Source organism: Stenotrophomonas rhizophila, from assembly GCF_020857975.1.
Taxonomy (GTDB): domain Bacteria; phylum Pseudomonadota; class Gammaproteobacteria; order Xanthomonadales; family Xanthomonadaceae; genus Stenotrophomonas; species Stenotrophomonas rhizophila_C.
The window spans coordinates 1-423,232 of sequence record NZ_JACWUO010000002.1 but is presented as its reverse complement, the minus strand read 5'-3'; the positions used below and the strand labels follow the sequence as shown (position 1 = coordinate 423,232).

Genomic DNA, 423,232 nt, shown 5'->3' with positions numbered 1-423,232 from the left:
GTCGCCACCGCACGTGGCACCGTTACCGGCAGTCGACCAAGGTTCGACCCTACCAGGGCCTGCACGGGTCAGCGTTGCCGCGGGGCGCCCCGGTAGGGTCGGTTCCCAAACGGCTGCCGATGGCCTGGCAACGGTCATTGCACGCATGACCATCATCGAGGTCGCGCCTGGGCCACACCGAGGAACCCGCTCCGTTCAACGGTCATGTCGCCACCGCACGTGGCACCGTTACCGGCAGTCGACCAAGGTTCGACCCTACCAGGGCCTGCACGGGTCAGCGTTGTCGAGGGGCGCCCTGGTAGGGTCGGTTCCCAAACGACTGCCGACAGCCCTGCAGCGTTCATTGCACGCATGACAATCATCGAGGCCGCGCCTGGGCCACACCGAGGAACCCGCTCCGCTCAACAGTCATGTCGCCACCGCACGTGGCACCGTTACCGGCAGTCGACCAAGGTTCGACCGTATCAAGGGCGGACCCCGCATTGCAGGCGTCAGCGTCGCCGATGGTGGATGCGCGCCCTGGTAGGGTCGGTTCCCAAACGACTGCCGACAGCCCTGCAGCGTTCATTGCACGCATGACCATCATCGAGGCCGCGCCTGGGCCACACCGAGGAACCCGCTCCGCTCAACAGTCATGTCGCCACCGCACGTGACACCGTTACCGGCAGTCGACCAAGGTTCGACCCTACCAGGGCCTGCACGGGTCAGCGTTGTCGAGGGGCGCCCCGGTAGGGTCGGTTCCCAAACGACTGCCGATGGCCCTGCAGCGTTCATCGCACGCATGACAATCATCGAGACCGACTACGGGGCCCGTTCCGTTCAACGGCCCTATCACCACCACCGCCGCCAACCGCAGCCTATGCCGCCTGCGCCAGCCGCAGGAATTCCTCGGCGGCCACCGGCCGGCCCAGGTGGTAGCCCTGCAGCAGGTCGCACCCCAGGTCGCTCAGGTACTGGCGCTGGCCGTCGGTTTCCACGCCTTCGGCGACGATCTGCAGTTGCAGCGAGCGGCCTAACGCGATGATCGAGGACACGATCGCCGCGTCCTCGGCGTTGTCTTCCAGGTCGTGCACGAAGGCGCGGTCGATCTTCAGCTCGGTGGCCGGCATCCGCTTGAGGTAGAGCAGGCTGGAATAGCCGGTGCCGAAATCATCGATGGAAATGTGCACGCCCATGTCGGTCAGCCCCTGCAGGATCAGCAGGCTGGCCTCGACGTCGCGCATCGCGGTGGTCTCGGTCACTTCCAGGGTCAGGAAGCGCGGCGCCAGCGCGTGCCGCTCCAGGGTGCGCCTGACCGTGTCCAGCAGCGTGCTGGAGGCGAACTGCAGCGGCGACAGGTTGACCGCCATCGACCATTCGGCATGCCCGGCATCGTGCCATTGGCGCAGCTGCGCGCAGGCGCGGTCCAGCACCCAGTCGCCCAGCGGCAGGATCAGGCCGCTGCGTTCGGCCAGCGGGATGAAGGTGTCCGGGGTCAGCAGGCCCAGCTCGGGGTGCTGCCAGCGCACCAGCGCCTCGGCGCCGATCAACGGCTGGCCGGTGGCCGGGAACTTGGGCTGGTAGTGCAGCACCAGCTCGTTGCGGGTCAGCGCCCGGCGCAGTTCCTGCAGCAGCTTGAGCTGGCGGTTGGCGCTGACGTGCATCGATTCGGTGAAGAAGGTATAGCCGTTCCGGCCGGCTTCCTTGGTGTGGTACATCGCCGCGTCGGCGTGCGCCATCAGGTCGCGTTCGCTGGTGGCATCGGCCGGGTACAGCGCGATGCCCAGGCTGGCGCTGATCTGCAGCTCCAGCGCGTCGATCAGGAACGGCTCGGCCAGGCTGGCGATGATGCGCTCGGCCACCACGGCGGCATCGTCGAGGTCGTCCACCTGGAACACGATCACGAACTCGTCGCCGCCCAGCCGCGCGAAGGTGTCGTGGCTGCGCAGCAGCGTGCCGACCCGTTCGCTCACCTGGATCAGCAGCTTGTCGCCCAGCTGGTGGCCGTAGGCGTCGTTGATGGCCTTGAATCCATCCAGGTCGCAGAACATCACCGCGAAACTGGACTGGCCGCGCCTGGACTTCTCGATCGCCTGCTCGATCCGGTCCTGCAGCAGCATGCGGTTGGGCAGCTGGGTGAGCGGGTCGTGCAGGGCGGCCTGCAGCAGTTTCTCGTTGGCGTAGGCCAGCGAGTCGGCCAGCAGGCCGGTGCGGGTGCGCATCTGGCGGTCGAACACCGAGGCGATCAGGGCGATGCCCAGGGTGGCCAGGGTGGTGACGATGACCAGCACCGCCAGCCACTTGCTGTCGATGCCCTGGCCGAGCGCGGCCCCGCAGATGCTGCCTTCCGGGAAGCGCGCGGCGGCCATGCCGGTGTAGTGCATGCCCACGATCGCCAGCCCCATCAGCACCGAGGCCAGCCCGCGCAGCAGGTACGGGCGGCGCTGCTCCAGGCGCAGGCGGAAGGCGATCCACAGCGCCGCGCCGGCGGCGACGACGGCGATCAGCAGCGACAGCGTGAACCACAGCGGGTCGTAGTCGATGCCCGGCTGCATGCGCAGGGCCGCCATGCCCAGGTAGTGCATGGCCGCGATGCCCAGCCCCATCAGCACCGCGCCGGCGACCAGCCGCGACCACGGCAGCTGCGCGCGCGAGACCAGCCACAGCGCATACGCCGAAGCGCCCACCGACACCGCCAGCGAATACAGGGTGATGGCCAAGTCGTAGCCGATCGGGATCGGCAGGTGGAAGGCCAGCATGCCGATGAAGTGCATCGACCAGATGCCCAGGCCCATCGCACCGGCGCCGCCGGCGAGCCACCAGCGGGCTACCCGGCCCCGGGTGCTGGCCAGGCGCCCGGCCATGTCCAGCGCGGTATACGAGGCCAGGACGGCGACCAGCAGCGAGAACGCGACAAGACTCTGGCTGTAGGTGCCGGTCATGGGAGTAGCCTGGGGGAAGTGGGGGAGGGGCGCAGCGGCCCGCCCCGGTATCGGCGGCGGGGCGCCGATCTTGAGCATGGATTCGCACCGCGTCTCGGTTGTTGCGACGCCGCTCGGCTATCCTGCCGGACACACGATGAAGTGGAACTGACATGGCCAAGAGGCTCACCGCCTACGTCTGCAGCGAATGCGGCGCCGAGTACAGCAAGTGGCAGGGCCAGTGCACCGAATGCGGTGTGTGGAACGTGCTCAGCGAGATCACCCTGGAAAGCGCGACCCCCGGCAAGGCCTCGCCGGCGTCGCGCCGCTCCGGCTGGGCCGGCAAGGTCGATGCGCCCAAGATCATGGCGCTCAAGGATGTGCAGCAGACCGACCACCTGCGGGTCAGCACCGGTATCGGCGAGTTCGACCGGGTGCTCGGCGGCGGCATGGTCGAGGGCGCGGTGGTGCTGGTGGGCGGCGACCCGGGCATCGGCAAGTCCACTCTATTGCTGCAGGCGGTGGCCAGGATGGCCGCGACCCTGCCGGTGCTGTACATCACCGGTGAGGAGTCGCTGTCGCAGGTGGCCGGGCGTGCGGTGCGGCTGGACCTGCCGCTGGACAACGTCAATGCGCTGGCCGAAACCCAGGTCGAGGCGATCCTGCAGCATGCCAGCGTGGCCCGGCCGAAGCTGATCGTGGCCGACTCGATCCAGACCCTGTGGACCGAATCGCTGACCGCCGCACCCGGCTCGGTCAGCCAGGTGCGCGAGAGCGCGGCGCGGCTGGTGCGCTTTGCCAAGGAAACCGGCACCGCCGTGTTCCTGGTCGGGCATGTGACCAAGGAAGGCGGCATCGCCGGCCCGCGCGTGCTGGAGCATATGGTCGATGCGGTGCTGTATTTCGAGGGCGAGAGCGGCAGCCGCTTCCGCCTGCTGCGCGCGTTCAAGAACCGCTTCGGCGCGGTCAACGAGCTGGGCGTGTTCGCGATGGGCGAAAAGGGCCTCAAGGAGGTCTCCAACCCGTCGGCGATCTTCCTGTCCGGGGGCAGCACCCAGCAACCGGGCAGCTGCGTGATGGTTACCCGCGAAGGTACCCGGCCGCTGCTGGTGGAAGTGCAGGCGCTGGTGGATACCTCACCGCTGTCCAACCCGCGCCGAGTGGCGGTGGGCCTGGAGCAGAACCGGCTGGCGATGCTGCTGGCGGTGCTGCACCGGCACGGCGGGGTGCTGACCGGCGACCAGGACGTGTTCGTCAACGTGGTCGGTGGCATTCGCGTGCAGGAAACCGCAGTGGACCTGCCGGTGCTGCTGGCGGTGCTGTCCTCGCTGCAGGACCGGCCGCTGGCCGAGAAGACCATCGCCTTCGGCGAGGTCGGCCTGTCCGGCGAGATCCGCCCGGTGCCCAATGGCGAAGACCGCCTGCGCGAAGCGGCCACCCATGGCTTCAAGCGGGCGATCGTGCCCAGGGCCAATGCGCCCAAGGGCGGCAGCGTGAAGGGCATGGAGGTAATTGCGGTGGAGCGGCTGTCCGAGGCGATCGAAGCGGCGTGAGCAGCATGCCGGCCAACGGTCGGCATCTACCTGACTATTGCAGGGTGCCGACCGTGGGTCGGCACGCTTTTTATCGAGGGCGCCCGAACACCAGTTCAATCGCGAACTGGCTGCCGAAGAACGCTAGCAGCAGCAGCGCCATCGCGGTCAGCGTCCAGTGCACCGCCTTGGCCCCGCGCCAGCCGTAGCGGCGGCGGCCGATCAGCAGGGTGCCGAATACGATCCAGGACAGGACGCTCAGCACGGTCTTGTGCACCAGCTTCTGCGCCAGCAGGTCATCGACGAACAGCACGCCGGTGACCAGGGTCAGGGTGAGCAGCGCAAAGCCGACCGCGATCACCCGGAACAGCAGGGCTTCCAGATCCGCCAGCGGCGGCAGGGCGCGCAGCCAGGGGCGGAAGTCGCGCCGGCGCAGGGCGCGCTCCTGCAGCCACAGCATGATCGCCAGCAGCGCGGCCACGCTGAGCGTGGCGTAGGCCAGCAGCGCCATCCAGGCGTGGGTGGCCAGCTGCCAGCCCAGCGGCTTGCTCGGCGCGTGCCCGTAGCCGTGGTAGATGCACAGCACCGCGGCGGCCATCGGGAACACCAGCACGCCCAGCGCGGCCATGCGCCCGCGCGCGGCCACCAGCGAGGTCAGCCAGGCCATGCCCAGCCCGACCAGCGACAGCGCCGCGAAGAAGTGCATGTCCGGCCCGCCGCTGGTGCGCATGGCGACCAGCACGTGGTAGCCGCCATGCAGCAGCATCGCCGGCAGCGCCGGCCACAGCCATGCCGGGGAGCGGATCGCGTCATCGCGGCTGACCGCGCGCACCAGCAGGCCGGTGGCGGTCAGGTACAGCAGGGTCGCGATGAGAACGATTGTCATCGTGGAAGTTTCGCATACCCCCGGGGTACTGGCGATGGCTGCGGCCACCGGCCGCCGGCGCGGTCCGGGGCGCTTGGTGGACCGGCTATACTGTGCGTCTCTCTGTCTTTCGTTCTGAACAGGTTGCCTCCATGTTCGAGTCCCTGACCCAGCGCCTCTCCGGCACCATCGAGCGGCTGCGCGGCCGCGGTCGCCTCACCGAGGAAAACATCCGCGAGGCCACCCGCGAAGTCCGCATCGCGCTGCTCGAAGCCGACGTCGCCCTGCCGGTCGTGCAGGCGTTGGTGGAGCGCATCAAGGTGCGCGCGGTCGGCCAGGAAGTACTCAAGTCGCTGACCCCGGGCCAGGCGCTGATCAAGGTCGTGCGCGACGAACTGACCGCCGTGATGGGCTCGGCCGCCTCGGACCTGAACCTCAATGTGCCGGCCCCGGCGATCATCCTGATGGCCGGCCTGCAGGGTGCGGGCAAGACCACCACGGTCGGCAAGCTGGCCAAGCACCTGAAGGAAAAGCGCAAGAAGAAGGTGATGGTGGTCTCGGCCGACGTCTACCGTCCGGCCGCGATCGAGCAGCTGCAGACCCTGGCCGACCAGGTCGGGGTGCTGTTCTTCCCGTCCAGCGCCGACCAGAAGCCCGAAGCGATCGTGCGCGCGGCGATCGACGATGCGCGCAAGTCGTTCGTCGACGTGCTGATTGTCGATACCGCCGGCCGCCTGGCCATCGATGACGCGATGATGGCCGAGATCAAGGCCCTGCACGCGGCGGTCAACCCGGCCGAAACCCTGTTCGTGGTCGATGCCATGACCGGCCAGGACGCGGCCAACACCGCCAAGGCCTTCGGCGATGCGCTGCCGCTGACCGGCGTGGTGCTGACCAAGACCGACGGCGACGCCCGCGGCGGTGCCGCGCTGAGCGTGCGCTACATCACCGGCAAGCCGATCAAGTTCGTCGGTGTGAGCGAAAAGCCGGATGGCCTGGACGTATTCCACCCCGACCGTATCGCCAGCCGCATCCTGGACATGGGCGATGTGCTGTCGCTGGTGGAGCAGGTCGAGCAGCAGGTCGACAAGGACAAGGCGCAGAAGCTGGCCGAGAAGGTCGCCAAGGGCAAGAAGTTCGATCTGAACGACATGCGCGACCAGCTCGAGCAGATGCAGAACATGGGCGGCATCGGCGGCCTGATGGACAAGCTGCCGGGCCTGGGCAACATCCCCGAACATCTCAAGCAGCAGGTCAGCCAAGGCAAGGAAGTGCCGCGCATGATCGCCATCATCAACTCGATGACCAAGAAGGAACGCCGCAACCCGGGCCTGCTCAACGGCTCGCGCCGCGCCCGCATCGCGCGCGGTTCCGGGCTGACCCCGGCCGACGTCAACAAGCTGATGAAGCAGTACCAGCAGATGGAAAAGATGATGAGCAAGATGGCCGGCGGCGGCATGAAGGGCATGATGCGCAGCATGAAGGGCATGATGGGGGCCATGGGCGGTCGCGGCGGCATGCCGTTCCGCTGAGGCCTCGGCCACAGGCAGCTGCAAGCGTCACCCGGGGGCGGTGCCTGCCTCTTGTTGCACCCTCCGTCCAGTGCTTCACTGGCGGTCTTGATACTTCAAAGGAATGCCTGTGAAAAAGTCTATCGTGATGATGGCGCTGGCCCTCGCACTGGCCGGCTGCAAGGACGACACCTCGATGTCGCAGAAGGCCGGCAGCGCGATCAGCGGCACCGCCGCCGATTTCGTCGCCGGGCTGGGCGAGGGCGTGGACAAGCGCATGAGCGTGACCCTGCAGATCGACCCGGCGCTGGCGGCACGCGGCCTGACCGTGACCCAAGGCAAGAGCCGTGGCATGGGCTCCAAGGATGCGGCGGTGTATGTGGTGGCCGACAAGCCGTTCAAGGGCAAGCTGGTGGCCCGCGCCCTGGATGGGCAGGGCACCGAGATCGGCCGTGCGGTGGTCGAGGAAGACTTTGCCGCCGACGACGCGCGCTATGTGACCTTCACCTTCAACGAGGAAATGGACAGCCAGCTGGTCCGCACCTACGCGGTGTCGGCACGCTGAGTCCGGCCGGCGCGGCTGCCGGGGCAGGGCGGTGCGGCGTATGCTGGCACCGTCTCCTTCCACGGGTGCGCCGCGCGTGAGCCGTTCTTCGATCCTCGAACGCGCCGACGGTTTCTGTCGGCGCTTTGCCTTGCAGGCCCCGGTCCTGCTGGCGCCGATGGCCGGCGCCTGCCCGCTGCCGTTGTCGGTGGCGCTGGCCAATGCCGGCAGCATGGGCGCGATGGGCGCGGTGCTGTCCCAGCCGCAGGACATCGTGGCGTGGATGGACGGCTTCCGCGCGCAGTCGCCCGGGCCGGCCCAGGTCAATGTGTGGATTCCCGATCCGCCGCCGCGCCGCGATGCGGCCGGTGAGGCCGCATCGCGCGCGTTCCTCGCCCAGTGGGGCCCGGCGGTGCCGGCCAGTGCCGGCGATGCCGGCCCGGCCGATTTCGATGCGCAGTTCGATGCGCTGATCGCCGCGCGCCCGGCGGTGGCCTCGACCATCATGGGGGTTTTTACCGCCGCCCAGGTGCAGCGCCTGCAGCTGGCCGGCATCGCCTGGTTCGCCTGTGCCACCACCTTGTCCGAAGCCCTGGCCGCGCAGGCCGCCGGTGCCGATGCGGTGGTGGCGCAGGGCTTCGAGGCCGGCGGGCACCGCGGGGCGTTCGACCCGGACGCGGCCGAGCGCCAATTGGTGGGGCTGTTCGCGCTGCTGCCGCGGCTGGCCGACCAACTGCACATTCCGCTGATCGCCGCCGGCGGCATCGCCGATGGCCGCGGCATCGCGGCGGCGCTGCTGCTGGGGGCCAGCGCGGTGCAGGTGGGCACCGCGTTCCTGCGCACGCCCGAATGCGCGATCGACCCGGCCTGGTCGCAGGCGCTGGCCGCGGCCGAACCCGAAGACACCTGGCCGACCCGCGCCTTCAGTGGCCGGCTCGGCCGCGGCCTGGCCACCGCCTATGTGCGTGCCGCCGCGCAGGCCGATGCGCCGCCGCCGCGCCCGTACCCGGTACAGCGCGGGCTGACCGCGCCGATGCGGGCGCAGGCCAATGGCCAGCACCGGATCGAGGCGATGCAGGCCTGGGCCGGGCAGTCGGCGTGGATGGCGCCGGCCCGCCCGGCCGCCGAAGTGCTGGCGCAGATGTGGTCCGACGCCCGGGCGCTGCTGGGATGAGCCTGTACTGCAACGGCCACCCGGCCGGTACCGACGACCTGGCCGCGGCGCTGGCCAATTACGGTCATTTCACCTCGCTGCAGGTACGCGGCGCTGCCGTGCAGGGCCTGGACCTGCACCTGCAGCGCCTGCAGCAAGGCACGGCCGAGTTGTTCGGTGCCGCACTGGACCCGGCCCGGGTGCAGGCCTGGATGGCCCAGGCCCTGCAGGCCGAAGGCGTGGCCGACGCCGCGCTGCGGGTGACGGTGTTCTCGCGCCGGTTCGATTTCCGCCAGCCGCTGCGGCCGGTCGAGGTGGATGTACTGGTGGCGGTGGCCGCGCCGGTGCACATGCCGGCCGACGCGCGGCGCCTGCGCACGGTGGTGTACCAGCGGGAACTGCCGCACCTCAAGCACGTCGGCACCTTTGCCCTGTTCGCCCAGCGCAGGCGTGCGCTCCAGGACGGGTTCGACGATGCGCTGTTCATTACCGATGACGGCCAGGTCAGCGAAGGCAGTACCTGGAACATCGCCTTCCAACAGGGCCGGCAGATCGTATGGCCGCAGGCCCCGGCACTGCGCGGCACCCAGGAGCGCCTGTTGCAGGCCGGCTTTGCACAGCAAGGGCAGCAGGTGCGTGCGGTGGCCCTGTCCGAACTGGGCGACTTCGATGGTGCCGTCGCCTGCAACTCGGCCGGGGTCTGGCCGATCGCGGCAGTGGATTCGGTGCTGTTTCCCGAGTCGGAGGCACTCTGCCAGCGGGCCAGGGGCATCCTGGAGACGGCGCCGTGGCAGCCGATCGGCAAGGCCGGCGGCGCAGGGTAGGGGCCCTGTTCAGCTTCAGCGGCCGGCAGAGGCTTGGAATGGCCGCGGGGCGCCGCTATAATCGCCGGCTTACCGCGCCATCCTGGCGACTGGGCAATAGAGGATTTACACCATGGTCAAGATTCGACTGACCCGCGGCGGCGCCAAGAAGCGTCCGTTCTACCACATCATCGTGACCGACTCGCGCAGCGCCCGTGATGGCCGCAACATCGAGCGCGTGGGTTACTACAACCCGGTTGCCCAGGGTGCCGAATCGCGCATCGTGCTGGATCTGCCGCTGGTGGACAAGTGGGTTGCCAACGGCGCCCAGATGACCGACAAGGTTCGCAACCTGTACAAGGAAGCGACCAAGGCCCAGGCCTCGGCGGCCTGATCCTGACGGGCCGCGCCTGCCGCGGCCCATTCGGCCTATACAGATGAAAGATACCGAGCGCCGGATCCTGCTGGGCAGGATTGTCGGCGCTTTTGGTGTGCGAGGCGAGATCAAGCTCGAGTCCTGGACCGAGCCGCGTACCGCCATTTTCCAATACCAGCCCTGGATCCTGCGTACTCCCGCCGGCCAGGAGAGCACCCTCACCGGCGCGCGCGGCCGTCAGGCCGGCAAGCACCTGGTGGCGGTGTTTCCCGATATCACCGACCGCGATGTGGTCGAGTCGATGTACGGCACCGAAGTCTATGTGGCACGCAGCGCGCTGCCGCCGCCGAAGGCCGACGAGTATTACTGGGTCGACCTGGAAGGCCTGCAGGTACGTACCGTCGATGGCGTCGAACTGGGGCGGGCTTCGCACCTGTTCTCGACCGGCTCCAACGACGTGCTGGTGGTGCACGGCGACCGTGAGCGGATGATTCCGTTCGTGCAACCCGATTTCGTGGTGTCGGTGGATTTCGAGGCCAACCTGATCGTGGTCGACTGGGATCCGGAGTTTTAGGCCGGGTGCGTATCGACGTCATCACCTTGTTTCCGGAATTCATGGCGCAGTCGGCCGCGCTGGGCGTGGTCGGCCGTGCCGCCGAACGCGGCCTGCTCGACCTGCATGGCTGGAATCCGCGTGACTACGCCGAGGGCAACTACCGCCGGGTGGACGACCGTCCGTTCGGCGGCGGCCCCGGCATGGTCATGCTGATCGAGCCGCTGCGCGCCTGCCTGGCCGCGGCCAGGGCGGCCGACCCGGCGCCGGCGCCGGTGATCTACCTCAGCCCGCAGGGCCGGCCGCTGACCCAGGCCAAGGTGCGGGAACTGGCGGCATTGCCGCGCATGATCCTGCTCTGCGGCCGTTATGAAGGCATCGACGAGCGGTTCCTGGAGGCCGAGGTGACCGAGGAAATCTCGATCGGCGATTACGTCCTGTCCGGCGGTGAGCTGGGCGCGGCGGTGATCGTCGATGCGGTCACCCGGGTGCAGGAAGGCGCGCTGGGCGATGCCGAATCGGCCGCCCAGGACAGCTTCGAGGGCCCGCAGGGGCTGCTGGACTGCCCGCATTTCAGCCATCCGGCCCAGCATGAATGGGGCGCGGTCCCGGACGTGCTGCGCTCGGGCAACCATGCCGCGATCGCACGCTGGCGCCGCCAGCAGTCGCTGCTGCGGACCTGGCTGCGGCGCCCGGACCTGCTCGACGAGGCCGGCTTGTCCAAGGCCGACCGGATCCTGCTCGAGCAGGCCCGGCAGGCACCTCCCGAGGAGCCCACCCCCTAGCGCGGGGCCGGGATCTTCGGTTATCATTGGCGATTCCCATCAGGCCTGTGGCTTGCTGGTGGAAACCCTACAAAAAAACGTGCAGCACAGTCCGGTGACTGCATGAGCCCACGTTGTCGAACGACACGACCACCCGAACACTATCGGTGCACCCATGAGCAAGCTGAACAAAACCATTCTTTCGGACTTCGAATCCGCCCAGATTACCCGTGAGCTGCCGAAGTTCAGCCAGGGTGACACCATCGTCGTCAACGTGAAGGTGAAGGAAGGCAACCGTGAGCGCGTGCAGGCTTACGAAGGCGTCGTGATCGGCACCAAGAACGCCGGCCTGAACTCGGCCTTCACCGTGCGCAAGATCTCGCACGGCTACGGCGTCGAGCGCGTCTTCCAGACCCACAGCGCCATCATCGACTCGGTCGAAGTGAAGCGCCGCGGCAAGGTTCGCGCCGGCAAGCTGTACTACCTGCGTGGCCTGGAAGGCAAGGCTGCCCGCATCAAGGAAGATCTGGCTGCCGCTGCGCAGGCCAAGGCTGCCCGCCTGGCCGCCAAGGCCCAGTAATTCCCGCCGACGACTTCGGTTGTCGCGGTACCAGAACGGCCACCTTCGGGTGGCCGTTCTGCGTTTACGCACCCGGTGGGTACCTACGGGCGTGGGTCGGGGTCGGCGACCGGGGAGGGCGGCACGGCCGGTACTTCGGCCGGCGCGGCCAGTTCTTCGCGGTGGCTGGGCAGCATGCGCGCCTTGCGCCAGCCGCCCCAGCGGTAATACGCCAGCGACAGCAGCATCGCGCAGAACGAACTGACCGGGAAACTCCACCACACCGCATCGGCGCCCAGGCGGTCCTGCAGCAGTTCGGCGAACGGCACCCGGATGCCCCACAGCGACACCGCCAGGATCAGCAGCGGGGCGATCACCGCACCGGTGGAGCGCACCACTCCGGAGATCACGAAGTTGACGCCGAAGAACAGGAACGACCACACCGCGATGTGGTTCAGGTGGCGCGCCACTTCCAGCGATTGGCTGGCCTGGGGCAGGAACAGCGCCAGCGAATAGCGGTCGAGCAGGATCAGGGGCAGGATCAGCACGCCGGTCAACAGGAAGTTGTACAACACCCCGCTGCGTGCGGTACCGCGCACGCGGTCCCAGTTGCCGGCGCCGACGTTCTGCGCGGCCATCGACGAGCACGCCGCGCCGATCGCCATCGCCGGCATCTGCACATAGGTCCACAGCTGCAGCGAGGCGCCATAGGCCGCAGCGGTGTCGGTGCCGTAGCTGTTGACCATGCTCATCATCAGGATCATCGACAGCGAAATCAGCACCATCTGCAGGCCCATCGGCACGCCCTTGACCACCAGCGCGCGCAGGATCTGCAGGTCGATCTTGAACAGCGCCATGTCCTTGCGCCCCAGCCACAGCACATGCCGCTTGTTGCGCATGTACCAGAGCAGGCCGGCCAGCGACAGCGTCTGCGCGATCAGCGTGGCCCAGGCCGCGCCGGCGATGCCCAGCTGCGGAAACGGGCCCAGGCCGAAGATCAGCAGCGGGTTGAACACGATGTCCAGCAGCACCGACAGCAACAGGAAGCGGAACGGGGTGCGCGAGTCGCCGACCCCGCGCAGCGCCGAGCTCAGGAAGGCGAACGCGTACAGGGTGGGCATGGCCAGGAAGATGATGCGCAGGTACGCCTCGGCCAACGGCAGCGATGGCGCCGGGGTGCCCATGGCGGCCAGCAGCGGGTGCGACAGCCACCAGCCGGCGATGGCGATCACCACCGACAGGCCGATGAAGAAGGTGGCGCTGGTACCCATCACCCGGCGTGCCTGCGGCAGGTCGCGCGCGCCCATCGCCTGGCCGATCAGGATGCTGGCGGCCATGCCGATGCCGAACACCGAGCCGATCAGGAAGAACATGATGTTGTTGGCGTTCGCGGTGGCGGTCAGCGCCGCCTCGCCGAGGAAGCGCCCGACCCAGATCGCGTTGACCGACCCGTTCAGCGACTGGGCGATGTTGCCGGCCAGGATCGGCAGCGCGAACAGGAACAGGTTGCGCCCGATCGGGCCGGTGGTCAGGTCAAGCGGCGCTTTGGCCATTGCGGTGGAGATCGGATCCGGGGAGGGGCACACTAGCATCACGCCCGTCAGTGGGACATCGCGATGCGCACCGTAGCGCCGGCCGCTGGCCGGCTCCCGGTAAACCCGGTTTTCCCGATCCCGCCCACGCTGGCGGTGCTCTTGATTGCCGCCACGCTGGCCGCATGTTCGAGTTATGGCCGCCTGGGTGATGCCCAGGTGCGGCCGATGGACCGACCCGAATGCCAGGTCGGCAGCCAGCGCCGCGATCTGGACGCCGGGGTGCCGGTGCTGATTGGTGGCACCGGTTGCCGTGGCAACCCGGACGCGGTGCAACCCCTGAACAAACAACCGGCCAATGCCGTGGAGCTGGGCAAGCAGCATGACTGAAGCAACACCCGTGGCCGCGATGCGGCTGGACGTGTGGCTGTGGGCCGCACGCTTTTTCAAGACCCGCAGCCTGGCCAAGCAGGCGGTGGAAACCGGCAAGGTCGATGTGGGCGGGCACCGCCCCAAATCCTCGCGTGCGGTCCGCGTGGGCGAGTTGCTGCAGATCAGCCGCGGCGATGAAACCTGGGAAGTGCAGGTGAGCGCGCTGAGCGAATTGCGCGGGCCGGCGCCGGTGGCGCAGCAGCTGTACCAGGAAAGCGAGGCCTCGCGTGCGCGGCGTGCCGAACTGCGGGCGCAGCGGGCGGCGGCCAGGAACGGTTACCAGGCGCCGGAGCACAAGCCGGACAAACGCGCGCGGCGGCTGATCCGGGCGCTGGGGGATCTGGATGCGTTGTAGGCGGGGTGTGGCTGGATAGCCTGTTTGCCGTTGCCGTTGCCGTTGCCGTTGCCGTTGCCGTTGCCGTCGCCGTCGCCGTCGCCGTTGCCGTTGCTGTTGCTGTTGCCGTTGCCTTGGCATTGGCCGTTGCTGTGTCCGTGATCTTGATCTACCTCCCCCTTGGAGCGAGCCGAGAAGCGCAGGGCACCGGCGGGCGAAGCCCGCCGGATCGCGGATGGGGCGTGCTTTCTTTGGGTTACGTTTCTTTGCACGAGCAAAGAAAGGTGACTCGCGCCCCGGAGGGGCACGAAAGCCGTTGGCTTTATCCGCGAAGCGGAAACAACCGCGCGGCCCCATGCAGGTCGTAGCGGTCCAGTTCCATCACCCGTGCCCAGGCGGCCACGAAGTCCTGTACGAATTTCCTTCCGCCATCGGCGCTGGCATACACCTCGGCCAGGGCGCGCAGCACCGAGTTGGAGCCGAACACCAGGTCGGCGCGGCTGCCGGTCCACGCCTTGGCGCCGCTGCTTTCATAGCCGTCGCCGGTGGCCTTCCACTGCGTGCGCATGTCCAGCAGGTTGACGAAGAAGTCGTTGCTCAACGTACCCACCCGGTCGGTCAGCACGCCCTGCGCGTTGCCGTCGGTATTGGCGCCCAGCACGCGCAGGCCGCCGACCAGCACGGTCATCTCCGGCGCGGTCAGGGTCAGCAGCTGCGCCTTGTCCACCAGCAGCACTTCGGCCGGCACGCTGTAGCGGCCCTTGAGGTAGTTGCGGAAGCCATCGGCATAGGGCTCCAGCACCGCGAAGGATTCCACGTCGGTCTGCGCCTGGCTGGCATCGGTGCGGCCGGGATGGAACGGCACTTCGACGCTGTGGCCGCCGGCCCTGGCGGCCTGCTCCACGCCGACATTGCCGGCCAGTACGATCAGGTCGGCCAGCGATACCTGGCGGCCGCCGACGCCGTTGAACGCGGCCTGGATCTTCTCCAGCGCGGCCAGCACCCTGGCCAGCTGCTGCGGCTGGTTGACCGCCCAGTCCTTCTGCGGCGCCAGGCGGATACGCGCCCCGTTGGCACCGCCGCGCTTGTCCGAGCCGCGGAAGGTCGAGGCCGACGCCCACGCGGTGGACACCAGCTCGGCCACGCTCAGGCCGCTGGCGGCGATCTGCTGCTTGAGCGCGGCGATATCCTGCGCATCGATCGGTGCCTGCGCGGCGGCCGGCAGCGGATCCTGCCAGATGAATTCCTCGGCCGGAATCTCCGGGCCCAGGTAGCGGGCGCGCGGGCCCATGTCGCGGTGGGTCAGCTTGAACCAGGCGCGGGCGAAGGCGTCGGCGAAGGCCTGCGGGTCGGCCAGGAAGCGGCGCGAGATCTTCTCGTAGGCCGGGTCCACGCGCAGCGACAGGTCGGTGGTGAGCATGGTCGGGCGGTGCTTTCTGGACGGATCATGCGCATCGGGGATGATCGCTTCGCTGTCCTTGGCCACCCACTGGTGCGCACCGGCCGGGCTCTTGGTCAGTTCCCATTCGTGGCCGAACAGGATCTCGAAGAAATCATGGCTCCATTGCGCCGGGGTGCGCGTCCAGGTCACTTCCAGGCCGCTGGTGATGGTGTCGCCGCCCTTGCCGCTGCCGAATGCGTTGGACCAGCCCAGGCCCTGGCTTTCCAGCCCGGTCGCTTCCGGTTCGGGGCCGACGTTGTCGGCCGGGCCGGCGCCGTGGGTCTTGCCGAAGCTGTGGCCGCCGGCGATCAGCGCGACGGTTTCCTCATCGTCCATGGCCATGCGGCCGAACGTGTCGCGGATGTCGAAGGCGGCCTTGAGCGGATCGGGGTTGCCGTCCGGGCCTTCGGGGTTGACGTAGATCAGGCCCATCTGCACTGCGGCCAGCGGGTTTTCCAGGCTGCGCGAGTGGGTATCGCCGTCGGCGTCGTCATCGGAGACCAGCACGCCGCCGGCCTTTTCGACGCCAGGGTCGCCGTGTGCGTAGCGCACATCGCCGCCCAGCCAGGTGGTCTCGCGGCCCCAGTACACGTCCTGGTCCGGTTCCCAGGTATCGGGGCGGCCGCCGGCGAAGCCCAGGGTCTTGAAGCCCATCGATTCCAGCGCGACGTTGCCGGTGAGGATCAGCAGGTCGGCCCAGGAAATGGCCTGGCCGTATTTCTGCTTGATCGGCCACAGCAGGCGCCGCGCCTTGTCCAGGCTGACGTTGTCCGGCCAGCTGTTGAGCGGGGCGAAACGCTGTTGGCCACGACCGCCGCCGCCGCGGCCATCGCCGATGCGGTAGGTGCCGGCGCTGTGCCAGGCCATGCGCACGAACAGGCCGCCGTAGTGGCCGAAATCGGCCGGCCACCAGTCCTGCGAATCGGTCATCAGCGCCTTCAGATCGGCCTTCAGCGCGGCGTAGTCCAGGCCCTTGAAGGCGGCGGCGTAATCGAAGCGGTCATCCAGCGGATTGGAGCGGCTGGAATGCTGGTTGAGCAGGTCCACGCGCAGCTGGTTGGGCCACCAGTCGCGGTTGGTGGTGGCCTGGCCGACCAGGGCGTGGTTGAACGGGCACTTGGCTTCGCTTTTCATGGGTATCTACCTGTGTACTGGCGAACGTGGAAACCACCTGCAGCCGGGGCCGATGGCATCGCGTGGGCATGTGGCTTCCCCGGAGGAGGGCACCGCTGCATGGCCCCGGGCAGGGGCCCGGGGCGTGCCGTGAAGGCATGCGGACACGTTAAGCAAGACGGTTCAGTTGGTAAATTCGAATGAATCAACCAAAGCAATAGCTATTGCCTATTTGGTGGCGCTGGCAGCGGCCCGGCTGGGTTCAACGCTTGCCGCCGAACAGGCCGCCGCCGAGCTTGAGCAGATCGCCGATGCCCAGCTGGCCGTCGCCGTCCTGGTCCAGCACCGAGGCCAGCAGGCTGCCGTTCTGGCCCTGTGCGGCCTGCGCCTCCTGGCCCAGGGCCTGGCTGAGCTGGGCCGGGTTGCCGCCGTTGGCGAAGCGTTGGGCCAGGTAGGACATCACGATCGGGGCGAGGATGGCCAACAGCTGGCCGGTCTTGCCGCTGTCCAGCCCGGTGGCCTGGCTCAGGCCCTGGGCGGCGCGGTCGCTGTTGCCGCCGAACACATGGCCGAGGATGCCGGCACCGTTGGTGGCGTTGCCGCCGCCACCGAGCACGCTGCCCAGCAGCCCGCCCAGATCGAAGCCGCCGCCGCCGGCGCTGCCGGCATGGTCGCGCTGCAGCGCACCCAGCAGGGCCTCGGCGCCCTGCGGTTGCTGCGCGTTGCGGCCCATCGCGCCCATCAACAGCGGCAGGGCCGCCCCGATCGCGCTGCTGGCCTGGTTCTGGTCGATGCCCAACTGCTGGGCAACCTGCTGCAGGCCCTGGCCCTGCTGCAGCTGCTGGAAGAGGGAGGCTGCAAGCGATTCGGTGTTCACGGTGGACTCCGGTCAGAGGGTGGGTAACCGACCGAGCATAACGCCGCGTGCACTACGGGAATGCGAAGGCTTCACGCGCCGGGGTGGCGGTGTGCTGTCGCCCCAGATGTATGGGCATCCAGGCGGCCTGGCCGCGGCAGGTAGTGCCGGCCGCTGGCCGGCAGCGTGTTGATCGGGCCGTGCGGGGAGCCGGCCAGCGGCCGGCACTACCTGGCTCGCCCGGCCAACGGTCGGGCGTTACCGCGCCGTAGGTCAACGGTCGGGCGTTACCGCGCGGTGGGTCAACGGTCGGACGCTATCTTGCGGTAGGTCACGACCGTTGGTCGTGACCGTGCCCTCAGATCAGCGCCTTCAATCGGTACAGGGCTTCCAGCGCCTGCTTGGGGGTCAGCTCGTCGGGGTCGATCGCCGCCAGCGCGTCCTGCGCGGCGGTGTTGGGCGCGGTGAACAACCCGAACTGCTGCGGCGCATCCAGGGCCTGTGGCGCCACCGCGGCGGCCTGGCTTTCGCCACCGCGCTGCTCCAGCTCGGCCAGCCGGCGGCGTGCCTGGGCCACCGTGGACTTGGGCAGGCCGGCCAGTGCGGCCACCTGCAGGCCGAAGCTGCGGTTGGCCGGGCCATCCTTGACTGCGTGCATGAACACCAGCGCATCGCCATGTTCCACCGCGTCCAGGTGCACGTTGGCGATGCCGCTGGCACCGCCCTCATGTTGCTCGTCGGCCAGCGCGGTCAGCTCGAAGTAGTGGGTGGCAAACAGCGTGTAGCAGCGGTTCTGGTAGGCCAGGTGGCGCGCTACCGCATCGGCCAGGGCCAGGCCGTCGTAAGTCGAGGTGCCGCGGCCGATCTCGTCCATCAGCACCAGCGAGTGCGCGCTGGCGTGATGCAGGATGTAGCTGGTCTCGGCCATTTCGACCATGAAGGTGGACTGCCCGCGGGCCAGGTCGTCGCCGGCGCCGATGCGGGTCAGGATGCGGTCGATCGGGCCGATCACCGCGCGGCTGGCCGGCACGAAGCTGCCGATATGCGCCAGCAGCACGATCAGCGCGTTCTGGCGCATGTAGGTGGACTTGCCGCCCATGTTCGGGCCGGTGATCACCAGCATGCGGCGGTCCGGATGCAGGTCCAGGTCGTTGGGCTCGAAGGGCTGTTCGCGCACCGCCTCCACCACCGGGTGGCGGCCGCGCTCGATGCGCAGGCAGGGTGCGGTTTCCAGCTCCGGGCGGGCCCAGTCCAGCGCCTGCGCGCGTTCGGCGAAACCGGCCAGCACGTCCAGCTCGCTCAAGGCGGCCGCGCACTGCTTGAGCGGTTCCAGCCGGTCGGCCAGGGTGTCCAGCAGCTGTTCGTACAACAGCTTCTCGCGCGACAGCGAGCGCTCGCGCGCCGACAGCACCTTGTCCTCGAATGCCTTCAGTTCTTCGGTGATGTAACGCTCGGCATTGGTCAGGGTCTGGCGCCGGGTGTAATGCACCGGGGCCTTGTCGGCCTGGCCCTTGCTGATTTCGATGTAATAGCCGTGCACGCGGTTGTAGCCGACCTTCAGCGTGGCGATGCCGCTGCTGGCGCGCTCGCGCTGCTCCAGGTCGACCAGGAACTGGTCGGCATGGGTTGACAGCCGGCGCAGTTCGTCCAGCTCGGCGTCATAGCCTTCGGCGATCACGCCGCCGTCGCTGAGTTTCATCGGCGGCGCAGTGGCGATCGCCGAGGCCAGCAGGTGCGCGCATTCGTCATGAGAACCCAGTGCGTCGTGCAGGGCCACCAGCCGCGGCGAATCCAGCGGCGCCAGCACGGCGCGCACGTCCGGCAGCAGGCCCAGGCCATCGCGCAGCGTGGAGAAATCGCGCGGCCGCGCCGAGCGCAGCGCCACCCGGGTGAGGATCCGTTCCAGGTCGCCCAGCGCCCGGAACGCCTCGCGCACGTCGCCGTCGGCGCCGCGGTCGATCAGCGTGGCCACCGCGTCGTGGCGCTGCACCAGCACCTCGCGCAGCCGCAGCGGGCGGTGCAGCCAGCGCCGCAGCAGGCGCCCGCCCATCGGCGTGACCGTGGTGTCGAGCACGCCCAGCAAGGTATTGCGGGTATCGCCATCAACCCGCGTATCCAGTTCCAGGTGCCGGCGCGTGGCCGCGTTCATTGCGATCGCCTCGCTTGCCGTTTCGGTGGCGATCGCGGTCAGGTGCGGCAGCCGCTGCTTCTGGGTTTCCTCGACATAGCCCAGCAGCGCGCCGGCCGCGGCGGTGGCGCGCGGCTTGTCGTCGATACCGAAGCCGCTCAGGTCGTGCAGCTTGAAGAAGGCCAGCAGCTGGCGGCGGCCGCTGTCGGCGTCGAACAGCCACGGCGCGCGGCGGCGGATACCGCTGCGCTGCCTGAGGAAGTCCGGCCAGTTGTCTTCGTCGGGGACCAGCAGTTCGGCCGGTTCCAGCCGGGCCAGCTCGGCTTCCAGCGCATCTTCGGAATCGACCTCGTTGACCAGGAAGCGGCCGCCGGCCAGGTCGGCCCAGGCCAGCCCGTAGCCGTTCTTGCCGCGCGACAGCGCCATCAGCAGGGTGTCGCGGCGCTCGTCCAGCAGCGCCTCGTCGGTGACCGTGCCGGGGGTGACGATGCGCACCACCTTGCGCTCGACCAGGCCCTTGGCCAGCGCCGGGTCGCCGATCTGCTCGCAGATGGCCACCGATTCGCCCAGGGCCACCAGCCGCGCCAGGTAGCCTTCGTAGGCATGCACCGGCACCCCGGCCATCGGGATCGGCGCGCCGCCGGAGCTGCCGCGCTGGGTCAGGGTGATGTCCAGCAACCGCGCCGCCTTGCGCGCGTCGTCGTAGAACAGCTCGTAGAAATCGCCCATCCGGAAGAACAGCAGCAGGTCCGGGTAGCCGGACTTGGCGGCGAAGAACTGCTTCATCAGGGGGGTGTGTTCGGGCTGCTTCTCGGTCACGCGGGGTCCATCAAGGTCGGGGGCAGGCCGGAAGGCCGCCTGGTGGACCATTGTAGGGGAGGGCGGCGGTGACGGTACCCCGCGGCAATTCATGGCGCTGCAGGTGCCGGTGGTGGCCGTGGCGTCGGGCTTTGGCCCGTTGTTGCTGGCCGGACTGGTATACGCAATGGTGCTGGCGGTGCCTGCGATGGCTATCGCGGCGGCGGCGGGAGCGCTGCGTCGCCGCCTGCATGGGATGGCTTGAGGTGCTTGGCCGATGTGAAGCGCATGACGGAGAAACGGGGCAGCCACTGCTGCCCCGCCGAGCAAGGCGTTTCTCCTCACCACCAGGTGCGAAGAAATCCACCGTCACCGCGCTTCAAACTTTCGGCTTGTTTAACGGATGCCCATGCACTTGACTTCGGTTCGGATGTCATCGCTCTCATAAGTGCAGATCATCGAGGTATCGCCCTCCCGGAAATCCAGTCTGATTCCGTAGTCAAACGCGTAGCGGCTAAAATCCATGTAAGCGTTACTCGCCCAGCCGCCAGGGAACTCGTAAACGGTTGGCTGGCCTTCCTTGACGAAGTCCTCCTTTTTCTCCGGAACAGAATTGCCATGCACATCGCGGCCCGTGCCGGGGATGGGCTTCCAGGTTTTCTCGTTTAGATCGTAGGTTGCCTTCGAACGAGATCCATCCGAGAAGTTCAGCACCGCGACCGGCTGACCCGCTTCCGCGTTCAAGAATTTGAGGACCACGGAATTTGCAAATGTGTTGTAAGCAAGGTAACCCCGTGCCGCCCAAGATGCATCCAAACGCTCCATCACGGTGTTCATCTTTGCAGGGTTTTGCAATGCCTCGTAGATGGTGGTTGGCACTGGGGCGTCAGACCGAAGGGATGCCGAGCGCCCAGCAGTAGAGCTGGCTACTCGAGCGCTTGTGTCCCAGGAGGAGGAACTGACGTAATAGTTCATCTCCAACGTCCCGCCGTTTTCATGCCAAAAGCGAACAAGCGCGACGAAATAGTCCTCGAGCGGCTGGTCGATAGGCGCCTCATGCAGGCTCCTATCCCAAGTGATGATGAATTTCCTAATGTCGCCCGTCGAGACACTGAAAACGACTACGCCGCCGACGTCTATCTCAGACAGAGCCGCCTGTTCCATCTGTTGGAGTGAGCAGCCTTCGCATGCAACGTTCGCAAGTTCCGAATTTTGGGCGTTAACGCTTGAGGCACAGATCGCCAAGGCTGCCGCCGCGAAATATCTAAGCACATTCATGTAGTTCAGCTCCTAAAGCGAAGGGTTTGGTAGGAAGTGAACGACAGTCCTTGCTATGGCAGCAATGGGGAGCGCGATGCTTAGGGCCCGTGTCAAACGGTTGCCCGCATTGGCTTGGAATGGAATCCAGATGACTAAAGCGATAGTGATCAGTGAGAAGACCGCCACTGCTTTGCCGCTTGCCATCATCGCCAGACACAAGGCGATAAACGCAAACAACTCAAGAACAAGTTCAATGTAAGTGCGTCTATTCATCTTTTTCGTCTTGCTTGGGCTGGGAGTCGTCCATGACCGCGATGGAAGCTTGCGGCTCACAAATGCTATCACGAATCATTCGCAATTACGGCAGGCCCCAACTGGCCTCCACCAAACCCGGGGTGATTCAAGCTGCCTATTGGAGTCAGCGGGTCTTATTGTTCCTGTGGATCGTCGATCCTGAGTGGCAACATCTGTACGGCAGGGTTACTTCGGTATCGCTGGAGCGGGATCAGGTGTCTGTGCCTGCCTGCCCAGTCACATCCTTGCGCGGAGCGAGCCGATCCGGGACCGAGGCGAGCAGGCGCCACCAATCCTTGCGCCCTCCCCGACCCGCCTGTACCGGAACGTCGGCCATCGCGCCGGCGATGACGGGCTGTCCGGCCCTGCCGTGGCGGGGCGGGGCAGGCCGGGCCGGGCGGCACCGATCGATACAAACGCTATCCAATGAATGTCGGGGACCGCACTTTTTAAGGCTTTCCAATTCTGCAGACTGCGCAGGTGATGAGGGAAAACCATGCGTAGCAAGTTATTCGTCCCCGGCGCCCGGCCGGACCTGTTCGACAAGGCCCTGGCCAGCCAGGCCGATGCGCTGTCCTTCGACCTGGAAGATTCGGTGCCCGAGACCGGCAAGGCCCAGGCCCGCGCCCAGGTCGCCGGGTTCGTGCAGCGGCCGCAGACCCAGGCCGGCGGCAAGCTGCTGATCGTGCGCACCAATGCCACCGACAGCGCGCATTTCGCCGCCGACCTGGGCGCCGTGGCCTTGCCCGGGGTGGGCCTGCTCAATCTTCCCAAGATCGACTCGGTGGCCCAGCTGCTGGCCGCCATCGCCGCTCTGGAGCGGGCCGAGCGCGACAACGGCGTGGGCCGCCCGATCGGCCTGCTGGTCACTATCGAAACCCCGCGCGGGCTGCGCTGTGCCGCCGAGCTGGCCGCCGCGCACCCGCGCGTGGCCGGGCTGCAACTGGGCCTGGGCGACCTGTTCGCGCCCAACGGCATCCACCGCGGGCTGGGCAACGTGCATGCCACCTTGTTCGCGCTGCGCCTGGCGGCGGCCGAGGCCGATGTGTTTGCCTACGACGGCGCGTTCCCAAACGTGGCCGACAGCGACGGCTTCCTGGCCGAGGCGCAGATGGCCCAGCAGTTGGGCTTCATCGGCAAGAGCTGCATCCACCCGCGCCAGGTTGGCCTGGCCAATGCCACCTTCGGCATCGCCCCGGCACTGCTGGACGAAGCGCGGCGGATCGTCGCCGCCGCCGGGAACGCGGCCGGGCAGGGCCATGGTGCGTTCCTGTTCGAGGGCCGGATGATCGACCTGCCGTACCTGCGCCGCGCCGAGGCCCTGCTCGCCGCCTCATCCACCCCGACCGCCTGATTGCGCGTTCGGGATGCATCGACCACTGTCTCTTACCTGCGCGCTGGCCGGCATCGGCTCTGCTGCGCTCTTTCCGGGTGAACCCATGCTCAAGCCTGCACCGTTCGCGTTCCTCTCCACCGTGTTGCGGCGCTGCACGCGCAGCGTGCGGCTGCTGGCTGCCGCAGTGCTGCTTACCGGCAGCGGTGCGGTGGCGGCCGAGAGCCTGACCACGGTGACCGCCGGTAGTCTGCCGGCGCTGCCGGCGCAGGTTGCCGGCGGTGGCCTGTTCCATGTGGACGGGCGTGTCGTGGCGCTCGGCCAGGACGGCGCCTGGGTGCTGGGTGCGGACTACAAGGCATGGGAGGCGCTGCCAGCGGTGGCAGCGCAGGTGCACGCGCTCAAGGGCAGCGCCAGCGCCGCCGGTCGCACTTACCTGCTCCAGGGCGCCGATGCGTTCAGCACCACCTTGCAGCCGCTGACGCTGCGCAACGGTGCGCTGGCCTTCGGTCAGGCGCTGGCCCTGCCGCAGCCGCTGGCGCATGCCCAGGCCGCCGGCCTCGGCGACGCCCTGTACCTGGTGGGCAACGACGCGGCCGGCAGCACCCGGCTGTACCGCCGTACGGCGGCCGCCGACAGCGCCGCCTGGCAGCCGCTGGAAAACCTGCCGCAGCCGGGCGTGCCCAGCACGCTGCAGGCGCAGAAGGGGGCGCTGTATGTCGGTATGGGCGTGGCCGGGCAGAGCGACCAGCTGTGGCGCCGCAACGTCGATGCCAGCTGGCAGCAGATGGCATCGCCGCAGGGCACGATCGTGGCCGGGTCGGTGCGCGCGCTGGGCCAGGCCCACCTGCTGATGCTGGTCAAGGCGGCCGATGGCCGCATCCAGGCGCGTACCTTCCATACCATCACCGATGCCTGGACCACGCTGGACGTGGCGCCGGTGGTGGCGCCGCAGGCCGTCACGGCCTGGGGCAATGGGCTGGCCTGGGCCACGGCCGGCAGCAAGGGGAGCCAGCTCCAGTATGCGGAGATGCAGGGTGGCAAGCACCTGCTGCGCTGGCTGGACTGGACGGTGATCGGCATCTACCTGCTGGCCATGCTCGGCATGGGCTTTTACTTCTACCTGCGCGACCAGAACGTCAGCACCGCCGATTTCTTCGTCGGCGGGCGTTCGATTCCGTTCTGGGCGGCAGGCATCAGCCTGTATGCCACCAACACCAGTTCGATCAGCTTCATCGCCATCCCGGCCAAGGCCTTCGACACCAACTGGCAGTACCTGACCAACAACCTGATCGCGGTGATGGGCCTGATGTTCGTGGCGGTCTGGATCGTGCCGCTGCTGCGCCGGCTGGACCTGATGAGCGTGTTCTCCTACCTGGAAACCCGCTTCCATCCGGCCATCCGCATGCTGTCCAGCGCGCTGTGCATCCTGATGCAGCTGGGCAGCCGCATGAGCGTGATCCTGTTCCTGCCGGCGCTGGCGATCTCCACCATCACCGGGGTCGATGTGATCTGGTCGATCATGCTGATGGGCGTGTTCACCATCATCTACTCCACCCTGGGCGGTTCTAAGGCGGTGATCTGGACCGATGTGGTGCAGGTGGTGGTGATGTTCGGCGGTGCGTTGTTCGCGATCGGCTTCATCTTCATGCAGACCGGCGGCGACCTGCCGCAGCTGCTCAATGCCGCCGCCGCCGAAGACAAGACCCGGCTGTTCGACTTCAGTTTCGACCTGACCAAGGCTACCGTGTGGGGCTTCATTTTCCTGGTGGTGTTCGACGTGGTGCTGACCTTCCCCAAGGACCAGGTGCTGATGCAGCGGGCGCTGTCCACGCGCTCGGACAAGGAGGCCGGGCGCTCGATCTGGACCTTCGCGGCGATCATGATCCCCGGCGGCTTCGTGTTCTACGGGATCGGCACCGCGCTGTGGATGTACTACCGCAACAACCCGGAGCGGTTGAATCCGCTGCTGCCGATCGATGCCACCTTCCCGCTGTTCATCGCCGCCGAACTGCCGGCCGGGGTGACCGGGCTGATCATCGCCGGCATCTTCGCCGCGGCGATGTCGACCCTGTCGAGCATCATCAACTCGATTTCCACGCTGGTTTCGGTGGATTTCTACCAGAAGCTGGTCAAGGACCCGAATGAAAAGACCGCCGTGCGCATCGCCGAATGGGCCGGGGTGGGGGTGGGGCTGGTCGGCATCGGTATCGCGCTGGTGATGAGCCGCTACGACATCCACTCGCTGTTCGATGTCTCCATCGAACTGGCCGGCCTGCTCGGCGGCGGTTTTGCCGGGGCCTATACGCTGGGCATGTTCACCCGGCGGGCCAACGCACCGGGCGTGGCGATCGGGGTGGCCGGTTCGGTGGTAATCACCCTGGTCTGCTGGAGCATGGACCTGGTGCACCCGTACTTCTACCTGGCCATCTCGATCCTGCTGTGCATCGTGATCGGCTATGTCGCCAGCCTGTTCTTCCCGGCGCCCAGGCAGTCGCTGAAGGGCCTGACCATCTACAGCGATACCGCGGCCGAAGCGGCAGCGCCATAAGCGACACACGGCGGGCTTGCGCGCGCGGGCCATTGGTCCAATCGCATTAGGCCCGCCGCTGGTGTAGCGTGCTGGCGCACTGAGAGGTGAACCGTGGAAACCCAGTTCCTGAGTACGTTCGTCACCGTGGTGGAGCGCGGCTCGATGGCCGCCGCTGCCCGCTCGCTGCATATCACCCCGGCCGCGGTCGCCCAGCAGATCCGCACGCTGGAACGCGAGCTGGGCGCGCCGTTGATCGCCCGGGCCGGGCGCACGGTGAGCGTCACCGAGGATGGCGCACGCATCCTGCAGCGGGCCCGCGACCTGCTGCGCCAGGTGGCCGATCTGCGCAGCGTGGCCAACGAGAACGGCATCGCCGGCGAACTGCGGCTGGGCGCCTGCCCCACGGCACTGGCCGGGTTGTTGCCGGACATCCTGTCGCGGATGGTGGCCACCTTTCCGCAGATCAATGTCTTCATCAAACCGGGCTATTCGGCCGATCTGTACCGTGCGGTGGAAGCCGGCGACCTGGACGCGGCGATGGTGCTGCAGGCGCCGTTCGCCCTGCCCAAGACCTGCCAGTGGCAGCAGCTGCGCGAAGAGCCGCTGGTAGTGCTGGCCCCGGCCCACCTGGGCAGCCGCGACCCGCACGAACTGCTGCGCGAGCAGCCGTTGATCCGCTACGACCGCCATGAGTGGGGCGGGCGGTTGGCCGACGACTACCTGCGCCAGGCCGGGATCGTGCCGCGCGAACGTTTCGAGCTCAATGCACTCAATGCGATCGCGGTGATGGTCGACCGTGGCCTGGGCGTGTCGCTGGTTCCCGACTGGGCCAAGCCGTGGCCGGAAGGCTTGAACGTCGTGCGCATTCCCTTGCCGCAGTGCAGCGAACCGCGCCGGATCGGCCTGGTCTGGTCGCGTTCGTCGGTCCGCATCCGGTTGGTGAACGTGCTGCTGGAAGAGGCGCGGGTGGCGTTGACCGAGCCGCAACGCTGATACCACGGGTTTTCGCGCCTTGTGCAGGGCCGGGCGAAACAAAAGCTAGGCTTTGAACATAGCCAATCGCAGTTCCATCGCCGCAGGGCCGCACCTAGGCTCTCGCCTCGTTGCCGGACAGAACGTGGATACCCGCAGGGACTCCGCGTCGGCCGGCTGAAGGGCGAAAGCCCACGCGCGTCATCGGTGGCGACGGCTCCCCGGCCGGCTGTCCCGCATTTCCTTATCGGGGGGGAGAAAGCAATGATCAAGCCACTTTCCGCGGCCATCAGCACTGCACTGTTGGCCTGTGTCGTCGGCCCTGCCATGGCGCAGAGCGCCACGCCCACGGATCTGGACCAGGTGATCGTGACCGGCAGCCGTACCCCGATCTCGATCGAGAAGGTACCCGGCGCGGTGACCGTGGTGAACCAGGAGCAGGTGCAGCGCACCCTGAACCTGACCGAAGACGCCACCGCGGTGCTGGCGCGCATGGTGCCGGGCTACTCCGAATCCTCCCAGGCGATGAGCAACAGCGGCGAAACGCTGCGTGGCCGTGTCGCGCTGCGCCTGTTCGACGGTGTGCCGCAGGGCTCGCCGCTGCGCGAAGGCAGCCGCAACGGTACCTTCACCGACATGGGCGTGATCGGCCGCATCGAAGTGATCAACGGCCCATCGGCCGCCGAGGGCATCGGCGGCGCCGGCGGCGTCATCAACTACCTGTCCAAGAACCCGGAAGTGGACGGCCACCAGACCACCATCAGCACCCGCTACGGCACCCAGTTCAAGGACAACAGCGGGCAGTCCAAGGTCGGCGTCACCCACACCTACAAGGGCGATGCGGCCGACTTCCTGGTCAGCGGCGCCTACATCGACCGCGGCATCGCCTATGACGGCGACGGCCGCCGGGTCGGGCTGAACACCTCCGGCTCGCTGTCCGATTCGTACAGCAAGAACCTGTTCCTGAAGGGCGGCTACACCTTCGGCGAAGGCCAGATGCAGCGCATCCAGGCCAGCTACAGCAACTTCCACATCGGCGGCAAGCACAACTACATTCCGGTCGAAGGCTGTCGCTACAACCCGGTCGACTGCCCGGTGCCCAGCACCAATACCGCCGAGAAGGGCTCCATCGCCGGCGCGCTGGCCGAGTTCAACGATTTCGAACAGTTCGCCGCCAAGTACACCAACGCCGATTTCTTCGGCGGCGATCTGAGCGTGGATGCCTACTGGGCGCAGCAGGCCATGCGCTATGTGCCCGAAAACGGCGCCGACCGCCAGCTGGTCAAGCCGGCCCCGCCGGAAGCGGAGCGGATCTGGGACCAGTCGGAAATCAAGTCCGAGAAGAAGGGCCTGCGCGTGGCCTACGCCTACGGCGACCTGTTCACGGTGGAAGGCCTGCGCCTGCGCACCGGCCTGGACCTGGTCGAAGACACCGCCGAACAGCGCCTGGCGCTGACCAACCGGGTCTGGGTGCCGCCGATGAAGTACACCAGCGTGGCCCCGTATGCGCAGCTGAGCTGGGACATCGGCCCGGTGACGCTGGACGCCGGCATCCGCCGCGAAGACGGGCAGCTGGAGATCGACAGCTACACCACCACCGCCTACCGCGACTTCACCCCGGTGCAGGGCGGCAAGCTGGACTACAAGGCCAACCTGCCCAACTTCGGCGCGATCTGGCGGATCAGCGATGCCTGGTCGGTGTTTGCCTCCTATTCGGAAGGCTTCGGCATCGCCAACGTCGGCATTCCGCTGCGCAACATCCAGGCCAGCAGCCCGTGCAAGGCGGTGGCGTGCATCGCCGACCTGCAGCCACTGATCACCAAGAACAAGGAAGTGGGCTTCAACTGGCGCGGCGCGCAGGCGCAGGTCGGGATCTCCGCCTACCGCTCTACTTCCGAGTTCGGCTCCTCGCTGACCGTGGACAAGGTGACCGAGGACTTCATCCTCACCCGCGCGCCGACCCGGATCGAAGGCGTTGAAATGAACAGCGCCTGGACCTTCAACGACCAGTGGAAGGCCACGCTGCTGTACTCGCGGATCCGCGGCAAGACCCAGTACTACGACGGCTCGGGCCTGAACAAGGAGATGGGCATCCTCGACATCTCCCCGGACAAGGTCAACGTCTCGCTGACCTGGACCCCCAGCGACACGCTCGATGCCACCCTGGGCATGAGCCGCACCTTCAGCCGCGACCTGCGCGAAAACTTCGTCAATCCGGCCAACGGCGCGGTCTACCTCAACGAAGAGGACACCTACGGCTACGCGCTGTGGGACCTGAGCGTGAACTACGACACCGGCCGCTACGGCAAGCTGTCGCTGGGCATCGAGAACCTGCTGGACAAGCAGTACGTGCTGACCTGGTCGCAGCTGCCGGGCTGGCAGAACTACTTCTCCGGCCGAGGCCGCATGGTGTCGCTGACCCACACCTTCACGTTCTGATCGTCACCGTGCAACGGCGCTGCAGCCACCCTGCAGCGCCGTTGCGCTTTTCTTGCCTTACCCTGTCACGACGATACCGCCGCCGACAGCAGGAGAGCGGATGTACAGGCCATCGCATGGACGGGCCCACGCCCGTCATTGCCGCCCCCGAGCACGCCTGGCCGTGCTCGCCTTGTTGCTGCTGGCCATCGGCCATGCCATGGCGGCGCTGCCCGCCCCGGTCGCGCCGCCACGGCTACCTGCGGTGGATGCCTTGCTGGACGAGGCCACCGGCCGCCAGGGCTATACCGGTGCGGTCGCGCTGGTGATCGACCACGGCAGGGTCGTGCACGACGCCGCCTACGGCTGGCAGGATCTGGCGCACGACCGGCCGATGCAGCGCGACAGCATTTTCCGCATCTACTCGATGACCAAGACGGTCGCTTCGGTGGCCGCGCTGATGCTGGTGGAGGAGGGCAAACTGGGTCTGGACGACCCGGTGGCGCGCCATCTTCCCGAGTTTTCCCGGTTGCAGGTGTTCGCCGGCGGCAGCGCCACCGCGCCGCAGCTGCGCCCGGCCAGCAACCCCCTCACCGTGCGCCATCTGCTCACCCACACCGCCGGCTTTGCCGCGGGCGGGGAAGGTTTCGAGGCGGTGACGCAGTTGCTGGAGCAGCAGCGCCTGCCGCAGGCGCACAACCTGGCCGACTACACCGCGCGCTTGGCCAGGGTACCACTGGCGAGCGAGCCCGGCACGCGCTTCCGCTACGACAGTACCTCGATCGAAGTGCTGTCGCGGCTGGTGGAAGTGGTGGCTGGGCAACCCTTCGAGACGTTCCTGCAGCAGCGCATCTTCCAGCCGCTGGACATGCGCGACACCGGGTTTGTGGTGCCGGCCGCCGAGCGTGCGCGGGTGGTTGAACTGACCACGATGGGCGAGCACGGCGATCTGGTGCTGGCCGATGAAGCGCATGCGCGCCAGCCCGGCGTGGCATTGCGGCCTTATTCCAGCGGTGCCGGTGGTCTGTACGCCACCGCCGCGGACTACGGCCGGTTCGCGCAGATGCTGCTCGATGGCGGCCGCTACGGCCGGCTGCAGCTGCTGCGCGCGGCGACGGTGGCGTCGATGATGCAGAACCAACTGGTGCACACCGCCTTGCCCAGGCCGGTGACCGAGTTCAGCGATGCCGAAGGCTTCGGCCTGGGCGGTGCGGTGCTGCTGGATCCGGCCATGAAGGGGCGCACTGCCTCGGTGGGCGCGTTCGGCTGGTCGGGCGCGGCGTCCACCTACTACGCGATCGACCCGGCGCGCGGGCGGGTGGCGATCCTGATGCTGCAGCACCTGCCCGGTGGCAACGATGACCTGCCGCGCATCGGAACGGCCTTCTACAACCGCGTTGACCAGGCGCTGGACCCATGAACGTTGCTGCAGCGGCTACCGTGCTTGTTGCCGGCTCGGCCAATCTCGATTTCGTGGTGCGCGCCGCGCATGTCCCGGCGCCGGGTGAAACCGTGCTGGGGCACGGTTTCAACACCTTCCCCGGCGGCAAGGGCGCCAACCAGGCGGTGGCCTGCGCCCGCGCCGGCGGTGCGGCCACGCAGATGCTGCTGGCGCTGGGCGATGATGATTTCGCCAAACCGATTGAAGCCTCGTTGCGCGCGGCCGGCGTGGCCCTGTCGATCGTGCGCGAGCCGGCGCTGCCGACCGGGACCGCCTTCATCTGCCTGGCCGACACGGCCGAGAACGCAATCACCGTCGCACCCGGCGCCAATGCATGCCTGCGCGCGGCCCACCTGCCGCCGCTGGACGGCATCGGCTGGTTGCTGCTGCAGCTGGAAACCCCGCTGGACACGGTGACCGCCTACGCGCGCAGCGCGCGCGCCGCCGGGCTCAAGGTCGCGCTCAATGCCGCGCCGGCGCAGGTATTGCCGGCGGCGCTGCTGGAGCTGCTGGATGTGCTGATCGTCAATGAAGGCGAACTGGCCGTGGTGGCCGGCAACCCGCCGGACCTGGCCACCGGCCTGGCGCGGCTGGCGGTGCCGTGCGTGATCGTGACGTTGGGCGCGCGCGGCTGCCTGGCCCGCGTGGAGGGGCAGGTCGTGCTGCAGCCGGCGTTCCGGATCGCGCCGCTGGATACCACCGCCGCCGGCGACACCTTCTGCGGCGCGCTGGTGGCCGCACTGGCCGGCGGCCAATCGATGGCGCAGGCCCTGCTGGCGGCCACCGCCGCCTCGGCGCTGGCCTGCACCCGGCTCGGCGCACAGTCGAGCATTCCCACCCGCGCCGAGGTGGACGCACTGATGTCCGACCCGGCGCGCGTTCCCGGCGCCGACGCGCATGCCGCGCTGGCGGCGTGGTGCGCCCGATGAAACGCCTCCCCCCTGTTTCCTGCTGGATGCCTTGCCCATGACCACCCCGTACCAGACCCCCGACTACGACAACGACGCAGCCGATTACGGGCGCGAGGCGATCGGTACCGAGTACAAGTTCTCGCATGTGACCACCGGCCGCTACCTGCCCACCCCGGGCAAGCCGCCGGCCTGGCCGTTTGCCGACATCGGCAGCTGGATGATCGATGCCAATGCCAGCGCCGCCGACTGGCTGGACGAGCTCAAGGACTGGCGCCGCGAGCACCTGGTCCGCATCGGCTACACCGACGTCAACTATCGCCGCCCGGAACTGCAGTGGGCGCAGCGCAACTTCGTGCATGCGCAGATGATGGTCGAGGACCGCTACTTCTTCGACGTGGCCAGCGGCCAGTACACCGTCGACCGCTACCTGGATGATCTGACCGAACGCTTCGGCGGGATCGATTCGGTGCTGATCTGGTACATCTACCCCAACATCGGCATCGACGACCGCAACCAGTTCGACCTGGCCCATGACATGCCCGGCGGCCTGGATGGCCTGAAGGCGGCGGTGCAGGCGTTCCAGAAGCGTGGCGTCAAGGTGTTCCTGCCGGCCAAACCGTGGGATCACGGCACCCGCGACCCGGGCGTGACCCATTGGGACGGGCTGGCCGAGATCGTCAAGGCCGTCGGTGCCGACGGCATCAACGGCGATACCTTCAACGGCGTGCCGCGCGCCTTCTTCGACGCCTGCGACGCGCGCGGCAACCCGGTGGTGGTGCAGCCCGAGTCCACCATCAGCGCCGAAGAACAGCTGATCTGGAACGTACAGAGCTGGGGCAAGAAGGCGCCCGACGGGCCGGTGCCGCCGGTGTCCAAGTGGAAGTGGCTGGAACCGCGCCACATGGTCAACTACGAGAACCGCTGGGGCCGCAACCGCAACCACGACCTGCAGTACTGCTTCTTCAACGGTATCGGCTACAACGCCTGGGAGAACATCTGGGGCGTGTGGAACCAGTTCACCCCGCGCGACGGCGAGGCCCTGCGCCGGATCGCCACCCTGTACCGCCAGTTCCCGCAGCTGGTGGTGTCGATGGACTGGGAGCCCTACCAGGTGTGCCTGCAGGGCGGCATCTTCGCCAGCCGCTTCCCCGGCGCGGGCGTGACCCTGCACACCCTGATCAACCGCAACGAATACGCGGTGGACGGCGAGCAGATCGCGCTGGCGCATGACGAGGGCACGCGCTACTACGACGTGTGGCATGGCCGCGCGCTGGCCCCGCAGGTCATCGACGGCCGTGCCTATATTGCGCTGCCGATGGAGGCGCGCGGTTTCGGCGCGGTCCTGAGCGTGGCCGCCGGCAGCGTCGTCGAGGGCCTGGAGGCGTTCCTGGCCGCTACCGCCGCCGCTGCCCGGCAGCCGCTCAACAGTTACCCGGCCGCGTGGAAGGCCGCGCCGCAACAGCTGCTGGAGATCGCGCGCACCGCACCGCAGGCCGATGCACCGGCCGGCATGGTGGCGATTCCGGCCGGCCCGTTCCTGTTCCAAGTCGGTGGCATCGAGATCGAGGGCTTCACCTGGGCCGGGCTGGATGTGCAGTACCCGTGGGAAGACTGCGCGCGCCGCCACCACCGACACCGCATGCAGGTGCCGGCCTTCCATATCGACCGTCATCCGGTCACCAATGCCGCGTTCAAGCGCTTCCTCGATGCCAGCGGCTACCGGCCGGCCGACGACCACAACTTCCTGGCCGACTGGAAGGACGGCGCACCACGCGCGGGCTGGGACAACAAACCGGTGACCTGGGTGTCGATCGAAGACGCCCGCGCCTATGCCGCGTGGGCGAGCAAGCGGCTGCCGCATGCCTGGGAATGGCAGTACGCCGCCCAGGGCACCGACGAGCGCCGCTATCCGTGGGGCAACGATTGGGACGCCGCGCGCGTGCCACGGGTCAACCGCGGCCGCCGGCTCACCCCGCCGGCCGACGTCGATGCGCACCCACGCGGCGCCAGCCCGTTCGGGGTGGAGGACCTGGTCGGCAATGTGTGGCAGTGGACCGACGAATTCAGCGATGCGCATACCCGCGCTGCGGTGCTGCGCGGCGGCAGCCGCTACCAGCCGCAGACCTCGCACTGGTACTTCCCGCAGGCATACCGGCTGGACCAGCACGGCAAGTACCTGTTGATGGGGCCGTCCAAGGACCGCTCCGGCACGGTGGGCTTCCGCTGCGTGGTGGACGCGGCATGATGCCTGTACACGCCAGCGCACGTGGCATGACCCTGGTCGCACCGCAGCAGGTGATCCTGGACGGGCTGCTCGGCCAGGCCCTGGCGGCCAACCGGGCCGGACGCCTGAGCACCTTCATCGTCGATGAGCACAGCGCACCGATCAGCATCTTCGGCCAGGCGCACAAACAGCAGAACCACGAAGGCGACTGGTACGGCGAACATGCCGGCAAGTGGCTGTCGGCTACCGCGCGCGCGGTGGCGCAGGGCGGGCATCCGCAGCTGCAGGCGGCCCTGCGCCGGGTGGCCGACTGGCTGGTCAGCCAGCAGGACCCGGACGGCTACCTGGGCAATTACGCGGCCGAACGCCGCTTCACCGTGCCGCAGCCGCCCAAGCCGGAAAGCTGGAACGGCGAGCCGGCGCTGCGCACCTGGGATATCTGGACCCACAGCTACCTGATCCTGGGTCTGCTGGAAACCTGGCGCGCGCTGGGCGATGCGGCCTACCTGCAGGCCGCCTGCCGGATCGCCGATCTGTGCTGGCAGGCGCTGGAGTCGGGCATCGACATCACCACGCTGGGCAACCACCACGGCATGTCGGCCACGGTGCTGCTGGACCCGGCCGCCGATCTGTACCTGGTCACCGCTGAGCCGCGCTATCTGGCCCTGGCCGAGCGCATCCTGCAGCAGGCCAACGCCAATCCGCGCCTGGCCCTGCTCGACAAGGCGCTGGCGGGCGAGGATGCCGCGTTCATCGCCACCGGCAAGGCCTACCAGCTGAGCTGGAACCTGGTCGGGCTGGCCAAGCTGCACAAGGCCACCGGCAACCCCGCCTACCGGACTGCGGTGGACAAGCTGTGGCAGAACATCCGCGAGCAGCACCTCACCCTGGGCGGCGGCCCGTGGGGTGGGGTGGCGCACCGTTCGCGCGAGGTGTTCAACGCGCCACGCACGTTCTTCCCGCAGGCCTATGTGGAAACCTGCTCGGTGCTGGCCTGGATGCAGCTCAACCGTGAACTGCTGGCCATCACCGGCCATGCGCGCTATGCCGACGAACTGGAGCGCACCGCCTACAACGACCTGCTGGCGGCGATGGCGCCCAATGGCGAGGACTGGTGCTATTACACCTATCCCAACGGCCGGCGCATCCACACCACCTACTGGCGCTGCTGCAAATCCAGCGGCGCGATGGCGGTGGAGGAGCTGCCGCAGGTGGCCTACGGCGTTGCCGCCGATGGCGGGCTGCGGGTGAACCTGTACGGGCCGGGCCAGGCCAATTTGGCTCACGCGCAGGCCGGGCAGGTACATCTGCAGCAGGTAACCCGCTACCCGTTCGACGGCACGGTGGCCATCACCGTGCGGCCGGAAGCCAGCGCGGCCTTCAGCATCGGCGTACGCATTCCGGGCTGGGCCGACAACGCCACCATCACGATCAACGGGCAGCCGCAGGCGGTCGAGGCCGGCAGCGATGGCTTCGTGCAGCTGCAGCGCAGTTGGCAGGCCGGCGACTGCATCGAGCTGCGCCTGCCGATGCCGCCGCGGCTGCACCATGCCGCCAACATCAACGTGCAGGAATCGCGTGCGCCGGACGGTTCGCCGGTGGCGCAGGAGGTGCTGCGCTGGGAGTATGTCGGGCTCAGCCGCGGCCCGCTGGTGTATGCCACCGGCCTGGTCGACGGCTACAAGACCGACGAAACCCTGCGCCTGCCGACGGCACCGCCGGCGCAATGGCTGCAGGTGGGCGAAGACGCCGGCGAGGGCGCACCGATCACCCTGCTGCTGGACGACCGCGCGCCGCTGCACTGGGAGCCCTACTACCGCTGCGGCGGTCGCGGGCATGGCAGCTGGCGGCTGAGCTGGCTGTCGCTGGCACCCACCGACTGACCGGTGGCGGCGGTCGGCGGGCCGCCGGCCGCGCAGCGTGTTTTTTGTCCACCCAGAACATAGCCACGCGATCTGTTTCTTCCCGCTGCCCGGGAGGAAACTTCCATCAAGGTATCGAGTGCATTGACCATGACCGCAAGCAACCGCAGTTCTCCCTTTGCCATCGCCCAGCGGGAGGGCGCCAGCGGGCCGTTGAGCGGCATCCGCGTGCTGGACCTGAGTGCCTATATCGCCGGGCCCTATGGCTGCACGCTGCTGGCCGACCAGGGCGCGGAGGTGATCAAGGTCGAGCCGCCAACCGGCGACAACCTGCGCCGCTATCCATCCACGCTGGAGGCCGAGAGCCGCGCGTTCCTGGGCGTGAACCGTTCCAAGCGGGGCGTGGTGCTGGACCTGAAACAGCCCGACCAGCGTGCGGTGCTGATGCGCCTGGTGCGCGAGGCCGACGTGCTGGTGCACAACTTCCGGCCCAGCGTACCGGCCCGGCTGGGCATCGATTTCGAGAGCCTGCACAAGCTCAACCCGCGCCTGGTGTACTGCTCGGTCACCGGTTATGGCGAGCAGGGGCCGATGAAGGACAAGGCCGGCTATGACCAGGTGCTGCAGACCATGACCGGCATGTGCACGATGCAGGGCAAGGCCGGCGGCGCCCCGGAAATCCTGTATGGCTCGGTGGTCGATTACTACGCCGCCGCGCTGGTGGCCGCCGGGGTCTCCTCGGCGCTGTACGAGCGCGAGCGCAGTGGGGAAGGCCAGCTGGTCGGGGTGTCGCTGCTGCGCAGCGCACTGACCATGCAATCGGCGCGGATGATCTGGGCCGAAGGCGAGCCGGCGGCGGTCGGCCGCGACATGCGTTCGGGCGGCGTCACCGGCATCCATCCCACCGCCGAGGGGCATCTGTACATTTCGGCCAATACGCCGCGCTTCTGGCAGGCGCTGTGCGCCAGGATCGGCCTGCCGGCACTGGCCGACGACCCGCGCTACGACACGGTGCGCAAGCGCGCCACGCACGCCGAGGTATTGCTGCCGCTGCTGCACGCGGCGCTGGCCACGCGCAGCGCGCTGGACTGGGAAGCCCTGTTCGGCGAAGAGGTGCCGTGCGCGGCGGCGCGCCAGATCGAGGACATGTTCGACCACCCGCAGGTACTGGCCGAGGACATGATCGCTGCGTTGCCGCATCCGCTGCTGGGCAGCTACCGCGGCATCACCCGCCCGATCGTGTTCGGCCGCACGCCCGGCCCGGAACCGTTCGCCGCGCCGGTGTTCGACCAGGACACTGCGGCGGTTGCCGCGCTGCTGGAGCCTGTCGGGGGTGAATGATCCCGCCGGGTATCACCGCGAGCCGAACTGCAGCGTGTCCGCCACCTGAACGCAATACGCGCGTTGACGTGGCGTGGACAGGATTTCACCGCCCATTGCACCGCATGGGCGGACACTCCACCCCTGTCCTGCAAGTTGTAAGGAGAACACCATGAAACCGACCCAACGCATGTTGTGCATGGGCGCGCTGCTGGCTGCCTCGTTCGGCGCGGTGGCGCAGAGCTACGGACCTCGGGACGAAGGCCGCCGCTTCAACGACGGCAGCAAGGTGGTGTGCAAGAACGTGGAAGTGCAGCGCAACAGCCGCGATCCCAACCGCATCACCGGTACCGCCACCGGCGCGGTGGTCGGTGGCCTGATCGGCAACCAGGTCGGCGGTGGCAACGGCAAGAAGCTGGCCACGGTGGCCGGCGCGGTAGCCGGTGGTGCGGTAGGCCGCAATGTGCAGGGCAACCACCAGCAGAAGAGCGGTGACCGGGTAGTGGAACGCCGCTGCGAGCGCGTCTACCGCTGAGCCATCGTGCGGTGCACCGTTATCCCACAACGCCGGCCCATGGGCCGGCGTTGTGCGTATATGCGGGCCTCGCCGCGGCTGCTCAGCGCGTCGGTGGGTTCCCGGCGATGGTGCGCGCGCCGGTGATGATCATCCGCAGCATCTGCGACAGCTGTTCGATCAGTTCGGCGTCCTTTTCCTGCGGCTGGTCCACGGCGGTGGCGCCCATCGCGAACACCAGCCGGGTGATCGCCTTGGAGGCCAGCGCCGGTTCGTGCAGCACCGCGCCGCCATCGGCGGCGGCCAGCCGGATCAGGTCCAGGCGCAGTTCGTCCTCGAAGTAGTTCAGTTCGCGGTCGACGGCCTGTTTGAACGCGTCCGAGCCGGCGCTGCCTTCGCGCAGCAGCACGTGCAGCAGCTTATGGTCGGCGCGCAGCTGCTCGAAGAAGGTCTCCACCGACAGCCGGATCACGCTGCGCTCGGAGGAGGCCGCGCGCTGGCGGGCCTCGCCGATGATGGTGCGCAGCGAACGCCCGGCCAGGTCGATCAGCGCCACGGTCAGTTCGTCCATGTCGCGGAACTGGCGATAGAACGAATTCGGGGCGATCCCGGCCTCGCGCGCCACCTCGCGCAGGCTCAGCGTGGACACGCTGCGGTGCGGGCCGATCAGGGCCAGCGCGGCGGCCAGCAGGTCGTCGCGCGAGATCGAGGCTTTGCGCGCCGGATGGGCATCGTCGGCGGCGGACAGGGGCAGGTCTGGGGAGGTCATCGGGGGCAGGGCGGTCAAGTCCCTGAATCATAGCCCGTCCATTCAATATACAACTGTATACACGCATGTATGTGCGTGCGTATAGTGGTTCCATGAGCGCCAAACCCCGCCCGCCGGCCCGCCGCCGCAACCCGATCTCGCCCCGTCACTGGGTGTCCGAGGAGCTGTTCGACTTCTGGGCCGGGCGGCTGCATCCGCTGTGGACCCTGCGCCGCCCCCGCGCACGGCTGGTTTCCCGCGAGCCGGCCAGTGCCGACGCGGTCACCCTGGTACTGCGCCCGAACCGGCACTTCCGTGGCCTGCAGCCCGGCCAGCACGTCACCCTCGGGGTGGACGTGGATGGCCGCCGCCTGTCGCGCAGTTACAGCCCCACCCGGCTGGCCGACGGCACGCTGGCGATCACGGTCAAGGCCATCGAAGGCGGCAAGGTCAGCCAGCAGCTGGCGCATCGGGCCGTGGTCGGTGACAGCTTCGAACTGGGCCAGGCATTCGGCGAAATGACCCTTGCGCCCAGCGCCGGGCAGCGCCTGCTGTTGCTGGCCGCGGGCAGCGGGATCACCCCGATGCGCGCGCTGCTGCGCCAGCTCGATGCGGCCGGCATGCCGGGGCAGGTGGACCTGGTGTACTGGGCGCGGCGTCGCGAGGAACTGTGCTTTGCCGACGAACTGGCCGCGCTGTCGGCGCGCCATCCGAACCTGCGCGTGCACCTAGCTCTGACCCGCGACCCGCACGCCGTGTCGCCGCGCGTGGACGCCTACGCGTTCGATGCACTGGGCGACCTCCTTGCGGCACATGTGCTGGTGTGCGGCCCGGGCGGCTTCGTCGATGCCGCGTGCGCACGCCTGCAGGGCACTGTGGCCGCGCTGCAATCGGAAGCCTTCACCCCGCCGGTGTTGCCCGACGCGGAAACCGGCACCGTGCAGGTGCAGCTGCGCCGCAGCGGCCGCACCCTGGCCCTGCCGCGCGGCACTTCGCTGCTGCAGGCGCTGGAGGCCGAAGGCCTGCGCCCGGCCAGCGGCTGCCGCATGGGCATCTGCAATACCTGCGTGTGCGGCAAGGCCTCCGGGGTCACCCGCCACACCCTGACCGGCGAGTACGCCGATGAACCGGCCACGCAAGTGAAGCTGTGCGTCAACAGCGCCAGCACCGACCTGATCCTGGAGCTCTGACGATGTCTTCCGTGCAAAACCGCGCGCTCTCGGCCGCCGACCTGCAGTCCTTCGGCGATGAACTCGATGCGCTGCGCGCGCGCCAGCTGGCCACCTTGGGCGCGGCCGACGCGCGTTACATCCGCCGCGTAGTGGCCGGGGTGCGCTGGACCGGCGTAGCCGGGCGCGCGCTGCTGTTCCTGGGCGCGTTCGTGCACAGCGTGCTGATCCCGGCGTGGATCGCCGGCGTGGTGCTGCTGGCGCTGTCCAAGATCCTGGAGAACATGGAGCTGGCGCACAACGTCATCCATGGCCAGTACGATTTCATGGGCGACCCGCAGCTGCAGGGCAGCACCTACGAATGGGACATCGCCGGCACCGCCGACAACTGGCGCAAGACCCACAACTTCCGCCACCACACCTACACCAATGTGCGCGGGCTGGACGATGACATCGGCTACGGCCTGCTGCGGATCTTCCCCGAACAGCGCTGGCGCCCGTTCTACCTGATCCAGCCGGTGGTGGCGGTGGTGTTCGCGCTGCTGTTCGAATGGGGCATCGCCATCCAGGACCTGCGCCTGGGCCGGGTGTTTGCCGGCAAGATGACCTTCAAGCAGCTGCGCGCGCAGTTCCGCCCGGTCGGACGCAAGATGGGCGGGCAGGTGTTCAAGGACTACCTGCTGTTCCCGGCGCTGGCCGGTCCGTTCTTCCTGCCGGTGCTGCTGGGCAACATCGTGGCCAACCTGATCCGCAACGTGTGGACCTACGTGATCATCTTCTGCGGCCACTTCACCGCCGACGCGGAAACCTTCCCCAAGGACTGCGTGCGCGATGAAAGCCGCGGCCACTGGTACCTGCGCCAGCTGCGCGGTTCGTCCAACCTGACCGGCGGCAGGCTGATGAACCTGATGTCGGGCAACCTCAGCCACCAGATCGAACACCATTTCTTCCCGGACATTCCGGCCAACCGCTACGCGGCCATCGCAGTCGAGGTGAAGGAGATCTGCGCGCGTTACGGCCAGCACTACAACACCGGCTCGCTGCCCCGGCAGTTCGGCCAAGTGATGTGGCGGATCGTGCGCCATGCATTCCCCAGCAGGCCGCGGCGCGCAACCCCGGCTGGCGCACCTGCGGCCGTGCCGCAGCAGGGCTGAGCGCCGCCGCGCCGGCCTGCAATGTTATAAATGACGTAATAGTCTCCCCGGCGCTGCCGCAGTAGCCTTGCCCCATTGCACTGGAGCTGTTGCCATGGGTCACGACCACAATCATCTGCCAACCGAAATCCGCCACGAGAAACCCCTGTGGTGGGCGCTCGGGCTGACCACCACCTTCCTGCTGGTGGAAGTGTTCGGCGCGTTCTGGACCAACAGCCTGGCGCTGCTGTCCGATGCCGCGCACATGGCCACCGACACCCTGGCGCTGATGATCGCGCTGGTCGCGGTGCGGTTGAGCCGGCGCCCGCCCGATGCCAAGCGCACCTATGGCTACGCGCGGCTGGAAGCCTTGGGCGCGATGATCAACGGCGGCATGCTGTTCGTGGTGGCCGGCTACATCCTGTGGGAAGCCGTGCAGCGCTTCCGCGCGCCGCAGGAGATCGCCTCCACCGGCATGCTGGTGATCGCCGCGATCGGGCTGGGCATCAACCTGGTCTCGATGCGCCTGCTGCAGGCCGGCAGCGGCGAAAGCCTGAATGTGAAGGGCGCCTACCTGGAAGTGTGGGCCGACATGCTCGGCTCGGTGGCGGTGATCATCGGCGCGCTGCTGATCCGCTGGACCGGCTGGAAGCCGATCGACCCGATCCTGGCGGTGCTGATCGGCCTGTGGGTGTTGCCGCGCACCTGGGTGCTGATGCGCGAGGCGATCAACGTGCTGCTGGAAGGCGTGCCCAAGGGCATGGACATCACCGCGGTGCGCAGCGCACTGTGCGCGCAGCCGGGGGTGGTCGATGTGCACGACCTGCACGTGTGGGCGCTGGCCTCCAGCACCCCGGCGCTGACCGCCCATGTGGTGATGGCCGACGGCGTGGACGCCGATGCGCTGCGGCGCGCGCTGGGCACGGCCCTGCATGAGGGTTTCGACATCGACCATGTGACCCTGCAGATCGAGGCGGACCATTGCGGTGACAGCTGCAGCGTGGGCGGCCCGGGTGCCGGCCATGCGCATGCCGGGCATGACCATGACCATGCGCATGGCGCCGATGGGCATGCCCATGCGGCATCCAGCGCCGATACCAGCCGCCGCTCGCGCCCCGATGCGCAGGGCCATCACGGCCATCCGCACCCCTGACCGGCGCCGCCGGCGTGCAGGGCGGGGCAGGCTTGCCGCTACAATGCGGGCCTGCCTTGCCATCTGTCGGAGATACTGCAGTGACCCGGAAACTCGTACTGTTGCGCCACGGCCAGAGCCAGTGGAACCTGGACAACCGCTTCACCGGTTGGGTGGACGTGGAACTGACCGAACAGGGGCGCGCCGAGGCCGCCGCCGCCGGCCGCCTGATGCGCGAGGAAGGGCTGCAGTTCGATGTGGCGCACACCTCGGTGCTCAAGCGTGCCATCCACACCCTGCAGGGCGCACTGGCCGAGCTGGACCAGGACTGGCTGCCGGTGAGCAAGAGCTGGCGCTTGAACGAGCGCCACTACGGCGGCCTGCAGGGCCTGGACAAGGCCGAGACGGCTGCCAAACACGGCGAGGACCAGGTCAAGATCTGGCGCCGTTCCTACGACATCCCGCCGCCGGCGATGGAGCGCGAAGATCCGGGCCACCCGATCCACGACCGCCGCTACGCCGGGCTGGACCGCAATGCGCTGCCGGGCACCGAGTCGCTGGCGACCACGCTGGAGCGCGTGCTGCCGTACTGGTTCGATGCGATCGCCCCGCAGCTCAAGGACGGCAAGACCGTGCTGGTCACCGCCCATGGCAATTCGCTGCGCGCGCTGTACAAGTACCTCAACGGCGTCTCGCAGGAAGCCATCCTGGAGCTCAACATCCCGACGGGCATCCCGTTGCTGTTCGAGCTGAACGACGATCTCACCGTGCAGTCGTTCCGCTACCTGGGCGACCCGGAAGCGGCACGCAAGGCCGCCGAGGCCGTGGCCAACCAGGGCAAGGCAAAGTAATCACGAAAGGCCGGCGCAAGCCGGCCTTTCGTTTGTGGCTTCGCCCATTTTCTCTTGCGTGACCGGCATTGTCGGCAAAGAGGCACAAGTACTACAGTCTCCTCCGCAAAATTCCAGAATGCTCGCGAGGTTGCCAGCCGCTCTGAGACCGCATGAGTACGCATTGCCGCTTTGAGCCAAGAAGCTCGGCCACGGAGCGGTGGCAATTGCGACACACTCTTTCAGGGATTGGATGTTGAATAGGTATTGCATTGAGAGAATTGATTGCCCTAACCCAGCGACCCGCTGCTAGGCTACGAGTGGGGATTATCTGGGCAAAGGAGATGCAGATGTCTGTTACAAAAGGCAAGGCGATGGCCTGTATAGCCACAGGCTTGGCTCTCGCAGTTGCATTGACCACTGGCGCTAGCGCCCGGCCATTGCCGCTACAGGAATTAGGCTCGCGGCCCTCCGTGGCCCAAAGTACGACAATATTTTTCCAGCTTGAGCCGGAACTGCAGCGGTTTGTTGATCGGCAAGAGAGGTTGCCCGGCCAAGAGTCGCGTGTGGTGGTTAGAATCAGCCCGGAGCCGGCTACGGGAACGATCTGGGTGGATCTCGATTCTGGCTATCTGCCCAGAGGGCAAGCGGCGTTCTCTGAAGATCTTGGCGACAAGATTGGGGAGATCACGGATGAACTGTCCAGCTATCTGTCTGGAATTGTCGAGTTCAAGTATGTGCGCGCAAGAATTGGGGGGAAGACGCTCGATGAATTATTTCCTCCTGAATACCTAAAAGAACGCAAGGGAAAGCGCAGTGGTATGGCTCCCGTCCCCGGCCTGGTTGTATTGAATCCCGGGCATGGCAAGTACCTCCATCATGCGGACAGCACGTGGCGTCACCAGCGTCCTGAGCCTTACGCCGGTACGGCGGACGTGTACGAAGACTTGGTCACGCCTGGTTACTCCTCGGTGCTAGCAGCATGGCTAGGCCATAGAAGCAGTGATATCGCCACGGACATCCGGCACACTCGAGCAATTTACGAGGCAGGAATAGATCCGGAAAGCAATCTTCCTTGGTCGGAACTGGCTGCGCGCTACCATATTAAAAGACTTCATCCGGATCTTGGTCCCGCAATCTGGAATCTGTTCCCGAATGGCGTGCCGGACCGACCCGATAGAAAAAATCTTCGCGAGTATGACGAAGATCTTGTGGCCCGTCCCAAGTACGCCAACTATTTGAATGCAGAGGTTCTTATATCCCTGCATACGGATGCGGGCCCTCCCACCGCGCGGGGCGCTTCGGTAATGACCAAGTTGGGTGACGCACCGTCCGTGCAACTCGCCAATAACATCCTTTGCTACATGAGGGAGCAGATCCAAGGGCAGGAAGATTACTCAGACTTCGTCATCCGTCCGAACCTTGGAGATGGCAGCAGGAAAGCAGAAGTGCGTGAGGCAGCAATGACCACTGCCTTGATCGAGATTGGGTTTCATACAAACATGGAAGACTCGGTTGCACTTCGAGACTCGGCCTTCCGTTCTGCGGCAATGCGCGGTGTGGACAAGGGGTATCGTACGTTCAAACGTGGCGAGACCGATTGCAGACCTTTGACGATTACCGATGCCCCGCCCGTCACGGGCCCACACCTGACCGAGATTCCCTATGTATTGCAGTTCTCGGGCACGCCTGCTTACCCGATCTATCTTCGCAGCAAAATCGTATCTTGTCCTCCTGATTATCGCTGCGCGCAGAATTCCCAGCAGTTTGCGTCGCCCGGCAGCACTCCTGGAACCTTGAGCGGCATCGCCAAGTGCACCGTGGTCAGGCCGATTCCGGGGAGTGTCATTGTTCTTGATCGCTATCTTGAAGATTCCGATGGTGTCCGAAGCCCGATGGTGCGTACTTCGATTACCTGCACCTGATGAGCCAGTAAGAAAATTGGGTCATTGCGGGTTGGTGTCGTCGCATGTGACCTTTGGCCGGTCCCCCATCGCGCCCGCCGCGCTACGCTGCCCGATTGCCCGTGACCCGGGTGATGCATCCATCTGTAGCCGGAGAGTCGAATGAAGTTTTCCAAGCTGGTCCCGCTGGGCCTGACCGTCGCCATCGCCGCCTCGCTGGCGTCCTGTGGCAAGACCGATACCGCGCCTGCGGCGACCGCCGAGGCGCCCACGCCGGCCTTCGACCAGTCGCAGCTCAAGACCGCGCTGATCTCGCTCGACAGCGCCGACCTGGATCCGGCGATCGCCGCCTGTACCGACCTCAATGGCTTCGTCAACAGCAAGTGGCTCAAGGCCAACCCGGTGCCGAACGACCAGACCACCTGGGGCAGCTTCGAGATCCTGCGCGAGCGCTCGCTGGAAGTGCAGCACGCCCTGGTCCAGCAGGCCGCGGCCGGCAAGCCCAAGGCGGGCTCGGTGGAAGCAAAGATCGCCGATATCTGGAACACCGGTTCGGATGAAGCCAGGATCGAGGCCGCCGGCATCGCCCCGCTGCAGCCGCAGCTGGACAAGATCGCCGCGCTGAACGACACCGCCGCCATCACCCAGTACCTGCGCGACAGCCAGGCACAGGGCCAGGGCGTGCTGTTCTCGCTGTTCGCCAATGCGGATTACAAGGACTCGGCCAACGTCATCGCCTACGTCGGCCAGGGCGGGCTGGGCCTGCCGGAGAAGGGCTACTACTTCGACGACGCGCAGGCCAAGATCCGCGACGCCTATGTTGCCTACATCGCGCAGACGCTGACCCTGTCCGGCGTGGATGCCGCGCAGGCCAAGACCCAGGCCAAGGCCGTGCTGGATTTTGAAACCCGCCTGGCCAAGGCGTCGCTGTCGCGCATCGAACTGCGCGACCCGGCCAAGCGCTACAACCCGCTCAGCGCCGCCGACGCGGACAAGCTGACCCCGAACTTCAGCTGGACCGCGCTGTTCGACACCTTGAAGGTGCCGGCCGCGCAGAAGTTCTCGCTGGCCCAGCCGGGCTTCTTCACCGAAATGGACAAGATGCTGGTCGACGTGCCGGCCAGCACTTGGCAGGCCTACCTGCGCTTCCACACCGTCGATGACGCCGCGCCCTACCTGAGCAGCGCCTTCGAGAAGGCCAACTTCGACTTCTACGGCACTACCCTGCGCGGCCAGAAGGAAATGCAGCCGCGCTGGAAGCGCGTGCTGGAATCGGTCAACGGCGCGATCGGCGAAGGCCTGGGCCAGCTGTACGTCAACGCGGTGTTCCCGGCCGAGTCCAAGGTGCAGATGCAGCACCTGGTGGAGAACCTCTCGGTGGCGCTGAAGGCGCGCCTGGAGAAGCTGGAATGGATGAGCGAGGACACCCGCAAGAAGGCGCTGGAGAAGTGGGCCAGCTTCACCCCGAAGATCGGCTACCCGGACAAGTGGCGCGACTGGTCCGGCTATGCGACCAGCGCCGACAGCTACCTGGGCAACATGCAGGCCGCCCGCGCGTTCAACTACCGCTTCATGCTGGACAAGATCGGCAAGCCGGTGGACAAGAGCGAGTGGGGCATGACCCCGCAGACGGTCAATGCCTATTACAACGCGACCAAGAACGAGATCGTGTTCCCGGCGGCGATCCTGCAGGCGCCGTTCTTCGACGCCAAGGCCGATCCGGCGCTGAACTACGGCGGCATCGGCGCGGTGATCGGCCATGAAATGATGCACGGCTACGACGATTCGGGCAGCCAGTTCGCCGCCAACGGCAACTTCGACAACTGGTGGACCGACAGCGACCGCAAGGCCTTCACCGGCCGCACCGACCAGCTGGTGGCGCAGTTCGACGGCTATGAATCGTTGCCGGGGGTGAAGGTGAAGGGCAAGCTGACCCTGGGCGAGAACATCGGCGACCTGGGCGGCCTGACCGTGGCCTACGACGCGCTGCAGATGGCGCTGAAGGAAGACCCGAAGGCCAATGTGGCGGTGGACGGCAACAGCCAGGACCAGCGGTTCTTCATGAACTGGGCCACCGTGTGGCGCCGCAACTTCACCGAAAGCGAGCTGCGCGTGCGCCTGAACACCGACCCGCACGCCCCGGCCAACTTCCGCGCCAATGGCGCGCCGTCGAACATGCCGGCGTTCGCCAAGGCGTTCGAGTGCAAGAGCGGCGATGCGATGGTGCGCGCCGACGACAAGCGGGTCGTGATCTGGTGATCGCAGCCGCTTGAGCGGAACGAAGAACCCGGCGCATGCCGGGTTTTTTGTGGGGCGTCGACCGGGGCGGCCGGTGCGTACGGCGCACGCGCAGGTAGGGTTGGATCCCAATCAACTGCCGTGGGCGGGTCAACGCCCTTTGACGCATGGAACTGGATCGGAAAAACGTCCACTCCGTTCACCGGTCATGCGTTCGTCGCACGTTGCACGATGGTCGGCAGTCGATCGGGGTCCGAACCTACCTTGGTCAGTGCGTTTGTGGCGGTTCGATGGTGACGCGCTTGCCGGAAGGTAGGAACGCGCGCATCCGCGTACGGCCGAGCAGGCACGTCGGCCTGCTGCTGGTAGGGTTGGATCCCAATCAACTGCCGTGGGCGGGTCAACGCCCTTTGACGCATGGAACTGGATCGGAGAAACGTCCGCTCCGTTCACCGGCCATGCGTTCGTCGCACGTTGCATGATGGCCGGCAGTCGATTGGGATCCGACCCTACCTCGGTGCGCCCGTCGTTTGTGTGGCGGTGCGATGGAGCCAACCCCACCGGTGTCCCCCGGCTGCGTCCGGGGGACGATGGAATCAATGCCGCTGCAGCTGGATGCCGTGCTTGCTGGCGTACGCGCCCTGGGCCGCGTCCAGGGCCTGCATTTCACCGTCGATACGGTTGCCCACGGCCTGCAGCTTCTCGGCCAGCGGCATGATCTGCGCCTTGTCGTAGCCTTCCGGCAGCGCGGCGATTTCCAGCAGGATGCCGAACATCTCGTCCGAACTCTGCACGTAGGTGCGCAGCTTCTGGTGCACGTCCTTGGCATCTTCGGCCGGCGGCATCTGGTCGATCATGCCCAGGTACTGCTTCATCTCGGCGCGCGCGCCCTCCAGCCCGGACTTGAACGTGGCCAGGCCCTTGCCTTCGCCCAGCGCCTTCTGCAACTGCTCGCCACGCGGGCCGATGGTCCACTGCTGCACGGTGGTGGCCGTACCGTTCCACAGCGCCACGTTCTCGGTCAGGTACTCACTGGCGGACATGCCACTGCCGCCGCCGCTGCAGGCGCCGAGCAGGGCCAGGCCGGCGGCCAGCAGCAGGGTTTGGAATCGTTTCAAAGCAACTCTCCTTGTCGCGGGCATAGGAACAGGACAATCCCCCCGGCCCGCAGAAGCAGGGGGTGTCGGGGGATGGGGTCAGCGCGGGGAAAGGGTCAGCAGCATCGCCTTGGCGGCGCTGAAACGGTCTTCCGGCAGCGGTAGCGGATGGCGGATGCGCAGCTTGTCCGGCCCTTCCATGGTGTACAGCTTGGGCTGCTTCTGGATCAGCTGGATCACCGCCATCGGGTCGATGTCCGGCTTGGCATCGAACACGATGCGCCCGCCGTTTTCGCCCAGTTCCAGCTTGCGGATGCCCAGCGCATTGGCCTGCAGCTTCAGTTCGGCGATGGCGAACAGGTGCTTGGCCGGGTCGGGCAGCAGCCCGAAGCGGTCGATCATCTCCACCTGCAGTTCGCGCAGCGCCTCGTTGTCGCGCGCGCTGCTGATGCGCTTGTACAGGGTCAGGCGGGTGTGCACGTCGGGCAGGTAGGCGTCGGGAATCAACGCCGGCACGTGCAGTTCCACCTCGGCACCACGCGCCTCTTCGCCGGCATCCAGGTCGGGCAGCTTGCCCAGGCGGATGCTGCGCACCGCGCGTTCGAGCAGCTCGGTGTACAGGCTGAAGCCGACCTCGGCCATCTGGCCGCTCTGGTCCTCGCCGAGCAGTTCGCCGGCGCCGCGGATTTCCAGGTCGTGGGTGGCCAGGGTGAAGCCGGCGCCCAGTTCGTCCATCGAGGCGATCGCCTCCAGCCGCTTTTCCGCGTCGGCGGTCATCGCGCGCTTGTCCGGCACCACCAGGTAGGCGTAGGCGCGGTGGTGCGAGCGGCCGACCCGGCCGCGCAGCTGGTGCAGCTGGGCCAGGCCGAAGCGGTCGGCGCGGTTGATGATGATGGTGTTGGCGTTGGGGATGTCGATGCCCGATTCGATGATCGTGGTGGACAGCAGCACGTTGTAGCGCTGCTTCTGGAAGTCCAGCATCACCCGCTCCAGCTCGCGCTCGGGCATCTGCCCGTGGGCGATGCCGATGCGCGCTTCGGGCACCAGTTCGGCCAGGTCGCGCTGCATGCGGCCGATGCTTTCCACATCGTTGTGCAGGAAGTACAGCTGGCCGCCGCGGGCCAGTTCGCGCTGGAACGCCTCGCGCAGCAGCGCATTGTCCCAGGCGGTGATGAAGGTCTGCACCGCCAGCCGGTTGGGCGGCGGGGTGGCGATGATCGACAGGTCGCGCAGCCCGGCCATGGCCATGTTCAAGGTGCGCGGGATCGGGGTGGCGGTCAGGGTCAGCAGGTGCACGTTGGCGCGCATCGCCTTGAGCGCTTCCTTCTGGCGCACGCCGAAACGCTGCTCCTCATCGACCACCACCAGGCCCAGGTCCTTGAACTTCACGTCCGGCTGCAGCAGGCGGTGGGTGCCGATGATCACATCGATGGTACCGGCGGCCACCTTTTCCAGCTCGGCCTTGATCTCCTTGGTGCTCTTGAAGCGCGACAGCACTTCCACCCGCAGCGGCCAGTCGGCGAAACGGTCGCGGAAGTTGCGGTAATGCTGTTCGGCCAGCAGCGTGGTCGGCACCAGCACGGCTACCTGCTTGCCGGCGCTGGCCGCGGCGAAGGCGGCGCGCACGGCCACTTCGGTCTTGCCGAAGCCGACGTCGCCGCAGACCACCCGGTCCATCGGCTGGCTGCTGGCCAGGTCGCGCAGGGTGGCATCGATCGCGGCAAGCTGGTCGGGGGTTTCCTCGAACGGGAAGCCGGCCGCGAACGGCTCGTACATGGCGCGGTCCACGTGCAGCGCCAGCCCGGCGCGGGCGCGGCGGCGGGCCTGGATTTCCAGCAGTTCGGCAGCCACGTCGCGGACCTTCTCGGCCGCCTTGCGCTTGGCCTTGGTCCACTGTTCGCCGCCGAGCGAGTGCAGCGGCGCGGTTTCGGCCGAGGCACCGGAGTAGCGGCTGATCAGGTGCAGCTGGGCGACCGGTACGTACAGGCGGTCGCCCTTGGCGTATTCGATCTCCAGGAACTCGCCGGGCATGCCGCCGGCGTCGAGCACGATCAGCCCGCGGTAGCGGCCCACGCCGTGGTCTTCATGGACGATCGGCGCGCCTTCGGTCAACTCGCCCAGGTCGCGGATGATCGCTTCGGGTTCGCGCCCGACCCGGCGGCTGCGGCGGGTGGTGCCGGCGCGCTCGGGGAACAGCTGGCGCTCGGTGAGCACCGCGATCTGCGGGTCATCCAGCGCGAAACCGTCTTCCAGCGGCGCCACGGTGATCGCAAAACGGATCCTGGCGTCGGCCAGGAACGCCGGCAGGTCGGCCACCACCGGCGGTTTCAGTTCGGCGGCCAGCAGCACTTCCAGCAGTGCCTCGCGGCGGCCGGGCGAATCGGCGGCGATCAGTACCCGGCCCGGGTAATGGCCCAGGAAGGATTTCAGCGCTTCGCCGGCCGGGGCATCGCGGGCGGCCACCGGCAGCGGCGGCAACGGCTGGTCGCCCAGCGGCTGGGCCTCGTCGATGCGCGGGTGGTCGGCGTTCCAGACCTCGATGCGCGGCAGCGCGTTGAGCGTACTGCTCAACGCCTCGGGGCTGAGATACAGCTCCTGCGGAGCCAGCAGCGGGCGTTCGAGGTCGTGCCGGCGTTGTTCGTAACGGTTCTGGGTCTGCGCCCAGAACGCGGCGGCGGCCTCGCCCACGCCGGCGGCGACCAGCGGCAGCACGTTGGGCTGCAGGTAGTCGAACAGGGTGGCGGTGCGGTCGAAGAACAGCGGCAGGTAGTACTCCACGCCGGCCGGCGCCAACCCGGCCTTGAGGTCCTGGTACAGCGCGCTGCGCCGGGTATCCACGTCGAAGCGTTCGCGCAGGGTGGTCAGCACCCGCGCTACCGCCAGCTCGTCCAGCGGCACTTCGCGGCCGGGCAGCATGCGCACCGCATCGACCTTGTCCAGCGAACGCTGGCTCTCCGGGTCGAAGGCGCGGATCGAGTCGATGTCCTGGTCCAGCAGTTCCACCCGCAGCGGCGCATCGGCGCCCATCGGGAAGACATCGAGCAGGCCGCCGCGCACCGCGAAGTCGCCCGGGTCCATCACCTGCGGCACGTTGCGGTAGGCCGCCGCTTCCAGCCGGCGCTTTTCCGCGTCCAGGTCCAGGCGCTGGCCAACCTTCAGGTCGAAGCTGCCGCCGATGATGTACTTGAGCGGCGCCAGCTGCTGCAGCAGGGTCTGCACCGGCACCACCACGATGCCGCGGGCGAGCGTGGGCAGGCGGTGCAGCGCGGCCAGGCGCTGGGAAATGATGTCCGGGTGCGGGCTGAAGGCGTCGTAGGGCAGGGTTTCCCAGTCCGGGAACACCACCACCGGCAGGCTCGATGCGCTGCCCAGCAGGGTGCGCAGGTCGGCTTCGATCTGGTTGGCGCCGTGGTTGTCGCGGGCGATGACCAGCAGCGGCCCGTCATGGGCCTCGGCGGCACGCGCGGCATACCACGCCAGCGCGGTGGCCGATGCGGGAGCGCGCCACCAGGCGCGGAGCTGGCCGGAACGGGGCAGCGGCGGAACGGGAGAGGAGGGACGTGACATTGACCGCCGATTTTAGCAGACCGTGCGGTCGCGGCTGTGTCAGCCGGTACGGATGGCGGCGAACCGACATGACGGTGGAGCCGGCCGCTGGCCGGCAACCACGCAAAGGTTCACCACGCGATGGTAGTGCCGGCCGCTGGCCGGCAACCACGCACATCGGGAAGCATCGTCGGGAGCCGGCCAGCGGCCGGCACTACCTCAACTATCGAGCTCGAGTACCATGCGCACCAGCCCGGGCGTGCCCTGCGGGTGCGGTACCGGCTTGAAGCCCAGCGACGCGGCCAACTGCTTCATCGGCTCGTTCTGTTCGGCCACATCGCCATACAGGCGGTCCAGGTATTTGCCGCGCGCCCATTTGACCAGCTTGCGCATCAGCTGCCGGCCCAGGCCCTGGCCGACCAGGAAGCGGCTGACCAGGATGGCGTACTCGGCTTCGCGGGTGCCCTGGACGATCGAGGCCCGTGCCACCGCCCCGACCACGGCTTCACCGGCGGGCAGGGACTCGGCCGCGACCAGGGTGATTTCGCTCTTGGGATTGGGGTGGGTCAGGCGCTGGGTGGTTTCCGGCGACAGTTCGGTCACCGATTGCAGGAAACGGTCGCGGATTTCTTCCGGCCCGAACAGGCTGAACGCGGCGTGGAGCGGCGCGCCGTCTTCGGGACGGATGGGGCGGATCAGCAGCTCATGGCCACTGGGTGCCTTGAAGATCTCGTGCCAGGGCGGCATGCGGTTACGGGTAGCCATACCGGTGATTCCTAGGTGGTCTTCGGATTCTCGCATCCCCGGGGGGCAGTTCCGTGAACGGAACGCTCACGCCGTTCAGGGAAGCGGGCCAGGCCGGGCCGGGGGCGCCGGCCCGTGTCCGGGCGGGCTATTCGGCCTGCTTGAGCCACTGCAGGCGGGTGCTGGCACCGGCTTCGCCCAGGTACTGCTTCAGCGCCGGCATGGCCGGGGCCAGGGTCTGGTCGAACTGCCACGGCGGGTTGAGCAGCAGCATGCCGCTGCCGTTGAGGCGCAGCGGGGAATCGTCCGGGCGCACCAGCAGTTCGACGGTCAGCACCGACTTGACCGGCAGCGCGCAGGCCTTGCGCAGGAAGTGCAGCACGGTGCGGCGCTGCTTGATCGGGAACCAGATCGCGAAGCTGGCCTGCGGCCAGCGCGCCAGGATCTCGCTGACCGAGGCCAGGATGCGCACGTACTCGGCATCCTGCCCCTCGTAGGGCGGGTCGATCAGCACCAGGCCGCGGCCGATCTTGGCCCCGTTGGCCTTGGGCGGCAGCAGCGCCTTGTTCTGCGCATAGCCGTCGGCGTGCAGCACCGCCACCCGGCTGTCGTGGGCGAACAGCGCCTTCAGCGCGGCGGCCTCGCCGTCCTGCAGCTCGCACACCGCCATGCGGTCCTGCTCGCGCAGGGTCCGGGCGGTCAGCAGCGGCGAGCCGGGGTAGCTGATCATCGCCCCGACCGGGTTGTCGGCCTGCACCGCCTTGAGGTAACGCTCGATCACCGCCGGCAGCGTGGGCTGGGCCATCAGCCGCATCACCCCATCCTCGGCTTCCAGCGTCTTGCGGCTTTCCTCGCTGGCCAGCAGGTAGCGGCCGGCGCCGCCGTGGGTGTCCAGCACGAAGAACGGGCTGTCCTTGCGCTTGAACGTGTCGAGCAGGGCGAGCTGCACGATGTGCTTGAGCACGTCGGCATGGTTGCCGGCATGGAAGGCGTGGTGGTAATTCATCGGCGCAGTGTACGGGGCGGCGGGCCCAGCGGCTATGCTGCGCGCATGAACCGCCCCCTGCACAACGTCCTGGTGGTCGAGGACGAAACCGCCATCGCCGATACCGTGCTGTACGCCCTGCGCAGCGAGGGCTACGGCGCCCGGCACTGCCTGCTCGGCGGGCAGGCCCTGGAGGCGCTGCGCCAGCACCCCTTCGATGTGGTGGTGCTGGACGTGGGCCTGCCGGACATGAGCGGGTTCGAGGTCTGCCGCAGCCTGCGCACCTTCAGCGAGGTGCCGGTGATCTTCCTGACCGCGCGCAACGACGAGTTCGACCGGGTGCTGGGCCTGGAGCTGGGCGCCGACGACTACATGGCCAAGCCATTCTCGCCGCGCGAGCTGGTGGCGCGGGTACGCGCGCGCCTGCGCCGCAGCGCTACCGCCGCCGAACCGGCCGGCTGGCAGCAGCACGGCCGCTTTGCGATCGACCGCGAGGGCCGCCGGATCCGCTTCGACGACCACCCGCTGGACCTGACCCGCTACGAGTACGCGCTGATGGCCGCGCTGCTGCAGCGCCCCGGCGCCATCCTCAGCCGCGCCCAGTTGATGGACCGCGGCTGGGACAGCGCCGCCGACAGCGCCGACCGCACTGTCGATACCCATGTCAAAACCCTGCGCGCCAAGCTGCGTGCGGCCGGCGCCGAACCCGACCCGATCCGCACCCACCGCGGCCTGGGCTACGCGCTGGAGGTGTAGGGTGCGCCTGGGCCTGAAGCTGTTCCTGGGGTTCTTCCTGATCGTGGGCATCGCCGCGTTCTTCGTGATGCGCATCTTCGTCAACGAGGTCAAGCCCGGCGTGCGCCAGGCGATGGAATCGACCCTGGTCGATGCGGCCAACGTGCTGGCCGAACTGGCCGCCAGCGACGTCAAGGCCGGCACCATCGGCAACGGCCGCTTCGTGGCCGATCTGGCCCGCGCGCAGCGCCGCGATCCCAAGGCGATGGTCTGGCGATTCCCCAAGCGCACCCTGGACTACCAGGTCACCATCACCGACGCCCGCGGCATCGTGCTGTACGACTCCCGCGGGCAGGGCGTGGGCCGCGACAACTCGCGCTGGAACGATGTCTACCGCACCCTGCGCGGCGAGTACGGCGCGCGCTCCAGCCCGGAAACCCCGGGCGATGCTACCCACTCGGTGATGCACGTGGCCGCGCCGATCTACGACCCGGCCGATGGCCGTCGGCTGATCGGCGTGCTCAGCCTGGCCCAGCCCAACCGCAGCATCGATCCGTTCATCGCCGCCAGCCAGCGCGCCATCATGCAGCGCGGGGCATGGTTGATCGGGCTGTCGGCGCTGATCGGGCTGCTGATGACCGGCTGGCTGATGCACGGGGTGAACCGGCTCAACCGTTACGCCAAGGCGGTCAGCGCCGGGCAACCGGTGCCGCCGCCCAAGCCGCGCCGCGACGAGATCGGCGATCTGGGCCAGGCGCTGGAAACCATGCGCCGCAAGCTCGAAGGCAAGGCCTACGTCGAACAGTACGTGCAGTCGCTGACCCATGAAATGAAGAGCCCGCTGGCGGCAATCCGCGGCGCGGCCGAACTGCTGCAGGAGCCGCTGCCCGATGCCGACCGCGCGCACTTTGCACGCAGCATCGAAGGCCAGGCGCAGCGCCTGACCGAAACCATCGACAAACTGCTGGCGCTGGCCGAAGTGGAACAGCACGGCTGGCTGCAGAAGCGCGAGCCGATCGAGCTGGGCCCGCTGCTGCAGCACGCCGCGGCGGCGGTGGCGATGCGTGCGCAGGCCGCTGCGGTGCAGATCGATGTCGAAGCGCCCGACGCGCTGGTGATCCAGGGTGATGGCTACCTGCTGCGGCAGGCCTTGAACAACCTGCTCGAGAACGCGCTGGCGTTCTCCAGCCCGGCCGGCCGCATCCAGCTCAGTGCCGCCCGCGAAGGGCAGGGCGTGGCGCTGCGGGTGGCCGACCGCGGCAGTGGCGTGCCCGAGTACGCACTGGAGCGGGTATTCGAACGGTTCTATTCGCTGGCGCGCCCGGCCACCGGCCTGCGCAGTTCCGGGCTGGGGCTGTCGTTCGTGCAGGAAGTGGCGCGCCTGCATGGCGGCCGGGTGCAGCTGCGCAACCGCGAAGGCGGCGGCGCGATCGCCGCGTTGTGGCTGCCGTGGCGCGACCCGGCCGCGCCGGCCCGGCGCTGAGCCACGCCGGCACGGGCACTTCACACAGACTTCAAACTCAGCACAAACCCCGCACACCGGCAGCCACCAAGCTGGCCCCCTCCCAACCGAGGACGGGCCATGAAATCCCTGAAAATGCTGTTGCGGTTCGCCATCGTCGGCGGGCTGATCCTGTTGCTGCTGATCCCGCTGATGATGATCAAGGGCGTGATCAACGAGCGCGAGGCCTACCGTGACGAGGCCTATCTGCGCGTGTCGCAGAGCCGTGCCGGCGCGCAGACCCTGACCGGCCCGGTGCGGGTGGTGCCGTGGACCGATACCCGCCAGGTCGAGGTGGTCGATGCGGCCGGCAACAAGAAGCTGGAAACCCAGACCGAAAGCAGCTACTGGCTGCAGATGCCGTCCAAGCTGCTGGTGGACGGCCAGATGCAGCCCGACGAGCGCCGGGTCGGGCTGTTCCGGGTGCCGGTCTACAGCTGGAAGGCCAAGGTCACCGCCGAGTTCGCCGACGACGACTACCCGATCAAGCCCGGCCGCGTGTACGGCACGCCATACCTGGTGGTCGGCATCGCCGATGTACGCGGCCTGGTCGGTTCGCCCAGGCTGCAGGTCGACGGCCGGGCACTGACCCTGCAGCCGGGCGTCGGCGCGGTGACCGGCATCGGCAAGGGCCTGCAGGTGCCACTGCGTGGCTTCGAGCACGACAGCGGCGGCATGCTCAAGGGCAGTGCGCTGGCGCTGGAGCTGGTGCTCGATGGCACCCGTTCGCTGGCGGTGGTGCCGGTGGGCGATGACAGCCGCATCGCGATCCGTTCGCCGTGGCCGCATCCGCTGTTCGGCGGCAGCTTCCTGCCCAACCAGCGCAACGTCGGCGAACAGGGCTTCGACGCGCAGTGGGCGGTGTCCTCGCTGGCCTCCGAAGCACAGCGCCAGCTGCGCGACAGCAAGGATGTCGAGCCGGAAACGGTCAGTGTCGAGCTGGTCAACCCGGTGGACATCTATACCCAGGCCGACCGCGCCAGCAAGTACGGCATCCTGTTCATCGTGCTCACCTTCGTCGGCTTCATCCTGTTCGAGCTGATCAAGCGCCTGCGCATCCATCCGCTGCAGTACCTGATGGTGGGCCTGGCGCTGGCGATCTTCTTCCTGCTGCTGCTCAGCCTGTCCGAGCACATTCCGTTCTGGCTGGCCTACGTGCTGTCGGCGCTGGCCTGCATCGGGGTGCAGGCGGTGTACCTGTCGGGGGTATTGAAAAGCTGGGCGCGTGGCCTGGGCTTCGCCGGCATGTTGACCGTGTTGTACGGGGCGCTGTACGGCCTGCTGATTTCGGAAAACAACGCACTGCTGATGGGGTCGCTGCTGCTGTTCGGCGTGCTGGCCACGGCGATGTGGATCACCCGCCGGGTCGACTGGTATGAACTCGGCGCCAGCCTGAAGTAAGGAGGCGACATGGGCTGGCGACAGAAATTGCGGCAACGGGCGGGGCAGGGCATTCCCGCGTTGCTGGAGGTGGATGCGCTGCTGCAGGCCAGTGGCGTGCTGGCGGCCTTGCCGGGGGCGCGGATCGCCCCCGGCCTGGTCCGCTTCACGCTGGCCCGGCGCAGCTGCGAGGGCGTGCAGCGGCAGGGCCTGGACTGGCTGTCCGGCGCGCGCCAGGGCCGCGGCGCCGTGGCCGGGCGGGTACCGCGCTACCGGGCATGGAAGGCCGGCAGCGCCGCGCTGGCCGAGATCGGTATCGATGGCCTGCCCGCCGATTGGCCGGCGCACGCGCCGGTTTTCGGCTGCACCAGCGTGGACCGTCGCCATTGGCTGCTGCTGTTGCCGGCACAGGCCCAGCTGTGGCTGGGCTGGAACGGCTGAGCGCGGCGCTGCGTACATGACCGATGGGACGGGGGCGCCGCACCGGCGCTGGCTAGACTGGCAGGCTCGATGAGCAGTGCCGGAAGGCAGGGGTGCGATGTGCTGAAGTGGGGCGTGCTGGCGGTAGCGCTGGCGGTGGGTGGCAATGCAACGGCGCAGCAGCGCGAAACGGTGGACCTGGAGATGGTGGGCAAGATCCGCCAACAGGCCTTCCATCAATCGCAGGTGATGGACACCTTCAGTTACCTCACCGAACGCATCGGGCCGCGCCTGACCAACTCGCCGGCGATGGGCCGGGCCAATGCATGGACGCGCGGCCGGTTCAACGACTGGAAGCTGGACAACGTCCACGACGAAGCCTTCGACGCATTCGGCCGTGGCTGGGAATTCACCTCGGCCAGCGTGGAGATGCTGGGTGACCGCGTGCAGCCGCTGCATGCGCTGCCCAAGGCATGGACGCCGGGTACCTCCGGTCCGGTCGAGGGCGACCTGGTGCAGGTGGACATCAAGAAGCCCGAAGACATCGACAAGTACCGCGGCAAGCTGCGCGGCAAGATCCTGCTGCTGGGCCAGGCGCGTGAGTACAAGCGGGGCACCGACGCCGATTCGCACCGGCATGACGCGACGTCGCTGGAAGGCCTGCAGGAATTCACCCTGCCCAAGGACAAGGACGTGCTGGCCGACCGCGCCAAGCGGGTCAAGGAGTACCAGGAGAAGCAGGCGCTGGCGGCCAGGGTCAACGCGTTCTTCGTCGAAGAAGGTGCGCTGGCCTCGATCAGCATCAGCGGCTGGGACAACGGCATCATCCGTGTTGCCGGCGGTGGCTCGCGCAAGGCAGGCGAATCGGTCGGCATTCCCGAACTGGCGATGATCGCCGAACATTTCAATCCGCTGGCGCGTGCACTGGAGGCCAAGCAGCCCGTGCGCCTGCGCGTGGATGTGGCGGCGCGCTTCACCGACCAGGCCGACCAGCCCGGCTACAACACCCTGGCCGAGATCCGTGGCAGCAGCCGGCCCGATGAGGTGGTGATGATCGGTGCGCACCTGGATTCGTGGCACAGCGGTACCGGCGCGGCCGACAACGCCGCCGGCGTGGCGGTGATGATGGAGGCCATGCGCATCCTCAAGGCCGCTGGCGCCAAGCCGAAGCGGACCATCCGGGTGGCCTTATGGAGCGGTGAAGAACAAGGGCTGATCGGCTCGCAGGCCTATGTGGCCAAGCACTTCGGTGGCTTCCCCGAGCCTGCCGATGCGGCGCAGAAGGCGCTGCCGGCCTCGTTGCGCGAGCCGACCGGTGCCCTGCACAAGACCCGCGACTACAGCAAATTCCAGGTCTACTTCAACATGGACAACGGCTCGGGCCGCTTCCGGGGCATCTACGCGCAGGAGAACATGGCCGCGGTGCCGATCTTCCAGGCATGGCTGGCGCCCTTCCATGATGTCGGTGCCACCACCGTGGCCACCCGCAACACCGGCAGTACCGACCACATCAGCTTCGACCGCATCGGCCTGCCGGGCTTCCAGTTCATTCAGGACCGGCTGGATTACTTCAGCAACGTCCACCACAGCCACCTCGATACCTGGGATCACGCTGAACCGGAAGACCTGAAGCAGGCCGCCGCCATCGTGGCCTCCTTCGCCTACCACGCGGCCATGCGCGAGCAAGCCTTCCCGCGCAAGCCCGAGCCGCAGCCGCAGCGGTGAGGAAGCGGCACGGCGGCCGCCGCCGCCGTGCCCTCCCGGGGGTGATGGTAAAATCGGGGGATTCCCGTTCCCCGAGCCTTCCATGACCTGCCGCACCCGTTTCGCCCCCAGTCCCACCGGCTACCTGCACATCGGCGGCGCCCGCACGGCGCTGTACTGCTGGCTGGAGGCCCGCCACCGTGGCGGCGAATTCGTGCTGCGCATCGAGGACACCGACCGCGAACGCAGTACCCAGGGCGCGATCGACGCGATTCTGGAGGCGATGGACTGGCTGGGCCTGGGCTACGACGAAGGCCCCATCTACCAGACCCAGCGCGTGGCCCGGTACCTGGAAGTGGCGCAGCAACTGGTCGCCGACGGCAAGGCCTATTACGCCTATGAAACCCGCGAAGAGCTCGACGCCATGCGCGAAGCGGCGATGGCCAAGCAGGAAAAGCCGCGCTACAACGGCGCCGCGCGCGAGCTGGGGCTGCCGTACCGGGACGACCCGAACCGGGTGATCCGCTTCAAGAACCCGCTGGAAGGCACGGTGGTGTTCGACGACCTGATCAAGGGCCGCATCGAGATCGCCAACAGCGAGCTGGACGACATGGTGATCTTCCGCCCGGACGGCTTCCCCACCTACAACTTCGCGGTGGTGGTGGACGATTGGGACATGCGCATCAGCGAGGTCATCCGCGGCGACGACCACATCAACAACACCCCGCGCCAGATCAACCTGTATGAAGGCATCGGCGCGCCGGTGCCGAAGTTCGGGCACATGCCGATGATCCTGGACGAGCAGGGCGCCAAGCTGTCCAAGCGCACCGGCGCGGCCGATGTGATGCAGTACAAGGATGCCGGCTACCTGCCCGACGCGCTGCTGAGCTACCTGGCCCGGCTGGGCTGGTCGCATGGCGACCAGGAGCTGTTCACGCGGCAGGAGCTGATCGACCTGTTCGATGTGACCAACTGCAATTCCAAGGCGGCGCGGCTGGACATGGCCAAGCTGGGCTGGGTCAACCAGCACTTCCTGAAGACCGTCGAACCGGCCAGCATCGCCCCGCACCTGGTCTACCAGCTGAACAAGCTGGGCCTGGACCTGGCCGCCGGCCCGGCCCCGGCCGACGTGGTGGTGGCACTGCGCGACCGCGTGCAGACGCTGAAGGAAATGGCCGAAAAGGCCGTGGTCTGGTACCAGCCGCTGGCCGAGTACGACGAGGCGGCCGTGGCCAAGCACTTCAAGCCGGGCGCGGAACTGGCGCTGGGCAAGGCCCGCGAGCTGCTGGCCGGGATCGCCGACTGGACCGCCGAGGCCGTCTCGCTGGCCCTGCACGATACCGCCACGGCGCTGGAGATCGGCATGGGCAAGGTCGCCCAGCCGCTGCGCGTGGCCATCACCGGCACCCAGGTCAGCCCGGACATTTCGCAGACGGTGTTCCTGGCCGGGCGTGAAGAGGCCTTGAAACGCATCGACGTCGCACTCACTAAAGTACCGACGGCCTGACCACAGGAGACCGCGCATGCCTGCCAAAACCGCTTGTACCGCCCCGCACCACCACGTCCACGATGCCTCCGACTTCGTGAAGGTGGTCGAACGCGTGTGCTCGGAACGCGGGCTGCGCCTGACCCCGATCCGCGCCAACGTGCTGCGCCTGATCGCCGAGGCCGGCAAGCCGGTCAAGGCCTATGAACTGCTGGAATGGGTGCGCAGCGGCAAGGGCGTCGGCGCCGATGCGCCGCCGACGGTGTACCGCGCGCTGGATTTCCTGATGGCCAATGGCTTTGTGCACAAGCTCGAATCTGTCAACGCGTTCGTGGCCTGCCACCATCCCAGCAGCGCGCAGCACTCGGTGCCGTTCCTGATCTGCAACAGCTGCCACAGTGCGGTGGAACTGGAAGACAAGGAGATCGTCAGCCAGCTGGAAAAACGCGCCAAGGAGCTGGGTTTCCAGCCGCAGGCGCAGACCCTGGAAGTGCATGGCTTGTGCGCGCGCTGCGCGGGTTGACTGAAACGGGTCGTCCGCGCCGGTAGGGTCGGTTTCCAAACGACTGCCCGGATAGTCGTTCAGCGCTTTGGCGCATGACGTTGACCGGAGCCGCCTGGACAGAGGTCATGCCCCACCGGCGTCCCCGCTGCCATCGGCAGTCGATCGGGATGCGACCCTACCGCGACCGTGCTGCGTCGTCAGGAACCGGTTCACTGCGGCCGGATAGCTCGGCAGCGGTATCCACCTTCACCACCACCGACATGCCCGGGCGCAGGCGTCTGGCCAGCGGCTGGTCGGGGTCGATGGAAATGCGGATCGGCAGGCGCTGTACCACCTTGGTGAAATTGCCGCTGGCGTTGTCCGGGCGCAGTACGCTGAATTCCGAGCCGGTGGCCGGGGCGATCTGTTCGATGTGGCCGCGCAGTTTGCCGCCGTCGAACGCGTCCACCCGGAAGCTGGCCGGCTGGCCGATGCGCATCCTCCAGGTCTGGCCTTCCTTGAAGTTGGCCACCACCCACAGCGTGTCCGGCACCAGGAACAGCAGCTGCGAGCCGGCGGTGACGTATTGGCCAAGGCGCACCGAGGCTTCGCTGACCTGGCCGTCGCGCGGGGCGTGGATGACGGTGTTGGCCAGGTCGATCCTGGCCAGTTCCAGCTGGGCCTGGGCGGTTTCGACGCGGGCTTCCAGGCCTTTGCGGGCGACCTGGGTGGAAGTGAGGGTTTCTTCGGCGATGCGGATCTGGGCCTGCGCCTGCTGCACCGCCGATTGCGCCGACTGCGCGCCGGTGCGGAACTTGTCGCGGTCGTTGAGCGCCACCAGCTGCTGCGCGGCCAGTGCTTCATAACGTTTCAGTTCGGAGCGCGAACGTGCCAGCTCGGACTGCCCGGCGGCCAGGTTGGCCTGGGCGGCCTGGATCTGCGCGCGGTTCTGCGCCTGCGACTGATCCGAATTGGCCAGCGCGGCCTTGGCGCTGTCCAGGTCGGCTTGGGCCTGGACGACTTTCTCGCGGTAGATGCGGTCGTCGATGCGCAGCAGCGCATCGCCCTGTTTGACGTGCTGGAAGTCCCTGACCAGTACCTCGGTGACATAGCCGTTGACCTGCGGGGCGAGCACGGTGATCTGCCCACGCACATACGCATTGTCGGTGCTGACCTGGCTGCTGTTGAACGGCCACAGCGACCAGGCGCGCAGGATCAGGGCGATGCCGAGCAGGGCGATGACGATCATGATCGCCACGCTGCGCCCGCTGGGTTTGAGGTACTTCGGCGCGAACGGCGTCGCGGCCGCGCCGGCTGCCGGCGCGGCATCGGTGGGCGGTGGCGGGTTGACGTTTTCTGGCGCGCTGTCGTCGCGCGGCGGGGAGGTGGGCATGTCGGGACTCATCGGGGCGCCGCGCCGCAAGGCGCGGCTGTGCCAAGGGGAATAGAAGGCCGGTGACGCTTGCGCCATTGCTTAAGTACGGCGGTGCGTACCGAGAGCAGCAGCAGCCAGCCCAGGAAGGCCAGCGCCACCGTACCGCTGAGCGAGAACACGTCGTTGTAGGCGCGCACGTTGGCCTCGCGGCGGGTGGCCAGGGCCAGCTGCGCGGTACCCTGCGCGCTGCGCTGGACCGGATCGGTGATCAGGCCCGCGTAAAGCTGTTGCTGCTGTTTCAGGCGCTGGGCCACGACACCGTCGGCCGGATCCAGCTGGCTGACCAGCGCGCTGGAATACACCTGCTCACGATGCAGCTGGTAGGTGCCCAGCACCGCCGACCCGGCCAGCCCGCCCAGGGTCTGGGTGATCGACAGGGTGACCAGGAAGGTGATCATGTGGTCCACGCCCTGTTTGAGCGCCTGGGTGATGCCGAGCATGATCAGCGGGCCCATGAACATGCCCGCGCCGACCGAGGCCAGGAACTGGCTGGCGAAGAAGTCGTGCGGGCGGTCCAGGCTGGTGCGGCTCTGGTCGAGCAGGGCGGCGCTGCCGAGCAGCGCGATGGCCATCAGCAACTGCGGGATCAGCCGCTTCGGGCCGAAGGTCAGCGACGCGGCGGCGATGCCGGTGACCACGCCGGCCAGCACCACCGCAAACAGCGGGCGCATCTGGTCCGGGCCCATGCCCAACGTGCGCATCAGCCCGACCACGCCATAGGACTGCTCGGTGGTCAGGAAACGGATCAGGAACGCGCCGACGATGAAGTGGAGCACCGGCAGGCTGGCCAGCCAGCGGGTCTGCAGCAACGGATTGCGCCGGTAGTGCTCGACGATGAAACCGGCGGTGGCCAGGGTGATCGATGCCACCAGCGCCCAGCCCAGCCAGGGCGTGTCCAGCCACCAGCGGGTATAGCCCTGGGCCAGTACCACCACCAGCAGGCCCACCGCCGGGGCGAGCAGGGCGAAGGTGAGGAAGTCCTGCGGTTCAAATGCCTGGATCTGCACGCCCGGCGGCAGCTTGAGCACCACCACCGCGGCGAACGCGCACAGCGCCAGCCCGGCCTCGAACAGGTACAGGTTGTGCCATTGGCCGGTATCGACCAGGCCCGGCGAAACCAGCCAGGCGATCGGCACCGCCAGCTGCGAGATGCCCACCCCGATCACCAGCAGGTTGCCGGTGTAGCGGCGCGGCAGCGACTGCAGCATGTACAGCGTGCCCAGCGTGCTGCAGGCCGCGCCGGCAAAGCCGCTGGCTGCGCGCATCAGTACCGTGGTCTCAAAGCTGCCCACGAACAGGTGCAGCACCGCCAGCACCGCGTACAGGCCCAGCCCGATTTCGGCGAACAGGCGGATGCCGTACTGCTGGCGGAACTTGAAGGCCAGCAGGTTGGCGGTGACATTGACCATCGCATAGGCGGCCACCAGCCAGCTGCCCTGCGCCGGGGTGAGCCCGAGCTGGCCCTGCAGGAAGGGCAGGTTGGCGCTGACCAGGGCGTTGCCCAGCCCGCCGGTGATGCCCACCAGCAAGGCCACCAGCGCATAGGCCAGGCGCCGGTGCGGCGGGTGCCACGGCATCGACGCCGAGCCGGGCAGGGTCGGTTTTTCGTGCTCTTCCCAGTCCGGAATCGGTTTGAGGTACTGCGCCATCAGCCCTCCGCGTTGATCGGCCCCTGCAATCCACCGCGCAGCAACTGCAGGGCGCGTGCGGCCAGTTTGGCCCGCTCTTCGCGCGACTTGCCGCGCAGTGCGGCTCCCAGCATGCCCGAGATCAGTGAAATATCCGTCACCTGCAGGTCCGCACGGCACAGGCCGGCGTCGATCGCGCGCTGCATCGGGGCCTTGAGCAGGTCGCGGATGGTCTGCCGGGCGGCCTTGATCGAGGCGTCGTCGGGGTCCACCGCGCGCCAGTAGTCCGACAGCGCCGGGGACTGCACGATGCGCGCGGCCATGCCTTCAAGCACTTCGAACAGGGCATCGTCGCGTTCGCCCAGGGCCTGTACCTGGCGGGCGATGCGCGTCACCGCGCGCTGCAGCAGGGCCTCGACCAGGGCGGTGCGGTCTGGGAAGTTGCGGTACAGGGTGGCGCGCCCGACCTGGGCGCGGTCCACCACCAGGTCCAGCGGGGCGGTGACCCCGTGTTGCCCGAACACCGCATCGGCGGCGTCCAGGATCAGGGCGCGGCGGGCAGCCGCATCGGCGCGTTGGGAAGTCATGCGCCATTTTCGGACAGGAATGTCCGAAATGAAAGCGGCCTGGTGCCGCCGGGGATATCGACGCCGGATGGGATCAGCGCGTGGCCGGAACCCCATGGCTGCCGTAGCGGGCCTCGCGGATCGGCAGGTTGATCAGTGCGGCCAGCGCGGCCAGGGCCATGTCGGCGTACCACATCCACTGGTAGCTGCCCGAGTGGGCCAGGGCCAGGCCGCCCAGCCAGGCGCCGAAGAAGCCGCCCAGTTGGTGCGAGAGCAGGGTCAGGCCGAACAGGGTGCCCAGGTAGCGTGGGCCGAACAGCTTGCCGATCAGGCCGGCAGTGGGCGGCACGGTGGCCAGCCAGGTGAAGCCGAGCGCGGCGGAGAACACGTAGAAGGTGGCGGGGGTGGGCGGGGCCAGCAGGTACAGGCCGATCATCACCGCGCGGCTGGCGTACATCCAGAACAGCAGGTACTTCATGCGGAAGCGCTGGCCAAGCGCGCCGACGATCAGGCTGCCGGCGATGTTGAACAGGCCGATCAGGGCGATCGAGGTGGACGCGACGGTGGGCGACAGACCGCACAGGGCGATTTCGCCGGGCAGGTGGGTGACCAGGAAGGCGATGTGCAGGCCGCAGGTGAAAAAGCCCAGGTGCAGGCACCAGTAGCTGCGGTCGCGCGCGGCCAGGCGCAGTTGCGCGCGCAGGCCGCCATCTTCGAGGTGGGCGCCGGGGGCATGGTCGCCGGCGCGTCGCCGCAGGGGCCAGGCCAGTGGCAGGGAAAGCAGGGTGACCGCGGCCATGGTGAACATGGCACGGGCCCAGCCGGCGCTGCCGATGATCCATTGCACCAGGGGGGCGAACACGAACTGGCCGACCGAACCGCCGGCGTTGATCAGGCCGGCGGCGAAGGAGCGTTTTTCGACTGGCAGGCGGTGCGCGGTGGCGCCGATCAGGACCGAGAAGCTGCCGGCGCCGGCACCGGCGGCCATGAGCAGGCCGAGCGTGAAGCTCAGGCCAAGCGGGCTGGTGAGGTAGGGCGCCAGCAGCAGGCCGATGACGAGCAGCACACCGCCGAACAGCAGGACCGGAAGTGCGCCGCGCTGGTCGGCCACGGCGCCGAAAACCGGTTGTACGGCGCCCCAGACGAACTGGCCGATGGCCAGGGCGAAGCTGATCTCGACGATGCTGACGCCGGTGTCGCGGTGGATGGGGTCGACGTACAGCCCGGAGGTCTGGCGCACGCCCATGGTGATGGCGAGGATGGCCGAGGCGGCGATGAGCAGGCCCCAGTGCATGCCGGGGGCGCGTTGCGGCGTGCTGCTCATGCGTGGGCTCCGTGCGGGAGGGACTGGTCGAGCTGGTCCAGCAGGGCATTCAGGCGTGCGGTGGGGGCAGCGCCGAAGCTGGCTTCGACGTCGTGCTGCGCGCGCTGCCAGAGCGGGCGGGCGCGGCGCAGGCAGGCCTTGCCGGCAGGGGTGATGACGATCAGGCGCTGGCGGGCATCCTCGCCGCGGCGTTGTTCGAGCCAGCCGGCCTGGAGCAGGGGTTTGAGGTTGCGGGTGAGGGTGGTGCGGTCCATGCCGAGGGCATCGGCGAGGTCGCCGAGCAGGCGCGGTTGCGGTGCGCGGCGCAGGATGGAGTAGGCGTTGAGGCTGAGGCCGGCGGGGGCGAGGTAACTGTCGTAGATCTGCGAGAGCCGGCGCGCGGCGCGGCGCAGGCGGAAGCAGGTGCAGGGGCTGGCGGTCAGCGGGTCCATGGGCGTCAGTCGGGTGGGATGCGTGCATCATACGTGCATATGCACGTAATGAGTCAGGCCGGAGACGACCGAAGCCGGCAGGGATCGCCAACCCGTCCGCGCCAACCCTCCACACATGGCTGGAACGCATGGAAAAGCGTAGATCCGATGCATCCGGACAATGGCCGACCGTCGTCCTGCAAATCGGTGAAGAACCAAAAAAAGGGGGCCTTGCGGCCCCCTCAGGGTTGAGCGACGACGCCGGATGTAGCGGGCCGGATCAGAAGAACGCGCGGATGCCGAAGGCGACGCCGCGGCCCGGCAGCGGCGAGTAGTCGCGCAGCAGCGAGGTATGCGGGCGTACTTCCTGGTTGGTCAGGTTGTTGCCGTCCAGGAAGACCTCGTAGCTGTTGCTGTCGCTGCGGTCCCAGCGGTAGGCCAGATGGGCGTCGACCAGGGTGTAGCCCTTGCTGGGGTCTTCGTTCTGGGCCACGTCCTTCTGGCGGCTGTAGCGCACCGCACCGACCGAGGCGCGCCAGCCATCCCGGGACCAGCGCAGGTCGGCGCCGACACGGGCCGGGGCGATGCGCGGCAGGTAGCCGGTGTTGGCCAGTTCCACGCTGTAGTTGTGGTTGTGGTCGCCATGTGGCACGGCGATGTCGACGTTGCGGCTGCCGCTGCCGTCCAGTTCGGCCTTGACGTAGTCGCCGAACACGCGCAGGTCCCAGTCGCCGGCAGTGCCTTCGAACAGATGGAACAGCGCTTCGGCCTCGGCGCCCTTGAAGACCGCGTCCTGCTGCGCCCACAGGCGTACCGGCAGGTCTTCGACCACGCCGGTGTCGGCCAGGTAGATGAAGTTCTTGAACGTGGTCTGGTAGATCGAGGCGGAGAAGTCCACGCGTTCGCTGTGGGTGTGGATGCCCAGTTCGATGCGCTGGCCGCGTTCGGTCTTCAGGTTGGCATCGCCGATTTCCAGCGAGCGGGTGGCGATGTGCGCACCGGCCGCGTACAGCTCTTCATTGGTCGGCGCGCGCTCGGAACTGTCCACGCCAAAGCGCAGGTCGACCGCGTCGTTGAGCTTCCAGATGCCGGCCGCCGACAGGTTGGTGGCATCGAATTTGCGCGCGCGGTGATCGCCGCTCGGGTCGAGCTTGACCTGGTCGTGGCGGCCGCCCAGTTCCAGTTTGAACGGACCGAACTGCTTTTCCTGCAGCACGAACAGGCCGATGTTCTTGGTCCCGGTGTCCGGCACGAAGGCTTCCTCGCCCTTGGCGCCGAAATCGCTGTTGCCGAACTGCAGGCCGAAGGCGCCGTCCCAGCCGCCGATCTGCTGCTGCACCGCTTCCAGGCGGCCTTCGATGCCGCGGTTGGTGAAGCGGGTAGCCGGCACGCCCGCTTCCAGCTCGGTGTGCTCGTAATCGGTGTAGGCGGTGCGCAGGTTGATGTTCTTCAGGAACGAGACCGGGTTGTAGATACCGCCCTTGGCCTCGAAGCGGTTCTGCACCATGTCGATGCGCACGTCGTGCTCTCCGCCTTCCTCTTCTTCCTCGCCATGCTCATGGTCATGGCCATGGTCGTCCTCGGCGTGCACGTGCGCGCCGTTGGGGATGCCGTAGTTGGTGCGGTAGGTGCTGGCCGAGGCGCCGAAGTAGCCGCCTTCGCCCAGCCAGGTGGCGCCGACGCCGCCGGCGCGGGTGCGCACCGAACTGTTGTCCAGGCGGCCGCGGCGCGGTTCGTCGCTGTCTTCTGCCTCATGGTCGTGGCCGCTGTGGTCCTCCAGGCCGTCGATCACTGCATAGCCGGGGATGCGGTAGTCGTCGCCGTTGCGGACCAGGCCGTCCACGTGCAGGACTACGTTGCCGCTCACCCCGTCCAGCCGGAACATGCCGCTGCGTTCGTCGTTGACCGAATTGCCGCGCAGTTCGGCGCGGCCGCTGAGCGGGCGGTCGGGCAGTTCGCGCGCGATGCGGCCGTCGACCACGTTGACCGCGCCGCCGATCGCGCCGCTGCCGAACAGCAGGGTGGCCGGGCCCTTGAGCACTTCGATCTGGTCGGCCAGGAACGGCTCGATGCTGGTGGCATGGTCGGCGCTGACGGTGGAGGCATCCATGTTGCCCATGCCGTTGGACAGCACCGCCACGCGCGGGCCTTCCTGGCCGCGGATGATCGGGCGGCCCACGCCGGGGCCGAAGAACGTGCTCTGCACGCCGGGCAGCTTGGCCACGGTGTCGCCCAGGGTGCCGGCCTTCTGCTCGTCCAGGCGTTCGCCGGCCAGCACCTCCACCGGGCGCGCCAGCGATTCGGCGTCGCCCTGCAGCGGCGAGGCGGTGACCTGCACGGCGGACAGTTCGGTCAGGTGGTGGTCACGCTGGCCGGCATCGTCGGCGGCCAGCGCCAGCGCGGGGGACAGGGCGGCGGCCAGCGCCAGGGACAGGGCGTGCGGCTTGAGGAAGGGTGAGAAGCGCATGGGCAGAAGGTCCGTCGTCAATTGTTACAGTGTATCAATGGTGGGGCGCGGCAATCCCATCACCGGGCGATGGAACAGGATGTTGCAGGGGGCAGGAGCGGGGAACGGGAGTGCGCGTCGGGATTGATGTTATATTATTCCATAACGCTTCGCCGACCCTGCTGGAAGTCATGCCCCTGTTCGCTCGAGTTCGTCATCTGCTGGATCGCTTCGGTGCCACCGGTTCGCTGCTGTGCGCGGTGCACTGCGCGGTGCTGCCGATCCTGCTGGCCGCCGCGCCGTCGCTGGGCCTGTCGGTCTGGCTGGGCGACGGGGTGGAACTGGCCCTGGTCAGCTTCGTGACCCTGCTCGGGCTGTTCAGCCTGGTCTGGGGCTACCGCCGGCACGGTGCGCTGCGCGCGCTGGGGTTCCTGGTGCCGGGCCTGACCGCGCTGTGGGCGGGCCTGCTGTACGGGCCGCTGCACCATGCACCGGTGCCGCACGCGGTGGTGATGACCGTTGGTGGCGTGCTGGTGGGGGTGGCCCACCTGGTCAACCTGCGTTTGAACCACGGCCACGTCCATGACGCCAGCTGTGCGCACTGAGTGCGTGTGGTAGGCTTTCCGATCGTGCGCGGGGGCGCCTGAGAGGGCGGCCCCGCCGAACCCGTGTCAGTAACGGGTATCAGATTTCGCAGTATTCAGACTAAGGAGTTGACATGGGTAAGGGTGACCGCAAGACCGCCAAGGGCAAGCGTTTCAACGCAAGCTACGGCAATTCGCGCTCGCACGTGGTGAGCAAGGTGGCCGTGGGTGCAGCTGCGCCGGTCGCCAAGAAGACCGTTGCCAAGGCACCGGCCAAGAAGGCCGTTGCCAAGAAGGCTGTCGCCAAGGCCGGTTGATCCCACCTGGCGGGTCAAAGAGAACGCGGCGCTTGCGCCGCGTTTTTTTTGGCTTTCAGCGCAGAACGAACCTGGCCGGGCCGTCGGTCATCCTCTGCGGTCAGCGCAGCGCGGGCAGCAAGGTCTGCGGGTTGCCGTCGTTGGGCGCGGCCGGGATGCCGAGCAGGCGGGTCAGCAACGGGTAGACATCCACGTTGTCGAAACCGGGCAGGGTCTGGCCCTGTTGGAACGAGGGGCCGCGCGCGATGAACACCGCGCGCATCGAGGGCAGGGCATTGTCATAGCCATGCGAGCCGCGGTTGCCCGGGGCGCGCTTGGCGATGCGCTCGCCGGTCAGCGCATCCCAGCCTTCATGCATCTGGCACACGATCGGCGGGATGCGCGGGTTGGACCCGTATTGCCAGCGCGGCGGCAGCGCTTGACGCTTCCAGCAGTCGTAGTGTGCGTGTGCCCCGATGAGCGCCTTTTCGGCCTGGCGCTGCTTGCCCGGCAGCGGCGCGAAGCCGACCGACTGGCCTTCGGAGACCAGCCGCGCGATGTCCGGCGACACCATGTCTTCGGTGGCGATCACCTGGCCGGCGGGAACGCCGGCCATGCCGTGGTCGGAGACCACGATGAGATTGGTGCCGGCATCGAGCCCGCGCGCCTGCAGCCCGTCGAGCAGGCGGCCGATGGCGCGGTCGACCTCGGCGATGGCGGCCGCGTACTGCGGCGATTCCGGGCCGCTTTCATGGCCGGCATGGTCGACCTGTTCCATGTACAGCGTGACCAGCCGCGGTGCGTTGGCGTCGGTCTGCCCGATCCAGCCCAGCACCTGGTCCACGCGCTCGGGCAACGGCACGCGGGTATCGAACACGCGCCACTGGCTGGGGCGCACGCCCTGGATGGCCGCTTCGCTGCCGGGCCAGGACCAGGTGGCGGTGCGCACGCCGGCCTTTTCGGCGCCCACCCAGATGGGCTCGCCGCCCCACCAGCGCGGGTCGGTGACGGCATCGCGCATGCTCAGCTTGAAGGTGCCCAGCACGTCTTCGTGCATGCTGTTGTGGATGATGCCGTGGTGGTTGGGGCGCAGCCCGGTGACCAGGGTGTAGTGGTTGGGGAAGGTCAGCGAGGGATAGGACGGCGTCATCCATTGCGCACGCACCCCGTCGCGGATGAGGCGCGACAGGTTCGGGCTGATGCCGCGGTCGAGCATGTCCGCGCGCAGGCCGTCGATGGACACCAGCAGCAGCTTGGGCGGCTGCGCGGGCACGACGGTGGCGCTCGGGGCGATCGCCGCAGGCGGCGTCGGAGGCGCGCTGGCACAGGCGGCCAGCGAAAGAGCGGCGGCAAGCGCCAGCGAAAGGCGGACGGAAATCATCCGGCCATGATAATCGGGCGCGGTGACGTGGCGAAGACAGTGGAGCGCGAGGCGTCGTTGCCCGTAGCGCCGGGCTCTGCCCGGCTGCTGTTGCCGTTGCCGTTGTTTCCGCTTTGCAGAACAACAGCAGCCGGGCAGAGCCCGGCGCTACGGGCAGCAGCAACCATTATCGCCAGCGGTCAGGCGAACAGCGCATCGCGCTGCGCTTCCAGCTGCAACAGCGCCGCCTTGGTCGGCAGCCCGCCGCCGAAACCGGTGAGCGCGCCACTGCTGCCGATCACCCGATGGCAGGGCAGCACGATCGGCAGCGGATTGCGCCCGTTCGCCGCACCGACCGCGCGGCTGGCGGTGGGGTGGCCGATATGGCGGGCCAGCTCCACATAGCTCCAGGTCTGGCCGAACGGAATATCGGCCAGCGCCTTCCATACCCGCAGCTGGAACGCGGTGCCGTGCGGCGCCAGCGGCAGCTCGAAGTGCTGGCGCTGTCCGTGCAGGTATTGCAGCAACTGGGTGCGTGCTTCGCCCAGCGCGTGCGCGTCATGCCGCCATTGCGCACGGCCCTTGGCGTCGTAGCGGTTGTTCTCGAACAGGATGTGGTGGATGCCCTGGCCGTCGCCGGCCACGGTCAGTGCCCCGATCGGGCTGTCGAAAGTGTCGTAGAACAGGGTCATGTGGATGCTCCGGAAGAGGGCGTGGCCAGGTGCCACAGGTGCAGCACGGCATAGGCGCGCCACGGTCGCCAGGCCTGCGAACGGGCCTCGGTGGCGCGTTCGCTCAACCGGCTGTCGCCGCCCAGCACCTGCTGCAATACCAGGTCGCCGGCCGGGAAGGCATCGGGCAGCGCCAGGGCGCGCAGCGCGATGTACTGCGCCGTCCACGGGCCGATCCCGGGCAGCGCGATGCAACGTTCGACGAAACTGTCCAGCCGTTGCCCGGCACCGAAATCCAGCCGGCCCTCGGCCACGGCGGCGGCCACCGCGCGCACGGTGGCCGCCCGCGTGCGTGGCAGCCCGATGGTTTCCAGTGGTGCCTCGGCCAGCACCTGCGGCGCCGGGAACTGGCGGTCCAGGCCCTCGGGCATGCCGGCCAGCACGGCGCCGAAACGATCCACCACGCGCCGGGCCAGCGTGGCGGCCGCGGCCACGCTGACCTGCTGGCCCAGCACGGCCCGAACCGCCACTTCAAAGCCGTCCCAGCCGCCGGGTACGCGCAGCCCGGGGCGGGCGGCGATGCCGCGCGCCAGCAGCGGTTCCCTGCCCAGCGTGGCGTGCACGATGCGCAGGTCGGCATCCAGGTCGAAGATGCGGCGCACCCGGCGCACGATGCCGGGAATCGCGCGCGGATCGACCTGGCCCAGCTGCAGCAGCAGCTCCGGGCGCTTGGGGTCGGCGCTGACCCGGATCACGCTGGGGCGCTCGGCCGGGCCGATCACGCGCTGGTAGCTGTGCGCGTCGATCTGTTCGATGCCGGGGATGGCGCGGCGGCGCAGGAAGCCCAGCATCGCGGCGAAATCCAGCGGCGGCCGGTACCCCAGGCGCAGGGTCAGCGCGCCGCCATCGAGGTGGCCGCGCTGGCGCCTGATCGCCGTCGGCGGCATGCCGCAGCCCTCGGCGAAGGCGGCGTTGAAGCGGCGCAGGCTGTTGTAACCGGCGGCCATGGCCACGTCGGTGACCGGCAGGGCGGTTTCGGTCAGCAACTGCTTGGCCAGCAGCAGGCGGCGGGTGGCGTGGATCTGCGCCGGGGCGGCGCCCAGCCGGGCCACGAACAGGCGTTGCAGCTGGCGCGCACTCAGCCCCACCCGCGCGGCCAGCGCGCCGACCGCCGCATCCTGCAGGTAGCCGTCGTGGATCAACGCCAGCGCGCGCTGCAGGGTTTCATTGCTGAGCGCGTCCTGCGCCTCCGGGGCCAGTTCGGGGCGGCAGCGCAGGCAGGGGCGGAAGCCGGCCGCGGCCGCGGCGGCGGCGCTGGGGTAGTAGTCGACATTGCGCGGCTTCGGCGGCGGTGCCGGGCAGACCGGGCGGCAGTAGATGCCGGTGCTGCGCACGGCGGTGAAGAACACCCCGTCAAAGCGCGCATCGCGGGCAAGGCGGGCGCTTTCGCAGGCGGCGTAGTCCAGGGGCAGGGCGGTGTCCATGGGCGCCAGTCTATGCGCTCGGCGATGGCCGGGCTCGCCACTTTCGGACAGCAATGCCGGGTCGCCCGGCCGCAGGTTCAGGGCAGGTTGCCGCGATCGTGGCCGCCCGCACTAGACTGTGCGTCCACGTGCCGCTGCGCGCGTTCCTCCGTACGGATGCCGGGTCGTTCATGTTGCTCAAGTCGTGGTGGTTGCCGTTGTTGTGCCTGGGTCTGGCCGGTTGCAGCCAGCTGGAGAATCCGGGCAATGTCACCGCCGCCGACAAGGCGGTGCGGGCGCAGACCGCCGATGGCGATCACATGGTGTCCATCAACGCCGCCGATGCCCCGCCGGTGGCACCGCCGCCGCCCCGGCGCGGCGACCTGGGCTGGCCGCAGGCCGCGCTGGAAAACGGCAAGGCCTGGGTCAGCTGCGATACCGATTACGCCGCCGCGGCCGGCGATGGCGTGGCGCTGGAAGCGCTGGACCGCGGCAGCATCGATGCCGCGCTGGCGCCGTGCGCCGAACGTGGTCTGGTGCGGGTGCGTTATGTGGGCAAGATCAACCCGGGCTTCTCCGAACTGGTCGCGCGGCTGGCGATGGTGGCCGACGCGCAGCGCATCTCCAAACGCATCCTGGACCTGGATTCCAGCGGTGGCCAGGTCGAGGCGGCGATCGTGGCCGGCGACCGCATCGGCGAGTCCAACTGGACCATCTGGATCCGCGAAGGCTCGGTCTGCCACAGCGCCTGCGTGTTCGTGCTGGCCGCCGGCGACAACCGCCTGGTGGCCGGCAAGGTCGGCATCCACCGGATGATGCGGATCAGTTCCAAGGCGACCTCGCGCGCCGAACTCAACCGCGAACTCCATGAGGTCTACGACAACGTCAAGGACTACCTGCAGCGCAACGGCGTGGCGGTGGGCGTGGCCGACCTGATGATGACCGTGCCCAACCGCAGCCTGCGCCTGCTGAGCAGCGAAGAACTGCGCCAGTTCGGCCTGGACGGCACCAACGCGGTGCAGGACGACCTGGAGCGGATCAAGCAGATGCGCAAGTGCGGCGACGATTTCGTCCGCCGCAAGGACGCCTTCCTGGTCGCCTTCGACCAGGAGTGCAAGCGCGAAGGCAGCGAACTGGAAACGGTCAACGGCTGCGGGCAGGGGCTCAAGCAGCGTTTCGGTTTCCCCGATGCGACCTGCCCGGATGAAAGCCCGCTGTCGGAAATCGATGTGTCCACGCTGCTGCCGGCCAGCCAGGCGCCGGGCAGCGCGGCTGCCGCCGAGCGCACCGCCAGCGACGCCGGCCAGCCGCCGGTGGAAACCGCCGAACGCAACTGACGGACCGCTCACGGCGCTTCGTCGTAGACTCCCCGGCAGTGTTTCCAGCCCGGGATGTCCTGATGCGTAGCGTGCTGCTGTTGTCGTTCCTGTTGCCGGCCATCGCGCTGGCGCAGACTCCGCCGCCGGCCACCCCGGCTCCGGCACCGGCCCGTCCTGCCCCGGCGGCCGCCCCCGTGGCCGCTCCGGCGCGCCCGGCGCTGACCCCGGCGCAGCAGGCGCAGGTGCACAAGCAGGATGCCGAGCTGACCGCAGCGGCCCTGCAGGTGGCGCAACTGGTGGATGGCAACCGCGCCGCCGAGGCGTGGAAAGGTGCCTCGGCGGTGGCGCGCAGGACGGTGACCGAGCAGGCCTTCGTCGCCCAGCTCGGTGCCGACCGCAAGCGCCTGGGCGCGCTGGCCGCACGTGGCCAGCCGGTGGTGACCCGGGTCAAGTACGCGCCCGGCGCGACGGTGCCCGAGGGGTTGTACATCAATGTCAGTTTCCCCACCCGCTTTGCCAACAGCGCCCAGCCGGTGCGCGAGCTGGTGTCGTTCCGGCTCGACGAAGACCGGGTCTGGCGCCTGGCCGGTTACAGCGTGCGCGCCGCCACCCCCTGAACCGCCGATGCCGCCTGCGGCAGGAGTAACGCCATGACAATCGAGATCCAGATGCTGGTGTGGTCGATGCTGCTGGGCATCGTGCACCTGTTTGCCGCTTCCACCGCGGTCACCCGCGAACGCGGGCTGCACTGGAATGCGTCGGCCCGCGATGGCCAGAACCCGCCGGTGCGGCCGCTGACCGGGCGCCTGCAGCGGGCCCAGTCCAATTTCATGGAAACCTTTCCGTTCTTCGCCGCGGCGGTGCTGGCGGTGGTGCTGACCCAGCGCCAGGACGGGCTGACCGCGCTGGCCGCGCAACTGTACTTCTGGGCGCGGGTGGTCTACCTGCCGCTGTATGCGGCCGGCGTGCCGTACCTGCGCAGCCTGGTATGGCTGGCCTCGCTGGTCGGCATCGTGCTGTTGCTGTGGGCGCTGCTGTAACGCGGTGGTGAACCGCGGCCGACGCCGCTGATCCAGATCAAGGCCGGTGGCCAGGCCGCGGCGCTAAGCTCGGCGTAGATCAGGCAAGCGCAGGGACGGACATGGCAGACAGCAGCACGCAGGGCGGCAACGGCCTGCCGTCGGTGGATGTGGTGGTGGCCGGGGCCGGCCCGGCCGGGTTGTGCTTTGCGCGGTCGCTGGCCGGCAGTGGCCTGCGGGTGGCCCTGGTCGAGCAGCAGCCGCGCACGGCGCTGGCCGAAGCGGCCTTCGATGGCCGCGAAATCGCGCTGACCCATGCCTCGCGGCAGATCCTGCAGCGGTTGGGCATCTGGGACCGGCTGGACCCGGCGCAGATTTCCGCATTGCGCGATGCCAAGGTGATGGACGGCGGCTCGCCGTTCGCATTGACCTTCGCCGCGCACCAGCGCGATGCCCAGGACCTGGGCTGGCTGGTGCCCAACCACCTGATCCGGCGCGCCGCCTGGGACAGCGTGCAGGGCCAGCCGGGGCTGGAACTGCTGGATCGGTGCAGCGTGCAGCAGGTCAGCCCGGGGCCGCAGCGCAGCGTGGTGACCCTCAGCGACGGCCGCCAGCTCGCCGCCTCGCTGGTGGTGGCCGCCGACAGCCGGTTCTCCTCGACCCGGCGCCTGCTCGGCATCGGCGCGCGCCTGCGCGACTTCGGCAAGTCGATGCTGGTCTGCCGGATGCAGATCGAAGTGCCGCACCAGCACACCGCCTGGGAGTGGTTCGGTTATGGCCGCACGATGGCGCTGCTGCCGCTCAACGGCGACCAGGCCTCGGCGGTGATCACCCTGCCGCCGCGCCGGATCGAGGCCTTGATGGGGCAGGACCAGGACAGCTTCGGGCGCAGCATCAGCGCACTGTTCGAGCATCGGCTGGGCGCGATGCAGCCGGTGGCGCCGCCGCTGGCCTATCCGCTGGTGGGGGTGTATGCCAATGCGTTCGCCGGCGAGCGCTGTGCCCTGATCGGCGATGCCGCGGTGGGCATGCATCCGGTCACCGCGCACGGCTTCAACCTGGGCCTGCTCAGCCAGGACCGGCTGGCGCGGACCCTGCGCGCGGCGCAGCGGCGCGGCCGGGACATCGCCGCCCCGGCCGGGCTGGCGGCCTACGAGCGCGCCCATCGGCTGGCCTCGCGACCGCTGTACGAGGCCACCAATGCGATCGCCACGCTGTATACCGATGACCGCCTGCCGGCACGCCTGCTGCGCCGGGCCGGGCTGCGGCTGGCCCACGGGGTGGCCCCGTTCCGCCAGCTGATCGCCGCGCAGCTGACCGCACGGCACTGACCAGGCAGGGCGGCTCAGGGCGCCGAGCTGTCGGCCAGGATGTGGATGGTGGTGTCGCCGAACTGCACCTGCTGGCCGGCGCGGATCTTGCACGCCTTGCGCAGCTCCACCGCGCCGTCGACCAGCACCTGGCCATCGCCGATCACGGTCTTGGCTTCGCCCCCGCTGGTGACCAGGTCGGCCAGCTTGAGCAGCTGCTTGAGCTCGACGTAGTCGCGCTCCAGTTCAAATTCGAGGGTCTGCATGGAGCGGGTATCCTGGGAAGGGGCGCGGAGGTTGGACCGGGCCGGGAGAGGGCGCGTATTGTGCGCCAGCACGCGGCCCAACGGCATGCCTGCGGGAATCTGTACGCGTTGTTCAGGAACGATGCGGTATCATCGCCCCCTGAGCGAGTCACTACTCCTCCGACCGAGCAGCGCCAGGGCACGCGATAAGAAAGGGCGCCCAAAGCGCGGACCATCCCCTTTTTTATCCCACTGCCATGTAAACGGCAGTGCTTTGGAGTTTCCCATGTCCCAAGAATCCCCCGCGCCGCTGCTGTTTGCAGATCTCGGCCTGTCCGACGCTGTGATGCAGGCGGTCGCCACCGTCGGCTATGAAACCCCGTCGCCGATCCAGGCCGCCACCATTCCGGCGATGCTGGAAGGCCGCGACGTACTCGGCCAGGCGCAGACCGGCACCGGCAAGACCGCCGCCTTTGCGCTGCCGGTACTGTCCAACCTCGATTTCAACCAGGCCAAGCCGCAGGTACTGGTGCTGGCGCCGACCCGCGAACTGGCCATCCAGGTCGCCGAGGCGTTCCAGACCTATTCCTCGGGCATCCCCGGTTTCCGCGTGCTGCCGGTCTACGGCGGCCAGCCCTACGGCCAGCAGCTGTCGGCACTGCGCCGCGGCGTGCACGTGGTGGTGGGTACCCCGGGCCGGGTGATCGATCACCTCAACCGCGGCACCCTGGACCTGTCCGAGCTGAAGACCCTGGTGCTCGACGAAGCCGATGAAATGCTGCGCATGGGCTTCATCGACGATGTCGAAGCGGTGCTCAAGAAGCTGCCGGAAACCCGTCAGGTCGCCCTGTTCTCGGCCACCATGCCCTCGCAGATCCGCCGCATCGCCCAGACTTACCTGAAGAACCCGGCCGAAGTCACCATCGTGACCAAGACCACCACCTCGGCCAACATCCGCCAGCGCTACTGGTGGGTGAGCGGCATGCACAAGCTCGATGCGCTTACCCGCATCCTGGAAGTGGAACCGTTCGACGCGATGATCATCTTCTCGCGCACCAAGGCCGCTACCGAAGAACTGGCCGAGAAGCTGCAGGCCCGTGGCCTGGCCGCTGCGGCGATCAACGGCGACATGCAGCAGGCCCAGCGCGAGCGCACCATCGGCATGCTCAAGGAAGGCAAGCTGGACATCCTGGTGGCCACCGACGTGGCCGCGCGCGGCCTGGACGTGGAGCGGATCAGCCACGTGCTGAACTACGACATTCCCTACGACACCGAAAGCTACGTGCACCGCATCGGCCGTACCGGCCGTGCCGGTCGCACCGGCGATGCGATCCTGTTCGCCACCCCGCGCGAGAAGGGCATGCTGCGTGCGATCGAGCGCGCCACCCGCCAGCCGATCGAAGAAATGCAGCTGCCGAGCGTGGACGCGGTCAACGACACCCGCATCACCAAGTTCATGAGCCGCATCAGCGAGGCGCTCGATGCCGGTGGCACCGAGTTCTACCGCGACCTGCTGCAGCGCCTGGAAGGCGAGAAGAACGTGCCGGCGATCGACATCGCCGCCGCGCTGGCCAAGCTGCTGCAGGGCGATTCGCCGTTCCTGCTGACCCCGCCGGTGCGTGGTGCGCGCGAAGAGCGTGCCCCGCAGCAGCGCAACGAGCGCAGCAACGACCGCGGCGAGCGTCCGGCCCGGTTCGAGCCGCGCTTCGAGCGTGGCCCGCGCCGCGAGGACGAGCGTGGTCCGCGTCCGCCGCGTCCAGAAGGCGATTTCGGCGGCAGCGACGCCGGTTTCGAACGCGCCCCGCGCCGTGACATCGCCCCGCGCGGTGCCGCCGAGCCGGGCATGGAAACCTTCCGCATCGAAGTGGGCCATGTGCACGGCGTCAAGCCGGGCAACATCGTCGGCGCGATCGCCAACGAAGCCGGGCTGGAAAGCCGCTTCATCGGCCGCATCGACATCCACGACGACTTCTCGGTGCTGGACCTGCCGGCGGAGATGCCGCAGGACCTGCTGACCCACCTGAAGAAGGTGTGGGTCTCGGGCCAGCAGCTCCAGATGCGCAAGGTCGAGCCGGGCGAAGACCTGACCCCGTCGGCGCGCCCGCCATTCAAGCCGAAGTTCGGCCAGGGCGGCAAGCCGCGTGGCCCGGGCGGCCCCGGCGGCAACGACCGCCCGCCGCGCCGCGATGGCTTCAAGCCGCGTGGCCCGCGCAACTTCTGATCGCCCCACGGTGATCGGCACAACGCCAGCCTTCGGGCTGGCGTTGTCGTTTCAGGGGCCGGGGCCAATGCCGGGGCGGTTTCGCGCCATCTCAACATGGCTGCCCCTAGCCTGCCGGTTGGACCACGCGGCAATGGAACTGGTACAACAGGCCACCGGGGGGGATCGGCGATGCTGGCAACTGGCAGGGACGTTGGTGCAAGGGTGGTGCCGCATCCGATGCGGGGGTTGACCCTGCGCGTTGCGCTGCTGACCGGCATGGCGATCGGGCTGGTCGGCATTTCCGCGCTGATACAGGAATTGCAGGCCGCCTCGACGGCCTGGATCGTCGGCCAGAGCCATTGGTCGCGCAGCCAGCAGCAGGCCAGCTTCGCGCTCAGCCGCTACCTCAGCCACGGCCACCCGCGCGATCTGGCCGAAGCGCGCCAGGCGCTGGCGGTGCCGTTGGGCGACCTGGACGCGCGGCGCGCGCTGGAACAGCCCGACACCGACCTGGCGCGTGCACGGCGCGGTTTCCTGGCCGGCGACAATGCGCCGGGCGACGTCAACCGCTTGATCTTCTCGTTCCGCTATCTGGGGCACCTGGCCTATTTCAAGGATGCGGTTCGCCTGTGGCGGCAGACCGATGCGCCGCTGCTGCAGCTGGCCGGCCTGGCCGGCGCGGCGCAGGCCTTGCACGCACGGCCGCAGGTGGATCCGGCGACCCGGGCGATGCTGCAGGACCGGCTGCAGGGCCTGGACCGCGAGCTGCAGGGCCAGGCCAAGGCGTTCTCGATGTCGTTGCGGCGCACTGCGGGGATCGTGCGGATCACCACGCTGGTGGTGGGCGGGCTGTCGGTGCTGCTGATCACCGTGGTGGCGGTGCTGCTGGCGCGGCGGGTGCGGCACGACCTGCTGGAGAAGGAAAGCCGCTTCCGCGCCGCGTTCTACCTGGCCACGGTGGGCATGCTCAAACTGGATGCCGACGGCGGCATCGTCGAAGCCAACCAGGCCATCGCCGATATCCTCGGCTACCGCCGCGAGGCCCTGCTCGGGCTGGCCCTGCCGGACCTGCTGGTGGAGGGCGAGCTGGTGTTCGACGAGGATGGCCGGATCGACTGGCCGCGCCAGCTGCGCCCGGCCGAACTGCGCTTCCGCTGCGCCGACGGCGGGCTGCTGTGGGGGCGCTGGAGCGGCACCCTGGTGGCGATGCCCGGGCATGCGCCGATGGTGTTTGCGATCATCGAAGACGTCTCGCAGAACCACGCGCTGGCCCGCGAGGTGCAGCACCACGCCAGCCACGACCCGCTCACCGGCCTGGTCAACCGGCGCGAGATCGAGCGCCTGACCGAACAGGCGCTGCTGGACGTGCGCGCCCACGGTGGCGTGCACAGCCTGTGCTACATCAACCTGGATTACTTCAAGCTGGTCAACGACGGCCTGGGCCACGCGGCCGGCGACCAGTTGCTGCGCAGGATGGCCGACTACCTGGTCGGCGCGGTGCGCGAGGGCGACTGGGTCGGCCGGCTGGGCGGGGACGAGTTCGCCCTGTTGCTGGCCAACATCGGCCAGGACGAGGCCAAACAGGTGCTGCAGCGGATCGTGCGCAGCCTCGATCAGACCGGTTTCCTGCACACCGAAGGCCGGCCGCGGGTGAGTTGCAGCATCGGCGTGGTGGAAGTCACCGACGAGGCGGTGGACGTCAACTGGTTGATGAGCGCCGCCGACAGTGCCTGCTATGCGGCCAAGGAGGCCGGGCGCAACCGCGTGCACTGCTTCAACGAGAGCCGCCTGGCGCTGGACGAACGCCGGCTGGAGGCCGACCGCCTGGCCCAGGTGACCAGCGCGATCGCCGACAACCGCATGCTGCTGTATGCCCAGCGCATCGAACGGGTTGGCGACCCCGGCTTCCTGCACTATGAAGTCCTGGTGCGCATGCGCGGCGTCGATGGCGTGTTGCAGGGGCCGGGCGCGTTCATGCCGGCGGTGGAGCGCTATGGCATGGGCATGGCGCTGGACCGGCACGTGCTGTCGCTGCTGTTCCGGCACCTGCAGGTGTGCCCGGCGCACGTGCAGCTGCTGGGCCTGTGCAATGTCAACGTGTCGGCGCAATCGATCGCCGAGCCCAGTTTCCTGGCCTTTGTCTGCGACCTGCTCGAACGCAACCGCGGGCTGGCCCGCAAGCTGTGCTTTGAAATCACCGAAACCGCCGCGATCAGCAGCCTGGCCCAGGCCCGCAACTTCATCGAAGGGGTCAAGGCGCGCGGCTGCCGGGTGGCGCTGGACGACTTCGGTTCGGGCCTGTCCTCGTTCAGCTACCTGCGCCAGTTGCCGGCGGACATGCTCAAGATCGACGGGGTGTTCGTGCGCGACATGGACATCGACCCGGTCAGCCGCGCGGCGGTGCGGGCGATCACCGAGATCGGCCGCGAACTGCACATGACCGTGGTGGCCGAATGGGTGGAATCGCTGGAGGTGGCCGCCCAGCTGCAGCAGCTGGGCGTGGACGGGTTGCAGGGCTATGCGATCGAGCGCCCGATGGCCCTGGAGCGGATGACCCAGCCGGCATTGCGCCCGCTGCGCAGCGGCGTGTCATCCGACGGCCGCCCCGGCCTGCCATGATCGCGGCGAAGCCGTCGCCGTAGCGTTTGCTCGCCGACGGATGCGGATGCGGATGCGTACCGTCCAGCGTGAAAGTGCCGGGATCTTGCGATAATCCCGGCCAGGGGCGGCACGCGCTGTGCGTGGGGCACGACGGAACGGGCGGGGCAGGGCGTGAGGCACGGGCACGGCGGGTTCGGTGGGAAAGGCGCAGTGTGCTGGCTGCTGGCATGGCTGTTGCTGTGGCCCGGTGTCTGGCAGGCGTCGGCGGCAGCGCTGGACCCGGCCCGGGTCGGGCATGATGTGCTGCTGCTGGGCGCGGCCACCGCCGAACGCACGCCACAGCGCGCCTGCAGCGCCGAGGTGCTGGCGCACCACCAGCAGCTGCTGGCGGTGCCGGCGCCCGCCGACGGCTGGTCGGGCGAGCCGCAGGCGGTGGATGTGTTCGGCGTGCTGTCCGGGGAAGTGCGCATCAGCTATGGCGACCGCGAGATCTGCGGCAGCATGCACGACGCGCGCACCCGCGATTCGCGCTTCCGCGCCGGGATCGGCATGGTGGTGGTGCCGCCGGCCGGTGGACGCGAACCGATCATGGTGGCCTGGGCCACCCCGCTCAAGCCACGCTGGATTCCCACCGTGGAACTGGGCGGGCCCAGCCCGGTGCAGCAGAACGACACCGCCCGGCTGCTGGTGCGCGCGGCCTGCATCGCGGTGGCGATCGCGCTGGCACTGTCGGCGCTGTTCGGCTATGTCACCGCCAAGGACCGTTCCTTCCTGGTCTTCGTCGCGGTCTGCCTGGTGTTCGTGTTGTGGCAGGCGGTGCTGGGCGGCCTGAGCGGCTACCCCGAGCCGTGGCTGCCGGTGGACGACCGCGCCTCGTGGTGGCTGGTGGCGCTGACCGCGTTCACCGAAGCCCTGCTGTTGCCCATCCTGTGGCGGCTCAACGGCGGCGACCGGCTGTGGCCGGGCTCGCGTGGCGCCCAGCAGGGCGTGCTGTGGGGGCTGATCGTGGTCGGCCTGTGCGTGCCGTGGATGGGCCTGGCCGCGCTGGGCTGGTGGGCGGCGGCACTGGAGACGCTGTACCTGGCCGGCTGCGCGGTATGCCTGGGCGTGGGCCTGTGGGCGCTGCTGCGGCGCGACCGCTATGCGCTGGCCGGGCTGAGTGCGCTGGCGCCGTGGTGGGTGATGATCATCGCCGATGCGCTGCATGCGCAGTGGGTGGTGGCCTACCGGATCGAGGCGTTGCAGCTGTCGGCCACCTGGTTCCTGATGATGTCCGCCTATGCGCTGAACCTGCGCCTGGGCCGGCTGCGCCAGCAGCGCGACGAGATGCGCCAGCTGGCCGACACCGACGCGCTGACCGGCCTGCCCAACCGCCGCGCCGGGCTGCGCCTGCTGGCCGAATACCTGCAGCGGGCCCGGCAGGAGCAACAGCCGCTGGCGATCGGCTTCCTGGACATCGACCTGTTCAAGGACATCAACGATCAGTTCGGCCATGACGTCGGCGACCAGGTGCTGGTGGCGGTGGCGCGCGGCCTGCGTGGGGCGGTACGCAACCGCGACGATGTGATCCGCATGGGCGGGGAGGAATTCCTGGTGCTGCTGCCCGGCACCAACCGCCTCACCGCCCTGGCCCGGCTGGAAAGCGTGCGCCAGCAGGTGGTGGCGGTGCGGCAGGCGTTGGCCATTCCCGGCCTGAACGTATCGGCCAGCATCGGCCTGGCGGTGTTGCGCGGGCCGTCCGACGACCTGCCGGCGCTGCTGCGCCGCGCCGACCACGCCATGTACTGCGCCAAGCGCGCCGGCCGCAACCAGGTCTACGATGCTGAACAGCCGGCCGCGGCCAGCGACCCACTGATGGTCTGACCCGGCCGGCAACGCCACGCCGTTGCCCTGCGCGGCCCGTGTTTGCCGGATAATGGCCCGATGACAACCCGACTCAACAAGTTCATCGCCGAAACCGGCTTCTGTTCCCGCCGCGAAGCCGACCGCCTGATCGGCGAACGCCGCGTCACCGTCAATGGCCATCCCGCCGGTACCGGCGCGGTGGTCGGGCCGGACGACGTGGTGCTGGTCGACGGCCAGCCGCTGCGCGCCCGCGAGGCGAAGAAGGCCGGCGGCCGCAAGCATGTCTATATCGCGCTGAACAAGCCGGTGGGCATCACCTGCACCACCGAAAGCTCGGTCAAGGGCAACATCGTGGAGTTCGTCGGCCACGAACAGCGGATCTTCCCGATCGGCCGCCTGGACAAGGATTCCGAAGGCCTGATCCTGCTGACCAGCAACGGCAACATCGTCAACCAGATCCTGCGCGCCGAGAACGGCCACCAGAAGGAATACATGGTGGCGGTCAACAAGCAGGTCACCGACGAATTCCTGCGCGGCATGGCCCGCGGCGTGCGCATCCGCGATGAAACCACGCTGCCGTGCCGGACCAGCCGGCTGGCCAAGTTCGGCTTCCGGGTGATCCTGCAGCAGGGCCTGAACCGGCAGATCCGGTTGATGGCCGCCGCGTTCGGCTACCGGGTCACCCAGCTGCGCCGGGTGCGCATCGACAACATCAAGATCGGCGCGCTCAAGCCCGGCCAGTGGCGCAACCTCACCGATGCCGAGTTGAAGGGGCTGCTGCCCCAGCAACAGGAATGGTGATGGCCGGCATCACGCGCTGATCCGGCGCTGGGCGAGGCGAAAAGCGACCTCCGCAACCGGGTGATGCGCGCCGACCGGGCCGGTCGCAGGCCGTGCGACCGGCGGCCGGCACACTGCGCGCCCGTCGGTGTGGAATTCCAGCGCATGTTGCAGACTCTGGCCGTGGCCAACTACCGATCCCTGCAGGGGCTGGTGGTGCCGATGGAACGCCTGAACCTGGTCACCGGCGACAACGGCAGCGGCAAATCCAGCCTGTACCGCGCGCTGCGCCTGCTGGCCGACACCGCGCAGGGTGGCGTGGCGGCGGCGCTGGCGCGCGAAGGCGGGCTGGCCTCGGCATTGTGGGCCGGCCCGGAACAACTGGACCGGCGCATGCGCGATAGCGAGATGCCGCTGCAGGGCACCGCCCGGACCCAGCCGGTGTCGCTGCGGCTGGGGTTTGCCGCCGAGGCGTTCGGCTATGCGATCGACCTGGGCCTGCCGGTGCCGAGCCAGTCGATGTTCGACCTGGAGCCGCAGATCAAGGCCGAATGCATCTGGGCCGGCCCGTTCCTGCGCAATGCCAACCTGCTGGTCGAACGCCGTGGCGCGCGCGTGCGCCGGCGCGCCGGGCGCAGCTGGGAAGCCCTGGACGAACCGCTGTCCGGGTTCGACAGCCTGTTCTCGCAACTGGCCGACCCCCAGCGCATGCCCGAGGTGATGCAGCTGCGCGAGTACATCCGGCGCTGGCGCTTCCATGACCATTTCCGCACCGACAGCGCGGCCCCGGCGCGGCGGCCGACGCTGGCGATCCGCACCCCGGTGCTCGGCCATGACGGCCACGACCTGGCTGCGGCCTGGCAGACCATCCTGGAAATCGGCGATGCGCCGGCGCTGGCCCGCTCGGTGGACGATGCCTTTCCCGGCGCCCAGGTGGGCATCGATGCCCACGAGGGGCGGTTGTCGCTGAGTTTCCGGCAACCGGGCCTGCTGCGCCCGCTGGCGGCCTCCGAACTGTCCGACGGCACCCTGCGTTACCTGCTGCTGGCGACCGCCCTGCATACCCCGCGCCCACCGCCGCTGCTGGTGCTCAACGAACCGGAAACCAGCCTGCACCCGGACCTGCTGCCGGCCCTGGCGCGGCTGATCATCGCCGCCAGCGCACGCAGCCAGCTGTGGGTGGTGTCCCATGCCAGCCGCCTGATCGCCGCCCTGCAGGAGGCGCCGGCCTGCCATACGATCTGTCTGCACAAGGCGTTCGGCCGCACCGGCGTGCGCGGCCAGGGCCTGCTGGACGCGCCGGCCTGGCACTGGCCGACCCGGTAGGTGCCGACCGTTGGCCGGTACCAGGTCGATGCACCGCGCGTACGCCCCCGGTAGCTACCGACCGTTGGTCGGTATATGCGCAGCGCTCAATCGACGATGTTGCGCGCCTCGGCGGTGGCCAGGATTTCGGCATGCTCGACCGGCGTGCGGCGGTTCATCAGCGGATGCAGGAACACCGCGCCGATGATGATGGCCACGCCGGCGTAGAACAGCGGCGTCAGTTCGCGCTGCTCGCTGAGCAGGATCATCGCCAGCACGATCGCGTAGACCGGCTCCAGGTTGGTCACCAGCTGCACCGTATAGGCGCTGAGGTGGCGCAGTGCCACCAGCGCCAGGGCGAACGGCAGCAGCGTGCAGACCCCGGCCAGGCCCAGCAGCAACAGGCCGTCATGCAGGCTGGGCACCACCCACAGCGGGCTGGCCAGGGCCGGCAGCAGGAACGGCAGGGCCGGCGCCAGCAGGGTCAGGGTGACGGTGCCGGCGCCCAGTTCCAGTGCGGTCACCGTCAGCGGGTCGGCATGGCTGACCAGGCGTTTGTTGAGCGAACCGAACACCGCCACCAGCAGCGCCGACAGCGCCCCGATCAACACCCCCAGGCGCATGCCGTGCGGCACCCCGCCCACCACCAGCGCCACCCCGGGCAGCACCGCGATGCCGAAGGCCAGCTCGCGCAGCTGGAACGGGCGCTTGGCCACCCACGGTTCGATCACCGCGGTGAACACCGGCGCCAGCGCGATGCAGGTGGCCGCCACCGAGGCATTGGCCAGCTTGACCGCGCCGTAGAAGGTCAGCCAGTGCAGCGCCACCAGCGCACCGACCCCGCAGTAACCGGCGAACAGCGCCGGCGACAACTGGCGCAGCCCGCGCCAGACCCGTGGCAGCAGCGCCAGCATCGCCACCACCAGCAGCATGCGCCACCACACCAGCGGCAGCGCGGGCAGGGTGATCAGCTTGCCGAGGATGGCGGTGACGCCCCACAGCAGGACGCAGAAATGGATCTGCAGCAGGGCCTTGCGGGTATCGGAGATCGGCATCGGGGTATTGTGCGGCACCGGCCGGCCGGGTGAAACGGTCATGTCGCCGCGGCGCAGGCCATGGCATGCTGCGCCGATGGAACCTGCCCGCATCCACACCGTTGCCGCCGTCCCGCCGCCTTCGGCCGGCGCGCGCGCCTGGGCCGCATTGACCGGCCTGGTCGCGCTGGCCGCGCTCGGGCTGCAGTACGCGCTGCTGCTGCAGAGCGTGGGCGCCAGCCGCGGCAACGGCCTGGCCACGCTGCAGCTGCTGGGTTACTTCACCATTCTCAGCAACGTCGCAGTGGCCGCAGTCTGCCTGGCGCGCCTGCGCGGTCGCCGCCGCGGCATGGCCGCGCCCGCGCCGAGTGCGGCGGTGGCGCTGTACATCGGCATCACCGGGCTGATCTATGTGCTGATCCTGCGCACCCTGTGGCAACCGCAGGGCGCGCAATGGTGGGCCGACACCGGCCTGCACTACGCGGTGCCGGCTCTGTACCTGCTGGGCTGGCTGGCCGGGCCGCATGGCCACCTGCGCTGGCGCCAGCTGGGATGGGCATTGCTGTTCCCGATCGTCTACCTGGGCTGGGCACTGCTGGTCGGGCGCTGGAGCGGGCAGTACCCGTATCCGTTCCTGGACCTGGTCCAGCTCGGGGCGGCCACGGTGGCGCGCAATGCCGCGGTGGTGGCCTTGGCGTTCGTGGCGCTGGGCGCGCTGCTGTGGCGGATCGATGCGCGCCTGGGCAACCCATCGCCGGCACGGTAGGTGCCGACCGTTGGTCGGTACGCTTCCGGTTGGTCGGTATGCTTCCGGCTGGACGTGCGCAACGGCAGCCGGGCAGTGCCCGGCGCTAGGCTGCGCCGAGCCGCTGCAACTGCCCGCCCAGCGCCAGCGCCGCGGCCGGGTTGCGCTGCTTGGCCGCGCCGATGAACAGCACATACACCTGGCGCGGTCCGCTTGCCGGCGCTTCGGACGCCAGATGCGGCAGGTCCGGGTTGTCTTCCCCGCGCGCCCAGCGCATTGCACGCAGGCACCATTGTTCCAGCACGCGTTCCGGATACCCGGCGCGCAGGTTGGCGCGCGCCTGCATCAGGCGCGCATAGACGAAATCGGCGGTGGGATCGGCGAAGCTGGGGTAGTCGGCGGAACCGCTGAACACCAGCGCCACGTTGTGCGCGCGGGCCACCGCCAGCAGTTCCGGCGTCCATGCCGCCGGGTTGCGGACTTCCAGCGCATGCCGCAGCCGCTGGCCGTCGGCCTGGCGCGGCAGCCCCTGCAGGAACCGATCGAACTCCTGCGCCATCGCCGGATGGCGCTCGGCGAACTGCCACACCAGCGGGCCCAGCCGGTCGCCCAGCGCGACGATGCCACCGATGAAGTCCTCCACCCGCGCACCCACCGTGGACAGGTCGTGGGATTGGGTGATGGTGCGCGGCGCCTTGGCCGAAAAAACGAAGCCGGGCGGGGTCTGCGCGCGCCATTGCGCATACACCGCCGGCGTCTGCGCACGGTAGAACGTGCTGTTGATCTCGATGCAGCCCAGCCGCGCGCTGGCATACGCCAGTTCTTCGCGCTGGACCAGCCCGGGCGGGTAGAACGTGCCGCCGCGCCAGGCCGGAAACACCCAGCCGCCGATGCCGGCGCGGATCTGCCCGGGCGCGGTGCTCATGCGCCGGCCTGGCGTGCTGCGCGGGGGTGTTGCCCCCTGCGGGGCGCTACGCTGATGGCGGTGGTAGTCATGCGCAGTGTTTCCCGACGGACTGGCTTCTGGCACAGGCGAGCCTGAACGTCGCAGCGTTACCATCTTGCGAAACCCGGCGCCGGCGACCTGGCGGTGTCCACGCCCCCGTGACATGCAAAGGAGACACTGTTTGAACACATCCTGGATCGGAGGCCTCGTGCTGCTGGCATGCGCACCCCTTGCGTCGGCGTCGGCACCGGCGCCACTGCAGCGCCTGGACGCCACCGTGGAGCGCGTGCGCAGCCAGTTCGACGTGCCCGGCATCGCGGTGGCGGTGGTGAAGGATGGCCAGGTGGTGTTCGAGCGTGGCTACGGCGTGCGCGAACTGGGCAAGCCGGCGCCGGTGCAGGCCGACACCCTGTTTGCGATCGCCTCCAATACCAAGGCGTTCACCGCCACCGCGCTGAACCTGCTGGCCGAGCAGGGCAAGCTGAAGATGGACGATCGGGTGATCGAGCACCTGCCCGGCTTCCGCATGTCCGATCCGTATGTCACCGGCGAGATGCGCATCCGCGACCTGCTCTCGCACCGCAGCGGGCTCAGCCTGGGCGCGGGCGACCTGCTGTTCTGGCCGGCTACCGGCTACAGCAACGCCGAGGTGGTGCAGCGGCTGGCCGAGGTGCCGCTGAAGGCTGGTTTCCGCGACCGCTACGCCTATGACAACATTCTCTACGCCGTTGCCCAACAGGTGATCGAACGGGTTTCCGGGCAGTCCTATGCCGCCTTCCTGCAGCAGCATATCTTCACCCCGGTCGGGATGGACGGTACCCGCTACAACGCCGACCACCTGCTGCCCGGCGACCAGGCTGCGGTCGGCCACGCCAAGTACGATTTCAGCACGCTGCGCACCGTGGCGCCGTTGACCTGGTCCAACAACGCCGGTGCCGGCGGCATCTATTCCAGCGTGCACGACATGGCGCGCTGGATGAACGTGCAACTGGCGCACGGCCAACTGGACAACGGCAGCGCGCTGTTCAGCGCCAAGACCCAGCAGGCCATGTGGCAGATGATCACCCCGCAGGCAGTGCCCGAGCCGAGCGTGCCGCAGCTGGCGCCGGCGCGGCCGAACTTCGCCGGCTATGGCGAGGGCTGGAGCCTGAGCGACTACCGCGGCCAGAAACTGGTCTGGCATACCGGCGGCTGGCCGGGCATGGTCTCGCGGGTGACCCTGGTCCCGGAACACAAGCTGGGCATCGTGGTGCTGACCAACCAGGAAGTGGGCGCGGCCTTCAATGCGATCACCATGGACGTGCTCGATGCCTACCTGCAGGCGCCGCCGACCGACTGGGTCGCTGCCTATGCCGCGGCGGTGGCCAAGGCGCAGGACAAGGCCGACGAGGGCTGGGCCAAGCACCAGGCCGCGCGGGATGCGAAGTCCACCCCTTCGCTGCCTTTGGCCGCCTATGCCGGCGGCTACCGCGACCGGTGGTACGGCGATGTGTTCATCGAACGGCGCGGCGGCGCACTGCGCCTGCGCTTTGGCAAGACCGCCCAGCTGACCGGCAGGCTGGAACACTGGCAGCACGACACCTTCATCGTGCGCTGGGACGACCGTTCGCTCAATGCCGATGCCTTCGTCAATTTCAGCCTGGACCCGGACGGCAAGGTGCGCGAGGTGCGCATGCAGGCGATTTCGGCGCTGACTGATTTCAGCTTCGATTTCCAGGACCTGCTGCTGGTACCGGTGGCCGCTGCGGACAAGGGCTGAACCGCACGCGCAGCGTGTTGCGCAGGTGAAAACAAAAGGCAGGCCGCGGTGGGATAATCGCGGCCTGCTTTGCTTCAGGAAAATGGAATGTTCCGCTGGTTCGAATCGCTGATTCCGGTGTTCCCGCCCGTCGACGGGCGCATGCCGCCGCGCACGGTGGTGCCGTTCTACCTGCATTACCTGCGCCCGGTCTGGCCGGTGCTGCTGGCCACGCTGGTGGCCGGCCTGTTGCTGGCGCTGGTGGAAGTGGCGATGTTCGACTTCCTCGGCCGCATCGTGGACATGGTGGCCGAACAGCCCGGCGCCGGTTTCTTCCAGCGCCATGCCAACGAGCTGCTGTGGATGGTGGCCATCACCGTGATCGCGCGCCCGCTGCTGGTGGGCCTGCACAACCTGCTGGTCAACCAGGCGATCGTGCCGGGCCTGAGCAACCGCTCGCGCTGGTTGATGCACAACTACGTGGTGCGGCAGAGCCTGTCGTTCTTCCAGAACGATTTCGCCGGCAGCATGGCCAACCGGGTGATGCAGACCGGTACGTCGCTGCGCGAGTCGGCGGTGCAGATGGTCGATTCGCTGTGGTACATCGTGGTCTACACCGGCACCGCGCTGTACCTGTTCGCGCAGGCCGACTGGCGCCTGATGATTCCGCTGATGCTGTGGATGGCCGCCTACGTGGTGATCCTGTGCTACTTCGTGCCGCGTGCCAAGCAATGCGCCTGGGTCGCCTCGGAGGCACGCTCCAAGGCCATGGGCCGGATCGTGGATGGCTATACCAATATCCCCACGCTGAAGCTGTTCGCCCATGCCGGCCGCGAGCAGGCCTATGTGGCCGAGGCGATCGAGGAACTGGCGGTCAAGCACCGGCGCCAGACCCGGGTCACCACCGGGATGGACCTGACCATCTCCATCGTCAACGGTTTCCTGATCGCCGGCACCTGCGCGCTGGCGCTGTGGCTGTGGAACAGCGGGCATATCAGCGTGGGCGCGATCACCCTGGCCACCGGGCTGGTGATCCGCATCCACAACATGTCCGGCTGGATCATGTGGACCATCAACGGCATCTTCGAGGACATCGGCACGGTGCAGGACGGCATCACCACCATCGCCCAGCCGCTGACCGTGCAGGACCGTGCCGACGCGGTGCCGCTGCGGGTCAGCCGGGGCGGCGTGCATTTCGACCACATCCATTTCCACTACGGCAAGGCCGGCGGGGTGATCGCCGGGCTCGACCTGGTGGTGGCGCCGGGCGAGAAGATCGGCCTGGTCGGGCCTTCCGGTGCGGGCAAGTCGACCCTGGTCAACGTGCTGTTGCGGCTGTACGACCTGGAAAGCGGGCAGATCCGCATCGATGGCCAGGACATTGCCGGGGTCACCCAGGAGAGCCTGCGCGGGCAGATCGGGGTGGTCACCCAGGACACTTCGCTGCTGCATCGGTCGATCCGCGACAACCTGTTGTACGGGCGCCCGGATGCGACCGAGGAGCAGCTGCGCGCGGCGGTGGCCAAGGCGCGCGCGTCGGCCTTCATCGACACGCTGCGCGATGGCGAAGGGCGGCAGGGTTATGACGCCCACGTGGGCGAGCGCGGGGTGAAGCTGTCCGGCGGCCAGCGCCAGCGCATCGCCATTGCCCGGGTGCTGCTCAAGGACGCGCCGATCCTGGTGCTGGACGAAGCGACCTCGGCACTGGATTCGGAAGTGGAAGCGGCCATCCAGGACAACCTGGACGAGCTGATGGCCGGCAAGACGGTGATCGCGATCGCGCACCGTTTGTCGACCATCGCGCGCATGGACCGGCTGGTGGTGATGGACGAAGGCCGGATCGTGGAGACCGGCACGCATGCGCAGTTGATTGCGGCCAATGGCCTGTATGCGCGCTTGTGGGCGCGCCAGACCGGCGGGTTCGTGGCGGCTGACGCGGGGTGAAGGAGACGCGGTTGCCGGCGGGACGAGTGCGGGGCCGCCATGCCCTTGCCTGCGAATGTCCCCCGGCGTCGGCCTGCGGCCGCCCCCTCCTCCTTTACTTCGCCACAAGGGCATGGCGGCCCCGCACTCGCCCCACCGGCGTTGGCACCGTGACATCCGCTTTTTTCCATCGCTTTTCCATCGCGTGCCGCAAGCCGAGCCCCGTCGCGGCCGGTAGGTCCCTAGCAAAGTAAAGGAGGAGGAGGCGGCCGAAGGCCGACGCCGGGGGACATTTGCATAGGGGCCTGCCGGCCGCGACGGGGCCCTCAACGCTCGCGATCAACCTGATCGAAGACCGAACGAAAAAACGGCCCGGTAATCACCGGGCCGTTTCGTGTCGCGTGCCGACCAACGGTCGGCACCCACCAGCATCGGCTTACTCGATCGGCTGGTCCAGCATCAGCTGGCGCGCGAAGCGCACCGGCGGGGCGCCGTAGGACAGCATCTGGTCGTGGTAGGCCTTCAGGTTGAACTTGGCGCCCTGCTTGTCCTGCACCGCCTTGCGCGTATCGAAGTGTTCCTGCGCACCGACGAAGTAGGTCGGCAGCTGCGCCGAGGTCAGCTGCGCGCGCACCCACTTGCCCGAGGCTTCGCTTTCCTGCTGGAACGCATCGTGGGTCATCAGCTGCATGGCCTGCTCACGGGTCCAGTTGTCCACGTGCACGCCCTGGTCCAGGATCGCGTTGGAGATGGTGCGCAGGTAGAACTTCAGCTGCACCAGGTGGAACAGCGGGTCGTTGTCCAAGTAGCCCTGCTCCTGCATCATCCGCTCGGTGTAGACCGCCCAGCCCTCGGCGAACAGGCCCGAACGCAGCACCGCGCGCAGCGTGGACGGGAACTTGCCCGAATGCCAGCCTTCCAGGTAGTGGCCCGGGGTGCCTTCGTGGATGCTCAGCAGGTGGATCATGCGGCTGTTGTATTCGCGCAGGAACGAATCGACCTGCTGGTCGTTCCAGTCGTCGGGAATCGGCGAGACCGCGTAGAAGGTCTTCAGATTCTTGTCCAGCGGGCCGGGCGAATCGCAGTAGGCCACGGCCACGCCGCGCTGGAATTCGGGCATCAGGATGATGTCCACCGGCGAATCGGGCAGGGTCATCAGGTCGTGCTTGCGCACGAACTCGGTGGACTGGGCCAGCGCCGCCTTGGCGTCATCGACCACCTTGTCGCGGGCCGGCTTGTCGGCATAGGCCAGTTCCAGCGCCGCTTCGATCGCCGCCTGCTGCTGGGCATCGCTGGGGTTGGCCGGCAGCGCCGGGGCGCCGGGCTTGTCCTTCAGCACGGTCTGGGCGATGCCGTACATGTCCTGGCGCACGCGCTTGAGCTCGGCCCGTGCGCGTTCGCCGATCTGGGCGCGCGACAGCGAGGAGTTCAGCGCGAACTTCAGCTTCTGGTCGTACAGCTCGGCACCGATGCGGAAATCGCCCTTGGCATTGGGCACCAGGGTCTTGTCCAGCCAGGTCTGCTGTTCGTCGACCGCCTTCTTCAGCCCGTCGATCGCCGCCTGCAGGCGCTTGCCATCTTCGGCCGGCAGTTCACCGATGTGCGGGGTGATGAAGGTATCGACGATGCTGAGGATGCCGCGGTTCTGCTTGGCCACGGTCTCGGCGTGGATCTTCGGCACGCGCGCCGGGTCCAGGTTGGCGCGGGCCTGGGCGAAGATCTGCGGCAGCTTCTCCATGCGCGCGGTGGCCGCTTTCAGGCGCTCGGGCAGCGGGGCGAACTCGCGTGCCATCAGGCCATACAGGGCGCTGCCGGCCAGGCCGTTGTAGATCTGCGGATCCCAGCGCGATGCCTGCAGCACCTCCGCGCTCCAGATCTCCGACTGCAGCTGGTTGCGCAGGATCGCCGCGTCCACCTGGTTTTCGCGCGAGAGCTTGCTTACATCGATGCGGTCCAGGTCGGCGACCAGGCCCTTGTAGGCGGCCAGTACCTTCTGCTGGCCGGCGGCGCTGAGGTCGTCGATCTCGCTGTCGTAGCGGTGGTCGCCGATCTGGGTGGCGCTGATCGGCGACAGCTGCATCCAGGTGTCCAGGGCGCGCTTGGACAGGTCGGCGAAGGCGGCGTCCACCGCGGCATCGCCGGCAGTGGCCGCGGCCGGAGTGCCGGTGGCGGACGGGGCGTCGGCCGGCTGGCAACCGCCCAGGGCGGCGATCAGGGCGAGGGCGAGGAGATGCTGGCGCATCGGCGATCCTGTGCAGTGGTCAATCCCCGAGCATAGGCCGGCCGGGCCGCTGGCGCCCGTGCCATTGGATTACCATGGCGCTTTCCAGCCGGAGGGTGCGCCAATGCAGTACGAAGGAAGCTGCCATTGCGGGCAGATTGCGTTCGTGGTCGAGGCCACCGACCCGATCGCCGAGGTGATCGACTGCAACTGTTCGTTGTGCCGCCGCCGCGGCGGCCTGCTGTGGTTCGCCCCGCGCGCGGCATTGCAGCTGCAGACCGACCCGGCCGACGTGGCCACCTACCAGTTCAACCAGCATCACCTGGAGCACCACTATTGCCGCAGCTGCGGCATCGCCCCGTTCAGCGAGGGCGTGGACCCGCGCAGCGGGCAGGCGATGGCGGCGGTCAATGTACGTTGCCTGCCCGGGCTGGACCTGGCCGGGTTGAACATCACCCACTACGACGGAGCAAGCCGGTAATGACAAGGACGACATGGCACCTCGGTGCCGCCCTGGCAGGGACGCTGATGCTGGTACTGGCCGGTTGCGGCAAGCAGCAGGGCGCCGGCGAAGCGGCGGCCGATGCTGCCGGCGCGGTGGCCTCGCCCGAAGGGGCGGCGCTGGCCTATGAGCACGATGTGCGGATCCGGGTCGACGCAGGGAAAATCGCCGGGCGCGTCAAGCAGCTGGCCGATGCCTGCCAGTCCAGCCGCTTTGGCGACTGCGCCGTGCTGCAGGTCAGCCAGGAGGGCGGCGAGTACCCCAGCGGCTCGATCCGGGTGCGGATCGCACCCAAGGGCGTGGAGCCGCTGATCGGCCTGGCCGGGCAGGGCGGCGAACTGGCCTCGCGCAACACCCAGGCCGAAGACCTGGCCCAGCAGGTGGCCGACACCGCATTGACCAAGGCGCGCCTGGAGAAAGAGCACGCGCGGCTGCTGGCCTACCAGGACCGCGGCGGCCTGGCCGTGGCCGACCTGCTGACCATCACCCAGCGCCTGTCGGAAATCGAAGCGGGGGTCGAGCAGGCCACCCGCGAGGCTGCCCAGCAGCGCCGGCGCATCGACACCCAGCTGCTGACGCTGCAGTTCGAGACCTCCAGCGGCCAGCGCAGCCGCAGCGAAATCGGCGAGGCCCTGCGCGATTCCGGCGGCATCCTGTCCTCCAGCGTGGCCTTCCTGATCCGCGCGGCGGCGGCCCTGCTGCCGGCGGCGGTGGTGCTGGTCGCAGTGGTCTGGATCGCGCTGAAGCTGCGCCGCCGTCGGCGCGCGCGGGCCGCACAGTCCGTCGAGTGACCCCGTTGCGCGGTGCCGGGTCTGCCGGCACCGCGCAACGATCAGCCTTCGTCGTGTTCGTACTCGACGAACACATCCAGCTCCAGCGCCAGTTCCTGCACCGCATCGCGCACGCGCTGGGCGGTATGGGCGTTGCCCACTTCCACTTCCAGTTCGTGGATGCCCGGGCCGATGTCGTCGGACAGGCCGGCCGAACTGGAGTCGTCGTCGTCCATGTGCGGCATCAGGTCATCGGTTTCCTCGATGTGCTCGATGCCCTCGATGCCTTGCAGCAGGTCGGTGATGGCACGCGCATCGTCTTCGCTGCCGGTGATTCGGAGTCGCAACATGGCCATTGGCATGCGCCCTGTGGGGAAGGAAGCTTCAGCCTAGCCAGTGCCCGGACAACGGCGGGTGACGAGCGCGCGATGGATCGCGTTCACCGGCCCAGCAGTTCCTCCGGCAGTGCCGGGATCGGCGTGCGCTCGTCCAGCGCCTCGCGCTTGAGCCAGTCCATGAAGGCCAGCGCGGTCGGGCTGAGCGGGCGGTGCTCGGCGTGCACCACGTAGTAGCTGTAGCGTGCCTTCAGTGCCGGCCCGGGCAGGCGCACCAGCTCATAGCGTTGCAGGTAGGGCTGGGCGATGTGCTTGCGCGCCAGTACCGCGCCGATCCCGTACACCGCCGCGCGCATCGCATCGGTGCTGTCGCTGAAGGAATGCAGCGACGGCAGTTCCAGGCTGCGCACCCCGGCGGCGCGGAACCAGTCGCGCCAGCCCTGCGGCGACATGTCGCTGATCAGCGGCAGGGTGGCGATCTGCGCCGGCTCGCGCAGCGCGGCCACGCCGGGTAGTGCCGGGGACGCCACCGGGCACAGCTCGTCGTCCATCAGCGGATGGGCGCGCAGCCCCGGCCATTGCCCCAGGCCATAGCGGATGCCCAGCTCCGGCCCGTTCTCGTCGAAGCGCACCAGCTCGGTGCTGGTCTGCAGTTCGATGCGGACCTGCGGGTGCGCGCTGGTGAAACGCGCCAGCCGCGGCACCAGCCAGCAATACGACAGCGAACGGATGGTGGTGATCCGCAGCGGCACGATATCGGCCTGCGGGTGCAGGTTGCCGGCCACCGCGTTGAGATCGCTCAGCGCCGCGGCGGCCGCATCGGCCAACTGGCGGCCTTCGGCGGTGAGCCGCACCCCGCGCGCGTGGCGCTGGAACAGCATCGTGCCCAGCAGGTCTTCCAGCTTGCGCACATGGTGGCTGACCGCACTGGCGGTGAGGTGCAACTCCTCGGCAGCGTGGGCGAAATTCTGGTGGCGCGCGGCGACCGCGAACACCCCCAGCGCGGGCAGCAGGGCAGGGCGCAGGATCATGGTCGAGACCCAAATCATATTTGTGGCTTGCCCGGATACTACGCGCTTGCGGGGGCGCACAGGTAGGCCGATGCTGTGTCCCTGTCCCCCGGAGCTTTCCCATGTTGCCGTCCGCCCATGCCCCCCAGCCACGCATCTGCCGCTTGCCCGGGAGGCAGTCATGAGCGGGGCGCCATTGGCCGGGGCGCTGGTCGAGCGCGACTGGCGCACCCCGCTGGAGCTGACCGTGCTCGGCGCGATCTGGGGCTGCTCGTTCCTGTTCATGCGCGTGGCCGTGCCGGCGTTCGGCCCGTATGCGCTGGTGGAAATAAGGCTGCTGTTGGGCGCGCTGGTGCTGCTGCCGTTCCTGTGGCAAGCCCGCGCGCAGTTCCCGGCGCGGCGCTGGCTGTGGCTGGCGCCGATCGGCATCATCAATTCGGCCATTCCGTTCGTGCTGTTCGCCTGGGCGGCGCAGCGCGCACCGGCGGCGATCGGTGCGATCTGCAATGCGATGACGGTGCTGTTTGCCGCGCTGATGGCCTTCCTGTTCTTCGGTGAGAAGATCGGCATGCGCCGCGCCATCGCCCTGCTGGTCGGCTTTGCCGGCGTGGTGGTACTGGCCACGGCCAAGGTGTCGGGCCTGAGCATCGGCGCGGCGGTCATCGCTGGCGCCATGGCGGCCCTGCTGTACGGGCTGGGGGTGAACCTGGTCAAGCGCCATATGACCGGGCTGCCGCCGGCGGCATCGGCCGGCGCCACCCTGGGCTGCGCGGCCCTGGTCCTGATGCCGATGGCACTCACCCATTGGCCGAGCGCACCGGTCCCGACGCTGTCGTGGATCTGCGCGATCGCCCTGGGCGTGGTCTGCACCGGGCTGGCGTTCCTGATGTTCTACCGCCTGATCGCCCGCATCGGCCCGGCCCGCGCCTCCACCGTCACCTATCTGGTGCCGATGTTCGGCGCGCTGTTTGCCTGGCTGTTCCTGGGCGAACCGGTGACCGGGCCGATGATCGTGGCCGGCGTGCTGATCCTGGGCAGCGTAGCGGCGTCGCAGCGGCGGTAGGCCGCGCCGACCACTGGGTAGCGCCGAGCCATGCTCGGCTGCTGTTGCCTGCTCCAACCGCACGCGTGATCCCTCCCAGGCGGACAATCAAACCGCTGACGCGTCGGTTATCTCCTCCTCACCGCACCGGCACCGGGATATTGCACAGGTCGATATGCCCGGCTGGGCGCTTGTAGAAATCATCGACGCGGTTGCGCCGCGCTTCCACCGTATCGGCGAAGGTCTTCGAATCGGTGCGCAGTACCTGCAGCGGCGGCCGCTCGCTGGCCGGCACATCGCTGGCACGCTGGATCGAGCGGATCGGCGTGCGTTGCGCGGCATCGGCGTAGAAACCCATCGGGGCCGGTCCACGCGGCAGCGCACTCAACAGTTCCATGCCCTGCAGCACCCGGCCGACCACGGTGATGTTGCGGTCCAGCTGGCGCGGCGACTGCCCGGTGACCACATACAGCTCGGCGCCGATGCTGCTGTCTTCCTCGTTGTTGCGGCCGGCGCCGAGCATGCCGTAGCAATGCGCCAGCCAGGCCTTGCCGGCCTGCCGGTCCTGCCCGACCGGGAAGCCATCGACGAACCCGGTCTGGTCGGCCCAGCCATCGCGGTCGGGCAGCACGCTGATCTTCAGCCCCTTGCTGTCGCGCTCGAACTCGGCCCGCAGCTTGCGCTGGGCACTGCCCAGCGGTTTGGCCTTGGCTGCATCGTCGGCATCGGCATCGCCGAACTGCACCACGAAGTTGTCCTGCGCGCGGTAGATGCTCTCCCCGTCCCAGAAATGTTCGCCGGCCAAGGTCTGGATGTTGGCCACGTGCCGCGGCGCGAACGCCGGCGCCAGCTCGATGGTGACCCGCCCACCGTCCAGGTTCAGATACAACAGGTTGGCCGGGTCCGGCGTGCGCCAGTCGCTGGCCGGCGAGGCATCCAGGATCTGCTGCGGGCTGCGGTAGGGCGTGGCCGCATTGGCCAGGGAGGGCAGCAGGCAGGCCAGGGCGAGGGCGAGCAGGGCGGGACGAGATGGCGACATGGCAGACCCGTTCAGGAAGGTATCGGCCGATTGTGCCCACATCGTGCCGGCCACCGCCAGCGGGCCATGCCCAGCGGCACGGTGACTAACGGCACGTTCGCTATAGCTCACTTCACACTAGTGTTGACTCCACGCTAGTTGGAGAACGCGATGAGCGACCTCGAAGCCCATCTGAAGAAGTTCCAGAAAGAACTCAGCTCCGGCACGGTGTCGCTGGCCTTGCTGGCGGTGCTGGCCAAGGCCGGCGAGCCGCTGTACGGGTACCTGATCGCCAAGGAGCTGGAGCGGGTTGGCGAGGGCGTGCTGAGCGGCAAGCAGAGCGCGCTGTACCCGGTGCTGCGCAACCTGGAGGGGGCCGGGTTGCTGGAGAGCCATGTCGAACCGTCGATGGCCGGTCCGCCGCGACGTTACTACCGCATCAATGACACGGGCCATGAGGTGCTCAGGCAGTGGACTGCCGCCTGGCGCGCCACCCGTGATTCCGTCGATTCCGTTCTGCAAGGGGTAATTGAATGAACATCGCGTCCGCGGCCGGTCGGGCCTTGCCGACCACCATTCCCGAGTACCTGGCGCAGCTGCGCGCGGCCCTGCACGACGCCGACCCGGCGATGGTGCAGGACGCCCTGTACGACGCCGAGGAATACCTGCGTGCGGAACTGGCCGCCCAGCCCGGCCGCAGCGAGGCCGAGGTGATTGCCGGGGTGGCCGGCAGCTACGGTGCGCCCGACGAAGTGGCCGAGATCTACCGTGAAACCGAGATCACGGTGAACCGCGCGCTGCGCACGCCCGGTGCCGGTGCCGCGCCGCAGCGCCACGTTGCACCCGGTGTTGCCGCCGCCGCGCCGGCACAGGCCCAGGCCGCGCCCAGGCCGCGCCCGGCACTGGCCCGCTTCTTCGGCGTGGCGCTGGAGGCGCGCACCTATGGCGCGTTGTTCTACATGCTGCTGTCGCTGGCGACCGGCACGTTCTTCTTCACCTGGGTGGTCACCGGCCTGTCGTTGTCGCTGGGCCTGATGATCCTGATCATCGGTATCCCGGTCGCCGTGCTGTTCTTCGGCTCGGTGCGCGGCCTGGCGCTGCTGGAAGGCCGGCTGGTGGAAGCCCTGCTGGGCGAGCGCATGCCGCGCCGGCCGACCTATGCCGACCGCAGCCGCAGCTGGCTGCAGCGGATCGGGGACATGTTCACCGATGGCCGCACCTGGCTGACCCTGCTGTACTTCGTGCTGATGCTGCCGCTGGGCATCGTCTACTTCAGCATCGCCACCACGCTGCTGTCGCTGTCGCTGGGCTTGATCTGGGCGCCGGTGGCGGTCCTGTTCACCGGCGAGGTGTCGGGCATCTACCTCAACGGCGACCAGGTGCTGTCGTTGTGGGCTACGCCGCTGCTGGCGCTGGCCGGGGTGCTGCTGCTGTTCGCCACCCTGCACCTGGCCCGCGGCATCGGCCGCTTGCACGGGATGATGGCCAAGCACCTGCTGGTGCGGCGGTAGATACCGACCGTTGGTCGGTATGCGAATCGGGTAGTGCCGGCCGCTGGCCGGCTCCTCCTTCGTCCTGCATCGCGAGGAGCCGGCCGCTGGCCGGCTCCTCGTGAGCCCACGGTTTCGCCTGGAGCCGGCCAGCGGCCGGCACTACCGGGTACGGCTCATGGAGCCGGCCCACAACCGGGTGTAGCCATGAAAAAACGGCGGCGCTTTCGCGCCGCCGTTTGCGTTTCAGATGCCATCGCGCTCAACAGCAGCGCCCACCGTTCCTGCCGCCGTAACGCGCTTCCTGGCGTTCGCGGAAGAAGGTCTTGTAGTCCATCGGCACCCGGTCGGGATGGTTCTCCAGCACGTGGCGCACGTAGTTGTCGTAGTCGGGAATGCCGCAGCACAGGCGCGCGGTCTGCACCAGGCGCCGCCACAAGCGGCGGTGCGCCTGGTACTGGCCGACGGTGACCAGTTCGGTACCCATTACAGGTCCGCCATCTGGTGCGGCTGCAGCGCCACGTACGGGGTTTCCTGGTCGCTGCGCTGCGGGCTGCGGCGGGCAACGACGATCGTCTTGATCGCATAGGCCAGGATCGAGAACACCACGAACAGGAACAGCACGGTCAGCCCGGTGTTGACGTAGGCATTGACCACGATCTGCTGCATCTGCTCCAGGCTCTTGGCCGGGGCGGTGATGGTGCCGGTGGCGATCGCATCCTGGAACTTGTGCGCCTGGGCCAGGAAGCCCTGGGCCGGGTTCTTGTCGAAGATCTTGATCAGGCCCGCATACGTGGTGCAGATCAGCAGCCATACCGCCGGCACCGCGGTGACCCAGGCAAAGCGGTCGCGCTTCATCTTGAACAGCACCACCGTGCCCAGCATCAGCGCGATCCCGGCCAGCATCTGGTTGGAGATGCCAAACAGCGGCCACAGGGTCTGGATGCCGCCGAAGGGATCCTTGACGCCGGTGTACAGCAGGTAGCCCCACAGCGCCACGCAGCCGGCGGTGGCGATGATGTTGGCCGTCCACGACTCGGTCTTCTTCAGGGCCGGGATGAAGTTGCCCAGCAGGTCCTGCAGCATGAAGCGACCGGCGCGGGTACCGGCATCGACCGCGGTGAGGATGAACAGCGCTTCGAACAGGATCGCGAAGTGGTACCAGAAAGCCATCATCGCGTTGCTGCCGCTGGGGATGGCCTGGTGCAGGATCTGCGCGATGCCGACCGCCAGGGTGGGCGCGCCGCCGGCGCGGTGCAGGATGGTCGGTTCGCCGATCGCCGCTGCGGTCGCCTCCAGCTGTTCGGGGGTGATGGTGAAGCCCCAGGTGGTGGTGATGTAATGCGCCGCCGAGGCCGCATCGGCACCGATCACCGCCGCCGGGCTGTTCATTGCAAAGTAGATGCCCGGATCGATGATCGAGGCTGCCACCAGGGCCATAACCGCCACGAACGATTCCATCAGCATGCCGCCGTAGCCGATGTAGCGCATGTGGCGTTCATTGGCCAGCAGCTTGGGCGTGGTGCCCGAGGCGATCAGCGCATGGAAACCGGACACCGCGCCGCAGGCGATGGTGATGAACAGGAACGGGAACATGCCGCCCTTCCACACCGGTCCATCGCCGCTGGCAGCGAACTGGGTCAGCGCCGGCATCTTCAGCTCGGGCATCACGATCAGGATGCCGATCGCCAGCGCCACGATGGTGCCGATCTTCAGGAACGTGGACAGGTAGTCGCGCGGCGCCAGCAGCAGCCACACCGGCAGCACCGAAGCGACGAAGCCGTAGCCGATCAGCATCCAGGTGATCTGCACGCCGGTGAAGGTGAAGGCCGGGCCCCAGACCGGATCGGCGGCGACCTTGCCGCCGTACCAGATGGCCAGCAGCAGCAGGATCAGGCCCACCACCGAAATCTCGCCGATCTTGCCGGGGCGGATGTAGCGCATGTACACGCCCATCATGATTGCGATGGGCATCGTGGCGATCACCGTGAACATGCCCCACGGACTTTCAGCCAGCGCCTTGACCACCACCATCGCCAGCACGGCCAGGATGATGATCATGATCAGGAACGCGCCGAACAGCGCGATGGTGCCGGGCACCTGGCCCATCTCTTCGCGGACCAGGTCGCCCAGCGAGCGGCCGTTGCGGCGGCTGGAGATGAACAGCACCATGAAGTCCTGCACCGCACCGGCCAGCACCACGCCAACCACCAGCCACAGCAGGCCGGGCAGATAGCCCATCTGCGCGGCAAGCACCGGCCCGACCAGCGGCCCGGCCCCGGCGATGGCGGCGAAGTGGTGCCCGAACAGCACATGCTTGTTGGTGGGGACGTAATCCAGGCCGTCGTTGTTGAGCACCGCCGGGGTAGCCCGGGTGGGGTCCAGCTGCATCACCTTGTCGGCGATGAACAGGCTGTAGAAGCGGTAGGCGATGAGGTAGATGGAGACGGCGGCCACCACGATCCACAAGGCGTTGATGTGCTCGCCCCGGCGCAGTGCCACCGTTCCCAGACAGAACGCGCCGAGCAGCGCGAGCGCGGCCCAGCCCAGCTTGGAAAAACCTTTCATGAGATTGCGTCTCCCTGAATATCACCGTAAGAGTCTGCCTTGGCACCGATCGGGTCAATGCAAAGACGGGGTCTTGCCGCTAGTACTTTGGTCGTAGTGCGCAACGCGGGTGGGGCGGGAAAGCGGACACGGCGGCCGTGCGCGGCATGCGCACGTCACCGCTGGAACAATCGGTTGCGGGCATGGCGGTTGGCGGCCACGGCGGGTGCGCCCATCTTGTTCCTGGTTTCCTTTCGCTGGAGTCAACATGAGCAGCCCAATCCCGGCGCGCGTGCAGCGCACCATCCGTGGCGCGGCCACCTCCGATGGCGCCGGCGTGCGCCTGACCCGGGTGATCGGCGGGCCGTCGCTGCCCGACCTGGACCCGTTCCTGCTGCTGGACGAATTCGGCACCGACCGCGCCGAGGACTACCTCGCCGGCTTCCCCAGCCACCCGCACCGCGGCTTTGAAACAGTCACCTACATGCTCGACGGGCGCATGCGGCACCAGGACAACCACGGCAACGAAGGGCTGCTCACCCCGGGCAGCGTGCAGTGGATGACCGCCGGCCGCGGCCTGGTGCATTCGGAGATGCCCGAGCAGGAATCGGGGCGGATGCGCGGCTTCCAGCTGTGGGTGAACCTGCCGGCGCGCGACAAGATGACCGCGCCGAAGTACCAGGAATTCGCCCCGGAGCGCATTCCGCAGGCCACGCCGGCCGACGGCGTGCAGGTCAAGGTGATCGCCGGCCAGGTCGGCGATACCACCGGCCCGATCGTGCAGCCGGCCACCGATCCGCTCTACCTGGACATCACCTTGGCCGCGCACACCGGATGGGACTATCGGTTGCCGCCGGGCCATAACGCGTTCGCCTATGTGTTCGAGGGCGGGATGACGGTGGGGCAGGATGCCGATGCGCGGCCGGTGGCGCGCCAGGAACTGGCGGTGCTCGGCGGCGGCGAGCTGCTGCAGCTGCAGGCCGGGGCCGACGGTGCGCGGCTGATCCTGGTTGCTGGGCGCCCACTGCGCGAGCCGGTCATGCGGCACGGCCCGTTCGTGATGAACACCAAGCAGGAACTGATGCAGGCCTTCGTGGATTTCCAGGAAGGCCGGTTCTAGGTAATGCCGGCCGCTGGCCGGCAACCACGTGATGCCCGATGTTCCCGCGCGGTGCGCAGGCACCGCCCCGGCCCTCTCAGCGCCCTGCGGCAACCGCCGTCGGGTTCAGGTTCATCCCCTGGGTGAGGGTCTGCAGCGTGCCCAGTTCCTGCGCATCGCCGGCATACAGGGCGATCTGCGCATAGCGGTTCTTGTCGTACTTGACTACGGTGATGCGCCGGGTGTCGTAGCCCGGCGGCTTCTGGCCGCCCAGGTCGGGCTGGTACCAGTACAGGCTTTCGCCGGCGAAACCGCCTTTTTCCTGGCGCAGCGGGCGGCTCAGCGGCAGCGCCGGGTCGCGCGTGCTGAGCATCAGGCTGAGCACTTCGCGGCCATCGCTGGTGCTGGCCTTGCACAGGATGAAATCGGCTTGTGCCTGTTGCTGCCATTGCAGGCCGCTGCTGGCAGGCAGGGATGGACATTCGTTCGGCGCCTGGGCCGATGCCGCCATAGCGGACGACAACAGGATCAGGCACACGGCAGCGCGCAGGACGTTCATGCTTTCCCCCAAGGTCGGAATGGCCGCGCACGTGCCTGGCAGAAGATTCCGGTGGCCATGCGAGCCCTGGCCAACCGCGGCGCATCCCCATGCGCGTCCCGGAACACCTACCGCCAGGTGACGGCGTGGTGATTTCGACCTTAACGGAATGTGACTGGATCTACAAATAAAGGTTTCAGATGAACCAGATCGGGCGCCAAGACCGCCTCGATCGCGGGCGCGGTGCAGCCACCGCGCCCGCCAGCAGTCAACGCGGCTCGGCGCCGATCCACTTGTAGACGATGCCGCCGATCAGCCCGCCCAGCAGCGGGGCCAGCCAGAACAGCCACAACTGGCCCAGCGCGCCGCTGCCGGCGAACACCGCCACCGCCGTGGAACGGGCCGGGTTCACCGAGGTATTGGTGACCGGGATGCTGATCAGGTGGATCAGGGTCAGGGCCAGGCCGATCGCGATCGGGGCGAACCCGGCCGGGGCCTTGCCATGGGTGGCGCCCATGATCACCACCAGGAACACCGCGGTAAGCACCACCTCGCACAGGAACGCGGCGGCGATGCTGTAGCCGCCCGGGGACAGCGCGCCATAGCCGTTGCTGGCGAAGGCGCCGGCCTGGCTGCCGTCGATGGCAAAGCCCGGCGCACCGGAGGCGATCTGCAGCAGGATGAAGCCGGCCAGCACGCCGCCCAGCACCTGGGCCACGATGTAGGGCAGCAGGTCGCGGGCCGGGAAGCGGCCACCGGCCCACAGCCCGACGCTGACCGCAGGATTGAAGTGCGCGCCGGAAACGTGCCCGAACGCATAGGCACCGGTCAGCACGGTCAGGCCGAAGGCCAGCGCCACACCGAGGAAGCCGATGCCCAGCGGGTTGCCGTCACCGCCGAACTTGGCGGCCAGCACGGCACTGCCGCAGCCGCCCAACACCAGCCAGAACGTGCCGAGGAACTCGGCCGCCATACGTTTGCCCATGCTCATCAATCAGTCTCCACAGAATGCCCGGGGTGGGTGGGTGAAAAGTAGCTGAATCAGGGTTCATTCGGGTGAAGGCGGCGTCAAGGCAGCGCGCGGTGCGGCTCAGTGGTCCGGCAGCGGGATGAATTCCTGGTCGTCGCCGGGAATGGTGCCGAAGCGGCCGGCTTCCCAGTCGTGCTTGGCCTGCTCGATGCGCTCGGTGGAGCTGGACACGAAGTTCCACCACAGGTGGCGCGGGCCATCCAGCGGTTCACCGCCGAGCAGCATGGCCTTGACCGGGGTCTTGGCGCGCAGCCGGCCGCGGGCGTTGTGTTCGGGCAGGACCAGGTGCTGGGCCGGCAGGTCCACGCCGTCGAGCTGGGCCTCGCCTTCGAGAATGTAGATGGCGCGCTCGGTGTGGCCGGTGTCCAGGTTGATTTCAGCGCCCGGGTCGAGGTCGATGGCCACGTTGAGGGTGTCGGCGAACACCTTCACCGGCGATTCCTCGCCATAGGCACGGCCGGCGATCACGCGCAGCCAGGCACCGTCGCGGCGCTGCTGGGGCAGGGTGGCGGCGGCGTGGTGGAAGAAGCCCGGGTCGGTTTCCTCGAAGTTCTTCGGCAGTGCGACCCAGGTCTGCATGCCGTGGATGGGGTGGTCATGCTGGCGTTCGGGCGGCGGGGTGCGCTCGGAGTGGGCGATGCCGCGGCCGGCGGTCATCCAGTTGACGTCGCCGGGGCGGATCACCTGGTCCGAGCCGAGGGTGTCGCGGTGGCCGATGGCGCCGGACCACAGGAAGGTGACGGTGGCCAGGCCGATATGCGGGTGCGGGCGCACGTCGATGCCGGTGCCGGGGGCGAGCACGGCCGGGCCCATCTGGTCGACGAACACGAACGGGCCGACGCTGCGCGCCTGCAGGGTAGGCACGGCGCGGCGTACCTGGAGGCCGCCGATGTCGTAGACGCGGGGAGCAATGATCGTCGTCATGCGGGCTTTCTCGCTGGCGGGGACAGGCGGGCAGGATGGCATGCGGCGGTGGGGTTGGGATGACCTGTTTGGGTAACAGGTTGTTGCGCGAACCCCACACAACAACGCCACCTTGCGGTGGCGTCGTGGTCTGCATCTGCGCCGTGGTTACGCCACCGGCTCACGCAATACCGCAGCGTCCCAGCCCGGGCGCGGCGCGAACCGGTCGCCATGGCGCTGCTGCAGCACCTTCAGGCGTTCCACCAGGACGTCGGCGCCGGTGGCGCGGATGTGCTGGATCGGGCCGCCGCGGAACGGGGCAAAACCGGTGCCGAAGATCACGCCGGCGTCGAGCAGGTCGGCATCTGCCACCACGCCTTCGTGCAGGCAGGCCACCGCCTCGTTGAGCAACGGCAGGATCAGGCGGTCCTCCAGGTCGGCGGGCACGGTGTAGTTGGCCGGCACGTCCGGCTTCTGCGCGCGGCCGTTGTCCCACTTGTAGATGCCCTGGCCGTCCTTCTTGCCGCGCTTGCCCGGCTCGACGGTCTGCAGCGCAGCGGGAATCTGCAGGCCCAGGAACGGCGCCAGCTCCTTGCCCACCCCGGCGGCCACGTCCAGGCCGACCGTGTCCAGCAGTTCGATCGGGCCCACCGGCATGCCGAACTTCACCGCGGCCTTGTCGATCACCGGGCCGGGAATGCCTTCGGCATAGGCGGTGGCCGCTTCGAGCATGTACGGGAACAGCACCCGGTTGACCAGGAAGCCCGGGGTGCCGGCCACCGGCACCGGGAACTTGCCCAGCGCCTTGCAGAATGCCGCCAGCCGCTGTTCGGTGTCCGCCGCCATGCCGTCGTGGTGGATGATTTCCACCAGCGGCATCTGCGCCACCGGGTTGAAATAGTGCAGGCCGGCGAACTGCGCCGGGTGCTCGATATGGTCGCGCAGTTCGATCAGCGGGATCGAGGAGGTGTTGGTGGTCAGCAGCGCCCCGGCCTTCATCTTCGGTTCCAGCGTCTGGTACAGGCTGCGCTTGGCATCGGCGTCTTCGATGATCGCCTCGATCACCAGGTCGGCCAGGGCCACGCCGTCACCGGCTAGGTCGGCCTTCAGCCGCGCGGCCACCGCCGGGCGCTTGGCCTCGTCGCGGACCTTCTTGGCAAACAGCGCCTGCGCGCGTTCCATGGCCGGGTCGATGAAGCGCTGCTCGCGGTCCTGCAGGGTCACGTTGAAGCCCTTGAAGGCCGCCCAGGCGGCGATGTCGCCGCCCATCACGCCGGCGCCGACCACGTGCACGTGGCTGATGCGGTGGTCCTTGCCGCCCAGGCCCTTCAGGCGTTCGGTGAGGAAGAAGATGCGGATCAGGTTGCGCGCGGTCGGGGTGGCGGCCAGCTTGACCACCGCGCGGCGCTCGGCGTCCAGGCGGGTCTGGATCGGGCTGCCGCCGGTGCGCGCCCAGGTGTCGATCAGTGCGTACGGGGCCGGGTAGTGGTCCTTCTTGGCCTTGCGCGCGACCTGCTTGGCCATCTGCGGGGCCAGCAGCTTGCGCGCCAGCCAGGTATTGGTGGCCCAGGCGGTGGCGCGCTGCTTGAACGGGCGGGTGGTGCCCGACAGGCCCAGCGCGACGGCGGTATCGAGCAGTACGGCCGGGGCGACCACCTTGTCGACCAGGCCGATCCCGCGTGCGGCCGACGCCGACAGGGTGCGGCCGGTCAGCATCAGGTCCATCGCCGCCGGGGCGCCGACCAGCTGCGGCAGGCGCGAGCTGCCGCCCCAGCCGGGGAAGATGCCCAGCTGGGTTTCGGGCAGGCCGATGCGGGTGGACGCATCGTTGGAGGCCACCCGGTACCGGCAGGCCAGCGCCAGCTCGGTGCCGCCGCCCAGGCAGTGGCCATGGATCGCCGCCACGGTCGGGCAGGGCAGTTCGGCCAGCTTCTGGTAGGTGCTCTGGCCGCGGCGGATGGCGTCGTTGACGGTGCCGCGGCGGTCGAATTCCTGGAACTCCTTCAGGTCGGCACCGGCGATGAAGCCGGCCGGCTTGATCGACTGGATCACCACCGCCTTGGGCGGGTCCATGGCGATGCGCTCGATCAGGTCGCCCAGTTCCAGCAGCACGTCCTGGGACATCGCATTGACGCCGCTGTCGTGGCGGTCGAGGCTGAGCACCACGACACCATCGTCACGGATCTGCGGGTGCCAATGTGAGAAGCGGAGCCCATCGAAGCCTGAGAGCATGGGAGCGTTCCATCCGGTTGTGTATGGAGAAGGGGGCTATGATCCAGAGGTTGTTTCCTCCCCGTCAAATCCCTATAGCTGGGGAAGGCCGGGCCCGGATCATGGCCGTGGACGGGAACCTTAACGGAACGGTAGTTAAAAGCTGGTGCGGCGTCGGTCGATCGGTCGCTGAACTTTTCCCGGGATTGGCAGTCTCATTGCCCGACGTCGGTTGGGCTGACAGGAGTGCGGCCCCACATGGCCGAGGTTGAAACACCACAGGAGCTGGACCTGGAGCTGGTCCGGCGCGTGCAGCGCGGCGAACGTGCGGCCTTCGATGTGCTGGTACGCAAGTACCAGCATCGGATCGTGGCCCTGATCGGGCGCTACATCGCCGACTGGAGTGAATGTCAGGACGTTGCCCAGGACACGTTCGTCCGCGCCTACCGCGCGATCGGCAGTTTCCGTGGGGACGCCCAGTTCTATACCTGGTTGCACAGGATCGCCGTGAATACCGCCAAGAATCATCTCGCCGCCCACAACCGCCGCCCGCCCACCGATGACATCGACATCGGCGATGCCGAGCAGTTCGACAGCGGTACCCGCCTGCGCGATACCGACACCCCCGAGCGCGAACTGATGCGCCAGGAGTTGGAGCAGACGGTGATGAAGGCGGTATCGGCGTTGCCCGAAGAACTGAGGTCGGCCATCACCCTGCGCGAGGTGGAAGGCCTGAGCTATGAGGATATCGCGCAGAAGATGGGGTGTCCGATCGGCACCGTGCGCTCGCGGATCTTCCGTGCGCGTGAGGCGATCGACACTGAACTCCGGCCGCTGCTGGATGTCGGCAGCGCCACCCGCGAGAAGAGCCGCGCATGAACCCGAACCTGTCCCCTTCCCCTTCCACCGGTGCGCCGGCCGACAAGTTCGACGCCCACCACCGCCAGCAGCTGTCGGCGCTGATCGACGGCGAGCTGCCGGCCGAACAGGCGCGCTTCATGCTGCGCCGGCTGGAGCACGACCAGGCGCTGTCTGGCTGCCACGAGCGCTGGCAGCTGCTCGGCGATGTGCTGCGCGGCCAGGCCTGCGCGCCCGCCCCGGCCGGCTTCAGCGATGCGGTGGCCCAGGCAGTGGCTGGCGAGCCGCTGCCGGCCGCGCAGGCCGGCGCCGAGCGCCGCAGTGAACGCCGCAGCGGCTGGCGCCGCTGGGGCGGCGGCGCGGCATTGGCCGCCTCGGTGGCGGCAGTGGCGATGTTCATGACCCGCCAGCAGTTGCCCGAGCAGGCGCCGCTGGATACGCCGACCACGGTGATCGCCAGCCAGGCCGCGTTGCCGGTGGCGCCGCCGGCGCCGGTGCCGGCCACGGCCGCCTCGGTCGACGCTGCCGTGGCCATGGCCGCCGTGCCCGCCGCCGCGGTGGCGGCCGCCAGCCGCCGCCAGGACGTGGCCGCCGCACGCCGGGCCAGTGCCACCCGCACCCAGCAGGCCGCGCGCAGCGCCGCCGAGCGCAGTGCGCAACCGCAGCGCGCGCTGGCCAGCCAGGTCGCGCCGCTGGCCCCGGCGTTGCCGGCCGCCCATGCCCGCCAGTTCCCGTTCGGCGATGTCGGCAGCCTGCAGGCCAAGCCGTGGCCGCGCTCGACCCTGGCCCCGGCCGCGGGCGGGGCGCTCAATGCCAGCCTCTCGGCGCAGGAGCCCCAGGCCGCCTTCTACCCCTTCGAGCCGCGCCTGCAGGAGACCGACCCGGTCTTGCCGGCGCCACGCCGGCAACGCGACTGAGCCTGGCTGGCCCGCTTTTCCACTACTGCCCTGCGTCCGGCCTGCTGGCCGGAACGCCGGCCCTTTTCCCCTTTCCTACCCGGAGGCCGAGTCTGATGACCCCCCGCAAGCGTACCCAGGCCATGACCCTGCTGGCCCTGACCCTGCCGTTGATGGCCTGCGCCCAGGCGCCATCGCCGGCGGCTCCCGCCGCCACCGCCGCGCCGGCCGCCGCCCCGCGTGCCCCGGCCCCGCAGCTGGTCAGCGGCCTGCCGGACTTCACCAACCTGGTCGAACAGGTCGGCCCGGGCGTGGTCAACGTGGAAACCACCATCGTGCGCAGCAACCGCCAGGCCCGCGGCATGGGCCCGGGCGGCGATGACGTGCCCGAGTTCTTCCGCCGCTTCTTCGGCCCGGACTTCCAGATGCCGGGCCAGGGGCCGGGCGGCCAGGACGACAGCCCGCGCATCCAGGGCCGCGGCATGGGCTCGGGTTTCATCATCTCCGCCGACGGCTATGTGCTGACCAACTACCACGTGGTCGCCGATGCCAGCGAAGTGAAGGTCAAGCTCGGCGACCGCCGCGAATTCACCGCCAAGGTGATTGGCAGCGACCAGCAGTACGACGTGGCCCTGCTCAAGATCGACGGCAGGAACCTGCCGACCGTGCGCGTGGGCGACTCCAACACGCTCAAGCCGGGCCAGTGGGTGGTCGCGATCGGGTCGCCGTTCGGGCTGGACCACTCGGTCACCGCCGGCGTGGTCAGCGCCGTGGGCCGCAGCACCGGCGGCGCCGACCAGCGCTACGTGCCGTTCATCCAGACCGACGTGGCCATCAACCAGGGCAATTCGGGCGGTCCGCTGCTCAATACCCGTGGCGAAGTGGTCGGCATCAACTCGCAGATCTTCTCCGCCTCCGGCGGCTATATGGGCATCAGCTTCGCGATCCCGATCGACCTGGCCATGGGCGCGGTGGAGCAGATCAAGAAGACCGGCAAGGTCGTCAGGGGGCAGATCGGCATTGCGCTGGACCCTCGGCCCATCGACGCCACCATGGCCGAAGGGCTGGGCCTCCCAGATACGCAGGGCGCATTGATTAATGAAGTGGTGCCGGGAAGTCCGAGCGACAAGGCCGGGCTGCAGCAGCTTGACGTGGTGCGTTCGGTAAACGGCCAGGCAATCAGGGATTCGTCGCAGGTGCCGCCGATGATCGGAATGATGGCGCCGGGGAGCAAGGCGGTGGTTGGCGTTATCCGCAACGGTAAGCCGATGGAAGTGACGGTTGCCGTCGGTGCGGAGGCTGGGACCGGTCAGCGCGGTTCGGCTGAAGGTGCATCTACAGCCGATTCCAAGGCTGTTGCGGCCAATGCCATGGGGTTGACGGTGACGGACATCGATGAGGTCGCCCGCAGGAGTCTGGGACTCAAGGCAGGCGGTGTTCGCATCTCAAGCGCTACTGGTGCAGCGCAGAAGGCAGGGCTTCGCGCGGGGCTCATCATCACGCAGATTGGAAGGGTGAAGGTCGACAATGCCGCCCACTTCAATACGCTGGTTAAGGATGCCAAGAAGGGCGATGCCGTGGTGCTGCTGGTCAACTATCCCCAAGAAGGTGCAAGTCGCTTTGTTGCGGTGAGTATCAACTGATACTGGACGGGGAGCATGGCGCGGGATTACCTGTCGCGCCATGCTCCCCGGGCTTGCTGTCTTGCGGGCTCAGACTTGCAGGTTGCGATCGACGCAGTAACCGTTGCCGCCGCCGTCGATATAGCAACATTCATGGAAATCGCAGATTTTGTACATCCTGGCGGACGCGCTGGTGGGTGCAAACGTGCACAGGGCGGCAACCGCCACAAGCGCGAAGGCGGGCTTCTTCATTGTTCACCTCTTGAGATGTGGATTGGATTCAAATCACCTGCGCCGGATAAAACCGGCAACTTGTATCTACACCTCGAGGTGGATTGGTTCAAGTTATTGATTTTTATCGAATTTTCTCGATTGATTGAGGCCGCTGCCGGTAGAGAGGCTGTCGAGTCGGTAGCGATTGCACGGACTGGCCTGCGGTAAGGCCCCCTGGCTTCCTTGCCAGTCTGGGGCGGGGCGTGGTGCCCCCTGGCAGATGTGCGACAATGCGCAGTCATCCTGACGACGCGCCGCGCCGCCGCCACCTATGTCTTCTGATTCGATGCGGTTCATCCGCAACTTCTCCATCATCGCCCACGTCGACCACGGCAAGTCCACGCTGGCCGATCGCATCATCCAGCTTTGCGGCGGCCTCCAGGCCCGTGAAATGGAAGCGCAGGTGCTCGACTCCAATCCGATCGAGCGCGAGCGTGGGATCACCATCAAGGCCCAGTCGGTGTCGCTGCCGTATGTGGCCAAGGACGGCAATACCTACCACCTGAACTTCATCGACACCCCCGGGCATGTCGACTTCTCCTATGAAGTCAGCCGCTCGCTGGCGGCCTGTGAAGGCGCGCTGCTGGTGGTCGATGCGGCCCAGGGCGTGGAAGCGCAGTCGGTGGCCAACTGCTACACCGCGGTGGAGCAGGGGCTGGAAGTGGTGCCGGTGATCAACAAGATCGACCTGCCCACCGCCGACATCGAGCGCGCCAAGGCCGAAATCGAAGCGGTGATCGGCATCGACGCCACCGACGCGGTGGCGATCAGCGCCAAGACCGGCCTGAACGTGGTCGACGTGCTGGAGGCGATCGTGCATCGCATTCCGCCGCCGGCCCCGCGCGCCAACGACAAGCTGCAGGCGCTGATCATCGACTCGTGGTTCGACAACTACCTGGGCGTGGTCTCGCTGGTGCGGGTGATGCAGGGCCAGATCAAGGCCGGCGACAAGCTGCAGGTGATGTCGACCGGGCGCAACCACCAGGTCGAAAACGTCGGCGTGTTCACCCCCAAACGCAAGGCGCTGCCGGCGCTGCGTGCCGGTGAAGTGGGCTGGGTCACCGCCAGCATCAAGGACGTCCACGGTGCGCCGGTCGGCGACACCCTGACCCTGGCCGCCGACCCGGCGTCCGAGGCGCTGCCGGGCTTCCAGGAAATGCAGCCGCGCGTGTTCGCCGGCCTGTTCCCGGTCGATGCCGAGGACTACCCGGACCTGCGCGAGGCGCTGGACAAGCTGCGCCTGAACGATGCGGCGCTGCGTTTCGAACCGGAAAGCTCCGAGGCGATGGGCTTCGGCTTCCGCTGCGGCTTCCTGGGCATGCTGCACATGGAAATCGTGCAGGAACGCCTGGAGCGCGAGTACAACCTGGACCTGATCAGCACCGCGCCGACGGTGGTCTATGAAGTGCTCAAGACCGACGGCAGCATCATCAACATGGACAACCCGGCCAAGCTGCCGCCGGTGAACATGGTCGATGAGATCCGCGAGCCGATCATCCGCGCCAACGTGCTCACGCCCGAGGAGTACATCGGCAGCATCATCAAGCTGTGCGAAGAAAAGCGCGGCAGCCAGATCGGCATCAATTACCTGGGCAGCCAGGTGCAGATCAGCTACGAGCTGCCGATGGCCGAAGTGGTGCTGGACTTCTTCGACAAGCTCAAGTCGGTCAGCCGTGGCTATGCCTCGCTGGACTACCACTTCGTGCGTTTCGATGCCGGCCCGTTCGTCCGCGTGGACGTGCTGATCAATGGCGACAAGGTCGATGCGCTGTCGCTGATCGTGCACCGCAGCCATGCCGACCGCCGCGGCCGCGAGCTGTGCGAGAAGATGAAGGAACTGATCCCGCGCCAGCAGTTCGACGTGGCCATCCAGGCCGCGGTGGGCTCGCAGATCATCTCCCGCACCACGGTCAAGGCCATGCGCAAGAACGTGCTGGCCAAGTGCTATGGTGGCGACGTTTCGCGCAAGAAGAAGTTGCTCGAAAAGCAGAAGGAAGGCAAAAAGCGCATGAAGCAGGTCGGCCGCGTGGAAATCCCGCAGGAAGCCTTCCTGGCCGTGCTGCAGATGGACAAGTAAGGCCGGGCGCCCGTCCGGCTCCCGCGCGGCACCGGCCAGGTGCCGCCGGGCGCGCAGGGCGGCACCGACCTGCCGTACCGGCACCCGCAGCCACCGTTCCCAAGGACACTGCATGAAATTGTTTGAGATCCTCCTGGTCGTACTGACCCTGGCCTCGGGCCTGATCCTGCTCGCCGACAAGCTGTACTTCGCCAAGCGTCGCGCCGCGCGCGCCGGGTTGCTGGACTCCGAGCCGGTGCTGGTGGACTACTCGCGGGCGTTCTTCCCGGTGCTGGCGATCGTGCTGATCGTGCGCAGCTTCATCGCCGAGCCGTACAAGATCCCGTCCAGCTCGATGATGCCCAACCTGCTGATCGGCGATTTCATCCTGGTCAACAAGTTCGCCTACGGCCTGCGCCTGCCGCTGAACAACGCCAAGATCGTGCCGGTGGGCGAGCCCAAGCGTGGCGACGTGGTGGTGTTCCACTTCCCCGGCCATTCCGATGCCGACCCGGCCAAGGGCGAGAACTTCATCAAGCGCGTGATCGGCGTGCCCGGCGACCAGATCGTGTTCCAGGGCAACGGCCTGACCCTCAATGGCCAGCCGCTCAGCTACGACAACAAGGGCCTGTACGCCGGCCACCGCGGCCAGGGCGAGGGCAGCTCGCTGCTGGTGGAGCACCTGCCGGGCCGTACCCATACCGTGCTGGAGACCGATTACCCGCGTGGCGAAGGCCAGTGGACGGTGCCGGCCGGCAAGTACCTGGTGATGGGCGACAACCGCGACAATAGTGACGATGGCCGCTTCTGGGGCCTGCTGCCGGAAGAAAACCTGCGCGGCAAGGCATTCCTGATCTGGCTGAACTGCTCGGGCTGGTTCTGCAAGGACGGTTTCGAGCCGTCGCGGATCGGTTCGGGCATCCATTGATCCATGGCACAGGCGTATCTGGGGAGAACGCAATGAAGACGATGAACACGCAGCGCGGCATGACCTTGACCTCGTTCCTGGTGGTATTGATCGTGGTCGCCTTCGGCCTGTATATCGGCATGAAGCTGTTCCCGATGTACTCGGAGTACTACTCGGTGCGTTCGGCGCTCAAGGGCCTGGCCAAGGAGCCGGGCGTGGGCAACATGGAGCCGGCGCGGGTCCAGGAGATGTTCTTCAAGCGCCTGGACATCAGCTTCTCGGAAAACGTGAAGCCGTCCAATGTGAAGTTCGAGCGCGTCGGCGGTGGCTGGAACATGAAGGTCAACTACGAGGTCCGTCGCCAGTTGATCGGCAACCTGGACGTGGTTGGCAAATTTGATACGCATCAGGAATTGACCCTCAACGGTGTCGACTAAGACTTTCCAACGCGGTGACCTGATCGGCCACCCCTTCCAGGATCCGGGCCTGCTCCAGCAGGCCCTGACGCATCGCAGTGCCGGCAGCCCGAACAATGAGCGGCTGGAATTCCTCGGCGACAGCATCGTCAACATGATGGTGGCCCAGGCGCTGTACGCGCGCTGGCCCAAGGCCGACGAAGGCGCGCTGACCCGCGCCCGCGCCGAACTGGTGCGCGAAGGCGCGCTGGCGGTGATCGCGCGCACCCTGGAACTGGGCGACCGGCTGATCATGGGCCCGGGCGAGATGAAATCCGGTGGCCACCGCCGCGACTCGATCCTGGCCGACGCGCTGGAAGCGGTGGTGGCGGCGATCTACCTGGACATGGGCTTTGCCGCCTGCCAGGCGGTGGTGCTGCCGTGGTTCAGCGCCTCCATGGAGGCGCTGCCGGCCACCGGCAAGCCCGAAAAAGACCCCAAGACCCGATTGCAGGAATGGCTGCAGGCCCGGCAGCGGGCACTGCCCCTGTACGAGCTGGTGTCAGAGTCGGGTGACGAACATGCCAAGATCTTCCGGGTACGCTGCGGCGTAGCCGATCCTGCTGTCAGCACCGAAGGCGAAGGTGCCTCGCGACGGCTGGCCGAACAACAGGCGGCTGCGGCCGCCCTCGAGCAACTGGATTCCAAGTGAGCGAAGCAACCCCCCATCGTTGCGGCAGCGTAGCGGTCATCGGCCGCCCCAATGTCGGCAAATCCACCCTGACCAACGCCCTGGTGGGCGCCAAGGTCAGCATCGTCTCCAACCGGCCGCAGACCACCCGGCACCGGCTGCTGGGCATTGCCAGCTATCCGGAAGGGCAGCTGGTGCTGGTGGACACCCCCGGCCTGCACCGGGCGCAGAAGCGCGCCATGAACCGGGTCATGAACCGCGCCGCGCGCGGTTCGCTGGAGGGCGTGGACGCGGGCATGCTGGTGATCGAAGCCGGCCGCTGGGACGAGGAGGACACCCTGGCCTTCAACGTGCTGCGCGACTCGGGGATTCCGGTGGTGCTGGTGGTCAACAAGGTCGACCGGCTCAAGGACAAGGGCGCGCTGCTGCCGTTCCTGCAGCAGGTCACCGAAGGGCGCACGTTCGCCGCGGTGCACCCGATCTCGGCGCAGAAGCGCAACGGCCTGGAAGCGCTGGTACGCGACCTGCTCAAGCTGCTGCCCGAGGCCCCGCCGATGTTCGGCGAGGATGAGATCACCGACCGCAGCCAGCGGTTTCTGGCCGGCGAGCTGGTCCGCGAGCAGCTGATGCGCCAGTTGGGCGAGGAGCTGCCGTATGCCACCACGGTGGAGATCGAGCGTTTCGTCGAGGACGGCAACCTGCTGCGCATCGGCGCGGTGATCTGGGTCGAGCGCGAAGGCCAGAAGGCGATCGTGATCGGCAAGGGCGGCACCCGCCTGAAGGAGATCGGTGCCAAGTCGCGCCTGCAGATGGAGCGGTTGTTCGGCGCCAAGGTGTTCCTGGAAACCTGGGTGCGCGTGCGCGAGGGCTGGTCGGACGACGAAGCCGCGCTGAAGGCGTTCGGCTACGAATAAGCCGGGGCCCACGGCAACCGGCGGCTGAGCCATGCGCATCGACGACGAGCCGGCCTTCGTGCTGCACGCCCGCCCCTGGCGCGAAACCAGCCTGCTGGTGGAGGTGCTGACCGAGCAGTACGGCCGCATCGGGGTGCTGGCGCGCGGCCTGAGCAGCCCACGCAGCCAGACACTGCGGGCGGCGCTGCAGCCGCTGCAGTGGATCCGTCTGACGGCGGTGCAGCGCGGCGAGCTGGCCCAACTGCGCGGGGCCGAAGCCCTGGATGCCGCCCCGCGGCTGGGCGGGGAGGCGATGCTGGCCGGGTTCTACATCAACGAACTGATGATGCGGCTGGCGCCCCGCCAGGACCCGCTGCCGGAGCTGTACGACCACTACGGGCAGGTCCGCCAGCGCCTGCGCGACGGCGAGCCGCTGGCCTGGACCCTGCGCCGATTCGAACGCGACCTGCTGGATGTGCTGGGGGTGGGTTTCGACCTGCGCCACAGCAGCGACGGCCAGCCGCTGGACCCGGCCGCGCGCTACCAGCTGGACCCTCAGGAAGGGCCGCTGCGCCTGCTCAGCGACCGTGGCGCGCAGCAGCGCCAGGGCGCGGCCACCGGCAGCGCGCTGCTGGCCCTGGCCGCCGACGCCATGCCCGGCGCCGACGACCTGGCCAGCCTGCGCCGGGCAATGCGAGCGGTGCTGCTGCACCACCTGGGCGGGCGCGGGCTGAAATCCTGGGAAATGCTCGAGGACCTGGCCCGCCGCCGGTAGGTCCGAGCTACGCTCGGACATCGCGGTGCCGGAACGAAGGGCATCCGACCACGGGTCGGATCTACCGGGTCTCCCGCGCGGGTATGCCCGGACCTGCCACTCAATGCAGCAACGATTCCACCGCCGCCTGGAACCTGGTATGCGCACCGGTTGAATCCGGCGCTTGGTGCAGCTGCCGTACCGCCCGCGCCAACCGCGCCGCGCCGACAAAGCCGCAGCTGGCCTGCAGCCGGTGCAGTTGCCCATGCAGGGCGCGCAGGTCGTGCAGCAGCAGCGCCTGGGCAACTGCGTCGCGGACCCCGGGCAGTTCGGCCAGGAACAGTTCGCGCAGGGCGATCAGATGGTGGCGCTGCCCGTTCAGCGCGGCCAGGGCGGTGATTTCGTCCCAGTCTTCACGCTCGGCCTCGCTGGCCTCGTTGCCCGGCGCCGGGGCACTGCCCGGGCTGTTGACCAGCGCCCGCCGCACCGCCTTGAGCAGCTGCTCGCGGGACAAGGGCTTGACCAGCGTCTCGCTGAAGCCGGCATCGCGCAGGCAGGCGTGGATGCTGGTGTCGCCATCGGCGGTATGGGCCAGGGCCGGGGTGTCCGGGCGGGAACGGCGCAACTGGTGCAGCAACTCGGTGCCATTGCCATCGGGCAGGTTGACGTCGATCAGCCACAGGTCGTGCTGGCCGCTGCGGCCGCGGTCCATGGCCGTGGCCAGCGAATCGGCGGTGTCCACCTGCGCCGGCAGGGTCTCCAGCGCGGCCTTGAAGAAGCCGCGGCTGATGGTGTCGTCCTCGACGAGCAGGAATCGGGGCATGGGGTCCCGTTGGGTCATCTGCATTGTGCTTGCCTCCATCCATGTCAGCTCTGCCCATATTAAACATGACAGCGCGCGCTGCAAGCGTTTCCAGCCTGGCCGGGGCCGTCGGACGTTGGTATCTGCGACAATACGCACCCTTTTTGCCCGCAGCCTGTTGCCACGTGGCCCGAACCCGCTCCCGACTCGACCGTACGCCCTTCCAGACCACCATCGTCGACCTCAGCCATGATGGCCGTGGCGTTGCCCGCCGTGACGGCGAGGGCAGCAAGGTCACCTTCATCACCGGCGCGTTGCCGGGCGAAGTGGTGCGTGCCGAACCGACCGCGCGCAACCGCCATTTCGACGAGGCGCGCACCCTGGAGGTGCTGCAGCCCTCGCCGCAGCGGGTCGCCCCGCAGTGCCCGCATTTCGGCGTCTGCGCCGGCTGCGTGCTGCAGCATCTGGATGAATCGCAGCAGATCGTGGCCAAGCAGCGCGTGCTGATGGACAACCTGACCCGGATCGGCCATGTCAGCCCGGGCACGGTGCTGCCACCGCTGGTCGGCCAGAGCTGGGGCTATCGCCGCAAGGGCCGCTTCTCGGTGCGCCGGGTGGAAAAGAAGGACAAGACCCTGGTCGGGTTCCGCGAGCAGGATCCACGCTTTGTCGCCGACCTGGGCCAATGCCTGACGGTGATCCCGCAGATCGGCAGCAAGGTTTCGGTGCTGGCCGAATTCATCGAAACGCTTGAAGGCAAGCGCGATATCCCGCAGATCGAGTTCATTGCCGGCGACGAAACGGTGATGCTGACCATCCGCCACATGCTGCCGCTCAGCGACGCCGACCGCGCCGCCTGGATCGGCTTCGGCCAGGAACACGGCTTTGCCATTTCGCTGCAGCCCGGTGGCGTGGAGTCGGTGCACCCGCTGTGGCCGGCGCAGGCGCCGCTGTCGTTCAAGCTGGCGCCGTGGGATGTGGAACTGGCGTTCCGTCCGCTGGACTTCATCCAGGTCAACGCCCCGCTCAACGTGAAGATGATCCAGCTGGCGCTGGAACTGCTCGATGCCGGCCCGGACGAGCGGGTGCTGGATCTGTTCTGCGGGCTGGGCAATTTCACCCTGCCGCTGGCGCGTACCGTGCGCGAGGTGGTCGGGGTGGAAGGCGAGGCCGGGCTGGTGGCGCGGGCCAGGGAAAATGCCGAGCGCAATGGGCTGGGCAATGCGCAGTTCCATGCCGCCGACCTGACCCAGGACCAGCGGCAGGCGCCGTGGATGCGCCAGGGGTTTGACAAGCTGTTGCTGGACCCGCCGCGCTCGGGGGCGATCGAGGTGCTGCAGCAGCTGCCGTTGAAGCAGTTCAAGCGCATCGTCTATGTGAGCTGCCACCCCGGTTCGCTGGCGCGCGATGCCGGTTATCTGGTCAACGAGCAGGGCTTCACCCTGGTCAGTGCCGGTGCGATGGACATGTTTCCGCATACCGCGCACGTGGAAAGCATCGCGGTGTTCGAAAAGCGCGCGTAGCGCCGGGCTCTGCCCGGCTGCCTCCTGCGGTCGACGGTCAGTCGGCCGCCGCACCCACTGCCGTGCCCGCGTTTTCCCACGCCCCATTTACCACCGTGAACGCCATGTTCTGCTGGCCGCGTTCGTCGCCGGCCGTGGCGGTCACCTGGCATTCGATCACCGGCGCCTCATCGCCAATCTCGCAGTCCTCCACCGCCAACACCTCGGCCGCGCCGGCGGCATATTCCAGCTCCCGGCGGGTCCGCGCATCGTCGCTGCGCGCCAGGCGCTGCCTGAACTGTTCGCGCAACAGCACCTGCACGCGCGCCACCGGCGGCACCGGCACCGGCAGGTTGCGCTGCTCGCCGGCCAGCGTCCATTGCGCCTGCACCAGGCTGAAACGCAGCAGGCGGTGCACCGGCTCCGGGCCGGCCTGGGCGGTGACGATGCAGTCCACCGTCGGCGTGGCCGTGCCGGCCACCGGCAGGCAGCTGGACAACGCCTTCAGGCGCGGGCGGAACGCCTCGGCCACCAGGCGGCTGCTGTCGCTGGCCGGACGATCGGCGATGGCCGCATCGAACATCGTGTCCATCGCTGCCTGCGCCTGGGCCAGCGAGGGGCCCGCCGACGTTGCCGCAATGGCAGGGGCGGCGAGCAGGGCAAGAACGGGCAGGGCGGAGCGAAGCGGCGGGAGGCGACGGCGTGTCATCAAGGCCGGATCCTGGGAAGGGGCGCGCAGTGTAGGCGCAGCGCACCGTCGCGGGTAGGCAGCATCGGGCACGCCCGCCATACTGTGTTCATGGGCATTGAAATCGAACGCAAGTTCCTGGTCACCGGCGATGGTTGGCGCGCTGCGGCGCATGCGGTCATTCCGATGGCGCAGGGCTACATCAACGACGCCGCCGCGCTCGACAGCGGCGCACAGAAGGCCTCGGTGCGGGTGCGCATCCAGGGCGCGCAGGCGTTCGTCAACATCAAGTCGCGCGAGGTCGGGCATACCCGCCAGGAGTTCGACTACCCGATCCCGCCCGACGATGCACGCGCGCTGCTGGCGTTGTGCGTGGGCGGGCTGGTCGACAAACGCCGGCATCTGGTCCGGCATGCCGGGCTGGTCTGGGAGGTGGACGAATTCCTCGGCGACAACGCCGGGCTGGTGGTGGCCGAGGTCGAACTGGAGCATGCCGACCAGGTCATCGCCAAACCCGACTGGGTCGGCGAGGAGGTCACCGACCAGGTGCGCTACTACAACCTGGCCCTGGCCGCGCACCCGTATGCGCGCTGGTCGGCGGCCGAACGCGGCCCGTAGGTACCCACCGTTGGTGGGTACGGTGGATGGGTACGAATGCCTGCACGCAGATGCGCGAAGGCCCCTTGTTTTGGCCGCCCGCAGCCCATAGGCATGGCTCATGAAAATCGATATCTGGTCCGACGTTGTCTGCCCCTGGTGCTGGATCGGCAAGCACCGTTTCGAGCAAGGCCTGGCCCTGCTGGGTGACCAGGCCCCCGAGGTCGAGGTGCACTGGCATCCGTTCCTGCTCGACCCCGATGCCGGCACCACGCCGGTGCCGCTGCGCCAGGCCTACCAGGCCAAGTTCGGCAGTGCCGAGCGCACCGAGCAGATCCTCTCCCAGACCCAGACCAGCGCGCGTGCCGAAGGCCTGCCGATGGACTTCGACCAGGGCCAGGTCCGGGTCACCACGCTGCCGGCGCACCGCCTGCTGTGGCTGGCCGGGCGTGAAGGCGTGCAGGGGCCGGTCGGGGAGGCGCTGTTCCGCGCCCATTTCGTCCACGGCCGCAACCTGGCCGACCCGCAGACCCTGATCGAGGCCGCGGCCGCCGGCGGCATCGCCGCGGCACGGGTGACCACGCTGCTGGCCGGCGAGGAAGGGCTGGCCGACATCCAGGCGCAGCTGGCACAGGCCCAGCAGTTGGGCATTCAGTCGGTGCCCACCTTTGTGATCGATGATAAATACGCCATCCAGGGCGCGCAGCCGCCGGAAGCCTTCGCCCAGATCCTGCGCCAGATCGCCGCCGAACGCGCGCCGGCCGCCCCGGCGGGCCAGGGCGATGGCTGCGGCCCGGACGGCTGCGAGGTCTGACGCTGCGCGCGGGTTCTGCGACAATGCGGCGGTGCGCCATCATGGCGCCCCGTATTGGAGATTGCCCATGCTCGTGATCGGCGTTGCCGGGACCGAACTCACCGCCCAGGAGCGCGATTGGCTGCAGCATGACGCCGTGGCCGGGGTCGTGCTGTTCAAGCGCAATTTCGCTTCGCGCCAGCAGGTGGCCGAGCTGTCGGCGGCGATCCGCGCCGCCGCGCCGCGCCCGCAGCTGATCTGCGTGGACCAGGAAGGCGGCCGCGTGCAGCGTTTCCGCGAGGGCTACAGCGCCTTGCCGCCGCTGCAGGGCTTGGGCGCCCTGTATGCCAGCGACCGCGCCGCCGCGCTGGCGCTGGCCGAGCAGCACGCCTGGCTGATGGCAAGCGAAGTGCGCGCCAGCGGCGTGGACCTCAGCTTCGCCCCGGTGGTGGACCTGGGCCGTGGCAACCTGGCCATCGGCGACCGCGCCTTCAGCCCCGACCCGCAGGTGGTGGCCGACTTCACCGGCGCCTATATCCGCGGCATGCACAGCGTCGGCATGGCCGCCACGCTCAAGCACTTCCCCGGCCACGGCACGGTCCGCGAAGACACCCATGTCGACGATGCCAGCGACCCGCGCACGCTCGATGAACTGCGCGCGCTGGACCTGGTCCCGTTCGCCGCCGGCATCGCCGCCGGCGCCGATGCGGTGATGATGGCCCATGTGGTCTACCCGCAGGTCGCACCCGAGCCGGCCGGCTATTCGCCGCGCTGGATCCAGCAGATCCTGCGCGCAGAAATGGGTTTCCGTGGCGTGGTGTTCTCCGACGACATCGGGATGGCCGCCTCGTTCTCGGCCGGCGGGGTCCAGGCGCGCGTGGATGCGCACCTGGATGCCGGCTGCGACGTGGTGCTGGTCTGCCACCCCGAGCTGGTCGATGCCTCGCTGCGTGCGGTCGAAGGCCGCACCCTCAACACCGCTGCGCTGCTCGGCCTGATCGGCCGCGGCGCGCTTGGCTGGGACGGCCTGCTGGCCGACGCCCGCCATGGCGACACCCAATCCCGTTTGCTTGACACCCTTGGAAGAACCGTCTGATGCCCAACCTCACCATTTCCCAGGCCCTGGCCCAGGCCGACCTGCTGGTCGACCGCCCCACCATCGACAAGGCCATCGCCGGCATCGCCGAGGCCATCGCGCGCGATTACAAGGGCGAAGTGCCGCTGTTCCTGTCGATCATGCACGGCGCGCTGCCGTTCGCCGGCCAGCTCGCGCTGGAACTGGGCGCACGCGGCCAGGATGTGCAGTTCGATTACCTGCACGCCACCCGCTACCGCGGCGAAACCACCGGCGGCGACCTGGTCTGGAAGCACAAGCCGGCCACTTCGCTGTTCGGCCGCCGCGTGCTGCTGGTCGATGACATTCTCGATGAGGGCTACACCCTGCAGGGCGTGCGCACCTGGTGCCTGGAACAGGGCGCCACCGATGTGCGCATCGCCGCGCTGACGGTCAAGCAGCACGATCGCGCGCTGCCGGACATCAAGGCCGACTACGCCGGCATCGACCTGCCGGACCGCTACGTGTTCGGCTTCGGGATGGACGTCAACGAGACGCTGCGCTGCGTGCCGGCCATCTACGCGATGAAGGAATGATCCACGCGGGGCCGATGCCCGGCATCGGCCCTGTTCCCACGTATCGACGCGCCCCGGCGGTCTGCGTGTGCAGCACGGGGCGCGCGGCTTTTCTGGAGTCCCCATGGAACACATATCCCTGGCCGTCATCGGCGGCACCGGCGTCTACAAGCTGGCCCAGCTCGACGATGTCAGCAGCCACCAGGTCGACACCCGCTATGGCACCCCGTCCGGCCCGATCCGGGTCGGCACCCTGCTGGGCCGGCGCGTGGCCTTCCTGGCCCGCCACGGCGAGGGGCATTCGCTGCCGCCGCACAAGATCAACTACCGCGCCAACCTTGCCGCACTGCAGCAGATCGGCGCCACGCGCGTGCTGGCGCTCAACACCGTCGGCGGCATCACCGAACACTTCGGCCCGCGCGTGCTGGCCTGCCCGGACCAGCTGATCGACTACACCTGGGGGCGGATCTCCACGCTGAGCGAAGAGCCCGGCAGCGAGGTGCTGCATGTGGACTTCGGCCACCCCTATACGCCGCTGCTGCGGGCCAAGGTGCTGGCGGCGGCCCGGGTCACCGGCGTGCGCCTGCACGATGGCGGCTGCTACGGCGCCACCCAGGGCCCGCGGCTGGAGACCAATGCGGAAATCGCGCGGATGCGCCGGGACGGTTGCGACCTGGTCGGCATGACCGGCATGCCCGAGGCCAGCCTGGCGCGCGAGCTGGGCCTGGACTACGCCTGCCTGGCGATCGTGGCCAACTGGGCCGCCGGCTGTGGCGATGGCGACGAGATCACGATGGCCGAAGTGTTGGCCAATGTGGACGCCGCATCGGCCGGATTGCCGGAACTGGTCGGCGAATTGGCACGTGGGTGATTGTCATTGCGCGGCAAGCTTTGCATACTCCGGCAGTGCGCTGGTTGAGCGTACACCACCCATTCATTGAAGAAGGTCTCGCACTACCATGCCGAACGGTACCGTCAAGTGGTTCAACGACGCCAAGGGATTTGGCTTTATTTCGCCGGAGGACGGCAGCGCCGACGTCTTCGCGCACTTCTCCGCGATCAACTCCAAGGGCTTCCGCAGTCTGCAGGAAGGCCAGAAGGTCACCTATGACGTGACCCAGGGCCCGAAGGGCGCCCAAGCCTCGAACATCGTGCCGGCCGAGTGATTCATTCGGTTGCGCATTGAAAACCCCGCTTCGGCGGGGTTTTTTTTAGGCGCCGCCACCGTCATGGAATGGCGCAGCGGCCGACATCGTGCGTGATGCTGATCACGCTATAGGGACATACATGGCTTCACGACGCACCATCGCCATCGTTGGCTACGGCACCGCCGGGCAGGCGCTTTCGGTCCTGCTTTCACGCGACCATCACCAGGTGCACGTCTTCGAGCGCGCCGCCGCGCCCGGCCCGGTAGGCGCCGGTTTCCTGCTGCAGCCCAGCGGACTGGATGTGTTGTGGCAGATGGATCTGCTGCCGCAGGTGCTGCAGCATGGCGCCGCCGTACGCCGCCTGTATGGCGAAACCCCGTGCGGCCGCGCGGTGATGGACATCCGCTACGACGGGCTGGATGCGCGCCTGCACGGCGTGGGCATGCAGCGCGGCGCGTTGTTCAGCGTCCTGGCCCAGGCCTGGGAACAGCCGGGCAACCTGCAGGCCGATACCAGCATCGTCGAGGTGGATACCGCCGGCGGCCGGCTGCGCGATGCGCAGGGCCGCTGGCATGGGCCTTACGACCTGGTGATCGCCGCCGATGGCGCCGGTTCGCAGCTGCGTGCGCAGGTCCAAGGCACCGCGCTGGACCGCGAGTATCCCTGGGGCGCGCTGTGGTGCCTGCTGCCCGGTGGCGATTGGCCGCACCCGGCCGAACTGCGCCAGCGCTACGTGGCCGCGCGCAAGATGATCGGCCTGCTGCCGGTGGGTACCCGGCCGGGCGATGCGGTGCCGCGGCTGAGCTTCTTCTGGAGCCTGCCGCGCGACCAGTTCGCGCAGTGGGAGCGTGACGGCATGGCGCGCTGGCTGGAGGAGATCGCCGCGCTGTGGCCGCAGGCGCACCAGCGCCTGGACGGCGTGCAGCACAGCGCGCAGCTGGCGCGCGCCGGCTACCGCGATGCGGTGATGACGCACTGGCACCGCGAGCGGCTGGTGCTGGTCGGCGATGCCGCGCACGCGATGAGCCCGCAGCTGGGGCAGGGCGTGAACATGGCGCTGATGGACGCGCTGGCACTGCGCGATGCGCTGCGCGCCCATGCCGGCCATGGGGCGGCCTTGCAGGCCTACCAGGCACAGCGCCGCGCGCACGTGGCGATCTACCAGTTCTGGAGCCGCTGGCTGACCCCGCTGTTCCAATCCGAGCGCGATACGCTGGCGCGCGCGCGCGATGTGCTGTTCGGTCCGATGGGGCGCGTTCCCGGCGGTCGTGGGCACATGCTGCGGGTACTGACCGGCACCCAGCGCGGTTGGCTGGGCAAGCTGCCGTTGTCGCCGGGCCTGGTACAGGCCCTGGCCGATCGCACCGCTGCGCCGGGCATCAGCTGATAACCCCGCATAGCGGAACAACGCGCAGGCGTGAAGGCGCAGATAACATTCGTTGACGGTGAACTCACCGCCAACCTGCGACAACCACAGGGCAAACGCAGCGTGCGTGTGCTCCACCTCCGTCAGTGTGCCCTGTGCGATGACGGGCGCTGTCCGTTCCCGGATCGTCTGCCGCCGCAGCCTCGTTGGATGCTGTCGGTGCGATGCGTTTGCGACCCCAGGTCCCCTGTGGACCGATCGCAACCTAGGAGATAGACATGCTGTTCTCGGCCGAAACTCTGGAAAGTGAAATCAGCAAGCTGCGCGGTCTGTTGCAGATGCTGCACGAGGATCAGCCGGACGTGATGGAAGATGTGTTCGAGTTCCATGTCACCAGCCTCATCACCCACACTGCGCCCGAACACCACGCGCGCATCCGTGGCGCCGCCCGCGACATGCTGGCGGCCATCCTGCGCCAACCGGTGCGGCCCAATCCGCGCGCGCCCGATATCCGGCTGATGCCGGCGGTGTTGTCGGCTGCTTAGATTGCCTACCGACCGGCGTCGGACTACCGACCAACGGCCGGCTACCGACCAACGGTCGGTAGCTACCGAACCAACAGCCGACCAGCGGTCGGCAGCTACCGCGTCAACGACCGACCAACGGTCGGTCGCTACCGCGGGGGTAGGGCGATGGCGTCGCCTTCGACGCAGGCCACCAGGCGCTCACCGTCGTCCAGCACCGGTGCAACGCCGGCGGTGAAGCGCGAGTAGGCAGGCAACACGCTCAGGCCGCTGCGCAGCCAGAACGCCGGCCAGCGCCGCTGCATGCCGGGCAGGCGCGCCAACGGGTGCAGGTGTCCGCACAGAACATGCAACGCAGGGTGCGGGCGCGGGTCGTGGCGCAGCAGGAACGGGCCTTCCTGTACCTTCTCGCCCAGCAGTTCGATGCCCAGGTTGGCCTTGGGCAGCGCACGGTCGTGGTTGCCGGCCAACGCCCCGATCTGCAAGGTCGCATGTTGTTCGCGCCAGCCCTGCCACTGCCGGTACCACGCCGCGCGATGCGCGCTGCCGTGCAGGACGTCGCCCAATATCCACAATGTGTCCGCCGGGTACGCCTGCAGCACCTGCGACAGCCGTGCCAGGTCGTCGCCGGTGCCGCCGCTGGGCAGGCCGATGCCGGCGCGGCGGAACAGATCGGCCTTGCCCAGATGCAGGTCGGCGATCAACAGCGCGCGGCGCGCGGGCCAGTACAGCGCGCGTGCACCCAGCAGCTGCACGGTTTCCCCGGCCAGTGACAGCGACAACTCAGTGGCCATGGCGTGTCTCCAGTTGCTGGGCCGCGCGCAGTACGCGGGTCTTCCAGTCTTCGTTGCTGAGCTGTCCGCGCAGGCGCTCTGCCCACAGCGGGAACGAGAACGGCCCCAGGCTGGGCAGCACGTGCATGCTCAGCGTCCGTGCGTGGCAGCGTTGCAGCGCGGCGGCCAGGCTGGCCAGGTCGAGTTGACTGTGCAGCACTTCGCGTTCGGCCAGCGTCAGCAGGATGTGATCCGGATCGTGCTGGCGCAATACGTCGTACAGCAGCCCGCTGGAGGCCTGCAGCTGGCGCAGGCTGCGTGGCGTGCGCCCGGGCAGGGCCGGTACCAGCATGCCCGACACGCGCGCGATGTCGCGGAACTGCCGGCGCGCCAGTTCGCCCAGGTTGAGGCTGTCGCGCAGGTCCGCGAGCAGGCCGTCGGGATGCAGTAGCGTGCGCACCAGCCCGGCCTCCACCACCACCGCGCGCGCCGGTGCCAGCACGAAGCCGTAATCGTTGGCCGCGTAGCCGAAGGTATTGGCCTGCACCCGCGTCCAGCGCATCGCCATCAAGGCGGCGATGCCCTCGTTGACCTGGCGGCCGGCGAAGGGATACACGAACAGGTACTGGCCATCGCGCCGGCGCACGCTTTCCACCAGCAGCAGAGAAGGATCGGGCAGGGTCGACAAGCGCGACTGCAGGCCCAGCAGCGGGGCCAGCCACTGCAGCTCCGGGCTGTCCGGCGCACTGCCCAGCACCACTTCCATCTCGTGCCCCAGCGCCTCGGACAACGGCAGGCGGCCGCCCTGCCAGCGCGGCACCACGCCATCGCCGCCACGGGCCAGCCGCACATAGGCGGTCATGTGTTCCAGCCGCACCAGTTCCAGCAGGCGCCCGGCGAACTGGAAGCGATCCCCCGGCCGCAGCCGGCCCAGGAACTGTTCTTCCACCGCGCCCAGCCGCCCGCCACGCAGGAACTGCACCATCACGCTGCCGTCGCTGGTGATGGTGCCGATCGACAGGCGGTGGCGCAGCGCCACGCGGCGGTCGTGCACGCGGTAGATGCCATCGGCATCGCGCACCACCTTGTGGAAGTCCGGGTACTGCGCCAGCGCCTGCCCGCCCTGCACGATGAAATCCAGTACGCCCTGCCACTGCGCGGTGTCCAGGGCAGCGAAGGCGTGCGTGCGCCGCACCTGTTCCAGCAGCGCATCGGCGTCGAAGCCCCCGCCCAGCGCGCAGCTCACGCAGTGCTGGGCCAGCACGTCCAGCGACAGCCGCAGCGGGCGACGCGCTTCGATCACGCCGTCGGCCAGCGCGCGCCGCGCTGCGGCGTATTCCACCAGTTCCAGCGCGTGCGAGGGCACGCACACGATGTGGCCGGACTGACCGGGTTGGTGGCGCGCGCGGCCGGCGCGTTGCAGCAGCCGCGCAATGCCCTTCGGGCTGCCGATCTGCAGCACCTGGTCCACCGCCGGGAAGTCCACCCCCAGGTCCAGGCTGGAGGTAGCCACCACGCAGCGCAGGCGACCCTCGCGCAGGCCATCTTCAACCGCGCGGCGCAGCGCGGGATCCAGCGAACCGTGGTGCAGCGCCAGCGTGGCCGGATCTTCCGGCCACACCGCCGCCAGCGCCTGGTGCCACAGTTCGGCGTGCGCGCGGGTGTTGGTGAACAGCAGGCTGGTGCCGGCCGCCAGCAGCTTCTCCAGCACCCGCTGCAACTGCGACAGGCCAAGGTGGCCGGCCCACGGGAAGCGCTCGCCCTGTGCCGGCAGCAGCGTTTCCAGGCTGACCGGGCGCGGCCGCGCGCCGGCGACCAGCGGCGCATCGGGCCGGTCCGGCAGCAGGACGTCGCGCGCCTGCTCCAGGTTGCCCAGGGTGGCCGACAGGCCCCAGACCTGCAGGGCGGGCAGGGCATCGCGCAGGCGGCGCAGGGTGAGCTGCAGCAGTACGCCGCGCTTGTTGCCCAGCAGCTCATGCCATTCATCGACCACCACGCAGCGCAGCCGGCGCATCGTCGCCATGCCGTCGGGGTAGCTCAACAGCAGCGCCAGCGATTCGGGGGTGGTGACCAGCACATCGACGCGGCCGGCGCGCGCCAGCCGCTTGTCGCGCGCGCTGGCATCGCCGGTGCGCAGCCCCACCTGCCAGTCCAGCCCGAGCGCGGCCAGCGGCTCGCGCAGGGCGCGCGCGGTATCGGCGGCCAGTGCACGCAGCGGGGTGATCCACAGCACCTGCAGGACCGGCACCGGCGTGCGTGCACGGCCGCCCACGCTGCGTGGCAGCGGGTCGGACAGGGCCTGCAGCAGTGGGCCACCGAACATCGCCAGGGTTTTGCCGCTGCCGGTGGGGGTGTGCAGCAGCCCCGACGCGCCGGCCAGGTAATGGCGCCACATTTTTTTCTGGAACGGCAGCGGTGCCCAGCCACGGCTGGCGAACCACGCGCCCAGGCGCGCCAGCGCCTCGCGCCGGGTCACCGGGCCAGCGCCTGCAGCTGGGCCAGGGTGTCGGCCTGGCTGGCCGGTTTGTCGTGGCGCCAGCGCAGGATGCGCGGAAAGCGCACGGCGATGCCGGACTTGTGCCGGGTGCTGCGGTTGACCGCCTCAAAGCCCAGCTCGAACACCTGTTCGCCGCGCACGCTGCGCACCGGCCCGAACCGTTCCACGGTATTGGCACGGATCCAGCGGTCCAGCGCCAGGATTTCCTTGTCGTCCAGGCCCGAATAGGCCTTGGCCACCGGCACCAGCTTGTCGCCGTCCCAGACGCCGAAGGTGTAGTCGGTATACAGCGTGCTGCGCCGGCCGTGACCGGCCTGGGCGTAGATCATCACCGCATCGATGGTCAGTGGATCGATCTTCCACTTCCACCAGTCGCCACGGCGGCGCCCGCTCTGGTAGAGCGAATCGTAGCGCTTGAGCATCAGCCCCTCCACGCCGCGCTCGCGTGCCGACGCACGCAGCAGCGCCGCCGCCGGCCAGTCTGCCGCTGCGACCGTGGCCGACAGCACGATGCGCGGGTCGTCCAGCGCGGCCAGCAGCGCGGCCAGCCGCGTGCGCCGCACATGCAAGGGCTGCGCGCGCAGGTCCTGGCCATCGGCTTCCAGCAGGTCGTAGGCGAGTACCCGCACCGGCGTATCGCGCAGCGTCTTCGCCCCGGGCTTGCGGCGCTGGATGCGGGTCTGCAAGGCGGTGAACGGCAGGGGCTGGTCCTGGTCATCGCGCCAGGCCAGTAGCTCGCCATCGATCACGCAGCCATCGGGCAGCGCCATCGCTGCCGCCTCGATTTCGGGGAAGCGGCCGTCCAGGCGTTCCTCGCCGCGCGACCACAACGCCACCTCGCCCTTGCGCCGCAGCAGCTGCACGCGGATACCGTCCCACTTCCATTCCAGCGTCCAGTCGGCGATGGGGCCCAGGCTGTCGACCCCGGCCTCCAGCGGCGAGGCGAGGAAGAACGGGTAGGGTTGCTGGCGATCTTCCGGGCGCTCCTGCGGCGACAGCAATGCCGCCAGCAGGCCGGGCGTGGGGATCCACTCGCCGAGCATGCGCTGGGCGATGCGCGCGATATCGATGCCCGACAGTTCGGCCAGTGCCTGCTGCACCAACCGCTGCGACACCCCGACACGCAGCGCGCCGGTCAGCAGTTTGTTGAACACCAGCCGCTCGCCGGCAGGCAGTTGCCGCCAACCTGCCACCACCGCAGCACGCCGCACCGCTTCGTCCTGGTTGGCCACGGCCAGCAGGTGCGATTCGATCCATTCCGACAGCGGCCGGTCGGCGCTGGGCTGGAGCGGATCATCCAGCAGCAGGGTCAGGGTTTCAGCGAGATCGCCGACCTGGTCGTAGCTGTCGTCCACCAGCCATGCCGGCAACCCGGATTCCTCGCCGATCCACGCGCGCAGTTCAGCGCTGGTGGCGATCTTGCGCCTTGCGCCACCGACCTTGCCGCCACTGAGCAGGTACAGCGCCCAGGCCGCATCGTGCGGCCGCGCATCGCCGAAGTAGGCGACCAGCGCGGCGCGCTTGTCCAGCGTGGCGGTGCTGCGCTCGAGGCGCTGGTAGAGCGCGGCGAATGCCTTCATTCCCCGCTCCCGAAATCGGTCCGGAAGGCCTCTGCGGCCACCCCGCGTTCGCGCAGGAACGGGATCAGCGCATCGGTATTGCCATGGGTGGCGATCACCCGCCGCGCGCCGGTCTGTTCGATGGTCTGCAGCAGCGCCGGCCAGTCGGCATGGTCGGATACCACGAAGCCGCGGTCGTAATTGCGCCGGCGGCGATTGCCGCGCAGGCGCATCCAGCCCGAGGCAAAGCCGAGTTGATGCTTGCCGAAACGGCGCAGCCACGGCGTGCCGGCCGCCGAGGGCGGCGCCAGGATCAGCTTGCCGGCGGCATCGGGCTGGCGGCCCTGTTCGGCCACGGTCAGGGTGTCCAGCATGGCGACGCCGGCCTGCCGATACACCGCCACGCCATTGGCGATGGCGCCATGCAGCCAGGCCGGCTGGTCGTCCAGCGGCAGCAGTTCGGCCAGGATCCGCTGCGCCTTGCCCAGCGCATAGCAGAGCAGGATCGCCGCCTCGCCACGCGCAGCGCATTCGCGCCGCCAGGCCACGATCTCCGCGGCAACCTCGGCGGTGTCCTGCCATCGGTAGATCGGCAGCGCGAAGGTGGCTTCGGTGATGAACACATCGCACGGCACCACCTCGAACGGCGCGCAGGTCGGGTCGGGTTGGCGCTTGTAGTCGCCCGAGGCCACCCAGACCTGCCGGCCGTCATCGATGCGTACCTGTGCCGAACCCAGCACGTGCCCGGCAGAATGCAGCGAGACTTCCACTTCGCCCAGCCGGAACGGGCGCCGGTAGTCGTGCGCCTGCAGCGGTACATCGCCCAGCCGCCAGCGCAGGATGGGCGCGCTGGCGGTGCTGCAGTGGTAGTGACCCATGCCGCTGCGCGCGTGGTCGCCATGGCCATGGGTGATCACCGCGCGCGGCACCGGCTGCCAGGGATCGATGTGGAAATCGCCGGCGGGGCAGTACAGCCCTTCCGGGCGCAGTACCACCAGGTCGTCGTTGGCGTGCACCAGGCTCATGCCGCCACTGTGCCGGCGCGGTCGTGCAGGAAGTGAGAATCGGCCTGAACGGCGGCTTGGCCGGCGATGCGGCAGAATCGGGGGACACCCCCGGGCCGGGAGGCCGCCGCGATGAGTTCTGCATTGCCTGCGTTTGAAACCCACCAGGTGACCAACCAGCCGCCGCCGTTCGCCGGGCGCAACCTGTGGGCCGACGATGTGGCCCTGGTCGATGCGGTGCAGCGCCACGCTGGCGGCGCCTACCGCGACGTGCTGGCGCGCTATGGCGGCATCGCCGGCGACGAACTGTACCGGCTTGGCTTCGATGCCAACCGCGACAAGCCGCGGCTGCGCACCCACGACGCGCAGGGCCATCGTATCGACACGGTGGAGTTCCATCCGGCCTACCACCAGCTGATGACGCTGGCCAAGCGCCACGGCGTGGCCGGGCTGTCCTGGCACGACGGTGGCCCGGGCGCGCATGTCGCACGCGCGGCGCTGAGCTATCTGCATCACCAGGCCGAGGCCGGCACCAGTTGCCCGTTGACCATGACCCATGCCGCCGTGGCGGTGTTGCGCCAGGACCCGGCCCTGGCCGAGTGGGCCGACAAGGCCGCCGCGCCGCACTACGACTGGCGCGACGTGCCGATCGCCGACAAGGCCGGCATCACCCTGGGCATGGGCATGACCGAAAAGCAGGGCGGCTCGGATGTGCGCAGCAATACCACCCGTGCCGAACCCCAGGCCGATGGCAGCTATGCGCTGGTCGGGCACAAGTGGTTCTTCTCCGCGCCGATGTCCGATGGCTTCCTGGTGCTGGCTCAGGCGCCGGGCGGGTTGAGCTGTTTCCTGATGCCGCGCCGGCTGCCCGATGGCAACCGCAATGCGTTCCGGCTGATGCGCCTGAAGGACAAGCTGGGCGACTGGTCCAATGCCTCCAGCGAAGTGGAATTGTGCGGGGCGTGGGCGCGCCGGGTCGGCGAGGAAGGTCGTGGCGTGGCCACCATCATCGGCATGGTGATGATGACCCGGCTGGACTGCATGCTCGGCGCGGCGGCGGAAATGCGCATGGCGCTGGTCCAGGCCTTGCACCATGCCCGCCACCGCAGCAGTTTCGGCACGCGCCTGTGCGAGCAGCCACTGATGACCAATGTGCTGGCCGACCTGGCGCTCGAATCGGAGGCGGCCACCTGCTTTGCGCTGCGCGTGGCCGCGGCGGTCGACCAGGCCGCGCACGACCGGCATCAGGCCGCCTTCGCCCGCATCGCCACCGCGGTAGGCAAGTACTGGGTGTGCAAGCGCGCGGCGGTGTTCGTCAACGAGGCGCAGGAGTGCCTGGGCGGCGCCGGTTACGTGGAGGAGTCGATCCTGCCGCGGCTGTACCGGCAGGCGCCGTTGAACTCGATCTGGGAAGGCAGCGGCAACATCCAGTGCCTGGACGTGCTGCGTGCGCTGGCGCGCGAGCCGCAGGTGCTGGCCGCGCTGGAGCAGGAGTTGGCCGGCGTGACCGGCATGGAGGCGTGCTTCGACGCTGCGCTGGCGGCGTTGCGCGCGCAGCTGGCCGACGTGCCGGACCAGACCCAGGCGCGCGCCGTGACCGAGCGCCTGGCGCTGCTGTTGCAGGCCGCCGAGCTGCTGCGCGCCGGCAGCCCGCTGGCCCCGGTGTTCATACGCTCGCGGCTGGGCGCCGAGCACGGCATGGCCTTCGGTACCTTGCCGGCAGACGTGGACTTCGCTGCGGTGCTGGCCAGGGCGTTGCCGTAACCGGCAAAAAAAAGGTTCTTCGCCCGTCTCCGGGGCTACAGCCCATCAAATGCTGTGGCATTGCGGAGGACATGCCACCGGGGTAGGGCCGGCCGTTGTCCGGTTGTTGCCGCTGCTGTTTCCGCTTCGCGGATACTTCAAAAGCGTTTCGTGCCCCTTCGGGGCGCGAGTCACTTTCTGATGGCGCACATCCCTGTGCGCCACCCTACGGGCCAGCTACGCTGTTCCGCGCCGCTCCTGCGGCGCTGGTGCTCGTGCAAGAAAGTAACCAAAGAACACGCCCGCGCCTCCGTAACAACGAATTTCCGTAGTGAAGAACGCGTCGCAACGCGCCCGTTTCCGGACGCATGGGATTGCGATGCTCGGCTCGCTCCAAGGGGGAGGTAGGTCAAGATCAAAATCACGGGCAACAGCAACAGCAACAGCAACAGCAACAGCAACAGCAACAGCAACAGCAACAGCAACAGCAACAGCAACAGCTGGCCGACCACGGTGTGACTTTGCTCCAGTTCCTGGCAACCCCATCACAGGTAGGTCCGACCCATGGTCGGACACGCACCGTCTCGGCATCGCGCTGTCCGAGCGTGGCTCGGACCTACGCTTTTCCATGCGTGCCAGCCATGTATGGAGGGTTGGCGTGGGTGGGTTGGCGGGACTGTCGAAAACATGGGTCCGGCGTATACGCCGGACGGGTTGGGCAGGACGCCCAACCCCGGCCTTGCCGAGTGCGCAGGACAGCGCACCCGAGCAAGTTTTCGCCAAGCCCCCAAGGAGGGGTTTACGGCGTGTCCTGCCAACCCAGCCGCGCCAACCCAGTCAGCGCATATGTCGGTCATTGCCTTTGATCTGAGGCTTTAGTACACAACTTACTCCCCGCAAATCGGCGAAGAACCAAAAAAAACGCCCCTTCAGCGAAGGGGCGTTCGGTCACGCGTTACGTCGGTGCTCAGTGCTTGGCATCGTCGGCGTTCTGCTTGGCGTCGGCGGCAACCTCATGGGCCTTGTCGGCCACTTTCTGCGCCGCATCGGCGGTGGCACCGCTGGCGCTTGCGGCCGCGTCCTTGGCGGCAACCTTGGCTTCGCCGGCAGCGTCGGAGGTGGCAGCGGCAGCGCGGTCCAGTGCCTGCTGGGTGTCGGCAGCGGCGCGCTCGGAGGCTGCGGAGGCATCGTCGGCGGCGTTGCGGGTGGCTGCAGCGGCCTTGTCCACCGCTTCACGGGCGGCGGCGTTGGCGCTGTCGGCGGCCTGCGCGGCATCCTGGCGTGCCTGTTCGGCTTCGGGGCCCTTGCAGGCGGCCAGGCCCAGCAACAGGGAGGCGGCCAATACGGTGGTGGTCAACGGGCGAAAGGTCATGGCGCTCTCCGGTACAACGATAGGGAGGCCAGCCTATTCATGCCGATGTGAAGACCAGGTCGTGCGCGCACTGCCGCGATCCGGCGCGGCAACGTCCAGGCAAAGAAAAAGCCGCTGGCGAACCAGCGGCTTCTTCAGACTTGCGTGAAGAAAGAAGTTATTACTTCTTGGCTTCTTCAGCAGCGTCCTTGGCCTGCTCGGCGGTGGCTTCACCGGCCTTGGCAGCGTCGGCAGCAGCGCCGGCAGCAGCGTCGGTGGCAGCAGCGCCAGCCTGGGCAGCGGCGTCAGCCGAAGCGTCAGCAGCGGTGGTGGCGGTGTCGGCGGCAGCCTGGGCAGCGTCGGCGGTCTGGGCGCCAGCAGCAGCGGCCTGGTCGGCAGCGACCTGGGCGTCAGCGGCAGCTTCGTTGGCCGAAGCGGCGGCGTCAGCAGCCTGCTCCTGCTTCGAGCAGGCGGTCAGAGCCAGGCCCAGGGCCATTGCGATCAGCAGCTTGTTGATGCTCATTTGTGTGAATCCTCGTCGTTAGATTAGGCAACGCGCTATTGCGCGCCCGGCCACATGATGACAAGCCACGTTTGGCTGTCAAGCGATCGCGCATTCAGTTTTGCGAAATGCGCGTTAATTCCAGTCAAATCAATTCGATGGCAATGGCGGTGGCTTCACCGCCGCCAATGCACAGCGTGGCAATACCGCGCTTTCCCCCGCGCTTGCGCAACGCGTTCACCAGGGTGACCACCAGACGCGCGCCGGAGGCACCGATCGGATGGCCCAGTGCGCAGGCGCCGCCGTTGACGTTGACCTTGTCGTGCGGGATGCCAAGTTCGCGGATCGGGGCCATGGCCACCACCGCGAACGCCTCGTTGATTTCGAACAGATCGACCTGGTCCAGGCTCCAGCCGGTCTTTTCGATCAACTTGTGCAGCGCGCCGATCGGGGCGGTGGTGAACCACTCCGGTTCCTGTGAATGGGTGGCATGGGCCACGATCCGGGCCAGCGGCTGCAGGCCGCGGGCGGCGGCATCGTCCTCGGACAGCAGCACCACGGCGGCGGCGCCGTCGGAGATGCTCGACGAGCTGGCGGCGGTGACCGTGCCGTCCTTCTTGAACGCCGGCCGCAGGGTCGGGATCTTGGCGATGTCCGAGCGGCCCGGCTGTTCGTCCTGCGCGAATGCGACCTCGCCCTTGCGGGTGGCGACCTTGACCGCGACGATTTCATCGTCGAACGCGCCGCTGGCCTGGGCGGCCTGGGCCCGGCGCACCGATTCGATCGCGAAGGCGTCCTGTTCCTCGCGGCTGACCTGGTACTTGTCCACCGCGCATTCGGCGAATTCGCCCATGGCCTTGCCGTCGTAGGCGTTGACCAGGCCATCGTGGGCCATGTGGTCCACCGCCTGGAAGTTGCCGAAGCGGTTGCCGGTGCGCGAGTTGGGAATCATGTGCGGGGCGTTGGACATCGACTCCATGCCGCCGGCGACCACGATGCTGGCCGAACCGGCCTTGATCAGGTCGTGGCCGAGCATGATCGCCTTCATGCCCGAACCGCAGACCTTGTTGAGCGTGGTGGCGCCGGTGGACAGCGGCAGCCCGGCGGCGATCGCGGCCTGGCGGGCCGGGGCCTGGCCCAGGTTGGCCGGCAGTACGCAGCCCATGATCACTTCGGAGACATCCGCCGCGGGGACGCCGGATTGTTCCAGGGCGGCGGCGATGGCGGCCGCGCCCAGGGTGGGCGACGGTACGCCGTTGAACTGGCCCAGGAAGGAACCGATGGCGGTGCGTTTGGCGGCGGCGATGACGATGTTGGGCATGGCAATCTCGTTGATGCGTGAGCGATAACCGAAATGGGACCGCGGGCATTGGAAGCGGCCGCGTTTCCCGGCAGACTGCGTGGGGTGGCCCAGTATAGAGGGTCCGGGTTTACTACCGGTGTCGGCCGGGAAGGCAGGATGCCGGCAGTGGTTCCAATCACGTTGGGGAGCAGGGATGAAGCAGTCAGGGATCAACAGGAGCGCACTGGCCGGTGCATTGGCCATGGCCTTGAGCGCATGCGGTGGCGGCGGTGGCGGAGGCGGCAATGTGCGGGTGGATCCACCGCCTGTAGCCCCTCCGGTGACGCCGCCGGTCACCCCGCCGGTAACGCCGCCGTCGGGGCAGCCGGCATTCAACGCGCACCTGGCGGTGGTCAATGCCGGTGACCGGCAGAACATGACCGGCAGCGGTATCCGCATCGGGGTGGTCGATTCGGGCGTCAACCGCGCCAATCCCACCCTGTCCGGGCGGGTGGTCTCCAGCCGCAGCTACGTCGATCCGGCCACCAACAACCTCAATGTCGACGATGTGGTCGGGCATGGCACGGTCGTGGCCTCGCTGGCCGCCGGACGCGCGTTCGGTGCCTGGCCGGGCGGCATTGCACCGGAGGCGCAGATCGTCTCGGCGCGGATCATCAACGACAAGAGTCCGGTCGATGACGGCACGGGCAACGGCAACGAGGTGAACGGTGCGCTGGGCCTGGCCGGCATCCACCAGGATCTGATCACCGATGGTGTGAAGATCATGAACAACTCCTGGGGTGGCCTGTACTGGAACAACGCGGCGGCCACCGCGCCGATCGCCGCCGAATACCGCCCCTTCATCGTCGGCCACAACGGCCTGGTGGTATTTGCCACCGGCAACGAGAGCAAGCCCAATCCCTCGGACATGGCCGCGCTGCCCAGCCAGGTCGGCACCGGCGGTAGCCTGCCAGCCGCCGATCTGGAACGTGGCTGGCTGGCCGTGACCGCGGTGGATACCAACAACCCCGGTGCCCTGGCGTCCTACGCCAACGCCTGCGGCGTGGCGGCCCGGTACTGCCTGGCGGCGCCGGGCACGGTGGTCTACCTGGACCCGAAGAACACCGGCGGCACGCCGTCCTACCTGTGGGGCTCGGGCACCTCGTATGCCGCGCCGCTGGTGTCCGGCGCGGCGGCACTGGTGTGGCAGAAGTACCCGTACCTGAGCAACGACCTGGTGCGCCAGACCCTGCTGGGCACCGCCACCGACCTGGGCGCGCCCGGCGTGGACGGCACCTTCGGCTATGGCCTGCTCAACGTCGGCAAGGCGCTCAATGGCCCGGGCCGGTTGGACTGGGGCAATGCCACGGTGGACGTCAACCAGACCGGGCTCAACTCGCTTTGGAGCAACAACATCAGCGGCAGCGGTGGCTTGATCAAGCAGGGCATCGGTGCGCTCGGCCTGTCGGGCACCAATACCTACACCGGCGACACCCGCATCGAGCGCGGCACGGTGGCGTTGCGCGATGGCGCGTCGATCACCTCCAACGTGTTCGTCCTGGCCCATTCGGCCGGCCCGAGTGCGTCGGCGCTGCAGTTCATGGTGGGCGGCGGCCGGGTCAAGGGCAATGTCGACAACGGCGGCAGCGTGATCCTGCGCGATGCCAGTGGCACCGGCACCATCGACGGCAATTACATCCAGCGCGCCGGCGCGCAGCTGATGGTGGCGCTGGGCGGCAATCCGCTCAATGTCACCGGCACCGCCAGCCTGGCCGGCAACGTGTACGTGAGCGATATCGTCAGCGGCTACGTGCCTGCCAATGGCCGCACCCAGACCGTGCTGCAGGCCGGGCAGGGCATCACCGGTCAGTTCGATGCGGTCACCCACGGCCTGGCCCAGGCCACGCTGCTGTCCATGTCCCTGCAGCAGACGGCCAACACGGTGACGCTGACCACTGACCAGATCAACATCACCAGCGCCAGCCGCACTGCCGGCCTGGCCGGTACCGCGCTGGCCTCGGCGGCACGGGTGGAAGCGGCATTCGAGGTGCTCGATGGCGGCGGCATGGCCGGCAGCGCATTCGCCGACGGTGCCGGCGAACTGCAACGCGTGCAGGGCAACCAGGCTCTGCAGGCCAGCCTGGAGAGCCTGTCGGGCAAGGCCCATGCGCTGGCCACCGCGTCCACCTTCGACAGCATCGACCTCAACCGTCGCGCGCTGTCGGCCCGCTTTGGCCAGCTGCAGGGCGCCCCGCGCCTGCGCGGTGCCTGGCAGAGCCAGCTGGGCGAGGCCGGGCAGGGCAGCTTCTCGACCAGCGGCGCCGATACCCGCGGCTGGATGATGGGCCAGGACATGGCGCTGGGCAGTGCCGGCGTGCTCGGCTTTGCCTTCGGTGAAACCCGCACCTACAACAACCGTGAGTGGGGCGGCGACCGCGGCCGCGACCGCCAGTCCCAGGCGCAGCTGTACGCCGGCTGGAATGCCGGCGGCGCCTATGCACTGGGCCAGCTCGGGGCAGGTCAGTTCAGCCGGCAGATCGACCGCCAGCTGCTGCTGGGTGCCGGTCAGTACGGGGTCAATGCCCGTTACGGCGGCAGCTTCAGTGCGGCCAGCGTGGAAACCGGCTACCGCCTGGGCGGCAGCCGTGCCTCGTTGACCCCATACCTGGGCGCCGATTACACCCGCGTGGACAGTGACCGTTTCACCGAGCAGGGTGGGCTGGGCTTCGGCCTGCGCGCCGCAGGCAACGCCAGTACGCGCAGCCAGGCGCTGGCCGGGGTGCGCGCGCACCGACAGTGGGGCAACTGGTCGCTGCGCGGCTATGCCGAGTGGCAGCAGCTGCTGTCCAGCGATGGGCTGGTCCAGGACGCCAGCTTCGTCGCGGTGGATGCCTGGGCACCGTTGGCCGGCGTGCAGCCGGCGCGTTCGGGCGGCCTGTTCGGGTTGTCGGTGGAATCGTGGTTGAGCGCCAACACGCGGGTGACGTTCGGTTACGACCAGCGGTTCGGTCCGCGTGGCGACATGCGCCAGCTGGCCCTGCGCTACGCGGCCGCGTTCTGAGCCGCGCCAGCGTGCGCTGAAAACGCAGAAGGGCGCGATCCGATCGCGCCCTTCTGCTTTCTGCCTTCTGCCGGTGGCGGTCAGTTACCGCGCAGCGTGCCCAGCCGTGGCGTGGCCCGGCCCAGCGGCATCTTCAGCTTGCCGATCGACTGGATGCGCGTTTCGGCGATCTGGTCGGCCGCGCGCTGCGGGGCGATGTTGTCGCGCTGGGACAGCGCGAAGATCCTGCCGAGGTTGTGGTAGATGCTGCGGATCAGGCGCATGGCGCGCTCACGGTTGTAGCCGTCGATCTCCAGCGACACATTCATCACGCCGCCGGCGTTGACCGCGTAATCGGGCGCGTACAGGATGCCGCGCGCATGCAGTTCATCGCCCACTTCCAGGCTGGACAGCTGGTTGTTGGCGGTGCCGCAGATGATCTTGCACTTCAGGCGCGGCAGGGTCTGCGGGTTGATCGCCCCTTCCAGCGCGCATGGCGCGAAGATGTCGGCGTTGACGTCGTAGATGTCGTCCGGCTTGACCGCTTCGGCGCCGTATTCGGTGACCGCGCGTTCGACCAGGGCGCTGTCCAGGTCGCTGACCAGCAGCTTGGCGCCGCGGTCGCGCAGCAGCTTGACCAGTTCCATGCCGATGTGGCCCAGGCCCTGTACGGCGATGCTGGTCTTGCCCACTTCCTCGTGGCCCAGCTTGTGCTGCATGGTGGCCATCAGCGCCTGCAGCGCACCGTAGGCGGTGAACGGGGCCGGGTCGCCGGAGCCGCCATGGACCTGGTGCACGCCGGTGACGTACTCGCTTTCCAGGTAGATGTTCTCCATGTCGTTGACGTCGGTGCCGACGTCTTCGGCGGTGATGTAGCGGCCGCCCAGCGAGTCGACGTAGCGGCCGAAGGCGCGGAACAGCACCTCGGACTTGTCCTGCTTGGGGTCGCCGATGATCACCGCCTTGCCGCCACCCACGTTCAGCCCGGCCAGGGCGTTCTTGTAGGTCATGGTCCGGCTCAGCCGCAGCGCATCGGCCAGGGCCTCTTCGGTGCTGGCATACGGACGCATGCGGACCCCGCCCAGGGCCGGGCCCAGGGTGGTGTTGTGGATGGCGATGATCGCCCTCAGACCGGCGTCGCGGCTGTGGCAGAACACCACTTGTTCGTGACCGGTGGTTTCGAGGGTTTCAAATAACATGGTGACTCCGATGGTGCGAACGGTGGCGAACTGCGGCGAACGAACCAGCAAAAGGTTGGGTGTAAAACAAAAAAAGCGACGTCGTCTGGGTTCCGGGACGGTCGCGCGGCGCCATTCTAGTGCATTCGGCCGGAGGACGGTGTCAGTGCCGGTCACGGCCGCTCGCGCCCGCGGCGGGGGCGGCGTCCGGGCCGGTTTCATTAAAGTTGCTGAAGATGGCGCCGATGCCGTGGCAACGGTGCGCGGTACCGGCAAGGTCAGGATGGGCAACGTGGGCGCAGTGGCAGCAATACAGAGGCGGTACCCGGTGCCGGACGGGCGGCGATGATCGTGCTCGTGCTCGGCCTGGTGCTGGTGGCGGCGCTGCTGGCGGCGCTGTTGTGGCGTGCGCGCGATGAGGTCGCCCCCGACGCCGGGACGGCATCGCGGGCCGACCGCGCGGCCGCCCCGGCATCGGTGCCGGCCCCGGTCGGTGCGCGCCAGGCCGATCCGGCGCAACGGCTGCAGGCCGGGCTGCATGCGCTGGCCCTGACCACGACGGGCACGCCGGCCGCTGCCGCGCAGGACAGCGCGTTGGGCGAGGCCGTGGTGGCCAGCCTGGAACAGCAGGACTGGTCGGCCCGGCACCTGCCGCGGCGCCCGCAGCTGCTGCCGCAGCTGATCCAGACCGTCAACGACAGCGATGCCTCGGCGCGCGCGATGGCCGCCATCATCGGCCAGGACGCGGTGCTGACCGGCAACCTGCTGCGCATCGCCAACAGCCCCGTCTACCGCCTGCAGGCGCGGCCGGTGGACAGCCTGCAGCGGGCGGTGACCCTGGTTGGTACCGATGGCATCCGCCAGATCATCAGCGCGGTCCTGGTGCAGCCGGTGATGCAGCTGCACTGCCTGGCGTTTCCGCAGTTCGGCACGGTGATCTGGGAACACGCGCTGCTGGCCTCGCGCGCGGCGGCCGACCATGCGCGGCTGGTGACCCATGAGGACGGATTTGCCGCGCAGTGGCTGGGGCTGACCCAGGGGCTGGGCGCGACCCTGGTGATGCGCCACCTGCTCGACGCCGCCAGCCGGCCCGGGCAGGCCGCGCCATCGCCGGCACTGGCGGCGGCCTTGCTGGAAGCCTGGACGCTGCCGGTGGCCAGCCGCATCGCTGCCGCCTGGGAGTTGCCGGCGGCGGTGCACGAGGCCTTGCTGCGCGATGGCGACCAGGCCCGGGCCGGTCTGCCGGCCAGCCTGCGCTTTGCCCGCGCCGCGGCGGCAGCCAGCCTGTTGTGCCGGCACGGGCGGATCGGCCAGGCACAGGCGTTGGCGCTGCTGGAACAGCTCGACGGCACGCCGCCGCACGCGCTGCAGTGGATCTGGCGCCGCCTGCATGGGCGCGGGGTGGAAACCCTGGAAGCCGACGAGCCGGTGGCGAGCTGACCAGGTGCAGGGCGCCGGCGGCCGAGGTGTGGGTTACAGCTGGGATTCCAGCGGCAGCCAGCTGATCACCCGCGCGCTGGCGCGCTGCCACAGCGCGCTGTCCGGTTCGTGGGTCAGCCAGCCCAGCGGGCGGCTGTCGCGGTCCAGCCAGCGCAACCGGCCCTGGCCGTCCAGGGCCACCCAGTAGCTCACCTGCGGGCTGGCCAGGCGCAGGTATTCCCCACGCAGCCGTGCGGCCAGTACCGGATCGTCGAACAGCACGCCCATTTCGGTGTTCAGGTAGGCCGAGCGCGGGTCCAGGTTGAACGAGCCGACGAAGCCGCGCGCGTCGTCGAGCACGAAGGCCTTGGTATGCAGGCTGGCCCCGCTGCTGCCGAACAGGCCGCCGCTGTCGCCGTGCCCGCGCGCCTTCAGTTCGTACAGGTGCACGCCGCTGCGCAGCAGCGGTTCGCGGTAGCGCATATAGCCACTGTGTACGGCGGCCACATCGTTGGCTGCCAGCGAGTTGGTCACCACCCCGACCGTGGCGCCGCGCTGGACCATCGCGGCCATGCCCTCGCTGCCCTCCTGGCCGGGCACGAAGTACGGGGAAATCAGCAGCGCCTTGTAGCGGGTGGAGGCGAGTTCGCCGACCAGGCGGGTCACCAGCCAGTTGGCCTGGTCGTCGCGGCGGTGCTTCATGGCCGGGTCGGACACGATCTCCACGCGGTCGCTCCAGTGCAGGCCGGGCGCATCGCGGTAGAACGACCGCGCGGCCTGCGCCTGCACCCGGCGCAGGTAGGGCTGGGCGGCATCGAGCTTGGCTTCGTTCGCCGATTGGCGCACCAGCAGGCGCAGCTGGGCGGGGGTTTGGAAGGCCAGCGCCGAGATCGGCACAGCGGCCTGGCTGTTCCAGTAATCGTCGAAAATGACATTGGCCTGCTGCACCGCCTTGCCGGCGACCAGCAGGTCCAGGTCGCGGAAGTTCACGTCCGGGCGCGCGCTGAAATACTCCTCGCCGATGTTGCGGCCACCGACGATGGCCACGCGCCCATCGGCGATCCACGACTTGTTGTGCATGCGATGGTTGACGCTGAACACGCGTTGCACCATCTCCACCAGCCGCCACAGCCCGTTGCGGTTGCGGAACGGGTTGTACAGGCGGATCTCGATGTTGGGGTGCTCGTCGAGCGCCATCATCAGCGCGTCCTTGTCCTGCGCGTTCATGTCATCGAGCAGGATGCGCACGCGCACGCTGCGTTCGGCGGCCTGGTGCAGTTCGCGCGCCATCAGGTGGCCGATCAGGTCGTCGTGCCAGAGGTAGTACTGCAGGTCCAGGCTGCGCCCGGCATGGCGGGTGATCAGCGCGCGCGCGGCGTAGGCGTCCAGGCCGTCGGACAGGAAGGCCACGCCGGACTGGTCGGGATGGTCGGCCTGCAGGCGCACCAGTTCGCGGTCGATCGCCGTCTGCGCCGGCTGCGGCGGCAGCACGCTGCTGTGCGGGCCGCGTGCCTGGGGGGTGAGGTGGTCGGCCAGCAGCAGGCCGCTGAGCACCAGCAACGCCAGTACGGCCAGGAAGATTCCCAGCCAGCGCAGCATCCGGCGCCAGAGCGGCTTGCGTTCGGTCATGGGAGGATCGTAAACGGCGCGTGCGTGCACTGCGAGTGCAGGCGCGCGCGGCCGGTCAGAAGCGTTCGTCGGGGGCCAGGTAGCGCCACTGGCCGGGAACCAGTTTGCCCATGGCCACGCGGCCGATGCGCAGGCGGCGGACGCTGACCACCTCCAGGCCGACCTGGCGGCACATGTCGCGCAGCTGGCCCGGTTGCACCGGCTTGATCGCAAAGCGCAGGCGGGTTTCGTTCTGCCAGCTGACCTTGCACGGCGGCAGCGGCCAGTTGCGGAAGCTAAGGCCGTGGGCGAGGCGCTTCATGCCATAGGGGGCCAGTTCGCCGCTGACCTCGACCAGGTATTCCTGTTCCAGCGTGGCGCCGCGGTCCTTCAGGTGCGAGATCACCCGGCCGTCCTGGCTGACCACGACCAGGCCGCTGTCTTCGTCGGCCAGTGGCATCACCAGTTGCAGGGCGTGGAAATGGCGCTGCAGCAGGGTCACGCCGGTGGCATCCAGTTCGCTGCGGCTGTCCGGGGTGACCAGGGCGCACAGTTGGTCGGCGCCCATGCCGGCCGGCTTGTGCAGCAGCATGCTCACCGTTTCGGTGCGGGTGGCCTCGGCGTTGTCGCGCAGCACGATGGCCTCGTCGGTGACCAGGGTCTGCGGCTGTTCGACGACCTGGCCGTTGACGGTCACCCAGCCGCCTTCGATGTAACGCTGGGCGTCGCCACGGGAGCAGCCGATCAGGCTGGTCAGGCGTTTGTCGAGTCGGATCGGGTCGGTCATCGGGCAGGTGGCATAAAACGGGAAGCGGGCGGGGAGTGTACTGGCTGGGGCCCGGCGCTGCGCGAAGGGGGGCAGGTCCGACCCGTGGTCGGACGGCATTCAGCCGCCGCAGTCCAGATGGGTCAAATACAGGCGCAGGTCGAATTCCAGCTGGTGGTAGTCCGCTTCCATGTGCGTGCACAACTGGTAGAAGGCCTTGTTGTGGTCCGATTCCTTCAGGTGGGCCAGCTCGTGCACCACGATCATCTTCAGGAACGGCGCCGGCGCGTCGCGGAACACGCTGGCGATGCGGATTTCGCGGCTGGCCTTGAGCCGGCTGCCCTGCACTCGCGACACCGTGGTGTGGGTGCCCAGCGCATGCTTGAGCACCTGCAGCTTGCCGTCGTAGAGCACCTTGGACAGCGGCGCGGACTGGCGCAGGTAGCGTTCTTTCAGGCCCTGGGTGTAGTCGTAGAGCTGGCGGTCGTTGCGCACTGTGTGCAGCTCGGCGTAGCGCCGCTCCAGCCACGGCCCCAGCCGCCCGCCCGCGATCAGCTCGCGCACCTGCTGCTGCAGGGTTTCGGGGTAGCCGGCGAGGTATTTCAGGGCGGACATGGGCACGGTTGGGGCGGGGCGGCTGGACCAGTATGATGGCCCCCGGAATCCCGTGAAAACAGATGCAAGGCGTATGGCGAAGGCAAATCCCCTGCAGGAGCAGCTGCTCAAGGCCGGGCTGGTCAAGAAATCCCAGGTCTCCCAGGCCGCCCGTGAACAGGTGAAAGCCCGCCACGGCAAGGCCCCGGTCGCGCCCAGCGAGAGCCAGCGCGAGGCCGAGCGGCTGCGCGCGGAGAAGGCCGAGCGCGATCGCGCGCTGGAAGCCGAACGCAAGGCCAGGGCCCACGCCCAGGAACTGCAGGCCCAGGTCCGCCAGATCATCGAGGCGCACAAGGTCAAGCGGGAAGGCGAGAGCGAGTACCGCTTCAACGACGGCACGCTGATCCGCACGCTGCTGGTCAACAACGTGCTGCGCAAACAGCTGGCCTCGGGCAGCTTGGTGATCGTGCGGCTGGGTGAGGGTTTCGAACTGGTCCCGCGTGCGGCCGCCGACAAGATCCGCGAACGCGATCCCAGCGCGATCGTGCTCGACAATAGCCAGCCCGGCAGCGAGCCGAGTACCGGCAACGCCGAGGACGATGCGTATTACGCCCAGTTCCAGGTGCCGGACGACCTGGTCTGGTAAGCCGCGCCTGAAGCGTTCACCCGGCGCCGCGCGCGTTCAGCCCTACGTCGGCTGGGCAGCGGGGCCCGGTCTATGCTGGAGACCTGACACCGGCATGGGAGACACATCATGGCGACAGGTTGGGCAGGCGACGGCGCCGTCCAGGATCAGATCGACGCCACCGTCGATGACGCCATCCAGCGGGCGCGCGCACAACTGCGCGACGGCCCTGGGCTGACCCACTGCGAACACTGCGAGGCACCCATTCCCGAGGCGCGGCGCAAGGCCGTCCCCGGTGTGCGCCTGTGCGTGCGCTGCCAGGAAGAGGAAGACGCCGTCCACCATGAAAATGGTGGTTACAACCGGCGCGGCAGCAAGGACAGCCAACTTCGGTAGGTGCCGACCGTTGGTCGGCACGCAATAACGCATACCGACCCACGGTCGGTATCTACAACCGGCGCGGCACGCTCCCTCAGCCGTCGCCCTGGATGCCGCCCGGCGCCTGCGACGGGTCGCGCCAGCGCCGCACCGTGCGCTGGAAGAACATGTTGTTGGGAATCTGCAGCACGGTGCCTTCATGGCCGCCGTCGGTTTCCTGCAGGGTGGTGTAGATCAGGTTGATGTCGATCACCCGGCCCTTGAGCCCGGGTTTTTCGCCGTTCTCCAGCACCTCGATGTAGTCGTGCAGGCGGAACGGGCGGGTGGTGAGGATCAGCAGCGTGCAGAAGATGTTGGACAGCACGCTCCACGCGGCGAAGAACGCCACCGCGCCGACCGCGGCAAAGCCGGTGAAGGCGGTCCACAGTACCGAGGCCTTGACCCCGAAAATGCTGAGTACCACCAGCAGCACGGTGAAATACACCACGAAGCTGAAGACGCGCCGCGCCCCGATCGCCATTTCCGGCGGCAGGGTGTAGTGCTCGCCGAGGCGGCGGATCAGCCGGCGTGCGACCAGCCGCAGCAGCCAGGCGGCCAGCAGGGTCAGCAGGATCTGCAGGGCAGGTACCCCGTAGTGCAGCCAGTCGTGGGTCCAGGCGGGCAGATGGTCTTTCATGGGAAGCGCGGTTCCTTGCAGCGATGGTGCCGATATCGCACCCATCTTAATGCGCGGCGCCCTACCGTGTGGGCAACGCCTGGAACAGCGGCTGCGATTGCAGTGCGGCCAGCAGCCGCGAGGCGCACAGCGGTGCGTGTTGCCGGTATTGCACGCACAGGTCCGGGTGCGGCTGCAGCGCCACGCGCAGGCTCAGCGGGCTGCCGGGCAGGGTGCAGGCATTGGCCAGCGAGAGCAGCAGGGCTAGGCAATGGGTGGGCATGGCGGACTTCCTTGGCAGCTGCACGGAGGCGACAGGGATTGGATGCACGCTGCACGGAAAAGGTTTAGAGCCGGGCCGCCGTGCCGGATGCCGGGCCGGTTTAAACCTTTTCGGTCGACCCGGCATCCAAGGGATATGCTCGACGCCACCATGCCCGCCAGCCGCACCCCGACCGAGGCCGATCCGACCGACGACCATGCCCTGGTGCGTGCGGCGGTGGCCGGTGACGTGACCGCCTACGAACGGATCTACCGCCGCCATTCGCCGCGGATGTATGCGGTGCTGTGGCGGCTGTGCGGCGGCCATGCCGCACGCGCCGAGGACGCACTGCAGGACGCGTTCATGCAGGCCTGGCGCGCGTTGCCGGGGTTCCGTTTCGACAGCAGCCTGGGCACCTGGCTGCACCGGCTGGGCGTCAATGCGGCCCTGATGGAACTGCGCGCCAACGCCACCTGGCAGGCCTGCGATGCCGGCGAGGAAGGCTGGGACAGCCTGGCTTCGCTGGCGGCGGTGGACCGTTGCGCGGGCACCGTGATGGATCTGGAGCGCGCGCTGGAGACCTTGCCGCCGCGGGCGCGGGCAGTGCTGGTGCTGCACGATATCGAAGGCTGGAAACACCAGGAGATCGCCGACCAGCTGCAGATGGCGGTCGGCAGTTCCAAGGCGCAGTTGCACCGTGCGCGTGGCTTGTTGCGCGCACGTCTGGGAGAAAACGCATGAACGAATTTGACGACCACGACCACGACCACGATGCGCTGCAGGCACGCCTGCGCAGCCTGCCGGCGCAGCGGTTGCCGCCGGCGCGGGTATGGCAGGGTATCGCCGCGCAGCTGCCGGCGGCCGCGCGTGCGCCATTGACGGTAGTACCGCCGGCGCGTGCGCCACGGCGCTGGCCGTTGCGCGTGGGGTTGGGCCTGGCGGCGGGGTTGGCGTTGTTGATGGTGGTGCCGATGCCGGCGCCGCAGTCGCCGCCGCCGACCCTGGTCCAGCGCCAGGCCGATGCGCTGGCGCTGGAATACCAGCAGGCGATGGCCTCGCTGCCGGCCGCACAGGTGGCCGGCGACTGGCAGCCGGCATTGCATGAACTGGACAGCAGCGCCGACCACATCCGTGCGGCCATCGCTGAAAACCCCCGCTCGCGTTATCTGCTCGAACAACTGCAGCGCACCTACGCGCTGCGCCTGCAACTTACCCAGCAAGCGGTGATGACTGCTGCTGGCATGCCATCGTGAAGGAGATTCCCATGCACCATTCGCTGCGTCTGATTGCTGTTCTGGGCCTGCTGCTGCCGCTGGCGGCGCAGGCCGATACCCGCGTGGATGCGCGCGCGCCACTGGGCGCGGGGGGACGGGTGGAGGTGAGCAATATCGCCGGCAAGGTCAGCGTGCGCGGGTGGGACCGCAACGAGGTCCAGCTCAGCGGGTCGATGGCCGATGGCCTGCAACTGAAACAGGACAAGAGCGCCAACCGGGTGCGTTGGGAGGTGGTGTATCCACGCGGCCGCAGCAACGGTGGGGCGACATTGGAACTGCGCGTGCCGCGGGCGGTGGAGGTGCAGCTGGGCACGGTCAGCGCGGACATCGAGGTGGCCGATGTGGATGTGCGGCGGCTGCAGGCCACGGCGGTCAGTGGCGGGATCGTGGCGGCCGGGCGCAGCGCGGAGACGGCACTGAGCTCGGTCAGCGGCAGTGTCCGCTCGCAGGTGCAGACGCCGCGGCTGGACCTGCGCGCGGTCAGCGGCCGGATCCAGGCCGGCGGCGCATCGGGCGAGGTGGCGGCCGAGACGGTGTCGGGCAGCATCCGGGTGGATGCCGGGCGGGTGCAGCGGCTGTCGGCCGAGGCGGTCTCGGGCAGTGTCGAGGTGGCCGCCAGCGGGTTGGCGCCGGGCGGGAAGGTGTCGTTGCAGACGGTCAGCGGGGCGATCACGCTGGCGCTGCCGCGCACGGTGTCGGCGCAGTTGGCGGTGAAGACGTTCAGTGGCGGCATCCAGTCCGATGCAGGCCAGGTGGAGAAGCCGCGCTATGGGCCCGGCCGCAGCCTGGATACCCGGCTGGGCGGTGGCGACGGCGATATTTCGATCAACGCACACTCGGGCAGCGTGCGGGTAGAGCTGGGCGGCCGCTGAGTGCGGCCACCGCACCGGCGCAAGGCCGGTGCGGACGGCTGCGGCGTCAGCCGGCTCTCTTCAATGCCAGGGTATTGCCCAGCACTTCGATCTTGCCACCACTTTTGCGGAACGCGGCCAGGTCGGCTGCGATGCTGGCGCTGTTGACGGCCGTGTTGGAACCCTGCTTACGGTCGACGCGAACGGTGTTGCTTGCCTTGGGGGAGGTCTTTGGCGAACGGGCCATGGATGCTCCTGTCATGGATGGATCGTGGAAAAGATCGTCGACAGGTCATGCTGTTGTCGACGGTAGTCCTGCCGCACCAGGCGGCAGTCATCGCCGCCCATGTCAAACTGGCGGCAGATCGCGGGGCGCTGGGTGTAGATGGTGCAGCGCAGATGGTAGGGGTCGATCGCCGCGCACCAGCCTTCGTCGTTGCGCGCCATCACGGTGCGGCCGTTCTCGTCGGTGTCCAGCAGGTAGCCGGGCACGTTGTCGTCGGGCATCACCGTGACCGACAGCCGGCAACAGACTGCGTCACAACGGCGGCAGTCGATGGGGTCGGGTTCGGCAGCGGAAACTGGGGCTGGTACAACCAGGCGTTCGCCCAATCGAATCTCTCATTGTGGCTCGGGGGACTGCGTGCTGGGAGCGAGCCGGATCACAGCGTAAAAACGATCCCGGCGCCTGGGACGGATCCGGAAGGCGGCAGCATCGAAAAGGATGGTGGCCTGTACGAGGCCCGATGACATGCGCATTGCGCATTGAAGCGGAAAGATGATAGCGCTTTTGGCGTAACGTTTTGTTAATGTTGGGCAAAGGCCTTGTCGCGCTTGGCTTTGAGGCTCTACTTGTTCCCATTGTGATGGGGCTGGAGAGGATGAAAACCAAGGCCGAAGAGCCAAGGCACTGGACTCGGGTACTACCAGGCTGGGTGCGCCGTGTGTGGGTTGGCGGGGCACGCTGCAAGTACCGCGCTGCGGCCCGGCCCAGCCGCTGGCGTCTGTGCGTTCGAGCGCATGCAAGGCAGTGCCTTGCAAGCCATGCGGTCTCACCCATGTAAGCTCCGCCACCGCATCCATGCGATGGAGGGCCCCGCCAACCCACACACGGCGCACCTTCTACAGTTGGCTGGTGCGCACAAAAAGGTCAAAGGCAGACCGCGTCTCGCCAGGCTCTGCTCGGCTGCCACTGGCTGGCCGTCCTGGCCGCTGGCTTGAGACGGTGACACGGCCTTCCGCTTTTGCTTCGGTGGTGCTGAGCCACGCTCGGTACTCTCTCCCCCAACGAACCGCCGCTTCTTCTATGCCCACCGATTTACTGTCAACGGGGCGGGGCGTGTGGGTTTCCGGGACCGTTGGGCGCCATGGATGGCGCTCACGAGCCCCCAGGGGTGAGAGCGCATTGCTTGCGAGGCACTGCCTCGCATGCGCCCGAACGGCCAGCCGCCAGCGGCTGGACCGGACCGCGGAGCGGGGTTTACGGCGTGTCCCGGAAACCCACATGTCCCGACCCAAGCCAGAGAAACCGTCAGTCCAGTGTTTGATTCAAGCCTTCAAGAAGCGGCCGCCCACGCCAACCCGTGCACCACGCCGAACGACGGGTTGCCGCGTACCAGCGTCGAGCCCGGGAATGCCGCGGCCACCGCGTCCTGCAGATAACCGGCGCGCGACATGCCGCCGGTGAGGAACACTGCGGCCGGGTCGTGGCCGATATCGGCGCGGACCTGTTCCAGCAGGCTGCCCAGTTCGCCCAGGTAGCCGCCGGCGGCGGTTTCCAGCCGCGCGCGGTCGACCTGCACGGCCAGCCCGCGCTCGATGAAGTCCAGGTTGCTGTCGTGCCCGGCGGCGCTGCTCAGCGCGATCTTGCACTGTTCCACTTCACGGTACAGCCGCGCGGTGTTGCCGGTGTCCTGCAGCGCCTGCAGGCGCTTGCCCCACGGCGCATCGACATCGCGGTAGTTGTACTGGCGGAAATCGCGCTGGCGGGTCATGTCCTGCACCATCGCCGCTTCCACGTAGTGGTGGTTGGGCACGCGGCTCACGCCACGGCCCAGCAGCGGCATGTAGCCGCCCAGGCTCAGCGCCAGGTCGATGTCGGTACCGCCGCGCGCGATGCCCCAGGCGCGGTGGATCTTCGGGGGCTGCCGGCCGCCCACGCGCGCATGGGCGATGTCGGTGGTGCCGCCGCCGATGTCCACTACCACCGCGTCGTGTTCCTGCGCGCTTTCGGCGTGGTAGTGCATCGCCGCGGCGGCCGGTTCCTCGAGGAAATCGACATCGTCAAAGCCGGCGGCGATCGCGGCGGTGTGCAGGATGTCCAGCGCCTGGTCGTTGCCGGCTGCGCCGATCGAACTGCGGAACTGCACCGGCCGGCCCAGGGTGGCGGTGCGCACCGGCTGCTCCAGCTGGCGCGAGGCGGTCAGGCGGATGTGTTCCAGGATGTGGGTAGCGATGCCGGTGATGGTCTGGCGCGCGCGCGGGTGCAGGTTGTAGCCCAGCATCGACTTGGGGCTCTGCACCAGGTTGCCCTCGTTCTCCTCGAAATAGGCTTCCAGCGCCTCGTCGCCGTATACCGCGTTCTGCAGCAGTTTGGTCGAGCTCAACGGCGCGCGCATCTGCTCTTCCATCCACTGCCGACGCACCACCCGCAGCGCCTCGCGGCGCAGCGCGTCGGGCGCGCGCTCCTGGCCGGCGGCACGCGCGTCGCGCGCGGCGGCCTCGATCAGGCGGGCCAGGTCGTGCTCCAGCGCCGGGGTCAGCGCGAAGTCGTTCGGGTCGCGCATCACTTCGGGGAAGTACACCGTGGTGCGGAACTGCTGGGCCTGGCCGAACTGGATCGGCACCACGCGGCCGTCGACCACCGCGGCGGCGGCGGAGTTGCTGGTGCCAAAGTCGATGCCGATTTTCATGCGGGGCCGGGACGCCGGTCTGGGGGGCGCGCACTTTGCGGCAAGCCGCCGGCCGGTGCAAGGGCCATGCGGGTGGGCGGTTACAATGGGGGTTGTTCAGTATCCCAAGGCTTCACCATGTCCACCGCTCCTGCCTGTCCGCAATGCACCCTGGAAAATACCTATGCCGATGGCGCGCTGTGGATCTGCGCCGACTGCGGCCATGAGTGGACCGGCGCCGAGGCCGGTGGGCAGGGCGTGGTGGTACGCGACAGCAATGGCAATGTGCTGGCCGGCGGCGACACGGTCACGGTGATCAAGGACCTGAAGGTCAAGGGCTCCTCGATTCCGCTCAAGCAGGGCACGGTGATCCGCAACATCCGCCTGGTCGAGGACGATGCCGAGCACATCGAAGGCAACTCGGACAAGATCAAGGGCCTGGTGCTGAAGACCTGTTTCCTGAAAAAGGCCTGAGTCCTTCCCGCCCGCGGCTCAGTTGGCCGCGGCGCTGCGCTGGCGCCAGCGTTGCAGGCTGCCCAGCTTGGCCTGGTAGCGCGCCTTGAGCACGTCGGCGTTGTCGCCGGCCAGGTCGCGCGCACGGGTCATTTCCAATGACGCCCGGCGGTTTTCGCCGGCCAGGAAGTAGGCCCGTGCCAGCCCGAAGTGGAACTGGTGCGCGCTGTCATACAGCCGTACCGCGCGCTGGTAGTAATGGATGGCCCGGGCGTAGTCGTGGCGCTGTTCGGCCTGGTTGCCAAGCTGGAACTGCACGAACGGGTCGCTGCGCTGCACCTGCTCCAGGCGCCGGGCCAGCTGCGCGGCCTGGGCGGTGTCGCCCAGGCGGCGGAACAGGGCGCTGGCATTGGTCAGGCTGGCGGCGTGCCGCGGGTGCAGCTGCAACGCGGTCAGGTAGTCCTGGCGGGCCTGGGCCAGGTTGCCCAGGCGGGTCTCGAGCACGCCCAGGTTGCTCCAGCCGGCCACCAGGTCCGGTGCCAGCGCCAGCGCCTGCTGCAGGTAGGCGCGCGCCTGGCCGGTATCGCCGGCGGCCATGCTGGCCGCGCCGCGGTTGTTGTAGAAGTGCGCCAGGGCGCGCTGCGCCGGGATAGGGCGCGGGCCGTAGCGGTCGTAGAGCACGTTGCGGTCCAGGTCGACCACCGCGTCGCGGCCGTTGAGCACGATGCCGGCATTGACGTGGCCGACGCTGTAGATCACGCCCTGGTCCTGGTGCCAGCTCACCACCTGGGCCACTTCCTGCACGCGCGCGTCGATCCCCGCCGCACGCGCCAGGGTTACAAACAGCAGGGTGAAGGACAGGCAGTTGGCGCGCCCGGTCTGCCAGGTTTCGGTGAGGGTGTTGGTGGCATACGGGTCGTATTCCAGGTGCATGCCCTGTTCGTCGAAGATCAGCTGCAGCAGCCGCTGCAGGCGTTGCTCGCGCGAGGCGCCCGGGGCGATCACCCGTTGTTGCAGCAGGGCCTGCAATGCCGGCGGCACGGCCAGGATCTGTTCGGCGGTGGGCAGCGTGGCAGTGGTTTCCGGCGCGGCGGCGGTGGGCTGCGCGGTAGCGGCCGGGACAGGGGCCGAGGCGGCCAGGCCGGCCAGCAGGGCCAGGGCTTTCCAGGCGGACATGATGATCACCTCGCAGCGTGCCGGGCCGTTGGTAGGTCCAGTCTAGGCCGATGCCGGGCCACTGGCGCGCCGCTCATCGGCGTATCGGGCCATCCACCGCCGGTGTGGATCAGCCATGGGCAAAGCTGTGGACAACCGGGGGCACGCCCTGTCGCCCGGGCTTTTGCGGCCGCTGGTGAAAAAAACGTCAACAATCCGGCCGCCGCGCCGCTTGCCAGCCGACGGTGCCCGGGCCAATGATGGACCATGCATTTCGAACCGATTCCCCTGCCGGACGGCCTGGTCGCCGAACTGGAAGCCGCCTACGCGATGCCGCCGCGGGCGTACCACAACTTCGCGCACGTGCAGGCGGTACTGCAGCATTGCCAGGCGGTTGCCGAGGGCCCGGGTTGGCGGCAGCCGGCCGAGGTGCAACTGGCCGCGCTGTACCACGATGCGATCTACCAGGCCGGCCGCAGCGACAACGAGGCGCGCTCGGCCGAGCTGGCCGCGGCGGCGATCGCGCGCTGGCTGCCGGGGCAGGGCATCGACGTGGCGCGGGTGGTGCAGCTGATCGCCTTGACTGCCCGCCACGGCGCCCTGTCGGCAACCGAGGTCGACGCCGATGCGGCGTTGTTCCTGGATTGCGACATGGCCATCCTCGGCGCGCCGGCGGCGGTGTTTGATGCCTATGACCGCGGTATTGCCGAGGAATATGCCGGGCACGTACCCGGCTTCCTGTTCCGGCTCAACCGGCGCCGTTTCCTGAAACAGCTGCTGCTCAAGCCGCGGATCTTCCTGAGCGAGTTCTTCCACCAACGCCTGGACGCGGCGGCACGGGCCAACCTGCGCCGACGGACCGCCTGAGCCGTTGTCTGGCTACACTAGTGCCGTGACCGTCTTTCCCCTGCCCATGTCCGTGCCCGTCCCCGATCCCGGCCCCGCCTCCGATCCGCGCCCGCAGCCGCCGCAGGAACCCGGCCCCAGCGAGTGCTGCGGCAGCGGTTGCCCGTTGTGCGTGCTGGACCTGTACAGCGACGAGCTGCAGGCCTACCGCGCGGCACTGGCGGCGTGGAAGCTGCGCCATCCCGAGGCCGGCGGCTGAGCCCTGGGGATGCCGCGCCCGATGCCGCCGCCCGCCGCTGCGCGCTGGTCGCCCCGTTTGCAGGGCACCCTCGCCCTGGTCACCCTGCTGGCGCTGCTGCTGTTCGTGGCCACCGCTGCATGGACGCAATGGGCCCGCGCCGACCTGGACCCGGTACGGGCCACGCTGAGCCTGTACCTGCACGGCCCCTGGGGGGTGGCGTTGCGTACCGCCTATTGCGTACTGGCGCTGGCGATCGTGCTGCTGGCCGGGTCGTTGCACGCCGGCAGCGCGTCGCCGCGGCGCAGTGCGGCCGCCCCGCTGCTGTTCTGCGTGGCCGCGCTGGGCTTGGCCACGGTGGCGATCGGCGACAGCTGGCTGCCTGGGCGCGCGCCGTTGCTGGCCCCGCTGGTGCACGGGCTGGCGGCCAATACCGCGTTCCTGTGCGTGAGCGTGGCGATGCTGCTGCAGAGCTGGTACCTGCGTGCCGACCCGCAGTGGTCGCGCTGGGCCGGTCTGGCCTGGGGCTGGGCCTGGCTGTGCTTCGTGTTGCTGTGGCTGCATGTGTTGTGGCGTGGGCCGCCACGCGGGGCCGGGCAGAAGCTGGTGATCGCGATGGTGGTGGCGTGGCTGGCGGCGGTGGCGCTGCAGTGCTGGTGGCAGGCGCGGCGCGCACGGCGCTGAGGCGTTGCAGCCACGGCGTGTACATGCCGTGGGCGGGCGACCGGCGTATCGTGGCGGGACTTACAGAGGATGCGTGACGATGCGGCGAGCCAGTGTGGGTGCGGTGCTGGGGCTGGTGATGGGCGGGCTGGCGACGGTGGCCGGCGCGGCACCGGTGACGCAGGTCAGCCATGGGCGTTTCCAGGACATTCCGGTGTACCTGCCGGCCGGCCACCCGCAGCGGGTGGTGGTGTGGTTCGACGGCGGCGGCGAACGGGCGCGTACGCAGCAGCGGATCGAGGCGCTGCAGGCGCAGGGCGCGCTGGTGGCCCAGGTCGATGTGGCCCGCTTGCGCAAGGTGCTGGCGCGCGAACGCAGCGGCGACTGCGCGTTCGGTGCCGGCGATGTGGAGAATTTTTCGCGCTATTTCCAGGCGTTCCTGCATGTGCCGGGTTATCACCTGCCGCTGATCGGCGGTGATGGTCAGGGCGCCGGGTTGGCCTATGCGGTGGCCGCGCAGGCCGACACCCAGGTGTTTGCCGGCTTGCTGACCACCGGCTTCTGCCCGGACCATGCGCGCCAGCGCGAGGTCTGCGGTGCCGGCAGCAGTCACGGCCGGTTGCTGCCGGCCGAGTTGAACTTCCCGTGGCTGGACGCGGCCGGCGGCGAGCATTGCGCGGCCGGCAGTGCGGCCGCGTTCGTGCGCAAGGTGGCGATGGGGCGGCAGTTCCAGCGTACCGATGGCGGCGATGCGTTGCCCGGGCTGCTGGCCGCAGCGCAGGTGATCGGTGCGCAGCAGGGGGTGAGCCTGGCGCCGCCGCCGGATGACCTGAAAGGCCTGCCGGTGGTGGAGGTGGCGCCGGCCAAGCCGGGCGACACGTTCGCGATTTTCGTCTCCGGCGACGGTGGCTGGGCCGGCCTGGACAAGGAAGTGGCCGCGGCGCTGGGCGAGGCGGGGGTTGCGGTGGTCGGGGTGGATTCGCTGCGCTATTTCTGGACTGCGCGTACGCCGCAGGGGTTCGCGCGCGATCTGGAGCGGATCATGCGGCACTACAGCCAGCAGTGGCAGCGCAAGCGGGTGGTACTGGTGGGGTTTTCGCAGGGGGCCGATGTGCTGCCGGCGGCGATCAACCAGATGTCGCCGGCGGCGCGCGGGAGCGTGGCGATGATCGGGTTGATGTCGGTGGGCAGGAACGCCGACTACGAGTTCCATGTCAGCAACTGGCTGGGTGGTGGCGGCGATGGCACGCCGATCGCGCCGGAGATCGCCCGGCTCCCGGCGGGCAGGACGCTGTGCCTGTACGGCCAGGACGATGGCGATGCGTTGTGCCCGTCGTTGCCGGCGGGCAATGCGCAGGTGATCAGCTTGCCGGGCGACCATCATTTCAAGGGCGACTACGACCGCCTGGCGCGGACCTTGCTGGAGCAGTTGCAGCAGCGTTGAAGCCTGGGCTGTCGTTGTCGCGCCACGGCATCGCCGTTGCCGCCACTCAATCGTGGCGGCGCGGATCCAGCGAGATCAGGCGGGTGGCGTCGAGCAGGGCGGCGGGCAGGTGGACGCCGCCGGGGGCGGCCAGGTAGCGGGCGCGCCACTGCGGGGCGAACTTGGACTTGAAACGGCGCAGGCCACTGAAACCGTAGAAGCGTTCGCCGTGGCGGGCAACCAGGTTGGCAAAGCGGTTCCAGCGGCCGGCCAGGCGGTGCTGGGCCAGGCCCGACAGTGGCGCCATGCCCAGCGAGAAGCGGTGGAAGCCGTTGGCGCGCCCCCACAGGAACAGTTCGATGAACAGGAAATCCATGGTGCCCTTGGGCGCATCGTCGATGTACCGCATCAGGTCCACCGACAACTCCTGCCCGGCCGGTGCCTGCCACAGGTTGGCGAAGGCGACAATGCGGTCGTTCGCTTCCACCAGTGCCACCGGGAAGCGCGCCAGGTACTGCGGATCGAAGCTGCCCAGCGAGAACCCTTTCTCGTCGCCGGCCTTGTCGTCCAGCCATTGCTGGGAGATCAGCGACAGCGCCGGCAGCAGCGCCGGCACTTCTTCCGGTGCGGCCACGCGGAAACTCAGCCCGCCGCGCTTGCCGCGGTTCCAGGCCTGGCGCAGGTCGGCGCGTTCGCGTCCTTCCAGGCCGAAATCCTGCAGCGGCACCATCGCTTCCTCACCGAGCTTGACCAGGGTCAGGCCCAGGTCGAGGTAGGTCTGCCAGTAGGCTTCGCCGACCTGGTAGAACACCGGGCGCAGGCCGAGCCGGTCGGCTTCCTCACGGAAGCGCCAGATCAACGCGCGCGCCACCTCGGGCGGGCCGACCGGATCGCCCATCGCGATCAGCGAACCGCCGTAACGCTGCATCATCACAAAGCCGCGATTGTCCGGGTCGCGCAGCACGGCCTTGTCGGCGGTCAGCACCAGGCAGGCCTGGGTATCGTGCGCGGCAAGCAGGATCGGGGCCAGTGCGTCCAGGGTCGGGGCATCGGCCGGCGGCAGCGGGCTGCGCGTGTTGTGCAGCAGCCGGGCCAGGCCGAAGATGGTCAACGCGATGGCCACCACCAGCAGCGCACGCAGCGCACGCGGTGCATTGCCCTGCGCGGCGAACTGCCACCACAGCTCGTTCTGGTATTCGACATGGCTGTAGACGAAGAACAGCAGCCAGATCACCGCCACCAGCACCAGGCCCAGGTTGCGGATCCAGGGCCACGACCAGGCTTCATCGAGCAGCGCGCCCTGGCGATAGAACTCGCGGCGCGAGGCCCACAACGCCATCGCTACCAGCAACGCCGACAACGCGATCAATACCTGGCCGCCGCGCAGCCAGATCGGCAGTGGCGCAATCACGCAGATGCCCAGTGCCAGTATCCAGGCGGCATGGCTGCGCCGCTGCAGGCCCTGGCCGATCAGCAGCAAGGCCACGCCGGCCAGGCTGCCGAGCAGGTGCGAGGTTTCCAGGACCGGCAGCGAGGCGTTGACCAGGTGCCGGCGCGGGGTGGGCAGGGTGCCGTCGATCACCAGCGCCGCGCCCACGCTGAACACCGCCAGCGCGATGATCTGCGGCAGCCACGGGCGCAGCGCGGTCCAGCCGGCGCGGGTGGCGCCGGCGCCGATCCGCAGCGGTTTGCGCATCGCCGGGCCCAGCGCCAGCAGCGTGGCCAGCAGCAACGGCAGCACGTAGTAGGTGACCCGGTAGATCAGCGCGGCGGCCAGTACCGCCGCCGGCGCTACCTGCGGCAGCAGCTTGAGCAGGCTCCATTCGAACACGCCCAGCCCGGCCGGCACGCTGGAGACCAGGCCGGCCAGTACCGCCACCAGGTACAGCCCGACAAAGCCGGGCAGACCGGTAGGGGTATCCATCGGCAGCAGCACGTAGAACGCCGCGCTGGCCAGCACCAGTTCGACCACGCTCAGCGCGGTGACCCCGAGCATGGTGCGGCGGTCCGGCAACCACAGGCTGTGGCTGCGGATCTGGAAGCTGCGGCCATCGCGGCCGACCGCCAGCCAGGTGCCGAGGTAGGCGAGCAGGCCGACGATGCCGGACACGCGCACTACCTGCACCGACACCGGCAGGGCCAGCGCGGCGGCACCGGGTTCTAGCAGGAAGGCCAGTGCCAGCAGCAGCCAGGCGCCGAACACAAAGCCCAGGGTACTCATCAGCACCACCTGGCCGATCTCGCCCAGCGACAGCCCGGCGCCGCCATAGCCGCGCAGGCGGACCGCGCCGCCGGTGAGGGCGGCAAAGCCCAGGGTCTGGCCGATGGTGTGGGCCAAAAAGGCGGTGATGCCGATCCGTGCAGGATGCAGGCGCTTGCCGCTGCGCCGCAGCCCGACCGCGTCGAACCCGATCAGGCAGGCGTAACTGGCCAGGCCCAGCAGCACGGTCAGGGCGATCTGGCCGGCACCCAGATGGCGGAACGCTTCGCGGATGGCGCGGTACCCGTGTTCGTCGAACTCGCTGGCCAGGCCGCGCAGGGCAAGGGCCAGGATCGCCAGGCTGAAAACCACGGTGGCGGCGCGGCGCCAGCCGACGCGGGCCGGGGCGGGAGCGGGGGTTGGTTCGGTCATCGGTACAGCATGCTCCGGGGGCGGGCGATGAGGAAGTAAAGGCGGGGCGTGGCTGTCCGTGCGCGCGCATCGTGCGCCTGATACCGGCACTTGCCAAGGGTGCGCCGGCACGGCATTGGCTGCCGGCAAGGGCACGCGCAGGCTGCATCGGTGACAATGCAGGTTCACCCAGAGGAGTATCGCCATGTTGGAACGTTTCGATGTCGGCCCGCGCATGTCCGAGATGACCGTGCACAACAAGGTTGCCTATCTGTCCGGGCAGATTCCGGAAGACACCAGCCAGGACATCACCGGCCAGACCCGGCAGGTGCTGGCCGAGATCGACAAGCTGTTGGCGCTGGTGGCCAGCGACAAGCAGCACATCCTGCGTGCGGAAGTATTCCTGGCCGACATCAACGATTTCGCCGGCATGAACGCCGCGTGGGACGAGTGGGTAGTGGCGGGCATGACGCCGGCGCGCGCGACGGTGGAAGCCAGGCTGGCCGATGCGAGCTGGAAGGTGGAGATCGTGGTGACCGCGGCGTTGCCGTAACGGTCGGCGACGGCCGCCGGGCCATGCCGCGTCACGGGAACCGATGGGCGCCGTGGTGCTCGACGCATCGCCATGCGCCCATGCGTCACCGCTCTCGCGGTGCATGTAGAGCCGGGCTCTGCCCGGCTGCCCGCCGGCCATGCAGATTCAACAGCAGCCGGACAGAGCCCGGCGCTACGGGCGTGTGCCGCGATCAACGTCCGGCGTTACGGGACCGGCGCTGCGATCAACGTCCGGCGTTACCGGGCGGGCGCTGCGATCAACTCGATGCAATCCACCGGACACGGTGGAATGCACAGCTCGCAGCCGGTGCACAGATCGGCGATGACGGTGTGCATGTACTTGGCACCACCGACGATGGCGTCCACCGGGCAGGCCTGGATGCATTTGGTGCAGCCGATGCAGTCCGCTTCGACGATCAGCGCGACCTGGGCGGGCTTGTGTTCACCGCGGCTGCGGTCGAACGGGATGGCGGCCACGCCGAGCACATGCGCCAAGGCGCGTGCGCCGTCGTCGCCGCCGGGCGGGCAGCGGTCCACGCCGGCCTCGCCGCGGGCCATCGCGTCGGCATAGGGGCGGCAGCCGTCGAAGCCGCACTGGCCGCATTGGGTCTGCGGCAACAGGCGGTCGAGGCGTTCGATCAGGGCAGGGCTGGGGTTGGGCATGCGTGGCGTCGGCTGCGCGGGAACACTATTTTTTGAGGGGTTTGCCGCGATACCAGCGGTCGTGGGCGAGCGCGAGCATCGGTCGGTCTTCGCTGCTGTCGCCATAGGCGTGGATGCGCTGGTAGCGTGACAGATCGTAGCGTCGGCGGATGTGTTCGACCTTGCGCGGGCCACAGTCGCCGTCGGCGTAGCGGCCGGTCAGGCGTCCGTCGCGGCTTTCCAGCCGGTTGCAGATCAGCTCCAGCCCCAGCGATTGGCACCAGGGGCGCAGGTACAGGTCCAGCGAGCCGGACACGACCACCACGGTATGGCGTTGCTGCAGGTGCCAGCGGATCTGTTCGAGCATCTGCGGGCGCACCAGGCCGGGCAGCACATCGCGCGCGTAGCCGGCGGCCTGGGTGGCGATGTCCTCGGCGTGGCGGTCGCCCAGGGTAAGCCGGGTGACGCGGGCGCGGATGCGTTCGGGCGAGATCAGCTTGAGCCGGTAGGCCAGCAGCCACGGCCCCACCTTCCACCAGGCCCGGGCAAGTTGCTCGGGCGTGGCCACGCGGCGCAGGAAACGGCCATAGGTGTCGCAGGTGGTGACCGTGTGGTCGAAATCGAACAGTGCCAGTTCCACGCCCGCTCCTCCTTGCCGATGGGCAGGGCGGAGCGGCGCTGTGGCCGCCCCGCCGCCGCGCTCAGCGGACCGGCATGCCCGGCTCGGCACTGCTGTCGGCATCGAGCAGGGCCAGCGCGCCGCCGTCGAAACCGGCCGACAGGATCATGCCTTCGCTCAGGCCGAAGCGCATCTTGCGCGGGGCCAGGTTGGCGATGAAGACCACGTTGCGGCCGACCAGCTTTTCCGGCTCGGCATAGCTGGCGCGGATGCCGGAGAAGATCTGGCGCTTGCCCAGTTCGCCGGCGTCCAGCTCAAAGCGCAGCAGCTTGTCCGAGCCGTCCACGAATTCGCAGGCCAGCACCTTGCCGATGCGCAGGTCGAGCTTGGCGAAGTCGTCGATGCCGATATAGGCCGGGCCGTCGGTGGCCGCCGAAGCAGCGGCCGGTGCGGGCGCGGGCTTGGCGGGCTTGGCCGGGGCGGCAGGCGCGGCGGCGGCGAGGGTGTCCTTGGAGGCGTCGGTCATGGCGTCAATCATTTTCGGGTCGATACGGGTGAACAGCGGGGCGTACACGGCGATGGTGTGCGCGGTGAGCGGACGGGCGATGTCGGTCCAGTCCTGCACCGGCGCGGCCAGGAAGGCTTCGGCCTGGGCGGCGGTGGCCGGCAGTACCGGCTTGAGCGCGGTGACCAGCACCCGGAACAGGTTCAGGCCCTGGGTGCAGACGGCCTGCAGCTGCGCGTGGGCGCCGTCCTGCTTGGCGATCACCCACGGCTTCTCATCGTCGATGTAGCGGTTGGCTTCGTCGGCCAGGGCCATGGTCTGGCGCACGGCCGCGGCCGGATCGTTGCGCTCGTAGGCCTCGCGGATCGGCGCCAGGGCGGCGACGAAGCGGTCGTACTGGGCGGCATCGGGCAGCGCATCGGCCAGGCGGCCGTCGAAGCGTTTGCTGATGAAGCCGGCGCAGCGGCTGGCCAGGTTGACGAACTTGCCGACCAGGTCGGCGTTGACCCGGGCGATGAAGTCCCCCAGGTTCAGGTCAAGATCGTCCACGCCGCCGCCGGACTTGGCGGCGAAGTAGTAGCGCAGGGCTTCCGGTTCCAGGCCGACGTCCAGGTAGGTGCGGGCCATGACGAAGGTGCCGCGCGACTTGGACATCTTGGCCCCGTCCACGGTGAGGTAGCCGTTGACGTGCAGGCGGGTCGGGGCGCGGTGGCCGGTGCCGTGCAGCACCGCCGGCCAGAACAGGCCATGGAAGTTGACGATGTCCTTGCCGATGAAGTGGTGCAGTTCGGTGCTGGTGCCGGCGCGCAGGTGGGCGTCGAAGTCTTCGCCGGTCTTGCCGCACAAGGTCTTGAAGCTGGACAGGTAGCCGATCGGGGCATCCAGCCAGACGTAGAAGTACTTGCCGGGCTGGCCGGGGATTTCAAAGCCGAAGTAGGGCGCGTCGCGGGAGATGTCCCAGGCGCGCAGGCCGCCGTCGGCGTTGAGCCATTCGCCGAGCTTGGCCTTGACCCCGGGCAGGGCGACGTCGCCGGCCAGCCATTGGCGCAGGAAGGCGTCGAAGTGGCCGACTTCGAAGAAGAAGTGTTCGGAGTCGCGCAGTTCCGGGGTGGCGCCGGAGATGACCGAGCGCGGATCCTTGAGTTCGGTGGGGGCGTAGGTGGCGCCGCAGACTTCGCAGTTGTCGCCGTACTGGTCCGGGCTGCTGCACACCGGGCAGATGCCCTTGATGTAGCGGTCGGGCAGGAACATGCCCTTGGCCGGGTCGTAGAACTGGGCCACCGAGCGGCGCGAGATGTGGCCTTCGGCCTCGAGCTTGAGGTAGAAGGCTTCGGTCAGCGCCTTGTTGGCCGCCGAGTTGGTCGAGTCGTAGTGATCGAAGGCGACGCCGAAGGCGGCGAAATCGCGCTCGTGGCTGGCCTGGATGTTGGCGATGAAGGTCTCGGCGGTCACGCCGGCCTTTTCGGCGGCGAGCATGATCGGGGTGCCGTGGGTGTCGTCGGCGCAGACGAACCAGGTTTTGCCGCCGCTCATTCGACGCGCACGCACCCAGATGTCCGCCTGGATGTAGCCGACCAGATGGCCCAGGTGCAGGGGGCCGTTGGCATAGGGCAGTGCGGTGGTGACGAGAGCGGTGCGGGTCATGGTGGGCGCTGTTGCCAGGGGAACCAGGGATTATCGCACGCCAAAACGCAGTAACCCGGCCGAAGCCGGGTTACGGGGGCTGGAACCCGCGCGGGGCTTACTCGCGGACCCAGGTCTGGGCGCGGCAGATGAAGGCCACGCAGCCGGAGACGTCCAGCTTGGCGCCGCCGGTCTGCAGCTTGGCCTTGGACTTGTAGGTCTTGCCGTTGCCCGGGTCCAGGATGGTGCCGCCGGACCAGGCGTTGGCGCCGTCGGCCTTGAGGTTCCACAGGATGGTCATGCCCTTGACCGGCTTGTTCTTGTTGGCGCCCTCGCAGCCGTCGCAGACCGGGTTGGGGCCCTTGTCCGAATGCAGGATGTCGACCACCTTGCCGGTCAACGTGCCGTTGGCGGCCTGGGTGATCTCCACGATCGACTTCACCTTGCCGGTCTTGTCGTCGATGGTCTTCCAGCGGCCGACCGCACCATCGGCGGCGCTGGCCGAAAGCGCGGCCAGCATCAGCGGCAGGGCCAGCAACAGGGTCTTGAAGGTCTTGCGCATGTTCCCCTCCCAGGGATGTCCGTGAATGCCGGCGCAGGTGGCCGGTACAGGCCGACTGTATACCCATTCGGCGGGGTATGGGCAATGCCGGGCCGCAGGTCGCGGCGGGCCGGAAGGCCGGGTCAGGGGATCTCGTACAGCTCCAGCGGCAGCCCGTCCGGGTCGGCGAAGAAGGTGAAGCGGCGGCCGGTGTATTCGTCGGTGCGGATCGGCTCGCACGCAACATCGGCCGCGGCCAGGCGGGCGATCATCGGTTCCAGTGCGGCCACGCGGAAGGCCAGGTGGCGCAGGCCCTGGGCTTCGGGGCGGCTGGGCCGGGGCGGCGCGCCGGGGAAGGAAAACAGCTCCAGCTGGCTGCCGTCGGGCAGGGCCAGGTCGAGCTTCCAGGAGTCGCGGGCGGCGCGGTAATGCTCATCGAGCACGCGCAGGCCGAGGATGCGCGTGTAGAAATCCTTCGAGCGCGCATAGTCGGCACCGATCAGCGCGACGTGGTGCACGCCCAGCAGCAGGGGAGATGGCGCGTCCATCGGTCAGGGCGTGGCCGGCGCGGCGCCGGTTTCGCTGGCGATCCAGCGGCCGATCTTGGCCTCCAGGATATCCAGCGGCATCGACCCGTCGCGCAGCACTTCCTCGTGGAAGCGGCGCGGGTCGAAGCGCGCGCCCAGGGCGGCCTTGGCGCGGTCGCGCAGCTGGATCATCTTCAGTTCGCCCAGCCCGTTGGGCAGGGTCTGCCCGGGCAAGGCCATGAACCGCTCGACTTCGGCGTTGGCATCCTCGGTGGGCATGTCGGTGGTCTTGACCAGGTAGTCCACCGCCTGGCGCTTGCTCCAGCCCAGCGCGTGCACGCCGGTATCGGCGGACATGCGCGCGGCACGGGTCAGCGCCGCCTGCAGGTACCCGATGCGCTCGTAAGGGTCCTGGTAGACGCCCAGTTCCTCGCCCAGCGATTCGGCATACAGGCCCCAGCCTTCGATGAAGGCGATGTCGCCGCCCAGGCGGCGGAAGCGCGGCAGCTTGTCCAGTTCCTGCTGCAGGCCCAGCTGCACATGGTGGCCGGGGATGCCTTCATGCAGGAACTGCATCGGTGCCGACCAGCGGCGGCGGCTGGGCAGGTTGCCGGTGTTGACGTACAGGATGGCCGGGCGCATGCCATCGGGCAGCGCCGGCTGGTAGCTCACCGCTGCCGCGCTGGCGGCGCGCTCAGGCTCGACCGCACGGATTTCCAGCGCGGCCTTGGGCTGAGTGCCCAGCAGCGCCGGCAGGCGCCCACCGACCTGGCCCTGCAGCTGTCTGTAGCGCGCCAGCAGCGCATTGGCGTTGGCGTACTGGAAGTTCTTGTCGGTGCGCATGCTGCGCAGCACCTTCTGCTGCGAGCCGCGGATCCGGTTGTCCTTGAGGATGCCGGCGATCTGCGCCTGCAGGCTGGCCACGCGCTGTTCGGCCAGGGTGTGGATCTGCTGCGCGTCCAGCGTGGAGGCGGTGCTCTGCACGATGTTCTGGGTGTACCAGGCCTGGCCGTTGGGCAGCGCGCCCAGGCCGTCGCTGGCGCGCGTGGCCGGCAGGTATTCGGTGGCGATGAAGCCGCGCAGGGCGCGGTAGGCCGGCATGATCCGCAACTCGATCATGCGCTTGTACTCGGCGCTGATGCGCGCCTTGTCGGCGGCCGGCAGGTCTTCGGGCAGGTTGCGCACCGGCGCCCAGAAAATGCTTTCCTCGGCGCTGGGCTTGATCACCGCATCCAGCTGCGGCAGCACCTTTTCCATCAGGTCGCGCGGCTGCACCACGCCGGCCGCCATGCCCTGGCGCATGTTGGCGATGGCCTGGTCGAACAAGGGCGCGATGCCGAGCGAGCGCCGCGACCAGGTATCGTAATCCTGCACGGTGTTGAACGGCTGCGCGCCCGAGCCCGAGCCCAGGATCGCCATGATGCTGCCCAGGTTGTAGTACTGGCTGACCGGCAGCATCCAGCTGGGGAACTGTTCGGCGGCCAGCGACATGCGCGCATCGCGCACGAAGATCTGGTAGCTGAGCAGGTCCTGCCCGTCCAGGCCATCGGCGCCGATCTTCTCGACCTTGCCCAGCCATTCGATGGTGAAATCGTGCGATTGCTGGCGGTAGGCGGCCGAGAGGATGTTGGGCAGCTGGTCGTTGTGCCGGGTGTCGCCCTGGAAGGTGGCCTGCAGCGGATTGAGCCGCATCGAGGCATCCCAGTATTCATCGTAGATGCGGTTGAGCTGGGCAGCCTTGCTCTGCTGGCGCACCAGCGGCTGCCGGGCCGGGGCGGCCGGACGCGCGCGCGGCCTGGCCTTGGGCTTGGCCGCCTGCCGGGTCTGCGCGGCGGCGGGCCGGTTGGCCTTCTTCTTGGCCGCTTCGGCCGGTGCGGCGGCACCGAAGATCAGCAAGGAGGCAATGGCAAGCGCCAGGGCGCGGGCGGGGTGGGGCATCGGCTGTTTCCGTAAAACACACTGACCCCGGAGCTTGCCCGATTCGCCTGCGTACGGCCAGCACCGCCGCCCGGGTCAGCGTTGCCGGTACCGGTGGCAGTCAGCTGCGGCGATGGCGCGCCGCGTTCAGCTCCCGCAGTGCGGGTAGCACAGGGGGCGTGATCGCAACGCCGGTTGCGCGGCCGGCGGGTTCAGCGTTCGCCGGCGCGGGTGAACGGCATGCTGTCCGGGGCGACCGCGCCACCGGAGATGATGAAGCTCATGGCCTGGTCGACGGTCCAGTCGGTGGGGGTCAGCAGTTCCACCGGCACGATTTCCAGGTAGCCCGAGGTCGGGTTGGGCGTGGTGGGCACGTAGACGGCGGCCAATTCGCGGTTGGTGCCCTGTTCGCGGATCACCCGGGTGACCAGCCCGACCGATTTCATCTCGCGGTGCGGGAAGTCGATCAGCACCACGCGCTGGGTGCTGCCCGGCTCGGTCTGCAGCATGTCCAGCAGTTTCTTGGCGCTTTCGTAGATGGTGCTGGCCAGCGGGATGCGCTTGATCACCGCACCGAACCAGCGCAGCAGGCGCTGGCCGATCACCCGGCGGCTGAGCACGCCCACGCTGAGGATCACCAGCAGGGTCGCGGCCAGGCCGATCAGGTTCTGCATCCACTCGACCTTGACCCAGCCCAGGTAGTGCGGGAACGAGGCGGCGATCTGTTCCGACAGCGGCACCACCACCGGGCTGGAAATGCCCGACAGCAGCACGAACACGAATTTGACCACCACCCAGGTCAGCCAGATCGGCAGCAGGGTCAGCAGGCCGGTCAGGAACAGGCGCTGCAGGGAGGGACGCGGAACGAGTTGGGGGGCTTGGGGCGACATCGGCGCATTGTAGCGGGGCCGCCGCCCGGTTTAGCGCACCGCCGGCCGTCGCGGGTGCGGCGTTGGGGGGCGGTTGTGGCGCAGGCCCGGGCAGTTACGGGCAAGGACCAGCAGGCGGTGTGCCGATGTCGGGTTGGTAGGGTCGGTTCCCGAACGACTGCAGGTGGATCCCGCCGGACCATTGCACGCATGACCTGCGGCGGGGGAGCGCGCTGCCCGATGGCGGCCATGGCGCCACCGAATGTGGGGGGGCAACGGCGGTCGATCGGGAACCGACCCTGCCGGCGGCCGGTCAGGCAGCGGGCTGGCGCGCGTCGGGCTTGAGGCGCAGGTACACCTGCTTGCGCACGCGGGCGACCACCTCGCCTTGGGCATCGACGATGTCGTTGCTGAACCAGTGCAGGTACTTCTCGCCGCTGGCGGTGGCCGCGCGCAGCTGGTCCAGCAGCACGTCGTCCAGGCGGAATTCGGCCGATACGGTGCCGCGGCCGGGCTTGAGGAATTCGATCTCGCCGGCACGGTCCCACACGTAGTAGTCGCGGCCCAGGTTCTGCATCACGGTCAGCATCCAGAACGGGTCGGTCATGGCGAACAGGCTGCCGCCGAAATGGGTGCCCACGTAGTTGCGGTTCCAAGGGCGCATGCGCAGTTCCACGCGCACGCGGCGGTAGTCCGGGCTGACCTCGGTGACGTGGATGCCGGCGAACAGGAAGGGCGGCCACAGGTTGATGCCGTGGCGGAACAGGCTGGCGTTCATCGGGGCGGATCACGCTGGGAGGAGGGAATGAGTCTAACATTCGCGTGCGTATGGTTGCGGCATTCACGGTGGCGGCCAAGGCTGTCCGGCCAGCGGCGCGATCACGCTCAGGATTTGTTCGCGCAGTGGTTTGGGGAGCGTGCGAAACGCAGCAATCAGATGCCATTCGTCTTCGCCGACAGCGCATGATCCGTCTGGGGGCGGGGACGCCATCGGGCCGCGCCCGGTAGCAAGCCACTCAAACGATACCCCCGTGATGACTGCAATGGCTTGCAGGTGCTGCATCGCGGGCAATGCCGCGCTGGTGCACTCCCAGTTGGCCACCGCGCCCCGGCTGACCCGTAGCCGTTCGGCCAGGCTGCGCTGGGAGAGTGCGGCCTGGATGCGTGCGCTGCGTATCCGTGCGGGAATCCCGATTTTCCCCATGCCCATGACCTGTCTTGCCCGCCGCCGCACGGCGGACGTGTGCCTGCCGAGGCGGCGACAGAGGAGTGCAAACAAGGCTTGCCGTGGCAACCAATAATGACCTTGACACGCAGGCCGCTGCGTTCGATAAAAACATCGTCGGCCAGTGAAGGGTTGACCATACCGGTGACAGCATGTTGTCGCACTCGGAAGCTTTGGTCGGCGATGCCTGTTGCCAGAATAGTCTTGAAAGCGGTGGCGCGGGGTACTGCGCCCTGTCGAATTTTCGAGGAGTGTGACGATGATTCCGTTTGTTCTTCAACAACACGAAAGGGATCGTGCCGCCCTGCGTCAACTGCAGGCGGCCGAGCTGGAGAGGGTCAGCGGGGGCGTGTCGCAATGCCCCTCGCCGGACGATATCCCCAAAATGTCGACGACCACCGTCGGGCCGGGTGGATCCAACGACGATGGTTGCGACGAAAACTGAGTAGCCCGGGATGGAGGCCGCCAGGCCTCCATCCCCTGCGTCGAGGCAGGTGCGATGGACAGTGAGGATGCGCGGACGCTGTGCCCGCTGGTTGTGCTGGGCACGCTGGAGGACCCGCATGTTGCGCGGGTGGTTGCCAGGATCAGGGCCAAGGGGGCGTCGGTATTCGTACTGGACTACCTGGAACCGGCCTGCGTCACCTTGGTTGCCGACAGCGGCGGAGTTCCGATTCTTTATCTTGATCAGACCCGCTTGCCCGACCGGTATCTGATATGGGACCGGGCCAAGATCATTCCAGGCACGGCGTTGTACATAAGGGGGAGTGCCGCCTTCAGCGGCTACTGCGCGCATGAATGGCGCGCCCTTTACACGCTTTTGGCGGGCCTCAATCGCTGTGATGTAGTCAATCCGCTGGAGGGCAGAATGTGTAGGATCAAGCCCTTCCAGCAGCGGGTCGCAGGGGAATGCGGGTTCCTGGTGCCGCCGACGATCGTTTCGACAGACAAAGCCTGTCTGGTCGAATTCCATGGCGAGACTGACGGCGCCGTGGTGATGAAGTCACTGTCCGGTAGCAAGATCAGTACGGCCGCAGAAGGCGAAGCCAGTCCATACAATGTGATGACGATGCGCGTAGCGGTTGATGAACTGCATGCGGCACGGGAGGACGAAATTTCCTGCTGCCCTCACTTCATGCAGCGGGAAATCACCAAGGCTTACGAACTCCGCGTTGTGGTCATCGGTCAGGTGGTCATGCCCTTCAAGGTCGATTCGCAGGGCTCGGCACCTACCCGGGTTGATTGGCGAAAGCGAGCCAGGATGGGCATGTTTTCCCAGTGCGAAGTGTCCGATGACCTGCGGGCCAGGATACTGGCGTTCATGCGGGGCATGTCGCTGGTAACCGGCAGCCTGGACCTCATCGTGGATACAGAAGGCCGTTGCTGGTTCCTGGAGTGCAACCAGGATGGTGCATGGGCGTGGCTGGACGATATCTGCGCAGGCGCGATCGCCGACGCGTTCGCAGGTGAGTGGCTGTCGCGCATGGCAGCGATCGCATCCGCAGCGGAGCATGCTCGTTTCGATCGTGTCGCGGTGGCTGGCGACGCTGCGGAGAGGGAGCGGGCATCATGAAGCGCCCGACGTTGTGGCGGTGTGCGGTGGCGGCCGCGTTGCTTGCCGGGGCGGTGGCTTCCTCGGCGTACCAGGGGCCGTTGGCGGAGTCGTTCACCCCGTTGCATGTTCTCTGGCAGCGGGCAGGTGAGGGGAGGGTGCTCCCGGCGCTGGTCGAGGCCGAGCGTATGCACGCACTGGGCCGTATCGGACCGTCGGAGTTGGCCCAGCTGTTGGCCATCGCGGGTGACGAGTCTGGCGCGGAGCGGCTGATGGCCCAGGCATATCCACAGAAGGTGGTGGACATGCCGCCGCCCCCGCGGGCGGTGATGGAGCGTGCCGTGGACGCGATCGCCGCCCTGGCCCGTACTCGGCGTGTGGTCATTCTCAATGAGTCCCATGCCGATTCACGTCAACGCGCGTTTGCGTTGGCGCTGGCAGCCCGGCTGCGCGGGCTGGGGTACACCCATTTCGGGGCGGAAACCTTCACCGACGGGGTTGCAGGAAGCATGCGCGATGGCGCGCCGGATGCGGCCACCGGCGTGTACACCGCCGATCCGGTGTTTGCCGATCTTGTGCGCTATGCACAGCGCATCGGCTATGTCCTGTTTCCTTATGAGCAGCGCGAGGATCAGGCGCTGCATGCGCCCGCCGATAGTGGCCCGTCCGCCCGTGAGTGGGCACAGGCACGCAATATTGTCGACCTGCTGGTCGCCGATCCCGATGCACGTGTGTTCATCTTTTCCGGCGGTAGCCATCTGCGCGAAACGGTCGACGCCCGGGGACGCGAGTGGATGGGCGCGTGGTTGCGTCGGCTCGGTGGACTGGACCCGTTGACGGTGGACCAGAACGCGGGGCTCCCACACCCGGCACCGGCCAGAGAGACGCCCCTGTACCGATCGCTGCGGCCCCTGCTACCCAATTACGTTGCGGCCGTTCGGCTGAACGGTGGTGATTATGCCACGCGCGACGGGGTGGATATGGTGGTCTTCCATCCAGCGCTGGCGTCGGTTACCGCCCGGCCTGCCTGGCTCTACATGTGCGGATACCGGTTGCCGTACGTCATTGCGTTGCCGGCCGGTGACCAGCGTCGCCTGGTCCGTGCAGTGGCAGCTGACGAACCTGCCGGTTCGACAGCGGTCGACCAGGTGCTGGTGGCTGCTGGGACTGCCAAGGTTGAGTTGATGTTGCCAACGGGGCGCTATCTGATCCAGTCCCAGTCCGAGCAGGGGCACGACACGGTGCTGATGACGCGGCTGGATACCGTCACCCGGCCGGTGTCCGATGGACTGGCCGGTTACCAACGGGCGATGTCGTGCTGGTAGATGGCGGCCGCCGGCGATGCGACGGCGTCATCCCTAGCCCGCGTCGGCACCATCGTCGGTGACGTAGCCGTTGCGGCCGGCTGCCTTGGCGCGGTACAGCGCGGCGTCGGCACCTTCGAAGAAATGGTGCGGCTCGGTATGCGCGCCGGGCACGCGGGTGAACACCCCCACGGTCAGGGTGATCCGGGTGGTATCGCCGGGGCTGGCGGGAACCTCCATGCCGCGCGCGCAGGCGAGCAGGTCTTCGACCACCAGTGCCGCGCCATCGGCGGCGGTGTCGGGCAGGATCAGCGCGAATTCGTCGCCGCCAAAACGCGCGGCCATGTCGCGTGGGCGGCGCGCGTGCGCGCCGATGGCGCTGGCGATCTGGCGCAATACGTTGTCGCCGGCGTGGTGGCCGTAGATGTCGTTGTGGTGCTTGAAGTGGTCGACGTCGATCAACACCAGGCTCAGCGGGCGGCCACTGCGGCGGCCGGCGTCGTGTTCCTGCTGCAGCGCCTGTTCGAAGCGCAGCCGGTTGCCCAGCCCGGTCAGCGCATCGCTGTTGGCCTGCCGGCGCCATGCGCTGATCCGGCACAGCACCCAGGCCAGGATCGCCGCCAGCATCGCGGTCAGCGCCGCGGCCGGGGCGAACCACAGGTTGCCGGCGCGCAGCAGCACGAAACTCAGCAGCAGGGTCAATGGCAGTGCCAGCAGGGCGCTGGCCGCCGCCCGCGGCAGGGTCAGGCCCAGGCAGCACAGCGCTACCAGCACTCCGCTCAGCAGGTCCTGCCAATAGGTCGGCAGCAGGGTGATGACCTTGTCGCCGAGCAGCATCGAGGCCACGTTGGCCTGGTACTCGCTGCCGCTCATCCAGCGTTCGCGGCTGGTCGGGGTCAGCAGCCGTGGCGCGATGCCACTGGCGGTCATGCCCACCAGCACCAGCCGCCCACGCAGCATCGCCGCATCGACCTTGCCGTCGAGCACGTCCACATAGGACACCTGCGGGAAGCGTTCCGGCGGCCCGGCATAGCGCACCCGCACATAGTGGTCGCGCCGCCACTGGTAGGGCGAGGCCTGGTCCGGCTGCGGGTCGCGCAGGCCGGGCATCGGGCCGTGGCGGTCGGCCAGCGCCAGGCCCAGGGCCGGCCAGTGCGGTGAGCCGATCCCGGCGGTGAGGTAGAGCCCGCGCGCCACCCCATCGGCATCCACTTCGACATCGCTGTGGCCCAGGGTGGCCGCGTTGGCGGTGATCAGCGGGATCGGCAGCAGTTCCTCGGCCATGCGCGGGCCGCTGGCCGGCGCGGCCAGCACCGGCAGCACCACGTGCCCGTTGCGCCGGATCGCGGCGGCCAGCTCGGCATCCTGGGCGTTGTCCTGGCGGTCCGGCTCGGACAGCATCAGGTCCAGCACTACCCGGGTGCTGCCGGCCTGGGTGAGGCGGTCGAGCAGGCGTGCGTGGGTGGAGCGCGGCCACGGCCATTGGCCGATCTGCTGCAGGCTGTTGTCGTCGATGGCCACGATCAGCAGGCGCGGATCGGGTGGGTAGTCCCAGCGGCCGACATAGGCGTCGTAGACCGCCTCGTCCTGCTGCCAGAACCAGTGCCAGTGGCTGGCCGCCGCGGCAAGTGCGCCGAACAGCAGCGCCACCGCGATCCGCTGCAGCCAGGGCAGCGCCCGCGGTTTCACAGCAGCAACCACAGCAGCAGGGCGCCGCCGCCGGCGCCATAGCAGGTGCGGCAGGGCAGTTTGACCTGCTGTGCCGGCGAGAACGGGCCGAGGTAGCCGTCCTCGTCGATGTACTGCACGCGCACATGCAAGGTGCCGCGCCAGGGGCGCTTGAGGGTTACCTCGGGTTGGTCGAGTTCACGGTCCAGCAGCGGCTGGGCGAAATCGCCGCGGCGGTCCAGCTGCACACGGTAGCGTTGCCCGGCTTGCCCGGCCTGCCAGCGCAGGGTCAGCTGGCCCTTGGCCGCCTGCGGCGGTTGCAGGGCCGGGTCCACCGGCGCGTCGCTAATGGTCAGCGCCACCGGTTGCCCGAAGCGGCCGCGGTGGCCGTTGCCATCGCGCGAGGCCACCCGCCAGAAATAGGCGCCGGGGGGCAGGTCGCGGGCCGGGCGCAGGTGGGTGCCGCGGCTTTCCTGCTCCAGCACCGGTTGCAGGAACTGCGCATCGTGGGCGATCTGCAGCACGCTGGTCTCGGCGCTGCCGACCTGGCTCCATTCAAAGCGCGGGCGCGCGCTGTTGATGGTCTGCTGGTTGACCGGGCGCACCGTCAGCGGGGCCGGCGGCTGGTCGCGGACCAGGAAATCGCGCTCGGCATCCAGGCCTTCCACCCCTTGCGCGTTGACCGCGCGCACCAGTACCCGCAGTTCGCCCGGCGGCAGGTCGGGCACGCTCAGCGCGGTGGCGCGGGTGTCCTGGGCGAACAGCAGGATTTCCGGCTGGTCGGCGCGCACCACTTCGGCCCGGTAATGGTCGGCACCGGCCACCGGCGACCACGCCAGCTGCGCCGGCAGCGGGTCCAGGCGCAGCTGCGTGCGGTCCAGCACGGGCGCCGGCAGCAGGGTTTCCATGGCGCCGGGCGCGGTATCGGGCGAATCGCTGCGGGTGGCGTGGCCCGGGGTGACCAGGCGTTGGCCGCGGCGGTTGCCCACCTGCACCTTGCCTTCGATCACTTCGGTGGCGGCACTGCGCCCATCGCCGCCGGCGCTGACCCGGAACACGGTGCCGCGCACGCTGCTGGTGGCCGTGGGCGCATCGATGATGTAACGCGAGGCCGGGCCCTTGGCGGGGGTGACCCGGTTGCTGCTGCGGCCCTGTTCCAGGCGCAGCCGGGTATCGACCATGCCGGTGTGGCCGTAACGGCTGAGCTGGTCCAGGCGCAGCCGCGAGTTCTCGCGCAGCTGCAGCCGCGAGTCGTCGGCGAAGGCGATGGTGACGCTGGCATCGGCGCCGGTCACCAGGTGCTGGCCGATCCTGAGCAGGTCGCCCTGGGCCACATCGCGCAGGCCAGGCTGGTCGGTATCGCCGACCTGGACCGGGCCCCGCGTGGCCAGTACCCGCGCCGGTGCCGGCTGTACCTGCAGCCAGGCCACCGGGAAGCGCAGCTGGGTACCGGGCGGCAGCCGGTACGGGTCGACTACGCGGTTATGGGTCTGCAGCTGTTCCCAGGGCACCGAGGGTTTGAGGTAACGCGCGCCGAGATCCCACAGGGTATCGCCCGGGCGGACCCGGTAGTTCCAGTCCTGGGCAAGCGCGGGGAACACGGACAACAACAGCGCCACCAGCATCGGCAGGCGGGCATACGGCGCACAACGGTGCGGCAAATGGCTCGAACTCACGGTCATCAGGGCCCTGCTGGGCGGGGCCTGGCCGTGCGACCACGATGGCCCCGACCACATCCCCCCGAATGGATCGCGGCGTCCAATGCGCCACGCCGGCATTATCGCCCGGGAGCCGTGCAGGGTTTCTGAACGTGATCTCGATCACGCCCAGAAACCGCACAATCCGCTAGGAGGCCGGCGGTCGTCCGCTCGCAGGCGTGGCGGCGCCGGCCGCTCAGAACAGCAGGGCGGCCATGCGGCGGCGGTAGCGGCCGACCAGGTCCTCGTCGCCGATCACCTTGAAGGCGTCGATCAGCAGCTTGCGCGGCAGCCCCTCGTTGAAGCTGCGGTCGCGGCGCAGCATCTCCAGGAACTGCTCCAGTGCGCCCTCGTCGTGGCCGTCCAGCAGCAACTGCACCCCGCGCAGGTGGCGCGCCTGCAGGTCATCGCCATTGGCGGCGATGCGCGCGTCCAGCGCGGCGGCGGCCGGGGCATCGTGCAGCGCGCTGGCGAAATCCAGCCGGGCGCGGGCGGCGATGGCGCGGTCATCGGTGGACAGGTTGGCCGGCAGCGCGTCGATCAGGGCGCTGGCCTCGGCGCTGGCGCCGGTCTGCAGCAGGGCCAGGGCCAGTTCGAGCTTGAGCACGTCCTTGTCCGGTTCGGCCACGATCGCCGCGCGCAGTACATCCACCTGGGCCTGCGGGTCCAGCGGTTCGGGATCGGCGGCTTCGGCCGGGGCCGGCGCGTCGGCCGGGACGATGCCGTGCTGGGCCAGGAACTCGCGCAACTGGCCTTCGGGCAGCGCGCCGGGGAAGCCGTCGACCAGCTGGCCGCCCTTGACCAGGAACACGGTGGGCACCGAGCGGATCTGGAAGGCCGCGGCGATCTGCTGTTCCTGGTCGACGTCGACCTTGGCCAGTTCGAAGGCGCCGTGGTATTCGCCGGCCAGTTTCTCCAGCATCGGGCCCAAGGTCTTGCAGGGCTCGCACCAGGGGGCCCAGAAGTCGACCAGCACCGGGGTCTGCAGCGACTTCTGCAGCACCTGGGCTTCGAAGGTTTCGGTGGTGGCGTCAAAGACGTGGGGCAATTCGCTCATGGTCTGGAATCAACATTGAAGATGTACGCAGTTTATGGGTCCGCCTGCGCGGCGACGCAAGCCCGTGGCCGCGATCGGTGCAAACCGGTGACAATGCGCGCCTTCCTTACACGCAGGCGCGCCTCATGCCCTTCATGCAACGTATCGACCGCAGCATTGGCGCGGTGGCCGCGGCCCTGTTCGTGGCGGCGGTGGTGGGCTTCGGTGCGGCCCTGCCGGGTTACCACGCGCTGCGCCACCCGGTGGCCCTGCTCGGCGCCACCGGGGTGCCGCATGCGCAGGCCTTCAATTGGCTGGGCCTGGTGCTGCCGGGGGCGCTGGCCGCGGCGGTGGCGCTGCGCCTGCTGATCCTGATGGACCGCCCGGCGCCGGCCGCCGGCAACGGCGTAGGCATCGCGGGCAAGGCGGTGCGGGTGGGCCTGCAGATGCTGATGCTGGCCGGCCTGGGCTTTGCCGCCATGGGGCTGCTGCCGCTGGATGCCACCGACATCGACAGCCCGGCCAGCCAGTTCCACGCCAGTGCCTGGATGGTATGGGTGCTGGCCTTCGTGCCCGGTGCGTTGATGGCCGGCGCTGGCGCGCTGCGCCTGCCCGGGGCGCGTGCGCTGGCATGGCTGCACCTGGGCTGCGGCGCGGCGATGCTGCTGGCCGCGTTCGTGCTGCAGGCGTGGTTGCCGGCGCCGCTGGCGCAGCGGCTGGCGTTTGCCTGCTGGGTGGCGTGGTTGCTGGCCGCGGTGCCGCTGGCCCGGCGCTGCCGCTGAGCGTAGGGCGGGGCCGGCACAGCCGCCGCGTCGCTTTCGGCCTGCTGCCGGTCGTCGCCGCGCCGCCACGCGCGGCCGGCACCCCGGCCGGTTTCCGCTCTGGCTGGCAATTCCCTGATAATTCAAGGGGATGAGGCGATGAATGGATGGGGGCGCTGCCGTCGATTGGAGCCCCATGCCGCACTGCGGTACGCTGTCCCGCTTTGCCGCCGCACTAGCGTTTCCATGACCAGCGTCGAACCCAACGTTTACGATCCGCAGCAAGTTGAATCGGCCGCCCAGAAGTTCTGGGACGCCACCCGTGCCTTCGAGGTCACCGAGACTTCGGACAAGCCGAAGTTCTACTGCCTTTCGATGCTGCCGTATCCGTCCGGTGCGCTGCACATGGGCCACGTGCGCAACTACACCATCGGCGATGTGATCAGCCGCTACAAGCGCATGACCGGGCACAACGTGCTGCAGCCGATGGGCTGGGACGCGTTCGGCCTGCCGGCCGAGAATGCCGCGATCAAGAACAAGACCGCGCCGGCCAAGTGGACCTACGCCAACATCGAGCACATGCGCAGCCAGTTCAAGGCCATGGGCTATGCGATCGACTGGTCGCGCGAGTTCGCCACCTGCACGCCGGAGTACTACGTCCACGAGCAGCGCATGTTCACCCGGCTGATGCGCAAGGGCCTGGCCTACCGCCGCAACGCGGTGGTCAACTGGGACCCGGTCGACCAGACCGTACTGGCCAACGAACAGGTCATCGACGGCCGCGGCTGGCGCTCGGGCGCGCTGGTGGAAAAGCGCGAAATCCCGCAGTGGTTCCTGCGCATCACCGATTACGCCCAGGAACTGCTGGACGGCCTGGATGAACTGCCGGGCTGGCCCGATTCGGTCAAGACCATGCAGCGCAACTGGATCGGCCGCTCCGAAGGGCTGGAAATCCAGTTCGACGTGCGCGACGCCGACGGCAGCGCGCTGGACCCGCTGCGGGTGTTCACTACCCGTCCGGACACCGTGATGGGCGTGACCTTCGTATCGATCGCCGGCGAGCACCCGCTGGCCCAGCACGCGGCCAGGTCCAACCCGGCGCTGGCCGCGCTGCTGGCCGAGATGAAGCAGGGCGGCGTGTCCGAGGCCGAACTGGAAACCCAGGAAAAGCGCGGCATGGACACCGGCCTGCGCGCCATCCATCCGGTCACCGGCGCCCAGGTGCCGGTGTGGGTGGCCAACTTCGTGCTGATGGGCTACGGCACCGGCGCGGTGATGGCCGTCCCCGGCCACGACCAGCGCGACAATGAATTTGCCAACAAGTACGGCCTGCCGATCCGCCAGGTGATCGCGTTGAAGTCGCTGCGCAAGGAAGAAAGCGCGTACGACGCCACCCGCTGGCAGGACTGGTACGGCGACAAGACCCGCGAGACCGAGCTGGTCAACTCCGAAGAATTTGACGGGCTGGATTTCCAGGGCGCCTTCGAGGCATTGGCCGAGCGTTTCGAGCGCAAGGCCCAGGGCCAGCGCCGGGTGAACTACCGCCTGCGCGACTGGGGCGTGAGCCGCCAGCGCTACTGGGGCTGCCCGATCCCGGTGATCTACTGCCCCAAGTGCGGCGCCCTGCCGGTACCGGAAGAGCAGCTGCCGGTGATCCTGCCGGAGAACGTCAACTTCGTCGGCACCGGTTCGCCGATCAAGGCCGACCCGGAATGGCGCAAGACCACCTGCCCGGACTGCGGCGGCGCGGCCGAGCGCGAGACCGACACCTTCGACACCTTCATGGAGTCCAGCTGGTATTACGCCCGCTACACCTCGCCCGGCGCCCGCGATGCGGTGGACAAGCGCGGCAACTACTGGCTGCCGGTGGACCAGTACATCGGTGGCATCGAGCACGCCATCCTGCACCTGATGTACTTCCGTTTCTTCCACAAGCTGCTGCGCGATGCGCGCATGGTGGACAGCAACGAGCCGGCGCAGAACCTGCTGTGCCAAGGCATGGTGATCGCCGAGACCTATTACCGGGCCAACCCGGACGGTTCCAAGGACTGGATCAACCCGGCCGACGTGGATGTACAGCGCGATGAGCGCGGCCGCATTGTCGGCGCCACCCTGATCGCCGACGGCCTGCCGGTGGTGATCGGCGGCACCGAGAAGATGTCCAAGTCCAAGAACAACGGCGTGGATCCGCAGGCGATGGTGGGCAAGTACGGTGCCGACACCGTGCGCCTGTTCTCGATGTTCGCCGCGCCGCCGGAGCAGTCGCTGGAGTGGAATGAGGCCGGTGTCGACGGCATGGCGCGGTTCCTGCGCCGGTTGTGGACCCAGGTGGAAAAACACGCCGCCGACGGTGCCGTGGTGGCGCTGGACGTGGCCGCGCTGGACACCGCGCAGAAGGCGCTGCGCCGCAAGACCCATGAAACCATCGGCAAGGTCGGCGACGACTATGGCCGCCGCCACAGCTTCAATACCGCCATTGCCGCGGTGATGGAGCTGATGAACGCGCTGGCCAAGTTCGACGATGCCAGCCCGCAGGGCCGCGCGGTGCGCCAGGAAGCCCTGCAGGCCACCGTGCTGCTGCTCAACCCGATCACCCCGCATGCCAGCCATGCGCTGTGGCAGCTGCTGGGCAACGCCGAGACGCTGCTGGAAGACCAGCCGTTCCCGCAGGTGGACCCCACCGCGCTGGTGCGCGATGCGGTGACCCTGGCGGTACAGGTCAACGGCAAGCTGCGCGGCACCATCGAGGTGGCCGCCGATGCGCCGCGCGATCAGATCGAGGCGTTGGGCCTGGCCGAGCCGAACGCGGCCAGGTTCCTGGACGGCCTGACCGTGCGCAAGATCATCATCGTGCCCGGCAAGATCGTGAACATCGTGGCCGCCTGACGGCGTAGAGCCGGGTTCTACCCGGCTGCTTTAAAGCGGGGCAGAGCCCCGCTCTACGTGTTACGTTCACGCGGCATCGGGCATCTTCTATGCCTGTTGCCGCGCCCGCCCGGCTCCCCCAGACTGTGCCCATGACCCGATTCCTGCTTGCCCTCGTCCTGACCGCGACCCTTGCCGGGTGTGGCTTCCATCTGCGCAACAAGTTGATGCTGCCGGCCGACACCGCTGCGGTGAAGGTGGTCTCCACCGCGCCGTACAGTGAACTGGCCAAGCTGCTGCGCCGGGGCCTGCAGTCCTCCGGGGCGCAGATCGCCGAGGCCGACAGCAGCGAACCGGCCGCGCAGCTGCAGGTGCTGTCCGAACGCTGGGGCGACCTGCCGATCGCCATCGATGCGCAGGGCCGCGCGCAGGAATACAGCCTGCGCTATGCGGTGATCTTCATCTTCCGCCGCGAAGACGGCAGCGAACTGGTGCCCCAGCAGGTGATCGAGCTGTCGCGCGACTACGTGTCCCCGCCCACCGACGCCACCGGTACCACCACCGAACGCGAAATCCTCGCCGACGAACTGCGCCGGGAAATGTCCGCCTCGATCATGCGCCGCATCGACAGCGTGGTGCGTGCGGAAATGGAGCATGGGCGGATTCCGGCCAAGGCCGGCACCGCCGTGCCGGCCACCCCGGAGGTGCCGGCGGTGACGCCGGCCGAACCGCCGGCGACCAAGCCGCAGGGGCACTGACCGCTCCGTCCGCGGACCGGCGCGCCAGGATGGAACTGCGACCCGAACAACTTGCCAGCCAGCCGGCCAGCCAGGCCCTGTCCCCGGTGTACCTGATTGCCGGCCCGGAGACCCTGCGCGTACTGGAAGCGGCCGATGCGGTGCGCGCCCGGGCCCGCGCCGACGGCATCGACGAGCGCGAAGTGTTCGACGCCGACGGCCGCGATTTCGACTGGAACCAGGTCCAGGCCAGTTTCAACGCGCCCAGCCTGTTCAGCCCGCGCCGGCTGATGGAACTGCGCCTGCCCAGCGGCAAGCCGGGCAAGGACGGCGCCGAGGTGATCAGCCAGTTCTGCGCCGACCCCGCGCCGGATGTGATCCTGCTGATCACCTGCAACGAATGGAGCAAGGCCCACCAGGGCAAGTGGGCCGAGGCGGTCAACCGGGTCGGCGTGCTGTCGGTGGCCTGGGCGATCAAGCCGCACGAACTGCCGGACTGGATCGAGCGCCGCCTGCGCACGCAGGGCCTGCGCGCCGACCCGGCCGCGGTGCAGCGGCTGGCCGAGCGGGTGGAAGGCAACCTGCTGGCCGCCGCACAGGAAATCGACAAACTGGCGCTGCTGGCCAGCGGCCAGACCCTGGATGTGGACACCATGGAATCGCTGGTGGCCGACGCTGCCCGCTATGACGTGTTCCGGCTGCTGGAGGCCACCTTCTCCGGGCAGCCGGTGGCGGTGCTGCGCATGCTGGCCGGCCTGCGCGGCGAGGGCGAGGCGGTGGCGGCGTTGATGCCGATGGTGATCCGCGAGCTGCTGTCCACCGCCGCGCTGGCGCGGATCCAGGCGCGTGGCGGCAATCTCGGCGCGGAGATGAAGAGCCGCGGCATCTGGGAATCGCGCCAGGCGCCGTTCAAGCGCGCCCTGCAGCGCCATCCCGAACCCAAGCGCTGGGAGCGTTTCGTGGCCGAAGCCGGCCTGGTCGACCGCATGGCCAAGGGCCGTGCCGATGGCGACCCCTGGCTGGGCCTGGAGCGGCTGCTGGTGGCGGTGGCCGAAGCCCGTGCGGTGCGCCTGCTGGCCCGCGCCTGAGCGATATGGGCCTGCGCATCCATTACGGCGGCACCTTCGACCCGGTGCATTGCGGCCATCTGGCGATCGCGCGCGCCGCGCGCGACCACCTGCAGGTGGCCGTGCGGCTGCTGCCCGCCGCCGATCCGCCGCACCGCCCGGCACCCGGCGCCAACGCCGAACAGCGCGCGCAGATGCTGGCCCTGGCCATCGGCGAGGAGCCCGGCCTGTTGCTGGACCGCCGTGAACTGGAGCGCGCCCGGCGCCAGCCCGGGGTGCCGTCCTACAGCGTGGATACCCTGCGCGAACTGCGCGCCGAACTGGGCCCGCACCAGCCATTGGCGTGGCTGGTCGGGGCCGACAGCCTGCTCGGCCTGCCCGGCTGGCATGAATGGGAGGCCCTGTTCGGGCTGGCCCATTTCATTGTCGCCGCCCGCCCGGGCAGCTCGCTGGAACAGGACCTTCCGCCGGAACTGGCCGCCGCCCTGCAGGGCCGCTGGGCCAGCCACGAGCGCGAACTGCTGGGCACCCCGGCCGGCCGCCTGCTGCGCCTGCAGGCCCCGCTGCGCGGCGAATCGGCCAGCCAGGTCCGCCAGCAGATCGCCATCGGCGGCCCGTGGCGGGCCCTGCTGCCCGAACCGGTGGCCGACTACATCGCCGACCACGGCCTGTACGGCGCGGCCGGCCCGTGAATACGCGCAGGCCCCCGGGCCCGTATAATCAGCCCCACATTTATCGAGTTCACCCGCTTTGAGCAACCAAGCCCAGCCCCAGACCATCAAGGTCCAAATGCCGAACCCGGCGCCCTCCGTCACGCAGCTGCTGGAGTGCGTGCGCAAGGCCACCGAAGAACTGAAGGCCAAGGATCTCGTCGAGATCGACGTGATCGGCAAGTCCAGCGTCGCCGATTACATGGTGATCGCCTCGGGCACCTCCAGCCGCCATGTGAAGTCGATCGCCGATGAAGTGGTCAAGTTCGCCAAGCAGCTGGGCGTGATGCCGCTGGGCGTGGAAGGCGAGCGCGAAGCCGAATGGGTGCTGGTCGATCTGGGTGACGTGGTGGTGCATGTGATGCTGCCGCGCGTGCGCGAGTTCTACGCGCTGGAGCGCCTGTGGACCGTTGGCGACCAGCCGCCGAGCCTGCTCGACGACGCCGATGACGACGAGTACCACCACAACGCGCGCTGAGCGGCGGCGTTGCAGGTCACGATGACGGCGCCGATGGCGCCGTTGTCATTTCAACGGCATCGTGCCCGATGCCGGGAGAGTGCAGATGAAGGCCAGGTTGATCGCCACCGGTGAGCGCGCCCCGTCGTGGGTGGCGCAGGGATTTGCCGAGTACCAGAAGCGGCTGTCGCATTGGCTGCCGTTCGAGCTGGTGGAAATCGAGCCGGGCCTGCGTGGCAAGGGCCGCGATGCGCGCCGCGCCACCGAGGACGAAGGCCGCCGGGTGATTGCCGCCCTGCCGAAGAACGCCTACGTGGTGGCGCTGGATGTGCCCGGCCGCCAGCTCAGTTCGGAACAGTTGGCGCAGCGGCTGGAACACTGGCGCGGGCAGGGCAGGGACCTGGCCTTCCTGATCGGCGGCCCGGAAGGGCATTCGCCGGAGGTGTCGGCCCTGGCCGATGAAAAATGGTCGATCGGTCCGTTGACGCTGCCGCACATGCTGGTGCGGCTGGTGGTGGCCGAGCAGCTGTACCGCGCCGCGGCGATGCTGGCCAACCATCCGTATCATCGGGCCTGACCGCGCGGCCGAAGGAATCTTCGCCAAACGGGTTACATCCTGCGGAAAACGGGCTACAATGCGCACCCCGCCCGAATAGCTCAGCCGGTTAGAGCACTTGACTGTTAATCAGGGGGTCGTTGGTTCGAGTCCAACTTCGGGCGCCAAGTTTTGCAAGCCTCGCAGCGATGCGAGGCTTTTTTTTGGTTCTTCTCCCATCTGAGGGGAGAAAGCACACGGCCGATCCGCTCTTTCGGGATGCCGACCATGTCACGCCACAGCGTGTAGGCCTCGTCGTCGGCCTGGTAGACGGTGACCAACAGGCGCTCGGCCGGCAGCTTCCAGACCTGGGTCAGCAGTTCCCAGGCCCAGGCGATGGCATCCTTCTTGAAGTAGTCGCCGAACGACCAGTTGCCCAGCATCTCGAAGCCGGCTGTGGATGGCCACCCTGGCGATGCTGGCTGCGGCCGGCATGGCCGTGCTGGGCGTGGGCTATGCCGTGCACGGCGCCGACAAGACACTGGATGAGGCGGCGCGGCGGCGTGCCGAAATCGCCTGGCTGGACCGGATCGCCGGGGCCGACCTGGTGCCTTGCGGCGAAGACCGGCTCTGTGCGCGCATCGATGAGAAGGCGGCACGCCTGGGCCAGCAGAAGCAGTACCGGGTGATTGCAGTACGCAAACCCTGACCGATAGCCGGGCAGTACGCCGGTCGGCCCAGCCAAGGGGCCGCAGCTGATGTCCGATATCGGTCAATGAGTGCACGTGGTGGAAACACACGCCGACGGCATGGGGCGGCACGCAGGGGTAACACCCCCTGCCGCCGCGTCGGTGCACGACGGCCCGGCAAATCCAGCCGTGCCTGCCCAAACAAGTAAAGCACGCACTGGCCGCCGTTGCTCTGCTCGTTGATCTTCAATGCGGAAATCCACGCATCTGGGAGAAGAACCTTTTTTGCCCATCGCCCAGGGGCGGGAAGGCAGAAGGGCGGGGCAGCGCTATTTGGGAGCACCCTTGGCCCAGCTCAGTGAACCGAGGCCGTTGCCATTCTTGCAGCCGTCCAGGCGCGCAGTCCCAGTCCACCGGGTTCACGGCACGCTGACAACGCGATGGGCAGATTGAACCGTCGCACGGAGGGGGGGGCTGCGCTTGTTCCGGGTCGCCATGCAGGCGTGTGCCGATGGGGCAAAGGAGTTTTGTCCGGAGCAGCACATGCAGTGGGTAGCGCTGCGACGCCAGGCGGTGCAGGGACGTGGAGAATGCCGCGCGTAGCGCATGCCAGGCCTGTCCCGCTCAGGTCCGGTGCGATGTGAACGCTCGAAGGGACCGTCACCGCAGTTACAGGGCGAACTACCATGGATGCAGTATTCTTTTCGGCGTTTTTCAATGTGGTTGGTGGCTTCATCCTCTATGCCCGCTACCGGCTTGCAGCCACGCAGGATGGGATATGGGGCGGCATCTGGGCGGTGGGCGCGGTCGTCGCCGCGGCGCTCACCTGGCAGGTGACGGGCCGGCTTGATGGCGTTGTGCTTCCGCTGGCCTCGGGGCTGTTGCTGGCCATCTGCACACGCCTGCGTCTGCCGCTGCTCACCACGTTTGGATTTGGCTACCTGGCCTGCGTGTTCTGTCTGCCGGTGGGGGTGCTGGTGTTGCTTACGGGCCTGCTCACGCATGCCGGTCTGCCGGTGATGGTGGTGGCAGGTGGTTACCTGCTGATGGCCGTTTCGTTGCTGGTAGCCATCTTTGGCACAGTCTGCGCGGTGCTCTCGGACCTGCCCCGCTACACGATCGCCTTTCCGCGGCTGCATGCAGCTCAGCAGGCCATCGCGGCGGGTGCTCGGCAGGACGCGCCAAAGGTGTCCATCCACGTCCCCTGTTATGCGGAACCTCCTGCTTTGGTGATCGCTACGCTGGATGCGATCGCACGGCTGGACTACCCGGATCTGGAGGTGCTGGTGATCGACAACAACACCAAAGACCCCGCACTGTGGCAGCCGGTGGCCGCGCACTGCGCGAGCCTGGGCGACCGGTTCCGCTTCTTCCATGTCGACCCGCTGACCGGGGCCAAGGCAGGCGCGATCAATTTTGCGCTGCGGCATACCGACCCCGCGGCCGAGCTGATCGCGCTGGTCGATGCCGACTATCTAGTGCATGCCGGTTTCCTGAAACATTTCACCCCGTTGTTCGAGGACCCGCAAACCGGATTCGTGCAGACCAGCCATGATTATCGCCAGTGGCGCGACAACGATTTTCTGTCCGCGGTGTATCACCACTATCTGATCGGCCACAAGACCGTGCATCCGGCCTTCAACGAATACGGCGCGGGTTACCTGGTGGGGACGGTGTGTCTGGTCCGGCGCAAGCTGATCGAAGCGCTGGGGGGCTGGTCGGAGCACAGTCTTACCGAGGATCTGGAGATGTCGATGCGGATCATCGCGGCCGGTTACAAAGGCCATGTCTTCGCCGAAACCTGGGGCAGGGGACTGATCCCGGAGACGATGGAGGGCATCAAGAAGCAGCAGTTTCGCTGGTGGGCCGGAGCCAACCAGGAGTTCCGGATGCACTGGCGTCGCTACTTCGGCCTGGCCGATGGCGAACAGCTCACGCTCTGGCAACGCAGTTTCCGCTTCCATGCCACTCTCAAGGACATGTTCTTCGCTGGCGGCTTCGTACCAGATGCGGTGCTGATCGCGATCTGTGCCTGGTCGGTGACCAATGATCGGCTGCTGCCGGTACCTGGCGGCGTGCTGCTGGCGCTCGCTTCGCTGATGCTGGTGGCCAACATCAAGGTGCTGATCGGGGTGAGGGAACTGGGCAGTGACAGCGCGCGCGATTATTTGTTGACCCTGATGTTGAAGGGGGCGCTGCGCTGGACCGGGATCATGGCGTTCGTCATTCCGATATTCCGCTCGAACCTTGCCTGGATCAGGACCAACAAGTTCAAACAGTCGAGCAGTCTGGCCCGCGCCGTGCACTCATCCCGGGTTGAGACACTGATCGCGATCGGTTATTTCGCGTCGGCTGCGGTGTTGTTCTACTTCGCCGATTTCCGGCAGTTCGACATTTTGGCTTTGGTGTCGGTGTGGATGTCCATCAATGGCGCCTCCTTTCTGTGCACGTTAATCATGGCTTTGCTGGCCGAACGTTCGCTCCACGCCGGCGAGTAGTGTTCCCGGTGCCGGTATGGTCAAGGCTGGCCGGGCCGTGGATGCTGTACATCGGCACGTTGCCGGCACGCTGAAGCCGGAAGCATGGGGTCGAAATGAAAGAGCCCGGACGGCGTCCGGGCTCTTTATCACTGCTTGCGCGTAAATCAGTTGAAGGTGTACTTCGCACCGACGGTGAAGTAACGGCCGATCGCGCCGCTGAAGTGCAGCGGGTTGTAGTTCACGCCACCGTAGGTGGTCGGATCCAGCGGGGCGATGCGGTCGAACGCGTTCTGCACCGAGGCGTTCAGCTCGAAGGCTTCGGTCACGTTCCAGCGGCCGGACAGGTCGAAGGTGGTGAACGAGGCGATCTTGGTGACGTCGGTACCGTCGGCGTAGGCGAACTGGTACTCGCCATCCGGGCCGCGGAAGTCCTTGTTCTCCATCTTGGAGATGTAGTTGACGATACCGCTGACGCTCCAGTTGCCCTGCTTCCAGGTGGTGCCGAAGTTGACGCGGTCCTTCGGGGTGCCGATGCAGTTGGTGACATCGCAGTTGCCGTGGGTACCGGCGTAATCGCGGGTCACATCCGCGTCGGTGCGCTCGAACTTGAGCACATGGCTCCACTGCAGGTCCATCTGCAGCTGGCCCGGGCCGATGTCGAAGGTCTGGCGGATATCGGTATCGATACCGCGGACCCGGGTCGAGGCCGCGTTGATGTACTGCGTGTTCACCGCCAGGATGCTGCCGGTGCCGGGCACGCCGTTGAGCAGGTTGTTGTCGCGCAGCACGTTGCCTGCGGCGATCGCCTCGCCGGTGTCGCCCTGGGCGATTTCGTTGGTGCGCTTGATCTGCCAGGCGTCCACGGTCAGCGAGGTGGTGGAGGTGGGCTGCAACACCACGCCGAACGAGTAGCTCTTGGATTCCTCCGGCTTCAGATCCTTGTTGGGGCGTGTGATGATGGCCACCGGCAGCGCGCCGCAGTCGTCACCGGTAGCGCCCGGGGCCGGAGTGCCGCCGGGGCAGCGGACCGGATCGGCGGCGTTGGAGAACGCCGCCAGGCCGCCGTCGCCGTTTTCGGCCGGGTTCGGCGCACGGAAGCCTTCGGCATAGCTGGCGCGCAGCGCCACCCAGTCGGCCGGGCTCCACTTCACGCCCAGCTTCGGGGTGGCCTTGCCTTCGCCGCTCTCGTACTTGTCATATCGCAGCGCCGCGCTCAGTTCCAACTGCTCCAGTACCGGTGCGGACAGTTCGGCGTAGCCGGCGTACACGTTCTGGGTGCCGTCATAGGCCGAGTAGCCCAGGCCGATGATGTCGCCCTGGTCGGTGAAGGTCTGCGGGGTCAGGCTGTTGCTGGTCTTGCGCCACTCGGTACCCAGCGCCAGGCCCAGCGGGCCGCCCTTGAGGTCCATCAGGCTGCGCGACACGGTGAAGTCGAACATGTCCAGGCTGGACTTGGCGCGTGCGCTGATGTTCGGGGAGATGTAGTCGTACAGCGCCTGCGAGTTCAGCCCGGCGTTGTCGCCGATGCGCCATACCCCGCCCGGGCAGGCCGGGTTGCCCAGCGCGCAACGTACCGCGTCATAGTTCAGGAAGCCGCTGCGCTTGTTGACCAGGTCGGTGCCCGAATGCAGGAAGGCGGTGTCATAGCTCCAGTCGCCCCAGTTGCCCTTGACTCCGACCAGGAAGCGGTTGAACTCGTTGGTATTGTTGGTCACGCGCGGACCGACATCCCAGGCCGAGTAGCGCAGGCGCGAAGCTTGGCCCGGGATCGGATTGTCCGGGTGGTCCGGGCCGAGCACGGTGGCGCCGTCGCCGCTGTTGGCATTGACCGGGCCGCCGGGGTAGCCCCAACCGCCGGACACGCCCGAGGGGGTATTGCTGAAGGTGGTTTCCTTCTTGGAGTAGCCGATCTCGGTGTAGATTTCGCCGCCCTCGCCGAAGGCGAAGCTGGCGCGGCCGAACACGTTGACGTACTTCTCTTCCGGGGTCAGGTCGCGGTACAGCTGGTTCGGATCCCACAGGCAGCCCTGCGCCTGTGCGGTGGCCTCGGTCTGGCCGGGGATGGTGGTCAGGCCGGCGCAGCCGGGCAGCGCGACCAGGAAGGCGGGGTTGTCTTCGTCCACGTTGCGGTCGTCATACACCGCGCCGTTCGGGCCCACGCCGCCACGGGTGCGGCCGGACAGGAACGCGCCGCCCAGGAACTGCGCATTGTTGCCATAGCCCCACGGGCGCAGGTCGCCGGTGCCGATCCACTTGCGGTTCTTGCGGTCGCTGATCTTGATCGCGTCGGTCTTGCCCACGTCCAGGCTGAAGAACGCATTCCAGCCATCGGTGTTGAGATCGCCGGTGCCGGCGGTCAGCGTGGCCTTCTTGGCATTGCCGTCGCCATCGCCGGAGGTGCCGTAGGAGCCGCGCAGGATGGCGCCCTGGAAGTCGCCGCGCAGGATGATGTTGACCACGCCGGCGATCGCGTCCGAGCCGTAGATGGCCGAGGCGCCGTCCTTGAGGACGTCGATGCGCTCGACCGCATCCAGCGGAATGGTGCTCAGGTCGGTGAAGACCTTCTGGCCGTCATCGGCCAGGCCATAGGTGGCCATGCGGCGGCCGTTCAACAGCACCAGCGTGGAGCCGGCGCCCAGGCCGCGCAGCGAGATGCCGGCGCCGCCGCCGGCAAAGCCGTTGCCGAAGGTCTTGGGGATCGAGCCGGAGCCGTCGGCGGTCAGGGTCTGCAGGTATTCGGCGACCGTGCTCTTGCCGGTGCGGTCGATTTCCTGGCGGGTGATCACCTGGACCGGGGACGGGGTTTCGGTATTGGTGCGGGGGATGTTGGAGCCGGTGACCGTGATCCGGTCAAGGTTGGTCGCTTGTTCCTGGGCCAGTGCCGTCGAGGAGGCCAGCGTGCCGGCCAGCAGCAGGGTGCCGCCGGCAAGGACGGTGGAAATGGAATGGGCGAGGGTACTGCGGCTGCTGTTGAGCCGTTGGATCGGGTGTTTCACAGCTTCTCTCCTGACTGGGAAAACCAACGATGACGATGGATCGGCACTAAAAACGAGTGGCGACCGCGACAATCTAGGTTTCCGGCCGGTGACGAAACCGTGAAAAATTGCTTAATTCGTAACGTTGTGTATCAGCACCGGACGGCACGGAGAGCCAGGATCGGCTCCCCGTGCCGGATGCGTCAGGGCCCCGCTCAGTCCGGCAGCGAGAAGCTCACCGGCACCAGCCCATCGGCGGCCACGGTCTGGCCGTCGACCTGGGCCGGCACGAACCGCCAGTGGCGCAGCACCTGCTGGCGGGCGGCGTTGTCCAGCGCGCGCGAGCCGCTGCTGCGTTCGATCACCACGCTGGAAGCCTTGCCATCGGGCTCCACCCGCACCCGCAGCAATACGGTGCCCTGCTGATGGTCGCGCAGGGCGGTGATCGGGTAGGCCGGCGGCGGGGCGCTGCGGTATTGCAGCTGCGCGCCGGCACCGGCCGGCGCCGGCGCCGGGCTGGGCGGGGTGAGGGTCGGGGCCAGGGTTTCGCCCGCCGGCTGCGGCGGCACCGCGAAGGCCTGCTCGGCACTGGCCGTGGGCGGTGGCAGCGGGGCGGCCTGCGGCTTGGGCACGGTGGTCGACGGCTGCACCAGCTTGGGCGTCTCCTCCTTGATTTCCGGCGGCGCCGGCGGGTTTGCCGGGGGCGGTACCAGCATCCGCACCTGGGTGCGTTCGCGCGGCAGCGGTGCGGCCACGTAGGCGGCCGGGATCAGCAGCAGCATCAGGGCCAGGACGTGCAGGGCCAGCGCGGTGCTCATGCCGAGCACGCGCGAGGCGTCGATGTGCAGCGGGACTACGCGGGGATGGGTACGGACCATGCTCCACTCTCCTTGCCAGATGTGCGGGAACATCAAACGTGCAGGCGCGGCCGGTGGGGTTGCGGTGGGGCACAACACGGGGCCGCGCAATGACAGCAATACCCGAGCCGGGCACGGGCCGGAAGTCAGGGCGGCGGTGGGTGTTTGGCTGGCGCTCAGGAAAGAACCGCGCACAGCATGACGGCGCCCGCAGGCGCCGTCGTCGCAACACGGCCGGTGCGGACCATTGGTCCGCACCGCCCTCGAGGCATTACCGGCCCAGGTCGAACACCACGTCCAGGTTGACCGAGACCGTCGACTCGCCCGGCGACACCGGGGTGGCCGCGTCGGCGGCCATGCCGGCCGACTTGGCCATCATCATCACCGGGCGGAAGTTGCCGCCGCCGCTCTCGGAAATGCTGACGATGCGGCGCACGCGCAGGCCCAGCGACTTGGCGTAGGTCTCGGCGCGGGCCTGGGCCTTCTTCAGCGCGGCCAGGCGGGCCTCGTCATAGACCGGTTCGGGCTGGTCGATCTCGAACTGCGGGCCGTTGATCTGGTTGGCGCCCTGCGCGGCCAGCACGTCCAGCACCTTGCCCAGCTTGGCGATGTCGCGCACCTTCAGGTTGACCGTGTTGCTGGCCTGGTAGCCGGTGATCTTCGGCGCCTCGTTGTCGGCGTAGCGGTACTGCGGGCTGAGGTTGACCCCGCTGGTCTGCACGTCGCGGTCGGCGATGCCGGCGGCCTTCACTGCGGCCAGCACCTTGACCATCTGTTCGGCGTTCTGGCGCATGGCGGTGTTGCCATCGGCGGCCTGGGTGACCACGCCGGCCGACAGCGTGGCCACGTCGGGCACGCGCTTGGCTTCGGCGTTGGCCGAGATGTTGAGCAGGGTGCTGTCGGCGGCGACGGCGACGGCAGGCTGGGTCTGGGCGTGGGCGGTCATCGAGGTTCCCAGGGCAAGGGACAGGGCGAGCAGCAACGGGGACAGGGACAGGCGGCGCATGTGGATCTCCTTGTGAAGGCGTGAGGGTGGTGTCGGGGCGATGAACGTGTCGTGAGCTTTTCCGGGGTTGATGACGATTCGGAGTGGTTGCTTTCGATTCAGACAGGGCACGCAGGTTATGCTTCGACGATGCTTTATCTTGCCTCCCGCTCCCCCCGACGAACCCAACTGCTGGCGCGCCTGGACCGACCGTTCCGCGCGTTGGACCTTGAGGTGCCCGAAGTCCGTGCCGCCGACGAGCCGGCCCGCCATTATGTGCAGCGGGTGGCCGCCGACAAGGCGCGCGCCGGGCTGGCCCTGCTGGCCGACGCGGCCGATGCGGTGGTGCTCGGCGCCGACACCGAGGTGGTGCTGGAGGGCCGGGTGTTCGGCAAGCCGGTCGACGCCGCCGATGCCTGCGCGATGCTGCAGGCGTTGTCCGGGCGCACCCACCAGGTGATGACCGCCGTGGCGCTGGCCGCCCACGGGCGCCAGGACAGCGTGCTGGTGGTGTCGGAGGTGAGCTTCATCGACATCGGCCAGGACGCCATCGCCGCCTATGTGGCCGGCGGCGAACCGATGGGCAAGGCCGGCGCGTACGCGATCCAGGGCGGCGCCGAACGATTCATCCGCCATCTGGCGGGAAGCTATTCGGGTGTGATGGGTTTGCCCCTGCAACAGACCGAGCAGTTGCTGCAGGCGTTTGGCGTTTCGCCCGCTGCTTTCACCACGCCAACGGAGGGCGCCGCCCATGTCTGAAGAAATCCTGGTCAATGTCACCCCGCGCGAAACCCGCGTGGCCGTCATCGAAAACGGCATGCTGCAGGAACTGCACATCGAGCGCGGCTGGCGCCGCGGGGTGGTCGGCAACATCTACAAGGGCAAGGTGCAGCGGGTGATGCCGGGCATGCAGGCGGCCTTCGTCGAGGTCGGGCTGGAGCGCGCCGCGTTCCTGCACGCCAATGATGTGATCCGCCCGGCCCCGGTGGCCAGCGCCGATACCGAGGGCACCACCCTGCCGCCGCCGTCGTCGGTGCCGATCGTGGAGCTGCTGCGCGACGGCCAGGACATCGTGGTGCAGGTGGTCAAGGACCCGATCGGGACCAAGGGTGCGCGCCTGACCACCCAGATCAGCATTCCCTCGCGCTACATGGTGCTGCTGCCGCAGTCCAAGGTGGTCGGGGTGTCGGCGCGGATCGAGGACGAAACCGAGCGCGCCCGGCTGAAGAGCCTGGTCACCGAGCTGTCGGCCCAGCACGGTGGCTACGGCTACATCGTGCGCACCAACGCCGAGGGCCAGCCGGCCGAGGCCATCGCCGAGGACGTGGCCTACCTGTCGCGGGTCTGGAACGTGGTCGAGCGCCGCGGCCGCGACGCCGCCCCGCTGAGCGTGATCTATGAAGACCTGAGCCTGCCGCTGCGTTCGGTGCGCGACCTGATCCGCAAGGACGTGGACAAGGTCAAGGTCGACTCCAAGGAAACCTTCACCCAGCTGCAGGCCTTCGTGGCCAAGTACATGCCGGTGCTGGCCGAAAAGCTCGAGCTGTACAGCGGCGACCGCCCGATCTTCGACATGTTCGGGGTCGAGGACGAGATCGGCCGCGCGCTGGACAAGCAGGTGCCGCTCAAGTCCGGCGGCTACCTGGTGATCGACCAGACCGAGGCGATGACCACCATCGATGTGAACACCGGTTCGTTCCTGGGCCAGCGCAACCTGGAAGAAACCGTGTTCCGCACCAACCTGGAGGCGGCCCAGGCGGTGGCCCGCCAGCTGCGGCTGCGCAACCTGGGCGGGATCATCATCATCGACTTCATCGACATGGATGACGCCGAACACCGCCGCCAGGTGCTGCGCACGCTGGAAAAGGCGCTGGCGCGCGACCATGCCAAGACCACCGTCTACGATTTCTCGCCGCTGGGGCTGGTCGAGATGACCCGCAAGCGCACCGTGGAAAGCCTGGAACGGCAGCTGTCCGAACCCTGCCCGGAATGCAGCGGGCGCGGCTCGATCAAGACCGCCGAAACGGTCACCTACGAAATCTTCCGCGAGATCACCCGTGCGGTGCGCCAGTTCGATGCGGCGCGGCTGCTGGTGATCGCCTCGTCCAAGGTGGTGGCGCGGATCACCGACGAGGAATCGGCGGCGGTGGCCGAACTGGAAGAATTCCTTGGCAAGTCGATCCGCTTCCAGGCCGACGAGCAGTACCTGCAGGAGCAGTTCGATGTCGTGCTGCTCTGACCTTCGCCTGCCTGCGCCCTGGTGCGCGGGCAGGTATGCGTGCCGATGACCACGCCGCTGCGACTGCGACTGCGAAGGATTCGCCGCCATGCCGTCTACGCCATGGCGATCGTGCTGGTGGTGGTGGCGGTGCTGGTGGGCACCGTCAGCCAGCTGCTGCCCCTGGCCGAGCGCCACCCCGACAAGGTGGCGGCCTGGCTGAGCGCGCGCGCCGGCCAGCCGGTACGGTTCGACCATCTTGATACCACCTGGACCCGGCGCGGCCCGCTGCTGCAACTCAAGGGCCTGCGCATCGGCCAGGGGCAGGGCATCGTCATCGGCGAGGCCGAGGTGCTGGTGTCGATGTACGCCGGGCTGCTGCCCGGGCATTCGTTGACCGAACTGCGCCTGCGTGGGCTGGCGCTGGTGCTGGAGCGCGCCGACGACGGCCGCTGGTCGGTGCGCGGCTTGCCGCAGGGCGGCAGCGGCGATCCGCTGGAGGCGCTGCGCCGCCTGGGTGAGCTGCAGGTGATCGGCGGCCGGCTGAGCGTGGAGGCACCCTCGCTGGACCTGCACGCGCAGCTGCCGCGCATCGACCTGCGCCTGCGCGTGAACGGCCAGCGCCTGCGCGTCGGCGCACGCGCCTGGGCCGACCCGGCCGCCGCGCCGCTGACCGCGGTGCTGGATTTCGAACGCGCGCAGGGCAACGGCCAGGCCTGGCTGTCGGCCGACCCGGCCGATTTCCGCGCCTGGTCGCGCCTGCTGCAGTTCGGTGGGGTGGCATTGCAGCAGGGCGGCGGGCAGCTCAACGCCTGGGTGGACCTGCGCGACCACCGGGTGGTGATGGTCACCGCCGATGCCGACCTGGCCGGCCTGCGCCTGCGCGGCGCGCTGCTGGCCGACGGCACCCGGCCGCAGCTTGCACTGGACACCCTGCAGTTGCGTGCGCGCTGGCGCTGGGTGCGCGGCGGCTGGCGCGCCGATGCGCCGCAGTTGCGCATCGGCCTGGCCGGCGGTGCGCAGGTGCAACGCCTGGACGGGCTGCTGCTGGCCGGCGGCCAGCACTACGCGCTGGCCGGGGACAATATCGATGCCACTGCGCTGCTGCGCGCGCTGGCGCTCAGCGACCGGGTCGAACCGGGCCTGCGCCGGTGGCTGCTGCAGGCCGCCCCGCATGCGCGGATGAGCCGGGTGCGGATAGCCGGGCAACGCGACGGCGCGCTGTCCATCCAGGGCGAACTGGACGACATCGGCTTTGCCGCAGTCGGCCATGCGCCCGGCCTGGGCGGGGTGGGCGGGCGTTTCAGCGGGGATGCCGACGGCTTCCAGTTGGACCTGCAGCCCACCCGCACCCTGCAGTTCGATTGGCCCAGCGGTTTCGGCCAGCGCCACGACGTGCGCCTGGCCGGCAGCCTGGTCGGCTGGCGCGACGAGGCCGGTGGCTGGCGGGTGGGCACCCCGGCACTGCGCGTGCAGGGCACCGACTATGCCGCCGACGTGCGTGGCAGCGTGTGGTTCCAGGGCGACGGCAGCCGGCCGTGGATGCAGCTGGCCGCGCGCATCGACGATGTGCCGATGACCACGGCCAAGCGTTTCTGGGTGCATTCCAGGATGAGCAAGCGCGCCACCGACTGGCTGGACGCCGCGCTGGTGTCCGGCCAGGTGCGTGGTGGCGTCGGCCTGGTCACCGGCGACCTGGACGACTGGCCGTTCGACCGCAACAACGGCCGCTTCGAGGCCACCGGGCATATCAGCAACGGCACCATCGCCTTCCAGCGCGACTGGCCGGCGATGGGCAAGGTCGATGCCGATATCGCCTTCATCGGCCCGGGCTTCGAACTGCATGGCAGCGGCGACCTGGCCGGGGTGGCGGTGAACCACTTCGATGCGGGCATCGCCGATTTCGGCCAGACCCCGCTGTACGTCAAGGCCACCACCCGCAGCGACGCCGGCGCGCTGCTGGCCATGCTCAAGCAGAGCCCGCTGCAGGCCACCTATGGCGATACCCTGGACAACCTCACCGCCAGCGGCCCGGCTGCGGTCAACTTCGACCTGCTGCAGCCGTTGCGCCCCGACGAAGGCGGCGGCCACCTGCACGGCACGGTCGAGCTGGCCGGCGCCAAGCTGGCCGACAAGCGTTTCGACCTGACCTTCGAGGCCATGCGCGGGCAGGCCAGGTACAGCCGCGATGGTTTCGGTGCCGACAACCTGGCGGTGCACCACCTCGGCCAGGACGGGCTGCTCAGCCTGCGCGCCGGCGGCTATGTGCGCGACCCGCTGCAGGCCTTTGAATCGGAACTGAGCGCGTCGCTGGATGCCGGCACGCTGCTGGACCGCGCGGCGGCGTTGAGCTGGCTCAAGCCGTACATCGCGGGCACCTCGCGTTGGACCATCGGGGTGACCCTGCCCAAGGTCGCGCCCGGGGCCAGGACCACGCCGCCGACCCTGCTGACCCTGCGTTCGGACCTGGTCGGCACCCGGCTGGACCTGCCGGCGCCGCTGGACAAGGCCGCGCCGGTGCCGCTGGCGACCACGGTCAACGCGCAGCTGCCGATGGACAGTGGCCGGGTCGATGTGGCCTTCGGCCAACGGCTGGCGCTGGCCGCGCGCACCCACAACAACCAGACCGGGGTGCAGGTCACCCTCGGCAGCAGCCGCGTCGACCGCGACCCGCCGGCCAGCGGCCTGGCGGTGAACGGCCGCAGCGGTTCGCTGGACGCGCTGGAATGGATCGGCCTGGCCCGCTCGCCCGGTGGCGGTGGCGGCGACCCGGACCCGATGCCGCTGCGCCAGGTCGATGTGCAGGTCGGCCAGTTGTTGCTGGCCGGTGGGGTGTTCGCGCAGACCCGGCTGCAGCTGCGGCCGAACGCCAGCGGGGTGGACGTGCGCCTGGACGGCCCGTCGCTGGCCGGCAGCCTGAGCGTGCCCAATGCCGATGGCGGCACCATCGTCGGCAAGCTCAGCCGGGTGCACTGGCAATCCCTGCCCACCCCGGCCAAGGTGCCGTCCGACGGCGCGCCGATCCTGCTGCCGCCCGATGCCACCCTGCCGGCCCGGGTCCAGGCCAGTGCCAACGACACCAACCCGGCAAAGATTCCGCCGCTGTCGCTGGATATCGACGACCTGCAGTTCGGCAAGGCCGTGCTCGGCCAGGCGACGCTGCGCACGCGCCCGTTCGGCAACGGCCTGAACGTGGACCAGCTGCAGTTCCGCGCGCCCAGGCAGGCCATCGACATCCAGGGCCGCTGGCTGGGCATGGGCGAAGCGGCGCGCACCCAGGTCACCGTGCAGGTCAAGAGCGAGGACCTGGGCGGGCTGATGCAGAACCTGGACTACGGCGGCCAGCTGCGCGGCGGCCAGGGCCAGTTGAGCCTGGATGCCGGCTGGCAGGGCGGCCCCTCGGACTTCCAGCTGGGGGCGCTGCAGGGCCAGCTGCAGGTGCAGGCGCGCAACGGCCAGCTGCTGGAGCTGGAGCCCGGCGCCGGCCGCGTGCTCGGCCTGCTCAGCGTGACCCAGCTGCCGCGGCGGTTGATGTTCGACTTCCGCGACTTCTTCTCCAAGGGCTTTGCCTTCAACCAGGTCGAGGGCACGCTGGCCTTCGCCAACGGCATGGCCACCACCGACAAGGTGCTGATCGAAGGCCCGGCGGCCAACATCAGCATCCGCGGCCAGACCGACCTGCGCCGCCAGCAGTTCGACCAGACCATCGACGTCAACCCGCGCGCGGGCAACCTGCTGACCGTGGTCGGCGCGGTGGCCGGCGGGCCGGTCGGCGCGGCCGTGGGCGCCGCTGCCAATGCGGTGCTGTCCAAGCCGCTGGGCAATATCGGCGCCAAGACCTACCGGGTCACCGGCCCCTGGGCCGAGCCCAAGGTCGAGGTGATCGACCGCGACGATGCACCCAAACCGGCCGCGGCCGCGCCGCCTCCGGTACGCTGATCCCCATGTACCCGTTCCCGCGCCCGGCTTGCGATAGCGGCCGGCGCCCTCAGATAGATGCCATGACCGACAACGCACTCACCCTTGCCCATCAACGCCTGCTGCTGCCCGCCGGGCTGGATTTCGGCGGCCTGGAACGTACCTTCGGCACCCTGCTGGGGCCGGGCATCGATTTTGGCGACCTGTACTTCCAGCATGCGCGCCGCGAAAGCTGGAGCGTGGAGGACGGCATCGTCAAGGACGGCGCCCATTCGATCGAGCAGGGCGTGGGCGTGCGCGCCATCGCCGGCGAGAAGACCGGTTTTGCCTATTCCGACGACATCCACAGCGATGCGCTGCTGGCGGCGGCCCATTCGGCCCGCGCGATTTCGCGCGAGGGCGGGGCGCAGCAGGCGCGCTCGCTGGTGCGTGGCAATGGCCGCGCGCTGTACCCGGCGCTGGACCCGATCGACGGCATCGGCAACGAGGCCAAGGTCGAGGTGCTCAAGCGCCTGGACCGCTACCTGCGCGCGGCCGACCCGCGCGTGCAGCAGGTGATGGTGAGCCTGTCCGGTGGCGTGGACACAGTGCTGATCGCGCGCAGCGACGGCGTGCTGGCCGCCGACATCCGCCCGCTGGTACGGCTGAACGTGCAGGTGATCGTGGAGCAGCAGGGCCGCCGCGAATCCGGCTATGCCGGCGGTGGCGGCCGTTACAGCTACGAGGAACTGTTCGCCGACGGCCGCCCGGAGGGCTTCGCCCGCGAGGCGCTGCGCCAGGCCCTGGTCAACCTGGAGGCGATTCCGGCCCCGGCCGGGGTGATGACCGTGGTGCTCGGCCCGGGCTGGCCCGGCGTGCTGCTGCACGAGGCGGTGGGCCACGGCCTGGAAGGCGATTTCAACCGCAAGGGCACCAGCGTCTATGCCGGCCGGGTCGGCGAGCGCGTGGCCGCCCCGGGCGTGACCATCGTCGATGACGGCACCCTGGACGGTCGTCGCGGCTCGTTGAACATCGACGACGAGGGCCACCCGACCCAGTGCACCACGCTGATCGAGGACGGCATCCTGGTCGGCTACATGCAGGATTCGCTCAACGCGCGGCTGATGGGCGTGGCCCCGACCGGCAACGGCCGCCGCGAGTCGTTCGCGCACATGACCATGCCGCGCATGACCAACACCTACATGCGCGCCGGCCAGCACGACCCGGAAGAAATGATCCGCTCGGTCAAGAAGGGGCTGTACGCGGTCAATTTCGGCGGCGGCCAGGTCGACATCACCAGCGGCAAGTACGTGTTCTCGGCCACCGAGGCCTACCTGATCGAAGACGGCAGGATCACCGCGCCGGTGAAGGGCGCCACGCTGATCGGCAACGGCCCGGAAACCATGCAGAAGGTACGCATGATCGGCAACGATCTGGCCCTGGACGAGGGCGTGGGCATCTGCGGCAAGGATGGCCAGAGCGTGCCGGTCGGGGTGGGCCAGCCGTCGCTGCTGATCGACGGCATCACCGTGGGCGGCACCCAGGCCTGAGCCGGGATGCGCCCGATGCCACGGTTTGAGCACGCCGTCGCCGGCCCGGTGCCGGCTACGCCGCGCGGGCGCCGGGACTCAGTCCTCGGCGTTGCCGCCGGTATCGGTGTCGGTGTCGGCCGGCTGGTCCTGCTCGTCCTGGTCGGCGTGAACGCCTTCCAGGCCCAGCGCGGCCGGCAGCATCAGCACCCGCAGCGTCTGGTAGATCTCGCGGAACGCGCGCGGCGGCTTGTTCTTGGCACGCTCGGCCTGGGCATTGCGCACCAGCGTGCGCAGCTGCTGGCGGTCGGCCTGCGGGTATTCGTCCAGCAGCGCGCCCAACGCCTTGTCGCCGTCCTTCATCAGGCGCTCGCGCCAGTCTTCGACCCGGTGCAGCATGGCCACTTCACGGCGCGAGGAGTCGCTGTTGACATCCAGCGCGTCGCGCAGCGCATCGAGCACGGCATCGTCTTCGCGGCGCATGTGCTTGGCCAGGAACGCCAGCTGGCGCTTGTGGGCGATATGGGCGGTGATCCGCTTGGCCTCGGCGATGTGCGGCAGCAGGTCTTCGGGCACCGGCAGGCGGGCCAGCTGGGCCGGGGTCAGCGCGACCAGCTTCTCGCCCAGGGCCAGCACGTCCAGTGCAGCCCGGCGGTTCTGGCTGCGGCTGATATCAAGGAATTCACCGGTTTCTTCGTCGCGTCCGCGCATCGTCTTATTTCCACATCCGTAAACTGTGCCCCGCGTCGCGCCGGGCACTAACCCCCACAGGATAAAGCATTGAACGTGATCTCCCCTGAAGTGGCCCCGGCCGACGACAGCCTGCAGCGCCTGGAGCAGCTGGCCGATATCTCCCAGCGCCTGCTGGAGCGGGCCCGGGCCCTGGGCGCGACCCAGGCCGAGGTCAGCTGCAGCGACGAGCGCGGGCTGGATGTGAACGTGCGCCTGGGCGAGGTCGAGACGGTCGAGGCCACCCGCGACCGCGGTATCGCGGTGACCGTCTACTTCGGCCAGCGCAAGGGCAGCGCCAGCACCGCCGACCTGCGCGAGGACAGCCTGGAATCGACCGTGGCCCAGGCCTGCGCGATCGCCCGGCATACCGAGGACGACGATGCGGCCGGGCTGGCCGATGCGGCCCTGATGGCCCGTCAGTTCCCCGACCTGGACGGCTGGCACCCCTGGGAACTGAGCGCCGACCAGGCCGTGGACCTGGCCCTGGCCTGCGAGGCGGCCGGGCGCGAGGCCGACGGCCGCATCAGCAATTCCGACGGCGCCTCGGCGGCCACCGCGCAGAGCCTGTCGGTATATGCCAACTCGCATGGCTTCATCGGCCGCGAGCGCAGCAGCCACCATTCGATCGGCTGTGCGCTGATTGCCGGCCAGGGCGATGGCATGCAGCGCGATGGCTGGTACAGCAGCGCGCTGGCCCGGGAAGACCTGGAGTCGCCGGCGGCGATCGGCCGTCATGCCGCCGCGCGCACCGTGGCCCGGCTGCAGCCGCGCTCGATGGCCACCGCGCAGATGCCGGTGCTGTACGCGCCGGAGGTGGCGCGCTCGCTGATCGGGCACCTGCTCGGCGCGGTGTCCGGCGGGGCGCTGTACCGCCGCGCCAGCTTCCTGCTCGACAGCGTCGGCACCCGGCTGTTCCCGGACTGGTTCGGCATCGAGGAGCTGCCGCTGCTGCGCCGCGGCCTGCGTTCGTCGGCGTTCGACGGCGACGGGGTGGCCACGCGCAATGCGGCCCTGGTCAGCGACGGGGTACTGCAGCGGTATGTCCTGGGCAGCTACTCGGCGCGCAAGCTGGGCCTGCCGACCACCGGCAACGCCGGCGGCGTCCACAACCTGCAGGTCCGGGCCAATGCCGGCGACCTGGCCGCGATCGCGCGGCAGATGGGCGAGGGCCTGCTGGTCACCGAACTGATGGGGCAGGGCGTCAACGGGGTCACCGGCGACTACTCGCGCGGGGCCGGCGGTTTCCGCGTGGAGAACGGCGAAATCACCTACCCGGTGGACGGCATCACCATCGCCGGCAACCTCAGGGACATGTTCGCCAGCATCGAGGCGGTGGGCACCGACGTGGACCGCCGCTCGCACGTGCAGGTGGGCTCGATCCTGGTCGGCCGGATGACCGTCGCGGGCAACGATTGACGTATTCTATGGGCGCTGCCCAGGCAGGCGGGGAGCCTGCCCAGCTGTACCCACATTCGAACAAGGAGTTTCTCGTGAGCGATTTCGACAACGTCACCGCCCCGCCGCCGGCACCGGCCGGTGAGGCGCCGTCCGACCAGCGCACCATGGCGCTGGTGGCCCATATCCTGGGTATCTTCACCGGCTTCATCGGTGCGCTGATCATCTGGCTGGTCAACAAGGACGACAGCAGCAAGCCGTTCGTGGTCGACCAGTCCAAGGAAGCGCTGAACTTCCAGATCACCGTGATGATCGCCTACATCATTTCCAGCATCCTGGTCGTGGTGCTGATCGGCACGCTGATGCTGGCCGCGGTATGGGTGGCCAACCTGGTGCTGTGCATCCTGGCGGCGGTCAAGGCCAACAACGGTGAAGCCTACCGCTACCCGTTCACGCTGCGCCTGATCAAGTAATCCAGCGCGCAGGCGTGGAAAGAAAACGCCCGGGATTCCCGGGCGTTTTTTTTGGCGACACCTGTAGCGATCGACCGTTGGTCGATCACCGCGCAACGCGCGGTGTATCAGTAACTACGTTCCACCGCCAACCGCCCCAGCGCACGCAATGCATCGGCGCGCTCGCCGTAACCGGCCAGGCTGTCGTGCATGCGCTGGTTGAGCATGGCCAGGTGCGCCTTGGCGCCGTCCATGCCGAGCAGGGCGGGGAAGGTGGACTTGGCCTGCGCCTGGTCCTTGCCGGCGGTCTTGCCGAGCTGTTCGGAACTGGCCTCGACATCGAGGATGTCATCGCGCACCTGGAAGGCCAGGCCCAACGCGCTGGCGAAATCGTCCAGCTGCAGCATCTCGCTCTGCGTCGCGTCGCCGCACAGCGCGCCCATGCGCACCGCCGCGCGGATCAGCGCGCCGGTCTTCAGTGCATGCATGCGCTGCAGCGCCTCCAGCGGCTGGGCCTGGCCGGTGGCATCGATGTCCAGCGCCTGGCCGCCGCACATGCCGGCCGCGCCGGAGGCGTGGGTCAGCGACTGCAGGCAGTGCACGCGCAGCATGGCCGGCAACGCCGCGTCGGCGAGCAGGCCGAAGGCGCGGGTCTGCAGTGCATCGCCGGCCAGGATCGCGGTGGCCTGGTCGAAGGCGATATGGGTGGTCGGCCGGCCGCGGCGCAGCGCGTCGTCGTCCATCGCCGGCAGGTCGTCGTGCACCAGCGAATAGGCGTGGATCAGTTCAACGGCCATCGCCGGGGTGTCCAGCGCGTGTTCGTCGGCGGCAAACAGCTGGCCGCTGGCATACACCAGCAGTGGCCGCATGCGCTTGCCGCCGCCGAGTACCGCATAGCGCATCGCCTGGTGCAGGCGCTGCGGCGCGTGGTCGGGGGCGGGCAGGCAGGCGTCGAGCTGGCTTTCGATGCGGTCGCGCCAGCGCGCGAACGCGGACTCAACCGTCATGGCCGGGCGGGTCGAAGGGTTCGGCGGTGTCCGGCTGGGCCGGGTTGCTGAGCAGGCGCACGCGCAGTTCTGCCTGTTCCAGCGCCTGCTGGCACTGGCGGTACAGGCCCACGCCGCGCTCGTAGGCGCTCAGCGACTGTTCCAGGCTCATCTCGCCGGTTTCCATCTTCTCCACCAGTTGCTCCAGTTCTTCCAGCGACTGCTCGAAGTGGGCGACCGGGGAGGTTTCGTTGGGGGACTTCTTGGGCATGGGGCAAGTGTGATGCGCCAACCCGGTGGGGTCAATTCACGCCGCGCCCGGGGTCCAGCGCAGGCGTGCGTGGTGTTCATCCAGCCACTGCTGCAGCGGTGCGGCGATCACCTGGTCGCCGGCGGCCATCAACACCTCGCCGTCGAACAGCAGCGGCAACTGGCGGCGTTGCCAGGGCGGCAGGCCACCGCGCTGCAGCAGGTCCTTGAGCGCGTGGGAATGGGTGCGGCCGGGCAGCTGGATGCGTTCGCCGCCGCGGCGTGCGCTGATCTGCAGTGCATTGCGCAGGCGCGGCGCACCGATCAGCTCCAGCAGGCCGCCATCGGGCAGCGCCAGTGGCGCGCGTCCGTCCCAGTGCACGCTCCAGTGCGGTGGCAGGGCCAGGGTGGTCGACAACAGGTGCAGCTCGCCGCGCCAGCGGCGGATGCGGGCGCCCTGCCAGGCGAACTGCGCATCGGCATCGTGGGCGGCCGGCAACAGCTCGCGTTCGATCGCCTCGATGCCGGCGGCCGGCAGCGGCGGCAGGCCGCACTGGCGCACCCAGCGGCGCAGCAGGCGGGCGCGGCGCTCGCGCGGCTGCTTGAGCAACCGGGCGCAGTCGAGCACGCCGGCGGCCACGCTGCAGCGGCGCAGCAGGTCGCGGTCGGAAACGTCCAGCAGGCGCTGCGATTGCCCGCACAGGTCGGCGCTGCGCGCGAAGGCGGCGTCGGCCTGCGGCCAGCGTTGCTGCAGCAGCGGCAGCACGTGCAGGCGCAGGAAGTTGCGGTCGGCGTCGTCCAGCGCATTGCTGGGGTCGTCGATCCAGTGCAGCTGGTGGGCGCGGGCGTGGGCCAGCAGGTCGCTGCGCGGCAGCTGCAGCAACGGGCGCCACACCTGGCCGGTGGCGAACGGGGCCTGCGCGCGGATGGCGGCCAGCCCGTCCACGCCGGAGCCGCGCAGGGCGCGCAGCAGGAAGGTTTCGGCCTGGTCGTCGCGGTGATGGGCCAGGGCCAGCCATTCGCCCGGCTGCAGGGCGTTGGCGAAGGCGTCGCGGCGCGCGTGGCGGGCGGCCGCTTCCAGGCCCTGGCCGCTGTCGCGGGCGACGTCGACGTGGATCACCTGCAGTGCGATGCCCCATTGGGCGCACAGCGCGCGGCAATGCTCGACCCAGTCCCCGGCCACCGCCTGCAGGCCGTGGTGCACATGCAGCGCGCGCAGGCCGGCGGCACGTTGGGCCGGGGACTGCGCCAGCCAATGCAGCAGCACGGTCGAATCCAGCCCGCCACTGAAACCGACCAGGACCGGCGTGGGAGAAGCGGGGAAGGGGGGAAGCGGGCTGATCATCGGGCCGGTTGGGAAGAGGGGGGGGCAGGAAGTGCCGGCACTGGGCCGGCACCCGTTATCGCACCGACCGGCGGTCGGTGGCTAGCGGCGGCCCCGGCGGCGGTCAGCGGGCGTCGGGGCGGCGTTCGAACGCGGCCGGCTTGGGCAGTTCCACCGGCACGCCCTTGGCATCGCAGGTGCCGGCCTGGCACAGGCGCTGGCGCAGGCGCGGGGTGGCCTGCACGATCAGGTGGTAGATCGCGTTCTGTTCCATGGTGCCGCCCACCGCCTTGCTGCCCGGGCCGCGCGCCCAGATGCCGACGTCATCGCCGCCATGGGTTTCGCTCTTGCTCGGCACCAGCGCTTCCTGCATGTAGTCCTCGTCCTCGGTGTCGACGTGGCTCAGGTCCGGGCGGCCGGCGGCCGGGTCGAAGCTGCTGGGGTTGTGCGGGTAACGCTTGGGCCCGGCCGGCTGCTGGTTGCTGCTGCCGGTGTAGCCGGGGCCGTTGGCGTAGCTCAGGGTGGTGTAGGGCAGGCCCAGGCCGTCGCGGGCCAGGTCCAGCGCGCCGGTGCCGTCTTCGCCGCCCTTGTCCTTGACCTTGCCCAGGATCGGGTTGCCGCGGGCGGGGTAGCCGACGAAGTTCAGGGTATGGGAGTGGTCGGCGGTGACGATGATCAGGGTGTCCTGGTCGGAGGTGGCCTCCACCGCGGCGCGCACCGCATCGGACAGCGCCACGGTATCGCTCAGCGCGCGGTAGGCGTTGCCGCTGTGGTTGGCATGGTCGATGCGGGCGCCTTCGACCATCAGTACATAGCCTTCCTGGTGCCTGGCCAGGTTGCCGATCGCCGCACGGGTCAGCTCGGCCAGGCTGGGTTCGCCGGCCGGGTCGTCCTTGCGTTCGGCTTCATAGCGCATGTGGTCCGGCTCGAACAGGCCCAGGATCGCCGGCGCATCGGTGGCGGCCTGCAGCTGCTTGGCGTTCCACACATAGGCGCCGCGCGGATGGGCCTGCTGCCATTCGCCGACCAGGTTGCGCCCGTCCAGGCGCTGGCCGACCTTGTCGTCGTACTCCGGATCGCGCTCCTGGACGGTGGTGAACTGGGCGCGGCCGCCGCCCAGGGCGACCAGCGGGCCGCGGCCGTAGCGCGAGGTGGACAGCAGCTGCTGGGCGATGTCCTTGCAGCCGGCGGCCTTGGCGGCCTCGGGCAGGTCGGCGTCGTTTTCCCAGTTGCGCTCGGGCGAGTGCGCATAGGTGGCCGCCGGGGTGGCGTGGGTCAGGCGCGCGGTGGAGACGATGCCGGTGGCCATGCCGGCGCTGTCGGCCAGCTGCAGCCAGGTCAGCAGTTCCTTGTTGAGGCTGTCGGCGCAGTCGTTGCGGGTGCCGGCGCTGACGCCGATGGCGCCCATGTGGGTCTTCACCCCGGTGGTGATGGCGGTCATGGTGCCGGCCGAGTCGGGGGTCTGCGAATCGGTGTTGTAGGTCTTGCTGAATGCGGTGGCCGGGAAGCGTTCCCAGGACAGCAGGTTCTCTTCGCCGGGGTTGCCGTTGCGCTGGCCCTCGAAGATGCGGGCGGCGGCCACGGTGGTCAGGCTCATGCCGTCGCCGAGGAACAGGATGACGTTCTTTGCCTTGCCGGCCATGGCGCCGTTGCCGGCGGCGCGGGCGGCACCGCTGCGGTACCACCATTGTGGGGTCTCACCGGCCGGGTGGGCCACGGCGGGGACGTCGACCGCAACCGCGCCGGCGGCGCTGGGGGCGGGGGAAGTGCTGGCGCAGGCGCCCAGCAGCAGGGTGGTGGCGATGGCCGCCACCAGGGACGTGGTACGGGACATGGACAGGCATATCTCACAGGTGAAACGGGCGTTCATTATGCAGAAGGACGCAAGGCACGCCGATGACACGCTGATTTTCCGTGTGCGTCTCGTTGCGGGGGCAAGGTTGGGCTAAGGTGCCTAGCTGTCGAATTCTCTCTGGAACGCTCATGAAGCTGGTCTCTGCCTGGTTGCGGATTCCGTTCTGGCAACGGGTGCTCGGCGGCTTCGTGCTGGGTGCGCTGGCCGGCTGGCTGCTCGGGCCGGCCGCGGAAACCTGGTTCGGTCCGCTCGGGGAGCTGTATGTCACCCTGATCAAGATGATCGCGGTACCGCTGGTGTTCTTCGCGGTGATCAATGCGATCTCGTCGCTGCACGGGCAGAAGTCGGTGGCCGCGCTGGGCGGGCGTACCTTCCTGTGGTTCATCATCACCGCCGCGCTGGCGGTCTGCGTGGGCCTGGCGGTGGGCACGCTGCTGCAGCCGGGCACCGGCAACCTGAGCCTGAGCATGGACCACGGCTACACGCCGCGCGAGGTGCCCAGCGTGATCAAGGTGCTGATGGATGTGGTGCCGTCCAACGTGTTCTATGCCTTGACCGGCATCGGCACCAAGCTCAACGCGGCCGGCGAAACGGTGCTGGCGCCCGGGCGCGGTTCGATCCTGCCGGTGATCTTCTTTGCCGGGCTGCTGGGTTTTGCGATGGTCAAGCTGGGCGACAAGGTCGCCGAGGCGCGCAAGCTGACCGGGCAGCTGAGCGAGATCATGATCCAGGTCACCCGCTTCGTGCTGGAGATGACCCCGCTGGGTACCTTCGGCCTGATCGCCGGCCTGGTCGGCAGCTACGGCTTCGAGAAGCTGCTGCCGCTGGGCAGTTTCGTGCTGGCGCTGTACGTGGCCTGCGCGTTCCACATCGTGGTGGTGTACGGCGGGCTGCTGTTGTCGCATGGCCTGAATCCGCTGAAGTTCTTCCGTGGCGCGGCGCCGGGCATGCAGGTGGCGTTCGTGAGTTCGTCGAGCTTTGCGGCGATGCCGGCGGCGATGCGTTCGATCACCCACAACCTGGGGGTGAACAAGGATTACGCCTCCTTCGCGGTGCCGCTGGGCGCCAGCATCAAGATGGACGGCTGCGGTGCGATCTACCCGGCGCTGTGCGCGGTCTTCATCGCCCAGTACACCGGCACCCCGCTCACCCCGGAGCAGTACATCGTGGTGTTGATCGCCTCGGTGCTGGGCAGTTTCGGCACCGCCGGCGTGCCGGGCACGGCGGTGGTGATGGCCACGGTGGTGTTGAGCGCGGCCAACCTGCCGCTGGAAACCATCGGCTACCTGTATGCGATCGACCGCATCCTGGACATGATGCGGACCATGACCAATGTCACCGGGCAGATGCTGGTGCCGGTGCTGGTGGCCAAGGAAACCGGGTTGCTGGATCAGTCGGTATACGACAATCCCTCGACCAACCTGGGTGTGGACGAGCTGGAGAAACGCGCGTCCTGAGCACGGCTGGTGCGATCCAGACCAACGGGCCCGCCGATGCGGGCCTGTTCGTATCCGGCAACCTGAGCAGGGGCTGTAACGGGTGTATCGACCGGTGCAACACCGCTGATACACCCCCTGCCAGGCCAGCAAGCACGGGAATGCGGCGGCAGGATGCGCTGGTTCAGCCGGCCGGTTGCCAACGGCGCTGTAACATTCCCGTTGCGCCATGAGCCCGGGCAGGCCGACCAAACCCGCGCCATTGCAGGGTTTGGCAGTTGGCACGATTGCTGCGTTACCCCTCGGCACGTTTCGAGGAGGGCGCCATGGACCGCATTGCCGCACATCGCACGACCCGCGCCAGCGTTTGCCTGCTGGTCGCGCTGGCGTCGCCGATGGCCGCGCAGGCCTCCGGCGCGCGCCAGGGGGTGAAGGCGCTGCCCGGTGAGATCGTGCTGCTGCGCGATGTCCCGGCACGGCCTGCCTACCGGCCGGCACCGCCGGGCATGGCACTGATCGCCGATCCCTCGCCCAAGCGCGAAGTGGGGCAGGCGCTGGGAACCGCGACCGGTCTGGACGAACTCAGCGACGCCGACTACGCCGCGCTGGGCGCCAACCCCGGCGCCGGGGCCGGGCACGTCCCGACCAGCATCGAACGCGCTACCGGTACCAACGTCAACGCCACCCTGGGCAAGGCCAACGACAACGGCATGCTGTCCGGCGGGCAACTGAGCAATGCGATCGGCGGGCCGATGGGCGCGGTGAGCGGGGCGACCCGTGGCATCGGCGACCAGGTGCGCGGCGCGCTGGCGCAGTTCCCGCTCGGCGCAGCTGCGGGCGGGCCGGGCAAATGAAGCGCCTGCACCGACTGCTGCTGGCCACGGTCACGGCCATGGCATCGCCGCTGCCACTGCAGGCGCAGCAGGCCGTTGACTACTCCGGCATGCTGTCCTATCTCACTACCAGCCGCATCGACGGCCGCGCGCTGTCCGCTGCCGATGGCGCCATCACCGTCAACATGGCCGCCGGCGATCTGAACCAGCAGGCCAACCTGCTGGCCATCGCCAATGGCGACAACGCGCACATCGCCATCAATGCCCGCCAGCAGCACCGCGCCAACCGGGTGCTGGGCGAGGGCGCGATGGATGCCAGCGCCAGTATCGGCGGGCAGGCACTGAACGGCGCCAGCGGCGTCGTGATGATCAACCAGGCCAGCGGCACCGGCAACGCGACGCTCAACGTCGTCGCTGCCACGCTGGCGCAACAGGGCATACGCGAGTCCAGCGACGAGGCCTTGGCCGCGTCGGAGGCGATCGCGTCAGCAGGGGGGCAGGGCACCGCCAACAGCGGCACGTCCGCTGGAACCCGCAGCGTGGCGGTGGAAGCCACCGCGCTGCAGGGCTTGGCCGGCGTCCTGCAACTCAATCAGGTCGCGGGATCCGGCAACGCCACCGCCAATCAACTGAGCATTTCGGTGCAGTCCACCCCGTGAGCAGTCACATCCACCCGATTGTCTGTGATGAGAGAGAGGGCAGCATGAATACCAACATGAAACGGACCGTACTGGCACTGGCCATCGCCGCCGCATCGGCCTCGGCCGGCGCCAATGGCTGGGGCGACAACCAGAACCAAAGCGCCAACATCAACCACGTGCACAACGTGACCGAAACGCGCACCAATACCAACACCGATACCGATACCAGTACCGATTCGCGCACCTGGAACCGGACCCGCAATAGCACCACCAACACCAACAGCACCAGCAATACCACCGTCAACAGCGATGTGACCCGCAACCGCAATGTGACGGTCAACGAGAACAGCAGCATCCAGGCCAACGAGCGCAAGGAAAAGAACAACCACGGCGTCGATGTGAACCTGGAAAAGGACCTGCGCCTGAGCTCGGACATCCGCTTCTCCGGCGACCCGGAAATCACCGGTTCGATCGACCTGGATTCGGCCGCGATCGCGGTGATCGACAACCGCCAGTCGATCAGCAACAACACCGCAGCCAACAGCCTGGTCACCAACAGCGCCTCGATCGCCGATGACGTCGGCACCGATGCGTCGGGCAACCTGGGCTTCAACGTGGCTGCCGGCGACAACAACGCGCAGGACAATGCCGCCTCGCTGTCGGCGGCCGACGCGTCCTTCAGCTTCGGCATGGCCGATGCCGAGGTGTTCGTCAACCAGGCCGGTACCGGCAACACCACGCTCAATGCCGGGGTGACCAATGCCGCCGGCCTGGGCGGGGCTGCCTTCAGCGGTGCGTCGGGCAACCTCGGGGTGAACATCGCTTCGGGCAACAACAACGAGCAGAAGAATGCGCTGGCCGCCTCGGTGGCCACCAGTGCCTATGCCACTTCCAGCATCAGCTCCAACCAGGTGTCCTCGGGCAACAGCGTGGCCAACGCCGGCTACCTGCGCTCGATGACCGACACCGTCGATGTCAGCCTGCGCGGCCGCGTGGCCGGCGGCACGCTGGCGGTGGGCGCGGGCACCTACAGCGGCAGCGGCAACGCCTACCAGAAGGACAACTACTACCTCGACACCTGGAACGGTGAGCTCGACCATCCCAGTGGCAGTGCCACCGGCCACATCGATATGGACAACGAGATCCAGAACGCAACGGCCAACCCGAACCGGGAAGGCGTGGGCGGTATCGCCTTCGATACCGATGAGAGCGGCACCAGCCGGTTTATCGAACTGGGGGTGGCCGACCTGTACGCCAGCCTGAGCGGCACCGTCTCCACCACCCGCTGGGTGAACGTGGATGCGACCAACACCGCGGCACTGTCGGGCAGCGCGTTCTCCGGCGCCACCGGCAACATCGGGGTGAACGTCGCGGCCGGCACCGGCAACCTGCAGGCCAACAGCCTGGCATTGGCCGTTGCCCAGCCGTCCACCGGCGGCGGTGGCGGTGGCCCGGAACAGTAAGTCTGTCCGGTTTCGCAGGCAACACGCGTTGAGCGCAACAAGCCCGGCCATCCGCCAATGACCGGGTTCCCGGGGGTCCCTGTCCCATCCTCCCCCTTTGGGGCAGGGGCTCCCACCTATCCGGAGCCACGCCGATGTTCAAGCACGCACTGTGCGGGTCGTTGTTGCTGCTGTTGCTGCCGTGTGGCGCCGTGCGCGCCGGCGAGGTCGGTTTCAGCGGCGTGCTGCCCAATGGGGCGGTGCTGACCCGGCACGTGGAAAGCATGCAGGAGCAGCGCTTCCGCAACGTGGTGCGGCAACACACCGATTACAGCTGCGGCGCGGCCGCGCTGGCCACCCTGCTGCGCCACGCCTACCACCTGGAGGCCGACGAGGGCACGGTGATCGAAGGCATGATGGGGGTCGCCGACCCGCAACTGGTCCACCAGCGCGGTTTTTCGCTGCTGGACGTCAAGCGTTACGTGGAATCGCTGGGCATGCGTGGGCGCGGTTACCGCGTCGATGAAGAGCGCCTGCGCTCGTTGCGCGTGCCCGGACTGGTGCTGATGGATGTGCGTGGCTTCCGCCATTTCGTGGTCCTCAAGCAGGTCCGCGGCGATGTGGTGGATCTGGCCGACCCGATCCTGGGCAATCGCAGTATCCCCGTCAGCGAATTTCTCGCGGCATGGCCGTCGCGCGCCGTATTCGTCGTGATCGGCAGTGACTTCGATCGCAACACGGTGCTGCTGCAGCCCGGGCAACGGCCCAGTGCGCGTTCGCTGTATGCGCGGCAGGGGCCGATCACCGAAGCGGAGCTGGTCGATTTCGGCTTCACCCATGCCGACTTGTTCTAGGAGGCACCATGAACATCGCACGCTGGACATACGGCGTACTGCTGCTGACCCTGCTGGGGGCTGCACCGGTGCATGCCGATGAAGGACGGCCCGGCAAGGGCCTCAACGAAATCCCCGATCCCGAGCTGAGCCTGATGCGTGGGCGCTACGCGGTCAACGGCAGCAGCGTGGCCTGGTTCGGGGTGACCATGATCACCCAGTGGAACAGCGGTGGGCAGGCAGCCCGCAGCGCGCTGACCCTGGGCATGGATTTCCGTGCCGGCGGCGCGCCGAAAGTGAGCTTCACCCCATCGGTGACGGTGACCGCCGCCGATGCGCCGCTGCCGGTCTTCACCGGCCGCAGCATCGATGCCAGCGGCCTGCACAACGTGGCCGGGCTGACCCAGAGCATCCAGCTGGCCGGTGACGGCAACCTGGCCCACAACACCACCGCGCTCAACGTGCGCGATGGCGATGTGCCCGCCGCAGCGACCGCACAGGGCCAGACGCTGGCCAGCGTGCAGCAGGGCCGGGTCAACGCGGTGGCGCAGCTGGACGGCAACAACGCCAGGGTGCAGCTGCAGATCGACGGCGTCGGCGCGGTGCAGCAGTGGATCCGCAGCGGCAGCGTCGGCCAGAGCATCGTGCTGGGCAGCGACGGCCAGGCTGCCAGCAACCGCATGCAGATCGATCTTGTCAGGCAGTCCCTGGCCAGCAACGTTCCGCTGAGCCAGAACGTGGCCCAGGCGATGACGCTGGTGCGGGGCGTGGGCATGGGGCCGGGCCAGTAATCCCAGGGCCGGGCAGGGGGCACGACAACACAACGCAGGCCAAGGCAATGCACACCTCGATACGGGCAACACCGCTGGCGCTGGCGGCGCTGGCACTGATCGCCGCCGCCGGCGCGCAGGCGCAGGCGGCACCGGCCAATGAGGCCGACGTCAAGGCGCTGATCGCGCAGCTGGAAACCCTCAAGGCCAACTACGCCCAGGAAGTACGCCGGCTGCGCGAACTGGACATGCAGGTACAGGCGATGCAGGCCCGGCTGTCCGGCAGGACCGCCGCCGCGCCCGGCGGCACTACGCCACCACCGCTGCCTGCCACTGCGCCGGCAGCAGCGGCCGGCAATGACGGCTACGCCAGCAGTGCCGAAGAGGCCCAGCAGGCCAGGCAGGCTTCGCGGCGCAGCGTGGACGACGTCAAGCAGCAGCAGGCGGCCTTGTTCAGCCGTCGCTTCACCGTCGAAAACAGCCTCACCTATGCGCGCTATGACCGCAAGCAGGTCACCCTCAACGGCTTCCTGGCACTGGATGCGATCTTCCTGGGCAACATCGCCATCGAGAACGTCGAATCGGACACGCTGACCTACAACCTGGCCGCGCGCTGGGGTGTCAGCCCACGGTTGACCCTGAACCTGGATGTGCCCTACCTGGCGCGCAAGACCGTGTTCCAGAAAGGCGGTGCCGGTGGCTCGGCCGCTGCCATCGCGCAGGAAGAGACCACCGGCACCGGCATCGGCGATGTCGGCCTGAGCGCCAACTACCGCCTGTTCGCCGAACACGGACGCTGGCCGGAGACGGTGCTGACCGTGGGTGCCACCGCACCGACCGGACGGGCGCCGTATGGGCTGGACTGGACGGTGCTGGAGCGCGATGACGACGACTACATCCGGTTTGCCGTGCCCGAGCAGCAGCCCACCGGCAACGGTGTCTGGCAGGCCAATGTGGGGCTGTCGGCGGTCAAGACCGCCGACCCGGCGATCCTGTTCGCTAACATCGGCTACATCCACTCTTTCCCGCGCGGCTTCGACGACCTGGATGCCAACCCCGATACGGTCAACCCCGGCGAGGTGAAGCTGGGCGGGTCGTATTACTTCGGTGCGGGCGTGGCGTTTGCCTTCAACGAGCGCACCAGCCTGAGCATTTCCTTCAGCGACAAGCTCAGCAGCCGTGCGTCCACCCGCTACCGCAACGGGCAGTGGTTCAAGGTGATCGGCAGCGACGCCAATGCCGGCACCCTCAACCTGGGCATCACCTATGCGCTCAACCGCAACACCACCCTGGTCAGCATGCTGGGCATCGGCCTGACCCCGGATGCGCCGGACTTCACGCTGGCCTTCAAGGTGCCGTACATGCTTTGAGCAATATTGCTCAAAGCATGTAGCGCATTCCACCTAAACCCCCGCGCCTTCGGCGCGCGACCTCCCGTTCCGGGAGGTTTTTGCATTCCACCTAAACCCCGCGCCGTTGGCGCGCCCCCTTTAACAAAAAGGGGGCTCCTTGCCTGATGGATTTGAGGAGCACTGCTGATGGGTACAGATGGTGCTGCCGGTTTGAGCGGATCAGCGCAGTTCGGGGAGGGCGAGCTGGTGCTTGCGGCACAGGCGGTAGATGGTGACGCGCGATACCTGCATGTGGCGGGCGCAGGCGCTGATGTTGAAATCGGCCTGGCGCAGCGCCCGCAGCAGGGTGTCGCGTTCGGCCAGGCGGCGCGCGTCGTGCAGCGGGTATGGGATATCCGGTTGCGCCGGTTGCAGTTCCAGATCGCCGGCATCGATCAGCTCGCCTTCGGCGACGATCGCCGCGCGCTGTACCCGGTTGAGCAGTTCACGCACGTTGCCGGGCCAGGCAAAGCTCTCCAGTGCCAGGATCGCCTCGCCGGTGAAGCCGCGCGCGCGGGTGACGTGGCGGTCGCGGAAGCTGGCCAGGAAGTGGCGTGCCAGCAGGGCGATGTCGCTACCGCGGTCGCGCAGCGGCGGTAACGGCAGGCGCAGCACGTTGAGCCGATAGAACAGGTCGCGACGGAACCGGCCCTGCGCTACCGCCTGTTCCAGGTCGACATGGGTGGCCGCCAGCACGCGTACGTCTACCGCCAGCGGCCGGTTGCTGCCGACCCGCTCGACGGTGCCTTCCTGCAGTACCCGCAGCAGGTTGGTCTGCGCATCCAGCGGCAGGTCGCCGATCTCGTCCAGGAACACGGTGCCGCCGCTGGCCGTCTCGAACAGGCCCAACCGCCGGCTGGCCGCGCCGGTGAAGGCGCCGCGCTCATGGCCGAATAGTTCCGACTGCACCAGCGCGGCGGGGATGGCCCCGCAGTTGACGGCCAGGAACGGGCGCGCATGGCGCGGCGACAACGCATGCAGGGCCTGGGCGGCCAGTTCCTTGCCGGTGCCGGTTTCGCCGGTGATCAGCACCGGCAGGTCGACCGGTGCGAATTTGCGGATGGCCTGGCGGGCGACCTGCAGTACCGCGCTTTCGCCGATCAGCGACGGCGCGCCGTGCACGGGCGGGCACTGGGCATCGCCGGCCAGCTGCTGCAGGCGGCTGACCATGCGGGCCAGGTCGAGCGGGGCGGCATAGGTTTCCAGGCAGCCGGCCAACAGCGGTTGCAGGGCCGGCAACGGGGGCGATGTTGCGGCCGGCAGGATCGCCAGCAGGGCCATGTGCCGGTGCTGGTCGAGCAGGGCCTGCAGACGGGCGGGATTGTCCGGCACGGTGGTGCGCAGGTCGAGCAGCCCGACCACCTGGTCGCGGCCGCGCATGCCGATGGCCATGCACTCGTCGGTGACCACCCCGCGCACCTGCCAGCCGGCCGCGGCCAGGGCGGCACGCTCGGCCGGCAAAGGGTGCCCGAACCAGATTACACACCGGGCCGGAACATCAGGGACTGCCGCCATGCGTCACCGTGTCGACGAAGGGTTCGGGCGGTACCTGGGTCAGCGTGGGTGCCATGGACGTGCCGCCCCACGTCCGGGTCCGTCGCCCGCTGCCGTTCGGCCGCAGACGCATCGTCGGCCGCCAATGGCTGGCAACGACTACAGGTACAACGCCGATTGGGACGCGCAGCGGCCATCAGTCCGGGCGACGGTGCGCCCATACCCCTCCCAGGCAGGATGCGGCTGGCCCAACGAAAAAGGCCGCTGCAGGGCAGCGGCCTTCAGGCAGGGGGCGTGCAGCCGGCCGTTACAGGTCGACGCGGCGGGCCTGCATGAACTTGCCGCTCCAGTAACCGCTCGTCAAACTGTCCACGCGCACATCCTTGCCGGTGCTCGGGGCATGCAGGAAGCGGCCTTCGCCGACATAGATGCCGACATGGTCGACCCGGCCCTTGCGGCCGAAGAACACCAGGTCGCCGGCGGCCAGCGCATTGCGGTCGTTGATCAGCTGGGCCTCGCCGTCGTGGGCCATCTCACGCGAAACGCGCGGCAGTTCGATGCCCAGGGCAGTGCGGAACACGTAGCCGACCAGGCCGCTGCAGTCGAAGCCGCTGTCCGGCGAGGTGCCGCCCCAGCGGTACGGCGTGCCCAGCAGGGTCATCGCGCGGCGCAGCAGGGACTGCACCTTGCCGTTGTCGGCCGCGCCACCGACCACCGCGCCATTGGCGGTGCTGGCATCGTAGTTGGCGAGCAGGCGGCTGAGATCGCCGGCGAACATCGCCGAGCGGTCCATCAGCGGGATGGTGTCGTTGGCCGCCAGGTGCGGCAGCAGGGCGGCGAGGGTGGCGCTGGCAGCGGCATCGGCCTTGCTGCGGGCGGGGGCATCGGCCTTGGGCTTGGCCACCGCGGAGGATTCGGGGGTGCTGGCGCCAGCCGGAGCGGCGTCTACAGCGGTTGTCGGTGCGGTCTGGGCCCAGGCCGGAAGGCTGGACAGGCAGAGGGCAAGGGCGAGGAAAACGGGTCGGGTGCTACGCCTGGGGGCGGCGGTCTGGCCTTGATTTGGCAGGTCGGCTGTCGTCACGCGGCGGTCACTGAATAAAAACGATGGGTGATCATGCCGTGTAAGCCGGGTGATTAAGTACAAATTTCGTTAAATTTTCGTTTAGAAACATGTGATGTCCATCACAAAATTTGACCTTGCCCCTGTTCAGTTTAGTGCAGGACACGTTTCGCGCCGGTGTAATGGTCCTTCCAGTACGACCCGCCCAGCGAATCCAGGCGGACCGTGCCGCCGGTGCTGGGGGCGTGCACGAAGCGACCTTCGCCGACATAGATGCCCACGTGGGAAACACTGCCGCGGCTGCCGAAGAACACCAGGTCGCCCGGTGCCAGCCGCTGCGGGTCGATCTTCGGGCCCTGCACCGCGGCCAGGTCGCGCGAGGTGCGCGGCAGCTTCAGGTCGAGCATCTCGCGATACACATAGGTCACCAGCCCGCTGCAGTCGAAACCGGACTCGGGGGTGTTGCCGCCGTAGCGGTAGGGCGTACCGACCAGGCCGATGGCGCGCATCAGCACCGCGTTGGCCGCCTGCGGGTCGTTCGGGGCAACGCTGGGCCAGACCCGGGTGGCGGCCGGCGGTGCGGACGGGCGGCTGTTCTTGCCGCCGCCGCAGGCGGCGAGCAGCAGCGTGACGGCCAACAGGGACACGCCGAGGCAATGGCGGAGTGCGGTGGAAACTGGCGTCAGCTGCATGATGTCCGGATAATGCGCCATCTCAGGAGGCCGTCATCATGGCGGCGTATCCGGCGGGCGACAACCCGCCCCACCCGTCTGCCCCGGCAGCGACCACCCAGAGTTGCGCATGAAGATCGAAAAAGACCGCGTCGTCCGTTTCCACTACACCGTTGCCGAGCAGGGCCAGGAGCCGATCGAAAGCTCCAGGGACCGTGATCCGCTGGCGATCCTGATCGGCCACGGCAACATCATCCCGGGCCTGGAAAACGCCATGATGGACCAGGAAGCCGGCGCGAGTTTCGATGTCGATGTGAAGGCAGCCGACGCCTACGGCGAGCGCCGCGAAGGCCTGACCCAGCGCGTGCCGAAGAAGCATTTCGGCAATACCCGGCTGGTCCCGGGCCAGCAGGTGGTGCTGCAGACCAACTTCGGCCCGCGCGCGGTCACCGTGCAGAAGGTCGGCATGAGCGTGGTCGACGTCGACCTGAACCACCCGATGGCCGGCAAGGACCTGCATTTCGCGGTGGAGATCATCGACGTGCGCGAAGCGGCGGCCGAAGAACTCGAACACGGCCACGTGCACGGCGATGGCGGTCACCAGCATTGATTGATGCAGGTCCGGGCGTCGCCCGGGCCTGCCCCTGCGCTGGTAGGGCCGACCCACGGTCGGACACCAGCGGCGCAGGCAACGGCATAATGGCCGCCCCGGTCCACGGATTGCCTGTGAACGCTGCTTCCCTTTCCCTGCAGCCAGTGGCTGCAGGCGACCGCATCGCGGTCCTGGATATCCTGCGCGCAGTGGCGCTGATCGGCATCCTGCTGATGAACATGGAGGCCTTCAGCGGACCGCTGGACCTGTCCTTCACCGGCATCGACCCGCACTGGCAGGGCCTGGACTATGCCGCCGACGCGCTGGTCTACGTGCTGGTGCAGGGCAAGTTCTTCACCCTGTTCTCGCTGCTGTTCGGTGCCGGGTTTTCGATCATGGCCCAGCGCGCCGAGGCGGCGCGGCGCGATTTCACCCCGTTCTACCTGCGCCGCAGCGCAGCGCTGCTGCTGATCGGCCTGTGCCATGCGCTGCTGGTCTGGTCCGGCGACATCCTGATGATCTACGCGCTGATGTCGCTGCCGCTGCTGGCCTGCCGAGAGGCGCCTACGCGCTGGCTGCCGGCGATGGGCGTGCTGGTCTACCTGGGGGCGGCGGTGCTGATGCTGCTGCTGGGCGCGATGATGGGCCTGGCCGCGCAGGTGGAGGTGGGCAACGCGCAACTGCGCGAGACGCTGGTGCAGGCCGAGCAGGTGATCCAGCAGCAACGCCAGGCCTATGGCCACGGCAGCTACGCGCAGGCGGTGCTGCAACGCCTGCATGACCTGGGCGCCTCATCCACCGCGATCGTGGTGGTCGGCCCGGAAGTGCTGGGCATGTTCCTGATCGGCAGCTGGTTCGGGCGCAGCGGCGCGCTGGCCCACCCCGAACGGTTTGAACGCCTGTACCGCCGTCTGCGCTGGATCGCCCTGCCACTGGGGCTGGCGTTGATGCTGGGCAGTGCGGTGTGGGTGCCGTATGTAGCGCCGGGTACGTTCACCCCGGTCACCGGGGCCGCCTTTGCCCTGTCCTCGATCGCCTCGCTGCTGATGTGCCTGGGTTACCTGGCCTGGACCGTGCACGCGCGCCGGCACCTGCAGTGGCTGGCGCCGATGGGGCAGATGGCCTTGACCCATTACATCGGCCAGTCGCTGGTCTGCACCCTGGTGTTCTATGGCTATGGCCTGGGGGCGTTCGAACAGCTGCCGCGCGCGTGGCAGCTGTCGTTCGCCCTGCTGCTGTGCGCCCTGCAGCTGGCGATCAGCCATGCCTGGCTGCGCGTTTTCCGCTTTGGCCCGCTGGAATGGCTGTGGCGCGCGATGACCTACCGGCAGTGGCCGCCGTTGCGGCGGCGACCCGTACAGGGCTGAGCGGCCGGCACCGGTGCCGGGGTGGATCGCAGTGTTCGGCCCATCCTCACCTCTGCTGCGCACCTGCGCATGGCATGCTCGGGTTGGATATCGGGTCGATCGCCGACCCTGCACCTACCAAGCCGAGCGATGCTTATGACGATGCAATACGACTATGACCTGATCGTGCTGGGCGGTGGCTCCGGCGGATTGGCCGCGGCGTTCCGCGCCGCTCAGCATGGGCAGCGGGTGGCGATGCTGGAGCCGGGTGAGCTGGGCGGCACCTGCGTGAACGTGGGCTGCGTGCCGAAGAAGGCGATGTGGCTGGCCGCCGACCTGGCCGAGCGGATCGGCATGGCCGCGGCGATGGGTTTTGACGTGCCGCTACGGCCGGCGCTGGACTGGAAGGAACTGGTGGTGCACCGCCAGGCGTATATCGCCAACATCCACGCCAGCTATCTCAAGCGCCTGGACGACAGCAAGGTGGTGCGGGTACCGCGCCGTGGCCGCCTGGTCGATGCGCATACGGTGGAATGCAGCGATGGGGTGCGCATCAGCGCCGCGCACATCCTGATCGCCACCGGTGCCCACCCGCAGCGCCCGGACATTCCGGGCGCGGAACTGGGCTCGATCTCCGATGACTTCTTCAACCTGTGCGGTGCGCCCGAGCGGGTGGCGATCGTCGGTGGCGGCTATATCGCCGTCGAGCTGGCCGGGCTGCTGCAGGCACTGGGCAGCAGGGTGAGCCTGCTGGTGCGCGGTGAGCGCCTGCTGGAACGCTTCGATGCGGAGTTGACCGCGCAGCTGGCCGAAAACCTGCGCCACCAGGGCGTGCAGCTGCACTTCAACTACCGCCTGCGCGAACTGCGCCGCGAGGCGGGGTCGATAGTCGCCTACGGCCACGACGGCCCGCATGACGCCCATTTCGATCAGTTGTTCTTCGCCACCGGGCGCCGCGGCAACAGCGCCGGGCTGGGGTTGGAAGCACTGGGCATCGTGGTGGGCGACAAGGGCGAGGTGGAGGTCGACGATTGGCAGACCACGGCCGTGCCCAGCGTGCATGCGGTCGGCGACATCGCCGGCAAGGTCGGCCTGACCCCGGTGGCGATCGCCGCGGCGCGCAAGCTGATGGACCGTCTGTTCGGTGGCAACCCGCAGGCGAAGATGGACTACGACAACGTGGCCAGCGTGGTGTTCTCGCATCCGGCACTGGGCGCGGTCGGCCTGAGCGAGGAAGACGCGCGCCAACAGCACGACGACGTACGCGTATACCGCAGCAACTTCCGCCCCATGCTGCAGGCGCTGTCCGACGGTACCCAGCGCAGCCTGTTCAAGCTGGTCTGCGTGGGCGAGGAAGAGCGCGTGGTGGGCGTACACCTGCTCGGCGATGCCGCCGATGAAATCCTGCAGGGCTTCGCGCTGGCGGTGAAGATGGGCGCGACCAAGGCCCAGTTCGACGACACCGTGGCGATCCATCCGACCTCCGCCGAGGAAATCGTGCTGATGCGGTAGCAACGCGCAGTCGCGCATCGCTCCCAAGGTTTGCGATGCAAACTTTGGGCCCCGCTTCACCATCACCCGCATCCCCGCGCCTGTCGGCGCGCCCCCTTGATTCAAGGGGCTGCTCCACCCGCCTGGAGTCGGTGGGTGTCGAGCATGCGACAATTCCTGTTCCCCCGCTGCCCAGCCGCCTCCGTGCGGCTGTCCGCCGTCCTGATGTCTTCACCCGCTTCCTCGCTGCCCACCTCCTCCAGCCGCATCGCCGCCGGCGGCATCGCCCTGGCCGCGGTCGGCGCCATTGCCGCCTCGGGCAAGGCGGTGATCGTCAAGCTGGCCTACCGGCACGGCGTGGATGCCACCACGCTGCTGGCGCTGCGGATGTTGATGGCCTTCCCGCTGTTCGCATTGCTGGCGGTCTGGTCTGCGCGGCTCGCGCCGGCCTTGTCATGGGGCGACCGCGGGCGAGTGGTGTGGCTGGGCTTCACCGGCTATTACCTGTCCAGCCTGCTCGATTTCCAGGGCCTGCAATACATCAGCGTGACCCTGGAGCGGTTGATCCTCTACCTCAACCCGACCCTGGTGCTGCTGATCAGTCTGGTGCTGCTGAAAAAGCGCCCCGGGCGCTGGCAACTGGCCGCGCTGGGCCTGAGCTACCTGGGCGTGCTGCTGGCCTTCGGCCACGACCTGCAGCTGGAAGGCGGAAGCATCGTGCTGGGCAGCGCGCTGGTGCTGGGCAGTGCGCTGAGCTATGCGCTGTATCTGTTCGGCAGTGGCCAGGTGGTGGCGCGGATCGGTGCGATCCGGCTGACCGCCTATGCCAGCTGCGTGGCCTGCGTGCTGTGCGTGCTGCACTTCGCGCTGCTGCACCCGCTGGTTGCATTGGCCCAGGCGCCGCCGCCGGTGTACTGGCTGTCGCTGCTCAATGCCACGCTGTGCACGGTGCTGCCGGTTCTGGCGATCATGCTGGCGGTCAAGCGGATCGGCTCGTCGTTGGCCGCGCAGGTGGGTATGCTCGGTCCGGTATCCACCATCGTGATGAGTCTATGGCTGCTCGACGAACCCATGGGGCCCTGGCAGATACTGGGGACGGCGCTGGTGCTGGTCGGCGTGCTGCTGGTCAGCCGCGTGCGCGGGTGACCGCGGCCGCTGGCGAAGACGCCGCCGCGCAGGCGCGCGAGCGCATCCTGGCGGTGATCCGGGCGATTCCGCGCGGGCAGGTGATGGGCTATGGCCAGGTGGCGGCCAAGGCCGGCCTGCCGGGCCGGGCGCGGTTGACCGCGCGCGTGCTGGGCATGAACGAGGATCCGGACCTGCCCTGGCACCGGGTGCTGCGCTCGGATGGTCGCATCGCCATGCCGGAGGGCTCGCGCGGCTGGCGCGAGCAGAACCACCGGCTGCGCGCCGAAGGCGTGGCGATCGAGCGTGGGCGGGTCAAGCAGATGCCGCGCAGCGGCGGCGACGACCTGGATGCGGCGCTATGGGGCCCAGGCTGACCCGGCGCATCGCCCCGCGCGGGTGAATGCGACATGCGCGGCGGCCGCCAAGCCCGGGCACTGCCGCTATGATGGGCACGGTTCCAAAGGATGCCTCCATGTTTCCGCGACTGCCCACCGTCACCAAGGCACTGTTGATCGCCAACATCGTGCTGTTCCTGCTGCAGCAGCCGTTCCTGCTCGGCAACGGCACCTTTGAGCCGTTCATGCTGCAACCGTTGCGCGGCGGCTTCGATCCGTTCTCGCCCGGCGGCAACTTCCAGCCCTGGCAGCTGCTGACCTACGGCTTCCTGCATGGCGGTTTCGGCCATCTGTTCTTCAACATGCTGGCGCTGTTCATGTTTGGCGCGCCGCTGGAGCAGACCTGGGGCGAGAAGCGTTTCCTGATCTATTACCTGGTGTGCGTGGCCGGTGCGGGCGTGTGCCAGTTGCTGGTGGGCGCGATGATGACCGACCCGGCCACCGTGCTGGGCGCCTCCGGTGGCGTGTTCGGCCTGCTGTTGGCCTACGGCATGTTGTTCCCCAACCAGCGGGTGATGCTGTTGTTCCCGCCGATTCCGATGAAGGCGCGCACCTTCGTGATCGTGTTCGGTGCGATGGAGCTGGTGCTGGGCGCCACCGGTTGGCAGCCGGGCGTGGCGCATTTCGCGCACCTGGGCGGAATGCTGTTCGGCTGGCTGCTGATCCGCTACTGGCGCGGCCAACCGCCGTTCAACAAACGACCGCCCGGTGGCCCGCGGCCGAACCACCTGCGCCGGGTGAAATAGACCGGCGCAACACTCGCAGGGACGCTGCATCGTGAAAGTACTGATCCTCGGTGGCTATGGGGTATTCGGCGGGCGCCTGGCGCGGCTGCTGTCCGACCTGGCCGGCCTTGAACTGCTGATCTGCGGCCGCAACCTGGAGGCGGCCAGCGCGTTCTGCGCCAGCTACCACGGCCAGCCCGTGCTGCGCCCGCTGAAGGTGGACCGCCGGCACATCGATACGGTGTTGCTGGCCGAACAACCGGACCTGGTGGTGGATGCGTCCGGGCCCTTCCAGGACTATGGCGACCAGCCCTACGGGGTGGTCCAGGCCTGCATCGCGGCGCGGATTCCCTATCTGGATTTTGCCGACGCGGCCGATTTCGTGTTCGGGGTGGCGCAGTTCGATGCGCAGGCCAGGGCGGCGGGCATCTACGTGCTGTCCGGGGTCAGCAGCTTCCCGGTACTGACCGCGGCGGTGCTGCGGCAGATGGCCGGCAGCATGGACATCGTCAGCGTGGACGGCGGGATTGCGCCGTCGCCGTATGCCGGGATCGGGCTCAACGTGATGCGGGCGGTGGTCGGCTATGCCGGCGCGCCGGTGAAGCTGACCCGCAACGGGCAGGCGGCATACGGCTGCGGCCTGGCCGAAAGCCGGCGCTTCACCATTGCCGTGCCCGGCAAGCTGCCGTTGCGCAACCTGCATTTCTCCCTGGTCGACGTGCCCGACCTGCAGGTGATCCCGCCCGAACACCCGACCCTGATCGATATCTGGATCGGTGCCGGCCCTGTACCGGAACTGCTGCACCGCATCTTGAACCTGCTGGCCGGGGCCAGGGCACGTTTCGGCCTGCCGTCGCTGCTGCCGTTGGCGCGGTTGTTCTACATGGTGCTGAACCTGATGAAGTTCGGCGAGCACCGCGGTGGCATGTTCGTGCGCGCCAGCGGGCTGCGCGACGGGGTGGTGGTCGAACAGACATGGCACCTGCTCGCCGAGGGTGATGACGGCCCGTATATTCCGTCGATGGCGATCGAGGCGGTGATCCGCAAGCTGCTGGCCGGTGAGCGGCCTGCCGCAGGCGCGCGCCCGGCCACCCATGCGCTGGAGCTGTCGGACTACCAGCGGCTGTTCGAAGGCCGCTCGATCCACTGCGGATTCCGCCACGAGCAGCCCGGCGCAAGCCTGTACCAGCAGTTGCTGGGCAGTGCCTATGGCGCGCTGCCGGCACCGGTGCAGGCGTTGCACGCAGCTACGCATGCCCACGCCTGGAGCGGGCTGGCCGAGGTGCGCCGTGGCCGCGGATTGCTGGCGCGGCTGGTCGGGCGCGTGATCGGCTTCCCGCCGGCCGGTACCGACGTGCCGGTCAGGGTGGGCTTCACCCCCGAGCGCGGTGGCGAACGCTGGACCCGCGATTTCGCCGGCCGCCGCTTCTCCTCGTGGCAGCGGCGCGGGCAGGGCAGGAACGCGTGGCTGCTGGTGGAGCGGTTCGGCATCGTGGATGTGGCGTTGGCACTGGTGCTGGAGGACGACCGCCTGCACCTGGTGGCGCGCCGCTGGTCGTGCCTGGGCATCCCGCTGCCGAAGGCGCTGCTGCCTGGCGGGCGCACCTTTGAAACCGGACGCGATGGCCGTTTCATCTTCGACGTGGAGATCGCCGCGCCGCTGGTCGGCCTGATTGCCGCCTACCGCGGCACGCTGCAGGCCGATCCCGGGTAGGTACCCACCGTTGGTGGGTACGAATGCGTTGGGCCCGCGAGGCAAGTACCCACCAACGGTGGGTACCTACGCCGCCAATGAAAAGGGCGCCCGGAGGGCGCCCTTTTCATTGCATCAACGCGGTCGACTCAGCGCCAGACCTTGATCTGCTCGCTGTCCACCCGCTGCATCGGCTGGCCCGGCTTGCAGTTGAAGGTGGCGCCGAAGGCCGGCAGGTTGGACAGCGCGCCGTTGGTGCGCCAGCGGCCCGGGGCGAGGACGTCGGAGGTCAGCCGCTGGGCGGCTTCGTTGGGCGAGAGCTGCTGCGCCCACAGGTTGGCCCAGGCGCGGAAGAAGCCCTGCTGGGCGGCCGGCTTGGCGCTGGGTTCGGAGACCTTGTACGCCTCCCAGGCCAGTTCCAGCCCGGCCAGGTCGGCCAGGTTCTCTTCGCGGGTCAGCTCGCCGTTGACCTTGGCGCCCTTGATGCCGGGGAAATCGTAGCCGCTGTACTGCTTGGCCACGCTGGTGCCGAGCAGGGTCCAGGCGGTCTTGTCGGCCGGGGTCCACCAGCTGCGCAGTTCGCCCTTGGCATCCACCAGTGCGCCCTTGGCGTCGATGGCGCGGGTCAGTTCGTGGGCGACCAGCGCGCCGAAACTGCCGTACCTGTCGGCGGCATCGGCCTTGGCGTTGAACACCGGGCCCTGCAGCACCGCGGCGGTGACGATCAGGCGGTTCTGGGCGATGTCGTAGGCCAGCGCCGGCTGCTGCGGCAGCACGTCCCAGCGACGGTCGGCGTTGCCCTTGCCGATCCGCTTCATTTCTTCGCGGTGGCGCCAGGTCGAGGCGATCAGCATGTTGCCGCCGAAGCTGCCACGGCCCATCGGCTGCACGCTGTAGTCCAGGTCGCGCAGCGGGGTGCCGATCTCGATTTTCAGCGCGGCCAGCTTGGCCTGCGCCTCGGTCTTGGCGTCGGCGCTCAGCCAGGTGCTGCGCTTGACCGCATCGATCTGTACTTCGCGGATCTTGTCGACGATGACCGCGGCCTGGCGGCGGTCATCGGCCGACAGGTACCGGCTGGCGTATTCGCGGCCGAGCATCGGGCCGGCGGCGACGTTGATCGCATCCAGGGTCTGCTCCCAACGCGCCGGGGCGATGGTCTCGCCACGGATCACGCGGCCACGGAACTCGAATTCGGCATCGCGGTAGGCCTTGGACAGGTACGGCGCCATCGCATCGCCGACCCGCCAGCGCAGGTAGGCCTTCCACTGGTCCGGCTTGATCCGGCCGACCATGCCGTCGAGCTGCTTGAACAGGGCAGGGTCGGACAGCGAGACCAGGTCGTCGTTGACGCCCTGCGCCTTCAGGAACGCATCCAGCTGCAGGTTGCGGTAGCGGCTGTTGAGGTCCTTGGTGGAGATCGGGGCGTAGTTGTTGAACGGGTTGTTGATCCCGGCCAGCGACTGCGCGTTGCGCGCCAGTTCGGTTTCCAGCGCGATCACCGCCTGCGATTCGGCGTCCAGCTTGGCCGCCGGGGTGCCGGTCAGCGCCAGGATCTGCTTGACGTAGTTGCGATAGCGGCCCATCAGCGCGACGGTGTCGGCGTCGGTGCGGGTGTAGAAGGCCGGGTCCGGCAGGCCCATGCCGCCCTGCATGAAGTAGCCGATGTGGCGGTCCAGCGCCTTGAGGTCGACATCGGGGCCGAAATTGAAGGCCACCGGGATACCGACCTGGTGCAGCGCGGCGATCGAGGCCGGTACGTCCTTGGCCTTCTTGATGGCGTTGATGCGGTTCAGCAGCGGGGCGATCGGGTTGGACCCATCGGCTTCCACCGCGGCCTCGTCCAGCCCGCTGGCCCAGAAGTCGCCGAGCAGCTTCTGCACGTTGCCCTGCGGGGTCTTCATCGACGCATCCAGCAGCTCGCGCTGCTGCTGGCGGGTCCGTTCGGCCAGCTGCCCCAGCGCGGTGGTGGCGCCGGTCTGCGGAACCGGATTGGCCTTCAGCCAGGCCGCATTGTTGGCATCGTAGAAGTCGCTGCACTGCGCGTTGACGGCCGGCGCACGGGCGGCCTTCTTCTTGGCGGCATGCGCATCGTGGGCGATGACCAGGGAGGCCAGGCCCAGGCCCAGGGCAATGGCGAGCGGACGGAAGTTGGGCATGTAAAACAAATCCATCGAGGATTGAAGATCGCGCGAGTGTACCAAGCTGCAGGGCAAGGCGGCATGCAGGTGCCCGGGGCGATCGGTGGGTACCTGCGGGGGCGGCACCGTTACCTGCGTGGATGGGCTGTCAGGGTGGGGGAAGCACCGGAAAAAGACCCCGCCGAGGCGGGGCTGGAGAAAAGCAGCTGCCGGGCGTGGATGGGCCCGGCTCAGAACACGTAGCGTGCGCTCAACCGGACCTGTCGCGGCGAGTCGTAGTTGAGTTCCTGGTTGTAGCGCCGGTCCGGGGTTACCCGGTCCTGGGAATAGCCGCTGTAGTACGAACCGGCGACCTGGCGGTTGAGCACGTTCAGCACATCGGCCTGCAGGATGAGCCTGCTGGACGCCCAGAGCGGCGTGTAGGCCACCGAGAGGTTCAGTTGGAACTTCCACGGAGCGGTGCCGTTGCTGCCGCGCGCTGCGAAGCGATAGTCGTCCGACGGCGGCACATAGCCGTCCTTGTCCGGGTCGGTACCACTGCCGGCCAGGCCGCAGAAGTAGTAGAAGGCACCGTTGTACAGTCCCTTGTCGGCGGTCGGGTAGTCGCTTGTGCATGAGCGTGGCCGGCCGGACGCGATGATCAGCGATCCCCCCACGCGCCACTCCGGGCTGAGCCGGTAGGAGCCGAAGGCCTTGATCTGGTGGGCACGATGGTTGGGCAGCGGGCCGTTGGCGCCGTACATCAGCTGCGGCAGGTCCCAGTCCTGGGTGGCCGACACATCCGACTGCCCACCGCCGCCGCTGTCGAGGTCCGAGGCCAGCTGTCCCTCGGTGTTGCCGTAGCTGCGCGAAACGGTGTAGTCGACCCGGGCATAGAAGTCGGTGTTGAACGCCCGTTCCAGGAACAGGTCGATGGCGTAGTAGCGCCGCTTGAGCTTGGGCAGGCCGAGTTCCTTGGCCGAGTAATAGTGCTTTTCGAAGCTGCCGTCCGGTTGTTCTTCCCAGAACGTGTTGCCGCGGCCCGGATTGAAGATGAAGCAGCCGCCTCCCAGCGCCGGCGCGCAGGTGTCATCGATGGCGTTCTTGAGATCGCGGTAGGTGACCTTGGCTCCCCACGTGTAGTGCTCGCCGAGCGTTTTGTGCATGCCGACGATGAATTCGTCCTGATAGTGCGGCTTCAGGTCGACCGCCGCGACCGTGCGCGGGTCGGGCGCATCGCCGCATTCCAGGTTGGCCGAGATGACGGTGGGTTGGCCGGGGCAGGTGTAGCCGACGTTGGGATCGACCGGGATGTTGACCAGCCCTTTCGGCGTGCCGTTCTTGTCGACGCCGGTATAGGTGAAGTACTCCGAGGAGATGCGTGAACCGGACGCGGCGCGCACCGCCACGTTGTTGGGCAGTGCCAGATGGTAGCGACCGGCATTGGCGTACAGCTTCAGCGATGCGTCGCCATGTACATCCCAGACTGCGCCCAATCGCGGCGCCCACTGGTTGGACTGCTTCACATACACCTTGCCGTCGCCGGTGTAGTTGGTGAAGGATTCATTGCGCAGGCCAAGCGACAGCAGTACCTTGTCCGCGACCTGCCAGCGGTCCTCGATGAACTGTGCGCTCTGTTCGGTGCGGACCTTGGCGATCTGGGTGTTGTACTGCTTGCGCACGTAATAGCCTTCACTGCCGAGTCCGCCGGCCGAGCCCGGTGCGCCGACGCCATGCGATGCGTCGATGGCGGCGTTGGGATCATTGGTGCGGCTGTAGACCCAGGCGAAACCGCCGCCGTACTCGCTGCCGGTGAAGGACTCCGCGTTGTGGGTGTCCATGCCGACGCGCAGGTCATGTCGGCCGATGCGGTAGCCCATATCCAGGCGCCACCCGCGGGTCTTGTCGTAGGCGCCGGGAACCGCGACGCCGGCGGCGGTCCAGCAGCCGACGTAGTTTTCCCTGGGAATGTCTGGATGCTGCGATGACGCCGACGAGGAGGTGCGCGGGCAGGACGGGTCATAGCCCCAGGGGGAGCTGGAATGCTCGATCTTCTGGGTACCCAGCAGTGCCGATACGGTCAGGTTGTCGGTCAGGTAGCCGGTGTACTTGCCAATGTAGAGCCGGGATTTCTTCTGGTCGTGGGCGCCTGCATTCTGCTCGGTACCGCGGCTGAAGTTCTCGTAATCAAAGGTGTAGCCGGCGCTGTCGAAGGTGGTGACATCGGAGACGCCGGTGAACTCCAGCAGGTGGTTGTCGGTGATGTTCCAATCGAGCTTGGCGGCCCAGCGCGGGTATGCATAGGAATATTGGCGCCAGGCATTGGGCGTGGTCGGGGCGGCCTGGCTGGTTGAGCCCACCGCGCTGCCCTCGCGCCGGGTCAGTTCGACATCGGCATAGACGAACAGGCGATCCTTGATGATCGGCCCACCGACATAGGCGCCGCTGGTCTGGGTCCAGCTCTGGTTCTGTCTGCGCCGCTGGTACAGCGTGCCATCGGTGCGCTTGGTGGGATCGGGATTGTCGGCGGTATAGAAACCGGTGTCCGGAAAAAAGCTGTCGCGGGGCTTGGATCGCAGCACTTCCGGGCTCCAGAACAGATATGCGCCGGCCTTCCATTGGTTGCTGCCCCGCTTGGTGACAATGTTGATCACCCCACCGGTGGAACGTCCGAATTCAGCACCATAGCCGCCGGTGAGGGTCTGTTGCTGGGAAATCGCATCGAAGGGCAGGGTGGTGAAACCGATCGAGCTCAACGGGTTGGTGACCGGGTAGCCGTTGATGTAATACGCATTCTCCGAGGATGCCGAACCGCCGAAGCTGGGGACGGTGTTGCCGTTGGCCGAGTAGCTGTCATTGGCGACCACGCTGGGCGCCAGCAGGGCCACGCTGGCCAGGTCACGACCGAGCGCAAGCTGGCTCAGTTGCTCGGCAGTGAACACGCTGCGGGTATCGGTCTGGGAGATGTCGATCGTCGGCACGGCGGTGGCAGTTACCTCGACGCGCTCCAGCTGGATAATGCCGCCGCCAGCAAACGAGGCTTCGGTGCCACTGGAAATAACCACCTCCACGCGCTCGTGCACGCCGAGCTCGACGCCGCCCTTTTGCATGCTGACCTGGTACGGCCCATTGGGAAGATCACCGATGCGGTAGCGCCCGTCGCGGCCTACGGTTACCGTCCGGGTCAAGCCGGAGTCCAGGTTCTGGATGGTGATGATGCTGCCGGCGTCGCTGTTGCCATAAATGGCGCCGGTAATGTTAGATTGCGCCTGCGCCGCGCCTGCCAGGATGATGGCCGTGGCGGCGGCCAACACGGCATGCCGGAATATCGTGGATCGCCTCATTAGCCCTTCCCCTTTGTGGAGTGAGCGGGCATACCCAGCGGCCCGCGCTGCTGGAAATAGCAAGGCATGTCGGCGCGGACAATAGTCAATCCATTGATTGATCGGGAAGTGCGACCAACTCGACGTTTATTTTTTTTCACCAGTCGAGATGGTGTTGTTTTCGTGCCGAATTCAGCCGGGATGGCGTCAGGGAATCGTCGTTGTCCGCAACGACGAAGGCCCGGGTTTCCCCGGGCCTTCGTGTACTGCTTACGGTAACGCCTGGCTTACCAGATCACCACCTGCTGGTCGCCGGCGCGGACCATCGGCGAGCCGGCCTTGCACTGGAAGGCGGCGGCGAAGGTCGGCAGGTTCGACGGCGCGCCCATCGCGCGGAACTGCGCCGGGGCGTGCGGATCGGTGGCCAGGCGGACCTTGGCGTTCTCCGGGGTGTACTTGGTGCGCCACACCGTGGCCCAGTTGAAGTAGAACCGCTGGTCGCGGGTGAAGCCGTCGATCTTCGGGTCTTCCTTGCCGGCCGAGGCCTTCTGCAGGGCGTCGTAGGCGGTGGCCACGCCGCCCAGGTCGGCGATGTTCTCGCCCAGGGTCAGCTTGCCGTTCACCGCCTGGCCGTCGACCTTGTAGCCGTCGAACTGCTTGATCAGCTTGCCGGTCAGGCCGCTGAAGTTCTTGGTGTCCGCCTCGCTCCACCAGTTCTCGAAATTGCCGGTGGGCCCGAAGCGGCTGCCCTGGTCGTCGTAACCATGGGTCATTTCATGGCCGATCACCGCACCGATGCCGCCGTAGTTCAGCGCGTCGTCGGCCTTGGGATCGAAGAACGGCGGCTGCAGGATGGCGGCCGGGAACACGATCTCGTTCTGCAGCGGGTTGTAGTAGGCATTGACCGTCTGCGGAGTCATGCCCCACTCGGTCTTGTCCACCGGCTTGCCGATCTTGGACAGGGCCCACTTGTAGTTGAATTCCTGGGCGGCACGCACGTTGCCCAGGTAGCTGTCGCGGCCGGTGCTCAGGCCGTTCCAGTCGCGCCACTTGTCCGGGTAGCCGATCTTGGGGGTGAAGGTTTCCCACTTGGCGATCGCCTTGGCCTTGGTCTCATCGCTCATCCAGGTCAGGCCCTGGATGCGCTCCTTGAGCGCGGCGGCCAGGTTCTTGACCAGTTCTTCCATCTTGGCCTTGGCTTCCGGGGAGAAGGCGACCTTCACGTACAGCTGGCCGAACGCATCGCCGGCATCGTTTTCGATGGTGCCCAGCACGCGCTTCCAGCGCGGCTTCTGCTCTTTCTGGCCGTTGAGGGTCTTGCCGTAGAAGTTGTAGTTCTCGTCCACGAACGCGTTGGCCAGGTACGGCGAGGCGCTGTCCACGGTGTGGAAGCGCAGGTAGGCGCGCCACACGGCCGGGTCGGTGTCGCCCAGCGCCTTGCTCACTTCCTGGTGGAAGGAGGGGATGGCCAGCGAGAACTTCTCCGGCGAGGCGATGCCCTGGGCCTTGAAGAATTCGGTCCAGCTGAAATTCGGGGTGAGCTTGTCGGCGTCGGCGACGCTGACCGGGTTGTAGTACAGCGACACATCGCGCGACAGCTCGACGCTGGACTTGGAGGCCTTGGCCAGGCGGGTTTCGAACGTGACCACATCGGCAGCCTGCTTGGCCGCATCGGCGGCGGCCACGCCGGACAGTTCCAGCACCTTGGCCACGTGCGCCTGGTAGGCCTTGAGCTTGTCGGCGTTCTTGGCGTCGGTGTAGTAGGTGGTATCGGGCAGGCCCAGGCCGCCCTGGCTGGCGTAGGCGATGTTCATGCTGGAATTCTTGAAGTCCGCTTCCGGACCGAAGCCGAACAGCACGTTCTCGCCCTTGGCAGCGGTGCTGCGCAGGTAGCCGGCGATGGCGTCCTTGCTCTGCAGGCCATCGATCGCGGCCAGGTCGGCCTTGATCGGCTCGATGCCCTGGGCGTTGATCTTGGCTTCGTCCATGCCGGTGGCCCAGAAGTCGCCGACGATCTTTTCGATGCCGTTGGGGTTCTTCACGGCGGCGACCTGCTCGGCGAGCTGGTGCTGCACGGCGACCGAACGCTCGTCCAGGATGGTGAAGGCGCCCCAGCTGGTGCGGTCGGCCGGAATTTCATTGGCGGCCAGCCACTTGCTGTTGACGTAGTCGCCGAACGCGCTGCAGGCGTCTACGCTGGTGTCCAGGTCGGAGGGATGGAAGGCGTTGTAGGCCGGCAGCTTGCTTTCGTCGAGCTTGTATTCGGTGGCCGCGGCGGTGGCGGCGGGGGCCGGAGCGGCGGCGTTGTCGGCAGCCGGGGCGTCTTTCTTGCCGCAGCCGACCAGGGCGGCCGAGACGGCCAGGGTCAGCAGGACAATCTTGGGAGTGCGAGCGATCACTAGTTTGGCCTCCAGGCCGATAGGTCATGCGTGGGCGGGCCCCAGCGGGGCCGTGGGCCAGACGATACGCCGCCGGGCCGGCCCGCAAGGGTGTCGAAGGTCATGCCCGTTGGCAAGCCTGCCCCGTCCAGCGCAGGAGCCCGGCCCGGGCAAGCCGGATGCACCGGAACGGCAAAGCGGCTGCGGCCGCGACAGCGGCCCCGCTGCCGGTGTATACCTTCGGCATGGCAACCCCCTCTGCACGCGTGTGGGACGCGGTGATCATCGGTGCCGGCCATAACGGGCTGGTCTGCGCCGCCTACCTGGCCCGCGCCGGCCGGCGCGTGCGGGTGCTGGAGCGGCGCGGGGTGGTGGGCGGGGCGGCAGTCACCGAACAATTCCATCCTGGGTTCCGCAATTCGGTGGCGTCCTATACGGTCTCGCTGCTGCAGCCCCAGGTGATCGACGACCTGGAGCTGGCCGCGCATGGCCTACGCGTGGTGCCGCGGCGGATCAACAATTTCCTGCCGCTGGACGGGGATTACCTGCTGGCGGGCGCCGGGCTGACCCGATCGGAGGTGGCGCGTTTCTCCGCGCGCGACGCCGAGCGCCTGCCGTTGTTCGAACAGCGCCTGGAAGCCTTTGCCGACGTACTGCGCGATTTGGCCCTGCAGGCGCCCCCGAACGTGGGTGAGGGCCATTGGCTGACCCAGCTGCCGGCGCTGTGGCAGGCCGGCCGGCTCGGCCGGCGCCTGCATGGCCTGGCGCCGGCGCTGCGCCAGGAGCTGCTGGACCTGTTCACCATTTCCGCGTCGGAATACCTGGACCGCTGGTTCGAGAGCGAGCCGGTCAAGGCGCTGTTCGGGTTCGACGGCATCGTGGGCAACTATGCCAGTCCCGATGCCCCCGGATCGGCCTACGTGCTGCTGCACCATGCCTTCGGCCAGAGCAACGGGGTGAAGGGCGCCTGGGGCCATGCGATCGGTGGCATGGGCGCGATCACCCAGGCGATGGCGCGTTCGGCCATTGCCGCCGGGGCGCAGATCGATGTCGATGCCGGCGTGCGCCGGGTGCTGGTCGAGCACGGCCGCGCCGTCGGTGTGGAAACGCTGCAGGGCGAGGTGATCCGTGCGCGCGCGGTGGTCGCCAACGTCAACCCCAAGCTGCTCTACGAACAGCTGTTCGCACCGGGGCAGGTGCCGGCCGCCACGCGCGAGCGCATGGCCAACTGGCGCTGCGCGTCGGGCACGTTCCGGATGAACGTGGCGCTGTCGGCGCTGCCGTCCTTCACGGTGTTGCCCGGGGCGGGGGACCATCTCACCGCGGGCATCATCATCGCGCCCACGCTGGCCTACATGGCGCGTGCCTACAGCGATGCGCGCGAGCATGGCTGGTCGCGCGCGCCGATCGTGGAAATGCTCATTCCCAGCACGCTGGACGACTCGCTGGCGCCGCCCGGGCAGCACGTGGCCAGCCTGTTCTGCCAGCACGTGGCGCCGGTGCTTTCTGGCGGGCGCAGCTGGGACGACCATCGCGACGAAGTGGCCGATCTGATGATCGCCACGGTGGACAGGCACGCACCGGGGTTTGCCGGGCTGGTGCTGGGCCGGCAGGTGCTCAGCCCGCTCGACCTGGAGCGCACCTTCGGCCTGATCGGCGGCGACATCTTCCACGGCGCGCTCAGCCTCAACCAGCTGTTCAGCGCCCGCCCGATGCTGGGCCAGGCCAACTACCGCGGGGCATTGCCGGGTCTGTACCTGTGCGGCGCCGGCACCCATCCCGGCGGCGGGGTGACCGGCGCGCCGGGGCATAACGCGGCCAAGGTGATCCTGGGCGGGTAGATCCGGGCCAAGCCCGGATAACGGTGCCGGGGCGGGCATGCCCCGGTGCACGGTCAGGGTTTGTCGGTGGCCGGTTCCAGCGTGGGCATCTCGGTACCTGCGTCCGGTTCGGGCAGGTTCGGTACCGGCGCCACCTCGGGAATGCGCGAGGCCTTGTCGAGCGGTTTGACCTGCTGCACGTTGCCGACATCGACGGTGGCGATGCGTGGTTTCATCCACACCGAGTCGTGCCAGGCCTGGTATTTGGCCGGGTTCCAATAGCGTTCGTCGTAGAACTTGGAACCGTCGATCTCTTCGGGGCCGGCCGGGCCCATCACCACAATGCGCAGGCTGCCCACCGCGCCGGTGCGGCTGCCGGTGGTGCCCTTGCGTTCGCGGCGCAGCACCGCGGCGATGCGCGGCTTGGCCGCCGCGTCGCCATAGCGGGCGTAGAGCGCCTGGCCTTCGGCGATGGCCCGCTCGCGCTGGGCCGGGTCCAGTTGGCTCCAGTAGCGTTCGCGCAGCTCGACGAAGCCTTCGTAGCCGCGTTCGGCGGCCAGGTCCATCCAGGCATAGGCCAGTGCGCGGTCCTGGGCGGTGCCGGTGCCGTTCCACAGCATTTCGGCCACCATCGCCTGCGAGGGCTTGTCGGCGTACTGGGACGCGTACTGGAAGAAGCGGAACGCGCCTTCGCGGTCGCCGGCCTTGTGTTTTTCCAGGCCGAGCAGGCGGAAGCGCAGGTCCGGATGACCGTTGAGGAAGCCGGCGCTCACCATCAGCCGGTCCTGGGTCGGGTCGGTCGGGCCGGGCGCTGCGGCGAGCGCGCCGGCGCCTGTGATCAGGCCAGCGAGCAGCGCGCTGGTTGCCATCCATTGCCGGTAATTCATTTGCAGGTTCCCGTCACGGTAGTGGTATCACCGGGGCAGGATATGCCCCGGTCTGCATCGCAGCGCAAGTCCGTCGCCGGGGAACCGTGCCGGTCCCGGCGAAGCCCGGCTCAGTCGCGGCCGGCCGGCGCGCTGCCGGCGCCGATGTGGCGGTCGAAGAACTTGAGCATTTCCGTGTACAGGTTGACCCGGGCTTCCTCGCCGTAGAACCCGTGCATCTCACCGCTCTGGATGATCATGCCCTCCGGCTTGTTGCCGGCGGCGATCAGCGCCTTGTTCATCATCTCGGTCTGTTCGGGAACGGCGCGCACGTCGCGGGCACCGGCGGCCAGATAGACCGGGATCTTCACTTCGGCCGCGCGCAGGGCCGGCGAGGCGCGGTTCCAGTCGGCGCGCTCGGTGCCGTGGGTGCGGCGCAGGTAGCGCAGGCCCGAGTCGCGCTGCGGGATGTCGCCCTTCTTGAACAGCAGGTCCACGTCGTACACGCCGACATAGCCGAACGCGCACTTGAACAGGCCCGGTTCGCGGATCGGCGCCATCAGCGCCGAATAGCCGCCGAAGCTGCCGCCGTAGATGCAGATGCGGTCGCGGTTGATGTAACCGTTGTCGATCGCCCAGTGGGTCGCTTCCAGGATGTCGTTCTGGATGCCCTGGTCCCACTGGCGGTGGCCGGCATCCTGGAAGGCCTTGCCGTAGCCGGCCGAGCCGCGGAAGTTGACCTGCAAGGTGGCATAGCCGCGGTTGGCGAACAGCTGCGCTTCAGGGTTGAAGCCCCAGTTGTCACGCGGGCCGATCGGGCCGCCGTGCGGGTTGACGATCAGTGGCAGGTTCTTGCCGTTGGAACCGTTGGGAAGGGTCAGGTAGCCGAACACCTTCTTGCCGTCACGGGTGGTGATGCTGAACGGCTTGATCGACGCCATGTTCTTCTTGTCGATCTGCGGCCGGCGCGACATTAGGAAACGGGCCTTGCCGTTGTCGCGGTCGTACAGGTACAGCTCGCCGGGATTGCTGTCGCTGTAGACGCTGACGATGATCTTGCGGCCGTCCTGGGTGTAGCTGGAAAAATCGACCATCTGCCCGTCGAAGGCGGCGGCCAGGGAGGCATACAGTTCGGCGTCGGGGTGGCTTTCATCGATCAGCTTGACCGCCGGCGCCGCCGCCTCGGTGACCACGCCGATCAGGGTGCTCTCGTCGGTGGACCAGATGTAGTTGGAGACTTCGGCGACCGGGTCCTGGAACAGGGACTTGAACGCACCGGTGGTGGTATCCAGGACGCCTACCGCGGCCGGGGCCTTCTCGTCGTTCTGGGTGGCGTAGACGGTGCCGTTGTTGGTGGTGGTGATCACGTCCAGGTGCCTGCCGTCGGCCTTGGAGGCATTGAGCAGGGTCCAGCCAGCGCCATCGCGGCGGTACAGCTCGCTGCGTTCCTCGTATTCGCCGTCCTCGTTCTTGCTCGAGCTGCACACCGCAAAACGCGGCTCCTTGGCCGCATCCAGCGCGATGCTGCAGTTTTCCTTGGGCGCGCGTCCCAGCGAGGTGCGGCGGCCGCTGATGGTGTCCATGCGCACCACTTCGGTGTTGCCGCCTTCGGAGGAGCGCGCCGAGACCGCCTGCATGATCACGTTCTGGTCGTCGTTCTTGAGCGTATCGAGCAGCGAGAAGCTTTCGCGGCCCACTTCCTTGCCACGCTGGGTGGCATCGCGGGTGCCGTAGAAGATCAGCGGACGCGCCTGGCTGCCGTCGGCGTTGACCGCATACCACTCGCCGGTGGACATCGGCGAGGCATAGCCGCCGAGCTTCTTGACCGCGTTGAACATCAGCCGGTTCGGGCTGGTCCAGTAGAACGAGCCGACGCTCTTCTTGTCCGGCAGCACATTGACCTTGATCGGCTTGAGGTCGCTGGTGCGGATCACGGTCAGCACGTCCTGGTCGCCCTGGTCGACGGTGATCGCCAGGTACTCGCCGGTGGGCGAGATCTTGACCGAGCTGTAGGCCGAATGGCCGACGAAATCCTTGACCGCTTGCTGGGGGGCGGCGGCGAGGGCGGGCGGAACAGCCGCCGACAGGACCATCGCCAGGAGGGGCAACATGCGCTTCATACGCATTCTCCGAATGAGTGAGTCAGATACAGGTACTCGACAAAGCGAAGAGCCCGGCAGGGCCGGGCTCTCCGTTGCGACGCGGGTCGATCAGTTCAGCTTGTACTCGAACTGCACGAAGATCTCGCGGCCGATCGCACTGTAGTTGTAGAAGAAGTACGGATACTCGTTGTAGGTGCTGTCCTTGGGCCGCAGCGTGTCGAAGACGTTGTTCACGTACAGGCCGATGGTGGCCTTGTTGGTGATCTTCTTCTGCACGTTGGCGTTCCAGATCACATACGAACCGATGCGGTCGGTTTCGCCCCAGTTCGGCAGCGAGCCCCAGCGGAAGCCGTACACGTTGGCCGCCCAGTCGTCACGCTCCCAGCCGGCAGTCCAGTTGATGCGGCTGCGGAAGTTGAAGAACTGCATGTGGTCGCGCACGTTGCGGGTCGGGCTGCCGGGGAACTCCTTGTCTTCCAGCTTCAGCACGTGGGTCCAGTTCAGGCCCAGGTTGTAGTCGCCCCAGCGGTCGGTATCGATCTTGTACTTCCACGACACGTCCAGGCCCGAAGTGCGCTGGGTGGCCTGGTTGAACGGCACCGAGTGGTAGTCGATGATCTTCTCGTCTTCGTCAAGCGCCGGATTGATGCCTTCGCGGCCGACCAGGCTGCGGAAGTAGTCGCAAGCGGCCGAGGTGCCGTCCACCGGTGCGCCGTCGCGGGTGCGGCCCAGGCGGCAGTCGGCTTCATTGCGCGTCAGGTAACCGAAGGAGATGTCCTTGACCGCGCCTTCGAGGGTGATGTTGTAGTAATCCACGCTCAACGACATCTGGTCCATCACGTCCCAGACGAAGCCCACGGTGGTGGACTTGCCGGTCTCTTCCTTGAGGTTGCGGTTGCCCTGGCGGTCGCCCTGGATGGAATAGTTGTAGTCGGTGCCCGCGCCGCAGTCGCTGTTGTCCAGCGGGTTGAGCCCGTCACGACGGCAGCGGTATTCGTCGGTGACGCCGTTGAGGAAGAAGCCGGACGGCTCGGCGAAGATGTAGTGCATGTCCGGGGCGCGGAAGCTGGTGGCATGGGAGGCACGCAGCAGCAGGCTCTCGAACGGACGCCATTCCAGGCCGGCCATCCAGGTGGAGGCGGCATCGACCGAGCTGGCGTCGTCGTACTTGTCGTAGCGGCCGGCCAGGTTGGCCTTCAGCGTGCTGAAGATCGGCACGCTCAACTCCAGGCCTGCCGCGTAGCGGCTGCGCTTGCCGCCACCGCCGGTGGCGGTGCGACCCATCGGGCCTTCAGTGCCGGCGTAGTCCTGCTCCATGCGGAAGTCCGGCGAAATGTCGTACTTCTGTTTGGCCACTTCCAGCACGCTGGCCATCGCCAGCGGGCCGGCCGGCAGTTCGAACAGATCGCCGCTGAGGGTGAAGGTGCCCTGGCTGGACTCGGATTCGGCGCTGCTGTTGTAGGTTTCGCTGAAGGAAGCGACCTGCTCGGGGGTCAGCGGGTTGAGCAGGCGATCCACGTTCAGGCGGTAGATCGGCAACCCGTTGCGCGTACCCAGCCGCGGGCCGAAGAAGAAGTCGCGGACCCGGCTGGCCACCGGCCAGTTGAACTTCTGGTCGGCGGTATAGCGCGAGTGCGAAACGGTGGCATCCCAGTCGAAGCGGTCGGCGATGTTGCCGCGCAGGCCGAAGGCCAGGTCGAAGGACTTTTCGGTGTAGTTGTTCTGCGCGCCCTGGCTGCCCACTTCACTGGGGGTGAAGAAGCGGTTGATGTTGCCGACGGTGCCGCCGAACTGCGGATCGTAATGGCTGGTGATGCCCAGTGCGCCACCGCTCTGGAAGAAGCGGGTGGAACTGGAGATCTTCGCCTCCGATTGCGACGCGCTCAACTGGCCCCAGGCCTGGAGGCCGTCGTTGAAGTCAAACGTGCCGTACAGATAGGCCGACTGCGAACTGTCGGAGTTGCGCACGGTCTGCGTGGCCGGGTAGCCGAAGTAGCCGCAGCGGTTCGGTGCTGCCGCAGCGGGGGTGGACTTGAAGGTTTCAAAGTCCGGGAAGCGGCCGCAGATTTCCTCCATGCCCGGTGCCGGCCACTCGCGGATCGCACCGGCGCCGCGGTTGACGGTGAAGCGCACGCCTTCGATGGCGGTTGCGTCTTCCGGATTGACCGACGGATCATCGCGGTAGGAATCCATGAAGTCGCGCTGGCTGGCGTAGATCGCCTCGCGTTCCATGGCTTCGAAGGCGTAGGTGACGCTCCAGTTGCTGCCGGTCTTGCCACCCACCCACTGCAGGCGGCCCGAATCGCCGCCGCCACGGGTGGTGGTGCCACCGCGCAGGGTGATGGTGTCGCCCTCGAAGTTGGTCTTCATGATCACGTTGACCACGCCGGCCACCGCATCCGAACCGTAGATCGCCGAGGCGCCGCCGGACAGGATTTCGATGCGGTCGATCGCCGCGGCCGGGATGTTGGCCAGGTTCACCGCGTTGGACTGGCTGTTGTAGGGCAGCGGGTAGTCGGCGGCGCGGCGGCCGTTAATCAGCACCAGCTGGTAACCCGGGCCGAGGCCGCGCAGGTTCAGGAAGCTGGCGTTCTGGGTGAAGCTGCCCGAGGACAATTCGTTCTGCACCGAACCGGTGAACTGGCTCAGGGTGTTCAGCGCGTCATAGACGGTGTTGAAACCCTGCTTTTCAATGTCCTGGGAGGTCACCACGACGACTGGGGCGGGGCCTTCGACTTCGGCGCGCTTGATGCGCGAACCGGTCACGGTGACCTTGTCCAGCTGGGTGGCGCCGCGGGTGCTGGCGGCGGTGTCGGCCTGGGGCGCGCTGGCGTCCTGTGCGAAGGCGGGCGTGATGGCCGATACAACCAGTACCGAGGCCAGTGCAAAGCTCAGCGGGTTGCGGCTGGGCAGCTTGCGGTTCGTCATGAGTAAAACCCCCTAGAAGTCATTTGTTTGCACCTGGCGTCTGCTGGGGCGTACCCGCGCCCGACATCCTTGTGCCCCATCGAGGCCGTCGATCATGGCCTCTGAATCAGCTTCACCAGCCGATGACTCGAGGTTAACACGGCCTTAACATGACCTGTCAACTGTTCATCAAGGGGTCATAAAGACACGCTAGGCAAGGTTGTCGGCATTGGCGCAATGGCGTGTTCAAGTAATTGAAAAATAATAATATTTTATGGTTTCAGATGAAATTGATCGCATGGGTTCCGGCCACAAGCGTCAGCGGCGTCGTGAAGCGTGGAGCCAGGTGGCGTTCATTTTCGGAGGCGCTTGCCCTGGCGAGGGCTGCAATCCAGTCGGGACAGGACAGGACAACTTCCCGTCGGCAAACCGCAGCTGGGCTCTGCGGAGCTGTCCGGATTGGCCCGCCGGCCGCCCAGGCCGTCCTGACGATGGTTGTATAGTGATGGGTTCACCGTCGCCGTTTTCCCGGAGTCCAGAGCAGTGAGCGCCAACCAGTCTCGTCGTCCCCATGCCAGCCAGGTGCAGAAGGGATTGACCCCGCATGCACGCATCCGCAACGTGATCGCGGTGGGGTCGGGCAAGGGCGGGGTGGGCAAGTCCACCACGGCGGTGAACCTGGCCGTGGCGCTGGTCAGGCTGGGCGCGCGGGTGGGCCTGCTGGATGCGGACATCTACGGCCCCAGCGTGCCGGCGATGCTGGGCCTGAGCGGCCGTCCGGAAAGCCCGGACAACAAGTCGATCGAGCCGATGCGCGCGTTCGGCGTGGAGACCATGTCGATCGGTTACCTGATCGAGGACGAGACACCGATGATCTGGCGCGGCCCGATGGCGACCTCGGCGATGACCCAGTTCTTCAACGACACCCTGTGGGACGACCTGGACTACCTGTTGATCGACCTGCCGCCGGGTACCGGCGACATCCAGCTCACCCTCACCCAGAAGATCCCGCTGGCCGGCGCGGTGATCGTCACCACCCCGCAGGACATCGCCACGCTGGATGTGCGCAAGGCGCTGAAGATGTTCGAGAAGGTGGAAGTGCCGGTGCTGGGCATCGTCGAGAACATGGCCGTGCACACCTGCAGCAACTGCGGGCAGGTCGAGCACCTGTTCGGGCAGGGCGGCGGCGAGCGCATGGCGGCCCAGTACGGCGTGCCGCTGCTGGGTTCGCTGCCGCTGGAGATCGGCATCCGCGAACAGGGCGATGCCGGTACCCCGATCACCGCTGCCGCGCCGGAATCGCTGGCCGCGCAGGCCTACCTGCATGCCGCGCAGCGGCTGGTCGAGGAAATCGGCAAGCGCCCGCGCGCCAGCATTCCGATCCTGTCATCGCTGATCTGAGCTGGCCTGCCGCAGTGCCCTCCAGCAGGCCCGGCATTGCCGGGCCTGTTGCGTATCGGGCACCGGCCGGCCGCTGGCCAGGGCCCGGGTGGCTGCTAGAATCGTGCCCCGGGCGCCCCCGACCCCTTGCATCCCCCAGGACTGAGCATGAGCATCAAGAGTGACCGCTGGATCCGTCAGATGGCCGAACAGCAGGCCATGATCGAGCCGTTCGAAGCCGGCCAGGTCAAGCAGGCCAACGGCCAGCGCATCGTCAGCTACGGCACCTCCAGCTATGGCTACGACGTGCGTTGCTCGCGCGAGTTCAAGGTGTTCACCAACATCAATTCCACCATCGTCGATCCCAAGCATTTCGACCCGGGCAGCTTCGTGGATATCGTCGGCGATGAGTGCATCATCCCGCCCAACAGCTTCGCGCTGGCGCGTACCGTGGAGTACTTCCGCATTCCGCGCGACACCCTGGTGGTGTGCCTGGGCAAGAGCACCTACGCGCGCTGCGGGATCATCGTCAACGTGACCCCGCTGGAGCCGGAGTGGGAAGGCCACGTCACCCTGGAATTCAGCAACACCACGCCGTTGCCGGCGCGCATCTACGCCAATGAGGGCGTGGCGCAGATGCTGTTCTTCCAGGCCGACAAGGACGACATCTGCGAAACCTCCTACCGCGACCGCGGCGGCAAGTACCAGGGCCAGACCGGCGTCACCCTGCCGCGTACCTGATCCACCGTCCGGGCAGCGTCGGCCCACGCCCCGGGTAGCGCCGGCCCTGGCCGGGGTAGTGCCGGTCGCTGGCCGGCAGCAGTTAAAAAAAAGCGCGGAGCGATCCGCGCTTTTTCTACATCTGCAGCCGGCCTGGCTGCCGGCCGGCGGCCGGCACTACTTGCGGCCGAACAACAGCCCGATGCCCACTGCCACCAGGATCACCGGCCACCAGGTGAGGATCAGCTTTCCCATGTTCATGTTGGTCCAGCCCAGGTTGCTGGCCAGCAGGAACAGGCCGACGAGGATCAGGACGATGGCGGCGATAAGGTTGGAGCGCATCAGGGGCAGGGTCCGCTAGGGCTGGGGCGAATATCCTAGCCGTTCCTTCCACAGCGCGACACGTTGCGCCAGCACGTCGGGGTCGTAGCGGTGGGCCTGGCCCTGGCCCCATACCGGGCCCGGCCAGGCCGGATCGCCCACATGGCGGCCGATCACGTGGAAATGCAGCTGCCGCACGATATTGCCCAGCGCGCCGATATTGATCTTCTCCACCCCATCGGTGCCCTTGAGCGCCTTGCAGGCCCGGTTCAATTCGGTGCGCAGCTTGTCCTGCTGATCGCCATCGAGCTCGATCCATTCGGTGACCCCGGCCACGCGGGGCACCAGGATCAGCCACGGGTAACGTTCGTCGTTCATCAACCGCACTTGCGACAGCGGACCTTCGACAACCAGTACGCTGTCATTGGCCAGACGTGAATCCAGTTCGAACTCGCTCATCCAAGATGCTCCGCAAAGAAGACCAGGGTGCGTTCCAGCGCCAGGGCGGCGCTGTCTGGATCATACCCATGTCCGACGCTGCGGTTGAAGGCGTGATCGGCCGGGTAGACGAAGGTGGCCATCTGCGGCAGCTTCTCGCGGTGGGCGGCGATCGCCTCGGGCGGGATGCTCTTGTCCTTCGCGCCGAAGTGGAACAGCACCGGCGCCTTGGCCGGTTCATCGAGGAACTGCACGTTGCGTGCCCCGTAGTAGCTCACCGACGGCAGGCCCAGGCGCAGCGCCGCAAGCAGGGCGATGCTGCCGCCCCAGCAATAGCCCACGGTGCCGACCTTGCCGGCCGGGGCCAGCCGCGAGGCGGCGGCGCGGACGATCTCCAGCGCCTTCTCCACGCCCAGCGCGTTGACGTGCTCCAGCCCCTGCTTCACCCCGTCGGCATCGTAGGCCAGGGCATCGGGGTCGGCCTCGGGGCCGTCGACCAGGTCGAAGAACGACGGTGCCAGCACCGCATAGCCCTGGGCCGCAAAGCCTTCGGCCACCTCGCGGATGTGCGCGTTGGCGCCGAAAATTTCCTGGATGACCACCAGCCCGCCACGGGGCTTGCCGGCCGGTTCGGCCTGCCAGGCGCGGACCGGACCGTGATGCGTATCGAGCGTGACCCATTCACCCATGATGCGGAACTCCCATTGGTTCAGGCGTTCATTATCGGGCGCCAATGGGTTAGCAGGATGTCAGTGGCCGTGCCCGATCCGACCCCGCCGCCATGCACGGGTTCAGGGCCGGGCCGGCAACGCCGGTATACTTGCCGCCGTTTCCGGCCCCAGGTCCCCATGCCATTCCGGTGTGGGCCCAGGCCCCCAGAGTCCTGATCCATGTCCCAGTTGAACCCCAAAGTCGGCTTCGTCAGCCTTGGCTGCCCGAAGGCCCTGGTCGATTCCGAGCGCATCCTTACCCAGCTGCGCTCGGAGGGCTATGACATCGTGCCGTCCTATGATGCGGCCGACGTGGTGGTGGTCAACACCTGCGGCTTCATCGATTCGGCGGTGACCGAATCGCTGGATGCGATCGGCGAGGCGATGAACGCCAACGGCAAGGTGATCGTCACCGGTTGCCTGGGCAAGCGCCCCGAGCAGATCCGCCAGGCCTACCCGAACGTGCTGGCGGTGTCCGGCCCGCAGGACTACCAGAGCGTGATGGAGGCCGTGCATGCCGCGCTGCCGCCCAGGCACGATCCGTTCGTGGACCTGGTGCCCCGCCGAAGCCTCGGTTTCGGCGAATTTGAGGGCGATGTCGGCATCAAGCTGACCCCGCGCCATTACGCCTACCTGAAGATTTCCGAAGGCTGCAACCACAAGTGCAGCTTCTGCATCATTCCCTCGATGCGCGGCAAGCTGGTCTCGCGCCCGGTCGATGAAGTGCTGCGCGAAGCCGAGCGGCTGGTGCGCGGCGGGGTGAAGGAACTGCTGGTGGTGTCCCAGGACACCTCGGCCTATGGCGTGGACGTCAAGTACGCCGAGCGCATGTGGCGCGACAAGGCTTACCAGACCCGGCTCAAGGCGCTGTGCGAAGGCCTGTCCGAGCTGGATGCCTGGACCCGCATGCACTACGTGTACCCGTACCCGCACGTGGACGAGATCGTGCCGTTGATGGCCGAAAACCGGATCCTGCCGTACCTGGACATTCCGTTCCAGCACGCCAGCCCGCGCATCCTCAAGCTGATGAAGCGCCCCGGCGCGGTCGACAAGACCCTGGAACGCGTACAGCGCTGGCGCCAGATCTGCCCGGACATCACCGTGCGTTCGACCTTCATCGTCGGCTTCCCCGGCGAGACCGAGGCCGAGTTCGAGGAACTGCTGGGCTTCCTGGATGAGGCGCAGCTGGACCGCGTCGGTGCGTTCGCCTATTCGCCGGTCACCGGCGCGACCGCCAACGACCTGCCCGATGCGGTGCCCGAAGAAGTGAAGCAGGAGCGCCTGGCCCGCTTCATGGCGCGCCAGGCCGAGATTTCCGCCGCGCGCCTGGAAGCCAGGATCGGCACCGTGCAGCAATGCCTGGTCGATGCGATCGAAGACGGCATCGCGGTGGCCCGCTCCAAGGCCGATGCGCCGGAAATCGACGGCCTGGTGCATATCCAGAACGCCGAGGAGGCGCGCCTGCGGGTGGGCCAGTTCGTCGATGTGGAGATCACCGAAAGCGACGACCATGACCTGTACGGCGATGCCATCATCACCGCGCCGGTGCGTGCCGGGCTCGACCTCAAGGTGCTGTGACCGCAGCGGCCGCCGGTGGCGGCGCCCGTCGCCGTTTCGTCGCGCCGCTGCGCGGGGCGGTGGACCCGGGCTGCTTCGCGCAGCCCTTGTTCGCGCAGTACGCCAGCTTTGCTTCCCTGCTGACGGCGGCCCACTGGCCGACCGTGGCGGCGCTGGATGCGCAGTTGCCGCTGCCGGGCAAGCGCCTGGTCGAACAGGACGACCTCCTGCTGGCCGATGGCCTGCATTACGAACAGCGCATCGCACGTGGCCATATCGCCACCCGTGCCGACAACTGGCACGACCTGTTCAACGCGCTGGTGTGGGCGCGCCATCCAGCGATCAAACTGGCCTTGAACGCGCGGCAATGCCTGCATATCGATGCGATGGGGCCGGGCGAGCGCAATCGCGCACAGGCCGCGCTGACCCAGTTCGATGAAACCGGGGTGGTCGTGCGGGTGCGCGACCCTGCGTTGCTGCAGGCCTGGAACCGGCACGACTGGGCGGCGCTGTTCGTGGATGGCGCCGCGCATTGGCGGCAGGGCGATATCGCGGTGGTGGCGGTGATCGGCCACGCGCTGATGGAACAGGCCCTGCTGCCTGGCCGGTTGCTGGTGGGCAAGAGCGTGGCGGTGCAGGGCGAGGATGACGCGCAGGCGGTCGCCCACGTGGCGCGGATGATCCAGGGCGGAGATATCCTCAACGACCCGCTGGAGTTGCGGCCGTTGCCGTTGATGGGCATTCCCGGCTGGCATGCGCGCCAGGACGCGGCGTTTTACCGGCAGGTCGATTATTTCCGGCCGCTGCGCGAAGGCCGGGTATATCCCCCCACGCGGTGGTAGAGCCACGCCATGCGTGGATGCGTTGCGGTCCAACGCCGATAGCAGCGGCGACCGCCTGCCGCGTCATCCACGCATGGCGTGGATCTACGGATACTCCACCGACAGAACCGCAAAGCCGTGGCGCCCACTGGGCAGCTCCACCTCGAATTCGTCGTCCACGCGCTTCTTCAGCAACGCGCGCGCCAGCGGCGAGTCGATGCTGATCCAGCCGGTCGGCGCGTCGGTCTCGTCCGGGCCGACGATGCGGTAGCGGCTGACCTCGCCGCTGTCCACGTTCTCCAGTTCCACCCACGCCCCGAAGAACACCGCCTGCGCGTCGGTCGGCGGCTGGTCGACGATGCGCAGCGCGTCCAGGCGCTTGGTCAGGTAACGCACGCGGCGGTCGATCTCGCCCAGCTGCTTCTTGCGGTAGGTGTATTCGGCGTTCTCGGAGCGGTCGCCTTCGGCCGCTGCGGCGGCCAGCGCCTTGACCACCTCCGGGCGGCGCACCCGCCACAGCTCTTCCAGCTCCGCGCGCAGCCGCGCATGGCCCTGGGCGGTGATCAGGGCGGTGCTCTTCTCCGCCGGCGGGCGCCAACGCGACATCAGAACGTATTCCGCGCGGCGAGGATGACCTGGCTCAACGCTTGCCGCCGAACAGGCCGCCGAGGATGCCGCGCACGATCTGGTTGCCCAGCTTGCTGCCGACGGTACGGGTGGTCTGCTTGGCCATGGTTTCGATCATGCCCTGGCGGCGCTTGGTACCGAAGATGGCGTCCTTGATCGACTGGCCGAAGCCGCCTTCCTGTTCGTCATCCTGAGCACGGGTGCGCGCCTTGGGTGCGTCGGCCTGTTCCACCGTTTTCTGCGCGCGCTGGGCCAGCAGTTCGGTCGCCGATTCGCGGTTGATGGCGGTGTCGTAGCGGGTGCCGACCGGGCTGCCGGCACGCACCTGGGCGCGTTCGGCCTCGGTGATGGCGCCCATCCGGCAGCGCGGTGGCGCGATCTGGGTCTGCTGCACGGCCGAGGGAATGCCCTTGTCCTGTAGCGTGGACACCAGGGCCTCGCCGGTGCCCAGCTTGGCCAGGGTGGCGGCCACGTCCAACTTGGGGTTGGGCACGAAGGTTTCCGCGGCGACCCTGACCGCCTTCTGGTCGCGCGGGGTGAACGCGCGCAGGGCGTGCTGCACGCGGTTGCCCAGCTGGCCCAGGATGTTGGCCGGCACGTCGTCGGGGAACTGCGAGCAGAAGTACACGCCCACGCCCTTGGAGCGGATCAGCCGCACCACCTGCTCGATGCGCTGCACCAGCGCCGGCGGTGCATCGTCGAACAGCAGGTGGGCCTCGTCGAAGATGAAGACCAGCTTGGGCTTGTCCAGGTCGCCCACTTCGGGCAGCGTCTCGAACAGCTCCGACAGCAGCCACAGCAGGAAGGTGGAATACAGCCGCGGCTTGAGCACCAGCTGGTCGGCGGCCAGGATACCGATCACGCCGCGGCCATCGTGGTTGACCCGCATGATGTCGGCCAGTTCCAGGGCCGGCTCGCCGAAGAAGGCTTCGCCGCCGTCCTGGGCCAGGCGCAGCAGCGAACGCTGGATCGCCGCCACGGTCTGCGCGCTGACCAGGCCGTATTCGGTGGAGATGTCCTTGCGCTCGTCGGCGACCAGGCCGAGCAGGGCGCGCAGGTCGTCCAGGTCGAGCAGCAGCAGGCCGCGGTCGTCGGCCAGCTTGAACACGATGTCCAGCACGCCGGCCTGGGTATCGTTGAGTTCCAGGATGCGCGCCAGCAGGGTCGGGCCCATCTCGCTGACGGTGGTGCGCACCGGGTGGCCGAGCTTGCCGTACAGGTCCCAGAAGATCGTCGGGCTGGCCGCGGCGGCATAGTCGGCCACGCCGATGTCGCGGGCACGCTGCAGCAGCGCCTCGGTGCCGGCGCCGGGCACGGCCAGGCCGGAAACGTCGCCCTTCACGTCGGCCAGGAACACCGGCACGCCGATCCGCGAGAAACCCTCGGCCAGGGTCATCAGGGTGACGGTCTTGCCGGTGCCGGTGGCGCCGGCCACCAGGCCGTGGCGGTTGCCCAGCCGCGGCAGCAGGGTCACTGCGATATCGTCGGTAATGCCTTTGCCCAGCAGGATCGGATCCATGGTCAACTCGCTGTGTGGTGTTGCTGTGTGAATGGGCAATAGTCTAAACGTCGGCAGCTGTCGGCCGGCGGCCCGGGTTGCCCCGATGCAAGCGGCACGGCTACTCTGCCCCATCTTTCGCCCACAGTGCCAAAAATGCCCGTTCCTGTCTTGTTTGTCCGTGGTTGGCCGCTGTTGGCCCTGGCTGCGATGCTGTCGTTGGTGCCCGAGGCCCATGCCCAAAGGGTTTCGGCCCGCGACCGGGTAAAGATCGAAGCGCTGGAGCAGCGCATGGCCGCCGCCGAGAAGCGTTACAGCGCCGCGCTGGTGCTGGTCAACAACGCCGACCCCAAGGGCAAGAACGAAGGCGATGCCGCGCTGGAGGACATGGAGGATGTGATCAGCGCCTGCGTGGCCCAGAAGGGCTGCCAGGTCAGCAATCTGCTGCCCACCTACAAGCGCCTGCTGAAGAGCCGCGCCGACAGCCAGGACAGCGAGGGCGACGCGATCGCCGGCGATGGCGGCCTGCTCGAAGCCGACCCGGACCATGTGAGCCCGCTCACCGCAGATGTACCCGAAGCGGCGCGCGCGGCGGCCCTGCTCAACGACAAGCGGCATGCCTTCGACAGCATGGTCGAATACAACCCGGCGGTGCAGGCCGGCATCCGCCGCTGGCTTACCGATATGCGCCCGGCGTTGATGACCACCTACGAGAACTACCAGAACCTGCGTGCGGTGATGTGGCCGGAGTGGGAAAAGCGCGGCCTGCCCGAGGCGTTGCTGTTCGGGATCATGGCCAAGGAGTCCAACGGCCGCGTGCATGCGTCCTCGCGCGCCGGCGCGGCCGGCCTGATGCAGTTCATGCCGGCCACCGGTCGTCGCTTCGGGCTGGGCCCGGACGGCACCGGTTTTGACACCCGCTTCGACGCGCGCAGCGCCGCCGAGGCCAGTGCCACCTACATCAACGAACGCATGCGCGAGCTCAACGGCAACGTGGAACTGTCGCTGGCCGGCTACAACGGCGGCGAAGGCCGCGCCGCGCGGGTGTTCAGGCAAAGCGCTGGCCAGAGCTTCTGGGTGGACAGTGTGTACAACCAGTTCCCCGGCGAAACCAAGGACTACGTGCCGATGGTGATCGCCGCGGCCTGGATCTTCCTGCACCCGCAGCAGTACGGCGTGGAGTTCCCGAAGCTCAACGCGCAGCCAGCCACCATCCGCCTGGCCAAGTCGACCACCATCTACGAGCTGACCATCTGCCTGGGCAGCGCCGGCACCCGTGACGGCTACATGCGTGCGCTGCGCAACCTCAACCCCCGCTACGAGGCGGACGGCTGGATCCCGGCCGGCACCACGATCAATGCCACCACCCGCATCGCCGGGCTGTACAACCGCTACTGCGTCAACGGCCCGCGCGCGGACCTGGCCCGCACCCTGATCACCGCCGACCTCAATGCGGCGATCGTGCGCCCCGCCGTGGCCAGCTACACCGGCAACGTGGCGGTGGGCAGCGTGGTGCCGGTGGCGCAGGCGCAGGCCAGCGTCGTGGCGGCCACGCCGGTGGCCCCGGTGGCCGCCCCGGCGCCCAAGCCCAAGCCCAAGGCCAAGCCGGTCCGCAGCCACAAGGTGGGCAAGGGCCAGACCCTGGGCGCGATCGCTGACAAGTTCCAGTGCGATGTGCGTGAGCTGGCGCGGGCCAACGGCCTGAAGGCACCGGCCTATGCGCTCCGGCAGGGCCAGGTGCTCAAGCTGCAGGGCTGCGGAAAGTAACCGCACCCTCACGGTAACGCGGTAGGCTGCGCGCATCACGCCTGCCGCCGGCCCGCTGCAGGGCATCCATCACCGGCCGCCGCGTCTGCACGTGGCAGCCCCGGATCACGCACTCAAGGAATCAAGATGGATATCGCCGCGATCAACGAGATGTTCGCCAACATCCGTGAAAACACCGACTGGGACCTCAACGGCCCGATGCTGTGGGGCTACTTCTTCGTCAATACCACGCCCGAACCATTGCAGGCGCTGGGCCAGAAGCTGACCGCGCAGGGCTATACCCTGGTCGAGGTGTTCGAGCCGGATCTGGAAGAGGGTGAAGCGCCGTACCACGTGCTGCACGTGGAGCGCGCCGAGGTGCATACCGAGGCGTCGCTGGACGCGCGCAACCACGAACTGCAGGCGCTGGCCGAGCAGAACGGGGTGGAAGACTACGACGGCATGGACGTCGGCCCGGTCGAAGACTGAGCGGCCATCGAAAAACGCCCCGGGAAACCGGGGCGTTTTTTTTTGGGGGGGGGGGTAGTGCCGGCCGCTGGCCGGCTCTGCAGAATATCGGCAGCATCCGAGCATCCGAGCATCCGGCCGCTGGCCGGCTCTGCAGAATGTCGGCAGCATCCCGAGCAGCCGGCCAGCGGCCGGCACCACCGGGCATCGGTCAGCGCAACGTCGCGAGCGCCGTGACGATGAGCGCCTCGCCACGCGCCATGATCAGCCCGCCCGAATCACTTCAGGGTAGCCAGCGGCTGCCCCAGCTGCACGGCATGCTCGGCATCCAGGTGCGGGGCGAAGTCGGCCACGCCCGGCGGCAGCAGGATGATCACGGTGGAGCCGTAGTTGAAGCGGGCCATCTCGGCAAACCGTTCCAACGTGATCCCCTTGCCGCGGTAATCCTTGCGCGTGATCGTATCGCCGTAGGCCGGGATCTCTTCACCGCCCCACACCGTTTCCACACCGGATACCAGCAGCGCGCCGACCATCACCGACACCATCGGGCCGAAATCGGTGTCGAAGTGGCAGACCAGGCGCTCGTTGCGGGCGAACAGGCCGGGCACGGTGTTGACCGCGGCCGGGCCGACGCTGAACAGCCGGCCGGGCACGTGCACGGTTTCGCGCAGGGTGCCGGTCCACGGCATGTGCACGCGGTGGTAGTCCTTGGGCGACAGGTACACGGTGGCGAACAGGCCGTGGTGGAAGACCTCGGCGTCGCCGGCATCGCCGAGCAGTTCGGCGGCGGTGAACGACTGGCCCTTGGCCTGGAAGATGCGGCCGTCCTCGATCGCGCCGAGCTGGCTGATGCGGCCATCGGCGGGCATCACCAGGGTGCGCGGGTCGGGCGCGGGCACGCGGGCGCCGGGTTTGAGGGCGCGGGTGAAGAACTGGTTGAAGGTGGCGTAGCTGCGCGGATCGGGGTTGGCCGCCTCGGCCAGGTTGACGCCGAACTTGGCGGTGACGGTGTCGATCAGCCAGCGCGAGATCCGCGGGTTGCTGGAATACGCGAGCCGGCGCGCCATCGAGGACAGCAGGCGGTGCGGCAGGGCGTAGCTCAGCGTGGTGGTCAGGCTCATGGTGCGGATTTCTCGGTCAGCGTCTGCAGGTCGCGGGCAATGGCCTGCGCATTGAAGGGGGGGCGGATCAGGCCGGCGAGCTTGCCGTCCGGGTCGAGCACGGCCAGGCTGGCCGAATGTTCGAGGGTGTAGTCCTCGGGATTCTCATCAAAATGCTTGCCGGGCACCTTCTGGAAGACGAAACCCAGCGAGGTGGCGAAGCGCTCCAGCGAGGGAATGTCGGCGGTGGCGGCCAGGGTGTCCTTGTGGAAGGCATGCACGTACTCGCCGAGCCGGGCGGGAGTGTCGCGCTCGGGGTCCACGGAGATGAACACCAGGCGCGGGCGCAGGCTTTCGGGCTGGGCCTCCCACTGCTTCTGGGCCTGGGCCAGGTCGGCCAGGGTGGTCGGGCAGACGTCCGGGCAGAACGTGAAGCCCAGGAACACCAGGGTCCAGTGGCCCTTGAGTTCGCCCGGGATCAGGCGGGTGCCGTCGGACTGGCCGAGATTGAAGTCCGGCAGCGGCCGGGCCTGGGGGTAGAAGGTGATCGATTCGGTGGCCGGCCGGTCGCCGGCCGGCGCCGGGGCGAACACCTTCTGGGCCACGACCAGGCCCAGCCCGGCCGCCAGCGCGATGAGCAGGATGATGCCGACATTGCGATTGAACATGGAAAGCCCGTTCCCGGATGGGGCCACCATGATAGGGGTGGCGGCGGCCTGGGTGGTTGTTTTGGGGGTTTGCGGGTTTCTTCTTCCAGGCCAAAGGCAAAGCCAAAGACAGGGGCAACGGCAACAACCGCCAACCCACCCCCAGTACCCCCACCCATGGAAGACCGGGCAGCTGCTGTTGCTTTCAGGCTCTGGCTTCAGGCCCCCACCGCCTGTTTCTTCTGCAACGGATGCTGGCTGGCATGGGGTCGCCTATAATCGAGGGCCACTTTGTCTGTTGCCTTGCCATGACTGCCGAAACGGCCGCCGAACTCCATACGATCATCGACCTGATCCGCTACGGCACCAGCCGTTTCAACGCCGCCGGGCTGACCTTCGGGCACAGCTACGACAATGCCCTGGACGAAGCCACCCAGCTGGTGCTGCACAGCCTGCAACTGCCGCACGACCTCGGCCCGGCCTATGGCGCCGCCCGCGTCACCACCCCGGAAAAGACCGAGGTGCTGGCCCTGTTCGAGCGCCGCATCAACGAGCGCCTGCCCGCCGCCTACCTCACCGGCGAGGCCTGGTTCGCCGGCCTCAGCTTCAAGAGCGACCGCCGCGCGCTGGTGCCGCGCTCGCCGATCGCCGAGCTGATCGAAACCGGTTTCGAGCCCTGGCTGGCCGGCCGCGACGTGCATCGCGCGCTGGACCTGTGCACCGGCTCGGGCTGCATCGCCATCGCCATCGGCCACTACTACCCCAACTGGGAAGTGGACGGCGTGGACCTCAGCGACGACGCCCTGGCCCTGGCGCAGGAGAACAAGGAACGCCTGCAGGCGCACAACGTCACCCTGCTCAAGTCCGACCTGTTCAACGGCCTCACCGGCCGCCATTACGACCTGATCGTCACCAATCCGCCCTACGTCACCAACGATGAGACCGACGCCCTGCCGCAGGAGTACTCCTACGAGCCGGACATGGGCCTGCGTGCCGGTCCCGATGGGCTGGACCTGGTGCTGAAGATCCTGCGCGACGCCCCGCTGCACCTCAGCGAAGACGGCCTGCTGATCTGCGAAGTGGGCGAATCCGAACAGCACCTGATCAAGCTGCTGCCGGAAATCGACTTCGCCTGGATCGAGTTCAAGGTCGGCCAGATGGGCATCTTCGCGGTCGAATGCCGCGAACTGATCGCCCACAGCGCCCGCATCACCGAGCTGGCGGCGCAGCGGCCGTGAGTTCCAACAGTTTCGGCAGACTGCTGACCGTCACCACCTTCGGCGAATCGCACGGTCCGGCGATCGGCTGCGTGATCGACGGCTGCCCGCCGGGGCTGGAGATCGGCGCCGACGAGTTCGCCCACGACCTGCAGCGCCGCGCCACCGGCAAGAGCCGGCATACCTCGGCACGGCGCGAAGCGGACGAGATCGAAATCCTGTCCGGCGTCTACGAAGGGCGCACCACCGGTACCCCGATCGCGCTGCTGATCCGCAACACCGACCAGCGCAGCAAGGATTACAGCAACATCGCCCAGCAGTTCCGCCCCGGCCATGCCGACTACAGCTACTGGCAGAAATACGGCATCCGCGACCCGCGCGGTGGCGGCCGCTCCTCGGCCCGCGAAACCACCATGCGCGTGGCAGCCGGGGTGATCGCCAAGAAGTGGCTGCAGCAGCGTCATGGCGTCACCGTGCGCGGTTACCTCGCCCAGCTGGGCAGCATCACCCCGACCGGGCACGACTGGTCGGCGGTGGAGGACAACCCGTTCTTCTGGCCGGTCGCCGCACAGGTGCCCGCGCTGGAAAGTTATATGGACGCGCTGCGCAAGTCCGGCGACTCGGTCGGCGCGCGCGTCAACGTGGTCGCCGACGGCGTGCCGCCCGGCTGGGGCGAACCGATCTACGGCAAGCTCGATGGCGAACTGGCAGCCGCGCTGATGAGCATCAACGCGGTCAAGGGCGTGGAGATCGGCGACGGCTTCGCCAGCGTCGCCCAGCTTGGCACCGAGCACCGCGACCTGATCAGCCCGGCAGGCTTTGCCAGCAACCACGCCGGCGGCATCCTCGGCGGCATCTCCACCGGCCAGCAGGTCACCGCCTCGATCGTGCTCAAGCCCACCTCCAGCCTGCGCCTGCCCGGTGCCACCGTGGACGCCAGCGGCGCGGCGGTGGAAGTGGTCACCACCGGCCGCCACGACCCCTGCGTGGGCATCCGCGCCGCCCCGATCGCCGAGGCGATGATGGCCCTGGTGCTGATGGACCAGGCCCTGCGCCACCGCGCGCAGTGCGGCGATGTCGGTGAGATCACGCCGCGCATCCCGGGCAGCATCGATGGGTGATCGGCGCCCCAGGGTCTGGGTCAGCCAACCGCTGTTCGACGACGTCGTCGAACCGCTTGGGCAGCATTTCGACCTGACCACCACCGGCGAGGTCACCGCTTACACCCCGCAGCAGCTGGCCGAACAACTGGCCGACGTCGATGGCGCGTTGATCACCCTCAACGAACGCATAGGCGCGGCAGAGATCGCCGCGGCCCCGCGGCTGCGCGCGATCGCCAACGTCGGCGTGGGCTACAACAACCTGGATGTCGACGCGCTCAGCGCCGCCGGCATCCTGGCCAGCAACACCCCCGATGTGCTGACCGAAACCACCGCCGATCTCGGCTTTGCGCTGCTGATGGCTACCGCCCGGCGCATCACCGAGGCCGAACGCTGGCTGCGCGAAGGGCAGTGGGGCCAGTGGTCGTTCCAGACCATGCTCGGCGCCGATATCCACGGCAGCACGCTGGGCATCCTCGGCATGGGCCGGATCGGGCAGGGCATTGCCCGCCGCGGCGCGCTGGGCTTCGGCATGCGCGTGCTGTACCACAACCGCTCGCGCCTGCCGCAGGCCACCGAGGCCGAGGTCGGCGCGCAGTACGTGGACCTGGACACGCTGCTGGCCCAGGCCGACCACCTGCTGCTGGTGCTGCCCTACAACGCCAGCTCGCACCACATCATCGATGCCGCCGCGCTGGCCCGGATGAAGCCCACCGCCACCCTGGTCAACATCGCCCGGGGCGGCATCGTCGATGAGCTGGCGCTGGCCGATGCCCTGGCCAACGGCCGCCTGGCCGCGGCCGGCCTGGACGTGTTCGAAGGCGAACCGAACATACGCCCGGAACTGCTGGCCCTGCGCAACATCGTGCTGACCCCGCATATCGGCAGTGCCAGCCAGGCCACGCGCCGGGCGATGGTGCAGCTGGCGGTGGACAACCTGGTTGCCGCGCTGGGCAAGGGCCCCGATGCCGGCAACCCCCCGAGCGCGATCAACGCCGACGCCGTGAACGCCGCCCTGGCCGGCGCTGCGGGCGCGGTCGCCAAGAAAACCGACGACGCAAAACGATAGGGAACCGCGCCCCCGTTGCGAGGTTCCCCGAACCCAGCCCGTGGCAGCTACCAACCGTTGGTTGGCAGACAAGCATTCCGGTACCCACCGTTGGTGGGTACACACGCAATCAGATTTCGGCAGGTACCCACCGTTGGTGGGTACACATCCACAAGGCACGGCCGCTACCGACCGCTGGTCGGTACCCCCAACAAGAGGTTCCCATGAACAATCCAGATCGTTGTTTCCACGTCGCTGTCGTCGGTGCCACCGGTGCGGTAGGCGAAACCATGCTGGCCATCCTGGCCGAGCGCAACTTCCCGATCGGCACCCTGACCGTGCTGGCCTCCTCGCGCTCGGCTGGCGGTGAGATCGACTACCAGGGCAGCAAGGTCAAGGTGCAGGACCTGGCCGATTTCGACCCGGCCGGCGTGGACATCGCGCTGTTCTCCGCCGGCGGCAGCGTGTCCAAGGAATTCGCCCCGAAGTTCGCCGCCGCCGGTGCGGTGGTGATCGACAACTCCTCGGCGTTCCGTTACGACGATGACGTGCCGCTGGTGGTCTCCGAAGTGAACCCGGAGGCGATCGGCAAGCGTCCGCGCGGGATCATCGCCAACCCGAACTGCTCGACCATGCAGATGCTGGTGGCGCTGGCGCCGCTGCACCGCCAGTACGGCATCGTGCGCATCAACGTGGCTACCTACCAGTCGGTGTCCGGTGGCGGGCGTTCGGCGCTGGAGGAACTGGGCAAGCAGACCGGCCAGCTGCTCAGCTTCCAGCAGATCGACCCGCAGCGTTTCCCGGTGCAGATCGCCTTTAACCTGATCCCGCACATCGACGACTTCCTGGACAACGGCTTCACCAAGGAAGAAATGAAGCTGGTCTGGGAGACCCGCAAGATCCTCGGCGACGACAGCATCCTGGTGAACCCCACCGCCGTGCGCGTGCCGGTGTTCTACGGCCATTCCGAAGCGGTCACCATCGAAACCCGCGACAAGGTCACCCCGGATGCCGCGCGCGAACTGCTGTCGCGCTCGCCGGGCGTGGAAGTGGTGGACAGGCACGAGGCCGGCGGTTACCCGACCCCGGTCACCCATGCCTCCGGCAACGATGCGGTGTACGTGGGCCGCATCCGCGAGGATCTCTCGCACCCGCACGGCCTGAACCTGTGGATCGTCTCGGACAACATCCGCAAGGGTGCCGCGCTCAACGCCGTGCAGCTGGCCGAACTGGTCGCCGCCGAAGGCTGATCGCCGCGCGCCGATGGCATGGGGATGCCATCGGCGCCTGCATTCAATCATCGCCGATCACGGGGGGAGCCGTTATATTGGCCGCCATGAACAAACGGGCTCCGGGCGCCATGCGCCCGCTCAAGTATGTGTCGACCCTGCTGCTGGCCCTGGCCAGCAGCTCGGCCATGGCCCTGGGCCTGGGCGATATCCGGGTCCTGTCCAAACCTGGCCAGCCGTTGCTGGCCGAAATTCCGGTGATCTCGGCCGATCCGTCCGAACTGGAAAACCTGCGGGTGGCGCTGGCCTCGCCGGTCACCTTTGCCCGGGTCGGGCTGGAGCGCCCGGCCGGCCTGGTCAGCGAGCTGCAGTTCGAACTCACCCGCAATGCGCAGGGCAGGGCGGTGGTGCGGGTCAGCACCCAGGCGCCGGTCACCACGCCGTCGCTGAATTTCCTGATCGAAGCCGATTGGGGCCAGGGCCGCCTGGTCCGCGAATATTCGGCCCTGATCGATGCGCCCAACAGCGCGCTGGCCGTGGCCGAACCGGAGATCGTCGCCCCGGCCGGGGCGATGTCCAATGCCATCGTGCGCGAGCCCGACCCTGCGCCTGCCGGGCCGACGGACGCGCCTGCCGCGGTTGCTGCGGCGCCCGCGCCGAGTGTGCCGGCCGTGCCGCGCAACAGCGCACCACGCGCAGCGGCGCCAGCACCAACGGTGGCTGCCGATGGCAGCGTTACCGTGCAGCGCGGCCAGACCTTGTCCCAACTGGCGGGCAACCTGGCGCGCGAGCAGGGCATCAATCGCAACCAGGCGATGATCGCGCTGCTGCGCGCCAATCCGGAGGCATTCATCCGCGGCAACGTCAACCTGCTCAAGCAGGGCGCGGTGCTGCGCAGCCCCGGCAGTGCCGATGCTGCGGCGATCGATGCCGGCGAGGCGGCGGCGATGGTGCGCGAACACACCGCGCAGTGGCGCCAGGCGCGCGCGGCGATTCCGCAGCCGGCCAGCAGCGGCGTAGCCGCCAGCCCCGGCCCGGCCACCGCGCCGGCCGCAGCCAGCGGTGCACGGCTGGAGATCGCCCCGGCGGTCGCGGCCACCGACAACAATGCAGGGACAACCACCGGCACCGCCGCCGGCAGTGAGGGTGACATGCTGGGCAACGAACAACTGCGCCAGGCCAAGGAAGACCTGGCCACCCGCGATGCCGAGATCCAGGAGCTGCGTGGCCGCGTGTCCGAGCTGGAGAAGCTGAAAGAGCAGCAGCAATCGCTGATCGCGATGAAGGACAGCGACCTAGCCGCCGCGCAGCAGCGCCTGGGCCAGGCCCCGGCCGCGCGCGATGCCGGCGGCGGCTGGTACTGGCTGGGCCTGGGCGTGTTGCTGCTGCTGGTGGCCGGTTGGGCCCTGCTGCGCAGGCGCAAACCCTCGCCGTTGCCGCCGCTGCGCCGCGATGGGCTCGATGCCGCCAGCCTGGCCGCCGCCGTGCCGGCCGCCGATTTCATCGACGAACTGGCCGCCCAGCAGGAGCCGGCCGTCGACACCGACAGCGATCTGGAGGTGGGCAGCGCAGCGGACGAGCCGGCCGCGTGGACTGCCGATGGCCTGCGCCGCGAGCCGGTGTTCAGCCTCGAACCGCAGCCCGGCCAACCGGCGGCGCAGGCCGTACACCCCGACATCGACGCCGACACCGCGCACGACGCCCGGGAGGCCGCACCGGCGCCCTACGACGCGCCGCCGGCGCATGCCCTGCAGGCCGCCGCGCAGCCGTCCTACCGTGGCGTGTTCGAATACCCCGCCGATGCCTCCGATGCCGCCGATGCGCCGGTCCAGGCGCAAACCGCCGAGCAACCTGCTGTCCAGGCGCCGGCCGCCGACGCCCTGCAGCCCACCCCGGGCCGCGACCGGCTGGAGCTGGCGATCGCCTACCTGGACCTGGGCGATGCCGAAACCGCGCGTACCCTGCTGCTGGAAGTGATCGGCAGCGCCGACCCGCACAGCCAGGCCCAGGCGCGCGAACTGCTCGGGCGGCTGGGATGAGCGCCGGTCCGGCCAACCGTGAACGGCGCCTGGACTACGTGGAGTTCGCCTCCACCGATCCGGCCGCCAGCCGCGCGTTCTTCAGCACCGTGTTCGGCTGGTCGTTCGTCGACTACGGCCCCGATTACACCGCCTTCGACGATGGCCGCCTGCAGGGCGGCTTCTTCCGCGGCACGCCCGGCACCAGCGCGGCCGGTGCGCCGCTGCTGGTGATCTACGCCCAGGACCTGGCCCCGCTGCTGGCGGCGGTCGGTGCCCACGGTGGGCGCGTGCTCAAACCGGTGTTCTCCTTCCCCGGCGGCAGCCGTTTCCAGTTCCTCGAACCGGGCGGCAATGAACTGGCGGTGTGGTCCGAGCGCGACCCGGCCTGATGCCCCGACCGGCCCGGCCGGTTTCTTCCGACTTACAGAGGTTGACCATGCGCTACGCACTGGGCGTGGAATACGACGGCAGCGAATACAAGGGCTGGCAGCAGCTGGGCGACAGCGGCGGCCCCAGCGTACAGGCCAGCCTGCAGCAGGCGCTGTCCTCAGTGGCCGATGCGCCGATCCAGGTGACCTGCGCCGGGCGTACCGATGCCGGCGTGCACGGGCAATGCCAGGTGGTGCACTTCGACACCGATGCCGTGCGCGACCCGCGCGGCTGGACCCTGGGCACCACCACCCGCCTGCCGCGTTCAATCGCGGTGCGCTGGTGCGTGCCGGTGGCCGGGGATTTCCATGCGCGCTTCTCGGCCCGGGCCCGGCGCTACCGCTACCGCCTGCTCAACCGCCCGGTGCGGCCGGCCTTGAACCGCCAGACCCTGAGCTGGGAGCGCCGCCCGCTGGATGCGGCCTTGATGCATGCCGCCGGCCAGGCACTGCTCGGCGAGCATGATTTCAGCGCCTTCCGCAGCATCCAGTGCGAGGCCCGGCATGCCCGCCGCGAGCTGCAGGCCATCCAGGTCACCCGCCAGGACGAGGTGGTGGAGGTCTGCGTTCAGGCCAATGCATTCCTTCATCACATGGTGCGCAATATCGTCGGTTCATTGATCCTGGTCGGATGTGGGGACAAACCGGTGTCGTGGATGGCCCAGCTGCTGGCCGGCCGCGACCGCACCGTGGCCGGACCGACCGCGCCACCGCAGGGATTGGTATTCGTTGGACCCTTGTACCCCGACAACTGGCAACTGCCCGCCGAGGTCACCTTATGAGCCGCTCTTTCTATCGCACCCGTATCAAGTTCTGCGGCATGACCCGCGCCGGCGATGTGCGCCTGGCCGGCGAGCTGGGCGTGGATGCGGTCGGTTTCATCTTCGCGCGCGACAGCAAGCGGCGGGTGGCGCCGGCCGAGGCCCGCGCGATGCGCCAGGCGATCGCGCCGATGGTCGATGTGGTCGCGCTGTTCCGCGACAACGGCAAGGAGGAGGTGCGCGAAGTGCTGCGCACGGTGCGGCCGACCCTGCTGCAGTTCCATGGCGAGGAAGACGAATCGTTCTGCCGCAGCTTCAACATGCCCTACCTGAAGGCGGTGGCGATGGGCGGCCGTGACGAGGTCAATGCCCGCCAGCTGCAGGTGCGCTTCCCCAGCGCGGCCGGATTCCTGTTCGACAGCCATGCCCCCGGGGGCGGTGGCGGTACCGGGGTCGCCTTCGACTGGACCCGCCTGCCGACCGGCCTGCACCGGCCGTTCCTGCTGGCCGGCGGGATCACCCCGGACAACGTGTTCGACGCGATCGTGGCGACCCTGCCCTGGGGCGTGGACGTGTCCAGCGGGATCGAGACCGAGCCGGGCATCAAGGACGGCTACAAAATGCGCAAGTTCGTCGAAGAAGTCCGCCGCGCCGACTGCCACGAAGCCGGGTAGCTGCCCGCCGTAGGCCCGGCCAAGCCGTTGCCGACAGCCTGCCAGCCTTGCCGCACAAAGGCTGGAGGTGCGGCTATGGGCGCACGGCTGGATTTCACGTAGCATCCACAGGACAGGGCGCGGCCGGTGAGGCGCGCAGTCGCGGGAAGCCGGAGCGCTTCCCACAGGAGGCGGCCGGCACGGCTGGCCGCCATTGCAGGGAAGACACGGCATGAATGAATTCCTCACTGTCGCGCTGACGTTCCCCACGCTGCCCTACAGCATCGTGCTGGCATTTTCCGTGCTGTACTGGCTTCTGGCCGCGCTGGGCGTGGTCGACCACGGCAGCGGCGGGCATGGCCTGGACCTGCAGCTTGGCGATGATGGCCTGCACGGCATTTCCGGCATGTTCTCGCGGCTGGGCCTGGGCGGTGCGCCGGTCATGCTGGTGATCGCGCTGCTGGCCTTCTTTGGCTGGACCGTCACCTATTTCGTCCACCTGCTGCTGTTGCAGCCATTGCCGGCCACGCTGCGCTGGCTGGCCGGCAGCGCGACCGCCGTACTGGCCCTGCTGCCTGCGATCCCGTTGACCATCCTGGTGCTGCGCCCGGTGCGGCGCCTGCTGCTGCGTCTGCGCCCGGTGGCACAGGCCTCGCTGCTGGGCCGGGTCGGCGTGGTCGCCTCACCGCAGGTCACCGCACAGGTTGGCCATGCCAACGTCGATGACGGCGGCGCAGGGTTGATCCTGCAGGTGCGCATCGGTGGCGGTGAGCCGCTGGCCCGCGGCGAACGGGTGGTGCTGCTGGATTACCTGCCCCAACACAATCATTACCTGGTGGCCCGCGAACAGGACCACCCCACGCTTTCGTTCCACGCCAGCCTGATTCCGGGCGATAAGGAGATCCATCGATGAGTTTTGCGACCTTGGCCCCGTTCGTGATCGGGGTCGGCATTCTGCTGGTCCTTCTTCTCGGCCTCGCCGGGCTGTTCAAGGCTTTCTACCGCAAGGTCGACCAGGGCGTGGCGCTGATCGTCAACGACATGAGTTCCCAGCCCAAGGTGCACTTCACCGGTGCGCTGATCATCCCGGTGCTGTACCGCGCCGAGCTGATGCGGATCAGCCTGATCACCATGCAGATCGACCGTCGCGGCAAGGAAGGCCTGATCTGCCGGGACAACATGCGCGCCGACATCGCCGTGGCGTTCTACCTGCGCGTCAATGAAACCCAGGCCGACGTACTGCGCGTGGCCAAGGCGATCGGCGCCGACCGCGCCTCGGACAAGCATGCGGTCGATGAGCTGTTCAATGCCAAGTTCTCCGAAGCGTTGAAGACGGTCGGCAAGAAGTTCGACTTCACCGAATTGTTCGAAAAACGCCAGGAATTCCGCGACGAGATCATCGCGGTGATCGGCAACGACCTCAATGGCTATGCGCTGGAAGACGTGGCCATCGACTACCTGGAGCAGACCCCCAAGTCGCTGCTGGACCAGAACAACATCCTCGATGCCCAGGGCATCCGCAAGATTACCGAGTTGACCGCCACCCAGAACGTGGTGACCAACGAGCTGGAACAGAACGAAAAGCTGGCCATCACCAAGAAGAACGTCGAGGCGCGCGAGGCGTTGCTGGCGCTGGAACGCCAGCAGGCCGAGGCCGAGGCGCGGCAGAAGCGCGAGATCGAAACCATCCGGGCGCGCGAGGAAGCCGAGACCGCCAAGGTCCAGGAAGAGCAGCGCCTGGTGTCCGAGCAGGCGCGCATCGAAGCGCAGGAAGTGATCGAAATCCGCGAGCAGAACCGCATGCGCGAAGTCGAAGTGGCCGAGCAGAACCGCCAACGCGCGGTGGCGATCGAATCCGAACGGGTCGAGCGCGCGCGCCAGCTGGAGCAGGTCACCACCCAGCGCGAAGTGCAGCTGCAGGGCGTGGAGCGCGACAAGGTGGTGGAGTCGGGCAAGATGGACGTGGCCAACATCACCCGCGAACGCATCGCCATCGACAAGACCGTGGCGCAGGAAGAAGAACGCATCAAGGAAGTGCGTGAGGTTTCCGAGGCCGACCGCCTCAAGCAGGTGTTGATCCTGGACGCTGAAGGCAAGGCGCAGGAACTGCTGGTGCGCCAGGTCAAGCAGGCCCTGGCCGGGGAGACCGCGGCCAAGCACCGCGCGGTGGAAATCACCACGCTGGCCCAGGCCGAACACGAAGCGGCCGGCAAGCAGGCCGAAGCCAAACGCCTGCTCGCTGACGGTACCCGTGCCGAACAGGCCGCCCCGGGCCTGGCCGAAGCGCAGGTGCGCGAAGCCTCCGCGCTGGCGATCGAAAAGGTCGGCATCGCCGAGGCAAGGGTGATCGAAGCCAAGGCCGAGGCCCACCTCAAGCAGGGCACCAACGAGGCGCGGGTGCTGGCCGAGAACCTGCAGGCGCAGGCCAAGGGCGAAGAGCAGATGGGCCTTGCCCGCGCCACCGCGACCGAATCGCTCGGCGGCGCCGAGGCCGGCGTGGTGCAGAAGAAGCTGCTGGCCGAAGCCGAAGGCCTGGTCCGCAAGTTCGAGGCGATCGCCTCGCTCAGCGACAGCGCACGCGGCCACGAAGAGTTCCGCATGATGCTCGACAACAGCCTCAAGCAGGCGCTGGCCTCGATCGAAGCCGGCAAGGAAGTCTCGCGCGAGAACGCCGGGGTGATCGCCAGCGCGCTGGCCAACGCCGACATCGACCTGGTCGGCGGCGACGGTGGCATGTTCGAGAACCTGATCAAGGCCGTGTCGCTGGGCAAGTCGATCGAGGGCCTGGCCGACAAGAGCCCGATCGTGCAGGACCTGATGCAGCGGTATCTGGGCGTGACGGCGCGCCAGGACAGCCCGCGCAAGCTCACCGAACAGCCCGCCGAGGCAGTGCCCAGCGTGACCGCCGCTGTGGTCGAAACGCGCTGAGTCCAGCGTCCCGAACAGGCGGTGGCCGCTGGCCGCCGCCGCGTCATCACCGGCCGGCTCGCCCGGCCGGTTGTCCGTGAGCCGGAAGGAAGCCGATGTCCGATACCGCCAACCATCCCGACCCATCCGCAGCCGATGCCACTGCCACTGCCGCCAGCGTCGACCAGGCTGTCGCCCAGGGCGGCGCCTATGAAGTACTGCGCCGCCGCCTGGTCGAGCAGGGCAGTGGCCTGCGCGGCATTGCCGACGCACTGAACCGGCAGCGCCTGGCCGAATTCGGCGACAGCCGGCTGGAAGTCACCGGCCGCTTCCGCATCCGCAGCGAGAACAACTGCGTCGGCCGCGACATCGTGCAGGTCGGCCCGGACCTGCTGCTGTTCGGCTACAACGTGTTCATCGGCCTGAAAACCCAGACCCGGGTCGAGGACGTGTTCGGCCTGTACCGGTTGGTGCAGGCCGAGGACGGCTACGACGTGGTGCCGGTCGAGGCCAAGGGCAGCTTCCTGGCCCAGCCGGCTTTCGTGCACGACTTCGGCGAGCTGTACGCCTATTACAAGCACGCACGCCTGCTGCAGCTGATCGTGATCGGCGACAAGCTGCTGGCCGCGTTCCAGATCGGCGAACGCAGCAGCGATGTGCGCGTGTTCCGCTGGGCGCTGGCCCGCGATGGCGCCCTTACCTACCTCGATGCCCGTGGCGAGCGCGATATCGCCCTGCCGCCGCCGTTCGATTTCGAATGGACCCGGGCCACCCGCGACATGGCGGTCAACGGCCGCCATGCGCACCTGAACATCCTCGATACCCTGTTCGTGGAAACCACCGGCGGCGATCTCACCATCAAGGTCGAGAACAACACCGAAAGCGGGCAGGGCGTCTACAGCGAACCGGTCGAGGACAGCACCCAGTCGCTGGACGACGCGCAGTTCGACTTCGCCCGGGTCGGCTCGCTGATCCTGCTCAAGGTGCTGCCCTATCGCGAAACGGTCTGGCGTGGCCTGATCTACAACACGCTGACCGGCAACATCACCCGCAACGATGCGATCGTGCAGGCCTGCGTGCAGCTGCCCGAAGACCACGGCATCATCTTCCCCGGCGGCTACTACCTGCAGAGCGGCGAGCACAAGGCGTTCGACGCGGCGATGGACGGCATGCAGTTCAAGCGTGCCATCCGCTCGCCCAATGGCGAGGACATGCTGTACATCTTCTACGAGCGCGAAGGCGGGCGCTCGGCGCTGTTTGTCTACAACACTATCCAGCGGGTGCTGCAGAACCCGGTGTTCGGCCATGGCTATGCGTTCCTGCACGACGGGCGCATGGTGCTGTTCCATGCCGAAGGCAGCGAGCCTACCCGCATCCACGCCATGCAGGTCTGGCAGACCCCGTTCAGCAGCGACGAGTTCGCCGCCAGCCGGCCGCCCGGCAATACGTTCATGGGCCGGATCGGCAACGCCGAACTGGTCCGCGGCATCTCCAACCTGTTCGACCTGGCCCGCACCATCGAAGGCGACGACGTCTCGGTGCAGCGTTACCAACGCTTGGTGCAGGACACCCGGCGGCTGTTCGACGCCCACCATTGGCTGGACGATGCGCAGTGCGGCGGCGCGGTCAGCCTGTTGCGGCAGATCAGCAGCACCGGCGAATCGGTGCTGGACGAATACGAGAAAGTGCAGTCGATCCGGCAGCAGTCGGCGCAGGCCATGGCCCAGGCCCAGGTCGCGCAGAAGGCGCTGCTGACCCGGCTGCAGCCGGAGAATTGGACCCAGGTGCAGGAATTCGTCGAGGCGCTCAATGCGATCTCGACCCAGCGCGGCCAGTTGCTGACCATCCGCGACTACCGCTACATCGACACCGGCCTGATCGATGCAATGACCACCGCGCTGCAGCAGGCGCACGACAGCATCGGCGCGGCCACCGGTGCGTTCCTGGCCGGCGACGCCGCGCTGGCCCCGCTGGGCGAGCGCCTGCAGGCGCTGGACGCCGCCGCCCAGCAGGCCGGGAGCGCGCGCGTGCTGGACGAGCAGTTGGCCGGCATGCGCGCCATGTCGGCCGATCTGGACATGCTGTCCGAGCTGATGGCCGGGCTGAAGGTGGACGATGCCACCGCCCGCACCCGGGTGGTGGAGGCGATCTCGGCGGTGTATGCGCGGTTGAACCAGACCCGCGCGCGCGCAGAACAGCGCCGCCGCACGCTGGGCTCGGCCGAGGCGGTGGCCCAGTTCGCCGCGCAGTTCGCGCTGTTCTCCCAGGCCATCACCAGTGCGCTGGCGATGGCCACCGATCCCGAGCGCGCCGATGAACAGATGTCGCGCCTGCTGGTGCAACTGGAGGAACTGGAAAGCCAGTTCGGCGAGCACGAGCAGTTCCTCGGCGATATCCTGGCCAAGCGCGAGGAGCTGATCGAGGCGTTCGAAGCGCACAAGCAGATGCTGCTGGACGAGCGCCAGCGCAAGGCGCGCTCGGTGCTGGATGCGGCCACCCGCATCCTGGACGGGCTGGCCAAGCGCACCGAGCGGTTCGGCAACAGCGACGAACTCAATGCGTTCTTCGCCGGCGACCCGCTGATCCTCAAGCTGCGCGAACTGGCGCAGCGCCTGCGCGACCTGCGCGACAGCGTCAAGGCCGATGACATCGAGTCGCGCCTGAAGGGCGTGCGCGACCAGGCCGTGCGCGCGCTGCGCGACCGCAGCGAGCTGTTCGAGGCCGGCGGCAACGTGGTGCGGCTGGGGCCGCGGCACCGCTTCAGCGTCAACACCCAGCCGCTGGACCTGACCCTGCTGCCGCGTGGCGATGAACTGGCGATCCACCTGACCGGCACCGACTTCCTGGAGACCCTGCAGGATCCCGAACTGACTGCGCTCAAGGCGTATTGGCACCTCAGCCTGGATTCGGAATCGCCGTCGCTGTATCGCGGCGAATACCTGGCCGGCTGCGTGCTGCAGGCAGCCATGGACGGCCGCGACGGACTGGACCTGGCCGCCCTGCAGCACGCCACCGCCGAACCGGAGGCACTGGACCGCCTGGTGCGCGATTTCGCCGCACCGCGTTACCGCGAAGGCTATGAGCGCGGCATCCACGACCACGACGCCACGACCATCCTGCGCGCGCTGCTGCCGCTGCAGCAGGCCGCCGGCACGCTGCTGCATGCGCCGCGCGCACGGGCGTTGGCGATGCTGTTCTGGGCCGCCTGCCAGCGCCGCGACGACGTCCTGCAATGGCCGGCGCGGCAGGCCGGTGCCGATGCGATTGCCCGGCTGTTCGGCTCGGGCGAGGGCCAGCAGGCCTTGCGCGCGGAGATGACCACGGCCTTGGCCGCGTTCAGCGATCAGGCCACGTTGCCGTTCGACCCCACCGACCACGCCGCCGCGGCGGCCTACCTGGGCGAGGAAATGGCCGCCGGTGAACCGGTGTTCGCCAGCAGCCGCTATGCCCTGGCCCTGATCGAGGCGCTGGGCCAGCAGTTGCAGGCCGCCGGCCAGCGCGAGGCGCTGGAGCGCGCGCTGCTGCGCGAGCAGGACGGGTTGGCGGCGCGCTGGGCGCTGGCCGGGCAATGGTTGCGCGCACTGTGCCGCATGCCCGGCCTGCTCGACCACGCCGGTTATGCCGACGAAGCGGCCGCGCTGCTGCTGGTGCAGCGCGCATTGCGTACCCGCGCCAGCGACACCGCACTGCTGGTCACCGTCGAGGGCCTGCTTGGCGAACACCCGCGCATCGTGCAGGGGCGGCTGTCGCTGGCGCTGGATGATTTCCTGGCCCGCCTGCAGCAGCACACCGGTGTGTTCGTGCCGGCCTTCCACGCCTACCAGGCGGTCCGCCAGCGCATCGTCAGCCGTGAACGCGATGCGCTGCGGCTGTCCGAGTTCAAGGCCCGGCCGCTGTCCTCGTTCGTGCGCAACAAGCTGATCAACGACGTCTACTTGGGCGTGATCGGTGACAACCTGGCCAAGCAAATGGGCACGGTCGGCGAAAACAAGCGCAGCGACCTGATGGGCCTGCTGATGATGATCTCACCGCCGGGCTACGGTAAAACCACCCTGATGGAATACGTGGCGCACCGGTTGGGCCTGGTCTTCATGAAGATCAACGGCCCGGCGCTGGGCCATGAGGTGCGCTCGCTGGATCCGGACCAGGCGCCGGATGCCACCTCGCGGCAGGAGCTGGAAAAGCTCAATCTGGCGCTGGAGATGGGCAACAACACCATGCTGTATGTCGATGACATACAGCACACCCATCCCGAATTTCTGCAGAAGTTCATCTCGCTGTGCGACGGTACCCGCCGCATCGAAGGCGTGTGGCGCGGGCGCACCCGCACCTACGACATGCGCGGCAAGAAGTTCTGCGTGGTGATGGCCGGCAACCCGTATACCGAATCCGGCGAAGTGTTCAAGATTCCGGACATGCTGGCCAACCGTGCCGACATCTACAATCTCGGCGACGTGCTCGGCGGCATGGAAGATGCCTTCACCCTGAGCTACATCGAAAACAGCCTGACCTCCAACCCGGTGCTGGCCCCGCTGGCCACCCGCGACATGGCCGACCTGTACCTGCTGGTCGAGCGCGCGATGGGCAAGGAGGTTTCCACCAACGCGCTCAGCCACGCCTACAGCGGCGCGGAGATCAATGAGATCGTGGCTACCCTGCAGCGCATGCTGCGCGTGCGCGAGGTGGTCTATCGGGTCAACCAGCAGTACATCGCCAGTGCCGCGCAGGATGACCGTTACCGCACCGAGCCACCGTTCCGGCTGCAGGGCAGCTACCGCAACATGAACAAGCTGTCGGAGAAGATCTCGCCGGTGATGAACGAAGCCGAGCTGCAGCAGCTGGTGTCGGACCATTACCAGGGCGAGGCGCAGCTGCTGACCACCGGCGCCGAGGAAAACCTGCTCAAGCTGGCCGAACTGCGCGGCCTGCTGCAGAGTGCCGAGCTGGAGCGGTGGCAGCAGATCAAGCGCGATTTCCTGCGCAACAAGGCGATGGGCGCCGACGACAGCGATGTCGGCGGGCGCGTGGTGGCGCAGCTGGCCGATATCGCCGGCGCGCTGCAGTTGCCACCGCCCACCCCCTTGGCCACGCCCGAGCCGGCACCCTGGCCGGCCTTGCTGGCCGCGCTGGAGCGCCTGTCGGCGGCCCGTGCCACGCCGGCGCCGGTGGCTGCCGCCGCACCTGCACCGGCCGAGCCGCTGGCGGCCGGCCTGCAGGCCGGATTGGCGCCGCTGCTGCAGTTGCTGGGGCAATCGCACCAGCAGCAGGTGCGCACCGGTGAAACCCTGGCGTTGCTGGCCGGTTGGGTGCGCCAGCAGATGGATGCCGAACCGGTGGCCCGCCAGCGCCCGCGCGCGCGGCGCGCGACCACGCCGGAAGAACGTGCACTGGATGAAGCCCTGATGCGCCACTTCTACGGCGAGGCGGCGCTGCTGCCAGGCACCGACACGCCGGTGGGCGACGACCCCCGATGAATATGGCATTGCCGCCACCGCCTGCAGCCGCGCAGGCCGGCGCGCAGCCGGTGGCGGCCCTGGCCGCCTATGGGCAGCCGTTGCTGCAGGCCATCGCACAGCAGGCAGGCGGGCAGGGCGCGGCCGGGCCGGGCGGCGCCGGCGAGTTGATCGCGGCACTGGCGTCGATTGCACTGGCCCTGCAGTCGGCCGATCCGGCGCGGTTGCGCCGGCAGACCGGTTGGTGGGGCCGGTTGCTTGGCCGCGATGTCGAACGCCAGCTCGATGCCGATGCGCTGCAACCGCAACTGGGCGTGCTGCTGGTACGTGCGCAGGACAGTGCCGTCCGCCTGCAGGCCGACAGCGCGCAGCGCCAGGGCGCGATCGCCGCCAGCGAACAGGCCGCGTTGGCGCTGCAGCAGTGGATCGCCGCCGGCAGCGCGCTGCTGCCCGCGGTGGCCGATGCACAGGCGCACGCCGTGCTCGCACAGCGCCTGGACCACCTGCGCCGGTTGGCCGCCCTGCAGCGCAGCGAAGCAGCCCAATGGCAACTGCTGCAGGCGCAGGACGACGCCCTGCTGGCGCGCTTCCGGCGCATCGCCGAGGTGTTGCTGCCGGCCTGGAAACAGGCGGCGCTGGCCCGGCACGTACAGGACCAGGCCGTCCACGACCGGCAGGCCGCGCAGCTGCAGGCGCAGATCGCCGCCGAGGTGGCCGCAGCGCAGGCTAGACTCCCGTGAACCACTTGCCCTTACCGGTGCGCCATCGTCGGCCGCCACCCAGCATGGAGATCCACCGATGAGCCAGGACCCGCAGGACCATCCGGCGTTGCCGGTCACCCTTGCCGATGCGCTGGACGACAGCGCGCTGCAGGCGCTCGGCCTGGGTCGCGAAGACCTGCCCCGGATCGCTGAGATCGGCCGCGGCCTGGAGGATATCCGCCCGGGCAACCTGCAGGTGTTCGGGCGCGAAGCAGCCTCCAAGACCGCCGCGTTCTCCAGCCAGCTGCTGGACCAGGTGCGCAATCGCGACCTGGATGCCAATGGCGACAAGCTCGGCGAAGTGGTGCGCATCGCCCGCTCGCTCAAGCTCGATGGCCTGTCCGAACGCTCCCGGGTACCGGTGATCGGCGGCCTGATCGACAAACTGCGCGCGTCCAAGGGCGAGCTGGTGCAGAAGTTCAGCGACACCAACCGCCAGATCGAACAGTTGATGGGCGATGTCGGCACCCAGCAGGCGCTGATGGGCCAGCGCGTGGGCGAGTTCGACCGCATGCACGAGATCGTGCGTGCCGAGCGCCATGCGCTGGGCCTGCACATTGCCGCCGGCAAGCGCCGCATCACCGAGCTGCGTACCGAACAGCAGGCCGCGCTGGGCCAGGACGACCCGCAGCTGCGGATCCGCCTGGGCGAGGTGGACAATGCGATCCGCCTGCTCGACAAGCGCGTCGGCGATCTGCTGGTGATGCAGCATGCGGCCGACCAGTCGCTGCCGATGATCCGCCTGATCCAGGCCAATGCGATCCTGTTGATCGAAAAGTTCAACACGGTCCGCGACATCACCATTCCGTCGTGGAAGCGCCAGTTCGCCATCCAGCTGTCGCTCAACGAGCAGAAAAACGCGGTGGAGCTGTCCAACGCCATCGACGATGCGACCAACGAGATGATGCGCCGCAACGCCGACCTGCTGCGCCAGACCACGGTGGAGACGGCCAAGGCCAATCAACGTGCGGTGATCGACGTGGCCACCCTGCGCCATGTGCACGAACAGCTGATTGCCACGGTGGAAGAAGTGCGCAGCATCCACCGCGAAGGCATGCAGCAGCGGCAGCAGGCCGAAGTGGAGCTGGCGCGGCTGCGCGACGACGTCCAGCAGCGCCTGGCAGCGCCTACCGCCGTTTGACCGACGCGCGCCCCGGCATCGTCCCCACCAACGGTGGGGGCCTACCGACGTCCAATTCCCGGTAGGCCACGACCGTTGGTCGTGGCGTGGCCTGCACCGACGCGTGCTCCGGCATCGCCCCCACCAACGGTGGGGACCTACCGTTTAATCCCCGGTAGGTCACGACCGTTGGTGGGGGCGCGCATTCACCCCGCCAACTGATGCTGCAACCACCCGGCCAGCACATCCACCCGTGCATCCACCGCCCCGTCGGGCGTGGCCAGCACCCAGAACCCGCCGGTGGCGGCAAACCCCCACGGCGCCAACAGGCGCCCGGCGGCCAGCTCGTCGGCCACCAGCGGTTCGGGCGCGATCGCCACGCCCAGCCCGGCCACGGCCGCCTCCAGCAGGTAATACAGGTGTTCAAAGCCGCTGCCCAGCTGCAGCTGGGCCGGGTCCAGTCCCTGCGCCTGGGCCCAGGCCGGCCATGCCTGCGGGCGCGAAGCGGTGTGCAGCAATGCTTCGTCGAGCAGCGCCGACGGCGGCTGCCGGTGCAGCCGCGCCGCCGCCGGGTGCTGCGGGCTGACCACCACGCCCACCCGCTCGGGCGCCAGCTCGCGCACCTGCCAACCGCGTGGCCACGGCGGCTGTGCCAGCAGCAGCACGGCGTCCAGCCCGCGCTGGGCGTCGGTGAAACTGCCGTCCTGCGCCGACCAGTGCAGCGGCAGTTGCGGCAGGTCGGCCTGCAGGGCCTGCAACCGCGGAATCATCCAGCGCGCCAGGATGCTGCCACTGCAGCCCAGCACCAGGGCCTCCGGGCGCTGTTGGCGCTTGAGCGCGTCCACCGCCCCGTGCAACTGCTCGAAGGCACCGGCGCAGGCGGTCTGCAGGGTCGCCCCGGCCCGGGTCAGGCGCAGCCCGCGCCCGTCGCGTTCGAACAGGGCCACGCCCAGGTGGTCCTCCAGCACCCGCAACTGCCGGCTGATCGCGCCATGGGTGACATGCAGGGCCTGCGCGGCGCGGCCGACCCCGCCCAGGCGGGCGGTGGCCTCGAAACTGCGCAGGGCGTTGAGCGGGGGCAGGGGGCGGTCGCTCATGTGAGTTTTCCTGACAGGTTGTCGCAGATATTATCGATATTCCCGTCATGACATGTGCGTTAAATTGGCAGCCTGTCTCCACCGGCTGTCGCGCCATGTCCGCATCCCCGATTACCGATTTCCACGCCTACCCCGACGCCCAGGGCCATTTCGGCCGCTACGGCGGCAGTTTCGTCGCCGAAACCCTGATCGGGCCGCTGCAGGAACTGGCGGCAGCCTACGATGAAGCGCGCCGCGATCCGGCCTTCATCGCCGCCTACGACAAGGACCTGACCCACTACGTGGGCCGGCCCAGCCCGATCTACCACGCCGAGCGCCTCAGCCGGCAGGTCGGCGGTGCGCAGATCCTGCTCAAGCGCGAAGACCTCAACCACACCGGCGCGCACAAGATCAACAACACCATCGGCCAGGCGCTGCTTGCCGCGCGGATGGGCAAGACCCGCATCATCGCCGAGACCGGCGCCGGCCAGCACGGCGTGGCCAGTGCCACCGTGGCCGCGCGGCTGGGCCTGGAGTGCGTGGTGTACATGGGGGCCACCGACATCGAGCGGCAGAAGATCAATGTCTACCGCATGAAGCTGCTCGGCGCGACGGTGGTGCCGGTCACCTCCGGCTCGGCCACGCTGAAGGATGCGCTCAACGAGGCCATGCGCGACTGGGTCACCAACGTGCGCGATACCTTCTACATCATCGGTACCGTGGCCGGCCCGGACCCGTACCCGCGCATGGTGCGTGACTTCAACGCCATCGTCGGCCGCGAAGCGCGCGCGCAGATGTTCACCGACTACGGCCGCCTGCCCGATGCGATCACCGCCTGCGTCGGCGGCGGCAGCAATGCGATCGGCCTGTTCCATGCCTTCCTCAATGACCGCGACGTGCGCATCGTCGGCGCCGAAGCGGCCGGCGACGGCATCGAGACCGGCCGCCATGCCGCCTCCATCGCCGCCGGCCGCCCGGGTGTGCTGCATGGCAACCGCACCTATGTGATCTGCGACGACGACGGCCAGATCACCGAAACCCACTCGGTCTCGGCCGGCCTGGACTACCCCGGCGTGGGCCCCGAACACGCCTTCCTGGCCGATGCCGGCCGCGCCGAATACGTGGGCATCACCGACGAGGAAGCCTTGGCGGCGTTCCACCAGCTGGCGCACAGCGAAGGCATCCTGGCCGCGCTGGAATCCAGCCATGCGGTGGCCCAGGCGATCAAGCTGGCGCGCGAGCTGCCCCGCGACAAGCTGGTGCTGTGCAACCTGTCCGGTCGTGGCGACAAGGACGTGCATACCATCGCCGCGCGCGAAGGCCTGATCCTGTGAATCCACTGCTGCGCCAGGGAAGTGCGCTGCTGATGGTGGTCGGCCTGGGCGGCTGCACGCCGCCGGACCCGCCGTTGCTGGCCGCGGCCCCGGCGGCGATCGCCCCGGCCCGGGCGCCGGCAAGCAACGATGACGACATCGCCAACCGCCCGATCGAAGACGACCCGGCGCCGGCGTCCATGGCCACCGGTGAGGCGGCACCGTCGGTGGTATCGGTGGCCCTGGACCATGCCGGCGACATCGTGATCGGGCAGCGTTTCACCGCCGCCGATGCCGACGCCCAGTGGCACTCGGCCGGCCTGGGCGAGCCCGGGTCGGGCAGCTGCGAATACTACGAGCGCGGCAGCCTGCCCGAAGGGGTGTCGATGATGGTCGAAGACGACCACGTACAGCGTTTCGACCTGACCACCCTGGACGTCTCGGACGAAACCATCACCCAGGCCGGCCCGTTCGGGCTGCGCCTGGGCATGTCGCGCGCCGAAGCACTCAAACGCCTGCCCGGCGGCAGCACCGAGCGGCCGCACGCCTACGACCCGGAAACGGGCGTGTACCTGACCTGGCAGGACCCCGGTTCGGATCTGGCGATCCGGCTGGAGATCTTCGACGGGGTGATCTCCACCCTGTACTGGGGCGCCAGCGGCGCCGTTGAATTGATTGAAGGATGTTCCTGAGATGAGTGTGGACCGTATCGATGCCTGTTTCGCCCGCCTGCGCGCCTCCGGCCGCAAGGCACTGATCCCCTTCATCACCGCCGGCGACCCGGGCCTGGACGCCACCGTGCCGGTGATGCACGCACTCGCCGCCGCCGGCGCGGACGTGATCGAGCTCGGGGTGCCGTTCTCCGACCCGATGGCCGATGGCCCGACCATCCAGCGCAGCTCCGAGCGCGCGCTGGCGCGTGGGGCAGGGCTGCGCTATGTGCTCGATGCCGTGGCGGCCTTCCGGCGTGACGATGCCACCACCCCGGTGGTGCTGATGGGCTACCTGAACCCGGTGGAGATCCACGGCACCGCACGTTTCGCCCAGACCGCGATCGCCGCCGGCGTGGATGGCGTGCTGCTGGTCGACCTGCCGCCGGAAGAGGCGGCCGAAACCCGCGCCATCTTCACCGCCGCCGGGCTGGCGCTGATCCTGCTGGCCTCCCCGACCACCGCCGATGCGCGCCTGGACACCTTGTCGGCCATGGCCCAGGGCTACCTGTACTACGTCAGCTTCGCCGGCGTCACCGGTGCCTCCGAGCGCCTGGACAGCGGCGCCGCCAGCGCCCGCCTGCGCGACCTGCGCAGCCGCTCGACCGTCCCGGTCGTAGCCGGCTTCGGCATCAAGGACGCCGCCAGCGCCGCGGCCATGGCGGTGGAGGCCGATGGGGTGGTGGTCGGCAGCGCGCTGGTGGCCGCGCTGGGCGGGGCGGCCGACGCCGCTGCGGCCGCGCAGGTCGCGCAGGCATTCCTCACCCCGCTGCGACACGCGCTCGACGCCGCCTGAAGCACGCAAACGTACGTACCAGAATGGTTTAAACCGGCCCCCCGGCAACCGCCGGGGGGTGCCCGGGCATGGAAACGGTGAGCTAGACTGTCCGCCTTTGCGGCTCCCGGGCCGCCCTGAACGGAAGTAGCATCCCGCATGAGTTGGCTCAGCAAGTTGATGCCGTCGGGCATCCGCACCGACAACGTCCCCAGCAAGAAACGCAGCGTCCCCGAGGGCCTGTGGGAAAAGTGCAGCAGCTGCGGCAGCGCGCTTTACGGTCCTGAGCTGGAAGAGAACCTGGAAGTCTGCCCCAAGTGCGGCCACCACATGGCCATCCGCGCGCGCACGCGCCTGGCCGCACTGTTCGACGCCGACAGCACCACCGAGATCGCCGCCCGCCTGGGGCCCACCGATCTGCTCAAGTTCAAGGACCAGAAGAAATACAGCGAGCGCATCAAGGCCTCGCAGAAGAACACCGGCGAGTACGACGCACTGATCGCCATGCAGGGCCTGATGAAGGGCCGCCCGCTGGTCGCTTCGGCCTTCGACTTCGCCTTCATGGGCGGCTCGATGGGCTCGGTGGTGGGTGAGCGCTTCGCGCTGGCCGCCGAAAAGGCGCTGGAGATCGGCGCGCCCTACGTGTGCTTCTCCGCCAGCGGCGGGGCGCGCATGCAGGAAGGCCTGTTCTCGCTGATGCAGATGGCCAAGACCTCCGCCGCGCTGGGCCGCCTGCGCGCCGCCGGGCTGCCCTACATCTCGGTGCTGACCCATCCCACCACCGGTGGCGTGTCGGCTTCCTTTGCCATGCTGGGCGACATCAACATCGCCGAACCGCAGGCGCTGATCGGCTTCGCCGGCCCGCGCGTGATCGAACAGACCGTGCGCGAAAAACTGCCCGAAGGCTTCCAGCGTTCGGAGTTCCTGCTCGAGCACGGGGCGATCGACCAGATCTGCGACCGCCGTGAAATGCGCGACCGCCTGTCCGAACTGCTGGCCATGCTCGCCCGCCAGCCGGCACCGGCGGCGGACGCGGACGCGGCGGCCTGATGGGCGCGCGCAAGTATTTCGGCACCGACGGCATCCGCGGCCGGGTCGGCGAAGGGGTGATTTCGGCCGATTTCGTGCTGCGCCTGGGCAATGCGCTCGGCCGCGTGCTGATCGAGCGCAATGGCCATCGCCCGGGCCACCGCCCGGTGGTGGTGATCGGCAAGGACACCCGCATCTCCGGCTACATGTTCGAGGCCGCGCTGGAAGCGGGGCTGGTCGCCGCCGGCACCGACGTGCAGCTGCTCGGCCCTATGCCGACCCCGGCCGTCGCCTTCCTGACCCGCACCCTGGGCGCCGATGCCGGCATCGTGATCAGTGCCTCTCACAACCCGCACTACGACAATGGCATCAAGTTCTTCTCCGCCGACGGCGAGAAGCTCGACGATGCCACCGAGCTGGCGCTGGAAGCGGCGCTGGACAGCGCGTTCACCACCGCCGAGTCCGACCGCCTCGGCAAGGCGATGCGCGCGCGCGACGCGGTCGGCCGCTACATCGAATTCTGCAAGGCCAGCGTGCCGCGCGCCTTCGACCTGCGCGGGCTGAAGATCGTGCTGGACTGCGCGCATGGCGCCACCTACCACATCGCCCCGCTGCTGTTCCGCGAGCTGGGTGCCGAGGTGGTCACCATCGGTGCCGAGCCCAACGGGGTCAACATCAACGATGGCGTCGGTTCGATGCACATCGACAACCTGGCCGCGAAAGTACGCGAGGTGCAGGCTGACCTGGGCATCGCCTTCGACGGCGACGGCGACCGCGTGCTGATGGCCGACGACCAGGGCAACCCGGTCGACGGCGACGACCTGCTGTATGTACTGGCGCCGTCGTGGCAGCGCAACGGCCGCCTGCGCGGCCCGGTGGTCGGCACGCTGATGACCAACTTCGGCCTGGAACAGGCGATGGAGCGGCTGGGCCTGCCGTTCCTGCGCAGCAATGTCGGCGACCGCTACGTGCACCAGGCCCTGGTGGAAGGCGGCGGCGTGCTCGGTGGCGAAGCCTCCGGCCACCTGCTGTGCCTGGACCGCGCCACCACCGGCGATGCCATCGTCAGTGCGCTGCAGGTACTGGAAGTGCTGCGCCGTGAAGGCCGGACCCTGCGCCAATCGCTGGCCGGGCTGGTCCGGGTGCCGCAGAAGACGGTCAACGTGCGCCTGGCCGGGGTGTCGGCCAAGGCGATCGTGCAGTCCGATGGCGTGCAGGCCGCGCTGGCCGCCGCGCAACAGGCGGTGAAGGGCCGCGGCCGCGCGTTCCTGCGCCCGTCCGGCACCGAGCCGGTGGTGCGCGTCACCGTCGAGGCCGACACTGCCGAGTTGATGCAGTCCACCCTGGACAGCCTGTCCAGCGCGGTCAAGGCAGCCGCTGAGGCCTGACGCTTGTTCGACCCGACCGGCGAGTTTGCCGACAAAAAAAGCGCCCCGGGTTTCCGGGGCGTTTTTCATTGCCGGCACGCAAATGCCTATGGCCCCGGCACCATCTTTTTCTGCCTGGCCTTGAACCGGTTGAACAGCGGCGCGATCAACGGGTGGTAGCTCCACGCGATGCGCTTGCGCAGCCAGCTGGCCGGGCGGTTGCGGATCGCAAAGCGGTAGATGTGCTCCGGATCGCCGCCCACCACGTTGCGCCCGAACGGGTGCGTGGTGTGCAGGTAACGGAAGCCCTGCTCGCGGGCGATCGGCAGGTAATCGGCATCGAAATCACCGTACGGCCAGCACAGCGTGTCCGACACCTCGCCCAGCTGCTGCTGCAGCACGTGCCGGGCCATCGACAGGTCGCGGGTGATGCCCTCGCGCTTCTGCTCACGGCTGATGTCCTGCTTCAACCAGCGCGTATGCGTATGGGTATGGCAGTGCACTTCGAACGTGCCGGCGGCAATCATCGCGCGCGCTTCGCTCCAGCGCATCATCACATCGTCGGTGCGGCCCTCGCGCAGGATCGCCGCCTCGCAGCCGCGATGGTCCGGGGTGGCCGGCAACACCGCGCCGGCCTGGCCGGCATGCGGCCGCAGCGGGCCTTCGCCCATCCAGCCGGTGACCACGAATACCACCGCATGCATGCCGTACTTGAGCAGGATCGGGTGCGCGTATACCCAGTTGTCCAGGTAGCCGTCATCGAAGGTGATCACGATCGACTTGCGCGGCACCGGCTTGCCGGCCAGGAAACCGGCGTACTGCTCCAGGGTCAACGAGGTCCAGCCGTTGCGGGCCAGCCAGGCGATCTGGCTTTCGAAGTTTTCCGGCGACACGGTGATCATGCCCGGCGAGGGCGACACATGGTGGTGCATCAGCACCGGCACCGATCTAGCGTTGGCCATGGCCCAGTTCCTTCAACCACTGGTGGTAATAGTGTTCGGTCGCTTCGGTATGCCCGGCCGGGGTGAAGCGTTGCGCGCTGCGCATCCATTCCCAGCCGGCCCGGCCCATGCGCTGGCGTTGTTCGGGCTGTTCGACCAGCGCCTGCAGGGCCAGGGTCAGGGCGGCCCGGTCGCCCAGCGGCGCGAGCATAGCATTGCTGCCTTCGAGCACCATTTCCGGCACCCCGCCCACCCGCGTGGCCACGATCGGCACGCCCACGTAGGCCGCTTCCAGGAACACCGTGCCGGCCGCTTCCTTGTGCGTGGCCAGGGCGAAGATATCGAAGCCGGCCATCAGCCGGCAGGCGCCGTGCCGGTAGCCGAGCAGATGCACCTGGGCTTCCACGCCCAGCTCGCGGCGCAGGGCGATCAGGCGGTCCATCACCGGCTGGCCATCGCCGACGATCACCAACTGCAGGTGGCGGTGCTGCCGGCACAGCGGCGCGATCGCGTGCAGCAGTTCGATGTGGCCCTTGGGCTCGCGCAGCACCGCCACGCAGCCGACCACCACCTGGTCGTCGTCGAAGCCCAGTTCGCGGCGTACCTCGGCACGGGTGTCGCGCAGGCATTGCCAGGGATCCTCGCTGTGCGCCTGCGTCCACTGCGGCGGCACCGCAATTGGCGGCACGATGCCGATATGCGCCTCGGCGATGCCGCGCGCCACCAGCAGCTGCTTGACGAAGCTGCTCACTGTCATCACCCGGTGCGGCAGCCCGGTATAGGTCAGCAGCGAATTGACCGGGCTCATCAGGTGTCGCGAGCGCACCACCAGCGGGGTGCGGCCCAGCCGCGCACCGGCGGCGGCGATCAGGCTGTCGCGACGGCTGGTGGTGTTGACCACGTCGTAGCCCTGCGCGCGCACCAGCCGCGCCACCGTCCAGATGCCACGCAGCAGACGCAGCAGCCCCCCCATCTTCAACCGGTGCACGGTGAAGCCGGCTTCATGCGCGATCTCGCCCAGGCGCGCGCCGGGCTGGCACAGCAGCGAAACATCGTGGCCGCGCTCGCGCATCGCCAGCATGTGGCGGTAGATGTAGATCTCCTGTCCGCCAAGTCCCTTGGCAGCTTCGGTATGCAGGATCTTCAGGGGTTTGTTCATCGATGAACGTTCCATGTGGTGGGCCGGCCGCCGGTCAGTGGCGACGGAAGTGCGTCAGCGCGCCCCAGGCCGTTTGCACGGCGGCCGGGTCGGGCTGTTGGTTGATCAGGGGCAGGTAGCGGCGGTCCAGCGCGGTGGCATTGCCGAACTTGTCGAACACGTAGGTGTGCCCGCCCTGGCGGATGCCGCGCTGGGACCAGCTCTCCACCAGCAGCGCACGGTTGCCTGCGGCCGGGGCGAACAGATCCTGGCCGGTGCTGAAATCGGCCAACGCGTTTTCGCAGCCCAGGCCGTGGCGCAGCAGGGTGGGGACGAAATCTTCGTGGCTGCTGGGGCCGCCGTGCCGGCCGGGTGCGCGGCCGGGCCAGTGCAGCACGAACGGCACGCGCACCTGGTGGTCGGAGAAATTGCCGTTGTGGCCCCAGTAGTTCAGGCCCAGGTCGTTGAATTCCTCGGCGTGGTCGCCGGTCACCAGCACGATGGTGTTGTCGGCCTGGCCGCTGTCGCGCAGGGTGGCGAGCAGTTCGCCGATCAGCGCATCTGCGTAGTGCACCGAGGTCAGGTAACGGTTGCGTTCCGGGCGGGGGTCGTGGTCGGCGTCCAGGGCCAGGAAGTCGATGTCGGCGGCCATCGGCGTGGCCAGCGGCGGGTAGCCCGGCGGCAGGTGGTAGGGGGCGTGCGAACTGTCCAGGAAGGCCAGGCCGAACCAGTGGCCAGCGCCGGCACCGGCAATGTCGGCGCGCAGCGCGTCGATGACATGGCGGTCGCGCGCGGCCACCGGCAATGCCGACGGGGCGGTGTGCAGCTGGTCGCGGACCTGGGCGAAGGCGGTGCGGTCGAACTCCGGGCTGGACAACGGGGCGCTGCCGTACAGGTGCAGGGCGTAGTTCTGGCGGCGCAGCACATCGAACAGCAGCGAGCCGCGCTGCTCATCGAGCATGCTCTGCCAATAGCCGCCGGGCAGCCCGTAGAGCAGCCCGAACAGGCCGTAGCGGGTGGCGTTGCCCGAGCTGTAGTGCTGCGCGAACAGCGCCGACTGCCGGGCCAGGACCCAGGTGTTGGGCATGGTGGTGGCGTCGAGGGCATCGTGGCGCAGCGATTCGAGCACCACCACCAGCACGTTGGGCTGGCTGTGGCTCTGGCAGCGCAGCGGTTGCAGCGGGTACTGCAGCTGGCTGTGGCGCGGGTCGGGCAGGCTGGCCTGGGGCAGGCTGCGCACGCCCAGCTGCAGCATGTGACGCTTGGCGGTGATCGGCTGGGCCCAGGGCAGATAGGCCCACTGGCTGGTCACCGCGCGCTCGCCGCGGGCATCGTAATAGGCGGTGGCGAGCTGGCCGATGCCCATCAGGGCCAGGCCGGTGGCCCAGGCCAGCAGCAGTGGGCGGCGCCGCGCGCCGGCCGGCACCAGGCGCCAGCAGGCCCAGGCCAGCAAGCCCTCGGCCAGCAGCACCGTGGCCATCACCGCCGCCGACTGCAGCCAGGTCTGCCAGGACAGCGCCACCTGGTCGCGCAGGGCGCCGCCGAACACCATGTTGAGCACCATGGCATTGAGGTGGAAGCGGTACAGGGCGAACACCTTGGCATCCACCAGCAGCAGGCCCAGCCACAGCGCCTGCAGCAGCACGGCGCTGGCGACCAGCGCGCGCGGCGAGCGCCGCCACAGGCCCAGCAGCAACGGCAGCAGCGATACCAGCGCGCCGAAGGCAAGGAAGTGGCCGGGCAGGGCCACGGCCAGATAGCCCAGGCCCAGGGCGCCGCCCGGGTTGTCGCCCACGGGGGTGTTGCCCAGCGCGATGGCGATCGCCACCCCGGCATTGACCGCAGTGAACAGGCTCAGCCACGCCAGGCGCTGCCAGCGCCTGGTCGGGGGCGGGGTCGGGGTGGAGCGGGGCGGTGAAACGTCCATGGGGTGGATCGGCGGCGCAGGAGGGGGAGGGGACGTGGCGGCGGCTGCGTCGGAGGGCCGCCGATAGGCGGTCGGCGCGCATTGTATCGGCTTGTATCAGTGTGTCGGGAGTGCCGATGGCGGATCTGGCACAATGTTCAGCCGGGCCACAGGCATGGCCTCGACCCATCCGAACAAGCCAGGAACCGCTGTGAGCCAGATCCCGACCCTCGACATCACCCGTTTCGACAGCGACCGCGAGGCGTTCGTCGCCGAACTGGGCGCGGCCTACCGCGAATGGGGGTTTGCGGGCATCCGCAACCACGGCATCGCCCAGGCCGACATCGATGCGGCCTACGAGGTCTTCAAGGCCTTCTTCGCGCTGCCCGAAGCGACCAAGCGCCAGTACCACGTGCCCGGCAGCGGCGGCGCGCGCGGCTACACCGCCTTCGGCGTGGAAACGGCCAAGGGCTCCCAGCACTTCGACCTGAAGGAGTTCTGGCACATCGGCCGGGAGATCCCGGACGACTCCAAGTACCGCGATGTGATGGCCCCGAACCTGTGGCCGAGCGAGGTGCCGGGCTTCCGCGAGCGCGGTTATGCCCTGTACCAGGCGCTGGACCATCTGGGCTCGCGGGTGCTGTCGGCATTGGCCCTGCACATCGGCCTGCCGGAGGATTTCTTCGCCGACAAGACCAACCACGGCAACTCGATCCTGCGCCCGATCCACTACCCGCCGATCACCGCCGAGAACATCCCCAACGTGCGCGCCGGCGCGCATGGCGACATCAACTTCATCACCCTGCTGGTGGGCGCCAGCGCGGCCGGGCTGGAGGTGCAGTCGCACGAGGGCAAGTGGGTGCCGTTCACGTCCGACGCGGACACCATCGTGGTCAACATCGGCGACATGCTGCAGCGCCTGACCAACCACGTGTACCCGTCCACCATCCACCGCGTGGTCAATCCCCCGGGCGAGCAGGCGCGCCAGCCGCGCTATTCGGTGCCGTTCTTCCTGCACCCCAACCCGGACTTCCTGATCGACGTGCTGCCCACCTGCATCACCCCGGAAAACCCGAGCCGCTACCCCGAGCCGATCACCGCCCACGGCTTCCTGGAGGAGCGCCTGCGCGAGATCAAGCTGAAATGAGCAAACGAAGGCCGCCGCAAGCGGCCTTCATCGTTCCAGTAGTGCCGGCCGCTGGCCGGCTCCACGCAATGCTGGCCTCGCCGCATTCGGCTATTTGCTCTGCTTGGCGGCGCTCGCCCCCGAGAGATTTCTCGCCGGAGGGCAAGGGCAGGGTCAGTGCCCAGACCCATCGCGTCCTAGTCGTGCCACGCCCGCCCAGCCCGGGCACGTCCACCGGCCTCGACGCCCTTGCTTTTGACTTGCGGCCGCAGCGAAAAATAAATATCCAATTGAAATGTAAGCGTTTTCCCGCCCACGCCATTTCGTTGCATCCGGTATCATTGCCGGCTGATACCCAACGGAGCCCCGCCCATGCGTCGCAAGATCGTCGCCGGTAACTGGAAGCTGCACGGCAGCCGCCAATTCGCCACGGACCTGGTCAGCGACCTGGTCGCCAGCCTGCCGCGTGAAGGCGTGGACGTGGTCATCCTGCCGCCGCTGCCCTACCTGGGCGAACTGGTCGAGGATTTCGACGGGCAGCCGGTGTTCTTCGGTTCCCAGGACGTCAGCAGCAATGAAAAGGGCGCCTACACCGGCGAAGTCTCCGCCGCGATGCTGGCCGAGGTCGGTGCCCGCTATGGCCTGGTCGGCCATTCCGAGCGCCGCCAGTACCACAGCGAAAGCAGCGAACTGGTCGCCCGCAAGTTCGCCGCCGCCATCCATGCCGGCCTGGTCCCGGTGCTGTGCGTGGGCGAAACCCTGGAACAGCGTGAAGCCGGGCAGACCGAGCAGGTCATCGCCGCCCAGCTGGCCCCGGTGCTGGCCCTGGTGGGCCCGGCCGGCTTCCAGCACGCCGTGGTCGCTTATGAACCGGTCTGGGCCATCGGCACCGGCCGGACCGCGTCCAAGGAGCAGGCCCAGCAGGTCCATGCGTTCATCCGTGGCGAAGTGGCCAGGCTGGATGCTAGAATCGCCGATTCGTTGCCGATCCTGTATGGCGGCAGCGTGAAGCCCGACAACGCTGCCGAGCTGTTCGCACAGCCCGATGTCGACGGCGGGCTGGTGGGCGGCGCCTCGCTGGTGGCCGCGGATTTCCTGGCCATCGTCGATGCGGCGGCTAAACAGTTAAATAGTAATGTTGCCGGCTGACAGCCGGCACTACATGACATGTCCGAGGACGGATTCGAAATGCTGATGTTGATCCTCAATGTGGTCTACGTGCTGGTGGCCGTTGCCATGATCGCGCTCATCCTGATGCAGCGCGGTTCCGGCGCGGCCGCAGGGTCGGGTTTCGGCGCAGGTGCCTCGGGCACCGTGTTCGGCGCGCGTGGCGCGTCCAACTTCCTGTCCAAGTCGACCAAGTGGCTGGCCGTGGTGTTCTTCGGCATCAGCCTGTTCATGGCCTGGTACGCCAGCCATGGCTCGCGGCCCGCCGCGCAGCAGGACCTGGGCCTGATGTCGGCCCCGGTGGCCACCACCCCGGCCGCTCCGGCCGGTGAACTGCCGGCCGTGCCCAAGGCCCCGGAAACCGCTGTCCCGCAGCCGGTTCCGCAGGCCACTGTGCCGGCTCAGGCGGCAACGCCGAAATCTGGTGAAGAAAAGCCTGCCGAAGGCACCCAGACTCGCTGAAGACGGTTACAATATGCGGCGCGATGACGGAGGCCGAGAGGCAATCCCGTCATCGCGAACGTAAGCCCAGGTGGCGGAATTGGTAGACGCACTACCTTGAGGTGGTAGCGACGCAAGTCGTAGGGGTTCGAGTCCCCTCTTGGGCACCATTTGTTTGTAAGCGGATTCGTCCGGCGCGCAAAGCACCGGGTCTCGATATCCGTCCACTCCCCCATGCCGACACGCCTGCAGGCGTTGCGGCAGAGGCAAGAGAGAATCGCTGTGCTGGCCGAATATTTGCCGTCTCTGCTGTTTCTGATCGTTGCCACCGGTATCGGCGTATCGCTGATGCTGGTTGGCCGATTCCTCGGTCCCCGACGTCCTGACCTGCAAAAGCTCTCGCCGTACGAGTGCGGCTTCGAGGCTTTCGAGGACGCGCGCATGAAGTTCGATGTGCGCTACTACCTGATCGCGATCCAGTTCATCGTATTTGACTTGGAAATCATTTTCATCGTGCCGTGGACCCAGGTCTTCATGGAGCTGGGCGCACGTTCGCTGGTCACGATGGGCCTGTTCGTGGGCATGCTTTTCCTCGGTTTCATTTACGTCTGGAAGAAGGGAGCGCTGGAATGGGAGTGATTCAGACGCTCGACGGCCTGATGAACAACCCGGTCCCGGAAGGGCGGGTCGACGACATCCTGCGCCCCGAAGGCGACAACCCGCTGCTTGAAAAGGGCTACGTGACCACCAGCGTCGATGCGCTGTTGAACTGGGCGCGTACCGGCTCGATGTGGCCGATGACCTTCGGTCTGGCCTGCTGCGCGGTGGAAATGATGCATGCCGGTGCCGCGCGCCTGGACCTGGACCGTTACGGCGTGGTGTTCCGCCCGTCGCCGCGCCAGTCCGACGTGATGATCGTGGCCGGCACCCTGGTCAACAAGATGGCCCCGGCGCTGCGCAAGGTCTACGACCAGATGCCGGACCCGAAGTGGGTCATCTCCATGGGCAGCTGTGCCAACGGTGGCGGCTACTACCACTACTCGTATGCAGTAGTGCGTGGCTGCGACCGCGTGGTGCCGGTGGACATCTACGTCCCCGGTTGCCCACCAACCGCCGAAGCGCTGGTGTACGGGATCCTGCAGTTGCAGAAGAAGATCTGGCGTACGCAGACCATCGCCCGCTGACATTCCTCCTGACAAGAGCACGCCAAGCCCCCATGGCAGAGCAAGCACCTTCCTTCATCGACCGACTTTCCGCACGTTTCGCAGGTGCGCAGGTCTTCGTGGTCGAACCCCGCGGCGAAGTGACGCTGGAAGTGCCTTCTGCTGATTGGCATGCCACCGCCCTGGCGCTGCGCGACGAATTCGGTTTCGAACAGGCCGTTGACCTGTGCGGGCTGGACTACCTCGGCTATGGCAGCGACGAATGGGACACGGCCGATGTGTCGTCCCAGGGCTTCAGCCGCGGCGTCGAAGGCAGCGCCGTCGGCCGTTTCGCCTGGGGTGAATTCCCCACCGGCGAAACCAGCGACGGCGCCCAGCCGCAGCCGATCCCGCTGCAGCGTTTCGCCGTGGTCGCCCAGCTGCGCTCCTACCAGCACAACCTGATGATGCGCATCCGCTGCTTCGCGCCGAACGAGGAGCTGCCGGTGGTGGCCTCGCTGACCGACGTCTGGCCGGGCCTGAACTGGTTCGAGCGCGAAGCGTTCGATCTGTTCGGCGTGATCTTCCAGGGCCACCCGGACCTGCGCCGTATCCTCACCGACTACGGCTTCGTCGGCCATCCGTTCCGCAAGGATTTCCCGCTGATCGGCAACGTCGAAGTGCGCTACGACGAAGAGAAGAAGCGCGTGATCTACGAGCCGGTGACCTCGGTGGAGCCGCGTGTCGGCGTACCGCGCGTGATCCGTGACGACGCCCGTTTCCAGACCGCTGCCGGCGAGTCCGCGCAGTCGGAGGCAGTAAAGTGAATGCTGATCTGAGCAAGCGTGAACCCCAGGCCCACCAGGCCTTTGCGAGCAACCCGGCCGAACTGCGTCAGGAAATCCGCAACTACACCATGAACTTCGGTCCCCAGCATCCGGCCGCGCACGGTGTGCTGCGCCTGATCCTGGAAATGGACGGCGAAACCATCATGCGTGCCGACCCGCACGTGGGCCTGCTGCACCGTGGTACCGAAAAGCTGGCCGAGTCCAAGCCGTTCAACCAGTCGATCGGCTACATGGACCGCCTGGATTACGTGTCGATGATGTGCAACGAGCACGCCTATGTGCGCGCGATCGAAACCCTGATGGGAATCGAGGCGCCCGAGCGTGCGCAGTACATCCGCACCATGTTCGACGAAATCACCCGCATCCTGAACCACCTGATGTGGCTGGGTTCCAACGCGCTCGACCTGGGCGCGATGGCGGTCATGCTGTATGCCTTCCGCGAGCGCGAAGAGCTGATGGACTGCTATGAAGCGGTCTCCGGCGCGCGCATGCACGCGGCGTACTACCGCCCGGGCGGCGTCTACCGCGACCTGCCCGACCGCATGCCCAAGTACAAGGAATCGCGCTGGCACAAGGGCAAGGCCCTGAAGAACCTCAACGCCTCGCGCGAAGGTTCGCTGCTGGACTTCCTGGAGAACTTCACCGTCGAGTTCCCCAAGCGCGTGGACGAATACGAAACCCTGCTGACCGACAACCGGATCTGGAAGCAGCGTACCGTCGGCATCGGCGTGGTCACCCCCGAACTGGCGCACGCCTGGGGCATGACCGGGGTGATGCTGCGCGGCTCGGGCATCGCCTGGGACCTGCGCAAGAAGCAGCCGTACGCCAAGTACGACACGGTCCAGTTCGACATCCCGCTGGGCAAGGAAGGCGACTGCTACGACCGCTACCTGTGCCGCGTGGCCGAGATGCGCGAATCCAACCGCATCATCAAGCAATGCGTCACATGGCTGAAGGCCAACCCCGGCCCGGTCATGGTCAAGAACTTCAAGGTCGCCCCGCCCAGCCGCGAGGACATGAAGGACGACATGGAAGCGCTGATCCATCACTTCAAGCTGTTCAGTGAAGGCTATTGCGTGCCGGCCGGCGAAACCTACGCCGCCGTCGAAGCGCCCAAGGGCGAGTTCGGCTGCTACCTGATGTCCGATGGCGCCAACAAGCCGTTCCGCGTGCACCTGCGCGCGCCGGGCTTTGCCCATCTGTCCTCGATCGACTCGATCGTGCGCGGGCACATGCTCGCCGACGTGGTGGCGATGATCGGCACCTACGACCTGGTGTTCGGCGAGGTGGACCGGTGACCGCAACCGCATGCACGATGCCTGACACCCGCCGGCTGCTGCCGGCGCTGCAGGTTCTGTTTTTCAACGATTTCGTATTCGCTGAGGTCGGCCGATGAAGGCGACAGGTAATTTCGAGGCGGCGCGCGACGTCGACCCGATGGTGGTCTTGAACGACAAGACCCGTGCGCATATCGATCATTGGCTGGCCAAGTTCCCGCCCGATCGCAAGCGTTCGGCCGTGTTGCAGGGCCTGCACGCCGCGCAGGAACAGAACGCAGGCTGGCTGACCGACGAGCTGATCGCCGGCGTCGCCAAGTACCTGGACCTGCCGCCGGTGTGGGCCTACGAGGTGGCCAGCTTCTACTCGATGTTCGAACTGGAAAAGGTCGGCCGCCACAACGTGGCCTTCTGCACCAACATCAGCTGCTGGTTGAACGGTGCCGAGGACCTGGTCGCGCACGCCGAGAAGAAGCTCGGCTGCAAGACCGGCCAGTCCACCGCCGATGGCCGCATCTACCTCAAGCGTGAAGAAGAATGCCTGGCCGGTTGCGCCGGTGCGCCGATGATGGTCATCAATGGCCATTACCACGAGCGCCTGACCGTCGAAAAAGTCGACGAGCTGCTGGACGGGTTGGAGTAAGACATGGCACATCATCACGCACCCACTGGCCCGGTCGGTCCTGCGCCGCTGCCGCACCAGGTGGTCTACACCACCTTGCACTACGACACCCCGTGGTCGTACGAAAGCTACCTCAAGACCGGTGGCTATGCCGCCCTGCGCAAGATCATCGAAGAGAAGATCTCGCCGGAGCAGGTCATCGAGATGGTCAAGCAGTCCAATCTGCGCGGCCGTGGCGGCGCGGGCTTCCCGACCGGCCTGAAGTGGTCCTTCATGCCCAAGGGCACCATGCAGAAGTACATCCTGTGCAACTCGGATGAATCCGAGCCGGGTACCTGCAAGGACCGCGACATCCTGCGCTACAACCCGCATTCGGTGGTCGAAGGCATGGCGATCGCCTGCTACGCCACCGGCAGCACCGTGGGCTACAACTACCTGCGTGGCGAGTTCCACCACGAGCCGTTCGAGAACTTCGAGCAGGCGCTGGCCGACGCGTACGCGAACGGCTGGCTGGGCAAGGACATCCTCGGCAGCGGCGTGGACATCGACATCTACGGTGCGCTGGGCGCCGGCGCGTACATCTGCGGCGAAGAAACCGCGCTGATGGAATCGCTGGAAGGCAAGAAGGGCCAGCCGCGCTACAAGCCGCCGTTCCCGGCCAATTTCGGCCTGTACGGCAAGCCCAGCACGATCAACAACACCGAGACCTATGCCTCGGTGCCGGCGATCATCCGCAACGGCCCGGAATGGTTCCAGGGCCTGAGCCTGACCAAGAACGGCGGCCCGAAGATCTTCTCGGTGTCCGGTTGCGTGCAGAAGGGCGGCAACTTCGAAGTGCCGCTGGGCACCACCTTCGACGAGCTGCTGGAAATGGCCGGCGGCCTCAAGCCGGGCCGCACCCTCAAGGGCGCGGTGCCGGGCGGTGTGTCGATGCCGGTGCTGAAGGCCGAGGAACTCAAGGGCCTGCAGATGGACTACGACACCCTGCGTGCGCTGGGCACCGGCCTGGGGTCGGGCGCCATCGTGGTGCTCGACGACAGCGTGTGCTGCGTCAAGTTCGCCTGCCGCATCAGCCAGTTCTTCCACAAGGAATCCTGCGGGCAGTGCACCCCGTGCCGCGAAGGCACCGGCTGGATGCACCGCGTGCTGGAGCGCATCGTCGCCGGCAAGGCCACGATGGAAGACCTGCACCAGTTGAAAGCGGTGGCCGGCCAGATCGAAGGCCACACCATCTGCGCGTTCGGTGAAGCGGCGGCATGGCCCATCCAGGGCTTCCTGCGCCAGTTCTGGGACGAATTCGAGTACTACATCGTCAACGGTCATTCGATGGTTGACGGCAAGAAGGTGGAGGCAGCCGCCGCATGAGCGCGCAACCCAACAACCCGGGCGTGGCACCGGTCGTCGTACCCGACGGCCACGTGACCGTCGAGATCGACGGCCAGTCGCTGGTCGTGCCCAAGGGCTCGATGATCATCCAGGCCGCCGACAAGGCCGGCATTCCGATCCCGCGCTTCTGCTACCACGAGAAGCTGCCGATCGCGGCCAACTGCCGCATGTGCCTGGTCGACGTGGAAAAGTCGCCCAAGCCCGCGCCGGCCTGCGCCACGCCGGTGATGGACGGCATGAAGGTCGCCACCCGCAGTGAAAAGGCGCTCAAGTACCAGCGCTCGGTGATGGAATTCCTGCTGATCAACCATCCGCTGGATTGCCCGATCTGCGATCAGGGCGGCGAGTGCGAACTGCAGGATGTCTCGCTGGGCTATGGCCGTTCGGTCAGCCGCTTCAACGAGCGCAAGCGCGTGGTGCCCGACGAGGACATCGGCCCGCTGGTGGCCACCGAGATGACCCGCTGCATCCAGTGCACCCGTTGCGTGCGCTTCACCGCCGACGTGGCCGGTACCTATGAACTGGGTGGCATGTATCGCGGCGAGAACCTGCAGATCGGCACCTACGACGGCAAGCCGCTGACCACCGAGCTGTCCGGCAACGTCGTCGACGTCTGCCCGGTCGGCGCGCTGACCAACAAGGTGTTCCAGTTCCGCGCCCGTCCGTGGGAACTGACCGCACGCGAGTCGCTGGGTTACCACGACGCGATGGGCTCCAACCTGTTCCTGCACGTGCGCCGCGGCGAAGTGCTGCGCGCGGTGCCGCGCGACAACGAGTCGGTCAACGAATGCTGGCTGTCCGACCGCGACCGCTATTCGCACCAGGGCCTGTACAGCGAAGACCGCGCGGTCAAGCCGCTGCGCAAGGTCAACGGCGAGTGGAAGGAAGTGAGCTGGGCCGAAGGCCTGGCCGCTGCCAAGGAGATCTTCGCTGCGAACCAGGGCGACGACCTCGGCGTGCTGGTACACCCGTCGGCCTCCAACGAGGAGGGCGCGCTGCTGGCCCGTCTTGCTGCCGGCCTGGGCACCACCAACATCGATCACCGCATCAACAACCGCGACTTCTCCGACGCCGCCACCGCCGAAGTCTTCGGCCTGCCGCTGGCCGAGATCGAAGGCGCGGACAGCATCGTCGTGTTCGGCAGCAACATCCGCCACGAGCTGCCGCTGCTGCACGCCCGCCTGCGCAAGGCGCAGACCACGGGCAACGCGAAGATCCATGCGGTCAACCCGGTCGATTTCGATTTCGCCTTCAAGCTGGCCAGCAAGCAGATCGTGGCCCCGTCGGCCTTCATCGAGGCGCTGGGCAGCGTGGCACTGCGCGAGGCGGTGACCGCCTCGGCCGGCAATGCCGTGCTGATCGTCGGTGGCATCGCCGAAAACCACCCGCAGGCTGCCGCGATCCGCGCCGCTGCGCGTGATTTCGCCGCCGCCACCGGTGCCAAGCTGTGCCGCATCCCGCAGGGCGCCAATGCCGTGGGCCTGGCCCGCGCCGGCGTGCTGCCGGCCGGCAAGGACGTCAATGCGATGCTGGCCCAGCCGCGCAAGGCTTACGTGCTGTACGGCATCGAGCCGGGCCTGGACTTCGCCGATGCCGCTGCGGCGCGCAAGGCGCTGGCCGGCGCCCAGGTGGTGGCCTTCAGCCAGTTCGCCTGCGCCTCCACCCGCGATGTCGCCGACCTGATCCTGCCGATCGGCGCGCTGCCGGAAGTGGATGCCACCCTGACCAACCTCGATGGCCGCGAACAGTCGGCCCGTGCCGGCGGCAAGCTGCCGGGCGAGGCGCGTGAAGGCTGGCGCGTGCTGCGTGCACTGGGCGGCGAGATGTCGCTGGCCGGTTTCGAGTTCACCGACCTGGCCGGCCTGCGCGCCAGCCTGGCCCCGGTCAGCGTCGCCGTCTCCTCCTCGGCGGCAACGGCGGTGGCGGGCGAGGGCCTGGAAGTGGCCTCGACCGCGGCGATCTACCGCACCGATGCGGTGGTCCGTCGCGCCCAGGCGCTGCAGTCGCATCCGCTCAACAACGCCCCGCGCATCGTGCTCAACAGCGCCGATGCCGCTCGCCTGCAGTTGGCCGAAGGGCAGATGGCCAAGGTCGGCACCGATGCCGGCCGCGCCACCTTGCCGGTGGTGGTCGATGCCCGCGTCGCCGCGGGTGCCGTCTGGATTGAATCGGGCCACGGCGCAACCGCGCCGCTGGGCGCCGCACGCGTAACGGTGGTGGCCGCATGAACGAATTGCTGTTGAACGCAGTCGACCCGCTGCACCAGTGGCTGCTGTCACTGGGCGACATCGGCGCGCTGCTGTGGATCATCCTGAAGATCCTGGTGATCGCCATGCCGGTGATCATTTCGGTGGCCTTCTACGTGGTCTGGGAGCGCAAGCTGATCGGCTGGATGCATGTGCGTCATGGCCCGATGTACGTGGGCATGGGCATCTTCCAGGCCTTCGCCGACGTCTTCAAACTGCTGTTCAAGGAAATCATCCAGCCGGCCAGCTCGCACAAGGCGATGTTCATCCTTGCGCCGCTGATCACCCTGGGGCCGGCCTTCGCGGCCTGGTCGGTGATTCCCTTCGACGCGAAGATCGTGTTGTCCAACGCCAACGCCGGCCTGCTCTACCTGCTGGCGATGACCTCGCTGGGCGTGTACGGCATCATCCTGGCCGGTTGGGCGTCCAACTCCAAGTACGCCTTCCTGGGTGCGATGCGCGCCTCGGCGCAGATGATCAGCTACGAAATCGCCATGGGCTTTGCCCTGGTCGGCGTGATGATCGCCTCGGGCAGCCTCAACCTGAGCAGCATCGTGATGGCCCAGGCCGGCAACGCCGGTCTGTTCGACTGGTTCCTGCTGCCGCTGTTCCCGCTGTTCATCGTGTACTGGGTGTCCGGCGTGGCCGAAACCAACCGCGCCCCGTTCGACGTGGTGGAAGGCGAATCGGAAATCGTCGCCGGCCACATGGTCGAATATTCCGGCGGTGCATTCGCGCTGTTCTTCCTGGCCGAATACGCCAACATGATCCTGATTAGCTTCCTGATCTCGATCTTCTTCCTCGGCGGCTGGCTGAGCCCGATCCAGGGCTGGATCACGGCGGACATCTCGCCGTGGATCGACTGGATCTGGAAGGGCGGCTGGCCGTGGCTGCTGCTGAAGGTGTTCTTCTTCGCCAGCTCCTACATCTGGTTCCGTGCCAGCTTCCCGCGCTTCCGCTACGACCAGATCATGCGTCTGGGCTGGAAGGTCTTCATCCCGCTCACCATCTTGTGGATTGCAGTGACGGCGTTGATGGTGTTTTACGGCGTGATCCAGAAGGGCGTCTAAGTGATGAATCGAATTACCCATTACTTCAAAAGCCTGTTGCTGCTTGAGCTGCTCGGGGGCCTGTGGCTGACCCTCAAGTACGCCTTCAAGCCGAAGTACACGATGATGTACCCGATGGAGAAGTTCCCGCAGTCGCCGCGTTTCCGCGGCCTGCATGCGCTTCGCCGCTACCCCAACGGCGAGGAACGCTGCATCGCATGCAAATTGTGCGAAGCGGTGTGCCCGGCGCTGGCGATCACCATCGATTCGGCCAAGCGCGAGGACGGCAGCCGCCGTACCACCCGTTACGACATCGATCTGTTCAAGTGCATCTTCTGCGGCTTCTGCGAAGAAAGCTGCCCGGTGGACTCGATCGTCGAGACCCACATCCTCGAGTACCACTTCGAGAATCGTGGCGAGAACATCGTTACCAAGCCGCAGCTGCTGGCCATCGGTGATCGGCTTGAAGCCGAAATCGCCGAGCGTCGTGCCGCCGATGCCGCTTACCGCTGAGGTTGAATGATGGATTGGGTAAATATCAGTTTCTGGGTCTTCTCCATCGTGGCGGGCATCTCCGCCGCGGCGGTGATCAGCGTGCGCAACCCGGTATATGCCGTGTTGTGCCTGATCCTGACCTTCTTCTCCGTGGCCTGCATCTGGATCCTGGTCGGCGCCGAGTTCCTGGGCGTGGCCCTGGTGCTGGTCTACGTCGGCGCGGTGATGGTGCTGTTCCTGTTCGTGGTGATGATGCTGGACATCGACGCCTCCAACCTGCGTGAAGGCTGGGTGCGCTACCTGCCGATCGGCCTGGTGGTGGCCATCACCATGCTGGTGCAGATGCTGGTGCTGATCGGGGTGAAGGGCAGGGCGGTCAATCCGTTCCCGGCCGACAACGCCGCCGCGCTGGCCGCCGACAGCTCCAACATCACCTGGCTGGCCCGCAGCCTGTTCACCGAATACCTGCTGCCGTTCGAGTTCGCCGCCGTCATCCTGACCGTGGCCGTGGTGGCCGCGGTGATGCTGACCCTGCGCCGCCGCACCGGCCTGAAGACCCAGAACCCGACCGAGCAGACCATGGTCAAGTCGGCCGACCGCCTGCGCGTGGTCCAGATGGACGTCGAGAAGCCGCTGGTGCACACCGCTACCAAGCCGTCCAGCGACGGGGAGGCCACGCCATGATTTCCCTTGGCCATATTCTGGCGCTGGGCGCGCTGCTGTTCTGCATCAGCCTCGCCGGCATCTTCCTCAACCGCAAGAACATCATCGTGCTGCTGATGTCCATCGAGTTGATGCTGCTGTCGGTGAACATCAATTTCGTCGGGTTCTCGCGTGAGCTGGGTGATACGGCCGGACAGCTGTTCGTCTTCTTCATCCTGACCGTGGCCGCAGCCGAGGCCGCCATCGGCCTTGCGATCCTGGTAACCCTGTTCCGTACCCGCCGCACCATCAATGTCGGCGAAGTCGACTCGCTGAAGGGCTGATCCGTAGATGGAAATCACTCTCTCCAAGAGTCTGCTGATCGCAGTGGTGCTTGCACCGCTGTTCGGCAGCATCATCGCCGGCCTGTTCGGCCGGCAGGTCGGTCGCATCGGCGCACAGACGGTCACCCTGCTTGGCGTGGCCGCCAGCTGCATCATGTCCAGCTACGTGCTGTACATGCTGCTGTGGGGTGGCGCGCAGCCGTACAACGAGAACATCTATACGTTCTTCGAAGTCGGCCAGTACTCGGCCCACGTCGGCTTCATGATCGACAAGCTGACCGCGATGATGATGGTCGTGGTCACCTTCGTGTCGTTCCTGGTGCACGTGTACACCATCGGCTACATGCAGGATGACCCGGGCTACCAGCGGTTCTTCAGCTACATCTCGCTGTTCACCTTCTCCATGCTCACCCTGGTGATGAGCAACAACTTCCTGCAGCTGTTCTTCGGCTGGGAAGCGGTGGGCCTGGTGTCGTACCTGCTGATCGGCTTCTGGTTCAAGCGCCCGACCGCGATCTTCGCCAACATGAAGGCGTTCCTGGTCAACCGCGTCGGCGACTTCGGCTTCATTCTCGGTATCGCCGGGGTGCTGTGGGTGTTCGGTACGCTGGACTACGCCACCGTGTTCGCCAATGCCCCGATCCTGGCCCACCCCGACGCGCAGCTGCAGATCTGGTCGGGCACGATCAACCTGTTCGGCGGCTCCTTCGAGGTGCTGAGCGAGCCGGTGATCTGGTCGATCGCCACGGTCATCTGCATCTGCCTGTTCATCGGCGCGATGGGCAAGTCGGCCCAGGTGCCGCTGCACGTCTGGCTGCCGGACTCGATGGAAGGCCCGACCCCGATCTCGGCGCTGATCCACGCCGCGACCATGGTCACCGCGGGCATCTTCATGGTCACCCGCATGTCGCCGCTGTTCGAGCTGTCGCAGACCGCGCTGAACTTCGTGCTGTTCATCGGTGCCACCACCGCGTTCTTCACCGGTCTGATCGGCATCGTGCAGAACGACATCAAGCGCGTCGTCGCGTACTCCACGCTGTCCCAGCTGGGCTACATGACCGTGGCGCTGGGCGTGTCGGCCTATTCGGCCGCCGTGTTCCACCTGATGACCCACGCCTTCTTCAAGGCGCTGCTGTTCCTCGGTGCCGGCTCGGTCATCATCGCGATGCACCACGAGCAGGACATGCGCAAGATGGGCGGCCTGCGCAAGTACATGCCGATCACCTTCGTCACCATGTGGATCGGTACGCTGGCCCTGGTCGGGACGCCGTTCTTCTCCGGCTTCTATTCCAAGGACACCATCATCGAGGCCGCGCAGCACCACGCGCACGTGTCCTCGAGCTGGGTGGCGACCTACGGGTACTGGGCGGTGCTGGGTGGCGTGGTGGTCACCAGCTTCTACAGCTTCCGCCTGCTGTTCCTGACCTTCCATGGCAAGGAACGCTTCCGCGACGCGCATGACGATCACGCGCACGATGACCATCATGCCGCCGACGCGCATGCCGCCGATGCCCACCACGGCGACGCGCAGCATGACGATCATGGCCACGGCCATGGCGCGCACGAGCCGCACGAAACCCCGTGGGTGGTCACCCTGCCGCTGATCCTGCTGGCGATCCCCTCGGTGGTCATCGGCTTCTTCAGCATCGGTCCGATGCTGTACGGCACCGACTGGGCCGGCCACCATGCCGACGCCGCCATCCCGGGCCAGGTGCATTCGTTCTTCACCGGCATCGTTGATTTCTACGACCCGGCGCGCAACACCATCGGTGCGCTGGCCGAAGAGTTCCACGGCCCGGTTGCCTTCGCCATCCACGGCATGATGGCTCCGGCCTTCATCCTGACGGTGGTCGGCTTCCTGCTGGCGGTGCTGTTCTACCTGTGGAAGCCGGAACTGGCAGGCAAGGCCCGCAAGGCCTTCGCGCCGCTGGTATCGGTGCTGGAGAACAAGTACGGCTTCGACAAGCTCTGGATCGGCGGTTTCGCCGGTGGCGGCATCAAGCTCGGCAAGGTTTCGCGCGCGATCGACAGCAATATCGTCGATGGTGTGGTGGTCAACGGTTCGGCGCGCCTGATCGATCTGGCGGCCAACCTGCTGCGTCGCACCCAATCCGGTTTCCTCTATCACTACGCCTTCGCGATGATCATCGGCCTGATTGCCCTCCTGGGCGTCCTGATGCATTACCTGCGTTGATGACCTGTACGGAATAAGAAGACGTGTCGAACTGGCCCCTACTTAGCATTCTCATCTGGCTGCCGATCCTCGGCGGTGCCTTGATCCTTGCGATCCGTGACGCCCAAACCGCCCGCTGGGCGTCGCTGGGCGTGGCGGTGCTGACCTTCGCGGCCAGCCTGCTGCTGCTCAGCGGCTACGACGTGGGCAACGATGCACTGCAGTTCGTCGAGACCCGCGCCTGGATCCCGGCCTACGACATCGGCTACAACCTTGGCGTGGACGGCATCGCCATCGCGCTGATCCTGCTGACCACGCTGGTCTCGGTACTGGCGCTGATCGGCGCCTGGAGCGCGATCGACAAGCGGGTCAACCAGTACGTGGCCGCCTTCCTGATCCTGGAAGGCGTCACCGTGGGCATCTTCGCCGCAACCGACGCGATGTTGTTCTACGTGTTCTTCGAAGCGATGCTGATCCCGATGTTCCTGATCATCGGCGTGTGGGGCGGCCCGCGCCGCATCTACGCGGCATTGAAGTTCTTCCTGTACACCTTCCTCGGCTCGGTGCTGATGCTGGTGGCCCTGATCTACCTGTACCTGAAGGGCGGCAGCTTCCAGCTGGCCGACCTGTACCAGCTGCAGCTGACCGGCCAGGAACAGACCTGGATCTTCTTCGCCTTCCTGATCGCCTTCGCGGTCAAGGTGCCGATGTTCCCGGTGCATACCTGGTTGCCCGACGCCCACGTCGAGGCGCCGACCGCCGGTTCGGTGATCCTGGCCGCCATCGCGCTGAAGATCGGTGGCTACGGCTTCCTGCGCTTCAACCTGCCGATCGTGCCGGACGCCTCGCACGAGTGGGCCTGGCTGGTGATCGCGCTGTCGCTGATCGCGGTGATCTATGTCGGCCTGGTCGCCCTGGTGCAGGACGACATGAAGAAGCTGATCGCCTATTCGTCGATCGCGCACATGGGCTTTGTCACCCTGGGTACCTTCATCGCGCTGTGGCTGGTGCGTGATGCGCAGAGCGCCGATGCGGCCCGCCTGGGCCTGCAGGGTGCGATGGTGCAGATGGTCTCGCACGGCTTCGTGTCCGGCGCGATGTTCTCCTGCGTCGGCGTGCTCTACGACCGCATGCACAGCCGCCGGATCGCCGATTACGGCGGCGTAGTCAACGTGATGCCGTGGTTTGCCACCTTCGCCATGCTGTTCTTCATGGCCAATGCCGGCCTGCCGGGTACCAGCGGTTTCGTCGGTGAGTTCATGATCATCATGGCCAGCTTCCAGCGTAATCCGTGGCTGGCACTGGCGGCGGCGAGCACCCTGGTGATTACCGCGGCGTATACGCTGTGGCTGTACAAGCGCGTGTTCTTCGGTGAAGTGGCCAACGCCCATGTCGCCGAACTGAAGGACATCAACGGTCGCGAATGGTTGGTGCTGGGTGTATTTGCCGTGGGCACGCTTGCCCTGGGCCTGTACCCCAAGCCGCTGACCGACCTGATGGAGCCCTCGATCGCGAAGCTGGCGATGCAGATTGCATCCAGCAAGCTGCTGTAATCGGGCCGTCGAGAGTATTGATTCCAGGATTTGATGATGACCACCTCGCCGCTGTTGCCACTGACCGCCGCTGACCTGCCGCCGCTCGCTCCCGAGCTGGTGCTGATCGCCAGTGCGTTCACCCTGTTGATCCTCGATCTGTTCATCAGCAAAGAGAACAAGATCTGGACCCATCTGTTGTCGGTCGCCGCGCTGGCTGCCGTGCTCTTCATGCTTGCCACCGGAGTGGGCGGGCAGGGGGAGGTGTTCCATGGCATGTTCGTCCGCGATACCGCGGCCGATGTGATGAAAACCGTGGTGGTGCTGTGCAGCGGCCTGACCCTGGTCTACGGCTGGAGCTACCTGCGCGAGCGCGATCTGTACCAGGGCGAGATCCCGGTGCTGATCCTGTTCGGCACCGCCGGCATGATGATCCTGGTCTCGGCCGGCAGCCTGCTGATGGTCTACCTGGGCCTGGAACTGCTGGCGCTGTGCTCCTACGCGCTGGTGGCCAGCAACCGCGACAACGGCCTGGCCACCGAGGCGGCGATGAAGTACATCGTGCTTGGCTCGCTGGCCTCGGGCCTGCTGCTGTACGGCATGTCGCTGATCTACGGCGCCACCGGCACGCTGCACCTGGACGCGATCCATGCGGCGATCCCGCATACCGAAGAGAAGGTGTTGCTGCTGACCGGCGCGGTGTTCATGATCGCCGGCGTGGCCTTCAAGCTCGGTGCCGCGCCGTTCCACATGTGGCTGCCCGACGTCTACCAGGGCGCTCCGGCACCGGTGGCGCTGTTCATCAGCTCGGCGCCCAAGCTGGCCGCCTTCGGCATGGCCTACCGCCTGCTGGAAGTGGGCGTGGGCCCGCTGTCGCCGGAATGGAAGTACCTGATCGGCGGCCTGGCGGCGCTGTCGCTGGTGATCGGCAACCTGATGGCGATCGCGCAGAGCAACCTCAAGCGCATGCTGGCCTACTCCACGGTCTCGCACATCGGCTTCCTGCTGATGGGCATCGCCGGTGGCGGCGAGCGCGGCTATGCGGCGGCGCTGTTCTACGCCCTGAGCTACGCGATCATGTCCACCGCGGCCTTCGGTGCGATCATCGCGCTGTCGCGCAACGGCTTTGAAGCCGAGAAGATCGAAGACTTCAAGGGCCTCAATGCGCGCAACCCGTGGATGGCCGGCCTGGTGCTGTGCATCATGGCGTCGATGGCGGGCATTCCGCCGTTCCTGGGCTTCTGGACCAAGCTGGCCGTACTCGGCGCGGCGATCAACGGCGGCATGCTGTGGCTGGCGCTGCTGGGCGTGCTCTGCGCGGTGGTCGGTTGCTTCTACTACCTGCGCGTGATCAAGGTCATGTACTTCGATGAGCCGGTGGGCGAACCGCTGCCGGCCAACAACGACCGCGTGCTGGGCGTAGTGCTGGGCGTGAATGCCCTTGCGCTGCTGGCGCTGGGCCTGGCCTGGAACCCGATCATGGTGTGGTGCCAGCAGGCATTTGCACATCTTGCGTAAAAAACGATACAAAACTGCGCAATTAGTGTAATATTCGTTTCCTGAGTTGTTGATGCAGCGGTTTCGCCAGAATATCGTTGCGGTAGGTACCAGCCGCTGGTTGGTACGCCAACTCATCCGCTTCTGCTGCGGGGTGGAGCAGTCTGGCAGCTCGTCGGGCTCATAACCCGAAGGTCGCAGGTTCAAATCCTGCCCCCGCTACCATATTGACCCGGTGCAAACCGGGTGCAGTGGACGAATCAGGCGATCCCGGCAACGGGGTCGCCTTTTTCGTTGCCGGCCCGGATATCGTCGCTACGGGTATTCGATGCGCGCGGGGCAGGGCTGGTCCATGACCGCTTGCATCGCCCTGATCACGCAATCGATGGCGCCATGGCGATCAAGGCCAGTGTTTCAAAGGGCTTGCACGGGAGATCAAACTCCCTTACAATTCCGCTTCTGCTGCGGGGTGGAGCAGTCTGGCAGCTCGTCGGGCTCATAACCCGAAGGTCGCAGGTTCAAATCCTGCCCCCGCTACCACAGAAAATCTGCAGTGCAGATGCAGTAGACGAAGAAGCGATTCCGGAAACGGGGTCGCTTTTTTCGTTGTGGTGTTCCCGCGCGCGCATTGAGTGCACGGCCTGCATTGGTAGGGTCGTGCTTGCTGTGCTCCTGATCCGAATGACGGGCCGGCCATCTCGGCAGGGGGCGGCACGGGCGGGTTGGCGGGACCGTCCAAAACATGGATGTTTTGGCCGAGCCCCCACGGACGGGTTTACGGCGTGTCCCGCCGGCCCGCCCGTGCCGCCCCCCATGAAACGTCCCGGCCAGAGGTTTCGCCCCCAGGCCGCCTGTTCAGCTTTTCCTCGCAACCATTGCACCAGCGCGGTGCAGCGGCTATCATCAGCGGCTTAGCGGGCTATCTGCTTTCCATCGCATTGACGGGATGAGGAAGATGCCGCTACCGGCTTCCAGGAACGGCACCCTGTAACCAGGCCGCCGTGACCCCCGGGAGTCTGGGCTCGCCGCAACGCGCACCGCGCGCGTTGGGGCTACCGGAATCCAGCATGACCGGAGTTGTACCGGACAAGGGGCCCTGCGGGCCCTTTGTTGTTTCCGGAACATGTTCAGTGGGACCGGGCCAGTGATGCTGGCCACCCCGTACCTCTTTCAACGAATCAAGGCCGACTGTGAGCGACAAGGCAACTGAAATCGCGAATCTGCTCGCCCCCACCGTTCAGTCGCTGGGTCTGGAACTGCTGGGCGTGGAATATCTCACTGCCCCGGGTGGTGCGACGCTGCGCCTGTACATCGACGTGCCGCTGGCCGAACAGCCCGAGCGCATCGTCAATATCGACGACTGCGAGCGCGTCAGCCGCGAAGTGTCCGCACAGCTGGACGTGGAAGACCCGATCAGCGCCAATTACACGCTGGAAGTGTCCTCGCCGGGCGTTGACCGCCCGCTGTTCACCGCCGAGCAGTTCACCCGCGCCATTGGCGAATCGGCCAAGGTGACGCTGAAACTTCCGCAGGACGGCCGCCGCCGCCTGCAGGGCGAGATTCTCGCCGTGGATCACGAACAGGGCACGGTCACCTTCAAGGTCGACAACTCCCCGTTCACCGCCGACGTCGAGAATATCGACAAGGCACGCATCATGCCGGATTGGGCCGCCCTCGGCCTGGCTCCGACCAAACCGACTGGCCCGGCTCCCAAGCAGGGCAAGGCGAACAAGAAACCATCCAACGAGCCGGCGGCCAAGAAGCCGCGCGCGGAGTGAGCCAATGAGCAAGGAACTTTTGCTGGTAGTGGATGCGGTCGCCAATGAAAAGGGCGTTCCGCGTGAAGTGATCTTCGACGCCATCGAGGCCGCACTGGCATCGGCAGCGAAGAAGCGTTACCCGGACCAGGAAGTGCTGGCCCGTGTGTCGATCGACCACAAGGACGGCACCTACGAAACCTTCCGCCGCTGGGAAGTGGTGGCCGATGACGTGGTAATGGAATCGCCCGATCGCCAGATCCGCCTGATGGACGCCATCGACGAAGCCGACGGCGTCGACGTGGGCGACTACATCGAAGAACAGATCGAAAACCCGGACTTCGGCCGTATCGCCGCACAGGCCGCCAAGCAGGTGATCGTCCAGCGCGTGCGCGAAGCCGAGCGCCAGCAGGTGGTCGATGCGTGGAAGGACCGTGTCGGCGAACTGGTCACCGGCGTGGTCAAGCGCGCCGAGCGCGGCAACATCTATGTCGACCTGGGCGGCAACGCCGAGGCCTTCATCCCCAAGGACAAGGGCATCCCGCGCGACGTCCTGCGTGCCGGCGACCGCGTGCGCGGTTACCTGGCCGAAGTGCGTTCGGAGCCGCGTGGCCCGCAGCTGTTCATCAGCCGCGCCGCCCCGGAATTCATGATCGAACTGTTCAAGCTCGAAGTGCCGGAAGTCGGCCAGGGCCTGGTCGAGATCAAGGCCTGTGCACGCGACCCGGGCGACCGCGCCAAGATCGCCGTGCTGGCCCACGACGCGCGTACCGATCCGATCGGTGCCTGCATCGGCATGCGCGGTTCGCGCGTGCAGGCCGTGTCCAACGAGCTCAACGGCGAGCGCGTGGACATCGTGCTGTGGAACGAGAACCCGGCCAACTTCGTCATCAATGCGATGGCGCCGGCCGAAGTGCAGTCGATCATCGTCGATGAAGAAAAGCACTCGATGGACCTGGCCGTGGCCGAAGAGCGCCTGGCCCAGGCGATCGGCAAGGGCGGCCAGAACGTGCGCCTTGCCAGCCGCCTGACCGGTTGGCAGCTCAATGTGATGACCCAGGACCAGGTGACCGCCAAGTCCGAGGCAGAGCAGGGCGTTGCCCGTCAGCTGTTCATGGACAAGCTGGAAGTGGATGAAGAAATCGCCGCCATCCTGGTGACCGAAGGCTTCAACACCGTGGAAGAAATCGCCTACGTCCCGGTCGGCGAACTGCTGGCCGTGGAAGGCTTCGACGAAGACATCGTCGAAGAGCTGCGTGCCCGTGCCCGCGATGCGCTGCTCAACGAAGCGCTGGCGGTGGAAGAAGGTCTGGAGGACGGTTCGCCGTCGGAAGACCTGCTCGCCCTGGAAGGCATGGACGAGGCAACCGCCTACGCCCTGGCCGCTCATGGCGTGCGTACCAGTGAGGACCTGTCGGACCTGGCCGCCGACGAGATCCTCGAGTTCGGTATCGAGGACATGGACCAGGGGCGCGCCGCCGCCCTGATCCTTGCCGCCCGAGCCGAGGAGATCGCCCGCCTGGAGCGCGGCGAATGAGCCAGCGATGAACAGTGCCCTGACCCGCTCAGGGCTTAGACTCCGCGCTGCCTTCGCACGTTTCGAGGGAGCGCCAACCAGATCATAGGATCCGAATGTCGCAGCAAACCACCATCCGCAAGCTTGCCGAACTGGTCAACACCCCGGTCGATAAACTGCTCGTACAGCTTGCCGAAGCCGGCATGAAGTTCAGCGGTCCCGACCAGGTCGTGACCAGCACCGAGAAGGTCAAGCTCCTGGGCTTCCTTCGTCGCTCGCACGGCAAGACCGAGCAGCCCGTCGAGAGTACCGACGAAGCCGCCAAGAAGATCACCCTCAACCGTCGCAAGTTGCAGGAAGTGACCGTCAGCGCCGGCCGCAGCAAGACCACCGTCAACGTCGAGGTGCGCCAGAAGCGCACCTACATGAAGGACGCCAGCGGCAAGCCGATGACGCCGGATGAGGAGCGCGCCGACATCCTGCGCAAGCTGGAGGAATCCCGCCAGCGCAATCTGGACGAGCAGCGTGCACTGGCCGAGAAGGACCGTGCGCGCGACGAGGAAATCGCACGCAAGCGCCAGGAAGAGGTCGACGCCAAGGAGCGCGCCGAAGCCGAGCGCAAGGCCGCCGAAGCCGCTGCCGAAGCGGCCAAGAACGCACCGCCGGCCCCGGCTGCCGCCAGGCCTGCTGCTGCCGAGGCCCCGGCCCGCGCCGCGCGCCCGTCGGCGCCGTCGGCTGCGCGCCCGGCCCCGCGTGCGGACGACCGCAACTCGAACAACAACAACAACAACCGTCCGGGCGCCAAGCGCGACGACGATGGCGGCAACCGCTTCGCCGGCCAGCTGCACCTGTCGGCCGCCGACCGCGCCCGTCGTGGCAACAACAGCAACTCGCGCGGTCGTCCGACCGGGCGCGTGCAGCACGGCGGCCGCCGTGACAGCAACCAGTCGCGCAGCGGCGGCGGCAGCCATGGTTTCGAGCGTCCGACCGCACCGGTCGTGCGTGACGTCACCATCGGCGACACCGTCACCGTCGCCGACCTGGCGCAGAAGCTGGCCCTGAAGGGCGGCGATGTGGTCAAGGCGCTGTTCAAGATGGGCGTCATGGCGACCATCACCCAGACCATCGACCACGACACCGCCGCGCTGGTGACCGAAGAACTCGGCCACAACGTGATCCGTGCCAACACCAACGACGCCGAAGACGCGCTGCTGGCGTTGTCCGGCGGCAACCAGGGCGAGCCGGCGGCACGTCCGCCGGTGGTCACCATCATGGGCCACGTCGACCACGGCAAGACCTCGCTGCTGGATTACATCCGCCGCACCAAGGTCGCCACCGGCGAAGCCGGCGGCATCACCCAGCACATCGGTGCGTACCACGTTGAAACGCCCAAGGGCGTGATCAGCTTCCTGGATACCCCCGGCCACGCGGCGTTTACCTCCATGCGTGCCCGCGGTGCCAAGCTGACCGACATCGTGGTGCTGGTGGTGGCTGCCGACGACGGCGTCATGCCGCAGACCAAGGAAGCCATCCAGCACGCCCGTTCGGCGGGTGTGCCGCTGATCGTGGCGATCAACAAGATCGACAAGTCCGGTGCCGACCCGATGCGGGTCAAGAACGAACTGCTCACCGAGCAGGTCGTGTCCGAAGACTTCGGTGGCGACATCCAGATGGTCGAGATCTCGGCCAAGGCCGGCCTGGGCATCGACGACCTGCTCGACGCGATCTCGGTCCAGGCTGAACTGCTGGAACTGAAGGCCGTGCCCGATGGCCGCGCCAGCGGCGTGGTCATCGAATCCTCGCTGGACAAGGGCCGTGGCCCGATCGCCACCGTGCTGGTGCAGCAGGGCGCGCTCAAGAAGGGCGACTACCTGGTCTGCGGTATCCAGTACGGCCGCGTGCGTGCGCTGTTCGATGAAACCGGCAAGCAGCCCGAACAGGCCGGCCCGTCGATCCCGGTGCAGGTGCTGGGTCTGTCCGGCGTGCCCGATGCCGGCGACGACTTCGTGGTGGTCGAGGACGAGCGCCTGGCCAAGGAAGTGGCGCAGCAGCGCGAAATCAAGCGCCGCGAATCGCGCCTGGTGCAGTCTGCCGGCAGCCGCATGGAAGACATCATGGCGACCCTGGGCAAGGGCGATGGCCAGCAGGTGCTGAACCTGGTGATCAAGGCCGACGTGCAGGGTTCGGTGCAGGCGCTGAGCCAGGCACTGGTGGCACTGTCCAACGACGACATCCGCATCAACGTGATCCATTCCGGCGTGGGCGGCATCACCGAGTCGGACGCCAATTCGGCGGTTGCCTCCAAGGCCACCGTGATCGGCTTCAACGTGCGTGCCGACGCTTCGGCGCGACGCATCATTGAATCCAATGGCGTCGACCTGCGTTACTTCTCGATCATCTATGACGTGATCGATCAGGTGAAGCAGGTGGCTTCCGGTCTGCTCGGCGTGGAAATCCGCGAAGAGATCATCGGTATCGCCCAGGTCCGCGACGTGTTCCGCAGCTCGAAGTTCGGTGCGGTCGCCGGCTGCATGATCATCGAAGGCACGGTCAAGCGCAGCAAGCCGATCCGCGTCCTGCGCGACAGCGTGGTGGTGTTCGAAGGCGAGCTGGAATCGCTGCGTCGCTTCAAGGAGAACGTGGATGAGGTCCGCAACGGTACCGAATGCGGTATCGGCGTGAAGGCTTACAACGACGTCAAGCCGGGCGATCAGATCGAGTGCTTCGAGCGTATCGAAGTGCCGCGCACCCTGTAATACCGAGGCGGCCCGACCAACGGTCGGGCCCTACCGCAGAGGTGGCACCCGGCTGTTGGTCGGATTGCCGCAGACGTAGCATCCGACCGTTGGCCGGATTGCCGCAGACGTAGCACCCGACCGTTGGTCGGGTCCCGCATACCCGTAGCGCCCGACCGTTGGCCGGGCGACACCTGAATCAAGAGCTCCCCGTGCCAAAGACCTTCCATCGAACCGACCGTGTTTCCGCCCAGATCCGCCGTGAACTGGGAACGCTCGTGCACAACGCGGTGCGTGAACACGGCCTGCCGTCGGTGAGCGTCTCGGACGTGGAAATCACCCGTGACATGGCCCATGCCAAGATCTTCGTCACCGCGCTGATGCCCGAACGTTCCGAAGAAGCGATGAAGGGCCTGAAGGAACTGGCCTGGGGCCTGCGCATGGAACTGGCGCGGGCGATGAAGCTGCGCCACGTGCCCGAGCTGCACTTCCACTACGATGATTCGGTGGACCGCGGCGAACGCATCGACAACATCCTGCGTGACCTGCCCGATACGCTGGCAGCCGAGAAAAGCCGCGAGGGTGGGGACGACGACGATGCCGGCGACGGCGACGGCGACAGCGGCAACAAAACCGATTGATGGACCAACAGCCCGCAAGGGCTGTTGTCTTGTGGGGCGGTGCCCGGGTCGGCAAACGACCGCACCGCCGGACGCCGGATTTCCCGGCCGCGCCGCATGGCGCCGAGCGAACCGATGGCATGACTACCCGAATTTCCTTCCGTCGCCTGGACGGCATCCTGCTGCTGGACAAGCCGACCGGCATGAGCTCCAACGCCGCGCTGCAGATCGCACGGCGGCTGTACCGCGCAGAGAAGGGCGGCCACACCGGCAGCCTGGACCCGCTGGCCACCGGCCTGCTGCCGCTGTGCTTCGGTGAAGCCACCAAGATCGCCGGCCTGCTGCTGGGCGCGGCCAAGGCCTACGACGCGGAGGTGGTGCTGGGCCAGACCACCGACACCGACGATGCCGATGGGGTGGTGCTGCGCGAGCGGGCGGTGCCGGCGATCAGCGCCGACACCCTGGCCGCGGCCCTGGCCCCGCTGCAGGGCCACATCCTGCAGCGCGCGCCGATCTATTCGGCGCTCAAGCAGGGCGGCGAGCCGCTGTATGCGAAGGCGCGGCGCGGCGATGCGATCGAGGCGCCCCAGCGCCAGGTGCACGTGCATGCCATTGACGTGCTGGACCAGCAGCCGACCCGGTTGTCGCTGCGCGTGACCTGCGGTTCAGGCACCTATATCCGCAGCCTGGCCCGCGACCTGGGCGAAACCCTGGGCTGCGGCGCGCATATCGCCGGGCTGCGGCGGCTGTGGGTGGACCCGTTCGGCGGGGCCCCGATGGTCAGCCTGGAGACCCTGCGCGAGCTGGCCGGGCAAGGCGAGGAGGCGGCCATGGACGCCCTGCTGCTGCCGCTGGACGCCGGCCTGGCGCACTATCCGCAGGTCCAGCTGGATGCTGAACAGACCCGCCGCTTCTGCCTGGGCCAGCGCCTGCGCGATGCCGGCTGGCCCCAGGGCGTGGTTGCCGTATACGGCCCCGAGCGGGCGCTGCAGGGCCTGGGCCAGGTCGACCCGACCGGCCGGCTGGCGCCGCAGCGGCGGTTCAATCTGTGACCGGCGGCGTTGCCGGTCCTTGTCCCGGGAGGCTGCGCCCGTTACAATTTCGCGGCCTTTTCAGGCTTCCTGCCTGTGCGGGTTCATCCTTTCGTTAACGGCGAGTCGCGCGGTACGTCAATGGGACGTTTCTGCGGGCCACGCATCCAAGAGAAAACAAAATGTCGATCGACACCCAGAAAGTCATTGAAGACAACAAGCGCAGCGCCGCCGACACCGGCTCCCCGGAAGTCCAGGTCGCCCTGCTGACCGCCCGCATCGAGCTGCTGACCGGCCACTTCAAGACCCACAAGAAGGATCACCACAGCCGCCGCGGTCTGCTGCAGATGGTCAACCGCCGTCGCAGCCTGCTCGACTACCTGAAGAAGAAAGACGCTCCGCGCTACAAGGCCCTGATCGAAAAGCTCGGCCTGCGTCGCTAAGCAGGAATCCCCACCGCGGCGCAGGAATGCGCCGCGGTTTTGTTTTGGTAGTACCGCAATAAACGCCTGGGCCGGACAACCGGTCACCCGTCGGCGGCAAGGGTCGCCTGCGGTCCATTGAAGAAAGCATCATCCAAGGAAACCCCCGTGGCAAAAATCACCAAAACCTTCCAGTACGGCAAGCACACCGTCACGCTTGAAACCGGCGAAATCGCCCGTCAGGCCGGCGGTGCCGTCATCGTCAAGTTCGACGACACCGTGCTGCTGGTCTCCGCCGTTGCCGCCAAGAGCGCGCGTGAGGGCCAGGACTTCTTCCCCCTGACCTGCGACTATCAGGAGAAGTTCTACGCAGGTGGCCGTATCCCGGGCGGTTTCTTCAAGCGCGAAGGCCGCGCGACCGAAAAAGAGACGCTGATTTCGCGCCTGATCGATCGCCCGATCCGTCCGCTGTTCCCGGAAGACTACAAGAACGAAGTGCAGATCATCGCCACGGTGATGTCGCTGAACCCGGACATCGACGGCGACATCGCCGCGCTGATCGGCGCCTCGGCCGCGCTGTCGCTGGCCGGTACCCCGTTCAAGGGTCCGATCGCCGCCGCCAAGGTGGGTTACAAGAACGGTGAGTACATCCTCAACCCGACCGTGACCGAACTGAAGGATTCGGAGCTGGAACTGGTTGTCGCCGGTACCGCCAACGCCGTGCTGATGGTGGAATCCGAAGCGGCGCTGCTGTCCGAAGAGGTGATGCTGGGCGCCGTGACCTTCGGTCACCGCGAAATGCAGAAGGTCATCAACGCGATCAACGAGCTGACCGTGGAAGCCGGCACCAAGCCGTCGACCTGGACCGCCCCGGCCAAGAATGAGGTGCTGATCAGCGCCCTGCAGGAAGCCATCGGCCCGCGCCTGGGCGAAGCCTTCCAGGTGCGCGACAAGCTGCAGCGCCGCGACGCCATCTCGGCGATCAAGAAGGACGTGGTCGAGTCGCTGGCCGGCCGTGTGGCCGCCGAAGGCTGGAACCCGGCCGAACTGTCCAAGGAATTCGGCGAGCTGGAATACAGCACCATGCGCAACTCGGTGCTGGACACCAAGGTCCGCATCGACGGCCGCGCGCTGGACACCGTCCGCCCGATCGCCGTGAAGACCAGCATCCTGCCGCGTACCCACGGCTCGGCGCTGTTCACCCGCGGTGAAACCCAGGCCATCGTGACCATCACCCTGGGCACTGCCCGCGATGGTCAGGTGATCGATGCGGTGTCGGGTGAGTACAAGGACAACTTCCTGTTCCATTACAACTTCCCGCCCTACTCGGTGGGCGAGACCGGCCGCATGATGGGCCCGAAGCGTCGCGAGATCGGCCACGGCCGTCTGGCCAAGCGCGGCGTGCTGGCAGTGATGCCGTCGCTGGAAGCCTTCCCGTACACCATCCGCGTGGTTTCGGAAATCACCGAGTCGAACGGTTCCTCGTCGATGGCTTCGGTCTGCGGCTCCTCGCTGGCCCTGATGGACGCCGGCGTGCCGGTCAAGTCGCCGGTGGCCGGTATCGCCATGGGCCTGGTCAAGGAAGGCGAGCGTTTCGTCGTCCTGTCCGACATCCTGGGTGACGAAGACCACCTGGGCGACATGGACTTCAAGGTGGCCGGTACCGCTGAGGGCATCTCCGCCCTGCAGATGGACATCAAGATCGAAGGCATCACCGAAGAGATCATGAAGCAGGCACTGCAGCAGGCCAAGGCCGGCCGTCTGCACATCCTGGGCGAGATGGCCCATGGCCTGACCGCGCCGCGCGAGGAGCTGTCGGATTACGCGCCGCGCCTGCTGACCATCAAGATCCACCCGGACAAGATCCGCGAAGTGATCGGCAAGGGTGGTTCCACCATCCAGGCCATCACCAAGGAAACCGGCACCCAGATCGACATCCAGGACGATGGCACCATCATCATCGCCTCGGTCAACGCGATTGCCGCGCAGGCTGCCAAGGCCCGCATCGAGCAGATCACCTCGGACGTCGAGCCGGGCCGCATCTACGAAGGCAAGGTCGCCAAGATCATGGACTTCGGTGCGTTCGTCACCATCCTGCCGGGCAAGGATGGCCTGGTGCACGTGTCGCAGATCTCCAGCGACCGCGTCGAGAAGGTCGGCGACGTGCTGAAGGAAGGCGATGTGGTCAAGGTCAAGGTGCTGGAAGTGGACAAGCAGGGCCGTATCCGCCTGTCGATGAAGGCCGTCGAAGAAGGCGAGGGCGTCACCGCCGAGTAATCGGCCGGTACGTCGGGGCGGTGGCGGCCGTTGGTCGCCACACCACCAGGCGGGCAATGATCATGGGTCATCACACCGCCCGGTAGGCAATGACCGTTGGTCATTGCGCTTCCAGGCAAACAGAAAAAGCGGGCTTCGGCCCGCTTTTTCGTTGTGGCGCTATGCCTCCTCGTCGTCGCCTTGCGCGTCGTCGTCGCCAGGGCCACGCCACCACACCGTGCCGTCCTGCGGCGCGCGCTCCTCGCACGCCGGGCACTCGATCGCATCCACGCGGCGCCCGGGCCCTGCGGCCACCCAGTTGGTCAGCAGCCGCTCCACCGCCGCCTTGCCCTGCGCGCCGATGCCCAGGTTGCGCTCCACCTGCCAGTCGTCATTGCTGGCCGCGCCCTGGTCGTGCGCGCCATCACTGTCGCCATCATCCTGGGCGTGCGCCACGCCGTAGCTGCAGCGCAGGCACAGCGAGACAATCGATGCGGTCCAGTCCTCCACGTAGCCGATGCCGGGCAGCTCCGCCTGCTGCAGCTGGTCCAGGTCATCGGCCGACGGGCAGCGGATGAACGCCACGTAGGTGCGGTGGTCCGAGCGTTGCAGGATCTGCAATGCGTTGAACACCGGCACCGTGCCATCGTCGAGCGCGCGCACGCCGGTCTTGGCGCCGTCGTGCAGCACGATGTCGAACAGGCGATGGCCCGATTCGGGCAACGGTACGTTCAACAGGCGTGCACGCACCACGTCGATGCGTCGTGCGAACACCGTCTCGCCCTCGGCCCACGGATTGAGGCGGACGCTGATTATCCCGAAGTCGTGTTCGATCGGGCCATCGCCATCGGGGAGGGTGATGCCGCACTGCGCCCATTGCGACCGCGCCTGCGCCCAGTCGCCCAGCGCGGTGGCGGCGATACCGGCGTTCCAGGCAGTGCCCTGGTCCGGTTCCGCGGACAGGGACTGCGCGCGCAGGTTGTGCTGCAGCGAGGCCGGCCAATCGCGCAGGTACTTGTGTGCCAGGCCGCGCATGTAATGCAGAAAGGGGACTTCCGGGGCGTGCTGGGCCAGCTCGCCGAACAGCGCGCTGGCCGTGTGCAGCTCACCCTGGTCGAAGGCGGCATAGGCGCGTGCGTGGAGCGCATCCCACGTGTCGTCGTCGGGCCCGGTGTCGGCGGCATCGGGCGTGTCGGTCAGGTCGGTCATGTCGGGCAGGGGCAGCAAATGTGCGCACACCTTACTCCGCCACGCAGGGCATGCGCATCGTGCCCGGGCAGGACACCGTCGGCCCGCATTCGTCCCGGGCGCTGGCCGCAGATGACGTGCCCATGGCCTGCGCGCGCCGGGCCTGCACAAGGACCGGACAGCGTGCGCGGCGGTGCGGGCCAAGCGGGACTGTCCGCAGGACGGGATCGCCGGACATGCGCGCGGCAAGGGCAAATGTCGCGGCGGCACTGCTAACGTGGCCTTGTCTTCAACCGGGGATATCCCATGTTCCGTCCCGCCTTGGCCTTGCTTGCCGTCGTGCTCACTGCGGCCGTCCCGCGCGTCGACGCCGCCGAACCGTTGCCCAAGGTGATCGGCGCCTACTATCCGGGCGGCTCGGCCGAACGCTATCCGGTGGCCTCGATTCCGGCCGACACCCTGACCCATCTGTTCTACGCATTCGCCACCATCGACCAGGGACGCTGCGTGGTCGATGCGCAGGCCGATACGCATTTCAAGGCGCTGGCCACGCTCAAACGCGAGCACCCGCAGCTGCACACGCTGATTTCGATCGGCGGCTGGAACGCCGGCGGTTTCTCCGATGCCGCGCTCAGTGCCGACAGCCGCCAGCGCTTCGTCGCCTCCTGCGTGGCGCTGTTCTTCGAGCAGCACCGCGGCAGTTTCGACGGCGTGGATATCGACTGGGAATTCCCGGTCTACGGCGGCCCCACCGAGATCGCCGACCGCCCGCAGGACCGCCGCAACATGACCCTGCTGGTGCAGGAGTTCCGTCGTCAGCTGGATGCGGCCGGCAAGGCGCGCAACCAGCGCCTGCTGCTCACCGCCGCCCTGCCGGCCGGCCGCATGCAGACCGATGGGCCCTATGATCCGGCGCGCAGCTATGAGCTGAAGGAACTGGGCGGCGTGCTCGATTTCATCAACCTGATGAGCTACGACATGGGCACCGGTTTTTCCAAGGTGTCCACCTTCAATGCACCGCTGCGCGAGGTGCCCACCGACCCGCTGGAGCCGGCGCTGCGCCGCTGGAACAACGTTGAAGGCGCGGTGGCCTATTACCGGCAGCACGGCGTGCCGGCCGACAAACTGGTGCTGGGGGTGCCGTTCTACGGCCGTGGCTTCCGGGTGAACACCGACGCCAACGATGGCCTGTACCAGCCTTACAGCGCGCCGTTCGAGGCCGGCGACTGGCGCCGCATCCGCAGTGAGTTCCTGGGCCAGCCCGGCTGGCAGCGGCATTGGCATCCGGTGGCGCAGGGGCCATGGCTGTACAACCGCGCCGAGCGCATCTTCATCAGCTACGAAGACCCGGCCTCGATCGGCCTGCGCGCGGAGTTTGCCAAGGCCCGGCAGCTGCGTGGCGTGTTCACCTGGGAGCTGACCGGCGACGATGCGCAGGGCAGCCTGCTCAAGGCGATGGCGGGACCGTTCCTGGGGCCGGCCCACTAGCGCGGGGCGCGATCCGCTTGCCGGCCGCCGCCGAAACGGGCGCAGGGCGATATGCTTGCCGGCATGGAGAATGTCCGCCTGCTGGATCTGTATATCGACCGCAGCCTGCAACAGGTACGCCGCGATGACGTGGTGCTGCCGGTCAGCGGGCTGAGCTGGCGGCTGCTGGAGTGCCTGTTGGCGCACGGCAATGCCGTGGTCGACTTCGACACGCTGGCCGCGCAGGTATGGGCACCGGCCGTGGTTGGCGAGGATGCCATCAGCCAGCGGGTGAAGCTGCTTCGGCAGGCCCTGGGCGATGACGGTCGTCAGCCACGCTACGTGCGCTCGGTGCGCGGGCGGGGCTATCAGCTGTGCGCGCCGCTGCAACCGGGCGTGCCCGCGGTGGTTGCCAGTGGAACGGCGCGGACGCGGCGCTGGCTGTGGCCCGGCGCCGCGTTGGCCGCCATCGTCGCGGTGGGTGTGGCGATGGCGCTCAAGCCCGGCGATGCGCCGACCTCGCCGGCCGACCCGGTGCTGCAGCGTGCCGGCTATTACGCCGGTATCGGCCAGGCCAGCAACAATGCACGGGCCATTGTGCTGTACCGCCAGGCATTGCAGATCGACCCCGATTCCCAGGCCGCACGGCGTGGCCTGGCGCGCGCGCTTGCCGCCGATGCCTGCCTGTTCAATGGCCCGCGCGCGCGCGCCGAGGAAGCCCTGGCGCTGGCCGGGCAGGTGCTGCTGGCGACGCCGGGGGATGCCGCGGCGTTTGCCGCACGCGGCTATGCGCACGACTGCCTGGGGGCGATGCCGCAGGCGATCGCCGATTACCGGCAGGCGCTGCAGCGCGACCCCGATGATGAGCGTACCCGGGCCTCGCTGGCCTATCTGTACCAGGAGCAGGGCCGCCTGGCCCTGGCCCTGCAGAACAACCTGGCCGTGCGTGCGCCCGAACGGGTCCGCTTCCTGCAGGTACAGGTGGCGCGCGAACTGGAACTGCTTGGCTTCAAGGAGGCCGCCGCGCGCCGCCACGAGCGCAATTTCCAGCTGTATCCGGACAACGTGTTCGCCAACATCGCCTGGCCCCGCACCCTGCTGGCCATGGGCGAGCAGGGCAGGGCGAACGCGGCCCTGGAGCAGGCGCTGGGGCGTGGCACGCCGCACCCGGAACTGCTGCGCCTGCAGGGTGAAATACGGCTGATGAACGGCGACCGCGTGGGCGCCGGGCAGGCGTTCGAGCGCAGCGCCCAACTGCGCCCCCAGCAATCGATAGGGCAGACGCTGTCCGGGCTGCATGGCAGCGTGCCGGCCACGCCGGACTGGATCGCCGCGCGCCTGCACGCGCTGGGCGGGCAGGCCGACGGCGGCTGGTCCGATACGTCGCTGGAACGAGCCCTGCTGCACCAGGCCCAAGGCAATGCCGAGGCCGCCGTGGCCGACCTGCACCAGGCCGTGGATGCCGGCTTCCGCGACGCCACCTGGCTGCGTGGCACGCCGTTGTTCACGCCGCTGCATGCCGCGCCAGGTTGGCCGCCGCTGCTGGCCAGGATCGATGCCGACCTGGCCGCGCAGCGCCGCCAGGTGCTGGCGGCCAACTGGTGCCCCGATGACCTGGATGGTGTCAGCGCAGCGCCGGCAACAGGAACTCGGTGAGGATGCGCCGCGACTGCGGATGGGCGTAGCTGCGGTTGTATGCGCTGCTGGTGATGACCGCCACCAGCTTTTTCTCCGGCATCACAACCACATAGTTGCCGCCGTTGCCGGACATCGTCCACACCGTCTGCTGCCGACCGTCGACCGGCAGCTTGAGGCCCCACCACTGGTAGCCGTAGTCGCTGCCATCGTTGGTGCGCGCCTGCGCGCTGAGCATGGCCTGCACATACCCGGCCGGAACCAGTTGCCGGCCTTGCCAACGCCCGCCGCCGCGGACCAGTTCGCCCAGGCGTGCCAGGTCGCCGCTGCGGTAGCGGGTGCCGCCGCCGCCCATGCCGATGCCCTCGGGGGAACGGTTCCAATGGCTGGCTGAAATGCCCAGCGGGCGTTCCAGCGCCTTGGCCGCATAGTCGGCCAGCGGCATCTTCGTGGCGCGCTCCAGCACCGCACCGAGCACGAACGAGTTGGCCGTGCAGTAGGCATGCGCGCGGCCATGCGGGCTGTCCTGCGGCCGGGTCATCCACGGCGCAAAGCCCTTGACCGGCAGTGACAGGGCGAAGTCCAGCCACTTCTCGCTGACGTACATGCGCTCTTCATGGCCGGCCGAAAACGCGTTCTCGTCGTCGCATTCCCACAGGCTGCTCATGGTAAGCAGGTCTTCCACGGTGGTGGCGCGCAGGCGCGGATCCACCGGATGCCGCGCGGTGAACGCGGGGAAGTAGTCATAGACCTTGGGCTGCACGCCGGGCAGGCTGCCATCGCCTATGGCCGCGCCGATCAACAGGGCGGTGACGCTTTTGCTGGCCGAACGCACATCGTGCAGCGTATCGGCGGTGGCGCCGTTGAAATAACCTTCGTAGGCCACCTTGCCGTCCACCATCAGCAGCACGCTGGTGACCTGCTTGATCTCCTGGCTGGCGATCGCCGATTCGAGTGCGGCGATTCTGGCCGCGTCAAACGGTGGCCGGACCGGTTGGGCCGCGACGGGCAGGGTGGTGGCCAGTGACAGGATCAGGGTGGCCAAACGGGGTGCGTTGCGTTGCATGGGTGGATTCCTCGGGATGAGGATCCCACTAGGCCAGCACGGCAACTGAAGTGCTGGAAATGCGGCTGAAGAATTCTGAAAGCTTGACAGGGCAACGCTTTGCCGGCGAGGGGAAGGGCCGTGCGCGCGCCGGATCAGGGCGTGGCCTGCCCGCTCCCGCGCGCCCACACGCTGTTGGGCTCGCCATGCAGCGCCCGCCGGCTGCTGGCCCGGGCCATCGCCGCAAACCCGATCGCCATCGCCAGGGCCACGCCGTCCACCCAGAACAGCGGCCAGTAGCCGCGTTGCGCGCTGGTCCACAGCCACAGCCCGCTCATCGCGCCATGCACCAATGGAATCAGCGCGGTGCTCACCGCCGCAGCCCACAGCAGCTCGCGTGCGGCCTGCCACGGCGCACGCAGCGCCGCCCACAGGGCGCAGCCGCCCCAGACCAGGAAGCAGGCCCAGCGCATGCCGGCATCGGCGTGTGCCGGGGCCAGGTGTTCCAGCAGCTGCACGCTGACGAAGGCGGCCGATACCGCCACGCACAGGCCGATGCAGACCCCTACCGTGGCCCGCGCCATGTTGATCTGGGCCCGGCCCTGCGCCTGCTGGCGGCGCTTGCGCCGCGATTCGATCCACAGCAGGTTGCCCGAATAGAACAGGAACGCCCCGCCCAGGCCGAGCGCGAAGTACAGCCATGGCACCAGCGCGTTGCCGTACTCGCCAAAATGCAGCGCATAGGCCGTTGCCAGCGTGGCGTGGTTGGCATCGCGCCTGCCGGGCAGCTGGGTATGCAGCACTTCGCCGGTATTGGCGTCCAGCGCCACCGCGCCCAGCGGGCCCAGCGACACCCCGCCGCCGCCGGTGATTTCGATCACCGCGTTGGCATCGCCGGCGTTGGCCAGTTTCAGGTAGGCCGGCTCGAAGCGCGCCTGGCCCAGCTCGTTGGCCACCGCGATCGAACGGGCGTGCAGCATCGCCAGGCTGCCCGGGCGCACCGGCTCGCCGGCCGCGGCGCGGATCGGCGCGGTATCCATCGCCGCCGGCAGTGCCTGCAGCAGCTTGCCGTCGTAGATCAGCGGGTTGAGCGCGGCCATCTGCAGCAACACCAGGCACAGCAGCGCCCCGGTCACCGCAAACAGCAGGTGGAACGGCAGGCTGAGCACGCCGACCACGTTGTGCGCGTCCTGCCACATCTGCTTGAGGTTGCGGCCCGGGCGCAGCGCGAACAGATCGCCCATCAGCCTGGGCAGGTGGATCACCAGCCCGGACAGCAGCGCCAGCCCGTACAGCAGGCTGACCACGCCCATCAGATAGACCCCGGCCACCGGCAGGCCCAGGGTGTAATGCAGTTCGTTGACCAGCTCGGCCAGCCCGGCCTGGGGCGGGGTGGGGCTGCCGTCGAACTGGTCGGCCCAGGCGAACTGCCAGGTGCCCTTGGCGTCCTGCCAGTAGGCCACCGACTGCGGAGTCTCCGCGCCGGGGAAGGTCATGCCGACATGCGCGCGTGCCTGCGGATGCCGGGCCAGCACGCCGTCTAGCAGGCGCTGGGCGTCGTCCAGGGTCTGCGCCGGCTGCTCCATCGCGTGCGGCGACTGCCACAGCGGCAGGTCGTGGTGGAACACGGTGATCGCGCCGGCATAGAACGCCACGAACAGCGCGAAGCCGGCCACCAGGCCAACCCAGGTATGCAGCGTGGTGAACGTACGCAGCGTCAGCGAACTGAATTTCATCGAAGCTCCTTCACTGCACCCAATGCATGGCGCGCAGCAGCCACAGCAGCGCGAACCCGGCCAGCGCGCCGGCGCCCAGCCAGGCCCACGCGCGCAGGCCGCTGCGGAAACTGAACGCCCACAGCGCGGCCAGCATCCACAGCGGGACGAAGGCGACCAAACTGGGCACGATCGCGCGTTGCCATGGGCCCGGCGGCAGCCAGGCGACCAGGCCGGTCACCGCGGCGGCGAGCAGGAAACCGGCCAGCAGCGCGGCCGAGGCACGGGCCCACATCAGCGCCGTTCCCCGCCATCCGGCCGCGTCCATGCCGCCAGGTAGGGCAGCAGCAGCGCGGTCAGCATCCAGCCGCACAGGGTCACGCACAGCCCGGTGGCCAGGCCCAGTTGGCCCATCCACAGCCACAGCGAGGTGGCCGCGGCGACCAGCCCGATCTGCCGGCCCAGCCGCCCGGCACGGCGCAGGCGCGGCCAGCGGCAGTGCGGCGAGGCGGCGTAGAAGGCCAGCGCGGAGAACGCCGAGGCGGTGCCGGCGGTGCCGCAGTACAGCAGGCCCAGGGTGGTGGAACTCAGCACGGGGCGCAGGTGGCAGGGACAGCGGGAGCCATCGCAGATCCTTCGGGGGAGGTGTTGCCGGCACGCGTCCGGCGTGTTGCGCATGGTAAGCATTGCGGTTTTGCTCCGCCACAGTGGCCCGTTCAGGCGACGGCACGGTGCGGGCGGGAGAAAAAAGCCGGGCTTTGGTTTAAGATCACCCCATCCCCATCAAGGCAACAAGGTGGCCCGCGCCCCGCGCCGGCCCAGCGTGCGACATGAGCACTACCACCGCCCATCGCTGAACGCTCCCGACGGCCCTGCAGGCGCCTTCGTGGCGCTTTTTTTATGGCCGGCCGCCCCGGCGCCGCTGCCCACCGCGTCCCATTCGATTCCCCGGCCTGCGTTGCAGGCCCACCAGAAAAAGCCCAGTCATGATTGCGATCACGCTCCCCGACGGCAGCCGCCGTGAGTTCGAAAACCCCGTCAGCGTCATGGACGTCGCCCAGTCGATCGGCGCCGGCCTGGCCAAGGCCACCATCGCCGGTTCGGTCGACGGCGTGCTGGTCGATGCCAGCGACGTGATCGACCACGATGCCCGCCTGCGCATCATCACCGCCAAGGACGAGGAAGGCGTGGAGATCATCCGCCACTCCTGCGCCCACCTGGTCGGCCATGCGGTCAAGCAGTTGTACCCGAATGTGAAGATGGTGATCGGCCCGGTCATCGCCGAAGGCTTCTACTACGACATCCATTCCGAGCGCCCGTTCACCCCCGAGGACCTGGCGGCGATCGAAAAGCGCATGGGCGAGCTGATCACGCAGGACTACGACGTGATCAAGAAGGTCACTCCGCGCGCGGAGGTCATCGAGATCTTCAAGGCCCGTGGCGAGGACTACAAGCTGCGCCTGATCGAGGACATGCCGGCCGACATCCAGGCCATGGGCATGTACTACCACCAGGAATACGTGGACATGTGCCGCGGCCCGCACGTGCCCAACACGCGCTTCCTCAAGGCCTTCAAGCTGACCCGCATTTCCGGCGCGTACTGGCGCGGCGATGCCAAGAACGAGCAGCTGCAGCGCATCTACGGCACCGCCTGGGCCGACAAGAAGCAGCTTGAGGCCTACATCAAGCGCATCGAAGAAGCCGAAATGCGCGACCACCGCCGCATCGGCAAGCAGCAGGAACTGTTCCACCTGCAAGAAGAGGCGCCGGGCATGGTGTTCTGGCACCCCAAGGGCTGGGCGCTGTGGCAGGTGGTGGAGCAGTACATGCGCGGGGTGTACCGCAAGACCGGCTACGGTGAAGTGCGCTGCCCGCAGGTGCTGGACGTGGCGCTGTGGAAGCAGTCCGGGCACTGGGACAACTTCAAGGACAACATGTTCTTCACCGAATCGGAGAAGGGCACCTACGCGTTGAAGCCGATGAACTGCCCGGGCCACATCCAGGTGTTCAACCAGGGCCTGCACAGCTACCGCGACCTGCCGATCCGCTACGGCGAGTTCGGCTCGTGCCACCGCAACGAGCCGTCCGGCGCGCTGCACGGCATCCTGCGCGTGCGCGGCTTCACCCAGGACGACGGCCACGTGTTCTGCACCGAGTCGCAGATCGAGGCCGAAGTGACGGCGTTCCACCAGCAGGCGCTGGCGGTCTACACCACCTTTGGTTTCGAGGACATCCAGATCAAGATCGCGCTGCGCCCGGAACAGCGCCTGGGCGATGACGCCACCTGGGACAAGGCCGAAGGCGCGCTGCGCGCGGCGCTGGGCAGCTGTGGCGTGGAATGGCAGGAACTGCCGGGCGAGGGCGCCTTCTACGGCCCGAAAATCGAGTACCACCTCAAGGACGCCATCGGCCGTACCTGGCAGCTGGGCACGATGCAGGTCGATTTCATGATGCCCGGCCGCCTCGGCGCCGAGTACGTGGACGAAAACAGCCAGAAGAAGCACCCGGTGATGCTGCACCGGGCCATCGTTGGCTCGATGGAGCGTTTCATCGGCATCCTGATCGAACACCACGCCGGGTCCTTCCCGTCCTGGCTGGCCCCGACCCAGGTGGTGGTGGCCAATATCACCGACGCCCAGGCTGAATACGTGAAGGACGTCAGGAAAACCCTTGCAGATCAAGGGTTCCGGGTAAACGCCGATTTGCGCAACGAGAAGATCGGTTATAAGATTCGCGAGCATACGCTGCAGCGGGTTCCGTACCTGCTGGTGGTTGGCGACCGTGAGAAGGAAAATGGCGCCGTGGCCGTGCGTACGCGTTCGGGTGAAGACCTGGGCAGCATGTCCGTCCAGGCCTTCATCGAACGGTTGCAGGCAGAACAGTCCGTGTAAGAAAGTCCCGGCCCTGCGGATGATCCGCTCAGGGCCGGTTTGATTCCTCTGGGAGATTGCAATATCAGTACCCCTGACAACAAACAGAACCGCAAGAATCAGGAAATCCGGGTGCCGCGCGTACGCGTGATCGGCAGCGACGGTGAAATGATTGGTGTGTTGACGCGTGACGAAGCGCTGTCGATGGCCGAAGACGAAGGTCTGGACCTGGTCGAGATTCAGCCGCAGGCTGATCCGCCGGTGTGCAAGATCATGGACTTCGGCAAGTTCAAGTTCGAAGCGCAGAAGAAGGCCAACGAGGCCAAGAAGAAGACCAAGCAGGTCGAGATCAAGGAAGTGAAATTCCGCCCGGTCACCGATGAAGGCGACTACCAGATCAAGCTGCGCAAGATGCGCGGTTTCCTGGAAGAGGGCGACAAGATCAAGGTCAACATCCGCTTCCGTGGTCGTGAAATGAGCCATCAGGAACTGGGTCGCGAAATGGCCAGCCGGATCGAAGCCGATCTGGGTGAGGACATCGTGATCGAGTCCCGTCCGCGCCTGGAAGGCCGGCAGATGGTGATGATGATCGCGCCGAAGAAGAAGTAACCGGCCTCGGGCCCAGCGGTGGTAGATCCGGGGGCCATGCCCGGCTGCAGGCGCCGCCGGAGCCGATGGCGTCCGGTTCGCGCGGCAGGCACGGGCGCCGTCTGGCGCCTTCTGCCGTTGTGCCGCGCGCGCGGCCTGGCCCGCGCGCCGGCCGGGCGCGATGTCCGTTCAGGAATGTCGGGGCCCCGGCGCCGCAGTGGCCGCGCCGGCGGCTGGCCCACCGGCCAAACCGGAGCCCGATCAAGCATTTGCAACTCACTGGTTGCACAGGCATAATGGGCGGCCGCGTTTTTCGGGGCGCTGTTTTGAACGGTTACCCGCCAGCCACTGGCGCGCTGTTTTACCAGCAACAGGACCGGCCTGGTTCCCATTGGGGATCCCGGGCTTACAAGCAGGCAAGGGCATGGACGGAAAGTGTGGCGAAAGCTGCCGCCCTGGTCAGTGACAAAACATCATCAAGGACATTGCAATGCCCAAGATCAAGACCAACCGGGCGGCGGCCAAGCGTTTCCGCAAGACCGCCTCCGGCAAGTTCAAGGCTGGCCATGCCAACCGTAGCCACATCCTCACGAAGAAGTCGACCAAGCGGAAGCGCAATCTGCGTCAGACGAACCATGTTCGTGCAGAAGACGCAGGCCGTTTGAACCGTATGCTTCCCTACCTCTGAGGACTGACCCATGGCACGAGTAAAACGTGGCGTACAGGCGCGTCGCCGCCACAAGAAAATTCTGACCCTGGCTAAGGGTTACTACAACGCTCGCCGCAAGGTGTTCCGCGTTGCCAAGCAGGCCGTGATCAAGGCACAGCAGTACGCCTACATCGGCCGTAAGCAGAAGAAGCGCAATTTCCGTTCGCTGTGGATCACCCGCATCAACGCGGCTGCCCGCATCAACGGCCTGAGCTACAGCCGTTTCATGAATGGCCTGCTCAAGTCCGGCATCACCCTGGACCGCAAGGTGCTGGCTGACATCGCCGTGCACGACGCAGCCGGTTTTGCTGCACTGGCCGAAAAGGCCAAGGGCGCACTGGCGGCATAAGTCCCACCCCTGCGGTTGCCGTTCGCGCGCAACGGCAGTGGGTAAGGCAATGCATGGGGAAGGGCGCAAGTCCTTCCCCATTCTTTTTTGTGGAGGCGCAGGCACGCGGTGCCGGCGACCCGACAGCGGTGGCGACGGGGGTCGGCCCGGCGCGCATCGCGATGGCACACCGACGCGAGGCCCCGGCTATCCATGAGTGACATCCAATCCCTGACCGCCCAGGCCCTGGCCGATGTGGCCGCCGCCGGCAGCCCCGACGCGCTGGAAGCCCTGCGCGTGGCCCTGCTCGGCAAGAACGGCAGCATCACCGCCCAGCTCAAGCAGCTCGGTGGCTTGCCTGCCGATGAGCGCAAGGCCGCCGGCGAAGCCATCAATCTGGCCCGCGACGCGCTGACCAGCGCGCTGGGGCAGCGCAAGGCGGTGCTGGAAGACGCTGCGCTGGACGCGCGCCTGGCCGCCGAAGCGATCGACATCACCCTGCCTGGACGCCGCGCCGAGCGCGCCGGCCTGCACCCGGTCACCCGTACCCTGGAGCGCATCACCGAGATCTTCGGCCGCCTCGGCTACGAGCTGTCCGAAGGCCCGGAAATCGAAGACGACTGGCACAACTTCGAAGCCCTGAACTTCCCGCCGCACCACCCGGCGCGCGCGATGCACGACACCTTCTATTTCGGCGACGGCCGCCTGCTGCGCACGCATACCTCCGGGGTGCAGGTGCGCTACATGGGCGAGCATGCACCGCCGCTGCGCATGATCGCCGCCGGCAAGGTCTACCGCAGCGACAGCGACCAGACCCACTCGCCGATGTTCCACCAGGTCGAAGGCCTGCTGGTCGACGAGCATTCCACCTTCGCCGACCTCAAGGGCACGCTGGCCGAGTTCGTGCGCGCGTTCTTCGAGCGCGATTTCGACATGCGCTTCCGCCCCAGCTACTTCCCCTTCGTCGAACCCGGCGCGGAAGTGGACATCGCCTGGCAGCAGCCCGACGGCAGCACCCGCTGGCTGGAAGTGCTGGGCTGCGGCATGGTCCACCCCAACGTGCTGCGCAGCGTGGGCATCGACCCGGAGCGCTATACCGGCTTTGCCTTCGGCATGGGCGTGGAACGGTTTGCGATGCTGCGCTATGGCGTCAACGACCTGCGCGCGTTCTTCGAGAACGACGTGCGATTCCTGAAACAATTCGCGTAACGCCGGTACCACCCGTGCAGCCGGGCAGAGCCCGGCTCTACGTCGCACCACCATTCATCACGGCCCAGGCGCCTGCGCCGGCCCACCAGGGTGACACCATGAAATTCTCTGAAAACTGGCTGCGCAGCCACGTTCCCACCTCGGTCTCGCGCGATGAACTCGGCGCGGTGCTGACCGCCATCGGCCTGGAAGTGGAAGAGGTCACCGCGCTCGGCGCGGGCCTGGACCACGTGGTGGTGGCGCGTATCGTTTCGGCGCAGCGCCATCCCGAGGCCGACCGCCTGCAGATCTGCCAGGTCGACGCCGGCCACGGCGAGCACCTGCAGATCGTCTGCGGCGCGCCCAACGCGCGCCCGGGCCTGGTGGCGCCGCTGGCGCTGATTGGTGCGCAGATCGGCGAGTTGAAGATCAAGCCGGCCAAGCTGCGCGGCGTGGACTCCAACGGCATGCTGTGCTCGGCCAGGGAACTGGGCCTGGACAGCGACGCCTCGGGCCTGTTCGAACTGCCCGACGACGCCCCGGTCGGCCAGCCGCTGGTGGAGTACCTGGGCCTGCCCGACGCCAGCATCGAGATCAAGCTGACCCCCAACCGCGCCGACTGTTTCAGCATCCGCGGCATCGCCTTCGACGTGGCTGCCGCGTGCGCCAGCGAAGTGGTGCCGTTCCATGCCGAGCCGGTGCCGGCGGTGGGAGCGCGCGAGCTGAGCATCGACCTGGCCGCCGGGGCCGATGCACCGCGCTACGTCGGCCGCGTCATCGAGGGCATCAACGCGCGCGCGCCCACCCCGCTGTGGATGGCCGAGCGCCTGCGCCGCAGCGGCGTGCGCCCGGTGTCGCTGCTGGTGGACATCACCCAGTACGTGATGCTGGAACTGGGCCAGCCGATGCATGCCTTCGACCTGGGCACCCTGCAGGGCAGCATCGGCGTGCGCCGCTCGCGCGCCGGCGAAACCCTGAAACTGCTCGATGGCCGTGACGTGGTGCTGGACGACAGCTTCCTGCTGGTCACCGACGCCGACCGCCCGGTCGCGCTGGCCGGCCTGATGGGCGGCTTCGATACCCGTGTCACCGACGACACCACCGCGGTGTTTCTCGAGGCCGCGCACTTCGCGCCCGCCGCGATCATGGGCCGGGGCCGCAAGCTGGGCCTGCATACCGATGCCGGCCACCGCTTCGAGCGTGGCGTGGACCCGGCGCTGCCGCGCACCGCGATCGAATACGCCACCCGGCTGGTACTGGACCTGGCCGGCGGCACGCCGTCGCCGCTGACCGAGGCGGTACGTCAGGCCGACCTGCCGGTAACCGCGCCGATCGCCCTGCGCCGCGCGCGGATCGCCCGCGTGCTCGGCATCCAGATCAAGGATGCCGACGTGGAGCGCATGCTGCGCGCGCTGGGCATGGACGTGGCCGCCAGCGCCGACGGCTGGCAGGTCACCGCGCCCAGCCGCCGCTTCGACATCGCCATCGAAGAAGACCTGATCGAAGAACTGGCGCGCATCCACGGCTACGAGCGCATTCCGACCACGCTGCCCGGCGGCGCCTCGCGCATCGCCATGCCCAGCGAAACCGCGCTGGATGAGCGGAGCGTGCGCCGCCAGCTGGTCGCCCGCGACCTGCAGGAAACCCTCAACTACGCCTTCGTCGATGCCGGCCTGCTCGGCCAGTGGCAGCTGCACCAGGACGTGGTGGCCCTGGCCAACCCGCTGTCGGCCGAACTGGCGGTGATGCGCCCGTCGCTGCTGCCGGGCCTGGTCGCCACGCTGGGCCGCAATGCCGCGCGCCAGCTCGGCCGGGTACGCCTGTTCGAGCTGGGCCGGGTGTTCCACCCGCAGGCCGGGGACGGCCAGCCGGCGCCGCTGGAAACCCAGCGCGTGGCCGCCGCCGTCTGCGGCGACGCCGACCCCCAGCAATGGGGCCTGGCGACCCGCAAGGTCGATTTCCACGACCTCAAGGGCGACCTGGAGTCGCTGGCGGCGGCATCGGGCGCGGTGCTGGAATTCCAGCCCTCCCAGCGTCCCTACGGGCACCCGGCGCGTTCGGCCGAGGTGCTGCGCGACGGCGCCAGCCTGGGCTGGATCGGCCAGCTCCACCCGCGCCTGGCCAAGGCCATGGACATCGACGTGGACGTATTCGCCTTCGAACTGGACCTGGCCCCGCTGGCCGCACGCGCCATACCGCGGGCCAGCGAGCTGTCGCGCTACCCCTCGGTGCGCCGCGACCTGGCCTTCCTGGTCCCCGAAGCGGCCGCCTGGGCCGACCTGGAAACGACCCTGCGCCGGGCCGTCGGCCCGCTGCTGCGCCAGGTCACCCTGTTCGACCGGTATGTCGGCCAGGGCGTCGAGCCGGGCTTCAAGAGTTTAGCTATGGGCTTGATTTTGCAGGACAAGTCGCGCACTCTGACGGACCGCGACGTGGATGCGGTAGTGGCCGAGGCGGTCGCTGCGATGGAGCGTGATCACCACGCCCGCATCCGCGGTTGAGCGGGAAGCATTGGGGGTAGCAGGCAATGGCATTGACCAAGGCTGAGATGGCCGAAAAGCTGTTCGACGAAGTCGGTCTGAACAAGCGCGAAGCCAAGGAATTTGTCGACGCGTTCTTCGATGTGTTGCGGGAAGCGTTGGAACAGGGACGTCAGGTCAAGCTGTCGGGCTTCGGCAATTTCGACCTGCGGCGCAAGAACCAGCGCCCGGGCCGCAATCCCAAGACCGGCGAGGAAATACCGATTTCCGCCCGTACGGTGGTCACCTTCCGTCCGGGCCAGAAGCTCAAGGAAAGGGTGGAGGCATATGCTGGATCCGGGCAGTAACCGCGAACTTCCGCCGATACCGGCCAAGCGCTACTTCACCATCGGTGAGGTCAGCGAACTGTGCGATGTCAAACCGCACGTGCTGCGCTACTGGGAAACCGAGTTCCCCAGCCTGGAGCCGGCCAAGCGCCGCGGCAACCGCCGCTACTACCAGCGCCACGACGTGCTGATGGTGCGCCAGATCCGCGGCCTGCTCTACGAACAGGGCTACACCATCGGCGGGGCGCGCCTGCGCCTGGAAGGTGCCGGTGCCCGCGACGAATCCACGCTGAGCAACCAGATCATCAAGCAGACGCGGATGGAGCTGGAAGAAGTGCTGCAATTGCTCCGTCGCTGAACCATTTCACCTTCAAACCCGTTATACTCGTCGGCCCGCTGCAAGGCGGGGACAGTGCCAACATCATCGGGGCGTAGCGCAGCCTGGTAGCGCATCTGCCTGGGGGGCAGAGGGTCGTCGGTTCAAATCCGGCCGTCCCGACCATTGTTGGCAACAGATCAAGGGCTTGTGCAGCGATGCGCGGGCCCTTTTTCGTTGGGCTTCAGCCCGGCAGGAAGCCAACCTCAAGAAGTGTCGGGGTAGGTCCGAGCCATGCTCGGATTCGCAACGCAAGCGCCATGTAGTTCCGAGCCACGCTCGGACCTGGTGGCGCCGCCACCAGGCGCACGCGACCTTGGGGCAGGCGTGCCACTGCAGCTGCCTGCATCGGCTGTGGTCTAGTCGCCAACGCCGGCATTGAAGGGCGCGTCCTGCGCCGCCTTCGTGGATGCGGCCGCCCGGTACGTCTCGCAGTTGCCGCTGGGAAAGCGCGCCATGTATTCGGCGAAACGGGCGCCGGCGACCGCCTGGCGCGCGCTGCAACTGGGGCAGCTCAGTACCGCGCCCCCGCCCTCGATGGTTTCCAGAACCGGCGGCTGGGTGGCCTTGAAGATGGCGCCGCAGCCATGGCATTGCGCGCGGATGAACTCGATTTCCGGATAGGCTGCGCCAGCGTCCCGCAGGGGATGGCAGCACACCTCGAACAGATGGAACATACCGGTGTCCGGCATTGCTGCGCCCTCTGCATGGGCTCGACATGCATGCATGCCAGGCCGCTGCCTGATTGCCGCCCCGCGATGGGGCCGCTGAGGGCCAGTATGCGCCAGTAGGCGTTATGGGGTGGTGTTCTGGACGATTGCAACGGTGCGCCTGCAACTCCGGGATTTTCCTTGGCTGAATCGGTCATTTGATCGGCGTTGCCGCGTCAGCGGATCCGTGTGCTACCTGAGCCAGCGCGCCAACACAGCCTCGCCCTGCGCGGTGGGTAGCAACACGCGCGAGCCCGGCAACGGGCGGAGCAGATCCTGGTCCCGCATCGCCTGTAGCACGGCCATGCCCAGTTGGCCGGCCAGATGGAAGCGCCGTTCGCTCCAGTCCATGCAGGCACGCAGCGCAGGGCGGCGCAGGGCCGGGTCGGGCAGGGCGATGCCCAGTGCCCGAAACCCCTCGCGTCCGGCCGGGGTCAGCTGCAATGCGCCTGCGTCGTCGAGGATCCAGCCCTGATCGCGCCACTGCTGGGTCAACTGCACGGCAATCTCGCCGGCCAGATGGTCATAGCAGACCCGCGCGCGTCGCAAGCCTGCGTCTGCCGGCCCCAGGCGACGGACCGGATGCGGCGGCGGCGACAGGGTGAGCAGGGCTTCCAGTGCATGCGCCACGTCGGCATTGGCCAGCCGGTGGTAATGGTGCCGGCCCTGCTTCTGGATCGCCAGCAGGCCGCCGTCGATCAGCTTGGCCAGGTGGGCGCTGCCGGTCTGTGGGGTCACGCTGGCTACCCGGGCCAGTTCGCCGGCGGTCCTGCTGCGGCCATCCATCAACGCCGACAGCATCCGCGCACGGGTGGGATCGCCGATCAGGCGGGCAATGCTGGCGATGGGAGGCAGGGCGGTCATGCTTCGATACTGGCCGAAGCATCAGGTGATCGGCAAGGCGGACACTGCACCATTGCCCATACCGGTGTACGAATGAAACGCAGAACGATGCTCACCTGTTCCGGGCTTGCGCTGGGGGCCGGCATGATCGGCGCCGGTAGTGGCTGCCCGTCGCCGTTGCGCACGGCGCAGACCATCCGCTTGCCGTGGCGCCATCAGGGCGAGTTGTTGCCGCTGGCCCTGCATCGCCAGCCGGCGGCCGGCGAGGTGGTGCTGTACGTGCATGGCGCCACCTTCCCCAGTGCATTGGCGGTGGGCTGGAAGATGCACGGGGTGTCGTGGATGGATGACCTGCAGCGTGCCGGTTTCGATGCCTGGGCGCTGGATTTCGCCGGGTACGGCGGCTCGGCGCGCCCGGCGGTGTTTGCCGCGCCGGCAGCGGCGGCGGCGCCGTTCGGCCGGAGCGAAGTGGCGGCCGCGCAGATTGCCGCGGCACTGGCGCATATACGGCGCGAACGGCCAAACGTGCGCATCCATCTGCTCGCCCATTCCTGGGGCACGCTGCCGGCGCAACGCGCGGTCATCGACAATCCGGACGCGATATCGCGGCTGGTGCTGTTCGGCCCGCTGGTGCCGCGTGAAGGAGCGGCCGGCAGCGCCGGCCCGCACGATGCATGGGCCTTGATGGATGCCGACGCGCAGCGGCCGCGGCAGCGCACCGGCATTCCCGATCATGTGCCCACCCCGGTCGATGCTGCCGAGCTTGATCGCTGGTGCAGCGCGTATCTGGCCAGCGACCCGACGGCCGGGCAGAGAACGCCGGCGTCGGCGCGGATCCCGAATGGACCGGCCGCCGATGTTGCCGCCTGCTGGGCGGGACGGTCGCTGGTGGACAGTGCCAGGATCCGGGTACCGGTGCTGATCGTCCGCGGCGAATGGGACCATGTCACCACCGATGACGATGCCCGGCGCCTGTACACCGACCTGCGTGGTTGTTCGGACAAGCGCGACGTCAAGATTTCCGGCGGCAACCACTGGCTGCATCTGCAGCCGCGGCGCCTGGCGTTGTGGGCGGCTGTGCGCGGTTTCCTGCAGGGGGATTGAGCCAGGCGCCGCGCCGCACTTCCGCGGTCGCTTCCGGGCTACCATGCCGCCATGAACACGCCCTCGGTCGATCCCAATGCCCCGCGCCTGCTCGGATTCGATGTGCCCGACCTGCATGCGCAGGTGGACCATGCCCAGGACGAAGCGATCATCGCGATGCTCGATGTGGAGCCGTCGGCGCAATGGCTGCAGGTATTCGACCTGCACGTGGGCGCGTTGAAGGGTGAGCTGGGCCTGGCCGGGGTGGAGATCGACGGGCGCACGATCCGCTTCTTCGGCTCGATCACCGACAGCCGCCGGCTGGCCAATGAAATCACCGGGTTGATCAAGGACGTGGCGCAGAAACTGGTCAGCCAGGCCTGACCCGTGCGGTCACCCGGATCGCCGACGGCGTCGCGCGGCCGATGGTGTTCGGGATGCTGCCGAACCACTACGATCTGATCCCCCCACATGCAACAAGGATCTGACGTGAGCGAACAACTGCCGCCCTACGCGAACCCCACCAGTCCGCTGGGCCAGGCCAAGCGCGTGCGCATTCCGCATCTGCAGCAGATGAAGGAACGCGGCGAGAAGTGGGCGATGTTGACCGCCTATGACATGTACACCGCGGCGATCTTCGAAGATGCCGGCATCCCGGTACTGCTGATCGGCGATTCGGCGTCCAACAACGTGTTCGGCAACGACAGCCTGCTGCCGGTGACGGTGGACGAGCTGATGCCGCTGGTGCGCGCGGTCAGCCGTTGCACGCGGCGCCCGCTGGTGATCGCCGACTTGCCGTTCGGCTCCTACCAGGCCTCGCCGGAGCAGTGCTTCCATACCGCGGCGCGTTTCATGAAGGAAGGCGGCGCGCATGCAATCAAGCTGGAAGGTGGCATCGAGATGGTGCCGCAGGTACGCAAGCTGGTGGAGTGCGGCATTCCGGTGATGGCGCATATCGGCTTCACCCCGCAGTCGGAGCACCAGCTGGGCGGCTTCCGTGTGCAGGGGCGTGGCGATGGCGGTGCCAAGCTGGTGGAAGCGGCGCGCGCGCTGGAAGCGGCCGGCGCGTTTGCGGTGCTGATCGAAATGGTGCCGGCCGAGGTGGCCGCGCGGATCACCGCCGCTGTGTCGGTACCCACGGTCGGCATCGGTGCGGGCATCGACTGCGATGCGCAGGTGCTGGTGTGGCAGGACATGGCCGGGCTGCGCAGCGGGCCGCTGCCGCGCTTCGTCAAGCAGTACGCCGATATGCACGGCCTGCTGCACAAGGCCGCGCGCGACTTCGCTGCGGAGGTCGAGGCCGGCCAGTTCCCCACGCCGGAACATTCCTTCGCGTCGTGAGGCGATGTGGGTGGTGCGTTGCCCGGCCGTCCTAGCCGATGGCGCGCACCACTTCCTCGATCAGAACCGCGTAGCAGGCCAGGAAATAGACCTTGAGCAGGGCGGGGTGTTGCTTGTGCAGGAGCGCGCGCATGGGCGTGGGCTGGCTAGGTGGACGCCCTGATTGTGACGAGTGCGTGAATTTGAGGCAATCATCACAATTTAAATGCAGTCAGCGACGTGAGGCCTGCCTGACAGCGCTGCCGGCCATCGCCGGAAACCCTTCTGGCACAAGGATTTTTCGCGTGGCTCGGGGCTTCGGCAGGGGCCGGCACTGCGGATTCGGTGGGAGCCGGCCGGCGGCCGGCACTACCGCAGCAGGGGCAGGGCGCGGGCCAGCCGGCGCAGGCCGACCGCAGCGACGGTGAGGGTCAGCAGCAGCGGCCATTGCTGCAGGAACAGTGCATGGGTGACTTCCCAGGCCGTCCATGTGTCGCCGAACACGCGTGCATCTGGTGGCCCGATCCGGATCACCAGCAGCACGGCCAGTGCGAACACCCCATCGCCCCGCCATGGCGTGCGGCGCACCGGCGGCAGCCGATCGACCAGCAGCAGGGCCGCCAGCACTGCGGCCGCGGCGAACACCGCGTGCAGCAACAGATCGCTGCGTTCGTAGGTATACGGCAGCGAAGGCAGTTGCCAGCCCAGGTGTCCGGTGCGGATCGTTGCGGTCAGGGCGCCGGCGTAGGCGATCGACGCGGCGGCAAGCAGTGCGCCATCGACAGCGTGGCGCGCAATGCGCTGCGGCCAGGTGAGGTCGTTGCAGGCAGCAATGTGCAGGGGTGACATGGCAGACGTTGCGGTGCGGGCGGACATCTGAACAGATCAGCGCCGGTTTGTCGCGGCGTGTTCGGTGGCCTGGCCAACGGCAAAGCAGGGACGCGCGCCGATGCAGGCATCGGTGCAGCGATGCGGCGGTTTTTCACCTGCCCGGTGCACGGCGCTCACGGGCGCGCGACGGTTGCGTGGTTAGCGTGGGGGCCTGTCAGTCAACCCGGTTGCGGGAAAGGATCAACATGATCAAGTGGGCCATCATCTTCGCCATCATCGGCCTGATTGCCGGTGCATTGGGCTTCGGTGGCATCGGTGGCGCGGCCATCGGCGTGGCCAAGTTCCTGTTCTGGGCCGGCATCATCATCGCCGCGATCCTGTTCCTGCTTGGCATGACCATCGCCAAGAAGGTCGCCTAGCTGGCGCACTGACATACGGGTGTGGACATCAGGGCCTGCGCAGCGATGCGCAGGCCTTTTCATTGGTTGTTCGCCTGCGCGTGGAGAACAGGTGGGTCCGAGCCGTGCTCGGACAACGCGCTGCCGGAACCAAGCGCGTCCGAGCGTGGCTCGGACCTACCCACCCGGATGCATCATCGGCTGCTATCTGAAATAGAACGACACGCCCAGCCCGGCCTGCAGGTCGGGGCTGTCTGCGTCCAGGCCGAGGTCGAATGAAGCGTCCAGCTGCACGCGGCGGGCCACCATCCAGGTCAGGCCGGCACCGGCGATGGCGGTGGACGGCGCGCCCTGGGTGTGGGTGAAGCCGGCTTCGACGAAGGCGCCGACGTTCTCACTCAAGGCCACGCTCAGGCTGGGCGACCAGCTCAGGCTTTGTTCGCCCGCGCCACGTACCGCATTGGCGTACAGCGCGCCGGACCAGCGGTCGTTGAAGGTGTATTCGTAGCTGGCGCCCAGCGCGTATTGCGGGCCGCCGGCGCTGAAGTCGCGCTCGCCGGTATCGAAGGTGGTGCTGGCCAGCAGCGCCCAGGCGTGCCGGTCCGATCCCGACGGCAGCGCGACCTTCAGTGCCACGCCGCTGTCGCCGGCGCCGCGAAGGGTGCTGGCCGGCTGGCCGCGTGGCGCCACCCGCAGCCGGTTCCAGGGCGTGCCGAAGGCCTGCAGTTCGACCCGCTCGCCAACGCCCACGCGCACGGTGACGTCGCTGCTGTACTGGGTGGACAGCACGCCCTCGCCATCGCGGTCGCGCGCCAGGCTGGGCAGGCCCAGCTCTAGGGCGACGCCGCCACGCGGCAAGGTGGTCGGCGAGAAGCCCAGACCCGGGCGGTCGAACGCCGGAGTGTCGTCATCGCTGGCCGCAGCCAGCATTGGAACGGTGCACAACAGCAGGGCCAGGGCGGCGGGAGCGCGCATGGGGATCGTCGTTGCAATCAGGCATCACAGCCTAATCGACGCGCTGTCAACGCACCACGGTGAGGCTTCCTTCAGGGCTGCGGGCGGGTCAGCGCGAGCAGGCCGTCGAGCAGGCGGTTGGCGCGCGGACGGCCGTCGGCATCGACCGGGTCGGCCAGCGACTGCAGCCAGAACCCGTGCGCGGCGCGGCGCGCGGCGGTGAGGTGGTGATCCTGGCTCTCGCCGGGGTGCTGGAGCAGCTGGTCCTGGATCCAGCGTTTGAGTGCCTGCGCGATCTGCGGATCCGGGCGGCCGCGCGGGGCGCCCGGGCCGGGATCGTTGGGTGCCAGGCAGGCGTGGAAAATCGCGGTGACATAGGCACGCGAGAAGCGTCCGTGCGGCATCGGGTCCTGTTCGATCAGGGCCTGCACCGCCTGGTCGAAATCGACCAGGGCCTGGGCCAGCAGCGGATCATCGGCGTATCCGGCGCTGCCGATCATTGGAAAAGGGCGGCTCATGCGGGCTCCGTGGGGGCGTATCAGAAGGCGAAGGTGCCGGCAGCTAGTGCATGGCGCGTGCCTGCGGCAGCCGCGGCGGTGTATTGCCGGGCTGCAGCAGCACGTGGTTCAGCAGCGTGATCACCCGTTCGCCCTGGCCTTCGCAGGCCAGTTCGAAGGTGGTCTGCCCGCCCAGGGCGGGCAGGGGGGTATGCAGAATCCATTGCAGTACAACGTGGCGATCCGGCTCGATCTGCAGGGCAAGATCGGCGACACGTCGTACGATTCCCTGGCGCATGGTCAGAATCCGTAGCTGAGTGAAAGGGCGGCCGAGTCCATGTGGTTTCCGTCGGTCATCGGGCTGTCGTCCACCGCATCGGACAACAGGGTTCGGCGCAGCGACGCGGCGGCGGTCCAGCGCGGGCCCAGCGGCAAGACCGCCGAGACATCGAAGTAGGGCGCTACGCCGCTGCCGGCGCGGTAGCGGGCCAGCCCGCTGCGTGCCGCTTCGGCCGCGCTCACCCCGAAGTAGTAGTCGTTGAGGCTGCTGCTGGCATAGCTCACGCCAACGCCCGGTACCAGGGTGAGCCGGCCGACGGGCAGCGGGTAGGCGTACTTGGCGTCAGCCGCCAGCCCGCCACCATGGCCGCTGACCTCGCTCTGCACATTGGCCTGCAGCAGGCCCCATGCCGCGTTGTGGCGTACCGCCACGCCGGCCATGGCCGAGAAGTTGCGGTTGGACAGCTGGCGCAGGCGCATGTCGTCGCTGTCGTTGTGCTTGAAGCGCATCATGTACGGCGACACCATCACCGACACTTCGGTGTGCTGGTTGTCGAACAGGCGGTAGCCGAGCGTGCCACCGCGGAAGTAGAACGACTTGCCCTCCCAGCTGCCGATGGGCGCGGCCAGGGTGTCGGTCCTGTAGCCGGCATACGGCGATTTGAGCGCCACCACCGCCACGCCCAGCGCGGTACGTGGCTTGGTCGCGGCCGATTCGGCCGCCGTGGCGGCGGTGCCGGTAAGCAGGGCGGCCAGGGCCACGCAACCTGCGGCGGTACCGGCCAGGCGTGCCCGGGGACGGGGGGAGGGGCAGCTGCCCGCGGGGGATTTGGGGGGATTGGAACGCACGCGCATCTACCTGCCAGACGGGAAAGCCAAGCGCGCATGGTGCCGGGGTTACATTGTCGGAACGTTGCGCCGGGCTGCGCGGTACCATCCACAGCCTCCCCCCGTACCCGCCATCGCCATGCGCATCCTGCTGCTCGAAGACGATCCCGAACTGGCCAATGCGATCCAGGCCAGCCTGGGCCGGCACGGCATGGTGGTGGATGTGGTCGGCAGCATGGCCCAGGCCGCTGAGGCGCTGAAGCCGGCGCTGCACCAGATCCTGCTGCTGGACCGGCAACTGCCCGACGGCGACGGTGCCGGCTTCGTGCGCATCGCGCGCAGCCTGGTGCCCAACCTGCCGGTGATCATGCTGACCGCACGCGATTCGGTGGCCGACCGCGTGGTCGGCCTGGACGTGGGCGCGGACGATTACCTGACCAAGCCGTTCGCGGTGGAGGAACTGCTGGCGCGGATCCGTGCGATCTCGCGGCGGCCGTCGCAGATCGCGCTGCCGGTATTGCTGCTGGGCCGGCTGCAGTTCGATTTCGTCGCGCGCCAGGCCAGTGTCGACGGCGCGTTGCTGGCCTTGCCGCGGCGGCAGCTGCTGGTGCTGGAAGCCCTGGCGGTGCGCCAGGGCCGCACGGTGGCGCGCGCGGCATTGCTGGAGGCGGTGTACGGTTTCGACGATGCGATCCAGTCCAATGCGCTGGACGCGCACGTGTCCAAGTTGCGCAAGGCGCTGGCCGAAGCCGATGCGCGGGTGGAAATCCATGTCATGCGCGGGATCGGCTACCTGTTGAAGGATGTCGCATGAAATTCCTCAAGCCCGGGTCGCTGTCGTTCAGCCTGGCCTGGAAGATCATCCTGATCCAGATCACCATGGTGGCGATGGGGCTGATTGGCATGATGCTGGTCTACGGCGATCGCGGTGCGGCCTACATCGACTGGGGAATGAGCGAATCGATCGCGCGTGCGATCCGCATCCAGGACGATGCGCTGCAGGTGGATTGGGCCGCGCTGGACGCGGCCGCGCAGGACCGCCCGGCCACGTTCTGGTTTGCCGCTGCCGATGAAAACGGGCACCAGCTCACCCATGGCGAGGTGCCGGACATGTACCGGCCGTTGGTGGCGCAGCTGCCGCACATCGAACCGATGGACGTACGCACGCGCACTCGCGGGGTGGAACTGGCGATGCGGGTGTGGGTTACCGAGCTGCCCGAAGGGCGCGTGCACGTAATGATCGGCGGCCTGCCCTCGCGCGGCCTGTGGCGGCAGATGCAGGTGATGATCCGCTACCTGAGCGGCTGGATCACCCTGCCGTTGATCCTGATCACCCTGGTAGTGGCGCCCTGGGCGATCCACCGCTCGCTGCGCGGGGTCAACCGGGTCGCCGCGCAGGCCGCGGCGATCCAGATCAACGAGCGCGGCGGCGGCCTGGATACCCATGCGGTGCCGCAGGAAATCTTCCCGCTGGTGGATGCGTTCAATGCGGCGGTGCGCCGCATCGGCGAAAGCTACGATGCCCAGGACCGTTTCCTGGTCGGCGCCGCGCATGAGCTGCGCATGCCGATCGCGATCCTGGCCACGCGCATTGCCGACCTGCCGGCCGGGCCGGTGCGCTCGCGGCTGCAGCGCGACCTCAGCCGGCTGGGCAACATCGCCGAGCAGCTGCTCGACCTGCAGCGCCTGGACCATCATCGCAGCCAGTCCCAGCGCGTGGACCTGGCGGTCTTGACCGCCGAGGTGGCCGCCGATGTGGCGCCGCTGGTGCTCGATGCCGGCTACACCTTCGCGGTGGATGCACCGGATGCGCCGGTGTGGGTGCGTGGCGACCCGCACGCGCTGCACCGGGTGGTGGCCAGCCTGCTGCAGAACGCGATCGCCCATGGTGGCGACCGCGGTATGATCAGCGTGGCGCTGCAGCCCGATGGCGTGTTGTCGGTCAGCGACGAGGGCGACGGGGTGCCCGAAGCGGCGCGCCAGGAGATCTTCGAACCGTTCCATCGGCTGCGCCCCAGCGGCAGCGGCAGCGGCCTGGGCCTGTACCTGGCGCGCGAGATCATGCAGCGCCATGGCGGCAGCATTGCCGCCGAGGCGGCGGTGGGAGGCGGGGCGCGCTTCGTGGTGGTCCTGCCGGTGGACCGCACCCCGCCGCCGGAACGGCAGTAGATCCGATCCATGATCGGATGCGCTTGGATCGGATGCGCATCCCAACCACCCCTGCAATCGCGTCATTGCCGCATGCGCTGCCTACCAGTGCTGCGGTAGCGGCGGCGTGCCGGCCAGTGAGGGGAAGTGGGGCAGCACTTCCTCGGCCAGTTCCTGGATGACCTCGGCGGCGGGGCGCTGCGAAAACTGGATGCCCAGTGCGGCGTGGTTGACTCCGGCCGCCTGCCATTGGCCCAGCAGGTCGAGCAGGCCGGTACGGCCGGTGCGCAGTGCGTAGCCGCCATCGATCGGCGTGCGTGGGTAATGCCGGTCCGGATGCAGGTCGATCCATTCGTTGGTCATGTGCGGGCGGAAGCCCGGGTCGGGCAGCCGGGCCCGCCAGTCGGCGATGCGTGCGGCCAGCTGGCGGGGGCCGTCGTCGTGGTGGGTGGCATGTGGGTAGGTCAGCCAGCCGTCGGCGTGTTCGGCGATCCAGTCCAGGCTCTGGCGGCTGGAACCGGTGACGATCAGCGGAATGCGGCCGGTGGCCGGCTTGGGCAGCAGTTCGGCCGCGTGCAGTGTGGTCAATGCCGAGTGCAGTGGCTGCCGGCCCGGTGCCAGCAGGGTGCGCACATCGTGCACGGCGGTGGCGAAGCGGTGGCCGCGTTGTTCCAGGTCGATACCGTAGGCGGGAAACTCCACCGGCCGGTCGCCCGAGGCGATGCCCAGCACCAGCCGCCCGCCGGACAGCTGGTCGATGCTGGCCGCGTTCTTGGCCAGGTCGATCGGATGGCGCAGCGTGAAGATCGCGCTGCCGGTGGCCAGGGCCACCTGCCGGGTGTGCGCGGCCAGCCAGGCCAGCTGGGTGAACGGATCGAACAGCTGCCCCGCATCGCCGAAGGCCGGGTCGTACAAGGGCACATCGCGTGCCCACACCGCGGCAAAGCCGTGCCGGTCGATCTGCTGCACCAGTGCAGTCTGGCCCTGCAGCACGCGCATGTCGCCGCGATAGAAGCGCAGCGGCAGGAACATGCCGAGGGTCAAGCGCCCGGGCGCGAACATGCGGGTATAGCCTGGATGCCCGGCAAAGGCGTCTGCCGATGCGCCGGTGGCCCGCTCACGGTCCATGGGCCACCTCCGGGATCTGGATGCCGCGCTGCACCGCCGGGCGCGCGGCCATCCGGGCGTGCCATGCCGACAGATGCACGAACGGGGAGAAATCGAAACCGCATACCGTGGCGATGTGGGTCCAGCCGAACGTGGCGATGTCGGCGATCGAGTACGCCGCACCGGCCAGCCAGGTGTGGGTGCGCAGATGCGCATCCAGCGTGGCGAACGTCGCCTCGGTCAGCGCGATGAACCGCGCGCTGACCGCAGGCAGCGATGGCGTGGCCAACAGTTGGTAATGCACGCGCTGGCCCAGCAGCGGGCCCATGCTGCTGGCATGGAACTGCAGCCATTGGATCGCCTGCCAGCGCGCCGGGCCGGTGGGCAGCAGGCGGCCGCTGTGCTCGGCCAGGTACAGCAGGATCGCGGCCGATTCGAACAGAGTGATGCCAGCCACGTCATCGACCAGCACCGGAATGCGGCCGTGCGGGTTCAGCGCCAGGAAGGCCGGCTGGCGGTGCTCGCCGGCGTCGATGCGGATGTGGTGCAGCTGGTAGGGCAGCTGCAGTTCTTCCAGCGCGATGGAGACCTTGTAGCCGTTCGGGGAGGCATCGGTATACAGATGGAGCATGCGGTCCTGCCTGCGGTTGAGTGTTTAGCACAGCTATCGGCGGTGCCGGGAAGGAATCCATTCTGGACAGGCCGCGCCGCGACTAGAATCGATACCTTCTGTGGGCTGACAGGAGCTGGGCTGATGGGAAAAGTAATGCCGCTGCTGGCCCTGCGGGCCTTCGTCGAGGCCGGCCGGATGGGCAGCATCAAGGCCGCCGCCGACGCGATGGGGGTCACCGCCGGGGCGGTCAGCCAGCAGATCCGTCTGCTCGAAGCGCGGGTGGGTACCGCGCTGCTGGTCCGCACCCGGCATGGCGTGCACCTCAGCGATGCCGGTGCACTGGTGCATGCACGGTTGCTGCGTGCCTTCGAGCAGATCCAGCAGTGCCTGGACGAACTGGAGCCGGCGCAGCGCCGTGCCCGCTTGACCATCAGCACCGTGCCCTCGTTTGCCGCGTCCTGGCTGGTGCCGCGGCTGGGTGGGTTCACCGCCGCGCAGCCGCAGCTGGATGTGCGGGTGGAAGCCAGCAACTCCCTGGTGGACCTGCACCGCGAACCGGTCGATGTGGCCATCCGGCACGGGCTTGGCCACTACCCGGGCCTGCAGGTGACACGCCTGATGGCACCGGTACTGCTGCCGGTGGCCAGCCCGCAGTGGCTGGCCACCGCCGGGCCGGTCCAGCAGCCGGCCGATTGCCTGCAGTACCCGCTGCTGCACGATGCCGGTCGCGCCGACTGGCGGCTGTGGCTGCAGGCCGAAGGCGTGCCCGACGACCCGCGCAGCCGCCAGGGCAGTGCCTTCGACGATGACCTGCTGCTGGTGCGCGCGGCGGTGGCCGGGCAGGGCATCGCGCTGGTCAGTGACCTGCATGTCGAGCAGGAGCTGTTGGAAGGCCGGTTGGTCACGGTGTTGCAGCGGCCGTGGCCGACGCATTTTGCGTACTACGCCGTGTGCACCCCGGCGGCGGCCGCGCGCGCGGAGGTGGCGGCATTCCTGGCCTGGCTGCAGGTACAGGCGGCCGCCGTCAATTGACCGGGTAGCGTTGTTGCGTGCGCGGCGCCATCAGGAGTCAGTCCGATAGTTGATCGGGATAGCACCACTTTCAGACGAATCCTATTCAGCTGCCCCGGTGCGCGACCTATCGTGCACTCGAGGCTTGGATGCCTCACGTCATCAGACGCCATCGCGGCAGTGCCGGCCAACGCCGGCCGCCAGCCGTGTTGCCACCTGCCAGGGATGCCATCGAGGAGCCAACCATGCTGATCAAAGTGCAATGCCAGGACCGCCATTGGCACGTAGTCCACCCGGCCCAGCCCGACCCGGTCGCGTTCCTCGACGGTGCGCTCGCCTTTGATTTTGCCGACCGCCTGGCCCGCGACCACCACGACCGCACCGGTGCTGCCAGCGCGGTGCGGGTGGAGGCATACGACGCGCATGTGGATGCGGTGCGCTACGGCTGAGGCCGGTGCCGGTGGTCGCCAAACGTGCGCCGGGCCGATGTGACCACGCCGGTGTCCATCCGGTCAGCCGCGCGTCGGTTACCTAAATAGGGGATGAAATCAGCGACTTCTGGCCTATGTCCGGATGCCTGCCGATCGCCGATGCTGTGCGCATTGACCACACAGCAACGAGGCAGCAGGCATGAGCAACAGGCAGAAGACGCAAGGAAAGCGGACGTGGCTGTGGGTGTTGGTGCCGTCGATGCTGGCGCTGGGCGCCACCGCCCAGGCGCAGCACTACGACGACCGCTACCGCGATGAGGGTTACAACAACGGCCCGGTGCGCTGCGAATCGATCAAGGGCCGCACCCAGCAGTGCCCGTTGCAGGGGCGCGCGCGGCTGGTACGCCAGATTTCCGGCTCGCCGTGCGTGGAAGGCGAAACCTGGGGCCAGGCCCGCAACGGGGTATGGGTGACCCAGGGTTGCCGCGCCGAATTCATCGCCGAGGGTCGCGGTTCGCACGGTGGCGGCTGGGGCGGCGGTGGCCATGGCAATGGCGGCGGCTGGGGCGGCGGACGCGGTCAGGTGATCAGCTGCGATTCCAACGACCATCGCCTGCGCCGCTGCAATGTCAGCATCCGACGCGATGCCCGGCTGGTGCGCCAGACCTCCAGGACGGCCTGCGTGGAAGGCCGCAGCTGGGGCTGGGACCGTGACGGGGTGTGGGTCAACGGCGGCTGCCGCGGTGAGTTCCAGGTCAACTGAGTTGCGGGCAAGCCCTGACTCACGAATCAGAAAAACCTGATACAGCGCACAGTTTGAATGGATTAACGTGCGGACGGGGCAGGCCCGCTGGGGCCTGCCTGGACACAACGGTGGCCGCCCGCAGGGCGCTGCCGTTGGCTGGCAGCCCCTGTTGTCTCACGGAGGAGGGAAGCGCATGTTGATCCGCCTGCAACTGGAGCACCGCCAATGGCGCGTGCTGCACCCGGACAAGCTGGAATCGTTCCGTTTCCACGACAGCGCCAAGGCGTTCGATTTCGCCGATGCGCTGGCCCGCCTGCACCACGCCGAAACCGGCCAGTGCAGCGCGGTGCGGGTGGAAGCCAGCGGCGCGTATGTGGAGGCGGTGCGCTACGGGTGATGGCGCTGCCCGGCTGCTGTTGCTCCCGGGTGTACGTTTGCCGAGCGTGGCCCGGCACTACCATGCGCTTGTGTGTACGTTTTGCCGAGCGTGGTTCTACCGGTGCGCGTCCGCTCAGCCGGCTGCGCTGAGCGGCTGGCCCTGCCGGGCCAGTGCCGGCCAGCGCGCCAGCACTGCAGTGCGGATGCCGGCGGCGTCGATGCCGGCTTCGGCCAGCAGGTCTTCGCGGCTGGCGTGGTGCTGGAAGCCGTCGGGCAGGCCCAGGTGCAGGAACGGCTTGAGCACCTGCTCGGCATTGAACAGTTCGGACACGCCCGAGCCGGCGCCGCCGGCCACCACGTTGTCTTCGATGGTGACAAAGCCCTCATGGTGCTGGGCCAGTTCCAGCAGCAGGGCGCGGTCCAGCGGCTTGATGAATCGCATGTTGACCACGCTCAGGCCCAGCTCGCGGCCCACCGCCTCGGCGGCCGGCACGGTGCTGCCGAAGGCGAGCAGGGCGATGCGGCTGCCCGGCACGCGCAGTTCGGCCTTGCCGATCTCCAGCGTGGACAGGTCGGTGCCGGCGGCCACGCCGGTGCCGCTGCCGCGCGGGTAACGCACCGCCGCCGGGCCGGTGTAGCGCAGGCCGGTGGTCAGCATCTGTCGGCATTCGGCTTCATCGGCCGGGGCCATCACCACCATGTGCGGCACGCAGCGCAGGAAGCTCAGGTCCAGGTTGCCGGCATGGGTGGCGCCATCGGGGCCGACCACGCCGGCGCGGTCGATCGCGAACAGGACATCCAGTTCCTGCACCGCCACATCGTGCACCAGCTGGTCGTAGGCGCGCTGCAGGAAGGTGGAGTAGATCGCCACCACCGGCTTGGCGCCCTGGGTGGCCATGCCGGCGGCCAGGGTCACCGCGTGCTGTTCGGCGATGGCCACGTCGAAGTAGCGTTCCGGGTATTCCCTGCTGAAGCGGACCAGGCCGGAGCCTTCGCGCATCGCCGGGGTGATCCCGAGCAGGCGCGGTTCGGCGGCGGCGGCGTCGCACAGCCAGTCGCTGAAGACGTCGGTATAGGTCGGCTTCTTGGCCCCGCCCTTGGCGACCAGGCCCTTGTCCGGGTCGAACGGGCCGACCGCGTGGTAACCGATCTGGTCGCCTTCGGCGCGTTCGTAGCCCTTGCCCTTGGTGGTCATCACGTGCAGCAGCTTGGGCCCCTTGAGGGTCTTGAGCGTCTTCAGCGTGGCGATCAGCGCCGGGATGTCGTGGCCGTCGATCGGGCCGGTGTAGTGGAAGCCCATTTCCTCGAACAGGGTGGAGGGCACGAACATGCCCTTCCAGTGCTCTTCCCAGCGTTTGACGAAGCGCGCCGATGGCGATTTCTTCTTGTCGCCGAGAATCTTCTTGCCGCCTTCGCGCAGGGCGTTGAGGGTGCGGCTGCCGGTGGCGCGGCCGAGCATCTTGGTCAATCCGCCGACCGCCTCGGAGATGGACATGTTGTTGTCGTTGAGGATCACCAGCAGGTTCGGCTCGGGGTCCATGCCGCCGGCGTGGTTGAGCGCCTCATAGGCCATGCCGGCGGTCATCGCGCCATCGCCGATCACCGCCACCACCTTGCGCTCGTCGCCCTCGCGCTGGCGGGCGATCGCCATGCCCAGCGCAGCGGAGATCGAGGTGGAGGAATGGCCGACCCCGAAGGTGTCGAACGGGCTTTCTTCGCGCTTGGGGAACGGCGCCACGCCGTCCTTCTGCTTGACGGTGTGGATCTCGTCGCGGCGGCCGGTCAGGATCTTGTGCGGGTAGGTCTGGTGGCCCACGTCCCACACCAGCTGGTCTACCGGGGTCTGGTACAGGTAGTGCAGCGCGACGGTCAGTTCGATCACGCCCAGGCCGGCGCCGAAATGACCGCCACTCCTGCCGACCGATTCGATCAGGTAGGCACGCAGTTCATCTGCGATGGCGGGCAGTTCGGATTCTTCGAACCTGCGCAGGTCATCCGGTGACTGGATGCGCGACAGGCGGGGATAGCGGGCGGAGTCGATCATGTTTATCGCGCTGGTTCTGAGCGCCTATTTTCGCCCCCAAACCGGGGTGGGGCAAGCAAACCGCCTTTTCAGTGAGTAAACGGTGACGGGCCCTGCGTCAGTTGGTCGCAGGTCAGGCGGCCAGCTTGGAGCGTTTGGGCAGCTGCGCCTTCAGGAACGCCATCTGGTCGGCCAGGATGTTGCGGTTGGACAGGATCATGTGTTCGATCCAGCTGGGCCGGTACGGCACGGCCAGCAGCGGCATGCCGGCCTGCTGCGGGGTGCGGTCGCTCTTGCGCGAGTTGCAGTGGAAGCAGGCGCTGACCACGTTTTCCCATACATCCAGGCCGCCCTTGGACAGCGGCAGGACGTGGTCGCGGGTCAACTGCGGGCGATGGAACTGCTGGCCGCAGTACAGGCACAGGTGCGCATCGCGCGCGAACAGCGCCTGGTTGGACAGGTTCGGGGTGGGGTCCAGCGCGCGCGAACGGGCATGGCCGCGGGCGGCGATGATCGGGTGCAGGTCCATGCCGCTGCGCAGGCCGGTCGAACGGCTGGTGCCGCCGTGGATGTGCAGGCAGGGGTCGCCCAGGGTCCAGGCGACGGCATCGCGGGCGTAGAGGCAGGCCGCGTCCTGCCAGGTGATCCAGTCCAGCACGCGTCCGTGGGCATCCAGGGACAACAACCGGACGCTGCCGGGGCGGTGCGGGGAAACCACCGGCGATGCTTCGGCGACCGGGGCGGACATCGCTCCGGTATCGATCAGACCTAGTCGTGTAGTGTCTGTCTCCATCGGGAAAACAGCTTATACCCGAATCGTTGCCAAATGGGTATAGGCGGCAAGCGCCTATACCCATTTGGCAACGATTCGGTTGGGCATTCCACCTAAACCCCGCGCCGTTGGCGCGCCCCCTTTAACAAAAAGGGGGCTTTTCTCCAGGAGGATCGTCGGTGCCGCGCGGAGCCGGCCGCCGGCCGGCAACTGCATGATGTCGCTGGGGTCATGCGGTTGCCGGCCAGCGGCCGGCACTACCGGTGCGTGCCGACCAGGTCGGCACAGCCCGATCAATCCGCGCCGAAATGCGCGTCTTCCATCGCCATCAGCGATGCGGCGCCGGCCTCGATCGCGGCGGCATGGCTCAAGGTGCGCGGCAGCACGCGGGCGAAGTAGAAACGCGCGGTTTCGCGCTTGGCCTGCTTGAACGCCTCGGTCTGCGCCGATGCGTCGGCGGCGGCGACGCTGCGTGCCCACCAGTAGGCCAGCACCACATAGCCCGAATAGAACAGGTAATCGAAGCTGGCCGCGCCCAGTTCATCGGGGTTGCCGGCCGCCCGCTGCAGGGTGGCCAGGGTCAGCTTGCCCCACTGGGCGGCCTTCTCGCGCAGCGGGGCGATGAATTCGGCCAGTGCCTGGTTGCCTTCATTGGCCTGGGCGAAGGCCTCGATCTCGGCCAGCATCAGCTTCAGCCCGGCGCCCTGGCTGGAAGCGGTCTTGCGCCCGATCAGGTCCAGGGCCTGGATGCCGGTGGTGCCTTCATACAGCGTGGTGATGCGCGCATCGCGGGCCAGCTGTTCCATGCCGTGCTCGCGGATGTAGCCGTGGCCGCCGAAGCACTGCAGGGCGTTGTAGGTGTTTTCGATGCCCCATTCGGTCTGGCAGGCCTTGGAGATCGGGGTGAGGAAGCTGACCAGGGTGTCGGCGCGCTCGCGTTCGGCGGCATCCTCGGCGTGGTGGGCCACATCGATCAGGGTGGCCGCATGCAGCGCAAGCAGGCGGCTGCCTTCGACCAGCGACTTGATGGTCAGCAGCATGCGCCGCACGTCCGGGTGGACCAGGATCGGGTCGGCCGGCTTGTCCGGGTTCTTGGGGCCGCTCAGCGAGCGCGACTGCAGGCGTTCGCGGGCGTACTTGAGCGCGTTCTGGTAGGCGCGCTCGGAAAGGCCGATGCCCTGCAGGCCCACTCCGAGGCGGGCGGTGTTCATCATGGTGAACATCGCCTGCAGGCCCTTGTGCGGCTGGCCGACCAGGTAACCCTGGGCGCCGTCGAAGTTCATCACGCAGGTGACCGAGCCCTTGATGCCCATCTTGTGTTCGATGGAGCCGCAGCGCAGCGCGTTGCGCTCGCCGACGTTGCCGTCGCGGTCGACCTTGAACTTGGGGGTGACGAACAGCGAGATGCCCTTGGCGCCGGCCGGGGCGTCGGGCAGCTTGGCCAGGACCAGGTGCACGATGTTGTCGGTGAGGTCGTGCTCACCGGCGGTGATGAAGATCTTGGTGCCGGTGATGGCGTAGCTGCCGTCCGCGTTCGGCTCGGCCTTGGTCTTGAGCAGCCCCAGGTCGGTGCCGCAATGCGGTTCGGTCAGGCACATGGTGCCGGTCCAGCGGCCTTCGATCAGCGGCTTGAGGAAGGCCTCCTGCTGCCAGGCTTCGCCGTGCTGCTTGAGCGCTTCGATGGCGCCGTGGGAGAGCAGCGGGAAGTTGCCCCAGGCCAGGTTGGCGGCGTTGATCATTTCATTGAGCGGTACGCCCAGGGTGTGCGGCAGGCCCTGGCCGCCCAGTTCGGGGGCGGCGGTGAGGCCGGTCCAGCCGCCGTCGACGAACTGGGTGTAGGCCTGCCTGAAGCCGGGCGGGGTGGTGACTTCGCCGCTGGCCTGGTCCAGTGCGCAGCCGATTTCATCGCCGACGCTGTTCAGCGGTGCCAGCACGGTGCTGCTGAAGCGGCCGGCTTCTTCGAGCACGGCGTCGATCACATCGGCAGTGGCGTCGGCCAGGCCCAGGCGGGCGAACAGGGCTTCGGCCTTGAGGACGTCGTGCAGGGCGAAACGGATATCGGAAAGCGGGGCGGTGTAGCTGCTCATCGTCAGGTCTCGATCAGGTGCAAGGGGAGGCGGGCGGGCTGCCGGTCAGCGCAGCACGCCGGGCAGGCCGGGGGCCTGGTTGAGGGTGCTGCGGCTGTCGATGTCGAAGCTGCGCTGCTTTTTTTCCTGCGGGGTGGCGCTGACCGTGCCCTTGAGCGCATAGCCCAGGGTACGGTTGCTGGCCAGGGCATCTGCGATGAGCAGGCGGGCGCCGGAAGAGGGCTGCAACTGCAGGGTGATGACGTCGGCCGAGACGCCGCCGATCGACAGGGCCGGTTGGGTGGCCAGGGTGCCGGCGTCTTCGTCGCCGACCTTGAGGGTCAGTTTGACCTCGTCAAAGCGCATCGGCATGGAGCTGAAATTCTGCAGCCGCAGGGCCACGTCCCAACCGCCATCGGCGCGCACGGTCAGCTGCTGGACGCTGGCGGCCGGCGGCGAGACGCGTTTGACCACGCCGGTATTGCAGGCGGCCAGGGCCAGGGCGGAGCCGGCGACCAGGGCGACGATCAGGGCGGTACGGAAGCGGTGGTGCATGGGCGCAATCCTCGTGCGGGTGCTGCGTGAGCCAAAGCATACTACGGCGTATGGTGATTTTGCCGGCGTTGCGGCCGGCAGGTGAAGGGTAGTGGTTGTAGGGCGGGTTTGGGGTGCTGGGCTGGAAGCCGAAGCCAGAGCCAGAGCCAGAGCCAGAGCTTGTGCGGCTGGCAGGTGGCCTGAAGAGGGCGGGCGTGGGTGGGTTGGCGGGACACGCCGCAAGTACGTCCATGTAGGCTCGGCGAAAACTTGCTCGCATGCGCCGGACCCATGTTTTCGACGGTCCCGCCAACCCACCCACGCCCACCCCCCTCCACACATGGCGGGTGTGCCGGGGAAGGTCAAACGCAGCACGATCGAAGGCAGTGGAGCGGGGCGCCAGCATTGGGTGGGGAGGAGTAGTGCCGAGCAAGCTCGGCACCTACCCATCAAACCTTCGTTGCTCCCCTCGCAGGAAGAAACAGCCGGCTTTTCCCTTGCGCACCAGCCAATTGTCGAAGGGGCGGGTCGTATGGGTTTGCAGGACCGTCGAAAACATGGATGTTTTCGCCGAGCCTACAGGGACGTATTTACGGCGTGTCCTGCAAACCCATACGACCCGCCCCCACCAGCGACAGACAAGCAATGCCGCTTCGCTCTATCGCTCCAAAGCCTCAAAGCCTCAAAGCCTCAAAGCCTCAAAGCAGCTCCACCGCTTGCCCCGCCAAGCCCGTAAAGTCGGCCCAGGGAGCAACGAACCTCCACACCCGATGGCGGAACACGCGCGCCGGTGCATCTTGGTTGTTCAGGGGGGTACGAAACATCGCCGCTCATGTTCACTTTCACGGGGAAGTATCCATGCGTTCGTACAAGTTGCAGCCGTTGGCCCAGGCCATCCGCGGGGGCCTGTTGGTGTCGGCACTGGGCGTGGCCGCGCCCGCGCTGGCCCAGCAGGCCAGCTTCGATATCGCCGGGGGGCGTATCGAGCAGGCACTGCCCGAGTTCGCCCGCCAGGCCGGAATCCAGATCATCAGCCCCGCCGTGGGCGAGCGTGACGGTGGCATCGCCGTGGCCGGCCTGCGCGGCCAGATGGACGCGCGCCGGGCGCTGGAGCAGCTGCTGGCCGGGACCGGGCTCAGTGTCGCTTCCGATGATGGCCGTACCATTACATTGCGCGCCGATCGTCCATTGCTGGCCTCGCTGGGCGGCAGCGCCGTACTGGCTGCGCAGGCCTCGGCCCCGGCCGTGGCGCCGCCGGCCGCCGAGCCGGCCCGCGACGCACCGGTCACCCTCGACTCGGTCACCGTGGTCGGCACCCAGATCAAGGGCGCCAAATCGGCCGCACTGCTGCCGGTGGCGACCCTGCAGGCCGAACAGATCGAAGCCACCGGCGCGGTCTCCGGTGATGAGCTGTACCGCTCCATCCCGCAGATGGGCGATGTCTCCTTCAGTGGTACCAACGGCGGCAACAGCTCCAACTACGCGCGTGGCGACATCGCCTCGGTCAACCTGCGTGGCCTGGGCGTCGGCAACACCCTGCTGCTGATCAACGGCCGCCGCACCGTCGTGCACCCCACCAGCCAGGCCGACGGCAACCTCGTCCCCGTGCTCACCTACAACGCCAACACCATCCCGGTGGCCAACCTGCGCCGGGTCGAAGTGCTGCTCGACGGCGCCGCCGCCATCTACGGCACCGACGCGGTCGCCGGCGTGGTCAACAACGTGCTGCGCGACGACGTCGACGGCGGCACCATCAGCGTGCAGCGCGGCATCGGCGAAGGGGCCAACCTGCGCGACGTGGGCATCAACGGCCTGGTCGGCAAGAACTCGGCCGACCTGCGCAGCAACGTCACCCTGGCCTTCAACTACTACGCCACCACCGGCCTGAACTCGCTGGACCAGGACTGGACCGGCAGCGCCGACCGCGCGGCGGATTTCGTCGGCACCGCGTTCGAAGGCCTCAGCGGCACCGACAACCGCAACAGCAACAGCCCGTGGGGCAACTTCACCGCGATCGGCCCGCGCGTCCGCCAGGGCACCACCTTCCTGACCACCGCCGCCGGCGCCTTCCACGTGCAACCGGCCACCAACACTGGTTGCAACGCCGCGCTGGCGCCGGGCCTGTGCGTACAGTCCGGCAGCAAGGCCACCGCCGCCGCCGACCGCAACCTGCTGGACAACCAGCAGGCGCAGTTCCCGTTGTCGATCACCCCCGACGTCCACCGCGTCAACCTGTTCCTGACCGGCAAGCACGACTTCGACAACGGCATCACCGCCTTCGGCGAAGCCGGCTGGTACCAGTCCAAGGCGCGCAGCGTGCAGTCCGGCGTCAACACCATCGCCGCGCTGCCGATGACCGTGGCCGCCAGCAACTACTGGAACCCCTTCGGCGCGGCGCGGCTGCCCGATGGCAGCGTCAACCCCAACCGCCTGGCCAACCTCAACGTGGCCGCCGGCGGCATTCCGGTCAGCATCAGCAGCTACCGCTTCGAGCGCCCCACCCAGATCGACGTCAAGAACACCCAGGTGCGCGCGCTGGCCGGCCTGCGTGGCTTCCACTTCGGCTTCGACTGGGAAACCGCCGCGCTGTATTCGGCCGCCAAGGTGGTCGACACCCAGGACGCGGTCAGCATGACCCTGTTCCAGCAGGCGCTGACCGACGCCACCAGCGCGGCCTACAACCCGTTCTGTGGCGGCTGCAACGACTTCAGCAAGCTCGACCGGTTCTTCTACAAGGCCGCCCGCCGCAGCGAGACCGAACTGTACCTGTGGGACCTGAAGGCGTCGCGGCCGGACCTGCTGCGCACCTGGGCCGGCGACGTCGGCATGGCTACCGGCTTGGAAGTGCGCCGCGAAACCCAGCGCGATGACCGCGACGCGCGCGTGGACGGCAGTCTCACCTATACCGATCCCATCACCGGCATCGGCTATCCCAGCGACATGTACGGGGTCAGCCCGACCCCGGACACCGAAGGCTCGCGTACCGTGGCCGGCCTGTTCGCCGAGTTCTCCGTGCCGCTGGTCTCGCGCGAAATGGGCATCCCGCTGGTGCGCGCGCTGGACCTGCAGTTGGCCGGGCGCGCCGAACACTACAGCGATTTCGGCAACGTCACCAAGCCCAAGCTGGCGCTGGGCTGGACCGTGATCGACGGGCTCACCGTGCGTGCTTCCTGGGCCAAGGGCTTCCGCGCGCCGAACCTGGAGCAGGTCAACGCCACCGTGGTCAGCCGCTCCAACACCCGCACCGACTACATCCAGTGCGAAGCCGACGTGCGCTCCGGCGCGCTGGGCTCGATCAACGATTGCGGCAGCACCTACCGCTCTTCCACCACCGCGCGGCGCTCGGGCAACCCGGACCTGAAGCCGGAAACCTCGACCAATACCAGCGCCGGCATCGTGTTCCAGCCGCAGTTCATCCCCGAGGATTTCGGCCGCTTCACCTTCGCGGTGGATTACTACAAGTACGAACAGGAAGGCATCATCGGCCTGTTCGGCGAAGGCAACGGCCTGATCCTGGACTACATGCTGCGCCAGCAGGGCAGCAGTAACCCCGACGTGGTGCGCGCCGCGCCCACTCCCGATGACATCGCGCGCTTTGCCGGCAGCGGGCTGGAAGCGGCCGGCAAGGTGCTGTATGTCACCGACCAGTACGTCAACATGCAGCCGCAGACCGTGCGCGGGGTGGACTACAGCCTCGCCTGGAGTTCGCCGGAAACCCGCGTGGGCCGCTTCGACGTGGGCCTCAACGGCACCCGCCTGATCGAGTTCTACCGCGATCGGTCGCCGGCATTGCAGGCGTTGGAAGATGCCAAGGCCAGCGGCCTGGTCGATCCGTCCATCGCCATCACCGGTGGCGGCGACCTGATCGGCGACGGCGGCAACCCGAAGTGGAAGTGGAGCGGCAACCTGACCTGGCGCTACCAGAACCTCACCGTCGGGGCGAGCGCGCGCTATGCCAGCAGCTACCACGAAACCAGCCTGACCCTGGCCGACGGCACGCCGTGGACGGTGAAGTCGCAGACCCTGGCCAACGCCTTCGTCAAGTACGACTTCCAGCAGGAAGGGCTGTTCAGCGGGGTGTCGGTGAAGCTTGGTGCCAACAATATCGCCGACAAGCGGCCGCCGGTATCCGATGACAGCTATGGTTATTCCTCGGCGGTCTACCAGGCCTATCCGCGCTACTGGTATGCCAGCGTGACCAAGGCGTTCTGAGCCGCGGTTGTTTCCTTACATCGCTGCCCGGTTCGTGCCGGGCAGCGCAGCAGGAGTTTGAATGGGCGCGACATTGGCAGCAGAGCGGGCGTTGTGGTTGGCCGAGCACGTCCTGCCGTGCGAGCAGGGCCTGCGCGACTGGCTGCGCAGGCGCATGGCCCAGCCACAGGACGTGGATGATGTGATCCAGGAAACCTACGCCATCCTGGCCGCGCTGGCCGACGTATCGCATGTGCGCGCCCCACGCGCCTATGTGTACCAGGTGGCGCAGTCGGTGGTGCTGCAGCAGTTGCGGCGGGCCCAGGTGGTATCGATGGAAATGGTGGCCGAGTTCGACCGGCTGCCGATAACCGGTGAGGAAGCCTCACCGGAACGGCTGGCGTCTTCGCGCCAGGAACTCAACAAAGTCACCGCGCTGATCGCGCAGTTGCCGGACAAATGCCGCCAGGCGTTCGTGTTGCGACGGGTCGAAGGTTTCTCGCAACGGGAAATCGCCGAACGCATGCAGATCAGTGAAAACACGGTGGAAAAGCACGTGTGCAAGGGTATTCGGTTGTTGATGGAATCGATGAAACAGGATGCAGGCAATGCAGGGTCCACAGGGAAACCGGACAACCGGGAGGCGGTCCATGCACGGCGCCGTTGAAAACCCGATCGATGATGCCGCCGCCCGCTGGGTGGCACGCGAGGACCGCGGTCCGCTCGATGCCGGCGAGGTGGCCGAGCGCGACGGCTGGCTGGCCGCCGACCGCCGCCATTTCGGCGCCTATGCGCGTGCGCACGCGGTGTATGCGCGCAGCGGGCGTGCCCGCGCGCTGGGCAGCGCCGACCGCGTGCCGGCCGCCCGGCCTGCGCCGGGCAGGCCGCCGCGCCTGCAGTGGGCGATGGGGCTGGCCGCCACGCTGTGCCTGATGGCGCTGGGCGTGCACGAGCACACCGATGCCGGCGACTACCACCTGACCCGCAAGGGCGAAATCCTGCGCGTGCCGCTGGCCGACGGCTCGGCGGTGACCCTGGATTCGGGGGCGGCGGTGCGCGTGCACTACACCGCCAAGCGCCGCGAAATCATCCTGCTGCGCGGCGAAGCGCTGTTCGATGTGGCCAAGAACCGTGCCCGCCCGTTCGTGGTGGTGGCCCGCGATACCGCGGTGACCGCGGTGGGCACCAGCTTCTCGGTCAGCCTCAACGAGCAGCGCACGCGCGGGGTGGAGGTGCTGGTGCGCGAAGGCATCGTCGATGTCGCCAATGCCAGCGGCGCGGTCGCCCCGACCCGACTGCAGGCCAACCACCGCGCGCTGGCCAACCGCAACCATGGCATCCGCATCGAAAGCGTCGGCCATGACGACCTGGACCAGCAGTTGGCCTGGCGCGAGGGCATGCTCTCGTTCAACGGCGACACGTTGTCGGTGGCCGCCGCGCAGTTCCTGCGCTACAGCGACGTGCGCATCATGATCGACGACCCGCTGGTGGGCAGCCGCCGCATCGTTGGCCTGTACTCGGCCAACGATCCGATCGGCTTTGCCCGCAGCGTCGCGCTCAGCCTGGGGCTGGAGGTGGAACAGCAGGGCAACGCGGTCTGGCTGCGCAGCCACAACAATGCCCTCCACAGCGCGCCGCGCTCATTGCAATGAACCAGGACACCTTCATGCATCCCACCGCGACCCGCGCCCGCCGCCTGGCGCTGCTGACCGCCCTGGCGTTGGCCAGCGGCCTGGCCAGTGCCGCCGACAACGATGTGCTGATCCGCAATGCGATGGTGTTCGACGGCACCGGGCGGCCGGCCTATCCGGCCAGCGTGCTGGTGCAGGACGGCCGCATCGCCGCGATCGGCAACGCGCTCAAGGCGCCGACGGGCACCCGCCAGGTCGATGCCAGGGGCCAGGCACTGCTGCCGGGTCTGTTCGACCTGCACACCCATTGGACCCCCAACGCACAGCCGGCCACGCTGCCGCAGATCGCCAACCGCTACCTGGCCGCCGGGGTGACCACGGTCAGCGATTTCCACCAGGCGCCGGAGGCGTATGCGCCACGCCGTGCCTGGCTGCAGAGCATCGCCGCACCGGAGGTGAAGTTCGCCGCGCGGATGAGTACGCCGCTGGGCCATGGCGCCGACTGGGGCGATGAGAACACCACCCGTTGGGTCAACTCGCCCGAGGCGGCTACCGCCGCGGTGAAGCAGCTGGCGGCCTACCAGCCGGACTTCATCAAGGCCTTCACCGACGGCTGGCGCTATTCCAATGCGGCCGACAACAGCAGCATGGACGAGGAAACCCTGGCCGCGCTGGTGGCCCAGGCGCACCGCCAGCAACTGCGGGTGTTCACCCACACGGTGATGGTCAAGCGCGGCAAGACCGCCGCGCGGGCCGGCGTGGATGCGCTGGCGCACAGCGTGCAGGACGGGCCGGCCGATGCCGAACTGATCGCACTGATGAAGCAGCACGGCACCCGCTACGCACCGTCGCTGGCGGTGTACCTGCCCGAGCGCGTGGACGGCAGCGGCAAGGCGCGCGCCGACAGCGACGCCTACCGCCAGCGCGAGGCGAACTTCGCCAACGCCCTGCACAACGTCAAGACCCTGCATGACGCCGGCATTCCGATCGTGCTCGGCACCGATGCCGGCATGACCGGCACCCCGCACGGCGCCTCCACCCTGCGTGAGCTGGAGTTGTTCGTGCAGGCCGGGCTGACCCCGAGCGAGGCGCTGCTGGCCGGTACCTCGGCCAGTGCCGAAGCGCTGGCGCTGACCGACCGCGGCACCATCGAGGTCGGCAAGCGCGCCGACCTGCTGCTGGTCAAGGGCCAGCCGTGGCAGCGCATCGGCGATGTGCGCAATACCCAACAGGTGTACGTGGCCGGGCGCCAGGTGGTGGGCAAGGGCGTGCAGCTGCCGGCCGGCAACCGCGCCACCTCGCTGCCGCCGCTGCGCATCCAGGCCCTGGTCGATGATTTCGAGCGCGCCGACCAGCGCACCGCGCTGGATACCCTGCGCACCGACGAGGCCGACGGCGGCAATGACCGCACCGTGCAGGTGACCACCGTGGTCGACCGCGAGCAGGGCGGCAAGGCGCTGTCGATGCAGGCCCGGCTGTCCAGCAAGGCGCAGGCGTATGCGGCGGTGATCGTGCCGCTCAGCCGTGGCTCGGTGGCGCCGGTGGACCTGCGCCGCTGGCAGGGCGTGCGCGTGGATGTGCGCGGTGCGGCCACGCTGCAGCTGGAAGCGCGTGGGCTGGACGGCCGCCGCTGGAGCGCGCCGTTGGCGCCGACCGGGCAATGGCAGACCGTGCAGATTCCCTTCGCTGCCCTGCAGGGCCAACCGCCGTTCCGGGCCAAGGGCCCGCTGCCGGTGTGGCGCGGCGATGACCTGCAGCAACTGGTGGTCATCGCCAGCGGCGAACCGGGCGGCAGGATCTGGTTCGAGATCGACAACCTGCAGTTCTACTGAGCACTCTTCTGTCGGCGCCCAGGTGCCGGCCTTTGCCGGGAAATTCCATGAAGCTGCCCCGTTGTTGCGTGCTGTCGGTGCTGGCGAGCGCTGTGTTGTTGCTGCCGGGCATGGTGGCCGCCGCACCGCCCAGCGTGCTGGCTGCGGTGGATGGCTATGCCGCGCGCCAGGCCGAAGTCGGACGCGCGCTGTGGGCGCAGCCGGAACTGGGCTACCAGGAAACCCGCTCGTCGGCGTTGTTGCAGCAGGAGCTGCGCGCGGCCGGTTTCAGCATCCAGGCCGGCGTGGCCGGCATGCCGACCGCGTTCGTGGCCCGTTACGGGCGGCGCGGCAACGGCCCGGTGATCGCGTTGCTGGCCGAAATGGATGCATTGCCGGGCATGGCCCAGGCCGCCGTGCCCACGCGCAGCCCGATTCCCGGCCAGGATGCCGGCCAGGCCTGCGGGCACAATCTGTTCGGTGCGGCGGTAGTGGGCGCGGCGCAGGCGGTGGCGCAGTGGCTCAAGGCCAACGGCAGCGACGGTGAGATCCGGGTCTATGGCACGCCGGCCGAAGAGGGCGGCAGCGGCAAGGTGTACATGACCCGCGCCGGCCTGTTCGACGATGTCGATGTCGCCCTGCACTGGCATCCATCGGCGGAGAACTCCGCCGCGCAGGGCACCAGCCTGGCCAACATCAGCGGCAAGTTCCGCTTCAAGGGCATCGCCGCGCATGCCGCGCTGTCGCCCGAGCGCGGCCGCTCGGCGCTGGATGGGGTGGAGGCGCTGGACCACATGGCCAACATGATGCGCGAGCACGTCCCCGACGGCACCCGCATCCATTATGTGATCACCGACGGTGGCGCCGCACCGAACGTGGTGCCCGATGCGGCCGAGGTTTACTACTACGTGCGCCATGTCGATCCGGCGGTGGTGCGCGATGTGATCGGCCGCCTGCAGCAGGCCGCGCGCGGCGCGGCGATGGGCACCGGCACCGAGGTGGGCTTCGAGCCCACCGGCGGGGTGTACTCGCTGTTGCCCAATGACGTGCTGGGCCAGGTCATGCAGCAGGCCTTGCAGCAGGTCGGCGGGGTGGTCTACGACCGTGCAGACACGGCGTTCGCCGAACAGCTGCAGCAGAGCCTGGAGCGGCGCCCGGCCTTGTCCACGGCGGCGACGCTGGCGCCTTACCGCGCCGACCATGCCGGTGGCGCATCGACCGATGTCGGCGATGTCAGCTGGAATGTCCCCACGGTGGGCCTGAGTACCGCCACCTGGGTACCGGGCACGCCAGCGCACAGCTGGCAGGCGGTGGCCGCCTCGGGCGCGCCGATCGGCGACAAGGGTGCACTCAATGCGGCGCGTGTGCTGGCACTGGCCACGGTGGCGCTGCTGCAGTCGCCGCAGACCGTGTCCGCGGCCAGGGCCGAGTTCGAGCAGCGGCGGGGTGCCGGTTTCCGTTACACGCCGCTGCTGGAGCGCACCGACCCGCCGCTGGACTATCGCAGCAAGATCAAGCGGTAGCGGCGCCGCGCACCCGGCTCAGTCCAGCGGTGCCATCACCTTCAGCGGTGCCAGGTCGTAGCCCATTGCTTCGGCCCGTGACCGGATGCGGGCGAACAGCGCGCTGTCCATGCTGGGCGCGCGCGACAGGATCCACAGGTACTTGCGGTCCGGGTCGCCGACCAGCGCCCACTGGTAGTCCGGGTCCAGCGCGATCACCCAGTAGTCGGCCCACACCAGTGGCAGCCACGCCAGCCAGTCCGGTGCGAAGCGCACCTGCAGCCGCCCGGGCTGGCCCTTGACCGGCCGCGCCACGCCTTCGGCGGCGATGCGCGCCCCGTCGGCGGTGCGGCAGGCGTTGTGCACGCTGATCCGGCCTTCGGCGCGCAGCGCATAGGTAGCGGTGATATCGCCGACGCACTTCTTCTGGAACGACACCGGCAGGTGTGCGATCTCATGCCACTGGCCGGCGTAGCGGCCCATGTCCAGCGTATCGACCGATGTCACCGGTGAGGCCGCCCACAGCGGCGCGCTGCCGAGCAGGGCAATCAGGACCAACCACGCGTTGCGCAGGCGCATCGACGGCACTCCGGACGGGACGGTCCGAGCTTAGGGGCAGGGCGAAGGCGGAATGTAAAGTTTCCGTCATGGCCTGACGAGGAGTGCAACGGTCAGGCGCGGATCAGACGAAGTTGTATCCACGGTTGCCAGCCCGCTTTTCTACCCTTCAGTTCCCATAGACCGGTCAGCTCACTGTGATCTGCATTGAACGCGCCCTTGAACCGCACGGACGCACCGGTGATGGTCCAGCGCCTGCCTTTCAGTGCCACCTCGAACAGCTCGGTTGTTCCCTGGTCGTCGTAGGAACGGGCGAAATGCCGCTTGCCTGCAGCGTCGAAGCCGATGATTTCCATGGATCGGACAGGACTGCCACTGAAGCGTGCGTCCACGTCATGCACGATGAAGTGCTTGCCGGGCAGCCAGCGGTAGGTGTCGGTCGCCGACAACGTGCTGGCCGGCGCATCCTCGGTCGGGAGTACTTCGCCGGTTGTGTTCCAGGTGCCAATGAATACACCCAGACGGGACATTCGATTCGCGCTCATGGGGTGAGGATGCCCATGCCTTGGCGATGGCGCAACTCGCCTGGCGACGTAAGGCGGTGCCGGGGGTGAACTCTGTGGGCGATGGCGTGTTGAACGCTGTGCGGGAGGGATGGGCTACGCAAAGCCGGTGCATGATGTCCGCCGCACAGGGTAGGGCCATGACATGTCTTGCAGCGCGTTTGTTTCCCGCGTTCGCGGCTGCTGTTCTTCGACCCTGGCGTGGGCAGGAGGCAAAAAAAAATGACCTGCATTTCTGCAGGTCATTTGAATTTATGGTGGCCGAGGACGGAATCGAACCGCCGACACGGGGATTTTCAATCCCCTGCTCTACCAACTGAGCTACTCGGCCACTTCATCGCTGCGTTGCCGCTGGCGAGGACGCGAATAATACGGAGGTATGCAGGGTTCGGCAAGCCTTTCGCGGAAAAAATTTCACATTTGTTGCCAGGCCTCGCTGGCGCGCGCGCAACTGCCCGGTCGGCGTGCCCGTGCCGGCCTGCGCTGCGCATGAACATCGGTTCAGCGCGCCAGGCGCTCAGTGGGTGTCGTTGGGCATGCACCACAGCAGCACGATGCCGATCGCCATCATGATCGCCGCCAGCAGCAGGGAGGCCTGGTAGGAGCCGCTGTCGCGGGCGAGCGTGCCGGCCAGCGCGGGGGCCACGATCTGGGCCACGCCGTAGCTCAGGGTAAGGGTGGCCATTGCCTTGGCCGGGTTGTGCGGGTAATGGCGGCCGACCACGGTCAGGGTCAGGCTGACGATGCCGGCGAAGGTCAGCCCGAACAGCAGCGCGCTGCCCAGCCCGGCGGCCAGGCCGTCGCCCAGCAGCGGCAGCACGAACGACAGCGCCTGCAGCGCGAAGGCCAGCATCAATGCGCCGATCAGCCCCATGCGCGCGGCCAGCCGGTCCCAGACGAAGGTGGACGGCACCGCGGCCAGCCCGACCAGTACCCAGACCGCGCTGCCGTGCCCGGCGAACGCGGCGGTCTGTTCCAGGATGGCGACGATGAAGGTGGCGCTGACCACGAAACCGAAACCGGCGCAGAAATAGGCGGCCACCAGCAGCCGGCGCCAGCGCGGGCCCGGTGGCGCCGGTGCGGCGGCGGCCTGTGCGGTACTGGCCGGGGTGGGCGCGGGCATCCAGCCCCAGGCCGGCAACAGAAACAGCAGTCCCAGCGCGCCCAGCCACAGCCATTGCCCGCTGGAACCGGCATGGCCGGCCAGCGCGGCGGTGGCCAGGCCGGAGACCACGATGCCCAGCCCCAGCCCGGCGAAGTGCAGCCCCAGCCGCGGCCGCCGCTGCTGGCCCAGCAGCCAGTTCAGCACCAGCCCCGAGGCCAACAGCAAGCCGGCGGTGCTGGACAGGCCGGCCAGCAGGCGCAGCAGGCTCCACAGCCACGGCGTGGTGGTGAGCCCCATCAGTGCGGTGGCGACCACCGCCAGCAGCAGGCCGATCCGGTAGAAGCGGAATTTCTGCCGCATATCGCCCACCCGCGCCACCAGCGCGGTGCCCAGCAGGTAGCCGACGTAGTTGAAAGTGGCCAGCCAGCCGCCCTGTGCGGCACTGAGCCCGGCGTCCACGCGCATCAACGGCAGCAGCGGGGTGTAGGCGAACCGGGCCAGGCCCACGGTGAGCACCAGGGCGCAGATGCCGGCGCTGATCACCTGCCAGGGCTGGAGGGTGGAGGGGGCGGGCGGGGCAGGGGGCATGGGCGGTGGGTTGCGGGTGGGGGCAGGCCCATCCTCCACGACCGCGACCTGCGCTGTCTTTCGATAGAATGCCCCATCATGTCGACCAGCCGCCAAGCCCGAGCCGTACCTGCAACCGCCCCGGGACGCGAACTGGCGGTGCCGCCGCTGCGCCGGTTGCCCGCGCCGGTGCTCACCCACAGCCGGCAGATGGCCGCTGGCGAGCACTTCCCGCCCCATGTGCACGCCTGGAACCAGCTGGCCTTTGCCACCGAAGGGGTGCTGCAGGTGACCGCGGCCAACGCGCGTTACGTGATCACCCCGCAGCAGGCGCTGTGGGTGCCAACTGGCACGCTGCACCACACCCGCGCGCTGGGCAACGCCGCGTTCCGCAACCTGTATGTGACTGCCGCCGCTGCCGCCGGCATGCCCGACCACTGCGTGGTGCTGGAGGTATCGCCGTTGCTGCGCGCGTTGATCATCGAACTGGATGGCATCCGCGCCGAAGATGATGCGCACTACCACGCCAGCCTGTGCACGGTGATTGGCGCGCAGCTGCTGCGCCAACCCCGTCACGCGCGGCATCTGCCCTGGCCGCAGGACGCGCGCCTGCAGCGCTGGTGCCAGGCCTTGTACGACCACCCGGGCGACAGCCACGACATGGACCACTGGGCGCGTCAGCTGGGCGCGTCCACGCGCACGCTGACGCGCCATTTCGAACGCGACACCGGCATGGGCGTGCGCGCCTGGCGTACCCGCCTGCGCCTGCTGCGCGCGATCGAATGGCTGGCACAGGGACGGTCGCCCACCGTGATCGCCCACGAGCTGGGCTATGCGTCGGCGTCGGCGTTCAATTACATGTTCCGCATCGAGACCGGCATGAGCCCGCTGCAGTGGAAGCGCGCACGCCCTACGGCGTGACCGGGCACGCCAGGCTGACCAGGCGATCGTCCTCGAAGCGCGCGAGGATCATGCTGTTGCCGGCCTTGCTGTCGGGCCACTGCGCTGCGTTGCCGGCACCGGGCAGCGGATTGCCCAGGTGGAAATACACGCGCCCGCGGCTGTCGCCGCGCTTCACCTTCGCGCAGCCGGTGATGGGCGCGGCGCTCTGCCCGCAGTCGCCCTGCAGCAGGCACAGGCGCGTATGGCACTGGCCGGCCGTCGATGACCAGTGGCCTTGCGCGGCCAGGCAGCCTGGTTCGGTGCGCACGATGGCCCAGAGCAGCAGGCCCAGCGCGGTGGTAGCCGACATCAGCAGCAACAGGTAGCGCGCCAGGTGGCGGCGCAGGTGGGCAGTAACGGGGGTCATCACCGGATGATGCACCCGCGCCGCGCTACTGACCACCGCAACAGAAGTGGAATGCGGTGACCGTGCAGGTGTTCTTCGGCCTGCCCAAGGCGTGTACCGTCGGCAAGCGGGTGGTCAGGCTGGAGCGGCCGGCAGGTGCAGGCCACGCCGTGCCCACCGGCGCATCACGGCCGCCATGCCAGCATGGCGGTACCGCAATCAGGGCACCAATCATGACTAGCAACGACAAACCGGCGGGCAAGCGCGAAGGCGTCCAGGAGAGCCAGCAGGACCGCAAACAGGATGAAACCGCCAAGCAGCGACCCGGCCAGACCGACCAGCAGATCCACGATGCCAATACCCGCCGGCCGCCGCGCAAGGATGGCGGCGCGGGGTGAGGATGGTGGTCCGGGCGCTCGGCAGTCCGCCGGGTGCCTGCGGGCCGGTGGGGTTCAGTAGACCCGGAACTCGGCGCGACAGCCATCGCTGACCCACACGCCGCGGCGGTCCCAGCCCCAGTTGCGGTCTTCGCGGCAGCGCGTGGCGGATTTCTGCTTGACCAGCTGCACGCCGCGGCGTACGCGGACCTCGCAACGTTTCTCGCGCAGGTTGAAGGATTCGCAGCTGAGCACCTTGCCGCGTGCGCCATCCTCACGGCCCAGGTCCCAATCGCGGTCATGGTCGCGATCGCGCCAGCCACCTCCGTGCCGCCGTTCGGCGAGGAACTCGGCGCGGCAGCCCCGTGTTACCCAGACCGCACCGCGCGCCTGTCCCCAATTCTCGTCTTCCACGCACTTGGTCAGCGACAGTTGACGGATCAGGCGGGCGCGGCCATCGATGGGGCACTGCTCGGTCTTGTTGGCATGCGATTCGCAGCGCACCGGCCCACGCCGGTCGTCATCATCATCGCCACGCGCATGCACGTTTGCGCTGATGGCCAGCAGCAGAGTGAACAGCAGGAGGGCGACGCGAGGTCGCGGGTGGGCAGGGGCAGTGGAGTGCATATACATCGCCATCAGAGTGAAGGGCTGGCGAGTATAGGGAGGTCGCGTATGGATATTATCCGGGCGCGCTTTATGGATTAACTCCGGGTTTATCGTATGGATAAACAATAATAAATGTGATTACAACTGTTTACATTCCCGGGCCGTGCAGGCGATGCAGCGCTGCCGCCGCGCAGCGTGCACCCCGGTATCACCGATGGCTGTACGCCGGTCAACGACCGGCTGGGTGTCCGGGCAAAAAAAAGCCACCCGAAGGTGGCTTTTTCAAATTAAGTGGTGGAGCCAAGGAGGATCGAACTCCTGACCTCGTCGATGCGAACGACGCGCTCTCCCAGCTGAGCTATGGCCCCACGGTGGTGCAGCATCCGCCGCGGCAGCCTGGCTGCGTCGATCGGACCGGCCTAGTCTAGCGCCGCCGGGCGGTGTGTGCCAAGGGGGCCGTTCATGGTGCCGGCGCCGGTGCCGCCGCGCGGCGCGGAATCTGCCCGAGCAGGGCCTTGTCCAGCTTGGCGGCCACCCCGACGCTGCGCCCGGCCAGGTTGGCGACCACGAACTTCACCGAACTGCCCATCACCTGGGCGGTCTCGGACAGGTCCAGGCCGTAATCCTGCTCCAGCCATTGCGCCATGCCGGCGGTGGCCGCGCGCAGGGCGTCATCGAGCGAGCCGGCCTGGCCGAGCACCATCAACTGGGTGGCCGATTCGACCCGCGGCGCCGATTGTGGCCTGGCCTTGACCAGCTCGACGCGGAACTCCACGTCCATCGAGGTCTCCAGCGCGTACTGCGACGTCTCTCCGTCGCCCTGCAATGCATGCGCATCGCCCAGGTACAGCAGCGCGCCGGGCTGGTACACCGGCAGGTAGACGGTGGCGCCCTCGCGGACTTCGTTGAAGTCCATGTTGCCGCCGTAGCGGCCGGTGTCGCCGGTGGACATCGGCGGGTTGCCAAAGCCCGGGGCGACTGCCAGCCCGCCGAGCATGGGCTGTACCGGCACCCAGAAATCCTTCAGTCGCCCGCTCGATTGCTGCGGTCGGGCGCGCCCGCGTTCGCGGTCCAGCTGCCAGCGCACCGGCTTGCCCAGCGCGGTGGCCTTGGCGGCCAGGGCCGGGGTCAGGGCGCGGCCGACGATGCTGTCCAGGCTGTCGGCGTAGTCGCGGTTCAAGCGCAGTTTGCTGATGTGCACGGCGAGCACGTCGCCGGGCTCGGCATCCATCACGTAGAACGGGCCGGTCTGCGGGTTGCCGAACAGGGCACGGGTCTTGCCCTGCGCATCCACCCCGCCCGAATCCAGCGTGGTGGTCTGCACGCTGTCGCCAGGCCACAGCGTCAACACCGGCGCGCGGTGCGCGGAGAACTCGTTGGACCAGCTGGTGGGGGTGAACGCATGCAGGCGCGCACCGCCGGCCGGGCGGTCGGGCAGGCGACGCGCGCTGAAGGCGTGCTCGGCCCGGGCGCCGGCGGTGTTGGTGTCGGGGTAGTCGGCCTGGCCGTGCAGCTGCCCGTCGCGCAGCTGGCCGGTAAAGCGGTAGACCGCACCATCGTTGCCGGTCACGGTGAAGTCCACCGCGTCGCCCTGCCGCCGCCCCTGCAGCGGGTCGCCATCGAAGCGGCCGCGCAGTGTGCCTTCGCTGTCGGGCAGGGTCAGCAACTGGTAGGCGGGGTTGCCCCACAGGTCGGTGGTGACCAGCCATTGGGCATCGCCGGCCAGCGCGAACGGAGCAGGCAACAGCAGCATCAGGGGCAGCAGGGCGCGGCGCAGCATGGGCATCGGTCTTGATTGGATCAGGGCCTTCGTTCTCGCCCGGATCGTCGTATCGGGCAAGTGCCAAAGGCAGGCCTGCCCGATGGCGTGCGGCCCGGTGCCGGCTCAGGGCGAGGCGAAGGCGATCTGGGCGGGGTCGTCGACCTGCAGATGGGTCTGGTAGTAGTACTTGCCGGTTGCCTGGCCCTGGGCGGTATTCAACTGGATGCGCACCCGCTGGGCCTGGCCACGGACACTGAGCCGGCGGTGCAGCAACGCCGGCACGTCAACGCCCAGCTGCTGCGCCAGTTGTTCGGCCACCCCGGGCGCCAGGACCACGGTCAGGCAGTTCTGGTTGCGATAGTCGCGTTCGGAATTGAGGAAGATCCGGTCGCGCTCGCCGCCAATGGCCTGCACGGTCATCACGAAGGTGCCGGCAATGGGCCTGGCCGGCTCGACGTTGGCCGCGCGCACTGCATCGGCAGCGTCGGTCCACGGGGCAGGGGTGAGGGTGGTGCAGCCGCTGAGGGCGGCAAGCAACAGCAAACCGGTAATACGGCGCACGTGGGCTCCTTGTGCTGGCAACGGGCAGCGCAGCGTGCCCGCAGGCATTGTCGATGCGATGACGGCCGGGCTCAAGTGCGCGACGCATTGCTCTCTTCCGGGCAGACGGCAGGGCAGGCATAATCCGCGCCACGACTTCCGGCGGCATAGCCATCAGGTCAGGGCAGGGGATGGACGGCCGTCCCCCGCAGCGCCCTGCAACCAACCTGCAACATCCACGACATAACGTGCTGCATCGCTGCGCAACCAGCGGTGCTGCCGTTGTTCATCCGCGTGCGCCGCACGCCACCCAGTTCAGTACTCCCCGAGACCCTGCATGCCTGCCAATCGCAACACCCCCGTGTCGATGCCGTCCCGTCACTCCCGCGCGCTGCCGCGCCGCCATGCACTGGCGCTGGCCTGCGCCGCCGCCGCGCTGCTCGGCCCGGCCGGTGCCGCGCTGGCGCAGGACGCCTCGCCGACCGCGCTGGACGCGATCACCGTCACCGCCGACCACCGCGAGCGCAACCTGCAGGAAGTGCCGGTCTCGGTCGGCGTGGTGCAGGGCGAGAAGATCCGCGACTACACCGCCGGCGGCGACGACACCCTGCTGGCGCTGTCGGGCAAGGTGCCCAGTTTCTACGCCGAGACCACCACCGGGCGCATCTTCCCGCGCTTCTACATCCGTGGTTTGGGCAACATCGACTTCTACCTGGGCGCCTCCCAGCCGGTGTCGATCATCCAGGACGACGTGGTGCTCGAGCACGTGGTGCTCAAGTCCAACCCGGTCTATGACGTGGACCAGATCGAAGTGCTGCGCGGCCCGCAGGGCACGCTGTTCGGCCGCAACACCACCGCCGGCATCGTCAAGTTCGACACCATCAAGCCCAGCCAGGACTACAACGGCCGCGTGCAGGCCAGCTATGGCAGCTACGGCAGCGTGGCCATCGACGGTGGCGTGGGCGGGGCGATCAACGACATCGCCTCCTTCCGCGTATCGGCGCTGTACCAGCATCGCGATGACTATGTCGACAACACCTACGCCGGCCCCAGCGCCGATGGCACGGTGTCGCCGAAGAAGAACGCGATGGGCGGCTTCGACGACCGCAACGTGCGCGCCCAGCTGCTGCTGCAGCCCAGCGAGAACTTCTCGCTGCTGGCCTCGGCGCATGCGCGCGATTACGAGGGCACCTCGACTCTGTTCCTGCGCAACGCGGTGACCCGCGGCTCCAACAAGACCGACGCGCCGCGCGACCGGGTGGCCTACGATGAGGCCGACAACAACCCGCAGGCCTACAAGACCTACGGCGGCTCGGTGAAGGCGGTCTATGACTTCGGCGACCTCTCGCTGACCTCGATCACCGCCTACGAAACCACCTCCGGCTACAGCCGCGGCGATACCGACGGTGGCGCGGCGGCCAACTTCCCGGTCAATGGCGTGGCCAACGGCTTTGGCCAGTCGATGGGCCAGATCCGCGACCTGGACCAGTGGACCCAGGAAATCCGCCTGGCCAATGGCGATGACAACCGCCTGAAGTGGCAGGTCGGCGCGTTCTACTTCGACGGCCGCGACACCACCGATTTCTACCAGCGCGCCTGGTTCCTGCAGGGCAATGCGCGCAACCCGAACAACTGGGTGCGGCTGCGCAACGTCAATACCTCCTGGGCCGGTTTCGGCCAGGTCAGCTATGACGTCACCGACAAGTTCACCCTGACCGCCGGCCTGCGCCAGACCCGCGATGAGAAGCACACCCGCCTGCTCAAGACCGCCGATACCGCCGCCGGGGTGGTGACCTACAAGGGTCGCACCGACGTGGAAATGTCCGATACCACCCCGAGCTGGGACCTGAGCGCGATGTATGCGTTCAACGCGCAGTTCAGCGTGTATGCGCGCGTGGCCCGCGGCTTCCGCGGCCCGACCATCCAGGGCCGTTCGGCGGTGTTCAACGCCGATTTCACCACCGCCGATTCGGAAACCATCCTGTCCTGGGAAGCGGGCATCAAGAGCAGCCTGTGGGACAACCGCCTGCGCCTGAATGCCGCCGCATTCACCTACGTGGTCAACGACATCCAGCTCAACGGCAACGATTCGGACGGCAACGGGGTGCTGTTCAACGCCGACAAGGCCAAGGCCTACGGCCTGGAAGCGGACATGGAACTGCGTCCGATCCCGAACCTGGCCCTGAGCGCCGGCATCAGCCTGCTGCACAGCGAGATCCAGGACAGCCGCGTCTACGCGCAGGTCTGCGCGCTGAACGGCGCGGTGGTGTGCACGGTGAACGACCCGACCATCAAGGTCGGCGCCAACACCTTCGCCCAGATCAACGGCAACCCGCTGCCGAACGCGCCCAAGTACAACATCAACCTGGCCGCGCGCTACGACGTGCCGGTCAACGACAGCGATGTGTTCTTCGTGTCCACCGACTGGAACAAACAGGGCTATACCAGCTTCGTGCTGTACGACTCGGCCGAGTTCAACTCCAAGGGCAGCTTCGAAGGCGGCCTGAAACTGGGCTATTCGGGCAACTACGGTGCCTGGGAAGTGGCGCTGTTCGCGCGCAACATCACCAATGAGAAGAACCTCAAGGGCGTGATCGAGAACTACATGGCCGCGGTGTACAACGAGCCGCGCACCGTGGGCGTGTCGCTCAATCTCAACTGGCAGTAATCACATCCCCGGCCGGTACCGCAGCCGCGGTGCCGGCCGGGGATGGCGAGTACCGACAACGCCCTGCCTGTGCAGGGCGTTGTCGTATCTGCCGCCGCGGGTTACTTGCCCGGCGCGGCCGGTGCGGCAGCCGGGGCCAGCTCGGCGAACAGGCCGCCCAGTACGCCCATGGTGGCCTGGTCGGCGCCCATGTCCTCGGCGGCATTGGCAATCGCGATCACGCCATTGTTCTGGCCGGGGAACAGCACTACCCAGGCCAGCCAGTTGCCGTCGGAACCACCATGCACCAGCACCGGGCCCTGGCGGCCGGCGATCGACGGCTGCACGCCCCAGTCCAGCCCCGAACCACTGCCCGGCTGTGCAGTCTGCATCAGCGCGTACGAGGCCGGGCTCAACAGCTTGCCCTTGCCCTTGCTGCCGGCCAACTGGTCGATGGCGAACAGCGCCAGGTCCTGCAGGCGCATGTGCAGGTTGCCGGCGGCGGTGTAGATCGGGGGCACCCCGTCATCGGCCTTGCGCGGGGCGGTGGTGACCGGCTTGCCGGCGCGGTGGCCCAGCGGCTGGTTGCCGGTGGTGGGGCCGAAGCCGGCACCGGTCATGCCCAGCGGCTGGAACACTTCGCGCTGCATCAGCGTTTCCACGTCCTTGCCGGTGGCGCGCTCGGCGATCACTGCCGCGATCAGAAAGCCGCTGTTGCTGTAGGCGAATTCGGTGCCCGGCGCATGTACCGGCGCTTCGGCCAAGGCGGCCTTGATGTAGGCCTCGCGCTGCACCGGCAGCGGGCGGGTGTCGGTGAAGAACGCATCCAATGCGGCAGCATCGGTGAGGTTTTCCGGCAGGCCGGCGCGGTGCGACAGCAACTGCACCAGGGTGACGTTGCGGTACTCCGGGCGCATCTGCGCCGACAGCTCCGGCAGCAGCGTGGACAGCGGGGTATCCCATTTCAGCACGCCCTGTTCGACCAGGCGCGCGATCATCGCCACGGTGATCGGCTTGCCGGTGGAGCCGATCATCCACCGGTCATCGCGCGTGACCGCGGTCTTGCTATCGCTGCGGCGCAGGCCGCTGACCGCCTGCTCGGCGACCTTGCCATCGCGGATCACCAATACGCCCATTGCCGGTGTGGTGGTGCCTTGCATGGCCTGCGCGATCCGCGCCTGCAGACCGTCGGCGGCGCCGGCATTGGCGGCCAGCAGTAGGAGGGAAATGCCCAGCCACCGGCGCATGCCGCGCGGCGTGGAGTGGGAGGAAGCTGCGGTCCGTGGGGAGGTGATCATGTGCATGGGAGTCCTTGCGCAGCAGCGTGGGCAGGACCTGCGCCAACGGCATCGGTCCTGCGGAGGGCAGTGTCCGCAGCGCGCCTGTGGTAGGCGTTTTGCGTTGATTGCGACTCACTCTTGCATGGACCTTGTACAGACCGAATGTGTCTGCAGTCATGCAGACGGCACCTGCCGGTGGGCGCGTTGGCGTACGTACAGAATTGCGCTGCAGCCTTGTTTTCCAGGCTGATCAGGGGCGGGACGGTGGCGCGCTGCAGTAGCGCGAGGTGCTCCGCGCTGCCGGCACATGCCAGATTTCTTCGCCTGCGTCATCGTCGCCCTGGTAGAAGGCGATGCGGCCGTCGTCGGTGTAGTGCAGGGTAGGGCTGAAGGTAATGCCCTTGCTGCTGCCGTCGGCGTGGATGAAACGGAGTTCTCCGCCACAGACGAAGTTTCCGCCCACCTCGGGGTTCAGTGCCGCGCAGGACAGTGATGAGGATTCGGCGGCTGCGTGGCCTGGCGCTGCCGGGACGATCAGGCCGTTGTCCACCCGTTCGCAGAAATAGTCGGCGATGACGCTGCGCATCTGCGCCTGCGAGGGCATCCAGTCTGGACAGCTGTACGGATCAGGCGCGCAGCTGTTGACCGGCATGGTGTCGGCGCGCTCATCGGCGGGCTCGGCAGCGGCCGTACTGTGCAACACCACCAGCATCGGCACCATCAGCAGCCGCAGCAGCCGGCATCGCGGCTGTTCTGGAGACATGTAGCGCACCGTATGGGGAGGGAAGCGCCAGTATAGGGTGGTGCCAGGCGTTGCGAAGCGTTGGCAGGTCCAGAGCTTGTGGGACTGGGCCGGCCGCGTCTGGCAGCGTGTTGCTTGCAACCATCGTTGAGGAACGGATGCAGTTCGGTGCCCACCGCGCCGCTGAGGCGGCGGGCACCGGTGCGCTTATGCCGCAGGCAACAGCGCCGACAGGATCGGTTCCAGCTGCGCCTGACGCCAACCCGCCAGTGCGGTCGGCCACTGGCGGCTTTCCAGATAGCTTTCCAGGTGCTTGCGCGAGGCCAGGACGCCGTCGGGCAGGCCCAGTTCGGCGGTGCGCGCGCTGACCGCATCCTGCAGCCGCTTGAGCGCCTGCTTGTTGCTGTCGTTGGCCGGCAGCGCCAGCGGTGCGTCGGCCTCGTCGTCCAACGGGGTCACCAGCGCCTGCCAGACCTGGCTGGCCAGCTTGCGCGGGGCCTTGGGGAAGCCTTCCATCAGTCGGTCCAGCGCCTGCGCATCGGCCGGCGGCGTGCGTGCCAGCGCTGCGGCCAGTTCGTTGTCCAGCACCCAGCTGCGCGGCTTGTCGCTGGCACGGGCCTGTACATCGCGCCAGCGCAGCAGGCGCAGCAGGCGCATCTGCGCCGGGCCGTCCATGAACTGCGCCGAGCGCATCGCCACGTGCGGCCAACGGTCCTCGTCGTGTTCGACGCTGGCCAGCAGGCGTTCGGCATCGTCGTGCAGCCATTGGCGGCGGTCCAGTTCGCCCAGCCGCGCATCGATGGTGTCGTGCAGCGTGAACAGGTATTCCACGTCATCGGCGGCGTACTCCAGCTGCGCCTCCGACAGCGGCCGGCGCATCCAGTCCGAGCGGGTTTCGCCCTTGGCCAGGGTGACCCCGGTGATCGCGGTGACCAGTTTCTGGTAGCCCATGCCACCGCCGATGCCGGCCAGCGAGGCGCCGATCTGGGTGTCGAACAGCGGCCGCGGCAGCACGCCGCAGGCGACCTTGAAGGTGACCAGGTCTTCGCTGGCGCTGTGCATGATCTTGAGGATGCCGGTATCGGCCAGCCAGGGCGCCAGCGCCTGGGTCATGCCGGGGATCAGCGGGTCGATCAGCAGGATTTCATCGCCGACCGCCATCTGCACCAGGGCCAGCTGCGGCCAGTAGGTGCGTTCGCGGATGAATTCGGTGTCCAGCCCGATCCGGGTGGGGCGCTGGCGGTAGCGCGCGTCCAGTTCCGCCGGGGTTTTGATCCAATAGGCCACGTGGGTTCCGATTACGGCAGGAGTTTGCTCAGGTGGGGGAGGATAGCGCGCCGCAGCGGCGCGGCGCGCCGTTATGATGAACACCTCGCCCCGCTGCGCTGCGGGGGCTGGCCTGGCAGCCGGCGGTGCCGCCTTCGTGCGGCCGGCAGCCAGGCCGGATCGATGCCTGCCCATGTCACACCGCAAGGAGCCCCATTGCCTACCCCCGGCCCCCGCCTGTTGTTGCTGGCCACGCTGACCGCCCTGCTGGCGGCCTGTTCGCCATCGCCGCCAGCGGCCGCGCCGGTGCAGCCGGCCGCGGCAAGCCCGGCCAAGGCCGAGGCCAGGAACAATGCGGTGGCCGCGCAGGTGACCATCGGCGGCGAGGATGCCGCCGAGACCGTGCAGCAGTGGCAGCCGCCGCGGGTGGAGATCGCCGACGACGCGGTGGCGCAGGCGCGCCGCGATGCCGCCCAGGCGTTCGAGCAGGGGCGGCTGTATGCCGATGCCGGATCGGCCATTCCATTGTGGTTGGCGCTGCTGCAGCGCGATGGCAAGGACCGCCAGGCCCAGGCCGGGCTCAAGCGCGCCCGGCAGCGCCTGCTCGAGGAAACTTCGGCACTGCTGGAGCGGCCGCTGAAACAGCGCCAGGCGGTGGCCCAGGCCAGCGAGATGGCGCTGGTGCTGCTGGCCATCGCCCCCGACGATGCGCAGGTGCGCCAGCTGCAGTCGCGGGTGGAGCTCGCCCAGCGTGCCATCGCCTACAACCGCGCCGGTGAGGACGATCTGCGTGCCGACCGGATCGGCGAGGACGGCGATGGCGCCATTGGCAACTTCCGCGAGGCGCTGGCCCTGGACCCGGACAATGGCCGCGCCCGCCAGGGCCTGGCCGCGGCCGAGAGCGCGTTGATCCGGCGCGCCGAGAACGCCGCGCGCACTACCGATTTCGCCAGTGCCGGCACCTGGCTGGCCGAGGCGGCCAAGGTGCGCGATTCGTCGATCACCATCGCCGATGCCTTCGAGCGCATCGAGCGGATCCGCGCCGATACGCTGGCCCGCCTGCGCGATGAGGGCCTGCGCGACCTGGCCACGCCGCAGGGGCTCAAGCCGGCGCGCGAGAAGCTCGAGGACGCGCTGCGCATCGCCCTGCCGGGCGACCCGGTGGTGGGCCAGCTGCGCGAGCGCATTGAACTGGTCACCCACTACGGCAGTTTCCGCCCGCGCCAGGTGTTCAGCGATGCGCTGCGCGATGGCGGGCGCGGCCCGCAGATGATCGTGGTGCCGCACGGTGGCTTCCAGATGGGCGCCGGGGAGGCCGAGCCCGGTGCCAGCGATGCGGAAAAGCCCGCGCACTACGTGCGGTTCGAGCGCGGCTTTGCGATGACGATCACCGAAGTCACCGTGGCCGATTTCCGTCGCTATGTGGAAACCAGCAAGGCCCGGCCACGCGCGACCCGGCGCGGCCATTCGATCGTGTACGACGAACGCAGCGGCAATTTCGTGCGCCACAGCGGGGTGGATTGGCGTTCGGACTACAACGGCGCGCCGGCCCTGGCGACCGCGCCGGTGATGCACGTCAGCGTGCGCGATGCCGAGCACTATGCGATCTGGCTGTCCGAGCAGACCGGGCGTTCCTACCGGCTGCCCAGCGAGGCCGAGTTCGAGTACGCCCTGCGCGCCGGCAGCAGCGGCCGCTACCCCTGGGGCGATGCCGGCACGCCGCCGCCGCAGTCGGGCAACTTCACCGGGGGCGACGATGTTTCCCCGTCCGGACGGCGCTGGTTCAATGCCTTTGTCGGTTACGGCGATGGCTGGTGGGGGCCGGCCCCGGTGGGCAGTTTCGCGCCCAACGCCTGGGGCCTGCACGATGTGTCCGGCAACCTCAGCGAGTGGGTGGCCGACTGTTGGCATGCCAGCTACCGGCGCGCCCCGGCCGACGGCGCGGCCTGGTTCAACCCGGGCTGCCGGCAGCGGGTGATCCGCGGCGGCAACTGGGCCAATGCCCCCGAGCAGACCCGCGCGGCATGGCGGCAATCGCAGGATTCGGACACCACCAGCGCGCGGATCGGCTTCCGGCTGGTGCGCGGGATCTGAGCCGGGCGCGGCCGGCGGCCGTCACCCCAAATCACACCGCACCCACTAAGATGGCGCCGTGCCGGCCAGGGTGCGCCGGTCCTGCCAGGAATCTGCAACATGCGCAACGATCCATTCGGCGGTCAGCAACAGGGCCGGGCCCGGCGGCCGGGGTTGTTCGGCAACATCCGCTGGTGGGTGCTGCTGGCCTTTGCCGGCTATGCGGCGTACTACTGGTTTTCCAACCGTGCGGTGGACCCGTATACCGGCGAGCGGGTGCTGATCGACAGTTCGCTGGACGCCAGCCAGGAGAAGGCGCTGGGCCTGCAGGCCTACCAGGAGATCCTGGCGCAGGAGCGGCCACTGGATCCCAATGCACCGCAGTCGCGCGACATCCGCGCCATCGCGCAGCGGCTGATCGCCAAGGTGGACGTGGTGGAAACCGCGCTGGCGCAGGAGCATGGCCTGAAGCCGGCGCACTTCGCGCGCGATTTCGAGTGGGAGGTCAATGTGATCCCGTCCGAACAGGCCAATGCGTTCTGCCTGCCCGGCGGCAAGATGGCGGTGTATACCGGGCTGATCCCGGTGGCGCGCACCATGGATGCGATGGCGGTGGTGATGGGCCATGAGATCGCCCATGCACTGCTGCGCCATGGCGCCCAGCGCATGGCACAGCAGAAGCTGACCCAGATCGGGCAGATGGCCGGCGCGGCCAGCGGGATGGACCCGCAGCAGCAACAGATGATGATGTCGGCGATGGGCTATGGCTACCTTCTGCCGTACGCGCGCAGCCATGAGACCCAGGCCGACGAGGTGGGGTTGATGCTGGCGGCGGCGGCGTGTTTCGACCCGCGCGAGGCGGTGCCGCTGTGGGAGCGGATGGGGCAGGCCAGTGGCGGGCAGGCGCCGCCGGAGTTCTCTTCGACCCATCCCAATCCGGGCACGCGCATCCAGAACCTGCAGGCCTTGATGCCCAAGGCGATGGAGTACCGGCAGAAGTTCTGCGAAAGCGCGGGCGGCTGAGCGAGGGCGCGCGGGCAAGAATGCCGATGTGGGCGCTGTGTGGCCGATGTGGTCTTTGCGGCCGCTGCGCCGACGCGGCTTTGTGGCAGATGCGGCCATGCGGCCGACGGTGCCGATGCAACCTCTGCCCGTAGCGCCGGGCTCTGCCCGGCTGCCGTTGCCGTGCTTCTTCCGCTTCGCGATCATCGTCAACGTCCAACGAAACCACAACCACAACCGCAGCCGGGCAGAGCCCGGCTCTACGGCAACCTAGCTGGGCTGGTTCGGGTCGCTGACCGTGACGGCGATCTCGCCGTCCTGCACGCGCGCCTTGAGCGTATCGCCGGGCCGCACCTGCAGCGGTGAGCGCACCAGGCTGCCGTCGTCGTCGCGGGTCAGGATGGCGTAGCCGCGGGCGACGGTGGCCAGTGGGCTGACCGCTTCCATCGAGCGCGCCAGCGCGCGCAGGCGCAGGCTGTCGCCCTGCAGTTGGCGGGCGATGGCCGCCTCGGCACGTGGCTGCAGGCGCTGCAGGCGCTCGCGCAGTGCGTCCAGGCGGCGCTGCGGGTGGCCGTTGCGCAGCGCCACCGCGGCGTGGCGCAGCTGCGCCAGGCGGCGCTCGTGCTGTCGTTGCCACAGCGCCGACAGGCGCCGGCCCAGGTCCTGCTGGCGCCGCTGCAGCAATTGCAGGCGGGCATGCGGGCTGTGCGCGTTCAACCGCAGCAGGGCGCGGTCGGCGCGCTGCATGGCCTGGCCCAGGCCGTGCCGTTGCAACTGCGCCAGGCGCGCGTCCAGGCGGCGCACATGTTGGAGCAGATCGCGCTGGTCGGGCACCAGCAGTTCGGCGGCGACCGAGGGAGTGGGCGCGCGCAGGTCGGCGGCGAAGTCGGCCAGGCTGAAGTCGGTTTCGTGGCCTACCGCCGAGACCACCGGGGTCTGGCTGGCGGCGATCGCGCGCGCCAGCTGTTCGTCGTTGAACGCCCACAGGTCTTCCATCGACCCGCCACCGCGGGTCAGCAGGATCACATCGTAGCGGCCGCTGGCATCGGCGCTGCGCAGCAGGGCGGTGATCTGCGCGGCGGCGCTGTCGCCTTGTACCAGGCTGGGCAGCAGGTCTACTTCCAGCAGCGGGAAGCGCCGCTGCAGCACGCTGAGCACGTCGCGCACGGCCGCGCCGGTGGGCGAGGTGATCACCGCCAGGCGGCGCACGTGGGCGGGCAGGGCGCGCTTGCGTTCGGGCGCGAACAGGCCCTCCGCTTCCAGCCGTGCCTTGAGCTGCTCATAGGCCCGGCGCAGCGCGCCTTCGCCGGCTTCTTCCATGTGGTCCAGCACCAGCTGGTACTCGCCGCGCGCCTCGTACAGGGTCAGCCGGCCACGCGCCAGCACGCGCATGCCTTCGCGCGGGATGAACTTCAGCCACTGGCTCTTGGGTTTGAACAGGGCCGCGCGGATCTGCGAACGGGCGTCCTTGAGCGTGAAGTACATATGCCCCGATGCCGGGCGGGTCACGCTGCCCAGCTCGGCCTCGACCCAGATCAGCGGGAAGGCGCCTTCCAGCAGGTCGCGGGCCAGGATGTTGAGCTGGCTGGGCGTGAGAATCTGCGCGCTGCGGTCCATGGACGGGTCAAACGGTACGAACGGACGCCCATGGTCGCACAAGCGTCTTCACCGCGCGCCGCGCCCGGCGTGCTGCTGCAGCGCCCATTCCACGTGTTCGCGCACGATCGCCGAAGGATGGGCGCGGCGCGCATGCAGGGCGGCCAGCGTGTCGGCGTGGCCCGGTGCATTGCCCAGCGCCACGGCGATGTTGCGCAGCCAGCGTTCGTGGCCGCTGCGGCGGATCGGGCTGCCTTCGGTGCGGCGCAGGAATTCGTCTTCGTCCCAGGCGAACAGCTGTGCCAGCGAGGCGGTGTCCAGGTCGTTGCGGGCGCGGAAATCCGGCTCGTCGGTGCGCCGGGCGAACTTGTTCCACGGGCACACCAGCTGGCAGTCGTCGCAGCCGTAGATGCGGTTGCCGATCAGCGGACGCAGCGCTTCGGGAATGGCGCCGTCGTGTTCGATGGTCAGGTAGGAAATGCAGCGGCGCGCATCCAGCCGCTGCGGGCCGATGATGGCCTGGGTCGGGCACACATCGATGCAGCGGGTGCAGGTGCCGCAATGCGCGCTGGCCGGGGTATCCACCGGCAATGGCAGGTCGATGTAGATCTCGCCCAGGAAGAACCATGAACCGCCCTGCTTGTCGATCAGGCAGGTGTGCTTGCCGATCCAACCCAGCCCGGCGTTGCGCGCCAGCGCACGTTCCAGCACCGGTGCCGAATCGACGAACACGCGGTAGCCGAACGGGCCGATCTCCGCGGCGATGGCATCGGCGCATTTCTGCAGGCGGTTGCGGATCAGCTTGTGGTAATCGCGGCCCAGCGCATAGCGCGCGACATAGGCGCGGTCGCCATCGTGCAGGGTGTCCCAGGCCTGCGCATCGTCCTTGTGGCCGTAGTCCATGCCCACCGAAATCACCCGCACGGTACCGGGCAGCAGTTCGGCCGGGCGCGCGCGCAGCGTGCCATGGCGCGCCATCCATTCCATCGTGCCGTACAGGCCCTTGCCCAGCCAGTCGGCCAGATGCGCTTCGTCCTCGGCCAGGTCGATGCCCGAGATGCCGCAGCGCTGGAAACCGTGCGCGCGCGAGATCGCCGCGATGCGTTCGGCAGCGCGGGCCAGGTTGACGGGGGCGGGCAGCGGGACAGCGGACATGGCGACAAGTATAGAATCCCGGCATGCCCGAGCCCGCTGAACTGTTCGATATCGCTGCCGCGCGCCGGATCGACGCCCAGGCCAGTGCCCTGCTGGGCGATGGTGGTGCCGCGCTGATGGAGCAGGCCGGCCAGGCCGCCTGGCAGTGCCTGCTGCGGCATTGGCCGCAGGCCCAGCGCATCTGCGTGCTGGTGGGGCCGGGCAACAACGGCGGCGATGGCTATGTGCTGGCACGTCTGGCGCGCCAGGCCGGCCGGCAGGTGCAGGTGCTGCGCCTGCCTGACGCGGCGCCCGCCACGCCGCTGGCGCAGCGGGCGGTGGCCGGCTTTACCGCCGCCGGCGGCAGTGTGGCGGCGTTCGACACCAGCTTGCCCGATGCCGACGTGCTGGTGGACGCGCTGTACGGCCTGGGCCTGAACCGCGCGCCCGGCGCCGCTGCGCAGGGCCTGATCGAGGCGGTCAACCAGGCCGGCATCCCGGTGCTGGCGCTGGACGTGCCCAGCGGCGTGGATGCCGACCGTGGCGCGGTGCCGGGCGTGGCGGTGCGCGCCAGTGTCACCGTGCAGTTCATCGTGCGCCACCAGGGCCTGTATACCGGCGCGGCGCTGGAGCATGCCGGCGACCGCGAGTTGGCCGGGTTGGTACTGCCCGATGCGGCTGCGGCCGCGGTCACCGCCAGTGCGCAGCTGTGGCAGCCGGCGCAGCTGCGCGCGGCGCTGCCGCCGCGCCGGGCCAATACCCACAAGGGCGAGTCCGGCCACGTGCTGTGCGTGGGCGGCAACACCGGCAGCGGTGGCGCGGTGCTGCTGGCCAGCGAAGCGGTATTGCGCGCCGGTGCCGGGCTGGTCAGCGTGGCGACCCAGGCCGCGCATGTGGCGCCATTGCTGGCGCGCCTGCCCGAGGCGATGGTGCATGCGGTCAGCGATGCCCAGGACCTGCGCGCACTGCTGCCGCGCGCCGGGGTGGTCGCGGTCGGCCCGGGGCTGGGCCAGGACGACTGGGCGCATGAACTGTGGCGGCTGGTACGGGACAGCGGCAAACCGCTGGTGGTCGATGCCGATGCGTTGAACCTGCTGGCACGGGATGCCCAGCCGCTGCACGATGCGATCCTCACCCCGCATCCGGGCGAAGCGGCGCGCCTGCTGCAGACCACCACCGCCCAGGTGCAGGCCGACCGCTATGCCGCCGCGCAGGCGCTGGCCGAACGTTTCCATGCGATGGTGGTGCTCAAGGGCGCCGGCACCGTCATTGCCGCACCGCAGGCAACGCCGCGGGTGATTGCCGCCGGCAACCCCGGCATGGCCGTGGGTGGCATGGGCGACCTGTTGACCGGCATCATTGCCGCCCTGCGCGCGCAAGGCCTGGACGCCTTCACGGCGGCCAGCACCGGGGCGCTGCTGCACGGACTGGCCGGCGATGCCGCCGCCAGCCAGGGCCAGCGCGGCCTGCTTCCCACCGACCTGCTGGTGCCGCTGCGCCGGCTGGTCAATCCGGACCGTTGAACATGATCGAGTTTTTCCTGGCCCAGAGCGAAGACACCGACCTGCTGGGGCAATGGCTGGCCGCCACCCGCCCGCCACAGGCGGTGATGCAGCTGCGGGGCGACCTGGGCGCGGGCAAGTCCACCCTGGCCCGCGCGCTGCTGCGCGCGCTGGGCGTGCAGGGCGCGATCCGCAGCCCGACCTACACCCTGGTCGAACGCTATCCGCTGGCCGATGGGCAGGAAGCGTGGCACCTGGACCTGTACCGCATCGGCCAGGCCGAAGAGCTGGATTTCCTTGGCCTGGATGAGGGCACCGCCTCGCTGTGGCTGGTCGAATGGCCTGAGCGTGGGGCCGGCGCGTTGCCGCCCAGCGACCTGATCGTGGCCTTGGAGATCGAGGGTCAGGGGCGCCGCGTGCGTCTCACTGCAGCTAGCGACGCGGGTCGCGAATGGCTCGCCCGGCTGCCGCAAGGGGGCGACTTGCAGACCATATCTGTCGGCTGACACTAGGAAGGACCGGCAGGTTACGGATTATTAAGGGAAAAGGTGTTGCATTTCGTTCAGGGCGGTGATTGAATCCTGACCTATGCAACTGGGGAAACCGCTCACTGCCATCTGCGCCGCCGTCGGACTCTGTCTGGCGAGCGCCTTGGCGTGGGCCGGTGAAGTCCGCCAGGTCGCACTGGAGACCGGTGCCACCGGTACCCGCGCCGAGATCGCGCTGTCCGGCAGCGGCGGTTACAAGACGCTGTCGCTGGCCGGCCCGAACCGCCTGGTGGTGGATTTCCCCGACTCCAGTGCCGTGCGCAACCTCAAGCTGCCGGCGCCCAAGGGCGTGGTCACTGCGGTGCGTACCGGCCAGCCGGTGCCGGGCACGTTCCGGGTGGTATTCGACCTGGCCGAGTCGGTGGCGCCGTTCAAACCGCAGATGCTCAAGCAGGGCAATGATTCCAGGCTGGTGATCGAATGGCCGGGCGATGCCCCGACGAGCGTGGCCAGCACGGCGGCGGCGCCCGCTGCGCCGGCAGCCACGCCGGCCGCGACCACCGCGGCGCCTGCCGCGACTCCCCGTCCCTCCGCTCCGACCCCGGCCGAAGCCGCCCAGGCGCGCAGCGATGCCGCGCGGGCGACCGCGCTGCTGACCGCCTCGGTGCGCCAGCAGGCCAGCGCCACGGCTGCCGCGCCGGTGCCGGCCCCGGCCACCCCGGCGGCAACGACTACCGCCAACGTGGCCGCTGCCGGCAATGCCGCATCGCCCGCCGCGATCCTGGCCGGGCAGGCCACCGCCGTGGTGGTGCCTGCACCGACCCCGGTGCCGGTCGCTACGGCCGAGCCGCCGCGCCCGGTGATGCCCAGCGAGGCGTCGCGGATCAAGATGCGTGCGGGCATGCGCCAACTGGTGGTGGCGATCGATCCCGGCCACGGCGGCCAGGATCCCGGCGCGGTCGGCCCGACCGGCAAGCGCGAAAAAGACATCACCCTGGCAGTGGCGCGCGAACTGGCGCGTCAGGTCAATGCCACGCCCGGCCTGAAGGCCTACCTCACCCGCGATACCGACGTGTTCATTCCGCTGCCGATGCGCGCGCAGAAGGCGCGGGCGGCCAAGGCCGACATCTTCATCTCGATCCACGCCGACGCCGCCGAGAACCGCGCTGCCACCGGTTCGTCGGTGTATGTGCTGTCGACCAAGGGCGCCTCCTCGCAGCGTGCGCGCTGGCTGGCCGACAAGGAAAACGCCGCCGACCTGGTCGGTGGCGTGCGCCTGCAGCAGACCGAGGGCACCTTGGCCAACGTGCTGCTGGACCTGGCCCAGAGCGGTTACATGAAGGCCTCCGAAGACGCCGCCGGGCATGTGCTGGGTGGGTTGAAGCGGATCGGCAAGAACCACAAGCCGAACATCGAACGCGCCAACTTCGCGGTGCTGCGCACCTCGGACATGCCGGCGATGCTGGTGGAAACGGCCTTCATCTCCAACCCGGACGAAGAGCGCCGCCTGATCGACCCGGCCTACCAGCGCCAGATCGCCGGCGCGGTGCTCGATGGCGTGCATACCTTCTTCAGCCGCCAGCCGCCGCCGGGCACGCTGTACGCTGCCCGCGCGCAGGTCGAAATCGACGCGGCCAGCACGGTGGCCGGCGGCAGCAAATAATCCGCCGAAGCGGATTATTTGCTTGGATCCGGCCGATGGTCGGATGCTCTCCCTTCCGACGCTGCGTTGTCCGAGCATGGCTCGGGCCTACCCTTTCCGACGCTGCGTTGTCCGAGCATGGCTCGGGCCTACCCTTTCCGACGCTGCGTTGTCCGAGCATGGCTCGGACCTGCCCTTTCCAGCGCCGCGCTGCCCGGGCATGGCTCGGACCTACGCTATCATCCCCGGATGATGTCGACCGCCCGATTCTCCCTCGCTTCCAGCCCTGTGTTCCTCCGTTGCCGGAGGCGCGCATGAGCATCCGCCAGCTGCCCGAGATCCTGATCAACCAGATCGCCGCCGGCGAAGTGGTCGAGCGCCCGGCCTCGGTGGTCAAGGAGTTGGTCGAGAATGCGCTCGATGCCGGTGCCACGCGCGTGGACATCGACCTGGAAGAGGGCGGGGTGCGGTTGATCCGCATCCGCGACGACGGCGGCGGCATCGCCCCGGAAGAACTGGCGCTGGCGGTATCGCGGCATGCTACCAGCAAGATCGCCAGCCTGGACGACCTCGAAGCGGTGGCCACGCTGGGGTTCCGCGGCGAAGCCCTGCCGTCGATCGCCTCGGTCAGCCGCTTCACCCTGGCCTCGCGCCGTCCCGGCGACGAACATGGTTCGGCGCTGCAGATCGAAGGCGGCAAGCTCGGCCAGGTGACCCCGCGCGCGCATGCGCCGGGTACCACGGTGGAAGTGCGCGAGCTGTTCTACAACGTGCCGGCACGGCGCAAGTTCCTGCGCGCCGAACGCACCGAGCTGGGCCATATCGAAGAGTGGCTGCGCTCGCTGGCGCTGGCGCGCCCGGACGTGGAACTGCGGGTGTCGCACAACGGCAAGCCGTCGCGCCGCTACAAGCCCGGCGACCTGTATTCCGATGCGCGCCTGGGCGAGACCCTGGGCGAGGATTTCGCCGCGCAGGCCTTGCGCGTGGACCACAGCGGTGCCGGCCTGCGCCTGCATGGTTGGATCGCGCAGCCGCATTATTCGCGGGCCAGCACCGACCAACAGTACCTGTACGTCAACGGCCGTTCGGTGCGCGACCGCAGCGTCGCCCACGCGGTGAAGATGGCCTATGCCGACGTGCTGTTCCATGGCCGCCAGCCGGCGTACGTGCTGTTCCTGGAACTGGACCCGACCCGGGTCGACGTCAACGTGCATCCGGCCAAGCACGAAGTGCGCTTCCGCGATGCGCGGCTGATCCATGATTTCGTCTACCGCACGCTCAAGGAGGCCCTGGCCGAAACCCGCGCCGGGATGACCGCCACCGCCGGCAGTGCCGATGCGCAGGCGGTGCCGGCGGGCGAGGCCGGCCAGCGCCTGGCCGGCAGCGGCTATGCGCTCGCCGGTGGTGGCGGCATGCCGGCGTCGTGGCGCCCGCAGCAGTCGCCGCTGGGCCTGCAGGTGGCCGATGCACCGGCGGCGTATGCGGCGCTGTACGCCGCGCCGGCGGCGGCAGGGATGTCGGCCGGGCTGCCGCCGATGCCCAGCCAGAACGGCTTGCCGGCCACCGCCGCCGACAGCGGCGTGCCGCCGCTGGGCTACGCGGTGGCGCAGCTGCACGGCATCTACATCCTGGCCGAAAACGCCGAAGGGCTGATCGTGGTGGACATGCACGCCGCGCACGAACGCATCGGCTACGAACGGCTCAAGACCGCCCACGACGGCATGGGCCTGCATGCGCAGCCGCTGCTGGTGCCCATCACCCTGGCGGTGGGCGAGCGCGATGCCGATACCGCCGAGCGCGAAGCCGATACGCTGACCGCGCTGGGCTTTGAAATCACCCGTTCCGGCCCCGGTTCGCTGCATGTGCGCAGCATTCCGGCGCTGCTGGCCAATGCCGAACCGGAAGGCCTGCTGCGCGATGTGTTGACCGACCTGCGCGAACACGGCCAGAGCCGGCGCATCGCCAGCGCGCGCGACGAACTGTTGTCGACCATGGCCTGCCACGGCGCGGTGCGCGCCAACCGGCGGTTGACCGTGCCGGAAATGAACGCGCTGCTGCGCGACATGGAGACCACCGAGCGCTCGGGGCAGTGCAACCACGGGCGGCCGACCTGGGCACGTTTTTCGCTGGCGGAAATCGACCGCTGGTTCCTGCGCGGACGTTGAGGGGAAAGGGCATGCGGATCTGGGCAAGGGGGCTGGGCGCGGCATTGCTGGCGCTGGGGTTGGCCGGCTGTGGCGACAAGGATGCGGCACCGGCGGCGCCGGCTGCGGTGGACCCGGCATTCGCCGCCGCGCAGCAGCAGTGGCGCCAGCAGCGCTACCAGGAACTGCATGCGGCCGATGGCTGGACCAGCCTGGTCGGCCTGCACTGGCTGGAACACAAGGCGCACTACATCGGCAGCGGCGCCGGCAGCGGCATCCGCCTGGCGGTGGGGCCGGACAAGCTGGGCATGGTGGCGCGCCAGGGCGAGGGGCTGTGGTTCACGCCCGAGCGCGGCGTGGCGGTCAGCGTGGAGGGCGCGCCGGTCACCGGCCGCATCCGTTTCTTCAGCGACCGTGACCCCCAGCCGACCCTGATCGCCTTCGACGGCGGCAAAGGCCAGTTGAGCCTGATCCACCGCGGCCAGCGCGATGCGTTGCGGGTCAAGCATGCCGACGCGCCGACGCGCGCCAATTTCAGTGGCTTGCAGTACTGGCCCGGCGGCCCGTCCTGGCAGGTCCGGGCGCGCTTCCTGCCGCACTCGCCGGGCAAGACCCTGCCGATCGTGGACATCACCGGTCTGACCACGCCGATGCCCAACGCCGGCGCGCTGGAGTTCGAGCGCGATGGCCGCACCTGGCGGCTGGAAGCGATCGGCGAACCCGGCCGCGCGCTGTTCGTGATTTTCGCCGACCGCACCAGCGGCCATGGCAGCTATCCGGCCGGGCGCTACCTGGACGTGGCTGCGCCCGATGCCACCGGCCAGGTCCTGATCGATTTCAACCACGCCTACAATCCACCGTGCGCGTTCACCCCCTTTGCGACGTGCCCGTTGTCGCCCCCGGAAAACCGGCTGGACCTGCGCGTGGACGCCGGCGAGCAGGCCTACCATGCCCCTGAAGGAGAGGCCTGAACCATGTCGATGTTGTCGCGTCTGCTGACCCCGTTGTTGATTGCCGCCAGCCTGCTGCTGGCCAGCCCGCCCGCCCAGGCGCGTGGCGAGGCCCCGCCGGCCAGGGCCGCCGCGCCGGTGCCGCTGTTGTGGAAGGTGACCGGGCCGGGCGACAGCCGGGTCTATCTGCTGGGTTCGTTCCATCTGCTGCGGGCGCAGGACTATCCGCTGTCGGCCGATGTCGAGCAGGCGTTCAGCGCCTCCAGGCGGGTGGTGTTCGAGTTGTCGCCGCAGGACATGCAATCCCCGCAGCTGGGCCAGAAGATGCTGCAGGCGGCGATGCGCAGCGACGGCAGCGAACTCAAGCGCGACCTGGATGCGGCAACCTGGACCAAGCTGCAGGCCTACGCGCGCGACAACAACCTGCCGCTGGCCCAGCTGCAGGGCATGAAGCCGTGGTTCGTCGGGCTGACCATCACCCTGAGCCAGTTCACCAAGCTGGGCCTGGACCCGGCGCTGGGCCTGGACCGTCATTTCATGACCCGCGCCGCCGCGGCCGGCAAGCAGACCGCCGGCCTGGAGGACATCGACACCCAGGTGGCGGTGTTGTCGGGCATGTCGGCGCAGGAGCAGCAGCAGATGGTGGCCGAGGCGCTGGACCAGGCCGACCAGGCCGATGCGATGGCGCGCAAGCTGCATGACGCCTGGCGCCGCGGCGATGACAAGCTGCTGTGGAACGCGATGGCGGCGGAAATGCGCGGCCAGTACCCGCAGCTGTACAAGCGCATCAACACCGACCGCAACGATGCCTGGGTGCCGCGGTTGCAGCAGCACCTGCAGGCCGGGCAGGGCGGCACCCTGGTGGTGGTGGGCACGCTGCACCTGCTGGGCGAGGATGGCGTGGTCGACAAACTGCGCGCCAAGGGCTACCAGGTCGAGCGGGTGTGCACCGCCTGCGCCAAGCCCAGGCGCTGAAGCAAAAAAGGGGACGGGTGTAATTAACGCCGTGCGTTAATTACACCCGTCCCCTTTTTTTTAGCGGTCAGCGGCGGGTCTTGCCTGCGCTTGCGCCTGCGCCCGGTGCCGGGGCGTCGGGCTTGCCGGCGCCGGTACCGGTCGAGGTACCGCCCGGACGGGGGCCGAAGCCGCTGCCCATGTTGCGCTGGAAGTCCTGCCACAGTTCCAGGTTGCGTTCGGTCAGCTGGTTCATCATCGCCCACGGGGTCTGGCCGAGCAGGTTGCCCATCTGCTGACGGAACTGCTGCTGCTGGTCCAGGAACACCTGCATGCTGCGCTCCAGGTAATTGCCCATGAAGCCCTGCAGGGAATCGCCGTAGAAGCGGATCAGCTGGCTGAGCAGCTGGGTGGACAGCATCGGTTCGCCGTCCTGTTCCTGGTCGGCGATGATCTGCAGCAGCACCGAACGGGTCAGGTCGTCGCCGCTCTTGGCGTCGCGGACTTCAAAATCTTCCCCGTCCAGGATCAGCTGGCGCACGTCCTCGATGGTGATGTAGCTGGAAATCTCGGTGTCGTAGAGCCGGCGGTTCGGGTACTTCTTGATAATGCGGTTCGCAGCCATGAAACGGTCACTCATCACACAGTAGGCGCGCAGCATGGCGCAGTGCAGCAGGCGTTGCAACCTCATTTGGTCATGAAGCTGGATTCTTCATGTTGCGCAGCAAAGGTGCAGCAATTCCGTGCGGTCGCAGCGCCGGCTGCGCTGCGTGGCGGGGTTTTGCTGCGCAGAACGAGCGGGCCCATGGGTGTAACCGTTACCACCCCATATGGTGGCCGCCGTTGATGTCCAGGTTCGACCCGGTGATCCAGGACGCTTCCTCGTTGACCAGGAAGGCCACCGCGTAGGCGATTTCCTCCGGCTTGCCGAGGCGGCCGGTGGGAATGTCGGCGATGATCTTGGCGCGCACTTCATCCGGTACCGCCATGACCATGTCGGTGGCCACATAGCCCGGCGAGATGGTGTTGACGGTGATCCCGAACCCGGCGTTCTCGCGTGCCAGGGAGATGGTGAAGCCGTGCATGCCGGCCTTGGCGGCGGCGTAGTTGGCCTGGCCGTACTGGCCCTTCAGGCCGTTGATCGAGCTGATCTGGATGACCCGGCCCCAGCCGCGCCGGCGCATGCCTTCGATGACCGGGCGGGTGACGTTGAACACCGAGTTGAGATTGGTGTTGATAACATCGTGCCACTGGTCCGCACGCATGCGGTGGAAGGTGGTGTCGCGGGTGATGCCGGCGTTGTTGACCAGGATCTCGACCGGGCCCATGTCCGCTTCCACCGCATGCACCATGGCCTCGGCGGTATCCGGAGCGGACACGTCGCCGGGGAAGATCGCCACATCGCAGCCGCGCGCCAGCATGGTCTGGCGCCAGGCCAGGGCCTTGGCCTGGTCGCGGTAGTTGGTGGCGACCCGATGGCCCTGGTCGGCCAGGCGTTGGCAGATGGCGGTACCGATGCCGCCGGTACCGCCGGTGACCAGTGCGACGCGAGATGTCATGAGCAGCTACTCCGAAAGGCAGGGCCAACAAGGGGAAGGGGATTCTGCAACATCGCCGGCCTCAACGGGGCGGCAGCGGCGCGCACGCCGGCAGCCGCAGGTCGGTGCGCGGCAGGCGGGCCGGGTCGAAGCCGGCCTGCGCCGCGGCCAGCGTGGCCGGCACATCGGTGGCCGCGGCGATCAGCTGCGGGTCCTGGCCCAGCTGGGCCCAGGCCTGGCGCAGCGCCGGCAGCGGCCGGGCCGGGTCCAGCGGCGCGGCCGCGTCGGATTTGGACAGTTTGCGGCCGTGCGCGTCCAGCAGCAGTGGCAGGTGCAGGTAGGCCGGGGTGGGCAGGCCGAGCGCGCGTTGCAGCAGGATCTGGCGCGGGGTGGAGTCGAGCAGGTCGGCGCCGCGGACCACCTCGGTCACGCCCTGGGCGCCGTCGTCGACCACCACCGCCAGCTGGTAGGCCCAGTAGCCGTCGGCGCGGCGCAGCACGAAATCGCCGAGCTGGGCATGCACGTCCTGTTCGATCCGGCCACGCAGGCCGTCGTCGAACCCGACCACGCTGCCCGGTGCCACGCGCAGGCGGATGGCCGCCTGGGACCGGGTGCTGCGCGCCACGCAGCGATGGTGGATGCCGTGCTGGTCGGCCAGGTCGCGGCGGCTGCAGGCGCAGGCGAAGGCCTTGCCCTGGGCCAGCAACCGGTCCACGGCAGCCTGGTAGAGGGCCTCGCGCTGGCTCTGGCGGACGACGGGGCCATCGCCGGCCAGCCCCAGCGCAGCCAGCGCGGCCAGCTGCTGCTCGGCCGCGCCGGGCACGGTGCGGGGCGGGTCGATGTCCTCGATACGCAGCAGCCAGCGCCCGCCGGCATGCCGGGCCAGCAGCCAGCTGCCCAGCGCGGCCAGCAGCGATCCGGGGTGCAGGGGGCCGGTGGGCGAGGGCGCGAAGCGGCCGCAGTAGGGAGTCATCGACATGAACTATGAATCGTCGGTCAGTTTGCAGCTTGAATTCAAGCCAAAGTCACCGCAGATTTGTCTCCATCAACCTCCAGTGAGCGTTTTCCCCCATGTTCAGTCGCATTGCGCTTTTCCTTCTGACCAACCTTGCCGTGCTGGTACTGGCCGGCATCGTGATGTCGGTGCTGGGCGTGAACCCCGGCCAGATGAGCGGCCTGCTGGTGATGGCGGCAATCTTCGGCTTCGGTGGTTCGTTCATTTCGCTGCTGCTGTCCAAGTGGATGGCCAAGCGGTCCACCGGCGCGGTGGTGATCACCGAGCCGCGCAATCCCACCGAGCGCTGGCTGCTGGCCACGGTCGAGCGCCAGGCGCGCGAGGCCGGCATCGGCATGCCGGAGGTGGCGGTCTATGACGGCCCGGAAATCAATGCGTTCGCTACCGGCGCCAACCGCAACAAGGCGCTGGTAGCGGTGTCCACCGGCCTGCTGCACAACATGAGCGAGGACGAGGCCGAAGCGGTGCTGGGCCATGAAATCGCCCACGTCGCCAACGGCGACATGATCACCATGGCGCTGCTGCAGGGTGTGCTGAACACCTTCGTGATCGTGCTGGCACGCATCGTCGGCGGTTTCATCGACAGCGCGCTATCGGGCAACCGCGAGGGCGGCGGCCGCGGTTTTGCGTACTACATCATCGTGTTCGTGCTGGAGATGGTGTTCGGCGTGTTCGCGACGATGATTTCGATGTGGTTCTCGCGCCACCGCGAATTCCGCGCCGATGCCGGCGGTGCGCACCTGGCCGGCCGCCAGAAGATGATCGCCGCACTGGAGCGGCTGAAGCTCAACCACGGCCAGAGCACGCTGCCGACCCAGATCGCCGCCTTCGGCATCGCCGGTTCCACCGCCAGGAAGCTGTTCATGAGCCACCCGCCGCTGGAGGAGCGCATTGCCGCGCTGAAGGCCGCGAGCAACACCGTGGCGTGATGCGGTGGTGGTTGGTTTAAAAGAAGCGCCCGGCCTGTTGGTCGGGCATTTTTGTTTGGGGGCATTGGTAGGTACCGACAGTGGGTCGGTGCGCAATGCAAATAGCTTTCGCGTGCTGGCCTTCCCGCTCTGGGAACCACTAGCGTTTTCGTTCTCTGCGCGCGGGGGGAGCGGGGTGGAGGGGGTAGCGGGGCACGCGTGAACCCATCCATGGGGCTTATCGCAGCTTGCGCGTGTGCGCTGTCCTGCGCACACGGCAAGACCGGGGTTGGGCTCCTGCCCAACCCGTTGGGCGTATACGCCCGACCCATGCTGCTCAAAGCCCCGCTACCCCCTCCACCCCGCTCCCCCCAGACGGTCATGCGTCGGCGGACTGGAAGTCAAAGGCAGATGGCATTGGGTCGAGCGAGTTGTTGCGCCGTAGAGCCACGCCTTGCGTGGCTGAGCGGCAACCCGAACGTGCCGGGCGCGCGATGCTTATGATCTCGTGTCCGGTCGTCGCGGAGAACTGAGGGGGCGAGGGCGGGGATGCCCTGGCCGGACTTTGAGTGGCATGGATGCCGCGATAAGCCCCATGGATGGGTTCACGCGTGTCCGGCCAGGGCATCCCTGTCCTCGACCTGCGCAGGAAAAATCGAACAGCCAGCGCTCTACGCGCGGACCCCAAAAAAAAAAACGGCGCCCGAAGGCGCCGTCGCTTGAATCTCACATCAACCCGATCAGAACCTGGCGTCGAACTCAGCGGCATAGCCGGTGTTGACCAGCACCTTCTGCAGCGCGTCGGTGTTCTTCACGTTGCCGGCCACGATCTGCTGCGTCTCCGGGCCCCGGCTGTCCATTCGTGCCGGGGTGGCGCCCTTGTAATCGCAGACCCGGCCACCGGCCTCGCGTACCAGCAGCACGCCGGCGGCGATGTCCCAGGCCTTCACGCCGGCCTCGAAGTAGGCATCGGCACGGCCGCAGGCCACATAGGCCAGGTCCAGCGCGGCCGAACCGGTGCGACGCACGTCTTCGGCATGCACCAGCAGCGCATCGACCGCCTTGAGCTGGGCGCTGGCGCGCTCGCGCTCGCGCGGGGCGAAACCGGTATGGATCATCGCACCGGCCATGTCCTTGCGGTCGGCCACGCGGATGCGGCGGTCGTTGAGCACCGCACCGGCGCCGCGGCTGGCGGTGAACAGTTCATTGCGGAGCGGATCGAAGATCACCGCGTCGATCGGCTCGCCGTTCTCGACCAGGGCGATGGAGACGCAGTAGTGCGGGAAGCCACGCAGGTAGTTGCTGGTGCCGTCCAGCGGGTCGATCACCCACATGTACCGGTTCGCCCCCTGCACGCCACCCTCTTCGGCCATGATCCCGTACTCGGGATAGGCGCGCTTGAGTTCCTTGACGATGACCTTTTCCGCGTCCGCATCGACTTCACTGGCATAGTCCATCCGGCCCTTCTGCACGACGTTCAACGCCTCGAGCTTGTTGATGTTGCGCAACAAGACATTGCCGGCGAGGCGGGCGGCCTTGACCATGACGGTGACGGCGGGTTTCTGCATGGCGAAAAGCTCCCGGAAAGGCAGAGTAGGGGGGGATTGGCGGGGGAAAAGAGCGGTCCCGGCGCAGAGGCCGGTCGCACAGTTTACCATCTGTGGCTTGTCTGCTCGCGTTTGGCCTGTTCATGTCCATTGAAACCGCTCCTTCCCGCATCCGATTCGTCCTGGTCGGCACCCAGCACCCCGGCAACATGGGCGCCGCCGCGCGTGCCATGAAGACCATGGGCCTGGGCCGGCTGGTGCTGGTGGCCCCCGAGAAACCGCTGGATGACGAAGCGTTCCGGCGCTCGGCCGGCGCCGAGGACGTGCTCGGCGACGCCCCGGTGGTGGCCACCCTGGCCGAAGCGGTGGCCGACTGCACCCTGGTGCTGGGCTGCACCGCGCGTGCGCGCCGGGTCCAGCTGGAAGAGCTGCTGCCGGCGGTGGCCGCCGAGCGCGCCCTGGCCAAGGCCGCCGAGCCGGCCGAGGTCGCCATCGTGTTCGGCCGTGAGCGCACCGGGCTGACCAACGAGGAACTGCAGCTGTGCCACCTGGCCGTGCATATCCCGTCCAATCCGGATTTCAGCTCGCTGAACCTGGCCGCGGCGGTGCAGGTGCTGGCCTACGAACTGCGCATGGCCGCACTGGGCGGGGTTGCCGCGGCCGCGCCGGCCGACCCGGAGCATCGCGAACAGCCGGCCAGCCACGCCCAGGTCGAAGGCCTGTTCGGCCAGCTCGGCCAGGCGCTGGACGACATCGACTTCCACAAGGGCCGCGCCCCCGAATCGGCGATGCGCAAACTGCGCCGGCTGTTCCTGCGCACCGGCTTGAGCGAACAGGAAGTGCGGCTGCTGCGCGGCATCCTGTCCGACGCGCAGCGGATGGCGCGATTGGCGACCCACAAGCCGGAATGAGCTGACGCAGTTCTCATTTTTTCGGGTAGGCTGTCCGGATTCCTTGGGGGGAGCGATGGAGTGCCGGGACTGCGATGGCTGCTGCAGGCAAGTCTGCTGTATCTGGTCATCGCCCTGGTGTCCGGGCCGGTGGCAGCGGGCCCGCACAACGTCCTGGTGCTGGGCCGGATCAGCGACAACCCCAAAGCACACTATGCGCAACTGCAACCCCTGCTTGATTACGTGGTCCCGCGCATGGGCGAAGTCGGTATCACCGAAGGACGCATCCTGATGGCGCCCGATGCCCCGCAGATGGCCAGCTACCTGCGCCGCGGCCGGGTCGACTGGGTCACCGAAACCTCCGGTACCGCCGTGGCGCTGGGCCTGCGCAGCGGCGCCCAGCCGCTGCTGCTGACCGAGCGCAGCGGCGTGCGCGACTACCACACCGTGTTCTTCGTGCGCCGCGACAGCGCCATCGCCGGCCTGGCCGATCTCCGGGGCCGGACCCTGGCGTTGCAGAACGCGGCCTCCACCAGCGCCTACCTGGTGCCGGTGATGACCCTGCTGCAGCAGGGCCTGACCCCGGAGATCCTGTTGTCCGCGCGCGATACCGCCGCCCCCGATACGGTCGGCTACGTGTTCGCGCGCTCGGAAGGCAATATCGCCACCCTGGTGCACAAGGGCGTGGTCGATGCCGGGGCGGTGAGCAGCGTGGACTGGTCCGACGGGCGCCGGGTCCCGGCCAGCTTCCTGCGCGATTTCCGCGTCATCCACCGCACCGAGCCGTACCCGCGTGCGGTGGAAATGGTCCGCGCCGGGCTCGATCCCAGGGTCCGCGACCGCCTGCAGCAGGTGCTGCTGCAGGCCGCGTCCGACCCGCAGGCCGGGCCGGCGTTGAAACAGTTTTTTGGTACGTCCGGGTTCCATCGGGTGGATGCGCAGATGCAGCACCGGTTGGATGAATTGAAACAAGGGCTGGCACGCGTGCGGATGGAAGTGGAATGAGGCGGTTGGGTTCCGGAATACAGGCGCGTTTCGTCCTGGCCATGACAGGTGCCATGCTGGTGGTGGTGGTGATCGTGGCGGTGGTGCTGGGGCGCCAGGCCAGCATGCAGGATGAGGTGCAGCGCCTCAGCGGCACGGTCATCCACGATCTGTTCGACCGCAGCGTGCGCAGCCGCGGCGAGGCCTTGGCGCGCGAGCTGTCCGATGCGCTGGCCAACCCGCTGTACTACAACGACCTGGAGCAGGTCGGTGCCCTGGTGCGCAATACCTCCCGGCAGCAGGTGGTGCGCTATGTGCTGGTGTTCGACGAAGACGGCAGGCTGATCCACGACGGTTCCACCGAGGTAGTCGAATTCGGCCGCCCGATGGGCGACCCGCTCGCCGCCGCGGCGGTGGCCGCGCGCACGCTGGTGGTGCAGCAATCGCCCAAGGTGCTCGACAACGCCATGCCGATCATGATCGGCAACCAGCGCATCGGCGGGGTCCGGGTCGGCATGGCGCTGGACGATGTGCAGAGCATGGAACGGCGCGCCAACCAGACCCTGGGCGAGCGCCTGCAGCAGGTCGGCAAGCGCCACCTGGGCTGGCTGCTGCTGATGCTGGGCCTGCTGATCGCCATCGGCGTGGTGGTCATCGTCTATGTGCAACGCACCCTGGTCGCCCCGATCCGCGGGCTGGCATCGGCCGCACGCCAGATCGAGACCGGCGATTACCGCCCGCAGCTGCTCCAAAACAAGCGCCACGACGAAGTGGGCGAACTGGTGCGCGCATTCGGCCGGATGAGCGAGGCCATTGCCCGGCATGACCGCGAAGTGCGGCATATGGCCTATACCGACGCCCTCACCGGGCTGACCAACCGCCTGGCGTTCCGCGAGGCGCTGGACCACCGGTTGATGGCCGCGCGCGGCTCCAACCAACGGCTGGCGCTGTTGTTTGCCGATATCGATGATTTCAAGCGGGTCAACGACACCCTCGGCCACGAGGCCGGCGATGAAGCCCTGCTGCAGTTCGCCCAGCGCATCAGCACCGCGGTGGCCCAGGCCGGTGGCGACGAGGCGCTGCTGGCGCGGTTTGGCGGCGACGAATTCGTGATCCTGCTCGGCGAGGGCGATGTGGCCGGCGGCGCGCGCCAGCTGGCCGAAATCCTGGTGCGCGAACTGGGCAAGCCGCTGGTGGTGCAGGGCAGGGAGCTGTTCCTGGGCACCTCGATCGGGGTGACCCTGTTCCCCGACGATGCCGCCGACGCCACCACGCTGCTGAAGAACGGCGACATCGCCATGTACCAGGCCAAGGTGGCCGGCAAGAACTGCTATCGCTATTACAGCCGGGCCATGGACCATGCGGTCGAACGCCGCGTGCACATGGAACAGGAGCTGCGCGGGGCCTGGGAGCGCGGCGAGCTGCGGCTGGTCTACCAGCCGATCTTCCGCACCCGCGACCGGCGCATGGTCGGGGTGGAGGTACTGCTGCGCTGGCAGCACCCGGCGCTGGGCACGATCCCGCCGTCGGTGTTCATCGACGTGGCCGAACAGAGCGGGCTGATCGAGGTGATCGGGCCCAAGGTGCTGCGCGCGGCCTGCATGGAGGCGGTGCAATGGCCGCATGGGGCCGATGGCGAGGGCCTGTTCGTCTCGGTCAACGTGTCCCCGCGCCAGCTGCGCGGCGGCGAGCTGCCCAGCCTGGTCGCCGACTGCCTGCGCGACACCGGGCTGCCGGCCTCGCGGCTGCACCTGGAGCTGACCGAAACGGCGGTGATCGGCGATGAAATGCTGGCCGCGGCGCTGCTGGAAAAGCTGCACCGCACCGGGGTGAAGGTGTGGCTGGACGACTTCGGCACCGGCTTCTCCGGCCTGAGCCACCTGCGCCAGGTGCCGGTGGACGGGGTCAAGATCGACAAGAGCTTCGTGGCCGACATGCAGCGCGACCCGGACGACCTGGCCCTGACCACGGCGATCATCGCCATGGCCCATGCCCTGGGGATCACCGTGGTGGCCGAGGGCATCGAGCAGGAAGTGCAGTTCGACCTGCTGTGCCAGCGCGGCTGCGACCTGGGCCAGGGCTATTGGCTGAGCCACCCGGTCAGCGCCACCGAGGTGGTGGCGCTGATCGAATCGGGGGTTTGAGCGCCCCAAAAAAAGGGGACGGGTGTAATTAAGCTCGCTTAATTACACCCGTCCCCTTTTTTACATGCGCTTAAACGGGCCGTTTGCTGCTGTCGCCGGAGATCTCGCGGACCAGCTTGGGCACCAGGTAGCCGGACAGTCGCGCGGTCAGCTGTGCGTGCAGGGCCTTGGCGGTGGCATCGTCCACTTCGAAATGGGCCACGCCCTCGACCCGGTCGACCTGGTACAGGTAATACGGCAGCACCCCGGCGGCGAAACTGCGCTCGCTCAGGTCCTGCAGCGCCTGCAGGCTGTCGTTGACCCCGCGCAGCAGCACCGCCTGGTTGAGCACGGTGGCGCCGGCCGCGCGCAGCCGTGCCATCGCCGCATCCACGCCGGCATCGAACTCGTTGGCATGGTTGGCATGGATGACGAACGCCAGCGGCCAGGGCAGGCTGGCCAGCCACTGCGCCAGCTCCTCGTCGACCCGCTCGGGCAGCACCACCGGCAGGCGGCTGTGGATGCGCAGCCGGCGCAGGTGCGGGATCCGGCGCAGCGCATCGGTCAGCTCGACCAGCTTGTGGGTAGCCAGCGACAGCGGGTCGCCGCCGGACAGGATCACCTCGTCGATGTCCGGATCCTGGGCGATCGCCGCCACCGCCTCGCGCCAGCCCTCGCGGGCGGCGTTCTCGCTGCCATAGTCGAAATGGCGGCGGAAGCAGTAGCGGCAGTTGATCGCGCAGCTGCCGGTGGCTACCAGCAGGGCCCGGCCGCGGTACTTCTGGATCACCCCGGTGGCCTTTTTGGCCAGCCCGTCGCCGACCGCATCCAGGCTGAAGCCAGGCACCACCTGCATTTCATCGTCGACCGGCAGCACCTGGCGCAGCAGTGGGTCATGGCGGTCGCCATGGCGCATCCGGGCGATGAAGCCGGCCGGCACGCGCAGTGCGAACTGGCTGGCGGCCTCGGCCGACAGCGGCAGCTGGTCCGGGTCCAGGCCCAGCCGCGCCAGTAGCTCGCGGGGGTCGCGGACCGCCTCGCGCCACAGCTGTTGCCAGCGCACGGGGGTGGGCAGGGGCGTGGCGGAAAGCTGCATGGAATGGGGGCCTGCGGTTATCATGTCGGTCAGAAAAACGAGTCACCCCACCGGTGCCGGTGGGTTTTCCATTCTATCCGGCTCGCCGCGCCTGCGCGGCGTTTGCCCATTCAGGAGTTTCAACATGGCCACTGTTGGCATGAATGACGTCAAGAACGGGATGAAAATCCTGATCAACAACGAACCGGCGGTCATCACCGAGACCGAATACGTCAAGCCGGGCAAGGGCCAGGCCTTCACCCGCATGAAATACCGCTTCATCAAGTCCGGCCGCGTGGTGGAAATGACCATGAAGGCGACCGATGACGTGGAAAAGGCCGACGTCGTGGACACCAACATGAACTTCATGTACGCCGACGGCGAGCATTGGCACTTCATGGACCCCGAATCCTTCGAGCAGGTCCAGGCCACCAAGGCCGGCATGGGCGGCGCCGAGAAGTGGCTCAAGGGCGAAGAGTCCTGCATCGTCACCCTGTGGAACGGCGAGCCGATCTTCGTGCAGCCGCCGAACTTCGTCGAACTGAAGATCACCGAGACCGACCCGGGCGTGCGCGGCGATACCTCCGGCGGCGGCGGCAAGCCGGCCACGCTGGAAACCGGCGCGGTGGTACGCGTGCCGCTGTTCGTCAACCAGGATGAAATCATCAAGGTCGACACCCGCTCAGGCGAATACTCCGCGCGCGCAGGCAAGTAATCCGGTGAAGCCGGATTACGTGTAGAGCCGACCGTTGGTCGGCTGCTGTTGACGGCCAGAGGTCGGATTACGTGCAGAGCCGAGCCATGCCCGGCTTCGCTCGGCTTTCCGGGCGCCGCGCAGCCGAGCAAGGCTCGGCTCTACCCCCAGACATGCCCGGTCGCCCATGCCTCCGGGTCGTCCGCCCAGACAAGTGAGCCCGCATGACCGACACCGCCCGCATTCCCGAAACCTGTGACCTGCTGATCGAAGCCGGTTACGTGGTCCCGATCGAACCGCATGCGGTGGTGCTGGAAGACCATGCCGTGGCCGTGCGCGCCGGCGAAATCATCGCCATCCTGCCGCGTGCCGAAGCGCGCGCGCGCTTTGCGCCGGCCCAGACCGTGTCGCGCCCCGAGGCGGCGTTGATGCCGGGCCTGGTCAATGCGCATACCCACAACCCGATGACCCTGCTGCGCGGGGTGGCCGACGACCTGCCGCTGATGGTGTGGCTGCAGCAGCACATCTGGCCGGTGGAAGCGGCGGTGATCGGCCCGGAATTCGTGGCCGACGGCACTACCCTGGCGATCGCCGAAATGCTGCGCGGCGGCACCACCTGCGCCAACGAGAATTATTTCTTCGCCGACGTCCAGGCCGCGGTCTACAAGCAGCACGGCTTCCGTGCGCTGGTCGGTGCGGTGATCATCGATTTCCCCACTGCCTGGGCCAAGACCGACGACGAGTACTTCGACAAGGCCGGGCAGCTGCACGACCAGTGGCGCGGCGATCCGCTGATCGGCACCTCGTTCGCCCCGCACGCGCCGTATACGGTCAACGATGCCAACTTCGAACGCGTGCGCATGCTGTCCGACCAGCTGGACATGCAGGTGCACCTGCACACGCATGAAACCGCGCAGGAGATCAGCGACTCGATCAAGCTGCACGGCCAGCGCCCGCTGGCGCGGCTGGACCGGCTGGGGCTGGTCAACGACCGCCTGATCGCGGTGCACATGACCCAGCTGACCGAGGCGGAAATCCACCTGTGCGCCGAGCGCGGGGTCAGCGTGGTGCATTGCCCCGAATCCAACCTCAAGCTGGCGTCGGGCTTCTGCCCGGCCTGCGCCCTGCAGCGCGCCGGGGTCAACCTGGCGATCGGCACCGACGGCTGCGCCAGCAACAACGACCTGGACATGTTCAGCGAGAACCGCACCGCGGCGATCCTGGCCAAGGCCGTGGCCAACGACGCCACCGCGCTGGACGCGGCCACCACGCTGCGTGCGGCCACCCTGGGCGGCGCCCGCGCGCTGGGCTTCGGCGAGCGCATCGGCTCGATCGAGGTCGGCAAGCAGGCCGACCTGGTCTGCGTGGACCTGTCGGCGCTGGAAACCCAGCCGTTGCACCACGTGCTGTCGCAGCTGGTGTATGCCGCCGGCCGCCACCAGGTCAGCGATGTCTGGATCGCCGGCCAGCCCAAGCTGGTCCAGCGCGAGCTGGTCGGCATGGACACCGCCGCGATCGTCGCCAACGCCCGCCAGTGGCGCGAGCGCATCCGCCATATCCGTGCTTGATGCACCAAGGACCCCCATGAACGCCCCGCACGCTTCCACCAATTTCGACCAGGCCGAACTGGACAAGTTCGCCGCGCTCGCCAACCGCTGGTGGGACGCCGATGGCCCGCAGAAGCCGCTGCACGCCCTCAACCCGGTGCGCCTGCAGTACGTGGCCACGCGCCTGCCCCTGCGCGGTGCCCGCGTGCTGGACATCGGCTGCGGTGGTGGCCTGCTCAGCGAAGCGCTGGCCCGCGAAGGCGCCGAGGTCACCGCGATCGATCTGGCTCCGGAACTGGTCAAGGTGGCGCGCCTGCACAGCCTGGAGTCGGGGGTGACGGTGGACTATCGCCTGCAGGCCGCCGAGGACCTGGCCGCCGAACAGCCGGCCAGCTTCGATGCCATCACCTGCATGGAAATGCTCGAGCACGTGCCGGACCCGGGCGCGATCATCGCCGCCTGCCACCGCCTGCTCAAGCCGGGCGGCCAGCTGTTCCTGTCCACCATCAACCGTACCCCGGCCGCGTTCGCGGTGGCCATCGTCGGCGCCGAATACGTGGCCCGGCTGCTGCCCAAGGGCACCCACCACTACCAGGATTTGATCAAGCCGGCCGAACTCGGCAAATGGCTGCGGCAGGCCGATTTCAACCTGCGCGATGTCAGCGGCATGGCCTATGAGCCGTGGCGCAACCGTGCGCGCCTGAGTACACGCACCGACATCAATTACCTGGCGCATGCGGTCAAGCCCGACGAGGCCGCCGGTGTCTGAGTCCCGTTTCCCGCAGGCGGCGCTGTTCGACCTGGACGGCACCCTGCTGGACAGTGCGCCGGACATGCTGGCCACCGTCAATGCGATGCTGGCCGCGCGCGACCGCGCCCCGATCCGCCTGGACGCCCTGCGCCCGGTGGTGTCCAAGGGCTCGCGCGCGATGGTGTCGGTGGCCTTCCCCGAGCTTGGTCAGGTCGAGCGCGATGCGCTGGTGCCCGAGTTCCTGGCCCGCTACGAAGCCCTGATCGGCCAGCATGCGCGACTGTTCGACGGCGTGGCCGGCATGCTCGACGCACTCGATGCGGCCGGCTGCGTGTGGGGCATCGTCACCAACAAGCCCGAGTACCTGGCCCGGCTGATCCTGCCGCAACTGGGCTGGGAAAGCCGCTGCAAGGTATTGATCGGCGGCGACACCCTGGCCCAGCGCAAGCCGCACCCGCTGCCGCTGCTGGCCGCGGCCGAGCGCATGAACATCGTCCCGGCCACCTGCATCTACGTGGGCGACGACGAACGCGACATCGTCGCGGCCAACGCGGCGGGCATGGCGTCGGTGGCGGCGCTGTGGGGCTACCGCCTGGACGCCGACGACCCGCTGGCGTGGGGCGCCGAAACCATGGTCGAACAACCCGCGCAGCTGCAGCGCGCCGACGCCTGGCCTCCGGCCCGCGGCTGACGGCGCGACGCGGGCAGGTAGCCACCGTTGGTGGCTACGCCACCACCGGCAGGTAACCACCGTTGGTGGGTACGTCAACCAACCCGGCAGGCACCCACCCCACGTGGGCACCCCCCATTGCAAGGATTACCCGTGACAACTTCCAGCGCCCTCGACAGTTTCCTGGACAAGTGGCGGACCCGCTGGCCGGAATGGTCGGTGGCCGAGCCGTTCGTGCCGCTGGCACAACGCAACCTGGTGGTGGCGTGGTTCACGCTGCTGCAGGAGTTCGACGACATCCTCAATACCGGCGGCGACCCGATGCCGGCCGACGCCAAGCTGGCCTGGTGGGGCGAGGAACTGCGCAGCTGGGCCGGGCAACGTTCGCGGCACCCGCTGGGCCGCCTGCTGGAGCCGCTGCGCGCGCCGTGGGCCGAACTGGCGCAGGCGTTGCCGGCGCTGGTCGACGCCCGTGCCGCGCCGCTGGACCCGGCGCAGGCAATGGCCGGCCTGCAGGCCTATGCCGCCGCGGTGGCGGCGGTGGAGGCGGTGGTGTTCGATACCCCGGCGCGCGGCGACGTGGCCGCCCCGGTGCTGGTGCAGACCCTGGCCCAGCGCCTGCACGAGGCCGGTGTCGCCGCGGTGCCGCGTTCGCTGCTGGACGCCGGCCATGGCGATGCGGCGCAGCTGTGGGCCCAGCAGTTGCTGGCCGGCTGGCCGGCCCGCGTGGCCGGCCCGCGCCCGCGCCGCCTGTATGCCTCGCTGGCGCGCAGCCGGCTGCAGGCCCGTGCGCAGGGCCGGGAGCTGAAGGTCACCCCGGTGCGCACCTTGCTGCGCACGTGGTGGGCCGGAAGGGGGTGATCCACGCGCGCCGCGCGCCGCGCGGCATCCACGCATGGCGTGGACCTACGACGGTACGCGTTTTGGCCGCGCGCCGATTACTTGCCGCGTTCGAGCACCAGCAGCGGATCGATCCGGGTGTCGAACCAGTTCATGCCCCAATGCAGGTGCGGGCCGGTGGCGCGGCCGGTGGCGCCGACCGCGGCGATCACCTGGCCCTGTTCGACCCGGTCGCCGACCTTCACATCGATCCGCGACAGGTGCAGGAAGTTCGAACTGATCCCGAAGCCGTGATCCAGCAGCAGGGTGCCGCCGGTAAGGTACAGGTCCGGGCCGGCGAAGGTCACCACGCCGGCGGCCGGCGCCTTGACCGGGGTGCCGGTGGGCACGGCGATGTCCATCCCCGAATGGCCCGCGCCGGGCTGGCCGTTGTAGACCCGCGCATTGCCGAAGCGGCCGCTGATGCGGCCCTGCACCGGCCAGATGAAGGCCTGGGCGAAGTCGGCGCGGTTGTCGTCGCGGGCGCGCGCGGCGGTGACCTGGGCCTGCTCGCGCTTGATCCGTTCGGCGATCGCCGGCGGCGGGTTGACGGTCTTGGGCGGCACGCCGTTGACCCGCTCGGTCGGCCAATCGCGCGCGGTCACCGCGATCTGCACCGTCTGGCTGCCGCCATCGGGGCGCAGGACCTGGATCTGCAGCGGGCCTTTCTCGTCGCGCCCGATGCCCAGCACTACGCTGCCGTAGCCGCTTACCCGCAAGGTGCGGCCGGCGTACTGCACCGTGCTGCCGGCCGGCACCTTGCCGATCACCATCGCGCCCTGCGAAGCGCTGGCCGGGAATGCCACCCGGCTGTCGGCCTGGGCGATGGCCGGGGCGGGCAGCAGGGCGGCCATGCCGGCGGCACCGGCCGCGAGCAGGGCCAGGCCCAGAACACGCGCCCGCATCAGCGGTCGTAGCTCAGGCGCTGGCCGTTCGGCGCGCCCACCAGCTTGTCGCCATCCCACGCCAGCTGGCCGTTGACCCAGGTCGAGGCGATCCGCGAGCGGAAGGTGGTGCCCTCGAACGGCGACCAGCCGCACTTGGACAGTATGTCCTCGCGCTTGACCGTGAAGGGCACGTCTTCGACCAGCACCAGGTCGGCGAAATAGCCTTCGCGCAGGAAGCCGCGCTGGCTGACATCGAATAGCTGGGCCGGGGCATGGGCGAACTTCTGCACCACCTGGGTGATCTCCAGCTGGCCTTCATGCACCAGTTCCAGCGCGGCCACCAGGGCGTACTGCACCAGCGGCAGGCCCGATGGCGCCTGCGCGTAGGGCTTCTGTTTTTCTTCCCAGGTGTGCGGGGCATGGTCGGTGGCCAGCACGTCGATCACGTCCTCGACCAGGGCGCGGGTCAGCGCCTGGCGGTCGCTGGCTTCCTTGATCGCCGGGTTGCACTTGATCAGGTTGCCCAGCCGCGCGTAGTCGCTGCGGTCAAAGCGCAGGAAGTGGATGCAGGTTTCGGCGGTGATCTGCTTGCGGCTGCCATCGGCGCGGATCAGCGGGCCGCGCTCGAACAGCGCCAGCTCGTCGGCGGTGGAGATGTGCAGCACGTGCAGGCGGGTGCCGTGCTTCCTGGCCAGCGACACCGCCAGCTCGGAGGACTTCAGGCAGGCCTCGCGCGAGCGGATGTCCGGGTGCTGCTCGGCACTGAGGGCATCGCCATACTTTTCGGCGTACTCCTTGGCCTTGGCATCGATCATCGGGGTGTCTTCGCAGTGCGTGATGATCGGCGTGGGCGCGTCGCGGAAGATCGCGTCCAGGGTTTCCGGGTTGTCCACCAGCATGTTGCCGGTGGAGGCGCCCATGAACACCTTGATGCCCGGCGCGGTCCTGGGGTCCAGCGACTGGATGTGGGCCAGGTTGTCGTTGCTGGCGCCCATGTAGAAGCCGTAGTTGGCCCGCGCGCGGCCGGCCGCGGCGTCGTATTTGGCCTGCAGGGCCTCGGCGTTGAGCGTGGGCGGATTGGTGTTGGGCATGTCCATGAAGCTGGTCAGGCCACCGGCCACGGCCGCGGCCGATTCGGTGGCGATATCGCCCTTGTGGGTCAGCCCCGGTTCGCGGAAATGCACCTGGTCATCGATCATGCCCGGCAGCAGCCAGCGGCCGGCGGCGTCGACCACGGTCTCGCCCGGACGGGCCTCCAGGCCGGCGCCGATCTGGGCGATGCGGCCGTTCTCGATGCGCAGGTCGCCTTCGGTGATGCGGCCTTCGTTGACCAGGCGGGCGTTGACGATGAGCGTGGAGGACATTTCAGTGTTTTCCTGTGCAGCGGCAGGTGGCCTCGCCCGTGGCGCGCGGCGGCACCTCGTCGATACCACCGGGATGGAAGGGATGGCAACGGCCAAGCCGGCGCGCGGCCAGCCAGCTGCCACGCGCCGGGCCATGCACGGCGATGGCCTGCATGGCGTATTCAGAACAGCTGGGCATGAAGCGGCAACGCGGCCCCAGCAACGGGCTGATGAACCGCTTGTACAAGCGCAGCAGGGCGATGAGCATGCGTGAGATCACCTTTCTATCTTAGAGCAGTTGGCATGAAGGCCGCATTTGTCGCAGGATGGGGCACTGGACCCGTCCGCGCCCACGCGCGTGGCGGACCACCCCGGCGTTGTCGCCGGGTCAGGTTCCGAACTGCGCACCTCGGCCCGCCCGCCAGGCGGACCGGTCGCACCCCTGGCGACTCCGGGACTGAACGGAGCAGGCGGTGTGGTTGCTGCTGCTGGTCGGGTAGGCTATAAAGGCCCGCTTTCCCGGGCCCCGGGGAATCCAAGGAAGAGCGTTTCGTGGCTGCTAAAAAAACTGCAAAGAAGGCCGTCAAGGCCGCCAAGAAAACCGCCAAGCCTGTTGTAAAGAAGTTGGCGGCCAAGACCGTTGCCAGGAAACCGGCCACCAAGCCGGCTGGCAAGCCTGCATCCAAACAACCGGCGGCCAGGACGGCACCCGTAAAGAAATCGACGGCCAAGGCCCCGGCCAAGGCGGTCAAGAAAGCCGTAGCCAAGAAGCCGGTCGTCGCCAAGGCGCCGGTGAAGAAGGCCGCGGCGACCAAGCCGGTCGCCAAGAAGGCGGTGGCCAAGAAGGCTGCCGTGGCCAAGCCATCCAGGCCGGTTGCCAAGGCGCCGGTGAAGAAGGCTGCCGCCAGCAAGCCGGTGGCCAAGAAATCGGTGAAGCCGGCCGTTTCCAAGCCGGCCTCCAAACCTGCACCGGTCAAGAAGGTGGCGGCCAAGCAGCCGCCGGCCAAGCCGGTAAAGGCCAGCAAGACTGTGGCAACCAAGCCGGTCGTCAAGCCGGCTGCAGCACCCGTAGTGAAGTCCGCACCGAAGCCGGCTCCGCCGGCGCCGGCCAAGTCTGTCCCGGCCAAGTCCGCGGCCAAGCCTGCTGCCCCTCCGGCCTCCGCGCCGGCGCCGGTAGCGGCAGCCCCCGCCTCGAAAGCCCCGCAAAACAAGAATCCCGTGCCCGTTTCGAAATCGCCTGCAAAAACCCCCGCCAAGTCCGAGTCCGCCCCCAAGTCCGTGCCGCGTCCGGTCGGCAAGGTCGCCGTTGCCGTGGCAGCACGTTCGGCCGCCCCGGCCCCGCGCACCAAGGTCAAGGTGGTGGAGTACAAGACTGACGAAGCCACCGGTCGTCCGATCCTGCCCGACGGCTACAAGCCGAGTGCGGAAGAGGAATACATGAGCCCGCTGCAGCTGGAGTATTTCCGCCAGCGCCTGCAGCACTGGCGCAATGATCTGGTCGAGGAATCCAAGCAGACCATCGCCAACCTGCAGGAAGAAGTGCGTGATATCGGCGATGAAGCCGAGCGCGCCACCCGCGAGACCGAGAACTCGCTGGAACTGCGTACCCGCGATCGTTACCGCAAGCTGATCGGCAAGATCAACAGCACGCTCAAGCGTCTGGAAGACGGTGACTACGGCTACTGCGTGGATACCGGCGAAGAGATCGGCCTGGACCGTCTGGAAGCCCGTCTCACCGCCGAGCGCACCATCGACGCCCAGGAGCGTTGGGAGCACCTGCAGAAGCAGCAGGGCGACTGATCGTCTGGTCGTTGATTGCATACAGGACCCGGCTTCGGCCGGGTTTTTTGTGGCCGTCGATTGACGCTCTTCGTTCCGGCGCCGCGATGTCCCAGCGTGGCTCGGACATCGCTGCACTTTTTTCCTTCCCGTGCGTACCGACCAACCGTCGAAGGGGCGGCGGGTATGGGTTTGCGGGGGTATCGGCGCCATGGATGGCGCTGCTAAGCCTACAAGGACGTACTTGCGGCGTCCCCCGCAAACCCATACCCGGCGACCCCAACCAGGCGCATGTGCAAACCAGGGCTTCGGCGTTCGCTTTGGCTCTGGCGAAAGCGCACCGACCAACGGTCGGCACCTGCCGACTGCAACGGCAACGAAATAGCAACCGCAGCGGCAACGGCAGCCGGCCAGCGGCCGGCACTACCGGGTGCGCGCGGCTATTGCAGGTCGCGCAGGTTCAGGCGGCGCAGGGTGGGGTTTTTCCAGGCGGTGATGCCGGCCACGCTCAGCACCGCAAAGCCGCCCAGCACCACCGCCGGGACCAGGCCCAGCAGGCGGGCCATGGTGCCGGCGTAGAACGCGCCCAGCTCGTTGGAGGAGCTGATGAAAATGCCGTTGATCGACGACACCCGCCCGCGCATTTCCTCCGGCGTGGCCAACTGCAGGATGGTCGAGCGGATCACCACCGACACCCCGTCGAAGGCCCCGTAGAACAGCAGGATCAGCGCCGACAGCCAGAAGCTGTGCGACAGCCCGAAGCCGATCACGCACAGCCCGAAACCGGCTACCGCGAACAGCAGCACGCGGCCGGCATTGCGCTGCAGCGGCCGGCGCGCCAGCCACAGGCCCACGCATACCGACCCCAGCGCCGGTGCGGCGCGCAGGATGCCCAGGCCCTCCGGGCCGTAGTGCAGGATCTCCTTGAGGAAGGCCGGCAGCATCGCCACCACCCCGCCCAGCAGCACCGAGAACATGTCCAGTGCCATCGCCCCGACCATGATCCGGTTGCCCAGCACGAAGCGCGCACCCTCGGCGATGCTCTTGAAGATCGGCGCGGCCGGGCCGCTGTGCACCGGCTCGGATACCTTCAGCGCCGCCAGGCAGCCGAGCGCGATGGTCGCCACCGCCACTGCCACCGCGTAGGCCACCCCCTTGCCGCCCCAGGCCACCAGCAGCCCGCCCAGCGCCGGGCCGAGCACCATCCCGGCCTGGAACACCACCGCGCCCAGCCCGGCGCCGCGGGCGTACTGCCGGCGTTCCAGCACCCGCGCGAACAGCGCGTTGTAGATCGGCGACAGGAACGCGCGGACCATGCCGGTCAGGGCGATCGCCGCATAGATCGGCCACACCCCGTGGAACGGCAGCCAGCCCTGCGTCACGGCGGTCAGCACCACCGCGGTCAACACCAGCCCGCTGGCCGCGGCCATGCCCAACCGGCGGCGCGGCAGGTGGTCCACCAGGTAGCCGGCGAACGGGGCCACGCAGAAGAACGGCAGCACCTCGGCCAGGCCGACCAGGCCCAACGAGAACGGATTGCGGGTCACTTCATAGATGTGCCAGCCCACCGTCACCGCCACGATCTGGTAGGACAGCATCGCGCAGATCCGGTAGGCCAGCAGCAGCGCAAAGCCGGGCCGGGCCAGCAGGGTGAGCGCGCTGTCCTCGCTGTCCTCGCTGTCGGTCGGGCTGGCCGGGCTCACGGCTGGGCGGGCTGCGACTGCGCGGTGTCGCGGATGAAGGCCAGCATCGCCGCCACGCCGTTGCTGCGGGTCGGCGACAGGTGGCGCGACAACCCGATGTCCTGGATGTAGCTCGGTTCGGTGGCCAGGATCTCGGCCGCCGAGCGCCCCGAATACACCCGCAGCGCCAGGTAGATCAGCCCGGAAACGATCGCCGAGTCGCTGATCGCATGGAAGCGCAGTGCCTGCGCATTGCCTTCCGGCACGATCCAGACCATCGACTGGCAGCCGAGCAGGCGGTGCTGTTCGGTCTTCCATTCCTCGGGGAAGGCCGGCAGCTTGCGGCCAAGGTCGATCAGGTACTGGTAACGCTCGGACCAGTCGCCGAAGAAGGCGAATTCCTCGGCGATGGCAGCCTGGGCGGCGGCGGCGGTGGGTTCAAGCGGAAACGGGGATGCGGTGGTCATGGGGGCTCCGGGTCGGTGTTCGCCGTCCGTGGGTGACCTGCAGTTGCGGGGGATGCAGCCCGGCCGTCCGTGGCCGGGCGTATGTCGTGGGGAATCAGGCGCGCCTGCGCGACCAGCGAACCCCTTGGGCGGTGTCTTCCAGCACGATGCCTTCGGCGGCCAGCTGGTCGCGGATCGCATCGGCGCCGGCGAAGTCGCGGGCCTGCTTGGCCGCGTTGCGCGCGTCGATCAGGCCCTGGATGCGGGCGTCGTCGTCGGCATCGCCGGGGGCGTTGCCGAACCACGCGGCCGGATCCTGCTGCAGCAGGCCCAGTGCCAGGCCGGCGCCGAGCAGCGCCGACTTCCAGCGTGCCTGCCCGGCCGGGTCGGCCTTGCGTGCTTCGCCGGCGATGCGGGCCAGTTCGGCCAGGGCCTGCGGGGTATTGAGGTCGTCGTCCAGCGCCGCTTCGATCTCGGCCGGGATCGCGGCGGTGGCCTGGACATCGGCCAGGTCGCGCAGGGTGCCGTACAGCCGGTCCAGGGTGCGCACCGATTGTTCGATCAGGCCATCGGACCATTCCAGCGGTTGCCGGTAGTGGGCCGACAGCAGCGCATAGCGCAGGGCTTCGGGCGCGTACTTGCGCACCAGGTCATGCACGCGCTCGATGTTGCCGACCGACTTGCTCATCTTGGCGCCGCCGAAGTTGAGCATGCCGTTGTGCAGCCACACCGTGGCGAAGGTCTTGCCGCCGTGCGCGCATTCGCTCTGCGCGATCTCGTTTTCGTGGTGCGGGAACTGCAGGTCGACCCCGCCGGCATGGATGTCGATGGTTTCGCCCAGGTGCGCGGCGGCCATCGCCGAGCACTCGATGTGCCAGCCCGGGCGGCCACGGCCCCAGGGCGAGTCCCAGCCGGGCAGGTCGTCGCTGGACGGCTTCCACAGCACGAAGTCGCCCGGGTCGCGCTTGTACGGGGCCACATCCACCCGCGCCCCGGCCAGCATCTCATCCAGCGAACGGCCCGACAGCTTGCCGTAGTTGGCGAAAGAGGCCACCGAGAACAGCACGTGGCCCTCGGCCACGTAGGCGTGCTGGCCTGCGATCAGCTGCTCGACCATGGCGATGATCTGCGGGATGTGCGCGGTGGCCTCCGGCTCCAGGTCCGGCGGGGTCACGCCCAGCGCCGCCATGTCCTGGCGGTAGGCCGCGGCGAAACGGTCGGTGATGGTGGAGATCGGCACGTTCTGTTCGCGCGCCGCCGCGTTGATCTTGTCGTCCACGTCGGTGATGTTGCGGGCGTAGCGCAGCCCGCCGAAGCGGCGCCGCAGCAGGTCGGCCAGCACCCCGAACACCACCGGGCCGCGTGCGTTGCCGATATGCACGTAGTTGTAGACCGTGGGGCCGCACAGATACAGGGTCGGGCAGGTCGGATCGAGCGGGATGAACGGTTCGAGCTTGCGTGTCCGGTTGTTGTGCAGGTGCAGGGTCATGGGGGCCGTGGCGGGAGGGAAGGGGGCAAGCCCTCGATTTTAGATCACATCGGCCGCCAGCGCCGGGCCGGGCGGCCGTCCCGGGCACCCGTCGGGGTACTCCGGTCGGGCCGGGCTATGGGCAGATGCGCCGCGGAAGGGTAATGTTCAGCCCCTTGTGCCCGCCACTGCCTAAACTATCCCTCTTGTCCTCTTTCCGGTTGCCAATGAAATCCGCTTCGTTGTTGACGCTGGCCTGCCTGCTGGGAGGTGCCGCCTTCATTGCGTGCGCCCAGGACGGCGAGGTCCGTAACCGGGTGGTGATCGTCGAGAACGTCAAGTTCGACTATGCGCAGGTGCTCAACGTCGAGCCGGTGTTCCAGACCCTGCGTGCCACCCGCACCGAAGAACATTGCGAGCCGGTCTCCACCCGCACGCTGGCGCCGGTCAACGTGACCGGCGAGGAGCCGCAGGAGGACAAGGGCCGCCTGGGCCGGTTCATGGACTCGGTGCGCTCGATCTTCCGGCGTGAAGACGGCAGCGAAGAGGACGGCGTGGTGGTCGAAACGCCGGCCCCGGCCGCCAACCCCGGCCCGCTGCTGACCCGCGAGTGCCGGATCATCCCGGTCGGCCGCGAGTTCCGCCGCCCGATCGCCTACGACGTGGACTATGTCTACAAGGGCACCAAGTACCGCTCGCGGCTGCCCGAGGACCCGGGCAACCGGCTCAAGATCCGGGTCTCGATCACCCCCTGGATCGGCGCCGAGCAGGGCGCTCCCGCCAATCCCTGAGCCGGCATGCCGGCCCGCACTGGGTTGGCTGCCGGTTGGATTTCCCTCCAGGCCTTGCACCCACCCCGGGTGCATGCAAAGATGGGCGGCCATGAAACTCACCGACTTCCAGCACGACACCAGCGCCGCCCGCATGGCCACGGGCATGACCTCGCGTGCCCGCCGACCGGAACCCCACATTTTCGCTGGGTAACCGGAGCTTCGTGCTGTCTGTTCGGAAAACCCAGCCCCCGCGCTGGGTTTTTTCGTTTCTACGATTTGAAAAGTTTCATCTGTATACGTTTTGTTGAGCCCTGAACGCGCCCCGGCGCCCCCAACCTCCGCCGGAAACGGTGGAAAACCAGCCGCAAAGGATCGATCGATGTCCCTGAAGCACTTCCTGAACACCCAGGATTGGAGCCGCACCGACCTGGATGCCCTGCTGACCCAGGCCGCGCTGTTCAAGCGCAACAAGCTGGGCGACGAGCTCAAGGGCAAGTCGATTGCCCTGGTGTTCTTCAACCCGTCCATGCGTACCCGCACCAGCTTCGAGCTGGGCGCGTTCCAGCTGGGCGGCCACGCGGTCGTGCTGCAGCCGGGCAAAGACGCCTGGCCGATCGAATTCAACCTGGGCTCGGTGATGGACGGGGACACCGAGGAGCACATCGCCGAAGTGGCCAAGGTGCTGGGCCGCTACGTCGACCTGATCGGCGTGCGCGCCTTCCCGAAGTTCATCGACTGGAGCAAGGACCGCGAAGACGAAGTGCTCAAGAGCTTCGCCCGGTACTCGCCGGTGCCGGTGATCAACATGGAAACCATCACCCACCCGTGCCAGGAACTGGCCCACGTGATGGCGCTGCAGGAACACTTCGGCACCCAGGACCTGCGCGGCAAGAAGTACGTGCTGACCTGGACCTACCACCCCAAGCCGCTCAACACCGCCGTGGCCAACTCGGCGCTGACCATCGCCACCCGCATGGGCATGGACGTGACCCTGCTGTGCCCGACCCCGGACTACGTCCTGGACGAGCGTTACATGGGTTGGGCCGAGCAGAACGTGGCCGAAAGCGGCGGTTCGCTGCAGGTCAGCCACGACATCGCCAGCGCCTACGCCGGTGCCGACGTGGTCTATGCCAAGAGCTGGGGCGCGCTGCCGTTCTTCGGCAACTGGGAACCGGAAAAGCCCATCCGCGACCAGTACAAGCACTTCATCGTCGACGAGGCCAAGATGGCGCTGACCAACAACGGCGTGTTCAGCCACTGCCTGCCGCTGCGCCGCAACGTCAAGGCCACCGACGGGGTGATGGATTCGGCGCAGTGCATCGCGATCAACGAAGCCGAAAACCGCCTGCATGTGCAGAAGGCGATCATGTCGGCGTTGATCGGCCGCTGATCGAACGCATCCAACGGAGCAGCCACGCATGGCGTGGCTCTACCCGCCCCAACACAGATTCTTACCGCATTCCCAATGGACCTGACCCCCATGAGCAAGAAAGACATCGTCCTGGCCTTCTCCGGCGGACTCGACACCAGCTTCTGCGTGCCCTACCTGCAGGAACGCGGCTACAACGTGCACACCGTGTTCGCCGACACCGGCGGCGTGGACGACGAAGAGCGCGATTTCATCGAGAAGCGTGCCGCCGAGCTGGGCGTCACCAGCCACGTCACCGTCGATGGCGGCCCGGCGATCTGGAGCGGCTTCGTCAAGCCGTTCGTGTGGGCCGGCGAAGGCTACCAGGGCCAGTACCCGCTGCTGGTGTCCGACCGTTATCTGATCGTGGATGCCGCGCTCAAGCGCGCCGCCGAACTGGGCACCAACATCATCGCCCACGGCTGCACCGGCATGGGCAACGACCAGGTCCGTTTCGACCTGGCCGTGAAGGCACTGGGCGACTACCAGATCGTCGCGCCGATCCGCGAAATCCAGAAGGAACACACCCAGACCCGCGCCTACGAGCAGAAGTACCTGGAAGAACGCGGCTTCGGCGTGCGCGCCAAGCAGCAGGCCTACACCATCAACGAGAACCTGCTCGGCCTGACCATGTCCGGCGGCGAGATCGATCGTTGGGAAGCCCCGGGCGAAGGCGCTCGCGGCTGGTGCGCGCCGCGCAGCGAATGGCCGGTGGAGCCGCTCACCGTGACGCTGAAGTTCGTCGAAGGCGAAGCCGTCGCGCTGGACGGCAAGGCGCTGCCGGGCGAGCAGATCCTGGCCAAGCTCAACAAGCTGTTCGCCCCGTACGGCGTAGGCCGTGGCGTCTACACCGGCGACACCGTGATCGGCCTGAAGGGCCGCATCGTGTTCGAAGCGCCGGGCCTGGTATCGCTGCTGGCCGCGCACCGCGCGCTGGAAGATGCGGTGCTGACCAAGCAGCAGAACCGCTTCAAGCCGGACGTGGCGCGCAAGTGGGTGGAGCTGGTGTACGAAGGCTTCTACCACGACCCGCTGAAGACCGACATCGAGGCCTTCCTGAAGTCCTCGCAGGCCAAGGTCAACGGTGAAGTGGTGCTGGAGACCCGCGGTGGCCGCGTCGATGCGGTGGCGGTGAAGTCGCCGCACCTGCTCAACACCAAGGGCGCCACCTACGCGCAGTCGGCCGACTGGGGCGTGGAAGAGGCAGAAGGCTTCATCAAGCTGTTCGGCATGAGCTCCACGCTTTACGCGCAGGTGAATCGCTGAGGCGATTCACCGTGGTGCCGGCCGCTGGCCGGCTTCTCGCAGGGCCGATTGATGGTAGTGCCGGCCGCTGGCCGGCTCCTGGCACGGCTGGATCATTGCAGAGCCGGCCAGCGGCTGGCACTACCTCCCCACTAATGGATTTCTACGCGCATGCTTGAACAGACACTCGATCACCTGCAGCAGCTCGTGTCCTTCGACACGCGCAATCCGCCGCGTGCGATCACCACCGGCGGCATCTTCGATTACCTGCGTGCGAACCTGCCCGGGTTCAACGTGGAGGTGATCGACCATGGCGATGGTGCGGTCAGTCTGTATGCGGTGCGTGGCACGCCGAAGTACCTGTTCAACGTACACCTGGATACCGTGCCGGACTCGCCGCATTGGACGGCCGACCCGCACGGGATGCGGCGCGCGGACGATCGCGTGATCGGCCTGGGCGTGTGCGACATCAAGGGCGCTGCGGCGGCACTGGTGGCCGCAGCCAACGCCAGCGAGGGCGATGCCGCGTTCCTGTTCTCCAGCGACGAGGAAGCCAATGATCCGCGTTGCATCGCAGCCTTCCTCGCACGTGGCATTCCGTATGAAGCGGTGCTGGTGGCCGAACCGACCATGAGCGAAGCGGTGCTCGCCCACCGCGGCATCAGCTCGGTGCTGATGCAGTTCAGCGGCCGCGCCGGGCACGCCTCGGGCAAGCAGGATGCCGCGGCCAGTGCGCTGCACCAGGCCATGCGCTGGGGCAACCGCGCGCTGGACCATGTGGAATCGCTGGCGCATGCGCGCTTTGGCGGGCTGACCGGGCTGCGCTTCAACATCGGGCGCGTGGAGGGTGGCATCAAGGCCAACATGATCGCCCCGGCCGCCGAGGTCCGCTTCGGTTTCCGCCCGCTGCCGTCGATGGACATCGACGCGTTGCTGGCCACCTTCGCCAGCTTTGCCGAACCGGAGGCTGCGCTGTTCACCGAAACCTTCCGCGGCCCCAGTTTCCCGGCCGGCGACATCGCCGAAGCGGAGAACCGCCGCCTGCTGGCGCGCGACGTGGCCGACGCGCTGCATATCCCGATCGGCAACGCGGTGGACTTCTGGACCGAAGCCTCGCTGTTCTCGGCCGGGGGCTACACCACCCTGGTATACGGCCCGGGCGACATCGCCCAGGCCCATACCGCCGATGAGTTCGTCACGCTGGAGCAGCTGCAGCGTTACACCGAGTCCGTGCACCGCATCATCGCGCACGGTGCCTGATCGAATGACGCCGTCGTGGCCTGCCACTGACGGAACCTCCATCGCGGCCACGGCCGCCTGTGACGATACAAAAATGCCTTCTTCCCAGCCCCACCGCCAGACCCGCCAGACCATCGTGCGCCTGCTTTCGAGCATGGCCAGCGCCAAGGAAATCAGCCAGTACCTCAAGCGTTTCTCGCAGCTGGACGCCAAACGCTTTGCCGTGGTCAAGGTCGGCGGCGCGGTGCTGCGCGACGACCTGGACGCGCTGACCTCCTCGCTGTCGTTCCTGCAGGAAGTCGGGCTGACCCCGATCGTGCTGCACGGCGCCGGCCCGCAGCTGGACGCCGAGCTTTCGGCGGCCGGCATCGTCAAGCAGACCTTCAACGGCCTGCGGGTGACCTCGGCCGAAGGCTTGGCGATCGTGCGCCGGGTGTTCCAGGCTTCCAACCTGCAGCTGGTCGAAGCGCTGCAGCAGAACGGCGCGCGCGCCACCTCGATCACCGGTGGGGTGTTCGAAGCCGAATACCTGGACCAGGCCACGTACGGCCTGGTCGGCGAAGTGAAGAAGGTCAACCTGGCCCCGATCGAGGCCAGCCTGCGCGCCGGCTCGATCCCGGTGATCACCAGCCTGGGCGAAACCCGCTGTGGGCAGATCCTCAACGTCAACGCCGACTTCGCCGCCAACGAGCTGGTGCAGGAACTGCAGCCGTACAAGATCATCTTCCTGACCGGCACCGGCGGCCTGTTGGACGAGGAGGGCAGGCTGATCGATTCGATCAACCTGTCCACCGAGTACGACGCGCTGATGCAGCAGCCGTGGATCCACGGCGGCATGCGGGTCAAGATCGAACAGATCAAGGCCCTGCTGGACCGCCTGCCGCTGGAATCGTCGGTGTCCATCACCCGTCCGGCCGATCTGGCCAAGGAACTGTTCACCCACAAGGGCTCGGGCACGCTGGTGCGCAAGGGCGAGAAGGTGCTGCGCGCCACCGCCTGGAGCGAGCTGGACCTACCGCGCCTGAAGCAGTTGATCGAATCCAGCTTCGGCCGCACCCTGGTGGCCGATTACTTCGACAAGACCCGGCTGCTGCGCGCCTACGTCAGCGAGAACTACCGCGCCGCGGTGATCCTCACCGACGAAGCCGAAGGCGTGTACCTGGACAAGTTCGCCGTGCTCGACGATGCGCAGGGCGAGGGCCTGGGCCGGGCGGTATGGAATGTGATGCTCGATGAAACCCCGCAGCTGTTCTGGCGCTCGCGCCACGGCAACCCGATCAACCACTTCTACTACGCCGAATCCGATGGCTGCTACAAGCAGGGCCACTGGAAAGTGTTCTGGTTCGGTGCCGACGGCTTCGAGCGGATCAAGACCTATGTCGATCACTGCGCCGTGCGCACCCCCAGCCTGGAGGGCTGAACCGATGAATCATGCCGATTGGACCCGCGTTCCCACCCTGGCCGGGACGCACGCGCGGCTGGAGCCGCTGCAGATGGCGCATATCGACGGCCTGCGCGGTGCATTGGGCGATGGCGCGCTGTCCGGCCTCTGGTACACCCAGGTGCCCAGCGCCAAGACCATGACCGGCTACGTACAGGCCGCGCTGCAGGCCCAGGCCGAGGGCAAGGTGTTGCCGTTCGTGGTGCTCAACGCCGCCGACGAAGTGGTCGGCACCACCCGTTACTACGCCCTGGAAGAAGAGGTGCCGCGCCTGAGCATCGGCTACACCTGGTATGGGCAGGCCGCCCAGCGCACCGGCATCAACACCGAAACCAAGCTGATGCTGCTCAGCCACGCCTTCGAGCGGCTGAACTGCCTGAGCGTGGTGTTTGAAACCAGCTGGTTCAACTTCGCCTCGCGCACCGCCATCGCGCGGCTGGGCGCCAAGCAGGACGGCGTGCTGCGCAACCACAAACGGCATCCGGACGGCACCGCGCGCGACACCGTGATCTTCTCCATCATCGATGCGGAGTGGCAGGGCGTGAAGCGCCACCTGCAGCACCGTCTGGACGCACACGCATGAGCACTTCCACGCCGTTCACCGTCGGCATCGTCGGCGCCCGCGGCCATACCGGCGCCGAACTGATCAAGCTGATCGCCGCGCACCCGGGCCTGCAGCTGGGCTTTGTGTCCTCGCGCGAGCTGGCCGGGCAGCGCGTGGCCGACCACCACGCCGACTGGCACGGTGACCTGCAGTTCGAAAACCTGGACGCCGACGCCGTCGCCGCCAAGGGCATGGACGCGGTCATCCTGGCCTTGCCCAATGGCCTGTCGGCGCCGTTCGTCGCCGCGCTGGATGCGGCTGGCCCGGGTACGGTGATCGTGGACCTGTCGGCCGATCATCGCTTCGACGGTAGCTGGTACTACGGCCTGCCCGAACTGACGCGCGGCGGTTACCTGGGCCAGAAGCGGATCAGCAACCCCGGTTGCTACGCCACGGCCATGCAGCTGGCGATCAGCCCGCTGCTCACGGAACTGGCCGGCCCGCCGCAGTGCTTCGGGGTGTCCGGTTACTCCGGTGCCGGCACCAGCCCGTCGGACAAGAACAACCCCGAGCTGCTGCGCGACAACCTGATGCCGTATGCGCTGACCAACCACATGCACGAGCGCGAAGTCACCGCGCACCTGCGCGTGCCGGTGGAGTTCATGCCGCACGTGGCGCCGCATTTTCGCGGCATTACCATGACCGTCAACCTGTGGTTGCAGCAGGCGGTCAAGCGCGAGGACGTGATCGGGCGGTACCAGGCGTACTACGCCGGCGAGCCGCTGATCGAGGTGCTCGATGAAGCGCCATGGGTCAGCCGCATCGCCGGCCGCCATGGCGTGCAGATCGGCGGCTTCGACGTGGCCCCGGGCGGCAAGCGGCTGGTGGTGGTGGCCACCCTGGACAACCTGCTCAAGGGCGCGGCCACCCAGGCCATGCAGAACCTCAACCTGGCGCTGGGCCTGGACGAACTGGCCGCGATCCCGCACTGACCCCTCATCCGGCGCGCGCCCGGCGACGGCGCGTGCCCAACCCGGCGGAGCGATTCCGCCAACGGAGCAAGACATGGCAGACCTTCTGTGGCAGAAGCCCGGCGTGGCGGTGGATGCGAAAATCCAGCGCTTCCTGGCCGGCGACGATGTGATCCTGGACCGCGAATTCTTCCTGTACGACATCGCCGCCAGCAAGGCCCACGCACAGGGCCTGCAGCACATCGGCATCCTCTCCGGCCAGGAGCTGGACGGGCTGCTGCGCGAGCTGGACGTGCTGGGTGCCGACTTCCGCAGCGGCGCATTCGTGCTCGATGAGCAGTTCGAGGATTGCCATTCGGCGATCGAAGCCCGCCTGACCGAGCGCCTCGGCGATGCCGGCCGCAAGATCCACACCGGGCGCAGCCGCAACGACCAGATCCTGGTGGCCACCCGGCTGTGGTTGAAGGACAAGCTGCTGCAGGTGGCCGGCCTGAGCCGCGAGATCGCCAAGGTCGCACTCGACCGCGCCGAGGCCGAGAAGGACCTGCCGGTGCCCGGCTACACCCATATCCAGCGCGCCGTGGTGTCCTCGGCGGGCATGTGGTGGGCCGGTTGGGCCGAAGCCTTCATCGACAACGCGATCCGCGCCGGCGATACCTTCGCGCTGATCGATGCCAACCCGCTGGGCACCGCCGCCGGCTACGGCGTCAACCTGCCGCTGGACCGCGCCCACACCACCGCCGCGCTCGGCTTTGCGCGCCTGCAGGTGTCGCCGATCTATGCGCAGCTGTCGCGCGGCAAGTTCGAACTGGCCGCGCTGGAAGCCCTGGGCGGGGCTACCCTGGACCTGCGCCGGATCGCCTGGGACCTGTCGCTGTTCACCAGCGGCGAGTTCGGCTTCGTCGCGCTGCCGGCGCAGTACACCACCGGCAGCTCGATCATGCCCAACAAGCGCAATCCGGACGTGATCGAACTGATGCGCGCCACCCACGCCAGCGTGGCCGCCGCGCGCACCGAGATCGAACAGCTGCTGTCGCTGCCGTCGGGCTACCACCGCGACCTGCAGAGCAGCAAGGGCGCGATCGTGCACGGTTTCGGCCGCGGCCTGGCCGCGCTGGAGCTGCTGCCGGCGTTGCTGGCCAACCTGGAATGGCGCCAGGACAAACTGCGCGCGGCGATCGACTCGGGCATGTATGCCACCGACGTGGCCGTGGAAGCGGCCGTGGCCGGGGTACCGTTCCGCGAGGCCTACAAGGCCGCTGCGGCCGGTGCCGACAGTGCAGGGCAGGGGCGCACGCCCGAGGGCAGCCTGGCCGCGCGCGTCTCGCCCGGCGCGGCCGCGGACCTGCGGCTGGACGACCTGCGCGCGCGCTGGGCCGCATTGGTGTAATCACGACGGCGGCCGCAGGGCCGCCGTTTCTGCATGCAACGCCGGGCGCGGCCCGGCACAGAAACCCAAGGAACCCACATGGAAACCTGCTACCTGGTCCTGGTCAAACGCACCCCGGCCTTCCGCGATGACGTTGGCGCCGAGCACGTACGCTTCCTCGACGACGTACGCGCCCGCGGCCAGCTGGGGCTGACCGGCGGCTTCAGCGACAAGAGCGGCGGCGCCTACGTGCTGCGGGGCATCGCCGACCTGGCCGCCGCGCAGGCGCTGGTGGCCACCGATCCGTTGCTGGTGCACGGCAGTGCCACCGCCAGCATCCACGAATGGAACACGCGCTGAGGCATGCCCACCTGATGAGCCCGACCGTGCAATCGCCGTTTCCCGAACAAGCCGTGCCGAGCTGGAAGCGCGCGGTGCTGAAGGTGGGCAGCAGCCTGCTGGCCGCCGATGGCGGCGGGTTGTCGCCGCGCCATGCGCTGGGCCTGGCCCAGTTCGTCTCGGCCAATGTGCTGGCCGGGCGCGAGGTGGTGATCGTGTCGTCGGGCGCGGTCGCCGCCGGCCGTGCGATCGTGCCGCGCGCGCTGGAAGCCGGCGCGGCGATGGCCGCGCGCCAGGCCCTGGCCGCGCTCGGCCAGGCGCAGCTGATCGGCCTGTGGCAGCGGTTCTTCGAGCGCCCGGTGGCGCAGGTACTGCTGACCCATGACGACCTGCGCAACCGCCGCCGTTACCTCAATGCGCGCGCCACCCTCAACGAGCTGCTGCGGCTGGGCGCGCTGCCGGTGGTCAACGAGAACGACACTGTGTCGGTGGATGAGCTCAAGCTCGGCGACAACGACAACCTGGCCGCCACCGTGGCCGCGCTGATCGATGCCGACGTGCTGTTCATCGCCACCGACATCGATGGCCTGTACAGCGCAGACCCGCGCCGCGATCGGCAGGCTCGACCGATCCATGACGTGCCCGAGCTGACCGTCGAGGTACTGGCGATGGCCGGCGGCGCCGGCAGCGGGGCCGGCACCGGCGGCATGCACACCAAGCTGGAAGCGGCGGCCAAGGCCGGCCGGGTCGGTATCGATACCTGCCTGTTCAACGGCCGCAACAGCGATGTGGTGCGCGCGCTGGGGCAGGGCCGGCTGTTCGGCACGCGCATCCATGCCGGGCAGACCCGGGTGGCCGCGCGCAAGTACTGGCTGCGCCATGCGCCGCTGGAGCCGGGCGCGATCCTGGTCGATGACGGCGCGGCCAGCGCGCTGCGCGACAAGGGCGCCTCGCTGCTGCCCGGCGGCGTACGCGGCGCCGACGGCGACTTCCGCCGCGGCGACATGGTCGAAGTCCGCCTGCGCGATGCCGACGGCGAGGTGCGGCTGGCGCGCGGGGTCAGCCAGTATTCGGCCAGCGACATCCGCCGCATCGCCGGCCGCCACTCGCGCGACATCGAAAGCGTGCTCGGCTACAACTACGGGGGCAACGTGATCCATCGCGACGACCTGGTGCTGTTGTGATCGGTGTCCTGCCGGGGACGCCTGGGCACGTTCGACATCCCGCAGCCACGCATGGCGTGGCTCTACCTTGCTTTTCCCGAGGACATTGAGATGGACGCCAGTTCCCAACCCGACATCCGCACCCAGGCGCTGGCCTGCCGGGATGCTGCCCGGCAACTGGCGCAGCTGTCGTCCATCGCCAAGACGGCGCTGCTGGAGGCGATGGCCGCCGCACTGGAAGCCGATACCGATGCGATCCTGGCGGCCAACCAGCGCGACCTGGCGGCGGCCACGCAGAAGGGCATTGGGACCGCGATGCTCGATCGCCTGGCGCTGAACCGGCAACGCCTGGCCGGCATCGCCGCGGCACTGCGCGAGGTGGCCGCGTTGCCCGATCCGGTCGGTCAGGTCACCCGCGACGCGGTGCGCCCCAACGGCATCCGTGTGCAGAAGGTGCGCGTGCCGCTGGGGGTGATCGCGATGATCTACGAAGCCCGCCCGAACGTGACCGCCGATGCGGCCGCGCTGTGCATCAAGGCCGGCAACGGGGTGATCCTGCGCGGCGGTTCGGAGGCGATCCACTCCAATACCGCCATCGCCGCCGCGCTCAGGCGCGCGCTGCGCCAGGCCGGGGTGGCCGAGGCCGCACTGACCCTGGTCGAGGACCTGCGCCGGGAGACTATGCTGACCCTGCTGCAGCTCAACGACCTGGTCGACCTGGCGATCCCGCGCGGCGGCGAGGGGCTGATCCGTTTCGTGGCCGAACACGCGCGCGTGCCGGTGATCAAGCACTACAAGGGCGTCTGCCACCTGTACGTGGACCGCGCCGCGGATCTGCAGCGTGCGCTGGGCCTGCTGGTGGACGGCAAGTGCAGCCGGCCGTCGGCCTGCAATTCGCTGGAAACCCTGCTGGTGCACGCCGATATCGCCGCAGACTTCCTGCCGCTGGCCGCGCAGGCGCTGGCCGGGCGCGGCGTGCAGGTACGCGCCGATGCGCGCGCGCGCGCGTGGCTGCCCGACGCGCAGCCGGCCAGCGAGGAGGACTACGCGGCCGAATACCTGGACCTGATCATCGCCGTGCGCGTGGTCGACGACCTGGGCCAGGCATTGGCGCATATCCAGCAGTACAGCTCGGACCACACCGAGGTGATCGCCACCGAGGATGCGCAGGCCGCCGAGCGTTTCGTGCAGTCGCTGCGGTCGGCGGTGGTGATGGTCAATGCGTCGTCGCGGTTTTCCGACGGTGGCGAACTGGGCCTGGGCGCGGAGATCGGCATCTCCACCACCCGCCTGCACGCCTACGGCCCGATGGGCCTGGAGGCGCTGACGGTGGAGCGGTTCGTGGTGCGCGGGGAAGGGCAGACGCGGGCCTGAGCAGAGCAGCCGCGCAGAGCCCGGCTAGCCGGTCACCGCCACACAGCGTCGAAGCCGCGAACCGGTAGTGCCGGCCGCTGGCCGGCTCCTCGGTGTAGTCGGATGTGCGAGGAGCCGGCCAGCGGCCGGCACTACCGATGCGGTAGCCGGGCGGAGCCCGGCCCCACACCGGTCAGGCCGTGGGGGCCAGCACCTGATGGGTCACGCCAACCGGCCTTGCCTGGTCGTCCATGTGCAACGTGACCGCCTTGCCGCCGGCCAGCTGCGCGGCCAGCGCCGGGCTGGCGCCCAGGTCGCGGGCGATATCGGCCAGCGGCGCGTCCTGATGCGGCAGGCGGCGTTCCTTGCCGGCAAAACGCAGCCGGTTGTACTCGGCCCAGGCGATCAACAGCACCGCACAGGCCACCAGCATCACCGGCAGGGCGATCAGCACGAACGGGTCCACGGCCTGCTTGTACTCATACAGCTGCAGCCAGGCCAGCTGGCCGCCGAGCAGCCAGGAAACCAGGGTCACCAACGGCGCCCACAGGTAGAAATAGAAGCCCCAGAACGCCAGGGTCACAAAGCCCCAGGCGGTGCGCTGCAGCCGCGGCTGGCGGTGCGGTTTCTGGATCAGGCGCGAGTCGAAACGGCGGGTGGATTTGACGGTGTTCATCGGATACCCCGGTCAGGACTGACCCAGACCGCCCGCTTGCCACGGCGCTTGAACAGCGTCTTGGGGAAGGCCACCAGGGTCGTGAACAGGCTGATCAACCAGTATGCCATCGGGTACCAGATCACCCAGAAGTAATTGCGCCCGATATGGGTTTCGTAACGACGGTCGATGATCAGGCTGCTGGCGAACTGCAGCAGGCACACCAGGGCCAGGACCACCCCATGCCACTGCGGCAGCAGGGTGGCGATGTACAGGTCCGGCGGCAGCGCGATGAACTTGCCCAGCGCCCACAGCACGATGATGGCCAGCATGGTGTAGGCCCACAACACGCTCAGGATGTACTCCAGCAGCACGCCCCACATCCGCCGCTTGCGCCAGTCGAACAGCGAGCGGCCGTGCCGCAGCAGCACTTCCACGCCGCCCTGGGCCCAGCGCAGGCGTTGCCGCCACAGGCCGCTGAGGGTTTCAGGCATCAGGATGAAGCACAGCGCATTGGGTTCGTAGCGGATGTCCCAGTGGTCCAGCTGCAGGCGCCAGCTGATGTCGATGTCCTCGGTGACCATGTCATCGGCCCAGTAGCCGATGCGGTGCAGCGCGGTGCGGCGGAACCCGGCGATCACCCCGGAGATGGTGAAGATGCGCCCGTATACGCGCTGGGCGCGCTTGATCATGCCGATGATCGAGGAGAACTCGGCCACCTGCAGCCGCCCCAGCAGGGTGGAGCGGTTGCGGATGCGCGGGTTGCCGGTGACCGCGCCCACGCGCGGGCCGCTGGTCAGGTGCCAGACCATCCAGTGGGTGGCGTATTCCTCCAGCATCGCATCGCCGTCGATGCACACCAGGTATTCCGAACGCGCCGCCAGCGCGCCCATGCGCAGCGCATTGGCCTTGCCCAGGTTGCGGTCCAGGTGCACCACGCGCAGCCGCGGGTGCAGGGCGGCCATCGCATCCAGGCGCGGGCCCGTGTCGTCGCTGCTGCCATCGTTGATGGCGATCACTTCGAAGTCCGGGTAGTTCTGCCGCAGCGCCGCGCCCAGCGTGTCGGCCAGGTTGTCGGCCTCGTTGTGGCAGGGAATCAGGATCGAGGCGAACGGGTAGGCGGCCATCGGCGGCGGGTCGCTGCGGTCGCGCGCCTTGCGTTCGCGCCGGAAGAAGTAATACAGCCCGCCGGACATCCAGAAGAACGCCATCACCATGGGATAGAAGAAGGCGAACTGGAACAGGGCATAGAGGAACGGATGCATGGCGGCCTCACTTTTCCTCGTACGGGAAGCTGCGCGAGGACATCGCCGCGCGCGCGTCGGAAGTGGAAGGATGGCCGGCGATGAAGTCGTCCGGGTACCAGGCGAAATGGCGCACGCCCTGCGCCTGCAGGCGGCGGATCTGCGCGCGCAGGCGCGCACCGGGGATCGGCTTGCGGGTGCGCCAGTCCACCGTCTGCAGTTCGAACAGGGTCTGCGCCAGCTGCGGGTCGTGCTGGCGCACCGCCACCACCAACCGGTCCAGCCAGCGTTCGGGATTGCGGCTGCCTTCCATCCACGGCATGGCCATCAGCGCGGTGTGGTCGTAGGCCTTGTTGAACAGGTCCAGGCGCTGGGCGAACCAGCTGGCGCTCTGCGGCTGCAGCACCGGCTGGGCGTACAGGTTGCGCACGGTGGCCAGCTTGGGCCGCCAGCGCTGGGCCGAGGCACGCAGCTCCAGGGTGAAGTCGATCAGCGCCTGGGTACGCGCGCCGTCCTCGCCTTCGGCCGGCAGCTGGGTCAGTTCGGTGTCGCGCAGGTAGGCATCGTCGTGGAACAGCAGGCCTTCGAAGTAGGAGTTGATCGCCAGGTCTTCGTAGATGTCGGCGATGATCCGGCGCACCTGCGGGCGGGTGAAGTCCAGCCGGAAGATGCCGTCGCGTTCGGGGCTGGCGATGGCCAGCGCCTTGCGGATCTGCGGGTCCTTGAGTTCATAGCCCAGCACCGGCAACCAGGCGAACACTTTGACCTCGGCGCGGGTCTTGAGCTGCCAGGCCACGCGGTTGAACAGGTCCGCGCGCATCGGCAGGTGGCGGTTGGGGAAGTACAGCGCATCGGCCGAGCCATTGCCGTCCGGGTCGGCGAAGGCCTGCAGGAACACGTGGGTGGGGCCGATCTTCTTGACCCGCTCGATCAGCGCGTCCAGGTTCTTGCCCTGCTGCACCGGGTCGGCGTCGTAGACCGCGTCCAGGTCGATCTGCAGGGCGCGCATGCCGTCGCGCTCGACATCGCGGCGCAGCTCGTAGGCCAGTTCGATCACGGTGGGGTTGTCGGTCACCAGCAGCCGCGCTAGGCCGTGCAGGTCGCGCGTGACCGGGGTGCTGCGGCCTTCCAGGTCGAAGGACACCGGCATGCCGAGCTGCTCGGCGATGTCGTTGCTCAAGGCGTTGTAGGCCGCATACGGCCACACGATCGCCTTGGGCGACACCCCGACGTTGCGCTGGATGCGCTCCACGCTGCGGCTCAGGTCGGTGCGCAGCCGGGTTTGGTAGTCGGCCGCGCTTTCATAGCGTTTGGCCACCGGGTCGTAGATGCGGGTGATCACCGCCGGGGTGGAATTGCCCTGCGGGTTGGACTGCACGCCGTGGTGCAGGTTGTCGGTATGGCTGGCCAGTTCGATCAGCCCGCTCTTCTGCATTTCGCGCAACTGTTCCCAGCTGAGGAAATCATCGCGGGTGAACGGGCGGTAGCCGTAGTCGATCTGGCGGCCGGCCGGCATGTCCACGTAGTCGGTGATCACCGCCACCAGCGCCGGGTAGTTGTACGCGCGCAGCAGCGGGAACACCTTGCTGTAGACGCTGCGCAGGCCGTCATCGAAGGTCAGCAGCACCGGCTTGGGCGGCAGCGGCGCGCCGCCCTGGGAGGCGGCGATCAGCTGGGACAGCGACACCGGGTGGTAGCCATGGGCCGACAGCCAGTCCAGGTGCGCGGCGAAGTTCTGCGTGCTCACCGCGTAGGCGTCCGCATCGCCGGTGGTGGCCACGTCGTCGCGGACGTCGTGGTAGCTGAGCACCAGCAGGCCGTTGTCGGCCGCGTCCAGCAGCGCCGCCCGCGGCTGCGCCCCGGCCGGGGCCACTACCGCCAGCAACGCCAGCAGCACGCACAGGGTCCATCGTTTCAAATCCATGTGATGCATCTCATTGTCCCCAGCGCAGGCCGACGTCCAGCCCGATATGTCGTTCACGTTGTCCGTCGTACACCGGCCGCGACCAGCTCACGCCGTACTCGAAGATGCGCCCGACGCCGAACTGCCATTCATGGCGGTATTCGGCCGAGGGCACGATCGCGCTGCCATAGCCCTGCTGCCAGTACTGGCCCACCGACACGGTGAGGCGGTGGCGGAAGTGGCGTTCGTAGTGACGCCACAGCTGCTGGTCCACGCGCAGCCCCAGTTCCACCGAATGGTCTTCGGAGGGGTTGAAGTAGGGGGCGTCGTCGCGGCTGCCACGGCTGGCGTACGCGCTGCCCAGGCCATCCAGCAGCAAGGTCGGGCGGGTCAGCAGGCGCTGTTCGATCGCGGTGTTGACCGTGTCGCGGCGGTTGCCGTCGTCGTAGCGGAACTGGCTGGCGCCGATGCTCCAGTGGGTGCGTTCGTTGCGCTTGTAATCCACCGCCACGGCCACGCTGTCGGCACTGATGCCGGCCACGCGGGCCTGCATCGAGGCATCGGCGGCGTTGCGCGCGGCGGTGATGCCGGCATGCCACTGGTCGTTGAACTGCCAGCCGACGCCGGCGCTCAGGCCGGTGTCGCCGACATGGTCGTTGGCGCGGTCGACGAAGGCCTCGGCGTCGGCGCGGCCGAAGCGGTAGCGCGTGCCCAGGCCCAGCCGCAACGGCTGGATGGTCCGGTCCTGGAAATCGACGCTGCGGCGGTCGGCGAAGGCGACCACGCGCCAGCGGTCGTCGATCACCGGCGACTGCACTTCCACGCCGTAGCGGCCATCGTTCTTGCCCAGCGGCGAGGCACCGTCACCGCCGGCACTGCGCCCGCCTTCGGCATAGGCATGCAGCTGCCAGCCGCGGTGGGCGCGCCAGCTGCGCTCCATGCGCTGCACCGCGGGCTGGCCGGGGTAGCGCTGCATCAGGGTATCGTGCAGCGGGCGGGCCAGGTCGTCGCGCTGCAGTTCCACGTAGGCATCCACCTGGCCCAGCCGCGCCGGCACGTCGCGCGGGTCCAGGGTGTTGGCCATGCTGTAGCGTTCCAGCGCCTGCCGCGGCCAGCCGCGCATCATGTAGATGTTGCCCAGCGAGGATTGGGTGCCGGTGTTGCCCGGGGCGATCTCGATCATCGTTTCCAGCTCGCGCTGGGCGGTGGGCAGGTCGCCGCTGTAGGCGCGCACCATGGCCAGGTTGAGGTCGGCCTCGTAACGCGGCCAGTTGGCGTGCGGGGTCTTGGCCCCGTTGCTCCAGCGCCATGCCGGTTGGTCGGCCTGCCACTTCTTGAGCAGGGCGATGGCCGCCTCGGGCTGTTCGCTTTCCAGGTAGGCGTAGGCCAGTTCCGAGCGCACGTCCGGCGCGTCGGGGTCGGCCTGGAGCGCCGCGGCGAGCACCGGAATGGCCTCGCGCGGGTGCTCGGTGGCCATCAGCGAGTCGCCGATGGCGGCCATCAGGTAGTTCGGCACCGGATGGCCCTGGGCCAGCAGCGTGCGGTATTCGTCGCGCACCTGGGCGTGGCGGCCGAGGCGGTTGAGCAGGATCAGACGGTCGTGGCGGATCCGCAGCGGGGCGTCCTGCGCGCTGCTGCCGTCGCGGTCCAGGTAATGCTGCATGCGCGCCAGGGCGTCGTCGGCTTCATCCAGGCGGGTGTCTTCGCTGGTGCCGTAAGCCAGGCTCCAGCCGGCCAGCTTGGCCAGGTAGTTGGTTTCCAGGCGTTGCTGCTGCCCGGCGTCGAACAGTTGCGGGCGGGCCTGGTAGAGCTGCCAGGCCCGGTAGGCGTTGCCGATGTCGGCCAGGGTCAGCACCTGCAGCTTATAGAGCAGCTCGTCCTGTGGCGCGCGCAGCTGCGCCCGTTCGATCGCGGCCAGCGCGTCGAGCCACTGGGCGTGGTCGCGGTACTGGCCGATTTCGGCCAGGGGGTCTGCCGGCGTGGGCGCCGCATGGGCGCTGGTGCTGGTCAGACAGAGTGTGGCGCATGCCAGGCTGACGCAAAGCGCCAGCGGCCGATGGTTGTGCATGGAACCCCCGAGCATCCTTTCAGTGATGTGATCTGCGAAACTGTGACGCACATCACATGCCAATCCTGCCTGACTTTTATGGTGTATACAAATCGTTAAGGCATGGGTTCAGCAAGGCGGTCTGTCGAACTGCGCGCATAACAGGTCGCAATGCCTTGATTACAAAGGCTATCCAGCCGAAGCCACGGCGAACTTCGGAAACGTCCTCCGCCCTGAAGCCGTTCAGTGGGGCATCCACGGCCGGCGGCCGCGATGGACTGCCTGCCGTGGCCGGCAGGTCAGTTAGTGACACGCTACGTCAGCAGATGCGCAGGGCGCGTGTAGATGTGCCGTTCACCACTGGTCTTCGAGCTTCTGCGGCTTGCAGGCCACCCAGGAGGCGCTGAGCAGGACCACCGCGCAGACCACCAGGAAGCCGAACGGCAGGTGCCAGCCGCCGCTGATTTCGTGCAGCCAGCCGAACAGGAACGGGCCCAGGCAGCTGAAGGCGTAGCCGACGCCCTGCATGAAGCCGGACAGGGCCGCAGAACCGGCGGGGGTGCGGGTGCGCAGGTTGATCAGGGTCAGCGCCAGCGGGAAGGTCGACGGCCCCACACCGAGCAGCACCGCCCACAGCCAGGGCGCTTTCATCGGGGCGAACAACAGGCCGGCAAAGGCGATCAGGAACGCCGAAAAACCGATCAGCACCAGCGGGAACGGGTTGCGCAGGCGTACCGCCAGGGCCGGCATGGTCAGCGAGGGCAGCAGGCCGCAGGCGGCGAAGATGGCCACCATGATGCCGCCGAAGGCCGGGGTGGCACCGGCTTCGACGACGATGCGCGGCAGCCAGGTGAACATCGAGTAGGTCATCAGCGAGGTCATGCCGAACATCAGGGTCATGCCCCAGCCCAGCGGGGTGCGCCAGACTTTGCCATGCGGCTGGGCGGCGGGGTCGGCGGCGGTATCCAGCGGGTCCGGGTGCGGGCGGCGGCGGGCCAGCATCACCCAGGGCAGGGCGGCGGCCAGGGCCAGGATCGCCCAGATGCCCAGCGAGACGCGCCAGCCGGCGCTCTGGGCCAGCGGTACGGCGAGCAGGGCCGGCAGCATGGTGCCGATCTGCAGGACGGTGATGTACAGGGTGCTGACGGTGCCGACGCGGTTGGCGAAGTAGCGTTTGACCAGCGGCGGGACGACGACGTTGCCGATGCCCATGCCGGCCAGGGCGACCACCGAGCCGAACAGCAGGCTGCCGACGCCGCCGGCCATCGAGCGCAGCAGCAGGCCGACGGCGGCCAGGACCATGGCCAGCAGGGCGGTGCGTTCCAGGCCGATGCGGCGGGCCAGCAGCGGGGTGGTGACGCCGAACAGGGCGAACGAGGCGGTGGGCAGCATGCCGAGTACGCCGGTCATGGTGGTGCCAAAGCCGAAGGTCTGGCCCAGCAGGTCCAGCAGCGGGGTGACCGAGGTGACGGCGGTGCGCAGGTTCAGTGCGGCCAGCAGGATGGCGGCAAAGGCGAGCACGCGTCCGCGCAGCAGGGACGAGGCGTGGGGATCTGGGTGGGTCATGGACGTGGATCTCGTGCAGGTGGCGCAACACCGTGGGGCGGATGTGCGGAAACGCAGCATGCGGCGCCAGCGCCGGATGCTGCGGGGATTCGATGGCTGGGATGGGGCAGGCCGCGCGCGCATCCCGAGGCGGGCATTGTACCTGCGCGGAATGTCGGGCCGATGAAACGCTGGGGCGACACCGGTCGAGCCGATAGGGCGGTCGGATCGATCCGACAAGACGGTTCGATCCGAAAAACAAGACGGTAGTGCCGGCCGCTGGCCGGCAGCTTTGTGCAGAATTCCAGAATTCCAGAATTCCAGAAGCCCAAAGCCCAAAGCCCAAAGCCCAAAGCCCAAAGCCCAAAGCCCAAAGCCCAAAGCCCAAAGCCCAAAGCCCAGCTTTGCCGATGTATGCAGTGTGGTCTGGCGGGTGTGGGTGTGCGGGACACGCCGTAAACCCGTCCGTGGGGGCTCGGCCAAAACTTGCTCGCATGCGCTTTCCTGCGCATCCGGCAAGGCCGGGGTTGGGCGTCCTGCCCAACCCGTCCGGCGCATGCGCCGGACCCATGTTTTGGACGGTCCCGCACACCCACACCCGCCAGACCATTGACAACGTATCGGTGGCCTCGGGGCGAGCAGAACGGCACGATAGCCGGCCACTGCTCTTTCCCGCCGCATCCGTGAAATCGTCCTGAGGAGGCCGGGCAGCCCTATCCGGGACTGTCGAAAACATGGATGTTTTCGCCAAGCCCCCACGGGTGAGGGGGCATTGCTTGCGAGGCACTGCCTCGCATGCGCCCGAACGCACAGCCGCCGGCGGCTGGGCCGGACCGCGGAGCGGGGTTTACGGCGTGTCCCGGATAGGGCTGCCCGGCCTCCTCCCGCCTGGAGAAGGCGAGACGCTGCTCTTGCTTGTGCACGGCGGGCGCTTGCCAAGACGGGCAAAGAAGCAAGCAAATCAATAGAAACAAAAAAGCCCGGAGGACTTTCGTCTTCCAGGCTTCAATGTGACCATCAAATGGTCGGGGAGACAGGATTCGAACCTGCGACCTCTACGTCCCGAACGTAGCGCTCTACCAGACTGAGCTACACCCCG

At 68.2% G+C, this 423,232-nt stretch carries 366 protein-coding genes, 8 tRNA genes and 2 pseudogenes; 231 read left to right on the top strand and 145 right to left on the bottom strand.

Annotation, left to right across the window (positions count from 1 at the left end):
- Positions 1-857: 857 nt before the first annotated feature.
- Complete coding sequence (locus IC535_RS03835) at positions 858-2,921, bottom strand: putative bifunctional diguanylate cyclase/phosphodiesterase (RefSeq protein ID WP_228886616.1); 2,064 nt, start codon at positions 2,919-2,921, stop codon at positions 858-860.
- A gap of 152 nt (positions 2,922-3,073) precedes the next feature.
- Here IC535_RS03835 and radA point away from each other — a divergent pair, with 152 nt between their 5' ends.
- Entirely contained in the window at positions 3,074-4,453 is a 1,380-nt protein-coding gene (gene radA / locus IC535_RS03830) for a DNA repair protein RadA (RefSeq protein WP_228886617.1), read from the top strand.
- A 70-nt stretch (positions 4,454-4,523) separates the two neighbouring features.
- On the opposite strand, the gene IC535_RS03825 is transcribed toward radA, so the two are convergent.
- Positions 4,524-5,318 (bottom strand): cytochrome C assembly family protein, encoded by a 795-nt coding sequence (locus tag IC535_RS03825; protein ID WP_228886618.1) that lies wholly within the window; start codon positions 5,316-5,318, stop codon positions 4,524-4,526.
- Between the two features lie 131 nt (positions 5,319-5,449).
- Between IC535_RS03825 and ffh the strand changes: the two genes are divergently transcribed.
- The 8 genes from ffh (at position 5,450) to rplS (ending at position 11,581) form a co-directional block, all read left to right on the top strand.
- Positions 5,450-6,829, top strand: coding sequence for a signal recognition particle protein (ffh, locus tag IC535_RS03820; protein ID WP_228886619.1), 1,380 nt, complete (start codon positions 5,450-5,452; stop codon positions 6,827-6,829).
- Between the two features lie 109 nt (positions 6,830-6,938).
- Entirely contained in the window at positions 6,939-7,373 is a 435-nt protein-coding gene (locus IC535_RS03815; RefSeq protein WP_228886620.1) for a hypothetical protein, read from the top strand.
- 76 nt (positions 7,374-7,449) lie between these two features.
- Positions 7,450-8,526 carry an NAD(P)H-dependent flavin oxidoreductase gene (locus IC535_RS03810; protein WP_228886621.1) on the top strand — a complete coding sequence of 359 codons (1,077 nt, stop codon included), beginning with the start codon at positions 7,450-7,452 and terminating at the stop codon, positions 8,524-8,526.
- Positions 8,523-9,329: an aminotransferase class IV family protein gene (locus tag IC535_RS03805; protein ID WP_228886622.1), complete on the top strand. Its 807-nt coding sequence runs from the start codon at positions 8,523-8,525 to the stop codon at positions 9,327-9,329. Before IC535_RS03810 ends, IC535_RS03805 begins: the two co-directional genes overlap by 4 nt.
- 112 nt (positions 9,330-9,441) lie before the next feature.
- Entirely contained in the window at positions 9,442-9,702 is a 261-nt protein-coding gene (gene rpsP / locus IC535_RS03800) for a 30S ribosomal protein S16 (RefSeq protein ID WP_017356068.1), read from the top strand.
- Between the two features lie 43 nt (positions 9,703-9,745).
- Positions 9,746-10,258: a ribosome maturation factor RimM gene (rimM, locus tag IC535_RS03795; protein WP_228886623.1), complete on the top strand. Its 513-nt coding sequence runs from the start codon at positions 9,746-9,748 to the stop codon at positions 10,256-10,258.
- Between the two features lie 5 nt (positions 10,259-10,263).
- Positions 10,264-11,022: a tRNA (guanosine(37)-N1)-methyltransferase TrmD gene (gene trmD / locus IC535_RS03790; protein WP_228886624.1), complete on the top strand. Its 759-nt coding sequence runs from the start codon at positions 10,264-10,266 to the stop codon at positions 11,020-11,022.
- Positions 11,023-11,176: 154 nt separating this feature from the next.
- Entirely contained in the window at positions 11,177-11,581 is a 405-nt protein-coding gene (gene rplS, locus IC535_RS03785; RefSeq protein WP_228886625.1) for a 50S ribosomal protein L19, read from the top strand.
- Positions 11,582-11,664: 83 nt separating this feature from the next.
- Here rplS and IC535_RS03780 read toward each other — a convergent pair whose 3' ends face one another.
- Positions 11,665-13,113 carry an MATE family efflux transporter gene (locus IC535_RS03780; protein ID WP_228886626.1) on the bottom strand — a complete coding sequence of 483 codons (1,449 nt, stop codon included), beginning with the start codon at positions 13,111-13,113 and terminating at the stop codon, positions 11,665-11,667.
- A 63-nt stretch (positions 13,114-13,176) separates the two neighbouring features.
- On the opposite strand from IC535_RS03780, the gene IC535_RS03775 reads away from it, so the two are divergent.
- Positions 13,177-13,482, top strand: coding sequence for a hypothetical protein (locus tag IC535_RS03775; RefSeq protein WP_228886627.1), 306 nt, complete (start codon positions 13,177-13,179; stop codon positions 13,480-13,482).
- Positions 13,475-13,879, top strand: a complete 405-nt coding sequence (locus tag IC535_RS03770; protein WP_228886628.1) for an RNA-binding S4 domain-containing protein — start codon at positions 13,475-13,477, stop codon at positions 13,877-13,879. The genes IC535_RS03775 and IC535_RS03770 overlap by 8 nt, the downstream gene beginning before the upstream one ends.
- A gap of 301 nt (positions 13,880-14,180) precedes the next feature.
- Here IC535_RS03770 and katG read toward each other — a convergent pair whose 3' ends face one another.
- The 3 genes from katG to mutS form a co-directional block, all read right to left on the bottom strand.
- Positions 14,181-16,433: a catalase/peroxidase HPI gene (katG, locus tag IC535_RS03765; RefSeq protein ID WP_228886629.1), complete on the bottom strand. Its 2,253-nt coding sequence runs from the start codon at positions 16,431-16,433 to the stop codon at positions 14,181-14,183.
- A 241-nt stretch (positions 16,434-16,674) separates the two neighbouring features.
- Entirely contained in the window at positions 16,675-17,289 is a 615-nt protein-coding gene (locus tag IC535_RS03760) for a DUF937 domain-containing protein (protein ID WP_228886630.1), read from the bottom strand.
- Positions 17,290-17,626: 337 nt separating this feature from the next.
- Positions 17,627-20,182 carry a DNA mismatch repair protein MutS gene (gene mutS, locus IC535_RS03755; RefSeq protein ID WP_228886690.1) on the bottom strand — a complete coding sequence of 852 codons (2,556 nt, stop codon included), beginning with the start codon at positions 20,180-20,182 and terminating at the stop codon, positions 17,627-17,629.
- 124 nt (positions 20,183-20,306) lie between these two features.
- Here mutS and IC535_RS03750 point away from each other — a divergent pair, with 124 nt between their 5' ends.
- Complete coding sequence (locus tag IC535_RS03750) at positions 20,307-20,459, top strand: hypothetical protein (protein WP_228886631.1); 153 nt, start codon at positions 20,307-20,309, stop codon at positions 20,457-20,459.
- A 131-nt stretch (positions 20,460-20,590) separates the two neighbouring features.
- Here the strand turns inward: IC535_RS03750 and IC535_RS03745 are convergent, their stop codons facing one another.
- Positions 20,591-21,472, bottom strand: coding sequence for a hypothetical protein (locus IC535_RS03745; protein WP_228886632.1), 882 nt, complete (start codon positions 21,470-21,472; stop codon positions 20,591-20,593).
- A gap of 12 nt (positions 21,473-21,484) precedes the next feature.
- Positions 21,485-21,727 (bottom strand): hypothetical protein, encoded by a 243-nt coding sequence (locus IC535_RS03740; RefSeq protein ID WP_228886633.1) that lies wholly within the window; start codon positions 21,725-21,727, stop codon positions 21,485-21,487.
- A gap of 517 nt (positions 21,728-22,244) precedes the next feature.
- Here IC535_RS03740 and IC535_RS03735 point away from each other — a divergent pair.
- From IC535_RS03735 to IC535_RS03690, 10 genes are all read left to right on the top strand, one after another.
- Positions 22,245-23,102, top strand: a complete 858-nt coding sequence (locus IC535_RS03735) for an HpcH/HpaI aldolase/citrate lyase family protein (RefSeq protein WP_228886634.1) — start codon at positions 22,245-22,247, stop codon at positions 23,100-23,102.
- A gap of 85 nt (positions 23,103-23,187) precedes the next feature.
- A complete protein-coding gene (locus IC535_RS03730) occupies positions 23,188-25,632 on the top strand; it encodes a sodium:solute symporter (protein ID WP_228886635.1) in 2,445 nt (814 codons plus the stop codon).
- A 93-nt stretch (positions 25,633-25,725) separates the two neighbouring features.
- A complete protein-coding gene (locus IC535_RS03725; protein WP_228886636.1) occupies positions 25,726-26,607 on the top strand; it encodes a LysR substrate-binding domain-containing protein in 882 nt (293 codons plus the stop codon).
- A gap of 243 nt (positions 26,608-26,850) precedes the next feature.
- On the top strand, positions 26,851-29,025 hold the full coding sequence (locus IC535_RS03720) for a TonB-dependent receptor (RefSeq protein ID WP_228886637.1): 2,175 nt from the start codon (positions 26,851-26,853) through the stop codon (positions 29,023-29,025).
- A 163-nt stretch (positions 29,026-29,188) separates the two neighbouring features.
- Positions 29,189-30,424, top strand: coding sequence for a serine hydrolase domain-containing protein (locus tag IC535_RS03715; protein ID WP_228886638.1), 1,236 nt, complete (start codon positions 29,189-29,191; stop codon positions 30,422-30,424).
- Entirely contained in the window at positions 30,421-31,374 is a 954-nt protein-coding gene (locus IC535_RS03710; RefSeq protein WP_228886639.1) for a ribokinase, read from the top strand. The genes IC535_RS03715 and IC535_RS03710 overlap by 4 nt, the downstream gene beginning before the upstream one ends.
- Before the next feature lie 37 nt (positions 31,375-31,411).
- Entirely contained in the window at positions 31,412-33,601 is a 2,190-nt protein-coding gene (locus tag IC535_RS03705; protein ID WP_228886640.1) for a formylglycine-generating enzyme family protein, read from the top strand.
- Complete coding sequence (locus tag IC535_RS03700; RefSeq protein WP_228886641.1) at positions 33,598-35,463, top strand: glycoside hydrolase family 127 protein; 1,866 nt, start codon at positions 33,598-33,600, stop codon at positions 35,461-35,463. Before IC535_RS03705 ends, IC535_RS03700 begins: the two co-directional genes overlap by 4 nt.
- Before the next feature lie 129 nt (positions 35,464-35,592).
- Positions 35,593-36,783 carry a CaiB/BaiF CoA transferase family protein gene (locus IC535_RS03695; protein WP_228886642.1) on the top strand — a complete coding sequence of 397 codons (1,191 nt, stop codon included), beginning with the start codon at positions 35,593-35,595 and terminating at the stop codon, positions 36,781-36,783.
- A 151-nt stretch (positions 36,784-36,934) separates the two neighbouring features.
- Complete coding sequence (locus IC535_RS03690; protein ID WP_228886643.1) at positions 36,935-37,297, top strand: glycine zipper 2TM domain-containing protein; 363 nt, start codon at positions 36,935-36,937, stop codon at positions 37,295-37,297.
- 82 nt (positions 37,298-37,379) lie between these two features.
- On the opposite strand, the gene fabR is transcribed toward IC535_RS03690, so the two are convergent.
- The gene (fabR, locus tag IC535_RS03685; protein ID WP_228886691.1) at positions 37,380-38,045 is read right to left on the bottom strand and encodes an HTH-type transcriptional repressor FabR; all 666 of its coding nucleotides are present in this window, start codon (positions 38,043-38,045) and stop codon (positions 37,380-37,382) included.
- A 92-nt stretch (positions 38,046-38,137) separates the two neighbouring features.
- On the opposite strand from fabR, the gene IC535_RS03680 reads away from it, so the two are divergent.
- The 6 genes from IC535_RS03680 (at position 38,138) to IC535_RS03655 (ending at position 46,451) form a co-directional block, all read left to right on the top strand.
- Positions 38,138-39,214, top strand: coding sequence for a ferredoxin reductase (locus tag IC535_RS03680; RefSeq protein ID WP_228886644.1), 1,077 nt, complete (start codon positions 38,138-38,140; stop codon positions 39,212-39,214).
- Between the two features lie 2 nt (positions 39,215-39,216).
- Positions 39,217-40,347, top strand: coding sequence for a fatty acid desaturase family protein (locus IC535_RS03675; protein WP_228886645.1), 1,131 nt, complete (start codon positions 39,217-39,219; stop codon positions 40,345-40,347).
- 94 nt (positions 40,348-40,441) lie between these two features.
- On the top strand, positions 40,442-41,479 hold the full coding sequence (locus IC535_RS03670; protein ID WP_228886646.1) for a cation diffusion facilitator family transporter: 1,038 nt from the start codon (positions 40,442-40,444) through the stop codon (positions 41,477-41,479).
- An 80-nt stretch (positions 41,480-41,559) separates the two neighbouring features.
- On the top strand, positions 41,560-42,309 hold the full coding sequence (gpmA, locus tag IC535_RS03665; RefSeq protein ID WP_228886647.1) for a 2,3-diphosphoglycerate-dependent phosphoglycerate mutase: 750 nt from the start codon (positions 41,560-41,562) through the stop codon (positions 42,307-42,309).
- Between the two features lie 329 nt (positions 42,310-42,638).
- Positions 42,639-44,213, top strand: coding sequence for an N-acetylmuramoyl-L-alanine amidase (locus IC535_RS03660; protein WP_228886648.1), 1,575 nt, complete (start codon positions 42,639-42,641; stop codon positions 44,211-44,213).
- 141 nt (positions 44,214-44,354) lie between these two features.
- Complete coding sequence (locus IC535_RS03655; protein WP_228886649.1) at positions 44,355-46,451, top strand: M13 family metallopeptidase; 2,097 nt, start codon at positions 44,355-44,357, stop codon at positions 46,449-46,451.
- A 575-nt stretch (positions 46,452-47,026) separates the two neighbouring features.
- On the opposite strand, the gene IC535_RS03650 is transcribed toward IC535_RS03655, so the two are convergent.
- The 4 genes from IC535_RS03650 to IC535_RS03635 form a co-directional block, all read right to left on the bottom strand.
- Complete coding sequence (locus IC535_RS03650; protein ID WP_228886650.1) at positions 47,027-47,548, bottom strand: hypothetical protein; 522 nt, start codon at positions 47,546-47,548, stop codon at positions 47,027-47,029.
- Positions 47,549-47,626: 78 nt separating this feature from the next.
- On the bottom strand, positions 47,627-51,094 hold the full coding sequence (gene mfd, locus IC535_RS03645; protein ID WP_228886651.1) for a transcription-repair coupling factor: 3,468 nt from the start codon (positions 51,092-51,094) through the stop codon (positions 47,627-47,629).
- Positions 51,095-51,292: 198 nt separating this feature from the next.
- Complete coding sequence (locus IC535_RS03640; protein ID WP_228886652.1) at positions 51,293-51,838, bottom strand: GNAT family N-acetyltransferase; 546 nt, start codon at positions 51,836-51,838, stop codon at positions 51,293-51,295.
- A gap of 127 nt (positions 51,839-51,965) precedes the next feature.
- A complete protein-coding gene (locus IC535_RS03635) occupies positions 51,966-52,823 on the bottom strand; it encodes a 23S rRNA (adenine(2030)-N(6))-methyltransferase RlmJ (RefSeq protein WP_228886653.1) in 858 nt (285 codons plus the stop codon).
- Between the two features lie 45 nt (positions 52,824-52,868).
- Here IC535_RS03635 and creB point away from each other — a divergent pair, with 45 nt between their 5' ends.
- The 7 genes from creB to IC535_RS03600 all read left to right on the top strand — a co-directional run bounded on the left by creB (position 52,869) and on the right by IC535_RS03600 (position 60,551).
- Positions 52,869-53,558: a two-component system response regulator CreB gene (creB, locus tag IC535_RS03630; protein WP_228886654.1), complete on the top strand. Its 690-nt coding sequence runs from the start codon at positions 52,869-52,871 to the stop codon at positions 53,556-53,558.
- Position 53,559: 1 nt separating this feature from the next.
- A complete protein-coding gene (gene creC, locus IC535_RS03625) occupies positions 53,560-55,020 on the top strand; it encodes a two-component system sensor histidine kinase CreC (RefSeq protein WP_228886655.1) in 1,461 nt (486 codons plus the stop codon).
- 99 nt (positions 55,021-55,119) lie between these two features.
- Complete coding sequence (gene creD / locus IC535_RS03620; protein WP_228886656.1) at positions 55,120-56,439, top strand: cell envelope integrity protein CreD; 1,320 nt, start codon at positions 55,120-55,122, stop codon at positions 56,437-56,439.
- Positions 56,440-56,448: 9 nt separating this feature from the next.
- Positions 56,449-56,859: a hypothetical protein gene (locus IC535_RS03615; protein ID WP_228886657.1), complete on the top strand. Its 411-nt coding sequence runs from the start codon at positions 56,449-56,451 to the stop codon at positions 56,857-56,859.
- 99 nt (positions 56,860-56,958) lie between these two features.
- On the top strand, positions 56,959-58,563 hold the full coding sequence (locus IC535_RS03610) for a M28 family metallopeptidase (protein ID WP_228886692.1): 1,605 nt from the start codon (positions 56,959-56,961) through the stop codon (positions 58,561-58,563).
- Between the two features lie 82 nt (positions 58,564-58,645).
- Positions 58,646-60,049: a glutamate--tRNA ligase gene (gene gltX, locus IC535_RS03605; protein WP_228886658.1), complete on the top strand. Its 1,404-nt coding sequence runs from the start codon at positions 58,646-58,648 to the stop codon at positions 60,047-60,049.
- Positions 60,050-60,065: 16 nt separating this feature from the next.
- Positions 60,066-60,551 (top strand): Fur family transcriptional regulator, encoded by a 486-nt coding sequence (locus IC535_RS03600; RefSeq protein ID WP_228886659.1) that lies wholly within the window; start codon positions 60,066-60,068, stop codon positions 60,549-60,551.
- Between the two features lie 157 nt (positions 60,552-60,708).
- On the opposite strand, the gene IC535_RS03595 is transcribed toward IC535_RS03600, so the two are convergent.
- The 6 genes from IC535_RS03595 to IC535_RS03570 form a co-directional block, all read right to left on the bottom strand.
- On the bottom strand, positions 60,709-61,905 hold the full coding sequence (locus IC535_RS03595; protein WP_228886660.1) for an HlyD family secretion protein: 1,197 nt from the start codon (positions 61,903-61,905) through the stop codon (positions 60,709-60,711).
- Positions 61,906-61,913: 8 nt separating this feature from the next.
- Positions 61,914-63,599 carry an MFS transporter gene (locus IC535_RS03590; protein WP_306433096.1) on the bottom strand — a complete coding sequence of 562 codons (1,686 nt, stop codon included), beginning with the start codon at positions 63,597-63,599 and terminating at the stop codon, positions 61,914-61,916.
- Positions 63,596-64,162 (bottom strand): TetR/AcrR family transcriptional regulator, encoded by a 567-nt coding sequence (locus IC535_RS03585; protein ID WP_228886662.1) that lies wholly within the window; start codon positions 64,160-64,162, stop codon positions 63,596-63,598. The genes IC535_RS03590 and IC535_RS03585 overlap by 4 nt, the downstream gene beginning before the upstream one ends.
- Positions 64,163-64,235: 73 nt before the next feature.
- On the bottom strand, positions 64,236-65,465 hold the full coding sequence (locus tag IC535_RS03580) for an MFS transporter (RefSeq protein ID WP_228886663.1): 1,230 nt from the start codon (positions 65,463-65,465) through the stop codon (positions 64,236-64,238).
- The gene (locus IC535_RS03575; RefSeq protein ID WP_228886664.1) at positions 65,462-65,896 is read right to left on the bottom strand and encodes a MarR family winged helix-turn-helix transcriptional regulator; all 435 of its coding nucleotides are present in this window, start codon (positions 65,894-65,896) and stop codon (positions 65,462-65,464) included. Before IC535_RS03575 ends, IC535_RS03580 begins: the two co-directional genes overlap by 4 nt.
- Positions 65,897-66,155: 259 nt before the next feature.
- On the bottom strand, positions 66,156-68,342 hold the full coding sequence (locus IC535_RS03570; RefSeq protein WP_228886665.1) for a TonB-dependent receptor: 2,187 nt from the start codon (positions 68,340-68,342) through the stop codon (positions 66,156-66,158).
- A gap of 170 nt (positions 68,343-68,512) precedes the next feature.
- Here IC535_RS03570 and IC535_RS03565 point away from each other — a divergent pair, with 170 nt between their 5' ends.
- Positions 68,513-68,926 (top strand): MerC domain-containing protein, encoded by a 414-nt coding sequence (locus IC535_RS03565; RefSeq protein WP_228886666.1) that lies wholly within the window; start codon positions 68,513-68,515, stop codon positions 68,924-68,926.
- 113 nt (positions 68,927-69,039) lie between these two features.
- Positions 69,040-69,222: a 30S ribosomal protein THX gene (locus IC535_RS03560; protein WP_038689543.1), complete on the top strand. Its 183-nt coding sequence runs from the start codon at positions 69,040-69,042 to the stop codon at positions 69,220-69,222.
- Between the two features lie 100 nt (positions 69,223-69,322).
- Here the strand turns inward: IC535_RS03560 and IC535_RS03555 are convergent, their stop codons facing one another.
- From IC535_RS03555 to IC535_RS03545, 3 genes are all read right to left on the bottom strand, one after another.
- Entirely contained in the window at positions 69,323-70,582 is a 1,260-nt protein-coding gene (locus IC535_RS03555; protein ID WP_228886667.1) for an ectonucleotide pyrophosphatase/phosphodiesterase, read from the bottom strand.
- A gap of 179 nt (positions 70,583-70,761) precedes the next feature.
- Positions 70,762-71,253 carry a methylated-DNA--[protein]-cysteine S-methyltransferase gene (locus IC535_RS03550; RefSeq protein ID WP_228886668.1) on the bottom strand — a complete coding sequence of 164 codons (492 nt, stop codon included), beginning with the start codon at positions 71,251-71,253 and terminating at the stop codon, positions 70,762-70,764.
- Positions 71,250-72,716, bottom strand: coding sequence for an AlkA N-terminal domain-containing protein (locus tag IC535_RS03545; RefSeq protein WP_228886669.1), 1,467 nt, complete (start codon positions 72,714-72,716; stop codon positions 71,250-71,252). The genes IC535_RS03550 and IC535_RS03545 overlap by 4 nt, the downstream gene beginning before the upstream one ends.
- Before the next feature lie 173 nt (positions 72,717-72,889).
- Here IC535_RS03545 and IC535_RS03540 point away from each other — a divergent pair, with 173 nt between their 5' ends.
- From IC535_RS03540 to ubiM, 4 genes are all read left to right on the top strand, one after another.
- Positions 72,890-74,032, top strand: a complete 1,143-nt coding sequence (locus IC535_RS03540) for a hypothetical protein (RefSeq protein ID WP_228886693.1) — start codon at positions 72,890-72,892, stop codon at positions 74,030-74,032.
- Between the two features lie 59 nt (positions 74,033-74,091).
- Positions 74,092-74,631: a DUF4019 domain-containing protein gene (locus IC535_RS03535; protein ID WP_228886694.1), complete on the top strand. Its 540-nt coding sequence runs from the start codon at positions 74,092-74,094 to the stop codon at positions 74,629-74,631.
- A 33-nt stretch (positions 74,632-74,664) separates the two neighbouring features.
- Positions 74,665-75,054 (top strand): MAPEG family protein, encoded by a 390-nt coding sequence (locus tag IC535_RS03530; RefSeq protein ID WP_228886670.1) that lies wholly within the window; start codon positions 74,665-74,667, stop codon positions 75,052-75,054.
- 134 nt (positions 75,055-75,188) lie between these two features.
- Positions 75,189-76,364: a 5-demethoxyubiquinol-8 5-hydroxylase UbiM gene (gene ubiM, locus IC535_RS03525; RefSeq protein ID WP_228886695.1), complete on the top strand. Its 1,176-nt coding sequence runs from the start codon at positions 75,189-75,191 to the stop codon at positions 76,362-76,364.
- 14 nt (positions 76,365-76,378) lie between these two features.
- Here the strand turns inward: ubiM and IC535_RS03520 are convergent, their stop codons facing one another.
- A complete protein-coding gene (locus IC535_RS03520) occupies positions 76,379-76,609 on the bottom strand; it encodes an RNA-binding S4 domain-containing protein (protein WP_228886671.1) in 231 nt (76 codons plus the stop codon).
- 265 nt (positions 76,610-76,874) lie between these two features.
- On the opposite strand from IC535_RS03520, the gene IC535_RS03515 reads away from it, so the two are divergent.
- From IC535_RS03515 to IC535_RS03495, 5 genes are all read left to right on the top strand, one after another.
- A complete protein-coding gene (locus tag IC535_RS03515; RefSeq protein ID WP_228886672.1) occupies positions 76,875-78,809 on the top strand; it encodes a DEAD/DEAH box helicase in 1,935 nt (644 codons plus the stop codon).
- Between the two features lie 219 nt (positions 78,810-79,028).
- Positions 79,029-81,410 carry a putative bifunctional diguanylate cyclase/phosphodiesterase gene (locus tag IC535_RS03510; RefSeq protein WP_429000390.1) on the top strand — a complete coding sequence of 794 codons (2,382 nt, stop codon included), beginning with the start codon at positions 79,029-79,031 and terminating at the stop codon, positions 81,408-81,410.
- 192 nt (positions 81,411-81,602) lie between these two features.
- Positions 81,603-83,255 (top strand): sensor domain-containing diguanylate cyclase, encoded by a 1,653-nt coding sequence (locus IC535_RS03505; protein ID WP_228886674.1) that lies wholly within the window; start codon positions 81,603-81,605, stop codon positions 83,253-83,255.
- Positions 83,256-83,315: 60 nt separating this feature from the next.
- Positions 83,316-84,038: a pseudouridine synthase gene (locus tag IC535_RS03500; protein WP_228886675.1), complete on the top strand. Its 723-nt coding sequence runs from the start codon at positions 83,316-83,318 to the stop codon at positions 84,036-84,038.
- A 144-nt stretch (positions 84,039-84,182) separates the two neighbouring features.
- A complete protein-coding gene (locus IC535_RS03495; RefSeq protein WP_228886676.1) occupies positions 84,183-85,343 on the top strand; it encodes an AAA family ATPase in 1,161 nt (386 codons plus the stop codon).
- Positions 85,344-85,429: 86 nt separating this feature from the next.
- Here the strand turns inward: IC535_RS03495 and IC535_RS03490 are convergent, their stop codons facing one another.
- Entirely contained in the window at positions 85,430-86,377 is a 948-nt protein-coding gene (locus tag IC535_RS03490) for a DMT family transporter (protein WP_228886696.1), read from the bottom strand.
- Positions 86,378-86,453: 76 nt separating this feature from the next.
- Here IC535_RS03490 and IC535_RS03485 point away from each other — a divergent pair, with 76 nt between their 5' ends.
- A complete protein-coding gene (locus IC535_RS03485) occupies positions 86,454-87,122 on the top strand; it encodes a Pr6Pr family membrane protein (protein WP_228886677.1) in 669 nt (222 codons plus the stop codon).
- Positions 87,123-87,207: 85 nt separating this feature from the next.
- On the opposite strand, the gene IC535_RS03480 is transcribed toward IC535_RS03485, so the two are convergent.
- On the bottom strand, positions 87,208-88,026 hold the full coding sequence (locus IC535_RS03480; protein WP_228886678.1) for a DUF72 domain-containing protein: 819 nt from the start codon (positions 88,024-88,026) through the stop codon (positions 87,208-87,210).
- 184 nt (positions 88,027-88,210) lie between these two features.
- Between IC535_RS03480 and IC535_RS03475 the strand changes: the two genes are divergently transcribed.
- Together IC535_RS03475 and smrA are read left to right on the top strand one after the other, a co-directional pair.
- On the top strand, positions 88,211-89,806 hold the full coding sequence (locus IC535_RS03475) for a serine hydrolase (RefSeq protein WP_228886679.1): 1,596 nt from the start codon (positions 88,211-88,213) through the stop codon (positions 89,804-89,806).
- An 87-nt stretch (positions 89,807-89,893) separates the two neighbouring features.
- Positions 89,894-91,729 (top strand): multidrug efflux ABC transporter SmrA, encoded by a 1,836-nt coding sequence (gene smrA / locus IC535_RS03470; RefSeq protein WP_228886680.1) that lies wholly within the window; start codon positions 89,894-89,896, stop codon positions 91,727-91,729.
- Positions 91,730-92,144: 415 nt separating this feature from the next.
- Here the strand turns inward: smrA and IC535_RS03465 are convergent, their stop codons facing one another.
- The gene (locus tag IC535_RS03465; RefSeq protein WP_228886681.1) at positions 92,145-93,950 is read right to left on the bottom strand and encodes a DUF885 domain-containing protein; all 1,806 of its coding nucleotides are present in this window, start codon (positions 93,948-93,950) and stop codon (positions 92,145-92,147) included.
- Positions 93,951-94,053: 103 nt separating this feature from the next.
- On the opposite strand from IC535_RS03465, the gene IC535_RS03460 reads away from it, so the two are divergent.
- Both IC535_RS03460 and IC535_RS03455 read left to right on the top strand, forming a co-directional pair.
- On the top strand, positions 94,054-94,410 hold the full coding sequence (locus tag IC535_RS03460) for a GFA family protein (RefSeq protein WP_228886682.1): 357 nt from the start codon (positions 94,054-94,056) through the stop codon (positions 94,408-94,410).
- A complete protein-coding gene (locus tag IC535_RS03455; protein WP_228886683.1) occupies positions 94,410-95,222 on the top strand; it encodes a DUF4349 domain-containing protein in 813 nt (270 codons plus the stop codon). Before IC535_RS03460 ends, IC535_RS03455 begins: the two co-directional genes overlap by 1 nt.
- A gap of 41 nt (positions 95,223-95,263) precedes the next feature.
- Here IC535_RS03455 and IC535_RS03450 read toward each other — a convergent pair whose 3' ends face one another.
- Together IC535_RS03450 and IC535_RS03445 are read right to left on the bottom strand one after the other, a co-directional pair.
- On the bottom strand, positions 95,264-95,557 hold the full coding sequence (locus IC535_RS03450) for a hypothetical protein (protein WP_228886684.1): 294 nt from the start codon (positions 95,555-95,557) through the stop codon (positions 95,264-95,266).
- An 83-nt stretch (positions 95,558-95,640) separates the two neighbouring features.
- On the bottom strand, positions 95,641-96,567 hold the full coding sequence (locus IC535_RS03445) for a LysR substrate-binding domain-containing protein (RefSeq protein WP_228886685.1): 927 nt from the start codon (positions 96,565-96,567) through the stop codon (positions 95,641-95,643).
- Positions 96,568-96,727: 160 nt separating this feature from the next.
- On the opposite strand from IC535_RS03445, the gene IC535_RS03440 reads away from it, so the two are divergent.
- The gene (locus IC535_RS03440; RefSeq protein WP_228886686.1) at positions 96,728-97,609 is read left to right on the top strand and encodes a DMT family transporter; all 882 of its coding nucleotides are present in this window, start codon (positions 96,728-96,730) and stop codon (positions 97,607-97,609) included.
- Between the two features lie 118 nt (positions 97,610-97,727).
- Here IC535_RS03440 and IC535_RS03435 read toward each other — a convergent pair whose 3' ends face one another.
- Positions 97,728-98,627: a peptidylprolyl isomerase gene (locus IC535_RS03435; RefSeq protein ID WP_228886687.1), complete on the bottom strand. Its 900-nt coding sequence runs from the start codon at positions 98,625-98,627 to the stop codon at positions 97,728-97,730.
- A gap of 150 nt (positions 98,628-98,777) precedes the next feature.
- On the opposite strand from IC535_RS03435, the gene IC535_RS03430 reads away from it, so the two are divergent.
- Together IC535_RS03430 and IC535_RS03425 are read left to right on the top strand one after the other, a co-directional pair.
- The gene (locus IC535_RS03430; protein WP_228886688.1) at positions 98,778-99,143 is read left to right on the top strand and encodes a PadR family transcriptional regulator; all 366 of its coding nucleotides are present in this window, start codon (positions 98,778-98,780) and stop codon (positions 99,141-99,143) included.
- Positions 99,140-100,117: a sensor domain-containing protein gene (locus tag IC535_RS03425; protein ID WP_228886689.1), complete on the top strand. Its 978-nt coding sequence runs from the start codon at positions 99,140-99,142 to the stop codon at positions 100,115-100,117. The genes IC535_RS03430 and IC535_RS03425 overlap by 4 nt, the downstream gene beginning before the upstream one ends.
- Before the next feature lie 241 nt (positions 100,118-100,358).
- Here the strand turns inward: IC535_RS03425 and IC535_RS03420 are convergent, their stop codons facing one another.
- Both IC535_RS03420 and IC535_RS03415 read right to left on the bottom strand, forming a co-directional pair.
- A complete protein-coding gene (locus tag IC535_RS03420; RefSeq protein WP_228884231.1) occupies positions 100,359-100,583 on the bottom strand; it encodes a YbdD/YjiX family protein in 225 nt (74 codons plus the stop codon).
- A complete protein-coding gene (locus IC535_RS03415; protein ID WP_228884232.1) occupies positions 100,583-102,664 on the bottom strand; it encodes a carbon starvation CstA family protein in 2,082 nt (693 codons plus the stop codon). The genes IC535_RS03420 and IC535_RS03415 overlap by 1 nt, the downstream gene beginning before the upstream one ends.
- 247 nt (positions 102,665-102,911) lie before the next feature.
- On the opposite strand from IC535_RS03415, the gene IC535_RS03410 reads away from it, so the two are divergent.
- Complete coding sequence (locus IC535_RS03410; protein ID WP_228884233.1) at positions 102,912-103,763, top strand: pirin family protein; 852 nt, start codon at positions 102,912-102,914, stop codon at positions 103,761-103,763.
- A 76-nt stretch (positions 103,764-103,839) separates the two neighbouring features.
- On the opposite strand, the gene IC535_RS03405 is transcribed toward IC535_RS03410, so the two are convergent.
- The 4 genes from IC535_RS03405 to IC535_RS03390 form a co-directional block, all read right to left on the bottom strand.
- Positions 103,840-104,301, bottom strand: coding sequence for a hypothetical protein (locus tag IC535_RS03405; RefSeq protein ID WP_228884234.1), 462 nt, complete (start codon positions 104,299-104,301; stop codon positions 103,840-103,842).
- A 247-nt stretch (positions 104,302-104,548) separates the two neighbouring features.
- A complete protein-coding gene (gene aqpZ, locus IC535_RS03400; protein ID WP_228884235.1) occupies positions 104,549-105,271 on the bottom strand; it encodes an aquaporin Z in 723 nt (240 codons plus the stop codon).
- A 99-nt stretch (positions 105,272-105,370) separates the two neighbouring features.
- Positions 105,371-106,234: a pirin family protein gene (locus tag IC535_RS03395; RefSeq protein WP_228884236.1), complete on the bottom strand. Its 864-nt coding sequence runs from the start codon at positions 106,232-106,234 to the stop codon at positions 105,371-105,373.
- A gap of 147 nt (positions 106,235-106,381) precedes the next feature.
- The gene (locus IC535_RS03390; RefSeq protein ID WP_228884237.1) at positions 106,382-108,445 is read right to left on the bottom strand and encodes a 3-hydroxyacyl-CoA dehydrogenase NAD-binding domain-containing protein; all 2,064 of its coding nucleotides are present in this window, start codon (positions 108,443-108,445) and stop codon (positions 106,382-106,384) included.
- Positions 108,446-108,682: 237 nt separating this feature from the next.
- On the opposite strand from IC535_RS03390, the gene rpoE reads away from it, so the two are divergent.
- The 10 genes from rpoE (at position 108,683) to recO (ending at position 117,790) form a co-directional block, all read left to right on the top strand.
- Positions 108,683-109,303 carry an RNA polymerase sigma factor RpoE gene (gene rpoE / locus IC535_RS03385; protein ID WP_228884238.1) on the top strand — a complete coding sequence of 207 codons (621 nt, stop codon included), beginning with the start codon at positions 108,683-108,685 and terminating at the stop codon, positions 109,301-109,303.
- A complete protein-coding gene (locus IC535_RS03380; RefSeq protein ID WP_228884239.1) occupies positions 109,300-110,199 on the top strand; it encodes a sigma-E factor negative regulatory protein in 900 nt (299 codons plus the stop codon). Before rpoE ends, IC535_RS03380 begins: the two co-directional genes overlap by 4 nt.
- A gap of 95 nt (positions 110,200-110,294) precedes the next feature.
- Positions 110,295-111,821: a Do family serine endopeptidase gene (locus IC535_RS03375; protein WP_228884240.1), complete on the top strand. Its 1,527-nt coding sequence runs from the start codon at positions 110,295-110,297 to the stop codon at positions 111,819-111,821.
- Positions 111,822-111,836: 15 nt separating this feature from the next.
- The gene (locus tag IC535_RS03370; protein ID WP_228884241.1) at positions 111,837-112,241 is read left to right on the top strand and encodes a hypothetical protein; all 405 of its coding nucleotides are present in this window, start codon (positions 111,837-111,839) and stop codon (positions 112,239-112,241) included.
- Positions 112,242-112,359: 118 nt separating this feature from the next.
- Complete coding sequence (gene lepA, locus IC535_RS03365) at positions 112,360-114,150, top strand: translation elongation factor 4 (protein WP_228884505.1); 1,791 nt, start codon at positions 112,360-112,362, stop codon at positions 114,148-114,150.
- A 112-nt stretch (positions 114,151-114,262) separates the two neighbouring features.
- Entirely contained in the window at positions 114,263-115,057 is a 795-nt protein-coding gene (gene lepB / locus IC535_RS03360) for a signal peptidase I (protein WP_228884242.1), read from the top strand.
- Positions 115,058-115,089: 32 nt separating this feature from the next.
- Positions 115,090-115,473 carry a DUF4845 domain-containing protein gene (locus IC535_RS03355; protein WP_228884243.1) on the top strand — a complete coding sequence of 128 codons (384 nt, stop codon included), beginning with the start codon at positions 115,090-115,092 and terminating at the stop codon, positions 115,471-115,473.
- Positions 115,463-116,143 (top strand): ribonuclease III, encoded by a 681-nt coding sequence (rnc, locus tag IC535_RS03350; RefSeq protein WP_228884244.1) that lies wholly within the window; start codon positions 115,463-115,465, stop codon positions 116,141-116,143. Before IC535_RS03355 ends, rnc begins: the two co-directional genes overlap by 11 nt.
- The gene (gene era / locus IC535_RS03345; protein WP_228884245.1) at positions 116,140-117,036 is read left to right on the top strand and encodes a GTPase Era; all 897 of its coding nucleotides are present in this window, start codon (positions 116,140-116,142) and stop codon (positions 117,034-117,036) included. Before rnc ends, era begins: the two co-directional genes overlap by 4 nt.
- A gap of 31 nt (positions 117,037-117,067) precedes the next feature.
- Positions 117,068-117,790 (top strand): DNA repair protein RecO, encoded by a 723-nt coding sequence (gene recO, locus IC535_RS03340; protein ID WP_228884246.1) that lies wholly within the window; start codon positions 117,068-117,070, stop codon positions 117,788-117,790.
- 100 nt (positions 117,791-117,890) lie between these two features.
- Here the strand turns inward: recO and IC535_RS03335 are convergent, their stop codons facing one another.
- Positions 117,891-118,616 (bottom strand): Hpt domain-containing response regulator, encoded by a 726-nt coding sequence (locus IC535_RS03335; protein WP_228884247.1) that lies wholly within the window; start codon positions 118,614-118,616, stop codon positions 117,891-117,893.
- A gap of 140 nt (positions 118,617-118,756) precedes the next feature.
- On the opposite strand from IC535_RS03335, the gene rlmD reads away from it, so the two are divergent.
- Positions 118,757-120,094, top strand: a complete 1,338-nt coding sequence (rlmD, locus tag IC535_RS03330; protein WP_228884248.1) for a 23S rRNA (uracil(1939)-C(5))-methyltransferase RlmD — start codon at positions 118,757-118,759, stop codon at positions 120,092-120,094.
- A 37-nt stretch (positions 120,095-120,131) separates the two neighbouring features.
- Here rlmD and IC535_RS03325 read toward each other — a convergent pair whose 3' ends face one another.
- Positions 120,132-120,665 (bottom strand): hypothetical protein, encoded by a 534-nt coding sequence (locus IC535_RS03325; RefSeq protein ID WP_228884249.1) that lies wholly within the window; start codon positions 120,663-120,665, stop codon positions 120,132-120,134.
- 207 nt (positions 120,666-120,872) lie between these two features.
- Here IC535_RS03325 and IC535_RS03320 point away from each other — a divergent pair, with 207 nt between their 5' ends.
- From IC535_RS03320 to IC535_RS03285, 8 genes are all read left to right on the top strand, one after another.
- The gene (locus IC535_RS03320) at positions 120,873-121,379 is read left to right on the top strand and encodes a CYTH domain-containing protein (protein WP_228884250.1); all 507 of its coding nucleotides are present in this window, start codon (positions 120,873-120,875) and stop codon (positions 121,377-121,379) included.
- Positions 121,380-121,479: 100 nt separating this feature from the next.
- Complete coding sequence (locus tag IC535_RS03315; protein ID WP_228884251.1) at positions 121,480-122,172, top strand: DsbA family oxidoreductase; 693 nt, start codon at positions 121,480-121,482, stop codon at positions 122,170-122,172.
- Between the two features lie 67 nt (positions 122,173-122,239).
- Entirely contained in the window at positions 122,240-123,247 is a 1,008-nt protein-coding gene (gene nagZ / locus IC535_RS03310; RefSeq protein WP_228884252.1) for a beta-N-acetylhexosaminidase, read from the top strand.
- Positions 123,247-123,801, top strand: coding sequence for a hypoxanthine-guanine phosphoribosyltransferase (locus IC535_RS03305; protein WP_228884253.1), 555 nt, complete (start codon positions 123,247-123,249; stop codon positions 123,799-123,801). The genes nagZ and IC535_RS03305 overlap by 1 nt, the downstream gene beginning before the upstream one ends.
- Before the next feature lie 103 nt (positions 123,802-123,904).
- Positions 123,905-124,651 carry an S-methyl-5'-thioinosine phosphorylase gene (locus IC535_RS03300; protein WP_228884254.1) on the top strand — a complete coding sequence of 249 codons (747 nt, stop codon included), beginning with the start codon at positions 123,905-123,907 and terminating at the stop codon, positions 124,649-124,651.
- 88 nt (positions 124,652-124,739) lie between these two features.
- On the top strand, positions 124,740-124,946 hold the full coding sequence (gene cspE, locus IC535_RS03295; RefSeq protein WP_019183439.1) for a transcription antiterminator/RNA stability regulator CspE: 207 nt from the start codon (positions 124,740-124,742) through the stop codon (positions 124,944-124,946).
- A 121-nt stretch (positions 124,947-125,067) separates the two neighbouring features.
- A complete protein-coding gene (locus IC535_RS03290; RefSeq protein WP_228884255.1) occupies positions 125,068-126,315 on the top strand; it encodes an FAD-dependent oxidoreductase in 1,248 nt (415 codons plus the stop codon).
- Between the two features lie 257 nt (positions 126,316-126,572).
- Positions 126,573-126,839: a hypothetical protein gene (locus IC535_RS03285; protein ID WP_228884256.1), complete on the top strand. Its 267-nt coding sequence runs from the start codon at positions 126,573-126,575 to the stop codon at positions 126,837-126,839.
- Positions 126,840-126,967: 128 nt separating this feature from the next.
- On the opposite strand, the gene pdeM is transcribed toward IC535_RS03285, so the two are convergent.
- Genes pdeM through IC535_RS03265 form a run of 4 tightly spaced genes read right to left on the bottom strand, consistent with a single transcriptional unit; the run spans position 126,968 to position 132,663 of the window.
- A complete protein-coding gene (gene pdeM, locus IC535_RS03280; RefSeq protein WP_228884257.1) occupies positions 126,968-127,612 on the bottom strand; it encodes a ligase-associated DNA damage response endonuclease PdeM in 645 nt (214 codons plus the stop codon).
- Complete coding sequence (locus tag IC535_RS03275) at positions 127,602-130,067, bottom strand: ligase-associated DNA damage response DEXH box helicase (protein ID WP_228884258.1); 2,466 nt, start codon at positions 130,065-130,067, stop codon at positions 127,602-127,604. Before IC535_RS03275 ends, pdeM begins: the two co-directional genes overlap by 11 nt.
- A complete protein-coding gene (locus tag IC535_RS03270) occupies positions 130,064-131,668 on the bottom strand; it encodes an ATP-dependent DNA ligase (RefSeq protein ID WP_228884259.1) in 1,605 nt (534 codons plus the stop codon). The genes IC535_RS03275 and IC535_RS03270 overlap by 4 nt, the downstream gene beginning before the upstream one ends.
- On the bottom strand, positions 131,665-132,663 hold the full coding sequence (locus IC535_RS03265) for a ligase-associated DNA damage response exonuclease (protein ID WP_228884506.1): 999 nt from the start codon (positions 132,661-132,663) through the stop codon (positions 131,665-131,667). Before IC535_RS03265 ends, IC535_RS03270 begins: the two co-directional genes overlap by 4 nt.
- A gap of 120 nt (positions 132,664-132,783) precedes the next feature.
- Here IC535_RS03265 and IC535_RS03260 point away from each other — a divergent pair, with 120 nt between their 5' ends.
- Positions 132,784-134,415 (top strand): isovaleryl-CoA dehydrogenase, encoded by a 1,632-nt coding sequence (locus IC535_RS03260; RefSeq protein ID WP_228884260.1) that lies wholly within the window; start codon positions 132,784-132,786, stop codon positions 134,413-134,415.
- 946 nt (positions 134,416-135,361) lie between these two features.
- Here the strand turns inward: IC535_RS03260 and IC535_RS03255 are convergent.
- The 3 genes from IC535_RS03255 to IC535_RS03245 all read right to left on the bottom strand — a co-directional run bounded on the left by IC535_RS03255 (position 135,362) and on the right by IC535_RS03245 (position 137,568).
- Positions 135,362-135,766 carry a hypothetical protein gene (locus tag IC535_RS03255; RefSeq protein ID WP_228884261.1) on the bottom strand — a complete coding sequence of 135 codons (405 nt, stop codon included), beginning with the start codon at positions 135,764-135,766 and terminating at the stop codon, positions 135,362-135,364.
- Positions 135,767-135,926: 160 nt separating this feature from the next.
- Positions 135,927-136,268, bottom strand: coding sequence for a hypothetical protein (locus tag IC535_RS03250; protein WP_228884262.1), 342 nt, complete (start codon positions 136,266-136,268; stop codon positions 135,927-135,929).
- 124 nt (positions 136,269-136,392) lie between these two features.
- The gene (locus tag IC535_RS03245; RefSeq protein ID WP_228884263.1) at positions 136,393-137,568 is read right to left on the bottom strand and encodes a thiolase family protein; all 1,176 of its coding nucleotides are present in this window, start codon (positions 137,566-137,568) and stop codon (positions 136,393-136,395) included.
- A gap of 175 nt (positions 137,569-137,743) precedes the next feature.
- Between IC535_RS03245 and IC535_RS03240 the strand changes: the two genes are divergently transcribed.
- On the top strand, positions 137,744-140,590 hold the full coding sequence (locus tag IC535_RS03240) for a S8 family serine peptidase (RefSeq protein ID WP_228884264.1): 2,847 nt from the start codon (positions 137,744-137,746) through the stop codon (positions 140,588-140,590).
- Positions 140,591-140,670: 80 nt separating this feature from the next.
- Here IC535_RS03240 and IC535_RS03235 read toward each other — a convergent pair whose 3' ends face one another.
- A complete protein-coding gene (locus IC535_RS03235; protein ID WP_228884265.1) occupies positions 140,671-141,768 on the bottom strand; it encodes a Glu/Leu/Phe/Val dehydrogenase dimerization domain-containing protein in 1,098 nt (365 codons plus the stop codon).
- Between the two features lie 324 nt (positions 141,769-142,092).
- On the opposite strand from IC535_RS03235, the gene IC535_RS03230 reads away from it, so the two are divergent.
- Complete coding sequence (locus IC535_RS03230) at positions 142,093-143,187, top strand: HDOD domain-containing protein (protein WP_228884266.1); 1,095 nt, start codon at positions 142,093-142,095, stop codon at positions 143,185-143,187.
- A 33-nt stretch (positions 143,188-143,220) separates the two neighbouring features.
- Here the strand turns inward: IC535_RS03230 and IC535_RS03225 are convergent, their stop codons facing one another.
- From IC535_RS03225 to IC535_RS03215, 3 genes are all read right to left on the bottom strand, one after another.
- A complete protein-coding gene (locus IC535_RS03225; protein WP_228884267.1) occupies positions 143,221-144,795 on the bottom strand; it encodes a phospholipase D family protein in 1,575 nt (524 codons plus the stop codon).
- Between the two features lie 55 nt (positions 144,796-144,850).
- Positions 144,851-145,561, bottom strand: coding sequence for an rRNA pseudouridine synthase (locus tag IC535_RS03220; protein WP_228884268.1), 711 nt, complete (start codon positions 145,559-145,561; stop codon positions 144,851-144,853).
- 99 nt (positions 145,562-145,660) lie between these two features.
- Positions 145,661-146,155, bottom strand: coding sequence for a YgjP-like metallopeptidase domain-containing protein (locus tag IC535_RS03215; RefSeq protein WP_228884269.1), 495 nt, complete (start codon positions 146,153-146,155; stop codon positions 145,661-145,663).
- Positions 146,156-146,228: 73 nt separating this feature from the next.
- On the opposite strand from IC535_RS03215, the gene IC535_RS03210 reads away from it, so the two are divergent.
- Together IC535_RS03210 and IC535_RS03205 are read left to right on the top strand one after the other, a co-directional pair.
- Positions 146,229-146,780: a DUF2058 domain-containing protein gene (locus tag IC535_RS03210; RefSeq protein ID WP_228884270.1), complete on the top strand. Its 552-nt coding sequence runs from the start codon at positions 146,229-146,231 to the stop codon at positions 146,778-146,780.
- A gap of 108 nt (positions 146,781-146,888) precedes the next feature.
- Positions 146,889-147,155, top strand: coding sequence for a DksA/TraR family C4-type zinc finger protein (locus tag IC535_RS03205; protein WP_228884271.1), 267 nt, complete (start codon positions 146,889-146,891; stop codon positions 147,153-147,155).
- Between the two features lie 76 nt (positions 147,156-147,231).
- Here the strand turns inward: IC535_RS03205 and IC535_RS03200 are convergent, their stop codons facing one another.
- Together IC535_RS03200 and IC535_RS03195 are read right to left on the bottom strand one after the other, a co-directional pair.
- Positions 147,232-147,813 (bottom strand): mechanosensitive ion channel family protein, encoded by a 582-nt coding sequence (locus IC535_RS03200; protein ID WP_228884272.1) that lies wholly within the window; start codon positions 147,811-147,813, stop codon positions 147,232-147,234.
- 61 nt (positions 147,814-147,874) lie between these two features.
- Positions 147,875-148,075, bottom strand: a complete 201-nt coding sequence (locus IC535_RS03195; protein WP_228884273.1) for a hypothetical protein — start codon at positions 148,073-148,075, stop codon at positions 147,875-147,877.
- A gap of 135 nt (positions 148,076-148,210) precedes the next feature.
- Here IC535_RS03195 and IC535_RS03190 point away from each other — a divergent pair, with 135 nt between their 5' ends.
- From IC535_RS03190 to IC535_RS03180, 3 genes are read left to right on the top strand one after another with little or no spacing between them, the layout of a single operon-like run.
- Positions 148,211-148,795 (top strand): RNA polymerase sigma factor, encoded by a 585-nt coding sequence (locus IC535_RS03190; RefSeq protein ID WP_228884274.1) that lies wholly within the window; start codon positions 148,211-148,213, stop codon positions 148,793-148,795.
- Entirely contained in the window at positions 148,792-149,307 is a 516-nt protein-coding gene (locus IC535_RS03185) for a hypothetical protein (protein ID WP_228884275.1), read from the top strand. Before IC535_RS03190 ends, IC535_RS03185 begins: the two co-directional genes overlap by 4 nt.
- An 11-nt stretch (positions 149,308-149,318) precedes the next feature.
- Entirely contained in the window at positions 149,319-150,200 is an 882-nt protein-coding gene (locus IC535_RS03180) for a DUF4097 family beta strand repeat-containing protein (RefSeq protein WP_228884276.1), read from the top strand.
- Between the two features lie 46 nt (positions 150,201-150,246).
- Here the strand turns inward: IC535_RS03180 and IC535_RS03175 are convergent, their stop codons facing one another.
- The 3 genes from IC535_RS03175 to IC535_RS03165 all read right to left on the bottom strand — a co-directional run bounded on the left by IC535_RS03175 (position 150,247) and on the right by IC535_RS03165 (position 153,091).
- Entirely contained in the window at positions 150,247-150,426 is a 180-nt protein-coding gene (locus IC535_RS03175) for a hypothetical protein (RefSeq protein ID WP_228884277.1), read from the bottom strand.
- 11 nt (positions 150,427-150,437) lie between these two features.
- Entirely contained in the window at positions 150,438-150,737 is a 300-nt protein-coding gene (locus IC535_RS03170) for a YkgJ family cysteine cluster protein (RefSeq protein WP_324250470.1), read from the bottom strand.
- Positions 150,738-151,735: 998 nt separating this feature from the next.
- Positions 151,736-153,091, bottom strand: coding sequence for an Hsp70 family protein (locus IC535_RS03165; protein WP_228884279.1), 1,356 nt, complete (start codon positions 153,089-153,091; stop codon positions 151,736-151,738).
- Between the two features lie 117 nt (positions 153,092-153,208).
- On the opposite strand from IC535_RS03165, the gene IC535_RS03160 reads away from it, so the two are divergent.
- Positions 153,209-153,544: a zinc ribbon domain-containing protein YjdM gene (locus IC535_RS03160; protein WP_228884280.1), complete on the top strand. Its 336-nt coding sequence runs from the start codon at positions 153,209-153,211 to the stop codon at positions 153,542-153,544.
- Positions 153,545-153,562: 18 nt separating this feature from the next.
- Here IC535_RS03160 and IC535_RS03155 read toward each other — a convergent pair whose 3' ends face one another.
- Positions 153,563-154,699 carry a transglutaminase domain-containing protein gene (locus tag IC535_RS03155; protein ID WP_228958650.1) on the bottom strand — a complete coding sequence of 379 codons (1,137 nt, stop codon included), beginning with the start codon at positions 154,697-154,699 and terminating at the stop codon, positions 153,563-153,565.
- 246 nt (positions 154,700-154,945) lie between these two features.
- Between IC535_RS03155 and IC535_RS03150 the strand changes: the two genes are divergently transcribed.
- The 4 genes from IC535_RS03150 (at position 154,946) to IC535_RS03135 (ending at position 157,869) form a co-directional block, all read left to right on the top strand.
- A complete protein-coding gene (locus IC535_RS03150) occupies positions 154,946-155,545 on the top strand; it encodes an HD domain-containing protein (RefSeq protein WP_228884281.1) in 600 nt (199 codons plus the stop codon).
- A 46-nt stretch (positions 155,546-155,591) separates the two neighbouring features.
- The gene (locus tag IC535_RS03145) at positions 155,592-155,783 is read left to right on the top strand and encodes an oxidoreductase-like domain-containing protein (protein ID WP_228884282.1); all 192 of its coding nucleotides are present in this window, start codon (positions 155,592-155,594) and stop codon (positions 155,781-155,783) included.
- 21 nt (positions 155,784-155,804) lie between these two features.
- Positions 155,805-156,446, top strand: coding sequence for a DUF998 domain-containing protein (locus tag IC535_RS03140; RefSeq protein WP_228884283.1), 642 nt, complete (start codon positions 155,805-155,807; stop codon positions 156,444-156,446).
- A 79-nt stretch (positions 156,447-156,525) separates the two neighbouring features.
- Positions 156,526-157,869, top strand: a complete 1,344-nt coding sequence (locus IC535_RS03135) for a virulence factor family protein (RefSeq protein ID WP_228884284.1) — start codon at positions 156,526-156,528, stop codon at positions 157,867-157,869.
- Between the two features lie 46 nt (positions 157,870-157,915).
- On the opposite strand, the gene mprF is transcribed toward IC535_RS03135, so the two are convergent.
- On the bottom strand, positions 157,916-160,480 hold the full coding sequence (mprF, locus tag IC535_RS03130) for a bifunctional lysylphosphatidylglycerol flippase/synthetase MprF (protein ID WP_228884285.1): 2,565 nt from the start codon (positions 160,478-160,480) through the stop codon (positions 157,916-157,918).
- Between the two features lie 184 nt (positions 160,481-160,664).
- Between mprF and IC535_RS03125 the strand changes: the two genes are divergently transcribed.
- Entirely contained in the window at positions 160,665-161,012 is a 348-nt protein-coding gene (locus tag IC535_RS03125; protein ID WP_228884286.1) for a RidA family protein, read from the top strand.
- A gap of 239 nt (positions 161,013-161,251) precedes the next feature.
- On the opposite strand, the gene rnfB is transcribed toward IC535_RS03125, so the two are convergent.
- The 9 genes from rnfB to IC535_RS03080 all read right to left on the bottom strand — a co-directional run bounded on the left by rnfB (position 161,252) and on the right by IC535_RS03080 (position 169,467).
- Positions 161,252-161,677 carry an Rnf electron transport complex subunit RnfB gene (gene rnfB, locus IC535_RS03120; RefSeq protein WP_228884287.1) on the bottom strand — a complete coding sequence of 142 codons (426 nt, stop codon included), beginning with the start codon at positions 161,675-161,677 and terminating at the stop codon, positions 161,252-161,254.
- Between the two features lie 25 nt (positions 161,678-161,702).
- Positions 161,703-162,296, bottom strand: a complete 594-nt coding sequence (locus IC535_RS03115) for an HAD family hydrolase (protein ID WP_228884288.1) — start codon at positions 162,294-162,296, stop codon at positions 161,703-161,705.
- Between the two features lie 61 nt (positions 162,297-162,357).
- Complete coding sequence (metG, locus tag IC535_RS03110; protein WP_228884289.1) at positions 162,358-164,424, bottom strand: methionine--tRNA ligase; 2,067 nt, start codon at positions 164,422-164,424, stop codon at positions 162,358-162,360.
- A gap of 97 nt (positions 164,425-164,521) precedes the next feature.
- Complete coding sequence (locus tag IC535_RS03105; protein ID WP_228884290.1) at positions 164,522-164,965, bottom strand: DUF2147 domain-containing protein; 444 nt, start codon at positions 164,963-164,965, stop codon at positions 164,522-164,524.
- A 122-nt stretch (positions 164,966-165,087) separates the two neighbouring features.
- Complete coding sequence (gloA2, locus tag IC535_RS03100) at positions 165,088-165,492, bottom strand: SMU1112c/YaeR family gloxylase I-like metalloprotein (RefSeq protein ID WP_228884291.1); 405 nt, start codon at positions 165,490-165,492, stop codon at positions 165,088-165,090.
- 3 nt (positions 165,493-165,495) lie between these two features.
- On the bottom strand, positions 165,496-167,409 hold the full coding sequence (locus tag IC535_RS03095; protein ID WP_228884292.1) for a DUF885 domain-containing protein: 1,914 nt from the start codon (positions 167,407-167,409) through the stop codon (positions 165,496-165,498).
- Positions 167,410-167,600: 191 nt separating this feature from the next.
- Positions 167,601-168,278, bottom strand: coding sequence for a DUF502 domain-containing protein (locus tag IC535_RS03090; protein WP_228884293.1), 678 nt, complete (start codon positions 168,276-168,278; stop codon positions 167,601-167,603).
- A 292-nt stretch (positions 168,279-168,570) separates the two neighbouring features.
- On the bottom strand, positions 168,571-169,035 hold the full coding sequence (locus IC535_RS03085; protein ID WP_228884294.1) for a DUF4442 domain-containing protein: 465 nt from the start codon (positions 169,033-169,035) through the stop codon (positions 168,571-168,573).
- Between the two features lie 63 nt (positions 169,036-169,098).
- Positions 169,099-169,467, bottom strand: a complete 369-nt coding sequence (locus IC535_RS03080; RefSeq protein WP_228884295.1) for a helix-turn-helix domain-containing protein — start codon at positions 169,465-169,467, stop codon at positions 169,099-169,101.
- A gap of 274 nt (positions 169,468-169,741) precedes the next feature.
- Between IC535_RS03080 and IC535_RS03075 the strand changes: the two genes are divergently transcribed.
- From IC535_RS03075 to IC535_RS03065, 3 genes are read left to right on the top strand one after another with little or no spacing between them, the layout of a single operon-like run.
- Positions 169,742-169,927, top strand: coding sequence for a hypothetical protein (locus tag IC535_RS03075; protein WP_228884296.1), 186 nt, complete (start codon positions 169,742-169,744; stop codon positions 169,925-169,927).
- Between the two features lie 54 nt (positions 169,928-169,981).
- Positions 169,982-171,055, top strand: a complete 1,074-nt coding sequence (locus IC535_RS03070; protein WP_228884297.1) for a hypothetical protein — start codon at positions 169,982-169,984, stop codon at positions 171,053-171,055.
- A complete protein-coding gene (locus IC535_RS03065; RefSeq protein WP_228884298.1) occupies positions 171,052-172,359 on the top strand; it encodes a hypothetical protein in 1,308 nt (435 codons plus the stop codon). The genes IC535_RS03070 and IC535_RS03065 overlap by 4 nt, the downstream gene beginning before the upstream one ends.
- A 33-nt stretch (positions 172,360-172,392) precedes the next feature.
- On the opposite strand, the gene IC535_RS03060 is transcribed toward IC535_RS03065, so the two are convergent.
- From IC535_RS03060 to trxA, 3 genes are all read right to left on the bottom strand, one after another.
- Positions 172,393-174,027, bottom strand: coding sequence for a CHASE2 domain-containing protein (locus IC535_RS03060; protein ID WP_228884299.1), 1,635 nt, complete (start codon positions 174,025-174,027; stop codon positions 172,393-172,395).
- Positions 174,024-175,688, bottom strand: a complete 1,665-nt coding sequence (locus tag IC535_RS03055; protein ID WP_228884300.1) for a FecR domain-containing protein — start codon at positions 175,686-175,688, stop codon at positions 174,024-174,026. Before IC535_RS03055 ends, IC535_RS03060 begins: the two co-directional genes overlap by 4 nt.
- 211 nt (positions 175,689-175,899) lie before the next feature.
- On the bottom strand, positions 175,900-176,760 hold the full coding sequence (gene trxA, locus IC535_RS03050) for a thioredoxin (RefSeq protein WP_228884301.1): 861 nt from the start codon (positions 176,758-176,760) through the stop codon (positions 175,900-175,902).
- Positions 176,761-176,885: 125 nt separating this feature from the next.
- Between trxA and IC535_RS03045 the strand changes: the two genes are divergently transcribed.
- The 8 genes from IC535_RS03045 to IC535_RS03010 all read left to right on the top strand — a co-directional run bounded on the left by IC535_RS03045 (position 176,886) and on the right by IC535_RS03010 (position 184,059).
- Entirely contained in the window at positions 176,886-177,521 is a 636-nt protein-coding gene (locus IC535_RS03045) for a DUF998 domain-containing protein (protein WP_228884302.1), read from the top strand.
- Between the two features lie 225 nt (positions 177,522-177,746).
- Positions 177,747-180,386, top strand: coding sequence for a leucine--tRNA ligase (gene leuS, locus IC535_RS03040; protein ID WP_228884303.1), 2,640 nt, complete (start codon positions 177,747-177,749; stop codon positions 180,384-180,386).
- Between the two features lie 131 nt (positions 180,387-180,517).
- The gene (gene lptE / locus IC535_RS03035; RefSeq protein ID WP_228884304.1) at positions 180,518-181,123 is read left to right on the top strand and encodes an LPS assembly lipoprotein LptE; all 606 of its coding nucleotides are present in this window, start codon (positions 180,518-180,520) and stop codon (positions 181,121-181,123) included.
- A 29-nt stretch (positions 181,124-181,152) separates the two neighbouring features.
- On the top strand, positions 181,153-182,190 hold the full coding sequence (gene holA / locus IC535_RS03030; protein WP_228884305.1) for a DNA polymerase III subunit delta: 1,038 nt from the start codon (positions 181,153-181,155) through the stop codon (positions 182,188-182,190).
- A 5-nt stretch (positions 182,191-182,195) separates the two neighbouring features.
- The gene (gene nadD / locus IC535_RS03025) at positions 182,196-182,861 is read left to right on the top strand and encodes a nicotinate-nucleotide adenylyltransferase (RefSeq protein WP_228884306.1); all 666 of its coding nucleotides are present in this window, start codon (positions 182,196-182,198) and stop codon (positions 182,859-182,861) included.
- Between the two features lie 97 nt (positions 182,862-182,958).
- A complete protein-coding gene (gene rsfS, locus IC535_RS03020) occupies positions 182,959-183,357 on the top strand; it encodes a ribosome silencing factor (protein WP_228884508.1) in 399 nt (132 codons plus the stop codon).
- 85 nt (positions 183,358-183,442) lie between these two features.
- Positions 183,443-183,913, top strand: coding sequence for a 23S rRNA (pseudouridine(1915)-N(3))-methyltransferase RlmH (rlmH, locus tag IC535_RS03015; protein WP_228884307.1), 471 nt, complete (start codon positions 183,443-183,445; stop codon positions 183,911-183,913).
- A 69-nt stretch (positions 183,914-183,982) separates the two neighbouring features.
- Positions 183,983-184,059 (top strand) — tRNA-Asn (locus IC535_RS03010).
- A gap of 66 nt (positions 184,060-184,125) precedes the next feature.
- Here the strand turns inward: IC535_RS03010 and IC535_RS03005 are convergent.
- Positions 184,126-184,320 (bottom strand): annotated as a pseudogene (locus IC535_RS03005) (alanine--tRNA ligase-related protein); the annotation flags it as partial.
- Positions 184,321-184,331: 11 nt separating this feature from the next.
- Between IC535_RS03005 and IC535_RS03000 the strand changes: the two are divergent.
- Together IC535_RS03000 and IC535_RS02995 are read left to right on the top strand one after the other, a co-directional pair.
- Positions 184,332-184,580: a hypothetical protein gene (locus IC535_RS03000; RefSeq protein ID WP_228884308.1), complete on the top strand. Its 249-nt coding sequence runs from the start codon at positions 184,332-184,334 to the stop codon at positions 184,578-184,580.
- 666 nt (positions 184,581-185,246) lie between these two features.
- Positions 185,247-187,058, top strand: coding sequence for a glycosyltransferase (locus tag IC535_RS02995; RefSeq protein ID WP_228884309.1), 1,812 nt, complete (start codon positions 185,247-185,249; stop codon positions 187,056-187,058).
- 146 nt (positions 187,059-187,204) lie between these two features.
- On the opposite strand, the gene IC535_RS02990 is transcribed toward IC535_RS02995, so the two are convergent.
- The 3 genes from IC535_RS02990 to IC535_RS02980 all read right to left on the bottom strand — a co-directional run bounded on the left by IC535_RS02990 (position 187,205) and on the right by IC535_RS02980 (position 191,878).
- Positions 187,205-190,036: a TonB-dependent receptor gene (locus tag IC535_RS02990; protein WP_228884310.1), complete on the bottom strand. Its 2,832-nt coding sequence runs from the start codon at positions 190,034-190,036 to the stop codon at positions 187,205-187,207.
- Positions 190,037-190,230: 194 nt separating this feature from the next.
- Entirely contained in the window at positions 190,231-190,893 is a 663-nt protein-coding gene (locus IC535_RS02985) for an energy transducer TonB (RefSeq protein WP_228884311.1), read from the bottom strand.
- Between the two features lie 250 nt (positions 190,894-191,143).
- A complete protein-coding gene (locus IC535_RS02980) occupies positions 191,144-191,878 on the bottom strand; it encodes an SIMPL domain-containing protein (protein WP_228884312.1) in 735 nt (244 codons plus the stop codon).
- Positions 191,879-192,007: 129 nt separating this feature from the next.
- On the opposite strand from IC535_RS02980, the gene IC535_RS02975 reads away from it, so the two are divergent.
- The 4 genes from IC535_RS02975 to tldD all read left to right on the top strand — a co-directional run bounded on the left by IC535_RS02975 (position 192,008) and on the right by tldD (position 199,522).
- A complete protein-coding gene (locus IC535_RS02975; protein ID WP_228884509.1) occupies positions 192,008-192,616 on the top strand; it encodes a Maf family nucleotide pyrophosphatase in 609 nt (202 codons plus the stop codon).
- A complete protein-coding gene (rng, locus tag IC535_RS02970; RefSeq protein WP_228884313.1) occupies positions 192,609-194,096 on the top strand; it encodes a ribonuclease G in 1,488 nt (495 codons plus the stop codon). Before IC535_RS02975 ends, rng begins: the two co-directional genes overlap by 8 nt.
- 45 nt (positions 194,097-194,141) lie before the next feature.
- On the top strand, positions 194,142-198,014 hold the full coding sequence (locus tag IC535_RS02965) for a YhdP family protein (protein WP_228884314.1): 3,873 nt from the start codon (positions 194,142-194,144) through the stop codon (positions 198,012-198,014).
- A 62-nt stretch (positions 198,015-198,076) separates the two neighbouring features.
- Positions 198,077-199,522 (top strand): metalloprotease TldD, encoded by a 1,446-nt coding sequence (tldD, locus tag IC535_RS02960; protein WP_228884315.1) that lies wholly within the window; start codon positions 198,077-198,079, stop codon positions 199,520-199,522.
- 78 nt (positions 199,523-199,600) lie between these two features.
- Here the strand turns inward: tldD and yjgA are convergent, their stop codons facing one another.
- Positions 199,601-200,212 (bottom strand): ribosome biogenesis factor YjgA, encoded by a 612-nt coding sequence (yjgA, locus tag IC535_RS02955; RefSeq protein WP_228884316.1) that lies wholly within the window; start codon positions 200,210-200,212, stop codon positions 199,601-199,603.
- A gap of 69 nt (positions 200,213-200,281) precedes the next feature.
- Here yjgA and pmbA point away from each other — a divergent pair, with 69 nt between their 5' ends.
- Together pmbA and IC535_RS02945 are read left to right on the top strand one after the other, a co-directional pair.
- Entirely contained in the window at positions 200,282-201,649 is a 1,368-nt protein-coding gene (gene pmbA / locus IC535_RS02950) for a metalloprotease PmbA (protein ID WP_228884317.1), read from the top strand.
- A 74-nt stretch (positions 201,650-201,723) separates the two neighbouring features.
- Entirely contained in the window at positions 201,724-202,101 is a 378-nt protein-coding gene (locus tag IC535_RS02945; protein ID WP_228884318.1) for a DUF4870 domain-containing protein, read from the top strand.
- A gap of 107 nt (positions 202,102-202,208) precedes the next feature.
- Here IC535_RS02945 and IC535_RS02940 read toward each other — a convergent pair whose 3' ends face one another.
- The 4 genes from IC535_RS02940 to IC535_RS02925 form a co-directional block, all read right to left on the bottom strand.
- Entirely contained in the window at positions 202,209-203,087 is an 879-nt protein-coding gene (locus IC535_RS02940) for a polyprenyl synthetase family protein (RefSeq protein ID WP_228884319.1), read from the bottom strand.
- On the bottom strand, positions 203,077-203,337 hold the full coding sequence (locus tag IC535_RS02935) for an exodeoxyribonuclease VII small subunit (RefSeq protein ID WP_228884320.1): 261 nt from the start codon (positions 203,335-203,337) through the stop codon (positions 203,077-203,079). Before IC535_RS02935 ends, IC535_RS02940 begins: the two co-directional genes overlap by 11 nt.
- Before the next feature lie 36 nt (positions 203,338-203,373).
- Positions 203,374-204,660, bottom strand: a complete 1,287-nt coding sequence (gene tilS, locus IC535_RS02930; RefSeq protein ID WP_228884321.1) for a tRNA lysidine(34) synthetase TilS — start codon at positions 204,658-204,660, stop codon at positions 203,374-203,376.
- 103 nt (positions 204,661-204,763) lie between these two features.
- Positions 204,764-206,473, bottom strand: a complete 1,710-nt coding sequence (locus IC535_RS02925) for an alkaline phosphatase (protein WP_228884322.1) — start codon at positions 206,471-206,473, stop codon at positions 204,764-204,766.
- Between the two features lie 149 nt (positions 206,474-206,622).
- On the opposite strand from IC535_RS02925, the gene IC535_RS02920 reads away from it, so the two are divergent.
- From IC535_RS02920 to IC535_RS02890, 7 genes are all read left to right on the top strand, one after another.
- Positions 206,623-207,951 carry a dicarboxylate/amino acid:cation symporter gene (locus IC535_RS02920; RefSeq protein WP_228884323.1) on the top strand — a complete coding sequence of 443 codons (1,329 nt, stop codon included), beginning with the start codon at positions 206,623-206,625 and terminating at the stop codon, positions 207,949-207,951.
- Between the two features lie 305 nt (positions 207,952-208,256).
- Positions 208,257-208,784, top strand: a complete 528-nt coding sequence (locus tag IC535_RS02915) for a hypothetical protein (RefSeq protein WP_228884324.1) — start codon at positions 208,257-208,259, stop codon at positions 208,782-208,784.
- On the top strand, positions 208,781-209,422 hold the full coding sequence (locus tag IC535_RS02910) for a hypothetical protein (protein ID WP_228884325.1): 642 nt from the start codon (positions 208,781-208,783) through the stop codon (positions 209,420-209,422). The genes IC535_RS02915 and IC535_RS02910 overlap by 4 nt, the downstream gene beginning before the upstream one ends.
- Positions 209,423-209,466: 44 nt before the next feature.
- Complete coding sequence (locus tag IC535_RS02905) at positions 209,467-210,867, top strand: adhesin (protein WP_228884326.1); 1,401 nt, start codon at positions 209,467-209,469, stop codon at positions 210,865-210,867.
- Between the two features lie 134 nt (positions 210,868-211,001).
- Positions 211,002-211,700, top strand: coding sequence for a C39 family peptidase (locus IC535_RS02900; protein ID WP_228884327.1), 699 nt, complete (start codon positions 211,002-211,004; stop codon positions 211,698-211,700).
- 8 nt (positions 211,701-211,708) lie between these two features.
- Complete coding sequence (locus IC535_RS02895) at positions 211,709-212,470, top strand: hypothetical protein (RefSeq protein ID WP_228884328.1); 762 nt, start codon at positions 211,709-211,711, stop codon at positions 212,468-212,470.
- 47 nt (positions 212,471-212,517) lie between these two features.
- The gene (locus IC535_RS02890; RefSeq protein ID WP_228884329.1) at positions 212,518-213,819 is read left to right on the top strand and encodes a hypothetical protein; all 1,302 of its coding nucleotides are present in this window, start codon (positions 212,518-212,520) and stop codon (positions 213,817-213,819) included.
- A 201-nt stretch (positions 213,820-214,020) separates the two neighbouring features.
- Here IC535_RS02890 and IC535_RS02885 read toward each other — a convergent pair whose 3' ends face one another.
- From IC535_RS02885 to IC535_RS02875, 3 genes are all read right to left on the bottom strand, one after another.
- Positions 214,021-215,355, bottom strand: coding sequence for a sigma-54 interaction domain-containing protein (locus IC535_RS02885; RefSeq protein WP_228884330.1), 1,335 nt, complete (start codon positions 215,353-215,355; stop codon positions 214,021-214,023).
- Positions 215,356-215,641: 286 nt separating this feature from the next.
- Positions 215,642-216,415: a C40 family peptidase gene (locus IC535_RS02880; protein ID WP_429000310.1), complete on the bottom strand. Its 774-nt coding sequence runs from the start codon at positions 216,413-216,415 to the stop codon at positions 215,642-215,644.
- Positions 216,416-216,546: 131 nt separating this feature from the next.
- Positions 216,547-217,086 carry a C40 family peptidase gene (locus tag IC535_RS02875; RefSeq protein ID WP_228884511.1) on the bottom strand — a complete coding sequence of 180 codons (540 nt, stop codon included), beginning with the start codon at positions 217,084-217,086 and terminating at the stop codon, positions 216,547-216,549.
- A gap of 109 nt (positions 217,087-217,195) precedes the next feature.
- On the opposite strand from IC535_RS02875, the gene IC535_RS02870 reads away from it, so the two are divergent.
- From IC535_RS02870 to IC535_RS02840, 7 genes are all read left to right on the top strand, one after another.
- The gene (locus tag IC535_RS02870; RefSeq protein WP_228884331.1) at positions 217,196-217,675 is read left to right on the top strand and encodes an FKBP-type peptidyl-prolyl cis-trans isomerase; all 480 of its coding nucleotides are present in this window, start codon (positions 217,196-217,198) and stop codon (positions 217,673-217,675) included.
- An 89-nt stretch (positions 217,676-217,764) separates the two neighbouring features.
- Positions 217,765-219,024, top strand: a complete 1,260-nt coding sequence (locus IC535_RS02865) for a DUF418 domain-containing protein (RefSeq protein WP_228884332.1) — start codon at positions 217,765-217,767, stop codon at positions 219,022-219,024.
- 135 nt (positions 219,025-219,159) lie between these two features.
- Complete coding sequence (gene gorA / locus IC535_RS02860; protein WP_228884333.1) at positions 219,160-220,515, top strand: glutathione-disulfide reductase; 1,356 nt, start codon at positions 219,160-219,162, stop codon at positions 220,513-220,515.
- Between the two features lie 204 nt (positions 220,516-220,719).
- Entirely contained in the window at positions 220,720-221,640 is a 921-nt protein-coding gene (locus tag IC535_RS02855; RefSeq protein ID WP_228884334.1) for a DMT family transporter, read from the top strand.
- Complete coding sequence (locus tag IC535_RS02850; RefSeq protein ID WP_228884335.1) at positions 221,637-221,996, top strand: MGMT family protein; 360 nt, start codon at positions 221,637-221,639, stop codon at positions 221,994-221,996. The genes IC535_RS02855 and IC535_RS02850 overlap by 4 nt, the downstream gene beginning before the upstream one ends.
- 98 nt (positions 221,997-222,094) lie before the next feature.
- A complete protein-coding gene (locus tag IC535_RS02845) occupies positions 222,095-222,763 on the top strand; it encodes a rhomboid family intramembrane serine protease (RefSeq protein WP_228884336.1) in 669 nt (222 codons plus the stop codon).
- Between the two features lie 31 nt (positions 222,764-222,794).
- Complete coding sequence (locus tag IC535_RS02840) at positions 222,795-224,456, top strand: SDR family oxidoreductase (RefSeq protein WP_228884337.1); 1,662 nt, start codon at positions 222,795-222,797, stop codon at positions 224,454-224,456.
- A 128-nt stretch (positions 224,457-224,584) separates the two neighbouring features.
- Here the strand turns inward: IC535_RS02840 and IC535_RS02835 are convergent, their stop codons facing one another.
- The 3 genes from IC535_RS02835 to IC535_RS02825 all read right to left on the bottom strand — a co-directional run bounded on the left by IC535_RS02835 (position 224,585) and on the right by IC535_RS02825 (position 232,271).
- Positions 224,585-226,591, bottom strand: coding sequence for a M13 family metallopeptidase (locus IC535_RS02835; protein ID WP_228884338.1), 2,007 nt, complete (start codon positions 226,589-226,591; stop codon positions 224,585-224,587).
- 212 nt (positions 226,592-226,803) lie between these two features.
- On the bottom strand, positions 226,804-229,896 hold the full coding sequence (locus tag IC535_RS02830) for a TonB-dependent receptor (RefSeq protein WP_228884339.1): 3,093 nt from the start codon (positions 229,894-229,896) through the stop codon (positions 226,804-226,806).
- 266 nt (positions 229,897-230,162) lie between these two features.
- Positions 230,163-232,271: a M13 family metallopeptidase gene (locus tag IC535_RS02825; RefSeq protein WP_228884512.1), complete on the bottom strand. Its 2,109-nt coding sequence runs from the start codon at positions 232,269-232,271 to the stop codon at positions 230,163-230,165.
- A 227-nt stretch (positions 232,272-232,498) separates the two neighbouring features.
- Here IC535_RS02825 and IC535_RS02820 point away from each other — a divergent pair, with 227 nt between their 5' ends.
- Positions 232,499-234,094, top strand: a complete 1,596-nt coding sequence (locus tag IC535_RS02820; protein ID WP_228884340.1) for a phytoene desaturase family protein — start codon at positions 232,499-232,501, stop codon at positions 234,092-234,094.
- A 53-nt stretch (positions 234,095-234,147) separates the two neighbouring features.
- Here the strand turns inward: IC535_RS02820 and IC535_RS02815 are convergent, their stop codons facing one another.
- The 3 genes from IC535_RS02815 to IC535_RS02805 form a co-directional block, all read right to left on the bottom strand.
- Entirely contained in the window at positions 234,148-234,960 is an 813-nt protein-coding gene (locus IC535_RS02815; RefSeq protein ID WP_228884341.1) for a hypothetical protein, read from the bottom strand.
- A gap of 110 nt (positions 234,961-235,070) precedes the next feature.
- Positions 235,071-237,050: an alpha/beta hydrolase family protein gene (locus IC535_RS02810; protein WP_228884342.1), complete on the bottom strand. Its 1,980-nt coding sequence runs from the start codon at positions 237,048-237,050 to the stop codon at positions 235,071-235,073.
- Positions 237,051-237,149: 99 nt separating this feature from the next.
- Positions 237,150-239,969: a TonB-dependent receptor plug domain-containing protein gene (locus tag IC535_RS02805; RefSeq protein WP_228884343.1), complete on the bottom strand. Its 2,820-nt coding sequence runs from the start codon at positions 239,967-239,969 to the stop codon at positions 237,150-237,152.
- Between the two features lie 522 nt (positions 239,970-240,491).
- Here IC535_RS02805 and apbC point away from each other — a divergent pair.
- Together apbC and dcd are read left to right on the top strand one after the other, a co-directional pair.
- Positions 240,492-241,349, top strand: coding sequence for an iron-sulfur cluster carrier protein ApbC (apbC, locus tag IC535_RS02795; protein ID WP_228884344.1), 858 nt, complete (start codon positions 240,492-240,494; stop codon positions 241,347-241,349).
- A gap of 147 nt (positions 241,350-241,496) precedes the next feature.
- Positions 241,497-242,069, top strand: a complete 573-nt coding sequence (gene dcd, locus IC535_RS02790; protein WP_228884345.1) for a dCTP deaminase — start codon at positions 241,497-241,499, stop codon at positions 242,067-242,069.
- Positions 242,070-242,225: 156 nt separating this feature from the next.
- Here dcd and IC535_RS02785 read toward each other — a convergent pair whose 3' ends face one another.
- Genes IC535_RS02785 through IC535_RS02775 form a run of 3 tightly spaced genes read right to left on the bottom strand, consistent with a single transcriptional unit; the run spans position 242,226 to position 243,496 of the window.
- Positions 242,226-242,390: a LiaI-LiaF-like domain-containing protein gene (locus IC535_RS02785; protein WP_228884346.1), complete on the bottom strand. Its 165-nt coding sequence runs from the start codon at positions 242,388-242,390 to the stop codon at positions 242,226-242,228.
- 15 nt (positions 242,391-242,405) lie between these two features.
- On the bottom strand, positions 242,406-242,828 hold the full coding sequence (locus IC535_RS02780; protein ID WP_228884347.1) for an HIT domain-containing protein: 423 nt from the start codon (positions 242,826-242,828) through the stop codon (positions 242,406-242,408).
- The gene (locus tag IC535_RS02775; RefSeq protein WP_228884348.1) at positions 242,825-243,496 is read right to left on the bottom strand and encodes a dienelactone hydrolase family protein; all 672 of its coding nucleotides are present in this window, start codon (positions 243,494-243,496) and stop codon (positions 242,825-242,827) included. The genes IC535_RS02780 and IC535_RS02775 overlap by 4 nt, the downstream gene beginning before the upstream one ends.
- 201 nt (positions 243,497-243,697) lie before the next feature.
- Between IC535_RS02775 and rimO the strand changes: the two genes are divergently transcribed.
- Complete coding sequence (gene rimO, locus IC535_RS02770) at positions 243,698-245,095, top strand: 30S ribosomal protein S12 methylthiotransferase RimO (RefSeq protein ID WP_228884349.1); 1,398 nt, start codon at positions 243,698-243,700, stop codon at positions 245,093-245,095.
- Complete coding sequence (locus tag IC535_RS02765) at positions 245,092-245,916, top strand: DUF3025 domain-containing protein (RefSeq protein ID WP_228884350.1); 825 nt, start codon at positions 245,092-245,094, stop codon at positions 245,914-245,916. The genes rimO and IC535_RS02765 overlap by 4 nt, the downstream gene beginning before the upstream one ends.
- A gap of 84 nt (positions 245,917-246,000) precedes the next feature.
- Here IC535_RS02765 and greB read toward each other — a convergent pair whose 3' ends face one another.
- Both greB and IC535_RS02755 read right to left on the bottom strand, forming a co-directional pair.
- Positions 246,001-246,501 (bottom strand): transcription elongation factor GreB, encoded by a 501-nt coding sequence (greB, locus tag IC535_RS02760; protein ID WP_228884351.1) that lies wholly within the window; start codon positions 246,499-246,501, stop codon positions 246,001-246,003.
- Positions 246,502-246,535: 34 nt separating this feature from the next.
- Entirely contained in the window at positions 246,536-248,041 is a 1,506-nt protein-coding gene (locus tag IC535_RS02755) for a helicase HerA-like domain-containing protein (protein WP_228884352.1), read from the bottom strand.
- Between the two features lie 135 nt (positions 248,042-248,176).
- On the opposite strand from IC535_RS02755, the gene IC535_RS02750 reads away from it, so the two are divergent.
- Both IC535_RS02750 and IC535_RS02745 read left to right on the top strand, forming a co-directional pair.
- Positions 248,177-249,787: a transglycosylase SLT domain-containing protein gene (locus IC535_RS02750; RefSeq protein WP_228884353.1), complete on the top strand. Its 1,611-nt coding sequence runs from the start codon at positions 248,177-248,179 to the stop codon at positions 249,785-249,787.
- A 126-nt stretch (positions 249,788-249,913) separates the two neighbouring features.
- Complete coding sequence (locus IC535_RS02745; RefSeq protein WP_228884354.1) at positions 249,914-250,255, top strand: ribonuclease E inhibitor RraB; 342 nt, start codon at positions 249,914-249,916, stop codon at positions 250,253-250,255.
- A 257-nt stretch (positions 250,256-250,512) separates the two neighbouring features.
- Here the strand turns inward: IC535_RS02745 and asd are convergent, their stop codons facing one another.
- Both asd and IC535_RS02735 read right to left on the bottom strand, forming a co-directional pair.
- Positions 250,513-251,355 (bottom strand): archaetidylserine decarboxylase, encoded by an 843-nt coding sequence (gene asd / locus IC535_RS02740; RefSeq protein WP_228884355.1) that lies wholly within the window; start codon positions 251,353-251,355, stop codon positions 250,513-250,515.
- Complete coding sequence (locus IC535_RS02735; protein WP_228884356.1) at positions 251,352-252,002, bottom strand: SCO family protein; 651 nt, start codon at positions 252,000-252,002, stop codon at positions 251,352-251,354. Before IC535_RS02735 ends, asd begins: the two co-directional genes overlap by 4 nt.
- 287 nt (positions 252,003-252,289) lie before the next feature.
- Between IC535_RS02735 and prmB the strand changes: the two genes are divergently transcribed.
- The 13 genes from prmB (at position 252,290) to IC535_RS02665 (ending at position 270,700) form a co-directional block, all read left to right on the top strand.
- Positions 252,290-253,219: a 50S ribosomal protein L3 N(5)-glutamine methyltransferase gene (gene prmB / locus IC535_RS02730; RefSeq protein WP_228884357.1), complete on the top strand. Its 930-nt coding sequence runs from the start codon at positions 252,290-252,292 to the stop codon at positions 253,217-253,219.
- Complete coding sequence (gene aroC, locus IC535_RS02725) at positions 253,216-254,319, top strand: chorismate synthase (RefSeq protein ID WP_228884358.1); 1,104 nt, start codon at positions 253,216-253,218, stop codon at positions 254,317-254,319. The genes prmB and aroC overlap by 4 nt, the downstream gene beginning before the upstream one ends.
- Positions 254,312-255,367, top strand: coding sequence for a 2-hydroxyacid dehydrogenase (locus IC535_RS02720; RefSeq protein WP_228884359.1), 1,056 nt, complete (start codon positions 254,312-254,314; stop codon positions 255,365-255,367). Before aroC ends, IC535_RS02720 begins: the two co-directional genes overlap by 8 nt.
- A 203-nt stretch (positions 255,368-255,570) precedes the next feature.
- Positions 255,571-256,596, top strand: coding sequence for an aspartate-semialdehyde dehydrogenase (locus IC535_RS02715; protein WP_228884360.1), 1,026 nt, complete (start codon positions 255,571-255,573; stop codon positions 256,594-256,596).
- A gap of 86 nt (positions 256,597-256,682) precedes the next feature.
- Positions 256,683-258,614 (top strand): FimV/HubP family polar landmark protein, encoded by a 1,932-nt coding sequence (locus tag IC535_RS02710; RefSeq protein WP_228884361.1) that lies wholly within the window; start codon positions 256,683-256,685, stop codon positions 258,612-258,614.
- Positions 258,611-258,985 carry a VOC family protein gene (locus IC535_RS02705; RefSeq protein WP_228884362.1) on the top strand — a complete coding sequence of 125 codons (375 nt, stop codon included), beginning with the start codon at positions 258,611-258,613 and terminating at the stop codon, positions 258,983-258,985. Before IC535_RS02710 ends, IC535_RS02705 begins: the two co-directional genes overlap by 4 nt.
- A 47-nt stretch (positions 258,986-259,032) precedes the next feature.
- Positions 259,033-259,806: a tRNA pseudouridine(38-40) synthase TruA gene (truA, locus tag IC535_RS02700; protein WP_228884363.1), complete on the top strand. Its 774-nt coding sequence runs from the start codon at positions 259,033-259,035 to the stop codon at positions 259,804-259,806.
- Positions 259,803-260,459: a phosphoribosylanthranilate isomerase gene (locus IC535_RS02695; protein ID WP_228884364.1), complete on the top strand. Its 657-nt coding sequence runs from the start codon at positions 259,803-259,805 to the stop codon at positions 260,457-260,459. The genes truA and IC535_RS02695 overlap by 4 nt, the downstream gene beginning before the upstream one ends.
- A 211-nt stretch (positions 260,460-260,670) precedes the next feature.
- On the top strand, positions 260,671-261,351 hold the full coding sequence (locus tag IC535_RS02690; RefSeq protein WP_228884365.1) for a YqiJ family protein: 681 nt from the start codon (positions 260,671-260,673) through the stop codon (positions 261,349-261,351).
- Positions 261,348-263,366 carry a flotillin family protein gene (locus IC535_RS02685; RefSeq protein ID WP_228884366.1) on the top strand — a complete coding sequence of 673 codons (2,019 nt, stop codon included), beginning with the start codon at positions 261,348-261,350 and terminating at the stop codon, positions 263,364-263,366. The genes IC535_RS02690 and IC535_RS02685 overlap by 4 nt, the downstream gene beginning before the upstream one ends.
- Positions 263,367-263,461: 95 nt before the next feature.
- Positions 263,462-268,819, top strand: a complete 5,358-nt coding sequence (locus tag IC535_RS02680; RefSeq protein ID WP_267472842.1) for a DNA repair ATPase — start codon at positions 263,462-263,464, stop codon at positions 268,817-268,819.
- Positions 268,816-269,538: a hypothetical protein gene (locus IC535_RS02670; protein ID WP_228884367.1), complete on the top strand. Its 723-nt coding sequence runs from the start codon at positions 268,816-268,818 to the stop codon at positions 269,536-269,538. Before IC535_RS02680 ends, IC535_RS02670 begins: the two co-directional genes overlap by 4 nt.
- 58 nt (positions 269,539-269,596) lie before the next feature.
- Positions 269,597-270,700: a toxic anion resistance protein gene (locus tag IC535_RS02665; RefSeq protein ID WP_228884368.1), complete on the top strand. Its 1,104-nt coding sequence runs from the start codon at positions 269,597-269,599 to the stop codon at positions 270,698-270,700.
- Between the two features lie 185 nt (positions 270,701-270,885).
- Here IC535_RS02665 and IC535_RS02660 read toward each other — a convergent pair whose 3' ends face one another.
- Positions 270,886-271,776: a LysR family transcriptional regulator gene (locus IC535_RS02660; protein ID WP_228884369.1), complete on the bottom strand. Its 891-nt coding sequence runs from the start codon at positions 271,774-271,776 to the stop codon at positions 270,886-270,888.
- Between the two features lie 95 nt (positions 271,777-271,871).
- On the opposite strand from IC535_RS02660, the gene trpB reads away from it, so the two are divergent.
- The 5 genes from trpB (at position 271,872) to glmM (ending at position 276,970) form a co-directional block, all read left to right on the top strand.
- Positions 271,872-273,089, top strand: coding sequence for a tryptophan synthase subunit beta (gene trpB, locus IC535_RS02655; protein WP_228884370.1), 1,218 nt, complete (start codon positions 271,872-271,874; stop codon positions 273,087-273,089).
- A complete protein-coding gene (locus IC535_RS02650; RefSeq protein ID WP_228884371.1) occupies positions 273,086-273,760 on the top strand; it encodes a hypothetical protein in 675 nt (224 codons plus the stop codon). Before trpB ends, IC535_RS02650 begins: the two co-directional genes overlap by 4 nt.
- A 1-nt stretch (position 273,761) precedes the next feature.
- Positions 273,762-274,574: a tryptophan synthase subunit alpha gene (trpA, locus tag IC535_RS02645; RefSeq protein WP_267472843.1), complete on the top strand. Its 813-nt coding sequence runs from the start codon at positions 273,762-273,764 to the stop codon at positions 274,572-274,574.
- A 138-nt stretch (positions 274,575-274,712) separates the two neighbouring features.
- Positions 274,713-275,603: an acetyl-CoA carboxylase, carboxyltransferase subunit beta gene (gene accD, locus IC535_RS02640; RefSeq protein WP_228884372.1), complete on the top strand. Its 891-nt coding sequence runs from the start codon at positions 274,713-274,715 to the stop codon at positions 275,601-275,603.
- Positions 275,603-276,970, top strand: a complete 1,368-nt coding sequence (gene glmM, locus IC535_RS02635) for a phosphoglucosamine mutase (RefSeq protein ID WP_228884373.1) — start codon at positions 275,603-275,605, stop codon at positions 276,968-276,970. The genes accD and glmM overlap by 1 nt, the downstream gene beginning before the upstream one ends.
- Positions 276,971-277,056: 86 nt before the next feature.
- Here glmM and IC535_RS02630 read toward each other — a convergent pair whose 3' ends face one another.
- Genes IC535_RS02630 through IC535_RS02620 form a run of 3 tightly spaced genes read right to left on the bottom strand, consistent with a single transcriptional unit; the run spans position 277,057 to position 280,955 of the window.
- A complete protein-coding gene (locus IC535_RS02630) occupies positions 277,057-277,911 on the bottom strand; it encodes a polysaccharide deacetylase family protein (protein ID WP_228884374.1) in 855 nt (284 codons plus the stop codon).
- On the bottom strand, positions 277,898-279,049 hold the full coding sequence (locus IC535_RS02625; RefSeq protein ID WP_228884375.1) for a glycosyltransferase family 4 protein: 1,152 nt from the start codon (positions 279,047-279,049) through the stop codon (positions 277,898-277,900). The genes IC535_RS02630 and IC535_RS02625 overlap by 14 nt, the downstream gene beginning before the upstream one ends.
- A gap of 34 nt (positions 279,050-279,083) precedes the next feature.
- Entirely contained in the window at positions 279,084-280,955 is a 1,872-nt protein-coding gene (locus tag IC535_RS02620) for a DUF3413 domain-containing protein (protein ID WP_228884376.1), read from the bottom strand.
- 154 nt (positions 280,956-281,109) lie between these two features.
- On the opposite strand from IC535_RS02620, the gene IC535_RS02615 reads away from it, so the two are divergent.
- From IC535_RS02615 to pnp, 27 genes are all read left to right on the top strand, one after another.
- Positions 281,110-282,081 carry an isopenicillin N synthase family dioxygenase gene (locus IC535_RS02615; RefSeq protein WP_228884377.1) on the top strand — a complete coding sequence of 324 codons (972 nt, stop codon included), beginning with the start codon at positions 281,110-281,112 and terminating at the stop codon, positions 282,079-282,081.
- A gap of 351 nt (positions 282,082-282,432) precedes the next feature.
- Positions 282,433-283,209 (top strand): triose-phosphate isomerase, encoded by a 777-nt coding sequence (gene tpiA, locus IC535_RS02610; RefSeq protein ID WP_228884378.1) that lies wholly within the window; start codon positions 282,433-282,435, stop codon positions 283,207-283,209.
- 39 nt (positions 283,210-283,248) lie between these two features.
- Positions 283,249-283,689 carry a preprotein translocase subunit SecG gene (secG, locus tag IC535_RS02605; protein WP_228884379.1) on the top strand — a complete coding sequence of 147 codons (441 nt, stop codon included), beginning with the start codon at positions 283,249-283,251 and terminating at the stop codon, positions 283,687-283,689.
- Positions 283,690-283,753: 64 nt separating this feature from the next.
- A tRNA-Leu gene (locus IC535_RS02600) sits at positions 283,754-283,838 on the top strand.
- 112 nt (positions 283,839-283,950) lie between these two features.
- A complete protein-coding gene (locus IC535_RS02595) occupies positions 283,951-284,307 on the top strand; it encodes an NADH-quinone oxidoreductase subunit A (RefSeq protein ID WP_228884514.1) in 357 nt (118 codons plus the stop codon).
- Complete coding sequence (locus tag IC535_RS02590) at positions 284,298-284,852, top strand: NuoB/complex I 20 kDa subunit family protein (protein ID WP_019182677.1); 555 nt, start codon at positions 284,298-284,300, stop codon at positions 284,850-284,852. The genes IC535_RS02595 and IC535_RS02590 overlap by 10 nt, the downstream gene beginning before the upstream one ends.
- Positions 284,853-284,884: 32 nt before the next feature.
- Positions 284,885-285,637, top strand: a complete 753-nt coding sequence (locus IC535_RS02585; protein ID WP_228884380.1) for an NADH-quinone oxidoreductase subunit C — start codon at positions 284,885-284,887, stop codon at positions 285,635-285,637.
- Positions 285,638-285,726: 89 nt separating this feature from the next.
- Positions 285,727-286,956 carry an NADH-quinone oxidoreductase subunit D gene (locus IC535_RS02580; RefSeq protein ID WP_228884515.1) on the top strand — a complete coding sequence of 410 codons (1,230 nt, stop codon included), beginning with the start codon at positions 285,727-285,729 and terminating at the stop codon, positions 286,954-286,956.
- Positions 286,957-287,050: 94 nt separating this feature from the next.
- Positions 287,051-287,578, top strand: a complete 528-nt coding sequence (nuoE, locus tag IC535_RS02575; RefSeq protein ID WP_121038421.1) for an NADH-quinone oxidoreductase subunit NuoE — start codon at positions 287,051-287,053, stop codon at positions 287,576-287,578.
- Between the two features lie 3 nt (positions 287,579-287,581).
- Positions 287,582-288,922, top strand: a complete 1,341-nt coding sequence (gene nuoF, locus IC535_RS02570; RefSeq protein ID WP_228884381.1) for an NADH-quinone oxidoreductase subunit NuoF — start codon at positions 287,582-287,584, stop codon at positions 288,920-288,922.
- A complete protein-coding gene (gene nuoG / locus IC535_RS02565) occupies positions 288,919-291,171 on the top strand; it encodes an NADH-quinone oxidoreductase subunit NuoG (RefSeq protein WP_228884382.1) in 2,253 nt (750 codons plus the stop codon). Before nuoF ends, nuoG begins: the two co-directional genes overlap by 4 nt.
- Entirely contained in the window at positions 291,168-292,259 is a 1,092-nt protein-coding gene (gene nuoH, locus IC535_RS02560) for an NADH-quinone oxidoreductase subunit NuoH (RefSeq protein WP_228884383.1), read from the top strand. The genes nuoG and nuoH overlap by 4 nt, the downstream gene beginning before the upstream one ends.
- 3 nt (positions 292,260-292,262) lie before the next feature.
- Positions 292,263-292,751, top strand: a complete 489-nt coding sequence (nuoI, locus tag IC535_RS02555; RefSeq protein ID WP_228884384.1) for an NADH-quinone oxidoreductase subunit NuoI — start codon at positions 292,263-292,265, stop codon at positions 292,749-292,751.
- 6 nt (positions 292,752-292,757) lie between these two features.
- Complete coding sequence (locus IC535_RS02550) at positions 292,758-293,417, top strand: NADH-quinone oxidoreductase subunit J (protein ID WP_228884385.1); 660 nt, start codon at positions 292,758-292,760, stop codon at positions 293,415-293,417.
- Entirely contained in the window at positions 293,414-293,719 is a 306-nt protein-coding gene (nuoK, locus tag IC535_RS02545; RefSeq protein WP_228884386.1) for an NADH-quinone oxidoreductase subunit NuoK, read from the top strand. The genes IC535_RS02550 and nuoK overlap by 4 nt, the downstream gene beginning before the upstream one ends.
- 7 nt (positions 293,720-293,726) lie before the next feature.
- Complete coding sequence (gene nuoL, locus IC535_RS02540; RefSeq protein ID WP_228884387.1) at positions 293,727-295,913, top strand: NADH-quinone oxidoreductase subunit L; 2,187 nt, start codon at positions 293,727-293,729, stop codon at positions 295,911-295,913.
- Between the two features lie 23 nt (positions 295,914-295,936).
- Complete coding sequence (locus tag IC535_RS02535; RefSeq protein ID WP_228884388.1) at positions 295,937-297,445, top strand: NADH-quinone oxidoreductase subunit M; 1,509 nt, start codon at positions 295,937-295,939, stop codon at positions 297,443-297,445.
- A gap of 36 nt (positions 297,446-297,481) precedes the next feature.
- Positions 297,482-298,942, top strand: a complete 1,461-nt coding sequence (gene nuoN, locus IC535_RS02530) for an NADH-quinone oxidoreductase subunit NuoN (protein ID WP_228884389.1) — start codon at positions 297,482-297,484, stop codon at positions 298,940-298,942.
- Between the two features lie 127 nt (positions 298,943-299,069).
- Positions 299,070-299,146 (top strand) — tRNA-Met (locus IC535_RS02525).
- Between the two features lie 238 nt (positions 299,147-299,384).
- Positions 299,385-299,461, top strand: a tRNA-Met gene (locus IC535_RS02520).
- Between the two features lie 650 nt (positions 299,462-300,111).
- Positions 300,112-300,699 carry a ribosome maturation factor RimP gene (gene rimP / locus IC535_RS02515; RefSeq protein WP_228884390.1) on the top strand — a complete coding sequence of 196 codons (588 nt, stop codon included), beginning with the start codon at positions 300,112-300,114 and terminating at the stop codon, positions 300,697-300,699.
- Positions 300,700-300,703: 4 nt separating this feature from the next.
- A complete protein-coding gene (gene nusA / locus IC535_RS02510; RefSeq protein ID WP_228884391.1) occupies positions 300,704-302,215 on the top strand; it encodes a transcription termination factor NusA in 1,512 nt (503 codons plus the stop codon).
- A 95-nt stretch (positions 302,216-302,310) separates the two neighbouring features.
- Complete coding sequence (gene infB / locus IC535_RS02505) at positions 302,311-304,950, top strand: translation initiation factor IF-2 (protein WP_228884392.1); 2,640 nt, start codon at positions 302,311-302,313, stop codon at positions 304,948-304,950.
- Positions 304,951-305,141: 191 nt separating this feature from the next.
- Entirely contained in the window at positions 305,142-305,570 is a 429-nt protein-coding gene (gene rbfA / locus IC535_RS02500; RefSeq protein ID WP_228884393.1) for a 30S ribosome-binding factor RbfA, read from the top strand.
- Between the two features lie 119 nt (positions 305,571-305,689).
- Complete coding sequence (gene truB, locus IC535_RS02495) at positions 305,690-306,601, top strand: tRNA pseudouridine(55) synthase TruB (protein ID WP_228884394.1); 912 nt, start codon at positions 305,690-305,692, stop codon at positions 306,599-306,601.
- A 161-nt stretch (positions 306,602-306,762) separates the two neighbouring features.
- Entirely contained in the window at positions 306,763-307,023 is a 261-nt protein-coding gene (gene rpsO / locus IC535_RS02490; RefSeq protein WP_038687260.1) for a 30S ribosomal protein S15, read from the top strand.
- A 147-nt stretch (positions 307,024-307,170) separates the two neighbouring features.
- Positions 307,171-309,279 (top strand): polyribonucleotide nucleotidyltransferase, encoded by a 2,109-nt coding sequence (gene pnp / locus IC535_RS02485; protein ID WP_228884395.1) that lies wholly within the window; start codon positions 307,171-307,173, stop codon positions 309,277-309,279.
- A gap of 159 nt (positions 309,280-309,438) precedes the next feature.
- On the opposite strand, the gene IC535_RS02480 is transcribed toward pnp, so the two are convergent.
- Positions 309,439-310,485: a hypothetical protein gene (locus IC535_RS02480; protein WP_228884396.1), complete on the bottom strand. Its 1,047-nt coding sequence runs from the start codon at positions 310,483-310,485 to the stop codon at positions 309,439-309,441.
- A 267-nt stretch (positions 310,486-310,752) separates the two neighbouring features.
- Between IC535_RS02480 and IC535_RS02475 the strand changes: the two genes are divergently transcribed.
- Together IC535_RS02475 and IC535_RS02470 are read left to right on the top strand one after the other, a co-directional pair.
- The gene (locus IC535_RS02475) at positions 310,753-311,934 is read left to right on the top strand and encodes a glycoside hydrolase family 18 protein (protein ID WP_228884397.1); all 1,182 of its coding nucleotides are present in this window, start codon (positions 310,753-310,755) and stop codon (positions 311,932-311,934) included.
- Positions 311,935-311,997: 63 nt separating this feature from the next.
- Positions 311,998-313,569, top strand: a complete 1,572-nt coding sequence (locus IC535_RS02470; RefSeq protein ID WP_228884398.1) for a winged helix-turn-helix transcriptional regulator — start codon at positions 311,998-312,000, stop codon at positions 313,567-313,569.
- Here the strand turns inward: IC535_RS02470 and IC535_RS02465 are convergent.
- The 4 genes from IC535_RS02465 to IC535_RS02450 all read right to left on the bottom strand — a co-directional run bounded on the left by IC535_RS02465 (position 313,538) and on the right by IC535_RS02450 (position 316,902).
- Complete coding sequence (locus IC535_RS02465; RefSeq protein ID WP_228884399.1) at positions 313,538-314,614, bottom strand: serine hydrolase domain-containing protein; 1,077 nt, start codon at positions 314,612-314,614, stop codon at positions 313,538-313,540. The two genes, IC535_RS02470 and IC535_RS02465, sit on opposite strands and share 32 nt — an antisense overlap.
- Before the next feature lie 134 nt (positions 314,615-314,748).
- Complete coding sequence (locus tag IC535_RS02460; RefSeq protein WP_228884400.1) at positions 314,749-316,329, bottom strand: PepSY-associated TM helix domain-containing protein; 1,581 nt, start codon at positions 316,327-316,329, stop codon at positions 314,749-314,751.
- Positions 316,330-316,339: 10 nt separating this feature from the next.
- Positions 316,340-316,603 carry a hypothetical protein gene (locus IC535_RS02455; RefSeq protein WP_228884401.1) on the bottom strand — a complete coding sequence of 88 codons (264 nt, stop codon included), beginning with the start codon at positions 316,601-316,603 and terminating at the stop codon, positions 316,340-316,342.
- Positions 316,603-316,902 carry a hypothetical protein gene (locus tag IC535_RS02450; protein ID WP_228884402.1) on the bottom strand — a complete coding sequence of 100 codons (300 nt, stop codon included), beginning with the start codon at positions 316,900-316,902 and terminating at the stop codon, positions 316,603-316,605. The genes IC535_RS02455 and IC535_RS02450 overlap by 1 nt, the downstream gene beginning before the upstream one ends.
- Before the next feature lie 392 nt (positions 316,903-317,294).
- Here IC535_RS02450 and thrS point away from each other — a divergent pair, with 392 nt between their 5' ends.
- The 9 genes from thrS (at position 317,295) to IC535_RS02405 (ending at position 325,299) form a co-directional block, all read left to right on the top strand.
- Entirely contained in the window at positions 317,295-319,199 is a 1,905-nt protein-coding gene (gene thrS / locus IC535_RS02445; protein ID WP_228884403.1) for a threonine--tRNA ligase, read from the top strand.
- Between the two features lie 48 nt (positions 319,200-319,247).
- Positions 319,248-319,787 (top strand): translation initiation factor IF-3, encoded by a 540-nt coding sequence (gene infC, locus IC535_RS02440; protein ID WP_228884516.1) that lies wholly within the window; start codon positions 319,248-319,250, stop codon positions 319,785-319,787.
- Between the two features lie 469 nt (positions 319,788-320,256).
- The gene (gene rpmI, locus IC535_RS02435; RefSeq protein WP_017355265.1) at positions 320,257-320,454 is read left to right on the top strand and encodes a 50S ribosomal protein L35; all 198 of its coding nucleotides are present in this window, start codon (positions 320,257-320,259) and stop codon (positions 320,452-320,454) included.
- 10 nt (positions 320,455-320,464) lie between these two features.
- On the top strand, positions 320,465-320,824 hold the full coding sequence (gene rplT, locus IC535_RS02430; protein ID WP_017355264.1) for a 50S ribosomal protein L20: 360 nt from the start codon (positions 320,465-320,467) through the stop codon (positions 320,822-320,824).
- 192 nt (positions 320,825-321,016) lie between these two features.
- Positions 321,017-322,012 (top strand): phenylalanine--tRNA ligase subunit alpha, encoded by a 996-nt coding sequence (locus IC535_RS02425; protein ID WP_228884404.1) that lies wholly within the window; start codon positions 321,017-321,019, stop codon positions 322,010-322,012.
- 98 nt (positions 322,013-322,110) lie between these two features.
- A complete protein-coding gene (gene pheT / locus IC535_RS02420; RefSeq protein ID WP_228884405.1) occupies positions 322,111-324,492 on the top strand; it encodes a phenylalanine--tRNA ligase subunit beta in 2,382 nt (793 codons plus the stop codon).
- A gap of 26 nt (positions 324,493-324,518) precedes the next feature.
- Positions 324,519-324,818: an integration host factor subunit alpha gene (locus IC535_RS02415; RefSeq protein WP_005410432.1), complete on the top strand. Its 300-nt coding sequence runs from the start codon at positions 324,519-324,521 to the stop codon at positions 324,816-324,818.
- Positions 324,799-325,155 (top strand): MerR family transcriptional regulator, encoded by a 357-nt coding sequence (locus IC535_RS02410; protein ID WP_038687283.1) that lies wholly within the window; start codon positions 324,799-324,801, stop codon positions 325,153-325,155. The genes IC535_RS02415 and IC535_RS02410 overlap by 20 nt, the downstream gene beginning before the upstream one ends.
- Positions 325,156-325,222: 67 nt before the next feature.
- Positions 325,223-325,299: transfer RNA gene (locus tag IC535_RS02405), tRNA-Pro, on the top strand.
- A 233-nt stretch (positions 325,300-325,532) separates the two neighbouring features.
- Here IC535_RS02405 and IC535_RS02400 read toward each other — a convergent pair.
- Both IC535_RS02400 and IC535_RS02395 read right to left on the bottom strand, forming a co-directional pair.
- Positions 325,533-325,850 carry a hypothetical protein gene (locus IC535_RS02400; RefSeq protein WP_228884406.1) on the bottom strand — a complete coding sequence of 106 codons (318 nt, stop codon included), beginning with the start codon at positions 325,848-325,850 and terminating at the stop codon, positions 325,533-325,535.
- 225 nt (positions 325,851-326,075) lie between these two features.
- Complete coding sequence (locus IC535_RS02395) at positions 326,076-326,747, bottom strand: ArsR/SmtB family transcription factor (RefSeq protein WP_228884407.1); 672 nt, start codon at positions 326,745-326,747, stop codon at positions 326,076-326,078.
- A gap of 87 nt (positions 326,748-326,834) precedes the next feature.
- Between IC535_RS02395 and IC535_RS02390 the strand changes: the two genes are divergently transcribed.
- The 3 genes from IC535_RS02390 (at position 326,835) to panB (ending at position 329,150) form a co-directional block, all read left to right on the top strand.
- On the top strand, positions 326,835-327,830 hold the full coding sequence (locus tag IC535_RS02390) for an alpha/beta hydrolase (RefSeq protein ID WP_228884408.1): 996 nt from the start codon (positions 326,835-326,837) through the stop codon (positions 327,828-327,830).
- 51 nt (positions 327,831-327,881) lie between these two features.
- Positions 327,882-328,193 (top strand): hypothetical protein, encoded by a 312-nt coding sequence (locus IC535_RS02385; protein ID WP_228884409.1) that lies wholly within the window; start codon positions 327,882-327,884, stop codon positions 328,191-328,193.
- A 105-nt stretch (positions 328,194-328,298) separates the two neighbouring features.
- A complete protein-coding gene (gene panB / locus IC535_RS02380) occupies positions 328,299-329,150 on the top strand; it encodes a 3-methyl-2-oxobutanoate hydroxymethyltransferase (RefSeq protein ID WP_228884410.1) in 852 nt (283 codons plus the stop codon).
- Positions 329,151-329,498: 348 nt separating this feature from the next.
- On the opposite strand, the gene IC535_RS02375 is transcribed toward panB, so the two are convergent.
- Positions 329,499-329,978 carry a hypothetical protein gene (locus IC535_RS02375; protein WP_228884411.1) on the bottom strand — a complete coding sequence of 160 codons (480 nt, stop codon included), beginning with the start codon at positions 329,976-329,978 and terminating at the stop codon, positions 329,499-329,501.
- A 227-nt stretch (positions 329,979-330,205) separates the two neighbouring features.
- Here IC535_RS02375 and IC535_RS02370 point away from each other — a divergent pair, with 227 nt between their 5' ends.
- Positions 330,206-330,379, top strand: coding sequence for a DUF1328 family protein (locus tag IC535_RS02370; protein WP_228884412.1), 174 nt, complete (start codon positions 330,206-330,208; stop codon positions 330,377-330,379).
- 183 nt (positions 330,380-330,562) lie between these two features.
- On the opposite strand, the gene IC535_RS02365 is transcribed toward IC535_RS02370, so the two are convergent.
- From IC535_RS02365 to IC535_RS02350, 4 genes are all read right to left on the bottom strand, one after another.
- Positions 330,563-331,333 (bottom strand): transporter, encoded by a 771-nt coding sequence (locus IC535_RS02365; protein ID WP_228884413.1) that lies wholly within the window; start codon positions 331,331-331,333, stop codon positions 330,563-330,565.
- A 71-nt stretch (positions 331,334-331,404) separates the two neighbouring features.
- A complete protein-coding gene (locus IC535_RS02360) occupies positions 331,405-331,830 on the bottom strand; it encodes a hypothetical protein (protein WP_228884414.1) in 426 nt (141 codons plus the stop codon).
- A gap of 43 nt (positions 331,831-331,873) precedes the next feature.
- Positions 331,874-332,107: a hypothetical protein gene (locus IC535_RS02355; protein ID WP_228884415.1), complete on the bottom strand. Its 234-nt coding sequence runs from the start codon at positions 332,105-332,107 to the stop codon at positions 331,874-331,876.
- 2 nt (positions 332,108-332,109) lie between these two features.
- Positions 332,110-332,850: a MipA/OmpV family protein gene (locus IC535_RS02350; RefSeq protein WP_228884416.1), complete on the bottom strand. Its 741-nt coding sequence runs from the start codon at positions 332,848-332,850 to the stop codon at positions 332,110-332,112.
- A gap of 205 nt (positions 332,851-333,055) precedes the next feature.
- Here IC535_RS02350 and IC535_RS02345 point away from each other — a divergent pair, with 205 nt between their 5' ends.
- Together IC535_RS02345 and IC535_RS02340 are read left to right on the top strand one after the other, a co-directional pair.
- Positions 333,056-333,730, top strand: coding sequence for a response regulator transcription factor (locus IC535_RS02345; RefSeq protein WP_228884417.1), 675 nt, complete (start codon positions 333,056-333,058; stop codon positions 333,728-333,730).
- On the top strand, positions 333,727-335,085 hold the full coding sequence (locus IC535_RS02340; RefSeq protein ID WP_228884418.1) for a sensor histidine kinase: 1,359 nt from the start codon (positions 333,727-333,729) through the stop codon (positions 335,083-335,085). Before IC535_RS02345 ends, IC535_RS02340 begins: the two co-directional genes overlap by 4 nt.
- Positions 335,086-335,166: 81 nt before the next feature.
- Here the strand turns inward: IC535_RS02340 and IC535_RS02335 are convergent, their stop codons facing one another.
- Positions 335,167-336,192 carry an LLM class oxidoreductase gene (locus IC535_RS02335; protein ID WP_228884419.1) on the bottom strand — a complete coding sequence of 342 codons (1,026 nt, stop codon included), beginning with the start codon at positions 336,190-336,192 and terminating at the stop codon, positions 335,167-335,169.
- A complete protein-coding gene (locus IC535_RS02330) occupies positions 336,182-336,802 on the bottom strand; it encodes a glutathione S-transferase family protein (protein ID WP_228884420.1) in 621 nt (206 codons plus the stop codon). Before IC535_RS02330 ends, IC535_RS02335 begins: the two co-directional genes overlap by 11 nt.
- Positions 336,803-336,925: 123 nt before the next feature.
- Between IC535_RS02330 and IC535_RS02325 the strand changes: the two genes are divergently transcribed.
- The 4 genes from IC535_RS02325 (at position 336,926) to IC535_RS02310 (ending at position 339,368) form a co-directional block, all read left to right on the top strand.
- Positions 336,926-337,816, top strand: a complete 891-nt coding sequence (locus IC535_RS02325) for a LysR substrate-binding domain-containing protein (RefSeq protein WP_228884421.1) — start codon at positions 336,926-336,928, stop codon at positions 337,814-337,816.
- A 224-nt stretch (positions 337,817-338,040) separates the two neighbouring features.
- Positions 338,041-338,244 (top strand): hypothetical protein, encoded by a 204-nt coding sequence (locus IC535_RS02320; RefSeq protein ID WP_228884422.1) that lies wholly within the window; start codon positions 338,041-338,043, stop codon positions 338,242-338,244.
- A gap of 181 nt (positions 338,245-338,425) precedes the next feature.
- Positions 338,426-338,989, top strand: coding sequence for a DUF3011 domain-containing protein (locus IC535_RS02315; protein ID WP_228884423.1), 564 nt, complete (start codon positions 338,426-338,428; stop codon positions 338,987-338,989).
- 175 nt (positions 338,990-339,164) lie between these two features.
- A complete protein-coding gene (locus IC535_RS02310; RefSeq protein WP_228884424.1) occupies positions 339,165-339,368 on the top strand; it encodes a hypothetical protein in 204 nt (67 codons plus the stop codon).
- Between the two features lie 114 nt (positions 339,369-339,482).
- On the opposite strand, the gene dxs is transcribed toward IC535_RS02310, so the two are convergent.
- From dxs to IC535_RS02290, 4 genes are all read right to left on the bottom strand, one after another.
- Complete coding sequence (gene dxs, locus IC535_RS02305) at positions 339,483-341,393, bottom strand: 1-deoxy-D-xylulose-5-phosphate synthase (RefSeq protein ID WP_228884425.1); 1,911 nt, start codon at positions 341,391-341,393, stop codon at positions 339,483-339,485.
- Positions 341,394-341,505: 112 nt separating this feature from the next.
- Positions 341,506-342,165: an HNH endonuclease gene (locus IC535_RS02300; protein WP_228884426.1), complete on the bottom strand. Its 660-nt coding sequence runs from the start codon at positions 342,163-342,165 to the stop codon at positions 341,506-341,508.
- A gap of 272 nt (positions 342,166-342,437) precedes the next feature.
- A complete protein-coding gene (locus tag IC535_RS02295; RefSeq protein ID WP_228884427.1) occupies positions 342,438-344,231 on the bottom strand; it encodes an acyl-CoA dehydrogenase C-terminal domain-containing protein in 1,794 nt (597 codons plus the stop codon).
- A 45-nt stretch (positions 344,232-344,276) separates the two neighbouring features.
- Positions 344,277-344,765, bottom strand: a complete 489-nt coding sequence (locus tag IC535_RS02290) for an LEA type 2 family protein (RefSeq protein ID WP_228884428.1) — start codon at positions 344,763-344,765, stop codon at positions 344,277-344,279.
- A gap of 837 nt (positions 344,766-345,602) precedes the next feature.
- Here IC535_RS02290 and IC535_RS02285 point away from each other — a divergent pair.
- The 5 genes from IC535_RS02285 (at position 345,603) to IC535_RS02265 (ending at position 353,900) form a co-directional block, all read left to right on the top strand.
- Positions 345,603-348,956 carry a TonB-dependent receptor gene (locus IC535_RS02285; RefSeq protein WP_228884429.1) on the top strand — a complete coding sequence of 1,118 codons (3,354 nt, stop codon included), beginning with the start codon at positions 345,603-345,605 and terminating at the stop codon, positions 348,954-348,956.
- Between the two features lie 61 nt (positions 348,957-349,017).
- Entirely contained in the window at positions 349,018-349,602 is a 585-nt protein-coding gene (locus tag IC535_RS02280; RefSeq protein WP_228884430.1) for an RNA polymerase sigma factor, read from the top strand.
- Positions 349,586-350,587: a FecR family protein gene (locus IC535_RS02275; protein ID WP_228884431.1), complete on the top strand. Its 1,002-nt coding sequence runs from the start codon at positions 349,586-349,588 to the stop codon at positions 350,585-350,587. Before IC535_RS02280 ends, IC535_RS02275 begins: the two co-directional genes overlap by 17 nt.
- Positions 350,588-350,601: 14 nt before the next feature.
- Positions 350,602-352,398 carry an amidohydrolase family protein gene (locus IC535_RS02270; protein ID WP_228884432.1) on the top strand — a complete coding sequence of 599 codons (1,797 nt, stop codon included), beginning with the start codon at positions 350,602-350,604 and terminating at the stop codon, positions 352,396-352,398.
- Positions 352,399-352,445: 47 nt separating this feature from the next.
- Complete coding sequence (locus IC535_RS02265) at positions 352,446-353,900, top strand: amidohydrolase (protein ID WP_228884433.1); 1,455 nt, start codon at positions 352,446-352,448, stop codon at positions 353,898-353,900.
- A gap of 18 nt (positions 353,901-353,918) precedes the next feature.
- On the opposite strand, the gene IC535_RS02260 is transcribed toward IC535_RS02265, so the two are convergent.
- The 4 genes from IC535_RS02260 to IC535_RS02245 form a co-directional block, all read right to left on the bottom strand.
- Positions 353,919-354,458 carry a lipocalin family protein gene (locus IC535_RS02260; RefSeq protein ID WP_228884434.1) on the bottom strand — a complete coding sequence of 180 codons (540 nt, stop codon included), beginning with the start codon at positions 354,456-354,458 and terminating at the stop codon, positions 353,919-353,921.
- A 92-nt stretch (positions 354,459-354,550) separates the two neighbouring features.
- Positions 354,551-354,967 (bottom strand): DUF1579 family protein, encoded by a 417-nt coding sequence (locus tag IC535_RS02255; protein WP_228884435.1) that lies wholly within the window; start codon positions 354,965-354,967, stop codon positions 354,551-354,553.
- Positions 354,968-355,255: 288 nt separating this feature from the next.
- Positions 355,256-355,331, bottom strand: a tRNA-Phe gene (locus IC535_RS02250).
- A gap of 186 nt (positions 355,332-355,517) precedes the next feature.
- Positions 355,518-356,693 (bottom strand): YbfB/YjiJ family MFS transporter, encoded by a 1,176-nt coding sequence (locus tag IC535_RS02245; RefSeq protein ID WP_228884436.1) that lies wholly within the window; start codon positions 356,691-356,693, stop codon positions 355,518-355,520.
- A gap of 78 nt (positions 356,694-356,771) precedes the next feature.
- Here IC535_RS02245 and IC535_RS02240 point away from each other — a divergent pair, with 78 nt between their 5' ends.
- Positions 356,772-357,593, top strand: a complete 822-nt coding sequence (locus IC535_RS02240; RefSeq protein ID WP_228884437.1) for an AraC family transcriptional regulator — start codon at positions 356,772-356,774, stop codon at positions 357,591-357,593.
- Here IC535_RS02240 and IC535_RS02235 read toward each other — a convergent pair.
- On the bottom strand, positions 357,583-357,981 hold the full coding sequence (locus tag IC535_RS02235; RefSeq protein WP_228884438.1) for a hypothetical protein: 399 nt from the start codon (positions 357,979-357,981) through the stop codon (positions 357,583-357,585). The genes IC535_RS02240 and IC535_RS02235 overlap by 11 nt on opposite strands.
- Positions 357,982-358,193: 212 nt before the next feature.
- On the opposite strand from IC535_RS02235, the gene IC535_RS02230 reads away from it, so the two are divergent.
- Positions 358,194-358,358, top strand: coding sequence for a hypothetical protein (locus tag IC535_RS02230; RefSeq protein WP_228884439.1), 165 nt, complete (start codon positions 358,194-358,196; stop codon positions 358,356-358,358).
- A 54-nt stretch (positions 358,359-358,412) separates the two neighbouring features.
- Here IC535_RS02230 and IC535_RS02225 read toward each other — a convergent pair whose 3' ends face one another.
- The 4 genes from IC535_RS02225 to IC535_RS02210 all read right to left on the bottom strand — a co-directional run bounded on the left by IC535_RS02225 (position 358,413) and on the right by IC535_RS02210 (position 361,269).
- Complete coding sequence (locus tag IC535_RS02225) at positions 358,413-358,964, bottom strand: DUF3011 domain-containing protein (RefSeq protein ID WP_228884440.1); 552 nt, start codon at positions 358,962-358,964, stop codon at positions 358,413-358,415.
- Positions 358,965-359,238: 274 nt separating this feature from the next.
- A tRNA-Ala gene (locus tag IC535_RS02220) sits at positions 359,239-359,314 on the bottom strand.
- A 92-nt stretch (positions 359,315-359,406) separates the two neighbouring features.
- A complete protein-coding gene (locus IC535_RS02215) occupies positions 359,407-360,726 on the bottom strand; it encodes an acetamidase/formamidase family protein (protein ID WP_228884441.1) in 1,320 nt (439 codons plus the stop codon).
- Positions 360,727-360,831: 105 nt separating this feature from the next.
- A complete protein-coding gene (locus tag IC535_RS02210; protein ID WP_228884442.1) occupies positions 360,832-361,269 on the bottom strand; it encodes a hypothetical protein in 438 nt (145 codons plus the stop codon).
- 379 nt (positions 361,270-361,648) lie between these two features.
- Between IC535_RS02210 and IC535_RS02205 the strand changes: the two are divergent.
- A pseudogene (locus IC535_RS02205) lies at positions 361,649-363,916 on the top strand (TonB-dependent receptor); the annotation flags it as partial.
- A gap of 101 nt (positions 363,917-364,017) precedes the next feature.
- Here IC535_RS02205 and IC535_RS02200 read toward each other — a convergent pair.
- From IC535_RS02200 to rnd, 3 genes are all read right to left on the bottom strand, one after another.
- Positions 364,018-365,193, bottom strand: a complete 1,176-nt coding sequence (locus tag IC535_RS02200) for a serine hydrolase domain-containing protein (RefSeq protein ID WP_228884444.1) — start codon at positions 365,191-365,193, stop codon at positions 364,018-364,020.
- Positions 365,194-365,425: 232 nt separating this feature from the next.
- Positions 365,426-365,938 carry a hypothetical protein gene (locus tag IC535_RS02195; RefSeq protein ID WP_228884445.1) on the bottom strand — a complete coding sequence of 171 codons (513 nt, stop codon included), beginning with the start codon at positions 365,936-365,938 and terminating at the stop codon, positions 365,426-365,428.
- 186 nt (positions 365,939-366,124) lie between these two features.
- Entirely contained in the window at positions 366,125-367,204 is a 1,080-nt protein-coding gene (rnd, locus tag IC535_RS02190; protein WP_228884446.1) for a ribonuclease D, read from the bottom strand.
- A gap of 195 nt (positions 367,205-367,399) precedes the next feature.
- Between rnd and IC535_RS02185 the strand changes: the two genes are divergently transcribed.
- A complete protein-coding gene (locus IC535_RS02185) occupies positions 367,400-369,277 on the top strand; it encodes a formylglycine-generating enzyme family protein (protein ID WP_228958647.1) in 1,878 nt (625 codons plus the stop codon).
- A gap of 99 nt (positions 369,278-369,376) precedes the next feature.
- The gene (locus IC535_RS02180) at positions 369,377-370,279 is read left to right on the top strand and encodes a M48 family metallopeptidase (RefSeq protein ID WP_228884448.1); all 903 of its coding nucleotides are present in this window, start codon (positions 369,377-369,379) and stop codon (positions 370,277-370,279) included.
- Positions 370,280-370,528: 249 nt separating this feature from the next.
- On the opposite strand, the gene xseA is transcribed toward IC535_RS02180, so the two are convergent.
- The gene (xseA, locus tag IC535_RS02175) at positions 370,529-371,875 is read right to left on the bottom strand and encodes an exodeoxyribonuclease VII large subunit (protein WP_228884449.1); all 1,347 of its coding nucleotides are present in this window, start codon (positions 371,873-371,875) and stop codon (positions 370,529-370,531) included.
- Between the two features lie 48 nt (positions 371,876-371,923).
- Positions 371,924-373,009 carry a tRNA epoxyqueuosine(34) reductase QueG gene (queG, locus tag IC535_RS02170; protein WP_228884450.1) on the bottom strand — a complete coding sequence of 362 codons (1,086 nt, stop codon included), beginning with the start codon at positions 373,007-373,009 and terminating at the stop codon, positions 371,924-371,926.
- A 23-nt stretch (positions 373,010-373,032) separates the two neighbouring features.
- Here queG and IC535_RS02165 point away from each other — a divergent pair, with 23 nt between their 5' ends.
- The 6 genes from IC535_RS02165 to IC535_RS02140 all read left to right on the top strand — a co-directional run bounded on the left by IC535_RS02165 (position 373,033) and on the right by IC535_RS02140 (position 380,689).
- Positions 373,033-374,511, top strand: a complete 1,479-nt coding sequence (locus IC535_RS02165; RefSeq protein WP_228884451.1) for an NAD(P)H-hydrate dehydratase — start codon at positions 373,033-373,035, stop codon at positions 374,509-374,511.
- Positions 374,512-374,513: 2 nt separating this feature from the next.
- Positions 374,514-374,996: a tRNA (adenosine(37)-N6)-threonylcarbamoyltransferase complex ATPase subunit type 1 TsaE gene (tsaE, locus tag IC535_RS02160; protein ID WP_228884452.1), complete on the top strand. Its 483-nt coding sequence runs from the start codon at positions 374,514-374,516 to the stop codon at positions 374,994-374,996.
- Positions 374,997-375,078: 82 nt separating this feature from the next.
- Entirely contained in the window at positions 375,079-376,641 is a 1,563-nt protein-coding gene (locus IC535_RS02155) for an N-acetylmuramoyl-L-alanine amidase (RefSeq protein WP_228884453.1), read from the top strand.
- A 293-nt stretch (positions 376,642-376,934) separates the two neighbouring features.
- Complete coding sequence (gene mutL, locus IC535_RS02150) at positions 376,935-378,785, top strand: DNA mismatch repair endonuclease MutL (protein WP_228884454.1); 1,851 nt, start codon at positions 376,935-376,937, stop codon at positions 378,783-378,785.
- Between the two features lie 11 nt (positions 378,786-378,796).
- Complete coding sequence (locus IC535_RS02145; protein WP_228884455.1) at positions 378,797-379,735, top strand: DUF1684 domain-containing protein; 939 nt, start codon at positions 378,797-378,799, stop codon at positions 379,733-379,735.
- 3 nt (positions 379,736-379,738) lie between these two features.
- Positions 379,739-380,689 (top strand): TraB/GumN family protein, encoded by a 951-nt coding sequence (locus IC535_RS02140; RefSeq protein WP_228884456.1) that lies wholly within the window; start codon positions 379,739-379,741, stop codon positions 380,687-380,689.
- 67 nt (positions 380,690-380,756) lie between these two features.
- On the opposite strand, the gene phaR is transcribed toward IC535_RS02140, so the two are convergent.
- From phaR to gluQRS, 3 genes are all read right to left on the bottom strand, one after another.
- Positions 380,757-381,293 (bottom strand): polyhydroxyalkanoate synthesis repressor PhaR, encoded by a 537-nt coding sequence (phaR, locus tag IC535_RS02135; protein ID WP_228884457.1) that lies wholly within the window; start codon positions 381,291-381,293, stop codon positions 380,757-380,759.
- A 193-nt stretch (positions 381,294-381,486) separates the two neighbouring features.
- On the bottom strand, positions 381,487-382,227 hold the full coding sequence (gene phbB, locus IC535_RS02130) for an acetoacetyl-CoA reductase (protein ID WP_228884458.1): 741 nt from the start codon (positions 382,225-382,227) through the stop codon (positions 381,487-381,489).
- A 61-nt stretch (positions 382,228-382,288) separates the two neighbouring features.
- Complete coding sequence (gluQRS, locus tag IC535_RS02125) at positions 382,289-383,185, bottom strand: tRNA glutamyl-Q(34) synthetase GluQRS (RefSeq protein ID WP_228884459.1); 897 nt, start codon at positions 383,183-383,185, stop codon at positions 382,289-382,291.
- Between the two features lie 92 nt (positions 383,186-383,277).
- Here gluQRS and htpX point away from each other — a divergent pair, with 92 nt between their 5' ends.
- Positions 383,278-384,150 (top strand): protease HtpX, encoded by an 873-nt coding sequence (htpX, locus tag IC535_RS02120; protein WP_228884460.1) that lies wholly within the window; start codon positions 383,278-383,280, stop codon positions 384,148-384,150.
- Positions 384,151-384,869: 719 nt separating this feature from the next.
- On the opposite strand, the gene IC535_RS02115 is transcribed toward htpX, so the two are convergent.
- Entirely contained in the window at positions 384,870-385,697 is an 828-nt protein-coding gene (locus IC535_RS02115) for an inositol monophosphatase family protein (RefSeq protein WP_228884461.1), read from the bottom strand.
- A 122-nt stretch (positions 385,698-385,819) separates the two neighbouring features.
- On the opposite strand from IC535_RS02115, the gene IC535_RS02110 reads away from it, so the two are divergent.
- Genes IC535_RS02110 through IC535_RS02100 form a run of 3 tightly spaced genes read left to right on the top strand, consistent with a single transcriptional unit; the run spans position 385,820 to position 389,694 of the window.
- Complete coding sequence (locus tag IC535_RS02110; protein WP_228884462.1) at positions 385,820-386,587, top strand: RNA methyltransferase; 768 nt, start codon at positions 385,820-385,822, stop codon at positions 386,585-386,587.
- Between the two features lie 60 nt (positions 386,588-386,647).
- Positions 386,648-387,571, top strand: a complete 924-nt coding sequence (locus tag IC535_RS02105; protein WP_228884463.1) for a phosphate/phosphite/phosphonate ABC transporter substrate-binding protein — start codon at positions 386,648-386,650, stop codon at positions 387,569-387,571.
- Positions 387,568-389,694, top strand: a complete 2,127-nt coding sequence (locus tag IC535_RS02100; RefSeq protein WP_228884464.1) for a putative bifunctional diguanylate cyclase/phosphodiesterase — start codon at positions 387,568-387,570, stop codon at positions 389,692-389,694. Before IC535_RS02105 ends, IC535_RS02100 begins: the two co-directional genes overlap by 4 nt.
- 70 nt (positions 389,695-389,764) lie before the next feature.
- Here IC535_RS02100 and epmB read toward each other — a convergent pair whose 3' ends face one another.
- Positions 389,765-390,769: an EF-P beta-lysylation protein EpmB gene (gene epmB, locus IC535_RS02095; RefSeq protein WP_228884465.1), complete on the bottom strand. Its 1,005-nt coding sequence runs from the start codon at positions 390,767-390,769 to the stop codon at positions 389,765-389,767.
- A gap of 124 nt (positions 390,770-390,893) precedes the next feature.
- Between epmB and efp the strand changes: the two genes are divergently transcribed.
- The 5 genes from efp (at position 390,894) to IC535_RS02070 (ending at position 395,271) form a co-directional block, all read left to right on the top strand.
- A complete protein-coding gene (gene efp, locus IC535_RS02090; RefSeq protein ID WP_228884466.1) occupies positions 390,894-391,463 on the top strand; it encodes an elongation factor P in 570 nt (189 codons plus the stop codon).
- A gap of 203 nt (positions 391,464-391,666) precedes the next feature.
- Positions 391,667-393,010, top strand: a complete 1,344-nt coding sequence (locus IC535_RS02085) for a TRZ/ATZ family hydrolase (RefSeq protein ID WP_228884467.1) — start codon at positions 391,667-391,669, stop codon at positions 393,008-393,010.
- A 16-nt stretch (positions 393,011-393,026) separates the two neighbouring features.
- The gene (ubiG, locus tag IC535_RS02080) at positions 393,027-393,758 is read left to right on the top strand and encodes a bifunctional 2-polyprenyl-6-hydroxyphenol methylase/3-demethylubiquinol 3-O-methyltransferase UbiG (RefSeq protein WP_228884468.1); all 732 of its coding nucleotides are present in this window, start codon (positions 393,027-393,029) and stop codon (positions 393,756-393,758) included.
- Complete coding sequence (locus tag IC535_RS02075) at positions 393,751-394,431, top strand: phosphoglycolate phosphatase (RefSeq protein ID WP_228884469.1); 681 nt, start codon at positions 393,751-393,753, stop codon at positions 394,429-394,431. The genes ubiG and IC535_RS02075 overlap by 8 nt, the downstream gene beginning before the upstream one ends.
- A gap of 132 nt (positions 394,432-394,563) precedes the next feature.
- Positions 394,564-395,271: a squalene/phytoene synthase family protein gene (locus IC535_RS02070; RefSeq protein ID WP_228884470.1), complete on the top strand. Its 708-nt coding sequence runs from the start codon at positions 394,564-394,566 to the stop codon at positions 395,269-395,271.
- 77 nt (positions 395,272-395,348) lie between these two features.
- On the opposite strand, the gene IC535_RS02065 is transcribed toward IC535_RS02070, so the two are convergent.
- Genes IC535_RS02065 through yidD form a run of 3 tightly spaced genes read right to left on the bottom strand, consistent with a single transcriptional unit; the run spans position 395,349 to position 397,787 of the window.
- Positions 395,349-396,194 carry a M23 family metallopeptidase gene (locus IC535_RS02065; protein ID WP_228884471.1) on the bottom strand — a complete coding sequence of 282 codons (846 nt, stop codon included), beginning with the start codon at positions 396,192-396,194 and terminating at the stop codon, positions 395,349-395,351.
- Entirely contained in the window at positions 396,194-397,540 is a 1,347-nt protein-coding gene (locus IC535_RS02060) for a dihydroorotase (protein WP_228884472.1), read from the bottom strand. Before IC535_RS02060 ends, IC535_RS02065 begins: the two co-directional genes overlap by 1 nt.
- 1 nt (position 397,541) lies before the next feature.
- Positions 397,542-397,787 (bottom strand): membrane protein insertion efficiency factor YidD, encoded by a 246-nt coding sequence (yidD, locus tag IC535_RS02055; protein WP_228884473.1) that lies wholly within the window; start codon positions 397,785-397,787, stop codon positions 397,542-397,544.
- 284 nt (positions 397,788-398,071) lie between these two features.
- Between yidD and dksA the strand changes: the two genes are divergently transcribed.
- Positions 398,072-399,319: an RNA polymerase-binding protein DksA gene (gene dksA, locus IC535_RS02050; protein ID WP_228884474.1), complete on the top strand. Its 1,248-nt coding sequence runs from the start codon at positions 398,072-398,074 to the stop codon at positions 399,317-399,319.
- A gap of 419 nt (positions 399,320-399,738) precedes the next feature.
- On the opposite strand, the gene IC535_RS02045 is transcribed toward dksA, so the two are convergent.
- From IC535_RS02045 to cysS, 3 genes are all read right to left on the bottom strand, one after another.
- Positions 399,739-401,001, bottom strand: a complete 1,263-nt coding sequence (locus IC535_RS02045) for an MFS transporter (protein ID WP_228884475.1) — start codon at positions 400,999-401,001, stop codon at positions 399,739-399,741.
- Positions 400,998-401,447 carry a SufE family protein gene (locus IC535_RS02040; protein ID WP_228884476.1) on the bottom strand — a complete coding sequence of 150 codons (450 nt, stop codon included), beginning with the start codon at positions 401,445-401,447 and terminating at the stop codon, positions 400,998-401,000. The genes IC535_RS02045 and IC535_RS02040 overlap by 4 nt, the downstream gene beginning before the upstream one ends.
- Positions 401,448-401,541: 94 nt before the next feature.
- Positions 401,542-402,915, bottom strand: a complete 1,374-nt coding sequence (gene cysS / locus IC535_RS02035) for a cysteine--tRNA ligase (RefSeq protein WP_228884477.1) — start codon at positions 402,913-402,915, stop codon at positions 401,542-401,544.
- Positions 402,916-403,121: 206 nt separating this feature from the next.
- On the opposite strand from cysS, the gene IC535_RS02030 reads away from it, so the two are divergent.
- From IC535_RS02030 to IC535_RS01980, 11 genes are all read left to right on the top strand, one after another.
- Positions 403,122-403,685, top strand: a complete 564-nt coding sequence (locus tag IC535_RS02030; RefSeq protein WP_228884478.1) for a hypothetical protein — start codon at positions 403,122-403,124, stop codon at positions 403,683-403,685.
- Positions 403,686-404,046: 361 nt separating this feature from the next.
- A complete protein-coding gene (locus IC535_RS02025) occupies positions 404,047-405,057 on the top strand; it encodes an N-acetylornithine carbamoyltransferase (protein WP_228884479.1) in 1,011 nt (336 codons plus the stop codon).
- 90 nt (positions 405,058-405,147) lie between these two features.
- Positions 405,148-406,341 (top strand): argininosuccinate synthase, encoded by a 1,194-nt coding sequence (locus IC535_RS02020; RefSeq protein WP_228884480.1) that lies wholly within the window; start codon positions 405,148-405,150, stop codon positions 406,339-406,341.
- Positions 406,342-406,491: 150 nt separating this feature from the next.
- Positions 406,492-407,580 carry an acetylornithine deacetylase gene (locus IC535_RS02015; protein ID WP_228884481.1) on the top strand — a complete coding sequence of 363 codons (1,089 nt, stop codon included), beginning with the start codon at positions 406,492-406,494 and terminating at the stop codon, positions 407,578-407,580.
- Between the two features lie 73 nt (positions 407,581-407,653).
- Complete coding sequence (locus IC535_RS02010; protein ID WP_228884482.1) at positions 407,654-408,979, top strand: acetylglutamate kinase; 1,326 nt, start codon at positions 407,654-407,656, stop codon at positions 408,977-408,979.
- A 4-nt stretch (positions 408,980-408,983) separates the two neighbouring features.
- A complete protein-coding gene (locus IC535_RS02005) occupies positions 408,984-409,583 on the top strand; it encodes a GNAT family N-acetyltransferase (protein WP_228884483.1) in 600 nt (199 codons plus the stop codon).
- On the top strand, positions 409,580-410,536 hold the full coding sequence (gene argC, locus IC535_RS02000; protein ID WP_228884484.1) for an N-acetyl-gamma-glutamyl-phosphate reductase: 957 nt from the start codon (positions 409,580-409,582) through the stop codon (positions 410,534-410,536). The genes IC535_RS02005 and argC overlap by 4 nt, the downstream gene beginning before the upstream one ends.
- A gap of 73 nt (positions 410,537-410,609) precedes the next feature.
- Complete coding sequence (locus IC535_RS01995; RefSeq protein ID WP_228884485.1) at positions 410,610-411,905, top strand: argininosuccinate lyase; 1,296 nt, start codon at positions 410,610-410,612, stop codon at positions 411,903-411,905.
- A gap of 78 nt (positions 411,906-411,983) precedes the next feature.
- Positions 411,984-412,244 carry a YciI family protein gene (locus tag IC535_RS01990; RefSeq protein WP_228884486.1) on the top strand — a complete coding sequence of 87 codons (261 nt, stop codon included), beginning with the start codon at positions 411,984-411,986 and terminating at the stop codon, positions 412,242-412,244.
- A gap of 14 nt (positions 412,245-412,258) precedes the next feature.
- The gene (gene proB / locus IC535_RS01985) at positions 412,259-413,407 is read left to right on the top strand and encodes a glutamate 5-kinase (RefSeq protein WP_429000312.1); all 1,149 of its coding nucleotides are present in this window, start codon (positions 412,259-412,261) and stop codon (positions 413,405-413,407) included.
- Positions 413,408-413,497: 90 nt separating this feature from the next.
- Positions 413,498-414,760 (top strand): glutamate-5-semialdehyde dehydrogenase, encoded by a 1,263-nt coding sequence (locus tag IC535_RS01980; RefSeq protein ID WP_228884487.1) that lies wholly within the window; start codon positions 413,498-413,500, stop codon positions 414,758-414,760.
- A 172-nt stretch (positions 414,761-414,932) separates the two neighbouring features.
- Here the strand turns inward: IC535_RS01980 and pgaD are convergent, their stop codons facing one another.
- The 6 genes from pgaD to IC535_RS01950 all read right to left on the bottom strand — a co-directional run bounded on the left by pgaD (position 414,933) and on the right by IC535_RS01950 (position 423,232).
- Positions 414,933-415,415 carry a poly-beta-1,6-N-acetyl-D-glucosamine biosynthesis protein PgaD gene (pgaD, locus tag IC535_RS01975; protein ID WP_228884488.1) on the bottom strand — a complete coding sequence of 161 codons (483 nt, stop codon included), beginning with the start codon at positions 415,413-415,415 and terminating at the stop codon, positions 414,933-414,935.
- Positions 415,412-416,659, bottom strand: coding sequence for a poly-beta-1,6-N-acetyl-D-glucosamine synthase (pgaC, locus tag IC535_RS01970; protein ID WP_228884489.1), 1,248 nt, complete (start codon positions 416,657-416,659; stop codon positions 415,412-415,414). Before pgaC ends, pgaD begins: the two co-directional genes overlap by 4 nt.
- 7 nt (positions 416,660-416,666) lie before the next feature.
- On the bottom strand, positions 416,667-418,562 hold the full coding sequence (gene pgaB, locus IC535_RS01965; protein ID WP_228884490.1) for a poly-beta-1,6-N-acetyl-D-glucosamine N-deacetylase PgaB: 1,896 nt from the start codon (positions 418,560-418,562) through the stop codon (positions 416,667-416,669).
- 10 nt (positions 418,563-418,572) lie between these two features.
- Positions 418,573-420,609, bottom strand: a complete 2,037-nt coding sequence (pgaA, locus tag IC535_RS01960) for a poly-beta-1,6 N-acetyl-D-glucosamine export porin PgaA (protein WP_228884491.1) — start codon at positions 420,607-420,609, stop codon at positions 418,573-418,575.
- 333 nt (positions 420,610-420,942) lie between these two features.
- Complete coding sequence (locus IC535_RS01955; protein ID WP_228884492.1) at positions 420,943-422,154, bottom strand: CynX/NimT family MFS transporter; 1,212 nt, start codon at positions 422,152-422,154, stop codon at positions 420,943-420,945.
- A 1,001-nt stretch (positions 422,155-423,155) separates the two neighbouring features.
- A tRNA-Pro gene (locus tag IC535_RS01950) sits at positions 423,156-423,232 on the bottom strand.

Bases quoted from the DNA above. Each gene is read 5' to 3' on its own strand.
- IC535_RS02370 (WP_228884412.1), top strand. From the start codon at position 330,206: ATGATCAAGTGGGCCATCATCTTCGCCATCATCGGCCTGATTGCCGGT.
- IC535_RS02745 (WP_228884354.1), top strand. From the start codon at position 249,914: ATGGATATCGCCGCGATCAACGAGATGTTCGCCAACATCCGTGAAAAC.
- IC535_RS03200 (WP_228884272.1), bottom strand. From the start codon at position 147,813: ATGAAAGACCATCTGCCCGCCTGGACCCACGACTGGCTGCACTACGGG.
- rimO (WP_228884349.1), top strand. From the start codon at position 243,698: ATGTCCCAGTTGAACCCCAAAGTCGGCTTCGTCAGCCTTGGCTGCCCG.
- IC535_RS02040 (WP_228884476.1), bottom strand. From the start codon at position 401,447: ATGACCACCGCATCCCCGTTTCCGCTTGAACCCACCGCCGCCGCCGCC.
- IC535_RS03160 (WP_228884280.1), top strand. From the start codon at position 153,209: ATGTCCACCGCTCCTGCCTGTCCGCAATGCACCCTGGAAAATACCTAT.
- IC535_RS03720 (WP_228886637.1), top strand. From the start codon at position 26,851: ATGATCAAGCCACTTTCCGCGGCCATCAGCACTGCACTGTTGGCCTGT.
- IC535_RS03745 (WP_228886632.1), bottom strand. From the start codon at position 21,472: ATGAATGTGCTTAGATATTTCGCGGCGGCAGCCTTGGCGATCTGTGCC.
- IC535_RS02665 (WP_228884368.1), top strand. From the start codon at position 269,597: ATGAGCCAGGACCCGCAGGACCATCCGGCGTTGCCGGTCACCCTTGCC.
- IC535_RS02780 (WP_228884347.1), bottom strand. From the start codon at position 242,828: ATGAGCGAGTTCGAACTGGATTCACGTCTGGCCAATGACAGCGTACTG.
- IC535_RS02395 (WP_228884407.1), bottom strand. From the start codon at position 326,747: ATGACCGCCCTGCCTCCCATCGCCAGCATTGCCCGCCTGATCGGCGAT.
- rng (WP_228884313.1), top strand. From the start codon at position 192,609: ATGTCTGAAGAAATCCTGGTCAATGTCACCCCGCGCGAAACCCGCGTG.
- IC535_RS03210 (WP_228884270.1), top strand. From the start codon at position 146,229: ATGGCGAAGGCAAATCCCCTGCAGGAGCAGCTGCTCAAGGCCGGGCTG.
- IC535_RS03435 (WP_228886687.1), bottom strand. From the start codon at position 98,627: ATGTCGCCATCTCGTCCCGCCCTGCTCGCCCTCGCCCTGGCCTGCCTG.
- IC535_RS02140 (WP_228884456.1), top strand. From the start codon at position 379,739: ATGTCGATGTTGTCGCGTCTGCTGACCCCGTTGTTGATTGCCGCCAGC.
- rlmH (WP_228884307.1), top strand. From the start codon at position 183,443: ATGAAGGCCAGGTTGATCGCCACCGGTGAGCGCGCCCCGTCGTGGGTG.
- IC535_RS03780 (WP_228886626.1), bottom strand. From the start codon at position 13,113: ATGGCCAAAGCGCCGCTTGACCTGACCACCGGCCCGATCGGGCGCAAC.
- IC535_RS02845 (WP_228884336.1), top strand. From the start codon at position 222,095: ATGTTTCCGCGACTGCCCACCGTCACCAAGGCACTGTTGATCGCCAAC.
- gluQRS (WP_228884459.1), bottom strand. From the start codon at position 383,185: ATGTCGATGACTCCCTACTGCGGCCGCTTCGCGCCCTCGCCCACCGGC.
- yjgA (WP_228884316.1), bottom strand. From the start codon at position 200,212: ATGCGCGGACGCGACGAAGAAACCGGTGAATTCCTTGATATCAGCCGC.
- pgaA (WP_228884491.1), bottom strand. From the start codon at position 420,609: ATGCACAACCATCGGCCGCTGGCGCTTTGCGTCAGCCTGGCATGCGCC.
- IC535_RS03420 (WP_228884231.1), bottom strand. From the start codon at position 100,583: ATGGGTACCGAACTGGTCACCGTCGGCCAGTACCAGGCGCACCGCCGC.
- radA (WP_228886617.1), top strand. From the start codon at position 3,074: ATGGCCAAGAGGCTCACCGCCTACGTCTGCAGCGAATGCGGCGCCGAG.
- rpoE (WP_228884238.1), top strand. From the start codon at position 108,683: ATGGCCGAGGTTGAAACACCACAGGAGCTGGACCTGGAGCTGGTCCGG.
- creD (WP_228886656.1), top strand. From the start codon at position 55,120: ATGAAATCCCTGAAAATGCTGTTGCGGTTCGCCATCGTCGGCGGGCTG.
- nuoN (WP_228884389.1), top strand. From the start codon at position 297,482: ATGACCACCTCGCCGCTGTTGCCACTGACCGCCGCTGACCTGCCGCCG.
- rplS (WP_228886625.1), top strand. From the start codon at position 11,177: ATGAGCAAGCTGAACAAAACCATTCTTTCGGACTTCGAATCCGCCCAG.
- IC535_RS02695 (WP_228884364.1), top strand. From the start codon at position 259,803: ATGAGCCGCTCTTTCTATCGCACCCGTATCAAGTTCTGCGGCATGACC.
- IC535_RS03105 (WP_228884290.1), bottom strand. From the start codon at position 164,965: ATGCGCAAGACCTTCAAGACCCTGTTGCTGGCCCTGCCGCTGATGCTG.
- pgaC (WP_228884489.1), bottom strand. From the start codon at position 416,659: ATGCATCCGTTCCTCTATGCCCTGTTCCAGTTCGCCTTCTTCTATCCC.
- IC535_RS02240 (WP_228884437.1), top strand. From the start codon at position 356,772: ATGTCGACCAGCCGCCAAGCCCGAGCCGTACCTGCAACCGCCCCGGGA.
- IC535_RS02470 (WP_228884398.1), top strand. From the start codon at position 311,998: ATGGAGAATGTCCGCCTGCTGGATCTGTATATCGACCGCAGCCTGCAA.
- IC535_RS03480 (WP_228886678.1), bottom strand. From the start codon at position 88,026: ATGAGCACCGCGCCCGGGCAGATCCGCGCCGGCATCGGCGGCTGGGTG.
- IC535_RS02915 (WP_228884324.1), top strand. From the start codon at position 208,257: ATGGACCGCATTGCCGCACATCGCACGACCCGCGCCAGCGTTTGCCTG.
- IC535_RS02875 (WP_228884511.1), bottom strand. From the start codon at position 217,086: ATGCAGCTGACGCCAGTTTCCACCGCACTCCGCCATTGCCTCGGCGTG.
- IC535_RS02685 (WP_228884366.1), top strand. From the start codon at position 261,348: ATGAGTTTTGCGACCTTGGCCCCGTTCGTGATCGGGGTCGGCATTCTG.
- cysS (WP_228884477.1), bottom strand. From the start codon at position 402,915: ATGACCCTGCACCTGCACAACAACCGGACACGCAAGCTCGAACCGTTC.
- IC535_RS03690 (WP_228886643.1), top strand. From the start codon at position 36,935: ATGAAACCGACCCAACGCATGTTGTGCATGGGCGCGCTGCTGGCTGCC.
- IC535_RS02590 (WP_019182677.1), top strand. From the start codon at position 284,298: ATGGGAGTGATTCAGACGCTCGACGGCCTGATGAACAACCCGGTCCCG.
- IC535_RS03165 (WP_228884279.1), bottom strand. From the start codon at position 153,091: ATGAAAATCGGCATCGACTTTGGCACCAGCAACTCCGCCGCCGCCGCG.
- IC535_RS02300 (WP_228884426.1), bottom strand. From the start codon at position 342,165: ATGGAGACAGACACTACACGACTAGGTCTGATCGATACCGGAGCGATG.
- IC535_RS02225 (WP_228884440.1), bottom strand. From the start codon at position 358,964: ATGCACTCCACTGCCCCTGCCCACCCGCGACCTCGCGTCGCCCTCCTG.
- IC535_RS03290 (WP_228884255.1), top strand. From the start codon at position 125,068: ATGGCTTCACGACGCACCATCGCCATCGTTGGCTACGGCACCGCCGGG.
- IC535_RS02180 (WP_228884448.1), top strand. From the start codon at position 369,377: ATGCGCAACGATCCATTCGGCGGTCAGCAACAGGGCCGGGCCCGGCGG.
- IC535_RS03775 (WP_228886627.1), top strand. From the start codon at position 13,177: ATGCGCACCGTAGCGCCGGCCGCTGGCCGGCTCCCGGTAAACCCGGTT.
- IC535_RS03390 (WP_228884237.1), bottom strand. From the start codon at position 108,445: ATGCTCTCAGGCTTCGATGGGCTCCGCTTCTCACATTGGCACCCGCAG.
- IC535_RS02735 (WP_228884356.1), bottom strand. From the start codon at position 252,002: ATGTTCAATCGCAATGTCGGCATCATCCTGCTCATCGCGCTGGCGGCC.
- IC535_RS02755 (WP_228884352.1), bottom strand. From the start codon at position 248,041: ATGGATCCGATCCTGCTGGGCAAAGGCATTACCGACGATATCGCAGTG.
- IC535_RS02885 (WP_228884330.1), bottom strand. From the start codon at position 215,355: ATGGCGGCAGTCCCTGATGTTCCGGCCCGGTGTGTAATCTGGTTCGGG.
- IC535_RS03695 (WP_228886642.1), top strand. From the start codon at position 35,593: ATGACCGCAAGCAACCGCAGTTCTCCCTTTGCCATCGCCCAGCGGGAG.
- IC535_RS02580 (WP_228884515.1), top strand. From the start codon at position 285,727: ATGAACTTCGGTCCCCAGCATCCGGCCGCGCACGGTGTGCTGCGCCTG.
- IC535_RS03475 (WP_228886679.1), top strand. From the start codon at position 88,211: ATGCAAAGGAGACACTGTTTGAACACATCCTGGATCGGAGGCCTCGTG.
- IC535_RS03670 (WP_228886646.1), top strand. From the start codon at position 40,442: ATGGGTCACGACCACAATCATCTGCCAACCGAAATCCGCCACGAGAAA.
- IC535_RS03675 (WP_228886645.1), top strand. From the start codon at position 39,217: ATGTCTTCCGTGCAAAACCGCGCGCTCTCGGCCGCCGACCTGCAGTCC.
- IC535_RS03260 (WP_228884260.1), top strand. From the start codon at position 132,784: ATGAGTTCTGCATTGCCTGCGTTTGAAACCCACCAGGTGACCAACCAG.
- IC535_RS02020 (WP_228884480.1), top strand. From the start codon at position 405,148: ATGAGCAAGAAAGACATCGTCCTGGCCTTCTCCGGCGGACTCGACACC.
- queG (WP_228884450.1), bottom strand. From the start codon at position 373,009: ATGTCCGCTGTCCCGCTGCCCGCCCCCGTCAACCTGGCCCGCGCTGCC.
- gloA2 (WP_228884291.1), bottom strand. From the start codon at position 165,492: ATGGACGCGCCATCTCCCCTGCTGCTGGGCGTGCACCACGTCGCGCTG.
- IC535_RS02670 (WP_228884367.1), top strand. From the start codon at position 268,816: ATGAATATGGCATTGCCGCCACCGCCTGCAGCCGCGCAGGCCGGCGCG.
- IC535_RS03660 (WP_228886648.1), top strand. From the start codon at position 42,639: ATGTCTGTTACAAAAGGCAAGGCGATGGCCTGTATAGCCACAGGCTTG.
- IC535_RS03710 (WP_228886639.1), top strand. From the start codon at position 30,421: ATGAACGTTGCTGCAGCGGCTACCGTGCTTGTTGCCGGCTCGGCCAAT.
- IC535_RS03225 (WP_228884267.1), bottom strand. From the start codon at position 144,795: ATGACCGAACGCAAGCCGCTCTGGCGCCGGATGCTGCGCTGGCTGGGA.
- IC535_RS02710 (WP_228884361.1), top strand. From the start codon at position 256,683: ATGAACAAACGGGCTCCGGGCGCCATGCGCCCGCTCAAGTATGTGTCG.
- IC535_RS03415 (WP_228884232.1), bottom strand. From the start codon at position 102,664: ATGAAAGGTTTTTCCAAGCTGGGCTGGGCCGCGCTCGCGCTGCTCGGC.
- nuoE (WP_121038421.1), top strand. From the start codon at position 287,051: ATGAAGGCGACAGGTAATTTCGAGGCGGCGCGCGACGTCGACCCGATG.
- mprF (WP_228884285.1), bottom strand. From the start codon at position 160,480: ATGACCGAACCAACCCCCGCTCCCGCCCCGGCCCGCGTCGGCTGGCGC.
- IC535_RS02835 (WP_228884338.1), bottom strand. From the start codon at position 226,591: ATGCCCAACTTCCGTCCGCTCGCCATTGCCCTGGGCCTGGGCCTGGCC.
- IC535_RS02365 (WP_228884413.1), bottom strand. From the start codon at position 331,333: ATGCGCGCTCCCGCCGCCCTGGCCCTGCTGTTGTGCACCGTTCCAATG.
- IC535_RS02335 (WP_228884419.1), bottom strand. From the start codon at position 336,192: ATGGACCGTGAGCGGGCCACCGGCGCATCGGCAGACGCCTTTGCCGGG.
- IC535_RS03140 (WP_228884283.1), top strand. From the start codon at position 155,805: ATGCCGCCGCCCGCCGCTGCGCGCTGGTCGCCCCGTTTGCAGGGCACC.
- IC535_RS03440 (WP_228886686.1), top strand. From the start codon at position 96,728: ATGAGCGGGGCGCCATTGGCCGGGGCGCTGGTCGAGCGCGACTGGCGC.
- glmM (WP_228884373.1), top strand. From the start codon at position 275,603: ATGGGCGCGCGCAAGTATTTCGGCACCGACGGCATCCGCGGCCGGGTC.
- IC535_RS02870 (WP_228884331.1), top strand. From the start codon at position 217,196: ATGAAGATCGAAAAAGACCGCGTCGTCCGTTTCCACTACACCGTTGCC.
- IC535_RS02410 (WP_038687283.1), top strand. From the start codon at position 324,799: ATGCTGGATCCGGGCAGTAACCGCGAACTTCCGCCGATACCGGCCAAG.
- nuoG (WP_228884382.1), top strand. From the start codon at position 288,919: ATGAGCGCGCAACCCAACAACCCGGGCGTGGCACCGGTCGTCGTACCC.
- IC535_RS02815 (WP_228884341.1), bottom strand. From the start codon at position 234,960: ATGAATTACCGGCAATGGATGGCAACCAGCGCGCTGCTCGCTGGCCTG.
- IC535_RS03070 (WP_228884297.1), top strand. From the start codon at position 169,982: ATGGACAGTGAGGATGCGCGGACGCTGTGCCCGCTGGTTGTGCTGGGC.
- IC535_RS02290 (WP_228884428.1), bottom strand. From the start codon at position 344,765: ATGCACCACCGCTTCCGTACCGCCCTGATCGTCGCCCTGGTCGCCGGC.
- IC535_RS02165 (WP_228884451.1), top strand. From the start codon at position 373,033: ATGCCCGAGCCCGCTGAACTGTTCGATATCGCTGCCGCGCGCCGGATC.
- IC535_RS03530 (WP_228886670.1), top strand. From the start codon at position 74,665: ATGACAATCGAGATCCAGATGCTGGTGTGGTCGATGCTGCTGGGCATC.
- IC535_RS02920 (WP_228884323.1), top strand. From the start codon at position 206,623: ATGAAGCTGGTCTCTGCCTGGTTGCGGATTCCGTTCTGGCAACGGGTG.
- IC535_RS03655 (WP_228886649.1), top strand. From the start codon at position 44,355: ATGAAGTTTTCCAAGCTGGTCCCGCTGGGCCTGACCGTCGCCATCGCC.
- proB (WP_429000312.1), top strand. From the start codon at position 412,259: ATGAGCCCGACCGTGCAATCGCCGTTTCCCGAACAAGCCGTGCCGAGC.
- yidD (WP_228884473.1), bottom strand. From the start codon at position 397,787: ATGCTCATCGCCCTGCTGCGCTTGTACAAGCGGTTCATCAGCCCGTTG.
- IC535_RS03235 (WP_228884265.1), bottom strand. From the start codon at position 141,768: ATGTTATTTGAAACCCTCGAAACCACCGGTCACGAACAAGTGGTGTTC.
- IC535_RS03185 (WP_228884275.1), top strand. From the start codon at position 148,792: ATGAACGAATTTGACGACCACGACCACGACCACGATGCGCTGCAGGCA.
- IC535_RS02465 (WP_228884399.1), bottom strand. From the start codon at position 314,614: ATGCAACGCAACGCACCCCGTTTGGCCACCCTGATCCTGTCACTGGCC.
- pheT (WP_228884405.1), top strand. From the start codon at position 322,111: ATGAAATTCTCTGAAAACTGGCTGCGCAGCCACGTTCCCACCTCGGTC.
- IC535_RS03510 (WP_429000390.1), top strand. From the start codon at position 79,029: ATGCGGGGGTTGACCCTGCGCGTTGCGCTGCTGACCGGCATGGCGATC.
- IC535_RS02390 (WP_228884408.1), top strand. From the start codon at position 326,835: ATGCTCACCTGTTCCGGGCTTGCGCTGGGGGCCGGCATGATCGGCGCC.
- IC535_RS02475 (WP_228884397.1), top strand. From the start codon at position 310,753: ATGTTCCGTCCCGCCTTGGCCTTGCTTGCCGTCGTGCTCACTGCGGCC.
- IC535_RS03450 (WP_228886684.1), bottom strand. From the start codon at position 95,557: ATGGCCATGTTGCGACTCCGAATCACCGGCAGCGAAGACGATGCGCGT.
- IC535_RS02680 (WP_267472842.1), top strand. From the start codon at position 263,462: ATGTCCGATACCGCCAACCATCCCGACCCATCCGCAGCCGATGCCACT.
- creB (WP_228886654.1), top strand. From the start codon at position 52,869: ATGAACCGCCCCCTGCACAACGTCCTGGTGGTCGAGGACGAAACCGCC.
- IC535_RS03705 (WP_228886640.1), top strand. From the start codon at position 31,412: ATGACCACCCCGTACCAGACCCCCGACTACGACAACGACGCAGCCGAT.
- tpiA (WP_228884378.1), top strand. From the start codon at position 282,433: ATGCGTCGCAAGATCGTCGCCGGTAACTGGAAGCTGCACGGCAGCCGC.
- IC535_RS03520 (WP_228886671.1), bottom strand. From the start codon at position 76,609: ATGCAGACCCTCGAATTTGAACTGGAGCGCGACTACGTCGAGCTCAAG.
- truB (WP_228884394.1), top strand. From the start codon at position 305,690: ATGACTACCCGAATTTCCTTCCGTCGCCTGGACGGCATCCTGCTGCTG.
- IC535_RS03325 (WP_228884249.1), bottom strand. From the start codon at position 120,665: ATGGACACGATGTTCGATGCGGCCATCGCCGATCGTCCGGCCAGCGAC.
- IC535_RS02100 (WP_228884464.1), top strand. From the start codon at position 387,568: ATGAGGCGGTTGGGTTCCGGAATACAGGCGCGTTTCGTCCTGGCCATG.
- IC535_RS03575 (WP_228886664.1), bottom strand. From the start codon at position 65,896: ATGGACCCGCTGACCGCCAGCCCCTGCACCTGCTTCCGCCTGCGCCGC.
- lepA (WP_228884505.1), top strand. From the start codon at position 112,360: ATGCGGTTCATCCGCAACTTCTCCATCATCGCCCACGTCGACCACGGC.
- IC535_RS03550 (WP_228886668.1), bottom strand. From the start codon at position 71,253: ATGACCCTGTTCTACGACACTTTCGACAGCCCGATCGGGGCACTGACC.
- tilS (WP_228884321.1), bottom strand. From the start codon at position 204,660: ATGATCAGCCCGCTTCCCCCCTTCCCCGCTTCTCCCACGCCGGTCCTG.
- IC535_RS03085 (WP_228884294.1), bottom strand. From the start codon at position 169,035: ATGAACGCCAGCCTGTTCCGCCACGGCATCAACCTGTGGCCGCCCTTC.
- IC535_RS03740 (WP_228886633.1), bottom strand. From the start codon at position 21,727: ATGAATAGACGCACTTACATTGAACTTGTTCTTGAGTTGTTTGCGTTT.
- IC535_RS02330 (WP_228884420.1), bottom strand. From the start codon at position 336,802: ATGCTCCATCTGTATACCGATGCCTCCCCGAACGGCTACAAGGTCTCC.
- IC535_RS02110 (WP_228884462.1), top strand. From the start codon at position 385,820: ATGTCCATTGAAACCGCTCCTTCCCGCATCCGATTCGTCCTGGTCGGC.
- rpsO (WP_038687260.1), top strand. From the start codon at position 306,763: ATGTCGATCGACACCCAGAAAGTCATTGAAGACAACAAGCGCAGCGCC.
- IC535_RS02550 (WP_228884385.1), top strand. From the start codon at position 292,758: ATGATGGATTGGGTAAATATCAGTTTCTGGGTCTTCTCCATCGTGGCG.
- nuoF (WP_228884381.1), top strand. From the start codon at position 287,582: ATGGCACATCATCACGCACCCACTGGCCCGGTCGGTCCTGCGCCGCTG.
- IC535_RS03255 (WP_228884261.1), bottom strand. From the start codon at position 135,766: ATGACCTTTCGCCCGTTGACCACCACCGTATTGGCCGCCTCCCTGTTG.
- trpB (WP_228884370.1), top strand. From the start codon at position 271,872: ATGTCCGCATCCCCGATTACCGATTTCCACGCCTACCCCGACGCCCAG.
- epmB (WP_228884465.1), bottom strand. From the start codon at position 390,769: ATGCAGCTTTCCGCCACGCCCCTGCCCACCCCCGTGCGCTGGCAACAG.
- IC535_RS02900 (WP_228884327.1), top strand. From the start codon at position 211,002: ATGTTCAAGCACGCACTGTGCGGGTCGTTGTTGCTGCTGTTGCTGCCG.
- tsaE (WP_228884452.1), top strand. From the start codon at position 374,514: ATGATCGAGTTTTTCCTGGCCCAGAGCGAAGACACCGACCTGCTGGGG.
- rimM (WP_228886623.1), top strand. From the start codon at position 9,746: ATGAAAGATACCGAGCGCCGGATCCTGCTGGGCAGGATTGTCGGCGCT.
- IC535_RS02905 (WP_228884326.1), top strand. From the start codon at position 209,467: ATGAATACCAACATGAAACGGACCGTACTGGCACTGGCCATCGCCGCC.
- IC535_RS03075 (WP_228884296.1), top strand. From the start codon at position 169,742: ATGATTCCGTTTGTTCTTCAACAACACGAAAGGGATCGTGCCGCCCTG.
- IC535_RS02705 (WP_228884362.1), top strand. From the start codon at position 258,611: ATGAGCGCCGGTCCGGCCAACCGTGAACGGCGCCTGGACTACGTGGAG.
- thrS (WP_228884403.1), top strand. From the start codon at position 317,295: ATGATTGCGATCACGCTCCCCGACGGCAGCCGCCGTGAGTTCGAAAAC.
- IC535_RS01990 (WP_228884486.1), top strand. From the start codon at position 411,984: ATGGAAACCTGCTACCTGGTCCTGGTCAAACGCACCCCGGCCTTCCGC.
- IC535_RS02895 (WP_228884328.1), top strand. From the start codon at position 211,709: ATGAACATCGCACGCTGGACATACGGCGTACTGCTGCTGACCCTGCTG.
- gorA (WP_228884333.1), top strand. From the start codon at position 219,160: ATGACGATGCAATACGACTATGACCTGATCGTGCTGGGCGGTGGCTCC.
- IC535_RS03300 (WP_228884254.1), top strand. From the start codon at position 123,905: ATGGAACACATATCCCTGGCCGTCATCGGCGGCACCGGCGTCTACAAG.
- IC535_RS03000 (WP_228884308.1), top strand. From the start codon at position 184,332: ATGGCCACCCTGGCGATGCTGGCTGCGGCCGGCATGGCCGTGCTGGGC.
- IC535_RS03055 (WP_228884300.1), bottom strand. From the start codon at position 175,688: ATGACCGTGAGTTCGAGCCATTTGCCGCACCGTTGTGCGCCGTATGCC.
- IC535_RS02455 (WP_228884401.1), bottom strand. From the start codon at position 316,603: ATGTGGGCCCGTGCCTCGGCCGCGCTGCTGGCCGGTTTCCTGCTCGCC.
- IC535_RS02345 (WP_228884417.1), top strand. From the start codon at position 333,056: ATGCGCATCCTGCTGCTCGAAGACGATCCCGAACTGGCCAATGCGATC.
- pgaD (WP_228884488.1), bottom strand. From the start codon at position 415,415: ATGAACACCGTCAAATCCACCCGCCGTTTCGACTCGCGCCTGATCCAG.
- IC535_RS03245 (WP_228884263.1), bottom strand. From the start codon at position 137,568: ATGCCCAACATCGTCATCGCCGCCGCCAAACGCACCGCCATCGGTTCC.
- nuoL (WP_228884387.1), top strand. From the start codon at position 293,727: ATGGAAATCACTCTCTCCAAGAGTCTGCTGATCGCAGTGGTGCTTGCA.
- mutL (WP_228884454.1), top strand. From the start codon at position 376,935: ATGAGCATCCGCCAGCTGCCCGAGATCCTGATCAACCAGATCGCCGCC.
- IC535_RS03090 (WP_228884293.1), bottom strand. From the start codon at position 168,278: ATGTCGCCCCAAGCCCCCCAACTCGTTCCGCGTCCCTCCCTGCAGCGC.
- IC535_RS02660 (WP_228884369.1), bottom strand. From the start codon at position 271,776: ATGAGCGACCGCCCCCTGCCCCCGCTCAACGCCCTGCGCAGTTTCGAG.
- IC535_RS02830 (WP_228884339.1), bottom strand. From the start codon at position 229,896: ATGAGGCGATCCACGATATTCCGGCATGCCGTGTTGGCCGCCGCCACG.
- IC535_RS03240 (WP_228884264.1), top strand. From the start codon at position 137,744: ATGAAGCAGTCAGGGATCAACAGGAGCGCACTGGCCGGTGCATTGGCC.
- IC535_RS03560 (WP_038689543.1), top strand. From the start codon at position 69,040: ATGGGTAAGGGTGACCGCAAGACCGCCAAGGGCAAGCGTTTCAACGCA.
- IC535_RS02890 (WP_228884329.1), top strand. From the start codon at position 212,518: ATGCACACCTCGATACGGGCAACACCGCTGGCGCTGGCGGCGCTGGCA.
- IC535_RS03615 (WP_228886657.1), top strand. From the start codon at position 56,449: ATGGGCTGGCGACAGAAATTGCGGCAACGGGCGGGGCAGGGCATTCCC.
- IC535_RS02965 (WP_228884314.1), top strand. From the start codon at position 194,142: ATGACCACGCCGCTGCGACTGCGACTGCGAAGGATTCGCCGCCATGCC.
- fabR (WP_228886691.1), bottom strand. From the start codon at position 38,045: ATGACCTCCCCAGACCTGCCCCTGTCCGCCGCCGACGATGCCCATCCG.
- IC535_RS02615 (WP_228884377.1), top strand. From the start codon at position 281,110: ATGGCCTCGACCCATCCGAACAAGCCAGGAACCGCTGTGAGCCAGATC.
- IC535_RS03370 (WP_228884241.1), top strand. From the start codon at position 111,837: ATGGCGCGGGATTACCTGTCGCGCCATGCTCCCCGGGCTTGCTGTCTT.
- rsfS (WP_228884508.1), top strand. From the start codon at position 182,959: ATGCCGAACCCGGCGCCCTCCGTCACGCAGCTGCTGGAGTGCGTGCGC.
- IC535_RS02810 (WP_228884342.1), bottom strand. From the start codon at position 237,050: ATGTTGCCCCTCCTGGCGATGGTCCTGTCGGCGGCTGTTCCGCCCGCC.
- accD (WP_228884372.1), top strand. From the start codon at position 274,713: ATGAGTTGGCTCAGCAAGTTGATGCCGTCGGGCATCCGCACCGACAAC.
- IC535_RS02255 (WP_228884435.1), bottom strand. From the start codon at position 354,967: ATGTCCCGTCTGGGTGTATTCATTGGCACCTGGAACACAACCGGCGAA.
- IC535_RS02620 (WP_228884376.1), bottom strand. From the start codon at position 280,955: ATGGACGTTTCACCGCCCCGCTCCACCCCGACCCCGCCCCCGACCAGG.
- IC535_RS03270 (WP_228884259.1), bottom strand. From the start codon at position 131,668: ATGAAGGCATTCGCCGCGCTCTACCAGCGCCTCGAGCGCAGCACCGCC.
- IC535_RS02400 (WP_228884406.1), bottom strand. From the start codon at position 325,850: ATGTTCCATCTGTTCGAGGTGTGCTGCCATCCCCTGCGGGACGCTGGC.
- IC535_RS03145 (WP_228884282.1), top strand. From the start codon at position 155,592: ATGTCCGTGCCCGTCCCCGATCCCGGCCCCGCCTCCGATCCGCGCCCG.
- IC535_RS03680 (WP_228886644.1), top strand. From the start codon at position 38,138: ATGAGCGCCAAACCCCGCCCGCCGGCCCGCCGCCGCAACCCGATCTCG.
- asd (WP_228884355.1), bottom strand. From the start codon at position 251,355: ATGAGCCTGACCACCACGCTGAGCTACGCCCTGCCGCACCGCCTGCTG.
- IC535_RS03635 (WP_228886653.1), bottom strand. From the start codon at position 52,823: ATGAATTACCACCACGCCTTCCATGCCGGCAACCATGCCGACGTGCTC.
- IC535_RS02065 (WP_228884471.1), bottom strand. From the start codon at position 396,194: ATGCGGGCGCGTGTTCTGGGCCTGGCCCTGCTCGCGGCCGGTGCCGCC.
- IC535_RS03640 (WP_228886652.1), bottom strand. From the start codon at position 51,838: ATGGCTACCCGTAACCGCATGCCGCCCTGGCACGAGATCTTCAAGGCA.
- IC535_RS02785 (WP_228884346.1), bottom strand. From the start codon at position 242,390: ATGCGCTCCAACCTTATCGCCGCCATCGTCCTGATCCTCGTCGGCCTG.
- IC535_RS02715 (WP_228884360.1), top strand. From the start codon at position 255,571: ATGAACAATCCAGATCGTTGTTTCCACGTCGCTGTCGTCGGTGCCACC.
- rpmI (WP_017355265.1), top strand. From the start codon at position 320,257: ATGCCCAAGATCAAGACCAACCGGGCGGCGGCCAAGCGTTTCCGCAAG.
- IC535_RS02030 (WP_228884478.1), top strand. From the start codon at position 403,122: ATGAAATCCGCTTCGTTGTTGACGCTGGCCTGCCTGCTGGGAGGTGCC.
- IC535_RS02230 (WP_228884439.1), top strand. From the start codon at position 358,194: ATGACTAGCAACGACAAACCGGCGGGCAAGCGCGAAGGCGTCCAGGAG.
- IC535_RS02975 (WP_228884509.1), top strand. From the start codon at position 192,008: ATGCTTTATCTTGCCTCCCGCTCCCCCCGACGAACCCAACTGCTGGCG.
- IC535_RS02720 (WP_228884359.1), top strand. From the start codon at position 254,312: ATGGGTGATCGGCGCCCCAGGGTCTGGGTCAGCCAACCGCTGTTCGAC.
- IC535_RS02775 (WP_228884348.1), bottom strand. From the start codon at position 243,496: ATGGGTGAATGGGTCACGCTCGATACGCATCACGGTCCGGTCCGCGCC.
- IC535_RS02865 (WP_228884332.1), top strand. From the start codon at position 217,765: ATGGCCGCCCCGGTCCACGGATTGCCTGTGAACGCTGCTTCCCTTTCC.
- IC535_RS02985 (WP_228884311.1), bottom strand. From the start codon at position 190,893: ATGGTCCGTACCCATCCCCGCGTAGTCCCGCTGCACATCGACGCCTCG.
- nusA (WP_228884391.1), top strand. From the start codon at position 300,704: ATGAGCAAGGAACTTTTGCTGGTAGTGGATGCGGTCGCCAATGAAAAG.
- IC535_RS02245 (WP_228884436.1), bottom strand. From the start codon at position 356,693: ATGCCCCCTGCCCCGCCCGCCCCCTCCACCCTCCAGCCCTGGCAGGTG.
- IC535_RS03570 (WP_228886665.1), bottom strand. From the start codon at position 68,342: ATGCGCTTCTCACCCTTCCTCAAGCCGCACGCCCTGTCCCTGGCGCTG.
- IC535_RS03490 (WP_228886696.1), bottom strand. From the start codon at position 86,377: ATGCCGATCTCCGATACCCGCAAGGCCCTGCTGCAGATCCATTTCTGC.
- IC535_RS02935 (WP_228884320.1), bottom strand. From the start codon at position 203,337: ATGCCCAAGAAGTCCCCCAACGAAACCTCCCCGGTCGCCCACTTCGAG.
- nadD (WP_228884306.1), top strand. From the start codon at position 182,196: ATGGGCCTGCGCATCCATTACGGCGGCACCTTCGACCCGGTGCATTGC.
- IC535_RS02690 (WP_228884365.1), top strand. From the start codon at position 260,671: ATGAATGAATTCCTCACTGTCGCGCTGACGTTCCCCACGCTGCCCTAC.
- IC535_RS03195 (WP_228884273.1), bottom strand. From the start codon at position 148,075: ATGCCCACCCATTGCCTAGCCCTGCTGCTCTCGCTGGCCAATGCCTGC.
- IC535_RS03285 (WP_228884256.1), top strand. From the start codon at position 126,573: ATGCTGTTCTCGGCCGAAACTCTGGAAAGTGAAATCAGCAAGCTGCGC.
- IC535_RS03600 (WP_228886659.1), top strand. From the start codon at position 60,066: ATGCCTGCCAAAACCGCTTGTACCGCCCCGCACCACCACGTCCACGAT.
- IC535_RS03545 (WP_228886669.1), bottom strand. From the start codon at position 72,716: ATGGACACCGCCCTGCCCCTGGACTACGCCGCCTGCGAAAGCGCCCGC.
- trpA (WP_267472843.1), top strand. From the start codon at position 273,762: ATGAGTGTGGACCGTATCGATGCCTGTTTCGCCCGCCTGCGCGCCTCC.
- IC535_RS03220 (WP_228884268.1), bottom strand. From the start codon at position 145,561: ATGACCGACCCGATCCGACTCGACAAACGCCTGACCAGCCTGATCGGC.
- lptE (WP_228884304.1), top strand. From the start codon at position 180,518: ATGACCCGATTCCTGCTTGCCCTCGTCCTGACCGCGACCCTTGCCGGG.
- IC535_RS03735 (WP_228886634.1), top strand. From the start codon at position 22,245: ATGCGTAGCAAGTTATTCGTCCCCGGCGCCCGGCCGGACCTGTTCGAC.
- IC535_RS02355 (WP_228884415.1), bottom strand. From the start codon at position 332,107: ATGCGCCAGGGAATCGTACGACGTGTCGCCGATCTTGCCCTGCAGATC.
- IC535_RS02215 (WP_228884441.1), bottom strand. From the start codon at position 360,726: ATGCTGCGCCGCGCCCTGCTGCCCCTGATGCTGCTGTTGCCTGCTCCG.
- IC535_RS03825 (WP_228886618.1), bottom strand. From the start codon at position 5,318: ATGACAATCGTTCTCATCGCGACCCTGCTGTACCTGACCGCCACCGGC.
- IC535_RS01955 (WP_228884492.1), bottom strand. From the start codon at position 422,154: ATGACCCACCCAGATCCCCACGCCTCGTCCCTGCTGCGCGGACGCGTG.
- IC535_RS02025 (WP_228884479.1), top strand. From the start codon at position 404,047: ATGTCCCTGAAGCACTTCCTGAACACCCAGGATTGGAGCCGCACCGAC.
- IC535_RS03045 (WP_228884302.1), top strand. From the start codon at position 176,886: ATGCCCTTCATGCAACGTATCGACCGCAGCATTGGCGCGGTGGCCGCG.
- IC535_RS01995 (WP_228884485.1), top strand. From the start codon at position 410,610: ATGGCAGACCTTCTGTGGCAGAAGCCCGGCGTGGCGGTGGATGCGAAA.
- IC535_RS03750 (WP_228886631.1), top strand. From the start codon at position 20,307: ATGGCGCTGCAGGTGCCGGTGGTGGCCGTGGCGTCGGGCTTTGGCCCG.
- rnfB (WP_228884287.1), bottom strand. From the start codon at position 161,677: ATGCCCAACCCCAGCCCTGCCCTGATCGAACGCCTCGACCGCCTGTTG.
- IC535_RS02005 (WP_228884483.1), top strand. From the start codon at position 408,984: ATGAATCATGCCGATTGGACCCGCGTTCCCACCCTGGCCGGGACGCAC.
- IC535_RS02275 (WP_228884431.1), top strand. From the start codon at position 349,586: ATGCACGGCGCCGTTGAAAACCCGATCGATGATGCCGCCGCCCGCTGG.
- infB (WP_228884392.1), top strand. From the start codon at position 302,311: ATGTCGCAGCAAACCACCATCCGCAAGCTTGCCGAACTGGTCAACACC.
- IC535_RS02820 (WP_228884340.1), top strand. From the start codon at position 232,499: ATGGCAACCCCCTCTGCACGCGTGTGGGACGCGGTGATCATCGGTGCC.
- IC535_RS02295 (WP_228884427.1), bottom strand. From the start codon at position 344,231: ATGAGCAGCTACACCGCCCCGCTTTCCGATATCCGTTTCGCCCTGCAC.
- IC535_RS03460 (WP_228886682.1), top strand. From the start codon at position 94,054: ATGCAGTACGAAGGAAGCTGCCATTGCGGGCAGATTGCGTTCGTGGTC.
- smrA (WP_228886680.1), top strand. From the start codon at position 89,894: ATGTTCCGCTGGTTCGAATCGCTGATTCCGGTGTTCCCGCCCGTCGAC.
- IC535_RS02340 (WP_228884418.1), top strand. From the start codon at position 333,727: ATGAAATTCCTCAAGCCCGGGTCGCTGTCGTTCAGCCTGGCCTGGAAG.
- cspE (WP_019183439.1), top strand. From the start codon at position 124,740: ATGCCGAACGGTACCGTCAAGTGGTTCAACGACGCCAAGGGATTTGGC.
- IC535_RS03080 (WP_228884295.1), bottom strand. From the start codon at position 169,467: ATGGGCATGGGGAAAATCGGGATTCCCGCACGGATACGCAGCGCACGC.
- IC535_RS03585 (WP_228886662.1), bottom strand. From the start codon at position 64,162: ATGACTTCCCAACGCGCCGATGCGGCTGCCCGCCGCGCCCTGATCCTG.
- IC535_RS02940 (WP_228884319.1), bottom strand. From the start codon at position 203,087: ATGACGGTTGAGTCCGCGTTCGCGCGCTGGCGCGACCGCATCGAAAGC.
- IC535_RS03335 (WP_228884247.1), bottom strand. From the start codon at position 118,616: ATGCAGATGACCCAACGGGACCCCATGCCCCGATTCCTGCTCGTCGAG.
- IC535_RS02285 (WP_228884429.1), top strand. From the start codon at position 345,603: ATGCGTTCGTACAAGTTGCAGCCGTTGGCCCAGGCCATCCGCGGGGGC.
- phaR (WP_228884457.1), bottom strand. From the start codon at position 381,293: ATGGCTGCGAACCGCATTATCAAGAAGTACCCGAACCGCCGGCTCTAC.
- mfd (WP_228886651.1), bottom strand. From the start codon at position 51,094: ATGTCACGTCCCTCCTCTCCCGTTCCGCCGCTGCCCCGTTCCGGCCAG.
- IC535_RS03580 (WP_228886663.1), bottom strand. From the start codon at position 65,465: ATGAGCAGCACGCCGCAACGCGCCCCCGGCATGCACTGGGGCCTGCTC.
- recO (WP_228884246.1), top strand. From the start codon at position 117,068: ATGCGCATCGACGACGAGCCGGCCTTCGTGCTGCACGCCCGCCCCTGG.
- IC535_RS02200 (WP_228884444.1), bottom strand. From the start codon at position 365,193: ATGATCACCTCCCCACGGACCGCAGCTTCCTCCCACTCCACGCCGCGC.
- IC535_RS02460 (WP_228884400.1), bottom strand. From the start codon at position 316,329: ATGAAATTCAGTTCGCTGACGCTGCGTACGTTCACCACGCTGCATACC.
- xseA (WP_228884449.1), bottom strand. From the start codon at position 371,875: ATGGACCGCAGCGCGCAGATTCTCACGCCCAGCCAGCTCAACATCCTG.
- IC535_RS03375 (WP_228884240.1), top strand. From the start codon at position 110,295: ATGACCCCCCGCAAGCGTACCCAGGCCATGACCCTGCTGGCCCTGACC.
- IC535_RS02315 (WP_228884423.1), top strand. From the start codon at position 338,426: ATGAGCAACAGGCAGAAGACGCAAGGAAAGCGGACGTGGCTGTGGGTG.
- dxs (WP_228884425.1), bottom strand. From the start codon at position 341,393: ATGATCGACTCCGCCCGCTATCCCCGCCTGTCGCGCATCCAGTCACCG.
- trxA (WP_228884301.1), bottom strand. From the start codon at position 176,760: ATGAGCGAATTGCCCCACGTCTTTGACGCCACCACCGAAACCTTCGAA.
- IC535_RS02115 (WP_228884461.1), bottom strand. From the start codon at position 385,697: ATGCAGAAACCCGCCGTCACCGTCATGGTCAAGGCCGCCCGCCTCGCC.
- IC535_RS03500 (WP_228886675.1), top strand. From the start codon at position 83,316: ATGACAACCCGACTCAACAAGTTCATCGCCGAAACCGGCTTCTGTTCC.
- IC535_RS03305 (WP_228884253.1), top strand. From the start codon at position 123,247: ATGCCCAACCTCACCATTTCCCAGGCCCTGGCCCAGGCCGACCTGCTG.
- IC535_RS01980 (WP_228884487.1), top strand. From the start codon at position 413,498: ATGGACGCCAGTTCCCAACCCGACATCCGCACCCAGGCGCTGGCCTGC.
- IC535_RS03445 (WP_228886685.1), bottom strand. From the start codon at position 96,567: ATGATCCTGCGCCCTGCCCTGCTGCCCGCGCTGGGGGTGTTCGCGGTC.
- IC535_RS02280 (WP_228884430.1), top strand. From the start codon at position 349,018: ATGGGCGCGACATTGGCAGCAGAGCGGGCGTTGTGGTTGGCCGAGCAC.
- IC535_RS03835 (WP_228886616.1), bottom strand. From the start codon at position 2,921: ATGACCGGCACCTACAGCCAGAGTCTTGTCGCGTTCTCGCTGCTGGTC.
- htpX (WP_228884460.1), top strand. From the start codon at position 383,278: ATGTTCAGTCGCATTGCGCTTTTCCTTCTGACCAACCTTGCCGTGCTG.
- holA (WP_228884305.1), top strand. From the start codon at position 181,153: ATGGAACTGCGACCCGAACAACTTGCCAGCCAGCCGGCCAGCCAGGCC.
- IC535_RS03495 (WP_228886676.1), top strand. From the start codon at position 84,183: ATGTTGCAGACTCTGGCCGTGGCCAACTACCGATCCCTGCAGGGGCTG.
- IC535_RS03095 (WP_228884292.1), bottom strand. From the start codon at position 167,409: ATGCCCCACCCCGCCCGCGCCCTGGCGCTTGCCATTGCCTCCTTGCTG.
- IC535_RS02310 (WP_228884424.1), top strand. From the start codon at position 339,165: ATGTTGATCCGCCTGCAACTGGAGCACCGCCAATGGCGCGTGCTGCAC.
- IC535_RS03730 (WP_228886635.1), top strand. From the start codon at position 23,188: ATGCTCAAGCCTGCACCGTTCGCGTTCCTCTCCACCGTGTTGCGGCGC.
- IC535_RS02415 (WP_005410432.1), top strand. From the start codon at position 324,519: ATGGCATTGACCAAGGCTGAGATGGCCGAAAAGCTGTTCGACGAAGTC.
- IC535_RS02155 (WP_228884453.1), top strand. From the start codon at position 375,079: ATGCAACTGGGGAAACCGCTCACTGCCATCTGCGCCGCCGTCGGACTC.
- efp (WP_228884466.1), top strand. From the start codon at position 390,894: ATGGCCACTGTTGGCATGAATGACGTCAAGAACGGGATGAAAATCCTG.
- IC535_RS03380 (WP_228884239.1), top strand. From the start codon at position 109,300: ATGAACCCGAACCTGTCCCCTTCCCCTTCCACCGGTGCGCCGGCCGAC.
- IC535_RS02145 (WP_228884455.1), top strand. From the start codon at position 378,797: ATGCGGATCTGGGCAAGGGGGCTGGGCGCGGCATTGCTGGCGCTGGGG.
- IC535_RS02265 (WP_228884433.1), top strand. From the start codon at position 352,446: ATGAAGCTGCCCCGTTGTTGCGTGCTGTCGGTGCTGGCGAGCGCTGTG.
- IC535_RS02360 (WP_228884414.1), bottom strand. From the start codon at position 331,830: ATGAGCCGCCCTTTTCCAATGATCGGCAGCGCCGGATACGCCGATGAT.
- IC535_RS03230 (WP_228884266.1), top strand. From the start codon at position 142,093: ATGATCGTGCTCGTGCTCGGCCTGGTGCTGGTGGCGGCGCTGCTGGCG.
- IC535_RS03355 (WP_228884243.1), top strand. From the start codon at position 115,090: ATGAAGACGATGAACACGCAGCGCGGCATGACCTTGACCTCGTTCCTG.
- IC535_RS03410 (WP_228884233.1), top strand. From the start codon at position 102,912: ATGAGCAGCCCAATCCCGGCGCGCGTGCAGCGCACCATCCGTGGCGCG.
- IC535_RS03405 (WP_228884234.1), bottom strand. From the start codon at position 104,301: ATGAACGTCCTGCGCGCTGCCGTGTGCCTGATCCTGTTGTCGTCCGCT.
- aqpZ (WP_228884235.1), bottom strand. From the start codon at position 105,271: ATGAGCATGGGCAAACGTATGGCGGCCGAGTTCCTCGGCACGTTCTGG.
- metG (WP_228884289.1), bottom strand. From the start codon at position 164,424: ATGACCCGCACCGCTCTCGTCACCACCGCACTGCCCTATGCCAACGGC.
- IC535_RS02995 (WP_228884309.1), top strand. From the start codon at position 185,247: ATGGATGCAGTATTCTTTTCGGCGTTTTTCAATGTGGTTGGTGGCTTC.
- gltX (WP_228886658.1), top strand. From the start codon at position 58,646: ATGACCTGCCGCACCCGTTTCGCCCCCAGTCCCACCGGCTACCTGCAC.
- IC535_RS03565 (WP_228886666.1), top strand. From the start codon at position 68,513: ATGCCCCTGTTCGCTCGAGTTCGTCATCTGCTGGATCGCTTCGGTGCC.
- IC535_RS03395 (WP_228884236.1), bottom strand. From the start codon at position 106,234: ATGACGACGATCATTGCTCCCCGCGTCTACGACATCGGCGGCCTCCAG.
- nagZ (WP_228884252.1), top strand. From the start codon at position 122,240: ATGCTCGTGATCGGCGTTGCCGGGACCGAACTCACCGCCCAGGAGCGC.
- leuS (WP_228884303.1), top strand. From the start codon at position 177,747: ATGACCAGCGTCGAACCCAACGTTTACGATCCGCAGCAAGTTGAATCG.
- tldD (WP_228884315.1), top strand. From the start codon at position 198,077: ATGACCGACAACGCACTCACCCTTGCCCATCAACGCCTGCTGCTGCCC.
- nuoH (WP_228884383.1), top strand. From the start codon at position 291,168: ATGAACGAATTGCTGTTGAACGCAGTCGACCCGCTGCACCAGTGGCTG.
- IC535_RS03320 (WP_228884250.1), top strand. From the start codon at position 120,873: ATGGGCATTGAAATCGAACGCAAGTTCCTGGTCACCGGCGATGGTTGG.
- IC535_RS03175 (WP_228884277.1), bottom strand. From the start codon at position 150,426: ATGGCCCGTTCGCCAAAGACCTCCCCCAAGGCAAGCAACACCGTTCGC.
- IC535_RS03595 (WP_228886660.1), bottom strand. From the start codon at position 61,905: ATGCCCACCTCCCCGCCGCGCGACGACAGCGCGCCAGAAAACGTCAAC.
- IC535_RS03465 (WP_228886681.1), bottom strand. From the start codon at position 93,950: ATGCGCCAGCATCTCCTCGCCCTCGCCCTGATCGCCGCCCTGGGCGGT.
- IC535_RS02325 (WP_228884421.1), top strand. From the start codon at position 336,926: ATGGGAAAAGTAATGCCGCTGCTGGCCCTGCGGGCCTTCGTCGAGGCC.
- IC535_RS03455 (WP_228886683.1), top strand. From the start codon at position 94,410: ATGACAAGGACGACATGGCACCTCGGTGCCGCCCTGGCAGGGACGCTG.
- rplT (WP_017355264.1), top strand. From the start codon at position 320,465: ATGGCACGAGTAAAACGTGGCGTACAGGCGCGTCGCCGCCACAAGAAA.
- lepB (WP_228884242.1), top strand. From the start codon at position 114,263: ATGAAATTGTTTGAGATCCTCCTGGTCGTACTGACCCTGGCCTCGGGC.
- IC535_RS03250 (WP_228884262.1), bottom strand. From the start codon at position 136,268: ATGAGCATCAACAAGCTGCTGATCGCAATGGCCCTGGGCCTGGCTCTG.
- IC535_RS02270 (WP_228884432.1), top strand. From the start codon at position 350,602: ATGCATCCCACCGCGACCCGCGCCCGCCGCCTGGCGCTGCTGACCGCC.
- ubiG (WP_228884468.1), top strand. From the start codon at position 393,027: ATGAACGCCCCGCACGCTTCCACCAATTTCGACCAGGCCGAACTGGAC.
- IC535_RS02625 (WP_228884375.1), bottom strand. From the start codon at position 279,049: ATGAACAAACCCCTGAAGATCCTGCATACCGAAGCTGCCAAGGGACTT.
- IC535_RS02320 (WP_228884422.1), top strand. From the start codon at position 338,041: ATGCTGATCAAAGTGCAATGCCAGGACCGCCATTGGCACGTAGTCCAC.
- IC535_RS03555 (WP_228886667.1), bottom strand. From the start codon at position 70,582: ATGATTTCCGTCCGCCTTTCGCTGGCGCTTGCCGCCGCTCTTTCGCTG.
- prmB (WP_228884357.1), top strand. From the start codon at position 252,290: ATGACTGCCGAAACGGCCGCCGAACTCCATACGATCATCGACCTGATC.
- IC535_RS02010 (WP_228884482.1), top strand. From the start codon at position 407,654: ATGCCTTCTTCCCAGCCCCACCGCCAGACCCGCCAGACCATCGTGCGC.
- IC535_RS02235 (WP_228884438.1), bottom strand. From the start codon at position 357,981: ATGACCCCCGTTACTGCCCACCTGCGCCGCCACCTGGCGCGCTACCTG.
- IC535_RS03315 (WP_228884251.1), top strand. From the start codon at position 121,480: ATGAAAATCGATATCTGGTCCGACGTTGTCTGCCCCTGGTGCTGGATC.
- IC535_RS03215 (WP_228884269.1), bottom strand. From the start codon at position 146,155: ATGTCCGCCCTGAAATACCTCGCCGGCTACCCCGAAACCCTGCAGCAG.
- IC535_RS03700 (WP_228886641.1), top strand. From the start codon at position 33,598: ATGATGCCTGTACACGCCAGCGCACGTGGCATGACCCTGGTCGCACCG.
- IC535_RS02910 (WP_228884325.1), top strand. From the start codon at position 208,781: ATGAAGCGCCTGCACCGACTGCTGCTGGCCACGGTCACGGCCATGGCA.
- IC535_RS03805 (WP_228886622.1), top strand. From the start codon at position 8,523: ATGAGCCTGTACTGCAACGGCCACCCGGCCGGTACCGACGACCTGGCC.
- IC535_RS03150 (WP_228884281.1), top strand. From the start codon at position 154,946: ATGCATTTCGAACCGATTCCCCTGCCGGACGGCCTGGTCGCCGAACTG.
- ffh (WP_228886619.1), top strand. From the start codon at position 5,450: ATGTTCGAGTCCCTGACCCAGCGCCTCTCCGGCACCATCGAGCGGCTG.
- argC (WP_228884484.1), top strand. From the start codon at position 409,580: ATGAGCACTTCCACGCCGTTCACCGTCGGCATCGTCGGCGCCCGCGGC.
- IC535_RS02980 (WP_228884312.1), bottom strand. From the start codon at position 191,878: ATGCGCCGCCTGTCCCTGTCCCCGTTGCTGCTCGCCCTGTCCCTTGCC.
- IC535_RS02195 (WP_228884445.1), bottom strand. From the start codon at position 365,938: ATGTCTCCAGAACAGCCGCGATGCCGGCTGCTGCGGCTGCTGATGGTG.
- IC535_RS03125 (WP_228884286.1), top strand. From the start codon at position 160,665: ATGTTGGAACGTTTCGATGTCGGCCCGCGCATGTCCGAGATGACCGTG.
- IC535_RS02375 (WP_228884411.1), bottom strand. From the start codon at position 329,978: ATGTCACCCCTGCACATTGCTGCCTGCAACGACCTCACCTGGCCGCAG.
- katG (WP_228886629.1), bottom strand. From the start codon at position 16,433: ATGAAAAGCGAAGCCAAGTGCCCGTTCAACCACGCCCTGGTCGGCCAG.
- IC535_RS02630 (WP_228884374.1), bottom strand. From the start codon at position 277,911: ATGGCCAACGCTAGATCGGTGCCGGTGCTGATGCACCACCATGTGTCG.
- IC535_RS02585 (WP_228884380.1), top strand. From the start codon at position 284,885: ATGGCAGAGCAAGCACCTTCCTTCATCGACCGACTTTCCGCACGTTTC.
- nuoI (WP_228884384.1), top strand. From the start codon at position 292,263: ATGAATCGAATTACCCATTACTTCAAAAGCCTGTTGCTGCTTGAGCTG.
- IC535_RS03190 (WP_228884274.1), top strand. From the start codon at position 148,211: ATGCTCGACGCCACCATGCCCGCCAGCCGCACCCCGACCGAGGCCGAT.
- IC535_RS03485 (WP_228886677.1), top strand. From the start codon at position 86,454: ATGGAACCTGCCCGCATCCACACCGTTGCCGCCGTCCCGCCGCCTTCG.
- secG (WP_228884379.1), top strand. From the start codon at position 283,249: ATGCTGATGTTGATCCTCAATGTGGTCTACGTGCTGGTGGCCGTTGCC.
- phbB (WP_228884458.1), bottom strand. From the start codon at position 382,227: ATGACATCTCGCGTCGCACTGGTCACCGGCGGTACCGGCGGCATCGGT.
- IC535_RS02750 (WP_228884353.1), top strand. From the start codon at position 248,177: ATGCCCGTTCCTGTCTTGTTTGTCCGTGGTTGGCCGCTGTTGGCCCTG.
- IC535_RS03425 (WP_228886689.1), top strand. From the start codon at position 99,140: ATGAACATCGCGTCCGCGGCCGGTCGGGCCTTGCCGACCACCATTCCC.
- IC535_RS03770 (WP_228886628.1), top strand. From the start codon at position 13,475: ATGACTGAAGCAACACCCGTGGCCGCGATGCGGCTGGACGTGTGGCTG.
- IC535_RS02060 (WP_228884472.1), bottom strand. From the start codon at position 397,540: ATGTCCTCCACGCTCATCGTCAACGCCCGCCTGGTCAACGAAGGCCGC.
- IC535_RS02385 (WP_228884409.1), top strand. From the start codon at position 327,882: ATGAACACGCCCTCGGTCGATCCCAATGCCCCGCGCCTGCTCGGATTC.
- IC535_RS02925 (WP_228884322.1), bottom strand. From the start codon at position 206,473: ATGTCCCGTACCACGTCCCTGGTGGCGGCCATCGCCACCACCCTGCTG.
- IC535_RS03155 (WP_228958650.1), bottom strand. From the start codon at position 154,699: ATGTCCGCCTGGAAAGCCCTGGCCCTGCTGGCCGGCCTGGCCGCCTCG.
- pgaB (WP_228884490.1), bottom strand. From the start codon at position 418,562: ATGGATTTGAAACGATGGACCCTGTGCGTGCTGCTGGCGTTGCTGGCG.
- IC535_RS03180 (WP_228884276.1), top strand. From the start codon at position 149,319: ATGCACCATTCGCTGCGTCTGATTGCTGTTCTGGGCCTGCTGCTGCCG.
- IC535_RS02855 (WP_228884334.1), top strand. From the start codon at position 220,720: ATGTCTTCACCCGCTTCCTCGCTGCCCACCTCCTCCAGCCGCATCGCC.
- truA (WP_228884363.1), top strand. From the start codon at position 259,033: ATGCGCTACGCACTGGGCGTGGAATACGACGGCAGCGAATACAAGGGC.
- IC535_RS03205 (WP_228884271.1), top strand. From the start codon at position 146,889: ATGGCGACAGGTTGGGCAGGCGACGGCGCCGTCCAGGATCAGATCGAC.
- nuoK (WP_228884386.1), top strand. From the start codon at position 293,414: ATGATTTCCCTTGGCCATATTCTGGCGCTGGGCGCGCTGCTGTTCTGC.
- IC535_RS02260 (WP_228884434.1), bottom strand. From the start codon at position 354,458: ATGCGCCTGCGCAACGCGTGGTTGGTCCTGATTGCCCTGCTCGGCAGC.
- pdeM (WP_228884257.1), bottom strand. From the start codon at position 127,612: ATGGCCACTGAGTTGTCGCTGTCACTGGCCGGGGAAACCGTGCAGCTG.
- IC535_RS03430 (WP_228886688.1), top strand. From the start codon at position 98,778: ATGAGCGACCTCGAAGCCCATCTGAAGAAGTTCCAGAAAGAACTCAGC.
- dcd (WP_228884345.1), top strand. From the start codon at position 241,497: ATGAGCATCAAGAGTGACCGCTGGATCCGTCAGATGGCCGAACAGCAG.
- mutS (WP_228886690.1), bottom strand. From the start codon at position 20,182: ATGAAGCAGTTCTTCGCCGCCAAGTCCGGCTACCCGGACCTGCTGCTG.
- IC535_RS02425 (WP_228884404.1), top strand. From the start codon at position 321,017: ATGAGTGACATCCAATCCCTGACCGCCCAGGCCCTGGCCGATGTGGCC.
- rpsP (WP_017356068.1), top strand. From the start codon at position 9,442: ATGGTCAAGATTCGACTGACCCGCGGCGGCGCCAAGAAGCGTCCGTTC.
- IC535_RS03135 (WP_228884284.1), top strand. From the start codon at position 156,526: ATGCGGCGAGCCAGTGTGGGTGCGGTGCTGGGGCTGGTGATGGGCGGG.
- IC535_RS03515 (WP_228886672.1), top strand. From the start codon at position 76,875: ATGTCCCAAGAATCCCCCGCGCCGCTGCTGTTTGCAGATCTCGGCCTG.
- IC535_RS02085 (WP_228884467.1), top strand. From the start codon at position 391,667: ATGACCGACACCGCCCGCATTCCCGAAACCTGTGACCTGCTGATCGAA.
- IC535_RS02805 (WP_228884343.1), bottom strand. From the start codon at position 239,969: ATGACGAACCGCAAGCTGCCCAGCCGCAACCCGCTGAGCTTTGCACTG.
- IC535_RS03065 (WP_228884298.1), top strand. From the start codon at position 171,052: ATGAAGCGCCCGACGTTGTGGCGGTGTGCGGTGGCGGCCGCGTTGCTT.
- IC535_RS02015 (WP_228884481.1), top strand. From the start codon at position 406,492: ATGCTTGAACAGACACTCGATCACCTGCAGCAGCTCGTGTCCTTCGAC.
- greB (WP_228884351.1), bottom strand. From the start codon at position 246,501: ATGTCGCGTTGGCGCCCGCCGGCGGAGAAGAGCACCGCCCTGATCACC.